This window comes from Treponema bryantii (assembly GCF_036492245.1).
In the GTDB taxonomy this organism is placed as follows: Bacteria; Spirochaetota; Spirochaetia; order Treponematales; family Treponemataceae; genus Treponema_D; species Treponema_D bryantii_C.
Map to the genome: position 1 here is coordinate 1,665,723 of NZ_AP025286.1, position 461,373 is coordinate 2,127,095.

Annotated in this window: 419 protein-coding genes, 7 tRNA genes, 2 other RNA genes and 2 pseudogenes (2 of these 430 running past the window's edge); 243 read left to right on the forward strand and 187 right to left on the reverse strand. The window is 37.0% G+C overall.

Annotated elements, in window-relative coordinates; all coding sequences use genetic code 11:
* Positions 1 to 669 carry the 5' portion of an L-lactate dehydrogenase gene (locus AABJ44_RS07330; RefSeq protein ID WP_074645108.1) on the reverse strand. The gene continues 273 nt to the left of window position 1, outside the view, so 669 of the gene's 942 nt are visible here — the first part of the coding sequence; it begins with the start codon at positions 667 to 669; its stop codon lies off the left edge, out of view.
* A 145-nt stretch (positions 670 to 814) separates the two neighbouring features.
* Positions 815 to 2,440 carry a methyl-accepting chemotaxis protein gene (locus tag AABJ44_RS07335; RefSeq protein WP_338371232.1) on the reverse strand — a complete coding sequence of 542 codons (1,626 nt, stop codon included), beginning with the start codon at positions 2,438 to 2,440 and terminating at the stop codon, positions 815 to 817.
* A 206-nt stretch (positions 2,441 to 2,646) separates the two neighbouring features.
* On the opposite strand from AABJ44_RS07335, the gene AABJ44_RS07340 reads away from it, so the two are divergent.
* From AABJ44_RS07340 to AABJ44_RS07525, 38 genes are all read left to right on the forward strand, one after another.
* On the forward strand, positions 2,647 to 4,098 hold the full coding sequence (locus AABJ44_RS07340) for a monomeric [FeFe] hydrogenase (protein WP_338371233.1): 1,452 nt from the start codon (positions 2,647 to 2,649) through the stop codon (positions 4,096 to 4,098).
* Entirely contained in the window at positions 4,099 to 5,760 is a 1,662-nt protein-coding gene (locus AABJ44_RS07345) for a B12-binding domain-containing radical SAM protein (protein ID WP_338371234.1), read from the forward strand.
* Between the two features lie 99 nt (positions 5,761 to 5,859).
* Positions 5,860 to 5,932: transfer RNA gene (locus AABJ44_RS07350), tRNA-Gly, on the forward strand.
* Between the two features lie 248 nt (positions 5,933 to 6,180).
* Positions 6,181 to 7,710, forward strand: a complete 1,530-nt coding sequence (locus AABJ44_RS07355; protein WP_338371235.1) for a tyrosine-type recombinase/integrase — start codon at positions 6,181 to 6,183, stop codon at positions 7,708 to 7,710.
* Between the two features lie 165 nt (positions 7,711 to 7,875).
* On the forward strand, positions 7,876 to 8,070 hold the full coding sequence (locus tag AABJ44_RS07360; RefSeq protein WP_074645098.1) for a helix-turn-helix domain-containing protein: 195 nt from the start codon (positions 7,876 to 7,878) through the stop codon (positions 8,068 to 8,070).
* Positions 8,071 to 8,259 (forward strand): hypothetical protein, encoded by a 189-nt coding sequence (locus AABJ44_RS07365; RefSeq protein WP_074645096.1) that lies wholly within the window; start codon positions 8,071 to 8,073, stop codon positions 8,257 to 8,259.
* A gap of 29 nt (positions 8,260 to 8,288) precedes the next feature.
* Entirely contained in the window at positions 8,289 to 8,831 is a 543-nt protein-coding gene (locus AABJ44_RS07370) for a hypothetical protein (protein ID WP_338371236.1), read from the forward strand.
* Positions 8,828 to 10,042, forward strand: coding sequence for a phage terminase large subunit (locus tag AABJ44_RS07375; protein WP_338371237.1), 1,215 nt, complete (start codon positions 8,828 to 8,830; stop codon positions 10,040 to 10,042). Before AABJ44_RS07370 ends, AABJ44_RS07375 begins: the two co-directional genes overlap by 4 nt.
* A gap of 19 nt (positions 10,043 to 10,061) precedes the next feature.
* Complete coding sequence (locus AABJ44_RS07380; protein ID WP_338371238.1) at positions 10,062 to 11,252, forward strand: phage portal protein; 1,191 nt, start codon at positions 10,062 to 10,064, stop codon at positions 11,250 to 11,252.
* 107 nt (positions 11,253 to 11,359) lie between these two features.
* Positions 11,360 to 11,941: a helix-turn-helix transcriptional regulator gene (locus AABJ44_RS07385; RefSeq protein WP_074645091.1), complete on the forward strand. Its 582-nt coding sequence runs from the start codon at positions 11,360 to 11,362 to the stop codon at positions 11,939 to 11,941.
* Positions 11,935 to 12,564 carry an HK97 family phage prohead protease gene (locus AABJ44_RS07390; RefSeq protein ID WP_074645089.1) on the forward strand — a complete coding sequence of 210 codons (630 nt, stop codon included), beginning with the start codon at positions 11,935 to 11,937 and terminating at the stop codon, positions 12,562 to 12,564. The genes AABJ44_RS07385 and AABJ44_RS07390 overlap by 7 nt, the downstream gene beginning before the upstream one ends.
* A 76-nt stretch (positions 12,565 to 12,640) precedes the next feature.
* Positions 12,641 to 13,948, forward strand: a complete 1,308-nt coding sequence (locus tag AABJ44_RS07395) for a phage major capsid protein (protein WP_338371239.1) — start codon at positions 12,641 to 12,643, stop codon at positions 13,946 to 13,948.
* Positions 13,949 to 14,120: 172 nt separating this feature from the next.
* Complete coding sequence (locus AABJ44_RS07400) at positions 14,121 to 14,615, forward strand: hypothetical protein (protein WP_338371240.1); 495 nt, start codon at positions 14,121 to 14,123, stop codon at positions 14,613 to 14,615.
* Entirely contained in the window at positions 14,615 to 15,022 is a 408-nt protein-coding gene (locus AABJ44_RS07405) for a hypothetical protein (protein WP_338371241.1), read from the forward strand. The genes AABJ44_RS07400 and AABJ44_RS07405 overlap by 1 nt, the downstream gene beginning before the upstream one ends.
* Positions 15,023 to 15,062: 40 nt before the next feature.
* Positions 15,063 to 15,293 carry a hypothetical protein gene (locus AABJ44_RS07410; RefSeq protein ID WP_338371242.1) on the forward strand — a complete coding sequence of 77 codons (231 nt, stop codon included), beginning with the start codon at positions 15,063 to 15,065 and terminating at the stop codon, positions 15,291 to 15,293.
* Positions 15,280 to 15,753 carry a hypothetical protein gene (locus AABJ44_RS07415; RefSeq protein WP_338371243.1) on the forward strand — a complete coding sequence of 158 codons (474 nt, stop codon included), beginning with the start codon at positions 15,280 to 15,282 and terminating at the stop codon, positions 15,751 to 15,753. The genes AABJ44_RS07410 and AABJ44_RS07415 overlap by 14 nt, the downstream gene beginning before the upstream one ends.
* A gap of 133 nt (positions 15,754 to 15,886) precedes the next feature.
* Positions 15,887 to 18,454: a type I restriction-modification system subunit M gene (locus AABJ44_RS07420; RefSeq protein WP_338371244.1), complete on the forward strand. Its 2,568-nt coding sequence runs from the start codon at positions 15,887 to 15,889 to the stop codon at positions 18,452 to 18,454.
* 2 nt (positions 18,455 to 18,456) lie between these two features.
* Positions 18,457 to 19,743, forward strand: a complete 1,287-nt coding sequence (locus tag AABJ44_RS07425) for a restriction endonuclease subunit S (protein ID WP_338371245.1) — start codon at positions 18,457 to 18,459, stop codon at positions 19,741 to 19,743.
* 14 nt (positions 19,744 to 19,757) lie between these two features.
* Complete coding sequence (locus tag AABJ44_RS07430; protein WP_338371246.1) at positions 19,758 to 20,399, forward strand: hypothetical protein; 642 nt, start codon at positions 19,758 to 19,760, stop codon at positions 20,397 to 20,399.
* On the forward strand, positions 20,396 to 23,614 hold the full coding sequence (locus tag AABJ44_RS07435) for an HsdR family type I site-specific deoxyribonuclease (RefSeq protein WP_338371247.1): 3,219 nt from the start codon (positions 20,396 to 20,398) through the stop codon (positions 23,612 to 23,614). Before AABJ44_RS07430 ends, AABJ44_RS07435 begins: the two co-directional genes overlap by 4 nt.
* Before the next feature lie 18 nt (positions 23,615 to 23,632).
* On the forward strand, positions 23,633 to 24,268 hold the full coding sequence (locus AABJ44_RS07440) for a GIY-YIG nuclease family protein (protein WP_338371248.1): 636 nt from the start codon (positions 23,633 to 23,635) through the stop codon (positions 24,266 to 24,268).
* 21 nt (positions 24,269 to 24,289) lie between these two features.
* On the forward strand, positions 24,290 to 24,946 hold the full coding sequence (locus AABJ44_RS07445) for a hypothetical protein (RefSeq protein WP_338371249.1): 657 nt from the start codon (positions 24,290 to 24,292) through the stop codon (positions 24,944 to 24,946).
* A 4-nt stretch (positions 24,947 to 24,950) separates the two neighbouring features.
* On the forward strand, positions 24,951 to 25,544 hold the full coding sequence (locus tag AABJ44_RS07450; protein WP_338371250.1) for a hypothetical protein: 594 nt from the start codon (positions 24,951 to 24,953) through the stop codon (positions 25,542 to 25,544).
* A gap of 204 nt (positions 25,545 to 25,748) precedes the next feature.
* Positions 25,749 to 26,651 (forward strand): hypothetical protein, encoded by a 903-nt coding sequence (locus AABJ44_RS07455; RefSeq protein ID WP_338371251.1) that lies wholly within the window; start codon positions 25,749 to 25,751, stop codon positions 26,649 to 26,651.
* Between the two features lie 92 nt (positions 26,652 to 26,743).
* Positions 26,744 to 27,523 (forward strand): hypothetical protein, encoded by a 780-nt coding sequence (locus AABJ44_RS07460; RefSeq protein ID WP_338371252.1) that lies wholly within the window; start codon positions 26,744 to 26,746, stop codon positions 27,521 to 27,523.
* 64 nt (positions 27,524 to 27,587) lie between these two features.
* Positions 27,588 to 29,090, forward strand: coding sequence for a hypothetical protein (locus tag AABJ44_RS07465; protein WP_338371254.1), 1,503 nt, complete (start codon positions 27,588 to 27,590; stop codon positions 29,088 to 29,090).
* Positions 29,091 to 29,098: 8 nt separating this feature from the next.
* Positions 29,099 to 29,416 carry a hypothetical protein gene (locus AABJ44_RS07470; RefSeq protein WP_338371255.1) on the forward strand — a complete coding sequence of 106 codons (318 nt, stop codon included), beginning with the start codon at positions 29,099 to 29,101 and terminating at the stop codon, positions 29,414 to 29,416.
* Between the two features lies 1 nt (position 29,417).
* Positions 29,418 to 29,993 (forward strand): peptidoglycan endopeptidase, encoded by a 576-nt coding sequence (locus AABJ44_RS07475; protein ID WP_338371256.1) that lies wholly within the window; start codon positions 29,418 to 29,420, stop codon positions 29,991 to 29,993.
* On the forward strand, positions 29,990 to 30,208 hold the full coding sequence (locus AABJ44_RS07480) for a hypothetical protein (RefSeq protein ID WP_338371257.1): 219 nt from the start codon (positions 29,990 to 29,992) through the stop codon (positions 30,206 to 30,208). Before AABJ44_RS07475 ends, AABJ44_RS07480 begins: the two co-directional genes overlap by 4 nt.
* Positions 30,183 to 30,479: a hypothetical protein gene (locus tag AABJ44_RS07485; RefSeq protein ID WP_338371258.1), complete on the forward strand. Its 297-nt coding sequence runs from the start codon at positions 30,183 to 30,185 to the stop codon at positions 30,477 to 30,479. The genes AABJ44_RS07480 and AABJ44_RS07485 overlap by 26 nt, the downstream gene beginning before the upstream one ends.
* A gap of 7 nt (positions 30,480 to 30,486) precedes the next feature.
* On the forward strand, positions 30,487 to 30,756 hold the full coding sequence (locus tag AABJ44_RS07490) for a hypothetical protein (RefSeq protein WP_338371259.1): 270 nt from the start codon (positions 30,487 to 30,489) through the stop codon (positions 30,754 to 30,756).
* Complete coding sequence (locus AABJ44_RS07495) at positions 30,753 to 31,307, forward strand: hypothetical protein (RefSeq protein WP_338371260.1); 555 nt, start codon at positions 30,753 to 30,755, stop codon at positions 31,305 to 31,307. The genes AABJ44_RS07490 and AABJ44_RS07495 overlap by 4 nt, the downstream gene beginning before the upstream one ends.
* A gap of 1 nt (position 31,308) precedes the next feature.
* Complete coding sequence (locus AABJ44_RS07500; RefSeq protein WP_338371261.1) at positions 31,309 to 32,427, forward strand: hypothetical protein; 1,119 nt, start codon at positions 31,309 to 31,311, stop codon at positions 32,425 to 32,427.
* The gene (locus tag AABJ44_RS07505) at positions 32,424 to 32,720 is read left to right on the forward strand and encodes a hypothetical protein (RefSeq protein WP_338371262.1); all 297 of its coding nucleotides are present in this window, start codon (positions 32,424 to 32,426) and stop codon (positions 32,718 to 32,720) included. The genes AABJ44_RS07500 and AABJ44_RS07505 overlap by 4 nt, the downstream gene beginning before the upstream one ends.
* Positions 32,717 to 33,052, forward strand: a complete 336-nt coding sequence (locus tag AABJ44_RS07510) for a hypothetical protein (RefSeq protein WP_338371263.1) — start codon at positions 32,717 to 32,719, stop codon at positions 33,050 to 33,052. Before AABJ44_RS07505 ends, AABJ44_RS07510 begins: the two co-directional genes overlap by 4 nt.
* On the forward strand, positions 33,045 to 34,484 hold the full coding sequence (locus tag AABJ44_RS07515; RefSeq protein WP_338371264.1) for a DNA primase family protein: 1,440 nt from the start codon (positions 33,045 to 33,047) through the stop codon (positions 34,482 to 34,484). The genes AABJ44_RS07510 and AABJ44_RS07515 overlap by 8 nt, the downstream gene beginning before the upstream one ends.
* Positions 34,481 to 34,858: a hypothetical protein gene (locus AABJ44_RS07520; protein WP_338371265.1), complete on the forward strand. Its 378-nt coding sequence runs from the start codon at positions 34,481 to 34,483 to the stop codon at positions 34,856 to 34,858. Before AABJ44_RS07515 ends, AABJ44_RS07520 begins: the two co-directional genes overlap by 4 nt.
* A gap of 321 nt (positions 34,859 to 35,179) precedes the next feature.
* Positions 35,180 to 35,974: a PfkB family carbohydrate kinase gene (locus tag AABJ44_RS07525; protein WP_338371266.1), complete on the forward strand. Its 795-nt coding sequence runs from the start codon at positions 35,180 to 35,182 to the stop codon at positions 35,972 to 35,974.
* A 128-nt stretch (positions 35,975 to 36,102) separates the two neighbouring features.
* Here the strand turns inward: AABJ44_RS07525 and AABJ44_RS07530 are convergent, their stop codons facing one another.
* The 5 genes from AABJ44_RS07530 to AABJ44_RS07550 form a co-directional block, all read right to left on the reverse strand.
* A complete protein-coding gene (locus AABJ44_RS07530) occupies positions 36,103 to 36,624 on the reverse strand; it encodes a transposase (protein ID WP_338371267.1) in 522 nt (173 codons plus the stop codon).
* 66 nt (positions 36,625 to 36,690) lie between these two features.
* Positions 36,691 to 37,368, reverse strand: coding sequence for a hypothetical protein (locus AABJ44_RS07535; RefSeq protein WP_338371268.1), 678 nt, complete (start codon positions 37,366 to 37,368; stop codon positions 36,691 to 36,693).
* A 52-nt stretch (positions 37,369 to 37,420) separates the two neighbouring features.
* Positions 37,421 to 38,467: a restriction endonuclease gene (locus tag AABJ44_RS07540; protein WP_338371269.1), complete on the reverse strand. Its 1,047-nt coding sequence runs from the start codon at positions 38,465 to 38,467 to the stop codon at positions 37,421 to 37,423.
* A gap of 36 nt (positions 38,468 to 38,503) precedes the next feature.
* Positions 38,504 to 39,181: an HNH endonuclease gene (locus AABJ44_RS07545; RefSeq protein WP_338371270.1), complete on the reverse strand. Its 678-nt coding sequence runs from the start codon at positions 39,179 to 39,181 to the stop codon at positions 38,504 to 38,506.
* A gap of 2 nt (positions 39,182 to 39,183) precedes the next feature.
* The gene (locus tag AABJ44_RS07550; RefSeq protein ID WP_338371271.1) at positions 39,184 to 39,549 is read right to left on the reverse strand and encodes a helix-turn-helix domain-containing protein; all 366 of its coding nucleotides are present in this window, start codon (positions 39,547 to 39,549) and stop codon (positions 39,184 to 39,186) included.
* Positions 39,550 to 39,662: 113 nt separating this feature from the next.
* Between AABJ44_RS07550 and AABJ44_RS07555 the strand changes: the two genes are divergently transcribed.
* Positions 39,663 to 40,001: a hypothetical protein gene (locus AABJ44_RS07555; protein WP_338371272.1), complete on the forward strand. Its 339-nt coding sequence runs from the start codon at positions 39,663 to 39,665 to the stop codon at positions 39,999 to 40,001.
* Here AABJ44_RS07555 and AABJ44_RS07560 read toward each other — a convergent pair.
* The gene (locus tag AABJ44_RS07560; RefSeq protein ID WP_338371273.1) at positions 39,998 to 41,254 is read right to left on the reverse strand and encodes a Y-family DNA polymerase; all 1,257 of its coding nucleotides are present in this window, start codon (positions 41,252 to 41,254) and stop codon (positions 39,998 to 40,000) included. The two genes, AABJ44_RS07555 and AABJ44_RS07560, sit on opposite strands and share 4 nt — an antisense overlap.
* Complete coding sequence (locus tag AABJ44_RS07565) at positions 41,251 to 41,565, reverse strand: S24 family peptidase (RefSeq protein ID WP_338371274.1); 315 nt, start codon at positions 41,563 to 41,565, stop codon at positions 41,251 to 41,253. Before AABJ44_RS07565 ends, AABJ44_RS07560 begins: the two co-directional genes overlap by 4 nt.
* A 93-nt stretch (positions 41,566 to 41,658) precedes the next feature.
* Here AABJ44_RS07565 and AABJ44_RS07570 point away from each other — a divergent pair, with 93 nt between their 5' ends.
* From AABJ44_RS07570 to AABJ44_RS07590, 5 genes are read left to right on the forward strand one after another with little or no spacing between them, the layout of a single operon-like run.
* Entirely contained in the window at positions 41,659 to 42,279 is a 621-nt protein-coding gene (locus AABJ44_RS07570; protein ID WP_338371275.1) for a LexA family transcriptional regulator, read from the forward strand.
* 34 nt (positions 42,280 to 42,313) lie between these two features.
* On the forward strand, positions 42,314 to 42,811 hold the full coding sequence (locus AABJ44_RS07575) for a hypothetical protein (RefSeq protein ID WP_338371276.1): 498 nt from the start codon (positions 42,314 to 42,316) through the stop codon (positions 42,809 to 42,811).
* Positions 42,812 to 42,821: 10 nt separating this feature from the next.
* Positions 42,822 to 43,340, forward strand: a complete 519-nt coding sequence (locus tag AABJ44_RS07580) for a YiiX/YebB-like N1pC/P60 family cysteine hydrolase (protein ID WP_338371277.1) — start codon at positions 42,822 to 42,824, stop codon at positions 43,338 to 43,340.
* A 1-nt stretch (position 43,341) separates the two neighbouring features.
* Complete coding sequence (locus tag AABJ44_RS07585) at positions 43,342 to 43,548, forward strand: hypothetical protein (RefSeq protein ID WP_338371278.1); 207 nt, start codon at positions 43,342 to 43,344, stop codon at positions 43,546 to 43,548.
* A 16-nt stretch (positions 43,549 to 43,564) separates the two neighbouring features.
* A complete protein-coding gene (locus tag AABJ44_RS07590) occupies positions 43,565 to 44,212 on the forward strand; it encodes a hypothetical protein (protein WP_338371279.1) in 648 nt (215 codons plus the stop codon).
* Positions 44,213 to 44,597: 385 nt separating this feature from the next.
* Here AABJ44_RS07590 and crcB read toward each other — a convergent pair whose 3' ends face one another.
* On the reverse strand, positions 44,598 to 44,966 hold the full coding sequence (gene crcB, locus AABJ44_RS07595; protein WP_338371280.1) for a fluoride efflux transporter CrcB: 369 nt from the start codon (positions 44,964 to 44,966) through the stop codon (positions 44,598 to 44,600).
* 1,068 nt (positions 44,967 to 46,034) lie between these two features.
* Between crcB and AABJ44_RS07600 the strand changes: the two genes are divergently transcribed.
* Together AABJ44_RS07600 and AABJ44_RS07605 are read left to right on the forward strand one after the other, a co-directional pair.
* Positions 46,035 to 46,418, forward strand: coding sequence for a VOC family protein (locus AABJ44_RS07600; RefSeq protein ID WP_338371281.1), 384 nt, complete (start codon positions 46,035 to 46,037; stop codon positions 46,416 to 46,418).
* Positions 46,419 to 46,840: 422 nt separating this feature from the next.
* Positions 46,841 to 47,341, forward strand: coding sequence for a hypothetical protein (locus tag AABJ44_RS07605; protein WP_338371282.1), 501 nt, complete (start codon positions 46,841 to 46,843; stop codon positions 47,339 to 47,341).
* 202 nt (positions 47,342 to 47,543) lie between these two features.
* Here the strand turns inward: AABJ44_RS07605 and AABJ44_RS15310 are convergent.
* From AABJ44_RS15310 to AABJ44_RS07625, 5 genes and pseudogenes are all read right to left on the reverse strand, one after another.
* A pseudogene (locus tag AABJ44_RS15310) lies at positions 47,544 to 47,693 on the reverse strand (DUF6994 family protein); the annotation flags it as partial.
* Between the two features lie 146 nt (positions 47,694 to 47,839).
* Positions 47,840 to 48,088, reverse strand: a complete 249-nt coding sequence (locus AABJ44_RS07610; protein ID WP_338371283.1) for a hypothetical protein — start codon at positions 48,086 to 48,088, stop codon at positions 47,840 to 47,842.
* Positions 48,070 to 48,237 (reverse strand): hypothetical protein, encoded by a 168-nt coding sequence (locus AABJ44_RS07615; RefSeq protein WP_338371284.1) that lies wholly within the window; start codon positions 48,235 to 48,237, stop codon positions 48,070 to 48,072. The genes AABJ44_RS07610 and AABJ44_RS07615 overlap by 19 nt, the downstream gene beginning before the upstream one ends.
* Positions 48,230 to 48,385, reverse strand: a complete 156-nt coding sequence (locus AABJ44_RS07620) for a hypothetical protein (RefSeq protein ID WP_338371285.1) — start codon at positions 48,383 to 48,385, stop codon at positions 48,230 to 48,232. Before AABJ44_RS07620 ends, AABJ44_RS07615 begins: the two co-directional genes overlap by 8 nt.
* 10 nt (positions 48,386 to 48,395) lie before the next feature.
* On the reverse strand, positions 48,396 to 49,325 hold the full coding sequence (locus AABJ44_RS07625; protein ID WP_338371286.1) for a hypothetical protein: 930 nt from the start codon (positions 49,323 to 49,325) through the stop codon (positions 48,396 to 48,398).
* Positions 49,326 to 49,431: 106 nt separating this feature from the next.
* Here AABJ44_RS07625 and AABJ44_RS07630 point away from each other — a divergent pair, with 106 nt between their 5' ends.
* The gene (locus AABJ44_RS07630) at positions 49,432 to 50,433 is read left to right on the forward strand and encodes a helix-turn-helix transcriptional regulator (protein WP_338371287.1); all 1,002 of its coding nucleotides are present in this window, start codon (positions 49,432 to 49,434) and stop codon (positions 50,431 to 50,433) included.
* A 16-nt stretch (positions 50,434 to 50,449) separates the two neighbouring features.
* Here the strand turns inward: AABJ44_RS07630 and AABJ44_RS07635 are convergent, their stop codons facing one another.
* Positions 50,450 to 50,617 carry a fluoride efflux transporter FluC gene (locus AABJ44_RS07635; RefSeq protein ID WP_338368330.1) on the reverse strand — a complete coding sequence of 56 codons (168 nt, stop codon included), beginning with the start codon at positions 50,615 to 50,617 and terminating at the stop codon, positions 50,450 to 50,452.
* A 73-nt stretch (positions 50,618 to 50,690) separates the two neighbouring features.
* Positions 50,691 to 51,281: a DUF4113 domain-containing protein gene (locus AABJ44_RS07640; protein ID WP_338368331.1), complete on the reverse strand. Its 591-nt coding sequence runs from the start codon at positions 51,279 to 51,281 to the stop codon at positions 50,691 to 50,693.
* A 120-nt stretch (positions 51,282 to 51,401) separates the two neighbouring features.
* On the opposite strand from AABJ44_RS07640, the gene AABJ44_RS07645 reads away from it, so the two are divergent.
* From AABJ44_RS07645 to AABJ44_RS07670, 6 genes are all read left to right on the forward strand, one after another.
* Positions 51,402 to 52,388, forward strand: coding sequence for a helix-turn-helix transcriptional regulator (locus tag AABJ44_RS07645; protein ID WP_338368332.1), 987 nt, complete (start codon positions 51,402 to 51,404; stop codon positions 52,386 to 52,388).
* 166 nt (positions 52,389 to 52,554) lie between these two features.
* Entirely contained in the window at positions 52,555 to 55,566 is a 3,012-nt protein-coding gene (locus AABJ44_RS07650) for a DUF3427 domain-containing protein (protein ID WP_338368333.1), read from the forward strand.
* Between the two features lie 2 nt (positions 55,567 to 55,568).
* Positions 55,569 to 55,973, forward strand: a complete 405-nt coding sequence (locus AABJ44_RS07655) for a (deoxy)nucleoside triphosphate pyrophosphohydrolase (RefSeq protein ID WP_338368334.1) — start codon at positions 55,569 to 55,571, stop codon at positions 55,971 to 55,973.
* Positions 55,974 to 56,011: 38 nt separating this feature from the next.
* Complete coding sequence (locus AABJ44_RS07660; RefSeq protein WP_338368335.1) at positions 56,012 to 56,632, forward strand: hypothetical protein; 621 nt, start codon at positions 56,012 to 56,014, stop codon at positions 56,630 to 56,632.
* A gap of 12 nt (positions 56,633 to 56,644) precedes the next feature.
* Positions 56,645 to 57,637 (forward strand): HNH endonuclease, encoded by a 993-nt coding sequence (locus AABJ44_RS07665; RefSeq protein WP_338368336.1) that lies wholly within the window; start codon positions 56,645 to 56,647, stop codon positions 57,635 to 57,637.
* Between the two features lie 130 nt (positions 57,638 to 57,767).
* Entirely contained in the window at positions 57,768 to 58,214 is a 447-nt protein-coding gene (locus tag AABJ44_RS07670; protein ID WP_338368337.1) for a MazG nucleotide pyrophosphohydrolase domain-containing protein, read from the forward strand.
* A 26-nt stretch (positions 58,215 to 58,240) separates the two neighbouring features.
* Here AABJ44_RS07670 and arfB read toward each other — a convergent pair whose 3' ends face one another.
* From arfB to AABJ44_RS07685, 3 genes are read right to left on the reverse strand one after another with little or no spacing between them, the layout of a single operon-like run.
* Positions 58,241 to 58,651: an alternative ribosome rescue aminoacyl-tRNA hydrolase ArfB gene (arfB, locus tag AABJ44_RS07675; RefSeq protein WP_338368338.1), complete on the reverse strand. Its 411-nt coding sequence runs from the start codon at positions 58,649 to 58,651 to the stop codon at positions 58,241 to 58,243.
* Between the two features lie 19 nt (positions 58,652 to 58,670).
* Positions 58,671 to 58,949 carry a DUF4160 domain-containing protein gene (locus AABJ44_RS07680; protein ID WP_074644986.1) on the reverse strand — a complete coding sequence of 93 codons (279 nt, stop codon included), beginning with the start codon at positions 58,947 to 58,949 and terminating at the stop codon, positions 58,671 to 58,673.
* Complete coding sequence (locus AABJ44_RS07685; protein ID WP_338368339.1) at positions 58,933 to 59,205, reverse strand: hypothetical protein; 273 nt, start codon at positions 59,203 to 59,205, stop codon at positions 58,933 to 58,935. Before AABJ44_RS07685 ends, AABJ44_RS07680 begins: the two co-directional genes overlap by 17 nt.
* Before the next feature lie 307 nt (positions 59,206 to 59,512).
* Between AABJ44_RS07685 and AABJ44_RS07690 the strand changes: the two genes are divergently transcribed.
* From AABJ44_RS07690 to AABJ44_RS07700, 3 genes are read left to right on the forward strand one after another with little or no spacing between them, the layout of a single operon-like run.
* Positions 59,513 to 60,442 carry a Fic family protein gene (locus AABJ44_RS07690; protein ID WP_338368340.1) on the forward strand — a complete coding sequence of 310 codons (930 nt, stop codon included), beginning with the start codon at positions 59,513 to 59,515 and terminating at the stop codon, positions 60,440 to 60,442.
* 54 nt (positions 60,443 to 60,496) lie between these two features.
* Entirely contained in the window at positions 60,497 to 61,009 is a 513-nt protein-coding gene (locus tag AABJ44_RS07695) for a cysteine hydrolase family protein (RefSeq protein WP_338368341.1), read from the forward strand.
* 54 nt (positions 61,010 to 61,063) lie between these two features.
* Positions 61,064 to 62,116, forward strand: coding sequence for a mannose-1-phosphate guanylyltransferase/mannose-6-phosphate isomerase (locus AABJ44_RS07700; RefSeq protein WP_338368342.1), 1,053 nt, complete (start codon positions 61,064 to 61,066; stop codon positions 62,114 to 62,116).
* Between the two features lie 13 nt (positions 62,117 to 62,129).
* Here the strand turns inward: AABJ44_RS07700 and AABJ44_RS07705 are convergent, their stop codons facing one another.
* The gene (locus AABJ44_RS07705; RefSeq protein ID WP_338368343.1) at positions 62,130 to 64,052 is read right to left on the reverse strand and encodes an EAL domain-containing protein; all 1,923 of its coding nucleotides are present in this window, start codon (positions 64,050 to 64,052) and stop codon (positions 62,130 to 62,132) included.
* A gap of 119 nt (positions 64,053 to 64,171) precedes the next feature.
* On the opposite strand from AABJ44_RS07705, the gene rsxC reads away from it, so the two are divergent.
* The 7 genes from rsxC to AABJ44_RS07740 are packed head-to-tail and all read left to right on the forward strand — an operon-like array spanning position 64,172 to position 70,652.
* Complete coding sequence (rsxC, locus tag AABJ44_RS07710; protein ID WP_338368344.1) at positions 64,172 to 65,581, forward strand: electron transport complex subunit RsxC; 1,410 nt, start codon at positions 64,172 to 64,174, stop codon at positions 65,579 to 65,581.
* On the forward strand, positions 65,581 to 66,555 hold the full coding sequence (locus AABJ44_RS07715; RefSeq protein ID WP_338368345.1) for an RnfABCDGE type electron transport complex subunit D: 975 nt from the start codon (positions 65,581 to 65,583) through the stop codon (positions 66,553 to 66,555). The genes rsxC and AABJ44_RS07715 overlap by 1 nt, the downstream gene beginning before the upstream one ends.
* A complete protein-coding gene (locus AABJ44_RS07720; protein WP_177177763.1) occupies positions 66,555 to 67,181 on the forward strand; it encodes an RnfABCDGE type electron transport complex subunit G in 627 nt (208 codons plus the stop codon). Before AABJ44_RS07715 ends, AABJ44_RS07720 begins: the two co-directional genes overlap by 1 nt.
* The gene (gene rsxE, locus AABJ44_RS07725; protein ID WP_083379877.1) at positions 67,181 to 67,897 is read left to right on the forward strand and encodes an electron transport complex subunit RsxE; all 717 of its coding nucleotides are present in this window, start codon (positions 67,181 to 67,183) and stop codon (positions 67,895 to 67,897) included. The genes AABJ44_RS07720 and rsxE overlap by 1 nt, the downstream gene beginning before the upstream one ends.
* Positions 67,897 to 68,472, forward strand: a complete 576-nt coding sequence (locus tag AABJ44_RS07730; RefSeq protein ID WP_074644973.1) for an electron transport complex protein RnfA — start codon at positions 67,897 to 67,899, stop codon at positions 68,470 to 68,472. The genes rsxE and AABJ44_RS07730 overlap by 1 nt, the downstream gene beginning before the upstream one ends.
* Before the next feature lie 11 nt (positions 68,473 to 68,483).
* The gene (locus tag AABJ44_RS07735) at positions 68,484 to 69,281 is read left to right on the forward strand and encodes an RnfABCDGE type electron transport complex subunit B (protein ID WP_074644972.1); all 798 of its coding nucleotides are present in this window, start codon (positions 68,484 to 68,486) and stop codon (positions 69,279 to 69,281) included.
* 33 nt (positions 69,282 to 69,314) lie between these two features.
* The gene (locus AABJ44_RS07740; RefSeq protein WP_338368346.1) at positions 69,315 to 70,652 is read left to right on the forward strand and encodes an NCS2 family permease; all 1,338 of its coding nucleotides are present in this window, start codon (positions 69,315 to 69,317) and stop codon (positions 70,650 to 70,652) included.
* 66 nt (positions 70,653 to 70,718) lie between these two features.
* Here the strand turns inward: AABJ44_RS07740 and AABJ44_RS07745 are convergent, their stop codons facing one another.
* On the reverse strand, positions 70,719 to 71,219 hold the full coding sequence (locus AABJ44_RS07745) for a 3-isopropylmalate dehydratase small subunit (RefSeq protein WP_074644968.1): 501 nt from the start codon (positions 71,217 to 71,219) through the stop codon (positions 70,719 to 70,721).
* A gap of 202 nt (positions 71,220 to 71,421) precedes the next feature.
* On the opposite strand from AABJ44_RS07745, the gene AABJ44_RS07750 reads away from it, so the two are divergent.
* The 7 genes from AABJ44_RS07750 to AABJ44_RS07780 all read left to right on the forward strand — a co-directional run bounded on the left by AABJ44_RS07750 (position 71,422) and on the right by AABJ44_RS07780 (position 79,621).
* Positions 71,422 to 72,594, forward strand: coding sequence for an ABC transporter substrate-binding protein (locus AABJ44_RS07750; RefSeq protein ID WP_074644966.1), 1,173 nt, complete (start codon positions 71,422 to 71,424; stop codon positions 72,592 to 72,594).
* Between the two features lie 53 nt (positions 72,595 to 72,647).
* Positions 72,648 to 73,532, forward strand: a complete 885-nt coding sequence (locus AABJ44_RS07755) for a branched-chain amino acid ABC transporter permease (protein ID WP_074644964.1) — start codon at positions 72,648 to 72,650, stop codon at positions 73,530 to 73,532.
* 21 nt (positions 73,533 to 73,553) lie between these two features.
* A complete protein-coding gene (locus AABJ44_RS07760; RefSeq protein ID WP_338368347.1) occupies positions 73,554 to 74,612 on the forward strand; it encodes a branched-chain amino acid ABC transporter permease in 1,059 nt (352 codons plus the stop codon).
* A gap of 2 nt (positions 74,613 to 74,614) precedes the next feature.
* Entirely contained in the window at positions 74,615 to 75,502 is an 888-nt protein-coding gene (locus AABJ44_RS07765; RefSeq protein ID WP_338368348.1) for an ABC transporter ATP-binding protein, read from the forward strand.
* Complete coding sequence (locus tag AABJ44_RS07770; protein WP_338368349.1) at positions 75,502 to 76,212, forward strand: ABC transporter ATP-binding protein; 711 nt, start codon at positions 75,502 to 75,504, stop codon at positions 76,210 to 76,212. The genes AABJ44_RS07765 and AABJ44_RS07770 overlap by 1 nt, the downstream gene beginning before the upstream one ends.
* A 167-nt stretch (positions 76,213 to 76,379) precedes the next feature.
* The gene (locus AABJ44_RS07775; RefSeq protein ID WP_338368350.1) at positions 76,380 to 78,368 is read left to right on the forward strand and encodes a glycoside hydrolase family 31 protein; all 1,989 of its coding nucleotides are present in this window, start codon (positions 76,380 to 76,382) and stop codon (positions 78,366 to 78,368) included.
* Positions 78,369 to 78,502: 134 nt separating this feature from the next.
* Positions 78,503 to 79,621 carry a cation diffusion facilitator family transporter gene (locus AABJ44_RS07780; protein WP_338368351.1) on the forward strand — a complete coding sequence of 373 codons (1,119 nt, stop codon included), beginning with the start codon at positions 78,503 to 78,505 and terminating at the stop codon, positions 79,619 to 79,621.
* Between the two features lie 94 nt (positions 79,622 to 79,715).
* Here AABJ44_RS07780 and AABJ44_RS07785 read toward each other — a convergent pair whose 3' ends face one another.
* The 12 genes from AABJ44_RS07785 to AABJ44_RS07840 form a co-directional block, all read right to left on the reverse strand.
* Entirely contained in the window at positions 79,716 to 80,666 is a 951-nt protein-coding gene (locus AABJ44_RS07785; protein WP_338368352.1) for a D-2-hydroxyacid dehydrogenase, read from the reverse strand.
* A gap of 3 nt (positions 80,667 to 80,669) precedes the next feature.
* Positions 80,670 to 80,873 (reverse strand): heavy-metal-associated domain-containing protein, encoded by a 204-nt coding sequence (locus AABJ44_RS07790; RefSeq protein ID WP_022931398.1) that lies wholly within the window; start codon positions 80,871 to 80,873, stop codon positions 80,670 to 80,672.
* A gap of 164 nt (positions 80,874 to 81,037) precedes the next feature.
* Positions 81,038 to 81,760: a DUF3298 and DUF4163 domain-containing protein gene (locus AABJ44_RS07795; RefSeq protein ID WP_338368353.1), complete on the reverse strand. Its 723-nt coding sequence runs from the start codon at positions 81,758 to 81,760 to the stop codon at positions 81,038 to 81,040.
* Positions 81,761 to 81,857: 97 nt separating this feature from the next.
* The gene (locus tag AABJ44_RS07800; RefSeq protein ID WP_338368354.1) at positions 81,858 to 83,285 is read right to left on the reverse strand and encodes an MFS transporter; all 1,428 of its coding nucleotides are present in this window, start codon (positions 83,283 to 83,285) and stop codon (positions 81,858 to 81,860) included.
* The gene (locus tag AABJ44_RS07805; RefSeq protein ID WP_338368355.1) at positions 83,282 to 83,944 is read right to left on the reverse strand and encodes a TetR/AcrR family transcriptional regulator; all 663 of its coding nucleotides are present in this window, start codon (positions 83,942 to 83,944) and stop codon (positions 83,282 to 83,284) included. Before AABJ44_RS07805 ends, AABJ44_RS07800 begins: the two co-directional genes overlap by 4 nt.
* Before the next feature lie 34 nt (positions 83,945 to 83,978).
* Positions 83,979 to 85,469 (reverse strand): DUF6937 domain-containing protein, encoded by a 1,491-nt coding sequence (locus AABJ44_RS07810; RefSeq protein WP_338368356.1) that lies wholly within the window; start codon positions 85,467 to 85,469, stop codon positions 83,979 to 83,981.
* Between the two features lie 10 nt (positions 85,470 to 85,479).
* Complete coding sequence (locus tag AABJ44_RS07815) at positions 85,480 to 87,126, reverse strand: glycoside hydrolase family 36 protein (protein WP_338368357.1); 1,647 nt, start codon at positions 87,124 to 87,126, stop codon at positions 85,480 to 85,482.
* Positions 87,127 to 87,246: 120 nt separating this feature from the next.
* On the reverse strand, positions 87,247 to 88,269 hold the full coding sequence (gene rlmN, locus AABJ44_RS07820; protein ID WP_338368358.1) for a dual-specificity RNA methyltransferase RlmN: 1,023 nt from the start codon (positions 88,267 to 88,269) through the stop codon (positions 87,247 to 87,249).
* A gap of 13 nt (positions 88,270 to 88,282) precedes the next feature.
* A complete protein-coding gene (locus tag AABJ44_RS07825; protein WP_338368359.1) occupies positions 88,283 to 89,446 on the reverse strand; it encodes a tetratricopeptide repeat protein in 1,164 nt (387 codons plus the stop codon).
* Between the two features lie 33 nt (positions 89,447 to 89,479).
* Complete coding sequence (locus tag AABJ44_RS07830; RefSeq protein ID WP_177177762.1) at positions 89,480 to 89,836, reverse strand: hypothetical protein; 357 nt, start codon at positions 89,834 to 89,836, stop codon at positions 89,480 to 89,482.
* Positions 89,837 to 89,980: 144 nt separating this feature from the next.
* Entirely contained in the window at positions 89,981 to 90,532 is a 552-nt protein-coding gene (gene rsmD, locus AABJ44_RS07835; protein ID WP_338368360.1) for a 16S rRNA (guanine(966)-N(2))-methyltransferase RsmD, read from the reverse strand.
* Between the two features lie 15 nt (positions 90,533 to 90,547).
* Positions 90,548 to 91,717, reverse strand: a complete 1,170-nt coding sequence (locus AABJ44_RS07840) for an ankyrin repeat domain-containing protein (RefSeq protein ID WP_338368361.1) — start codon at positions 91,715 to 91,717, stop codon at positions 90,548 to 90,550.
* Between the two features lie 413 nt (positions 91,718 to 92,130).
* On the opposite strand from AABJ44_RS07840, the gene rpsF reads away from it, so the two are divergent.
* From rpsF to AABJ44_RS07890, 10 genes are all read left to right on the forward strand, one after another.
* The gene (rpsF, locus tag AABJ44_RS07845; protein WP_074644940.1) at positions 92,131 to 92,424 is read left to right on the forward strand and encodes a 30S ribosomal protein S6; all 294 of its coding nucleotides are present in this window, start codon (positions 92,131 to 92,133) and stop codon (positions 92,422 to 92,424) included.
* A 32-nt stretch (positions 92,425 to 92,456) separates the two neighbouring features.
* Positions 92,457 to 92,951, forward strand: coding sequence for a single-stranded DNA-binding protein (locus AABJ44_RS07850; protein ID WP_074644938.1), 495 nt, complete (start codon positions 92,457 to 92,459; stop codon positions 92,949 to 92,951).
* 77 nt (positions 92,952 to 93,028) lie between these two features.
* Positions 93,029 to 93,301: a 30S ribosomal protein S18 gene (gene rpsR, locus AABJ44_RS07855; protein WP_422100126.1), complete on the forward strand. Its 273-nt coding sequence runs from the start codon at positions 93,029 to 93,031 to the stop codon at positions 93,299 to 93,301.
* A 92-nt stretch (positions 93,302 to 93,393) separates the two neighbouring features.
* Positions 93,394 to 93,927, forward strand: a complete 534-nt coding sequence (gene rplI / locus AABJ44_RS07860; protein ID WP_074644934.1) for a 50S ribosomal protein L9 — start codon at positions 93,394 to 93,396, stop codon at positions 93,925 to 93,927.
* A 108-nt stretch (positions 93,928 to 94,035) separates the two neighbouring features.
* Positions 94,036 to 95,361, forward strand: a complete 1,326-nt coding sequence (gene dnaB, locus AABJ44_RS07865) for a replicative DNA helicase (RefSeq protein WP_074644933.1) — start codon at positions 94,036 to 94,038, stop codon at positions 95,359 to 95,361.
* 139 nt (positions 95,362 to 95,500) lie between these two features.
* The gene (gene lnt / locus AABJ44_RS07870; protein ID WP_338368362.1) at positions 95,501 to 97,114 is read left to right on the forward strand and encodes an apolipoprotein N-acyltransferase; all 1,614 of its coding nucleotides are present in this window, start codon (positions 95,501 to 95,503) and stop codon (positions 97,112 to 97,114) included.
* Positions 97,111 to 98,427 (forward strand): hypothetical protein, encoded by a 1,317-nt coding sequence (locus AABJ44_RS07875; protein ID WP_338368363.1) that lies wholly within the window; start codon positions 97,111 to 97,113, stop codon positions 98,425 to 98,427. The genes lnt (AABJ44_RS07870) and AABJ44_RS07875 overlap by 4 nt, the downstream gene beginning before the upstream one ends.
* Position 98,428: 1 nt before the next feature.
* Complete coding sequence (locus AABJ44_RS07880; protein WP_338368364.1) at positions 98,429 to 113,416, forward strand: OmpL47-type beta-barrel domain-containing protein; 14,988 nt, start codon at positions 98,429 to 98,431, stop codon at positions 113,414 to 113,416.
* A 16-nt stretch (positions 113,417 to 113,432) separates the two neighbouring features.
* Positions 113,433 to 116,831, forward strand: coding sequence for a nucleotide exchange factor GrpE (locus AABJ44_RS07885; RefSeq protein WP_338368365.1), 3,399 nt, complete (start codon positions 113,433 to 113,435; stop codon positions 116,829 to 116,831).
* Between the two features lie 4 nt (positions 116,832 to 116,835).
* The gene (locus AABJ44_RS07890; RefSeq protein WP_338368366.1) at positions 116,836 to 117,990 is read left to right on the forward strand and encodes a YARHG domain-containing protein; all 1,155 of its coding nucleotides are present in this window, start codon (positions 116,836 to 116,838) and stop codon (positions 117,988 to 117,990) included.
* Between the two features lie 140 nt (positions 117,991 to 118,130).
* Here AABJ44_RS07890 and AABJ44_RS07895 read toward each other — a convergent pair whose 3' ends face one another.
* The 3 genes from AABJ44_RS07895 to AABJ44_RS07905 form a co-directional block, all read right to left on the reverse strand.
* Positions 118,131 to 119,744, reverse strand: a complete 1,614-nt coding sequence (locus AABJ44_RS07895; protein ID WP_338368367.1) for a P83/100 family protein — start codon at positions 119,742 to 119,744, stop codon at positions 118,131 to 118,133.
* Positions 119,745 to 119,847: 103 nt separating this feature from the next.
* Entirely contained in the window at positions 119,848 to 121,581 is a 1,734-nt protein-coding gene (locus AABJ44_RS07900) for a hypothetical protein (RefSeq protein WP_338368368.1), read from the reverse strand.
* Positions 121,578 to 122,795: a class I SAM-dependent RNA methyltransferase gene (locus AABJ44_RS07905; protein ID WP_338368369.1), complete on the reverse strand. Its 1,218-nt coding sequence runs from the start codon at positions 122,793 to 122,795 to the stop codon at positions 121,578 to 121,580. Before AABJ44_RS07905 ends, AABJ44_RS07900 begins: the two co-directional genes overlap by 4 nt.
* 77 nt (positions 122,796 to 122,872) lie before the next feature.
* Between AABJ44_RS07905 and AABJ44_RS07910 the strand changes: the two genes are divergently transcribed.
* Both AABJ44_RS07910 and pcnB read left to right on the forward strand, forming a co-directional pair.
* Positions 122,873 to 123,814 carry an alpha/beta fold hydrolase gene (locus AABJ44_RS07910; protein WP_338368370.1) on the forward strand — a complete coding sequence of 314 codons (942 nt, stop codon included), beginning with the start codon at positions 122,873 to 122,875 and terminating at the stop codon, positions 123,812 to 123,814.
* Between the two features lie 82 nt (positions 123,815 to 123,896).
* Positions 123,897 to 125,087, forward strand: a complete 1,191-nt coding sequence (gene pcnB, locus AABJ44_RS07915; protein WP_074640842.1) for a polynucleotide adenylyltransferase PcnB — start codon at positions 123,897 to 123,899, stop codon at positions 125,085 to 125,087.
* Here the strand turns inward: pcnB and AABJ44_RS07920 are convergent.
* Together AABJ44_RS07920 and AABJ44_RS07925 are read right to left on the reverse strand one after the other, a co-directional pair.
* Positions 125,074 to 125,967 (reverse strand): hypothetical protein, encoded by an 894-nt coding sequence (locus AABJ44_RS07920; RefSeq protein WP_338368371.1) that lies wholly within the window; start codon positions 125,965 to 125,967, stop codon positions 125,074 to 125,076. The genes pcnB and AABJ44_RS07920 overlap by 14 nt on opposite strands.
* Before the next feature lie 9 nt (positions 125,968 to 125,976).
* Complete coding sequence (locus AABJ44_RS07925; RefSeq protein ID WP_338368372.1) at positions 125,977 to 126,981, reverse strand: pseudouridine synthase; 1,005 nt, start codon at positions 126,979 to 126,981, stop codon at positions 125,977 to 125,979.
* 91 nt (positions 126,982 to 127,072) lie between these two features.
* Between AABJ44_RS07925 and AABJ44_RS07930 the strand changes: the two genes are divergently transcribed.
* From AABJ44_RS07930 to AABJ44_RS07970, 9 genes are all read left to right on the forward strand, one after another.
* On the forward strand, positions 127,073 to 127,564 hold the full coding sequence (locus AABJ44_RS07930) for a divergent PAP2 family protein (RefSeq protein WP_074640837.1): 492 nt from the start codon (positions 127,073 to 127,075) through the stop codon (positions 127,562 to 127,564).
* 6 nt (positions 127,565 to 127,570) lie between these two features.
* Entirely contained in the window at positions 127,571 to 128,959 is a 1,389-nt protein-coding gene (locus AABJ44_RS07935) for a hypothetical protein (RefSeq protein ID WP_338368373.1), read from the forward strand.
* Positions 128,956 to 130,260, forward strand: a complete 1,305-nt coding sequence (locus AABJ44_RS07940) for a 4Fe-4S dicluster domain-containing protein (RefSeq protein ID WP_338368374.1) — start codon at positions 128,956 to 128,958, stop codon at positions 130,258 to 130,260. Before AABJ44_RS07935 ends, AABJ44_RS07940 begins: the two co-directional genes overlap by 4 nt.
* An 11-nt stretch (positions 130,261 to 130,271) precedes the next feature.
* Positions 130,272 to 131,369, forward strand: a complete 1,098-nt coding sequence (locus AABJ44_RS07945) for an RnfABCDGE type electron transport complex subunit D (RefSeq protein ID WP_074640832.1) — start codon at positions 130,272 to 130,274, stop codon at positions 131,367 to 131,369.
* Entirely contained in the window at positions 131,366 to 131,824 is a 459-nt protein-coding gene (locus tag AABJ44_RS07950; protein WP_338368375.1) for a hypothetical protein, read from the forward strand. Before AABJ44_RS07945 ends, AABJ44_RS07950 begins: the two co-directional genes overlap by 4 nt.
* A gap of 19 nt (positions 131,825 to 131,843) precedes the next feature.
* The gene (locus tag AABJ44_RS07955) at positions 131,844 to 132,461 is read left to right on the forward strand and encodes a hypothetical protein (protein WP_338368376.1); all 618 of its coding nucleotides are present in this window, start codon (positions 131,844 to 131,846) and stop codon (positions 132,459 to 132,461) included.
* Entirely contained in the window at positions 132,458 to 133,021 is a 564-nt protein-coding gene (locus AABJ44_RS07960) for a hypothetical protein (protein WP_074640827.1), read from the forward strand. The genes AABJ44_RS07955 and AABJ44_RS07960 overlap by 4 nt, the downstream gene beginning before the upstream one ends.
* Positions 133,018 to 133,623: an RnfABCDGE type electron transport complex subunit B gene (locus AABJ44_RS07965; protein ID WP_338368377.1), complete on the forward strand. Its 606-nt coding sequence runs from the start codon at positions 133,018 to 133,020 to the stop codon at positions 133,621 to 133,623. Before AABJ44_RS07960 ends, AABJ44_RS07965 begins: the two co-directional genes overlap by 4 nt.
* 93 nt (positions 133,624 to 133,716) lie before the next feature.
* Complete coding sequence (locus AABJ44_RS07970; protein ID WP_338368378.1) at positions 133,717 to 135,717, forward strand: alpha-amylase/4-alpha-glucanotransferase domain-containing protein; 2,001 nt, start codon at positions 133,717 to 133,719, stop codon at positions 135,715 to 135,717.
* Here AABJ44_RS07970 and AABJ44_RS07975 read toward each other — a convergent pair.
* On the reverse strand, positions 135,707 to 137,167 hold the full coding sequence (locus AABJ44_RS07975) for a pyridoxal phosphate-dependent decarboxylase family protein (protein ID WP_338368379.1): 1,461 nt from the start codon (positions 137,165 to 137,167) through the stop codon (positions 135,707 to 135,709). The genes AABJ44_RS07970 and AABJ44_RS07975 overlap by 11 nt on opposite strands.
* A gap of 127 nt (positions 137,168 to 137,294) precedes the next feature.
* Entirely contained in the window at positions 137,295 to 138,644 is a 1,350-nt protein-coding gene (locus AABJ44_RS07980; protein WP_338368380.1) for a diaminobutyrate--2-oxoglutarate transaminase family protein, read from the reverse strand.
* 177 nt (positions 138,645 to 138,821) lie between these two features.
* On the opposite strand from AABJ44_RS07980, the gene AABJ44_RS07985 reads away from it, so the two are divergent.
* The 9 genes from AABJ44_RS07985 to AABJ44_RS08025 all read left to right on the forward strand — a co-directional run bounded on the left by AABJ44_RS07985 (position 138,822) and on the right by AABJ44_RS08025 (position 145,152).
* Positions 138,822 to 139,463 carry a lactate utilization protein gene (locus tag AABJ44_RS07985; RefSeq protein WP_074640818.1) on the forward strand — a complete coding sequence of 214 codons (642 nt, stop codon included), beginning with the start codon at positions 138,822 to 138,824 and terminating at the stop codon, positions 139,461 to 139,463.
* On the forward strand, positions 139,464 to 140,810 hold the full coding sequence (locus AABJ44_RS07990; protein WP_338368381.1) for an OmpA family protein: 1,347 nt from the start codon (positions 139,464 to 139,466) through the stop codon (positions 140,808 to 140,810).
* A gap of 15 nt (positions 140,811 to 140,825) precedes the next feature.
* The gene (locus tag AABJ44_RS07995; protein ID WP_074640814.1) at positions 140,826 to 141,533 is read left to right on the forward strand and encodes an HD domain-containing protein; all 708 of its coding nucleotides are present in this window, start codon (positions 140,826 to 140,828) and stop codon (positions 141,531 to 141,533) included.
* A 211-nt stretch (positions 141,534 to 141,744) separates the two neighbouring features.
* Positions 141,745 to 141,957, forward strand: a complete 213-nt coding sequence (locus AABJ44_RS08000) for a 4Fe-4S dicluster domain-containing protein (RefSeq protein WP_338368382.1) — start codon at positions 141,745 to 141,747, stop codon at positions 141,955 to 141,957.
* A complete protein-coding gene (locus tag AABJ44_RS08005; RefSeq protein WP_074640809.1) occupies positions 141,957 to 143,015 on the forward strand; it encodes a 3-methyl-2-oxobutanoate dehydrogenase subunit VorB in 1,059 nt (352 codons plus the stop codon). Before AABJ44_RS08000 ends, AABJ44_RS08005 begins: the two co-directional genes overlap by 1 nt.
* Positions 143,008 to 143,796, forward strand: coding sequence for a thiamine pyrophosphate-dependent enzyme (locus AABJ44_RS08010; RefSeq protein WP_338368383.1), 789 nt, complete (start codon positions 143,008 to 143,010; stop codon positions 143,794 to 143,796). The genes AABJ44_RS08005 and AABJ44_RS08010 overlap by 8 nt, the downstream gene beginning before the upstream one ends.
* 16 nt (positions 143,797 to 143,812) lie before the next feature.
* Positions 143,813 to 144,367, forward strand: a complete 555-nt coding sequence (locus AABJ44_RS08015) for a 2-oxoacid:ferredoxin oxidoreductase subunit gamma family protein (protein WP_338368384.1) — start codon at positions 143,813 to 143,815, stop codon at positions 144,365 to 144,367.
* Positions 144,368 to 144,370: 3 nt separating this feature from the next.
* On the forward strand, positions 144,371 to 144,946 hold the full coding sequence (locus AABJ44_RS08020) for a helix-turn-helix domain-containing protein (protein ID WP_338368385.1): 576 nt from the start codon (positions 144,371 to 144,373) through the stop codon (positions 144,944 to 144,946).
* Positions 144,946 to 145,152: a hypothetical protein gene (locus AABJ44_RS08025; protein ID WP_338368386.1), complete on the forward strand. Its 207-nt coding sequence runs from the start codon at positions 144,946 to 144,948 to the stop codon at positions 145,150 to 145,152. The genes AABJ44_RS08020 and AABJ44_RS08025 overlap by 1 nt, the downstream gene beginning before the upstream one ends.
* Here AABJ44_RS08025 and AABJ44_RS08030 read toward each other — a convergent pair.
* From AABJ44_RS08030 to AABJ44_RS08045, 4 genes are read right to left on the reverse strand one after another with little or no spacing between them, the layout of a single operon-like run.
* Positions 145,149 to 146,426, reverse strand: coding sequence for an ABC transporter substrate-binding protein (locus AABJ44_RS08030; protein WP_338368387.1), 1,278 nt, complete (start codon positions 146,424 to 146,426; stop codon positions 145,149 to 145,151). The two genes, AABJ44_RS08025 and AABJ44_RS08030, sit on opposite strands and share 4 nt — an antisense overlap.
* On the reverse strand, positions 146,416 to 149,037 hold the full coding sequence (locus AABJ44_RS08035; RefSeq protein ID WP_338368388.1) for a response regulator: 2,622 nt from the start codon (positions 149,035 to 149,037) through the stop codon (positions 146,416 to 146,418). Before AABJ44_RS08035 ends, AABJ44_RS08030 begins: the two co-directional genes overlap by 11 nt.
* Before the next feature lie 3 nt (positions 149,038 to 149,040).
* Complete coding sequence (locus AABJ44_RS08040) at positions 149,041 to 149,376, reverse strand: Hpt domain-containing protein (RefSeq protein WP_338368389.1); 336 nt, start codon at positions 149,374 to 149,376, stop codon at positions 149,041 to 149,043.
* Entirely contained in the window at positions 149,373 to 151,061 is a 1,689-nt protein-coding gene (locus tag AABJ44_RS08045) for a two-component system response regulator (protein ID WP_338368390.1), read from the reverse strand. Before AABJ44_RS08045 ends, AABJ44_RS08040 begins: the two co-directional genes overlap by 4 nt.
* Positions 151,062 to 151,209: 148 nt before the next feature.
* Between AABJ44_RS08045 and AABJ44_RS08050 the strand changes: the two genes are divergently transcribed.
* The 19 genes from AABJ44_RS08050 to AABJ44_RS08140 all read left to right on the forward strand — a co-directional run bounded on the left by AABJ44_RS08050 (position 151,210) and on the right by AABJ44_RS08140 (position 174,132).
* Complete coding sequence (locus tag AABJ44_RS08050; protein ID WP_338368391.1) at positions 151,210 to 152,856, forward strand: AMP-binding protein; 1,647 nt, start codon at positions 151,210 to 151,212, stop codon at positions 152,854 to 152,856.
* Positions 152,857 to 152,969: 113 nt separating this feature from the next.
* Positions 152,970 to 153,881 (forward strand): ABC transporter permease, encoded by a 912-nt coding sequence (locus AABJ44_RS08055; RefSeq protein WP_338368392.1) that lies wholly within the window; start codon positions 152,970 to 152,972, stop codon positions 153,879 to 153,881.
* Between the two features lie 14 nt (positions 153,882 to 153,895).
* On the forward strand, positions 153,896 to 154,972 hold the full coding sequence (locus tag AABJ44_RS08060) for an ABC transporter permease (protein ID WP_074640784.1): 1,077 nt from the start codon (positions 153,896 to 153,898) through the stop codon (positions 154,970 to 154,972).
* A 10-nt stretch (positions 154,973 to 154,982) separates the two neighbouring features.
* Entirely contained in the window at positions 154,983 to 155,987 is a 1,005-nt protein-coding gene (locus AABJ44_RS08065; RefSeq protein WP_338368393.1) for an ABC transporter ATP-binding protein, read from the forward strand.
* Positions 155,987 to 156,967, forward strand: coding sequence for an ABC transporter ATP-binding protein (locus AABJ44_RS08070; RefSeq protein WP_074640780.1), 981 nt, complete (start codon positions 155,987 to 155,989; stop codon positions 156,965 to 156,967). Before AABJ44_RS08065 ends, AABJ44_RS08070 begins: the two co-directional genes overlap by 1 nt.
* A gap of 71 nt (positions 156,968 to 157,038) precedes the next feature.
* Positions 157,039 to 158,793: a peptide ABC transporter substrate-binding protein gene (locus AABJ44_RS08075; RefSeq protein ID WP_338368394.1), complete on the forward strand. Its 1,755-nt coding sequence runs from the start codon at positions 157,039 to 157,041 to the stop codon at positions 158,791 to 158,793.
* A 207-nt stretch (positions 158,794 to 159,000) separates the two neighbouring features.
* Positions 159,001 to 159,552 (forward strand): helix-turn-helix domain-containing protein, encoded by a 552-nt coding sequence (locus tag AABJ44_RS08080; protein ID WP_074640905.1) that lies wholly within the window; start codon positions 159,001 to 159,003, stop codon positions 159,550 to 159,552.
* A 91-nt stretch (positions 159,553 to 159,643) separates the two neighbouring features.
* The gene (locus AABJ44_RS08085; RefSeq protein ID WP_338368395.1) at positions 159,644 to 161,338 is read left to right on the forward strand and encodes an AMP-binding protein; all 1,695 of its coding nucleotides are present in this window, start codon (positions 159,644 to 159,646) and stop codon (positions 161,336 to 161,338) included.
* Positions 161,339 to 161,438: 100 nt separating this feature from the next.
* The gene (locus AABJ44_RS08090) at positions 161,439 to 161,846 is read left to right on the forward strand and encodes a DUF3237 family protein (protein ID WP_338368396.1); all 408 of its coding nucleotides are present in this window, start codon (positions 161,439 to 161,441) and stop codon (positions 161,844 to 161,846) included.
* On the forward strand, positions 161,847 to 163,520 hold the full coding sequence (locus AABJ44_RS08095) for a sensor histidine kinase (protein ID WP_338368397.1): 1,674 nt from the start codon (positions 161,847 to 161,849) through the stop codon (positions 163,518 to 163,520).
* 9 nt (positions 163,521 to 163,529) lie between these two features.
* Positions 163,530 to 165,086: a response regulator transcription factor gene (locus tag AABJ44_RS08100; protein WP_338368398.1), complete on the forward strand. Its 1,557-nt coding sequence runs from the start codon at positions 163,530 to 163,532 to the stop codon at positions 165,084 to 165,086.
* A 76-nt stretch (positions 165,087 to 165,162) separates the two neighbouring features.
* Positions 165,163 to 166,674 (forward strand): ABC transporter substrate-binding protein, encoded by a 1,512-nt coding sequence (locus tag AABJ44_RS08105; RefSeq protein WP_338368399.1) that lies wholly within the window; start codon positions 165,163 to 165,165, stop codon positions 166,672 to 166,674.
* Between the two features lie 2 nt (positions 166,675 to 166,676).
* The gene (locus tag AABJ44_RS08110) at positions 166,677 to 167,609 is read left to right on the forward strand and encodes an ABC transporter permease (RefSeq protein ID WP_338368400.1); all 933 of its coding nucleotides are present in this window, start codon (positions 166,677 to 166,679) and stop codon (positions 167,607 to 167,609) included.
* Between the two features lie 13 nt (positions 167,610 to 167,622).
* Entirely contained in the window at positions 167,623 to 168,507 is an 885-nt protein-coding gene (locus AABJ44_RS08115) for a carbohydrate ABC transporter permease (RefSeq protein WP_338368401.1), read from the forward strand.
* Positions 168,508 to 168,510: 3 nt separating this feature from the next.
* A complete protein-coding gene (locus AABJ44_RS08120) occupies positions 168,511 to 169,314 on the forward strand; it encodes an alpha/beta hydrolase (protein WP_338368402.1) in 804 nt (267 codons plus the stop codon).
* Positions 169,304 to 170,164, forward strand: a complete 861-nt coding sequence (locus tag AABJ44_RS08125) for a Nif3-like dinuclear metal center hexameric protein (RefSeq protein ID WP_338368403.1) — start codon at positions 169,304 to 169,306, stop codon at positions 170,162 to 170,164. Before AABJ44_RS08120 ends, AABJ44_RS08125 begins: the two co-directional genes overlap by 11 nt.
* A 19-nt stretch (positions 170,165 to 170,183) precedes the next feature.
* Complete coding sequence (locus AABJ44_RS08130) at positions 170,184 to 171,032, forward strand: hypothetical protein (RefSeq protein ID WP_338368404.1); 849 nt, start codon at positions 170,184 to 170,186, stop codon at positions 171,030 to 171,032.
* 2 nt (positions 171,033 to 171,034) lie between these two features.
* On the forward strand, positions 171,035 to 172,516 hold the full coding sequence (locus tag AABJ44_RS08135) for an alpha-amylase family protein (RefSeq protein WP_338368405.1): 1,482 nt from the start codon (positions 171,035 to 171,037) through the stop codon (positions 172,514 to 172,516).
* Positions 172,513 to 174,132: a sialate O-acetylesterase gene (locus AABJ44_RS08140; protein WP_338368406.1), complete on the forward strand. Its 1,620-nt coding sequence runs from the start codon at positions 172,513 to 172,515 to the stop codon at positions 174,130 to 174,132. The genes AABJ44_RS08135 and AABJ44_RS08140 overlap by 4 nt, the downstream gene beginning before the upstream one ends.
* On the opposite strand, the gene AABJ44_RS08145 is transcribed toward AABJ44_RS08140, so the two are convergent.
* The gene (locus tag AABJ44_RS08145) at positions 174,129 to 175,739 is read right to left on the reverse strand and encodes a carboxylesterase/lipase family protein (RefSeq protein WP_338368407.1); all 1,611 of its coding nucleotides are present in this window, start codon (positions 175,737 to 175,739) and stop codon (positions 174,129 to 174,131) included. The two genes, AABJ44_RS08140 and AABJ44_RS08145, sit on opposite strands and share 4 nt — an antisense overlap.
* 170 nt (positions 175,740 to 175,909) lie before the next feature.
* Here AABJ44_RS08145 and AABJ44_RS08150 point away from each other — a divergent pair, with 170 nt between their 5' ends.
* The 8 genes from AABJ44_RS08150 (at position 175,910) to AABJ44_RS08185 (ending at position 185,981) form a co-directional block, all read left to right on the forward strand.
* Positions 175,910 to 177,181: an ABC transporter substrate-binding protein gene (locus tag AABJ44_RS08150; protein WP_338368408.1), complete on the forward strand. Its 1,272-nt coding sequence runs from the start codon at positions 175,910 to 175,912 to the stop codon at positions 177,179 to 177,181.
* Positions 177,182 to 177,184: 3 nt separating this feature from the next.
* Positions 177,185 to 178,156, forward strand: a complete 972-nt coding sequence (locus tag AABJ44_RS08155) for an ABC transporter ATP-binding protein (RefSeq protein ID WP_338368409.1) — start codon at positions 177,185 to 177,187, stop codon at positions 178,154 to 178,156.
* Positions 178,156 to 179,064 (forward strand): carbohydrate ABC transporter permease, encoded by a 909-nt coding sequence (locus AABJ44_RS08160; RefSeq protein ID WP_074640769.1) that lies wholly within the window; start codon positions 178,156 to 178,158, stop codon positions 179,062 to 179,064. Before AABJ44_RS08155 ends, AABJ44_RS08160 begins: the two co-directional genes overlap by 1 nt.
* A complete protein-coding gene (locus AABJ44_RS08165) occupies positions 179,061 to 179,912 on the forward strand; it encodes a carbohydrate ABC transporter permease (protein ID WP_338368410.1) in 852 nt (283 codons plus the stop codon). The genes AABJ44_RS08160 and AABJ44_RS08165 overlap by 4 nt, the downstream gene beginning before the upstream one ends.
* Before the next feature lie 80 nt (positions 179,913 to 179,992).
* Complete coding sequence (locus AABJ44_RS08170) at positions 179,993 to 181,819, forward strand: ABC transporter substrate-binding protein (protein ID WP_338368411.1); 1,827 nt, start codon at positions 179,993 to 179,995, stop codon at positions 181,817 to 181,819.
* A complete protein-coding gene (locus tag AABJ44_RS08175; protein WP_338368412.1) occupies positions 181,819 to 182,940 on the forward strand; it encodes an ABC transporter permease in 1,122 nt (373 codons plus the stop codon). Before AABJ44_RS08170 ends, AABJ44_RS08175 begins: the two co-directional genes overlap by 1 nt.
* Before the next feature lie 15 nt (positions 182,941 to 182,955).
* Positions 182,956 to 185,013, forward strand: a complete 2,058-nt coding sequence (locus AABJ44_RS08180) for a dipeptide/oligopeptide/nickel ABC transporter permease/ATP-binding protein (RefSeq protein ID WP_338368413.1) — start codon at positions 182,956 to 182,958, stop codon at positions 185,011 to 185,013.
* A complete protein-coding gene (locus AABJ44_RS08185) occupies positions 185,013 to 185,981 on the forward strand; it encodes an oligopeptide/dipeptide ABC transporter ATP-binding protein (RefSeq protein ID WP_338368414.1) in 969 nt (322 codons plus the stop codon). Before AABJ44_RS08180 ends, AABJ44_RS08185 begins: the two co-directional genes overlap by 1 nt.
* A gap of 9 nt (positions 185,982 to 185,990) precedes the next feature.
* Here the strand turns inward: AABJ44_RS08185 and AABJ44_RS08190 are convergent, their stop codons facing one another.
* Both AABJ44_RS08190 and AABJ44_RS08195 read right to left on the reverse strand, forming a co-directional pair.
* Positions 185,991 to 186,551: a DUF2812 domain-containing protein gene (locus tag AABJ44_RS08190; RefSeq protein ID WP_338368415.1), complete on the reverse strand. Its 561-nt coding sequence runs from the start codon at positions 186,549 to 186,551 to the stop codon at positions 185,991 to 185,993.
* Between the two features lies 1 nt (position 186,552).
* Entirely contained in the window at positions 186,553 to 186,864 is a 312-nt protein-coding gene (locus AABJ44_RS08195) for a PadR family transcriptional regulator (protein WP_338368416.1), read from the reverse strand.
* A gap of 453 nt (positions 186,865 to 187,317) precedes the next feature.
* Here AABJ44_RS08195 and AABJ44_RS08200 point away from each other — a divergent pair, with 453 nt between their 5' ends.
* The 3 genes from AABJ44_RS08200 to AABJ44_RS08210 all read left to right on the forward strand — a co-directional run bounded on the left by AABJ44_RS08200 (position 187,318) and on the right by AABJ44_RS08210 (position 189,421).
* Positions 187,318 to 187,533 (forward strand): helix-turn-helix domain-containing protein, encoded by a 216-nt coding sequence (locus tag AABJ44_RS08200; RefSeq protein WP_338368417.1) that lies wholly within the window; start codon positions 187,318 to 187,320, stop codon positions 187,531 to 187,533.
* 135 nt (positions 187,534 to 187,668) lie between these two features.
* On the forward strand, positions 187,669 to 187,974 hold the full coding sequence (locus AABJ44_RS08205; protein WP_338368418.1) for a hypothetical protein: 306 nt from the start codon (positions 187,669 to 187,671) through the stop codon (positions 187,972 to 187,974).
* A gap of 22 nt (positions 187,975 to 187,996) precedes the next feature.
* Positions 187,997 to 189,421 carry a KAP family P-loop NTPase fold protein gene (locus tag AABJ44_RS08210; RefSeq protein WP_338368419.1) on the forward strand — a complete coding sequence of 475 codons (1,425 nt, stop codon included), beginning with the start codon at positions 187,997 to 187,999 and terminating at the stop codon, positions 189,419 to 189,421.
* Positions 189,422 to 189,519: 98 nt separating this feature from the next.
* On the opposite strand, the gene AABJ44_RS08215 is transcribed toward AABJ44_RS08210, so the two are convergent.
* On the reverse strand, positions 189,520 to 191,613 hold the full coding sequence (locus AABJ44_RS08215) for a DUF262 domain-containing protein (RefSeq protein ID WP_338368420.1): 2,094 nt from the start codon (positions 191,611 to 191,613) through the stop codon (positions 189,520 to 189,522).
* Positions 191,614 to 191,800: 187 nt separating this feature from the next.
* Between AABJ44_RS08215 and AABJ44_RS08220 the strand changes: the two genes are divergently transcribed.
* The 7 genes from AABJ44_RS08220 (at position 191,801) to AABJ44_RS08250 (ending at position 199,251) form a co-directional block, all read left to right on the forward strand.
* Positions 191,801 to 192,031: a hypothetical protein gene (locus AABJ44_RS08220; protein WP_338368421.1), complete on the forward strand. Its 231-nt coding sequence runs from the start codon at positions 191,801 to 191,803 to the stop codon at positions 192,029 to 192,031.
* 18 nt (positions 192,032 to 192,049) lie between these two features.
* A complete protein-coding gene (locus AABJ44_RS08225) occupies positions 192,050 to 193,132 on the forward strand; it encodes a Fic family protein (protein WP_338368422.1) in 1,083 nt (360 codons plus the stop codon).
* Between the two features lie 212 nt (positions 193,133 to 193,344).
* Positions 193,345 to 193,770 carry a hypothetical protein gene (locus AABJ44_RS08230; protein WP_338368423.1) on the forward strand — a complete coding sequence of 142 codons (426 nt, stop codon included), beginning with the start codon at positions 193,345 to 193,347 and terminating at the stop codon, positions 193,768 to 193,770.
* A 177-nt stretch (positions 193,771 to 193,947) separates the two neighbouring features.
* Complete coding sequence (metG, locus tag AABJ44_RS08235) at positions 193,948 to 196,266, forward strand: methionine--tRNA ligase (protein WP_338368424.1); 2,319 nt, start codon at positions 193,948 to 193,950, stop codon at positions 196,264 to 196,266.
* Between the two features lie 88 nt (positions 196,267 to 196,354).
* Positions 196,355 to 197,104, forward strand: a complete 750-nt coding sequence (gene nadE, locus AABJ44_RS08240) for an NAD(+) synthase (protein ID WP_338368425.1) — start codon at positions 196,355 to 196,357, stop codon at positions 197,102 to 197,104.
* A gap of 1 nt (position 197,105) precedes the next feature.
* Positions 197,106 to 198,383: a lipid II:glycine glycyltransferase FemX gene (locus AABJ44_RS08245; RefSeq protein WP_338368426.1), complete on the forward strand. Its 1,278-nt coding sequence runs from the start codon at positions 197,106 to 197,108 to the stop codon at positions 198,381 to 198,383.
* A gap of 1 nt (position 198,384) precedes the next feature.
* On the forward strand, positions 198,385 to 199,251 hold the full coding sequence (locus AABJ44_RS08250) for a DUF5718 family protein (protein WP_338368427.1): 867 nt from the start codon (positions 198,385 to 198,387) through the stop codon (positions 199,249 to 199,251).
* On the opposite strand, the gene AABJ44_RS08255 is transcribed toward AABJ44_RS08250, so the two are convergent.
* Genes AABJ44_RS08255 through AABJ44_RS08270 form a run of 4 tightly spaced genes read right to left on the reverse strand, consistent with a single transcriptional unit; the run spans position 199,205 to position 204,013 of the window.
* Entirely contained in the window at positions 199,205 to 200,566 is a 1,362-nt protein-coding gene (locus AABJ44_RS08255; protein ID WP_338368428.1) for an ATP-grasp domain-containing protein, read from the reverse strand. The genes AABJ44_RS08250 and AABJ44_RS08255 overlap by 47 nt on opposite strands.
* Complete coding sequence (locus AABJ44_RS08260; RefSeq protein ID WP_338368429.1) at positions 200,557 to 201,984, reverse strand: hypothetical protein; 1,428 nt, start codon at positions 201,982 to 201,984, stop codon at positions 200,557 to 200,559. The genes AABJ44_RS08255 and AABJ44_RS08260 overlap by 10 nt, the downstream gene beginning before the upstream one ends.
* The gene (locus AABJ44_RS08265) at positions 201,968 to 203,056 is read right to left on the reverse strand and encodes a DUF58 domain-containing protein (protein WP_338368430.1); all 1,089 of its coding nucleotides are present in this window, start codon (positions 203,054 to 203,056) and stop codon (positions 201,968 to 201,970) included. Before AABJ44_RS08265 ends, AABJ44_RS08260 begins: the two co-directional genes overlap by 17 nt.
* A 3-nt stretch (positions 203,057 to 203,059) precedes the next feature.
* Positions 203,060 to 204,013, reverse strand: coding sequence for an AAA family ATPase (locus AABJ44_RS08270; protein WP_338368431.1), 954 nt, complete (start codon positions 204,011 to 204,013; stop codon positions 203,060 to 203,062).
* A 111-nt stretch (positions 204,014 to 204,124) separates the two neighbouring features.
* Here AABJ44_RS08270 and AABJ44_RS08275 point away from each other — a divergent pair, with 111 nt between their 5' ends.
* The 6 genes from AABJ44_RS08275 (at position 204,125) to AABJ44_RS08300 (ending at position 210,787) form a co-directional block, all read left to right on the forward strand.
* Positions 204,125 to 204,349, forward strand: a complete 225-nt coding sequence (locus AABJ44_RS08275; protein WP_074640715.1) for a hypothetical protein — start codon at positions 204,125 to 204,127, stop codon at positions 204,347 to 204,349.
* Positions 204,349 to 205,695, forward strand: a complete 1,347-nt coding sequence (locus AABJ44_RS08280; protein ID WP_338368432.1) for an MATE family efflux transporter — start codon at positions 204,349 to 204,351, stop codon at positions 205,693 to 205,695. The genes AABJ44_RS08275 and AABJ44_RS08280 overlap by 1 nt, the downstream gene beginning before the upstream one ends.
* A gap of 215 nt (positions 205,696 to 205,910) precedes the next feature.
* Positions 205,911 to 206,837 (forward strand): ribonuclease Z, encoded by a 927-nt coding sequence (locus AABJ44_RS08285; RefSeq protein ID WP_338368433.1) that lies wholly within the window; start codon positions 205,911 to 205,913, stop codon positions 206,835 to 206,837.
* A gap of 32 nt (positions 206,838 to 206,869) precedes the next feature.
* Positions 206,870 to 207,613, forward strand: coding sequence for an ABC transporter ATP-binding protein (locus AABJ44_RS08290; RefSeq protein ID WP_338368434.1), 744 nt, complete (start codon positions 206,870 to 206,872; stop codon positions 207,611 to 207,613).
* The gene (locus AABJ44_RS08295) at positions 207,613 to 209,871 is read left to right on the forward strand and encodes a Gldg family protein (RefSeq protein WP_338368435.1); all 2,259 of its coding nucleotides are present in this window, start codon (positions 207,613 to 207,615) and stop codon (positions 209,869 to 209,871) included. Before AABJ44_RS08290 ends, AABJ44_RS08295 begins: the two co-directional genes overlap by 1 nt.
* Entirely contained in the window at positions 209,852 to 210,787 is a 936-nt protein-coding gene (locus AABJ44_RS08300) for a DUF4340 domain-containing protein (protein ID WP_338368436.1), read from the forward strand. Before AABJ44_RS08295 ends, AABJ44_RS08300 begins: the two co-directional genes overlap by 20 nt.
* Here the strand turns inward: AABJ44_RS08300 and AABJ44_RS08305 are convergent.
* Positions 210,757 to 211,419: a CPBP family intramembrane glutamic endopeptidase gene (locus tag AABJ44_RS08305; RefSeq protein ID WP_338368437.1), complete on the reverse strand. Its 663-nt coding sequence runs from the start codon at positions 211,417 to 211,419 to the stop codon at positions 210,757 to 210,759. The two genes, AABJ44_RS08300 and AABJ44_RS08305, sit on opposite strands and share 31 nt — an antisense overlap.
* 91 nt (positions 211,420 to 211,510) lie before the next feature.
* Between AABJ44_RS08305 and AABJ44_RS08310 the strand changes: the two genes are divergently transcribed.
* The 8 genes and pseudogenes from AABJ44_RS08310 to AABJ44_RS15315 form a co-directional block, all read left to right on the forward strand.
* Positions 211,511 to 212,755 (forward strand): flagellar brake protein, encoded by a 1,245-nt coding sequence (locus AABJ44_RS08310; RefSeq protein WP_338368438.1) that lies wholly within the window; start codon positions 211,511 to 211,513, stop codon positions 212,753 to 212,755.
* Between the two features lie 28 nt (positions 212,756 to 212,783).
* Positions 212,784 to 213,956: a hypothetical protein gene (locus tag AABJ44_RS08315; protein ID WP_338368439.1), complete on the forward strand. Its 1,173-nt coding sequence runs from the start codon at positions 212,784 to 212,786 to the stop codon at positions 213,954 to 213,956.
* Positions 213,947 to 215,233 carry a ComEC/Rec2 family competence protein gene (locus tag AABJ44_RS08320; RefSeq protein ID WP_338368440.1) on the forward strand — a complete coding sequence of 429 codons (1,287 nt, stop codon included), beginning with the start codon at positions 213,947 to 213,949 and terminating at the stop codon, positions 215,231 to 215,233. Before AABJ44_RS08315 ends, AABJ44_RS08320 begins: the two co-directional genes overlap by 10 nt.
* 1 nt (position 215,234) lies before the next feature.
* Positions 215,235 to 216,095 (forward strand): 16S rRNA (adenine(1518)-N(6)/adenine(1519)-N(6))-dimethyltransferase RsmA, encoded by an 861-nt coding sequence (gene rsmA / locus AABJ44_RS08325; RefSeq protein WP_338368441.1) that lies wholly within the window; start codon positions 215,235 to 215,237, stop codon positions 216,093 to 216,095.
* On the forward strand, positions 216,092 to 216,814 hold the full coding sequence (locus tag AABJ44_RS08330; protein ID WP_338368442.1) for a YggS family pyridoxal phosphate-dependent enzyme: 723 nt from the start codon (positions 216,092 to 216,094) through the stop codon (positions 216,812 to 216,814). Before rsmA ends, AABJ44_RS08330 begins: the two co-directional genes overlap by 4 nt.
* Positions 216,811 to 217,317: a hypothetical protein gene (locus tag AABJ44_RS08335; protein WP_074640695.1), complete on the forward strand. Its 507-nt coding sequence runs from the start codon at positions 216,811 to 216,813 to the stop codon at positions 217,315 to 217,317. Before AABJ44_RS08330 ends, AABJ44_RS08335 begins: the two co-directional genes overlap by 4 nt.
* Positions 217,317 to 218,381 carry an RluA family pseudouridine synthase gene (locus tag AABJ44_RS08340; protein ID WP_338368443.1) on the forward strand — a complete coding sequence of 355 codons (1,065 nt, stop codon included), beginning with the start codon at positions 217,317 to 217,319 and terminating at the stop codon, positions 218,379 to 218,381. Before AABJ44_RS08335 ends, AABJ44_RS08340 begins: the two co-directional genes overlap by 1 nt.
* A pseudogene (locus tag AABJ44_RS15315) lies at positions 218,378 to 218,968 on the forward strand (pseudouridine synthase); the annotation flags it as partial. The gene AABJ44_RS08340 and the pseudogene AABJ44_RS15315, both read left to right, overlap by 4 nt.
* Positions 218,969 to 219,076: 108 nt before the next feature.
* Here AABJ44_RS15315 and AABJ44_RS08345 read toward each other — a convergent pair.
* The 4 genes from AABJ44_RS08345 to AABJ44_RS08360 form a co-directional block, all read right to left on the reverse strand.
* Positions 219,077 to 219,160 (reverse strand) — tRNA-Leu (locus AABJ44_RS08345).
* 46 nt (positions 219,161 to 219,206) lie between these two features.
* Positions 219,207 to 219,623, reverse strand: a complete 417-nt coding sequence (locus AABJ44_RS08350) for a zinc ribbon domain-containing protein (RefSeq protein ID WP_338368444.1) — start codon at positions 219,621 to 219,623, stop codon at positions 219,207 to 219,209.
* Complete coding sequence (locus AABJ44_RS08355; RefSeq protein ID WP_338368445.1) at positions 219,607 to 220,194, reverse strand: response regulator transcription factor; 588 nt, start codon at positions 220,192 to 220,194, stop codon at positions 219,607 to 219,609. The genes AABJ44_RS08350 and AABJ44_RS08355 overlap by 17 nt, the downstream gene beginning before the upstream one ends.
* Positions 220,194 to 221,177, reverse strand: a complete 984-nt coding sequence (locus tag AABJ44_RS08360; protein WP_074640454.1) for a hypothetical protein — start codon at positions 221,175 to 221,177, stop codon at positions 220,194 to 220,196. Before AABJ44_RS08360 ends, AABJ44_RS08355 begins: the two co-directional genes overlap by 1 nt.
* 208 nt (positions 221,178 to 221,385) lie before the next feature.
* On the opposite strand from AABJ44_RS08360, the gene mfd reads away from it, so the two are divergent.
* The 18 genes from mfd (at position 221,386) to AABJ44_RS08450 (ending at position 239,338) form a co-directional block, all read left to right on the forward strand.
* On the forward strand, positions 221,386 to 225,006 hold the full coding sequence (gene mfd / locus AABJ44_RS08365; protein ID WP_338368446.1) for a transcription-repair coupling factor: 3,621 nt from the start codon (positions 221,386 to 221,388) through the stop codon (positions 225,004 to 225,006).
* A gap of 81 nt (positions 225,007 to 225,087) precedes the next feature.
* Complete coding sequence (locus tag AABJ44_RS08370; protein ID WP_338368447.1) at positions 225,088 to 226,518, forward strand: DUF4932 domain-containing protein; 1,431 nt, start codon at positions 225,088 to 225,090, stop codon at positions 226,516 to 226,518.
* Between the two features lie 76 nt (positions 226,519 to 226,594).
* A complete protein-coding gene (gene ribD, locus AABJ44_RS08375) occupies positions 226,595 to 227,722 on the forward strand; it encodes a bifunctional diaminohydroxyphosphoribosylaminopyrimidine deaminase/5-amino-6-(5-phosphoribosylamino)uracil reductase RibD (RefSeq protein ID WP_338368448.1) in 1,128 nt (375 codons plus the stop codon).
* Positions 227,707 to 228,291: a riboflavin synthase gene (locus tag AABJ44_RS08380; protein WP_338368449.1), complete on the forward strand. Its 585-nt coding sequence runs from the start codon at positions 227,707 to 227,709 to the stop codon at positions 228,289 to 228,291. Before ribD ends, AABJ44_RS08380 begins: the two co-directional genes overlap by 16 nt.
* On the forward strand, positions 228,288 to 229,499 hold the full coding sequence (locus AABJ44_RS08385) for a bifunctional 3,4-dihydroxy-2-butanone-4-phosphate synthase/GTP cyclohydrolase II (protein ID WP_338368450.1): 1,212 nt from the start codon (positions 228,288 to 228,290) through the stop codon (positions 229,497 to 229,499). Before AABJ44_RS08380 ends, AABJ44_RS08385 begins: the two co-directional genes overlap by 4 nt.
* 20 nt (positions 229,500 to 229,519) lie before the next feature.
* Positions 229,520 to 229,987, forward strand: coding sequence for a 6,7-dimethyl-8-ribityllumazine synthase (gene ribH, locus AABJ44_RS08390; RefSeq protein WP_338368451.1), 468 nt, complete (start codon positions 229,520 to 229,522; stop codon positions 229,985 to 229,987).
* 107 nt (positions 229,988 to 230,094) lie between these two features.
* Positions 230,095 to 230,439: a metal-sensing transcriptional repressor gene (locus AABJ44_RS08395; RefSeq protein WP_338368452.1), complete on the forward strand. Its 345-nt coding sequence runs from the start codon at positions 230,095 to 230,097 to the stop codon at positions 230,437 to 230,439.
* 14 nt (positions 230,440 to 230,453) lie between these two features.
* Positions 230,454 to 232,988, forward strand: coding sequence for a heavy metal translocating P-type ATPase (locus AABJ44_RS08400; RefSeq protein WP_338368453.1), 2,535 nt, complete (start codon positions 230,454 to 230,456; stop codon positions 232,986 to 232,988).
* Between the two features lie 245 nt (positions 232,989 to 233,233).
* Positions 233,234 to 233,869: a DUF2589 domain-containing protein gene (locus AABJ44_RS08405; protein ID WP_338368454.1), complete on the forward strand. Its 636-nt coding sequence runs from the start codon at positions 233,234 to 233,236 to the stop codon at positions 233,867 to 233,869.
* Positions 233,870 to 233,916: 47 nt separating this feature from the next.
* Positions 233,917 to 234,480 (forward strand): DUF2589 domain-containing protein, encoded by a 564-nt coding sequence (locus AABJ44_RS08410; RefSeq protein WP_074640435.1) that lies wholly within the window; start codon positions 233,917 to 233,919, stop codon positions 234,478 to 234,480.
* 2 nt (positions 234,481 to 234,482) lie between these two features.
* A complete protein-coding gene (locus AABJ44_RS08415; RefSeq protein ID WP_074640434.1) occupies positions 234,483 to 234,677 on the forward strand; it encodes a hypothetical protein in 195 nt (64 codons plus the stop codon).
* A 3-nt stretch (positions 234,678 to 234,680) separates the two neighbouring features.
* Positions 234,681 to 235,124: a DUF2589 domain-containing protein gene (locus AABJ44_RS08420; RefSeq protein ID WP_074640432.1), complete on the forward strand. Its 444-nt coding sequence runs from the start codon at positions 234,681 to 234,683 to the stop codon at positions 235,122 to 235,124.
* Positions 235,125 to 235,277: 153 nt separating this feature from the next.
* Entirely contained in the window at positions 235,278 to 236,075 is a 798-nt protein-coding gene (locus AABJ44_RS08425; RefSeq protein WP_338368455.1) for a hypothetical protein, read from the forward strand.
* Positions 236,076 to 236,269: 194 nt separating this feature from the next.
* The gene (locus AABJ44_RS08430) at positions 236,270 to 236,581 is read left to right on the forward strand and encodes a hypothetical protein (protein ID WP_338368456.1); all 312 of its coding nucleotides are present in this window, start codon (positions 236,270 to 236,272) and stop codon (positions 236,579 to 236,581) included.
* Positions 236,582 to 236,692: 111 nt separating this feature from the next.
* Positions 236,693 to 237,304, forward strand: a complete 612-nt coding sequence (locus AABJ44_RS08435) for an HAD family hydrolase (RefSeq protein WP_338368457.1) — start codon at positions 236,693 to 236,695, stop codon at positions 237,302 to 237,304.
* A gap of 324 nt (positions 237,305 to 237,628) precedes the next feature.
* The gene (locus tag AABJ44_RS08440; protein ID WP_338368458.1) at positions 237,629 to 238,168 is read left to right on the forward strand and encodes an IS66 family transposase zinc-finger binding domain-containing protein; all 540 of its coding nucleotides are present in this window, start codon (positions 237,629 to 237,631) and stop codon (positions 238,166 to 238,168) included.
* The gene (locus tag AABJ44_RS08445; protein WP_338368459.1) at positions 238,165 to 238,458 is read left to right on the forward strand and encodes a hypothetical protein; all 294 of its coding nucleotides are present in this window, start codon (positions 238,165 to 238,167) and stop codon (positions 238,456 to 238,458) included. The genes AABJ44_RS08440 and AABJ44_RS08445 overlap by 4 nt, the downstream gene beginning before the upstream one ends.
* A gap of 544 nt (positions 238,459 to 239,002) precedes the next feature.
* The gene (locus AABJ44_RS08450; protein ID WP_338368460.1) at positions 239,003 to 239,338 is read left to right on the forward strand and encodes a hypothetical protein; all 336 of its coding nucleotides are present in this window, start codon (positions 239,003 to 239,005) and stop codon (positions 239,336 to 239,338) included.
* A 20-nt stretch (positions 239,339 to 239,358) separates the two neighbouring features.
* Here the strand turns inward: AABJ44_RS08450 and AABJ44_RS08455 are convergent, their stop codons facing one another.
* The 4 genes from AABJ44_RS08455 to AABJ44_RS08470 all read right to left on the reverse strand — a co-directional run bounded on the left by AABJ44_RS08455 (position 239,359) and on the right by AABJ44_RS08470 (position 245,475).
* Positions 239,359 to 239,571, reverse strand: a complete 213-nt coding sequence (locus AABJ44_RS08455) for a SlyX family protein (protein WP_338368461.1) — start codon at positions 239,569 to 239,571, stop codon at positions 239,359 to 239,361.
* Positions 239,572 to 239,582: 11 nt separating this feature from the next.
* Positions 239,583 to 240,455, reverse strand: coding sequence for a 2-oxo acid dehydrogenase subunit E2 (locus AABJ44_RS08460; protein WP_338368462.1), 873 nt, complete (start codon positions 240,453 to 240,455; stop codon positions 239,583 to 239,585).
* Positions 240,456 to 240,590: 135 nt separating this feature from the next.
* Complete coding sequence (locus AABJ44_RS08465) at positions 240,591 to 245,057, reverse strand: leucine-rich repeat domain-containing protein (protein ID WP_338368463.1); 4,467 nt, start codon at positions 245,055 to 245,057, stop codon at positions 240,591 to 240,593.
* A 16-nt stretch (positions 245,058 to 245,073) separates the two neighbouring features.
* A complete protein-coding gene (locus AABJ44_RS08470) occupies positions 245,074 to 245,475 on the reverse strand; it encodes a hypothetical protein (protein ID WP_143064143.1) in 402 nt (133 codons plus the stop codon).
* 161 nt (positions 245,476 to 245,636) lie between these two features.
* Here AABJ44_RS08470 and AABJ44_RS08475 point away from each other — a divergent pair, with 161 nt between their 5' ends.
* Positions 245,637 to 246,965: an endo-1,4-beta-xylanase gene (locus tag AABJ44_RS08475; protein WP_338368464.1), complete on the forward strand. Its 1,329-nt coding sequence runs from the start codon at positions 245,637 to 245,639 to the stop codon at positions 246,963 to 246,965.
* Positions 246,966 to 246,977: 12 nt separating this feature from the next.
* On the opposite strand, the gene rodA is transcribed toward AABJ44_RS08475, so the two are convergent.
* The 18 genes from rodA to AABJ44_RS08565 all read right to left on the reverse strand — a co-directional run bounded on the left by rodA (position 246,978) and on the right by AABJ44_RS08565 (position 264,147).
* The gene (gene rodA, locus AABJ44_RS08480) at positions 246,978 to 248,291 is read right to left on the reverse strand and encodes a rod shape-determining protein RodA (RefSeq protein ID WP_338368465.1); all 1,314 of its coding nucleotides are present in this window, start codon (positions 248,289 to 248,291) and stop codon (positions 246,978 to 246,980) included.
* Between the two features lie 11 nt (positions 248,292 to 248,302).
* Entirely contained in the window at positions 248,303 to 250,186 is a 1,884-nt protein-coding gene (gene mrdA, locus AABJ44_RS08485) for a penicillin-binding protein 2 (protein WP_338368466.1), read from the reverse strand.
* Positions 250,179 to 250,703, reverse strand: a complete 525-nt coding sequence (gene mreD / locus AABJ44_RS08490) for a rod shape-determining protein MreD (RefSeq protein WP_074640402.1) — start codon at positions 250,701 to 250,703, stop codon at positions 250,179 to 250,181. The genes mrdA and mreD overlap by 8 nt, the downstream gene beginning before the upstream one ends.
* 5 nt (positions 250,704 to 250,708) lie before the next feature.
* A complete protein-coding gene (gene mreC / locus AABJ44_RS08495) occupies positions 250,709 to 251,584 on the reverse strand; it encodes a rod shape-determining protein MreC (protein WP_074640401.1) in 876 nt (291 codons plus the stop codon).
* Between the two features lie 26 nt (positions 251,585 to 251,610).
* Positions 251,611 to 252,648 (reverse strand): rod shape-determining protein, encoded by a 1,038-nt coding sequence (locus tag AABJ44_RS08500; RefSeq protein WP_074640399.1) that lies wholly within the window; start codon positions 252,646 to 252,648, stop codon positions 251,611 to 251,613.
* A 30-nt stretch (positions 252,649 to 252,678) separates the two neighbouring features.
* Positions 252,679 to 253,635: a tetratricopeptide repeat protein gene (locus AABJ44_RS08505; RefSeq protein ID WP_074640397.1), complete on the reverse strand. Its 957-nt coding sequence runs from the start codon at positions 253,633 to 253,635 to the stop codon at positions 252,679 to 252,681.
* Between the two features lie 19 nt (positions 253,636 to 253,654).
* Positions 253,655 to 254,069: RNase P RNA component class A (gene rnpB / locus AABJ44_RS08510), an RNA gene on the reverse strand.
* 27 nt (positions 254,070 to 254,096) lie between these two features.
* The gene (locus AABJ44_RS08515) at positions 254,097 to 255,068 is read right to left on the reverse strand and encodes a zinc ribbon domain-containing protein (protein ID WP_338368467.1); all 972 of its coding nucleotides are present in this window, start codon (positions 255,066 to 255,068) and stop codon (positions 254,097 to 254,099) included.
* A gap of 130 nt (positions 255,069 to 255,198) precedes the next feature.
* On the reverse strand, positions 255,199 to 257,058 hold the full coding sequence (gene rpoD, locus AABJ44_RS08520; protein WP_074640898.1) for an RNA polymerase sigma factor RpoD: 1,860 nt from the start codon (positions 257,056 to 257,058) through the stop codon (positions 255,199 to 255,201).
* A gap of 11 nt (positions 257,059 to 257,069) precedes the next feature.
* Complete coding sequence (gene dnaG, locus AABJ44_RS08525) at positions 257,070 to 258,887, reverse strand: DNA primase (RefSeq protein WP_338368468.1); 1,818 nt, start codon at positions 258,885 to 258,887, stop codon at positions 257,070 to 257,072.
* 9 nt (positions 258,888 to 258,896) lie between these two features.
* A complete protein-coding gene (gene mltG / locus AABJ44_RS08530) occupies positions 258,897 to 259,961 on the reverse strand; it encodes an endolytic transglycosylase MltG (protein WP_074640394.1) in 1,065 nt (354 codons plus the stop codon).
* On the reverse strand, positions 259,958 to 260,149 hold the full coding sequence (locus tag AABJ44_RS08535) for a hypothetical protein (RefSeq protein WP_074640392.1): 192 nt from the start codon (positions 260,147 to 260,149) through the stop codon (positions 259,958 to 259,960). The genes mltG and AABJ44_RS08535 overlap by 4 nt, the downstream gene beginning before the upstream one ends.
* On the reverse strand, positions 260,146 to 261,078 hold the full coding sequence (locus AABJ44_RS08540) for an MBL fold metallo-hydrolase (protein ID WP_338368469.1): 933 nt from the start codon (positions 261,076 to 261,078) through the stop codon (positions 260,146 to 260,148). The genes AABJ44_RS08535 and AABJ44_RS08540 overlap by 4 nt, the downstream gene beginning before the upstream one ends.
* Positions 261,079 to 261,227: 149 nt before the next feature.
* Positions 261,228 to 261,309: transfer RNA gene (locus tag AABJ44_RS08545), tRNA-Tyr, on the reverse strand.
* A 6-nt stretch (positions 261,310 to 261,315) separates the two neighbouring features.
* Positions 261,316 to 261,388: transfer RNA gene (locus tag AABJ44_RS08550), tRNA-Thr, on the reverse strand.
* A gap of 76 nt (positions 261,389 to 261,464) precedes the next feature.
* On the reverse strand, positions 261,465 to 263,036 hold the full coding sequence (locus AABJ44_RS08555; protein ID WP_177177693.1) for a glycogen synthase: 1,572 nt from the start codon (positions 263,034 to 263,036) through the stop codon (positions 261,465 to 261,467).
* A gap of 25 nt (positions 263,037 to 263,061) precedes the next feature.
* Positions 263,062 to 263,442 (reverse strand): chorismate mutase, encoded by a 381-nt coding sequence (gene aroH, locus AABJ44_RS08560; protein WP_338368470.1) that lies wholly within the window; start codon positions 263,440 to 263,442, stop codon positions 263,062 to 263,064.
* Positions 263,443 to 264,147 (reverse strand): hypothetical protein, encoded by a 705-nt coding sequence (locus AABJ44_RS08565; protein ID WP_074640384.1) that lies wholly within the window; start codon positions 264,145 to 264,147, stop codon positions 263,443 to 263,445.
* 76 nt (positions 264,148 to 264,223) lie between these two features.
* Between AABJ44_RS08565 and AABJ44_RS08570 the strand changes: the two genes are divergently transcribed.
* Entirely contained in the window at positions 264,224 to 264,598 is a 375-nt protein-coding gene (locus AABJ44_RS08570; RefSeq protein ID WP_338368471.1) for a hypothetical protein, read from the forward strand.
* Positions 264,595 to 266,019, forward strand: coding sequence for a CCA tRNA nucleotidyltransferase (locus AABJ44_RS08575; protein WP_338368472.1), 1,425 nt, complete (start codon positions 264,595 to 264,597; stop codon positions 266,017 to 266,019). The genes AABJ44_RS08570 and AABJ44_RS08575 overlap by 4 nt, the downstream gene beginning before the upstream one ends.
* On the opposite strand, the gene AABJ44_RS08580 is transcribed toward AABJ44_RS08575, so the two are convergent.
* From AABJ44_RS08580 to AABJ44_RS08590, 3 genes are all read right to left on the reverse strand, one after another.
* Complete coding sequence (locus AABJ44_RS08580) at positions 266,016 to 266,633, reverse strand: response regulator (protein WP_338368473.1); 618 nt, start codon at positions 266,631 to 266,633, stop codon at positions 266,016 to 266,018. The two genes, AABJ44_RS08575 and AABJ44_RS08580, sit on opposite strands and share 4 nt — an antisense overlap.
* Before the next feature lie 66 nt (positions 266,634 to 266,699).
* Entirely contained in the window at positions 266,700 to 267,518 is an 819-nt protein-coding gene (locus tag AABJ44_RS08585) for a sensor histidine kinase (protein ID WP_338368474.1), read from the reverse strand.
* 1 nt (position 267,519) lies between these two features.
* On the reverse strand, positions 267,520 to 268,128 hold the full coding sequence (locus AABJ44_RS08590; RefSeq protein WP_074640375.1) for a hypothetical protein: 609 nt from the start codon (positions 268,126 to 268,128) through the stop codon (positions 267,520 to 267,522).
* Positions 268,129 to 268,191: 63 nt separating this feature from the next.
* On the opposite strand from AABJ44_RS08590, the gene AABJ44_RS08595 reads away from it, so the two are divergent.
* On the forward strand, positions 268,192 to 270,426 hold the full coding sequence (locus tag AABJ44_RS08595) for an ATP-dependent helicase (protein WP_338368475.1): 2,235 nt from the start codon (positions 268,192 to 268,194) through the stop codon (positions 270,424 to 270,426).
* 34 nt (positions 270,427 to 270,460) lie between these two features.
* Here AABJ44_RS08595 and AABJ44_RS08600 read toward each other — a convergent pair whose 3' ends face one another.
* From AABJ44_RS08600 to alr, 10 genes are all read right to left on the reverse strand, one after another.
* Entirely contained in the window at positions 270,461 to 272,323 is a 1,863-nt protein-coding gene (locus AABJ44_RS08600; protein ID WP_338368476.1) for an ABC transporter ATP-binding protein, read from the reverse strand.
* Positions 272,313 to 274,142, reverse strand: a complete 1,830-nt coding sequence (locus AABJ44_RS08605) for an ABC transporter ATP-binding protein (protein WP_338368477.1) — start codon at positions 274,140 to 274,142, stop codon at positions 272,313 to 272,315. The genes AABJ44_RS08600 and AABJ44_RS08605 overlap by 11 nt, the downstream gene beginning before the upstream one ends.
* Positions 274,143 to 274,189: 47 nt before the next feature.
* A complete protein-coding gene (locus tag AABJ44_RS08610) occupies positions 274,190 to 276,022 on the reverse strand; it encodes an ABC transporter ATP-binding protein (protein ID WP_338368478.1) in 1,833 nt (610 codons plus the stop codon).
* A 3-nt stretch (positions 276,023 to 276,025) separates the two neighbouring features.
* Positions 276,026 to 277,819, reverse strand: a complete 1,794-nt coding sequence (locus AABJ44_RS08615) for an ABC transporter ATP-binding protein (protein WP_338368479.1) — start codon at positions 277,817 to 277,819, stop codon at positions 276,026 to 276,028.
* Between the two features lie 98 nt (positions 277,820 to 277,917).
* The gene (locus tag AABJ44_RS08620) at positions 277,918 to 278,664 is read right to left on the reverse strand and encodes a sensor histidine kinase (protein WP_338368480.1); all 747 of its coding nucleotides are present in this window, start codon (positions 278,662 to 278,664) and stop codon (positions 277,918 to 277,920) included.
* A gap of 14 nt (positions 278,665 to 278,678) precedes the next feature.
* Entirely contained in the window at positions 278,679 to 279,185 is a 507-nt protein-coding gene (locus AABJ44_RS08625) for a hypothetical protein (protein WP_338368481.1), read from the reverse strand.
* Between the two features lie 61 nt (positions 279,186 to 279,246).
* Positions 279,247 to 279,957: a LytR/AlgR family response regulator transcription factor gene (locus tag AABJ44_RS08630; protein ID WP_338368482.1), complete on the reverse strand. Its 711-nt coding sequence runs from the start codon at positions 279,955 to 279,957 to the stop codon at positions 279,247 to 279,249.
* Complete coding sequence (gene trpS, locus AABJ44_RS08635; RefSeq protein WP_338368483.1) at positions 279,957 to 281,057, reverse strand: tryptophan--tRNA ligase; 1,101 nt, start codon at positions 281,055 to 281,057, stop codon at positions 279,957 to 279,959. The genes AABJ44_RS08630 and trpS overlap by 1 nt, the downstream gene beginning before the upstream one ends.
* Positions 281,058 to 281,143: 86 nt before the next feature.
* Positions 281,144 to 282,484, reverse strand: coding sequence for a bifunctional folylpolyglutamate synthase/dihydrofolate synthase (locus tag AABJ44_RS08640; RefSeq protein WP_338368484.1), 1,341 nt, complete (start codon positions 282,482 to 282,484; stop codon positions 281,144 to 281,146).
* A gap of 66 nt (positions 282,485 to 282,550) precedes the next feature.
* Positions 282,551 to 283,699 carry an alanine racemase gene (alr, locus tag AABJ44_RS08645; RefSeq protein ID WP_338368485.1) on the reverse strand — a complete coding sequence of 383 codons (1,149 nt, stop codon included), beginning with the start codon at positions 283,697 to 283,699 and terminating at the stop codon, positions 282,551 to 282,553.
* Positions 283,700 to 283,836: 137 nt separating this feature from the next.
* Here alr and AABJ44_RS08650 point away from each other — a divergent pair, with 137 nt between their 5' ends.
* Together AABJ44_RS08650 and thrC are read left to right on the forward strand one after the other, a co-directional pair.
* A complete protein-coding gene (locus AABJ44_RS08650) occupies positions 283,837 to 284,802 on the forward strand; it encodes a hypothetical protein (protein WP_338368486.1) in 966 nt (321 codons plus the stop codon).
* Between the two features lie 18 nt (positions 284,803 to 284,820).
* A complete protein-coding gene (gene thrC / locus AABJ44_RS08655; RefSeq protein WP_074640356.1) occupies positions 284,821 to 286,233 on the forward strand; it encodes a threonine synthase in 1,413 nt (470 codons plus the stop codon).
* Between the two features lie 32 nt (positions 286,234 to 286,265).
* On the opposite strand, the gene cmk is transcribed toward thrC, so the two are convergent.
* The 4 genes from cmk to AABJ44_RS08675 form a co-directional block, all read right to left on the reverse strand.
* Positions 286,266 to 286,811, reverse strand: coding sequence for a (d)CMP kinase (gene cmk, locus AABJ44_RS08660; protein WP_338368487.1), 546 nt, complete (start codon positions 286,809 to 286,811; stop codon positions 286,266 to 286,268).
* Positions 286,812 to 286,926: 115 nt separating this feature from the next.
* A complete protein-coding gene (locus AABJ44_RS08665) occupies positions 286,927 to 287,793 on the reverse strand; it encodes a YicC/YloC family endoribonuclease (protein ID WP_338368488.1) in 867 nt (288 codons plus the stop codon).
* A 59-nt stretch (positions 287,794 to 287,852) separates the two neighbouring features.
* Entirely contained in the window at positions 287,853 to 289,397 is a 1,545-nt protein-coding gene (gene murC, locus AABJ44_RS08670) for a UDP-N-acetylmuramate--L-alanine ligase (protein WP_338368489.1), read from the reverse strand.
* A 19-nt stretch (positions 289,398 to 289,416) separates the two neighbouring features.
* Complete coding sequence (locus AABJ44_RS08675) at positions 289,417 to 290,445, reverse strand: hypothetical protein (protein WP_338368490.1); 1,029 nt, start codon at positions 290,443 to 290,445, stop codon at positions 289,417 to 289,419.
* 121 nt (positions 290,446 to 290,566) lie between these two features.
* Here AABJ44_RS08675 and AABJ44_RS08680 point away from each other — a divergent pair, with 121 nt between their 5' ends.
* On the forward strand, positions 290,567 to 291,943 hold the full coding sequence (locus tag AABJ44_RS08680) for a GGDEF domain-containing protein (protein WP_338368491.1): 1,377 nt from the start codon (positions 290,567 to 290,569) through the stop codon (positions 291,941 to 291,943).
* Positions 291,944 to 292,052: 109 nt separating this feature from the next.
* Here the strand turns inward: AABJ44_RS08680 and AABJ44_RS08685 are convergent, their stop codons facing one another.
* The 4 genes from AABJ44_RS08685 to AABJ44_RS08700 all read right to left on the reverse strand — a co-directional run bounded on the left by AABJ44_RS08685 (position 292,053) and on the right by AABJ44_RS08700 (position 296,552).
* Positions 292,053 to 292,568, reverse strand: a complete 516-nt coding sequence (locus AABJ44_RS08685) for a rod-binding protein (protein WP_338368492.1) — start codon at positions 292,566 to 292,568, stop codon at positions 292,053 to 292,055.
* 132 nt (positions 292,569 to 292,700) lie between these two features.
* Positions 292,701 to 293,495 carry a flagellar basal-body rod protein FlgG gene (gene flgG / locus AABJ44_RS08690; RefSeq protein ID WP_338368493.1) on the reverse strand — a complete coding sequence of 265 codons (795 nt, stop codon included), beginning with the start codon at positions 293,493 to 293,495 and terminating at the stop codon, positions 292,701 to 292,703.
* 74 nt (positions 293,496 to 293,569) lie between these two features.
* The gene (flgF, locus tag AABJ44_RS08695) at positions 293,570 to 294,367 is read right to left on the reverse strand and encodes a flagellar basal-body rod protein FlgF (protein ID WP_074640341.1); all 798 of its coding nucleotides are present in this window, start codon (positions 294,365 to 294,367) and stop codon (positions 293,570 to 293,572) included.
* A 109-nt stretch (positions 294,368 to 294,476) separates the two neighbouring features.
* Complete coding sequence (locus AABJ44_RS08700) at positions 294,477 to 296,552, reverse strand: SpoIIE family protein phosphatase (protein WP_338368494.1); 2,076 nt, start codon at positions 296,550 to 296,552, stop codon at positions 294,477 to 294,479.
* Positions 296,553 to 296,756: 204 nt separating this feature from the next.
* Between AABJ44_RS08700 and AABJ44_RS08705 the strand changes: the two genes are divergently transcribed.
* A complete protein-coding gene (locus tag AABJ44_RS08705) occupies positions 296,757 to 298,049 on the forward strand; it encodes a glucose-1-phosphate adenylyltransferase (RefSeq protein ID WP_338368495.1) in 1,293 nt (430 codons plus the stop codon).
* 26 nt (positions 298,050 to 298,075) lie between these two features.
* Positions 298,076 to 298,558 carry a hypothetical protein gene (locus tag AABJ44_RS08710; RefSeq protein ID WP_338368496.1) on the forward strand — a complete coding sequence of 161 codons (483 nt, stop codon included), beginning with the start codon at positions 298,076 to 298,078 and terminating at the stop codon, positions 298,556 to 298,558.
* A 170-nt stretch (positions 298,559 to 298,728) separates the two neighbouring features.
* Here AABJ44_RS08710 and AABJ44_RS08715 read toward each other — a convergent pair whose 3' ends face one another.
* From AABJ44_RS08715 to AABJ44_RS08735, 5 genes are read right to left on the reverse strand one after another with little or no spacing between them, the layout of a single operon-like run.
* The gene (locus AABJ44_RS08715) at positions 298,729 to 300,075 is read right to left on the reverse strand and encodes a sigma-54-dependent transcriptional regulator (protein ID WP_338371293.1); all 1,347 of its coding nucleotides are present in this window, start codon (positions 300,073 to 300,075) and stop codon (positions 298,729 to 298,731) included.
* A 6-nt stretch (positions 300,076 to 300,081) separates the two neighbouring features.
* Positions 300,082 to 301,296: a two-component system sensor histidine kinase NtrB gene (locus AABJ44_RS08720; RefSeq protein WP_338368497.1), complete on the reverse strand. Its 1,215-nt coding sequence runs from the start codon at positions 301,294 to 301,296 to the stop codon at positions 300,082 to 300,084.
* Positions 301,281 to 302,507, reverse strand: coding sequence for a DNA polymerase III (locus tag AABJ44_RS08725; protein ID WP_338368498.1), 1,227 nt, complete (start codon positions 302,505 to 302,507; stop codon positions 301,281 to 301,283). Before AABJ44_RS08725 ends, AABJ44_RS08720 begins: the two co-directional genes overlap by 16 nt.
* Positions 302,500 to 302,979, reverse strand: a complete 480-nt coding sequence (locus AABJ44_RS08730) for a CvpA family protein (protein WP_338368499.1) — start codon at positions 302,977 to 302,979, stop codon at positions 302,500 to 302,502. Before AABJ44_RS08730 ends, AABJ44_RS08725 begins: the two co-directional genes overlap by 8 nt.
* Positions 302,976 to 304,142 (reverse strand): UDP-N-acetylglucosamine--N-acetylmuramyl-(pentapeptide) pyrophosphoryl-undecaprenol N-acetylglucosamine transferase, encoded by a 1,167-nt coding sequence (locus AABJ44_RS08735; RefSeq protein ID WP_338368500.1) that lies wholly within the window; start codon positions 304,140 to 304,142, stop codon positions 302,976 to 302,978. The genes AABJ44_RS08730 and AABJ44_RS08735 overlap by 4 nt, the downstream gene beginning before the upstream one ends.
* Before the next feature lie 139 nt (positions 304,143 to 304,281).
* Between AABJ44_RS08735 and AABJ44_RS08740 the strand changes: the two genes are divergently transcribed.
* The 15 genes from AABJ44_RS08740 to AABJ44_RS08810 all read left to right on the forward strand — a co-directional run bounded on the left by AABJ44_RS08740 (position 304,282) and on the right by AABJ44_RS08810 (position 317,588).
* Positions 304,282 to 304,354: transfer RNA gene (locus tag AABJ44_RS08740), tRNA-Phe, on the forward strand.
* A gap of 237 nt (positions 304,355 to 304,591) precedes the next feature.
* Positions 304,592 to 306,058, forward strand: coding sequence for a tyrosine-type recombinase/integrase (locus tag AABJ44_RS08745; protein ID WP_338368501.1), 1,467 nt, complete (start codon positions 304,592 to 304,594; stop codon positions 306,056 to 306,058).
* 100 nt (positions 306,059 to 306,158) lie between these two features.
* The gene (locus AABJ44_RS08750) at positions 306,159 to 306,425 is read left to right on the forward strand and encodes an excisionase family DNA-binding protein (RefSeq protein ID WP_338368502.1); all 267 of its coding nucleotides are present in this window, start codon (positions 306,159 to 306,161) and stop codon (positions 306,423 to 306,425) included.
* Positions 306,409 to 306,597, forward strand: a complete 189-nt coding sequence (locus AABJ44_RS08755) for a hypothetical protein (RefSeq protein ID WP_338368503.1) — start codon at positions 306,409 to 306,411, stop codon at positions 306,595 to 306,597. The genes AABJ44_RS08750 and AABJ44_RS08755 overlap by 17 nt, the downstream gene beginning before the upstream one ends.
* A gap of 24 nt (positions 306,598 to 306,621) precedes the next feature.
* Complete coding sequence (locus tag AABJ44_RS08760; protein ID WP_338368504.1) at positions 306,622 to 307,143, forward strand: hypothetical protein; 522 nt, start codon at positions 306,622 to 306,624, stop codon at positions 307,141 to 307,143.
* Positions 307,140 to 308,351 (forward strand): phage terminase large subunit, encoded by a 1,212-nt coding sequence (locus tag AABJ44_RS08765; protein WP_338368505.1) that lies wholly within the window; start codon positions 307,140 to 307,142, stop codon positions 308,349 to 308,351. The genes AABJ44_RS08760 and AABJ44_RS08765 overlap by 4 nt, the downstream gene beginning before the upstream one ends.
* Before the next feature lie 156 nt (positions 308,352 to 308,507).
* Positions 308,508 to 309,647 carry a phage portal protein gene (locus AABJ44_RS08770; protein ID WP_338368506.1) on the forward strand — a complete coding sequence of 380 codons (1,140 nt, stop codon included), beginning with the start codon at positions 308,508 to 308,510 and terminating at the stop codon, positions 309,645 to 309,647.
* Positions 309,647 to 310,297: a helix-turn-helix transcriptional regulator gene (locus AABJ44_RS08775; protein ID WP_338368507.1), complete on the forward strand. Its 651-nt coding sequence runs from the start codon at positions 309,647 to 309,649 to the stop codon at positions 310,295 to 310,297. Before AABJ44_RS08770 ends, AABJ44_RS08775 begins: the two co-directional genes overlap by 1 nt.
* Complete coding sequence (locus AABJ44_RS08780) at positions 310,294 to 310,920, forward strand: HK97 family phage prohead protease (protein WP_338368508.1); 627 nt, start codon at positions 310,294 to 310,296, stop codon at positions 310,918 to 310,920. The genes AABJ44_RS08775 and AABJ44_RS08780 overlap by 4 nt, the downstream gene beginning before the upstream one ends.
* 80 nt (positions 310,921 to 311,000) lie before the next feature.
* Positions 311,001 to 312,308, forward strand: coding sequence for a phage major capsid protein (locus AABJ44_RS08785; protein ID WP_338368509.1), 1,308 nt, complete (start codon positions 311,001 to 311,003; stop codon positions 312,306 to 312,308).
* 169 nt (positions 312,309 to 312,477) lie between these two features.
* The gene (locus AABJ44_RS08790; protein ID WP_338368510.1) at positions 312,478 to 312,972 is read left to right on the forward strand and encodes a hypothetical protein; all 495 of its coding nucleotides are present in this window, start codon (positions 312,478 to 312,480) and stop codon (positions 312,970 to 312,972) included.
* Positions 312,969 to 313,361 (forward strand): hypothetical protein, encoded by a 393-nt coding sequence (locus tag AABJ44_RS08795; RefSeq protein ID WP_338368511.1) that lies wholly within the window; start codon positions 312,969 to 312,971, stop codon positions 313,359 to 313,361. The genes AABJ44_RS08790 and AABJ44_RS08795 overlap by 4 nt, the downstream gene beginning before the upstream one ends.
* A 49-nt stretch (positions 313,362 to 313,410) precedes the next feature.
* Positions 313,411 to 314,850 carry a MutH/Sau3AI family endonuclease gene (locus AABJ44_RS08800; RefSeq protein WP_338368512.1) on the forward strand — a complete coding sequence of 480 codons (1,440 nt, stop codon included), beginning with the start codon at positions 313,411 to 313,413 and terminating at the stop codon, positions 314,848 to 314,850.
* Positions 314,851 to 314,907: 57 nt separating this feature from the next.
* Positions 314,908 to 316,236 carry a DNA (cytosine-5-)-methyltransferase gene (gene dcm / locus AABJ44_RS08805; protein ID WP_338368514.1) on the forward strand — a complete coding sequence of 443 codons (1,329 nt, stop codon included), beginning with the start codon at positions 314,908 to 314,910 and terminating at the stop codon, positions 316,234 to 316,236.
* 38 nt (positions 316,237 to 316,274) lie between these two features.
* A complete protein-coding gene (locus tag AABJ44_RS08810; protein WP_338368516.1) occupies positions 316,275 to 317,588 on the forward strand; it encodes a restriction endonuclease in 1,314 nt (437 codons plus the stop codon).
* A 71-nt stretch (positions 317,589 to 317,659) separates the two neighbouring features.
* Here the strand turns inward: AABJ44_RS08810 and AABJ44_RS08815 are convergent, their stop codons facing one another.
* Both AABJ44_RS08815 and AABJ44_RS08820 read right to left on the reverse strand, forming a co-directional pair.
* Positions 317,660 to 318,616 carry a hypothetical protein gene (locus tag AABJ44_RS08815; RefSeq protein ID WP_338368517.1) on the reverse strand — a complete coding sequence of 319 codons (957 nt, stop codon included), beginning with the start codon at positions 318,614 to 318,616 and terminating at the stop codon, positions 317,660 to 317,662.
* 35 nt (positions 318,617 to 318,651) lie between these two features.
* Entirely contained in the window at positions 318,652 to 319,545 is an 894-nt protein-coding gene (locus tag AABJ44_RS08820) for a hypothetical protein (RefSeq protein WP_338368519.1), read from the reverse strand.
* Between the two features lie 94 nt (positions 319,546 to 319,639).
* On the opposite strand from AABJ44_RS08820, the gene AABJ44_RS08825 reads away from it, so the two are divergent.
* Complete coding sequence (locus AABJ44_RS08825) at positions 319,640 to 320,797, forward strand: hypothetical protein (RefSeq protein ID WP_338368520.1); 1,158 nt, start codon at positions 319,640 to 319,642, stop codon at positions 320,795 to 320,797.
* 12 nt (positions 320,798 to 320,809) lie between these two features.
* Positions 320,810 to 321,502 carry a hypothetical protein gene (locus AABJ44_RS08830; protein ID WP_338368521.1) on the forward strand — a complete coding sequence of 231 codons (693 nt, stop codon included), beginning with the start codon at positions 320,810 to 320,812 and terminating at the stop codon, positions 321,500 to 321,502.
* Positions 321,503 to 321,525: 23 nt separating this feature from the next.
* On the opposite strand, the gene AABJ44_RS08835 is transcribed toward AABJ44_RS08830, so the two are convergent.
* Positions 321,526 to 322,623 (reverse strand): hypothetical protein, encoded by a 1,098-nt coding sequence (locus AABJ44_RS08835; protein ID WP_338368523.1) that lies wholly within the window; start codon positions 322,621 to 322,623, stop codon positions 321,526 to 321,528.
* 104 nt (positions 322,624 to 322,727) lie between these two features.
* Between AABJ44_RS08835 and AABJ44_RS08840 the strand changes: the two genes are divergently transcribed.
* The 14 genes from AABJ44_RS08840 to AABJ44_RS08905 all read left to right on the forward strand — a co-directional run bounded on the left by AABJ44_RS08840 (position 322,728) and on the right by AABJ44_RS08905 (position 332,121).
* Complete coding sequence (locus tag AABJ44_RS08840) at positions 322,728 to 323,507, forward strand: hypothetical protein (RefSeq protein ID WP_338368524.1); 780 nt, start codon at positions 322,728 to 322,730, stop codon at positions 323,505 to 323,507.
* A 62-nt stretch (positions 323,508 to 323,569) separates the two neighbouring features.
* Positions 323,570 to 325,072, forward strand: coding sequence for a hypothetical protein (locus AABJ44_RS08845; protein ID WP_338368525.1), 1,503 nt, complete (start codon positions 323,570 to 323,572; stop codon positions 325,070 to 325,072).
* 41 nt (positions 325,073 to 325,113) lie between these two features.
* On the forward strand, positions 325,114 to 325,380 hold the full coding sequence (locus tag AABJ44_RS08850) for a hypothetical protein (protein ID WP_338368528.1): 267 nt from the start codon (positions 325,114 to 325,116) through the stop codon (positions 325,378 to 325,380).
* A 1-nt stretch (position 325,381) separates the two neighbouring features.
* Positions 325,382 to 325,957, forward strand: a complete 576-nt coding sequence (locus AABJ44_RS08855; RefSeq protein ID WP_338368530.1) for a peptidoglycan endopeptidase — start codon at positions 325,382 to 325,384, stop codon at positions 325,955 to 325,957.
* On the forward strand, positions 325,954 to 326,172 hold the full coding sequence (locus AABJ44_RS08860; RefSeq protein WP_338368531.1) for a hypothetical protein: 219 nt from the start codon (positions 325,954 to 325,956) through the stop codon (positions 326,170 to 326,172). The genes AABJ44_RS08855 and AABJ44_RS08860 overlap by 4 nt, the downstream gene beginning before the upstream one ends.
* Positions 326,147 to 326,446 carry a hypothetical protein gene (locus AABJ44_RS08865; protein ID WP_338368533.1) on the forward strand — a complete coding sequence of 100 codons (300 nt, stop codon included), beginning with the start codon at positions 326,147 to 326,149 and terminating at the stop codon, positions 326,444 to 326,446. The genes AABJ44_RS08860 and AABJ44_RS08865 overlap by 26 nt, the downstream gene beginning before the upstream one ends.
* A gap of 7 nt (positions 326,447 to 326,453) precedes the next feature.
* The gene (locus tag AABJ44_RS08870; protein ID WP_338368535.1) at positions 326,454 to 326,723 is read left to right on the forward strand and encodes a hypothetical protein; all 270 of its coding nucleotides are present in this window, start codon (positions 326,454 to 326,456) and stop codon (positions 326,721 to 326,723) included.
* Complete coding sequence (locus tag AABJ44_RS08875; RefSeq protein ID WP_338368537.1) at positions 326,720 to 327,274, forward strand: hypothetical protein; 555 nt, start codon at positions 326,720 to 326,722, stop codon at positions 327,272 to 327,274. The genes AABJ44_RS08870 and AABJ44_RS08875 overlap by 4 nt, the downstream gene beginning before the upstream one ends.
* Position 327,275: 1 nt before the next feature.
* On the forward strand, positions 327,276 to 328,574 hold the full coding sequence (locus AABJ44_RS08880) for a hypothetical protein (protein ID WP_338368539.1): 1,299 nt from the start codon (positions 327,276 to 327,278) through the stop codon (positions 328,572 to 328,574).
* Complete coding sequence (locus AABJ44_RS08885) at positions 328,571 to 328,867, forward strand: hypothetical protein (RefSeq protein WP_338368541.1); 297 nt, start codon at positions 328,571 to 328,573, stop codon at positions 328,865 to 328,867. The genes AABJ44_RS08880 and AABJ44_RS08885 overlap by 4 nt, the downstream gene beginning before the upstream one ends.
* Complete coding sequence (locus AABJ44_RS08890) at positions 328,864 to 329,190, forward strand: hypothetical protein (RefSeq protein ID WP_338368543.1); 327 nt, start codon at positions 328,864 to 328,866, stop codon at positions 329,188 to 329,190. Before AABJ44_RS08885 ends, AABJ44_RS08890 begins: the two co-directional genes overlap by 4 nt.
* Positions 329,187 to 330,626: a DNA primase family protein gene (locus AABJ44_RS08895; protein ID WP_338368545.1), complete on the forward strand. Its 1,440-nt coding sequence runs from the start codon at positions 329,187 to 329,189 to the stop codon at positions 330,624 to 330,626. The genes AABJ44_RS08890 and AABJ44_RS08895 overlap by 4 nt, the downstream gene beginning before the upstream one ends.
* 18 nt (positions 330,627 to 330,644) lie before the next feature.
* Positions 330,645 to 330,866: a hypothetical protein gene (locus AABJ44_RS08900; RefSeq protein WP_338368547.1), complete on the forward strand. Its 222-nt coding sequence runs from the start codon at positions 330,645 to 330,647 to the stop codon at positions 330,864 to 330,866.
* Between the two features lie 106 nt (positions 330,867 to 330,972).
* The gene (locus AABJ44_RS08905) at positions 330,973 to 332,121 is read left to right on the forward strand and encodes an ankyrin repeat domain-containing protein (protein WP_338368548.1); all 1,149 of its coding nucleotides are present in this window, start codon (positions 330,973 to 330,975) and stop codon (positions 332,119 to 332,121) included.
* Here AABJ44_RS08905 and AABJ44_RS08910 read toward each other — a convergent pair whose 3' ends face one another.
* Positions 332,122 to 332,643, reverse strand: coding sequence for an ankyrin repeat domain-containing protein (locus tag AABJ44_RS08910; protein ID WP_338368550.1), 522 nt, complete (start codon positions 332,641 to 332,643; stop codon positions 332,122 to 332,124).
* A gap of 196 nt (positions 332,644 to 332,839) precedes the next feature.
* Between AABJ44_RS08910 and AABJ44_RS08915 the strand changes: the two genes are divergently transcribed.
* The 3 genes from AABJ44_RS08915 to AABJ44_RS08925 all read left to right on the forward strand — a co-directional run bounded on the left by AABJ44_RS08915 (position 332,840) and on the right by AABJ44_RS08925 (position 336,166).
* Positions 332,840 to 333,160: a hypothetical protein gene (locus tag AABJ44_RS08915; RefSeq protein ID WP_338368553.1), complete on the forward strand. Its 321-nt coding sequence runs from the start codon at positions 332,840 to 332,842 to the stop codon at positions 333,158 to 333,160.
* Between the two features lie 68 nt (positions 333,161 to 333,228).
* Positions 333,229 to 335,223, forward strand: a complete 1,995-nt coding sequence (locus AABJ44_RS08920; RefSeq protein ID WP_338368555.1) for an ankyrin repeat domain-containing protein — start codon at positions 333,229 to 333,231, stop codon at positions 335,221 to 335,223.
* Between the two features lie 79 nt (positions 335,224 to 335,302).
* Positions 335,303 to 336,166: a hypothetical protein gene (locus AABJ44_RS08925; RefSeq protein WP_338368556.1), complete on the forward strand. Its 864-nt coding sequence runs from the start codon at positions 335,303 to 335,305 to the stop codon at positions 336,164 to 336,166.
* A 99-nt stretch (positions 336,167 to 336,265) separates the two neighbouring features.
* Here AABJ44_RS08925 and AABJ44_RS08930 read toward each other — a convergent pair whose 3' ends face one another.
* Together AABJ44_RS08930 and AABJ44_RS08935 are read right to left on the reverse strand one after the other, a co-directional pair.
* Positions 336,266 to 336,748, reverse strand: a complete 483-nt coding sequence (locus AABJ44_RS08930; protein WP_338368557.1) for a hypothetical protein — start codon at positions 336,746 to 336,748, stop codon at positions 336,266 to 336,268.
* A 9-nt stretch (positions 336,749 to 336,757) separates the two neighbouring features.
* A complete protein-coding gene (locus AABJ44_RS08935) occupies positions 336,758 to 337,570 on the reverse strand; it encodes a flagellar basal body-associated FliL family protein (RefSeq protein ID WP_338368558.1) in 813 nt (270 codons plus the stop codon).
* Positions 337,571 to 337,747: 177 nt separating this feature from the next.
* Between AABJ44_RS08935 and AABJ44_RS08940 the strand changes: the two genes are divergently transcribed.
* Positions 337,748 to 338,407, forward strand: a complete 660-nt coding sequence (locus AABJ44_RS08940; RefSeq protein ID WP_338368559.1) for a hypothetical protein — start codon at positions 337,748 to 337,750, stop codon at positions 338,405 to 338,407.
* 379 nt (positions 338,408 to 338,786) lie between these two features.
* Here the strand turns inward: AABJ44_RS08940 and AABJ44_RS08945 are convergent, their stop codons facing one another.
* Positions 338,787 to 339,029: a DUF7675 family protein gene (locus AABJ44_RS08945; protein WP_338368560.1), complete on the reverse strand. Its 243-nt coding sequence runs from the start codon at positions 339,027 to 339,029 to the stop codon at positions 338,787 to 338,789.
* Between the two features lie 950 nt (positions 339,030 to 339,979).
* Here AABJ44_RS08945 and AABJ44_RS08950 point away from each other — a divergent pair.
* On the forward strand, positions 339,980 to 340,363 hold the full coding sequence (locus AABJ44_RS08950) for a VOC family protein (protein WP_338368561.1): 384 nt from the start codon (positions 339,980 to 339,982) through the stop codon (positions 340,361 to 340,363).
* Between the two features lie 344 nt (positions 340,364 to 340,707).
* Here the strand turns inward: AABJ44_RS08950 and AABJ44_RS08955 are convergent, their stop codons facing one another.
* From AABJ44_RS08955 to AABJ44_RS08975, 5 genes are all read right to left on the reverse strand, one after another.
* The gene (locus AABJ44_RS08955; RefSeq protein WP_338368562.1) at positions 340,708 to 341,400 is read right to left on the reverse strand and encodes an SDR family NAD(P)-dependent oxidoreductase; all 693 of its coding nucleotides are present in this window, start codon (positions 341,398 to 341,400) and stop codon (positions 340,708 to 340,710) included.
* Positions 341,401 to 341,411: 11 nt separating this feature from the next.
* Positions 341,412 to 342,161: a VUT family protein gene (locus AABJ44_RS08960; RefSeq protein WP_338368563.1), complete on the reverse strand. Its 750-nt coding sequence runs from the start codon at positions 342,159 to 342,161 to the stop codon at positions 341,412 to 341,414.
* A gap of 123 nt (positions 342,162 to 342,284) precedes the next feature.
* Entirely contained in the window at positions 342,285 to 344,144 is a 1,860-nt protein-coding gene (locus tag AABJ44_RS08965) for a bifunctional metallophosphatase/5'-nucleotidase (RefSeq protein ID WP_338368564.1), read from the reverse strand.
* A gap of 42 nt (positions 344,145 to 344,186) precedes the next feature.
* Positions 344,187 to 344,870, reverse strand: coding sequence for a hypothetical protein (locus AABJ44_RS08970; protein ID WP_338368565.1), 684 nt, complete (start codon positions 344,868 to 344,870; stop codon positions 344,187 to 344,189).
* Positions 344,871 to 344,897: 27 nt separating this feature from the next.
* Positions 344,898 to 345,557, reverse strand: coding sequence for a hypothetical protein (locus AABJ44_RS08975; protein WP_074640318.1), 660 nt, complete (start codon positions 345,555 to 345,557; stop codon positions 344,898 to 344,900).
* Between the two features lie 114 nt (positions 345,558 to 345,671).
* On the opposite strand from AABJ44_RS08975, the gene AABJ44_RS08980 reads away from it, so the two are divergent.
* Positions 345,672 to 346,580: an ankyrin repeat domain-containing protein gene (locus AABJ44_RS08980; RefSeq protein ID WP_338368566.1), complete on the forward strand. Its 909-nt coding sequence runs from the start codon at positions 345,672 to 345,674 to the stop codon at positions 346,578 to 346,580.
* A gap of 206 nt (positions 346,581 to 346,786) precedes the next feature.
* Here the strand turns inward: AABJ44_RS08980 and flgE are convergent, their stop codons facing one another.
* From flgE to AABJ44_RS09005, 5 genes are all read right to left on the reverse strand, one after another.
* Positions 346,787 to 348,178, reverse strand: a complete 1,392-nt coding sequence (gene flgE, locus AABJ44_RS08985) for a flagellar hook protein FlgE (RefSeq protein WP_074640315.1) — start codon at positions 348,176 to 348,178, stop codon at positions 346,787 to 346,789.
* A 26-nt stretch (positions 348,179 to 348,204) separates the two neighbouring features.
* Positions 348,205 to 348,669, reverse strand: coding sequence for a flagellar hook assembly protein FlgD (gene flgD / locus AABJ44_RS08990; protein ID WP_422100121.1), 465 nt, complete (start codon positions 348,667 to 348,669; stop codon positions 348,205 to 348,207).
* A 79-nt stretch (positions 348,670 to 348,748) separates the two neighbouring features.
* Positions 348,749 to 350,152 carry a flagellar hook-length control protein FliK gene (locus AABJ44_RS08995; RefSeq protein ID WP_338368567.1) on the reverse strand — a complete coding sequence of 468 codons (1,404 nt, stop codon included), beginning with the start codon at positions 350,150 to 350,152 and terminating at the stop codon, positions 348,749 to 348,751.
* A gap of 45 nt (positions 350,153 to 350,197) precedes the next feature.
* Complete coding sequence (locus AABJ44_RS09000) at positions 350,198 to 350,827, reverse strand: periplasmic-type flagellar collar protein FlbB (RefSeq protein ID WP_074640309.1); 630 nt, start codon at positions 350,825 to 350,827, stop codon at positions 350,198 to 350,200.
* A gap of 70 nt (positions 350,828 to 350,897) precedes the next feature.
* On the reverse strand, positions 350,898 to 352,187 hold the full coding sequence (locus AABJ44_RS09005) for a hexokinase family protein (RefSeq protein WP_338368569.1): 1,290 nt from the start codon (positions 352,185 to 352,187) through the stop codon (positions 350,898 to 350,900).
* A gap of 137 nt (positions 352,188 to 352,324) precedes the next feature.
* Between AABJ44_RS09005 and AABJ44_RS09010 the strand changes: the two genes are divergently transcribed.
* Positions 352,325 to 354,355, forward strand: a complete 2,031-nt coding sequence (locus AABJ44_RS09010) for an ATP-dependent helicase (protein WP_422100127.1) — start codon at positions 352,325 to 352,327, stop codon at positions 354,353 to 354,355.
* Between the two features lie 91 nt (positions 354,356 to 354,446).
* Here the strand turns inward: AABJ44_RS09010 and AABJ44_RS09015 are convergent, their stop codons facing one another.
* From AABJ44_RS09015 to AABJ44_RS09035, 5 genes are all read right to left on the reverse strand, one after another.
* On the reverse strand, positions 354,447 to 356,099 hold the full coding sequence (locus AABJ44_RS09015; protein WP_338368573.1) for an ABC-F family ATP-binding cassette domain-containing protein: 1,653 nt from the start codon (positions 356,097 to 356,099) through the stop codon (positions 354,447 to 354,449).
* A gap of 15 nt (positions 356,100 to 356,114) precedes the next feature.
* The gene (locus tag AABJ44_RS09020; RefSeq protein WP_338368575.1) at positions 356,115 to 357,791 is read right to left on the reverse strand and encodes a DEAD/DEAH box helicase; all 1,677 of its coding nucleotides are present in this window, start codon (positions 357,789 to 357,791) and stop codon (positions 356,115 to 356,117) included.
* Positions 357,792 to 357,945: 154 nt separating this feature from the next.
* Positions 357,946 to 358,113, reverse strand: a complete 168-nt coding sequence (locus tag AABJ44_RS09025) for a hypothetical protein (protein ID WP_177177692.1) — start codon at positions 358,111 to 358,113, stop codon at positions 357,946 to 357,948.
* A 102-nt stretch (positions 358,114 to 358,215) separates the two neighbouring features.
* Positions 358,216 to 359,217, reverse strand: coding sequence for a hypothetical protein (locus tag AABJ44_RS09030; RefSeq protein ID WP_338368577.1), 1,002 nt, complete (start codon positions 359,215 to 359,217; stop codon positions 358,216 to 358,218).
* A 29-nt stretch (positions 359,218 to 359,246) separates the two neighbouring features.
* Positions 359,247 to 359,450 carry a hypothetical protein gene (locus AABJ44_RS09035; protein WP_143064141.1) on the reverse strand — a complete coding sequence of 68 codons (204 nt, stop codon included), beginning with the start codon at positions 359,448 to 359,450 and terminating at the stop codon, positions 359,247 to 359,249.
* A 37-nt stretch (positions 359,451 to 359,487) separates the two neighbouring features.
* Between AABJ44_RS09035 and AABJ44_RS09040 the strand changes: the two genes are divergently transcribed.
* Positions 359,488 to 360,630, forward strand: coding sequence for a class I SAM-dependent methyltransferase (locus tag AABJ44_RS09040; protein ID WP_338368579.1), 1,143 nt, complete (start codon positions 359,488 to 359,490; stop codon positions 360,628 to 360,630).
* Between the two features lie 55 nt (positions 360,631 to 360,685).
* Here the strand turns inward: AABJ44_RS09040 and rpmE are convergent, their stop codons facing one another.
* From rpmE to rpsT, 7 genes are all read right to left on the reverse strand, one after another.
* Positions 360,686 to 360,895 (reverse strand): 50S ribosomal protein L31, encoded by a 210-nt coding sequence (gene rpmE, locus AABJ44_RS09045; RefSeq protein ID WP_074640295.1) that lies wholly within the window; start codon positions 360,893 to 360,895, stop codon positions 360,686 to 360,688.
* 309 nt (positions 360,896 to 361,204) lie between these two features.
* Complete coding sequence (locus AABJ44_RS09050) at positions 361,205 to 363,007, reverse strand: bifunctional metallophosphatase/5'-nucleotidase (RefSeq protein WP_338368581.1); 1,803 nt, start codon at positions 363,005 to 363,007, stop codon at positions 361,205 to 361,207.
* A gap of 60 nt (positions 363,008 to 363,067) precedes the next feature.
* Positions 363,068 to 364,837 carry a transcription termination factor Rho gene (gene rho, locus AABJ44_RS09055; protein WP_338368583.1) on the reverse strand — a complete coding sequence of 590 codons (1,770 nt, stop codon included), beginning with the start codon at positions 364,835 to 364,837 and terminating at the stop codon, positions 363,068 to 363,070.
* Positions 364,838 to 365,051: 214 nt separating this feature from the next.
* A complete protein-coding gene (locus tag AABJ44_RS09060) occupies positions 365,052 to 365,483 on the reverse strand; it encodes a bactofilin family protein (RefSeq protein ID WP_074640289.1) in 432 nt (143 codons plus the stop codon).
* A 17-nt stretch (positions 365,484 to 365,500) separates the two neighbouring features.
* On the reverse strand, positions 365,501 to 367,189 hold the full coding sequence (gene lnt, locus AABJ44_RS09065) for an apolipoprotein N-acyltransferase (RefSeq protein ID WP_338368585.1): 1,689 nt from the start codon (positions 367,187 to 367,189) through the stop codon (positions 365,501 to 365,503).
* Positions 367,179 to 367,490 carry an HU family DNA-binding protein gene (locus AABJ44_RS09070; protein ID WP_074640285.1) on the reverse strand — a complete coding sequence of 104 codons (312 nt, stop codon included), beginning with the start codon at positions 367,488 to 367,490 and terminating at the stop codon, positions 367,179 to 367,181. Before AABJ44_RS09070 ends, lnt (AABJ44_RS09065) begins: the two co-directional genes overlap by 11 nt.
* A 100-nt stretch (positions 367,491 to 367,590) precedes the next feature.
* Entirely contained in the window at positions 367,591 to 367,866 is a 276-nt protein-coding gene (rpsT, locus tag AABJ44_RS09075; RefSeq protein ID WP_074640283.1) for a 30S ribosomal protein S20, read from the reverse strand.
* Positions 367,867 to 368,022: 156 nt separating this feature from the next.
* Between rpsT and AABJ44_RS09080 the strand changes: the two genes are divergently transcribed.
* The gene (locus AABJ44_RS09080) at positions 368,023 to 368,196 is read left to right on the forward strand and encodes a hypothetical protein (protein WP_143064140.1); all 174 of its coding nucleotides are present in this window, start codon (positions 368,023 to 368,025) and stop codon (positions 368,194 to 368,196) included.
* A 177-nt stretch (positions 368,197 to 368,373) separates the two neighbouring features.
* Here the strand turns inward: AABJ44_RS09080 and AABJ44_RS09085 are convergent, their stop codons facing one another.
* The 11 genes from AABJ44_RS09085 to AABJ44_RS09135 all read right to left on the reverse strand — a co-directional run bounded on the left by AABJ44_RS09085 (position 368,374) and on the right by AABJ44_RS09135 (position 382,531).
* On the reverse strand, positions 368,374 to 369,135 hold the full coding sequence (locus AABJ44_RS09085; RefSeq protein WP_338368589.1) for a lysophospholipid acyltransferase family protein: 762 nt from the start codon (positions 369,133 to 369,135) through the stop codon (positions 368,374 to 368,376).
* A gap of 49 nt (positions 369,136 to 369,184) precedes the next feature.
* Positions 369,185 to 371,638 carry a helicase C-terminal domain-containing protein gene (locus AABJ44_RS09090; protein ID WP_338368591.1) on the reverse strand — a complete coding sequence of 818 codons (2,454 nt, stop codon included), beginning with the start codon at positions 371,636 to 371,638 and terminating at the stop codon, positions 369,185 to 369,187.
* A gap of 56 nt (positions 371,639 to 371,694) precedes the next feature.
* Positions 371,695 to 371,766, reverse strand: a tRNA-Glu gene (locus AABJ44_RS09095).
* Positions 371,767 to 371,858: 92 nt separating this feature from the next.
* The gene (locus AABJ44_RS09100) at positions 371,859 to 373,106 is read right to left on the reverse strand and encodes a tetratricopeptide repeat protein (RefSeq protein WP_338368592.1); all 1,248 of its coding nucleotides are present in this window, start codon (positions 373,104 to 373,106) and stop codon (positions 371,859 to 371,861) included.
* Positions 373,107 to 373,201: 95 nt separating this feature from the next.
* Positions 373,202 to 374,290: a flagellar filament outer layer protein FlaA gene (locus tag AABJ44_RS09105; RefSeq protein WP_338368594.1), complete on the reverse strand. Its 1,089-nt coding sequence runs from the start codon at positions 374,288 to 374,290 to the stop codon at positions 373,202 to 373,204.
* 84 nt (positions 374,291 to 374,374) lie between these two features.
* Positions 374,375 to 374,854 carry a GerMN domain-containing protein gene (locus AABJ44_RS09110; RefSeq protein WP_338368595.1) on the reverse strand — a complete coding sequence of 160 codons (480 nt, stop codon included), beginning with the start codon at positions 374,852 to 374,854 and terminating at the stop codon, positions 374,375 to 374,377.
* Positions 374,851 to 375,882, reverse strand: coding sequence for an N-acetylmuramoyl-L-alanine amidase (locus AABJ44_RS09115; RefSeq protein WP_074640271.1), 1,032 nt, complete (start codon positions 375,880 to 375,882; stop codon positions 374,851 to 374,853). The genes AABJ44_RS09110 and AABJ44_RS09115 overlap by 4 nt, the downstream gene beginning before the upstream one ends.
* 11 nt (positions 375,883 to 375,893) lie before the next feature.
* The gene (locus AABJ44_RS09120) at positions 375,894 to 377,552 is read right to left on the reverse strand and encodes an ATP-grasp domain-containing protein (RefSeq protein ID WP_338368596.1); all 1,659 of its coding nucleotides are present in this window, start codon (positions 377,550 to 377,552) and stop codon (positions 375,894 to 375,896) included.
* Between the two features lie 21 nt (positions 377,553 to 377,573).
* Positions 377,574 to 380,060: a cytidylyltransferase domain-containing protein gene (locus tag AABJ44_RS09125; RefSeq protein ID WP_338368597.1), complete on the reverse strand. Its 2,487-nt coding sequence runs from the start codon at positions 380,058 to 380,060 to the stop codon at positions 377,574 to 377,576.
* Entirely contained in the window at positions 380,038 to 381,009 is a 972-nt protein-coding gene (locus tag AABJ44_RS09130) for a hypothetical protein (protein ID WP_074640266.1), read from the reverse strand. Before AABJ44_RS09130 ends, AABJ44_RS09125 begins: the two co-directional genes overlap by 23 nt.
* Positions 380,984 to 382,531: a spiro-SPASM protein gene (locus tag AABJ44_RS09135; protein ID WP_338368598.1), complete on the reverse strand. Its 1,548-nt coding sequence runs from the start codon at positions 382,529 to 382,531 to the stop codon at positions 380,984 to 380,986. Before AABJ44_RS09135 ends, AABJ44_RS09130 begins: the two co-directional genes overlap by 26 nt.
* A gap of 77 nt (positions 382,532 to 382,608) precedes the next feature.
* On the opposite strand from AABJ44_RS09135, the gene xseA reads away from it, so the two are divergent.
* Genes xseA through mutL form a run of 3 tightly spaced genes read left to right on the forward strand, consistent with a single transcriptional unit; the run spans position 382,609 to position 385,982 of the window.
* Positions 382,609 to 383,814, forward strand: coding sequence for an exodeoxyribonuclease VII large subunit (gene xseA / locus AABJ44_RS09140; protein ID WP_338368599.1), 1,206 nt, complete (start codon positions 382,609 to 382,611; stop codon positions 383,812 to 383,814).
* Positions 383,815 to 383,850: 36 nt separating this feature from the next.
* Positions 383,851 to 384,108, forward strand: a complete 258-nt coding sequence (gene xseB / locus AABJ44_RS09145; protein WP_338368600.1) for an exodeoxyribonuclease VII small subunit — start codon at positions 383,851 to 383,853, stop codon at positions 384,106 to 384,108.
* Complete coding sequence (gene mutL / locus AABJ44_RS09150; RefSeq protein WP_338368602.1) at positions 384,105 to 385,982, forward strand: DNA mismatch repair endonuclease MutL; 1,878 nt, start codon at positions 384,105 to 384,107, stop codon at positions 385,980 to 385,982. Before xseB ends, mutL begins: the two co-directional genes overlap by 4 nt.
* A gap of 39 nt (positions 385,983 to 386,021) precedes the next feature.
* Here mutL and AABJ44_RS09155 read toward each other — a convergent pair whose 3' ends face one another.
* Positions 386,022 to 388,157 (reverse strand): tetratricopeptide repeat protein, encoded by a 2,136-nt coding sequence (locus tag AABJ44_RS09155; protein WP_338368604.1) that lies wholly within the window; start codon positions 388,155 to 388,157, stop codon positions 386,022 to 386,024.
* A gap of 1 nt (position 388,158) precedes the next feature.
* The gene (locus AABJ44_RS09160; protein WP_074640257.1) at positions 388,159 to 389,376 is read right to left on the reverse strand and encodes a tetratricopeptide repeat protein; all 1,218 of its coding nucleotides are present in this window, start codon (positions 389,374 to 389,376) and stop codon (positions 388,159 to 388,161) included.
* Between the two features lie 99 nt (positions 389,377 to 389,475).
* Between AABJ44_RS09160 and AABJ44_RS09165 the strand changes: the two genes are divergently transcribed.
* The 7 genes from AABJ44_RS09165 to AABJ44_RS09195 all read left to right on the forward strand — a co-directional run bounded on the left by AABJ44_RS09165 (position 389,476) and on the right by AABJ44_RS09195 (position 397,404).
* Positions 389,476 to 390,834 (forward strand): tetratricopeptide repeat protein, encoded by a 1,359-nt coding sequence (locus tag AABJ44_RS09165; protein ID WP_338368605.1) that lies wholly within the window; start codon positions 389,476 to 389,478, stop codon positions 390,832 to 390,834.
* Complete coding sequence (locus AABJ44_RS09170; RefSeq protein WP_338368607.1) at positions 390,834 to 391,565, forward strand: metallophosphoesterase; 732 nt, start codon at positions 390,834 to 390,836, stop codon at positions 391,563 to 391,565. The genes AABJ44_RS09165 and AABJ44_RS09170 overlap by 1 nt, the downstream gene beginning before the upstream one ends.
* A gap of 1 nt (position 391,566) precedes the next feature.
* The gene (locus AABJ44_RS09175; RefSeq protein ID WP_338368608.1) at positions 391,567 to 392,505 is read left to right on the forward strand and encodes a transcriptional regulator; all 939 of its coding nucleotides are present in this window, start codon (positions 391,567 to 391,569) and stop codon (positions 392,503 to 392,505) included.
* 130 nt (positions 392,506 to 392,635) lie between these two features.
* Positions 392,636 to 394,309 carry a GAF domain-containing SpoIIE family protein phosphatase gene (locus tag AABJ44_RS09180; protein ID WP_338368610.1) on the forward strand — a complete coding sequence of 558 codons (1,674 nt, stop codon included), beginning with the start codon at positions 392,636 to 392,638 and terminating at the stop codon, positions 394,307 to 394,309.
* A 30-nt stretch (positions 394,310 to 394,339) separates the two neighbouring features.
* Positions 394,340 to 394,678, forward strand: a complete 339-nt coding sequence (locus AABJ44_RS09185) for an anti-sigma factor antagonist (protein ID WP_022930791.1) — start codon at positions 394,340 to 394,342, stop codon at positions 394,676 to 394,678.
* Between the two features lie 64 nt (positions 394,679 to 394,742).
* Complete coding sequence (locus AABJ44_RS09190; RefSeq protein ID WP_074640249.1) at positions 394,743 to 395,297, forward strand: ATP-binding protein; 555 nt, start codon at positions 394,743 to 394,745, stop codon at positions 395,295 to 395,297.
* A gap of 118 nt (positions 395,298 to 395,415) precedes the next feature.
* Positions 395,416 to 397,404, forward strand: a complete 1,989-nt coding sequence (locus AABJ44_RS09195; protein WP_338368614.1) for a PP2C family protein-serine/threonine phosphatase — start codon at positions 395,416 to 395,418, stop codon at positions 397,402 to 397,404.
* 62 nt (positions 397,405 to 397,466) lie between these two features.
* Here AABJ44_RS09195 and ssrA read toward each other — a convergent pair.
* Positions 397,467 to 397,851, reverse strand: a transfer-messenger RNA (tmRNA) gene (gene ssrA / locus AABJ44_RS09200).
* A 260-nt stretch (positions 397,852 to 398,111) separates the two neighbouring features.
* Positions 398,112 to 399,080 (reverse strand): Hsp33 family molecular chaperone HslO, encoded by a 969-nt coding sequence (locus AABJ44_RS09205; protein WP_338368616.1) that lies wholly within the window; start codon positions 399,078 to 399,080, stop codon positions 398,112 to 398,114.
* An 83-nt stretch (positions 399,081 to 399,163) separates the two neighbouring features.
* Between AABJ44_RS09205 and thrS the strand changes: the two genes are divergently transcribed.
* Both thrS and AABJ44_RS09215 read left to right on the forward strand, forming a co-directional pair.
* Positions 399,164 to 400,918: a threonine--tRNA ligase gene (thrS, locus tag AABJ44_RS09210; RefSeq protein ID WP_338368618.1), complete on the forward strand. Its 1,755-nt coding sequence runs from the start codon at positions 399,164 to 399,166 to the stop codon at positions 400,916 to 400,918.
* 79 nt (positions 400,919 to 400,997) lie between these two features.
* Positions 400,998 to 402,815, forward strand: coding sequence for a methyl-accepting chemotaxis protein (locus tag AABJ44_RS09215; protein WP_338368619.1), 1,818 nt, complete (start codon positions 400,998 to 401,000; stop codon positions 402,813 to 402,815).
* A 112-nt stretch (positions 402,816 to 402,927) separates the two neighbouring features.
* Here AABJ44_RS09215 and AABJ44_RS09220 read toward each other — a convergent pair.
* The 5 genes from AABJ44_RS09220 to AABJ44_RS09240 all read right to left on the reverse strand — a co-directional run bounded on the left by AABJ44_RS09220 (position 402,928) and on the right by AABJ44_RS09240 (position 406,260).
* Positions 402,928 to 403,000: transfer RNA gene (locus tag AABJ44_RS09220), tRNA-Pro, on the reverse strand.
* Positions 403,001 to 403,069: 69 nt separating this feature from the next.
* Positions 403,070 to 404,503 carry a tRNA (N(6)-L-threonylcarbamoyladenosine(37)-C(2))-methylthiotransferase MtaB gene (mtaB, locus tag AABJ44_RS09225; RefSeq protein ID WP_338368620.1) on the reverse strand — a complete coding sequence of 478 codons (1,434 nt, stop codon included), beginning with the start codon at positions 404,501 to 404,503 and terminating at the stop codon, positions 403,070 to 403,072.
* 22 nt (positions 404,504 to 404,525) lie between these two features.
* Positions 404,526 to 405,158, reverse strand: coding sequence for a tetratricopeptide repeat protein (locus tag AABJ44_RS09230; protein ID WP_338368621.1), 633 nt, complete (start codon positions 405,156 to 405,158; stop codon positions 404,526 to 404,528).
* On the reverse strand, positions 405,148 to 405,522 hold the full coding sequence (locus tag AABJ44_RS09235) for a bactofilin family protein (protein ID WP_074640237.1): 375 nt from the start codon (positions 405,520 to 405,522) through the stop codon (positions 405,148 to 405,150). Before AABJ44_RS09235 ends, AABJ44_RS09230 begins: the two co-directional genes overlap by 11 nt.
* Before the next feature lie 84 nt (positions 405,523 to 405,606).
* Positions 405,607 to 406,260 carry an RluA family pseudouridine synthase gene (locus AABJ44_RS09240; protein WP_338368622.1) on the reverse strand — a complete coding sequence of 218 codons (654 nt, stop codon included), beginning with the start codon at positions 406,258 to 406,260 and terminating at the stop codon, positions 405,607 to 405,609.
* Between the two features lie 34 nt (positions 406,261 to 406,294).
* Between AABJ44_RS09240 and AABJ44_RS09245 the strand changes: the two genes are divergently transcribed.
* Entirely contained in the window at positions 406,295 to 407,494 is a 1,200-nt protein-coding gene (locus AABJ44_RS09245; protein ID WP_338368624.1) for a hypothetical protein, read from the forward strand.
* On the opposite strand, the gene AABJ44_RS09250 is transcribed toward AABJ44_RS09245, so the two are convergent.
* The gene (locus tag AABJ44_RS09250; RefSeq protein ID WP_074640232.1) at positions 407,495 to 408,142 is read right to left on the reverse strand and encodes a PTS sugar transporter subunit IIA; all 648 of its coding nucleotides are present in this window, start codon (positions 408,140 to 408,142) and stop codon (positions 407,495 to 407,497) included.
* Positions 408,143 to 408,281: 139 nt separating this feature from the next.
* On the opposite strand from AABJ44_RS09250, the gene AABJ44_RS09255 reads away from it, so the two are divergent.
* The 5 genes from AABJ44_RS09255 to AABJ44_RS09275 all read left to right on the forward strand — a co-directional run bounded on the left by AABJ44_RS09255 (position 408,282) and on the right by AABJ44_RS09275 (position 414,460).
* Positions 408,282 to 409,343: a WD40 repeat domain-containing protein gene (locus AABJ44_RS09255; RefSeq protein ID WP_338368625.1), complete on the forward strand. Its 1,062-nt coding sequence runs from the start codon at positions 408,282 to 408,284 to the stop codon at positions 409,341 to 409,343.
* Positions 409,344 to 409,356: 13 nt separating this feature from the next.
* Positions 409,357 to 410,220, forward strand: coding sequence for a peptidoglycan DD-metalloendopeptidase family protein (locus AABJ44_RS09260; protein ID WP_338368627.1), 864 nt, complete (start codon positions 409,357 to 409,359; stop codon positions 410,218 to 410,220).
* An 85-nt stretch (positions 410,221 to 410,305) separates the two neighbouring features.
* The gene (locus AABJ44_RS09265) at positions 410,306 to 412,069 is read left to right on the forward strand and encodes a phosphoglucomutase (protein ID WP_422100122.1); all 1,764 of its coding nucleotides are present in this window, start codon (positions 410,306 to 410,308) and stop codon (positions 412,067 to 412,069) included.
* Positions 412,070 to 412,143: 74 nt separating this feature from the next.
* Positions 412,144 to 413,889: a phospho-sugar mutase gene (locus AABJ44_RS09270; RefSeq protein ID WP_338368628.1), complete on the forward strand. Its 1,746-nt coding sequence runs from the start codon at positions 412,144 to 412,146 to the stop codon at positions 413,887 to 413,889.
* Positions 413,873 to 414,460 carry a 3'-5' exonuclease gene (locus AABJ44_RS09275; RefSeq protein ID WP_074640223.1) on the forward strand — a complete coding sequence of 196 codons (588 nt, stop codon included), beginning with the start codon at positions 413,873 to 413,875 and terminating at the stop codon, positions 414,458 to 414,460. The genes AABJ44_RS09270 and AABJ44_RS09275 overlap by 17 nt, the downstream gene beginning before the upstream one ends.
* 3 nt (positions 414,461 to 414,463) lie before the next feature.
* Here AABJ44_RS09275 and AABJ44_RS09280 read toward each other — a convergent pair whose 3' ends face one another.
* The 12 genes from AABJ44_RS09280 to AABJ44_RS09335 all read right to left on the reverse strand — a co-directional run bounded on the left by AABJ44_RS09280 (position 414,464) and on the right by AABJ44_RS09335 (position 432,495).
* Positions 414,464 to 415,378 (reverse strand): LysM peptidoglycan-binding domain-containing protein, encoded by a 915-nt coding sequence (locus tag AABJ44_RS09280; RefSeq protein WP_338368631.1) that lies wholly within the window; start codon positions 415,376 to 415,378, stop codon positions 414,464 to 414,466.
* 7 nt (positions 415,379 to 415,385) lie between these two features.
* A complete protein-coding gene (locus tag AABJ44_RS09285) occupies positions 415,386 to 416,606 on the reverse strand; it encodes an HD domain-containing protein (RefSeq protein ID WP_074640221.1) in 1,221 nt (406 codons plus the stop codon).
* 22 nt (positions 416,607 to 416,628) lie between these two features.
* Positions 416,629 to 417,432 carry a hypothetical protein gene (locus tag AABJ44_RS09290; RefSeq protein ID WP_338368633.1) on the reverse strand — a complete coding sequence of 268 codons (804 nt, stop codon included), beginning with the start codon at positions 417,430 to 417,432 and terminating at the stop codon, positions 416,629 to 416,631.
* On the reverse strand, positions 417,432 to 419,174 hold the full coding sequence (gene recN / locus AABJ44_RS09295; RefSeq protein ID WP_338368635.1) for a DNA repair protein RecN: 1,743 nt from the start codon (positions 419,172 to 419,174) through the stop codon (positions 417,432 to 417,434). The genes AABJ44_RS09290 and recN overlap by 1 nt, the downstream gene beginning before the upstream one ends.
* Positions 419,167 to 420,009, reverse strand: a complete 843-nt coding sequence (locus AABJ44_RS09300) for an NAD(+)/NADH kinase (RefSeq protein WP_338368636.1) — start codon at positions 420,007 to 420,009, stop codon at positions 419,167 to 419,169. Before AABJ44_RS09300 ends, recN begins: the two co-directional genes overlap by 8 nt.
* Positions 420,010 to 420,027: 18 nt before the next feature.
* Positions 420,028 to 421,083, reverse strand: coding sequence for a DegT/DnrJ/EryC1/StrS family aminotransferase (locus tag AABJ44_RS09305; RefSeq protein ID WP_338368637.1), 1,056 nt, complete (start codon positions 421,081 to 421,083; stop codon positions 420,028 to 420,030).
* Between the two features lie 5 nt (positions 421,084 to 421,088).
* Positions 421,089 to 421,562: a chemotaxis protein CheW gene (locus AABJ44_RS09310; protein WP_074640214.1), complete on the reverse strand. Its 474-nt coding sequence runs from the start codon at positions 421,560 to 421,562 to the stop codon at positions 421,089 to 421,091.
* 86 nt (positions 421,563 to 421,648) lie between these two features.
* Complete coding sequence (locus AABJ44_RS09315; protein WP_338368638.1) at positions 421,649 to 422,419, reverse strand: ComF family protein; 771 nt, start codon at positions 422,417 to 422,419, stop codon at positions 421,649 to 421,651.
* 75 nt (positions 422,420 to 422,494) lie between these two features.
* Entirely contained in the window at positions 422,495 to 425,116 is a 2,622-nt protein-coding gene (gene mutS, locus AABJ44_RS09320) for a DNA mismatch repair protein MutS (protein ID WP_338368639.1), read from the reverse strand.
* A gap of 24 nt (positions 425,117 to 425,140) precedes the next feature.
* Positions 425,141 to 425,665, reverse strand: coding sequence for an OmpH/Skp family outer membrane protein (locus AABJ44_RS09325; RefSeq protein ID WP_338368641.1), 525 nt, complete (start codon positions 425,663 to 425,665; stop codon positions 425,141 to 425,143).
* A gap of 65 nt (positions 425,666 to 425,730) precedes the next feature.
* Entirely contained in the window at positions 425,731 to 428,130 is a 2,400-nt protein-coding gene (bamA, locus tag AABJ44_RS09330) for an outer membrane protein assembly factor BamA (protein ID WP_338368642.1), read from the reverse strand.
* Between the two features lie 21 nt (positions 428,131 to 428,151).
* Positions 428,152 to 432,495 (reverse strand): translocation/assembly module TamB domain-containing protein, encoded by a 4,344-nt coding sequence (locus AABJ44_RS09335; protein ID WP_338368643.1) that lies wholly within the window; start codon positions 432,493 to 432,495, stop codon positions 428,152 to 428,154.
* A gap of 84 nt (positions 432,496 to 432,579) precedes the next feature.
* Here AABJ44_RS09335 and tmk point away from each other — a divergent pair, with 84 nt between their 5' ends.
* The 6 genes from tmk (at position 432,580) to AABJ44_RS09365 (ending at position 438,248) form a co-directional block, all read left to right on the forward strand.
* Entirely contained in the window at positions 432,580 to 433,200 is a 621-nt protein-coding gene (gene tmk / locus AABJ44_RS09340) for a dTMP kinase (protein WP_338368644.1), read from the forward strand.
* 242 nt (positions 433,201 to 433,442) lie between these two features.
* A complete protein-coding gene (locus AABJ44_RS09345; protein WP_422100123.1) occupies positions 433,443 to 434,057 on the forward strand; it encodes a hypothetical protein in 615 nt (204 codons plus the stop codon).
* A gap of 12 nt (positions 434,058 to 434,069) precedes the next feature.
* Complete coding sequence (locus AABJ44_RS09350) at positions 434,070 to 435,194, forward strand: 3-dehydroquinate synthase (protein WP_338368645.1); 1,125 nt, start codon at positions 434,070 to 434,072, stop codon at positions 435,192 to 435,194.
* On the forward strand, positions 435,195 to 436,340 hold the full coding sequence (locus AABJ44_RS09355) for a cysteine desulfurase family protein (RefSeq protein WP_338368646.1): 1,146 nt from the start codon (positions 435,195 to 435,197) through the stop codon (positions 436,338 to 436,340).
* A gap of 146 nt (positions 436,341 to 436,486) precedes the next feature.
* Positions 436,487 to 436,900: a PUR family DNA/RNA-binding protein gene (locus tag AABJ44_RS09360; RefSeq protein WP_338368647.1), complete on the forward strand. Its 414-nt coding sequence runs from the start codon at positions 436,487 to 436,489 to the stop codon at positions 436,898 to 436,900.
* Positions 436,893 to 438,248: an MATE family efflux transporter gene (locus tag AABJ44_RS09365; RefSeq protein ID WP_338368648.1), complete on the forward strand. Its 1,356-nt coding sequence runs from the start codon at positions 436,893 to 436,895 to the stop codon at positions 438,246 to 438,248. Before AABJ44_RS09360 ends, AABJ44_RS09365 begins: the two co-directional genes overlap by 8 nt.
* Here the strand turns inward: AABJ44_RS09365 and AABJ44_RS09370 are convergent.
* From AABJ44_RS09370 to prfB, 15 genes are all read right to left on the reverse strand, one after another.
* Entirely contained in the window at positions 438,238 to 438,798 is a 561-nt protein-coding gene (locus AABJ44_RS09370) for a ribonuclease HII (protein WP_338368649.1), read from the reverse strand. The two genes, AABJ44_RS09365 and AABJ44_RS09370, sit on opposite strands and share 11 nt — an antisense overlap.
* Before the next feature lie 3 nt (positions 438,799 to 438,801).
* The gene (locus AABJ44_RS09375) at positions 438,802 to 440,925 is read right to left on the reverse strand and encodes a hypothetical protein (protein ID WP_338368650.1); all 2,124 of its coding nucleotides are present in this window, start codon (positions 440,923 to 440,925) and stop codon (positions 438,802 to 438,804) included.
* Between the two features lie 15 nt (positions 440,926 to 440,940).
* A complete protein-coding gene (locus AABJ44_RS09380) occupies positions 440,941 to 441,558 on the reverse strand; it encodes a phosphoribosyltransferase (protein ID WP_074640187.1) in 618 nt (205 codons plus the stop codon).
* A gap of 38 nt (positions 441,559 to 441,596) precedes the next feature.
* Positions 441,597 to 442,271, reverse strand: coding sequence for an ABC transporter permease (locus tag AABJ44_RS09385; protein WP_338368651.1), 675 nt, complete (start codon positions 442,269 to 442,271; stop codon positions 441,597 to 441,599).
* 64 nt (positions 442,272 to 442,335) lie between these two features.
* Positions 442,336 to 443,328, reverse strand: a complete 993-nt coding sequence (locus tag AABJ44_RS09390) for an ABC transporter substrate-binding protein (protein ID WP_338368653.1) — start codon at positions 443,326 to 443,328, stop codon at positions 442,336 to 442,338.
* Positions 443,325 to 445,907 carry an ATP-dependent Clp protease ATP-binding subunit gene (locus AABJ44_RS09395; RefSeq protein ID WP_338368654.1) on the reverse strand — a complete coding sequence of 861 codons (2,583 nt, stop codon included), beginning with the start codon at positions 445,905 to 445,907 and terminating at the stop codon, positions 443,325 to 443,327. The genes AABJ44_RS09390 and AABJ44_RS09395 overlap by 4 nt, the downstream gene beginning before the upstream one ends.
* Positions 445,888 to 447,018, reverse strand: coding sequence for a hypothetical protein (locus AABJ44_RS09400; RefSeq protein ID WP_338368655.1), 1,131 nt, complete (start codon positions 447,016 to 447,018; stop codon positions 445,888 to 445,890). Before AABJ44_RS09400 ends, AABJ44_RS09395 begins: the two co-directional genes overlap by 20 nt.
* The gene (locus tag AABJ44_RS09405; protein ID WP_074640177.1) at positions 446,987 to 447,301 is read right to left on the reverse strand and encodes a UvrB/UvrC motif-containing protein; all 315 of its coding nucleotides are present in this window, start codon (positions 447,299 to 447,301) and stop codon (positions 446,987 to 446,989) included. Before AABJ44_RS09405 ends, AABJ44_RS09400 begins: the two co-directional genes overlap by 32 nt.
* Positions 447,302 to 447,322: 21 nt before the next feature.
* Positions 447,323 to 448,639, reverse strand: coding sequence for an ABC transporter permease (locus AABJ44_RS09410; protein ID WP_338368656.1), 1,317 nt, complete (start codon positions 448,637 to 448,639; stop codon positions 447,323 to 447,325).
* Entirely contained in the window at positions 448,636 to 449,310 is a 675-nt protein-coding gene (locus AABJ44_RS09415; RefSeq protein ID WP_338371296.1) for an ABC transporter ATP-binding protein, read from the reverse strand. Before AABJ44_RS09415 ends, AABJ44_RS09410 begins: the two co-directional genes overlap by 4 nt.
* Positions 449,300 to 450,601, reverse strand: a complete 1,302-nt coding sequence (locus tag AABJ44_RS09420) for an ABC transporter permease (protein ID WP_338368657.1) — start codon at positions 450,599 to 450,601, stop codon at positions 449,300 to 449,302. Before AABJ44_RS09420 ends, AABJ44_RS09415 begins: the two co-directional genes overlap by 11 nt.
* A complete protein-coding gene (locus AABJ44_RS09425; protein WP_338368659.1) occupies positions 450,598 to 451,713 on the reverse strand; it encodes a hypothetical protein in 1,116 nt (371 codons plus the stop codon). Before AABJ44_RS09425 ends, AABJ44_RS09420 begins: the two co-directional genes overlap by 4 nt.
* A 9-nt stretch (positions 451,714 to 451,722) precedes the next feature.
* On the reverse strand, positions 451,723 to 452,601 hold the full coding sequence (ftsY, locus tag AABJ44_RS09430) for a signal recognition particle-docking protein FtsY (protein WP_338368661.1): 879 nt from the start codon (positions 452,599 to 452,601) through the stop codon (positions 451,723 to 451,725).
* Complete coding sequence (locus tag AABJ44_RS09435; protein WP_338368663.1) at positions 452,598 to 454,304, reverse strand: hypothetical protein; 1,707 nt, start codon at positions 454,302 to 454,304, stop codon at positions 452,598 to 452,600. The genes ftsY and AABJ44_RS09435 overlap by 4 nt, the downstream gene beginning before the upstream one ends.
* Positions 454,288 to 455,425, reverse strand: a protein-coding gene (gene prfB, locus AABJ44_RS09440; RefSeq protein ID WP_143064136.1) for a peptide chain release factor 2 whose coding sequence is annotated in 2 segments (ribosomal slippage) — positions 454,288 to 455,355 and positions 455,357 to 455,425 — 1,137 coding nt in all. Because the reading frame shifts where the segments join, the coding sequence is not laid out codon by codon here. Before prfB ends, AABJ44_RS09435 begins: the two co-directional genes overlap by 17 nt.
* 57 nt (positions 455,426 to 455,482) lie before the next feature.
* Here prfB and AABJ44_RS09445 point away from each other — a divergent pair.
* A complete protein-coding gene (locus tag AABJ44_RS09445; RefSeq protein WP_338368665.1) occupies positions 455,483 to 456,358 on the forward strand; it encodes a tetratricopeptide repeat protein in 876 nt (291 codons plus the stop codon).
* On the opposite strand, the gene AABJ44_RS09450 is transcribed toward AABJ44_RS09445, so the two are convergent.
* The 4 genes in view from AABJ44_RS09450 to AABJ44_RS09465 are tightly spaced (each overlapping or abutting the next) and all read right to left on the reverse strand, a layout consistent with a single transcriptional unit that may run on beyond the window.
* Positions 456,355 to 458,439, reverse strand: a complete 2,085-nt coding sequence (locus tag AABJ44_RS09450; RefSeq protein ID WP_338368667.1) for a tetratricopeptide repeat protein — start codon at positions 458,437 to 458,439, stop codon at positions 456,355 to 456,357. The two genes, AABJ44_RS09445 and AABJ44_RS09450, sit on opposite strands and share 4 nt — an antisense overlap.
* A complete protein-coding gene (locus AABJ44_RS09455) occupies positions 458,432 to 459,220 on the reverse strand; it encodes a hemolysin family protein (protein WP_074640157.1) in 789 nt (262 codons plus the stop codon). The genes AABJ44_RS09450 and AABJ44_RS09455 overlap by 8 nt, the downstream gene beginning before the upstream one ends.
* Positions 459,217 to 459,693 carry an rRNA maturation RNase YbeY gene (gene ybeY, locus AABJ44_RS09460; RefSeq protein ID WP_074640155.1) on the reverse strand — a complete coding sequence of 159 codons (477 nt, stop codon included), beginning with the start codon at positions 459,691 to 459,693 and terminating at the stop codon, positions 459,217 to 459,219. The genes AABJ44_RS09455 and ybeY overlap by 4 nt, the downstream gene beginning before the upstream one ends.
* Positions 459,690 to 461,373 carry the 3' portion of an HD family phosphohydrolase gene (locus AABJ44_RS09465; RefSeq protein WP_338368669.1) on the reverse strand. The gene runs 107 nt beyond the window's last position, so 1,684 of the gene's 1,791 nt are visible here — the last part of the coding sequence; the start codon falls outside the window, past its right edge; its stop codon occupies positions 459,690 to 459,692. The genes ybeY and AABJ44_RS09465 overlap by 4 nt, the downstream gene beginning before the upstream one ends.

The following is a 461,373-nucleotide window of genomic DNA, read 5'->3' on the forward strand; positions in this document are numbered from 1 at the left end:
GATGATTCCACCTGACTTGCGGATATAGTCTTCTACGTCGTTCTTGTCGAAGTCTGGGAGTTTTGGTCCGTGGTATGATTTAGCAAATGAATCTACCGGGATAGAACCGATATTTGCAAGAGACCAAGGTACGAAAGAAGAATCTCCGTGCTCACCGAATACGTATCCGTGTACGTTTTCCTGAGCTACTTTGTATGTTTCTGCAATACGAGCGCGGAAACGAGCAGTATCAAGCATAGTACCTGTACCGAAAATGCGGTTAGCAGGAATACCGGCAGTTTTTACAAACTGATATGTAAGAATATCAACAGGGTTTGCAACAATAACATAAAGAGCGTTAGGAGCAGCCTTAGTAATCTGAGGAATTACAGACTTTGTGATATCAACGTTAGTCTGTGTAAGGTCAAGACGTGACTGTCCAGGTTTGCGGCCAACACCAGAAGTGAATACTACGATGTCGGAATCCTTTGCATCTTCATAATCACCATCGTGAACGTAAACTGGGCCAATGAAAGGAGTACCCTGGCGGATATCCATTGCTTCTCCCATAGCTTTTTCTTTAATAATGTCGATGATGACGATTTCTGAAGCAATCTGCTTCAAAGTAAGAGCATAGGCAACAGTTGATCCAACCTGTCCTGCACCGATGATTGTAATTTTTCTTGACATATTTCTGTCTCCTATCAAAATAAATATATCTATTTAAATACTATATTGAATATATTAAGCCTAATATATCTTTTTAATTATAATCTATTAAACGTTTTTTGTTAATAGAAAAACGAGAGGAAAAGAATCAAGTTATATCAATAAACTAACACAATGCACCGGAAATCTTTTCGGCAACTTCAGCATTAGCAGATGCATTTGCATCAATTTCATCAATAGCATTACGAATGTTGTTCAAAAGATTTTCAAGACTGCTTACCTTTTGCTGAAGCTGTTCTGTACCGCTGGAAATATTCTGAAGGGCAGTGTTCTGCTGAATGATTTCTGTGGCAACTCCTTCTGCAAGACGGGTATTTGTGTTCGCATCATCAACAATACGTGTAAGTGCATTCATTACATCGCGGGTTCCGGTATCGATTTCCGAAACTCCGGAAAGAATCTCTTCCATAACGAGGATTGTTTTGCGGAGTGTGTCTGTAGTTGTCTTTGTATATTCAGAGAATGAAATTACAGATTCTGATGTAGCATTTACGATTGTACCGTTTTCTTCGAGAGTATCTGTAATCTTCTGGGCATTCTTTGAAGTTTCTTCTGAAAGTTTACGGATTTCCTGGGCGATAACTGAGAAACCCTTTCCAAGAGTTCCGGCATGAGCTGCTTCGATTGAGGCGTTCATGGCAAGAAGACCTGTCTGGGAAGCAATCTTATTTACGGCTTCTACGAAGGTTGAAACTTTGTCTGAAGATTCCTTTACCTTCATCATATCGTTTACAAGGTCCTGAAGAAGCTTCATCTGAGAGTCGAGGTTCTGTACAAGGGAATTCATTCCGGCTCTCTGATCGTTTGCAATACTGCTGATATTTGTAAGACTGGCAGACATTTCTGTAAGAGCTGCAGAGGTTGTTGAAATAGCATCGCTCTGGCTCTGAACGCTCTTTTTCATCTGTTCTGCTTTGTCATTGATCTGATAGCTTGAGTCTTTAATTGTAATTGCTTCTGAACTTAAGGTTGTAGTTTCAGTATTGATGTAATTATACAATTCACGGATTTCTGAAACACTGGATGAAGCTTTATTTGTAGATTCTGAAAGCTGTTTACCGATATTAAGTCCTTCTGCAGTTTCAATAATTACATTTGAGATTTTTGAAAGGGCAAGAGAAGATTTATTTTCGTTCTCTTCTGCACGGGTAACTACGCGTCTTGTAAAACTGTCGAAAAGCAGAAGACAGATATTTGAAACTAAAATTGCAAGTGTACAGATAAGAATATTCATTACTGCTATATTCTTATTTGCAATATAAATTGGTCGGTATACAGTGGCATTAGTTACAAACCAGAGAATGAGTCCGAATGTGAAGAAACTATGCATCTGACGGCGTCTTAAAGAAATTACATAATTACAGACACCCATTACTGCAATGAAACAACTGTCCCGGTAAGGTAAGTAATTTGTGATTGAAAAAGGCGCTCCATAACATTCAATGGCGGCTATTACCATTATCGCGGAGGTGGTAATCCAGGATCCTAAATGAATATGGCCTTTCTTTATAAAGTATAGTGAAGTAATGAAGAATGCTAAAAGAAATAATCCACCTGTACCTACTATAAAGTATTTGAAGATGAAGAGTACAAGTCCAAAAAGCCCGAACATTATCATAAATACGATATTTGCACCGACCAGCATTGAAAGCTGTTCACGTTCGCGCATTGGACATTTATCGAGAATGTCCTTAGACGGGAAAAATTTCTGATTAAAAGAATTAAAACTCATACAGTTTTATTTTAGTTTATAAATGATGTTAGTGCAAATAAAAAATGATAATTATTTTGTATGGAGGGCTGGGGATAGGGACGGGGCGTTGCGGGGTGTCCCCGCTGGAAGGGGTAGCGGAAAACGCCGGAGGCGGTTGGAGCGAGGGGAAGACTTTCCCCTTCATATGGCTTTTCCCTCTTCAGATAAATCTATATAATAGAAGAATGAACATAAATAATAACGCGAATAATGTAAAAAAAGAACTTCTTGTTAGAATTGCAAAACTTCAACTTGATGGTGAACTTGATTCCCGAAAAATAAATAAAATCCCGACTGAAATGAGGCCTGCCGGTACGGCTCCTATTGGATGCTGTATTTATCATGACCGCGAGCTTTTAAGAATGCGTCTGCTTGCGAGAATGGGAATTTCGGTTGAGAACTATAATGATTTGAATGATCTTGATGATTATGCACGGGAAGCTTTGTCGCGTGAAAAACCAACCTGGCCGATGATTACTGTTTTGCACGAAGCATGTAACGGTTGTGTTAAGCAGAACTTTATGGTTACTAATGCGTGTCAGGGATGTTTTGCCCGTCCTTGTATGGTGAACTGTCCTAAAAAGGCGATTCATATTGTTCATCATGCTCATATTGATGCAGATAAATGTATTCACTGCGGACTTTGTGAACAGAACTGTCCTTATCATGCGATTATTAAAATTACTGTTCCGTGTGAGGCAGCGTGTCCTGTAGGGGCTATTTCTAAGGGCGAAGACGGTCATGAAGTTATTGATTTTCACAAGTGTATTTACTGCGGTAAATGTATGAGGGAATGTCCATTCGGCGCTATGATGGATAAGAGCCAGCTTGTGGATGTTATAAAGCACATTATGAATGGAAGCAGAGTGAGTGTGATGTATGCACCTTCGATTGCTTCTCAGTTTAAGTGCAGTGCGGGGCAGCTTGAGCGCGGTTTTGAACAGCTTGGTTTTACAACTGTGTATGAGGTTGCAGCTGGTGCTGATATTACTGCGGACCGGGAAGCGGCTGAATTTAGTGAGCGTATGAAGCGCGGCGATAAGCTGATGACTACTTCTTGCTGTTCGGCTTATGTGAGGGCGGTGCATATTCATGTTCCGGATCTTGACCCATGTGTAAGCGAGACAAGAAGTCCTATGCATTATGCGGCTGAAATTGCTAAAAAGGATGATCCTTCGTGTGTGACTGTTTTTGTTGGTCCTTGTCTTGCAAAACGTCGCGAGGGCTTTGATGATGACCTTGTTGATTATGTTATTACTGCCGAAGAGCTCGGAGCTTTCTTTGAAGCTAAAGGAATTGCTGTAAGTAAGCTTGAACCTGTTGTAAAGACTGAGGTTCCGAGTGCGAGCGGCCGTAATTTTGCAAGAACTGGTGGTGTTGCTGAGGCTGTAAAGTGTCGTCTTACTGATCCTTCTATTTTGAAGCTTGATGTTATTAACGGTCTTGATAAGGAAGGTATGAAAAAGCTTAAGTATTATGGTGAGATAAATGCCGGACGTGTTGAGGCTAAGGAAGAAGACGGTAACCTTGTTGAGGTTATGAGCTGCGAAGGCGGCTGTGTGGCCGGTCCTTGTGTTATTCAGAAAGTGAATCTTGCTAATGTGCAGCTTGATAAATATGTAAAGGAAGGAAAATAATTGGCGGTTCCAGTAATCTGCACAACTTTACTGATTGAAAAATCTCCGCAGGCTCTGCCGCTCGGGGCGGCTTGTATTGCGACGGCGATTAAGAACTGGCCGGGGCTTAAGGATAATGTAAAGGTGCAGCTTAAGGCATTCACTATTGAAGATGATGATTTTAAGATGCTGGATGATACTGATAAAAGGGCTGCATTTATAGCAGAGAAAATCTGGGAAATTGCTAAGGGCCGTGAAAGTTCAGAGGGCCTGATTGTCTGTTTTTCGTGTTTTGTATGGAATGTAGAAATTCTCAGATGGGCTGCGGCTCTTTTGAAGGCAAAAGGCGCTGTTACAATTGCCGGCGGACCTGAAATTACAGCTCATCCTTCTTTCTATAAAGATTTTGATTACACTGTAAGCGGTGAAGGTGAAATTACTGTTCCTTTACTGATTATGCAAATACTGAATAAGTCTAATAAATCAAACAAAGTAATAATTTCTCAATCTCCTGATCTGGCTCTTGTTCATTCGCCTTATCTTGACGGGATTATTGATCCTGCGGAATACGAAGGTGCTTTGTGGGAACTTGCAAGAGGCTGTCCTTATAAGTGTTCTTATTGTTATGAATCTAAGGGTGCAAAAACTGTAAGGCTTTTCCCGATGGAACGCATTAAGGCTGAGCTTGAACTGTTTTCGAAGAAAAAGGTTCCGCAGGTTTTTGTTCTGGATCCAACTTATAATATAAATAAAAAGAGAGCTCTGGAGCTGCTTCGTCTGATCAGGGAAAAAACTCCTGATACTTTTTACTATTTTGAAGCCAGAGCTGAATTGATTGACAGGGAACTTGCCCGGGAATTTACTAAGATTCCATGTGCATTACAGATTGGTTTGCAGAGTGCAAATGATGAAGTTTTGAAACTCGTAAACCGCCCCTGCGACAGAAAGAAGTTTTTAAAGGGTATTTCGATTCTGAATGAAGAAGGTGTTACTTTCGGTCTTGATCTGATTTTCGGATTGCCGGGTGAGACTTTCGGCTCTTTCCGGGACGGGCTTGATTTTGCACTTTCTTTGTATCCGAATAATCTTGAAGTATTCTGTCTTTCTGTTTTGCCTGGAACTGATTTATATGACAGGGCAGAGGGACTGGGGCTTATATGGGAAAAAGATCCGCCTTATCATGTAATTAAGAATGGTAAGTTCAGCGTTGAAGATATGAAGAAAGCTGAAAAACTGGCTAATGCCTGCAGTGTCTTTTACAATGATGGACGTGCTGTTCCATGGTTTAACTCTGTGTGCCGTGTTTTGAGAATTAAGGGTAGTAAACTTTTTGAAATCTTCTATGATAAAAAGCTGGCCGGTAATTCTGATTTAGAGAATTGTTGTGAACATTTTAAAATAGAGAAGGTTCAGCTGGATTTCTTAAAAGGGCTTTTTGCAGAGCGAAAACTCGACAGATATTACAGGGCTGCTGAAGATATTGTAAAATTTTACGGAGCAATTTCACGAACTACTGATACAGGAAAATCAGAAACTATTACATTAAATTACAATGCAGAATATGTTGCTTCAGATTATGCGAGTGATATCAAATGGTTTGCTGAGAATCTTAAACCTCAGCCATGCAGAATCCAGACTTTCAAGAACAGGGGTGAGGTAGATTTTAGATTTGTAAAAAAATAAAACTTTTTTTGAAAAAATCCCTTTTTTGATATTGACCAAAATCCATCAAAAGTATATATTACTAAACATCGAGCGACACCAAGTCACTTGAAACAATTTGCGGATGTCATATAACGGCTTATTATCTCAGCCTTCCAAGCTGATGACGAGGGTTCGACTCCCTTCATCCGCTCTAATTAAGCTCTCCTAATTGGAGAGCTTTTTTTATGCGTAAATACTTATGTCATAAGGATTTACGGGGATTTGTTTATGTATTTTTGCCTCCCTACCTGATGGAATGGGCGCAAAAAACTGCTGTTTTTATGCAGATGATACGAATTATGATACTAAAAATGATACTGTTTTTGGTACTATCGTTGATACAAAACTGCATAATTACGGGTCTTTTCAAAAACCATGAAGTTTCTGAAGGAGGTTTTTATGCGTCAGTTTTATCTGTCTAAAAACAATCACGGTTATTACAGAGTTGTATTTGTTGATCCGGAAACGGGCTGGCAAAGTGTTGGAAAAAGTACTCATACCAAAAACCAATTTGAGGCTTACGCTATTGCTACTACCTGGCTTAAAGAAGGGGTGCCGGAAGGTCGTAGTAATTCCAGAACCTTTAATAATTCCGTTAAAGGCTCGGCAAAGAAGAACTTAAAAAGCATTGTTGATACCCTTACATTTGAAGAAGCTTCAAAACTCCTTGAATTGATTTCTGCTAAGTTTGGCTCTGCCTCTCCTGTAATTTCAAAAGCGCCTGTTACAAAAACTGGGGCCTTTGTGAATCCTGAAAAAGCTTTTGTTTCTGAAATTGCTGAAAGTGCTCCTGTTATGAAAGAGCTTTCTGCAGCAACGCCTGTGCCTAGAGCCAAGAAAAGATGCGTTGTAAAAAAGACTCCTATGTCTGAACCGGTCCTTGTGAATGTTGATAAATTGCTTGTTAGAGCAGATGCAAGTACTGTGCCAAGTGTGGGTGTGACGGCAGAGGGGAAGCATTTACTTTGCGAGTCTATGGATCACTTCTGGGATTATGAAAACTCTGAGTTTATTAAGCGTAGTTTGGCGCATGGGCACTCAATTTCGAAAAAGCATGCCTTTTGTATGAGAGCCTATGTGCGCAATTACTGGGAGCCTTATTTTGGAAACGATGCTCTGATTGAAGACCTGGAACTTTCTGAACTGGATGATTTCTTTTTCTTTTTGCATGACGAAAAAGAGCTTGCGGGTGAGACTGTAAACAAAAATATAAACATGGCCAATAAGTGTTTTAAGACTCTTTTGGCACAAAAGAAAATTGCTTCAAACCCGCTTGAAGGAATTGAACGCTTTAAGGCTGACAACGAAGAGCGTGGAATTCCGACTGAAGAGGAAGTTCGCCAGCTTCTTGAACTTGACTGGGAAAACGAGGCTGCAAAGCTTGCCTTTAAGGTTGCGGCTTTTTACGGTTTGCGTGCTGGTGAAATAAGCGGTTTACGTGTCTGCGATATTGATGTGGTAAGTGACTTTATTCATGTGCGCCACAGTTATAGTGAGGTGGACAAATTAAAATCTACCAAGAACAAAGATACACGTGACTTACCGGTTAATCATGCCTTGGCCTTGCAGCTTATGAACCATGCAAGACAGAATCCGGCTTTTGGTGATTTGAGTTATGTATTCTGGTCTGTAAAAGATTTTTCGATTCCGATAACGCCTGGATATTATGCTGACTGTTTGTATAAGGCTTTGGAACAGATTGGAGTTTCAAAAGCAGAACGGGAAGAGCGAAATATTGTTTTCCACAGTCTGCGTCATTTCTGCTGTACTGTTTTGAAACAGCGTGCTGACACTGATACTGTAATGGCGATTATGGGGCACCGTAGTTATGTAATGACTGAGCATTACTCTGATCATGATACCCAGGAGAAGTTTAATAACATGCGAAATGTTATTTCTGGGGCTTGGGAGAAGTATCTTTCTGCTTAGTTTTCTTTTATTTTCAACAAGTCATTAAAACTATTTAATGACTTGTTTATACATTCAAACAAGTTCTTGAAATAATCAAACACACTGTTGATGTTTCTCGGGTTTAAGATTTAGCCATAACGGATTTGATACCGTTATGGCTTTTTATTTTAACGCGAGGTGCTTATGACTGAGGAAAAAAGTGAGAATCTGGATTTGCTTTCTGCAGAAGAAGCTGCGGTTTATCTTGGTTTTAGCGTGGACTATATTTACCGGCTTGCAAGGGCTAACAGGATTCCGCATGTGACTTTTGGCAGACGTTTTATTTTTAGAAAAACTGATTTGTACAACTGGGTCGGCACTATGGTTCAGGGGGCTTAAATGATTGTAACTCTGGATGAGGTTCTTGATGAATCTGAAAAGTATGTAAGAAAAATGGCAGAGGAAAAAAGATACGGCGATATTACCGTAACTGTAACGCTGCATGACGGGATGCCGGTAAAGCTTAGCACGGCTTTTTGTGAGCATCTGGCAAGAAGGACTTTGAAAAAGTTTACTGTGCAGAAATAAAAAATATCAGGCGAAGGAGGAAAAAAGCGGTGGGAGAAAAGGACACTGTTTCGACATCCGCAAACATGAACAGTGAACTTAATTCGAATGGCGGTGAAGCTTTGATGTCTTGGGAGAAAAAATTAGAGAGCGAACCTCCTAAGGCATTTAAGGCTTTCTGTCTTTTTCGTGCTATGGGCTACAAGCGAAGCATTAAGGCCTGTATGGAAATGCACGGAATTGAGCCTAAAAAATATGGCTCCTGGGCGCGTTATGCTCGTCTTTACCGTTGGAATGAGAGGGCAGCAGAATATGACGCGTATATTGCAAAAGAAACTGAAAGGGAGATTTTAGCTGAGAGAGTTGAACGCCGTAAGAGACAAATGGAAATGCTTAACGGCTTTGACGAACTTGTTCAAAAAAGAATTAAGACACTGAAGCCAGAAGACCTGAACGCAGATGGAGCAATGGATCTTCTTGAACGTTCAGCAAAGCTGGATTCGTTTATTACTGGAGCTGACAAAGAAGCTGCAAAACAGCCGGTGCAGGGAGAACTGGCCATAAGTTTTGTAGACAGCTTTAAGGACTTATGACGACAGAAGTTTTTAAGCCGACAAAGGTACAGAAAAAGGCACTAGAGCTTTTAAGCTCTGGAGCAAAACATATTCTGCTTTTTGGAGGCTCGCGTTCTGGAAAAACTACTGTTCTTGTAATGGCAATTATATTTCGGGCTTGCCGCTATCCTGGAAGCCGTCATTTGATTTGCCGTTTTAGAGCTAAGGACGCAAGAAGTTCTGTTTTGCATGAGACTTTAATTCCATGGCTGAATAAAACAATTGGTGCAAAGAATTATAAAGCCAATGTACACGACGGACTTATAACTCTTTGGAATGGGAGCGAAATCTGGATTGGAGGCCTTGGGGACAAGGAACAGGTAGACCGCATTCTTGGTCATGAATATGTGACTATCTATTTCAACGAAGTAAGCCAGATTTCTTATTCTGCGATTACTACAGCTTATTCGCGTTTGGCGATGAAAGTTGAAGGTTGCAAGAATAAGTTTTTTTATGACTGTAACCCGTGTTCTCCTATGCACTGGGCTTACAAGGTGTTCATTCGAAAGATTGAACCGCGTACGGATGAAAAATTACAGAAGCCAGATCTTTATGCTTCTGAAGTTTTGAATCCGATGGATAACGCTGAAAATCTTGATGAAGATTACATCAGCGACATCCTGGACAACATGCCGGAAAAGCAGCGGGCACGATTCCGTGACGGTCTTTGGGTAAAACCTGAGGGCTCTGTTTATGAGAAGTTTGAAGAGTCAATGATTCTTCCTCGTGAGAAATTGCCGGAAGAGTTTGACCGCTTTACTGGTGGTCAGGACTTTGGACTTCATATTGCGGCTGTAAAAGTTGGCTGGGTTGGAGAGACTGTTTATGTTGTCTCTGACTTTGGCGGTTTTAACATTACAACAAAGACAAGCGTAGAACAGCAGCAGGCAAAGAACTGGTATAACGACTGTTTTGTAACTTACTGCGACCCGGCCGGTGGAGAGAGAATTCAGGAAGTGCCAGGTGGCGTTAAGGCAAATAACAGTGTGGATGCCGGAATTGATTACATAATTGCAAAGATTGAACGCGGACAGTTTTTTGTATGCAAAGACTGTACCGGTGTTCTTGGTGAAATATGGGATTACTCTCGTGATGAGAATAATCAGATTGTAAAAGTAAACGACCATTACATGGACGCTATGCGTTACGCGATTTTTAGCGCGGCAACCAGCGGCGTGGTGATGGGATAACGGAGAGCCGATAATAAATATGGGGTTGTTTTCAAAGAAAAAAGTTAAACAGAAAAAGCTCAGAAGCTTTACAGAAATAAACAATGAGACTGTGGCTGATGATTTTTCTGTGCAGGAAAAGAAAACCTGTACTGACCCGTATTTACAGCATGCTTGGGTTAGCGTGTGCATTGATATCCTTACCAGAAACGTTGCCCGTGCTGAGTTTGAAATTAAAAAGAACGGTAAAACAGAAAGTGATTCAAAGCTGGCAAAACTCTTTATGTATCCTAACAAAAACATGTGCCGCTTTGATTTGTGGAAACAAACCTGTGCCTGGTGGAGCCTCGATGGTGAGGCATTTTGGTGGTTCGGCGATGACTACTGCTGCGGACTTCCGACTGAGATTTATATTTTAAATCCTCGGAATATGCAGCATGTGGTTGATGGCGGAAAGATTATCAAATGGGTTTATACAGAAGGAGGAACGGGAAAACCGTTTATCATTCTACCCGATGAGATAATTCATTTTAAGGATTGGAATCCCTGGAATGAATTTCGTGGCGTAAGCCCTTTGGTAAGCTTGGGCCTTGAGGTCGAACAGGATTTGCTTGCTGCAAAACAGAACTCTGGACTTTTAAAAGAGGGTGGCGTTCCTAAGGGACTTTTGAAAACTGACCAGATTCTGACAGAGACTGAAGCTGAAATCTTAGCAAGAACTTGGGACTCAAAATACGGTCACGGTATGAAAAACCGGGTGGCAGTATTGGGTAAAGGTACAGAGTACCAGCCGCTGACGTTCAGCCCCGATGTTCTGAAACTTTACGATATGAAAAAGTGGAACCTGTACACACTTTTAGCGAAGTATGGCATTCCGCCGAGAGTTGCAAACATACAGGATTCCAAAAGCTCTTTGAGTGGAACGGATACAGACAGCCAGCACCGGGCCTTCTGGAACTTTACATTAATTCCTTTACTTAAAAATTTTGAGCAGATATTAGAAGTGCAGTTTTTTCGCCGTTTCAACTTACCTGAAACCGGTGAATTTAACCTGAACAATATCCCTGAATTACAAGAATCTGAGGATGCCCAGAGTAACAGGGATATTGCAGAAATTAATGCCGGCCTTAAGACGATTAATGATGTTTTAAGAGAACGCGGAGAAAAGGAAAAACCTTGGGGCGACAGCTGGTGGAAGCCTAATTCCGTTTCGGAGTTTGATTCTGAATAAAAAAAAATTGAGGAAATAAAATTATGAATGGTAAGGTAAAGAAAGTGATCATCTGTATGACGGATGAGTGGACGAAAAAGTTAACGAAGGAACTTGTGGAGAGGTATATGAGAGGGGCACAGGTTATTGACGGCACAAATGATCAGGAGATTTTTTATTATCTTCAAAAACTTGGGGATGATATTCTTCTAATCTTTGACAGATTGTTTATGGGCTTTATTTTGAAATACAAAATTATGTACTTACGCTCAATCAATCAGAACATGAAAATAATTTACTGCGAATGCGGCAACTGCATTACGGAGTTTGGGTTACGCCTTTGGGAACTTGGAGTAGACGGGTTTATCTGTGGTATTGAAAAGGAAATCAGCTTTCCAAAAGCGATTGATAAAATCTGTAACGGAGACAGAACTTTCCCTGAAATAATCAGTGACATGGTAAAAAGTGGTGAAAAGGAAGACAGACGCAGAATCAGTCTTGAACTTACTGACAGTGAATATCTTGTTGGTATGTATATGGGCAAAGGTTATAACACAAAAGAAATAAGCGGAGTAACCGGCCTGACTATTGATTCTGTAAGAACACTTTCTTCAACTATGAAAAGAAAGATTGGCTATAAGGGACCAAATGATCTGATTGTTCTGAATCAGAGACTATCGGTTTTTGATGTAAGGAGCTGGGCTTGTTAGTAAAAATTGATGGTGTGGAAAACAAAGAGTTTTCCAAAAACAAAAATCTGTTTTTGTCTTTCTTGAAGGACAATACACATTCTGGAAAAGTTGCTGCACAGGTTGAAGTTTTTAAAGGTGTGGATGTTCAAAAAGATTCATTCCACTGGGTAATGTCTACCTTTGATACTGACCGCGACTTTGAAAAGGTAGACCCGTGCGGATGGGATTTGAAAAACTATCTTATAAATCCTGTCGTGCTCTGGAGCCATGACTATTCAATTCCTGCTATTGGAATTGCCCAGAATGTAAAAGCAGAAAAACAGCTTGAAGGAGACATTCTCTTTAATTCAAAAGAGATTGACGAGTTTGGCTGGAGCATTGGAGAGCGTGTAAAAGCCGGAGTTCTTCGCTGCGGCTCTGTGGGATTTCGTGTTGATGAACTGGAATTTTTGGATGCAAAAGACCGCGACTGCGATTGTATATTCCGTAAGCAGGAGCTTCTGGAATTTTCAATTTGCTGTGTACCGGCTAATCCTTTTGCGATACACGTACCGCAGAAGAGACTTGAGATTACGGAAGTAATTCAGGAAGAAGAGCTTTCGTATTGGGATAAGTTAGGTAAAGGCCTTGCACGGGCTTAGTAGTGCATAAACAAGAGGAAGTGCAGCGGCAACTGCACTTCCTCAATATCACCAAAAAGCTTAAGGGGGCTAATTGATGAATGAAGTAATTGTATCTTTGCAGCAGAAACTTAGCAATATGAAAAGCTTGGTTCCGACAGAAGCTGCAACACCGGAACAGATTTCAAAATACTTTAATGAGACAGAAGAACTCATTGACGGTATTTTGAAAATGGCAGACAGTCAGCAGACTGCATCTACATCAGAAATTGAGGGAGTTAAGGAAGCTGTAAAGGAACTTCGAAACCTCCTGAAAAAAACTGATGCTGAAATGAAACCTCTGTCTTACAGAGATGTTTGCTACAATCTTGGAAAAGCTTTGTGCGCAGCCTGGAACAAAGACCACGAAACTTTGGGTCAGTTGAAATTCTGTCCAAACATAAGGGCAGAGAAGTGGAACAATCCGAAAGACTTTACCTGGGAGACCGGAAAAGGTTTTGTTCCTTCAAAAGCAGTGCTGGGCGAGCCTATCGGAAACCTTGCCAACAATGACCAGTATCTTATCAATCCGATTTACGAAGAGACAATCATGCAGGAAGCTGCAAAGCAGTCTCAGATGATGAATCTTGTATCTCATCGACCTATGAATGGACCTTCAATCTTTATTCCAGAGCGCGACCGCGGCGGAATTGAATTGAAATGGCTCACAAGTTACGGACAGAAAATTGACGCTACAAAATCAAACATGCCTACACGCACAGAGCTCAAGGCTTACACACTTGCAGGCTATGTTCCATTCTTTGACGAGTTTGGCGAAGATGTTTTTGTGGACCTTGGAAAGATGTTCCTGGAAGACTTCACCGAAGCCTACGGCCAGGAGTTTGACCGCCAGTGCCTGATTGCAGACGATGACCCATTTACTGGTGCTATTAATATGGAACATGCAGAAGTGTGCCGCATCCAGAGCACAGACGAAAGCAAACTCACATATCTTGATTTCAGAAAAGCTGAATTGATGGTAGAGCCGGAAGAAAGAAAATATTGCAAATGGTTCTTACATGAAACTTTCCTCAATCACATTGCAAACATTCAGGACGACAACCATAACCCAATCTGGAGAAAGCCAGGTGATGGAATGCCAGGAAGAATTGATGGATATGACGTGGTAGAAAGCCGCCTGATGCCGCAGCTTGCAGACGTGGAAGCAGACAGCGTTGTTGCAATCTTTATGAATCCAAAACGCATAATCCACGGAAACCGTAAGGGAATAGAAATCAAGAGATTTGATGAAACAACAGAATCTCTCGAATACGGCGAGCTCTTTATGCGCTTCCGTAAACGTGACGGCTTCCTTGTTACCAGACCAAAGAAAAACATGGTACTGCTTAAAACAGCAGAAGCATAACACATAACCAAAAGCCAATATAAATATTGGCCTTTGGAAAGCGGGGGCGAAAATAACTAAAAACCGAAGTGAAGGGGAAAGCAAGGCTGCGAAGCACCCGAAGGGCTTGGCCTTGCTTTTCACTGAACGAAGGTTATACTTTCGTGAGCCTCGCTTTTCAAGAGAGGTAAGAATGCATCCATTCCCATTTGAAGAACTCCAAAAAATCCTTGAATTACATGATACTGAATTACAGATAGATGAATTAATCTTTCAGTCTACAATTTCATACATAGAAAAAATCATTGGCTATCCGCTTGAAGTTCATAATTACAATGAGATTCAGACAGTTAGAGACTGCAAGGTGTATACAAATCAAGACAACATAACAGAAATGGTGAACATCACAGATATGACGACAAAGGAAAAAGTTCCTAATTGTGTCATTGACGGAAGAAAAATAATGTTTATTGATCCAAAACTTGAAGGTCACGTAGTTTTCTTAAATTACAATGCAGGCTTTTTGCCTTTGACTTTACCAGCTGATTTGAAAGAAGCAATCATCAAACTTTTTCTTTTGAAGAAGAAAGAGTTTATTAAAACTCAAAATCATGAAGATGATTACGCTTTTGAAATACCTACCAACCTTCAGCAGACACTTGATATTTACAGGAGAAAGAATTACTGATGCAAGAATTTTTGAAAATGTATAACAGATTAAAATATCTGATGATAGAAAAGCTTCCTGAATATATTGATACCTGGAACAAAGAACACGAGCAGTATCAATTTGAACTAAAACAGTTTACAAACAGAACTTTATATAAAAACACTGAATTGCTGCCATGTTTTAATATGTTATTTGAAGAAGCCGAGCAGGGCAAAAAAGATCGTATTATTGGCACAATAAATTATAAGTTTTCTTTTGAGTTTTATTTTGAAAAGAGTAAAACTCCTGACTATGTAAAAATTATTCAGATGAAGCAGATTCTTAATGAAATGCTTAATGATGATGATTTTGAACTCTGGCGGAACTTTGAGATAGTAAAGACAACTTCTAAAAGGATTGATTTTATTGTACATGTAGAGTGGTGATTTTTTCCTTTAAATTTAAAAACCATAGTATAATGGTCATATGGGAAATAAACAAACTATTGTATTATTTACAAAAGAAGAAGTTGAGGAATTAAAATCAAAAGTTTTTGCTTACTGTCACTGGAATGATACTTTGATGAACAGATTTGAAGATTTGTTTACATTCCTTGATTTTCCAGATGACGGAGCCTTAGAGCTTAGAAGTACGATTCTGACACCTCCGAAGCTGGAATTGAAACAGGTTCAGAGGAGACCGCATGAATCTAGATAAGCAACTTTCCAAATATGCCAGACACATAGAAAACCCAAAATACTACAAAAAGATTTATAGCATATTAGAAAAAGGCAAGCGAACAAATTATAAGTTCAAAGATTTCAATGATTATGACATGGTTGAAATATATGCCAGAATCAATAGTTTTTTTGAAGTAAACGAAACACCTGAAAAACAGAGAAGGGTAATCGAATACTTCAATAAGATATGGATTATTGTCAGCGATAAGCATTACATAGTGGCTGAGACTCCTTATTTATGGATTGCACTTTCTGTCTATATTAGATGCTATATGTTTCTATTTATGTCTAAACTTACAAGGTTGATAAATCCTTCACATTTTTATGAATGTAATAATGTTGATAATGATTTGTTTCTTTTTAAGGGAGCACTTAAAGCGGCAAAATACCTTAAATGTGATGTATTTGATTTAGGGGAGTATAAATTAAATCATTAAATTATTCATCCTGTATCATTATTTGATACAGTTATGTAAGTATACTATGTATGAATAATGGAAATATTTATTCAAATTTCGCCAAAAATGGTATATAATAATTTATTAATAATAATGGTTGGGGATATAAAAAATGACTAAACAGGAACTTGCTGCACGTATTTGGGAAAGTGCCAATAAAATGAGAAACAAAATTGAAGCCAGCGAATATAAAGATTATATTCTTGGTCTTGTTTTTTATAGATTCCTTTCTGATGAAGAAATAAAATGGCTTAAAGATGAACTTGGATGTTCTGATAAAGATATTAAAGATGCTTTATCAGATGAGCAAACAATAAAACAGATAAAATCTTCACTTGGTTATTATATTGAATACAAGCATCTTTTTAGTACATGGATAAAAAAACAAGGTTTTTCTATTAAAGATGTAAGTAATGCACTTATTGAATTCACTCATAATATCGATCCAAAGCATAAAAAATTATTTGATAAAATCTTTGACTCGTTACAAGTTGGACTTGGAAAGCTTGGTGACAATGCAGGTTCACAAACAAAAGCTGTAAGCAAACTTATAAAACTTATTCGATGTATTCCAATGAATGATAAAAATGCAGATTACGATGTTCTTGGATTTATTTACGAATACTTAATTGGAATGTTTGCAGCAAATGCTGGTAAGAAAGCTGGTGAATTTTATACTCCTCATGAAGTAAGCCTTTTAATGAGTGAGATTATTGCCGAGCATCACAAAGATAAAAAGTCATTAAAGATTTATGACCCAACATGTGGTTCTGGTTCACTTCTTATTAATATTGGTAAGACTGCAAGCAAATATATGGATAAAGATTCTATTCAGTATTATGCACAGGAACTTATCGGCAATACATACAACCTTATGCGAATGAATCTTGTAATGCGTGGCATAAAGGTTGCAAATATTAATACACGACAGGCTGATACTCTTGAAGATGACTGGCCAATTTTTGATGAAAACGGAAACTATGAATTCCTACCTCTGGATGCTGTGGTTTCAAATCCACCTTACTCTCAAGAATGGGACCCAAAAGATAAAGATCAGGACCCTCGATATGACGGTTATGGAATTGCACCTAAAAGTAAAGCTGACTATGCATTCTTGCTTCATGATTTATACCATTTAAATAATGGTGGAATTATGACAATCGTTTTGCCTCATGGCGTACTTTTTCGCGGTAATGATGAAGATTCAGAAAATGGAAGTACTGTTACTGGTGAAGGTGCTATTAGAAAGAATCTTGTACTCAATAATAAAATTGATGCAATTATTGGACTTCCGTCTAATATTTTCTTTGGAACTGGTATACCTACAATTATTATGGTCCTTAAACAGCAGCGTAAAAATACAGATATTCTTTTCATTGATGCATCTAAAGGATTCGAAAAAGTTGGAAAGAATAATAAACTTCGTGACCGTGATATAAAAAAAATTATTGATACCTTTACAAGCCGGGCAACAATTGACGGATTTAGCCGAAAGGTAGAGCTTGATGAAATAAAATCCAATAATTTCAACTTAAACATCCCTCGTTATGTAGATTCAAGTGAAAAAGAAGAAGAATATGACCTTTATGCAAGTATGTTTGGAGGTATACCAAAAACTGAACTTGAAACTCTTAATCTTTATTGGGAAACACTACCTGAATTAAAAGCAGCACTTTTTGATGATAATGGTTCACCTTATTTACAGGTTAAAGAATGCGATTTTGCACAAACTATCAAAAATCATAAAGATGTAAAAAGATTCAAAGATACATATAAAAACGTATTTAATGATTTTGAGAGTTATCTCAAGAAAGAACTTATTGAAGGCTATAAAAATGTAAATATTACAAAGGAAGAATCTATTATTGCAGATAATATTTTCGAAAGATTAAATAAATTACCTCTTCTTGATAAATATACTTCTTACCAAAGCTTAGCAGATTCATGGACCAGAATTGCACTTGATTTGGAGTTTATGCAGTCTGAGGGGTTTGATTGTTGTAAATTAATAGATAATGTAATTGAAATTAATGAAGACGGTGAAGAAGAAAAAAAAGGCCGTGAAGGACACGTTCTTCCATTTGAATTAATTCAAGAACATATTCTTTCTGAAGACTGGAATAATCTCCAGCAGATGAAAAAACTTATAGAACAAACAGAAAATCAAATTAATTCAAAAACAGAAAATATAAATGAACTTCTAGGAGAAGAATCAGATTTCAGTTTTACGGCAAAAGAAATTAAAGCATTCAAAATAAAACTTGCAAATGATGCAATTGATGAAAATGTGGATGAAATTAAAGAGCTCCTTACAGAAGGAGAAAAACTTGTTTCAACTCTGAAAGTTACAAAGAAAAATTTCAAAGAATGTGAGACGGCTCTTTATGGAAAAACAGAAAAGGCATATCCAAAACTGACAGATGAACAGATTCTAAATCTGTTAGAAATAAAATGGATTAAAGGACTTTCTGAAAATCTCGAAAAGCAATGTGATGAAGTAATTGATTCTCTAATTGAAAAACTTGAAAGCTTAAAGAAAAAATACAGCATTACATATGAGAGTTTACAGAATGAAATTTCTCAAACTAAAATATCATTAAATGCTCTTATGAATGAACTTACTGCAAATGAGTATGATAAAAAAGGACTCGAAGAATTCCAAAAAATATTGAGAGGATAATTATGATGAATAATGAAGAATTAAAAAATAAAAATCCTCTCATAAGATTCACTGGGTTTTATAATGATTGGATAGAGAAAAATTATAAAGAGGTTTTTGATACTTCCGTATCAAATAATACTTTATCAAGAGCTGAACTTACTTCTGAAAAAACATTAACAAAAAATGTCCATTATGGAGATATTCTTATTAAGTATAATTCTATCCTAAATATTCAAAAGGATGATTTTCCATTTGTACCTGATTCTGTAAAAATTGATTCTAAGAACTTTTTACGAGATGGGGATATTATATTTGCTGACACAGCAGAAGATGAAACTTGTGGAAAAGCTGTTGAAATTACTGAGATTGAAAATGAAAAAGTTTTAGCTGGATTACATACTTTTGTGGCACGTCCAAAAATCCAATTTACATCAAAATATCTCGGTTATTTTATAAATAGTCCTGCTTTTCATAACCAACTTATACCTTATATGCAAGGAACAAAGGTTACTTCTATTTCTAAATCAAATGTTCAGAAGACTTATGTAAAATTTCCTGATAAAAAAGAACAATCTAAGATTGGAGAATTATTTTTTCAAATTGATTCTCTTATTTTTTCAACTTTGAAAGAACATGACAAACTTATTTCATTAAAAAAATGCATGTTGCAAAAAATGTTCCCAAAAAATGGCAAACTTATTCCTGAAATTAGATTTAAGGGTTTTATTGATGAATGGTCTGAAAAAAAATTGGGCAATTTAGGTGAAACTTTTACTGGATTATCAGGAAAAACGAAAGATGATTTTGGACATGGGCAGGCTAAATTTGTAACTTATATGAATGTATTTTTAAATCCTGTGGCAGACCCTGAATTAGTTGAAACTATTGAAATTGATTCTAAGCAGGCAGAAGTAAAATACGGAGATATATTTTTTACAACATCATCTGAGACACCAGAAGAAGTTGGCATGTCTTCTATTTGGTTGGATCAAGGAAAAAATGTTTATTTAAATAGTTTTTGTTTTGGATATAGAATTACCGAGAAAATAGATCCTTATTACATAGCATATATGTTACGTTCAAATGTAGTAAGAAGTAAAATAATTCTATTAGCACAAGGTATTTCTAGATATAACATTTCAAAAAAAGGAATGATGAAAATATCTGTACCATTTCCATCTTATATTGAGCAACAAAAAATTGGAGCTTTTTTTCAAAATTTGGATAATCTAATTAAAAAGCAGTCGGTAGAGTTAGAAAAACTTAATAATATAAAAAAGACATTATTAAATAAGATGTTTGTTTAACTTGGAGTAGCAACATGCAAATATATCAGCCACATCATTCGAAATTAATAATTAAGTTAGAAAATAAGAAATATCGTGAAGATTTTAATAAAAAGTTAAAAGACGAACAGGATGAAGAAATAGGAATTTTTCTAGGAAATAGATTTAATCATTTATTTGACAATAATTACTATTCTAATTTTTTAATGGAAAAAATAATAATTAAAGACAATAGATATATTTTATCTCTTAATAAAACCGATTGTCAAAATTTCATTTTTAAGGAATCTCCATTTGAACCAAATCCAACAGATATTGATTTAGAAACACCTGGAAATCTATGGAATTATATTGTTTCTGTATTTTCTAAAGGACAAAAGTATAATTCTAGTATAACTATAAATGCTTTTAAGGACACTGTTGCATATTATGGCATAAAAGTCGAAAACGTTACATTTTCTGAAGATGATAATAAAACTTTTAATTTATTCTTTACAAAATTAGATGAACTGCCAGTTCAATTTAAGGGGAAGGAATTACAAGAATCAGAATATGTATTTGAAGGGAATGATTTTTTTGAAGAACCTTCTGTAGAGGAAAATATTAGAAACTGTATAGAAGAAACTTTTTATAATTTTATTTATGAAACTTTAATTAATTGGAATTCAAAAAGATGAAAAAATATACTTTAGAATCAGATTTCGAAAAAGATGTTGTCTCAAAACTCCAAGCATGTGGTTGGAAAGGTGGTGCTAGTTACCCAGCAGTATTACATTATCCAACAGAAGCAGAACTTATCCAAAACTGGGCAAATATTATTTTTGAACATAACCGAAAAGAACTTAATAATGTACCACTTAATCAGGATGAAATAGATCAACTTCTTACAAAAATTAGAGGAAAAACACCTTGTGAAATTAACCGAATAATTAATTCAAAATTAATAGATTTAATTCGTTCTAATAAAGATGATTCTGAAAACTATAACAAAACTGTTTATCTTGAAATCTATGACAGAAGAAAGATTCAAGATGGTGAAACTGTTTTCCAGATTGCAGAACAACCTTATTTTGAAAGAAAAACTTCTATGGATCATGACCGAAGAGGTGATTTAGTTCTTTTAATTAATGGTATGCCTCTTTATCATCTGGAACTGAAGAAAAGTAATGTACCTTGGGAAGCTGCTTTTAATCAGCTGAGACTTTATCACAGTGAAGGTATTTATTCTGGATTCTTTAGTTTTGTACAAATCTTTGTTGCGATGACACCAGAAGAATCTCGATACTTTGCTAATCCTGGAGAATATACAAAGTTTAATCAGAAGTTTGCTTTTAAGTGGGCAAAAGAAAGAAATGTAGAAGTTTTGGAATGGGAAGAATTTATTCATAAGTTCCTTTACATTCCAATGGCTCATGAAATAATTGGATTTTATACTGTTCCAGATAAAACAGATGATACTCTTAAAGTTTTAAGAAGCTATCAGTTTAATGCAGTTCGTTGTATTCGTAATAAGGTAAGTAGTCATAAAGATAAATGGAATGACGGTATTCAGACTGGCGGTTATGTTTGGAATACAACCGGTTCTGGAAAAACTTTGACTTCTTTTAAAACTGCTCAAATTATAAGTGAAGAAGGACTTTGCGATAAGGTTATTTTCCTGTTAGACAGAATTGAACTTGGAACTCAGACTCTCACTGAATATAAAAACTTTAGTGATGACACAATGGATGTTCAGGACACTGCTAATACAGGAAAACTTTGGCAACGGCTTTTGTCTGATAATAACACTCCTGGTGTAAATACAAAGTTAATTGTTACTTCAATTCAGAAAATGAGTAATCTTGTTCCGAATGAAAAGAACAAAAAAGATTTTGAGAAACTGAACAAAAAGAAAATTGTAATAATTGTTGATGAAGCACACCGTGATACATTCGGTACAATGCTTTCTGTAATAAAATCATCATTCCCTAATGCATTATTCTTTGGATTCACTGGTACTCCAATTTTTGAAGAAAACAAAAAAATTATTTATTCAAAAGATGATACTGGTTCTGCAGAGTTTACAACAGCAGATGTATTCGGCGATGAATTTAAGGATGCAACATATACAATTGCAAATGGTATTCATGATGGGAATGTATTAGGTTTTGACCCATGTATGAAGCTTTTGAATGATGACTATGAAGTGAGAAAAGCTGCCGGATATAGAGCTTGCGGAACAAATGATGAAAACAAAATCTATGCAGATGAAGCTTTAACAAAATGCTTTCAATCATATCTTAATGATAAGACAATGATTGAAATAGAAAAAGAAATTCCATCATCTAATTTTACAGGCGATACAAAAGAAGCTGATGAATATAGAAGAGCTGTTGTAAATGATATTATGAAAAATTGGAACAACGTAACTGTTGGAGGAAAGTTTCATGGTATTTTTGCGACAAGTTCAATTGAACAGGCTTTTGCATATTATAAACTATTCAAAGAACTAACACAGAATTTCACATTTACGGTATTAGTAGATCCTTCTACAGATGGTGCATATGGTGCAGAAAAAGAAATAGCACTTAAAGAAATTATTATGGATTATAATAATAATTTCTTTAAAGGAACAACAAAATTTACTCTTGAAACTTATGACCAGATGAAAACAAATGTAAGCTGGAGACTTGCTCATAAGGAGACATTTAAGAATCTCAAGAAAGAACAGTATCTCAATCTTCTTATTGTTGTAAATCAGATGCTTACAGGTTTTGACTCAAAATATGTAAACGTTCTTTACCTTGATAAGATTTTGGATTATGAAAATCTTATTCAGGCAATGAGCCGTACTAATCGTATTTTTGGAAATGAAAAGAGACACGGAATTATTCATTTTTACAGAAAACCACATACTATGAAAAAAAATGTGGAAGATGCTGTACGGACATATTCCGGAGAAAATACACAGGGAGTATTTGTTAATAAGCTTCCTTCTAATCTAAAAAAGATGGAACAAACTTTTGATGATATCAAAGATTTGTTTAACAAGGCCGGTATACCAGATTTCTCTTCTTTGCCAGAAGATGAAGCTACTGTTGGAAAATTTGTTAAACTTTACAATAAGTTCAATGCATATCTTGATGCTGCCAAGGTACAAGGATTTACATGGGGAAGAGATACGTACTACATAGAGGAATCTGAAGTTGGACAACCTGAACCACAAGAAACAAGTCTTGGAAATGGAACTCCTGCAACCAAAAAAGAACAGGTAACTTTTAGTGTACCGCATGATGCATTTGTTGCTATTACTCAGCGTTATGTAAGTATTGTTCAGCCGACTCCAGGCCCTGGACTAGGACCCGGAACTTCAACAATTCCACCATTTGAAATTGATATTCACCTTGTTGAAAATCATATGGATAAAATTGATGAAGCTTATTTGCAGAAGTTCTTTAAGGCTTACATTGATAGTTTAAAAGCTACCGGGGAAGGAAGTGAAGAATCAAAGAAAGCTCTTGAAGCATTGTATTCTGAATTCGCGAAACTAAGTACAGATAATCAAAGAATTGCAAAGAATATTATTAGTGATATACAAACTGGAACATTGCAAGTTTCTGAAGAGTTTTCTTTGGTTGAAATGATTACAAAATATGCTAAAGATGAACAAGATAACAGAACTAGAGAATTCTGCGAGAATCTGGGAATTGATATTGATAAGTTTAATGACATTGCTGAGGGTATTAACAAGGATAATCCTGATGAAGGTGGAAAACTTTCGGATTTGATTAAACTTGCGAATTCAGATAAGGCAAAAGCTTATTTTGAAAAACGTGATAAAACTCAATATCAGGGTTGGAAAATTAATACTTTAATTCGTGAGAGTATTACTAAGTTTGTGACAGGGAAATAAATATTATATGAGGTTGTTATGAAAGAAGAAGGAATTGTATACGTTTTATCTAACGAAGCTATGCCAGGTTTAATAAAGATTGGACTAACAACAAGAAATGAATTACAGGCAAGAATTAATGAACTTTATACAACAAGTGTACCAGTTCCTTTTACTTGTGAATATGCGAGTCGTGTAGATGATTGTGCAAAAGTTGAACAAGCTTTACACCAAGCTTTTTCAACTGACAGGGTAAATCCAAATAGAGAATTTTTTAGGATGTCTGTTGAAAGAGTAATTCCAATTCTTAAACTTGTAGAAAAAGAGGAAATTACTGCTACAGTCCGTAAAGATATTGATAAAGATATTTCTGAAACTGATAGACAGGCTTCTAATAATTTAAAACGCAAAAAAAGACCACCATTAAATTTCGATGAAATGCATATTCCAATGGGAGCAGAATTAATTTGTCCTTATGAAGGAACTGATTATAAAGTATACGTATGTGCTCCTCGTAAAGTGAAGTTTAATGATGAAGAAAAATCACTAACAGCAACTTTACGCCAGATTATGAATATTACTTGGGATGTACAACCAACCCCTTATTTTTATTATAACGGCCGGTTACTTTCTGATATTTATAATGAAACTTATACTAGTGTTGATGATGAATAAAAAAATAAATAGGAGTAAATAATGTTAACTACATTTAAGGATTTAATTATTGAAGGCATAGATTTAAAAAAATTTGTCCAAAATTTTGAAAAATATGTAAAAGATGAATTTGTTGATGATATGTGGAAAATAGAAAACAAAGAAGATGTATTTTTTGTTGAAAATACAGAAAACGAAGCTAAAGTTTGTTTAGTTTATCATGATTATGAAGTTAAAAACAAAATTGAAGTTACAAATATTATACCAACTAATAGACATGCCTTATCAGTTGATAAATATAATTGTGTTCTTGATTTATTTAATGATGAAATTTTGGAAAAATATATTCATGATAAAAGTCTAAATGTAACAATTAATATTTCAGATGGTATACTTAATTTAGAAGATATTTTTGGAAAACAAGGCTCAATAAAATTAACTAATTTCTTAACAAGAATTAAAGCTTTTGATTTAGAAGAGCTAAAAGAAGATTTTAATAGTTCAAAAGAATGGTACGATTTCGTTTTATATAGTTACTATAGTGGAAATCTTTGTTTTAATACAAACGAAGTAAGAAATATTTTTGCAGATATTTTAGAAAATGGACAAATAGCAGACTTTCTTTCTACAGAATATGATCGAATGATAAATCTTCTTTCATATTATGACAATGAATTTAAATACGAGTATAGAGGATAAGAATATGAATAAAAAAGATTTTCCTTTTTATATATCCTTAATACTTGGTGTTGGATGTGGTGTATTAGCGATTTATATATTTGTAAAAATAAATGGAAAACATGCAAGCGAATGGTTTGGTTTTGTTGGTGTAATAATTTCATTAATAGGTCTTATATTAACTATAAAATCAGGCATTAATCTTCGAACTTATAATGCCAGTATGAAATATATAAAATTAGACAAAAAATTAAAAGAAATAAAAACTAAAGTGCCTTCTATAACTACATATGCATTACAACTAAGGACTAGGATTAAATCATCACGTGGTAAAGATGACAATGATTTGAATAAGATTAATCAAGATATAATAAATTACTGTATTATACTTACAAATCTATTTAATAATGTTCAAGATTACCAAAATGAATATGATGTTTTTCTTAAAAATGGAACAGAAAAGAAAATTACAACGATTTTAAATAATTGGGAATTAGAACGTGAAAATAGTATGAAATCTTTAATTTATATTCACGAAGAATTACTAAAAACTGTTAATAATATAATAATGAAAAATGAATCTCAAATTGATCCTTCATTAAAGGGAATACTGTATTAATTTTTTTATTGACATAATTAGTTGCTCTTATTATATTTTAAATAGTTCCGTGGTAGAACTTGCAGCCAGTGCGAAGATTTTTATCATACCATATCAAATATCTTATAACTTAATGATTACCTAAGAGCGTCAGGTTTATTGCTGCTTTAAGGTACTGGCATACAAAGCAAAAGCAATATAACAAGATGCTCAAGGAGTAACATTATGTCAAATCTTGAGTTCTTCAAGAATCAAGCCAAAAAATTCTTAAAAGATTGGCGAACACAAACCCAGACAGTAGAAAGTGATGATATTGTCCTAAATCAATATGATTCCAAGTTCTATGATATACAAGGTTTATTTTTGTATTATGAACTTGATGAAAAAGATGAACAGGATATTAAACTTTCACGTGCTCAACATTTTATTGCCCAAATGGTTGGCTTTAAGAAATGGGATGATTTAATTCATGCAACAGATATTGAACTTGAATTAGCTGAATTTCTTCTTCGGAGATTTAAGGATGCAGAACAAATCATGAGGTGGGAAGAGCTAACCGGGGCTCCAACAATTACACCTGATAATGCTGCAGAGTTATTTGAATATGCAAAATATATCTATGAAATGGATGAAAGAGTAAAAATACCATTTCTTCCTTCTGAACAAATTTCTGTTCTTTCTGGAAAACCTAGAACTGCACAATTAAATGAATTTGATGATGTCCACAGTCCTAATAGTCAACTGAGAAAAGATTCTTATGTTTTCTGCCCACATTGTCAAAAGGCATTTAATTTTAACCAATCAAAAGTTATTAAGGAGAATTCTACAAATCGTACAATGGTTGTATGTAAGAATTTTCCATCATGCAAAGGAATGTATATTGATTACAAAGTTCTTTCTCCAACCATTCTATATGGTCCAGCAAGACAATATGAATTGGAGAGAGGAATAAATGACTTTCCACATCTTTCAATGAATAAAAAAATTGAATGTCTACATTGTGGAGATAAATATCTTTACAGTGAAACAAAAGTTGTAATCGATCCTGATGATGGTGAAGCTTGGATTCATTGTAAGAATTATCCTAATTGTAGTGGTAATCCTTTAGATTTTATGGATGCTGAATAATCGGAAATTGCTGATTGTTAAAGATGTTTTATTAATCACATCTTCACACATTCAAACACACTGTTAATAGTGTTCAGTCTTACACTGTAAGCATGAGAATACAGGGTAAAGACTGCACACTGACTGTGGCAAGAGACGGTGAATTTATTCCAATACCATACAGCGAGGAAACTGTAAGACAAACGTCAAAAGGCTATTCTTTGCCTTCGTGTATCGGACAAAGGAACAGGGATAAAACAATTGTTACCGGAAAAAAGATTGAAGGCTGTTTTACAACACGCCTTGAACACAGTAACATTGTGAGCCTGTTCCTTTTGTTTTTTTATCTTAATCAAAGCTTTGATATTTATGCAGATCGGGGCTTTGAAAAAATCATTTACAAAAATATTAACACCTGCGGCTTTGAGTTTCGAGGTGATAACGGCGAGGCATTTAAGCTTCGTGTGGATGTAAAAGAAAATGAAGATTCTTTTACTGACAGCTGGCCTTTGACAATTCCTGATTTAAGTTGGATAAGACAGCGCACCTATTTTTATGACGGAAAGAGTGTGTGCTGCGACTTAAAAACTTTACCTCTTGTTTACCGCTTTGAACTTACAGCTTCTTTTAATGAGAAAATCAAATACCAGATAAAACTTTATTTTCCTTTAAGCTCTGAGCATCACCCGGTAAACGACCGGATTGAAAAACTAAGTATTGTAATAGACCAGAAAGACGGCATTACTTTAGAGTTATACGACCTTGTACCTTCTGGCGGGCTTTGTGATATTAACTGCTCAGATACAGTTTTATGTAATCAGCTTTTTGATGTGACCGGCATTATTGTTTTTACTGTTCGTAATGAAAAAGAGTTTACCCAAATAGTTTTATGAATGTTAATGAGTTATTTAAATAGTCAAACACACTGTTGATATGCAATGGGCTTAGACTGTAACCATGAAGTTTTATGAAGTTCCGCCTGAAGTTGAGAACGCAATTAAAAACACCAGCATCCGCCCATTTGTAAGAGTTGTTTTTGAACTTACTGATGGTGATGTTTATATTCGCGACTATGATGTTCTTGAATGTGTAATGACTTCATATAAAAGTGAAGACGGTGGAATTGTAAATCTTGGAGAACTTCTTTTAGATAACACTCATGGTTCTTATGATTTAGAGCAACACGCTGAACTTGTACCAGGGCTGGGAGTTCAGATCTGGTATTGCTTTGGTGAGAGAACAAATACCTTTTTCCGTTTCCATATGTTTGTGGATGCAGACGGATTTCAGATTCAGGAAACCGGATACTCTAACAAGACTTGTAAAGTAAAGCTGATAGACCTTTCTAAAAAGCTTGATGATCAAAAACTTCAGAGAAACTGGACTGATGCACAGACAGTTGTTCATAGCCTTGTTTGTGACAAACTGCATCCAGAGAATTCTTTAGTTCATATTATTGCATCACGTGGTGGAATTAATGCAAATGAAATAAACTGCGGAACACTTCCTTTTGATATTCCTTATGTAGTTGTAGCAGGTTCTGCCTGGAAAGAACTTTGTGCTTTGGCTAAAGCTTACAACGCTGTTGTTGAATGCGGTAAGGATATGACTATTTCTTTTATTGAAAGTCCTTATGATTCAGGAAACGAATATAACGATGACAGCTGTTTTAGCCTCAATGAATGTGAAATTACTCATTACAGATTTTTTAATAACAGAGATAAGTATGCAAACAATGTTCGTCTGAAATATACACGTTATGTACAGATGGAACGTCAGGAACTCTGGTCTTACTCGGATGCTCCTGTTTGGTATGACGAAGATATGAAACCATACTATCCGTTTACGGATGACAGCAGAAAGATAATTTCTGATAACGATTACCAGGCAATCTATACAGCGAAAAATGATGAAGGAAAAACTCGTAATGTTGTTTACGCTGATTCGATTGATACTGAAGCTGATTTCTTAGAATCGATTGAAGTGACCGGGGAAGATAAACCGGTTGTGATTCAATATGACACTACAACTTACCGCGACCGGGCTATTGTGCAACTTGGAAGAGATGGAGAACTTATTGGAGTTCGAAAGGCTGCAATTACTGGCCGTGCAATCATTAGTGAAACTAACTACAGCGTATTTGTAAAAGATGATGAAGAGATTGCAAGACATGGTCAGATTGTAAGAAACATTACTTCTAAGTTTTTGTCTGATGATTTATTTGACGGTGAACCATTTTGCCAAAGACGTGCGAAGGATTTCTTATCTGAATGTGTGAACTGTAAAGGCTCTTATTATCTTACAACTTTTATTCCTCTGATACATGCCCGTGTGGGTGCTTTTATGGATATCCGCATTAATACTAAAAATGGATTTAAGAAAGTGAGAATTGATGAACTCACATTCAGATATAAAAAAGAAGAAGCATTCAGCAGTGAATTGTGGGTGACTCGTATTTAGGAGGGGAAGTGGGAAAAGAAGAATTACATGAAAGTGAAACTAAGAACCTGATTGATTCTATTAATGGATTGAAAGTTGAGCTTAGCGGATTCAGATCTGAAATGAAAGAGTTTAAGAGAACTGTTGAAATCAAAATAGATTCTCTTGATTCAAGAAGTACTGCCTGCCAGTTTAATCCGAATGTTTGTGCAACGGCAAGACGGCTTGAAGAACATATTAAAAATGACAGCGGAAAAGCTGGAAGAACTACTGCGATTATTGCCTGTGTAATTTCGTGCTTTAACGTTGCTGTAACAATTATCACTTTGATTATAAAGGGGAGTTGATATGGAAAATGTAAATCTTAGAATGCGGCTGATGCTGGAATCTGAAAAAGAGATTGTAGCAAAACTTAGCGAAGCTGAACGTTACCGCTACTTTCTTGGACGTATGCAGTTTTTGAAATATGAAAGCGGTAAGGAAAATCTTTTGACTTCTGACTGTTCGGGCTCTGTATGCCTGGCTCTGTTGCTTGCGACCGGCTGTTCAATTCGTGTTACCGCGGATGCTTTGTTTAAGAAATATTTTACAAAGAAGAATCCTGATAAAGACGATATTCAGGCGGCTTTCTTTATGACTCTGTATGACAGAAAGCTTGGTCCAAGGTTGTACAAGGAAAATGAGATTTGCCATGTGGCTGGTCTTTGCGGTCGGGATGTTGTGCTTAACTGTGTGGAGCCTTATTCGGAACTTAGAAGCTTGAGCGATATGAAGCCCTGGTACAATGCTAACGATTACAGAATTATTGTGCGAGGTTTGGACCGCAATGCTTTGCAAAAAGCTAGTGATGATAACGTGGATTTGTTTGGAGCTGACTATCAGTTTGAACAGATTCGTAATGCAATTGATGGAGCTCGCGGATGATTGGATTTAGGTTTCAGAGACTTGTTGAAAAACTGCTCAGCGTGAAGTTTGTGATTTTTATTGTTGCAACTGTGCTTTTGTGTTGTGGTGTTCTTGGTGGTGCTGAGTGGTTGACTGTGGCTCTTACTGTAATTGCAGGAAGAGAGATTCAGAAGTTTAAGGACTTTAAGTTTACAAGGAAGGTGACAAGTGAAGAAAGCCTGGGAAGTGATTAAGAAGGTCTTGGTATGGCTTGGCACAATAATTGCGGCTGTGACGGCTATATGTTTTTGTAAAAAATTAGGTTCATCAGAACGTATAGATTCTGATGAAAAGGAGGATGCGGATGAGATTAACAGGAAGGCTGCTGCCAAACGTGAAGAAGCAGTTTCTCGTATTTCTAATACTGATGCCCGTACTTTGTGCGAATCTTACGGCTCAGTCTGCGATACAATCAGCGACGGAAAAGAAAGATTCAGAAGACGCTGCAAGCGAACTGACAATTGAGGAAGTTATGGAAATTGCAGAGGAAGAAATTGAACGTACTGCTCAAGAGGCAGTTAAGGCTGCTTTACTGGAAGTTGGTGGCGAGCTTGCTTTTGAAAAAGAGAGAGCTGACCAATTGGAAGCGGCGAAGCTGAATCTTGAAATGGAAAACAAAAAACTAAAGGCAGAAGTCCAGAAAAAGAATAATCAATTCTTTTATGGTGCTTTAATTGGTGGAACTGGTGGAGTAATTATTACTTCACTTGTATTTGGAATTATTTCTGGAGTGTGTAAATGATAACAAGTAAAGGAAAGTTTAAGGGATTAGTGACTGTTACTGTTCGTGATTGTAACGGTCATATTAAATATTACAAGAATGGATTTTGGAGAAGCCTTTTAAGACTTCCTCGTAAACCAATGATTACAAAACATCACAATACAATTACGACTATCGGCGATAACTTGATTGCTGATTTGATGATTAATAATTCGACTCAGAACAAGGTGGATGCCACAAACGGCTATATGCTTGTTGGTACCGGCTGGACCGGAAGCACACCAAAGAACAATACTAGCGTAAACACTGCGACAGGAACTTTCAAAAAGCTTGATTCTGGATTTCCAAAAATAAAAGGAAGCTTTGGAGCTGCAAACGGAAACGTAGTTCTTTACAGGGCTTCATTTGCAGCAGGCGATTTGAATGCAAACGGTATTAACGAAGTCGCTTTGATGAATGGAAACACGGCAGCTGCTAAGTGCCTGGCTTATGCTCAGATTACTCCGAGTGTAAATGTTACAAGTGCGGATTCATTACAGATTGACTGGCAGATTACTGTAAGCGGTTCTTAATATGAGTAACTCTATTGTTGGTAACAACGGAAGTCCGACCCAATGTCTTTCCTGGTATGAAACTGAAATTGATGAAGATGAATATGAGGACATGGAAGGTGAGCTTGTAGATGAAGAGAATGTTTTTGGACGAAGGGGTATTGTTCCAAAAAAATCTAATTCAAATACTGTAACTGTTTTCTTCTATTATTATGCTCCGACATCTGAATGGTATTGGAATTACAATTATGGGCTTAATTATAAGCCGGTTATTCCAGTTGTATTTGCAGCAGATGCTAACTGGAATCTGACACAATGCCTTAATTCATATTTTGCAGAAACGTCTTTTACCGGACAGGCAAATGGCTGGAAAGCTTTGAATGTAACTTTAACTCGTAAGCTCGTAGAAGGAGAGAGAATTGTCTTTGGCGTTTATTCGGATCTGCATGGTTATGCATCAACTGGAGAAATTGAAGACGCTGATACAACTATGTCTTACTTCTATTGGACCAAGGCAAAACGAAGAGACTATGCTTCACAGATTTCGTATATCAGTTCACCTGAGTTTATAAACCAGCAGAGAAACATTTTTAATGACTATGAAATATGTCTATATCTGCAGTATGAGAATGAGCCAGATGGATTTTTCTATACTCGTTCTGTTATTGGGAATGTTGGTGTTACAGGATCTTTTTCTGCTCGAAGCCTTGGAGTAAAAAGAGCTTTGACAAATAGCGCCTTTTTTTCTGATTCATCATTTAGAAGTCTCAGAAAAATCATTTTGAAATCTGAAAATGTAGGATTTTCAGATACTGTGCAGAAACTGGTTTTGATTTTGAGAAACTGTTTTAGTACAGGTGAAGTTAATGAGGAAATAAATAAGCAATCTATTTTCAAAAGACTTTTTGAAAGTTCTGTTGAAAATGAAGAGGCTGTATTACGGTATGGGGAGAGTTTCAGGAGTTTTGAAGATTCAGTAACTATTGATGAAGTTCCTCTGGCTTCAAGAATCTTTTACAGGGCTGTTGAAACTATGCTGAGTTTCTGGGATTGGCTTCGTGGAAAAATCCGTGAGGCTAATAATGTTGTGACTTTGTATTGTCCGATTGCGGATGAAATTACTTTGGACTGTAAAATATGAAATGGATTTTTAAGGCGAAATCAAAACTTAGGATTCTGATTGATACTCATTGTGATTTATCGGGCTATGCAGAAGTAACTATATGTGCAAAAAAGCCTGATGATTCTGTTGTGAATTTTCCGGCTGTTGTGAAGGATGAAGAAAAAGGAATTATCTTTTATGACGTTGTTGATGAAAATGATATTGATATAAGTGGCTGGTGGATATTCTGGCCAGTAATTCTTTTTGATGATGACAGGACTGCTGCAGGGCGGGCTGTAAAAGTTTTTGTTCATGAAGTTGGTGCAATATGAAAAAAACAGAACAGGATAATTATATTCCCATAGATATCTGGCGTGATGCAAAAGAATTTTATGTGAGTCTTAAAGACGATGTGGAGATTTATAAAAAGTTCAAATGCTTTCCGGATATGAAGCAGAGCGAAGAAGCTGACAAGTTTGTGGCCTGGTTTAGTATGGAAAGATTTGCAGATTATCCTGGTTCTTTGATTTTAATAAATGAACATATTGGAGAGATTATTAAAAATGTCAGTTCTTATAATTTGCTTGATGGATATGAGCAGCTGCAGTTTAAGCTGATTCAGTTATACAGGCTTTTGAAAGAAAACGGAATGATTAATGAGTGAGATGGATTTTTCAAAAAAAGAAAGGGCTGCTCTTGAAGAGATAGGTCTTGAAATGAAAGCGAATAAGTATGTGAAAGGTGAAATGCAGTTCACTGATCTAACGAATACGCTTTATTTTTTGAGGGCTTATCAGGATATTATCCGCTACTGTAAAACTCTGGATAAATTCCTTGTCTGGAATGGAACTAACTGGGAATTAGATGTTAGAGGATTTGTTGAGGAACGTATTCCGATTTTTATTCACCAGATGTACAGAATCCAGCGTTATATCCCGGACCAGCTTTTGAAACAGGACTTTGAAAAGCATCTGATTAAAAGTGAAAGCTTTAGACGTATTCAGGCGATTATAGGTCTTTTGAAAATGCAGCCTGCAATTAAGGTAATAGAAAAAGATCTTGATACTGACAACTACCTTTTTAATGTAGATAAACTTACGCTTAATCTTAAAACCGGAAAAGCTAAAGAACCAAATATCAAACATTTAATAACTAAGAAAAGTAACTTTATTTATGATAAGGATGCAGATTGTCCGACCTGGAATCTTTTCCTTATGCAGATTTTTGAAAAGGATGAGAGCCTTATCCGCTACATTCAAAAAGCCTGTGGTTATGCTTTGAGCGGAGACGTGAGCGAGCAGTGTCTTTTTATTTTGTGGGGAACTGGTGCGAATGGTAAATCAACTTTCTTGAATGTTCTTTTATATCTCTTTGGTGATTATGCCTGTACAACAATGATTGATACTTTTATGAAAAAAACAAATGACAAGAGTAATGATATTGCGCGTCTTAAAGGACTTCGTTTTGTTACTACGAGCGAAATTGAACAGGGCAAGCAGATTAATGAAAGTCTTATGAAAAGTGTAACAGGTGAAGATTCTTTGACGGCAAGATTTTTGTATGGCGAGTATTTTTCTTTTAAGCCTACATTCAAGATTTTTATGGCTACTAACCATAAGCCGAAAATTCGCGGAGCTGATAACGGAATCTGGCGACGAATCAAGATGATTCCTTTTACTGTCACAATTCCGCCGGAACAACGTGATAAAAAACTAACTGAAAAACTGATTGCAGAAAATTCTGGAATCTTAAACTGGCTTATTGCCGGATATGCTATGTGGAAAAAGGAGGGTCTTGGAGAAGAGCCTGAAGTTGTAAGGGCTGCGAATGAAGAATACCGAATGGATATGGATGCTGTTGGGACATTCATTAATGACTGCCTGGAACTTGATGCAAGTTTACAGTGGAGGCTTCATACTAAGATTCTGTATGAAACTTATATGAAGTGGTGCAATAAAAATAATGAACATATTATGTCACAGAAGTGGCTTAGTCTGAGAATGGGGGAGAAGGGCTTTAAGCGACTTGTAAGCAACAGCCAGCGATGGTGGCTTGGTCTTACTGTGAAGCCGGAATGGCGGGGATTTGTAAAATGAAAAAAGAAGAATTGGAAAAATTACAAAAGTTTTTGTGGGAAGAGATTTTCCATTATGAGGGAATTAAACCTTTGTCTAATGGATTTCAGGTTATTAAACCTTGCGAGTTTTATGACGGATTTATAAAGAAGTATAAGAAGCTTGCCAAGGATATCAGGATGAAGGATTGTACCGTTGAAAATTGGAAGGATGGAATTCTGATTAGCTATTGTGCGAATGGATTTCTTAACTGCGAGAATACTTCTATCTTGATTTTGATGATGGACCAGGCTTTGAATAAGTTTGATCCTGATAAGCAGCTGGGGAAAGCTTATCTGGAATATTCTTCTGTTGAACAGGACCGGAAGTGGGAGCCGATTTTAATGACGGATTAATGAAAAAGGCTCTCCCCGATAGCGAAGGGCGTGAGTGCCTGGACATCGGAGAGAGCTTTGGAAGCTGATTTTACAAGTTTAATCTATATATTTTGTTTCATCACTTATTTGAGAAGCGTGTGAAAGTTTTTTCTGTAAATGAGATATCCTAAGATAATTAACAAGCTGGATAATGGCAAAATCCATTGTTCAACTTGTTTTGACTATACGTAATCCCATTGCTTTTGTCAAGAATTATGTTAGAATACATATTATATTTCAGTTTTATAGACGATGACAAATCGTAATTTACTTTTTCCAAAACAGAAAGGTTGGATAATTATGAATATTATTGCTATGACTTGTATGTGCGTAGATGTTTTTGATGATACTGGAGAAATCCGTCCCGGTGGTGAAGCATTGAACTTTGCTGCAATTGCATCAAAATACAATCATATTTCTGTTGATCTTCTTGGTGCAATTGGTGACGATGATTATGGTAAGGCAATATTGAAATCTATTGAAAATAAACCTATCAACAAAGAGTTTATCCACATTATTTCAGGCTCTACTACTGCAAACCATCGGATTTATCTTACTGAGAAAGGTGATAGATATTTCAAGGATGATTCATGGAACGGTGGTATTCATGACACATATCTTCTTAGCGATTCTGACAAGAACAGAATTGCAAGTGCTGATATTATCTTTATAACCTTTGATTCTCCTAATTTTGATGATGTATTAGAACTTAGAAAGAGTTGTCGTTTTCAGCTTGCCGTTGACTTCAACGTGCTAAGAGATTTTAAGAAAATAGAAACTATTGTACCGTACATTAACTTCTTTTTTATCAGTGGTGAGAAGAGTATTCTTTTACAATTTCAAAAATGGTCTGAACGGTATGACAACATATTTAACATTACACTTGCAGAAAATGGCAGCGTTACTTATTATATGGGAAAAGAATATAGAGTGGATGCTGTGCCGGTCAATAATGTAATTGATACAACTGGGTGCGGTGACAGTTATCATGCTGGCTTTCTTTGTTCATATTTAAGAGATTCTGATATTATAAAAGCAATGAATGAAGGTTCAAGAGTCGCTTCTAAAACATTAAGTCATATTGGCGGCTTTTAACGGGTATATGTCAATCTTGCAACATCAACTTCGAGTTTGTCGGGCTGAAGTTGGCGTGTTATATCGGAAGATAATCGCACTAAGACTCTCTGGTACTGTTCAAATGAACAGCACCAGAGAGATTTTTATTACTCGGGTAGCCTATCTTCATACATGATCTGAAGATCACCGTAGATTCTTCCCCAGTTTCGTAATGGCATAGTCCATTTTTTCGTCGCCTCAAAACCATAGATATCTTCAAGGGTATCGGAAATCTGGCGGGTGGTCATTCCCTTGGCATACATGGAAATGATCTTCTGGTCAATGTTTGAAATATCCTTCTGTCTCTTTTTTACAACCTGAGGTTCAAAGGTTGATTTTCGATCCTGCGGCACCTGGATATCAAGACTGCCGAAACTGGAGTTGACACGCTTTGTCTTGTATCCATTACGGTAATCGTCGCTGTCATAGCGTTCAGACTTCTGATATCCAAGATGATCATCCATTTCAGCTTCCATAATTTCTTTGATGGTACCGCCTAAGAGATCCTTGAGAGCATCCTGTATGTCTTCTGCGGTTTCGATGTCATACTCCTGGAGGAGCTGTTGGATAATCCGACGCTTACCGTCTGTCATCTGAACTTTGTGTACGGGTTTCTTTTCTTTTGCCATAATAAAAGGCCTCCTTAAGATTTATTTTACCTTAGGAGACCTCGTTCGAATAATGTTATTCCGTTTTTACAGAGATTTTTTCACACACTCTATTTGAGTTATTGTAAAATCTAATTTACAAGCTTTAAGTTCAGAATCTGGTATAGAATCAATTGGATCATATAAATAACAACCACCAAAAAAAGCTGAATTAATATTAAAGTTTACACGCCAGTTTTTCTGTTTAATTCCATTATCTATTGATTGATTAAATAATGATATACAATCAATAAATTGATTCTCTATCATTTCTTCTTGCTTCTTTGTTATTACGAGTTTAAAGAAACTATTATTTTTAAATTTTTGATAAATTACTGAAAGCATAACAATATGGTCTCTAATAACTCTTGGATCACCACTTTCCCTGTGATTATTAAAATCATTAATTAATGCATAAAGACCTTGGCTAATATTCTCAATAACTTTTACAAAATTATTTGCTTCAACTGAATTTATTTTTTTAGTGAAATCATTTAAATTACAACCATTTAAATTGAACTGAATTTTATTAGTAATCATGGAATTAATTTTCCAATTTAGAGATGTTAATTCAGTTTTTAAATAAATCATATTTGCTTTTGTTTCAAATATGTCTTTCGCCATTTGATTAATATCTGTTAAAAAATTTTTACCAAGTTTTATTTGTTCCACAAACCGACCTTTTTCATTCCTATGCAGAACAATTGGTTCATATTCTTCAGTCATTTTGTCATATCCTATTATATTGTTTTTTTAGTAGCATGGAGTAAATCAAATATTATTCTTCAAAAGATTCTAATGAATCTAAACCAACATGAAGAAGCATTTTTACAAATTGTTTACCATCTATAAGTAATATATTGTTTTCTTTAGCAAGATTATAACTTTTTTCAGAAAAACTATCTGATGAAGAAATTACCCAATATTGACGATGATATCCATCTGATATTGTTTCTTTTGATTTTGCAAAATCATTAATTTGATTTATTGCCCAGTCAGATGTTTCTCCTTGATAGAATTTTACTTGAACATTTATAATTGTCCGCAAATTTTCAAAAGTTGCAATTACATCTACATCTCCGACTTTATCTATACTATTTTTAGGAGGTATATACGATTCTGATGCTCCGATTTTTTTGAAATACCAACGAACAAGTTTTTCATATTTATCAGGATTAAGTTCTGTAAGTATAGTGTTATTCCAAATATTAACAGAATTATCTAAAAGATCTGCTTTTAAATTTATAGGTTTTTTATTTTTAAATGAAATAATAGCTTTTGTAATACTGTCTTCTAAATCTGTAATATTCGCATTTGTACTTCTGATTTTCATTCGAGATGTAAGAGCAGCATCCGCATAATCTGAACGTGAAATATCTTTACATACTACCTTTACTTTCCATACAAAACCTAAATCTAAGTCTTCATTTTCAGATTCAAGTTTTAATAAACCTGTTGTTTCATTTTTTAAGATTTTTTTTCCATTCCAATCCTCATTTGGTAATTCTATATTTTTATCTGATATCATTAGAGGTTGGTTTTCACAAAGTTCAAAAACAGAAAATGTTCCCCAGCTTGGGACTATTACATAATCACCTTTAGACATTTCTGCTAAGAAACGCCATAGATTGTATCTTTGTCTTGGAATAAATCCCCAAACTTCATTGAAGTCATTTTCCATATAATCCCAATCTTGCTTTTCTGCAACATTCGTATAAAAATCTTCATAACAAAAATCTGAAAAACCAATTGAAAGATATCCTTTTTCTAATAAAGGATAAGAGACATTTTGCAAGTGTCCAATTCTGTGTAACCAATAATTCATTTTTTTACCTCAATTGTATATTTGTATTAAAACATATTAAATATAAGATTCATTTAATCCATACTTATAATATTCAAATGATTCGCCTTTTTCAAAACAAATAAGAATTCTACGTTCACAAAGGCTTTTTACATTATCCATCACAACTTTGCGGTAAACTGTATTAAATTCATATAATAATTCACTACCATTAAAAGAACGTTCAGAATTTAAATTAAAAAAGTTAATCAAGTCATTCAAATTTTTTTCATATATTTTATGACTTATTTTTAGCAATTTTTTATTAAACTCGAAATCAATTTTACGATGTTCTTCTTCTGTAACATAGATTAGATTTTCTGGGCGATTATCCAAAGCATTATTATTTATATGATGTATTTGAAAATTAGAACGATTTGGAATTGGGTCAAAAGCTTCTTTTACCAAGTTATAAACATAATGATCACCAAAATCAGGTGAATATACTTTTGTACAATGTAAGAATGTACCAACTATATAAGGTTCAACTATTAGATTATTATATTTTACACGGCCATAATTACTTACACTTAAAACTTTTATACCATCCAATCGATATATATTTACGTTTTTAAATATTTCTTTGGTTTTATCAATTTGAATTGGATTATAATGTGGATATGAATCTTTCGGTTCTTGAAGTTCCGCAGATAGTTGTTTAATTTCATTTTCTGTTAGTTTGTGATAACCTGCCATTTTTATTCTGTTTGAATTGTAATTTTCATATTACTGATTTTTTTGTTTATATCATCTATTTCTTTATAAATAAGATTTAATTTTGGCTGCAGATTCATCATTAACAAATCAACAACCTTATTGCTCATGTCATAAACGTTTATATCTGTACCACCAAATAAAGCTGATACTGGTTTTCCGAAAGCTTTTGATAAATCTTCAATTATGGGAGCTGATGGGAATTTAATGCCTGTTTCAATTTCTGATAAATGTTTTTGTGTAATGCCAATTATTTCAGCAAGTTCTACCTGAGTAAGATTTTTTTCTTTTCGAAAACGCTGTACATTTTCGCCTAATAGTTTCGGAACAACTGATTCTGTATTTCCCATATTTTCATTATTACATTTATTCATTTATTTTTCAAGTAAAAGTATAAATATACCTTTTTAAACTTGATTTAAAGTATTTTAAACGGTATAGATATACCTAAAAGGAGCTATATATGAAAAATATAATTTGTTATGTTGATGGTGAGAATAAAGCAAATCTCACACATTTTAAACCTTACAATAATGTTCGCTATTTAGTTTTTTTGGGTAAGAGTCAAAAAGATAAAATAAAATCTGAGCAAGGTGTAAAACTTAAAAAGATTAGATGTGAATCAGATGAAAAACAATTTCTTGATTGCAAACTAATCGAATATTTCCTAAATAGGAGAAATACAAAAAACACTATTCATTATATTGTGTCTGAAGATGGTGGATATGATAAATATATTTCTTACGTGAACGCATTAAATGGAGATATTTCTTGTCGGATAAAAAACTTTGAAAATTTTTAATTCACAATCGGTATCATTTCTATATCCGTTGTAACATTAGGGCTTAAGAATTCTCTTTTCATCTGCCAGCCGTCGTGAGTCCAGGATTTGGCGAGGGTGATGGAGCCTCGTCCGTAAGCGGTGGTAATCAGGTCTACGGCATCCATGAGCTTTCGTTTTTTGATATCTTCTTTAGGATCTATCCAGAGCCAGCCCTGGTATTGGGCGGGCATGATGTCTAAGAGAGTTACCATTATTACTTTGTAGCCGTAGCCTTTGCGGAAAATGTGGGGGAGTGCCATTCTTGCGGCATTTACTATGTCGGGCGTGTAAGAGGTGAGACGGAGAAGCTGGACTATTACACCGTTTGAATATTGACTGTTTATGTCATCACTATAATAGTTGCAGGTGGAAATTGTGACTTGTACGGCCTGACATTCGCAGTTCTGCGCTCTTAATCTTTCTACTGCAATTTCTGTGTACTGGACTAAGGCACATTCTAGTATTTCAATACTTTCGACTTTGACAGAAAACTGACGGCTTGAGGTGATTACTTCTTTCTTTTCTCTGGTGACTTTTTCTACTGAGCGGATGCCGTTTAATTCCTGGACTGTTGCAAAGCCTTGGATTGTGAGAAGTCTTTTTGCGTCGCATAATGGCATGTGCTTTAGCATAAGGGCGTTTTTGATTCCATGGAGTAAAAGCTTTTGAGCACGTGCTGGACCTATTCCCCAGATTGTGCTGCAGTCTACTGATTCGAGAAGGGAATCTACTTCGCGCGGATTATAGACAAAAACACCGCCGTGTTCCTTGGCTTTTTTGTTGTAGAGTTTTGCCAATGTTTTGGTAGGGGCTGCTCCTACGCAGATTGGAATACCGACTTCTTTTGCGATTCTTCTTTTAAGGTCATGGCCGATTTCTTCGTAGTCTTTTATAGACCAGTTGCATTTATCGAAAAAGAGAAAGCTTTCATCTATTGAGTATTCTTCTATATCTGGAGCGTATTCCATATATATAGAAGTAATTCGTCTTGAAATATCAGCGTAGAGTGTGTAGTTACTTGAAAAGATTGTTATACCTTTCCAGTCGCAGATATCACGGACTTTGAAGTATGGGTCGCCTCGTTTGATTCCGCAGGCTTTGGCTTCTTTATTTAAGGCAATGATGATTCCGTCATTGTTTGAAAGAACTGCTACCGGCTTGTTGCGTAAATCGGGCCGGTAGATTTGTTCACAGGATGCATAAAAGCTGTTTCCGTCCGCGTGTAAAATCATATTTCTTTTACTGTGTGAATTACATGAGTAACTGCACCAGTGATGATGGTTTCTTCTAAAGTTCTCTTTATTGAATAAACTCTGCCTAAGACAAAGCGGCCTTCAGATTCATAGACTACAAGACTGTTTGGATTCAGCTTTTTTGCACGGTCTATTACAAGAATGTCGCCATTATAAATTCCCATGCCGATATAGTTTGAGCTTTCAATTCTCATTACGACAGTTGCCGACGGATGCTTTATGAGTATGTTATTAAAGTCTATGCCTTTTTGTTCATAGCCCTGAGCGGGACTTGGAAAACCTGTAATCATGATAAAATCACTATAATGCGGGATTTTAGATTTGTCAATTAAAATACTCAATTAGGTATTTATTTATTTTAAAATCAGGTGTATTATTAAGCTATGGAAGCAGACATTTTCTGGAAGAAAGTAAAACAGATTCTCACTGAAAAAGATCATAATCAGGAATGGCTTTGTGAACAGGCAGGCATTCCGCTTTCGACTTTACGCAATAAGATTTGTATCAGCCGTATGCCGACTTTTGAAGAGGTTATGAAAATCTTAAAAGTTTTTAAGATGACTCTGGAAGAGTTTACGGCTTATCCTGAAAATCCACAAAAGGATGTTATAAATATTCCGGTTTATGAGCAGGCTTTTTCTGCAGGACGCGGCCAGGAGTTTGGGGATTCTTCTGAGATTATTGATTATGTTGCTTTACCAAATGAGCTTAAAAAGTACACTGACAATATGAGGGCTTCTTATGTACGAGGCGACTCTATGGAGCCGACTCTCTTTGATAATGATATAATTCTTTATGACAATTTTGGATATGACGGTACAGATGGAATCTATGCGATAAATTATCGCGGAGCTTCTTTTGTAAAAAGGCTTCAGCGAGCTAAAGATTTTGTACGAATCATTTCTGATAATAAGAAGTATGATGAAATGACTGAGAGCGGGGAAAGTGAGGACTTCCGAGTTATTGGAAAAGTAAGGTATGTGGTGCATAAGGTGCAGGGATAATAATAAATATAATAAATATAAAAAGGGGTAAAAAATGGACACATTTTCACAGGCATTACTTAGCGAAAAGACAGACAAGATTCCAGACGAATATGACTGGTTTGCACCTCTCATTGGAGACTGGGATTGCGATTATGATGATAACTATGGCGGACAGGAACGTCATGTAAAAGGAGAGTGGATTTTTAGAAGAGTTCTTGAAGGTGCAGGTATACAGGATGTTTTTATTTTTCCTTCAAGAGCAACTAAGGAACAGTTTCCTCAGCCAGATGGAGAATATGGTTCATCTCTTAGAATGTTTAATAAATTTGAAAACTGTTATGACGTATGTTACACCTGTGACCACTGTATGAAAAGATTACGTTTTACCAAAGAGGGTGACAAGCTTGTTGGTAAGGTACTTGATGAAGAGTACAGTTATTGGATTTTTTCTGAGATAACTGAAAACTCTTTCCATTGGGAAAATGTTATGATTAAACCTGATGGAACAAAAGTTTATGATTGCAAAATCACAGGAAAAAGAATTTCGTAATTAAATAGTTATGTATATAAATAATCTGCATAACGGCGATTTGCTTTTTATGCGTGACAACTCGGAATTCTCTAAAGCGATTATTGAAACGACAAAAGAATACAGCCATGTAGGAATATTATTTGATGATATGATTTATCATGCATCGAGAAAATATGGAGTTGTAAAACAGAAGCTTGAAGATTTTTTTAGTGAAGGAAACTGGGATGTTGATATTTTTCGATATCCGGAAATTGACTGCGAGATTGTTCAGGAACGTGCTGAAAAATATTTGGGCTTCGATTACAATCACAGCTTTTATCCAGATAACGGCAGCTTTTACTGTTCTCAATACATTGCAGAAATTCTTCCGATTTTTGATTCTGTTCCTATGAAGTTTAATGATGAAGAAAAAGATGTTTCTGATTACTGGAAAAAGTATTATGATGAGCTTGGTGTGGATGTTCCTGTGGGAGTACTTGGTACAAATCCGAGTCAACTTTCTAAGTGTGAAAAAATCAAATTGATTGGGAAATTGCGAAGGATATAAAATGACCATCAGAGAATTTGTAAAAAAGAGTTTTGAATACGACCACTACCGCAAACACGGGACCTGGGGAAAGTACACTGTGTATAATGTTTGGAATAAAGAATGGGAAGGGGCGAAAATCGGCTTTCCGCATTTTGCACTTGTAGATGGTGAGAATATCAGAATTGCTACATCTGATGAAACTATGAAGATTATGGGATTGAAATAAAAAGGAGTTGTAAAAAATGGAAAGAAAGTTTTTTGAAGATAATGAATTAATTCATGCGGTTATTAACAGTGATTATAAAAAAGTACGGGACCTTGTGGATTCAAAATGTCCGGAACCAGTTTATGATATCGGTGGGTTTGAAAAACAGTGTCCTATTTTTATTATTTCAAAATGCCTTGATATGTGTTTTGAAGCTTACCCAGACTATGACATTTTTAAGAAAAGAACTGAAGAAAATAAAAAAATAATCAATTTATTTAATGCACAATTTGGTCTTGGTAATACAGAGGACCTTATGATTGAAGATTATACTGGCCCATTTTTTAATGAGGAAGAAGAGAGAGTTGCAGAATGGAAAGAAGAATCTGAACATTTTGATTTTTCAAAAGAACTCGTAGAACTTTTGTATGATGAGATTACTGATAAAAGAAGATATCACGTTATAAAACAACTTTGTGAACTTGGAGCTGATCCTTATGATGAAAGCTTTGACGGCGAAGAGTTGATTTGTTATACCGGTGATGATATTCAGCTGGGAGCGACTTATATTGATGCAATTCTTAAAAGTAATAAAGACAAATATACAATTGAAGATGTCGCTGAAATAATTGCTTTTGGAAAAAACTACCAGAATTACGCCATAATGGAAAAATACTCAGGATAATTTTCCCCTTTTCCCCCGTGCCCCCAATGCGGCTTGCGCCTTTATCCGTACTGCAAGAGAAAAGGGCGGTATGCAGGATTTTTTCTCGACTTAAATTTATGCGTACTTTAGTACGTTTTATTAATATTTTTTATTCAATGTGAACTTGGTTTTTAGTGGGTTTGACTTTGTCTAAATAAAGATTGAAAAGATTTGAGTTTATATAGTTTTAATAAGTTCTCTTAGTGTGCATATTCTAAAGGAATTAAAATTATTTTTATATGAAGAATAAAGAATAATTAAAAATCGCATAAGAACTGCTTATGCGAACTTTGCATAAAACAAACACAGATTAAATTTTTTTGAAAAGATTTTAGACCGCTGCGCGCGCTCCCCCCGCGAGTTTTTATTTTTTTATTATAAGTTCTGCAAGCAGAACAAAACTGATTCCTACAGCAATGCTGAGGAACATATACAAAGCTGCAATTCCGGCGTGTCCGTTTTTCAAGAGGTTTGAACTTTCCAGGGCGAAGGTTGAAAAAGTTGTGAAGCCTCCGCAGATTCCGACTTTCAGGAAGGGGACGAGTTTTGGATTCAGGTTATTGGACTTCAATGCCAGAGCTGCTACAAGGCCGATTACAAAACATCCGATCACATTTATCGCAAATGTTTTTATCGGGAAGAGGAATTGTTCTTTAACTGGAATCAATCCGATGAGGTAACGCAGAACTGAGCCAATGGCTCCGCCGAGTGCAACAGCAAGACAATCTAGCATTTGTAAAACTCCATATTCATAATTGTTGTGTTATTATATATCAGATTTCAGAAAATCGGTAGACGCGGAGCGAAGACTGCTTTTCAAACTCAAGCGTCTGCGAAGCAGGCGCAAACTTTTGAAAGCTGTCTGAGCGACCTTTGGAAGGTGAATCTTTGTTGTGGAAGGAGCATTAAAAATCTGAGCGGCGGGAGCGCACGGACGCGCGACCAGAGCGACCTGTGTAAAAGGCATATTCATTTTTGAGAAAAAACATAAAGAGGTAAGGGGCGGCAACACGGACGTTGCCGCCTTGCCGATTGAGCGCAGGGGTGGCGTTTACGCCGGCCCTGTGCGATTGAGGCAATTCTCCCATACAAAGATAGTTCCCAAAAAAGCCGCCCTTGTAAGACCAACTGAGCATCTAAAACAAGCGGGACAACTGCAATGTTGAGCAAAAGGTTTGCCCCCTAATTCCCCCCGAGAGCGGTTCAATAGCATTCCTTTTTTTTTGGAAAGGGGGTGTAGGGGGGGTGCCCCGCGGCAGGGGGGAAGGGGGAAAACCTTTTGCGTGCCCGCTTGTTTTAGTTGCGATACTCGCGGACGATATTTATTTATTCACGTTGATTTTTTGCGCGAGGCTGACCTTTGGCGGCTTATGCAAAAAGATGGCTTATTGCAACCGCCACGATGATTTGTATTTTCAAAAAAAAGTTATGCGGATGAAGGTGTTCAAGCCCTTCACCCAGAATTTGCCCGCGTGCGGAAACAGGCAGGATACAAAGCGGAACGCTACTGCGAAACGAAGTGAAGCAGATGCGTGGAGCGACTGGCCTGCCTGTGCTTGGATAAAAGCGTGCGTCGCTTCTTTGCGCTGCTGCCTGCGAGCTTACTGGTAAATGCAAACAGTCTGCGAAGGAATGGAGCTGAACGAAGTGAAGCGGAATGAGGGAGCTGTCTGTTTGCTACCTTTCTGGAAAATGAAGCTTGTAGTGTAGGGGAAGTGTAGTGAGCGAAGGCGGTATGAAATACGGCCGAAGCGAACGGCCTTAGGAAGACCCTTTTTATTTTTTATGTTAGACTGATTTTATGAAGATTGAACATGTAGCACTTTATGTAACTGACTTGGAAAAAGCTAAAGACTTTTTCGTAACCTTCTTAAACGGTAAAGCCAATGACGGCTACCACAATACAAAAACAGATTTTAGTTCTTACTTCATTTCGTTTGATGACGGTGCACGCCTGGAACTTATGACAAGGCCGGAACTTGTGGAGCAGAATAAGAGCCCTTACAGAACCGGTTATGCTCATGTTGCATTTAGCGTTGGAAGCAAAGAATCTGTAGATGAATTAACTGCGAAGCTGGATGCAGCAGGTTACTCAGTTACCAGTGGACCGCGAACAACTGGAGACGGATATTACGAAAGCTGCATTATTGCTCTTGAAGATAACATGATTGAAATTACGGAATAACAGAATTGCATTTTTTGATGCCTTATGTATTTGGCTATATAAGTATCTCAGCCCTGAGAGCTGAGACGAAATACCCAAAAAGATACATAAATGATACGAATTATGATACTGTAACTTAAATCTTTTCAAGTAAACTCAAACCTTTTCAGGTTGCCTAAATCTTTATAATATAATATTATAGTAATATAACATTAGGAACTTCACCGGATTTGAACGGACTCGACAGTAAGTCATATGCTCTTCCAAGCTGATGACGTGGGTTCGACTCCCATCATCCGCTCTTCTAGAGCACTTCGATAAGAAGTGCTTTTTTTATGCCTAAATTTATATGTTATAAGACTTTAATCATATTAAAAGTTGGTAAAGTTTGTTATGTTGTGCATATGGACAGAGATAGATTAAAAAAAAATATGAGGTAAAAAATGGACACATTTTCAAAGGCATTACTAAGCGAAAAGACTGATAAGATTCCAGATGAATATGATTGGTTTGCACCACTTCTTGGAGACTGGAATTGTGATTACGATGACAACTATGATGGTCAAAAACGCCATGTAAAAGGTGAGTGGATTTTCAGAAGAGTGCTTGAGGGCGCTGGTATTCAAGACATCTTTATTTTTCCTTCGAGAGCGACTAAGGAAAAATCACCTCAGCCGGATGGAGAATATGGTTCATCTTTCAGAATGTTTAATAAGTTTGAAAAATGCTATGATGTTTGTTACACTTGTGATCACTGTATGAAAAGACTGCGTTTTACAAAAGAAGGGGATAGACTTATTGGCAAAGTACTGGATGAAGAAAACACTTACTGGATTTTCTCAGAAATTACAGAAAACTCTTTCCACTGGGAAAATGTTATGATAAAAGATGATGGTACAAAAATTTATGATTGTCAAATTGTTGGTAAAAGAATTAACCATTAAAAATCCTGTTGCACTATTTGCGACAGGGGGTATTGTATAATAGAATCTGCATTGTGATTAGTTTAAGGGGGAGAACACCATACACCAAGGGAGATTACGGTTCAACTCCGTAACGCATTGCACCAGTAAAGTACTACTTACATTACTTCACTCCTTGGCTTCCGTACAAGCGGAAGCCTTTTTAAATGGCAAAATTAAAACTTTATTTCCAAACAAAAAAGTCGAATGCGTTCATTACGTTTTTATAATCAGAAGTACATAAATCATCCAGAAAGAAAAATTTTACATATTCTTCAAAAGTCTGAAATAAATCAAAAAAATTACTATCTTTTTTAATTGTTTCATATAAAGGACTCTCTTCTTTATTTCTGGATTACAATCTGCAACACTGTATTATTTTATGTCATAAATTAATCAAAAATTAATAATCCCGAATCTACCAATACTGACTTACAGTCTGGACAAATCATTTTTTTAAACATTTTAGGATTATAGTTTTCATAATGAACCATATATATTACACCTTGGGCATTTCTTTGATGAATCTTCATTTTCATAAACATCTTCGTTTCTACGTAAAGCTAACTCATTAGATATATGAACTAATTTATTTTCCCAAATACCACATTCTGGACATAAATATAAAACTCCTTTTAAATTATTAGTTGCAGATAATTTACCACCCCCCAAAAAAAGATGATAATTTATATTACATTTTTTACAAATCATTACACAACCACAAGGCATAAGTCCTTCCTTTGTGATTTTTTTATTCTTCTCTGACTTTTGAGATCCTTTTTTATAGATTTGTTATTTTTTGATTTGTTTCCCTCTTCGAGGATTTTTCTCATGCTCTCAGTAAAATATTCACTTGGTTCTACATACATTTTACTCATGTTTTCCTCCTATAGGATTATGTTTTATCAATTCTTCCCAGTATTCATCCCATTTCTGGGGTAGATCTTCTCGCTGTTCAAGATGATACTCAGAACCTTTAATAAGTTTCTGAGTATCATCTGTTTTTTGATCCTTGTTGTTACACATAGGTAATCCATTAAAGTTTAACAGACACAACAATTTCCTCTCCACCTACATATGCAAGTTTACTTGGATAAGCCATCATCTTAGGTTTTGATTCACGGATAATTTTTGCAGCAAGAGCACGGATGTGTCCGGCTTTTTCAAGACCTGGATTACCAGAAATCTTTGCTTCCGGACTTTCGATACAAACAAGAATTGAGTTCTTGTCGTGGCTGTTATATGGCTCTGCCTGTACAACTGTTTCAAGAGATTCATAGAAATTATGTTTTGTATTGCGAATCTTTTCTGCCATACCAAGAAGGTCATCACAGCTGAGATTGTCGCAAAGTTTATCGAGAGCATAAGGCTCTGCATCCCAGTTATAAAAACATGTACCAACAAGAGGCAAAGTAAGAGTTACGTTGTTCTTCTTAAACCATCTCATATAAGCCTGGTCCAGAGTTTCACGTGATGAATCAAAATCGAGTTTTTCTTTTACACTGTCAAAGAGTAAAGGAATTTTATCTGGATCAATATTTGCCATACGTCCATAACAGAGTGAGAAAAGAATCTCTACGCAGTACGGTTCGAGGATGTACTGTGTAAGCTGTGCAAACTTCTCAAACACTGTACGACGGCGGAGATATAATTCTCCGGCAAGAAGGCTGTTCTTTGCTTCAACTGCAGAAAGCAATGCTCCAATATGAATGAGATAATCAAATACATCTTTGTCTGAAACATTTACATCTGGTGCTACATAAACTACTGGATTACAGTTCAAAGCTGAATCAATGAATGTGTAGAAACTTGGAGTGTAATAAGTGCTTGAAGCAAGTTTCTGTGCGCCGTCTACATCAGGCTTATTGTTTTTTCCCCACTTACCAACATAGTCAAGCTGTCCTGTTTTGCTCTTTGTGAATTCAAAACAGTCATTGGCTGTCTTAATTAAAATCTGTGCGTTCATAGGCACCTCCTTTCATCAGTTTACGTCTCTATTATAAAACAAGGGGTGTCGCAAATAATGATGCACCCTCAAAAAAAGTGTGATATAATTTTTAAGGAGTTTTTATATGGCACAGAAAAAAAAGACTATTCAGAGAAATCCGACTCATATTTTCAGCTACATATTTCAGATAGATAAAGACATTCGAAATGGAGATTATCCAAACGCTAACAAGCTTAATAAAGAACACGGATGGAATCTGAGCCGAAGTACATTCGGGCGTTATATAAATATTCTTCGTGATGATTATGGAGCTCCTGTTGAATTTGATTATCAGAAAAACGGTTACTATTACACGGACAATACATTCTTTATTCAGCAAGTGATGTTGAAGGAAGGAGAGCTTCTGACGCTTTCAACAATTCTGCCTCTTATGGAGCAGTATAAAAATACACCGCTTGAAAAGTCTTATCGTGATTTGATGGAAAAGCTTATTCAGATGCTGCCGGAAACAATTACTGTTGATTCAGCTTTGATAAACAATGAAGTTCATTTTATTTCTGACCCGATAACGACTTTAGAAAAAGGAGTTTTCGAAAATGTATTAAAAGCAACAAAGGCGCATTTTACACTGCAGATGGAATACAAGACTGCACAGAATACTGATTATGAGGAAAGACGATTTGATCCTTATCATATGATTTGCCAGAAAGGCAGCTGGTATGTTCTTGGATATTCGCATCATGCGCAGGCAATCAGACTTTATGCAATGCCACGAATTAAAAACAGTAAAATCACTAAAGACAAGTTTTCTATTCCGAAAGACTTTAAACTTGAACAGCATATTGATGTTCAAATGGGAGCCTGGGGAAACAGCGGCGAAAAGTTTAAGGTTGAAATTGAGTTTGTAAAAGGATTGAAAACTTACGTAATGGAAAGAACCTGGCACAAAGGTCAGACAATGAAAGAAAATCCTGATGGTTCTGTATATCTTTCATTTGAAACTAATCAGTTGAGTCAGGTTGTTGCATGGGTTATGTCTTTTGGAGGTAGTGCAAGAATTTTGGGGCCAAAAGAATTGAAGAATAGAGTTGGAGATGCAGCCAGAGAAATACTAAAGAATAACTAATTATATAATATCTAATTTATTTTTTTATGAAAAGTTCTGAAATTAGAACAAATGCGATTCCTATAGCAATGCTCAGGAACATATATAAAGCTGCAATTCCTGGATGTCCGTTTTTCAGAAGATTAGAGCTTTCAAGTGCAAACGTTGAAAATGTTGTAAAACCTCCGCAGATTCCAACTTTCAAGAATAACACCAGGCACCGCCAAGTGCAACTGCAAGACAATCAATCATTTATATTCTCCTTTCTCTGGAGATTATCAGAAATTGACATCGGACTCAAAAAATTCCCGCTTCATTTCCCAGCCAGTCTTAGTCCAGGACTTAGCGAGGGTGATGGAACGGCGGCCGTAGGTGTTTGTTATTGTATCAACGGCTTCCATCAGTTTTCGTTTTTTGATGTCTTCTTTCGGGTCTATCCAAAGCCAGCCCTGATACTGGGCAGGCATAATATCCAGGAGCGTTACCATAATTACTTTGTAGCCGTAGCCTTCATGATATATGTGAGGAAGAATAAGTCTTGCGGCATTTACTAAATCCGGAGTGTAGGAAGTAAGGCGGGGTAGCTCTGCAAAGGCCGATTCCCCAGATAGTTGCACAGTCAGTCTGCTCAAGCAGAGCATCAACCCTGTCAGGATTATATACAAAAACTCCACCGTGCTCTTTTGCCTTTTTGTTGTAGAGCTTTGCGAGAGTTTTCGTAGGGCCGGCACCAATGCAGATCGGAATCCCAACTTCTTTATAAATGCGTTCCTTACAACAGTTGCTGAAGGATGCTTGATAATGTAGGAATTAAAATCCATCTGGTTATGCTCGTACCCCTGAGCCGGACTTGGAAATCCTGTAATCATGTTTACCTCTATTTAATATTGCAGTTTGAATATTTATTCTGTATTATAGTATAGTAGTTACTAGTGCCAAAAATAGGCACTGAATTTTTTTTTTTTTAAATTTTGTGATATAATTAAACTATGAGCGCCAGAATAAAAGAAAATCATACAAAGTCATTAAGATTATTTAAGATAGAGCAGGCAATTCAGAATCTCGGATACCCGAGTGTTGAACGCCTTATGAAGGAACTGGAAGTTTCCCGCCGTACAATCCTTCGCGATATCGACGAGCTGAAAATCTATTACAACGCACCAATCGAATATGACAGGATGCGTAAAGGCTATTATTACAGCGATAACACATACTTTGTAAAAAACATGATGCTCACAGAAAGCGAAGTATTTGCAGTAACAGGAATCCTGCCACTCATGGAACGTTACAATAATACACCGCTTAAAAAGACAATCGAAAAAGTTTATGACACACTGTCTCAGATGCTGCCCAATCAGGTAGAAGTGCAGTCAAGTTTTGCAAACGACGTAGAGTTCATAGCAGATCCGATTCCGGTTATCCCCGAAGAAGTTTTTAATGATGTGTTTAAGGCAACAAAACTTCATAAAATCATGAAGTTTGATTACAGAAGAATCAGCGCCACAGAATATACTCCGCATGAACTTCATCCATATAAGATTTACAATCAGAAAGGCGACTGGTATATTCTGGGGTATTCACCAAAGCATGAAGATTTTGCAACATTCACCCTGGCCCGAATGAAGAACATTGAGCTTGGCGATGAATTTAAGTATGACAAAAATTATCAGCAGAAAGTCCATATAGATCCGAACTTTGGAATCTGGAATAACGAAACAAAACCGCAGAAAATAGAGCTTCTTTTTGATAAGTCAATAAACACCTACGTCCTGGAACGCACCTGGCATAAAAATCAGCAGTGCAGCCAGAATGAAGACGGCACAGTCTATTTGAGTTTTGAAACAAACCAGATTCAGGAAACTCTATACTGGCTCTTGAGATTTGGAGCTTCAGTTACTGTTGTGAATCCGCCGGAATTGAAGAAGATGTATGCAGACGAAGTGAAGAAGATGGCGGAGAGGGTGAAGAATAAATAGGGCGTTCCCGGCCGCCTTTCAGGCGTCCGGTCGGCTGTTCCGCACTTCGCTACCGCTCATCCTCCTCACTCGCCATTCGGCTCGCTGCGGTGGACGCCTTCGGCGGTGCTTCATAGCCTAACGCAAAGATCTGGTTCTTTTTTTAAATTCCTGGTAAGCTGCATATATGATTAGAAATTTTTCTATAGATAATTTAAATGAAACACTTAGATATAATTTAATAAATTCAAAACAGTATAATAATTTTGATTGTGGACCTGATTTTATAAAAAATAATTCAGAGGAAGGAGTAAAAGTTCTTTCCGCTCTTTTAGATGAATTGAAGTCTTGTAAATCATTTGACTTTTCTGTCGCCTTCATAACACAAGGTGGAATTGCTTGTTTACAAAATACATTAAGATTTTTAGATAAATCAGTTAAAGGAAGAATTCTTACTTCTGATTATTTACACTTTACAGATCCAGAAGCATTGAAAAAGATATTAAGTAATTTTCCAAATATTGAACTTAAAATATATACTAGAGATGCTTTTCATACAAAAGGATATATATTCAAGCATTCTAATTATTATTCAATGTTGATTGGAAGTTCAAATCTAACAGAAAGTGCACTTACAGAAAACCAAGAATGGAATCTTCGGGTTATTTCAGCCGAACATGGTTATTTATTGGATAAAGTTAGGAATGAGTTTGACAGGGTTTGGGAAGAAGCTATACCAGTAACACCAAAGTTTCTTAAAGAATATATTCCCAAACATAATCATGCATTGAAGAATAGTAAGAGAGTTCCTATCGAAATCGTTGATGATTCTTCAATAAATGAGAATATTGAAAATGGTGAAATAATAAAAGCTGCAAATCTAATGCAGGAAAAAACATTAATTAATCTACAGGCATTACGAAAGGCTGGTGAAAAAAAAGCTATATGTGTTGCTGCTACAGGAACAGGAAAAACATATCTTTCAGCTATGGATGTAAAACAAGTAAAGCCCAAAAAAGTTTTATATCTGGTAAATCGAGAAACTATTCTAAGAAAAAGTGCAGACAGTTTTAAGCAAATTCTTGGAAGTGATATTGATGTTGGATTTCTGACAGGTAATGAAAAGAGTTTTTCCCACAAATATTTATTTGCAAGTGTTTGGACTATTGTCAAAAAAAGAAACTTAAAGAAGTTTGATAAAAACGAATTTGATTACATTATTGTAGATGAGGTTCATCATGGAGGAGCAAAAACTTATAGAACTTTAATTAATCATTTTGAGCCTGATTTTATGCTTGGACTAACTGCAACTCCAGAACGCACAGATAAATTCAATATTTTTGAATTATTTGATTTTAATCAAGCTTGCAATATTCGTTTACATCAAGCATTAGAAGATAAATTATTATGTCCTTTTCATTATTATGGAATTGCAGATTTAACAATAAATGGTGTTGAAAACGATAAGCATTCATTAGTTGCAAAACTTACAACTGATGAACGCGTAAAACATATTATTGATAATATCAATTATTATAGAAATACTAGCGAAACTAATAGGGGATTGATTTTTTGTAGTAGATATGAGGAAGCTGATAAAATATCCGAAGCCCTAAACAAACATGGATTTCACACTATATCATTGCATTCAAAGAATGCAAAAAAGAATGAATTAAGAGAACAAAAAATTGCAGAACTCGAAGATCCAAATAATCCTCTTGAATATATAGTTACTGTAGATATTTTTAATGAAGGAATTGATATACCTTCATTAAATCAAATAATAATGTTACGTCCAACAAAGTCGTCAATTGTATATATTCAGCAATTAGGCCGTGGATTACGTAAAAATGAAAATAAAAGTTATTTAACGGTTTTAGACTTTATTGGAAATTATGAAAATAATTATATGATTCCAATTGCCTTGTATGGTGATAATTCAATGAATAAAGATGATTTGAGAAAAAAACTTTCAAGGCGCAGTGAATATATACCAGGAAGTTCTACTATTGATTTGGATCCAATATCGGAAAAACGAATTCTAAAAGCTATTACAGATACAAATTTTCAGCGTCATCAACTTCTAGTAGAAAAATATAGATATTTAAGGAATCAATTAAACCGAATTCCAACGTTAATGGAATTTGCAGAATCTGATTCGATAGATCCAATTAATTTCATGTTTCATGTAGTTTCAAAGAAAAATAAAGAAACAGGAGCATATGAAAAGTCTTTTACATTTAATAAAACATATATAGAATTTGCATACAAAATTGAAAAAAAGACTATTAATTTCACTAAAGATGAAATGACTATCCTAAAGTTTGTATCAAAAGAATTATCAAATGGTATAAGACTTCATGAGTCATTACTTCTTTCTGAATTAATAAAATCAAAAAAAATAACAAAAAAAAAATTTATAGAATTACTTCTTGAGAAAAATATTGAGGCTATCGAGAGTGATCTTTCAGGAATGCTTAATATAATAAATGGAGATTTCTATAAAAAGGCAGAAAAGAAAGGTGAAGATAAGAAACGTCAGTATACAAACTTTGATTTAATTGTTTATAGCGATGATCAATATTCTTTATCAAAAGAATTTAATGAATTATTAAATCATGATTCTATATTCAAGAAAGATTTATTAGATCTACTAGAATATTGTAATTATAGATGGAAAAATAATTATTCAAAAGACATTACAAATAATAATCTTGCTCTATATCAAAAGTATACACGTAAAGATATATGTCGACTGCTGAATTGGGAAGCAAACGAAGAATCTGTAATTTATGGATACAAAAGAGATACGAAAACAAATACATGTCCAATTTTCGTTACTTATCAAAAAGTTAAACTCGAAGGTTCGACAACAGATTATAAAGATAGATTTATTGATAATTATCAATTTAGATGGCAATCAAAGGATGGAAAAATTTTAAGTGAAGATAAGACTTTACAAGATATACAGAATTCAGATACAAATGGTTTATTGATTCCTCTTTTTATAATGAAAAGTGATAATGAAGGTGGAAACTTTTACTATGTAGGTAATTGCTCTGTTGCTGAGATTTCACAAAGCGAACACCAAACCAAAAAGGGAATCAGACCAATAGTTAATGTAGTGTTTAACATGGACATACCTATAAAAGATGAGATTTTAAATTATTTAGAACAAGATTTTTCTGAGGAGATATAACAATGAAGCAAATAACAGTTAGCGGAGCTATTATTCTTCGCACAAATCCAGACACAAATAAAAAAGAAATATTCGCAACTCAACGTGGTTATGGCGATTATAAAGACGGTTGGGAAATTCCAGGCGGTAAGCTTGAACCTGGCGAAACGCCGGAACAGTGTATTGAACGTGAAATTCGAGAGGAACTTGCAACTGAAGTAAGAGTCGAAAGAATTCTTGGAGTAGTAGATTACGACTATCCAAACTTTCATTTAACCATGCATTGTATTTTATGTACTATTGTTTCTGGAGAGCTTAAGCTTCTTGAACATGAAGCTGCTAAATGGGTGACAAAAGAAACGCTGCGTTCTGTTGATTGGTTACCTGCAGATCAGCTGATTTTGGATAAGATTGAAGAGATTTTATAATAAAATCTTATACTTTTTTGAATTAGGAGAGATATTGTATGGAATCTATAGACGTTTTATTAAAACATATCGAATTATTTCGGAAAGCTACAAAAGAAAAGAGCCGTTATTGGTCATGGATTGATTGCAATAAAGCTTTTATCGCAAATGCAAAGATAACAGAAGAAGATCAGGCAAAAATATTGTTTATGTATTTGGCTAGTTGGGGTATGCTTCGTAATTCTTTTCTTCTTGAATATAATTATAGGATTCTTATTCCTATTGTTAAACTTCTAAATACCCCAAAGTATTCAATTTTGAAAAATCCAGAAATTGATATCATTGAAAATAATATTGACTTATTATGGGAACTTACAATTGAAATACGAAAGGCATTTAAAGAATATCACCCAGATGGTCCTGTTTCTGATACCCTAACTACAAAGATTCTCATGGGAACAATAGGATGTACTGTTGCTTATGATAGATATGTGATTCAGACTCTAAGAGAATATAAGATAGCATCTGGAAATTATGGAAAACGTTCAATTTTAGAATTATGCAAATATTATAAAGCTCATCCAGAATTAGAGACTATTCGCCAAGTTATAAAGAAAGAAGATAAAATAGATTATCCCCCAATGAAAATCCTTGATATGGGGTGCTGGGAAGATAAATAGTATTGTAGATATATGGCAGCAGGTTGGAATCAAACTTCCGGTACTTTCCGAGAAGGCCCGATTGATGAGAATACTTTTTGGATGTTGTTCAATTATGTATTTTCAGACAGTTCGGCAAAAAGGACGACTTATAAGTTTGGCCTTATAAAATCGATTCTTGATAATCTCTTTAATAGTGAAGGGGAGGATTGTAGTTTATTTATAAGTTACGAAAATCTCTTTGGAAAGTTCTCAGAAAACTATTGGAACCTGGTCACAAAGTATCATCTAAAACAAATGCTGTCTGATGGAAAGAGTGAGTATTCAAAGATCGAGCAGCTGTTTATGACTTTAATTCATGAAGAACCTTCGTTTGCGGCTATTCCTTTTACATCAATTCCAGAGACTAAACGAAATTCAATCATTAAACAGATTAGTACTGAGTGCAGAAGAAATGTAATTGGTGCATTGCATAGAGATTTCCAAGATTGTCTTTATGCATTTGATTTGAAAGGTGATGGAATATTTCTTAATACATATGCTTTTAATTTTATGCTTAAATATAAAGTCGAAATTGAAAAGTTGAATTATTATGCATGGGCAAAGTTTCTTGAAAAAATAAATGATGAATCTGTTGTTGTTAAACTTCTGGAAAAGCTTGAATTAGCAACACCTCAAAGAGATAATTTATCTGTATTCCAACAAGTCCTTTATAAAGAATTTGAACAGTATAATTGTTTTTATTGTAGAAGAAAATTGCATGAGATTCATGTAGACCACTTTATTCCTTGGAGTTTCATAAAGGAAGATAAACTTTGGAATTTTGTTTTAGCATGTCCAGCTTGTAATATACGAAAGAGCAATAAGATTCCGAGAATGGAATATGTAAAACTTATTCAAAATCGTAATGATGATTTAAGGAAACTTAATTCTGCTTTTGTTCAACATCAATTTAAAACTTACAAACCAAATCTGATTAGTGATATGTGGAGATATGCACAAAGTGGTGGATTTGTGTTGATGTAAATGTACTGTTTATAAAAGCAGGAGTTGCGGGCGGCGCTTGAGCCCGCTGGAAGGGGTAGCAAAACCGCGGAGCGGGTTGGAGCGAGGGGAAGTCCTTCCCCTCCTGCATAATAATTTTTGAGGTTTGAAAATGTCTGATTCATTCAACCGATTATACGAAGTAATAAAAACTCTCATCTCTCCTAATGGATGTCCGTGGGATTCGGTGCAGACTCCGGAGAGTATGAAGAAGTATCTTGTGGAAGAAACTTTTGAGGCTCTGGAAGCGATTGTAGAGGGAGACGTGGAGCACACTAAGGAAGAGCTGGGCGATGTAATTATGAATGCGGTTGAGATTGCGGCTCTTTATGAAAAGCAGGGGAAGTTTTCTATTGATGAGGTTTTAGATGGAGCTGCTGAAAAAATTATCCGCCGGCATCCGCATGTTTTTGAAAAGAAGGAAATGACGCTGGAACAGCTTAATGTTCAGTGGGATAAAATCAAGAAATCTGAAGGTAAAAAAGAAAAGCTTTCACATGAAGAAAAATTTGCAAAGATGCAGAAGCTTCTGGAGTCAATTGCGCCGGAATATAAATAGTTTCTAAAACAGTATAATTTTAGGGACTACCAGATCTTCCCACGATTCTTTTTAATTTCGCTGCGAATCTTCTTCAGTTTTAGCTTGCGTTCTTTGCTGGCTCGCGTAGGTTTTGTTTTGATTCTCTTTTTGGGAATAACCAACGCCTGCACAATTTTATTTTCAAGACGTGAAATAGCAATTTCACGATTCCGTTCCTGATAGCGTTCATCATCTACATCAAGGAAAAGACAGTCTTCCTTATTGATCATAGCAGTAAGCTTTGAACGCAGGCGCACGAGTTCTGTGTCTGTAAGGCCGCCAAGTGAAGAAACAGGAATCACCAGATGAACTTTTGTGTTTACTTTATTTACGTTCTGACCACCATTACCGCCACTGCGAGCGAAAGTCATTTGAGAATTGTTGATTATTGATTCATGAAGTTTTTGGCGGTTCATTTTGGAGCTGATGGGACTGTTAGCAGTAATAAGAAATCTGGCCGAAAAATTTAATCCATTTTTCAATAATTTCAGAACTGCGGGCTTCAAGAATTTTCAGAATATTATTTAAAACATGATTTGGAATTTTTGAATTATTATTGCAGAGATAACATTTACCAGATTTGGTAATCCAGACTTTTGTGGCATTTTTTACAGGACTGCCTTCTGCGATATGTACATGTATTGGTTCAAGAGGTTCATTTTCATCGGCCCAGAAATAAACCCAATAGGAACCAATTTTAAAAACCTGCGGCATTCTCGAATCCACCTTTTTTAGAAAAATCAAGAATTAAATGTGCAGTTGATTCAATGATTTCCTGATAGCGTGCAATTTCTTCTTTTGTAAATCCGTTAATGTCTTTCCATTCGTATCCAGGAATATAACAAGAGGCGTTATGAAAACAATCTTTTTCATCAGGCTTTTCAATGTATACCTGAACTTTTCCATCTGGAAGCATTTCTGAGTGAACAATTTCTGTCTGATCGTCTAAAGTAAGAAATGGATATTTCATATTCAAAACCTCCTATTAGTATTATAACACGTTTAATTTATCTTTCAACTGGAAGTAGTACTATGCAATTTTGGAGCTGATCGGACTTGAACCCTATTACGAAAGTTTGGAAATATACCAATTGGTGGGGCGTTGCGGGGCAATGACGTCGGTGATGTGCCCCGCAGAAGGGGTAGCGAGCAACGAAGTGCGAGCGAGGGGAAGACTTTCCCCTCCTTAATCAATAAATCTATCGGCAATTTATAAAACGCTTTTTAGACTGAAATTACGCTTTATATTTTGCCGATAATCTGCTATAATTTTACCGATGAGTAAGATTAAATACATATCTGTTGAAGAAGCGGCTCAGAAGTGGCAGATCAGCGAACGTAGTGCCCGTAATTATTGTGCTCAGGGAAGGGTGGAAGGTGCTCTTCTGGAAGGGAAAACCTGGAAGATTCCTTCAACTGCAAAAAAGCCGGAGCGTAAACCTCGTCATTCTGCTGTAGAAGAAACATTATTAGATTGTCTCAGGCGTGAAAAAGAGGCCTCTCTTAAAGGTGGCATTTATCATAAAATTCAAATCGACCTGACTTATAATTCTAATCACATTGAAGGCTCAAAGCTTACTCATGACCAGACGCGCTTTATCTTTGAAACAAAAACGCTTGGTGTTACTGACAAAGCTGTAAAGGTTGATGATATTGTTGAGACTGTAAATCACTTCCGTTGTATTGATCTTATAATTGAAGGTGCTCAAACAAAGCTCACAGAAAGTTTTATTAAGCAGCTGCATTTTATTCTGAAGTCTGGAACAACTGACAGTCAGAAATCATGGTTCAGAGTAGGAGATTATAAAATGCTTGAAAACGAAGTCGGCGGTAGTGATACGACTAAGCCTGCTGAGGTGGCGGGTGCAATCAAAACGCTCCTTAAAGAATACAATTCAAAATCAAAAATCACGCTTGAGGATATTCTTGATTTTCATGTTCGGTTTGAAACTATTCATCCATTTCAGGATGGAAACGGTCGTGTTGGCCGTCTGATTATGTTTAAGGAATGTCTGAAGCATAATATTGTTCCTTTCATTATTACAGAAGAACTGAAGATGTATTATTATCGCGGCATCAAAAACTGGAAGAGTGAGCGTGGGTATCTGCGGGATACTTGTCTTACCGGACAGGACGAGATGAAGGCGACCTTGGATTATTTTGGGGTGAAATACATTGATGATAGATTCAAACGCTCTACCAGGTGAGCTACAGCCCTGAGTATATTTTTATTATATCAAAAAAATGATACAATAGGAATCATGAAACTTTTAATCGTAATAGACATGCAGAATGATTTTATAGACGGAGCACTTGGAACTAAAGAAGCTGTTGCTATTGTTCCTGAAGTTGCTAAGAAGATAGAGCAGGCTAGAGCTGCTGGCGAAATGGTTGTGTTCACACGCGATACCCATCAGCAGAACTATCTTGAAACTCAGGAGGGAAAGAATCTTCCTGTAGTTCACTGTGTTGAAGGTTCGGACGGCTGGCAGATTTCAAGCGCTCTTAATGTAGGTGATAGCCGTATTTTTGATAAGCCTTCTTTTGGCTCTATGGCGCTTGCTGATTATGTCGCAACTCTTGATGGGCTTGAAGAAATTGAACTTGTAGGTCTCTGCACAGGAATCTGCGTTATCAGCAATGCCTTTATTCTTAAAGCAAAACTTCCTGAAGTTAAGATTTCAGTTGATTCTTCATGCTGTGCCTGTGTAACTCCTCAGAGTCATGAGACTGCACTGTCTGCAATGAAGCTGTGTCAGATCAATGTGAAATAAAAAAGATCATTTCCTTGGTTTGCGCTTTGCATAATTATTTACTATAATAATAATATGATTATTCCAATTATTCTTTCAGGTGGAGCCGGAACACGTTTGTGGCCTTTAAGCTGGGGGGATCATCCTAAACAGTTTTTGCCACTTGTTACTAAAAATACAATGATTCAGGAGACTTTGCTCCGCCTTAAGGGGCTTGAACTTGGTGCTCCTATAATTTCCTGCGGGGAGGGCCATCGATTTATGGTTGCCCAGCAGATTGGTGAAGTTAGTGAAGTTAAGCCTACAATTCTTCTTGAGCCGATGGCTAAAAATACTGCACCTGCAATTGCTGCTGCATGTTGTGCTGCTATGAAACAGGATAAGGATGCAGTTGTTGTAGTTCTTCCAAGCGATCATGTTATTGCTGATAAAGAAGCTTTCCAGAAGGCAGTTCTTACAGCTGCCAATAATGCCGCACAGGGCTATCTTGTTACTTTCGGAATTGTTCCGACATTCCCTGCAACCGGTTATGGATATGTAAAAGCAGCCGGAGATGAAAGTGATGGTGCCTTTACGCTTGAAAAATTTGTAGAAAAACCTTGTCTTGAAAAAGCTCAGGAATATCTTGCAAGCGGTGAGTATGCATGGAACAGCGGAATGTTTGTTTTTAAGGCTGCAATTTTCCTTGAAGAATTAAAAACTTTTAATCCTGAAATGGCAGAGCTTTCTATTCAGGCTTTTGAAAAAGCTGTTGTTGATACAGATTTTATACGTCTGGATAAGGATTCATTTGGTCAGATTAAAGGCGATTCAATTGACTATGCGGTTATGGAAAAAACTTCTAAAGGCCGTGTAGTAAAGCTGAATGCAGGCTGGGATGATGTTGGATCCTGGAGTGCACTTTATGACATCAGCCAGAAAGATGAAAATCAGAATGTTATAAAGGGTGATGATGTAATTACTCTTGATACAACAAGCTCTTATATCCGTGGCGGAAAAAGAACAATTGCAACTATTGGTCTTGATGATGTTGTAATTGTGGACAGTGATGATTCTCTTCTTATTGCAGCGAAGGGAAAAATCCAGGACGTAAAGAAAATAGCAGAAATTATTAAGAGTCGCAGCTAAGCTTTTTAAACGGCTATTCAATTACAAAAGTGCCGGCATCAAGTTTTGCTTCGAGTTCTTCGCGGGAAATTGGTTTGCTGAAAAGATACCCCTGAAGCTTTTCACAGCCATTCTCGCGAAGGAAATCATAAGCTTCCTGAGTTTCAACACCTTCTGTAAGAGTCTGCATTCCAATGTCTTTAGCCAGATTTATTACATTCTTAAGAATTTGTCGGGCTCTTTCGTTTCCTTCGAAATTCGAAAGGAACTTCATATCAATTTTCAATAAATCAAAATCATATTCTTTTAGAACATTTAATCCTGAATAACCTGAGCCAAAGTCATCAAGCCAGAGAGCATAACCATGGGCACGGAAACTCTTTAGTTCTTCCTGAAGCTTTATATCATCTTCTGAAAGAGTACTTTCCGTAATTTCAATATGAATATCAGACTTATCAATGTTATACTTTTTCAGACAGTTTTCGACTTCTTCTGCAAGATTAAGTGAATCAAAATCCAGACGCGAAAAGTTCAGTGAGACAGGAATTATTTTTCTGCCTCTTGCTCTTGCAGATTCGATATGCTGGCAAACCTTTTCTACTATATACATATCCAGTCTGTGAATCTGATAGTATTCTTCTAGTGTTTCAATAAAATCAACAGGGGAGAGGAAACCAAATTGCGGATCATTCCAGCGGGCTAATGCTTCCATTCCACAAATCTTTCCTGTTTGAGAATTTACAAACGGCTGATAATAAACCTGAATATATTCATTCTTAATGGCACTATCAAAATTATTGATGATGTACTGCTTCTTCTGGAATCTTAAAGACATTGTCTCATCATAAAGACAATAGGTGATATTATAATGCTTTTTAATTGAATTACAGGCATAACGTGCATGGTCACAGGCAACCAGAGGAAGTACTTCCTTATTCTCAGGTTTATAAGCTCCAACTTTAATTCCAAGTTTTATATCATATTGATATTCAGAAAGCTTCTTGCAGATATCTAAAACCTTTTCTTTGATTCTTTCATCTTTTGTAAGTACAACAAAGTTATCGTTTGAAAAATGAGCTGTCAGGGATTTTTCAAAAGTCTGATTCAATAAATCTGCAAATTTCTTTAAAAACGAATTACCTTCCCAGAATCCATATTTTTGATTAAGCATCTTAAAATTCTCTATATCAAAATACAGATAGATATACTGGTGAATATCAATGCCATTTTTGTTAATCAATTCAAAGGACTGGCCTCTGAAATAATTCATATTTGCAATTCCGGTAACTTCATCGCTAATAGACAATTTCAAAAGGATATCATGAGCCTGTTCCAGCTGTTCATCTTTTTTTGCTTCACTTAATTTTTGTCTGTAAGAGTTGATTGCACTTAAAAGAATGATTATTAAAACAATGCTCAGATTCACTTTTGTTGCATAAGATGCTGGTATTGCTGAATTACAGAGATAGAAAAATACTCCATAAGAAGTTGTAAGAAATATAATCGAATAGACAGGGCGCCATACCGTAAAACAAAAAACGATTATGGTCATTGTCATAAGTGTGATGAACTGTTCACCCTTAAGATAATCAAGATAAGAAATGTAAATCCCAAATGCGATTGAAATTACAGCAAATACAAACCTGATTGTCCACCAGACATTATGATTTTTAACAATTTTCTTAAGATGTAAAATACTATAGATAAGAAGAACTAATGCTGATATCAATAAAACTGAATAACAGAGAAGATGGGTAAACAGCCATTTATCTGAACGATTCAGGTCACCTACAAATTGAAAAAAGAGTGTGCTGCAAATCATCCAGAGTTCTAGAACTACAACTACAGAAGCTACATATAAACTTGAACGTATATTTGAAGCATCAAAAAAATCATGTGTATATTTTGTTAATTTTTCTATTCCGAAAAAATGCTTAACCTTCTCCAATCTGCTCATATACTAATATTATAAAGCCGGAATCAAAAAAAGGGAAAGTTTTTTTTAAGATATTGTTATATTTCTCTAATCATTCAAATATTGCAAGATGAATAATCTCGGTTTATAATAGAAGAATTATGAGAGCAAAAACATTTAAGGGTGGAATTCACCCTAAAGAGTATAAGGAACTGAGTAACCAGTGTCCTATAACTCCAGCGTTTCCTGCATCAAAAACCGTGACTATTCCGGTTACGATGGGAGGCGCTCCTAATCAGCCGCTTGTAAAAGTTGGCGATGAAGTTGCAAAAGGACAGATTATTGCTTCTGGCGAAGGCTTTATGAACTGTCCGGTACATTCTTCTGTTTCTGGAAAAGTAAAAAAAATACAGAATTGTCTTATTACCGGTAATGGTATGGCTCCTTGTATTATCATTGAAGCTGATGATGCAGGTAGAGAAACTCTTCTTCCGGTATTAAATCCTTTTGAAACAACTAAAGAACAGGCCTTAGCCCGTATTAAAGAAGCGGGTATTGTTGGTATGGGAGGTGCATCTTTCCCAGCCCATGTAAAGCTTAATCCTCCTGCAGATAAAATCATTGACTATGTTTTGATAAACGCTGCTGAATGTGAACCATATCTTACCTGTGATGAGCGTACTATGCTTGAACAGCCGGCAAAAGTTATTGATGGTCTTGCAATTGTCATGCATATCATAAATGGTGGTAAGGATGGTCAGGGACACGCAAAAGGTATTATTGTTCTTGAAGATAATAAAGAATATATTCTTCCAGCTCTTGAAAACGAAATTGCTGCTGCCGGATATGCTGACAAGATGTCGGTTTGTCTTGTAAAGACTAAATATCCTCAGGGTGCTGAAAAGTTTATTGTTTCGGCTGCAACAGGTCGTGAGATTCCTAGCGCAAAACTTCCGGCTGATGCAGGTTGTGTTATCTGTAATGTCGGATCTATATGTTCTATCAGTGATGCTTTCCGTCTTGGAATGCCTTTGATTGAACGTTCACTGACTATCAGTGGTGGAGCAGTTGAAAAGCCTGTAAACCTTCGTGTTCCAGTAGGAACTATTGTAAGTGATCTTATGCCTTCATGCTTTACTTTGAAATCTGAAGGTGCAAGCGAACCCGTTAAAATTATTTCCGGTGGTCCTATGATGGGCTTTGCCATGGCCAGTGCAGATTTCCCTGTTGCTAAAGGAACAAGTGGTGTTACTTTCCTTACAGAAAAAGAAACCTTCCTTGAAGAAGAATCTCAGTGTATTTCGTGCGGTTCCTGTGTTGCAAAATGTGCAATGCGACTTTCTCCGGCTCTGATTGTTCGTGAACTCAAGGCTGGTAATATAGAAAAGGCTAAGAGTTTTGGTCTTATGGATTGTATTGAATGCGGCTGTTGTGCGTTTGTTTGTCCTGCCAAGGTTAATCTGATTCAGAGAATCCGTCTTGGAAAAGGAATTGTACGCCAGAAAATGGCAGAAGAAAAAACTAAGGCTGCCGCTAAAGCAGCTGCTGAAAAAGCTGAAGGAGGCAAGTGATGAGCAATAAAATTCATGTTTCTTCTAGCCCTCATTTTAATCTTAAATGTAATACAACAATGATTATGGGAACTGTGCTTTTTGCGCTTCTTCCTGAAATCATTATGGGTATTGTTTTATTCCGCTGGGCAGCTTTAATAAGAATTCTTATTTCAGTTGCTTCTTGTGTATGTTTTGAATATATCTTCCAGAAGGTAACTAAGCAGAAGGTTGTAATTGGAAATCTCTCTGCCTGTGTTACCGGTGTTATGATGGCACTTGTTAGCCCGCCGACAGCTCCTGTTTGGATTTTTGTTGTAGGTGCTGCAGTTGCCATGATTGTTGCAAAAGGATTATTTGGTGGAATCGGTTCTAACGTATTCAACCCGGCATTGACTGGACGTGCGTTTATGTTCCTCAGCTTCCCTGCAGCAATGGGTGCTTCCTGGCTTACACCAAAAACAATTTCTGCAGTAGATGCAATTTCTTCTGCGACAACTCTTTCTGCAATGAAGGCTGGAACTTTCGCTGTAGAGCAGGGTACTTACTGGCAGTACTTTATAGGTAACAGAGCAGGTTGTATTGGTGAAACTTCAACCTTGTTGATTTTGATTTCTTTTGCTTTCCTTGCACTGGCTCACATTATTGACTGGCGTGCACCTGTTGCAATGGTTGGAACTGTTGCAATCTGTTCCTGTATTACAGGTGAAAATGTTGCCATGGCTTTGATGACTGGCGGTCTTATGTTCGGTGCAACCTTTATGGTAACTGATTACGCTACAGCACCTCTTACTAAAAAAGGCCGTCTCATATTCGGCTTTGGCTGCGGTCTTATTACATTCCTGATCCGACGCTTAGGCGGATATCCGGAAGGTGTTATGTTCTCAATTCTTATTATGAACAGTGTAGCTCCATTCCTTAATAATCTTACAGCACGTAAGTACGGTTACGGTAAAAAGGCCGGCCGTCCTGCAGATGCAAAGGAGGTAAAGTAATGGCTGAAGCTTCCGTAAAAAATCAGAAAGAAAATGCATGGAGCATGATCCGTCTTGGACTCATTCTTGCAGCTTATGCTGTTGTTGCCTGTGCAATGCTTGCTGTAGTTAATAGTTTTACAGCTCCTAAAATTGCTCAGAATCAGGAAAGAAAGGTTAGTGCAGCAATGCAGGAATTCTTCCCTGACAATGGACTTACTTTTGAAACCATAAATGATTTTACACCTCCTGTAGTTGGTGCAATTACAGTTGATGAAATGTATGTTGCTAAACGCGGTAATGAAATTGTTGGCGGTGCCGCTCAGGTATCAGGTCCAACTTATGATCAGGGAACAATTCTCATCGGTATTAAAACTGATGGAACAGTTACCGGTTTGAAATTCCTTAAGCTTACAGATTCTCCTGGTTTTGGTCTTAAAGCAAATGATTCAACGTTTAAACTTCCAAACGGTAAAACCTTCTATGGACAGTTTGAAGGAAAGAATGCAAAATCAGGCTTTACTGCCGGAGAAAACTTTGATGCAATTTCCGGTGCAACAATTACAAGTGTTGCAGTTTCTTCTTTAATCAATGAAGGAACAAAAAATATTCTTGCATATTTTAATCAGAAGGGGGTAGCAAAATAATGGCAAACACAAAACTGAAAACCTTCGTTAATGGTTTCCTTCGTGAGAATCCTCTTCTTGTTTTGAACATCGGATTGTGTTCATCTCTTGGTGTTACAACAAGTATTTTCAACGGTCTTGGTATGGGAGTTGGCATGACTTTCGTACTTGTGATGAGTGAAATCGTAATCAGTATTTTCCGTAAGCTGATTCCTTCTGCAATCCGTCTTCCGGTCTTTATTACTGTAATAGCAGCCTTTACTACAATCGTTCAGCTTGTTCTGAATGCTTATGTTGAATCTCTTTACAATGCTCTTGGAGTTTTCATTCCGCTTATCGTTGTAAACTGTATCATCATGGGACGTGTAGAAGCTTTTGCATCTAAAAATAAAGTTGGAGATTCTATTCTCGATGGTCTTGGAATGGGTATCGGTTATACAATCGTTCTTGTTGCAATTTCTTTGATTCGTGAACTTCTTGGTGGAGGAACACTTTTTGCAGGAACTGCTCTTAAGATTGATGTTCTTCCAGAAGCTTACCGCATCGGAATCTTTAACAGTGCACCGGGTGGCTTCCTTGTATTCGGTATTCTTGCTGCATGTCTTCAGGCATGGAAACAATACAAGCAGAATAAAGCTGATGAAGCAGAAATCGCTGCATTGAAAGAAGCTGATAAACCAGCCGAAGTTGAAGCACCAGCCGCTGCTGCACAGCCAACTGAGGGAGGAGCACAATAATGGAAACAATCAAACTTTTTATAAAATCTGCTCTTATCGATAACGTAGTTTTCATCCAGTATCTGGCAATCTGTCCGTTCATTGGTATGACTAACGATACAGAAAAAGCAACTGGTATGGGACTTGCAACTACCTTCGTAATCATGCTTGCAACTGCCGTAACCTGGCCAATCTACAAGCTTGTTATGGTTCCGCTTGGGCTCGAGTTCCTTCAGACTCTTTTCTTTATTCTTGTAATTGCTTCTCTTGTACAGCTTGTTGAATTCTTCCTTAAGAAGATGTCACCTGGCTTGTATAATGCAATGGGTGTTTACCTTGCTTTGATTACAACTAACTGTGCAGTTCTTGGTATTACTATCAACTGTATTTCTAAGAACTACAATTATGTACAGAGTCTTGTTTATGCATTCGGTTCTGCAATGGGCTTCCTAATTTCTATGGTAATTATGAGTGGCGTTCGCAGCAGAGTTAAGACAGCAAATCTTCCAAAGGCTTTTGCAGGAACTCCAATATTGTATGTTTGTGCAAGTTTGTTGAGTCTTGCATTCCTTGGCTTTAAGGGCCTTATTAAATAAGTGAGGGCAGTATGAATACTATTTTATATACAATTATTGTTGCTGTAATTATTGCCTTCCTACTCGGTGTTCTGCTTGGTCTTTTCAAAAAGATTTTCCATGTAGATACTGATCCTAAAGTTCAGAAGGTTCGTGATGCACTTAGCGGTGCAAACTGTGGTGGCTGTGGTCTTGCCGGTTGTGATGCTTTTGCATCTGCTGTAGTTAAGGGAGACGCTCCAACTAACGGTTGTGTTGCCGGAGGTTCTGACTGTGCTAAAAAAGTTGCAGAGATTCTCGGTCAGGCTGGTGTAGAAGTAAAACCTAAGGTAGCTTTTCTTGCATGTGCAGGAACAAAAGACTGTGCTGCAGATAAGGCTGAATATATTGGAATTAAAACCTGTAAAGCTGCCCAGCTTACAATGAACGGTACAAAAAAATGTGCTTTTGGTTGTATAGGACTTGGTGACTGTGTGAAAGTATGTCCTTTCGGAGCCCTTTATATGGGAGACGATGGACTTCCAAAGGTGAACAAATCAAAATGTGTTGCCTGTGGAAAATGTGTTGCTGCCTGTCCAAAACATTTGTTCCGTCTTATTGATGCTGATTTGAAAGGTGCAATTGGTGTCTGCTCTAACAAGAGTGATAACAAAGTTCAGATTAAGAAAGACTGCTCAAAAGGATGTTTTAAGTGCGGCATGTGTGCTCGTAAATGTCCTGAACAGGCTATTGATGTCAGTTCTGGTTTACCAGTAATTGATTACACAAAGTGTACTTCATGCGGTACTTGTGTAACAGCCTGTGTAGATAAGGTTCTGGTATTGCTTTAATTTGTTAATCCATGATAGGAGGAAATATATATTATGGAAAAGTTTTTTAAATTACAGGAAAGAGGCACCACAGTTTCTAAAGAACTTGTTGGTGGTATAACAACTTTCCTTGCTATGGCTTACATTCTTGCTGTAAACCCAAGTATTCTTTCAGCTTCTGGAATGAGCTGGGGTGCAGTATTCACAGCCACAGCACTCTCTGCTGCTATTGCAACTCTTGTAATGGCATTCTGTGCTAACCTGCCTGTTGCTCTTGCACCTGGTCTTGGTCTTAACGCATTCTTCACATACACAGTTGTTCTGGGTATGGGATGCAGCTATCAGCTTGCACTTACTGCAGTTCTCCTGGAAGGTATTCTCTTCATAATCCTTTCTCTCTGCGGTGTTCGTGAAGCAATCATTAAGTCTATTCCTGAAGGACTTAAGAAAGCTGTTGCAGTTGGTATCGGTCTTTTCATTGCAATCATTGGTCTTGCAAATGCAGGTATCGTTTCTACAGAAACAGGAACTCTTATCGGATATGTAAACTTCGATATGGCTAATAAGGCTGCAATCGTAGCAATAATTGGTCTTATCCTTACAATCATTTTGTACACATTGAAGGTACCAGGAGCAATCCTCATTGGTATCATCATTACTACTATCATTGGTATTCCATTTGGTGTAACAACTATTCCTGAAAACTTTAAGCCATTCTCAGCTCCATCAGCTCCACATTTCTTTGCTTTTGATTTCAAGGGAATCGTTTGTACTCCTGCTGGAAAATTCTCATTTGCAGTTCTCGGACAGTTCTTTGTAATCTTCTTTACATTCCTGTTCACAGACCTCTTTGATACAATCGGAACTCTTCTTGGTGTAGCAGAGCAGGGTAACCTTAAAGATGAAAACGGTGAAGTTCAGAACGTTAAGGGTGCTCTTATGGCAGATGCTGTTGGTACTGCTGTTGGTGCTTGTCTCGGTACTTCAACTGTAACATCATTCGTTGAATCTTCTTCTGGTGTTGCTGCTGGTGCACGCACTGGTCTTGCTTCAGTTACAACTGGTGTTCTTTTCCTTCTTTCATTGTTCCTGAGCCCATTGTTCTTCCTCATTCCTTCTGCAGCTACAGCTCCAGCTTTGATTTTTGTAGGATATTTGATGATGAAGTCTGTTGTAGACATTAAGTTTGATGATCCAACAGAAGGTATCCCGGCATTCATCACAATCATGACAATGCCATTCTCTTATTCAATTGCTAAGGGTATTCAGTGGGGTATCATTTCTTACGTTATCGCTAAGTGTGCAGGAAAGAAAGTAAAAGACATCCCTGTTGTTACATGGATTCTCGCAGCTATCTTCCTGGCTGATATTATTTTCGAAGCTTGCAAGTAATTAAGCCGATAAAACGAAAAAGGCTGTCCTTTTGGGCAGCCTTTTGTATTTAGAACTCAATTACTGTTATTTATTGAACAACGCCTTCTCCGCATCATCCACATTAAACTGATAGCTCTTAGAAAGAGAACCTGCAATAAGTTTTACCTTTGCAGTTCCATCATCATTCAAAACTACCTTACATTCTGTATCTTTATCTGCAAATGTGCGGAACATATCTGCAAGAGATTTTCTGTCAATTTCAATTGCCATAAGATCATTAGCGAACATATCTTTACGGAATGCTTTTGCAAATGTTGGAGCTACAACTGTATTGATTCCGTTAGCTTCAAGAGCCCATGATGCATGTTCACGTTCTGAACCACAGCCGAAGTTTTCTTTTGTAATGATTACCTTTTTACCGGCAACATCACTTTTTGGATTAAAACCATCAACCTTAAGATTTTCAAAAAGGTGGGAAGTTAACTCCTGTTTAGGAAGTTCTGCAAGATACTCTGCAGCAATAATTTCGTCAGTATTGATATCTGAACGATCCAAAAACAGCACAGCGCCACCAAAAGTTTTCATTTTATTTAGTCTCCTAATATATGTCATACCACGTATATAGATACGCTATTTAAAATATAGCATTAAATAGATTTAAAAGATAGTGTTTTTTTCGTTAATAGTAATTTCTTAGAAATATTACAAATATATGGTAGATGTATATAATATGACATAAAAATGTGATATATTTTTAATTAGATTAAAAACATATGGGGGAAAATTTATGAAAAAAATGCTTTTTGTACTTGCTTCAGCAGTAATGGCTTTTGCTCTTATCAGCTGTGGCGGTGAAAAGAAAAATGTTGTAAAAATCGGTGTTTACGAACCAGCATCTGGTGATAACGGTGCCGGTGGTAAGCAGGAAACTCTTGGTATTCAGTATGCAAACTCTATCACTCCAACTGTAGAAATTGCAGGAAAAGAATACAAAGTTCAGCTTGAAATCGTAGATAACGAATCTTCAAATGATAAGGCTGTAACAGCAGCTTCTGAACTCGTAAGCAAGGGTGTTTCTGTAGTTCTCGGATCTTACGGTTCTGGTGTTTCAATTGCTGCTTCTGATACATTTGCTGCTGCAGATGTTCCAGCTATTGGCGTTACATGTACAAACCCACAGGTTACTCTTGGAAACAATCACTATTTCCGTATCTGCTTCCTTGATCCATTCCAGGGTTCAGTTCATGCAAATCTTGCTAAAGATAAGTTTGGTGCTAAAAAGGCTTATGCACTTGCAAAACTTGGTGATGACTATTCTGTAGGTCTTTGTAACTACTTTATTGAAGGCTGTAAAAAACTCGGAATCGAAGTAATCTTCGAAACATTCCCAGACGGAACTTCTGACTTTGCTGCTTATGTTGCAAATGCAAAGAACAATAAAGCAGATGTATTCTTCTCTCCAGTTTCAATTGAGGCAGCTGCTCTTATTATTGAACAGGCAAATACACAGGGACTTAAGATTCCTCTTCTTGCAGGTGATACATGGGATTCTAACGTTGTTCTTGCTGCAGCTAAGGGAACAAATATTGATGTATATGTAACAACCTTCTTCGTAGAGGGAAGTGCAGATGCTAATGTAGTTTCATTTGTAGACGGTTTCAGAAACTATCTTAATACAAATGCTACTGCTAAAACTAACAATGGTGGAGATGATGAAATCGCTGCTGTTTCTGCAATGGGATTCGATGCTTACTATACTGCACTCGAAGCTCTCAAAGCAGCAGGAAGCACAAAATCTGCTGACGTTATGAAAGCTCTTCCATCTGTAACATACAATGGTGTTTCAGGTTCTATCGCATTCGATAAGAATGGTGATGCTGAGCGTGATGTTGCTTACATCAAGAAAGTAAACAACTCAACTGGAAAGTGGGACTTCATTGCTATTCAGAAAGTAAACTAATTAAAAACAAGGGATTGCCGCTTGTCGGCAGTCCCGATATTCAGGAAACGTAGATGAACTTTTTTCAGGCTAATCTGCCTTATCTTCTTGCAGGTATTTCTACCGGTGGCCAGTATGCCCTCATTGCGATAGGCTACACAATGGTTTACGGTATCTTAAGACTTATCAATTTCGCACACGGCGATGTATTTATGGCGGCCGGACTTATCATGATTTATTCTTACACTGTAATGCCGCTTTGGGTTTCAATCCCATTAACTATCATACTTACAGTTCTGGTTGGCTTTGCAATTGAACGTACTGCCTATAAACCTTTAAGAACTGCACCTCGTATGTCAATTATGATTTCTGCAATCGGAATGTCATATCTGATTCAGAATCTTGCTTTATATATTACTGGTGGACTATTAAAAACTTATCCGAAGATTCCATGGATAAGCGATTCTATAACAATCTTTGGAGCAATTACAAAACGTGTAACTGTGATTACTCCTTTCCTTACAATTATTCTCGTAGTAGCACTTGTTCTTTTGATTAAGTATACAAAAATCGGAATGGCTATGCGTGCTGTTTCCCGTGATTTTGAAACTGCTCAGCTTATGGGAATCAAAATTGACTCAGTTATTTCGATGACTTTTATAATCGGTTCTTTCCTTGCTGCAGTAGGTTCAATTCTGTTCTTCTCGAACTATCCTGGAGTTACACCAACTGTTGGTGGTATGCCAGGACTTAAGGCTTTCGTAGCAGCAGTTTTCGGAGGAATCGGTTCTATTCCAGGTGCTGTAATCGGTGCCTTCTTAATTGGTATATGTGAGAACATTATTAAGGGACTTGGCTGGACAACCTTCAGCGATGCCTTTACTTTTGTTCTTTTGATTTGTGTATTGATGTTCATGCCGACTGGACTCTTCGGCGAGAAACAGACCGATAAGGTTTAATCTTTTATTGAGGTTTTTGCTATGGAAATTACTAACAAAAAAAGAGATTTATTTATCGGCTTTGGACTTCTTGCTCTGCTGTTCGTTGTTCTTATTATTCTTGAACACACAATTCGTCCTACATCAATTCTGTTTACAGTATTAAAGAAGGGTGCAATTTACGCACTTGTTGCTGTAAGTATGAACCTTTTGAATGGATTTACAGGTTTGTTCAGTTTAGGTCAGGCTGGCTTTATGCTGCTTGGTGCTTATACTTATGCAATCTTTACAATTCCGCTTGAAGCGCGTGCTCAGGTTTATCAATACTTTGATGGTGGTGCAATTCATTTTACACTGCCTGTAATTGTTGCAATGATTCTTGCCGGCCTTGTAGCAGCATTCTTTGCTTATCTGATTGGACTTCCTGTTCTGCATCTTAAATCAGATTACCTTGCAATTGCGACACTTGGATTTGCAGAGATTCTTCGTGCAATCTTCCAGTGGGATAAGCTTGGTGTTATCACAAACGGTTCAAACCTTTTGCGAAAGTATCCGGTATTTAAATCTACAACATTCTATTTTGCAGTAAGCGGAATCTGTATTGCAGTTATTGTACTTCTTATCAATTCTACTTATGGCCGTGCTTTCAAAGCTATCCGCGATGATGAAGTTGCTGCCGAAGCAATGGGTATCAATCTTGCTCATCATAAAAGAATGGCATTTACAATCAGTTCATTCTTTGCAGGTATTTCTGGTGCTCTTCTTGCAATGTTCCAGACAACAATTCAGGCAAGTCAGTTTAAGTCTGCAATGACTTATGAGATTCTTTTGATTGTTGTAATCGGAGGAATCGGTTCTGTAACAGGAAGCTGTATTTCTTCATTCCTTTTTATTGCATGTTCTGAGTGGTGGCTCCGCTTCCTTGATAACGCGAACCTGAACTTTACTTACGTTCAGATTTTACGTCCTGGATTCAGAAAGGTAGTATTCTCTATCGTAATTATGTGTATCGTACTTTTCTACCAGAAAGGAATTATGGGCGATAAAGAATTCTCAATTAAGGGAATATCGGGCTTTTTTAAGAAGTTTAAGAAAAAGTAGGAATGAATATGAACATTTTGAAAATGGAAAATATAACAATGCAGTTCGGCGGTGTAGTTGCCGTTGACAATCTTTCTCTTGAAGTAAACGAAGGAGAAATTGTATCTCTTATCGGACCAAACGGAGCAGGTAAGACAACTGCATTCAATGTTGTAACCGGAGTTTATGCACCAACAAACGGAGCAGTCTGGTTCAACGGAAATAAGATTGTAGAAAATCATCCCCGCAGAAAGATGAAAAAACTTTATGCAGGAAAAGATAAAACTGTATTCAATGGTCACCTGGAACCGACTCCAGACAAAATCACAAAGCTTGGAATTGCTCGAACCTTCCAGAACATCCGTTTGTGGAAGAGCCAGACTGTATTTGATAACGTTCTGATTGCAAAACACCTTCGCCGCACTTCAAATGTTTTCTCTGCAACTTTCCGCCTTAACTGGAAAGAAGAGAAAAAGCAGCGCGAAGAAACTGCCGAACTTTTGAAGATTCTCGGGCTTTACGATGTAAAGGATGAACTTTGTACTTCGCTTCCATACGGACTTCAGCGTCGTCTGGAAATTGCACGTGCTCTTGCTACAAATCCAACTTTGCTTTTGCTTGATGAACCTGCAGCCGGTATGAACCCACAGGAAACTGCAGAGCTTACAGACTTTATCCGTCACATCCGTACAGACTTCCATCTATCTGTATTTATGATTGAACACCACATGGATCTTGTTATGGATATTTCTGACAGAATCTACGTTTTGAACTTTGGTGCTCTTATTGCACAGGGAACTCCAGATGAGATTCAGAATAATCCTGATGTAATTGCAGCTTATCTTGGTGAATCAGAAGAAGACAGTGATTATTCAGACAAGCCATATGCTGTAGAAGAGGAGGCCGAATAATGCTTGAAATTAAAGACTTACATGTATCATACGGCGGAATCAAAGCTCTTCGCGGTATCAATATCGAAGTTCCAGATGGAAAAATCGTTACTCTTATTGGAGCAAATGGTGCCGGTAAATCTACTTTGTTACGTACAATCAGTGGACTCGTAAAAGCTGAAAGCGGCTCAATCAAACTTGATGGAAAGGAAATAACAGGACTTCCTATCAATAAAATCTGTGCAGAAGGAATTGCACTTAGCCCTGAAGGACGACATGTTTTCTCTGACCTGACAGTTATTGAAAATCTTAGAATTGGTGCTTATCTTCGTAATGATAAAAAGGCCATCGAAAAAGACCTTGAATGGGTATTTAATTTGTTCCCACGTCTTAAAGAACGTTCATGGCAGTTTGCAGGAACCCTTTCGGGTGGTGAACAGCAGATGCTTGCTGTTGGACGAGCTCTTATGAGTAAGCCAAAAATTCTTATGCTGGATGAACCTTCATTGGGACTTGCACCTCTTGTAGTACAGCAGATATTTGATATCATCCGTGAAATCAATAACAGCGGTGTTACAGTGCTTCTTATTGAACAGAACGCAAATATGGCATTAAAAACTGCCGACATCGCATACGTTATCGAAACAGGTGAAATAGTCCTCAGCGGCACAGGCAAACAGGTACTTGAGAACCCGACAGTTCGCGAAGCATACCTCGGAAAAAAGAAATAAAGACCTTCGGAGCAAGACCGAAGGTGACAGTCCTTCCTAAGTATAAAAATGCATGTCATTCCCGGGTTTGTCCCGGGAATCTATAATAGAATTATACAATAATCAAATAATTCTCTTACAGTAGAATTGTATTTTTCATGTTATACTAGAGAATAGGAGGCTTCAAAATGTTTTACGAAGCAAAAAATTCTTTAGTATTCAAAAAAGGTAACGAAACACTTCTTATCGAACCATGGGGAAAAAATTCTCTTAGAGTTCGTTGTACACTTGAAAGTGCATTTATTGATCATGATGTTGCACTTACAGAAAAAATCAATCACGGAACTGCAAAAATCAACGTAACAGAAAATGGAGCTTCAATCTCAAATGGAATTCTTGAAGCACGTTTGAATTTTAATGGCGTAATTTCATTCTATAAAAATGATAAACTTATTTTGCAGGAATACTACCGCCAGTATGATCCAACTGCAACAAAGGAAAGCTGCTGTACAAAAATCATCAGCCGTCAATATCAGGGAATCATAGGCGGAGATTATTCACTTACAGTACGCTTTAATCCAAATGATGAAGAAAAACTCTTTGGTATGGGTCAATATCCGGCACCATATCTTGATATGAAAGGCTGTACTCTAGAACTCGCTCAGCGTAACAGCCAGGTTTCTATTCCTTTTGCTTTATCAAATCTTGGATATGGTTTCCTCTGGAATAATCCAGCTGTTGGTAGAGTTACATTCGGAAAGAACATTACAGAATGGCATGCAGACAGCACAAAAGAAATGGACTACTGGATTACTGCTGCTGATACTCCTGCAGAAATCGTAGAAAACTATACTGCAGTTGTAGGACGTGCACCAGCACTCACAGAAGACTATCTTGGTTTCTGGCAGTGTAAACTCCGCTACCGTACACAGGAAGAAGTTCTCACAGTTGCCCGTAAATACAAAGAAATGGGCATTCATCTCGATGTTATCGTAATCGACTTCTTCCATTGGCCACGTCAGGGAGACTGGTTCTTTGATAAGGAATACTGGCCTGATCCAAAAGCAATGTGTGATGAGCTCCATGCAATGGGAACTAAAGTTATGGTTTCTGTATGGCCTAATGTTGATAAAAAATCTACTCACTTCTATGAAATGCAGGAAAAGGGTTATCTGATTCGTGCAGACCGTGGAAGTAACCAGAGCTTTGACTGGCAAGGCGACTGTCTTGCAATTGATGCAACAAATCCGGAAGCACGTGAATACCTCTGGGATATCTGTAAAAAGAATTATGCTGATTACGGAATTGATATGTTCTGGCTTGATAACTCTGAACCTGACCTTAACATTTATGATTTTGGTAACTACAGATACCAGATGGGAAACGGACTTCAGGTTGCAAATATTTATCCTCAGATGTACAGCCGCGCTTTCTACGAAGGTCAGAAGGCTATGGGACAGAAGAGCATTGTAAACCTTGAACGCTGTGCCTGGGTAGGAAGCCAGAAATACAATCAGGTAATCTGGAATGGTGATGTTCAGTCTACATGGGAATGTTTCAGAACTTCTGTATGTGAAGGCTTGAACATGGGTATTGCCGGTATTCCTTGGTGGACAACTGATATTGGCGGCTTTATGTACGGTGATGTTCGCACAGAAGAGTTTAAGGAACTTCTTGTTCGCTGGTTTGAATGGGCTGTATTTACTCCAATCTTAAGATTGCACGGTGACCGCGATCCGCACGATATTCCATTACTCGATAAAGATCCGCAGCGGGGTTACGGTGGAGGACACTTATTCACAGGCCGAGACAACGAAATCTGGTCATACGGTGAAGGCCCTCAGAAGATCATGGAAGCTCAGATTAAGCTCCGTGAAAAAATCAAACCTTATGTAACAAAAGTTATGAAAGAAGCAAGTGAAAACGGAAGCCCTGCAATGCGAACTATGTTCTACGAGTTCCCTGAAGACGAAAAATGCTGGAACCTCAAAGATCAGTATATGTTTGGTTCTGAATATCTTGTAGCGCCAGTTCTTGCACCACAGACTTTCATACGTGACGTATATCTTCCTGCAGGTAAATGGGAAAATATTCATGACGGAAAAGTTTACGATGGCGGGCAGACAATTACAGTAGAGGCTCCGCTTGAAAGTATTCCTGTTTTTAAACGTTCTTAATCAAAGTCATTGCGAGGCAGAGCCGAAGCAATCCATGGATTGCCACGTCGCCCTTCAAGGGCTCCTCGCAATGACAAAATACTTAAATATCTGTCGACTTGCCATTATTCGTTAAACGGAGTACATTATTTTTTATGGGAACTCCAAATCGCGAAAAAATAATCATCCGAACCAGTATAATCGGTATTCTGGCAAATATTTTCTTATCTGCTTTTAAAGCCTTTGTCGGAATAATCACCAATTCTATCGCTATCATTATGGACTCTGTAAACAACCTTAGTGATGCGCTTTCTTCAGTAATTACAATTGTAGGTACAAAACTGGCCGGAAAACCAGCAGACAAAAAGCATCCATTCGGTCACGGACGGGTAGAGTATCTTACAGCGCTCGTAATTGCCGTAATCATCCTTTACGCTGGTCTTACCGCTTGTATTGAATCAATAAAGAAAATCATAAATCCTGTTACCCCAGAATATAATACAGCCTCAATTGTAATCATCAGTGTGGCAGTTATAGTAAAGATTATTCTTGGACTTTATGTAAAAGGAAGCGGTAAAAAAGTAAACTCTGATTCCCTTATTGCAAGCGGTCAGGATGCCCTGATGGACTCAATTATTTCAGCATCTACTATCATTGCTGCGGCTGTTTTCCTTATCTGGAACGTTTCTCTCGAGGCATATCTTGGTGTTCTGATTTCTTTTGCTATCATAAAGGCCGGTATTGAAACTCTTCGCGAAACTATCAGTAAGATTCTTGGAGAACGTGTTGATTCGTATCTTTCTAAAGATATAAAAAGGACAATTATTTCCTGTGATAAAGAAATTCTTGGCGCATATGATTTAGTATTGAATAATTACGGTCCTGACATGCACGTTGGTTCAGCTCATATAGAAGTACCTGATACCTGGTCTGCAGATAAAATTGATGCTATGTCACGAAAAATTGCAAACGAAGTTTATTTAAAACACGGAGTTGCAATGAGTGCAATAGGTATCTATTCAGTAAATACTCATGAAAACTCTGCAGCTCAGATTCGTGAACGTGTCAGCAAAATTGTTATGGAACATAAAGAGATTCTTCAGATGCACGGCTTCTTTGTAGACGAGCAGGCTAAGAAGATGAGATTTGATATTATTGTTTCTTTTGATTCTCTGAGCATGAAGGAAATGTTTAATCACGTAGTCCAGGACGTACGCGATGCATTCCCAGACTACGATGTTCAGGTACAGTTTGACGTTGATATTAGTGATTAGCCTAAAATCGAAAATCCGTTAAAAACTGGGCTGCGACAGCGGGCCAGTTTAGGATTATCGAAAGAACGGCTCAGAGGCAAGCTGTGCTTGCCGACTATTTGCTGACAACATTTATCGGATTTCCGGCAATCCATGCCTTAAGATTTTCTTCCGCAATTCCCTGCAGGCGCTTACGGGTCTCTCGTGGCGCCCAGGCAATATGTGGAGTAATTACACAGTTTTTTGCTTTTAGGAGAGGACAGTCTGCTGCCATTGGTTCCTGAAACAGTACATCAGCTGCATAGCCAGCAATTCCATCATTATTCAAACAATCTGCTAAATCCTGTTCAACAACAAAGCCGCCACGGGCTGTATTTATAAGATAAGCAGACTTTTTCATAAGAGAAAGGCTGTCTTTATTTATAATATTCTTAGTCTGTTCTGTAAGAGGTGCGTGAAGTGTCAGAAAATCTGAACGCTTTAATAATTCTTCAAAGCTGACTTGTTCCGGCATGCCTTCTTTTGGAGTTCTTGTACAGCAAATAACATTCATTCCAAAAGCTTTTCCTAATTCACAAACCTTTTTTCCGATATTTCCATAACCGAAAATACCAAGAGTTTTTCCGTAAAGCTCTGAAAGACTTCCATTCCAGAAACAGAAATCACGGCATTTTACCCAGTCTCCTGCCATTACAGAAGCACTGTGCTGAGCTACCTGATTTGTAAAATAAAGGATAAACGAAAATACATGCTGAGCAACTGATTCAGTAGAATAGGCAGGAATATTTGTTACTGTTACTCCATGAGCACGAGCTGATTCCAAATCAATTACATTATAGCCTGTTGCAAGAACCCCGATGTATTTAAGATTAGGGCAGGCATCGAAAATTTCTTTTGTAATCTGAATTTTGTTAAGAAAAACGGCATCTGAATTACCGATATGATCGATTACTTCTTCTGGAGAAGTTCTTTCATATACATTGTAATCAACAATGCCGTCTAAAAAAGTCCAGGGTAGGTCACCCGGATTTACCGCATGACCATCTAGAATTGTAAGTTTAATCATAGATTAGCCGAGTACGTCTACACCGCAGCCAGAGATTGCAGCATTGATAGCAGCTTCTGCTCCTGCATCATCATAGTCTACGAGTACCTGAGATTTTTCACAGTTAGCAACACAGTTAGTAACTCCTGCTACTGCTGAAACTGCAGCCTGTACTTTTCCTGCTGTTCCATCATCAAACATACCAACTACATATATCTTTTTCTGCATAAGAAAACCTCATAAATTAAATAATCAACTCTCAAATGTAAGTTAATCAAATATAAAATAAATATATATTTTGTTCAATATAAATTCATCAGCTAATTCACTAAAATACTAGAAGTGTAGCGTTTTGTACAATTATAGGACAAACTAAAACGATGTAGTTAGCTCTACTTAACTTGTATTTTTTGAATTCCGTATGAATATGGCGCTACTGAATATGGTTCAAAGTATACATAAACCCTTGCACCATCTACAGTAAATATTTCATAATTTCCGGCCTGTGGGAATGCGCCCATATTTATCATTTCCCGCAAAGCATCTTTTTCAGCTGGATTTTTTGCTGCTTTATTATCATCAATCAGTTTTTTATATAAGTGATTCCTGCAAAGGGTAGAGATTTCGTTATAAGTCATATCAGTTGCATTCAGAATACTGATATATTTTTTAGTATTCATATTATAATTTAAACTTATCAGATTTGTTGTTCCGTGAGCACCACCACTGAATATATATGTATTTAAAAGTACACTGACAATTTCCTTTGTACCGGTAACTTCATATGTAACATTATATTCAAAAGGAGGCAATTTAGAGTTTCCTCGGGAATTAAGGGCAACAATATCATTATATTCTTTTCTTGAATAAGACTTAAAATTTTTCCAGTTATTTAGAACTGTATTTTCAATTCTTTTATTTAAATCAGGCAGCTTATCAAATTGAGGATATTTGATATTCGTTTCAACATAATTCAGATTTTCTTCAAATTCGACAGTCTGATATTTCTCTGTAAATCTTAAATTTCTGTTTGTACCTGGAAGAGAAGCACAGGAAACAAAAAGAAAGGCAATAGAAACAATAAAGAGGTAATGTAAAGTTTTAGTAGTAGTCATAAAAGTTTCCTTATTTTTTATATTATTATAATATGAATTTCAGGTGAAGTACAGAAATACTTATAAAAAAGCCGGGATTTTATACCCGGCTCATAATTTATTCAGCTGTATTCTCTACTTTAGCAATGGTAGACATAACCTTCTTCTCATTAAAGAAAGCCATAATAAGACCACCGATAATACAGCAGACAGAAGCAACAAGTGCTACAATTCTGTATCCTAGTGGAGAACCTGCAGCCTTTTCAGAAGTTTCTGCAGCAGCTTCAATGAAAGCAGATTCAGAAATACCGATTGTTGCAAGAGAAGTGAACATAAGCATTGCAAGAGACTGGCCGAACTTCATAGCAAAGGTTCTTGCAGCATAGAACATACCGCTTCTTGATTCACCAGTTTCAACTTCATCTTCGAGAGCGATATCTGCAACGATAGTCTGTGGGATAATTCCAAAGATAGCCTGTGGGAAAGAACCAAGTACTACAATAATTACAGCCTGAACGTAAACCGGAATAAATCCAAGTTTTTCGCCAGAAAGGGCAGTAAAGCCGAATGTCAAAACAAAGCCGATGAATGCAGCAATCAAAAGCTTTTTCTTTCCCCATTTTTTAGACATCTTAATTACAAACGGATAGAAGGCAAGAGAAAGAAGTGTAAGTCCACCGAACATAACTGTTGTCATGCTTTCCGGTAACTGAAGAAGACTAGTTACAAAGAATGGAAGACCAGTCTGGAACATTGCAAGTCCAAAGAAGTAGATGATATCCTGTCCTACAAAAATTCTGAAATCCTTATTCTTGAAAGTTTTTGTAAGGGAAGTCATCATATTTGAATTAGAAGGCACAACATCACAGTAATCTTTTTCTTTAATTCCAAAGGCTGGAACAAGCATAAAGATAGTTGCAAGTGCAGAAAGAATTGCAAAAGTAATTCTCATAGCAGGAACTCTTGCCATACCTCCGCCGATAAGTCCACCCCAGATCATTGGAGCTGTATAACCGATACAGGTACCTACAATGAAGGTAAGGGAAATACACATTGAAAGCTTAAGTTTTTCTTCCTGATTATTTGGAAGTTCTGCAAGAAGTGATGTATATGGAGTACAATAACATGTAATGAGGAAGTAGTAAGCAAGAACAGTAATAAAAAGCCATACGGTGTTTATTCCGCTTACAGCCTGAACTGGAGCACAGAAAACAAGAACAAAAACAATACCAAGAGGGAGTGCAGACCATCTCATAAATGGAATGCGACGGCCAAGCTTATGCTTACAGTTATCAGACCAGTTGCCGACAAGAGGATCTGTTACGGCATCGAATACACGGCCAATTGCTGTTACAAGACCGATTAAAGTCAGAACACCAAGCACAACGCGTCCTTGAGGAATCAGAGAAATCATACCATCATTGATTGCTTCCTGGTTAGGCTGATAAAAATATACAAGCCATGAACCGATAAGACCGCTGATGATAGACCAGCCAAGTTGACCAATGGCATAACACCACATTATTTTTTTTGTAAGTGCTTTCATTTTAAGCCTCCAATTAAAACTTTCCCCAGAAGCTTGAGCTGCTGGATATCATTATTTGTTTCGTCCATCTTTAACATTTTTCCGCTGAGACTCAATTTTTGTGTAGCAGAGAAATATGTATGCATAAGAGAGTAGTAAAGTTCACATTCACTATCTTTGTATTCAGATGAAATGGAACCATCAACAATACCTTTATGAATTGCTTCACAAATAATTTTCTGAACAGTCTGAATTACTTCCTGATATGGAATCAATCTTTCTGGTTCAATTTTCTGACATACTACATATGCATCAAAGAAATATATGTATCTGAAAAAATCAGGTTCAGACTGATACAACTTACAGAATAAATCAAATATTTCATCAAGCTGATCAATACCTTTTTTCTGGTAATAACCTGTATCATCAAGAATAGGAATAATCATATTTTTCTGATTTTCCCATGCCCAGATTGCAGTTCTTATTGCAATTTCGTCTTTTGTTTCGAAATAGCGGTAAAGCGATGCAACACCAATTTCGGCATTCTTTGCAATATCAGTCATTGCAATTGCATCAATTCCTGTATGCGAAAAAAGTGAAAAAGCTGATTGCAGGATTCTTTCGATTCTTGCATTTTTGAGTTCATCACGTTCTTCAGCGAGTTTTTCTACAGCAGTCATAATTTGACGCGTCCTCCTTTTTTATTTTTACTTTTTATAAATTCCGGCCATGAATTTCACCAGCAGCAATTTTTACTGCCTTATAGGCTCCATCATAGGTTCCGATTTTTTTCTGAGCAATAATATTATTACACATACCTTCAATAAGAGACGGCTGTTCCATAAGAAGCTTAACCATCTGACATGCATATTCAGGTGTTTCGCATTCAAGAGTTCCGTCTCCAAGTTCAGCTGAATGAATAGCTCCCCACATTTCGTGACCACCAATACGGCGGATAAATAGCTTTGGAACAGGATAGAAAGCAAGCTCACTTGGTTTTGTTATAAGAACATCACTTGCTCTCATAAGAAGGTTTGTAATATAAACAGCACCAAAAATATCTTTGTTACAGAACGCATGAATTCCACTTCCGGCATCTGTATCAAATCCATCAATTGCTTTATTAGCAAACTCAAGTTCTTCATTCCAGTCATTGAAATGTTTTGTAACAGGAACTGAACCATCAGCAAATTCCGGAATCATATTCTGAAGCATATTCCAGACATTTTCATAGTCACCGCAGTTCAGGTAAATGCAGGCTTTGTTTTGTTTAACATAAGGAAGAAGAGTCTTGATAATTGATGCAAAGAATTCTCCCTGAGCACCGGCACCACCGATTGTAAACAGGAAGCGGATAGGCTTTCCTTCATTTGCACGGGCGATTCTTGCTTCACAGTCTTTTTCAATATTGCTTACAAGTTCATGATCAATATAGTGACCAATCCAGATAAGGTCTCCGTCGCCCATAGGATTCATGATATTCTCACCATCAAATCCATGCAGAGTTCTATAACCCCAGTAAGAATTAAAAGTCTGTACAGTATGAATTGCACCTTCACTTAAATGAAGTGCCATTGGCCAGTTGTCTGGAATTGCATTTACAACATTCTTCATTCCAGCATGAATAGCAGCCTGGCTTGGCCATACGTGAGTTGCAATGAACGGAGTATCTTTTGGAATTTCACGGAAGAGAGGAGTCATAAGTTCTGCAGTTTTCTGGTCACCGGCATTGTATGAAAGTTTCTTAAAGCCTTCGTAGTTTAATGGCTCCCAAATCATTTTGTTGAAGAGTTTAAACTTTTGAGAAAGTCTGCTTCCCATAGAATAAAGATTATTCTGATATGAAATGATTTTTGTACAGGTTGTTTCAGGGAAAGAGTTGAGATCCATCCAGAGCGGTGTATAGCCGAGAGCCTTTGCTGCACTGGCCATTGCCATTGAGATTCTGTAATGACCAAAGCCCATTCTGATGTTTCCGATAATAAGCGGCTTTTCAGGAAGTTTTGATGCAAATGTATCTTCAGAAGAAGATGGATTTGTTACAATTGTCTGACAGCCGAAGGGTGGTGTAAGTACATCATTGTCTTTCAATTCAAGATGATATTCTGTATTGCGGTCATTTCCGAATTTTTTGATAAACTTCTTCTGTGTTTTTACAGCTTTTTTATAAACTGATCCGTTTATTTTATTTCCAAATATAGTCATTTTATTCTCCTTATTCTCTCTCAGACATTTTTAGGTGAGTTGTTTTAAGATTTACTTCACCTTTGTATTTTCCAGATTTGCTGAATATTTCATAAATATCTTCAGATGTCTGTTTAATTCCAAATTCTTCTTCATCATATTTTTTGATGAAATCAAAAATCTTCTGTGTAAGAAGCTTTTCAGGTTCACCGGCAAGTCCCGGATCATCTGAATACATGAACTGACTTCCAAACATGCTGTTTATACCTGCAATCAGAAGTTTCTGATTTTCTGTAAGAGTGCAGTTTTCTTCGCGAACAAATACAACATCAGGATCATTAATGAAAATTGTATTGTCCCATAGAGCATGTCCAAGAGTATCTACGACATTAAGATAGGCTTCATTGCGTCCATTCCAGCGGAGGAAACGCATCATAGGATTTTTCCATTTTTCATATGTATCACAGCCGATTCTTGAAAGCGGAAGGTATTTAAAACAAAGTTCAAATGGACAGCCGCAGCCAAGATAAGCAACAGGCTTACCGTCTTTATTTTCTGTTCTTGAGGTGATTGTTTTAAGTGCTCTTGTAAATAGTTTATACGAAGCTGTTTGCTGAGCATAATTTCCATAAAGCATTCCGGCATAAAGGAAATCAAGTTTAATATAGCGGAAGCCCCATTTGTTAATTACTGATTCCATTATTGAATCAAGATGAGCAATAACTTCGTCGCGGCTAAGATCGAGACAATAGAAAGTTCCGTCTTTTCCCCATAATGGATTGTATCCGGCTGGAACAAGTTTTCCGTTATGGTCTTTCAAAAGCCAGTCAGGATGTTCAGTTGCTGTTTTACTTCTGGAATCAATAATAAAAGGGGCGAGCCAGAGGCCTGGAATATATCCGTCTTTCTCGATTTCAGAGGTTATTTCACTGAAGTTTTCCGGAAAGCGTTCGAGATTTGTCTGCCAGTCACCAAGGGCCTTTTCCCATCCGTCATCAATCTGAAAGATTTTTGAAGAATAGTTTCCAAGACTGATAATATTTTCTGTTCCAGAGAGCTTTTTCAAATCTTCTTTAATAAGATTCTGGTTGATATTTGCATAATGATTGTACCAGCTTTCCCAGCCTGCAGGATTTTTTCCAAGCCAGTTTACCGAATTAAAATGCTCTTTTCCGAAAATTGCAGCAAGTTTATCTTTGCATTCAAAATAAGACTGAGCAATAAAGATTTCGATTCGTCCTGTTACATCACCCGTTTTCCAGTTATTTCCTTTATCACAGATTTCGAAGCTGACGGTATTTTGTGAACGGTTAAATACAAACTGAACGGGTGGGAGAGTTCCGTTTACATTTCCTACAGAAGCAAATACAAGATATAAATCGTTCCAGCGCAGATATGTTACAAACTGCCCGAGAACTATGTTTCTGGAAGGTTTGTGGCCAGACTGTGGAAATACGAGATAGGCGTTCCATTGTTTTATGAGACGGCAGTTAAGACGAGGCTGCTTTTTACCAGGAAAAACTTCTGTACAAGGATTCCAGCTCTGCCAGCCACCAATGTTGATACAGGCATTATCAACCCGATATTTTGCCGCATCTACAAAATCATCTAAATGTAAAACATCTATTACAGAGTTATTTTCAGCAAAATAATCCTGATGGACTGTATAAGTTTTCATTCTGGTATTCCTGCCAATTTATAATTTATCATAGTGATAGTAATACTATCACTATGATAATAATAGCACAGGAAATTAAAATGTCAAATAAATTCTTTAAGAATTATTACTGATTTCTGATTATTGATTTGTTTTTCCAAGCTGTCCGCAGGCTCCACCGATTTTTCGTCCGCGTCTTGTTCTAAGCGTAACATTGAGGCCAGCCTTTTCAAGCTTTTCAACAAATCGGCTTACTTCATTTTTTGAAGGCTCTTCAAACGGAAGTGTAGAAACTGGATTCCATGGAATCAGATTTATATTAACATCTATTCCACGTGCAAACTTAATCATATTCTGTGCACTTTCATCATCAGTATTTTTATCATGCATTAAAGCTGCTTCAAGAGTAACTCGTTTGCCGGATTTTTCTGCATAATATGCGATTGCTTTTCTAAGCTCAGCAAGTGAGTTTGCATCTGCTTTTGCAACAGGCATAAGTTCCTTTCTCAAATCTTCATTTGCTGTAGTAAGAGAAACGGCAAGTCTTATTGAAGGTCCGTTATCAGCTAAATCATAAATACCTTTTACTATACCGCAGGTAGAAAGGGTAATGCGCTTTGAAGAAAGAGCACGGCCGTCTTTATGACAGAGAATCTCTATAGCCTTTCTGATTGTTTCAAGATTCTGCATCGGCTCACCCATACCCATAAATACGATGTTGTCGAGTTTTCCGGCTATACTTTCCAGATATAAGAATTCTTCTACAATTTCACCAGCTTCAAGATTTCGGGAAAGTCCAAGAGTTCCTGTCTGACAGAAAGCACATTTCATTGCACAGCCGGCCTGGCAGGAAACACAGGCAGTTTTTCTTCCTTCACGGTCTGTAAGAAGAACTGTTTCTACGGCATTTCCGTCGTGTAAGGATATCTGCAGTTTAATTGTTCCATCAGGATCCTTTAATACATTGCTTACAGTTGAAGAGCGGAGAAGGGCTTTTTCTTTTAAAGAATTACGAAGGTCTGCACTAAGATTAGTCATTGCATCAAAATCTGTGATGCCGCTGCCAACCCATTTAAAAATTTGAGTTCCCCGGAATTTCTGAGACAGCTCAAGCTGCTCACAAATTTCAGCGGGGAGGAGTCCTGTTAAAACAATCTGATTCATAAGAGAGAATGTATTAGTTTCTCTGAAGTTTATCAAGAGTGTTGCGAACAGCAATATTGCGGCTGTCCATCTTCATGTAATCGCTGAGGACTTTAATCGCATCCTGTTTGCGGTTCATTGCAACATAACACTCTGCAAGGTCTACATAAAGACGGCCGTTGCGAGGGTCATTCTTGATAAGATTTTCGAAACGTTTTGCAGCTTCTTCGTTATTTCCTTCACCTTTACAGATGAGGGCAAGACCAATTGCTGCATAAATATCGAAATCAATTTCAAGAGCTTTGTTGTAGTAAGATTTAGCTTCCTGATAGTTTCCTGTTGTACGGTAAGCATCGCCTGCACGTGTAAGGATAACCTTGTTTTTAGGATCTATTTCAAGAATCTTATTCCAATAGAAAATTGATTTGAACTGCTGGTTCATACCACGATAACAGTCTGCAAGACCAAAGAGGGCATAGAAGTTAGCAGGCTCACGCTCAAGTGCCATTTCAAAATACTTTGTACCTTCTTCAAATGTCTTAAGCTTTCTGTGGCAGTTTCCGATTGCAGTAAGAACACGGATATCTACAGTATTCTTATCATTTAATTCGTAAATGCGGGTCCAGTAATAAAGAGCTTCTTTATATTCCTTAAAGTCGTAATTCAAATGGCCAAGACCGATGAGTGCATAAGCATTGTCCTTTTCCATTTCGAGAACTTTAAGATACAAATCCTTAGATTTTCTGAAATCATGAATTTTACGGTATGCATCAGCAACACGTGTAATTACAGTAATATTCTTATCATCATGAACAAGATACTGCTGCCAGATATCAATAGCTTTTGCATACTGGTTTAATGCCTTATAACAGTCTGCAAGACCGAAAAGTGCATAATTATTTGCAGGATAATACTCAAGACATTTTTTGTAGTAGGAGATAGCATCGTTAAAACGATTAAGTTTTCGTTCAGTATCCCCGAGTCCTACGAGTGCATAATTGTTGTTTTCTTCAATTTCGAGAATTTCATTGAAGGCTTTTTTTGCACCAGGAATGTCATTTTCCTTAATGAGCTGGTAACCCTTTTTTGAAAGATCAGATATTTTGTTTGTTATCTCATCCGGCTTGTTGTCTGTTTCAGAAGGTGATGAAAAAGAATCCGGTACAATAATATCTTCTGGCTGATTAAATCTATCCATTTTTAAACTCCATTTTTTAGGTCTTTTTTGGTTCTAATCATTTATAATTGTAGAGATTACTTTTGCCAGATTTTCATAAATCGGTTCAGCATCTCTTTTATTATGGGCTAGATAGTAAGCTTTTAAGGCTTTTAAGCTTTCATTTTTGTTCATATAATAATCACCCACACGAGTAAGACCATCAGAATAACCTGTAGTAATATAGATTCTTCTGGCATCCTCGATATTGCCATTATTGAACATGATATTCGCTTTTCTGTTTAGAATAACCTTCTGCTCGGAACTAAGGCCTTCAACCGGATTATCGGTTACTTTTATGAAACCGTCCGGAATCTTTTGCTCTTGAACTGCATCAGTAAATTTTTTTTCTAAACTTTTTCTATCGTTCATAATTTACAATAATATATTATAATTATAACATAAAATTCTTATATGTCAAAAAAAGAAATTTATTTTGGCTAAAAAAATACAGGCTATTTTAAGATTGTAAAATAGGAATTTTACCCTATATTTTTAATAAGTTGTTATATTTTTCTATTCAGATTTTGGATATGTATAAAAATCCACAATTGAACGGCCATAAGTTCTCTGGTCGGTTCTTACAAGTCTTCCAATTGTATCCGGCATAAAATGCTCTTCCGGTCTGTGAACCATAATTGTTCCAGTCTGATTCAGCATATTATTCTGATCGCACTGCTGCACTAACTGCTCATGAAATCTGTAAGGAAAGGGTGGATCAAAAAATATAAAATCAAAAGAACGTTTACAACGTTTGATAAAATATTCTACCGGCATAAAATGACATTTAATTTTTACGCCGCAATCCTTTTCTGTAATAGAAACATTTTCCAGAACAGTTCCAACTTTTATCTTATCTTTTTCACAAAGCTCAACATCTTTTGAACCTCGTGAAACTGCCTCAATGGCAATTGTACCCGAGCCGGAAAAAAGATCCAGCCAGGATTTATCAGACAAATCTCCAATAATTGAAAAAACTGATTCTCTCATTCTGTCCATTGCGGGTCTGATAACACCATCAGGACATTTAATAATTCTTCCTTTTAATTTTCCACCGGTAATTCTCATGTTGTACCTTTTATTTTATCGTTTGTTTAAAGCCCAGTAGTTCTCATCATGAACAAGATTGGTATTTTTCATTGCATAGTCAAATGCTGTTTTTCCTTCTGTAGAACGAAGTGTTACAGAAGACTGATTTTCCAGAAGGATTTTTATAACCTTTGTTGATGAACCATATTGAGCTGCATACATCAAAGGCGTTTTTCCTTCATAAAGAACATTTAACGGAACTGCCTTGTCCATAAAAAGCTGGAGCTTTGTTACCTGCTGTCTTTCAGAAATATTCTGTTCTGAAAGCAGGAATATAAGAGAACGTAAGACTTCTTTGTCTGAACTTTTATACTCTTTAAGAATCTTTGTAAGTATCTGAGGATTTCCATTATAGCAGGAAGCAAGAACAAGTGCTGATGAACCGTATTTATTTTTTACAGATACATCTGCACCTGCATCAAGCAGTGCATCAACACATTCCAGTGCTTCACTGTATCTTACAGCATACATAAGAGCAGTCCAGCCATCTTCATCTGTAAGATTTACATTTACACCTGATTCCAGTAAAAGCTTCAGTTCCCATTCATTTCCATTTTTTGCAGCACGCATAAGAAGTGTTCTTCCAGCGACATCTTTTTCATCAGGATTTGCAATACGGTTATAGGTTATATCATCTGAAATTGTATCATCAATTGTATCAAAATCATAAACGATATAATCACTAAGATATTCTTTTCTATTTTTATCAGGAGTCTGTTTTTGATTTTCCAGCTCTTTTTTCATCTGCTGCTGCAGTAATTCCTGCTTTTCTTTTGCTATTCTTTCTGCTTCCAGACGTTCTTCTTCAAGTCTGCGCTTTTCAGCTTCTTCAGCTTCCTTTGCAGCCTTTAGGGCAGCCTCTTCAGCTTCTTTTGCAGCTTTTTCTTCTGCCTCTTTTTTAGCTTTTTCAGCAGCTATTCTTTCTGCTTCAAGTCTTTCAGCTTCAAGACGTTCCTGTTCAATTCTTTCCAGTTCTGCAAGCTCAGCAGCTTTTTTTCTCGCTTCAATTTCTGCTTCTGCCTGAGCACGTTTTTCCATAAGCTCCTGCTGTCTTTGCAATGCAGCATCATCATCTTTTACCTTTTTTCTGGATGAATATGAAAATAGAGGAGAAATAAAAAATATAACTGTAAGAATAAAGATAATTCTCTTAAAGGAAATCATGTAATAAATTATAATTGAATCATATAAAATCAGCAATATATAAAAAGAAAGGACTTCTGCATTATTATAAAATTATCGAACACCTGGCTCCCGGTCTCATATTTGCAGGACAAAAACGCGCAATATTGCGCTAGACGTTGTTTGTGGTATAGAAACTATTATACTGCCGCTCCCGCGGCAGCCACAAACAAAGTCTTTTTGCCCTGCAAATCTGCTCCCTCGCGCCAAAAGTTCTTTAAGTCTTTTTAATGCAGCCCGCTTTATAAATTGACTGAATCATTTATTTTTGATATATTTACAAAACACCCCTTGGGAATCTGAAATATGATTCTCTTTATCCATAAGGAGGAACTAGATACTCTTTTATAAAGCCGTATCGCTACCTCCTAATAAATTTTTTATAGGAGATACTTATGAAAAAGTATGAACTTATGACTATTTATCCACTCGATGATGAAAAGTCAAAAAAAGGTGCTGACGACGTAAAAAGCACTCTCGCTAAATTCGGCGCTGAAATCGAAGAAGAAAAAGCATTCGGCGACCGCGACCTTACTTACCAGATCAACAAACAGAAGAAGGGACGTTTTGTTCTTTACACTATGAAGCTTAATCCTTCAAAAATCGTTGAAATTGGAAAAGATTTCAAAATCAATATGAATCTTTTGAAGTATCAGTTTGTAAAACTCGACGAAAGAGAATCTAAGTAGAATAAGCCGCTAAATGCGGAAAGGAGCTTTTAATGACAGACTTAAATCATGTTGTACTTATCGGCCGTCTCACACAGGATCTTGGTTCTGATGAAAGAAGTTTCGGTTATGTTGGAAACGGACAGGCTAGAGCCAATGTGAGTATTGCTGTCAATAGAAGCAAGAAAAACGGTGACCAGTGGGTTGAAGAAGTAAACTACTTCAACATTACTATCTGGGGTAAAACCGCAGAGAACTTAAAACCATATCTTACCAAGGGAAAACAGATTTGTGTTGAAGGACACTTAAAGCAGGACCGTTGGGAAAAAGATGGACAGAAGCAGAGCAGGGTAACAATTGTTGCTGACCAGGTACAGTTGCTCGGCGGACGTGGAGATAACAGCCAGGGCGGTTCAAGTCCAATGGCAGGGGGTGCTCCAAGATTCCAGCCGGCAAATAATGGTGGTAATGGTGGTTTCCAGGGCGGCTATCAGTCTGAACCATACGGTGATACTGGAAGTGATTTCCCGGAAGATATCCCATTCTAATTGACTAGTTAAGAGGTAAAATTATGTCTGAAGAGAATACACAGGAAATGGAAGAAAAACAGACACAGGAAGCAGCAATGGCTGATGCTACTGCTTCAGAAGGTCGCGAAGAAGATCGTGACGGACGCGCAAAGGGAAAGACATACTTCCGCAAGAAGGTATGCCGTTTCTGTGCTAACAAGGCAAAGATTGACTATAAGGATGCAGATGCACTCCGCCGCTATATGACAGAACGTGGTAAGATTCTTCCACGCCGCATCACAGGTACTTGTGCAAAGCACCAGCGTGAAGTTGCAAGAGCTATTAAGAGAGCTCGCTCAATCTGTCTTCTTCCTTATGTAGCTGACTAAAATATTTCCCGAATTAAGTTCGGGATACCAGCAGCCGGCTTATACTCCGAGCCATCTGCTTATAAAAAATACAGGAGCTTGAGGAAACTACAATGAAAGTAATTCTTAACGTAGACGTTAAAGCACTCGGTGAAGAGGGAGACGTAAAGAACGTTGCTAACGGATATGCACGCAACTTCCTTCTTCCACGTAATCTTGCTGTACCTTACAACGAGGCAACAGTAGCAATTTTCGAAGGCCGCAAAGCTGAAATCGAAGCTCGTAAAGAGCAGAAGAGAAAGGACTCTGCAAGCCTCAAAGAAAAGCTCGAAGCAGCTTCTATCGAACTTACAATGCCAGCAGCAGCTAACGGAAAACTTTATGCAGCTGTTACAGCTAACGTTGTTGCAGAAGCACTTGCTAAGCTCGGATTCGAAATTGAGCGCAAGAGAATTGAAATTCCTGGATCAACAATCAAATCTGTTGGAACTTTCAAGGCTACAATTAAACTTTATGAAGCACAGACTGCTGAAATCCATGTTGCTGTAAAAGCACAGACTGTAGAGGGCGCTGCTCCTGCAGAAAAGAAGGCAGAAAAGAAAGCTGAACCTGCAAAGGAAGAAGCTCCAGCTGCTGATGCTGAATAATTTGTAAGGCCTTAAACAGCCTCTACGAAAAAAAGTCGGTAATACATTGTATTTCCGACTTTTTTTTATCTGTAAATGCATATATACTAAGAACAGGGAGAATTAAAAATGGATGCTGAATTAAAAGATAAAGTTCCACCACACAATATTGAAGCAGAACAGGCAGTTTTAGGAGCTCTTCTCTTAAACTGGACTGCTATGGCAGAGGTTGTCTCTATTCTTAAAGCAGACCGCTTTTATTCTCTTCAGAATCAGATAATTTACGAAGCAATGCTTAAGCTTTTTGCTCAGAATGCAACTGGTGATACTATTTCCATTATTAACGAACTCACCGTTGAAGGAAAGCTCGAGCAGGCGGGTGGTGCAGCTTACATAGCATCACTTACAGATACCGTACCTTCCGCAGCAAATATTGATTATTATGCAAACATGGTTCTTGATCGTGCTGCACGACGAGACCTTATAAAAATTTCTTCAGAATTAAAGGCATCTTCTTTTGATTTACAAAAAGATGCTGATGCACTTCTGGACAGTGCAGAACAGAGAATCTTTGCACTTGCAGAAAAGAACGAAACAACCCAGGTTTATTCTGCAAAAGACATCATGTTCAAAGAAATCGAACTGATTGAAGCGCGTTATAAGAGTAAAAACCAGTTTACCGGTGTTCCTACCGGCTTTGCAAAGCTTGATACCTATACATCAGGTTTTCAGAATTCCGAACTTATTATTATTGGTGCCCGACCATCTATCGGTAAAACCGCGCTTGCTCTTTCAATGATTCAGAATATTGCCTGCGAAAAAAATATTCCATGTGGATTCTTCTCACTTGAAATGCCTTACGAATCAATCGGTATGCGTCTTCTTGCTCAGGAAGCAAGAGTACCAATGCAGAAAATCCGTTCAGGTATGCTTAAGGTTGATGATGTAAAGAGAATTCAGGATGCAGCAGGCCGCTGGTTCGAAGCACCTCTTTATACAGTTGATACTCCTAACATGAAGCTGCTTGATATCCGTGCTGTTGCACGACGTATGGTTAAAAATCAGCAGGTAAAAGTTATTTTCATAGACTATATTGGTTTGATTACCCTTGATGACAATAAAAAAGAGCAGTGGGAACAGATCAGCGAAATCTCAAAATCTCTTAAAGCACTTGCCCGTGAGCTCGAAATTCCGATTGTAGCACTCTGTCAGGTTGCGCGTTCAGCAGAAGGTGAAGAGCCGAACCTTGCACAGCTTCGCGGTTCAGGATCTATTGAACAGGATGCCGACGTTGTAATGTTCCTTCACCGTGATCGTATTAAAGATGGTGATTCAGTTGCAGCACAGGATGCCAAAATTATTCTTGCCAAGCAGCGAAACGGTGCAACTGGTGATATTCCAATTATCTTCCTTCCGTCATACAGTAAATTTGAAAATAAGGCTGATGAAGCGTAATAAAAAATTAGAAAAATAACCTTGGTTATTTTTCTAATTCTTATTTTTTTATGTAACTTTTTTCAATAAATATTTGTTATAAAGAAGAATCTTTCTTGACATATTATTATTCTCACCTTTATAATCCTTTTGTTTTTTTATGTTTAAAAATACTAGGTTTATAAACAATAATTTTATTTCAGAAGTATTTATTATTTCAATAAGTCTTCTTGTATCTGTATTTTTATTTATACTTTCTCAACCAAATCCATTTATATTAAATGGAATTAGTTTTTTTGCATGGCTAATGCTAATTCCAATATTATTTATATTATCCAGATGCTCAATAGCAAAGAGTTGTGTCTGTGGTTTTGTATATGGAATTTCAGTCTGTATATTATATGCATTATGGCTCCTAAATTATCATCCAATAGCATTAGTATTAGTAGCTTTATATGAAGGACTATTGTACGCAGTTGTATTTGTTTTATTAAAAATATCTTTTGATCTTTTTGAAGATTATAGTTTTATTATACAATGTTTAATATGGTGTAGTTTTGAATATTTGAGAACATTGGGCTTCCTTGGCGTAAATTATGGAGTTATTGGTTACAGTCAATGGAATAATCCTGTATTATTACAAAGTGCAGTATTGTTTGGTGTTCATGGATTAAATTTTGTAATAATATTTCCTTCATGTTTCTTTTTTTCTTTTATAAATTATAAAGATAAAAAGATTTCTTTTATTAAGAAACATAAATTAAGTTTAATTGGATACATTTCTGTTTTTATTGCTTTGATTGCTTATGGTTCAACTCAATTAAAAAGCAAATTAATAACAGATACAGAAAAAACAATTTGTCTTGTTCAAAACAATTTAGATACATCAATTTATTATAATGATAAAAATAATGGGATTTTAGATTTTTATAAACGATTGGTTTCTGATGCGATTCAAGAAAATGAAAACGTAGATTTAATTGTTTTTCCCGAAGGTGCTGTTCGACCAAGAATTTTATTGAATCCTGAAGATTCTATACCTTCAGATATGCATAAGGATGTTATTGATTATTTACAATTTTTCTATGATATAAATATACCAGTTGTTTTTGGTTCTACAAGTTTAGAATACGATACAACACGCAATGGTATTTTTACATATAAAGCATATAATATATCTTGTTATTTAGATAATAAAACAAAAACTATTCCCGCAAAAATAGATGTATATAAAAAAAGACATCTTGTTCCAATTATAGAAAAGATACCTTTTGTAAATTTTTGTAATAATAAATTTTTAAAGTTTTCAAGCGTTTTTTCCTCTGGAAAAGAGATAATCACATTTCCATTACAAGACATTTCGTTTTGTACTCCAATATGTTTTGAAGAATCATTTGGATATGATGTTCGACATTTTATGAATAAACATCCAAGTTTTATTCTTTCTATTTCAAGTGATTTATGGAGTAAAAGTATAGTATGTCAGAAACAGCATTTAGCTATGGAAGTATTCAGAGCTGTGGAAAATAGATTACCTTTCCTAAGATCTTCTGTAACAGGACAAACAGTTTATATTAATCAACAAGGAAAGATTGTTGAAATGTTAGATCCATTTACTAGTGGAGTAATAACTGTAAATGTTCCCATGCTTAAAAATCCCAAAAGGACAATTTATGGTGTAATTGGAGATCTTACCGGGATTGTTTCTGTATTAATTTGTACATTAAGTTTTATATATAAAATCATAAAGATAAAAAGAAGGAAAGCGAAATGAAAAAGAAGCTGTTTTTATTATTGCTTGGATTAATTTCTGTTGTTATGAACGTTTTTTCAACTGAGTATCAGGATGAGAGAAATATTTCAGACATAGTATTAATTCAAAATACCGATGGAAAGTGTTATGTTTTATACAAAACCGATGATTCTGAAGTAAGTATGTATGTTGAAAATCATTTTAACGAGGAAGATTGTGTGAAAACTAACTTCTTTGCAAATAATGAAACTATAAAAGCGACATCTCCTTTTTTAAAGAAAGAAAAATATGGACGCAAAGTAATTTGTTTTGCAGGCACAATTTCTCAAACAAACTTAGAAGAAGATAATATATTTATATTTATGTCAGGTGCTGATTATACAGGTTATTATTCAAAAATAATTCCATTTCCTAAACAGGATAATGTTGTGTTACAAGATTTCACAATTTCTGATTCAGATGAAATAACAGTTTATTTATCTCAAAATGATAATCTGTTATCTAAGACAATAAATCCTAAGTCTGATTTCATTAATGATAATTATCTTTTTTCAGGTTATAAAATTGAAAGTTTTACGATCTATAAAAATAATGAACTAAATGAATCATTTTATGGATTATTTATATCTAATAATAATCCATATGCATTTGTATTAAAGAATAACAACGAGACAATTACTAAAATAACAGATAGCGAAAATTACTATTATTTGTTTGATGACAAACCAGTTTGTTTCTTCTCAGACGGACAAGCATTTAAAAAGATTACTTATACAGATGAAATAATCCTTAAAGAATTATCTATTGAGTTAGATACAGATAATATTCGCGATGTGTTTGAGGTTGATAATATAATAAATATTATATCAAGAGATAATAAAAATATTTATTCAATTGTAGCTGATACAAATCTTCAAAGTTTTGAGAAAACTGTTTTGTGCAGTAATGAAACTACTCCATTTATTTATATTGAAAAGAATAAATTTTTTAATGATTCAATAGTGATAATTATAAAAGATATTGGAATATATATATTTTCAGAGAATAAATGGAATCTGTTAGAAGACTATAAAAATATTAAACCATATATAAATCCAAAATTATCTGAAATTTCAATAAATAATGAAAAAAACTTTGTGATTGAAATAGAAATAAATCATAAAGATGGTTTATTTCATTACGTAGCAAAATTAAATAATATAAAAACTATCCCACTCTATGAAGATTATAATGAAGAGTTTGAAGTAGTAAAAAATAGCAGTTCTATTAATGGATTGTTTTATACATTTATAAAAAAATCTGAGAATATCAATATTTTCTCAAGGATGAATTAATATGAAATTAAAAAAATTTATTCTATCTTTATTTTTATCTATTATATTTATATTAAATTCTTATGCTGGTGGAAGTAGTGGTGGCGGTGGTTCATCCGGACCTAAATTGGTAAGATATACAGATTCCTTAACATCCGTAAATAATTTGAGTGATACTGCATTTTCTTCTTATACAATTAATATTATAGGAGTTTATGACAATGACTCAGAATCCAATAAAGCCTCAGTAACTTTAACAGCAAACAATGGGTTATTGAAATTTAATGACTTAAGTTCAAAAAACAATTCTTATTATAGAAAAATCTATTTTAAGGGTACACTTACAGTATCTTCTGATTGTACTTCGACTGTTACTAAAGCGAATGGTGTCACACAGCAAATGACAACAGGTTATCAAGTACAAAACAATGATAAAGTTTTTGTAAGTTTTCCTACTGGAGAATCCACATTTACATATCAATTTATTCAAGACAATACACAGCCAAATATAGAAGAAGAAAACAAACCAAAACAGTATTATAATTTATCCAATAAAACATTTAGCTTTACAGCTGAAGATACTGGTTGTGGAATTAATACTGCTTCGTATAAAATTAAATGTAGCGCACTTGGTATTGATAACAATTCAAACTCTATAGAATTAGGCACAGATACAAAAGATGGTATATATGAATTTATATATTCTGTTTCTGATTATGTTGGTAACGAAAATAAACAGACAATAACAATTACTTTTGATAAAACAAATCCAGTTGTAACTTTTAGTCAGAAACCAAGTCTGGTTTGTAAAGAAGCAGTCATTCAAGCTTCCGTTACTGAAGCAAATCCAGATATACTCGAATATTACTACACATATAACAATAAAGAAGAACATGGTTCCTGCAATGGAGTAGTAACTTTAAAACAACCTGGTGAATATAGCAATTTTTATTTTAAAGCTATAGATAAGACTGGTAATGAAGGAAAAACAAAACAAACAATAGATTTTAAGATTGATACAGTTGCTCCTGTAATTACTGTGAAAGAAGACTATAAAAAAGAATGGACTAATTCTCCTGTTACAATAGTTGCAACCGCAACTGATAACTATGGATATGACTATTCATCATGGAAATACAGTATTGATAATGATACTAAAATTTCATTCTCAAAACAAGAAAAGTTTGAAAAACCTTTTGATTTAGATACAGGAATTCATGAAATTTATATTTATGTTTCGGATAATGTAAAAAATGAAGCAAAATCTAAAAAGATTACATTAAAAATTGATAAAGAAAAACCAAATAATCTGGTAATTACAAATAGTTGTAATAATTCTTGGACTAAAGCAAGTTCTGTCACAGTAAGTGTCAAAGCAAAAGACTCTCATTCTGGAATTTCACACTATTTATATAGTTTTGATAATAAAAAATGGGAAATGGGTAGTTCTGTTACTGTATCAGAAGAATGTAATAAGACTGTGTATTTTAAAGCTGTAGATAACGCTGGAAATATATCTGATGTTTCTTCATCAAAAATTATGATAGATACATCAAAACCTAATCCCCCAACATTAACAAATTCTGCTAATGAAGATTGGACTAAAGCTAACAGTGTAACCGTTTCAGCAAATTCAACTGATGGATCCTCTGGTATTTCACATTATTTATACAGTTTTGATAAAAGTACGTGGAAAAAAGGTTCTTCTGTTACGGTAACAGAAGAATGCAACAAAGATGTATATTTTAAATGTGTTGATAATGCTGGAAATGAGTCGAATGTAGCAAAATCAAGTATAAAAATTGATAGAACTAAACCTGAAATAACAATAGAAACTCCAATTCCTTCAAGATCACAGAGATATAAAATAGAGGCAAACTCAACAGATTCCGCTTCTGGAATTACATCAATTAAATATGAAATTTATAAAGATGGAAAATTAGTTAAACTCTCAGAAAAGAAACAACAAACTTCAATTACCTTAGAGTGGGAAAATAACGGTACATATACAATTAAATTTACTGCATTTGATAAAGCTGGAAATGAATTTAGTACTAAAGAATATACTATTGAAGTTGATAATATAGGACCTGTACTTACTTTTAAATCTGTTCCTAATCCTTTAGTCTGGGTAAAAAGCGCCAATATAGAAGCAACCACCAATTCACCTGATGTACTCCCTAATACAAATACATGGATATATTACTATCAATACGAAAATGGCACTGAGAATTCAGGAAAGGGAAGAAAATTTACACTTACAGATCACGGTAAAGTTAAAGTATGGTTTTCAGTAGAAGATGACTGCGGAAACACAGGTTTCTCAGAAAAGAAAGAAATCAAAATTGATACAAAGGCTCCTGTTTTCAATACAAGCTTTACACAGCAGGGAAATAAGATTACCGCTACAGCAACAGATGCAGACAGCGGCCTGAACAATAATTCTTATAAATGGTCTTTAGACGATAAGACATATTACACTGGAAATGAAGCAACTTTAAATGATGGAACAAACCAGATTGTCTATTTTACTGTAGAAGATAATTGTGGAAATAGAACATTACCAACAACTTATAAAATAGAACTTGTTGATACAACTCCACCAAAAATGAACTTTACTCCGGACTCATACAACTATAAAGATAAACTTACATTAAAGAATATAAGTATAACTGACAATATAACTGGAGTTAAAACAGTAGAATATTATGTAGATAATAATCTTCTTACAAGAAAAGAAAAGGTAGATTCTACAATCGAACTTGACGTATGGAATTTTGAACCTGGAATTCACAATGTATGGCTTAAAGCATATGATGTACAGGGAAACTCTGCTGAATCAGAAAAGCGTCCATTTACAATAGACAGAACGATTCCTTCAATTACAAATAACAAATTCATTTATGAATCAAATGAAATAACAGATGATGATTTTATCGGAAAGAATGAATTAACAGTTGAAATTGAAGCCAGCGATGACAGCGGAACAATAAAGAGTATTCATTACGGAGTATCTGCAACAGAAGGTGTTGAACCTGAAAACTGGAAGGTACAGGCAGAACATACAATCATTCTGAACAATGCACAGAATGCACTGCAGAACGGAATAAACTTCATTTATGTAAAAGCAGAAGACATTGCCGGAAACTGCAGTGTTCCATTAATCAAGGCAATCATTAAGGATACAGGAAAACCTGGAAAAGCCCTCATCTCAAGTACAACACATAAATTTGCAAATGATGTAAAAGATGTAGAACTTAATACTACAGCTTCCTTTGTCCTGAAACCGACAAGAACATCCGGAGCCGGAATTAAAGGTTACAGATATTCTCTTGAAGAAGGCGTTTCAGAAACAAATACACGCGTGATAACAAGCGGAACCATTGAGTCAAAGTCAATGGAAATCCTTGACTTTGAGGAACTTGCAGATAATAAGGAAAATGAGTTCTATTTCCTTAAGGTATGGTGTATCGGAGGAAATGACTTAGAAAGTGATGAAACAATTTATAGCTTCAGAGTCGATACAACACCACCAGCAGGTTTATATATTTCGTTAAATCCACAGGTAAATTATAGTAATTCATATTTCTATAATGATGATGTTACAAATGTTTCATGGAACATACCAAGAGATTTAACTGGTATTGAAAAATATGAACTTGAAATTACAGCAGACGGAGAAAAACTTTACAGCGCTGATACAAAGAACACATCTGCAGTAATCAATGTAAAGAATCTGTGCAAGGCAAAAAATCTAAAAGCCGGAAAACTTGATGTACAGGTAACAGCCTACGATTATGCAAAGAATAGTGTAGAAGCAGCCCGTTCATTCAATTTTGATTTTGAAGCTCCTGTTTTTGAGAATGAAATCAATATTGAAGAAGTTGAAGGTAATCCAGTTGCCAGAAATATTATCTGGGGAACTATAACAGATGCTCAGTCAGAATGTGACCAGATCGTTATCGAGTACAGAAGACTTGATGAAGATAATGCAAAGAGCAACAGAGTTGTTCTTAATGCAGAAGATAGTAAATTACCAGAATCTTATACCATTTCTACATTCAGAAATGATACAGCATACTTTTTGAGTGTAACAGGTTATGATAAAGCCGGAAACACAGCAAAACAGGAAAAGTGGTTTGCTGTAGGAGATGCAGTAATACCACCTGTTATTAAATCTGAATATAGAGAACTTTCAAACGGTATTATTATTACTGGTATAAAAGAAAAAAGATCAGATGGAACGTGGCTTACAGATGGTAAACTTATTTTACCAGATAATATCAGAGTCTATGCAATAAATACTGAAAATGGAAATGAGGAAAAGGAAAGAATAACTGAACTTATAATAAACGATGAAACGTTAATTGCGGATGATAATTCAATTCCATCTGCACTATTTAATTCTTCTTCTCAAAAATATGAAACACAGTGCGGACAATTCGTATTTGAAAACCAGAACTTTATTTATGAAGCAGAAAATGGAATTGCACTTACAGATGTAAATGTTGAAGTTCCTGTTGAAAATAAAGTAAAAGATACAGAAACAGTTCATTTTGAGAGAATTGAATTAGGATATCCAAATGCACTGTATATCAATGCCGTTTCAAATGAACTGGATACACCAGTTACAGTAAAGACAGGTGGTTTTGATATCCAGAATGTAAATAAGATAGAAATTGAAGGTGAGGCTTACAGGTTAAATAACAGCCGTAGCAGCATATTCTTTGAACCAAAGAATATCAATATTGTAACAGCCAGCCAGGATAAAGAGATTCCTCTTACAAATACATATACAGATTCTTCATTCAATTCGGTATATGGAGATATTGACGGAACAAATCTTGAGCTTGTATTGAATGATGTTACATATATTATAAAGAAAGCCGGAATAAGCGGAAACACAATTAATATTTATGAAGCAGAAGTAGAGCTTCCTGAAGGATATACACCATCAAAGTTAAACATCAAAAACTTCTCAATTGATGATGAGAGTCTTGAAGTAACACAGGGAAAATATTTCGAAGCAGAAAGCCTGACTGTTACAGAAAATGGAATTACAGTAATTGAGAATGGAATTGTTACAATAGGAAAAGACGGAAAGCTAGTAGTAAGCGGAATCTTAAATATTGGAACAGAATATGGTGCAGTTGAAGTTACAGATCTTGAAATAAAGAATGACGGACTTGATATTGAAAAAGGCTGTAATGTTTCCTCATACAGTTTCGTTCTTTACGGATATAATGTAAGCGTAACAAAAGCAATATATTCAAAAGACAAGCTTCTTATAAAAGAAGGTGAAATTGAAGTATACGGTTCAAAATTCAATATCGAAGATCTTGGAATCGATACATCAGTAAAAGACAGCGTATACAAGGCAGGAACTGCAAAAGGAAACAGTTCATTTAATTCAGGATACACAGCAGAGCAGAATATAAGTGATCTTGAAATTGATACAGACGGTGTATTTGCAAAAGAATTAAAAGTTCCTGTATTTGGAACTGGTGAAGCATGGAACTTAAAGCATGTACTGTTAAGAGCAGCAGGAACAGTAAGCGTTACTACAACAGATGAATATAATACTCAAATAAACGGATATGATATTCAGACAAAGAAAACAACATTCAATGGCAAAGAAATTGTTGTAGAAAACGGAATAATCACAAATGCAAACGGCTTTAAGGATAATAAGCTCAATATTGCAAATGTTACCTTAAACTCAAAAGCCCTTGTTTCAGGTGGTGAAACTGCTCAGAATGAGGTTTATACTCTCGACGGCTGGAATGTAGTATTTGATAAACTTTCCCTTGCCAACAGCGGACTTACAGGTAAGGCAACCGTACAGAATGAAGATGAAGATTATGAAATCGAAATCGCATTTGAATCATTTACAGTAAAAGCTGACGGAAGTTTTGCTACAGGAAAAGTAATTGAAGAAGATTCTTATATAATCAAAAATGAATATTATTTTGAGCTTTCCAATGCAGTCATAAATCAGAATGCACAGAATAATAAATATGAAGTAGTATCTTCAAAACCAAAACTTGTTACAGGTGAAAATGAATCAATTGAATTATCAAAGCTTTATATTGATTCAGAAGGAAATTTAAGAATTGATACATCAAAGAATAAATATACATTTACAACTTCAAACGGTTGTGAAATGGATATTGAAGAAACAAGTTTTGATGGAGAACAGTTCTATCTTAAGGGAAGCGGAAAACCTGGAGCATTTACAAACTACAGTACCAGTGATGTCACACTTACACTTTCACCTGCAATGAAGGTAAGCAGTGAGTATGCAGATATCGATTATAACTATACTTACAAGGGCTGGAACATTAAGGGCCATGGAGTACAGTACAAAAAGAACTATATAGAAATCGTTTCAAACGTAGTTACATTCAATGGAACAGAAATTGAAGTAGGTGATTTACTGTTCTCAATGGATGGAACACTCCTCGGCGAAAATATCGCTGCACAGGATAAATTCATTTCTATTATTTCAAATCAGTCTAAAATAACAGAAACAAGATTCTCAGAAGAAGGACTTTTTGCAACAGTAAATATTGCATTACCGGAAACTTTCAAGAACTCAATTCTGGCATATAATTCGGTATGTTTACATCCGGATGGAACTTATGAGTCTGAAACAGTAATCAGTCATGCAGAGATTCCGCTTGGAAAGGTAACATTCAATTTTGATTATGTTTCACTTTCTAAGAAAGGATTGAGCATCGGCTATGCAGCTATAAAAGTACCTGAACTTGATAATCTTTCAATTGAATTAAAGGGACTTTCAATCTCAAGTAAGGGAAAGGTTGAACTTAAAGGCTGTGTAACATCACCATTCCGATTGTGGAACATGACCTTTGCAATTTCAAAGCTTTCTATTGATGAAGATAAGATTGACTTTAAGGGAACAATCAGACTTCCTGAATCATTACCAGGAATCCTTTCCGGACGAACAGTGGGAATCAGAAACTTCTCAATCGGTCTTGATGGAAAGGTAAGGGAGTTTGATGCAAGACTTGAAGGAAAGTATACAATCCCATTCCTTGATTCATTTGCACTTGCAGTAACCTCTGTCGGTGTTGCATATAAGAATGAGTCTCCATGGATTATGATGGAAGAAGCATCCCTTATACTTCCATCAACATACTGCATAGATAATATTTCTATAACAGATGTAGCATTCAATCCTCTTAAGGGAGAATTTGATTTTGATACAATAAAAGCAAATACTGACTTAAGTACAACAATAAGTGGAATTAAATTTAATCTGACATCAGTTTCCATTACAAAAGCAATGACAATTGGTTTTTCTGGTAATGCCAAGTTTGTTGGAGATGACTTACCAGATTTCATAAAGGGTAAATCTGTAGAATTAAAGCAGTTCGAAATCAAGTCAGATGGAAATATTGGAAACATTGACATCCAGCTTAATGGACTTGACGGAAAGATTGCTCCAAGTATTGAAGTAGTAGAGTTGAGAGACGGATCTGTTGCAGTCAGAAAAGAAGACGGAAGCAACAGTCTGTATCTGAGTGTTTCAGGTGCGCTTGAGTTTACAAATAAAGCACCGGCATTCCTTCTTGACGCAAATGGAAAAGGCGGAGTAGCTCTCCGTATAGAAAACTTTACAATCGATGCAAGCCGTCCATGCATTACAGAACTTGATGCATATCTTTCAAGAAAAGTAAATGATAAATGGACACGCGACGTTAAGGAAATCAACTTTGATCCGAACTTAGGCGGAACACAGCTCAATGATGTTTACGTTGCATTCTACTATAACGGTGAAAAAGATGAAGGAAGCGTGACACTTTCCGGCGGACTTATTTTACCTGATTCACTTCCAGAAGGAATCGGTGGAACAGAAGTACGTCTCAATAAGTTTGAAATTGCACTTGACGGACAGATAAAGGCATTTGCTGCTGAATATAATCTTGAAAAGACAGCAATCGGAAGTATTGAATTAAGAGATGTACATCTTGGAGCAGAATACAAGGATGAAGAAATTGAGTATTCTGTAGCAACAACACTGCTGCTGCCAAAAGAAAAGTTTATCCAGGGTATCGGCGGAAGTACAACAAAGGCAAGTCTTGTATTCACAGCATCAGAATTAAAGAGTGTTGATGCTGAGTTCAGACTTGGAGATATTTCAATTGCAGACGGCCTTAAAGTAAACGGCGTATTTATCGGAGTACAGAAGCATGGTTCTGCAGCACTCCAGTTCTCTGTCGGTGGACGAGCAGTATTGCCTGAAACACTGCCGGAAGGACTTAAGGGTACTGAAATTGCAATCAGAAAATTTGTAATCAACCAGTATGGTGAAATTGAAGATCTTGATATTGGAGCAAGAAATATTAATGCACTTCTTTTTGATCAGTTACAGTTATCAGGAGGAAGTGTAGTATTCAGTAAGGGAACACAGAAAGATGAATTCCTTATTGATGTAGGCGGTATTCTCGAATTCTCACAGAACAGCAGTGTACCAGACGGATTAAAAGAGGCATGTTTTGCAATTAATAAATTACAGGTGTCGACAAAATCTGGATTAGTGGCTTTTGATGCCGGATTAAATGAAGGTATTCAGTTTGAAGTATTAGGTGGTGTAAAAGTATACGTAAATCAGCTCTTCTTTAGTAATGAAGGATTCCGTGTATCTGCCGGTGCAGGTCTTAATTTCCCTTCTGTTGATTTTGGTAATGTAAGATTTGATGCTTCTATTAGTATGTCGTGGGATGGAAAAATCACAGCATTTAATGGAGGCCTTGGAGAATTAAATGTTCAGATTGCAGGATTTAAGGGAAGCATTAAAGAACTTTATGTAGGAAAATTTGATAATGCAGACAGTGATTTCATGGTAAGCCTTAAAGAATGTAGACTTACCCTTCCTGGAAACTTTGGATCAATGGGAGGCTCTTCATTTGCCTTAAAGAATGCAACCTTTGATCCAAATACAGGTGACTTCAACGGAGAATTTGAAGTTCCTTCACTTAAGACAGAAATTGCAGGCTTCAAGTTAGTACTTGATGCTCCTACAATCAACTTTAAGGAATTCAAGATCGGATTCTCAAGAGCATATCTTGAATTACCTGAGTTCTTTAATGCTTCAGGAGCAAATGTATCTATATATGATATTGTAGTTACAGCACAGAGTGGTTTGAGTATCGGTGGTGCAGGCTTTACATTGCCAGACTTCAAGCTTGGAGAATTCGGCTTTAAGAATATCGGTGCAGAATTCCGAATGCAGGATGGAACATACTTTATTTCCGGCCACGGTGGAATCATCCTTCCTAATGTTGGAGAAATTGAAGCAGCCCTCTGCTTTACTGAGGTAAGTGAAATTTATCCAATCGGTCTTAAACATGCATACTTCAGCTTTGAAGCAGCTACAGGTATTCCTCTTGGAGCAACTGGATTATGTTTAAGTGGAATCCGAGGAGGTTTAGGTTACGGATATCCTGACGAGGTTCCTGAAAAATATCAGAAACTCTTTGGAGAAAAAGGCCCACGTGTTCAGTTAGGTCTTACAGTAAAAGATACTGAAGGTGGTCATCTTGCAAAAGTAACAGCTGATGCTTGGATAGATATTGAAAAGATTACCTGGATATTGGAAGGAAAAGCAACAATTCTTTCTGGTACTTTGAATATTACAGCAGAAGCAGCAGCTATTATTACAAATAACTGTTTTGCAACCGGAATGAAGGTAAACATCAAGTTTGTCCGCGGTTCTATTGAACTTTACATCTTTGACCAGAACGGAACTCTAAAATTCTCTGGAGCTGGTGAAGCTAAGTTTGGTATGCCTAAGGGGGAACTGTATGATGGCTGGTTAATCAGTATTCCACCATGTGATATCTGGCTCGGCGGCTTTGGTGTAATGTTCGGAGACTTTACAAACGGAAAACGAGGATTCTTAGGTTATATTGATATTGAGTTCTGCGGATTCAACTGGGGAAGAATCGGAGCCTTTGTAGGTACTGGCGGACTTGATCTAAGAGTTTCAAGTTATGATATCTGCCGTCCGGATGGAATCAGCTTCAAATCTATGAACAGGGCTGTACGGGGTCCTGTAGTAAATACACTTGATATTGCAAGTGCTAAGTATACTAACACAATGCTTGATGCAGGAGGCACTATCTATAAGGTTACTATTCCTGGTGGAAAGTCAACTCAGATAAAACCTTCATATGCTTCAAGAGCTGGCAGACAGAATCTTCTTAGGGGAGGAGAAACTACTCAGGAAGAGGCTCCTGTAAAGACATCATTTGTAATCGGATATCTTGAAGGAGATCCTGAGTTTACAGTTTACTCTCCAAGCGGAAAGAAATTTAAGGCTGGAGATGAAGGAATTGATACACAGTACATCGAAAGCGGATTACTTATTAATATTGATTATCCGGAAGGTGGAGAATGGACAATCAGTGTTGATAACATGGAAGAAGGAACTTATGAACTTGCAGTATTCGGCGTAGAAAAGATTCCTGCTGTTACTGTAGAAGAACCTTCAAGCGGTGTATTGAATGTTACAGATTCTATATATGTAAGCGGATACTCTTCAGAAAAGAATAAAGATGTTTATATCTTTGCAAGTACAGATGAATATGCTCCTGTAGTAGAACTTGGATGCCTGAAGACAGATTCTGAAGGTAAGTTTGCAGGTTATGTTTCAACAGATAATATTGCAGATGGCGAATATATTATCTCTGCAAGAGTTGTAACTAATGATGATATGTATTCACCTGCAGGAATTGCTTCTGGAAAATACAATGTAAACAGAAGCGGATTGAAATTAAAGGCTCCTGCAAATGTATATGTAACAGAAAGCGAAGAAAACAGAATGAAGCTTCTGTGGACAAATACAAACGGCAGCCGTACAGCAGGTTACAAACTCAAGACTATTACAGACGGAAAAGAATCTGAAGATAATCTTGGAAACATCTCAGAACTTTATATTTCAAATTATCAGCCTGGCAGCAATGTTTCATACAGCCTTTGTGCATATGATGAATATGGTAATGAAAGTGATTATACAGATTATGTAACTTATGTAGTCGGTGAAGATAATTCTGAAAACAATAAGGTTTATATCAGGAATAAGGTAATAGAACTTACTGCTAAGAAAGGTACAACTTCAGAATGTACAGTTGATGTTTCATACAAGAACTGGAAAGATGAAGTTTCATATGTAAGGGCTTCAAAAGTAGAGACATCAAGAGATTATAATGCGATGTCTACAGAAGAATACCTTGAACTTGTTCAGAGCGAAAATAAGCAGACTGCTGATGAAGAACTTCCTGTAGAAGTTTCATTCGAAAAGAATGTACAGATATCAAAGGATGGAAACAGCCTTAAGATATATGTAAATCCATCAGACACATGTGCAGAAGGAGAATATACAGTAGAGTGTGAAGTAGCAAACGATAACAGTCCGGACAATAAGGACAGCTTCACATTAAAGATTACTGTAGAAAACCCAAGTCCAGTTATTACAGCTGTATATCCAGTAACTGTAGACGGAACAAAAGAAAATGAAATCACAATTTATGGTGAAGGTTTTGTTCCAGGAGTAAAATACTATCTTGGAAATAAAGAAGTAATTACAGTAGAGAGTGAAGATGAAAATCTGTTCTGCAGAACATTAAAGCTTCCTGTTTTGACTGAACGGGGAATGTATAAGGTTCGTGTATTGAATGATAAAGGTGAAGAAGCAGAGTATGAGCTTGGAGTAATTATTCCTTCATACGACGTAAACCTTTATACAACAGAACTGTATCTGAATAAAGGACAGACAGGAATCTTCAACATTAGTGTAAGTCCATTTGACGGATATGAAGAAGATGCAGGTTTCTCAATCGAAGAATGCAGTGACCAGCTTAGTGTTGAATTACCTGTAATTCCGATGAATGAAAACGGCAGCATCAATGTTAATACACAGAATGCTGAAGAAGGTGACTATAAGATAGTTGTTAAGGCATCTTCAGGAAAGACATTTGAACTTACCGTACATGTAACAGCAGAAAAGATTCTGCCGGTAATTACATCATTCAATCCATATAAGCTGAACAAAGGCTGTGATGCTTCTGTTATGGGTTATGGATTTGGAGATAATGGTAAGCTTTACTTAAATGACAGTGAGCTTGAAGTACAGTCTTATAGTGATTCGAAGATTGATTTCGTAGTTCCTGCAGATATAGAAGGCGACAGTGTTACTATATATGTAGAAAATGAAAACGGAAAATCAGAAATTGTAACTAAGAATGTTTATGAGTACAGTTACACAGTTCGAATTCCAAAAGATAAATATACATTGTCTGGTGGAGAAAGCGAGACTGTAAATATTGCAGTAAACGGTTATGCAACAAATGTAAAACTTAAGGCTGAACCGGAAGCTGGTGCTCCATTGACAGTAAGTTTGTCTAAAGATGTTGTTTCAACAAATGCATATGTAGAAATGCAGGTTACATGTAACGAAGATGCTGAACCTGGAGAATACAGCATTGTAATTACTGCAGAAGGAAACAATATTAATATTACAAAAACTGTAAAGGTAACAGTTCTCAGTGATATGAAGATTGTTACAGAAAAACTTGCAGAAGCTGTACTTGGAGTTAAATATGAAAATAAACTTGAAGCAGAAACTGAAGGTGCTCAAGTAATTTGGAAAGTAAGCAGCGGAAGCCTGCCTCTTGGAATCAGACTGAACAGCACAACAGGTGTTCTCGAAGGAACTCCAAGTGTAAGCGGTGAATTCAGCTTTACTGTAAAGATTTCTAAAGTTGATGGAACATTCTGTGAAAAAGATTTGACCCTTATTGTTAAGGATGAAATCTGGGAAATGAATGGAAAGAATGGCGGAAATACAAACAGTGTTGTAAGTGACATTCCTTCTAACAGCCAGGAATACTGGAATGCAAAACTGAAGGAGTCTGTAGCAAATATTTACAGTAATGGAAGTAAAGTTGTTGTCCTTACAGAGTCTGGAAGAATGTATATCTTCAGCGAACATGGAAAGCAGCTTTATGATTCAACAAATATCTTCTACAAGAAGGGATTCATTACAAGCCGTTACTTCTATGGAATTACAAAGAATAACGTTCTTGAAGCACGTACTCTTGAAAAAGGATTCTTAATGTGGAATCGTGAAAATGTAAGTAACATGACATATAATTCATCTGTACTGATTGCACAGCTTGAAGAGAATGCTATGCGAATAGATCCTGTAAACGGAACTCTTGCAGAAGAACTTCCATTCAGTCTCACAGATACAAATTATGTATGGAATAATACCTGTCTGTATGCATACACTGGAAATAAGTTATATGGATTATATGGAACTGATAAGACACTTGAACTTGAAGAAGTAATTCTTAAAGTAAGTGCAGATAGTGACGGCTTTGTAATTCTTACAGAGAATAAATTGTACAGCTACACATCAGAACTTGAATTGAAGATTGAAGGTATGATCAGAAATGAGAAATCTTGCAGTCTGGCAATTTCAGCAGGTGAGATAGCAGTTTCTAATAACAAGGCAACAGTTCTTTATGATCGTGAAAACCTTAAGGTAAAGCATGTTTATGCCGGAAGTTCAATTGCAGCACTCGCAAATGAAAAACTTGTACTTGCTGATTCAACAAAACTTAGCGTAAACAATGTTTATAGTGGAAATGAGATCTGGAATGTAAAGGGTAATATTACAGCAGTTGCAATGTGTAACGGAAAACTGTTTGCTGCAGATAAGAACATCCTTCGTTCATACGAAGGCAGCAGCAATACAAGCGCTCCTTGTGTAACAGTTACTTATTCAACTCCTGCAGACGGAACTGATAACTGGTATAAGGGACTTCCAGTTGCCACAATCAAGGCTGATGATAAGGAAACTTATGTTGAAAGCATCTGGTACCGTCATAACGGAGGAGAATTCAAACCTTATACAGAATCATTTACTGTAGTTGAAGGTGACAATTTAATTGAAGCCTACGCATTTGATTCTAAGGGAATGAAGAGTGATATCGTAACAAGTTACATAAAGACAGATATCACAATTCCAGAAAGCAGCATCTATATAACACCTGTAAAGAATGAAAAGGGCTGGTATGAAAATGATGTAACGGTACGCTTTACAGCATATGACAGCGGTTCTGGAGTAAACAGAATTGTTGTAAACGGAAATGTTTACGATAAGCCACTCGAGTTTACAAAAGAAGGTACCTATGAGCTTACATGGTATGCTGTAGATAATGCCGGAAACAAGGAAGAAGAACGTACTGAAGTTATTCAGCTGGATAAGTATAATCCGACAACTGGAATTAATGTAAGAAGTGATAAGGGATTAAGTATCATCCGTCTTGAAGCACAGGATAGTTATTCAGGAATAGATTACATCAAGTATGTACTGGATAACGGAAATGAGAAGACTTATGAAAATGAGCTTTTGATTTACGAACCTGGACGTCATACAATCCGCTGGCAGGTATTTGATAAGAGCGGAAGAAAGTCTGGCCTTATGACTCAGACATTTGTAGTACAAAGAGAAGATGGAATTGGAAACTTCATGGCATTTGCTGAATTGAATGGCAAAAAACATGAGGTAAAGACTCCGTTCTCATATGACAGTCAGATTTATGCCAACGATGCTTCAGATTATACACAATGGCCTTACATGTACTGGGAACGTGCTTACCTTCATACACTTCCATGGTATGTAACAGGTGGTGACTACATTCAGTATCTTGGATCAGACATGAACATAAAGGGTAAAAGAACTGTAGAGTTCTATCTGAAAAAGAATATTACCCTTTACATGTTTGCTGGTCCTGAAATGGCTGTAGACAGCAGCTGGACATTAGTAGAAAAGAAGTTTGGTATGCAGGGCCACTGGTATAAAGATGGCTGGAACGTCTACAAACGAAAAGCTTCTAAGGGCGAAAAGATTGTTGTAGAAGTTGGAAGTAACGTACTGGCGTTGCCGGTAATCACAGCTAAACAGGAAAATAATTAAAAATAGGAGTGCAGAAATGAAAAACATGAAAATTAAATTATTATCAGTTATGATTTCTGCTCTCCTGTGCTCACACCTGTGGGCCCAGGGGAGTGAAAGTGTAAGCTCTGAAGTTGATAGACAATTTGAAACAACATATTCCATCAAAGTTGATTCAGGTGTTAATAGTAGTATGAATGTTTATACGTTGGGATTAACATCAGAGAACGGTTCAACCAGAATAACAAATGGTTTTCAGCCTTCGGAAGGTTATTCAGCTTTTTTTGTAAGTGATGACAAAACATATTATAAATATGATTATGAGAATGGAAGTAATATTTGGAATAATTGTTCAAATACTGAAAAAGGAAAATTAGAAAAACTTTATAATAAAGTATTGAATAGAAATGTAGTTTTTACTACCGAAGGAAATGAAAACTTCCTTTCAGATACAAGTTTTATTGAAATAGATGAAAACGAACTGGAAAATATTAGTACAGCAAAAAACAAAAAATTTTTAAGATCAGATGATAGAGGTTTTTCAGATTTATATGTTTATAATAAAAGAAAAGGTGTATTTGTTTATGCAGTAAAACTTCCTGAAACATCTAAGGTTCATGTATTATGTTTCAGAGATAAAAGATCAATTGCAGAAATAATACCTGATGGTATGAACGAGACAACTTTTTATGAAAATTATAAAAAATGGCTTAAAAAAAATAATGATGAAAAACAAAAAGATATAAATGTTTCTTCATATAAAATGTTGTCAGTTTTAATATATGATACGCTCCAAAAGGCAATGAACAAATCAAATGGACACTTTCATAATTTATATGATAATGACAGTGATATGGTTATTAGAAAATACCTTCAGCTTGCCATGGACAATAAACGAAATGTTTATTTTTCAACACTTGAAAATCATTTAGTTAATCCTATTAATCCAGAACAGTATGAAATAATTACAGAAAAAGAAGGTCAGCAAATTGCACAAGAAGCTCAGCTATATCTAAATCATAGTGTTGTAGTAAAAAAATCAGTATTCAAAACTGTAATTGAAGCTATTGATGATTTAATTGCCTGGCTAACTGCTAATCCAAAAAAACAATCTGATGAATATTTTGATCAGCCACAAATTACAGGTGCACCTTTGCCTTACTTAGATAAAGGATTTGATACTCCTGAGTCATATAATAATAAACTCATTAAAAATATTGCAGTTAAAGGTGGCTGTGATGATATTGGTTTTTTGAATGGTATTTTATATAATTCAAATATAAACACTTTTGTACCAAGAAAACCTTTGAGTGAAATATATGCTGAATATAAAACTTCAATTTCTAAAGGAACAAATTTTGATTCCAGTGATAAGTTTATCAGTTTTGCGGATTTAAATAAAATAAGTCTTGTAGTAAGTGATCTAACAGAAGCTAAAGTAGGTGATATAGTTTTATTTGAAGAAATAATAAATAAGAAGGATGGAACAATAGTTTCAAATAATTTAAAAAATAAAAAAATTGGAATTATTGTTGAGCCTGTACAGTGTAATCAATCTTATGGAAGTAATCAGAAAGAAACTTTAGGTGATTTGACTGTTATATGGATGAATAAAGAAAAAGGAGCTGAAAAAGCAAAGTTATCAGAAATCTGGAAAACAGAGGATGGTTTTGAGGTTCCTAAATATACTGAAATAAGAAGAATACTTAAGAACGGAAAAAGTACAAACATAAATACAAACTGGAATGTTTACGATAATAAAGTAACAGATTCTGGCGTTGAAATTAACTGGATGAGAGAAAGTACTCAAGTTAGTAGTGAAAAGTATAGATGGATTCCTAATACAGGTGAATATCTTAGCCTGGAGAAGATTAAATTCTATGCATATAATCAATTTGGTATTCCAGTAAAAGGTAATTCTTGGAGAGTCTATTTAACAGGAGCAATAGATCGAGGTTATATAGAGGGAAATACACAAGGTAATATTTACAATAATTCTAATTGTAAATTTGACATTAAAATTGGAGATACAACAGCTATCCTTAAGAAAACTAAAGGGCGATATGCTATCGAGTGGAATAATGAAAATGCAATAAAAGAATATGCATTTATAATAGGTTCTGATAATCTTTTATATTATTATGATTATAAGACAAAAAATCTTGAAAAGAAACCTGTAGAAATCCAAATAAGACCAGAAAGTGCTTCTGCAGCTCGACCAGGAGATGATTTACTTCTTGAGTTTAAATTACAAGAACTCAGTACAAATGAAAGTTTTACGGTAACTGTTCCTGCTAATAATTATATTGCAGTATATGATAAAAAAATGTTATGGCGAGCAAATTTATATTTAAATAAATCTGAAAATGCTCTTGGAGGAGAAGACTGGAATAATGCGCATCCTTGGGATGTTCCTTGCGACTCTGATACAGAAACAGAAAACCCGTGGTGGTGGAACGGTGACAGTACGCTGACAGCAGCCCAGAGATGGGGATACAACGAGTGGAACAAAAAAGAAGACGGCAGCAGGGGAGAGGGAAGGCAGTCTGAAATAGAAGGCTGGCACCGATTTACAGGCGGAACGGAAAAAGAATTCAAAAGTGTAACTTACAGTTACGGTTCAAAAGATTCTCTTTCAGAATTTAATGTAGAAGTAAGGGCGCAGGACAACAAGATTGAAGAATTACTTTCACTTTGGGAAGAACAGAATAATCAGCAGGAATCTCAGATGCCGCAAAATACATCTGAGATACAGGCTGATAATTTACCAGGTTCAAAATGGAAGTCATACGTATTCTATGAAAACGTCTCGGACTCAAGCTGGATACCTTCTGATTCACCGTATAAAACAAACGACAATGTTTCAGTTCCAGGCTGGTCATCATATTTATGTGATTATGTAGATGGTTCTAAAGGGGAACTGGACTATCAAACTTCAATGCCGGATCATTCAAGCGGAATTGACTGTTCAGGACTTGCATATATTTCGGCTGTTGGAAAATCTCAAGACGCAAACAGTATATATGAATGTGGTAGAAGTAAAGATTCAAAAAATTTTGGAACAAGTGCTTTTGCTTCTGATTCGCATACTCTTCAAATACATAGCGGTAATTGGAATATCAATCCAGATGTTACTAAGGAAACCCCAAATTCAGTTATAGTTGAAAGGGATAATCAGAGAAAAATATTAGCGCATGCTGTTCCTGGAGATATTTTAGTAAAACCAGGTGACCATGTAGTAATAATTCAGAATCTTAATTACCCAGATGATACTATGCTAATAACGGATTTTAATCAGATAGGTGTGATACATAGTTGTGTAGGTCTAAATGTAGCAAATCAAACTACATTATTTCAAGTGTCTCTCTCAACGGCAAAAGAAGTGAGTTCATCTATAAATCAATATCAACTAAGAAGATTGTCAATTAAGGAATAATGATATGAAAAAATATTTATTATGTATTTTTGCTTTATTGCAAATAATATCTTTTTCTTATACTCAGAATATAGAAAAACTAGGAGAAATTGAAACATTAACATCATATCAGCGAATGAACACAATAATACCTTCAGATACTTATGTTGATGAAATTAATAATTATCTTTATTGCAGGTCAGATAGAGGTGAAAGTCAATCTATCTACAATCTGAACAAAATATCTGAAGAACCAAAGAAAAAAAATTATTTTGCAAAAACAACAACGGAAACGTTTGTAATTCTTAATAATTCTGAAATCCATTTTAGTGAAATGGCATTTGAAATTAAAAGAGAAAATGAAGTTATAGTAAATGGACCGCTATCTTCCGGAATAAGCTTTATCTTGAAAAAAGGAAGCGGATTCATAGTCTATTACATAGACACAAATGGCTGTCCCGGAGCAGTAGATACAAGCGGCCGTATTTATTCAAGTGAAGAAGCAATGGCATATCTTAAAGAATATGACCCGGAAAAATACGAGCAGAGCAAGAAAACATCTAGTGAATTAGAACTGTACAATGATTTTATTCGCAATCGTGTTCTTATCTGGGGAAAAACACATTATATGAAACACAATGTAATGGTGCAATATGACCTTCAAGGAAATTATTATTTTATGCAAGACTTTGGAAGCCTTGGTTCTGACATTGGATGTTACTTTAATGATAAGTGTATTTTTTACAAATTTACTGAAGGATTAAATCCATACTCTGAAATAATCAAGAACTGTAAAGATGGTTATTATAGCTCCAGCTGGTACGTAGGCTTCGGCGGCAACATCTACTACTACATAGCCAGCAAAGAATACACCGAAGTCTTCCGTATCCGCCGCACATGGGGTGACCCGGACTTTTACGCCATGGCAATAAACGGCTATACCGAAGACGACTACGGAAAATATGTAGACGAAGTTCTTCCAAAACTGAGCAAAGCAGATTTACGACTTTTAAGAAATACAATTTTCGCCCTTTACGGTGTTCATTTTAAGAGCGCAGATTTATCAAAGTATTTTGACAAACAGGTCTGGTACACAGATGAAGGAAAAACTTCTGCAGATGTAACACTTCCGGAACACAGGCAGAAACTTGTTGAGATGATTCAGAAATTGGAAAAATAAACCTTTTATTAACTATAACAAGAAAGGTATGAAACCTAAAAAATCATTACCTTTGCTGTATAGGCAAAGGTAATGATTTTAAAAGCACTATATTTTTTTAGACGATTTAATACTACCGGCTCAAATCCGAGCCGGAGTTTTTATTTTGCATTCGATGGATCTGTATTGGAAATAACAGACAAATCCTTCTTATCGAGAAGGCGGAGTCTTCCGTTCAAATCTGTTACTACAATTCCGCCATCAGTTATGGTAACTGGGGTTCCGGCTTTTACCTGGATTGTTGATTTCAGCTTCATTGAAAGATCTGCGCCAAACTTTCCAAGGTAGTATTTTCCGTTGTCATCAATTACACAGTAGAATTCACTGCCGTCTTTTACGAGAACAGAATCTTCTGCAATTGTATTATCACTTTCACCTGAAATCTCAAGAGTGTCTGGAGAAATTGTTACAAGCTTTACAGCTGCATTCTTAGCGTTTTCTCCAGCAATAGCGATAAAACTTTCACCTTCTTTATAAACAGTTCTGTTACGAATCTGTGCAACAGGGGAGTTCTTAACAACTTCACCGTTTTCAATGTTGAACTTTACGAGACGAGAAAGCATATTTGCTTCATCAGAAAGAATTACACCAAACTCTGTTTTCATGAGAGCTTCTTCAGCTTCTTTTTTCTGAACTTCAGCCTGGTCTTTAGCTATTTCCTTGCGTTCATTCTGAGCTTCAGTTTCCTTTTTATCTGCTAAAGTCTGCTGTTCTTTTGCTTCCTGCTTTTTCTCTTCAGTTACAGCCTGCTGTTCTTCCTGTTTCTTTTCCTGTTCTTCAGCAGCCTGCTGTTTTTCTTCAGCTTCTTTCTGAGCTTCCTTAGCTTCTTCCTGAGCCTTCTTATCGTTTGGATTATCTTCAGCTACCTTTTTCTTTTCTTCAGCTGTTTTCTTTGCTTCTTCAGCTTCTTTTTTAGCTTCAGTAGTCTTCTGCTTTTCTTCTTCAAGCTTCTTCTGTTCTTTTACAGCTTCTTTCTGAGCTTCCTTAGCTTTTTCAGAAGCAGCATCAGCTTCTCGTTCCTTGATGTCTACCATGTCTTTACGGCTTTCAACATTCTTGTCATCATCTTCCTTCATGGAATCAACAACAGTAGAATCACTGATTACAGATGTATCAACAGTAGAAAGACCGCCATTTTTTACATCAAAGAGTGGAATTACAATTTCTGATTTTCCTGGCCAGTCTTTATAGTTTACAGAAAGACCACAGTTATCAGAACTTAGATTCTTGATTACAACGTTCTTGTACTTTGCCTTAAAAGTATCAAGCTTTCCGCGGTAAACTGCGTTATAAACTGTAATGAATACTGCAAGAGTTTCAGAATCCTTTTCACTGTAGCCATAAGCTGAACTCAAATATGCAGCAATAATACGACGCAGATTGTTTATATGATCAACAGTTGCATCAGCACCAATATAAAGAATATCAGCATCAAGTTTTCCAGTTTCAGATTCATCTACGGCATGTACAACATAATATTTTGAATTTTTAGCTGTAGAAGAAGCTTTTGAAGGATCTTTTGCAATCTGACTTCCAAGTCCGCTACCAATAGATTTAATTGCAGCAATTGAATCTATTACCTTATGTGGTCCTGTATAATTGATGAATTCAATTGTAGTATCACTAGTAGAATTAAGCTCGTTTTTATCAACCTCAAGTGCAGAAAGACTTGCAGTAAGGATGACTGATACGAGCAGCAACATTAACTTCTTCATAATTTGTAAACCTCTGTTAAATAGTTTACAAATATTTTAACACAGGATATTGAAATATTCCAATAAATTATTAAGATTCTGGTCATTCTGAACTTGTTAGTTTTTACAATTCCAATGCCATTATTTTTTTGAGGGTATCACGTGCATAACTTCGTGTTTTAAAACTATAACCGGCTCCCATAAAGGTTTTCAGAATGTCTTTTCCTTTTTTATTGTAGGCAGGACGTCCCATAAAAAGACAGATTGAATATACAGCATCGCAGACGGTATTCAGATAAACAGAATCTGAACTTCCGCTTCGGCTTACATTCCGTTCAATTGCATCAAGAAGTTTTCCATCCGGATCGTAACCGGTAATATTTGCAAGAAGGGTACGACAGTATAATTTACTGGTACTTTCAGAAATAATCGAAGCGGCAGCAGCCTGAGTCTGATCTGTACACAAAAGAGCTAACTGTATAAGAACAGTTTCAAAGCCTGCAGAATCAGTTTCAAAAACAGATTTTTCTGTGTGTGTTCCAAAATTAGACGTAGTTGCATCCATAAAATAAAGTCTGGCAAGTGAAAGAGTCTGGGTTAGCCACTGGCTTTCTTTTTTGCCGAAATTTCCTTCTTTTATTTTAGAAGTAATAGAAGGATCCTTAAGGGCATTAAAAAAGCCTGCCTGTGTATAATAATTTATCTCAACAAGATCTATTGGAGCAAAAGAAGAATAGTCAGAATGTATACTTTTTAATACAGATTTTGAGTCGTTTGTGTGATAAGCGTCCATTGTCCAGTTCTTGGAACAGAAAACAAGATAATCATTATGAAGATATGTAAACTGATTGATTGTATTATTCCGCAGATTTACCGGCATAACTGCATACCAGAGCTCTTTATATTCATAATCAATCAGTAAAGCTTTGTTTGAATCAGCAAGAAAAAGCCCTGAATCTGAAAGTTCTGCCTTTATAAGGGCTGTTCCATCTATTTCATTTACAGTTTTGCTTTCTTCAACAAAACCATCAGAAGAGCGCAATTTATATACTGTGATTCCGGCTTTTGAAAGGGCAAGAAGACGATATTCAGTTTTATCGCGGTTTACGGCAAAAATTGAATTACCGCTTTGTACATTTGCAACCCACTGGCTTTCTGCAAGTCCATCTTTGAGGCCAAATAGACCGGCACTTCCGTCTGTAAAGGTTAATAGAATTCCGTCCTTACAGGTGTAGGCTGTCTTAATAACTCCCGTAAAGGTAATATTTTCAAGTTCTTCACCAAACGGAGAAATTCTAAGTCCACGGGTTTTACCACCTTCATCATTCAAAAAAACAACTATTGAACCGTCTGGAAGTTCCTGCATTGGAAGTTCTTTCTGATATTCAGTTTCGAGTTTCCATCTTTGAATGCCGTTTATTCCAAAACAAACAACAGTTTTTTCGCCGTTGATAAAAAATCTTCCGTCACGACCTTCTAATGGCTTTGAGCTGACATTAAAATCAAGTGGTTTAGACCAGATTTCCGAACCGCTTGGATTAAAAAGACGGATTATATTTTTATCTTTATCATGCAATAAAATAAAATCACCTTTTAGTGCAGTAAGGCTTAAATTTCTGACACGACCGATATTTTTTTCCCATAAAAGAGTTCCTGTTGAACTATAGCCCATTATATTTCTTGCATCAGTTGCAAGACAAAAGCCATAGGAAGTGTTTTCCGGCTCACATAAAGCTGATCCGGGAAGTACTGATGTCCAGCTGGTATTAAACTTTGTAAGACTTTCCTGAGAAAAAAGTGTAGTAAACAACAATAAAACGAAGACTGACAGTAAACTTTTTTTATTTATTTTTTTCATTGTGGAAGCTCCAGAACAGCAAGACTTTCTATATGGCTTGTATTAGGATAAAAATCCAGAAGATACATCTGCTTTAGATTATAACCGGCTTTAATAAGATGAGCAGAATCACGGGCATGAGTTGCAGGGTCGCAGGAAAGAGAAAGTATAAGCGGGATTTTTGAAGCACAGAGCCACTGGCAGACTTCTTTTTCCATTCCGCTTCTCGGTGGATCAATTGTAACGGCATCGAAAGGCGGAAGGGTTGCGGCACAGGTCTTTACCCAGGCTGCTCCTGAGAGTCCGTAGCTTACATGTTTTGTTCCTGTAAGATTCTGCTCGGCAAATACTATGGCGTCGCGGTTATGTTCTACGAGCACGACATTTTCGTATTTTTCGGTGAGGAAAGCAGATATCGAGCCGCAGCCCGAATACATATCGAGAATATTTTTGCCGCCGGGCAGAAGACTGGTTATGAGACGGCAGACCTTTTCAAATACAAACAGATTAGACTGAAAGAACCCGCGTACATCAAAAGAAAGCTTATGACCGCCAAGTTCTACTGTCATAGTATTTTCAGGGGAGGCTACAGTACCGGAAAAATAATGATTTTCCTTTAATTTTATTTTTTTATTTTTCTGGCCGCCACCACTGAGTTTTATGCCTTTTTCATTTTTATCTTCGCAGGCAATTTTTAATTCTTCATCAGAAAAAGAACTTCCAAAAAGATGACTTCGTCCAGACGGACGGGTTAAAGGCTTTTCTGCAGTACTTTTAAGATAATCATTTACCTTATTCTCTGCACAAAGACATTCTTCAACAGGAATTACAACATTAGATTTTATCTGAGAAAGTCCGCCATCATTAAGCTGAAAGCGGCAGCGGTAATTAAAATCAGGTCCACTTATAATTTCAGTTTTTTCGGCAATATCAATTCCATTCTGACGGTAAATATCTATCAGGATTTCTTTGCGTAATTCTTTCTGATACTCAGAATCAATATGCATCATATTACAGCCGCCGCATTTTCCATAATAGCGGCATGGTGCTTCAACGCGGTGTGAAGATGGTTCAAGAATCTTTACGATTTCAGCATTATCATAATCTTTATTATTTTGTGTTATTTCAATTTCGAGTTTTTCACCGGGAATGGCATAGGGAATAAATACGTTTTTTCCTTCAATTTTTCCTAAAGATTTTCCCCCAAATGTCATTTTGTCTGTTATAATAGTCATAACAAGATATTAACATTTTATAACTGATAACTTCAAGTTAGGAAAAACCATGTTTTTCTCAGGGGGATTTACTCGCTATGCAGATGAAAAGTTTTACACTTAAAATGGATGATGGCTATGAACTCTGCCTTAACAGATGGCAGCCAGATACAGAAGAAGAAATAAAAGGAGTAGTGCAGCTTCACCATGGATTAGCTGAACACTCTTTACGATATGACCGTTTTGGTTCTGTTCTTGCAGAAAACGGCTATGTTCTCAATGCTTATGATATGAGAGGACATGGACGTACAGCAGAACTTGCAGACAAGAATGGTAATGGAATGTTCGGTAAGCTTGCTGATAAAAAAGGTTTCGACCGTGCAGTCTTAGACCTTAAAGCTGTAACAGATAATCTAAAAAGTGATTTCCCTGGAAAGAAAACAATTCTTATGGGACATTCTTTTGGTTCTTTTGTATCACAGGGCTTTATTGAAGAATATGGAAATATGATAGACGGCTGTATTCTCTGCGGAACAGCAGGTCCACGCCCAGCTCTGATTACCTTTGGTTCACTTGCAGCTCATCTGATTACTTTCTTTACAGGTAAGAATAAATGCCTTCCAATTATGGATAAACTTTCATTTGGAAGTTATAACGATAAAATCAATCCTATCCGTACACAGTATGACTGGCTTTCTAAAAATGAGCTTAATGTTGATATGTACATTATGGATAATTGGTGCGGATTCCCGCTTACAAACTCATTCTTCTGCAGCATGACAGAAGGTCTTATGAAAATTCATAAGAAATCAAATATGAAGAAAGTTCCGGCAAATCTTCCAGTATTCTTTATCTGGGGTAGTGATGACCCTGTTGGATCTTACGGAGCTACAATCAAAAAGCTTATTGATATCTACAAGGCAAACGGTATTGAAAAAATCGATCAGAAGGAATATCCGGGCGATCGTCATGAAATTCTCAATGAAGACAATAAAGAAGAAGTCGAAAGAGATATCATTGATTGGGTAAACAAGTTATAGGGATTTCGGAGAGAGTTATGTCTGAATCAAACAAATTCACCTATCTTGACTATTAACAAAATTTATCAATAATATCAGTATTGTGCTTATTAGATATGGTACCGATGGTCAAGGACGGCCAATAAAGAAAGCTGTTGTTTATACACAAACGGAACATCTGATATCAAACAAGAACATAGATCCTGATGCACTGCAAATTATTAACAGATTGAGAGATGCAGGTTTTACAGCATACATTGTAGGCGGTGCAGTAAGAGATTTAATAGTTGGAAATAAACCAAAAGATTTTGATATAGTAACCGATGCCACACCATCTAAGATAAAACGAATATTCAGAAATTCTCGCATAATCGGACGCCGCTTCCGTTTAGTTCATGTTGTTTTCGGAACAAAGATTTTTGAAGTAAGTACCTTCCGCTCAAATGCAGAAGGCTCTGTTGGAAATGACTTTGGAACTATTGAAGAAGATGTACAGCGCCGTGATTTTACAATGAATGCTCTTTATTATGATCCAATTCAGGAGCAGGTAATTGACTATGTCGGCGGAATGCGTGATATCAAAAAACACATTCTTCGTCCTGTAATTTCTTTAGACCGCATTTTTGTTGAAGACCCTGTACGCATGCTTCGTGCAATTAAGTATTCAGCTACAACTCATGCAAAAATGCCTCATTCGCTTCGTCATAAAATCAGAACTTCTGCAGGTCTTTTATCTCAGGTTTCTCCATCAAGACTTACAGAAGAGCTCTTGAAAATCATAAATAATGTTTATGCCTATGAGATTGTTCAGGAAGCTTTAGATACAGATCTGTATATTTATCTTCAGCCTTCTGCGACAGGTCTTATTTATGAAAGACGTAATTATGAAAATGATTATATGGAGAGTATAAAAAAGCTTGGTGAACTTAATCAGTCTGAACCTGATGCAAGACTTGGTAAAAAGCTTCTCTATCTAATCAAGGATTTTGTTGGAACTCTCACAGACTGGCAGAAAGAAACTGCGGATAAATATTCATATACAGAGCTTTATGGAAAGACCTGGGCTGAATGCCGCAATTTTGTTCTTCCTATGAATCCTGTTCGCAAAGAACTTGAGTTCGCCGTAAAAGCAGCTCTTTCAGAATATGGAGTAAAGGCTCATCAGTCGGCTCCAAAGCAGGCAAAACAGCCTAAACAGCAGACTCCATCACAGAGTAAAACAGCGAAATCTGGAAATAAAAAGAAGAAGTCTAAGAAAAAGGCGGCAGTTACTTCTGCAGCTATTTCTTCATAGAAGCAGGACGCGAAATCTTATCAATCACAATACTTACTTCCTCAATCAGAATGCCTGTAAATGATTCGATTTTATCGATAATATACTGCTGCAGTTTATGTACTTTGCCAGTCAGTTGTGTACCGAAAGGAACGTCAATTGTTACTATGAGACGGTATCCGCGGTTATCGGTTTTAATTGAAATCTTTTTGATTTTTATATCCGGATCACATTCACTTACGCAGTGCATAACCATCTGGGTGAGGGCAGCTTCGGAAATTTCTATACGGCCTTTTTTTGAGAACTCTGGCTGAACGATTGATTTTTCAATCATCTTACCAGTGAGATTTTTTCCAGCCTTAGCAAACAGTTTATTTTTGCTGAAAAAGTCATGCATAGAAGCAGAAAAAATCTGTGAATAGTTTTTCTTTACTTCAATCGAAGGAACCGGAATTACATGTTTACCTTCAACCTGTCGGGATTTAATTGCTTTTTCAATATCTTCCTTAGAGGCTATTTCTTCAATGTGAATTATTTTCTGAGGCTGTGGCAGCTGAAGTCTCATGGCAATTTTCATTACCATTTTTTCTGAAGTACCAAGAATCAGAATCTTTTTTATATGGGTTTTACGTAAGACGCGAGCAACTGAATCTCTGTGTTCTTTATCATCAAAAAGAGCAGCTCTAACAGCGCCCATATAGGTTTTCTCACGTTTTGCAGAATGTCCGGCAACTATTTTTTCATCCTGAATTAAAAGTCCATCATCAATAATTGCATGAATACCATACTGTTCTGCAAGCAGCTTTGAACGGAAAGATTTTCCAGTTCCGCTTTCTCCAACAAGTGCATAAACCTGAACGTGCTTGAATAAATCTAAAATGTCAGAAAGCTTTTTTCCCATACAATATTATTATAAACCAGGATTTCTAATTTCACAATATTCTAATAGCCTGACAAAGTCCAAAGAAAGCCCTGTTTTTATTTCTGAAGGTAAAGAAATCGGATTATCGTCTGGAATTGTTAGACTATAAGCCTGCAGGTAGTATTCATGATTCAATTCTTTATATTTTGTTTTGATTTGAGTTCCTCCATAGGCTTTGTCGCCTGCAAGAGGATGTCCGTGGATTTTACTCTGCGCACGAATCTGATGTTTCCGGCCGGTTTTAATAACATATTCAACTAAAGTTACCTGCTTATCATTGAGCATTCCATAGGCAAGGGGAGTTGCAGTTGTCTGTGCAGGCTGGCCATCAGCACTCTGCATTACTGTATAAAATCCGTTTTCAAGTTTATCTGCAGAAGCAAGTTTATCTTCCCAAATCTCTTTATTTTCAAGTTTTCCTTCTGCAAGTCCGTAATATTTTTTTTGAATTGTATGATTTTTAATGCCTTCAGAAAACCATTTTGCTCCTTCCAGGCTCAATGAAAAGGCCAGTAAGCCGATTGTATTTCTATCCAGTCTGTGAAGCGGTCCGGGTCGAAAGGAGAGTGATGTATTTTCTGCATCTTTGTTTTTATATTTTGATTGATAATAAGCCAGTACCGCTTTATCCAGTCCATTTTCATTATTATCACTTCCATGAACTGATATTCCATAAGGCTTATTGATTATTAAGATATGCTGATTTTCAAAGACTATATCGAGATTGCAGATAGTTTCTGTGGAATTTTCAAACTTTGGCTCGTAATTATTATTATCAGGATTGCTGTTTATAAGAAACGCAGCGATTGAAATAACATCACCTTCATTTATATGAGAATCTGGCTTGGCTTTCTGCTGATTTACCTTTATAAGACCTTTTCTGAGCAGTTTGTAGATTTCTCCAAGACTTTTATCTTTCAAAAAGATTCTCAGAACCCGGTCAAGTCGTCTGCCGTCGTCATTTTTACCGGTTGTAAAATCCTTAAATTCCATAATTTCTAATTATATGTATTTTAACAAAATCTACTAGTAAATTTACCTTTTCAATGGTAAAATATTATATATTTTTTTAATTTGGTTTATTATGACAGAAGATATTTCTTTTACTCAGCAATTCATACTTTTTTTTCATAATCCTATTTTTCTATCATGTATATTCAGCTGGCTTGGAGCACAATTTTTAAAAACAGCAATAAATCTTATTTATGGACGTATTCATTCATTTTCAGAATTACTTGAAGTTATGATCTGGCGTACTGGAAGTATGCCGTCCAGTCATTCAGCTCTTGTTACAGCACTCTGTGTAACAATAGGTTTCCGTCATGGATTTCATTCTGATTTGTTTGTTTTTTCTCTATGTTTTTTCCTTGTAGTAATTAGAGATGCATTTGGAGTACGCCGTTCCAGTGGTATTCAGGCTAAAAAACTCAATGAAATTGGAAATGAATTAAAAGATAAAGATATCTTAAACAACTATAAAACCTTAAAAGAGGTAGATGGACATACTCCAATGGAAGTTCTTTGCGGTTGTCTTGTAGGATTCTTTATTGCACTTTCATTTTCATTATTAAAGTAGTTTGCCATGAATAAATATATAAAGTTCAGCTCACCGTTAGTTTTTCTTATATCACTTATTCTTATACTTGCATTTAAAACAGTCCCATCTGGAAAACTCTGGAAAAATTATTCTGTAATCTGTGTTCCGGTTAATACTCCTGATTCTCTTGTAATTTCTGCAATCGAAAAGGCAGGAATCAAAAATCAGATTTCACTTTCCGGTCAGTATCTTCCAATTTTACTTTCTGAAAATTCAATTGAAGTTTCAATTCTCAGACTGAATTATATGAGTTCACAATATGCATATCTTAATAAAAGAAATGCAATGTTTTTTGATAAATCTCAGTCTTACAGATTGTATTATATTCCAGGCATTTATAATTCAGAAACTACAACTCTTATAAAACTTCTGGAAAATGAAGGAATCGAATGCATTAAAGACAGCTCGGCAGATTATCCGTGGCTTTTACCTTTTATTGGTTTACTGTTGGCTTTAATGCTATTTCTTTTTGTTAGAAATAAACTTCCTTTTTTGTGCAGTATCATTATTCCTTTGATTTTCCTTTACTGTAATCCATTTTATCCTGTAGCGACAGCAACCTGTCTTATGCTTCTTTGTCTGTTCTTTACAGCGAATGTGTGGAGAAGAAGAGGGGCAGTTTCTATTCTTTTAAGCAGACATTCAGCACCAGCTATGCTTGCAATAGCTTTTATCTGTGCTTTCTCAAGTTCAATAGCATCAGGATTTTTGTTTATACTTGCTGTTATCGGAACTATTTCATCGTTAATTCTTTGTCATTTAGTTGTGGATTTCTTCAGAAACAAAAAGCCATTTGTTCCAGTTTATATTCGTTCTGCAAAACGTGTATCTTTATTTGCAGGTAAGTCGTTTATATCTATGAGTATTGTAACTGGAGCAGTTGTGCTTTTTATTATCATGATATTTATTACCTCGTCAGGTTCAATTCATACAAGTTCCTCTAAGCTCTTATTTCCGGGAAAAGCTTATATTGCAGAAGATTCGCTTCCTCAGTTTGAAGATTATTATCAATGGAACTGGAATGTTATGACTGCACCTTATAAATCTTTAAACGGTGATATTTCTAAGGCTGAAGATACAGTTGCTTTTTCTTCTTTTGTAGAAAATGAACAGACTGGAATTATAAGTGAACAGACAAATATAATGAAATATGATAATGACTTCCGCCAGGATGTCTATGACAGCATTGATAAACTTCAGTTTGACTCAGTTGAAAAGCTGATGAAATCTGAAGGTGAAGATTTTTGCGGAGGATATACAGCAACATCTTCTTACCAGATAAATTTATTTGGTATAATTATGTGCTTTCTTTGTCTTTTTATATTACTTTTTATCTATTTTTCCATTATTATAAGAAAAGGTATAAATAAATGAAATCAAATAATCCTGTTGTTTCATCAATTATAAAAAACTATAACACTTCTCAAAAAGCATTTTTACCTAAAGTCGTAACAATTCCATTATCACAGGAAAGTGAATCCTGCTATACCTCTATTGTAAAGCCAGGCGATACTGTAAAAGAGGGTGATGTTATTGCACAGACAGAGATTTCCAAGGGCTGGACAAGTTCACTTCATTCATCAGTTCCAGGAAAAGTTTTATCTACACAGGCTTGTTTTTCTCCAAATGGCCGGCAGGAATTTGCAATCAACATTAAATTTGGAGGAGCGTTCTCTTATTTAGGAAAAACACATCAGGAAATGAAACCTGAAGATTATTCTCAATCTGATATTTCAAAAAAACTTATAAAGAACGGTGTAGTTAATACATTTAAAACAGAGGTTCCTGAGAATCTCGGTGTTCAGATAGAAAAAATCAATGAAAAAAAAGAACAGCATAATCTTGTTGTTCGTCTTTTTGATGAAGATCCTTACAGAATAACAGATTCTCTGATTTCTAAATTTTACTTTGATGAAATAGTAAAGGGTGCACGAATTGTTGCAAAGGCTATCAATGCTAAAGGAATTGTTTTTGCAATAGATCATAAATCAGATTCAAAGGATTGGGCAAAGAATCCTGATTATAAAGATATCTATCAGCTTGAAATGAAGATTCAGCGCTATCCATGTGGAACTCCACGCGAAATTGTTTCTGCTTTTGTTCGAGGTCCGTTAAACAGATTGTGTAATTTTACTCTTACTAAGGCTGATCTTTTTACAGATTCTTCTACAATGTATGAAGTTTATAAAGCAGCGGCCCTTTCTATTCCTTGTGTAGACCGTCTCGTCCATTTTTCCGGTAACTGTCTCAATGCATCATGTATGCTCGACGTAAAACTCGGTACAAAATTACGGGATCTTATTCCGCAGATTGGCGGTTTTATAAAAGAACCGGCTCACATAATAATCAACGGCATGTTATGCGGAACTTCAGTTAAGAGTCTTGATATTCCGATTACGAAATATGTTAAGTCCGTTGAATTCTTATCAAAAAAGAAAAACTCAGATGAGCAGATATATTCCTGCATCAATTGTGGAAACTGCCGTTTTGCATGTCCTGTAAAACTTTCACCGGATATCCTTTATAATCACACAATAAATTTCAAACTTCTTAAAGAGACCTATGCAGCATCCTCTTTAGCCTGTATAGAATGTGGACTTTGTAATACAGTTTGTCCGGCTCGTTTACCGCTTTGCCAGACAATAAAAGTTCTTAAGAATAAGATAAAAGAATAGATGAGGATTGTATGAAAAATAAACTAAATGAAAAAAAGCTTAAAAACACACGTATCTCAGTAAAGCCTTTTGTTTATACAATTCCATCAATTTCCTCAGTTTCTATAAAGTTTCTGATTCTTTTAGCTTTACAGGTAATCATGCTTCTTATAACAGGAAGCTTTAGGGCAGTATTTGTAGTAACAGTTTCTTTAACAGGTTCAATTGTTGCTGCAATTTTGAATTACTATATTAAGAAAGAAGCCCTGTACAATATTATGAATATTGCTATTCAGGGAATGCTTATTGGTCTGCTTTTACCTGAATCATATCCACTGCCAATGGTATTTGTAATTTCTTTTGTAACAATTATTATTTCACGCAGTGTTGTTTTCAAGGGAATCAATAACTGGATAAATGTTCCTGCCATTGCTGTAATTATTGCGTGGTATATCGGAAATGCATACTTCCCGCAGTTTGCAGTTTCATCAGAGCTTTTGCCATTAAAAAATTCTTCTGTTTATCTTATTCAGAACGGATATTTTCCGACATACAGCTTTGACAGTCCTGTAACAGCATTCCTGAACAAATACATTTTCAGTATTGCTAATGTAACAATTCCTGAAGGCTTTATCTCCGCAATGTGGGATACAAATTCTATTATCCCTGCATTCAGATTTAATCTTCTTACAATTGTTTCATCAATTATTGTTTTCTCTGATAATTCTTTCTCAGTTATTATTCCGGCAAGTTTCCTTGCAATTTATACACTTCTTGTAAGACTCTTTGCTTCATATTTCTTTGGAGGAACTATCAATCAGGGAGATATGATTCTTGCTCTTCTTACAAGCGGAATCCTTTTCAGTACTGTATTTTTAATTCAATGGTATGGAACTATACCGGTAACTGTAATTGGAAAACTAGTTCTCGGTATATTATCAGGTATTATTGCATTTGCAATTATCGGTTGTGGAACTTCTCCAGTTGGAATTGCTTATACAATTATCTGTTCAAATATCATCTGTATGTTTATCAGAATATTCGAAGAAAAGAAAAATGAACTTACAGCCGGAAAAGTTATTGCAAAATATTCAGCTAAAATCGCTGCAGAAACAGGAGCTCAACAATGAAACAGCAGATTTCATATAAAAACTTTTTCATTAACTATGCTATTGTTGTACTGATTGCTGCAACGGTTATTGGTATTCTTATTTATTTTATTAAGGTTTCAAAAAAATCCTGGGATAATAATCTGAAGGCTTCAATAGAATATAGTCTTGCAGAAAACGAACCAGACACCTGGGATATCGGAAAACCTTACAGATTAAATAATCCACTTAGTGCGAGTGCTGCTTGTTTTGAAGCACGCAATAAAAAAAGTGGTGAAAACTGTAAAGCTGTAATTATTCGAATTCAGACATTCTATGGACCACATTCCGGAATTTATATTGTTGAAAATAATGGAAATGTAATCTTTAAAGGCTATTCTTCACTCCATGGTAGATGTGCCACACAGCTTTCAAATTCATATACCGGAAGACGAGTAGAGTACTGGAATAAACGCATAGCTGAGCTTTTTAAATAGGGTAAGGGAGAAGAACATTATGAAGCAGAAAAAATCATTTATGTACATTGCATCTTTCCTCACACTTACAATTCCTACAACAGGACGTTTTGTTTACGGATTTACCTTAATTCTTGAATTATTGCTTCTTGAAGTATTAGGAATTTTATTAAACTCATTAGTTTCAAAACTTAAGTTAAATGAAATAAGAACATTTTTTGTTATGTTCTTTATGATTTCCATAACAATTTTATTCCGTCAGATTCTTGTTTTGACATATACAGAAGTAGCTCTAACTCTCGGATTCCTTTTGTATTTCCCAACGGTTTCTGTATTCCTTACTCATACAATTTTTACTGACTTTGAAGAGCCGCTTCCTGTCAGATTGAAAAAGAATCTTTTGAGTACTTTGTTTTTTTCTGTTTTGATTTTTGTATTCTTCCTTTTCAGAGATATTGCAGGCTATGGCACAATAACTTTCTTTGGTAAGAATCATCAGATTTATGAAAAGATTTTACTGAATCCAGATAAGGTTGGAATCTTTACATTCTTTGCTTCAATTCCGGGTGCACTTGTACTTACAGGAATTTTAATTTATTTCTTCCTTTTCATTCATAATAAAATGAGAATCATTTCAAGCAGAGGAGAAAAAAGATGATTTACTTTTATACTTTTCTTTACTATTCATTATTTTCTTCTGTAGTTTTGATTTATGGAATTGGACTTAATAAGATTGCAGAAATTGGAATTGTAAAATTCAAAGAACCTATATTCTATGTAAAATGTTCTGTTTCAATAATTTCCTCAAGTGTGATTTCCTGGCTTCTGACTTATTATCTGTTAGTGCCACTTCAGATTACAGAATTGTATCCGCTTATCTGCTTTATTGTATATGCAAGTATAAGTACTTTCCTTGGAGGAATTGTCAGACTTACAACAGGTAGACTAACCTCAGAATTTGCAGTTTCATATCTTGTAATTCTTCTTTCAATTACAGAAAGTTCATCATTGCTTTTTACACTTTTTATAAGTGTATGCTGTCTGTTATCTATGCTTATCATCATACCATTCAGCCTTACATTTAGAAGAAGGGTATGCAGTAACGGCCGTTTTCTGGATGAAAAATATTATAGTCTTTATTTCCTTTTCCTTGCAATTTTAATACTTCTGCTTTCTGTATGGGATATCGTATGGCTTAATCCGGAGGTTATAAAGTGATTTTAAGAATTATTCTGCTCATATTATTTCTGCTGCTGCTTATAATGCTTACTTTTTTTACATTATATATTCTCATTCCTTCGATCAATAAACAGGATAGAAAAAATGAAGATCCACTAGTACCGCTTCATTTATCTCCTGTAATTCTTCCGGAAGAGAAAAAATATAATCCTTCAGATAAAAAAGCATACGTTCTCTGTTCATGTCATAAAGAATGCAATCTTAATCGTTCTTTATTCAATGAAGAATATACCTGTATTATGGCAAAAACAGTTTTTGGTTCTTCACTTGACTGTAAATATGCATGTCTTGGTCTTGGAGACTGTGTAAAAATTTGTCCTCAGGAAGCAATTAAAATTGAGAATATGACTGCAATTATTACAAACAATTGTTGTGGTTGTGGAAAATGTGTTTCTATCTGTCCTCAGAAAATTATTGATTTAATTCCAACTGATACTAAAAAAGCAGTAGTCTGCGGTAATGAAACAGGAGAAATGACTTCCTGTACAAAACTAAAATCTGAAGAAAATATCAGCTGGGGTGATAAAAAAGACTTTAAAATCTGGGACTTTTGTTATAGAATAATAAAGCGTTTAAAATAACGCAGGTACCTTTGGGGAAGGGTTCTAAAAAAATCTTAATTTAAATATGGAGAGAAAATCGGCTGCTGGTGGTGGGGTGCCGTATAAAGGATAATGGGTTCAATATACGTCAGCTTCATTGTAAAATCAGTACCAGTATGCACAGATAATACTGAGCTATTAGAAAAAAGCTTCCAGTCTATTTATAAGCCGATTATTAAATATTTATATTCTCATCCTACATTCTCCCTGTCATTTACCTTTTCAGGCTGTCAGATTCAATACTTCAAAAAAAGAAAAAATGAACTCATAACAATTCTGCGTGAACTTGTTGACCGTAAACAGGTTGAAATACTTGGTGGTGGTTATAATGATCCGCTGTTACCATTATTAAACTCAGTTGACCGTAATGGACAGATAGACCTTCTGACTTCTGAAATCAGACAGACTTTTGGAAAACGTCCGCGTGGAATGACTCTTTTCCAGGACTGCTGGGATTCTTCTCTCGTAAATAATATTCATACCTGTGGACTTGAATATGTAATTTTGAGCAGTTCTCTTGTTCCAGAATCTAAACGTTCTTTCCTTCCTATTTTTATGAGCGATCTTGGAAAGAATGTTGATATTTTCCTTTATTATAATGATCTTGTTCCAGACGAAGAAATGCTCGCTGAAGAGTTTATATACAACGTTGAAAAATCTGTTTTAAAGATAGAAAAGAAGGATACTCATCTTCAGCTTGATGCAGACAGAATTGTTGCAATTACACTTACTCCAAAACAAGCCGCTAAATTGAATGAATCAAAATGGTTTGAGCGTTTGGGAAAATATATTGATGAAAATAAAGATGGTCGTGTAAAACTGACAACTTTAAATAATTATAGAACCAACGGAATGAAGATGAAAATTCCATCATATATTCCAGTGGGTATAAGTGATGAGGTTGCTCAGATTATTCAAAACGCTTCTAACGATTCAAAGAATAAATTCCCTTCTACGATTTATGATTTCATGTATTCATATTCTGCAAGCAGAAAACTTTATAACAGAATGATGTATACAAGTCTTCTCGTAAATCAATATAAAGCAGATAAGATGCGTAAAAAGACTGCCCGTGAAAAATTGTGGCAGGCACAGAACGGTATGTCTATTTTAAGTACATCTTCTGAACCAATTAAGAATTCTCTTTATAGACAGCAGGCTTATAAATATCTTACAGATGCCGAGAAAATGCTTCGTGGAGACGGAAACTTTAACGAATCTGTTACCTGTTTTGATTACGACAATGATGGTATTGAAGAATATGTCTGCCGTATGGAACAGTATTTTGCATATATTTCTCTTGCCGGTGGAAGCGTTCCGGAACTTGATGTTATAAAAGATTCCTGTAATTATGCAGATAATCTTCAGAGGACTTTTGAGTTTGATGGTTGTGATGACGAGTATGACAGAGGCTTCTTTATTGATCATCTGTTTACACCAGCTCAGCTTGATTTATATATTCGCGGCGAACCTGCAGGTGACGGGGTATTCTCACGTATTCAATATTCTCAATTGAAATATTCTGGACAGCACCATGAAGTTCAGCTTTGTGCAAGAGCTGTATGGAAACCAACAGGACAGACTGTTTATCTTAGAAAGAAATATGTGATTAACTCTACAGGAATGTATGTTCAGTACATTATAAAAAATGAAAGCGATAAACCTCTTGTTGCTAAATTTGCTGTAGAATCTAATCTCTGTGATATAGCATATCTTACTGAAAAGAAATGCGGTTTTAGTATTGAAACTGTTGATAATGGGGAAGTTGTTGTTCTTGATAGTGAAAAATCTTCACTGGAATTAAATAAAAAGGATAAGCTTAATAATGTTCAGTTAGTAAGACTTTCTGATAAACCAAACGGCATTTCCTTTGTATTTGAACCTAATGAAAAATGCCACTACTGTTTTACTCCAATAAAATACAACAGACCAGGCTTTGATCGTGAAAAGATTGAACCTGTAAATCTGACTTATGCTTCGTCTTTATACTGGGACATCAACATTGAACCAGGCCGGGAAACCGAAAAGAGCATTAACTTTACGATTATCCCGGTTAAGAAGATTAAGAAATAGCGAGCTTTTTAATCAATTCCTTCAATTCATCCAGTTTCTCGTGAGTCACGCGCGGATTCAAGAGTGTAAACTTAAGGCAAACACGGCCGTCGCTTACTGTCTGACCAATAATTGTTCCGTGCTCGTGAATTAAAGTACGGCGAACCTTTTTATTGATTTCGTCGAGATCTTCACCAGAAAGACTGTCATTTCCCTTATATCTGAATACAACTGAACTGATTTCCGGTTCTGTAATTACTGCAAAGTCTGAATCGTTACGGAGAATGCTGTAAAGGTATGCAGCATTCTCCATGCTTGTTGTGATGATTTTACTCCAGCCGTCACGGCCTCTTGTCTGAAAACTCATCCATACTTTGAGTGCATCAAAGCGGCGGGTTGTCTGCATAGATTTATCTACGAGGTTAGTGTAGCCGTCTTCTTCATCTTCCTCGCGGTTGAGGTAATCTGCGTGAATTGTGAGGGCATCGAATGAGCTTCCATCCTTAAGAAGAACTGCAGAGCAGGAAATTGGCATAAGGAACATTTTATGGAAATCGACCGTGATAGAATCACAGAGAGAAAGTCCTTTTACGCGGTCGCTGTATTTTTGACTCATAATCACACCTGAGCCGTAAGCAGCATCAGCATGAAGCCACATGTTGTGTTCACGGGCAAGCTGGCTGAGTTCCTCGAGTGGGTCAATACTTCCGAAATCTGTTGTTCCTACTGTTCCAACAATAAGGAAAGGAATATTTCCGGCTTTTATATCTGCTTCGATGAGGGAACGTAGGGCAGAAACGTCCATTTTTTTACGGCTGTCTACAGGAACTTTTACGACTGATTTATAACCAAGTCCCATAATATGGCATGACTTTTCCATAGAGAAGTGTGAAATCTCGCTTGTATACATGCGGAGTTTAGAACATTTCTCATCAAGTCCATATTTTTTGACATCATAATTCAGGTGTTTATTGCAGAACCAGTCGCGGGCAAGTAAAAGTGCTGTCTGATTAGACTGGCTGCCGCCGCTGGTAAATACGCCATCGGCTTTTGAAGTGTCATAGCCGTAAAGTTTGCACAGATGGCGGATTGTTTCAACTTCAATTTCTGTAGCAACAGGAGACTGATCCCAGCTGTCCATTGACTGATTAAAAGTAGAAATGATTGTTTCTGCGGCAATTGTTTCTAAAAGTGAAGGACCGTGAAGGTGAGGCATGTACTCAGTAGAAGGAGTACGCAGAAGGTTAGGAAGAACCTTTTCTTTTGTGAGTTCAAAAACCTTATCCCAGCCAAGTCCATGCTCAGGAAGAATAGAATCCTGACGGACAATTTCTTTAAGCTCATCTGGAGTAGGTCCAGAATAGGCAGATTCGTTTACAAAAGCATCTGATACAGCCTTTGCTGTCTGCTTGAGGAGTTTGTTGTATTCTTTCCTGGCTTTTTTATCTGAAGTAAGAAAAAGGTTTTGCATTTTTATATCGCTCCATAAAATAAATACGTCATTGCGAGGAACGAAGTGACGTGGCAATCTATATTAATGGATTGCCACGCTTCGCTCGCAATGACGTTATTTATATTGATAATTATGTTTCATTAAATTATTTATATTTCTTATCAATCTCAAGTACACACTTCTCGAAAATCTTCCAGGCTTTGCCGAGATCTTCGTCTGTGATGTTCAGTGCACACAGACAGCGCATAACTGCACCATTGCGGCCGCCTTTTTCTACGATAAGTCCGTTTTCAAAGCACATCTTCTGTACAGCAGCAGCAATTTCACCGCTTGCAGGAAGAGAACCGATGCAGTCTGGAGTTCCTTTTGGATCAACAAACTCAGTTCCAACCATAAGTCCTTTACCACGTACATCACCGATAATGCTTACATGCTTCTGAAGGTCGCGGAGATTAGAACGAATCAAATCACCTTTGCGAACAACATCAGCAAGGAAATCTGGCTGTGAAACACGGTTCAAAAGAACTGTTCCGGCCTTCATAGCAAGCTGGTTACCACGGAAGGTACCTGCATGTGCTCCGGCTGTCCACTTGTCGAGTTCTTTATTATAAACTACAACTGCCATTGGCTGTGAACCGCCGATTGCTTTAGAAAGTAAAAGTACATCAGGAACGATATCAGCATATTCAAAAGCAAAAAGCTTTCCGCTGCGTCCCATACCGCACTGAATTTCATCTACAATAAGAGGGATGTCGAGTTCTTTTGTTACGCGACGTACTGTCTGAAGGAACTCAACAGGAGCTGGAATTACACCGCCTTCACCCTGAATTGGTTCAAGGATTACGCAGGCTGGTTTTGTGATTCCGCTTTCAGGGTCTTTAAGAGTGCGCTCAAAGAAATTACATGCTGCCTTTACACCGGCATCTCCGCCAAGTCCAAATGGATCGCGGTAAGCATAAGGGTAAGGGAAGCTGTGTACATCAGGCATAAGACCAGTAACTGCAGTTTTTGCATGGAGATTTCCCATGCAGGCAAGTGGGCCTTGTCCCATTCCATGGTAACCGCCGGCAAAGGAGATTACAGATGAACGGCCTGTTGCAGTTTTACAGAGCTTAATTGCAGCGTCTGTTGCATCAGTTCCTGATGGTGAGCAGAATTGAATTTTCGCATTATTTCCTAATTCAGAAGGAAGATGGCGAAGTATCGTTTCCACGAATTCATCTTTTACAGGGGTGGTTAAATCAAGGGTATGAAGTGGTGCATCTGATTGAATCAGGTCTACCATCGCCTTGTTTACTTCGTCATCATTGTGGCCGAGTGCTAAAGTTCCCGCTCCACACAAAAAATCCAGATATTTGTTTCCTTCTACGTCCTCAACCCATGAGCCTTTGGCTTTAGCAATTGCGAATGGGAATTTTCGCGGGTAGCTACGGGCATTAGATTCTGTGGAATCCTGTCTGGTAATGTAATACTGATTTGTGCCTTTTTCCGACATAAACGTTCTCCACTACGACAGCGAATTCGCTGTAAATATTTTAATGTAAGTAAGTCACTGTACACTAAAAAAATATTTTATGCAATGTAAATTTTTACAATTTTTATAACTAATTATTAACTGACAATCATACTTACTTATGTTAAAATATTTACATCTTAAAAAAGGAAGGTGTGTATGTTAGAACCTTTGAAAAAACGAAATGATTTGGCTGGGCCTAAGGTTGTTGAGGCGCTTAAAAAACGACATTTTGAGGCTTATTATATTTCTGACAGTAAAGATGTTGCGGCTAAGGTGCTGGAGCTTATTCCTGCTGATCACTCGGTAAGCTGGGGTGGAACTATGACTGTTGATGCCCTTGGAATCAAAAAAATGCTGGCAGATAAAGGCTATAAAATTATTGACCGTGCAACTGCAAAAAGTCCTGAAGAAAGCGAAGAACTTATGCATCAGGCTTTGAATTGCGGTACCTTCCTTATGAGTTCTAATGCTATTACAGAAACTGGTGAACTCTTTAATATTGACGGAAAGGGAAATCGTGTTGCGGCTCTCTGTTATGGACCTAAAAATATTCTGATTATTGCCGGAATGAATAAAATCGTAAAGGATATGGATGCAGCTTATTCACGTGTAAGAAATTATGCCGCTCCTGTAAATAATCAGCGATTCCCAGACTCAAAAGCTCCTTGTTCACTTACTGGAGAATGTGCAAACTGTCTGAGCCCGGATTCTATCTGCTGTCAGTTTGTAGAAACCCGCATGTGTCGACCTGAAGGACGTATTAAGATTATTCTTGTTGGCGAGGATCTTGGTATCTAAATGAAACTTCCTGGATTGTCCCGAATTAAAAAGGTCGGGTTTGTTCTTATCATCATAAATCTTAGTCTTACATTTTTACTTACGGGGCAATCTGCAATCACTCATCCGCTGGGAGAGCTTTCACCAGATTCAGATGAAGTGATTTCTTATAAGGGAAGCCGAAATTATAAATTTACAGAACGCAGTGATTTACGTGTTTATCAGAATGGAAAATATGTGGGGCTGCAAAGTAAAATCGTTTCTGCGTTTATTATTCCAGGCTGGACAGATAAAGGTCTCGTCTATGAAGGAGACTTTTTTGTAGATCAGGATACAAACCGAAACAAAACACAGGTTGCGCTTGGTATTCATGAAGCAATTCCTTCTTCTTTTCTTATAAATGATGATGGCAATTTGACAATGCTTGTTGATAACGGATATCCAAGTTTCAGAAGTTTTCCGGCTTATTCTGCCCATAAACTCAAAAAGGGTGATGTTTGGGAAGCAAAAGCAATCAGAGCTGTTGATCCTCTTTCTAAAGGCATAATCACAAAAATGCCGATTTACGTTCAATATATTTATACCGGCGATGACGTTTATAATGGAGAACCGGTATATCTTATTTCCGCTCAGTGGGCGACCCGTTACAATATGGGTGGAACGACAATGTATGTTGACTGGGGAGGAGATAAAGAACTTTCCTATGCTCAGGGCAGTCATAAAGCAACAGTTATCGTAAGCAAACAGACAGGAGCTGCTTTTGTTATCCGTGATAACGTGGATGAAACTTTTGTTTATACTGATGGAAATAAATATCAGTTTAAAGGAACTATTTCTCTGTTCACTGAATATCCGCCGGCAATAGACAGAAGCAAGCTGATTGCGGCTCTTAAGCATATGGAACTTCTGGATGATGATGAGGCGGAAAATTTACTGCAACGACCGATTTATGAACAACTGAAAAAAAAGCTTGAAGAAAATCAAACAAATAAAACAGCTCCAATTACAGTAGACAACACTGAAGCTGGAATCCGCCTTACAATTCAAAATCTTCAGTTTAAAGCAGATAGTGCACAGCTTCTTCCCGGTGAAGAAAAACGACTTGATCAGATTGCTGAAATCCTGAAGCTCGCAGAAGGTGCTCAGTTTATGATTGAAGGACATACAGCTGATACTGGTTATGAAGCTGGTGAATTGATGCTCTCAAAGGAACGTGCTTATTCAATTGCTGATGCACTTTCTAAACGGGGAATCAGTAAAGAAAGATTTATCTGCAAGGGAAGTGGAAGTAAAAAACCGATTGCCTCAAACGATACTGCAGAGGGCAAAGCATTAAACAGACGCGTAGAAATTACTATATTAGATTGATATAATAAAAGTATTATGACAGATAACGAAAAACAAGAACTTTATACAGAAGTAAATGAACTCCTCGACATCTACAATGAATTTTCACCTTGCCAGCCTGATGGTAAAAGTGTGATTGAAGCAGTAAAACCATGTATCACAGAAATGATAGATTACATAATGAAAGATGCAACTGAAGCTGCAAGCATGAAAGACTGGCTTGACCGTACAGACTTCTGGACAGCACCTGCATCAACAAGATTCCACGGAAACTTTAAAGGCGGTCTTAGCCTTCATACTTTGATGGTAATCAAGCAGTCTCTTGAGTTTGCTCATACTGTGCTTGAAAACTTTTATACTTCTCCTGAAGCTACAAATTATACAGTTCGTGCTTATGATATTTTTATTGCAGCACTTTGTCATGATTTCTGTAAGACCGGTTTTTACGGGGTAGAGTACCGTAACACAAAAGACATCACCGGCAACTGGATAAAACAGCCTTTCTATAAAACACTGAACGATAACCGTAATCTTGGTCATGGAAACGAATCTGTTTTGATGATGATTGAGATTTTACCTTCTATCATAAATAACAGAATGGTAATTGAAGCTGTAAGCCGCCACATGGGCTTTTCTGATTTAACAGATACAGAAATGTTCAATTACTCAAACTTCCTGCAGAACCCGCTGGTTATTCTCTTGCAGCTGGCAGATCAGACTGCTGCGCAGTGGTTTGGAATGTAGCCTAAAATCGAAGAACCGTTAAAAAATGGGCTGCGGCAGCGGGCCATTTTAGGTTCATCGAAAGATCGGCTCAGAGGCAAGCTGTGCTTGCCGACTCATCTGTGACACAGCGATTATTATTTAATTATACTAAAGATATTTAATAATACTGTATTGCAATTAATCCTTAAATTATATATATTATAATCAAATATATTATGGAGCATTCTATATGGCAAAAGGTAGACCTTTAATCAACGTTGAGCGTTGTAAGGGCTGTGGACTATGTATCCGCGTCTGCCCAAAAAAGATTCTTGAAATGTCAAAAGAAACAAACGGACAGGGCGTTAATTACCCTGTATGTAACGACGAGGCAAGCTGTATTGCCTGCAGTATGTGTGCAACAATGTGCCCGGACTGCGTAATTGAAATCGAGGCAGAATAATGGCAGATAAAGTATTGATGAAAGGAAACGAGGCGATAGGTGAGGCTGCAGTTAGAGCCGGCTGCCGCTATTACTTTGCATATCCTATCACTCCTCAGAATGAAATTCCGGCTTACATGGCAAAGCGTCTTCCAGAAGTTGGAGGAACTTTCCTTCAGGCAGAATCAGAGCTTGCCGCTATCAACATGGTAATGGGTGCTTCTGCTGCAGGTGCACGATGTATGACATCATCTTCTTCTCCTGGAATCTCTTTGAAGCAGGAAGGAATCTCATATATTTCCGGAGCTCAACTTCCAGCAGTTGTTGTAAACATGATGCGCGGAGGACCTGGACTTGGAAATATTTCCGGTGCTCAGGGAGACTACTTCCAGGCAACACGCGGTGGTGGAAACGGTGACTATCATGTTGTAGTTATCGCTCCAGGTACTGTTCAGGAAATGGCAGACTGCACACTCAAGGCTTTTGAGATCGCAGACAAGTACCGCGTTATGTGTATGATTCTTGGAGACGGATACCTTGGACAGATGTCTGAACCTTGTGTACTTCCAGACTTTGTAGAAAAGTTCCCTCCAAAGCCTTGGGCTCTTACAGGTAAAACTCCAGACCGCAAACAGAACAAGATTATGTCTCTTAAGCTTTCTGGAATTGACGGTGAGCTCAACGCACACACAAAGGCACTCTTTGCTAACTATCAGAATATTCAGGACAACGAAACAATGTCAGAAACATTTATGTGTGATGACGCAGACGTTGTTCTTACAGGATACGGAACTTGTGCACGTGTTTGTAAGAAGGCCGTAAAGATGCTTCGCGAACAGGGTATCAAGGCTGGTCTTTTCCGTCCTATCACTTTGTGGCCATTCCCACAGAAGGAACTCGAAGCAGCATGTGCTAAAGCAAAGAAAATCCTTACTGTAGAAATGTCTATGGGACAGATGGTTCAGGATGTTAAGCTTTATTCAGGTCACAAAGTAAGTGACGTTGATTTCTACGGAGAGCCGGGTGGAATCATTCCTTCGGTTGATGCAATTATTGAGAAGGTAAAGAGCTATGACTAAGAAATATGAATTTCCAAAATCAATGAATGACGTACCAACACACTACTGTGGTGGTTGTGGTCATGGAATCGTACACAAACTGATTGCACAGGTAATCGATGAAATGGATATCCAGCAGGATGTACTTCTTGTTGCTCCAGTAGGCTGTGCAGTTTACGCTTACAATTATATTAACGTTGACTCTTGTGAAGCTGCTCACGGACGTGCTCCTGCAGTTGCAACAGGTATGAAGCGTGTTCATCCGGATAAGCTTGTTATCAGCTATCAGGGTGATGGTGACCTTCTTGCTATAGGTACTGGTGAAACAGTTCACGCTGCAAACCGCGGTGAGAACATCACAGTAATCTTTATCAACAATGCTATCTACGGTATGACTGGTGGTCAGATGGCTCCTACATCTCTTGTAGGTCAGGTTACAAAAACAACTCCATTCGGACGTAATGCTGATGAAGTTGGATATCCAATCCGTGCCTGCGAACTTTTGAACACTCTTGTTGAACCAAAGTATATTGAGCGCTGTGCTGTTTATGATGTTCCACACATCAACAAAACAAAGGCAGCAATTAAAAAGGCTCTTACATATCAGAAAGAAGGAAAGGGCTACAGCTTTGTAGAAGTTCTTTCTATGTGTCCTACAAACTGGGGCGTTGCACCAACTGTTGCCGCTGACTGGGTAAAGGATCAGATGGAGCCATATTATCCTCTTGGAGTATTCCGAGACATTCCTGCTGGTAATGCACCTGAAGCAGCAACTCCAGTTGCCGGCGTAGTAACAAAGTAGGTAAGGGAGGATAGAAATGACAACAGAAATTATTTTTGCAGGATTCGGTGGACAGGGTGTTATCCTCGCCGGAAAAATCCTTACACTTGCCGGAATGAGCGAAGACAAATACGTTTCACACATTCCTTCATACGGTGCAGAAATGCGCGGTGGTACTGCCAACTGTTCTGTAATCGTTAGTGATGAAGAAGTTGCTTCACCAGTTATCGAAAAGCCGGATGTAGTAGTTGCTTTGAACAAGCCTTCTATGACTAAGTTTGAAAAGTGGCTCAAGCCGGGCGGACTTTTGATTTACAATTCTTCTTTGATTGATGTTGAACCAAGTCGCAAGGATATCAGAACTCTCGCATTGCCAGCAAACGACATGGCTGCTGAAACAAACAATGCCCGCGGTGCAAACATGGTTGTACTCGGATGTCTCGCGAAGGTTTGTCCTGGTATGATCAGCGGAGTAAAGCCTTTCGAGTTCGCATTGGACGAAGCAATCTCTGCACGCAACAAGAAGTTCAATCCGATTAACATTGCTACAATTGAAGCAGCCTATAATAAAGACTACGACATTAAGGGTTAAAATATGAGTGAGAAAAATAAAATTGGTGCAAAGGTAAAACTTGTTCGCGAAAACCGCAAACTCTCAATCGAAGATGTTTCAGAGCGCACAAACCTGCCTGCTGAACAGATTAAGAGTATTGAAGATGGTTCTCTTGTTCCAAACCTTACACCGCTTATTAAGATTGCACGTGTACTTGGCGTACGTCTTGGTACTTTCATGGATGACGATGAAAACCTCGGACCTGTAGTTACTAAGGCTCAGGACAAGAAAGAAGTAACCCGCTTCTCTGACCGCGGAAACGCAGTTAGTTCTGACCTGGACTTCTATACTCTGGCTCAGAACAAGGCCGGCCGCCACATGGATCCGTTTATCATCGATATTTTCCCTTCATCAGAAGAAGAAATCAAACTTTCAACTCACGAAGGCGAAGAGTTCATCTACGTTCTCGAAGGCGAAGTAGAAATCATCTACGGCAAGGACAAGTACGAGCTCAAGCAGGGCGATTCAATTTATTATGAATCAATCGTTGCTCACCATGTTCACAGCCATGGAAACGAGAAGGCTAAGATCCTGGCCGTTGTATACACTCCTGCATAATGGACGACAAAGAATACTATAGCCTGATGAACCGCTCATCATCCTGGGCGCTTCAGCAGGCTCTAAAGAAAAAAACAAAAGACGCAAAAAAAACTCCGCCACAGCAGAACGCTGTAGACGGAGTTAATTCATATTCTACCCTTGAAGCCCGCCAGGGTCGTGCAGACGCAGAAATGCTTTTGGAAAAGCAGAACTCATCAGATTAAAATTTTCCGTAATTCTTAACAGCCTCATCAACTGACATTTTACCTGTAAATACCTTATAAGCAGCCACTCGTAACTGACTGTAAGTATTATCCATAATTCCAATTTCAAGCTGATATAAATGCTCTGCTTTTTCAAGCGGCGCATATACATCATCAAAAGAATATACGGTAGAGCAGGTGATTAAACGCTTAATCATAGCAAGATTGTTCAGTTCTGCTGTATGTAATAGAAAACGCATAAACTCATTTGTCATTTCAAGATTCTTACTGTTTTTGTTCACAGAGAATTCAACAGAAGGAACTTCTAGAACAGCACCACCTTTTTCCATAACAGGAACTGAATAAAAACTATATTTGAAAGGGCTGGCAGTAAATTGTTTTGAAAGTGATTCACGTTTTTTTGTTCCGGAAACAACATCAGCCGAAGCGAGCATCATTGGAACATCACCTTCAAAAAAACGCATGATTACAGCAGAATAATTATCTTTAATCTTGCTGCATTCTTCTAAATCTATAAAGCCATTTTCCTTAAAGCTTTCAACCCATTCCAAAGTTGATCTCATATATTCACCAGCTTCTGGTTCAAGCTTATTCAATTTTGCAATTGCTTCAGCATCATTCAAAACTTCTTTTGTGAAATATGGGAAAATCAAAGAAGAAATGATAGAACCTTCAGAATTATCTGAAAGAATCGGGCTCTTATAACCAGCCTCCATAAACTTTTGACACACATCAAGTAACTGACGATAGTTAGTTGGAATCTCAATTCCTTCTTTCTTGAATAAATCTTCATTTACAAGCATTCCATTTGCAGCACATAAAACCGGAACCATTGGAAGCGAACCGTCAGCCATATAAAATAAAAGTTTCTGATTTATTGCAGAAAGCTCAATTCCAGTCTTGTCCACATCAGCAAGATTTTCTGCATTATCCAGAAGCGGATTATAATTTGTTTTATCCAGCATCCATGGGAATGTCATAAAAATATCGGGGGCATCGGCTCCAGCAAGGGCAGTGGAAATTGTTACTTTATAATTATCAAGATAAGTATAAGATAGCTCTACATCAGGATAAAACTCATTAAAGCGATCGAATTCCGCTTCAAGAGCTTCAAAGTTCTGATAGCGTCCTGCAATTTGTATTTTGCATTTTGTAAGTGTATCCAGATAAGGGATAAAGGCATCATCATTAAGTTTCTTTTTACAACAGGATAAACTGCAAACAAAAAAAATCAGTAAAAATATCAGACTAATCTTCGTTAGTTTATTTTTCATAATCATCTCTCTTTGTAAAATCAGGTTTTGCCAGACGGATTTTTCTAAGTTCCTTAATCACATTATGAATATCAATTGGTTTTGCAATATGTCCATTCATTCCAGCTGCAAAACATTCTGCTACATTTTCAGAAAAGGCATCTGCAGTCATCGCAATAATCGGGATTCCCGCAGCATACGGATTATCAAGTTTTCTGATTTCACGGGTTGCTTCCAGACCATTCATTACCGGCATCTGAATATCCATAAAGACAACATCATAATCTGCAGGCTGAATAGACTTTAGCATATCCACAGCAACCTTTCCGTTTTCTGCTCTCTGGCTTTTAATTCCGTACATATCAAGAAGTGTAGAGATAACTTCCCAGTTTACATCCATATCTTCAACAACAAGAATATTCATATCTGCTATGTCAGAATTATTTTCTTCCTGAGCAGTGATGTTTTCTTCGAGTCCTAATACTTCGCTGATCTTCTTAAACAATGAAGAGCGGAAAAGAGGTTTTGAAATAAAGCCGTTTACTCCGGCCTGTTTTGCATCCTCTTCAATCTGTGTCCAGTCATAAGCGGATACCAGAAGAATTGAAATATCGTTTCCTGCAATTTCACGAATCTTTTTTGTCAGCTCAACTCCATTTATATCTGGCATCTTCCAGTCAAGAATAATTACATTGTAAGATTTTCCAGCCTGCTTTTTTGCAAGGAGTTTTGTAAGGGCTGTATCACCTGATTCTGCAATTTCAGGATTTGTTCCAAGAGCTGTAAGTGTTTCACAGGCAGTTTCAAGAAGTACTTCATCATCATCTATAACAAGAACTTCAATCGGTGGAAGCTTCTGTTCATTTTCGGCTTTTGAAGAAACTTCTATATCTAATGTGACAGTAAAGGTGGTTCCCTGACCTTCGATACTCTGGCAGTCAATCTGGCCGCCCATAATATCAACCATCTTTTTTGTGATTGCTAAACCAAGACCTGTTCCCTGAATTGAATTGATACGGCTGTCTGTCTGGCGAATAAAAGGTTCATACATTATCTCCATAAAACTTTCAGGCATACCAATTCCGGTATCAGAAACTTTATATTCAAGTTTTATGCAGCCATCCATTTCACTCGGATATTCAGTTAAATCAACATAAACATGTTTATTCTCCGGAGTATATTTCAATGCATTAGAAAGAATATTTATAAATATCTGATTGATACGAAGCTGATCTGCAAAAAGAAATTCGTGTTTAATATTTTTACTTCTGAATCTAAAATCAATATTTTTCTGACGAACCATTGGCTGAGAAATATTTACAAGATTTTCGGCAGAATCAACAATAGAGAAGGTGACAGGAGAAAGACTAATATTTCCACGTTCAACCTTTGAGATATCCAGAATATCGTTAATCAGTGTCAAAAGATGATTACTTGCAAGTTTAATTTTCCTGAGATTATCAGAAACATACTGAGAATCTTTTACGTTATTTTCTGCAATTGTTGTAAGGCCTATAATTGCATTCATCGGTGTTCTGATATCATGAGACATTGTAGAAAGAAATTCTGTTTTTGCTTTGTTTGCATAATCCGCTTCCTCTGCAGCAGAGGCAAGTTTTCTGTTGAATCTCATGATTATCAAAATATCAAAGAAAAGAAGAATTATAAGACAGATGGAAACGACAATAACAAGAGGCCAGTCGATATCATTTCTTGTAATATCCTTCATTGGAATATAAGTAATGAGTGTCCAGTCAAACGAAGTATTTACCGGAACATGAACAATAAGACAACTTTCTGCTTTTGAGTTTTGCATTGTAAGAATTCCGGTTTCGTGAATTTCGTTCTGGAGATTTTCTAAATCATCATTATTTATCTGATTATAAGATTTATAAAATTCAAAGAAGTTAGAATTTTTAAAAGACTTTCCTTTTATTATATAATTTCCCTGTTTATCGATAATTGAAATCTGAGCGTCACTATATTTTTCTGACGGGAATACCCATTTGCTCGAAAGAGTTTCAACTGGAATTACCCTCATTAAAACTGCTTTTTCAAATCTTGAAGATTTACTTTTACTTGTACTTATTTCACTTGCAGAAGTGTTTATATTGCTGACATTTTCTGAATCATCAACTCTAAGTTCCAGAAGATCACAGAATGCAATGGACTGAATACCGTTCATAGGATTTGTAAATGATCGGGTAACTCTAACCTGATCCTGCTGGCCAAGAAGCTCATTCAAAGAAGAAAAAATATCTATTTCTTTATAGGAAACATTATATTCATCAGGATTATCAATTTTTGGTTTATTTGAATATCCCTTAAATGTATTCAGATTTATGATATGAGCAGAAATATTTGGAATACGCTGAGCAACCTTGAGATAAGACATTGCTTCATTCATATTCATTTTACGACTGTTGATGCAGGCTGCCCAGGAATCACAAAGACGCTGTTCACCTTCAAGATAATTTGTGGTTACCTGCTCCATACCGATGGACATTGTCATAAAATTTTCGGTATTGTAAATTTCCATCGAAGAACTCTGCTTTCGGGCATAGAGTACAACAAAGAAAATTGTGAAAAGAACAATCAAAAAGTTAGCAAGTATAATAAGTGTTTTTTTCATGATTTAAGATTTCCAGAGTTTAGAACGAAGCTTTATTATTTCTGAATATAAAGACGAATAATCAGCAGATTCCTTATTTCGAAGTTTTTCAGTCATCTGAGAAAGAGCTTCATATAATGGCGTGATAGCAAGATTTCCGATTACACCTTTCAATGCGTGACAAAGTTCAAAGGACTTCTGTAAATCCTCAGCCTCCAGTGCAGTTCCGAGATCTTCAAACTTTGTGTCTCCCAGGCCCATATTCACAAGCTTCAGATATAAATCTTCTTTTCCAAGACAACGAGCAAGTCCGGTTTCTGTATCTGTACCATTGGCTTTTAAGTCTTCCAGTGTAATCATACGAACCTCGACATTTCCTCAGGTGGAATCGGCTTTGAAAAATAATATCCCTGGATAATATCACAACCAGCTTCTTTAAGAAGATTGAGTTCATCTTCAGTTTCAACACCTTCTGCGACAACAAGTACTCCGAGATTTTTTGCAATATCAAGAACAAGTTCAACAAGTTTCATCTCTTTATTGCCTGGCTGGATATTTCTGATAAATGCCTTATCCATTTTAAGAACATCAATTGGCATAGAGGTAAGCATATTCAGGGAAGAGTAGCCTGAACCAAAATCATCCATTTCAACTTTATGTCCAAGTGAACGAAGATTTTTTACAACTTCGATGATATGCTTTGAATCAGCGGTATAAGCAGACTCAGTAATTTCTAACATGTATTCAGAAGCAGACAGTCCGTTTTCTTTTACAATTTTAGTTATAAAATCTGTCATGTCAGGTGCTGCAATATCTACACGAGAAACATTTACTGAAACCGGAATTGTAACGCCAAGCTCTTTTTTCCATGCAGCTATCTGACGGGCAGCTTCTTCCCAGACATAACGATCAAGTTTTGTAACAAGTCCGTTCTCTTCAAAAAGAGGAATAAATAAGTCAGGACGAACAAAACCAAGTTCAGGATGCACCCATCTTACAAGAGCTTCTGCGCTGCATAAAACAGGCTTATCACCTTTAATATTAAACTTTGGCTGATAGTTTACCTTGAACTGTTTCTGCTCGATAGCAGCTTCAAAATCCTGCAAAAGGTGAGCATCAAAAACTTCTTTTTCGGACATCTTATCATCATAAATACAGATATCGCTGTTGCCGGAAGTTTTACTGCGCAGGGAATTACAGGCCTGTACCGCGTGATCAAAACGCTGAAGCATTGTAAAGCTGTGTTTTTCATCAGTATAAACACCAAGTCTTAAACGGGTTTCAGAAGGTTTTAGAAGAGATGATAGAGCTTCATTTATCTTATCAAGAAAAATACCATAATCATTCTGATGAGGAACATAAAGGTAAAAATAATCTGCTTCATTGCGGCCGGCAATACCACCAGTTTTCAGAAGAACTTTACGTATACCATCTGCCATTGCATTCAAAACTTCATCACCAAAATTGCGACCTTTCAACTGATTCAAGAGATGGAAGCGTGTAAAGTTTATAACAATTGCATCCATTACAGTATCAGGGAAACGCTGATCAAACTGTGAAGCATATTCAAAAAAAAATTCAGGACTGTAGAGAAGTGTAAGTTTATCAAATTCTGTAGCGTGAATTATTTTTGAATTTTCAAATAACTGAATTGAATGGCGGACTCGAGCGAGAATAACCTCAGGTAAATCATAAGGCTTTGTAAGAAAATCTGCTGCACCAAGTTTAAGACTTTCTATTTCACTGGATTTTTCAGAGGTTAGAACAATAACAGGAATATCTGTGATTGAACCTTCTTCCTTCATGGTTTTCAAAACTTCATAACCATCAAGAACAGGCATAAGAAGATCCAGCAGAACTAAAGAAAGATTATCACCATAGGTATGAATCTTTTCTAGAGCTTCTTTACCGTCTGAAGCAAAAATCACCTTATACTCTGTTTCGATTATATTGCCAAGAAGTTCGCGATTCAGAGCTTCATCATCAACGATAAGAACGGTTCTTTTAAAGTCCTGCATTTCGCATAATTTGTTATCATCTCTCATATCTATTTATTATATAACAGATTATTGGATAAAGCGATTTTTTTTAATTCTGGATTATTATTTTAGTAAACTTTAATAATACTAAATTATTTTATTATATTTTAATTTTTCTATTGAACAAAGAATTATTTTTATATAAACTCATGATATGATTGAATTAACTTTATCACAGTTATTAAGAGAAAAGACTAACAATAACCCGGTTCAGGAATTCATGGTATATGCAGACCGTGATCTTCGTTTTACTTATGCACAGTTTGATAAGCGTGTTGATGATCTGGCTTGTGGTCTATATGCAATAGGAGTTAGAAAGGGCGATAATGTAGGTATCTGGGCAACTAATGTTCCGGACTGGCTTACATATATGTTTGCCTGTGCACGTCTTGGAGCTGTTGCCGTTACAGTAAATACAAGCTACAAGCTTCATGAATTGGAATATCTTGTAAAGCAGGCTGACCTTACAACTCTTTGTCTTACAGACGGTGTAAAGGATTCAAACTATGTTCAGATGATTAAACAGCTTGTTCCTGAGCTCGACGAATATGAGCGCGGCTGTCTTAAGTCTGCACGTTTCCCATGCCTTAAAAATGTTGTTTTCATGGGACCAGAAAAGTACCGCGGACTTTATTCTACACCAGAATTGCTCTTGCTTGGTCAGCATGTTGATATTGAAATCATTCACAAAATTGAATCGGAAGTTACTCCAGATGATGTTGTAAACATGCAGTATACATCTGGTACAACAGGATTCCCTAAAGGAGTTATGCTTACTAGCCGCAACATTATCAATGATGGTTTCATTATTGGTGAAAGAATGCGCTATACAGAAAAAGATAAGCTTTGTCTTGTTGTTCCTCTTTTCCATTGTTTTGGAATTGTACTTGGTGTTATGGCAGTTTTAACTCACGGTGGTACACATGTACTGCTCGAAAGTTTTGATCCGCTTGTAGCTCTTGCTTCAATTCAGAAAGAGAAGTGTACTTCGCTTTATGGTGTTCCTACAATGTTTATTGCAGAGTTGAATCATCCGATGTTCAATATGTTTGATTTAACATCTCTCCGTACAGGAATTATGGCTGGTTCTGGTGTTCCAGTTGAACTGATGAAGCGTGTAAATGATGTTATGCACATGCCGGAAATTACTTCAGTTTACGGTCTTACAGAATCAAGTCCAGGAATGACTCAGAGTCACTGGGATGACAGCCTTGAAGTACGTGCTACAACAGTTGGTGATGCTTTTGATGGAATTGACGTAAAGGTTCTTGATCCTGAAACAGGTAAAGAATGTCCTGTTGGAGTACAGGGTGAAATGTGCTGTAAGGGCTGGAATGTAATGAAAGGTTATTACAAGATGCCTGAAGCTACAGCTGAGACAATTGATGCTAACGGTTACCTCCACAGTGGTGACCTTGGAATTAAAGACGAAAACGGAAATTATAAAATCACTGGTCGAATTAAGGATATGATTATCCGCGGTGGTGAAAATATTTATCCTCGCGAAATTGAAGAGTTCCTTATCCAGATACCTGAAATTAAAGATATTCAGGTAGCTGCAGTAAAGAGTGAACGCTATGGTGAAATCACAGGTGCCTTCATAATCCTCCATGAAGGAAAAACTCTTACAGAGCAGGATGTAATTGAGTTCTGCCGCGACAAGCTTTCTAAGTTCAAGTGGCCTCAGCTTGTTATGTTTATGGAGGAATTCCCTATGACAGGTTCTGGAAAAATCCAGAAGTTCAAGCTTACAGAAATCGGTACAAAGTATCGAAGGGAAGTATTAAAAGTAGAAGACTAGAGTAGTTTCCCTATCATCATTAAAAATATTATTTTTTTCTCACAAATACTTTTATTTTTTTCGTAATAGTAGTACTATCACAAGGATGCTCAAAATACGATAGGATAAAAGTTATGTGGAAATATATTCTTAAACGAATACTCCTCGCTTTATTTACCGTTCTCTTTATCTGTGTTATTACTTTTGCTTTGATGAATGCCATTCCTGGCGGACCTTTCAACAAAGAGAAGGCCTTAAGCGAGGCTACAATTGCATCTTTGAATGCACGCTACAATCTTGATAAACCACTTTATGTTCAGTTTATTTTGTACATGAAAAATCTTCTTCACGGAGATTTTGGTGTAAGTCTTAAAAATGGAAGGGAAATTAAAGAAATCATCAGTGAATCTTTCCCTGTATCATGCAGACTTGGTCTTTCTGCTGTAATAGTTGCCCTTATTCTTGGAACTATTTTTGGAAGTCTTGCTGCCCTTATGCGCAATAAGTGGCCTGACCGTTTAATCATCTTTTTTTCAACTCTGTTTACAGCCGTTCCAAGCTTCGTTCTTGCAACCTTACTTCTTTTAGTTTTCAGTATTAAACTCGGCTGGATTCCAGTATGGTCAGCAGAACATACAAACTATTTACTGCCTGTAATTGCTCTTGCAGCATATCCAATGGCCTATACAACGCGACTTGCTAAAACAAGTATGCTCGATGCACTCAGTCAGGATTATATCCGAACTGCAAAGGCAAAGGGCGTTTCTAAGTATAAGGTGATTTTTAAGCATGCCCTCAGAAACTCGCTACTTCCAATCATCACTTATGCAGGACCGGAAATTGCATACATCATTACCGGCTCTATGGTTGTTGAAACTGTATTTACAGTTGGTGGAATCGGTTCAAAGTTTGTTAGTGCAATCACTAACCGTGACTATACAATGATTATGGCTACAACTATCTTCCTTGCCACTCTCATGGTTGTCGCAAATGTTATTTGTGATCTGCTGTACAAGGTAGTAGATCCTAGAATTAAATACGAATAAGGCAGGAAGGTAATATGACTACTTTTGATGTAAATAAAACACCGGAAAAAATGGCTATGAGCCTTCAGCTTGATTTAAAGAAATTTGAGAAGGCTACTGATGAAGAAAAAAAGCAGCAGGATGTAATGAGCGAAAGTACAACCTTTTTTAAGGATGGTATGAGAAAGCTCTTTAAGAATCCGCTTGCTGTTGCAAGTATAATTATTCTTGCTTTTATTTTTGTAACAATTACAGTTGCACCACATATCGTACCTTACAGCTATGAAGAAATTCTTTCTGTTGAAGGAAAACGCGATAAGGGAGCAAAAAATCTAAGACCATTTGAATACAGTAAAGCTGAACAGGCTTATATTGAAAAGGGCAATTTCCGTTTTCCACATATTTTTGGAACAGACGAGCAGTGCCGCGACTATTTTATCCGTGTAATTTACGGAACAAGAGTTTCTCTTGTAGTAGGCTTTTTTGCCAGCATTATCGTTCTTTTAATTGGAATTATTTACGGAAGTATTTCAGGTTATGCAGGAGGAAAGGTCGATCTGATAATGATGCGAATAGTCGACATAATCTATTCGCTGCCGGATATGCTGGTAATCATTCTTCTTTCAGTTGTTCTTTCTAACGTTCTTCAGTTTAAGCCGGATTCATTCCTTGCAGGAATGGGTTCTAATATGGTTTCACTTTTCATTGTATTCGGACTTCTTTACTGGGTAGGTATGGCACGCCTTATCCGCGCTCAGATTCTTTCAATTAAAGAAAATGAATATATTCTGGCAGCACGCTCAATCGGAGCTAAGCCCGGACATATTATCAGAAAGCACATTATTCCTAACTGTCTTTCTGTAATCATTATTTCTACAGCACTTCAGATTCCTTCTGCAATCTTTACAGAAAGCTATCTGAGTTTTGTTGGTCTTGGTGTTCAGGCTCCAATGCCTTCTCTTGGTTCACTTGCTAACTCGGCACGTGGTGGTCTTCAGAGCTATCCGTATAAGCTTGTATTCCCTGCAATTATGATTTGTCTTATTGTTTTAAGTCTGAATCTTTTAGGTGATGGCCTGCGTGATGCCTTTGACCCTAAATTGAAAAAGTAGGCGGTATTGTATGAGCGATGTTTTATTAAGAGTAGATGATTTACACACAGCTTTTACAACCGACAATGGTGAAGTTCAGGCTGTAAACGGAATTTCTTTTGATTTGAATCCTGGTGAGATTCTGGGTATTGTAGGTGAGTCTGGATCTGGAAAAAGTGTTACTGCTTATTCTATTATGCAGATTCTTGCCGGTAACGGTTATGTAAAAAGCGGAAATGTTTTTTATAAAGGTAAGGATATTCTGAAATTTTCTTCTGATGAAATGAAGAGCTTCAGAGGTAAGTGCTGTTCTATTATTTTCCAGGATCCTATGACAAGCTTGAACCCGGTATTTACTATCGGTAATCAATTGAAAGAGGCTATTAAGCTTCATACAGACAAGCGCGGTGCGGAACTTAATAGCCGTGCCATTGAGATGCTGGAGCTTGTTGGAATTAACGAGCCTGAGCGCCGTCTCAAGCAGTATCCGTTTGAGCTTTCGGGCGGTATGAGACAGCGCGTAATGATTGCTATGGCCTTAGCTTGTGAGCCGGACATTCTTATTGCCGACGAACCGACTACCGCCCTCGACGTAACAATCCAGGCACAGATTCTTGAAGAGATTCAGAAACTTCAGAAGAAGATGGGAATGGCTGTAATTCTCGTAACTCACGACCTTGGTGTTATTGCAAATCTTTGTGATGATATTATCGTAATGTACGGCGGTAAGGTTTGTGAACGCGGAACTGCCGATGAAATCTTCTACAACTCTAAGCACGAATATACAAAAGGTCTTTTAAAATCAATTCCAAATACAACTAATATGAATCAAAAGCTGGAACCGATTTCCGGTACTCCAATCAATCTTTTGAATCTTCCAAAAGGCTGTTCATTCTGTACACGCTGTAAGAACGCAATGAAGATTTGTCTTGAAGAGCCTCCTGAGGAACTCTTTATCAATGATAATCATATTGCTTCATGCTGGATGAATGTAAAAGAAGCAGCAGAAAAATTAACAGCTAAGGAGGTTCAATAATGAGCGCTGATATTATTAAACCGAATAATACTCCAATTCTTGAAGTTCAGAACCTCAAAAAATATTTCCCTGTTCGTTCTGGTTTTAAGAAACTTACTCTTAAAGCTGTAGACGGAGTTTCATTCACAATCAACCGTGGAGAAACACTTGGTCTGGTAGGTGAGTCTGGATGTGGAAAAACTACTGTAGGACGCACACTTCTTCAGCTTTATAAACCAACTGATGGAAAAGTTATTTTTGATGGACAGGAAGTAACTGATAAAAACATTAATGATATCCGTAAGAAAATGCAGATGGTTTTCCAGGATCCTTATTCTTCTTTGAATCCACGCATGACTGTAGAAGATATCATTGGTGAGCCACTGGATGTTCATCATCTTTATTCAAGCAAGGCTGAACGCCGTGAAAAGATTCTTCATCTTATGGAACTTGTAGGCTTGAACTCTGAACACGCAACCCGTTATGCACACGAGTTCTCTGGTGGTCAGAGACAGCGTATCGGTATTGCCCGAGCTCTTTCTGTAAAGCCCGACTTTATTGTCTGCGACGAACCAGTATCAGCTCTCGACGTTTCTATTCAGGCCCAGATCATCAATATGTTTGAAGAGCTCCAGGAAAAGCTTGGACTTTCTTATCTTTTCATTGCTCATGACCTTCTTGTTGTTCAGCATATTTCTAAACGAATTGCCGTAATGTATCTTGGTAAGCTTGTAGAGATTGGTGATGCTGATGAGGTTTGTAACAGTCCGATTCATCCATATTCAATCAGTCTTCTTTCTGCTGTTCCTATTCCGGATCCTAAACTGGAACGCAGCAGACAGAGAATTGTTCTTGAAGGTGATGTACCAAGTCCTCTTGCTATGCCTGAAGGCTGTCCATTCAGAACAAGATGTAAATATGCAACAGAGAAGTGTAAGACAGAAATGCCTGCACTTACAGACAGAGGCAACGGACACTTTGCTGCCTGTCACAACAAATAGATAATAAGTTTGCGTTGCAGACTTTATATAAAAAATAATTCAAATGATTTTTTTACAGGAGGAAAACATTTATGAAAAAAACAGCGATAGTATTTGCTGCTGCACTTGTGAGCATTGTATTGCTCGGTTGTGCAAAAAAAGATGCTAAATCTTCTGGAAACAATGCTTCATCTTCAACTGTACCTACAACTGCCCCAGATGCATCTAAACTTGTAAACAAAAATTTTATTGATCCTCTTAAGGACTGGTCTAAGTACGACAACCTTATTAAAGAAATTAAGGCTGAAACAAATTACGAAATTCGTACAAAGAAAATGCACGAAGCAGAAGACATTCTTATGTCTAACTACTGTGTAATTCCTTTGTATTACTACAACGACATTTATCTTCAGAAATCTTATGTAAGCGGAATCTATGCAAACGCATTCGCTACAAAATTCTTTATGTATGCAAAAATGAACAATGGAGCAAAAACACTCCATATCAATCTTGCATCTGAACCAGATTATCTTGACCCTGCATTGAACTCTTCTGTAGACGGTGCTTGTCTTGCTGCAAACTCATTCTCTGGTCTTTATACATATAACGACAAGGGTGTAACAGTTCCAGCTTGTGCAGAAAGCTACAAAGTTTCAAAAGATGGTCTTACATATACTGTAACTCTTAAGAAAGGCCTTAAATGGTCTGATGGTTCTGACCTTACAGCTGCAGACTTTGAATACTCATGGAAACGCGCAGTTTCTCCAGATACAGCAGCTGACTATGAATATATGTTCTCTGGATTTGAAGGTTATGCAGAAGGCAATCTCAATGTAAAAGCTGTAAATGATACAACTCTTGAATTCAAGCTTATTGCACCTTGTGCATACATTGAAGATCTTATGGCATTCCCAACTTTCTATCCAGTTTGCAAGAAGTATGTTGAAGCACACTCAACTCCATCAACTCCTGGAGCATGGTGTACAGAAGCAGGCTTTGTAAGCAACGGTGCTTTCGTTTGTACAGAATGGAAACACGATGTTTCTATGACTTACACAAAGAACCCATACTGGTTTGATGCAGACAAAGTTTCTGTTGAAAAGCTTGAGTTCATGCTTTCTGCTGATGACACTGCAATCTTTGCAGCATACAACGCTGGAAATCTTGATTTTGCTGATGAAGTTGCAAACGACGAAATCGCAAAACTTCTTGAAACAAAGAACCCTGAATTCTATATCGTAGACGAGCTTGGTACTTACTATGTAGCTTTCAATGCTAAGAGTAAGCTTTTCGAAGGAAAAACTGCAGAGCAGGCTGCTTGTATGAGACAGGCATTCTCACTTCTTATCGACCGCGAATACATCTGTGAAAACATTGCACAGACAGGTCAGGTAGCTGCTAACGCATTTATTCCTCTTGGAATGGCAGATGGTAACGGCGGTATCTTTAAATCTGAAGTTTTGAAGCAGGGTTACTATGATCCAAGTGCAATCAATAATAATCAGGCTGAAACAGTAAATAAGGCTCGTCAGCTTCTTATTGCTGCAGGCTTTAAGTTTGATTCAGAAGGAAAACTTTCTTCAGAAACTCCAATTTCTATTGAATATCTCTTGAACCAGAACACAAATCACATTGCAATTGCTGAATCTATCCAGCAGGATCTTTCTGCTGTTGGTATCAAGATGACAATTCAGGTTCAGGACTGGAACGTATTCCTCGAAGAGCGTAAGAACGGAAACTTCGACATTGCTCGTGAAGGCTGGATTGCTGACTTCAACGACCCAATCAACATGCTTGAAATGTGGATTTCTACATCTGGTAACAACGACTGCCAGTTCGGTCGCTAATTCCTGATAGATTGCTTCGTCGCTGACGCTCCTCGCAATTACGAAATACGTCATTGCGAGCCGCAGTCGAAGCAATCTATTTTTATACAACAAACTTTAATTATACTAAATATTTTTATTATTTTTTAACTTTTCTATTGAATTTTTCAATCATATCCTGTAATATTCAAAATATAACGAGGCATATTTATGTCTCAAGGGGTAAATATGAATGAGGAGATAAAGGCTGTAGCAGACCGTTTAATCGGTCTGCGTGAAATTATGGATGTATCAGTTGAAGAAGCTGCAGGTGTTTGCGGTATTTCAATTGACCAGTACAAGAAGTACGAAACAGGCACTGTTGATATTCCAGTTGGTATTCTTCAGTCTATGTCTAAGAAGTACGGTATTGACCTTGGCACTCTTATCTCCGGTAAGGAACCTCATATGCATTCTTACTGCCTGACTAAGAAAGACAAGGGACTTTCTGTAGATCGCCGCAGTGACTATAAATATCAGGCACTTGCTGCTGGTTTCCAGAACAGAAAAGCTGATCCATTTATTGTAACAATTACACCTGAAGAAACCCGTGAGATTCATTTCAATTCTCATCCGGGACATGAGTTTGAATATATGATTGAAGGCTCAATGAAGCTCGTGATAGATGGTAAAGAAATGACTCTGGAAGAGGGAGACAGTGTGTACTTTGATGCAACTAAACAGCACGGTATGCAGGCTCTAAATGATAAAAAGGCTAAGTTTCTGGCTATCATAATTTAGAATATTTACGTCATTGCAAGCCGAAGGCGAAGCAATCCATTAAAAAGATTGCTTCGTCGCTTCACTTCTCGCAATGACGAAGGGATTATACATGTTAGAAGATTTTCTTGAGAAGACAGAGTTTAAAGATTACAACGACTTTTTTGCAAACTACAAAATAAAGGTACCTGAGAACTTCAACTTCGGTTATGACGTTGTTGATGTTCTTGCAAAGCGCACACCGGATGCAACAGCATTTATCTGGTGCAACGATAACGACGAAGAGCTCCGCATGACTTTCGGCGAGCTCAAGGAACGCACAGACAAAGCAGCTGCTTATTTCCGCAGTATTGGAATTAAACGCGGTGACTTTGTTATGCTGATCCTTCAGCGCCGCTACGAGTTCTGGATTTCTATTGTAGCACTTCACAAAATTGGTGCATCAGTAATTCCAGCAACTCACATGCTCACAAAAGAAGATATCGTTTTCCGCTGTAACGCAGCTTACATTAAAGCAGTTGTTGCTGTAGACCATCGTGAGCTTTTCACATACATCGAAGATGCTCAGAAGGAATGTCCATCTCTTAAGACTTTAGTTGCAGTTCCTCCTTTCGGACTTGATAAAGGCATGAGCGAAGAGTTCAAGGCAAAGCATCCAAGCTGGCTCGACTTTACAGAGGGCTATCTCAACGTAAGTGCATCAGCATTGGCAGACTTCCATGCGCTCAAACGAGAAGACATCAGCAAGAACGATGACATTCTTCTTGCATACTTTACATCTGGAACTACAAGCCATCCAAAACTGGTTTCTCATAACTTCCTTTATCCGCTCGGACACATTGTAACTGCAAGCTACTGGCAGCAGGTACAGAAGGGCGGTCTCCACCTTACAGTTGCAGATACTGGCTGGGGTAAGGCAGTATGGGGTAAACTCTATGGTCAGTGGATAGCAGAATGTTCTGTATTCATTTATGACTATCATGATAAGTTCAAGCCAATCGATCTTATCAAGCAGATTGAAAAGCATCACATTACTTCTTTCTGTGCGCCACCTACAATCTACCGCTTCCTTATCCAGGAAGATTTGAGTCAGTATGATTTCTCAAGCTGTCTGCACTGGTCAACAGCAGGTGAACCTCTTTCAGAAGAAGTATTCAACAAATGGAAGGAAATCACTGGAAAAGAGATCCGCGAAGGTTTTGGTCAGACTGAAACTACGTTGTCTCTCTTCAACTATGGCAACGAAAAGATAAAACCGGGCAGTCTTGGTAAGCCAGCTCCATATTACAACGTTACTTTGATTGATGAGGAAGGCAACGAAGTAGAAGACGGTGAAGTTGGTGAAATAGTAGTTGATATGAAAAACGGCAACTTCCCTGGCTTGTTCATGGAATACTTTGGAGATCCTGTAAAAACTAAGTCTGTTATGCACGACGGCTACTATCATACTTCTGATAACGCCTGGCGTGATGAAGACGGATATTTCTGGTTCACTGGACGTAATGATGACGTAATCAAATGTTCCGGTTACCGCATCGGTACTTTTGAAGTTGAATCTGTTCTTATGCAGCATCCGGCTGTTGTTGAATGTGCCGTAACAGCAGCTCCAGACCCGGTACGTGGTCAGGTTGTTAAAGCAACAATCGTTCTTGCAAAGGACTACACTCCAAGTGACGAGCTTGTAAAAGACATCCAGAACTTTGTAAAGAAAACTACAGCACCATATAAATACCCGAGAATTGTAGAGTTCAGAGACAGTCTGCCTAAGACAATTTCTGGAAAGATCATGCGAAAAGACATAAAATAGATGCTAAAACGAGTTCAGCATAACATTTTCACCCAACACTAAATATTAGATGTCATTCCCGCGCTTGACGCGGGAATCTTTTTTTAACATTATATGGATTATGGAAAAACTATTTGAAATAAACGTTCACATTACAGGCTTTAATCAAGTAAAAAGTCCAGAAATGACTGTAAACTTTATCAGCTTTGACGGTTATTGCGATACACCTTTTTTTAAGGGAACAATAATAGAAGGCGGTGTAGATACTCAGAAATTTGAAACAGGAAAAGACGGAACTTTAAGCGCCCGCTACATTCTCAAAGGAAAAGATAACAAAGACAAAGATACTTTTATCTTTATCGAAAATAATGGAATCTGCAAACCGGATGGTACAGTTACTACAGTTCCGTGCATAATTACTGATAACGAAAAGCTCCGGCCGATTTTTGCGGGTAAGCTTTCTGGGAAAGTTGTTGGTGTAGATACACCGGAACATGACAGAATCATCATTGAAATTTATAAGGACTAAATGAATTATCCTTCAATTTCTAAAAAGACATTTTTTCTTCTGATTTTTCAGGTAATTCTTCTGCTTTCTGTTTTAACGTCTTATATCGTTTATTCATATAATTCGTACATTCAGGGAATCAAACAAACGGCAGATAATTACCTTAAGCTTTATACAAAAGACCTTCAGTCAAAAATCAATAATGCAGATAAGGTTCTTGAACGTATTGCTTACGACAGCACAGACTATCTTATTCTTCAAAGTGAAAAACCGGAAGAACGGTATTATGCCTCAGCAAGAATCAAACAACTGCTAACAACATCTCTTGCCTTTGATGAAGCAATTGATTTTATAGTTGTAGGGGAATCAATTTATAAAACCTTTCTGATGGCAGAAACCTCAGGTACATCATACAGCACAAAAGAAGATATAAAAGAATTTATTCTTTCTGCAGCAGACCAGCAGCGCATCAAATCAGTATGGAATATCAAAAACTTTAACGGTACTGAATACGTTTATAAAATGTTTGTCTGGCAGGGGCGTGCAATAAGTATTTTTATTTCTGCTGAAAAGTTTATTGAAATTGATGAAAATCCATCAGACCAGGAAATCTCTTCAACTACAGTTTTAATTCAATCCTGCATAAGCGGAGAAACAATCATTAAGGGTAGCCCCGAAAACATCAACAATAAAAGCATAAAATACGAAACCTACATTGCTTCCGACAATATCCGGGTTACTGCCTACACAAGTCATAAAGCAATTTCACTGCAGATTATGTCATTCGGATATATTCTTCTGCTGATTATCATAATTGCTACATCTTATGCCTTTGTAATGATGCACAGCATCGATAAAAATGTTCTTAAGCCGCTGATTGTAATTAATGACCATATCATCAGCATTCAAAATGGAAATTATAATAAACCGCTTAAGGGTAATTTTAATACCCGTGAATTTGTAACGATTGAAACCAGTTTTAACTCAATGATTGAACAGATTTTAAATCTGAAAATTGAAGGCTATGAACGGCAGCTGGAATTAAATCAGTCTGAACTAAGGGCTATAAAACTCCAGATCCGTCCGCATTTTTTCTTAAACGCATTAACGACAATTTCAAGTTTAAGCAAACAGCATAATGACGCAGCCGTAGAAAAATATATTCAGACCCTTTCGGAAAACATCAGATACATGTTTAAGAGTGGTCTTCATACGGTTTCGCTGCAGGAAGAACTTAGCTTTGTAGAAAGTTATTTTGAAATGCAGGAATTAAAATATCCAGACTGCGTTTTCCATTTTGTGGAATGTAATGAAGCTTTGTATCAATATCAGATTCCACAGATGATAATTCATACAATTATCGAAAACGAATATAAATATGCTGTGAGCGTAGATTCAATGCTTACAATTATCATCAGATGCAGCCTTCAGAATTATAATGGCCGCAATTGTCTTTGCATTGAAATTGAAGATGACGGCAAGGGCTATCCTCAAAATGTAATAGACTCTTTTGAAAATTCAGACAATAATAGCCATACGGTTACTAATGACGGAAAACGCGTAGGTCTTTTAAGCATAAAAAAGATTATGAAGATTATGTATGAGGATGATGATTTATTTACAATCTCTAATATAAGTCCACACGGCTGTCATAATAAAATCATTATTCCGGAAAAGCCTGTTAATGTGATATAGGAAATGTACATGAAAGTTTTAATTGTAGATGATGATATTGCTACTGTTGATGTAATTAAATCTAACATCGAATGGAAAAAACTTGAAGTTGAACATGTTGTTTCTGCGTATAATATTAAGCAGGCAAAAGATTTATTAAATCAAAATGTTTTTGACATTATCATAAGCGATATTGAAATGCCGCAGGGCTCGGGACTTGATTTACTTAAATGGTTCCGTGAACAGAATATGCAGGGGGAATTCCTATTTCTTACCTGTCATGAAAATTTTAATTATGCAAGTGATGCCTTAAAGTTGCATGCTTTTGAATATCTCTTAAAACCATTTAACGTAAACACGATGGAAGAATCCATCAAAAGAATTATCCAGAACATAAAAGAACAGCAGCAGAAAAAGACTAAATATATTTCTGAACTTACAAAGGGCTTTTATCAGCAGCTTACAGCCGGTGCTTTAGATTCTAATCTTTCCGAAGAAGTAAAGAAACGCGGACTAGATATTGATACTGAAGCAGAATACATTGCAATTACCTCAAACATTACAAATACCATGCGCGATCAGCAGAAAATGACTCACAGCATGTTTATTTTTATGATTGAAAACCTGCACAATGAAAATCTGTTTGAAGGAAAATCTGCAGGAAACATTATATGCAGTCAGTATAACCGTGGATTTTTTGTAGAATCCATCTGTAAAAGAAGCGAATCCGGTAACCTTACAGATGCCGTAAAAAAACTGATTTCAGAAATCAAAAAGACTCTTTCTGTAAATATTACTGTTTGTATTGGTGAGCCCTGCAAACTTAGTGAAATCAGCAATATTTATAATCATCATATTGAATTACTAAAATCAAATGTCTCTTATACAGACAGCTTCTTTTATGAATATCAGATTGAAGATAATAAGGCCAATACTTCTAAAGTAATTGATATTGGTGAGTTCCAGGAATATTTTCTGGAAAAAGAAAAACTTAAAATCATGAGCAGCATCAAAAACATTCTCTATAAAAAGATGGAAGATAAAACTTTGAATGAAATGATGCTCTATACTTTGCGACAGGAATTGAACCAGTGTGTTTTTAAATGCTTTGCAACTTATGATATCAAGGCAGACGGTTTTATGACCCGGCCGGAAGATATTGATTTAAGCGTTCAGGCAATTGAATCTACATCAAATATGATTAAGTGGGTAAGCTATCTTGTAGACTGCTATATCGAAACTCTGGAAACAAATTTGAACCGCGATACTGATGTAGAAAAAATCAACAGATTTATAAAAGAGCATTACAGTGAAAATATCGGCCGCAACGAAATTGCTGATTTTATTCACCTTGCACCGGAATACGTTTCTAAGCTTTATAAGAAAAAAACAGGCATCACTATAAAAGATTATCTAAATGAATACAGAGTAGAACAGGCTAAACTTTTACTTCAAAATAATGCGCTTCGTGTCAGTGATATTTCAGATATGGTTGGCTTTGAAAACTTTACTTACTTTTCTACGATTTTCAAAAAATATACACAGATGTCGCCGAACGAATATCGAAAGTCTCAAAATTTAAAATAATTATCCTATTTTTTAAGGAATCAGGAAAAAAGCTCGTATATCATACATCATAGACATTCATATCAGGAGGTTTATTATGAAAAAGTCTATGAAGGCTGCAATCTGTACAGCCTGTATCACTCTTATGGCATCTGTATTTGCAGGATGTTCTAAAGGGGAAGGAAAACTATCTTCTTCAAAAAAATATGAACAGGTAACTTACGCATACTGTGTATTTACAAATGTTCCTGCAGAAAAGGATCTTGATGTAGTTGAAGAACAGATTAACAAAATTACACGAGAAAAGATTGGTGTAGAAGTAACTCTGCTTCCAATTTCAATTGCTGAATACAATAACAAGGTAAGCCTTGCTCTGCAGGGTGGAGAAAAAATTGATATCTTCCAGTCACTCGGAAATTTTGGAACCTGTGTTTCAAGTGAAATGACTTATGATATCACAGACCTTCTTGAAAAATATGGAAAAGAAACAAAAGAGCTCCAAGGTGAACAGTGGCTTAACAGCTGTTCTTCTAACGGCCGTATTTATGGTATTCCAACATATAAACCTGTAGCCCTTACTCCAATGCTCATTTACAGAAAAGACATTGCTCAGGAAATGGGCCTTGATATGACAAAGGTTAATTCTCTTGATGATGTAACTGAAGTTCTTGCAAAGGTTAAAAAGGCATATCCAACTATGATACCTTTGAGCCCAACACAGTCTGGAACAATCGGTACAGAACTTACAATGCAAAAAATCGATTATCTTAATGATGATTTCTATTCACCAGTTGGAGTTATCATTGGAGACAGCTTTAAGGTTCAGGATCTTTATTCAACAAAAGAATTCAAAAAAATCTGTGACTTTGCCTATAACCTTCAAAAAAACAATCTGATTATGAAGGACGCTGCAACAACAACAAGTATGGCAGCAGATACAATGAGTTCTGGAAACTACTTTGCTTATATCGCTTCTTACAGCTATCCGGAAGAAGATACAGCTGCAAGCCTTCAGTCACAGTTCAGCCAGTATCCAATCGGAGCTAAGATCATTGGTGATGCATATCTTTCTACAACAGACTTGAACGCCGTAAGCTGGATGATTGCTTCTACAACAAAAGTTCCAGAAGCAGCAATGAAGTTCCTTAATCTTACATTCACAGACAAAGATGTTATCAACTCTTTGATTTACGGTGTAGAAGGTCGTGACTATGTTCTTGAAAATGGTTTTGTAAGCTATCCAGAAGGACAGACTGCATTTACAGTTCCTTACTCAGCACAGTTGAGCTGCGGTACTCTCGGTAACTTCTTTATGATGTATACAACTGCAGGTACAGATCCAGCTTCTCTTGAATGGGAGCTTGAACAGAACAAGGTTGCACCAACATCTCCAGCAATGGGCTTTACATTCGATTCTTCAAAATTGAAAACACAGTACACTGCTGTAAAGAACGTAATCGCCCAGTACCTTCCAGGTCTTATCTGTGGTTCACTTAATCCAGATACAGAAATCACAAAATTCATCAACGCATTGAATGACGCAGGTTACAAAGAAATTCTTGCAGAAAAACAGAAGCAGCTTGATGCATGGGTAGTGGAGAATAAATAAACATGAAGACAATAAAGACAGTTAAAACAAGCAGCAGACTTTCGGATACACTCCCAATTCTGCTGATTGCATTGCCTGGTATAATCTATCTTATCATAAACAATTATATACCAATGGCAGGACTATTTTTGGCTTTCAAAAAATTCAGCTATTTGAAAGGTATATTTGGAAGTGACTGGTGTGGATTTGATAACTTCAGATTTCTTTTTCAGACCAAAGACGCATGGATTATGACCCGCAATACACTTTTGTATAATGCTGCCTTTATTGTCCTTGGTACTGTACTTTCAATTTTTATTGCAATTTTGATGTGCGAGCTTGGAGAAAGACTTAGAGTAAAGTTCTTTCAGTCTATACTCCTTTTGCCAAATCTTTTGTCTTGGGTTGTAATAAGCTTTATCGTATTTGCTTTTTTGAATGCAGATACCGGCTTTATAAATAATACAATTCTTCCAAAGCTCGGCATCCAACCGATTTCCTGGTACAGTACTCCGGGAGCCTGGCCGGTGGTTCTTACCTTTGTATATCTTTGGAAGAACCTTGGCTACCAGTCGGTAGTTTATATGGCAAGTATTGCTGGAATTGATAAGTCTATTTATGAAGCTGCAACTATTGATGGAGCAGGTAAGGTTAAACAGATTTTTACAATTACTTTGCCAATGCTTAAGCCTACAATCATTATGCTTGTGCTTATGTCTATCGGAAGAATCTTCTTCTCGGACTTTGGTTTGTTCTATCAGGTTCCACAGAACTCTGGAGCAATTTTCAGTACAACACAGACAATTGATACTTACGTTTACCGTGGTCTTATGGAACTCAACGATGTAGGTATGTCTGCCGCTGCAGGCTTCTATCAGTCGATTGTAGGTTTTGTTCTTGTACTGATTGCAAATCACATTGTCAGAAAAGTTGACAATGAAAATGCTTTGTTCTAAGTGAGGTTTGATTATGGTCGAAAGTAAAAGCTTTAATAATATAACCACAGCAATTTTAGGAATTATTGTTGCCATAACCTTATTACCTTTAATTCTTATTGTGATTGCTTCATTCAGTGCAGAAAGCGCATTGATCCAGAACGGATACAGTTATTTTCCAAAGGCGCTAAGCCTTGATGCCTATTACTACATGGTAAAGCAGGGAGTAACAATCCTGCGCTCTTATGGAGTAGCAATTTTTGTAACTGTAGCAGGTACAGTTACCGGTGTAATTCTTACAACAATGCTTGCATATGCAATTTCTAGAAAGTCGTTTAAGTACAGAAATGCGCTGGCATTCTTTGTATTTTTCACAATGCTTTTTAATGGCGGAATTGTTCCTTCATACATTATGTGGACACGCTTTTTCCACATCAAAAATACAATGTGGGCTCTTATAATTCCAAACTATCTGATTTCTGCCTTCAATGTAATTCTGGTTAAGAACTATTTTAATAACAGTATTCCGGAATCTTTGATTGAATCAGCAAAAATAGATGGAGCTGGAGAATTAAGAATCTTTGTTCAGATTATGTTCCCGCTAGCAACTCCTGCAATTGTAACAATCTCATTGTTCTCAGGACTCTGCTACTGGAATGACTGGACCAACGGTTTGTATTACATCAGCAACGAAAAGTTCTACACAATTCAAATGCTTCTTATGAAGATTATGAACAACATTCAGGCTCTTCGTGCAAATACAAATTCTTCTTTACTCGGTACAGGTACAGTTGAACTGCCGGGTACATCAATTCGAATGGCAATGGCAGTTGTTGGAATTCTTCCGATTCTGATTATTTATCCATTCGCTCAAAAACATATCATCAGAGGCATCGTAGTTGGTGCTGTTAAGGGGTAATTAATGTCTGTATATAAATGTGAATTCTATGCGATGAGTTTTAGTCGCAAAGTACCTTTTGTTGTTGTAAGCCCTAATGACTTACCACAAGTTATTATGCCGCAGAGCAAAAGATTCAACAGAAAGCCAAAAACTGTTCTTCTGTTAAATGGCTATAGTTCAAGCGAAGGCGACTGGGTATTCAATACTCCGTTACCGGCCCTTGCAGTTAAATACAATGTAAATTTTGTTGTACCTGCAGGAGAAAATTCTTTTTATCTGAATCAGAAAAGCAGCACAAGAAAATATGCTGATTACGTGGGCTTTGAATTGCTGCAGTTCTGTAATAAAGCATTTGGCTTTGATATCAGCCGCGAAAATACAATTGTAGCCGGCTTAAGCATGGGCGGCTTTGGAGCATTACATACCGGCCTTGCTTATACAGATAAGTTCAGTAAGATTATTGCGCTTTCTTCTGCACTTATAATTCATAACATCAAAAATATTAAACCTGGCTTTCAGGATATGATTTCTTCTTATGAATATTATGATGATGTTTTTGGACCACTTGATGAATTAGAAGCAAGCGAAAAAAATCCAGAAACACTTATCCGTAATTGTCTTGAAAAAAATATCCAGATGCCGGAAATCTATATGGCAATTGGAACTGAAGATTTCCTTTATAAAGAAAATCAGCTTTTCCGACAGTTTTTGACAGATAACAAAGTTCCTTTTACTTATAAAGAAGAACCTGGAATCCACGATTATTCTTTCTGGAATAAACATTTAGATTTAGGCTTGGAGTGGGCTTTAGGAAATGAAGAATAAAGAAGTAATTCAAAAAATTTTAGACTATCATCCTTATGTTGAAAATTATGAAGGATGTGACGGATATAAAAGTGGAAGCGGTGAAGACGAGTGCACAGGAGTTGCAGTTGCACTTGTTCCAACTTTAAATGTTTTGCAGAAGGCAGCAGAGGCTGGCTGTAATCTTGTTCTGGTTCATGAACCAACAAATTACGAAGGCCCTGATTATGCAGAATGGAAAGAAGATTATTCAAATCAGATTTATGATATGAAATATAAGATGATCAATGAAAATCATCTTACAATTTACCGCGATCACGACCATATGCATTTTCATAATCCAGACAGTATTTTTACCGGAGTAATGAAAGAGCTTGGCTGGTTAGACTACTATCAGAATCCTGATGGAAAGCAGTTGTTCTATTATCCGTTTAAACTACCTGAAACTACAGTTGGTAAGATTGCAGATCATCTTAAGGAAAAACTCAATCTTCATACAATCAGAACAATGGGAAATCCGGAAGATGTTGTAAGCAAGGTTGCAATTGTCGGCCACCTTTGTCCTAACTGTTTCAGTACAGAAGGTATAAAAGAAGACGGTTACTTCCATTCTTATTCATCTGATATTATTAAAGCTATGGATAAAGATGGAATTGAAGTTATTATCCCGGGCGAAATTGTAGAATGGACAACAATGGCTTATATTAGAGATGCACTTTATTTTGGCCGAAAAAAAGCCTGCCTGAATATCGGACATTTTAATATGGAAGAGCTTGGCATGAAGGATTTTGCAAAAGTTATTGATAAACTTTTAGATAGTAAAATCCAAGTGCAGTATATTCCAACTGAGGATAATTACAAATATATCTAAAAAAAGGAGCAAACAGAAAATGAATTTTCAGCTGCTTGAAAATATAAATCTTTCTCAAATTGATGAAGATGTTCCGCAGGAATGTATTAAACGTACTGAGCTTGCGATTAAAGAATTACAACTGTTTTTTGCAAACAACGAAAAGCTTCAAAAAAAGGAACGTATAATAATTGGTCTTTGCGGAGGCTCAGGCAGCGGAAAGTCTGTTATGGCAGAGTTGCTCTGTAAGCTTTTTAATGGAGCAGGGCTGAAAACCATTATCATGACCGGTGATAATGTTCCCCGCAGAATTCCAAGATTAAATGATTCTGAACGGCTGACACTTTTCAGAAGTGCAGGAACAAAGGCACTTGTTAGTCTAGGTTTATATACTGAAGAGGTTCGGGAAAAATTAGACCGCTGGATGAAAGATTTTACAGATGCTTCTTATGATTATGTCAAAGAAAATCCGTGGTTCGAACATTATTTAGCAGCCGGAAAAAATGCCTTGGAAAATTATCTTGGAAGTCCTCTTGAGCAGGATTTTGATTACTGCAATGAAATTCTTGAATCATTTAAGCAGGGGAAAAATCAGGTGTGGCTAAAAAACCTTGGCCGCGAAGAAGATTCACTTTGTTATGAAAAAGCTGATTTCAGCGACAAGGATATAATGATTCTTGAATGGACACATGCAAACAGTGATTTTGTAAAAGGTGTTGATATTCCGATTTTCCTTGAAAGCACAGTAGAAGAAACTCTGGAATACAGATTGCAGCGCAACCGCGATACTCATATAGCTTCACCATTTTTGATGATGGTTCTCGGAATCGAACAGAATCAGCTGATTGCACAAAAGCCAAAAGCCCTTATAAAAATCAGGAGATTTTAGTTATGGATATAAAACCAATGTTCAATGCTTATCCTGACAGTCTCGGTGGTAAGCTTAGTGATATAGTAAAACTTTTCAGTGATTATAATTTTTCAAAAGCATTTTCTTCTTTTTATATTCTGCCAAGCCTTTTTAAAAGTGATTTAGACAGAGGATTTTGTGTTGTAAGTTATGATTTGAATAAAGAACTTGCAGATGAAAAAGATCTTGAAAAACTCCGCTCACTTGGAATTAAACTCAAGCTTGATTTTGTTTTAAATCATCTTTCCGCAACTTCACCTCAGTTTTTAGATTTGCTCGAAAAAGGGCAGACTTCTGAATATTCTGATTTCTTTATCAACTGGAATGAGTTCTGGAAAGGCTGTGGACCACTTACAGAAGAAGGCTACATCTCTCCAGATCCAGAACTGATAAAAAATATGTTCTTCAGAAAACCAGGCCTTCCTATTATTATGGTAGAAGATTCTCAGGGAAATAAAACTCCATACTGGAATACTTTTTATCAGAAAGTAACAGAAGAAAATGGAAAGAAAAAATATCTTGGTCAGATTGATTTGAATGTAAACAGCGGTAGGGTCTGGAACTTTTACTGCGAAACCTTGAAAAAACTTTCAGAATATGGAGCAGATATAATCCGTCTTGATGCCTTTGCATACGCAAGTAAAGCAAAAGGAAAACGCAATTTCCTGAATCCTGAAACCTGGGATATTCTTAGCAGAATCAAGGATGAAACAAAGGATTATAATCTTTCGCTTTTACCGGAAATTCATGAAAGCTATGAAAAAGGAATCTACAAGCAGATTAATCAAAAAGGTTATCCGGGATATGATTTCTTTTTGCCAGGGCTTTTGCTTTACTGCATTGAAAAGAAAGATTCTACAGTTTTAGCAGACTGGGCAAATCAGATTCTCAATGAAAAACTGAATCTTGTAAATATGCTTGGCTGCCATGACGGAATCCCGCTTTTGGATTTAAAAGGCCTGATTAGTGATGATGAAATTGAAGAACTGATTGACCTTGTTGTAAACCGCGGTGGTTATGTAAAAAATCTGTATGGACAGAAAAACATTTATTACCAGGTAAATGCAACTTACTACAGCGCACTCGGTGAAGAGAATTCCAAGCTGCTGCTTGCCCGTGCAATTCAACTCTTTATGCCGGAAAAACCTCAAATCTGGTATCTGGATTTGTTTGCCGGTAAAAATGATATTGATGCTGTAAAGCGCGGCGGAGAAGGAGCTCACAAAGAAATCAACAGAACAAATCTTAACTGGACTCAGATTAAAGAAGGACTTAAAAAAACAGTTGTGCAGGAACAGCTCAAGCTTCTTGAACTTCGCAATACACATCCGGCTTTTAATAAAAATGCAGATATTAAAATTGGTTCTAATAAAAATAAATTTTTAATCTCATGGAAATATAACGATCACAAAATAACACTTATTGCAGATTTAGCAGATTACACATACAGGATAGAAAAATGAAAATAGCAGAAGTATTTCAGAACAATATGATTCTCCAGCGCAATAAAGAAGTACTCGTCTGGGGAACAGAAAATGAATATTCAAAAATTGAAGTTAAGCTTAACGGAAAGCTTATCTGTACTCCAGAACTAACGAAAGGTAGTTTTAGTTTTTATATTCCTCCACAGCCGGTAACAGAAAATGCAACCTTAACAATAGGCGATACAATTTTTTCTAATGTTGATTTTGGAGAAGTCTTTGTAGCTTCCGGTCAGAGTAATATGGAGTTTCTTCTTGAATACGAAGAACATTACAGTGAAGAAAAAAATGCTCCTGATGATGAACATCTTAGAATGTACACAGTTGGAAGATATTCATTTGAAGGTGAAAAAGAATTAGGTTATAAATCATGGAATCCGTGGGATAAATGGTATTCCTATACAAAAAAAGACAGAGGATATTTTAGTGCCCCTGCCGCATACTTTGCTAAAGAACTTAGAAAAGAAGGTGTTCCAGTTGGAATCTTAAACTGCAGTTGGGGTGGAACAATTGCCCTTGCATGGCTTAGTGAAAACTGGATAAAAAAAGAACCAGCCTTTGACAGTCAGGTTGAATATGCAAAAAAGCTTGATGCAATAATTGAAGAAAATAATTTGTGGCAGGCAAAGCAGTCCTTCAGACAAAATGCTGCTTCCCAGTCTTCAGAAGAAGGTAATCGCCAGATTATGACAGTTACAACCGAGCCTGTAGAAAACACTTTTGATGCTTTTGATATTCTTCCGTCTGAGTTTAAGGGACACGGAGTAGATCCAGCAGATTTACTTTACCGTGCAAAAGGGGATCCGAATTATCCTGGAGTTTTATTTGGATTGATGCTCAAAAAAATTCTCGGGTATACAGTGCAGGGTGTTCTCTGGTACCAGGGTGAAAGTGATCAGGACCATGCCGGAGATTATGGAAAAATCTTTACAGCGTTAATCAACTGCTGGAGAGAAGAATGGTTCAATGTAAATAAGTATCAGACAAAGCTTCCATTTATATTTGCACAGTTAGCACCGTTTGGTCAGTGGCTGTATAACAAAGGTCATAACTTCCCGGAATTGAGACAGCAGCAATTTGAAGTAAGCCATAATGTACCAGATGTTTATATAATTTCTCTTGGTGATATCGGAAACGTTTATGATATTCACCCGAAAAATAAACTTGATGTTGGACATCGTTTTGCATTAATTGCACAAAAATATATTTATAATAAATCAGTTGATGCAGAGAGCCCTTATATTGATTTTGTGACAAAAGAAAATGACGGCATAAAAATAACTCTCAAAAATGCAGAAGGGCTGTATATTAAGGAACAGGATAATTCCACCTACAACGGATTTTCAAACATTAAAGAAGAATTTGTACCGCCTGTAACTGATAAAATTAATGGCTTAAAAATTCTTTGTGATGGAACTGAACTTAAAGACTGTTCATGCACAATTGAAAATAACAGTCTAATTGTAAAATCAGAAAGTATTTTAAAAGCAAAAAAACTGTCTGTAGAAATAGGGCAGACAGCTTTTTATAAGATTAATCTGTTTAATAAAGCAGGACTCCCTGTATTATCGCAGAGAGTCACAGTTGAATTAAATTAATCTTCAAGATAGTTGTAAATATATCCGAACGGATCTTCTACCATAGTGCAGGTATCACCTAATTCCATCAGAAGACCATTGCTTTCTGCCTTTGTTTCCCATACAGGAAGTGGATTACCATTTGTATCAAGACCATTTGGATTTCCAGTTTTTACAAAGTTCAGCCAGTAGGAACTCATTATTTCTTCAAGCTCATAATCGTATGCTTCGTAATTTTTTGTGTGAGGAATATTTTTATAGGCATAAATTATTTCTCCAGAATGATAGGTTCCAAACTCTTTGTTTTCACGAGAGAAATAATATTCGTAAACAGGCTTTCCCTGTACTTTTACAGTATTAGACCAGCATTCATGAGGATAAGTAAAACAAACAGCAGAGAAAACTTCATTATATATTTCTCTTGCCTGCTTTTTAGTTTTAATTTCTCCATATTGAGAAAGGAAATCATCTGTATTGTCTTTTAAGCTTGGTTCAAGAAGCGAAGCAAGATTATCTTTATTAACTTTTGTAAAATAGGTAAAACCAAAGGCCTCCTGTTTATTAAATCCGTTCAAAAGAGCTTCTTCATGATTTTCACCTTTTTGATAGATTTCAAAAGGAGTCTGTGGAAGAGCATAGCCATCAACACACATTGAATTATTTGCATACTTAGTTTTAATCAATTTCTCAGCTGGAACAGCACGTAATTCTTCAATGTTTTTACAGTTGAATTCTGCTTTTATGTCGTCTCCCATTTTTAATGCTGCTTCCATTTTTCGGAAAGTGTGGGGTGGAGTCTTCTGAATTACAGAAGAGCTTTCTCCAATAGCACGACGGAAATAACCTTTTGTAAGAGGACTAGCACATAAAGCATTTACAGATGATGAACCAGCAGATTCTCCGGCAATTGTAACGTTATCTGCATTACCGCCAAAAGCTGCTATATTATTATGAACCCATTCCAATGCTTTTATCTGATCTAAAAGTCCATAGTTACCTGTTGTTCCGTGTTCAGATTCTGCTGCCAGTTCTTTATCAGCTAAGTATCCGAAAACACCAGTTCTATATGCTATGCTGACAAAAATAATTCCATTTCGTGCAAGATTCTCACCATCATATTTTTCATACCAGCTCTGACCGGACATTAAAGAACCGCCATGAATATAAACAAGAACAGGCCAGCCACCTTCAGGAGCTTTTTCAGAAGGCTTCCATACATTCAGATAAAGGCAATCCTCACTTTGCGGACCATTAAATGTTCTATCTTTTTGAGAATGAGTATAAAGCTGAAATAAAAAGTTATATAAAGCAGATTTCTTTTTCTGCATTGCCATAGGAGCAAAGTGATCTGCTTCTAAAATACCATCCCATGGAATAATATCCTGAGGTTCTTTCCAGCGTAGTTCTCCAACAGGAGGGGCTGCAAATGGAACACCAGCATAAATTTCTATATTTCCATCCTGAGTATAAATTCCTCTTAATTCTCCGCCAGTTACATTTACAACATCAGTTCTTAACTGAACTTTTTGTCCAGTCGGATTTGTCTGCTTGATTGTTGAAGCACATGAAAAGAGTAAAATTATAAGAAAAAATGATGATACAACAGATTTGATTAAACTTTTGCTCATATTTATAGTATATCATTTCTATTTAATTGAATAAAGCGTTGAATAATGCTATCATCAAAAAAAAATCCCGCAGTGATGAACTCCACATCACTTTCCTTGCCTCACGACGGCAACGCGACTTTAGATCCCCGGGTCAAGCCCGAGGATGACATCATTTTTAGGAGTATCTCATGAAAAAAATCATCACAATCTTAGTTTCAATGGTACTTGTTTCCAGCATGATTTTCGCTGCTGGTAAAAAGTCAAAAGACAAGAAAGTTACTGTTGAAATCTGGCACACTTACAATGGTAAGCAGGCTGCTGCCCTTATTGATGCAGCAGACAGATTCAATGCTACACAGTCAAAATATATAGTAGAAGTAAAGAATCAGGATTATGCAGGCTTTACAGACACTGTTTACAATGCTGTAGCAAACGGAATCGGACCTAGCATTATTTTCAACTATGGTACAACTGCTGTAGATTATGCTAACGAAGGTCTTGCTATTGATATCCGCAAATATATCAAGAAAGATAATAAGAAAGGCGACAAGACAATGCAGAACATCATTGATTCTCTTCCAGAAGCAATGAAAACTGATGTACTTGGTTTTGAAGACGGTGGAATCTATTATCTTCCTGGCTGTACAACAGGTCCAGTTTTTTTCTATAACAAAACAATTTTTGAAGAGCTTGGCTTGAATCCTCCAACAAACTGGGATGAACTTGTTGAAGTTTCTAAGACAATCAAAGAAAAGAAAGGTATTCCAGGTTTCCACTCAGATGGTCTTGTAGACAATATCCAGGAATTGATTATGCACAATGGTCTTGGCTATATTGACGTTGCTAACAAGCGCGTAACTTTCTGTGGTCCTAAACTTGAAGAAATCTATCAGTGGTATGCTGATAACTGTAAGAAGGGTTATTTCTCTTTCAACACAATCGGACGTTATTCTTCAGAAGACCTTGCTAACGGTGATATCGCTTCTTTCTCTGGTTCATGTGTAAACGATCAGTACATTCAGATGGTAGAAGGTAAGGGCGAACTTGGAATGGCTAAGTGGATTTCTGGTGATTTCTACACAGCTTGGAACCGTGGTCCTATCTTCCTTCACAGAAATGATGCAGTTGATGAAGGTGCTTACGAATTCGTTAAGTTCTTCCTTAACCGTGAAAACGCTGCTAAGTGGGCAATTGCAAACTCAGCACTTTGTCCTTATGGAACTTCAGCTGATGTTCCTGAATATGTTGCATATTTGAAAAATCTTCCTGCAACTTCAGCTCTTCCATACGTTCAGGCTAACATGGCAGTTTCCGGTTCATTCCCTAATGTAACAGGTTCTGCTGCAGTTCGTAAGATTCTTGAAGAGTACCTCAACTACGTTGTTGATGGAAAGATGACTGCAAAAGAAGCTGTAGCTGCAATCGAAAAGCAGTGTAACGACGCTTTGAACGGCCGATAAAAAATGAAAGTTCGAATAGATAACGTAACAAAGAAATTTGGTCACACAACTGCTGTAAGTAATTTTTCCGCAGAACTTGAGGACGGACATCTGATTTGTCTGCTCGGTCCTTCGGGCTGCGGAAAATCTACTTTGCTAAATATGCTCTGTGGAATTATTCCTGTAACAGAAGGTAAAATCTTTTTTGATGATAAAGATGTTACAGCGCTTCCTCCAGACCAGAGAAACATCGGCATGGTTTTCCAGAACTATGCGCTTTATCCTCATATGACTGTAAGCGAAAACATTTCGTTCCCGCTTGAAGTCCTTAAGGTAAATAAAGAAGAACGTAAGGCAAGGGTAGATGCAATTGCGAAACTTGTTCATGTTGATACTCTTTTGCGACGTTATCCTTCGGAACTCAGTGGTGGTCAGCAGCAGCGCGTTGCTATTGCACGTGCAATGGTAAAAAATCCGGCGCTGCTACTGATGGACGAACCGCTTTCAAATCTTGACGCAAGACTCCGCCTTGAAATGCGCGAAGAAATCCGCCACATTCAGAAGGAAACTGGAGTTACAACAGTTTTTGTAACTCACGATCAGGAAGAAGCCATGTCTATTTCAGACAGCATTCTTTTAATGAAAGACGGCCTTTTAATTCAAAGCGGACTGTGTCAGGAACTTTATAAAAATCCAAACTGTTTGTTTGTTGCAGAGTTCTTAGGAAATCCTCCGGCAAATAAACTTGTTGAAGATCAGAAAATTACAGCAATCCGTCCGGAAAGCTTCTACCTTGATGACAATGGTACAGAAGCTGAAATCCTTGCCATCAGTGAAATGGGAAAGGATCAGATTGTAACTCTTTCATACCGTGGCAATACAGTTCGTGCCATTTTGAATCTTGAAGATGAAAGCATTACAACAGGTTCAAAAATAAAAGTAAGCCTTAAAGAAAAAGGAGTCTTTTATTTTGATAATCAGGGAAGGAGACTGTAGTGAAGTATTCACCAGAACGCCATAAGCGTTTCAGTAAAATTGAGCCCTGGCTTTATCTTTCTCCGTTTCTGATTTTCATAATCATCTTTACTCTTTATCCGGTAATCAACGTTTTTACTATTTCCTTTAAAGAAAACTACAGCTATCTGAAAGGAACTTTTAAAGCCTTTAATTTTGAAAATTATAAATATGTTTTAACTGATGACAAATTTATTTCAGGCTTAAAGAATACAGCTCTTTATGTTTTATTTGTCGTTCCAATCAGTACTGCTATATCACTTTTTTTTGCAAATCTCTTAAATAAAAAAGTAAAGGGAAGTGCAGTTTTTCAAACAGCCTTCTTTCTGCCTATGGTAACTTCTGTAACTGCGGTCGGCCTTATCTGGCGACTGATGTATAACCAGCAGTACGGAATTATCAACTGGGTGCTTTCAAAATTCGGAATTGAAAAAATCGGGTGGGTAACTGAATCAAAGTGGTCGCTGCTTGCCCTTATCATATTTGGAGTCTGGAATATTCTCCCGTTCACAATTATCATTCTGCTTTCGGGAATGCAGAACATCAATGAAATGTATTATACAGTTGCGCGTGTAGACGGTGCAAAGCCTATGCGGATTTTCTTTAAAATTACAGTTCCACTTTTGTCTCCGACAATCTTCCTTGTGTGCATTGTTAATACAATCACCTGCTTTAAGGTTTTCAGTGAGCTGTATCCGCTGTTCTATGGAAAACCGGGACCTTATTACAATCTCTACACAGTTGTTTATTATATCAGATATGCAATGATGGAAAAGAGAAAGTATGGTTATGCCGCCGCTGCAGCCGTAATTCTTTTCCTCTGTATTTTCGTAGTAACAATGCTTGAGCTCCATCTCAAAAAACGAATGGGAAGGAAGGGACTGAAATGAAAAAAAAGCTGTCATTGTCGGGCTTGACCCGAAGATCTTTCGCAAAAATCCCTGTTTACTTCTTTTTAATCCTCGGCTCCATCATAATGGTGTTCCCGTTCATCTGGATGATACTCACATCGTTCAAAACACATGCAGAAGCAATCATGTTTCCGCCGAAATTCTTTCCGGCAAATTTTTCTTTTGTAAATTATCGCGAAGCCTTTTCAATGGCTCCGTTTGGAAAATATTTTATAAACTCAGTAATTGTAATGGTGCTTTCAGTTCTCACAACAACAACCACAACAATTCTCGCATCATTTGCTTTTTCAAAACTGAAATTCCCGGGCCGCAGCCTTATCTTTTCAATTCTGCTAAGCCTTATGATGATTCCTTTTGAAATGTTAATCATCACAAATTATACTACAATCGTAAAAATCAAATTGTACAATACAATACCTGCTCTGGTAATGCCTTTTATCGCAAGCATCTTTTATACATACATTCTCAAAAACTTTTTTGATACTATTTCAGACAATCTTTATTATTCTGCAAGAATAGACGGTGCTTCAAACTGGCTTTACCTATGGCGTATCATGGTTCCGATTGCAAAACCATCTCTTTTTACTATTATATTGCTTAACGCATTGTCTTCATGGAACAGCTTTATGTGGCCTCTTTATGTAACCTCGGATGCAAAGAGCCGAACATTGCCATATGGTCTTCAGGTTTTCACTACAGAAGCTGCCAGCTATTCTGAATATCTTATGGCTGCTTCAACTATCGTTGTTCTCCCAATGATTATACTTTTCATTCTTACAAGAAAGTATATTGTAAACGGCGTAAGCAGCGGTGGTCTTAAAGGTTAGGCTAATAAATTTTTCTTATATTTAAATTTCAACTTTAAAAATCTACCTGTGTATTGTAAACTATATATGGGTGGATTTTTATGAATAAAAAAACTATATGTACATCAATGGGCATATTATGCTTTTTGATGGCATCCTGCTCTAAAATTCCAGAAATGACACTGGAAGAAATAGAATTACATTCCCAGAATCTAAATGCTGAACTAATACAAAAAACACTTAGCAAACCCTGGACTGGACAGGAATTTAAAGCCGGAAATGTCGGTGGCATCTGGTATGACACAATCTTATCTGATCCAAAAACTTTTAATCAGGTAATTGCTGAACGCGACGGTACAAGTGCTTCTATTGTAAGTATGACACTGGAATATCTTAGCGATTACGACATGACAACCCGCGAATGGAAGCCTAGAGCTGCTTATTATCAAATAATAACCGACGAAGAAGCAAATACCCTTACAGTTCGTTTTACAATCCGAGACGATTTTTATTGGACCTGGTATGGCTCAGATAAAAAGATCCCTGTAACTTCAGATGATTTTGTTTTCTGGTATAACGAAATCGATGGAGATCCAGATATGGGGTCTAATGGCTACGGCTCACAATGGATTTTGATGGAAGATGGTACAGAAGCCCATATCGACTGTAAAAAAATCGATGACAAGACTTTTGAATTTATCTATCCTAGAATAGTTGCAGATCCTATGCTCTCAACTAATATGAAACTTTGTCCTTCATTTATATTTAAGCCTGCAAAAGAGAAAAATGGGGCTGAGGGAATAAAGGCTTTGTTCAGTATTGATAAGGATCCAAAAGAAATACCTTCCTGCGGAATGTGGTATATCACAGAATACATTCCAGCCCAGAGACTTGTATTTACCCGAAATCCAAATTACTGGGATAAAGATTCTAATGGGAATTCAATCCCATATCCTGAACAGAGAATTTATCAGATTGTAGGGGATACAAATACAGATTATCTTCTTTTCAAACAAGGACAAACAGAAGTTTACAGTCCGACACCAGAACAGGTAGAAGACCTTGTTGCAAATCAGAAAGAGGACTATACGGTTTTCAATGCAGATGGTTCTATGGGGTCTTCAATGTGGAGCTTTAATCAGAATCCTCAGAACAAAGACAAGCCATATTATAACTGGTTTACCAAAAAGGAATTCCGACAGGCAATGAGCTGTCTTTTCAATCGCGATAGGGTTGCCCTGCAGACTTACCGTGGTCTTGCAGAAGCTAAGTATGATTTTTTCCCGGAAGTAAATCCATACTTTAATCCTGATATCACATTAAAATATAAGTACAATCCAAAGCAGGCAGAAGAACTACTTCAATCAATCGGCTTTGTGAAAAAAGATGGCCACTATTATGACGACAAAGGAAATAAGATTGAGTTTGACCTTTTAATTTCAAGCGGTGGAACTACCGCAAATGATATGGCTCAGATTATTACAGATGAATGCAGTAAGGTTGGAATAACGATTAATGTCCGACAGGTAGATTTTCAGAAGCAGGTTGAAATGCTTACTTCAACTTATGACTGGCAGTCTATTTTTATCGGTCTTGGCAAAAATCTCTTTCCTTCACAGGGATCTAATGTATGGCCGAGTTATGGAAACTTACACTTATGGTATCCCCTGCAGGAAACACCGGCAACAGATTGGGAAGCCCGTGTTGATTACCTTTATAACGAAGGCAGTTTTACAATTGACCATGACAAGGCAAAAGCAATCTGGGATGAGTATCAGGAAATCCTTCTTGAACAATGTCCTGTAATCTATCTTATGCGTTCAAAATCTTTCTTTGCAATCCGTAATAAATGGGATCTGACAAATGTCTATTATGATAATAGAAACAGTGCTCTTATAGACAATGTTTATTTGAAGGAAGGAAGATAATGAATAAAATAAAACTCTTTTATTTAAAATTAAAAGCGACAGTTACTGCACCGCAAAAAGCTTTTAAGGCAAAAGCACCTCTTGCTTCCTTTATAACCGGAAGAATTATTACAATGATTTTTCTTCTTTTTCTATTAGGCTTTGCGCTCTTTGGTTTAATGGAACTTGCTCCTGGAGATATTGTTGACCAGATGATGACGCAGCAGCTTCTTACGAGCACAGAAAGTCAGGGTGGAAAAAATGCAGTGAACTCACTTGGTGGCTCACAAGATAAAAACTTTACCACCGAACAAATGGACGCTTTGCGTGCCGAGCTTGGACTCGATAAACCTTTTTACGTTCAGTACTTCAAGTGGCTTAAGCGCGTTATTGTAAACCACGACCTTGGAACCAGCCTCATATCTAAGGCTCCGGTCAGCTTTTTAATACGGAGCCGCTTGTGGAACTCGGTATTACTGAATCTTATTTCCCTTGTTTTTATAACCACGTTCTCTTTTTTACTCGGAGTCTTTTTCTCCAGCAAGGCCGGAACACGGCTGGATGTAGGCGCAACCTTCTTTGCGCTTTTCTTCCATGCCTTCCCGGGAATCCTTCTTTTGATTCTGTTGCAGCTTTTTGCTTCAATCACAAATCTTTTCCCGGTGACCGCATATCCTGATTTTCCTTTTAAAGATGCGCCAATGAAATTTACATTCAGTTACGCTCATCATGTTTTCCTACCTCTGCTTGCGTCTTTCCTCGGCGGACTTGGCGGCACAATGCGAATGATCCGCGCAACAATGCTGGACCAGATGGGAATGCCTTATATCTTTGCTCTGCGTTCCCGCGGCATCAGCGAAAAAAGAGTTTACCTTAATCACGCCTTCCGTAATACCCTGAATCCATACATCACAGGAAGTGCAAACCTTCTTGCAGGACTTTTCTCAGGCTCGCTCGTTCTTGAAATCATCTTTGCTTATCCTGGAATCGGCCGCCTTATGTACGACGCAGTTCTTCAGGAAGACATAAATCTTGTTCTTGCAAACAGCATGTTTATTTCGGCACTCGTGCTTGTCGGCATGGTAATCAGTGATATTCTGCTTGCCATTGTAGATCCTAGAATCAGATTCGGAAACGAGTAAAGGAGTAGGGAACAAATGAAAAAATTAGCACAGTACATTAAGACAAGACCTCTCGCATTGACCTCCCTGATTTTCCTCGCCCTCGTTTATCTTGTAATGATTTTTGCAGAGTTCTTTGCACCTTACCAGCCGACACAGACCTTTGAAAATAACACATACCATCCGGCAAATCTTCAGCTGACAAGTCACGGCATCAAAGTTCGCGAGTGCCGCACCATCAGTAAAATCAACTGGAAGTACGCCCGCGTAAAAGACGAAGGCTACACCCACGACTTCATACTTTTTGCTAAGGGCTACGAATATAAACTTCTCGGCTTTATCCCATGCGACCGCCATCTCTTTGGAACAAAGGACCAGGCTTACCCGGCATATCTTCTTGGCGCCGACCATCTTGGCCGCGACCTTTTCAGCCGCATCATTTACGGAAGCCGCATCTCCCTTACAATCGGTTTTGTCGCCACCGCAATCGCCATGGTGCTTGCAATAATCTTCGGCGGCATCTCCGGTTACTTCGGCGGAAAAACCGACTGGTTCATAATGCGCTTCGCCGAGTTCTTTATGCTCATCCCAAGCCTATACTTTATCCTTTTCCTGCGCTCGCTCTTAAACAGCCGCATGGATTCAGGAACCTCATACATGATAATCACGCTGATTCTTTCGCTGGTCGGCTGGCCGGGTAGTGCAAGAACCATACGCGGAATTGTACACTCCGTAAAACGCGAAGAGTTTATTCTCAACACCAAACTCGAAGGCGTTCCGTCCCTCGTCGTAATTTTCGGGCACATCATTCCGCAGATTACAAGTCTTTTGATTGTAAGCATAACGCTGAGTGTTCCGGGCTTTATCATGAGCGAAACAACACTTTCATATCTTGGCCTTGGTATCAGTGATCCTGCCGTGAGCTGGGGCTCACTTATCAACCGCGATATTTCAACTCTCTCAAATCTCAGAAACTTCCCGTGGCTTTTGTATCCGGTTCTCATGCTGCTGCTTGTGACTCTTGCCTTCAATTTTGTCGGTGATGCGCTCCGAGATTTCTATGACCCGTACAGCGCTGTTTTCAAAAGATTTAAAAAGGGGAAGGGGGAAGTCTCCCCCCGCTCTAATCGAGAATCCGTTAAAAACCGAGCTGCGGCAGCGGGTCGGTTTAGGATTTTCCACCAAATTGCGCACATCCGGGCTATGCCCGGATGTACCCCTTCTCCTAAGGGCTCCGCCCTTAAGAACCCGCCGTCACCGGAAGACAGTATCCTCTCTGTCCAGGACCTTCACGTTACCTTCCACGTACTCCGCGGAACAGAGTGGACACCATTCGAAGCTGCCCGCGGCGTTTCCTTTGATGTAAAAAAAGGCGAAATCCTCGGACTCGTCGGCGAATCAGGAAGCGGTAAGTCTGTTTCAACAACAGCCATACCGGGACTCCTTCCACAGAATGCAGAATGCACCGGCCACATTTATTACAATGGAGTTGACCTTCTTTCACTCTCACAAAAAGAACTCCGTGAATACCGCGGCAAAAAGATAGCCCTTATTTTCCAGGAGCCGGGCCGTTCTTATGATCCTCTTCAGAATGTAGGAAGCATCTTCTTTGAAACATTCAGAATCCTCGAACCAGAGATTACCCGCGAGGCTGCTGACAAAAAAACAATCGAACTTCTCACACAGGTTGGAATCCCTGAACCGGATAAGCGCCTCAAATCATATCCTCATCAGTTTTCTGGCGGCCAGCTTCAACGAATCGGAATTGCACTTGCACTTGCCCAGAATTGTGAACTCTTAATTGCCGACGAGCCTACAACCGCGCTCGACGTAACAATTCAGGCACAGATTATTTCACTCCTTTTGAAGCTGCAGAAAAAACGAAATCTTTCAATCATCTTCATCAGCCACAATATCAATCTTGTTGCCCAGATTTCAGACAGAATTGCCGTAATGTATCAGGGCCAGATTATTGAAACAGGAAGTCCGGACGAGGTTATCAAAAATCCTCAGCACGAATACACACAAAAGCTTGTTTCATCGCTCATTGAATTTGGAACTCATTACACAGACAAGAAAGGAGGGCAGAACTAATGGCAAACGAAAATATCATCGAAGTAAATAACCTTTCAAAAACCTTCAATCTGGAAGCAGGCTTTTTTGCAAAAAACAAGCAGAATGTTTATGCCGTAAATGACGTAAGCTTTGCAATTAAACGCGGAACAACTTACGGACTCGCCGGTGAGTCAGGCTGCGGAAAAACCACAACCGCAAGACTTTTAATCCAGCTTTATAAACAGACAAGCGGCTCAATAAAATATTTTGACGCCGAAGAAAAACTCCCACAGGAAGTTGAAGCCTACAAAAAAAATCAGCTCCGCCTTTACCGCGAAAAAGTAAAATACATTTTCCAGGACCCGGCCCGCTCGCTTAATCCAAGACTCAGTATTTACAACGTACTTACAACAGGTCTTAAATATTCTTCCTTGTGGCAGGGAAAGGTCGCCGCACGTGAGCTTGCAGAAAAAATAATCACAGAGGTAGGCCTTTCAGCAGAAGACCTCGAACGTCGTCCCGCAGAGTTCAGCGGTGGCCAGAGACAGCGCATTTCAATTGCCCGCGGTCTCATCATGAATCCATCACTTCTTGTATGCGACGAAGTAGTTTCTGCTCTGGACGTTTCAATTCAGGGACAGGTTTTAAACTTACTGCAGGATCTCCGCCAGACCAGAAATCTCAGCTATCTTTTTATCACCCATGATCTCAAGGTAGCCTGTTATTTCTGTGACACAATTGGAGTAATGTATCGGGGCTACATGGTAGAAGAAGCCCCGGCCGCTGATCTTTATAAAACTGCAATTCATCCTTACACAAAACTTCTTTTCGAAGGTGCACAGGGAGTTCTCAACAATTCAAATCAGGAAGTAAAGACAACATTGCAGCAGGAAAACTGCTGTCCGTTTGCATACCGCTGTCCAAAAGCAACTGAGCGCTGTAAAAAAGAACTTCCTGAGTTTACGAAGATTTCTAAGGGACACAGAGTAAGGTGCTTTGAAGCTTAATAAGTATGTTTATTCAAGTCTTTCCTTAAGTTTTCTGATTTTCACAAAGCTCTTTATAAAAACATAAGTGTAGAGAATAAACATCAAAGTAAAGAAAGCTGTAATCACATAATCCCCCCTAGCGTTTCCAAAGTCACCATGAATTCCTTTAATAAAGTTCGGAATTACCAAACAAAGGAAAATTGTAATGAAGGGCAGGAGTCTGCGCTGCTGGATCTTCTGAAGCATCTGTAACTTTGAAGAATTATCAGAAAAAATCTCGTTGCTATTATCAGTATTATTTGCAGCAAGTGGTTTTCTAAAAATTGAAAAGCCGTTTACCGACCACAGGAATTCCCAGCCGTTATCAGCAAACATCTGACGATACTCAGGATTCTTTGAGCCGTTCTCATTTGTAAAATCAATTCTGTATGTCATATCTTCCGGTTCACATTTTTCAAACTTGTATAAACCAGGAAGCTTAAAGCTTACAACCTTCCAGCCGTTCTTGTGCTGTTTTTCAAGAAAAGCCTGTTCTTCTTCATATTCAAAAAGTGTATAAAATCTAAAAAGTGTCTTTGTGTTTTTCATTTTATTTTCCTCCAATATTTCTATAAAGTCTTTTGATTCGTTCTATTTCCAGCTGAAGAACTTCCTGGCCAACTGAAGAGATTTTGTAAAGCTTTCGTTTTTCTTCTTCACGAACGAATTCAATCAATCCATCCTTTTCCATTTTCCCCAAAGTTCCGTACATCGTGCCCGGTCCAATGTCTACCTGGCCTTCTGTCATCTGTTTTACCTTTTGAGTTATATTGTATCCATGCATTTCTTCCTGAAGGCAAAACAAAATGTAAAACCCGGTTTCTGTCATCGGAACATAGACACGTTTAATTCTTGCATCCATGGCCACCTCTCCAAGTATTGTATTTCGATATATCGCACCTCGCTATAACGAAGTTAGATATAATATATCGCAGTGTGATATATGTGTCAAGATTTTTTTGAAATTTTGGAGAGAAGTTATTAATTCCACTTTCAAGGGTTAAAAAAGAATAGCGCGGGATCCCCACGCCATCTCGGTGGACCGAGATCTTTCGACCAGCCCAATAATTATTATAATTATATCATTGGAAATATCAAGGAATTTAATTAAAACTAATAACGCATAGTAACTACAAAAGAAGGTAAAAAACGAATGAGAAAAAGACTCTAATTCTTTGGCTGTGAGATTGAAGAAGTTGAAGAAAGATGAATAGATTATCATGATTTTGATTAAAGTTTTTATATATATTTTCTTTGATAAACTGTGATATTTTATGTCCCAAAAACCTAAAGTGTGCTATAATATTTTATTATTATGCAAGTAGATTACAGTAGGCTTTGGACACGTCTTAAAGACAAAGAAATTAAAAATAAAACTGACCTCATCCCGATGGCTGGGATTTCTACGAACATTTTAGCTAAACTCAATAAAGACGAATATATCTCTATGGATAATCTCCATAAAATATGTACTGTTATGGACTGTGATATTGGAGATATTGCGACTTTTAATGAAAAAATAATACAGTGACGTTTTTTGGCACTTATGATTGGTAACATGATTTGAGGAAAAAAAGAACTTTCTGAAGAAGAAAAGGAAATCAAATCAAAGCGTAAACTTATTCAAGAAAAACTTATTAAGTTTGCAACACGTATTCCTGTATTTATGTATTTGAGTGATTACCGTGAATACTCTTTGAAAGATGTTATTCAGCAGCTGCAACCAGCTTTGTTTAAGAAGGTAACGGGTTTAACTGTAAAAGATTTTAATCTTCTGGTTAGTTTGAATGTATTTAATGAAGCTTTGATGAATGATGCCGTTTATAAGTTCAAACGTTACGAGGATGGAAGCCTTGTTAATACTGGTATTAACAGACATGAAGGTGAAAAAGTTGGTTTGTATAATACTGTATTAACTGCTGAAGATTATGAACTTTTGGCTAAGCAGCAACAGGAAAGTATGAGAAATTAATTAAGAGGCAATAAGAAAAATAATGAAAAGTTATGATTTAAAACCAACAAATGAAAATATATTAGAAACATTAAAAAATGATCGTATTAGAAGACGTCTTTATTTAATTAATTTTTTGAAATTTCTTGATATTGTTAATACAAATGCAACAATTTCCTTAGATGGTGAATGGGGATCTGGAAAAACATTTTTTATTAAACAAATTATTTATGTATTATTAAATACAAATATATTTATAGAAAATGAAAATATGGAAGCAAATAGAGAAGAACTCGAAAAATATCTTGGTAAAGATATAATGTATGATAGAACATTTCTTCCAGTATATTACAATGCTTGGAAAAATGATAATTTGATGGATCCTTTATTATCTGTTATTAGAGAAATTATAAACTCATATTCATCAACAAAGAAATTTACCGGTAATACTGATGTAATATCAGGAATTAAAAGTATTGCAAAAGATATAATTAGTTCATTTGAATTACATATACCATTACCTAATAAAGAAAACCCTGCTAATCCTGGTTCTATTGATATTTCTGGCGAAAACTTATCAAATGTTATTGATTCTTTAGACCACCTTAAAAAGAAAAACTATTTAGAACAACTTGAAGAAGAAGATGTTTTACAAGAAAAAATTAATCAATTATTTAATCAAATATGTGAAGAGAAAGGTGATAGAATCATAGTCTTTATTGATGAATTAGATAGATGTAAACCAACGTTTGCAATCAATTTACTTGAAAGAATTAAGCATTATTTTGATAACGAAAAAATTACATTTGTATTTTCAACTAATATTATAGAATTGCAAAATACTATTAAGAATTATTATGGAAATAATTTTGATGCTGAAAACTATTTAGATAAATTTTTTAATTTTAGATTTCAGCTTCCTACAATAGATATAAATGAATATTTGCAATTTTTAGGAGAAACACTTAACACTTCATATGAATCTACCCAATTATTATTTATTATGGAACATTTTAAATTTTCAATGAGAAATATTAATCATTATCTACAGACCTATGATATTGTATCAAGATTATTTAAATCATATAACAATATTACTTCAGATTATGGATTACAATTTTGTTCTGATTGTATTATTCCAATTCTTGTTTATTTATATCTCTTTGATAAAAAACGTTATAAGAATTTTTTAATGGGTAACGAAGAAGAATTTTTCATAAGTCTTATGTTATGTAAAATAAATGATACATATATTAAAGATTTTGTTTTTCTTACTTCATCATTGTCCGGCTCAGAAACTAGAGAAAAAGGTAGCCTAAGGGCTATTTACAATCTAATTTTTTCACAAGAAAATTATGATACCTTTTTTGCAAAGGCAATATCTACAAAATACAAATTTGTACCAAAAATAAAAAATATATTGGAATCATGTATGTCTTGTTTATTTGATGTCTCTTTATTTAATTAAATATATATTGAAATATTTAATAATAGCAAAAGTAAATTGTGCAAGATATTGAAGAGAAATTAGAGATAAATGAACAAGCGAATAATATAAGAAATTAATTATTTTTTTATATCAGTACTGCAAGCACTATATACAAAATCACTTTGTTCGATTTCATAATAATCCAATAATTGAGAAATTATTTTTATCAATTTTGGAGAATTATAATTATGACTGATATATATTTCTGTACCTTCAATCTGCGTATCTTCGTTTACTTGATTTCTATCATATGAAAAGCTTGCATATTTACCTTCAACAAGATGTACATTTTCTTTTGCGAGTGTTTCTATAATTGTGCTGTCTAAATCATATAAACGTTTACTCAGCGAAATAAGCATTGAAGCGAAAGAATTACAATTAACTTTTTCACCTTGTAAAATATAATAATCAGGACGCTTATATTCAGCATTATCTGGATTATCACAACTATATTCTTTATAGCCAGGAGAATCAAAAGATATCTTGTTTTTTGGATTCTCAATTGGAAATAATTGTAAAATCATATCAGCAAGAATATTTGCTCTATTAAGAATAGTATTAATATTCCATTCTTTACAATCATTTACATCTTTATAAAGAACAACAACTTTAGTATTTTTACTATCCAATAATTCAAGCTTCTCTGTAAAAGGGCGATCTCCCAATTCACTGTTATAACCAGTTAATGTTAAATTGCCTAATGTGTGTTGATATTTTTCTTTATCGAACTCCCAGTTTGAACCAAGCATCTTTTGCCATTCTTCAGAAAGATTTTTGTTTTGTGGTAAAATGTGTTCGATAGTAAGATTACCAGTTTCGATTTCTAACGATTCTTTTCCTTGATTTTCAATACTAGAAAGTAAATATTTACATAATGCATTTTTACGATAAAGATTATTATCAATTAATGCCTGCTTAAATATTGTATCATTTCTAATCGCATCGTTTGTAGACAATTGCAACATAAATGAAACTATAGAATCATAGTAATTTTCTTTATTTGCAGCATTTGAAAAAATACGGGTATATAATGTTTTATATAAACCGCGTAAAGAATTAGAAGCTACATCACAAATTAAACGACGGATGCTATAACTTAATAAGAATGATAATACTTTATCCAGTTCTTCTTCTGTAATAACCTTATTTTCAAAATCATCAAAAACACTAAAGAGAAATAAATATACAGTTGTTTGTTTAAGATTTCTCAAACCATCTAAAGCTTTATTTGTATATTCATTATATTTATTTTTATCACCATAAAGGAATACATGATAAATTTTAGCATAATGAAATAATTCCTGAAGCATAGATTCATTTGTATAATTATTATCTCTAAATACTTTTTTAAAATATTCATATGCAGTTGATTCTTTAGCAAAACCATCAATTTTAAGATTCAAATAATCCTGAAAGAAATTTGGCATTTGTTTTTTATCAATTAAATTTTCAATTTCCAACCAATAATCTTTATATAATTTTTCTTGATTTACATCTGTCATTAAAACAAAATTTCGAATTTTATCAGAAAGATTTAACGGAACTCCGGTAGAATTAATTCTTTCAAAAATTTCTTGGGCATTATCATCTGCACCTAATTTAATCTTTGCACATAATAATTTTTCAAGACCTTTATAAATTTCTTTTACAGTAAGTCCTTTTGCTTGTTCTTCCTTTATAAGTTTTGTAAATAATTCGTAATTTATCCAAATACCTGTTGATTTATCAACTTTGTCATATTTTTCTTCCATAAGCAAATAAAGTTGATTGTTATCACTTTCAACAGGTTTCAATTTTAATTTACTTTGTTGGGTAACATCATAAGTATCAAATTTATCTACATTATAAAGAGCTTCATCTATTAATTCTTTTGTACCAGCTGTTTCAGCTAAATCTCTCATTGCCTTCAAAAGAAGATAGACAGTAGTAATTCTTTGCTGACCATCAATTAAAACATAATAAACAATATTATGTTCTTCTTTTAAATAAGCATAAACTACAGAGCCACAAAAATGTGTTTTATCTCTTTTATACGCTTGAACAATATCCTGAAAAAGTTTTATACATTGTTCTGAAGACCATTCATAATTTCTTTGATAAACAGGAATTGTATATTGTTTTTTATTTGGTTCTATAAAATCATTAATAATGCGGCCAGGTTCAATTTCCATTTTTTTTAACACCTTAAAATATTAAATTTTAATAATTAAATTATATCATAAATTTATAATTATTGGTGAAAAATCAGTTTTATCAAATATTATACTATGAAAATATTTCCCAATAGTTAAAAACTATTAACCAAGGGGTAAAACATATTAACCGTCAGGAAATACATTATGGGCTTACACTTAAGCCATGATGATTCAGGGAAAGAGCTGCACACTGACTGTGGCGAAAGACGGTGAATATTATCCATTACCATACAGCGAGGAAACTGTACGACAAGCGTCGAAAGGCTACGCTCTGCCTGGCGTAATTGGCATAAGGAACAGAGAGAAATTACCTGCATCTGATGAGAAAATCGGTAATTCCAATTTTTCTTCAAACGTTTCAAAGTCTATATCATTGATGATTTTTTATATTTAATACAGTATAATTACATAGATGGCTGAGAAGAATCCATATGAATTAGATTTTGAAAAATATATTCGCAATACAGAACCTGCTAAGAAAGATAAAACCTATGCATGGACAACGGCTATAGGTTTACAGCAGGTGGATGGGCTTACTCCATCAAAATATCTTTTTGATACTGCAAAACGAAATATTGAAGGTGAAATCACCTTTGATGAAGCAAAATCGCTTATAGATACTTATTATGAATCTAAAACAGAACGGCTCGATACTTCCGAAGAACGGACGGAAGAGGCTGATAAAGTTGCTTCCCGAATTGCACAAATAATAAGTGAAAACTCATTCAATTTTTCTCCTTCTCATTTAATTGCAATACATGGAAGATTGTTTGAAGGAATCTTTAAGTTTGCAGGAAAGCTCAGAGATTACGATATTTCAAAGCATGAATGGGTTTTAAATGGCGATACTGTTATGTATGGTGCAGCATTTGAATTAAAGATGGCACTGGATTATGACTTTGAGCAGGAAAGAAACTTTAATTACAAGAATTTGAGTATAGAAGAAATTGTAAAACATATTACCTTCTTTGTTTCTCGTCTCTGGCAGATTCACGCTTTTGGAGAAGGAAACACAAGAACAACGGCTGTATTTACAATCAAATATCTTCGCTCACTTGGATTTAATGTAAATAATGATATCTTTGCTGAAAATTCCTGGTATTTTAGAAATGCTTTGGTACGTGCAAATTACAACAATCTGCAGAAGGGAATACAGGAAAATCCAGAGTTTCTTGAACGATTCTTCCGAAATCTGTTGATGGGAGAGCATAATGAGCTTAAAAACAGATACTGTCATATAAAGTATTCTAAACAGGCTGAAAAGAAAGTTACTCAAAAGGTTACTGTAAACGTTACTGTAAAATTCACTGCAAATCAGAAAAAAATTCTTGAAGAAATAAAGAAGAATCAATTTGTAACGCAGGAGGAGCTTGCTGAGATTATTGGAATTACAAGAAAAAGTATAAATGAAAACATGAAGAAACTGCAAAGTATGAATATTATTGAAAGGATAGGTGCTGATAAAAACGGTTATTGGAAAATCAGTGAACTTTAGAGTCTTAATGTGAAAGACGGAATAAATAAATGTAGAAGTCATTTTTGAAGAATCAGAATTAGAAGAAAGTTCAGTGGTTCGGAATTTCCGAATTTACTTCAATCTTGAAACATCTATTAATGCATTTTAAGTAAAATTGCGTTATAGTTAATAATGACAGAACTTAAAAACGTCTTAAATGAATATCTTTTATCTTTCTCAAGGAGTTCAGTATGAATAAAAAATTGTGGAAATTACTTTGGTTTGGTGTGCCTCTTACAAAAGTGGTGTATGCATTTCTTGCGTATTCTAACCGTAAAGAAATTGATAATTCTTTTCAGATGGTCAGTCTCTTGATTTTAATTATTGGACTTATAACCTGTACTTTGAGTATTCTTTTATCCAGAAAAATCTATCAGAAAAGCTTTTATGAAAACAAACTTGTAAAAAGTTTCATTGGAAGCACAAAGAATGCGGATGATTCAGCTTCTGTTTTTGTCCTTTTTACTATGCTAATTGGTCTTGCAGAAACTGCAGCTTTATTTGCTTTTGTTCAATATATTCTTACTGGAAACTTAATTGTTGGCTGTATTTTATATGCTTTCAGCCTGACTGCCTGGGCTTTTAATTATCCTTCTGATATGAAAGAAGATGAATAGTGATACGCAGTGAGCAAACTGCCCGGGGGTTTTAGGGGGCAGAGCCCCCTAGGAGAAGGGGTAGCGGAAAACGCCGCAGGCGGTTGGAGCGAGGGGAAGGCTTTCCCCTTATAATTGAATTTTACTCATTTTTTCTATATAATGATTTAATTATTTTCGATTTATTCAGGGGAAAAAATGAACAGACGACTTATCACAGCAGCTTTACCATACGTAAATAATATTCCACATCTGGGAAATATCATTCAGTCTCTTTCGGGAGATGTTTTTGCACGATTCTGTCGTAACCGCGGGTATGATACTCTTTACATTTGCGGTGTTGATGAATACGGTACTGCAACTGAAACTAAGGCGCTTGAGGAGAAGACTGAGCCTCGCGCGCTGTGTGATCACTACTATGGCGAGCACACAAAAATCTATGAATGGTTCCACATCAATTTTGATAAATTCGGACGCACTTCGAACGAGCAGTGTACTGAAATTACACAGGCTCTTTTTAATGATCTGGACAAGGCCGGCCTGATTCACGAGCATGTAAACAAGCAGCTTTTCTGTCCTCACTGTAATATGTTCCTTGCTGACCGCTATGTTGACGGAACTTGTCCTAAGTGCGGTTATGAAAAGGCTCGCGGTGACCAGTGTGATAAATGTGGTTCGCTGCTTGATCCTATCGAACTTAAAGAGCCTCGCTGCCACACCTGTGGTTCAACTCCTGAGGTTCGTGAAACAAAGCATTTGTATATTGACCTTCCTGCTATGAGCGAAAAACTCAATGCATGGATGGATAAAGCTAGTGTTGAAGGACGCTGGTCTGATAATGCTATCAATATGACTAAGGCATGGATCCGCGACGGTCTTCAGGAACGTGCTATTACCCGTGACCTTAAGTGGGGTATTCCGGTTCCAAAGGCTGGTTATGAAAATAAGGTATTCTATGTCTGGTTCAATGCGCCAATCGGATATCTTTCCATAACAAAGCAGTTGGCTGATGAGCTTGTAAAGGCTGGTAAACAGAGTTTTGACTGGAAGAGCTGGTGGCTGCCTTCGGAGTCCGAAGAGGCTAAGGGTAAGGAAAAGGTTGATTTATTCCAGTTTATCGGCAAGGACAATATTCCGTTCCACACTGTTGTATTCCCTTGTACTATGCTCGGTTCTCCTCACGACTGGACTAAGCTTCACCACATGTCTTCTACTGAGTTCCTTAATTATGAGGATGGAAAGTTCTCTAAGAGTCTGGGAATTGGTGTATTTGGTTCTGATGCTATTGAGAGCGGAATTCCTGCTGATGCATGGCGTTTCTATATTTTCTATAACCGCCCTGAAAAGCAGGACTACCAGTTTACCTGGAAAGACTTTATGGAAAAACTCAACGGCGAGCTGATTGGTAACTTGGGTAACCTTGTAAACCGCACTCTGCTGTTTGTTACAAAATATTATGATGGAAAGATTCCTGACGCTCCTGTTGATGAAGAGCTCTGGAAGCAGGTTCGCGAGCTTGAGGCTAAGGCAACTGAAAGTCTCGAGTGGGCTGATCTGAAAGATGCATTCCACACTATGTTTGACATTGCTGATATCTGTAATAAGAAGTTCCAGGCAACTGAGCCTTGGAAGGCACGTACAGAAAACCCTAGCGTTGCTGAAAGCCTTATCCATAACCTCTGTTATGTTATTAAGGATTTGATGATTATGATGAATCCTTATATGCCTCAGTACACTCAGAAGATTATGAGTTACTTCGGCAAGTCTATTCAGGAAAGCAAGGTTGGAATGGAAACAAAGCCTGGTTATACATGGGCTGATTTAGGAGTGACTGAAGGTTTGAGCATCGTTGGTCCAACTGAAGTTTACTTTAAGCCAATGGATCAGAAGACTATGCTTGCATTCCGTGAGAAGTTTGGCGGTAAGCAGAATAAGGATGCCGCAAAGGGCGAGGGCAAAAAAGAAAAGAAAGCTGATAAGAAGAAGGCTGAGCCGGTTGTACTTCCTGTTGACCAGCAGGCTGATTTCTTCAACAAGAATATTGAATTGACTGTTGCAAAGATTGTTGATGTAAAGCCTAATCCGGAAGGAGAAAAGCTTTATATTGAAACTCTTGATGATGGAAGCGGAACTCCTAGAACTATTCAGTCGGGCCTCCGCATGTACCTCAAAGAGAGTGACCTTCTTGGTAAGCATGTAATTATTGCTGCTAACCTTGCACCTCGTACAATGCGTGGTGTTGAAAGCCGCGGTATGCTTCTGGCTGGTGACTATAAAGATGCTGATGGCAAGGACTGCGTAGAAGTTCTTGATGCCAGCTGGGCAGCTCCTGGAACTAAGGTTGTTCTTGAGGGCGCTGATGTAAATGCTACAAAGAAAGAGCAGATTACAGGCGATGAGTTCTTTGCAGTTCAGATTGCAGCTAAAGACGGCGTAGTTCAGATTGCCGGAAAGAAGCTGCTTGCTGATGGAAAAGAAATTAAGACTGAGAAAGCACTTAATAGTGAAATTGGGTAAAATCCGTCATCCCGACCCTGAACTTGTTTCAGGGTCGGGATCTATTAAATAGATGCTGAAACAAGTTCAGCTTGACAAGGAAAGTATAATGAGTATTAAAGATGAAGCAATAGAATGGATTCACAGCTATTTTGAAAAGAACGGCAATCCGCAGACTAAAGCAGTAATCGGTATTTCAGGCGGAAAGGATTCTTCTACCGTTGCAGCCCTTTGTTGTGCTGCTCTTGGTAAAGACCGTGTTATCGGTGTTATGATGCCGAACGGCGTTCAGTCTGATATTGAAGATTCTAAAAAACTCTGTGCTTTCCTTGGAATAAAAAACTACACTGTAAATATTGCTGATGCATACAACGGACTTACCCGCTCAATCAAGGATTCTCTTGGAGCAGATGAAGTACCGGCTCAGTATAGAACAAACACACCGGCACGCCTTCGCATGGCAACTCTTTACGGAATTGCCGCAATGGAAGGAAATGCCCGTGTTTCAAATAACGGTAACTTAAGCGAGCGCCTCGCAGGTTATTTTACTTTGTGGGGTGATGGGGCTGGAGACTTTGCGGCTCTTGCAAATCTTTATGTTGATGAAGTAGTGGAGCTCGGACTTTCTCTCGGGCTTCCTGAAGAACTCTGCCATAAAGCGCCTTCAGACGGAATGTCCGGAAAAACTGATGAAGATAACCTTGGCTTTACTTATGCTGATCTTCGTGCCGTTGCCGAAAGCAAAACTTCAGGCATGGATGAAGCAAAAGTTGCCGTAATCAAAAACAGAATTAACATGATGGATTTTAAGAAGAATCTTTTGAATCTTCCATGTTTTGTTCCATCGATTAGGAAATAGAATGTTCGACATTAAAATAAAACCAATCGAAAGTTCCGCCCACGAAAACGACGGAACTTTTTTACAAACTCCTTTCTGGTGCCAGTTCAAGACACGACACGGGTGGACTTACAGACGGTTTGAAGTTGAGTATACACTACCGCCGTTGAATGAAAAAAACGAAGACTGTGATAAACCGCAGCCGAGTTCTACGGTGTTTTCGACAGGCTCAACCACCGTACATTCAGAGCTCGCCGTCCTCAACCGCAGTTTCGCAAAGGGCGCATTCTCAATTGCATATATTCCTCTTTTTCCAAAACTGCCTTATGAGTGTACTTCAGAAGAATTACTCGATAAGGCTTTTGATGAGGAAGGTGATGCTTCTGTTCTTGCCGGTCAGGAAATCATAACTCCGGAAACTCAGACAATTGAGTTTGTACATTTACTCAGCGAACTTGCTGCAGCCCTTAAACCAGAGCTTCCTAAAAATACAATTGCAATCCGCTTTGATCCTGATGTTATTTTCAGCACACCTGAAGACCGAGATCTTTTCAATTACGGAATGAAAACAGTAGCTTATGCAGACCGCATCAAGCTTAAAAAGAACTCGGTAGATATCCAGCCGCCTGACAGCACACTTGTAGACCTCACTGGCACAGAAGAAGAAATCCTCGAAAAAATGCATTCTAAGTGGCGCTACAATATCCGCCTGAGCGAAAGAAAGGGCGTTACAGTAAAACGTTACTTAGGAAATGATATCAACTTGTCTGAAAAATTAGACAAGTTTTATGAACTGACAAAGATTACAAACGCCCGAGACGGCAATGCAAGCCACGCAAAGGCTTATTATTTTGATCTGATTAAATCTTCTGCAGACGAAATCAGCAAGGGCCGCGATGTACCTGTAATCAGCCTGTATATCGCAGAGCACGAAGGCGAGGAAATTGCTTCCATCATGACACTTTTCAGCCACGACGAAGCAATCTACCTTTACGGTGCAAGCAGCAACAATAAACGCAACCTCATGCCAAATCATCTTCTTCAGTGGACAGCAATGAAGGATGCAAAAGTATACGGCAGTAAATACTACGACATGTACGGAATGCCACCAGAGGGTAAGGATGAAAACCATCCTATGCACGGCCTTTACATGTTCAAAGCAAACTTCGGTGGTAAGAACATCCACCGCACCGGTAGCTGGGACGTCCCACTTAAACCTGTTTACCGCTGCTACAGCGCTGCAGAAAAACTCCGCGCCTTCTGGCATAAGAAAGTAATTAAGAAATTAAAGGGCCGCTAATATGAACTTTTACGATACAACTGATATCCCGTGCTTTGGTGTAGCCGGAAATTTCACAGGTCACCTCGAACAGGCCGGAGAAGCCTCAGACTTCAAAAACGTTAAGACGCTTGAGCAAAACGCTCCAAAGGCCATTTTTCCGACATTTTTACCGTTAAAACAGCCAAATTCGGGCTCTAACGCTTCAGTAATTCCCGATTTTCTCACAACCTTCCCATTTGACCCAAAACGCATTATTTTCCCAAAAGGCGAAGAAAGGCTTCAGATAGAACCGGAATGTGCTATCGTATTCAATGCAACATGGAACGACGATACACTCACAGAACTCAAGCCAGTAAGCTTTGGAGCTTCTAATGACTGCTCAATCCGTAAACAGGGTGCAAAGAAAATCAGCGAAAAGAAAAACTGGGGAGAGTGTACAAAAGGCTTTTCAGAAAATCAGATAGCAGCTGACGGCTTTGAAAAAGGCTGCCTTCTCGACGACTACAGAATCGCAAGTTTCCTCATCCGAAACGGCGAAGTATACGACTATGGTGAAAACTCCGCAGTCCGCGATTACAGTTACATCTACAAAAAACTCACAGACTGGATGCTCGACAAATTCAACAATCAGCAGAACGAAGGTCCTGCAGAAGATATTCACAGCTACCTTGTAGCAGCCGGCCGTCCACAGAAAATCATGGTTTCAATCGGTGCAACACGATATACCGCCTGGGGTGAATCAAACTTCCTGCAGAACGGAGACAAGGCTGTAGTTGTTGTTTATCCGGAATCAAAATACACACCGGAACAGATTCATAAAATGGCAGAGACAGGAGACTTTACAGATTCCACTGTTTCAGCATTAGTGCAGACTGTTGAACTATAGAATCTTCCGGGAAAAGCTCGCACAACCGCGCCACAGTCTTTTCCAGAACTGATTTTTGCTCATCGACAATAATACATTCACAGAAGCCTTTTTCACGCTCCTGTTTTGCAGCAAGATCATTGGTTTGATTGAGAAGACGAACTCCCGGCAGCTGAAGGATTTCTTTCATTTGGGATTCAGAAACCAACGGGAGTTTGAGGTTTAAAACATATTTATTTACATCTGCGGTGTTTTCACCCTTCGACAGACTCAGGGAACGGAAATTATGAGCCCCCTCATTCATCGTATTCACCGCAGCCATATACATAATCTCGAACAAACTCCTTTCAAGCCAGCTAGCATACGTATAACTCATACCGCTGAGTCTTGGGTTAATCTCAATGATATTCCAGTTGCCGTCATTATCTAAAATCAAATCCACCTGGGCACAGCCACGCAGTTCAAGTTTTTCAGCAAGAGAAAGCATCATCTCCCTAAGCGAATCAGGTAATTCGCACGGACCAATTTTGATGCTCTGTTTCGGGCTCGTAATTCCATACTGATTTACGCTGAAAGTGAAAGGAGGTAGCACAGTGTACTTTCCTGGCACTCCGTAAATCTCAAGTCCGTACTGACGTCCCTCAATAAACTCTTCAATCAGGCGGTTAGAATTATTTCGTTTTGAATTAAGATAACCAGCGGCTTCGCCGTAAGTATGAACAACCGTCATACCGTAAGAACTAAGCCCGGTAGTATCTTTTATAATCAGCGGAAGCTTGAGTTTTTTAATCTGCGCCATTACGCTTTCTTTATAAACATTTCTCAAAACTTCACGATTACTTCCCGCGCAGAAATACAAATCATGATCAACAAAAACAGCCTTAGGAACAGTAAAACCTAGCTGTGCCAGTAAATTATGAGTACGCCATTTATCAAAACAATTAAGCCCGCACTCAACAGAATGACACACAGTCTTCACTCCGGCAGCTTCAAGTTTTTCAGCGACAATTGCATCACTTACAGGAAGCCAGTCATAAGGAGAAATCCAGAAAGTCATTGCAATTGCCAGATCAGGTTTTAGTGATAAAACAAAATCAACAAATGAATCTGTATCAGTTTCCTGCGGCAGGTAATGGATTTGTGACTTCGTATCTCCCTCAGAACTATCAAACTCCGGCAAGAACATTCCAGGCTTCTGTGTGACACAGAAAAAATCATCATCAGAATGTACAGCACAAAAGTCCTTAAACGCCGATGTATTTGATGGCATTACGTTTATTTTAAAAGTGTCTTCATCAAATACATTTGAGTTTGTGCTGTAAAAAACTATTCGCATATTATTTCCTTAATTGATGCAATAAAAATTTTCTCTTCTTCTGCAGTAAGTACATTCTTATCGTAAAGTGCCTTTTCAAACAACTGCCCGACGAGATCTGCCGTTTTATTTTTAAACAATGCGGTATATTCAGCAGGGGCGAGAGTCTGAGTAAATTTAATGCCGTGCGACTGTCCCCAATCGATTAAACGCATGAAGTGTTTTGTGAGACGGTCAATCTCATCAATCTTTTCCTTACTGCGTTTTGATTTTTTCAGAAACTCCATCATTGATTCACGGAATTTCTTTCCTTGAACCGTGGAATATTGTTCATCTGAACCTGTACTTTTTGAAAATACATATCTGAAAAATTCCCTTATTTCCTGCCATAACTCACGAAGAAATTTTAACAGATGACCTTCTGTCCAGAATACACGGAAATGCTTAGTGAAAAATGGTTTTATGAAGAATATAAGCCCGAGAATTGAAAGCCCTGTAATTGCAAGCCATTTTATAAGCTCTGCAATAAACTCAAGAATCCAGCTTGGCCGCGAATTACGTTCCATTCTTTCCTCAGACTGAGGCTCAATTTGAAAATCAATGAAGTCAGGTAATTCAGGAATATAGCGTTCCTTTTCATGAGTTTCTTTATATTCCTGAACATAACCAATCTTTATAAGAGCATTATCAGAAGAAAGTACAGCACCTGCAGTACAGGAAATAGCAGCAATCAGTAAAACTGAACCAAAAAGTTTTCTTCCGTTTCTTACATAATCCTTAAATCCAAGAAAGGCATAAAAAATATCATTCTTAAACATGCCAAGCATAAAGCAGCACAGTAAAACATTAAGATAAAAGAATATTACAAGAAGGAGGGTAATAAATGAGAAATATCCTTCAGAAAGTTTTCCAAAAACAAGAACAACAAACATGGAAATTGAAATTGCAAACATCATAACCTGTTGTCCTTTTATTTTTTCAGTCAAGTCTATTGCAGAAAGATTGTTGTGGAATAAATACTGTTCAAGTTCTTTTCCAGCATAATCTTCACAATCATACATAAACGCATCATGAAAAATAAACAGTTCGTTAATGCCTACCTGCAGAAAATATTGAACAGTTAGAATTACAATAAGCACATATGGCGCATTTGTTTTCCCCGTTATATAACAAAGAAATAGAATTCCAAAAATATAAAATACAATAAATACAAGATGCATTGCCGACTTTATCTTTTCCAGCGCAAAAATCTGAAGTACCAGCGTAAATACAATTCCAGAACCAATAATCAAAATGTAAGTAAACCAGTCAATTAAAACCCGTTCAACTTCATAATTATTTAATACAGGAGAGAAAACACTGGTTGCCGTAAGCATCAGAGAGACTATGGTTGAGAAAACTAAAAATCTTTCAAAAATTCTGCTAAACCGACATTCCATATTTCCTCATAATACCAGTATTTACAGTATTTATATTTTCTTTATTTGCTTCAACTTTTAAGAAGTACGATTCAACTTCTCTTGGACCAATCACAAACACAAGAGTTCCAGCGGGTAACTGATGCGTAAATTTCTTTACAGGATCATATTCAACTTTACCAGGCTCCATTTTTATAACAGAAAGTAAATCCAGAATACAATCAGCCTGATTCTGACGTGGCGGTAAATACGGAAAACCAGTTCCATAAGCTGCAAAACCACAACGCTGTCTTAATACCCGGGACTTTTCAATAATGCAGGCAGCTATTTCAATTGCCTTTTCAGAATGATAGTGACGGTTATGCAAATCATAATCATCTTCTGCAAGATTCAAAAACACAAAGAACGGCGCATCAAAAGAATCTTCATATTGATTTGTATAAAGAGAATCAAACTTAGCGCTTGTACGCCAGTTAATACGCTTCTGTTCATCACCATTCTGATACTCACGGATTGAACGGCGCATAGTAATATCTTCATAGCAGGGATTATTTATTTTAAGATTTCCCTGAGGGAAGCCCGGAATTGTATTTGTAATCAGTTTAATTCTTGCAGGACGGACGGTAATTTCAATAGGAGCCGGAACTTCAACATTTATCAGAAAGAGACCAAGAGGATCACTTGTTCTGATTCTTACAGGCCCTCCATGAAAAAGACCTCTATCCTGAGAAGTAATTGTATAAACAATCTTTTTGAGTTCATGAGGACGTAAAGAAATTACGCCTTTATTGCCTTCATTAAAAATATAAAAGTAGGGTATCTCATCAAAAAAATACAGGACATGAGCTGTCAGCATTGAATAGTTTTTTATAGTTAATGATATTTCTGATTTTTCTTTACAAGCCAGTTTCAGCTCATTTGTATTTCTTTCGATTTTTATTGTACGGCTTAAAACAAGTGCATACATAAAAGAAATCAGAAATACAAACAGAACAGAAAGACATACAAACTGAAGCAGTCTGTATGGACTTACCAGGAAAAAGAGTAAACTGATAGCTGATGCAACATATATCAGAGGAGATACTTTGATCATATTTTAGACATGTGCTCTAAAGGCTGGAACAGGAACTGTTTCAATCAGTTCATTTATGATTTTATCAGCTGTATAACCTTTTAAAAGTGAATCACTGGTTAAAATAATTCGTTTTCTGAAAACAGGAAGTGCCAGAAGTTTTACGTCTTCTGGAGTTACAAAAGTACGTCCGTTAACAGCTGCATATGCCTGGCAAGCCTTATATAAAGCAATAGAACCGCGTGGAGAAACTCCGGCAGCAATTCTTAAATCATTTCTGGAAGCTTTTGTTAGAGAAATTAGATACGAAAGAACTGCATCATCAACATGAATTTCTACAGTTTCCTTCATTGCTTCAAGAATATCATTTTTAGCAACTACAGCCTTAACATTTTCTACAGGATGAATAAGACTTCTTTGAGCAGTAATAATCTCAGCTTCTTCAGCTTCGCTTGGATAGCCCATAGAAAGAGTCATCATAAAACGGTCTTTCTGAGCTTCAGGAAGCGGGAAAGTACCTTCTGATTCAACAGGATTTTCGGTAGCCAGAACAAAGAACGGCTTTTCAAGTTCATGGCGGATTCCATCAACACTTACCTGATTTTCAGCCATACATTCAAGAAGTGCAGACTGTGTACGTGGAGTTGCGCGGTTTAATTCATCAACAAGAACGATAGATGCCATTACAGGGCCGGCACGGAATTCAAAACTCTTTGAATCCGGAAGCCAGACAGAACTTCCTGTTACATCTGACGGCATAAGGTCTGGAGTACACTGAATACGCGAAAATTCAAGACCGGAAGCTTTTGCAACCGATTTGGCGAGAACAGTTTTTCCAGTACCCGGAACATCTTCAAGAAGTACATGACCACCTGCAAAAAGGCAGGCGAGTACCATATCTACAACATCAGTATTTCCTTTGAAAACCTGACATACTTCTTCTTTAATTTTATCTGAAACTTCTTTGATTTTTGACATATTTTTGATTATAACATATCGAAGAAGTCACTGCATTATAAAAAATTATTTATAAAATAAATTAAGGGATTTTCCTTGCGACAAGGGCTGCAATTCAATAGAATATCCGCAATGACAAAGGATGATTTTTTATTTCTTGTTGAAACCAAAACGCCTCATGAATTTATCTATAAAGGTAAGATTTACAACATGACATTCGATAAAGCGGCAGATGGAAGTACAATCATTGTTTTTGGACCGCTTTTTGAAGGCGAACGTTTTGATTCTGTAGGTGAGTTTCTCAACAGGGCAAAAATCGAAAATCATTTTTTTAAAGACATGCTGGATATATTCTAATGAGCCGTTCAAATCAGATAGATATGACAGAGGGCCCGATTTTCGGAAAGCTCCTCAAATTTTCAATACCACTTATTGCCTCAAGCGTCTTACAGCTGCTTTTTAACGCTGCTGATGTAGTTGTAGTAGGACGTTTTGCAGGGGATAATTCACTTGCTGCAGTAGGATCTACAGGTTCCCTCATAAATCTTCTCATAAATCTTTTTATGGGCCTTTCAGTTGGAACAAATGTTGTAGTAGCTCATTATTTTGGCGCAAAAAAACAGGATGAACTTCGTGATACAATCCACACAGCCGTTTTAGTTTCAATTTATAGTGGACTGATTCTCACCGTTGTCGGGGTACTTGGAGCAAAACCGATACTCACCTTTATGCAGGCTCCAGAAGAAGTTTTGAATCTTGCGGCGCTTTATCTGAGAATCTACTTTGGCGGAATTACAGCCACAATGGTTTATAACTTTGGAAGTGCAATTCTCCGCGCCAAAGGTGATACCCAGCGTCCACTTTATATTCTGCTTGGAGCAGGTATTCTGAACTTTGTCCTCAATCTGATTTTTGTAATTCCTCTTAAAATGGATGTCGCAGGCGTTGGACTTGCAACAGTTATATCACAGATAATTGCCGCAATTCTTGTAATTATTCTTTTGATAAAAGAACCAGATGATTTTCATTTGAATCTCAGAAAGCTCCGCATCAACCGGATGATATTTACACGCATCGTTAAAATTGGGTTGCCGGCCGGCTTTCAGGGAATCATGTTCTCTTTCTCAAATGTAATCATCCAGTCATCTGTAAATACCTTTGGTGCAACTATGATTGCAGGAAACTCAGCTGCTGTGAACCTGGAAAGTTTTATTTATACTTCAATGAATGGATTTTCTCAGGGAGCTTTAACTTTCTGTTCACAGAACATGGGAGCAGGAAAGACAGACAGAATCCGTAAAGTTGTCTGGATTTCCCAGGGCTCAATAATTGTGATTGGAGGAGTGCTTGGAGCATTATTCCTTGTGTTTGGAAAACAAATGCTTGGAATCTTCTCAAAAAGTCCCGATGTCATTTCAGCAGGAATGTCACGACTCTGGATTATCTTTACAACATATTTCCTCTGCGGAATGATGGATGGAATGGCAAACTCTATCCGCGGAATCGGCCACTCACTTATGCCGGTAATTTCCTCGCTCCTCGGGGCCTGCATCTTCCGAATCATCTGGTTATGCACCGTCTTCCTGATTCCACAGTTCCATACACCTCAGACAATCTTTATTTCATATCCAATAAGCTGGATTCTGACATTTATTGCAAATGTAATCTGGTATAACAAATATATGAAGAAACTTAAGATATAAGTTGCAGAAGTTAAGAACTCAATATAAAATTAAGATCACTCAACTGCAGGCAAACAGATTATAGCCCGTATCATGGCAGTTGCAGATGTTTTTGATGCACTGTCATCTCCACGTGTTTACAAACCCGCATTCTCCCTCGAAATATAATTCGGAAGTATAGGATAATTTTTCTAAACTGTTTTATTTTTCCTTAATTTCTGATATTATACCCAATTATGAACATGGAAGCTTTTATTCTGGGCTGCGGGGGAATGCAGCCTTTACCATATAGACATTTGACTTCGGTGCTGCTGCGCCGAGAGGGAAACCTTTTTCTTTTTGATGGTGGAGAGGGAACACAGGTAAGCCTTAAACGACTGAATCTCAAATGGAAAAAAATCGACGCCATCTTTGTTTCTCATACACATGCTGATCATGTAACAGGACTTCCTGGTATTCTTATGCTTTCTTCTCAGGTTGATAGAACTGAACCTCTTTACATTTACGGACCTCCAAAAATCAAGGAATACATTGAAACAAGCCGTAAGGTTCTGGATATGTATATCAACTATCCGATAGTTGTAAAGGAAATCACCGCGCCATGTATTGTTCACTCTGGTAAAGATTTTTATATCCGCGCCTTTCCTCTGGAACACACAAAAACCTGCGTAGGCTATACACTCGAAGAAGCAGATCGTCCTGGAGAGTTCTTCCCGGATAAGGCTCGCGAACTTGGAGTTCCTTGCGGACCTCTCTGGTCTGATTTACAGAAGGGCTTTGAAGTTACTACACCAGACGGAAAAACTGTCAAACCGGAAGAGGTTATGGGTAAAAAACGCAGTGGACGTAAGTTCTCTTTTGTAACTGATACACTTTTCAAGCCTTCTATTATTGATGAGGTTCGCGGTTCTGACCTTCTTATCTGCGAAGGAATGTTTGAAGCAGAACTTGAAGATCAGGCTAAAGAGAAAAAACATATGACCGCAGTTCAGGCTGCTACAATTGCTAAAGAAGCTGATGTCCGCCGCATGTGTATGATTCACTATAGTCCACGCTACACAGACAAGGAACTTCAGAAGCTGCTGGACGAAGCTCAGGCAGTATGGCCAAAAGCTGAACTCTCACGCGACCGAATGCATATAGCTATTCCATTTATTGACTAGATTCCGAATCAAGTCGGGATGACATTAGATTTATGATTGAACTGAACGGCTTTTCAAAAAGCTATAAAGTAAAAAACGGCTTCGCAGTTAAAGATGTTTCCCTTAAGATTAAAGACGGGGAAATTACAGGTCTCTTAGGCCCAAATGGTTCTGGAAAGACAACACTTATTAAGGCTGTATGCGGCTTTCATTTTCCTACAGAAGGAAATATTACAATTACAGCCCCAGACCAAACCCGTTTTACCACAGATGAAAATCCTGAATTATGCATGAAATACATCGGCTATGTGCCTGAGATTCCATTACTCCCTAAAGATATGCAGGTGAGTGAATTCCTCTGTTATGCAGCAGAAGCCCATGGTATTCCTGAAGAGAAAATTGAAGAAGCCTGTGCATTTGTAATCAAAGAATGCACTCTTGAAAAGTTTCTAAACAAAAAGATTAGAACACTTTCAAAAGGCCAGCAGCAGAGAGTAAGTTTTGCTCAGGCAATCATACACAACCCGCCGAACTTGATTCTCGATGAACCTGTAAACGGTCTTGATCCGGCACAGATAATTCAGATGCGCGAACTGATTCAACGACTTGCAAAGACTAAGGCAGTACTTATGTCTACACATATTCTGCAGGAAGTACGTTCTCTTTGTTCTGATATTTATATATTGAGCAGCGGCCATATAACAGCACAAGGAACAGAAGAAGAAATCTCTAAATCAGCCGGAACAAAAACTCTTGAAGAAGCGTTTATAAAACTGACACAAGGAGAAGCATTGTGATGAAGCAATCTACATTCAAAAGTTTTCTCCTTCATAATTTAATAAACAGCTTAAAGTCTCCGGCTTTTGTGATTATCTCAATTCTGTTTCCGGTAATTACAGCAATAAATTATTTTATCCGCGGACAGTTTTTTACAGGCAGCGGCACTACAGATTTAGTTCTTTTCTTTTCTGCCGTTCCATACCTTTGTATCATTGCCATTCCTGCGCTCTGCTATAAACTTAGTTTTTCAGTTTATGATGATTTTATTCCGCTCACAGAGCTTAGCAAACAGACAGCAGTTTTTCTGACTCGTCTTATTCTTTTTTGTATTCAGCTTCTGCTTCTGATTCCTGCAGTCCTTCTTGTAAATCTTTATGGAAAAACAGATGGCGGACAAGTTTTTACCAGTTTCATATGTCTGATATTTTATGGAGCCGCAGTAATTGCATTATGCAGTTTTATACAGACTACAGTTGCAAATAAAATCTCAAGCCTTATTATCAGTGCTTTAATTCTTGTGATTTTTAATACAGCACATCTTTTTGCACTGTATGTACAACTTCCTTCATTTCTCATTTCCTTTTTTAGACTGCTGAGTTTTGCCTGGCATTTTGATGCTGCCGGAAAAGGTATTTTTGATACCAGAGATATTCTGTGGCTTGCAGGCAGTGCAGCGCTTTTCATCTTTTTAAGTGATTCAGTTGTTCAGATTAAAAAGGGCAGACGATTCAATACATCTCTAAAAATCAAACATATACTGCTTCCAGTTATCTGTCTGCTTACAATGCTCAATGCAAACCGCTGGTATACAAGAATTGATTTTTCTCAGAACAGAACCTATTCAATTTTAAAATATTCAAAGACCCTTATAAGCCGCGTTGAAAGCCCGGTTAAGATAACTTACTACCGTTCGTCAGCTATCGCTAGACTTTATCCTCAGATTCGTGATGTGGCCGATTTCCTTACAGAATACGCAGCACAAAGTAATAAAATAAATCTGATTATCAAAGATCCAGATAAGGATGCGAACATACGTACAATGCTCGAAACTTACGGAATTGCAAGTCAGCAGCTTCGAACTGTAAGCGGAACTTCAACAGAGTATCTTACAGTTTATTCTGCAATCGTAATTGAATACGAGGGCAATGCAGAAACAATTCCTTTTACAATGGCTGCAAATACTCTTGAATATGATTTGGATGGACGCCTCCGTCATCTTATTTCAGGAACAGCCCGTACTGTAAATATTGTTGCAGGAAACGGACTGACACTTTCAGATGATTACTCTTATGTAATTCCATGGCTTTCTTCACAGGGATTTATTTGTAATCCACTGTATATTGAAGACCCGGCATTTGCTGAAAATCTTGCATCAGCTAATGGACCGCTTCTTGTATTCGGAGACAGTGAAATAAAAATTGAAGAAGCAATTGCAATTGAAGATTATATTTTAAGCGGTAAGGGCAGTGCACTTTTAGCAATTAGTCCTTATGTTGCAGATATTGAAAACAGCTGGTACATTACTGCAGCTCCACGGACAAATCTTATTGAAATGGTTGAAAACTGGGGTATCCGTTTTCCGGCACAAATAACATCAGATATTTCCTGTGCACGAATTACAATGTATGCAGACGACAATAATTCTACACAGCTTTTAAATTATCCGTTGTGGCCAGTCCTTATGCAGCAGAAAAATGCTCCACTTGGAATTACATTATTCTGGGTAACTCCACTTGAACTTGATTCTGAAAACAAGACTGTTTCTCCATATTTACTGAGTTCTTCGGCAGCCACTGGATATGACGAAGATAAAGCTAGTCCTGAAAAGCTGTTTGAAACAAATCCTTTCCTGCTTGCAGAAAACGGAGGCTCAGGCTTTTCAGGAGCTGGTACAGACCGTGGGACAATGATTCTGGGAGCAGAAATACAGGGTAATCTGGAAGGGCTTTTCAATGCAGAACATTCAGAAAACTCTCACATTATAGTTATTCCAGACCAGTACTTTGCAAGTACACTTATGAACGGCTATATCGGTGGTGATTCGGGCGATTACAGAAACTTTGAATTCCTTACAAACGTTCTATTAAAACTTAATGGGGAAGAAGAACTGGCAGCACTTCAAAGCCGTACTACAAGAGATACAAGCCTTTATAAGGTGACAGATGCAGTTCAATTTAACACATTGCGTCTGATTACCTACATAATTCTATTTGTAATAATTCCACTTTTACTCATCGCAGTTGGGGTATTTTTTAATGTTAAACGCCAGAAATAGCTCAAAAATCAATAAAAATTCAAAAATACTCATCGCTGTTACAGCATTTCTTGTAATTCTTTATTCTCTCTCTTTTGTAAAAAGCTGTTCATCTCAAGACAAAAGAGAGAAGGTAAAAACAGCCCTTGTAAATCAAAAATACAAAGACAGCATTAACTCAATTATCCTGCAGGATTCAACCGGCTCTATAGAATTTACTAAACAGGAAGATTTTTGGATCATTACAAGTTTTAACAATCAGATTTCAATTCCAGCTTCATCGGAGCGTATAAATAATCTTCTAAATGAACTTACAAAAGTTCGTAACTTGTATAAAATATCAGACAAAATCTCTAAAAACAGTTCTTTGGGACTCACAAACGGCACTGAATTTCATCTTCGTTACAGTTACAGTAATGAAGGCAGTTACCGGGAACTCCTATTCGGTAACCAGGATTTTTCTTTAAGTTCCCGCTATATGATGAGTGGAGAAAATACAAAAATCTATGAAATCGATTCATCGCTGGATGTTTATCTGACAACCTCAGTTCAAAGCTGGTCAGATCCAAATATTATTTCATCTGAAATTCTTCCAACAAATGACATTCAGAAGGCAATACTGTTTATTAATGATAATTCAGAAGGGCCAAAATCAAATAAAATCTCAAACCTAAACAAACTTCTTGAATTGCGTCATGGTGGACTTTTATCAGAATCAGAATATCAGAATCTAAATAATAAAGAGGCTTCTGCAAATATAGAAATTGAAATCGGCAACAAGAGCAGCATTTCGCTTGAAATATTCCCGTCAGAAAATGAAAGTGTCTATTTTGTAAAAACCAGATACTTCAAGCCTGACTCAAAATCAGCATTCTATAATTCGTATTCAAAAATCAGCAGCTGGACTTATAACAAAATCAAAGAAACCACATTATAAATAAAATGAGAAACTACACACGGCCAGAGTTTACCTGTATGTAAATAACATCTTCTTAAGAAGATGTGAGCGATGGCTGCATTTAAAACAGCAATCCAGCCCATATAGAAATGTGCACAAGCAAATATTACAAGACCTGCAATTTCACATAACAATCTGCTGAAACGGAAAACTTTCTTTCTGGTAATCAGAGAAAAAAGCATATCTATAAAATAAAAGCGATATAATACCTCTTCATAAAATGCTCCGGTTAAGAAAAGAATGAGACAATTCATCCACTTTATAAAACTGTCTGGTTTAAAAACTATTCCAGCTTCATACATGCCGGAATCAATTCCTTTTGATTTTAAAAATTCAGATAGAAATCTGCAGAAAAGTGAAACTGAAAAAAGCATTCCGTATGTAATAAGAACAGGAGCTATAATTAAAGTTTTTTTGTTCTGCTTTTCATAATAGAAAAAAAGAATTACGACACATAATACCGCCAGCAAAGTCTGATACCAGGGAAAACCCCAGCCATTAAAGAGCGGACTTGTATTTTTGTCCATTGAAACAAAGAAAGGAGGTACAATAAATAAGAAAAAAATAAGCAAAAAAACTGCTATATCCGATAATAAAGTATGCTTTTTCATATAATTTGTGTTATAATGATATTATAATAAAAAAGAGGGAATTTTGTACACAGTTACGTTTTTAATAATTTTAGTAATTATTCTGGCAATAATGGGTGCTGTTTATACAGCTTTCAAACCACGTATCAATTTCTTTATAACGGGGTTGGATTCCGGTTTTTCTTTTCCTGAAATTTCAATGCTCTGGAATGCTGCAGAATTATGTAATCTTGAACAACCAACTTCACTTTTTTATTCCCTTCCTTCACTTACAAAATGCATGACCCAGATTTCAAACATTACCAGTGCAGATAATAATCAGAAAAATCAGCTTTTAATGACAAAGCTTTTTAATTACCGTACTAAGATTCAGAATGAAGCTGATGAAAAAAAAGGAATGACAACAACTCATTCCCTTGATAAAGGACAGCCGCTCCGAATTATTCTTCCTGGTAAAGGTGTATTTGTTTCTGAGATTGTAGGAAACGGAAACTTTCTTGTAATCAATGTTCCACGTCAGAAAAACCTTATTCCATTTACCGGTGAAGACTGGGTAGGTAAGGTAATCAGTGTTTATTTATGGCGTAAGGGAGATGCCCGTTATGTTTTTGATACAACAGTAACACAGAGTGGACTCTTCCTTGGTAAATCTGCATTATTCCTTAAACATTCTTCAAATCTAGTTCGTACACAAAAGCGTAAGGCTGTCCGTGTAAAGTGTCAGATTTACGGAATGCTTTATATCATCAAAAAAGAAAAGATTGATATCAATGCAATTGAAACTCAGAACGGTTTCCGTTGTTTAATTGAGGATATATCTGAAGCTGGCGCTCTTATCAGAATTGGAGGTAAGGGTGTACAGAATGTAAAAATTAAGCTTCAGTTTAATATTCAGAACAAGCTGATTCTTATGGTTGGTATTGTAAGAACAGTTGAGTTTAATGAGGAACAGAATCAGTCGCTGCTGCATTTTGAGTGTACACATATTGAAACCTCAATGCGTAATGAAGTATTGAAGTTTGTTTACAATATGATGCCTGAAAATGAAAAGGAAGTTATGGAGGCTCTTGAGCAGACAGAAGATGATGAAAAAGAAGCTCTGGAACAGGCACAAGAAAATGCTGACAAACCTGAGAATGCAGAAAAAACAGAGAATCCAGAAGGCACAGTAGAGGAAAATAAACCTTCTGAAAATGAAACTGAAGCTGCAGTTGAGACTGAAACAAATGAAATTGCACAGGATCTTGCAGAAGCAACAGGCAGAAGTATTTCTACATCAGAAACACAGAATTCAAAACCAAAATCTGATTCTTCTGATGATATTCCAAATAAAGCAGACGAAATAAATGTCTTTTAATCAGGATTGAGGTATAAGAGGTGAGATTATGAAAAGAATTATAAGTCTAATTATTTTAGGAACCGTAACTTTTACACTCTTTGCACAGACAAGTAAAATTAAATTTATTAAGGGAAATTTAGCTGATAAGACAGCAGCAGTTCGTGAAGCAAAGGGAGCTGAATCAGAATGGATATCTGAAAAGGCAGTTGCGTTCTGTCTTGAAAATAAGGAAGCCCTTGGAAATGACAGAGATCTCGATGGACTTGCTGTAGCCGCAGTTTTATCTTATTCTCCAGAAACTGTAAAAAAACAGACAGATACTCAAAAGCAGATTCTTACTGATAATTTCATTTCTCTGTTTACAGAATTCAACAAAAGCAGCACAGTTCAGATTGCCGTAATTTCAAAGATAGTTGCTCTTAAAGACTGTGTTCCAACATTTTCTTTTACAGCACTTATTAACAGTTATCTGAAAACTACAGAAATAAAGAGTGCAGACAGCGGAGTTTTTAAAGCCTGTATTTCTGCACTTGAATCTATTGGAAATGAAGAATCCTTTAAAATTTTATACGCTTTCTTATATGATAATTCTTACAGTGCATATAAAAAGGAAATCGAAAAGACAACTATAGCACTTATTCCAAATGCAATGGAAGAAGTGTTAAAACTCATAAACAGCTCAGATATGAAAAAGGTTGTTGCTATATTTGAGCTTTCACAAAAAAATTCTCAAATTTCCAAAAAAAATCTCTGTGAAATTGCCGAAAATGTTCTAAGTGAGTCTATATTATTAGTAGAAAATTCTTCGGGAACTTCTTCAGAGAATATCAATGTTCAGCTTACTGCACTTAATATTTTAAGTGAGAATAACTGGACTCGCGCCTCGTCAACAGCGCTTTCTTACTTTGCACTTTCAAAAAAGCTGTATGAGAAAAAGAATATGAATGAGGAACAGTTTAAGACTGTAATTACCTCGCTCAGAAATATTTCTCCGCTTGATGCTGTTTCTTCGTTAATCAGTTACCTTGAAGAATTGAATGGCCGGACCGAAAATGGAAGCGCAGTTGCTTCTGAAATCGTACTGGCTGTAATCAATACTTTAGGTGCTATTGGCGACAAGGCTGCATTTGATTCACTGCTTGCTGTAACTTATCTTAATTATGAGGAATCGGTTCTGACTGCTGCCAGAGAAGCACTGTCAGGACTCAGATGGCAGTAAACAGTTCATTAAATTATTTTAAGAAACCTGTATTCCTTTCAGCACTTATTTGCGTTTTTATTTTCTATTCGGGATTATTTAATATCCCGGATAGAACAGCTTCACGCGCTCTGATTAAAACAGAACAAATCACAGAAATCACTGGGATAATTCTTTCATCTCCTTCAAGAACCGGAAACGGCTCATACTACAGTGCAACCTTCTCATTAGAAAAAGCCGCAGACGCCCGCAATTTCCAGTCCACAGCAAAGGGCCGAGTGAAGATAATGTTACCAGCTGAGTTCGCAGAAGCATATTCTCCAGGCAAATTATTTTCTGATTCACAGAAGAAACACAGTGGCCAGACATTCCTGTACGAGGCGGGCGGTCATTGTACCTTCCGTGGTCGTCTCACAAACAATGTATTCTACATCCGCGAATGCACCGCGTACGAGTGGCCTTCATCGTGGCGGGGCCGCCTCCAGCATCTCCGCGCCCTTTGCCGCCTTCACTTCAAACGCTTAATGTATGGCTGGGGCAGTGGAGGCGGCCTTCTCCTGGCGCTCCTCTGCGGGGCCCGCGAATATACTGAACCGTCGACACAGGAAGCATTCCGCCGCGCCGGCCTTTCCCATATACTGGCACTCTCCGGGATGCATCTTTCAATGTTTTCTGCAATTGCACTGTTTTTCGGTAATAAAGCCGGCATCAGAAAACTTACATTTATCCTGCGAATCTCAGCACTTTTTGGCTTCGTCTGGTTCGCAGGCTTTTCTCCATCTCTGTCGAGAGCCTTTATATGTTCACTATTGACAATTGCAGCAACAATAGCCGGTGCTAAAAAACCTGATTTACTTTCAATTTTATGCTTTTCATTTTTATTGCAAAGCGCATTATGTCCGCAGGATATTCACAGTTCAGCATTTATTTTATCGTACGGAGCATTAGCCGGAATCCTGTTAAGTGCAAATCTGTTCAAACGTTGTTATTCAAAGTTCTGTCCAAAGGCAATTGCATCTTCTTTATCTGCAGCCACAGGCGCACAAACCTTTACAGCCCCAATTTCACTCAAACTCTTTGGCGCGTTCAGTCCGATTGGAATTGTTTCTGCAACAGTAGTTTCACCATTTGTAACAGTTTTTATTTACAGCGGACTTCTTCTTATTCTACTGAGCCTTATATTTCCAATCCTTTCAAAACCTAGTGGAATTTTTATAAATTTACAGTATACTGTCATTACTTACATTGTGAATTTATTTTCCAATGTACCAAACTTTTGTCTTAAAAGCGGAGTCTAAATTGAAGCATCCTGACTACAATTCACCAGCTGAACTCAAACAAGTACTGGATATAAACGGCTTTTCCATGCAAAAAAAATTCGGACAGAATTTTTTGATAAATGAAGATGCCCGAAAACGACTTGTAGATGCTCTGGAAGTTGGAGAAGGAATCAAGGTTTGGGAAGTAGGTCCTGGCCTTGGTGCAATGACAAACACAATTCTTGAACGCGGATCTGACCTTACTGTATTTGAAATCGACCGCGGATTTGCTTCTCTTATCAGTCAGTTTTTTGAAGACTATTCAGCAAAGAATACATTTCGTATTGTAGAAGGTGATGTCCTTAAAACCTGGAAAGGACAGTTGGAAAAGGCAGGTCAGCCAGACCGCTTCTTTGGAAATCTCCCATACAATATTGCTGCAACAATTATCGCAGATACAATCGAAAATAACGTGCGTTTTGAACGCTGTGTATTTACAGTTCAAAAAGAAGTTGCACAGAGAATGTGCGCAAAACCGGGCAGTGCAGACTATTCATCTTTTTCAGCTTTGTGCCAGTGGGCTTATGATGTAAAACCTTTACTTGATCTTTCAGGCGGAAACTTCTGGCCAAAACCAAATGTAGATTCACGTGCAGTTGTATTTACTAAAAAGGCTGATTTCCCTTGCTGTAAAAATCCTGCGTTGTTTGTAAAAATGCAGAGAGCACTTTTCAGTTCACGCCGTAAGACAGTACGCAATAATCTTTCTCAGTTCTTAAAAAACAATGACCTTGCCGTAAGCTGTCTTGAAAAAGCTGGTATTGATATTATGAAACGAGCCGAGGTTCTTTCACTCGATGAGCTTCTTAGACTTTCAGATGTAATCGAAGGTGAAAAATGAGTGAACTAATTTGCATCAAAGATAATCTTGAAAAAATCAGAAACAGAATAGAACAGGCAGAAACAAAGGCCGGACGTCCACAGGGGTCTGTAAAACTGATGGCCGTCAGTAAGTTTCATCCTGCAGAAGCTGTAGTCGAAGCTTTTGAAGCCGGACAGTTACTTTTCGGCGAAAACCGTGTACAGGAAGCTTCAGAAAAATTTCCTCCGCTTATTGCACAACACCCGGAAATTAAAGTTCAGATGATTGGACAGCTTCAGTCTAACAAAGTAAAAAAAGCAGTTGATTTTGCTTCATGCATTCAGTCTGTAGACCGCATTGATCTGCTTAAAGAAATTGAAAAGCAGTGCGCAAAGCTTAACCGCAATATCGAAATTCTTTTTGAATATCATACTGGAGAAGAATCAAAATCCGGCTATACAACAGAAAAAGAACTTCGTGAATCAATAGAAGCAATCATCAATGGAGATTTCCCGCATGTAATTCCAAAGGGATTCATGACAATGGCTCCTTTTACAGAGGATGAAGCTTTAATCAGAAAATCTTTTATAACATTAAGAGAGCTTTCTGAACGTCTTCGTAAAGATTATCAAAGTCTTTCACTTACAGAACTTTCAATGGGAATGTCTGGCGATTTTGAAATTGCAATAGAAGAAGGATCAACACTTGTTAGAGTTGGTACTGCAATTTTTGGAGAAAGGGATTACAGTAAATCATGAAAAAAAAGCTTATAGCAAAAATTCTGATTTTCTCTTTACTTTTGAATACAGCTTTACCTGTATTTTCAGAAGATACTACTCCAAAACCATATGAAGATGATGAACTTCCTCAGACCTTAAAGGATATCCGCCGGTTTGAGATCATTACTATAGGTGCACTTCCTTTTGTAACTCTTGATGCGACCCTTGCTTATTCAACCTATCGATATGCTAAAAATGATTTTGCAGAAGAGTACAAACCAGATATTTTCTCAAGTTCTTCTTTTTCCAAAGATGAACAGAAAGGAATCATTCTTACTTCACTTGGAATCTGTGTCGGTATTGGCTTAACAGATTTAATTGTTCAGATTGTAAGAAGAAATTCAAAGAAGAAAAAGCAACAGGTAAATTATGATGATATAGCTGTTGTTCCAATTTCTGAAGATGAAGATGCACAGGTAATTCCTATGCCTTCTGATTTTAGAAATGATGATTCTGATGATGTTGTGGAGATTGAAGAATAATGCCTTTTTTCAGTGCAAAAGTTCCACAGGATTTTCCTGAACAGCAGCGTCTCGATAAATTTATAGCATCTCTCCCAAACGGTATGAACCGCTCAAAACTGAAAAGCGGTGTGACTGAAATTCTTGTAAACGGCAAAAAAGTTAAACTTTCACAAAAAGTAAAAGCCGGCGATCAGATAGACATACAATGGGAAGACAATATTCCTGACAATATTGATCCAGAAAATATTCCGCTTGAGATTCTTTATGAAGATGATAACGTTACGGTCGTTAATAAAGCACAGGGAATGGTAACTCATCCAGCCTGCGGAAACTGGACTGGAACTCTCGTAAACGCGCTTTTGTATCACTGGGGCCGCCAGTCTGTTGAACAGCTTAAGGAAGGAAGCGCTGCAGAGATTCTTGAGCGCCGCCGCCCTGGCATTGTTCACCGTCTCGATAAGGAAACCTCTGGAATTATTATCACCGCTAAAAACCGCGACAGTGAAGAGTTCTTACAAAAGCAGTTTAAAGACAAATCTCTTCAAAAAGAATATATCTGCATCTGCTGTGGAAGACCTCCTGCTCGTACCGGAGACATCCGTACACAGATTATCCGTGATCCTAAAAACCGCCACCGCTTTAAGGCTGTTACAGATACAGAAGATGGTAAGTTCGCACGAACCTTATACCACTGCATTGCCTGCTACGGTAATTATTCTCTTATGCGTATCCGCCTTAAGACTGGCCGTACTCATCAGATTCGTGTACATATGAAATATCTTGGCTGTCCGATTCTTGGAGACGGTGTTTACAACAAACCGGATTCGAAATTCCCGAATGCAACACTTATGCTGCATTCAGTTCAGTTGAAAATTAAACTGCCTGGTGCGGGTAAGGCCGGAGAGGCAGCAGCTCCCGGTGATTACCAGACATTCCGCACACCAACGCCATCGCGCTTTATCGAAATTGAAAAGAAGCTTCGGAAGATGTTTGATCGCACCGTCCTTGCCAGCAACCACACCGTCATTGCCAGCAACCGCACCGTCATTGCCAGCGAAGCGAAGCAATCTGTTAGAAAATGAACATAGAAATCATACACAAACCGACAGCCGACAAACCGTTTCTCGTAATTTACAAACCAAAAGGTTTGCCGTCAGCTCCGCTGAACTCTGAAGATACTCAGAACGCGCTGTCCCAGGCGGTTGCGATGTTTCCGGCGATTAAGACAGTTTGCGGTAAAAAGGCAATTGAGTACGGGCTTTTGCACCGCCTCGATACGGCTACAGACGGGCTGATGGTTATTGCGGCTTCTCAGGAATGTTATGATTTTCTGATTTCCGAACAGCAGGCAGGCCGCTTTATCAAAACCTATTCTGCTGAATGTGATATCTTAAAAGACAACGCAGAAAGGTTAGGGGGATTTCCACCAGATATCCCTTCAGAAAAAACTGATACATCTGAATCACTTATCACCGCAACTTCATATTTCCGTCCATACGGAGAAGGAAGAAAAGAAGTACGTCCTGTAACAGAAAAATCAGGAAAAGCAGCCCTATCAAAACTTGGAAAATCTAAACTCTATACAACAAAAATTGAAATCTCAAAACTTTCTGATACACGCGCCAGAGCCATCTGCGAAATCACCGAAGGCTATCGCCATCAGGTTCGCTGTCATTTAGCCTGGTCAGGCTATCCGGTTATCGGAGACCAGCTGTATAATTCAGACAAAAAAAAAGCAGAAAACCTTTTGTTTTCTGCAACTAAAATCTCTTTTGAGTACCCGAGAGGAGACTTGAACTCCTATGACCGTAAGGACACTTGGACCTGAACCAAGCGCGTCTACCAATTCCGCCACCCGGGCTAAAAATGTTATTAAATATTAACGAAATCGGGCTTTTTAGTCAAGATTACAAACAGCTGTATAAGCCAACACACAAAGCTGCAAGAATCAACAGACACACAATATAAACCCATACTGGCAATCCTGATTCAACATATCCGCCTCTTGAGGCATTATTTCTTCTGGAAAGACCTAAGAGACCGTTTACACCATATCTGTTTTTTCCTTTGTTTCTGCCATTTAAACCAGCACCAGAAAAATTATAATTTCCACGTGCCATATCAGAATCCGGATTTACAGCATATCCGCAGGTTGGACAACCGTTTTTGAAATCTTCATTACTGCCGATTCTTCCGCACTGAGGACATCTTACCGAGGCAAAAAACTTTCCACAGGTAGGGCAGGTTTTTGAGTTTCTTGGAACTTCTGAGCCGCAGCTTTCGCAGAAAAACTTGGCTTCTTTTGATTTAGATCTCTTTTTCATAATAGTCTTTTACATAAATACAGAAATTATCATCGTCATTCATTTTTAATTCACCACTAAACGATGAAACCTTATTTCCATCATACATGCTTATATATTTTATAAATTTATTTTCAACATTTTCCGGAGCAGTGTTGAACAAAATACAGTTTGTTTCCGGATAATATTTTGCATCATAAAATTTAAATCGACTGAGAGTTTCATTCAATGCAACTTCAACATTTACAAAAGCAGCAGGAGTCTTTTCATTCTGATTAAAGTTTTCTTCAAATGAAAGAATTCCCAAATCATATGCTTTTTTTGCATCTTCAGCAGAAAGTGGTTCTTTATCATAAAGATATAATTTTACATCATTTCCACCAATTCCACTCTGAACAAAACCGGCAAGAGTTTTCCAATGACGAGGATACTCCATTGCACTAAGTACAATTACATCCGGCTGAATCTCTTCAATATTATCAAGAGCTTTGATAATCCATCTGTAATGGATTAAATCAAAGCCTTTTTCCTTAAGGAGAGGTGTTACATGATTGATTATTTCTTCTCTGTCTGAAATAACAAGTGCTTTCATTATTCTGTACCAAGATTTACAACAGTATAATCATAAATCTTCCAGATTCCTTCATGCTGTTTTACTTTATATGTATAACGTTTCTTTTCGCTGAAATTAGGGTACTTAAACCATTCAATTACAGTTACGCTTCCTTCTGTTGGAGAATAAGTTGTTTTTTCAATCTGGAAACTTTCTGGAACTGCAACGATATCATTTTCAATACGAGCCTGCATCAAATCACCCTTAAATGCCTGAATCATTCTAGAGCGCTCTTCAGCAGAAACTGTAATATACTTTTTCTTGAGAGAAGGATTTCTCTGAATCAAAGATTCAACATCCATGTACAGGAAGTACTGATCCCAGAGTGATTTCTGACGTGCAATAATTGTCTGTTCAACAACCTTATCAGGAGAAATGTTTTCAGGCTTTAGAAGTTCAACTGATTCATTCTTTACTGCTACAAAGTTTGAAGAAGCAGCAGATGGAGAAGGGCGAACTTCAAGAGTAAGTCTGTTTGATTTCAAAGTAAGATATTTTGATTTATAAAGTTCCGGATAGAAGAAAAGCTCAAGATAATAAACAGAAGGTTCTTCAACCTTAATGAAGTTCTTAACATTTTCAACGAAAGAATATTCTTCTCCCTGTTCAAGGGCAAGTTCACGGAAGTAAACAGTCTGATTTGTTGTACGTTTTTCAATAATATTTTCAGTCTGCTCAAGGCGACTGTTCTTTACAGTATAAGCGTTGAAATCCATACTGAATGAACGGTCATCTGCCAGCTTAAAACGCAGAGTTTCAGAACCGTTATTTTTGATTGTGATATGCACAAATATTGGAGCTTCATCAGCATTTCCCGGGTAATAAACTGAGCGGTTATAATATTTGATTGAAACAGCAGCATTAGAATAATCTTGTACAGTACGCTCATCTTCGGCAAAAAGTGCTACTTGTCCAATAACAAAAAGAACTGATATAATAGAAAACAGTTTACGAATTTTCAACGTATTACTCCACTAAAAAGACAATGAGGAAATTTCAATTTCCGAATTGTCTTTTTAAGCACATTCGTAACAAAGTGAGAATGTGCAATATATATAAAGTTTGCAACGCAAACTTTGAAAGATAAAAACCGGCGACATTTCGACAGTTTTTATCTTACCCCTTAAAAGAAAGTTTTTTCTTTTACTATATAATCATCGGTAAATAAAAATGAAATCATTAACTTCTATAGACGAAATATTGCATAATCAGAGCGAAATACGCAACACAGCACAGGCTTTTTTTGATGAAAACACTTCTTTTCCACTCAATATTGAAGGTTTGCACGGAAGCCTTTTCAGTCTCTTTACAGCAGAAGTTTGCCGTTCAAATCATGTAAAAGCGCTACAGGCTGCTCAATATTCAGCCTCAAGCAAAAGCTCTCCTTCGTATAAAGTATTTTCATCTGATCTGATTATCGTCGTTCCTACAGAAGCCGATGCCCGCGATATAGCCGGTGACTTTGCTGCCATTTATGAAGAAGCTGAAGTTCATATTTTCCCTGACTGGGGAACAGTTCCATACCGTCCTGCAGCACGCGGTTCAGTTACTTTTGGAAAACGTGCCGGAGTTCTTTCAAAACTGCTTTCTAAAAAATCATCAATTCAGTTCCACGAAACTCCACGCATTTTCATTTTTACACAACGAGCTTTTATGTCGCCGCTGCCGTCTCCAGAATACCTGCAGAAGCTTTCTTTTAAGTTGAACAAGGGTGATAAACTTGATACTACAAATATTGCTCAGAAGCTTGCTGCAATGGGCTATACCCGTGTTCCAAAGGTAAATGTTCGCGGAGAGTTCAGTTTGCGCGGTGAAGTCCTTGACATCTTCCTTCCGTGTGATGAACATGCCAGCCGTGTTATTTTTGATTTTGATGAAATTGAATCATTCAAAGAGTTTGAAGCCGATACCCAGGCAACCGTTGGAACAAAAAAAGACCTTTTGATTTATCCGACAAAGGAAGTTCTCTGGACACCAGAACTTATTGAAAAAGCCCGTGTTCGCCTGGAAGAATACCAGGAAACTGCCATCAAAGAAGATGGGGCAGGAACCTCAGAAATTGCCGGTTCACAAGGCGACTTTTCCGTACACCTTCCGCTTACAGAAACAGCACAGGAATACCTTAAAAACCTTCTTACAGGCCTTAGCGTAAGCGGTGAAGCAGAAGGCGAAGAGTTCCTTTATCAGCTTTTGGGAGATAAACCGTACTCACTTTTAGATTATATTGATGAAAACACCTTTGTGCTTTTCTTTAATTATGATAAGCAGGAAAACGCACGCCTTACAATTAACCGCGAGTATAACAAGCTTTACCGCACTTCAAGAGAGGAATATCCGGTTTTACCGCCTGATATGGTGCTTTCTGATTACGGCAAACTCCTAGAAAACATCTCAAAGTGTATACTTTTTAGAACATTACAGAAGGCAGAGGAGACAGAATCTGCCGAAAAACACCAGATTTCTGCAGAGCCAGCCCGAAGTTTCTTTGGAAACATCAACTTTATGAAAGAAGAGCTCACAGAACTTCAGGATGCAGGCTGGAATATCTTCATTTTTACTGATAATGAGAACCAGCAGCTTCGAATTCACGAAATTTTCAAGGATTTTGTTGATATTCAGGATGATGGAGCGGTTCATCCTGTAGTTCTTATTCCAAAAGCAATATCTGCAGGTTTCCGTCTTCCGGAAGCAAAACTCCTCGTTATTCAGGAAAATGAGATTTTTGGACGCCGTCAGTACGTTCCAAAGTCTGTAAATAAGGCTAAATCAAAGGCAATTGATACCTTTGTTGAACTTAATCCGGGCGATTATATTGTTCATGTAAACTGGGGAATTGGTCTTTTCCATGGAATTGAACGCGTAAAGGCAATGGGGAACGAGCGCGATTACATCAAACTTGAATATGCCGACAACGAATTTGCCTTTGTTCCGATTGAGCAGGTAAACCTTGTTCAGCGCTATATTGGAAACGAAGGCGATAAACCGCGCCTTGACCGCATTGGAAGTAAATCGTGGGAAAGCCGAAAGAACAAGGTAAAGCAGGCCGTAGAAGACATTGCCCAGAAGCTCATTGATTTGTACTCACGCCGACAGGCTTCTGTTGGTTTTGCATTCCCTAAAGAAACTGAATGGCAGGCTGCCTTTGAAGCCGCATTCCCTTATGAAGATACACCGGATCAGATTACAGTTACTGAAGAAATCAAAGCTGATATGGAACGTCCTGTTCCTATGGACCGCCTTGTCTGCGGTGATGTTGGATACGGAAAAACTGAAATTGCCATGCGTGCAGCCTTTAAGGCAGTAATGGGTGGTAAACAGGTTGCATTCTTAGCTCCAACTACAATTCTTGCAGAACAGCATTACGAAAACTGTAAGAATCGTTTTAAAAACTTCCCGGTAAAGATTGAGCGCCTTTCACGCTTTGTTGCTACCGGCGAACAGAAAAAGATTCTGGCAAAGGTTGCAGCAGGTGAGGTTGATATTTTAGTTGGTACACACAGAATCATTCAGAAAGATGTTAATTTCAAAAAGCTTGGACTTATGATTATTGATGAAGAGCAGCGCTTTGGTGTAAAGGACAAGGAAAAGCTTAAGGTGATGAAGAACAACATTGACTGTCTCACAATGTCTGCAACGCCGATTCCGCGAACTCTTCATATGAGCCTTTTAAAGATTCGTGATATGAGTCTTTTGACAACACCGCCGCAAAACCGTCAGCCGATTGAAACTGTCGTAGATGAATTTACAGACGACCGCATTACTCAGGCGATCAGACGCGAAATTGAACGCGGCGGCCAGGTCTTCTATTTACACAACCGTGTTGAATCCCTTCAGGAAATCCGCCGTAAAGTTGAAACACTCGTACCTGAAGTTCTAGTAGATGTAGCTCACGGCCAGATGACAAGCACTCAGCTCGAAGAAATCTTCCATCGCTTTAAGATGGGTGGTTTCCACGTACTCATTGCAACTACAATCATTGAAAACGGAATTGATATTCCAAATGTAAATACAATCATTATCGACCGCGCCGACATGTACGGCGTCTCACAGCTGTATCAGCTCCGTGGCCGCGTTGGACGAAGCGACCGTCAGGCTTATGCATATCTTTTATACCCGGAAAATAAAGCACTTTCCGAAGTCGCAATGAAACGCCTTCAGGTAATCAGCGACTTTACCGAGCTTGGAAGCGGCTTTAAAATTGCGATGAAGGATATGGAAATCCGCGGGGCCGGAAACCTCTTAGGACGCGATCAGAGCGGTGACGTATACTCAGTCGGCTTTGATATGTACGTACGCCTTTTGAATGACGCTGTAAACCGCCTTGCGCTCCAGAAGGACTACAAGGAACAGACCGAAGTTCTTATGGAAATGGAGTATACCGGATTTATCCCGGACACATACATTATCAATCCGCAGATCAAAATGGAAATCTACAAGAAGATTGCAGCTGTTACCGACGATGCAGAATTCGACGCAGTACTTGCAGAGCTCGCAGACCGCTTTGGTCCGATACCGGAAGAAGTTTCAAGCTTACTCGCCCTTGCCGAAATCCGCATTATCTGCCGCAAACTCAGTATAAAATCAATCAAGGAACGCCAGGGAGAAGTTGCGGTTGAGTTCCAGCAGGTTTCAAATATCTCAATTGATAAAATCCTCAAACTCATTAAGGACAATCCGAACTCGGTTCGTCTCAATCAGAAACTACCGAACGTTCTTTTTATCAAGCTTGGAAAAATCGGCTTAAAGGAAAAGTCAGAGTTCATACGTGAGAAGCTCAGCCAGCTGGCATAATTTCATTTTGTATTGTAACTTTACAAATCTGAAATCATTTAAATTTAAAAATACAAATTAAAAAATTGGAGAAGCAAAAAAATGAAAAAAACTATCCTCTCGTTTTTACTGCTGAGCAGTTTAGCAGTATCGTCACTTGCCGCTAAAACTACAGATTCTGAATACAAAATCGAAATCAACGACAAGATTACAATTGGAACCAGCAGAGCTTATGAGTGTGTTGCCACAATTGCGCACCTTGCAGGCTTTCCTGAATTCAATGTCAAAGATTATTCAGATGATTTTGTTAATTATGATGAATATTTTAATAAGTATCTGAATAATCAGGATGTTGCAAAGGCTATCTTATATTTTCAAAAGTTGAAACAACAAAACGGCTTTGCCTATGATTCAGTCGCAAGTGTAGGAACATATCTTTCTGATGACTGTCACTCATTCAGAACTTCACTTAAAAATGTAAAAAAATATCTGGAACCAAGAGCAGGAGATCCTAAAAAAATAAAAGAAGTAGTTTCGGCTTTTTATGATGCAACAGATTTTGATACTTTTTATCAGTCTCAAATGCCTGCCTATGAAAAAGCATTACTGCCTCTATATTCCAAAAAGGATGAACTGATAAAAGGTGTTGAATGCTTTGAAAGTTATTATAAAACTAACGTCAGTAAAATAACTATTACAGTTAGTGTATTAAACGGAAATAATGGATATGGTACAAGTTTTAATGATGGTAAGAATCTTTATTTTGAACCAAAATTATGTCCTGGGTATACTGCGAATTTCATATTCCATGAATTATCACATCCGCTTTCAAATCCTTTAGTAGATAAAATTGTAAAAAACAAAGTTATTATGGACTATGTAGAAGCTGATTTCCAGGGTGCAAAAAAACATAAGATGGCAAGCATGGCATATCCAACTACTAAATTTTATCTTTATGAACTTTTCAACAGAGCAAATACAATGAATATTCTGAAAGGCTTTTGTGATACTTCTTATATTACAAAAGAGATGCTAAGAGATAAACAGGATCGGTTTGATGAAATTTTTGAAGTTGTAGAGTTATTAGATAAATATAGACTTGGGGATTATAAAAATATTGATGCCTTCCTGCCTGAACTTGAAAAAGGATTTATTGAAATTCTAAAAGCAAAACAAGCAAATCCTGTAGAGGATAATTTTTATAATGTATTATCTCCTGATGAAACTTCATCTTTTGAAGTCTTTGGAAAAACTTATAAAGCAGAATATTGTGGTAGTCAGGATCTCACCGGTTTTCAAGATTTTGTGCTCAGAAAATACTGGCGTCTGGAAGATGCATATAATGATGTAAAAGAAGTACAGACAATTGATATTCTGCCATACAATAACTATCCGTTCCCGGTAAAAGCTGGAGAAGTCTTTAGAATTGAATATTTGAGGGAAAATGGAAAAAGCTTTTTTGAATATGAGAGAGCTGATGAAAACGATTATATTGATGGCGAACCAGTCACAAGAGGTTTTTACTTAGAATAATTACTAAAAACACTTGAAATAATCTTTAGTTTGATATAAAACTAATATCATGTTAGATAGTTTTATATCAAACTATATGCAATCAGCAATTGAACTGGCTCTGAAAGGCAAGGGGTATGTAAATCCGAATCCTCTTGTGGGGGCTGTAATTGTCAAAGACTGTAAAATAATAGGCAAAGGATATCACGAACGTTTTGGAGAAGCCCACGCAGAACGTAATGCAATTTTAAATGCAATTGAGACTTCCGGAGATGAAAACGTTTGCAGGGGAGCTTCACTTTTTGTAACACTTGAGCCTTGCTGTCATCAGGGAAAACAGCCGCCATGTACACAAATCATAATTGAAAGAGGAATTGCAGAAGTATACATCGGTTCTGCAGACCCAAATCCTCTTGTAAACGGACAAGGGGTAAAACTTCTTCGTGAACATAATATAAAAGTTTTTGAAAATATACTTCGCGATGAATGTGATAAAATCAATCCTTATTTTTTTCATTTCATAAAAACTAAAAGACCTTTTGTTACACTCAAATACGCAATGAGCCTGAACGGAACTTCGATTATTAAACATGGGAATAAGCAGATTTCCGGCTCGGCATCTATGACAGAAGTTCATAAATCCCGCAGCGAAGTTATGGGCATTATGGTGAGCAGTAAAACTGTAAATACTGATGACTGCCTTTTAACAAACAGACTTGCTGAGAATGCACATCAGCCGATACGGATTATTCTTGATAAGAGACTTAAGATTAAGACGGGGGCGAGAGTTCTTAATACTGCAGCAGGGGAAGAGGAGTTTACAGAGTTCTCAAAAACATCCGCACGCCAGTCCGCGCCGGTAATCATCTTTTATCACAAAAGGAGGGCTTTTAAAGTCCGAAAACTCGCGGCGATGCATGGCGTTGAATTGATAAGAACTCCGCTTTCCCAGAGACATCTGGATCTGGACTTTGTTTTGGGAGAACTCGGGAAACGGGGATTTGACAGCATCCTTGTAGAAAGCTCAGGAAAACTTGCAGAGGCCCTAATATCAAAAAATCTTGTAAATATACTTCAGGTTTATGTCGGAGCAAATTTTATAAGTGAAAACTTCCGTGCAAAAATCACAAGCACGCCGCAGGTAAAACTTTTTAACAGCGACACCTTAATTGAGTTTTCAGAAAATCCCGCAGTGAACGGAGGTAAGTTATGTTCACGGGAATAGTTGAAGAAATCGGAACTGTCACTACAATCAGAAAAACAGGAAATGCAATCAGACTCGGAATAAGAACAGGAATTACCTTTGATGACTTAAAAACCGGAGACAGCCTTTGTGTAAACGGAGTCTGCCTCACAGTTACAAGCCTTCAGAACAATAAGGTTGTTTTTGCAGATGTAAGCCCTGAAACAATCAGAAAGACAGAATTTTCTCAGCTCAAAACCAATTCAAAAGTAAATCTTGAACGGGCAATGCTCAACAACGGAAGATTCGGAGGACATTTTGTTACTGGCCATATTGATGGAACTGCAACGCTTTTGAAAATCACCCGCGAAGACAATTCCTTTATTTACACTTTCAGTTGCTCAAAAGAAATTACGGATGGCATTGTAAAAAAAGGCTCAATTACGGTAAACGGCATTTCACTTACAATTGCAGATTTTACCGATACAAGTTTTTCTGTGGCAATAATTCCTCACACAATTCAAAACACAAACCTGCAGTTTTTGAAAAATGGAGACAGCGTAAATATTGAATGCGACATTCTTGGAAAATACATCAGGAGAAAAATATGAATTACAAATTAAATACTGTTGAAGAAGCTCTGGAAGATTTAAGAAAAGGAAAGCTGATCGTTGTAATTGATGACGAAAGCCGCGAAAACGAAGGCGACTTAATCTGTGCAGCAGAAACAGCAAGCCCTGAAAACCTGAACTTTATGGCTAAATATGGACGGGGCTTAATCTGCGTGCCAATGACAGAGGCCTTTGCCAAGAGATTCGACTTAAATCCTATGACAAGCCGTAACACAGATAATCACGAAACAGCCTTTACAGTGAGCATTGATCATAAAGATACAACAACTGGTATTTCTGCTTACGACAGAAGCCTTACTGCAAGAATGCTTGTAAATCCGGAATCTAAGCCGGAAGATTTCCGCCGTCCTGGCCACATGTTTCCGCTTGTTGCAAAAGAAGGCGGGGTACTTGTAAGAAACGGCCATACAGAAGCAACAACAGATTTATGTAAGATTGCAGGCTTTCAAAGCTGTGGGCTTTGCTGTGAAATTATGGAAGAAGACGGCCATATGATGCGGCTTAAACAGCTTATGGAACTTTCTCTAACCCATAACCTCAAAATCATTTCGATTGAAGATTTAATTTCTTACAGAAAGAAATCCGAACAGATTATCGAAAAGCAGGCCCAGGCAAAACTTCCCACAAAGTACGGCAACTTTAATATGGCCGGCTATAAAAATAAATACACCGGAGTTGAGCATGTTGCACTCTGGATGGGAGATCTTTCAACAGAAGAAAGTGTTCTGTGCCGCGTTCATTCTGAATGTATGACTGGAGATACTTTTGGATCCCTTAAGTGCGACTGCGGCCAGCAGCTCGAAGCAGCTTTAAGAAAAATCAGTCTAGAAAACAGGGGAGTGTTAGTTTATCTTCGGCAGGAAGGTCGTGGCATTGGTCTTATAAATAAGATTAAAGCTTATTCTTTGCAGGAACAGGGCTTAGACACAATTGAAGCAAATCTTAAACTTGGATTTGCGCCAGACCTCCGCGATTATACGGAAGGAGTTCAGATTTTAAGAGATCTCGGAGTTTCTAAAATCAGATTGATGACAAATAACCCGGATAAGGTAGATTCCTTCCAGGTAGAATCCAGCGGAATCACAATTACAGAAAGAGTTCCTCTGGAAATACCGTCAAATCCAATAAACAGAAATTATCTTATGACTAAAAAAATCAAAATGGGCCATAAGCTCACAAACCTATAAATATTACAGGAGTAATCAAAATGAAAATTATCGAAGGAAATGTAGTTGCAGAATCAGAAAAAATAAAAATCGGAATCATAGCTTCAAGATTCAACGATTTTGTTGTAGGCCGCCTTGTAGACGGAGCTCTTGACGGCTTAAAGCGCCACAACATCAAAGAAGAAAATATCACACTGGTAAAAGTTCCGGGAGCTTTTGAAATCCCGGTAATTGCAAAAAAAATGGCGGAACAAAAGCAGTATGACGCAATTATCTGCCTTGGAGCTGTAATCCGCGGTGCAACATCACATTATGATTATGTCTGCAATGAAGTATCAAAAGGAATTGCTCAGGTTTCATTGGAAGCCGGAATCCCGGTTTTATTCGGAGTTCTTACAACAGAAAACATTGAACAGGCTGTAGAACGTTCTGGATCAAAAGCAGGCAATAAGGGAACAGAATGTGCACTCGCTGCAATTGAAATGATTAATGTAATCAAAAAACTATAAATATATATTAAATTGTGTACAATACATATTGACACATACCCCCAGGAGGTATATACTCATACTAAAAGGTATACCCCTTGGGGGTATGTTATTTTATGAGGTGAAATATGTCAAAAGCTTGTTGTCATGAAGAAAATCACGAAGCAGAAACAGAAAGCTGTCCATACTGTTCTGGAAAACACAAGGAAAGAACTGATACGGAATATAAAGATTTAATGAACCGTCTGAAACGAATTGAAGGTCAGGTGCGTGGGGTAGAGGGAATGGTTGAAAACGGCGCCTATTGCACAGATATTCTTATGCAGGTTTCTGCAATCACTTCTGCACTCAACAGCTTTAATAAAGTTTTACTCGGTAATCACTTACGGACTTGTGTTGCCGAAAATATCCGTTCAGGAAATGATGAGATTATTGACGAGCTGGCAAGTACACTTCAGAAACTGATGAAATAAAAGGAGATCTTTGAATGGAACAATATAATGTAACAGGTATGAGTTGTGCTGCATGTCAGACACGAGTAGAAAAAGCTGTCAGTGCAGTTCCAGGTGTTAATAGTTGTGCTGTCAGTCTTCTTACAAACTCAATGGGGGTTGAAGGAACTGCTTCACCAGAATTAATAATCAAGGCTGTTGAAGAAGCTGGTTATGGAGCAAACCTAAAACAATCAGGATCAAAAACATCAAAACCAGATTACTCAGAAAGTCTAAAAGACACAGAGACTCCAAAAATGAAGAAGCGTCTTATTGCCTCTGTAATTCTTTTGATTCCACTGATGTATGTTTCAATGGGACATATGATGTGGAACTGGCCGCTTCCTTCTTTTCTTGACGGAAACCATGTTGCAATGGGCTTATATGAACTTTTGATTTCAACCCTTGTTATGATTATTAATCAGAAATTTTTTATAAGTGGTTTCAAAGGATTGGTACATAAATCTCCTAATATGGATACACTGATTGCCTTGGGAGCCACAGCATCTTTCGGTTATAGTGTTTTTGCACTTTTTGCAATGACTGATGCAGTTTTACATAATCAGTCAGATCAGATTATGTATTACATGAATCAGTTTTACTTTGAATCTGCAGCAATGATTCTTACTCTTATCACAGTAGGAAAAATGCTGGAAGCAAAATCAAAAGGAAAAACCACAAATGCACTCAAAGCTCTTATGAAGCTTGTTCCGGAAACTGCAGTTCTTCTGATTGATGGTAAAGAGCAGACAGTTTCAATTGATGAGGTAAAGGTTGGAGATCTTTTTGTTGTTCGCCCTGGAGATAAGATTCCTGTAGATGGAATAGTTACTGAAGGACAGAGTGCAGTAAATGAATCTGCAATAACTGGAGAAAGTGTCCCGGTTGAAAAACAAACTGGTGATAAAGTAACTTCTGCAACAATAAATACTTCAGGTTATATGGTATGTCGTGCAACACGAGTTGGAGAAGATACGACACTTTCTGAAATCATTAAAATGGTTAGTGACGCAGCAGCAACAAAAGCACCAATCGCAAAAATTGCAGATAAGGTTTCTGGTATTTTTGTACCGGCTGTAATCGGTATTGCAGTTGTCACACTTGCAGCATGGTTAATTGCAGGTCAGAGTTTCGGGTATGCAATTGCGCGTGCTGTTTCTGTACTTGTTATCAGTTGTCCTTGTGCACTTGGACTTGCAACTCCTGTAGCCATTATGGTAGGAAATGGAATTGGGGCTAAATCTGGTATTCTGTTTAAAACTTCTGCAGCACTTGAACAGGCCGGTCGTACACAAATTATTGCTCTGGATAAAACCGGAACCATCACAACTGGAATTATGAAAGTAACAGATGTAATTGCAGCAGATGGAATCTCCAATTCTGATTTACTCTCTGTTGCATATTCTCTCGAATCAAAGAGTGAACATCCTATTTCTAAGGCAATTGTAGAATACAGTAAAAATGCGGAAACAGTTTTTTCTGAAACAACAGATTTTAAGACTATTGCAGGAAACGGACTTAAAGCAATCGTAAATGGTAAAAACTGTTTTGGTGGAAATATAGATTTTATAGGAAAACAAACTACTGCAGATATCAGTTCTATCAAAACAAAACTTACAGAACTTTCTTCGCAGGGAAAAACACCAGTTTTATTTACAGAAGAGAATAAGCTTCTTGGTATTATTGCAGTTGCAGATACAATAAAAGAAGATTCCCCGGAAGCAATTCTGCAATTAAAGAAAATGGGAATTCATGTTGTTATGCTTACTGGTGATAATATAACAACAGCCAACGCAATTGGTAAGCAGGCTGGGGTAGATGAAGTTATTGCTTCTGTAAAACCCGAAGGTAAAGAAGCTGTAATTCGTGAACTAATGAAGCATGGTAAAGTGACTATGGTTGGAGACGGTATAAATGATGCTCCGGCACTTACAGCTGCAGATCTTGGAATTGCTATTGGCGCTGGAACAGATGTGGCTATTGATGCTGCTGATGTTGTACTCATGAAAAACTCATTAATGGATGTAGCTGCTGCAATCCGTATTTCCCGAGCATCCTTACGTAACATTCATGAAAATCTCTTCTGGGCATTCTTCTATAATGTTATCGGAATTCCACTGGCTGCCGGTTGTTATGTAGCAGCTTTCGGCTGGACACTAAATCCAATGTTCGGAGCTGCAGCAATGGGGCTTTCAAGTTTCTGTGTTGTTACAAATGCATTGCGTTTAAACTTCATAAAAGTTTATAACTCAATAAAAGATAAATCAGTAAAGAATCCCGTTCAGGGAAATCTTATAGAACAAACAAATCTTAACAAGGAGAACACTATGAAAATCAAAGTAAATGGAATGATGTGCGAACACTGCGAAGCCCATGTAAAAAAAGCCCTCGAAGCAATTGATGGAATCACAACAGCAACTGCTTCTCATAAAGAAAATCTCGTTTCTCTTGAGGTCACAAAAACTATAGACGAGGAAATTATCAAGGCCGCTGTTACTGAAGCTGGTTATGAATTCGCAGGAATTTACTAAAATATTAGACAAAATATGACAAATGTCACTTTTATAAGTGAAATTCTATAACATTTTAAGCAAAGGTCATAAAAAGTATAAAAAAAATGTGCGGTTTTGTTGCTTCTTTTTTAATTTTTATGTGCTGATTGTGTGCTTGGCATATTGTAAACTCCAATCATCATCAAAGCACTTTTAAGGGTTGTTAACCCTAAAAAATAATAAAAAATTAATTCTGAAACAGAATTAAAAAAAAAGGAGAGCATATGCCAAACAATGCTTTAGGAATTGCACAGCAATTTTCAGGTTTACCAATGGAGGATCTTATCGGAGGCCCGTTAAATGCTGTAACAAAAGCCAATGCCCAGATGGGAATTTCACAAACTCATTATTTACTTGATACTTGTTTCAATTATGATGAGCAAACGAAGAATTACACCCCTATAATGATTCAAATGTCGTTATCTAGGGGTGTTATAAGTTATGATGATGCTGGAGAAGCAAAGATTGAAAATCTTGAAACGAAATTCGATCTGCCTCTATTAACAATCATTCCTATAAACTCATTGGGAGTTGATTCAACATCAATTCACTTCGAGATGGAAGTAAAAACAAGTTCATCCGAAACAGAGAAAGAAGAATCAAAAAAGAGCACAAATGCAGAAGCCACTCTTGAAGGAAAGGCTGGCTGGGGCCCATTCAGTGTTTCAATTTCTGGTAAAGTAAGTTATTCATCAGAAGATTCCAGAACACATGATACACATTATGAGAATTCAAATTCAGCAAAGTATTCAGTAGATGTTCATGCTGGTCAATTACCTTTACCTAGAGGGGTTAATACAATCATTGATGCATTCTCACAGAATATTTCACCTATTGAAATTCCTAAACCGCAACAATAAAAAAATACTCCAAAAAAACTACTGAGGAGATTAATTTTTAAGAAAAGATGGAAAAAAATAAAATTTTATTGAAAGATAGATTTTATACTCCACCTGTAACCTCTGGGCAAAACATAGAGTCGATGATAAGTGCACCATTAAATGCAATTTCAAAGGCTAACTGTGTAATGCTCAGTGGTCAGGCACAATATATACTTGAATACTGTTTTAATGCAACAAGAATTGGTAACGACATTATATATAAGCCTGTATTAATTGATATGGAAATTAGTGACAGTGAAGGAAACAGCCTTGTTTTTCAAGTACCTTTGCTTAGTATTCTTCCAATGAATAATATTGCCATTGATAATGCTAAGATTGATTTCAATATGGAAATTACTACAGTTGTAAATCATAAGGGAGAAAAAAACAATAAGGCAGATCCTGATCTTATAAAAAATAAAGCTTACATTGGTGCAAAATATTCCAATCAAAATGATAAAACAGATACAAAAAGTAATATGGCGGTAAGTATAGAAGCTAAACAAATTCCTCTTTCAAGAGGAATAACAACAATTCTGGATATTTATACAAAAAATATAAATCCAAAACAGATTAAGGAGAAAGAATAAATATGGAAAATACACAGATTAACTGTCCTGTTTGTCAGACACCTATTAGAATTGAAGTATATTCACTTTTGAGCGGTGTAAAGTTTTCATGTCCTAATTGCAGTGCTACAGTTGGATTATGTCAAAGCAGTTATTCAAAAGTTGAAACTGCAATGACAAAATTTGAAGAATTAAAGGTTAAGGCGGGAAGGGCATAATAAATGAAATTAGAAGATTTCTTAAAAATTCTTCATACAGCAGTAAATTATGCATCAGACTCGCTTATGAAAAATAATCTGGAACTTTTTGAAACTTATTTCAATAAATCTAAATCCAGTCAAACAAATGAAGAATATTTTACTCCAAAAACTATAAAAATGGATTATCCCGTTGTAGGAGAAAATAATACGATTGAACAAAAACAACTGGAAGTTCCGCTTATAACACTTGTTCCTGTAAGATCTTCAAAAATTGAAAAAGCAACATTCAATTTTGAATTTCAAATTGATGAAAAGGATGATAACGTAAGTGTTTCTTTCAATAAGGGAGTGTTCGGCAACGGAGCCAACTGTAAGATGGAATTAACAATCGTACCTGATGAAAATCCAAATGGTATCGATTGCTTAATTGATAAATATAACAAGATTTTGGACAATCAGGGGTAATTAGCAATTCTGTTAGTTTAAAGATAGAGATATGAACAAAAATCGAGGTTTGTTTCCCAAAGGAAAAACACATTGGAAATATTCCTCATTTTTTGTTACTAATTACCATCTAGTCTAAAACGACTATATAGAAAAATAGAGAGGGATTTATAGATGGCACTAAAACAAATTGAAAATAAACAATATCAATATTTAATAGAACGGATAATCCTTGCACTTATCCACGACGTAAGAATTTTACAGGACGAAATAAAAATTACTCCTATAAAATACAATCAAAATATCCAGGAATTACTCGGACTTGATATAACTTCAAATAGTTTGATTTCAAATAAACTAAGTGAACTTACTAATTTACTTTCTACATTTGATCTTAATGTATCTTTTCCATTACCAGTTACTGCTGATGCCAATCCAAATAGAGTCAAATTTTTATATGATGATACCGATCATGGCAGAGAAGATGTTGGTGGTTCACCACCTTATAATGAAAGTTTGATAAATAAAAAAATTTTTTTATTTAATCCTTTTTTTGATTTCGCGAACAAATGTATATATCATAAATGTATTCAAACCATATTACATGAATGTTGTCATATTTCAATGCATTTATTTAATGATATGTGCAGAGTTCTTGATAGAGAAAACAAGCGATTTGCAGAAATATACCATTTGTCTGGATTTAGTGATAAACAGATTTTATTACAGCCATATAATTCATATCTAGATTCTGATTCTGATAGATTACGTCTTTATACACCTCAAGAAGGAGAAGGTGATTCTACTCGTAATGAAAGTTACTTAAATGATGATAAAGGGCATCCAAAAGTAAAAAAATCAGGAAATGCAGATAATTGGACTTATTTTATTCTTTGTAGCATACAGCTAATTAACCCTTCTGATTTATTTACTCAATTTTCTTCTCTTAAGTGGTTTTTAAATGGACAATGAAGCTTAGCCCCACATAATAGAAGAGGTTCATTCTAGTTCTAATAAAATCCCCTTTAAGAAACATGCGAAATTAATATAAAATCTCCTCCAACAGAGGAGATTTTTTTGTATTACTTATATGTAAGCGTCTAATTATCACCACCTAAAATTACTCAAATTTACATAATAGAATGGTCTCCAGAACGGAGGCCATTTTGAATTTAATCGAGACAAAAGCAAAAAGAGAAGTATGGTTAGACAGATTTGCAGCATCAAATCTGTCCATAGATAATTTTTGCGAACTAAATCACATCAAAAAAGAAACAATCACAAAAGCCATTGATGAGAAAATGTCATCATACAGGGATCAGAATCCACCTAAACAACCTGCAATAAAAATTTCAGATTTTGTTGAAGTAGAAGCTGCTACAGAACCAGTAATCGAGAAGTTTCAGATGGCAATGTTGTTAACTGGAATTGACTTTACAAAGATGCATGAAGAACTTCATTTCGAGAAATTTGCGTGATATAATGGAATAACCAAACAAACAGAAATTGTTATGTTTAAGACAGGTATGACGACCGGCAATTTTTGGAGGGTCGTCAACCGAAGATTATGCTATAATTTAAAAAAAAAAATGTGTATAGAATGGTTATTTTTTGATGTGGGAAACACACTGGTTGATGAAAGTAAGGCTTACGAAACCAGACTTCGGGAAGCGGCTGCTTTAATCGGTAAACCTTATGAACTGATTCAGGAAGAAGCTCTGGATTTTTACAGACAAAACGATAAGGGCGATCTGGCGGTAATGGACAAATATGGAATTCCAAAGCCAAAATGGCCTAAAGAAGACGAGCGTTTGTATCCAGAAACTGTTGAAGTTTTAAAAGCTTTAAAAGCAAAATATAAAATTGGAGTAATTGCAAATCAAAGTTTAGGAACTGCGGCTCGTCTGCAGGCATGGGGTATTCTGCAGTTTATTGATCTGGTGATTGCTTCTGCTGAAGAAGGGGTTTCAAAACCCGATCCACGGATTTTTGAAATTGCTCTTGGGCGGGCTGACTGCAAAGCTGAACATGCGGTTATGATTGGTGACAGAATCGATAATGATGTTGTTCCTGCTAAGAAAATGGGAATGAAAACTGTGTGGATTCGACAGGGGGGCGGTGGGTTATGGCAGTTACAGGGACCAGAGCAGCAGCCAGATTTCACTGTTGATAATCTTGGGGAACTGGTGAAGATTTTTTAGAAATTAGCGGGCGTTGCGGGTGCGATTGAGCCCGCTAGAAAGGGTGGCGGAAGACCGCTTGCGGGCTGCAGGCAGGGGAAGGCTTTCCCCTCCAAAAAGGAGAAATATGACAACTAATCCAGAAATGCTTTACACCGCAAAAATTGAACAGACCTGGGACTATCCTAAACGGATGAAATATATTGCGGAAATTGATTCTTTTATTGCAAAGGATTATGACGTATGACGACCGGCAATTTTTGGAGGGTCGTCAACCCTAATAGAGATTGATTTAAATATGGGATAAAAAAAATTGGTTGATGGAACAGGAAATCCATCTGCGATATGAACGTATCACGCATTTCAAAGTACCGACACGCGGTCAAGCCGCGTATTGAAATAGAAAAGAAAAATCTGGAAATCCTTCAGTTACAGGAAAAACTTGCTACACAATTAAGATACAGATTCTGTGCCCGTTCAGAAAAAGCTGATAAGCAGCCAAGTCTGTTTGATTTTGAGGATGAAGCTTATATTCCATCAGAAGAAGAAATTGAAGACACAGTTGCAAATGAAGGTCCGTTCAATAACCAGCTTGTAAAAGCATATAAACGCCGTGTATGTGGCCGAAAAAAACTTTCAGATAATCTTCCACGCCGTGAAGTTTATCTTGACATTCCGGAAGAAGAGAAACACTGTGCATGCGGAGCAGAACTCGTAAAAGTAGGGGAAGACCGTTCTGAACGACTCCAGGTTATTCCTGCTCAGATTTATGTAGAAGTTACTGTTCGCCCAAAATATGCCTGCAGAAACTGTGAAGGCAGTGCTGATGAAGATAAACCTGTTTTCAGACAGATGCCAGCTCCAACCAAAATCAATTTCAAATGAAGCAGCCCTTGAAGAACATGAAAAACTCTTTCCAGATGATCTCATTATTCATGTTGCATGCATGGCTCATGTCAGACGAAAGTTTTTTTAATGCAGTAAAATGCGGCCAAGGATATAAGCCAAAGATTCTGAAAAAGCTTTGGCTTTATATCCAGAAAATATATTTTCTTGAAAACAGATTAAGAGAGCAGAATCTGTCTGAGGACGAATTTGTTGCTCAAAGAAAACTTAAGATTCTTCCTGTCTTAAATGAGTTTCATGACTGGATGGTTCAATCCAACCCGAAGTAGTTCCGGAATTAAAATTAGGAAGAGCCATTAATTATGCATTAATTTGTACTTGGACGCAAGAACTGGCTGTTTGCCGGATCAGAAGATGGAGCCCGTTCAAGTTGTCTCTTGTTTACATTATTGAATGTGCTAAAATTCATAACGTATAAATCCAGAAGATTATCTTCGTTGTATTTTTGAACAAGCCGCTGATACTGATGGCTGGACTGAAGATGACTGGAAAAATTTGTTACCTTGGAACATAAAAATCACTACATTTGTTCCACAAGGTGTCTGGATAGCTCCCCAGGGGGCCCAAAATTGACGGTGACCTTATATTTTTGCCAACCTACACTTTCTATAATGTATATTCTGTCTACTTATAATATACTTTTAATATTGGGTAAGCGTCAATGTAAGCGTCAATTTTCCGCCCTATTAGGCCACTAAGACCTTCAAGTCATCATTGACAACTTTTGTTTTTTCAATGCCATTCCTTGGCACTCTTGTATTTTATAATAAAAGCCATAAAGTAAAAAAACTATCCAATCAGGAGGCTTCTATTATGGAAAGCGTAATCACTGTTTTAATCTTTTTGGCTGTTATCAGTTTATCAATCTATCTGACTCATTATTCTGCAGATACGTCTTCATCAAATATCTTTGACAAGATACTGACCTTCTGTCTGCCGTTTATTTCTACCCTAGTAATCGGCATTGCAGTAATAAATAAGTTCATTTATTTACCGATCGTTATTACAGCGGCACTCATCGCCGGTGTTGTAAGCCTCCTGGTCTGCTGGAGTGCTGAAAAGAAAGCAAAAGAAGCAAAACAGAAGAAAAACCGCCTGTTTATTTTTAATATTTATATGTTTCAAGACAACATGCGCAGCGCAGTATAGCTTTCGAAATAATGAAAACATTAATAATGCGACGGCTTTCGATTAGGAATATCTCCTTCCATGGAATTAGACATTTCACGGATTCTGTCCGCCATTAGTTTTGTTTCCTTCTGGAGTTTATCAATTGTTTTAGCCTGTTCAACAGCAACGTTCTGAATCTGATTTACAAAGTCTTCCATGTAGGCAAGTTTCATTTCGATTGCTGTTAAACGTTCATCAGTTTCTTTTTCCATAATCGTTATCCCTAAGCTATAAATCCTTCAATTATCTCTTTGGATGCAAAGAATTCATCAAGTTTCTTCATAAAAGGAACAATATCTCCAAAATCCAGAGCACGATGATCGAATGCAATTGTAAAGGTGATTATACTATTTGAGTCTGTTTTTTTAATTGAGCTTAAAGCAATAGCTACAACCTGAGGAGGAACAATCTCCAGTAATGTACATTCACCGTTCCATTCTTTATAAATCGAGCCGAGATTTGAAACTGTAATTGTCCCCTGCTCTAAATCATATGCTGTTAATTTTTGAGACTTATCTATCTTTTTATATGCAAGCCGCTGTTTTAAAGGTATTCGTTTTATTCTATATGGCCCGATTTTTGTGCCAATCAGTCTACGCAAAGCTGATAATATTTTTAATTTCCTAAGTCCCTTTAAGGTGTCTTTTACCGCTACAGACATTAACGCTTCATCTATGATTGTATTTTCTGACTTTCTTCGAATCTCATTTACATAATCTCTTATCTGTTCCATAGATTTAGATTCCAGATTATGAAGATTTACAGTAATCATTCTGTCATTAAGTACAAATGGCATGGAAATATCGATATTGTTTTTATTAACAGTTGATCCAGAAACCAAAAAAGAATTATAGTGCACATGAGAATTGAGTTTTGGACAGACTTTTAAGGCTTCTGAAATGATTTTTAATAAGGCTGTATTTAATGAAATCTTTTGTTCTTTTGATTTTTCAAGATTATATTCTTTTAAAATCTGTAAAAGATTCTCGACATCTGCATTATAAGTAACACCTGCATGTGGAATTGTTTTCCAGCTTTCAAGCGTAACATTTGAAATGACTATTCGCGACAAACTAAACTTTTCTGATTTTTCCATTTTTTTTAAATTTCTTTATGTTATATTTATTTTATAGCATTAAATTGTATTATGCAATTAACTTTTAAGAAGTTATATACAAAAAATCTCCTCGAATTGAGGAGATTTTTTTGTATTAATCTTAATGATTTTATATTATTTTTTAAATAGATAATAGTCATTCCATTCTTTTATTAGTTTTTGCGCCATTTCTTGTGAATCAGAAACATCAATTTTATCTTCAGAATTAAATTCTGAATAATAACTGTACTCGTTTTTATACCAATTTTCAGTATCCTTAAATGTTACTTGCTTTAAATTTTCACAATTACTAAATGAACGACTAGATATTTTTTTTACTCCAGAACCAATTGTAACAGATTCAAGACTATGAGAACCATAGAATGAATCACTTTCCAATTCTTTAACACTATCAGGAATAATTATAGATGTTAATCCAGAATATTCAAATGCACTTCTCTTTATTACTTCTAATTTAGAATTTTCCTGAAAGTTTATTGTATTAATATTTCTTGCTTCCCTGAACATACTTTCAGAAATTTCAACTACATTTGAACCTATTGTTAAAGTACAGCCTCCTGTTGAAGATGTTTTTCCTGCTTCCTTAAACATATCACCAGGATAACTTGTATTTTTACTAAGTTTTGATGGTAAATAAATAATTTCTGATAATCCAGTACATCCATAAAAAGGAGAATCCAATATTTCTTCTACACTTTCAGGAATTGTAATAGAAGTAAGTCCTGTACATTTATAAAAAATATAGTTATTGATTGTTTTCAGAGTAGATGGCAAAGAAACAGATGTTATATCTTTACAACCAGAATAAGCTCCAGCAGGAGTTGTAAGTGTACCTTCTGGGAACGCTACTGAAGTTACTTTATTTCCTTGAAAATATAAGGAAGCTCCATTACAACATGGTGAGGAATACTGATCTTTGAATGAAATTTCTTCCCACTCAGCTTTTGATCCAAGATAATATACATCTTTCAGTGCATTACATTCCTGGAAGGCGCTACTTCCAAATTTTATAATAGATTTAGGAATTGTTATTTCTCCAAGAGAAATAATCCCATAAAAGGCTCTTGCCCCTATCTCTTTACAAATACAATTGTCTGGGAAATTAACACACGTGATTTTTATAGAATAATTTTTTGAATATGATTCCTCGAAAATCCCATTAGGAATTTCTATAACTTTATCTCCTATATTTACAGTTACACCTTCAGTGTTGTGACCAACATTATAGAATAAACTAGAACTACCAAAAATTTTCGAGGAAATGGAATTATAATCCAGTTGTGTAACATTTGTACAATTCCAGAAAGTGTATTTACCAAGTTCTGTAATTTGTTCTGGAATTGTGATTTTCGTAATACTTTTTACACCTGAATATGTTGCATTTGGCATTTTTGTTATATCAGAATCAAATGTTACTTCAGTATAAAGTTCTCCATTTATATAAAGATTTGCACCAGCATAACAAGGATTTGAATTTTCCTTCTCAAAAGTTATTTCCTGCCATTGTCTTTGTGTACCAGGATATTTTACTTCGTTAATTGTATGTCCGTAAAAGGCATTTTCTCTAATTTCTGAAATACCAGTTCCTTCAAAAACTACAGTTTTTATGCAAGCGTTATAAAATAATCTTTCCGGAATAACTTTGACATTTGGTCCAATGTTTAGTACAAGTCCTTTTTCATAATATTGTCCGACATATGAGAAACCTTCATTTTTGTGATTACTGTCTGTTATGTTTGCATTGAAATTGATTTCTTCCAGATAAGATCCCCAAGATGATGAACGACTATCTCCACTAAAAGCAGCAGAGTTAATAATTTCTATACTTTCTGGAATTGTAATCTTCTTTAGTGAAGTTAAACAATAAAATGCCTGTTTTCCTATTTCTTTACATTTAGAATTTTCTTCAAATGTAAGTTCAGTAATATCAGCACTTGATAGATAAAAGAAATAATCTGGAACTTTAGTAACATTTTTTCCTATTACAAGTTTTACACCATTTGGAGATTTTGTTCCCATATCAAGAAAACATCTGGAATATTCAGTAGTGAAATTGATACTAGCACTAGGATTATAATCAAGCTCTTCAACATAATAAGCATAGTCTATAAAATATTTAGGTATTAAAGTTACATTTTCTGGTATAACAACTTTTTTCAAGCTCTTACAACCACTGAAGGCATGTTGTTGAATTGATAAATCTGTTATTTCATCAGAAAAATCAAGCGTTTCTACTAATTCATTTTTATTTACATATAAATTAGCTTCACCATAATACAAAGGATTTGAACTCTCTGTATAGAATTCTATTTTTGTATACCAGTCTTCAAGGCTTCCTTGATAGTATACGTTTTCCAAAGCAGTATCAGAAAATACATAAGCCTGTAATGTAGTTATACTTTTGGGAAGTGTAATAGATTTTAATTTAGAAAGCGAGGATAAAGCTGATCTACCAATTTCAGAACATACAGAATTATCCTTAAAAACTAGTTTGTTTAAGTTAAAATCGCTGTTACTATAGTAAGATTGAAATAGGTATGCTGGAATTCTTTTTACTTTATTTCCAATATTTACAGTTATACCTTCACTACTTCCAATAGTTCTACCAAAAATATATGAATAGGAAGAAATATCCTTACAGTTTATTGCATTAAAATTAATTGTTTTTAAATTAGGAATTTTATAAGTACTACTAATTGATTTTATATCTATTGATTCAACATCTTCACCTATAGTTATTGAAGTAATACTTTTAATATTCTGTATAGCATAAGGATTAATAATACAATCTTTATCATCTAAATATACATCGGTAAGAAGTTCATTATTCAGATATAAATTAGACCCATCCGTTGTATTGCAATTTATTTTACTGGAACCTGAATATCCGGAAGTATAATTTGTATTACAAAAATTAAGCCAGTCAGTAAGATTTCCAGAAAAATAAATATACTCGATATTTGTTTTATCAAAAGGAGAATAACCGAGTGAAATATCATTTTTTGTAATTCTTACAGTTTTGAGATTTTTACATCCATAAAAAGCACTACTTTCTACATTTTCAAGATTTTCGCCTAGAGTTATTTCTTCAATTGCAGCAACATTTTCAAACGCAGATTCTCCAATTTTTTTCAAGGCTGAGTTTTCTGGGAAATTAATCTTTTTTATACAGTCATTTCCTTCAAACTTCATGAAATTTTTTGGTATTTCTTCTACTCCAGCTCCAATATTTATTATTACACCACCAATATCAGACTCACAACCTGTTTTAGAATTAAGCCAGTGCGAATAACTATAACTATAATTATAATTTTTTACATTATAATAAATTTCTTTTAAGTATTTACAATCACCAAATGCATTACTATAAATATAGTTAATATTTTCCGGGATAGAAATTGAAATCAGATTATTTAAATTACTAAAACTGTCATCAATTCTTGTTAATTCTGTACAAGCATCTAAATCAAGACAAACATTTACTGTTGTATTCTTTTTAAGACACTTTCCTATTTTATCAATTTCTGGATTTAAATCGGTAATATGAACAATTATTTCAGTATTATAAAAATCAGTAATATATTCTTCCAATTCCGATACTGTACATGTAAGTTCATTACCCCACTTTGGATATAAGACATAATCTGTTTGCTCTGAAGGTAGAATTTCTGTTACAGGTTCACCTGTACAGTCTCTATTTAAATACCAGCCCAAAAATTGAAGAGCTGTATTCAGATTGTCTTTTGCAGGTAAAATAATTGGATCAGTATCAAATCTTGTATAAGATGCTTTGAATACATATCCTTCTTCGAATGAATAATGACCAGCAGCGAAAGTAATGTTATAAATTTGATTTACTGTAGTAATTGTAAATACACCTTTGCTGATTACACTATCACAAACAGTAGCTACTGTTCTATAATCGTTTAATTTATTTCCATCTTTATCATACAAATCAGCATCAATATAATAAGTTCCAGAAGGAACGTCCTGTGCATTAAAAACGGATACTCCATTATTTACAGTTGTTTCTATTTTTTCAAATCCAGAAAGTATTGAGCCTTTATAAAAATCTTTTAGTAAATATATTACTTTTTCAACTTCATTTGGAACATTTAAATTAAATTGAATACTTCCTTTACCTTCTTTTGTATCCAATTTTTCCATTTTTAATTCAAAAGAAACTGAATTTGCCCCACTTTTTATTGTAGTTGTAATAGAATCAGAATAAACAGTTTCATATCTTTGGGCGGTTAAACTTAAAGTCCATTCTCCTTCAGTTACCTCAAACTTGGTTTTGCATAAGTCATTATATGAATTGAAGGTTCCAAAATCTTTTTCTTCTCCATCATCAAGACTGCCTTTTAATACATATACATTAAAAGAATCATTTTTATATTCAGGTAGAACAGATCTACTAGAATTATTATTTACAACAAAGTAAGTTGAATTATCTGTTATTTCATTGTCTGAAATTTTATTATATTCATCATTATATGAATTTTGACAAGATGAAAAAAATAGTACTACAATCAAAAAGTAAATTACATTTTTATAAAATTTAATTGAAAAGTTTTTCATTTTTTACTCCGTTTTCTTAATTTATAGTTATAATCATTTCAGCAGAATATACTATACCGTTATAAATGCCTGTAACAATTAAATTATAGACACCTTTTTTTAAAGAATTAATATTAATTACAGTCTGACTTCCTGTTTCAGAAAGTTCCTTTCCGTCAAATGACCATGTTAGCTCATTAAATGGAATTGAACTTTCTACTGTTATTGTTAATTCTGTTTTTTCTGTATTTAATGAAGAATTAAGAGTAAAATCCTGTATATTACTTACTGATACTTCTATTTTGTTAGATTTATTTTCAGGTAATGGAATACTTGAGCTACACGCTGTAAAAAAAACGAATAATATAAATACACAATAATGAAATTTTTTCACGTTTTCTACCTCATATATTTTTTCAAACTTTATCAAATTATACATTTTTTACAATATAAATGTCAAAGAATCACAAATTATAATTTTGTTATATTTATTGATTTTGTTAATTAAATTTTTAGAAAAATTCCCCTATTTTATGAACATAAAAAAAGCCTTATGTTAAAATTGAAAAGGAAATTCAACAAATAATAAGGAGTAATATTATGAAAAAGAACAAAATAACTCTTTTATGTATGATTTTTGTTTTTGTTATGACTGTTAATTGTACATTCGCAGCATCTAATTCTACCGTAACTTCAAAAGACTGGCTTGATCCATCCGTTCCATCTTTCAGCAAAACTTATGAAAAGTATTTTGAACATGTTGGTTTTGCAGTTGAATACGGTAACTTTGGTAATGGCTGGGGAACAAAACAGGAACTTTATTATGATGAAGTTCAGAAAGGTCTTTCAAAGCATGCAAACCAGATTACTATGGGAAACGAGTTTAAGCCTCAGTTTGTAATGGCGTGGTGGGGAAATAAACCAACTGTTTCCGGCTCTTTTACAGCATCTAACGGTGTAACAATTAAAACTCCGGTTCTTAATGGACTTCAGCGTATTGATGATATTCTTGCAATCTGTAAGAAAAATAATCTTAAAATGAGAGGTCATACTCTTGGATGGCATTCTCAGACAGAAGATGGATTTTTCTGTAAAGATTATGATAAATCAAAAGCTTTAGTTAGCCGCGATGAAATGGAAGCACGCCTTGAATGGTATATCAAAACTGTTCTGGAACGTGTTGATAACTGGGAAAAGAAAAATAATAACGGACAGCATATTATCTGGGCATGGGATGTATTTAATGAAGCTACACCTGATGGAGGTTCAAGCTGGCTTAGAACTGATTCAAAATGGTATTCAGTTTATAAGAACGGAGACTTCCTTGTTGATGCTTTTAAGTATGCAAATAAATATGCTCCAAAAGATGTAAAGCTTGTTTATAACGATTACGGTGGAATCTACGGAACTTCTGTAAGCGATAAGCATGCTAAGCAGCTTCGTGTTGTTGATCTTATTCTTTCTCATAAAGATGATGCAACTCTCCCTACCAGACTTGATGCAATGGGACTGCAGTCTCATCATAGTGTTAAGAATTCTGCCGGTGCAGTAGAAAAAGAAATCACAGATTTCCTTGCAAAAGGTATTGATGTTCAGATTACAGAGCTTGATATTGGAACATGGAACAGCTATGACAAAGAAAAAGATATTGTTGGTGTCAGCGGAAAGCAGTTCAACAGTCTTTCTGATGCTTACAAGGCTTACTTCCAGGTTTATATCAAGAACCGTAAGACAGCTTCTAAACATGGTGTAGAAAGCATTACTGTATGGGGGCTTAATGATGAAAACACCTGGCTGAATATGGAATATCAGAAGAAATGGCTTGGTAACTGTAATCAGTTCCCGCTTCTGTTTACAAAGCCAAACAGCAACAAATGGGTTTATTATACTAAACCTGCATTCTATGCTGTTATTGAAGCTGCTAATTAATTCTGATTAAAACTACTTGAGTTCGGCCTTTCTGTAATTTACATTCATTACAAGGCCGATACAAGTCATTGCTGTAAGCAGTGATGAACCACCGTAAGAAAGGAACAGCAGAGGAATACCTGTAATCGGCATTATACCCATAACCATTCCTACGTTAATAAAGAAATGGAACGAGAACATTCCGAATATTCCGGCACATATGTACGAGCCGTAACGGTTTACGCATTTACGGATAATATAAAGAATCTTAAGAAGAATAACAAAGTATAATGAGAATACAAGCATTCCGCCAAGGAAGCCGAATTCCTCAGAAAGAATACTGAAAATAAAGTCTGTACTCTGCTGAGGAAGGAAGCGGTAATGGCTCTGAGTTCCCATCAAATATCCCTGACCAATTACACCACCCGCACCAATGGCAACCTTAGACTGAATGATGTTCCAGCCGGCGCCCAAAGGATCCTTATTAGGATTCATAAAGATGATTAAACGCTTAATCTGATAATCTTTTAACACCTTGCCAAAAATCATTGAGAAAATAAGTGCAAGTGCAATAATTGATGTAAAGTAGATAATCCAGTGAATATAACGAGGACCGTGAAGGTAACGGCGGATAACGTAACCCAAAAGTGTAATTACGACAAAGGCGAAAATCAAAATTGCTCTTAATCTAAAGTTTGTTAAAATCGTAATAACTGCTAGTGGATTTATTGCAATTTCTGCATTCCATACCGGAAGTATCGCAAAGAAAATCGTGAATACACCAAAGAGGAATATATAACCGATATATCTGATTGGAACACCGGCAATAAAGCACATGATAAAGTAAATAGGAAGATATACAGAAGAAGTTCCGAGGTCCGGCTGTAAAAGGATGAGTCCCATAGGAAGAAGCAGAACTCCAGTTGCAAGGAAGAAACGCTTCAACTGATCTCCATTAGCAGTATCATCGAGAACACGAGCTAAATAAAGAATATAGAAAACCTTTCCAAACTCAGAAGGCTGAATACCAAATTCACCGATACCAATCCAGCTTTTTGCACCATTTACATAACGACCGAAAATTCTTGTATAAACCAGAAGAATAAGAAGCCCGATAAAACCGTAAATAGAAAGAGATTCTGTTCTTCTGTAATCATAGATTGTAATTCCAATCATAATTACAAAACCAATTGCAGCCCAGATAATCTGCTTTATATATTCGTTTGTTACACGAACTCCTTCGGAGTTAATACTTGAAGAATAAATGAACATTACTCCAAGAGCTACAAGAGTTAATACAACAAGAATCAGAAGATAATCGAACATTGAAAAAAACTTATTCTTCATACTAACCTCTCCTATTCCTGTCTTCCGCGGTTATTTGTAAGATAAGAGAAGCCAAGAGCCTTTGTAGCTTCTTCACAATTCTGATGTGCAAAGATTCCCTGAATGATGATATTTGTACAGTATGGAGCCCACCATTCCCATTTGTTGCAGGCTTCTACGATTGTTGCAACACAAATACGATCCTCTGGAGGTGCATCATAAGGAGCATAAGCAACAAGCCAAGAGTGCCAGCTCTGTTCATCTTTTCTGTTTGGATTACTGTATGGTTCAACTTCGGCAGTACCTGTTTTACAGGCAATCTGAACAATCTTATTATGCATAGGATACTGAGGTGTACCGTCTGTAACAGTATAGCGCATTGCTTCCTGAATCTGTTTCCATACATCTTTATCGATTGTTGATTCAGTAAGAACCTGAGGTCTTACTGAATCAATAACTTCACCTGTTACTGGATCACGAACTTCCTTAAGGAGATGAGGCTTATAAATTACGCCTTCGTTAGAAACCATTGCAACCATATTAGCAAGCTGCAAAGGAGTAGCTTCCATATAGCCCTGTCCGATAGAACAAGACATTGTATCTCCACCAAGCCATTTTTCGTGATATTTCTTTTCCTTCCATTCAGCAGTTGGAACAAGACCAGAAACCTGACTAGGCAAATCTATCTGAGCACTCTTACCAAAACCAAACTCACGGGCATAAGAGGCAATCTTTTCAATACCAAGATAATCACGGCCAACAGTCCAGTAATAAACGTCACAAGACTGTGCCATAGCGTTTTTCATATCAAGCCAGCCGTGTCCAGGCTCTTTTACGTGACAGTGGAACTTACGGCCACCATAAACCATTACACCCTTACATTCGATTTTCTTGCTGGCAGGGAAAGCATTTTCCTGAAGCATTGCGGCAGACATGATGATTTTGAAGGTGGAAGCCGGAGGATAAGAAACCTGAACGGCACGGTTCAAGAGAGGCTTTGAAGTATCATTCAAAAGTTTTGCATATTCGATTCCCGCATCATCCGAACTGAAGATATTTGAGTCGTAATACGGATAAGAAACCATTGCAAGAACTTCACCGGTAGCAGGCTTAAGAACAACTGAAGCACCAACTCTGTTTCCAAGAGCTTCTTCTACAAGCTTTTGTGTATCACTGTCAATTGTGAGAACAAGGCTCTTACCCATTTCCGGCGGCTCAACAATTGGTGTATCAGAAATAATTCGGCCATGAACATCAACGGTAGACATTTCGCGGCCTTCCTTACCCTGAAGCAGTGAATCATACTGCTTTTCAATACCAGTCTTACCAACAATACTTGTTTTCTTGTAGCCCTGGTTATAAAGAACGGTCATTTCGTCCTGGTTGATATCACCAACATAACCTACAATATGAGAAAGAGATCCTGTATGCTGATAGTTTCTGATTGGTTTAGAAACCCAGGAAACACCAGGAAGATCAATTTTATTTTCTGCAATATTAGAAATAACTGTAAAAGGCACGTTTGATTTTACCTGTACGGTAGAATATGAACGGCGCATATTTTTTGGAATCTTTTTATCAATATCAGTTTTACTGATTCCTAAATACTGTGCAAGTTTTAGAATTACAGTATCGTAACGGTCCTTAGGAATTTCACCGGGAGTTACTTCAACAGCAAACGAATCTGTATTGATTACAATTGGAAGCAGCGCATTGCGGTCAAAGATTTCACCACGCTGTGCTGAAATAACTGTAATCTGACTTGAAATTCTCTGAGACTGCGAACGATAATGCTCACCCTGTACAATCTGCATTGAGAACAGTCTGTATGCATAGCAGATAAAAAAAATGACAAGAATAATGAGAAGAATGAAGATTTTAGAACCTTTTGTTAATCTGTCTTCAGAATTAATCATTGTCTATACTGTCCTTAACAGAGCGTACTGCAAGTGATTTTCGGAAAAAGCTTAAAAACTTAAATACAAACGGTGCCAGAAGAACATTTTCAATAAATTCAAAAAGGAAATCGTATGAAATGATTCCGGCAATGTAGATGTGCACATTTGGAAACAGAAGTCCCAGAAGATTTACCATAAGAGTTTTAGCAATTGTTCCGATTCCCACACAGAGCATTGGAAGAATAAAACCAGAAATAATTACATTCTTGGCAAAGATTCCGCCAACATATCCGATTATGGTTCTGAATATGCAGTTAAAGCCGAAAGGAATACCGGTAATAAAATCCAGTAAGATTCCGGAAATAAAGCCTGTTGTTTCACCTACTATCTTTCCATTCAAAAGTGAAAAATAAATTGAACAGATTAATACAAGATCTGGAACAATATATATGAATGTAATGTTTGACAGAATTGAAGATTCAAGAATAACGGCACATAAAAGTATGAATGTACTTACAAGAATTGATTTTGTCATACGCTCTACTCCTTATCTGCCTTTCGGTCGTTCAGTTCTTTCTGATTAACAACAACTACATTTTCGAGTCTTGCAAAATCAATAATCGGCACAAGCTCAATATTCAGCGATGAGTTATAATCAAGTGTAGTAATTTTTGTGATTGTACCAATTGCAATATCGCGCATGTAATTATCGTTTTCACCGGAAGTTACTACGATGTCTCCATAACTGAGTTCATCAACTACAGACTTTCGGATGTACTGCATAAGCAGCGGCTGATCCTGACTTCCCAGTCCATTTACAAGACCAAGGTCTCGTGTATTCTGAATACGTGCTGAAACGATATTGTTGATATTGTAAATCGGCATAATCTGACTTGTAAAAGTTCCAACCTGAACAACCTTTCCTACAAGTCCCTGGTTACCATTCTGAAATGCAATAACCGGCATGTTCTTACGGATTCCGTTTACACTTCCCTTATCGATTGTAAGATATGTAAATGCATTATCAAGATCTCGGGCAATAATCTGTGCCGGGATATTTTTTTCATCTAAAGAAACTGCAAAGTCCAGCTGTTCCTTAAGACGAGCATTCTCCTTACGGATATCTGCATTGGAACGCTGCATTTCTTCATAGTTCTCAAGCTTAATTACTAAATCATTATAATCTTTTTTTAATTTACGGAGTTCTCCTACTGCATTAAAGGTATTCTTAAATCCACCTGCAACAAAGTGAACTCCCTTATCAAGTGAAGAAAAAACAGAAAAACCAATCTGCTTAAAGTTTAAGATAAATCCACCGGTATGGAATGCCAGAGACAAACCTCCGGCAAGCAGATATAGAACGAGGAGAAATTCTGCAAATTTAATTTTGAAAGAAAAATTCGGCTTTCTTCGCATAACCACCCACCCGGAGAAAGCTTGAATTAGTCGTTAAGACTGTCGTAAATTGTTCTCTCAGAATACATATCCTTGAACAGGCCGAATGCTTTACCAGCACCAAGAGCAACACATTCAAGAGGCTTTTCTACGAGAATAACAGGTACACCAGTTTCCTTTGAAACGAGCTTTGGAAGCTCGCGGAGCATAGAACCACCACCAGTCATTACGATACCACGTTCAATGATATCTGAAGCAAGCTCTGGAGGAGTTTCTGAAAGTACAGACTTAATTTCTTCAACGATTTTTGTTACAGGCTCTTTGAGAGCTTCGCGTACTTCAACGCTGTCGATTTCGAGACGGCGTGGAAGACCAGTAATAGCGTCAGTTCCCTTAAGCTCCATCTTTTCGATAGTTTTTTCAGGAGCGGCATTACCAATCTGAATCTTAAGACGTTCAGCAGCTGGCTGACCAATAATAAGGTTATGAACACTCTTTACGTGCTTTACGATTGCTTCGTCGAACTTGTCTCCACCAACGCGGATTGAGTGAGTAACAACCATACCACCGAGGGAAATTACAGAGATTTCTGCAGTACCACCACCGATATCGCAGATCATATGTCCAGCTGGCTCAAAAATAGGAATATCTGCACCAATAGCAGCTGCACGGCTTTCTTCGATTACTTCAACTTCCTTAGCACCAGCCTTCATTGCAGCTTCAATAACTGCACGGCGTTCTACATCAGTTACGCAGGAAGGAATACCAATCTTCATTCTTACTGATTTGAAAAGCTGATGGCGTGGAATGATTTTTGAGATGAAGTATTTAATCATCTTTTCTGTACTATCTATATCGGCAATAACACCATCTGCAAGTGGACGGATAGCCATGATGTTTCCAGGAGTTTTATCAAGCATTCGCTTAGCTTCTGCACCAACGGCAACAATTCTTTTTGTTCCCTTCTCAACAGCGATTACTGAAGGTTCGTCAATAACAATTCCCTTGTCACGAACATAAATCAAGGTATTACAGGTTCCTAAATCAATACCAATATCTGTTGAAAAACTATCAAAAAAACCCATCTATTTCCTCCCGGTTCTCTTTTTTACAAATTAATTTTCTGACATTTTCTGCAGAGCTCCAGGGTGATTAACCTGAATCTTAAGAGCTTTACGCCACTCAGAACGGGCCTTCACAATATTACCCTGCTTCTCATATATTACACCAATTCCATAATGTGCGTCAGCAGAATTTTCGTTTTTTTTCAAAACATTCTCAAATTCTTCGAGCGCAGAATCATAATCTTCTTTATCTATATAAATAGAACCAAGAAGGTTCTGACTCTTTAGCACTATATCTTCATTATCGCTGTTTTTTATGATTCTGAATAGATATTGTTCAGAAGCATTTAATTGTTGTGCCTTATAATACTGTTCTGCAATTGCAAGAAGCAGTGAATCTGACTCACGCACAAGAAGAGCTTCAGTAAAGGCCGAAATACTTTCCATTGTCTGGCCAAGAGAAGCATAACTGAGTCCGAGATACTCTGCTATATCATCTGCTTCATATCCGTTTTCTTTTGCTAGAAGAAGATATTTTACAGCAAGATCGGCATAGTAATGTGTTGTAATTGTATTCTTAGAAAAATAAGCTCGTCCCAGCATATACTGAAGCTGAGGAATAAGATCTTTGTCTGCCTCATAAAGGGCAATTCGAATATTATTTATGCATTCATCAAGATAGCTTTGTGCAAGCTGTGTATCTGTTTGTGCCTGAGCAAGGAAAAAGCAGGCATAGCTATAATATGTTAATGCTGTATTATTGTAGGTGTTATCCTGAAGAAAAATCTTGCTGAGCTCATACACTTTCTGATAGTCATAAACGGCCCAGGCTTCTTTTATAGTTTTAATTGTGATTTTTCCAGACTGATATTTTTTGATTAAAAAAACGGCAGAAAAAGCGATTGCAGATACTACGATTATTACAACTGCAGTACGGATAATATTCCGCAGCAGGTGGCTTTTCTTTTTTGCGTAGCTGCTGTTTTCAATATTGTAATTCGCTTTCAATTCCCCACCACTTTATAAAAAAAACAGATGGAACGGTAAGCCGGGTTCTGTTCTCCACTTTCCTGTAAAAACAGAAAAGCAGGCATAACCATCTATCCGCACTGAATGTTACCATTCAGCTCCAGCGATTTACCCGCAGTATAGCTCGGAATAACTTAACTGCTGCTTAATCTTGCTCCGAATGAGGTTTACAAGCGTCAGCCGTTACCGACATGACCGGTAGTCTCTTACACTGCCTTTTCACCCTTACTCGCTTTGCAGCGGGCGGTACAATTTCTGTTGCACTATCTGTCACGCACTGGGCTATGCAGAAAATCTACAGCTGCCAGATTGTGCCCGGTTGTTACCCGGCATTCTTTCCGAAGGAGCCCGGACTTTCTCTCACCGCCTTCCGTTATCATCAACGAAAGGCAGCACGGTTATATTCCATCTGTATTAAAAACAAATTAAAGAATAAGAGGTTACTCTTCGTCCTCATCTTCATCTGAATCATCATCAGAATCGTCTTCATCATCTGAATCTTCAGCGTCTTCATCATCAACTTCGTCTTCGTCATCGAACTCTGATCTTGAATCTTCGTCCTCATCCTCTGCGAACTCAGAATCTTCATCATCAAATTCATCATCAAGACCTGCAAGACTTCCAGCAGCTCCGATATCGAAGTAATCTTCCTGCTGATCTTCTGCTACCTCTTCGTAATAAAGGATACGGCTGCAGTATGGACAGAAGTTAATATCTTCACCTTCGCGAACTTCGTTTGCAAAGTTTGCAGGAAGAATCATATGACAACCTGAACAAACACCATTTCTTACAGAAACGATACCTTCAGAATTGCGCTGAATGATTCTCTGGAACTTGAAAAGGATTTCCTGAGCCTTAAGCTCTGCATTCTCTTCTGAAGAATAGATGTCATTGATATTCTTTGTTACCTTATCTTCTTCAACCTTAAGTTTTTTGAGCTTATCATCATAAGAAGAAAGCTCTTTATTAAGAGAATCACGGCTTGAGTTAAGCTCGCTTTCATTGAATTTAATTGATTCTTCTGTGTTCTTAAGACGTTCGTTAAGCTCAGCAAGTTCTTTCTCTTCTTTCTGAAGATCCTTTCTTACCTGCTCTTCAAGAGCCTTAGCCTCGTTGATCTGCTTTTCGAGAGCTTCATACTCGCGGTGTGTAGTACTGTTTGCAACACCTTTTTCGCCTTCTTCGCGAGATTTTACTGCTTCATCAAGCTGAGTCTTAAGCTGAGTTACTTTTTCCTGAGTTTCATCATAGTTTGACTTCAACTCAATGAATTCTTTCTGTGTTTTTGCAAGCAGGTCTTCCTGATTGCTAAGCTGTTTAGGAGCGTCGTTCTTCTTTCCTTCAAGCTCGTATTTCTGTACGAGAATCTCCTGCAAAGATTTCAGATTCTCAAAAACTTCTGTTGTTACCATCTCAAGGTTCCTTATTTAAAATATCTAGTAATAATATAATTTTTTGACTTTTTAGTCTATATAAGGGATTGCTCCGTCGCAAGCTCCTCGCAATGACGTCATTGCAAACGAAGCGAAGCAATCCATTTCGTTAGGTCTCAATGTAATCACGCAGACCGTTTGCACGGCGTGGGTGACGAAGTCTTCTCAAAGCCTTAGCCTCAATCTGACGAATACGTTCACGAGTTACATCAAAGTAAAGACCAACTTCCTCTAGTGTAAGTGAATAACCGTCTTCCAGACCGAAACGCATCTTAAGAACTTCCTGCTCACGTGGTGGCAGTGTATTAAGAACAGTTCTGAGCTGTTCCTGAAGCAATGTAAATGCAGTCTGTGTTGCTGGATTTTCAACTTCCTTATCCTCGATGAAGTCTCCGAGAATTGAATCTTCTTCCTCACCGATTGGAGTTTCAAGAGATATTGGCTCGCGGGCAACGTTCTTAACCTGCTTTACACGTGCCAATGGCCAGCCAAGCTGCTGTGCAATCTCGTCATCAGTTGGTTCACGGCCAAGCTTCTGCATAAGCTGACGGCTTTCGCGAACAACCTTGTTAATCTGTTCAATCATATGAACAGGAACACGGATAGTACGTGCCTGGTCAGAGATAGAACGTGTAATTGCCTGACGGATCCACCATGTAGCATATGTAGAGAACTTGAATCCCTTGCGGTATTCAAATTTTTCTACAGCTTTAATAAGACCGATGTTTCCTTCCTGAACAAGGTCAAAGAAGTGAAGACCACGGTTTGTATATTTTTTAGCAATAGATACAACGAGACGGAGGTTTGCGTTGATAAGTCGGTTCTTAGCCTTCTCCATCATCAGGCGGCCGTACTCAATATCTTTAGCCATTTTCAAGATGATTTCAACGTCATTTTCGAATTCGTACTCGAGGCGATGAAGCTTACGTTCGATTTTCTGAATCTGAGTGTAAATCTCACGGATTTCATCAGCACTCATATTGAGTTCCTGCTCAAGCTTTGCAGCCTGTGAGCGGATAGAAATCTTACGTCCAAGACTTCGAAGTTCTGAAGGATTCGAAATGCGAAGTTCCTTCATCTTCTTTTCCTGCTTCTGATGATATTCTTCAATCTTGATTGTTGCTTCACGATATTTCTGAGTAAACTTCTCAAGTTCTTCAGTCTGAATATCTACCTTCTGAAGTTCAGGAATTATTTTTTTACGGAGTTCAACAAGCTGTTCGTTTTCAAAAATTGCACTAGACTGCTCTGCTTCAAAAAGCTGCTTTTTAAGAGCCATGTACTGCTTCATTTCTGGAAGAACAGGTTTAATGTGCTCTCCATAGAAGCTCTTAAGGCGGCGCTTGTCTGCCATTTCTTCATTGATTTCTTTACGGGTTTTTCCAGGCTCATGGATGTCGATTCTTGTAAAGGCTTTCTGTGCAATTGCAAAGAACTCTGGAATCATAATTCCTGAATTCTTAATTACATCTTTAATAATGTTATTTCCCTGCTCCATTGTCTTAGAAAGCTCAACTTCCTGCTCAGCAGTAAGAAGGTTTTCTTTACCAATTTCACGGAGGTAGAGTCGGATTGGATCATCTACACTGGAATCTTTATCGCTGTTTACAAGGCGATTTTTAGATGCAGCAAGCTTCTTTTCAGCCTGCTCAATTTCAGCAGTTTCATCATCTGTTGAAATATCATCATCATCGTCCTGAAGCATGATGCCATCATCATCTTCGTCGTCTACAAGTTCATCTTCAGGAACATCATCTGCACCGATAATGTCAGTTTCAACAGGCTCACGATTGATATCTTTAAGCTGTTTAAGAACAGGCTCCATCAATTCATCAGAATTAACAAATTCCTGTCCAAGATATTCAATTACATCGTCCCATGTAATGAACCGTTTTTGTTTTGCAAACTCAATAAGTTTTGCAATCGCAGGGTTGCCAACCAAGAGGGCTTCACTGCTTTTTTCGTCCATAGAAGTATTCACTACTTTTTCCCTAAGCTCTGTACTTGCTTATCTAGCTCAAATTTTTCAGCAAGAAGTGCATTCAGCTGATTCTGATCTTCTTGAGTTACTACGGTATATTCTTTTATTCTTTGCAATAATTTATTTCGTTGGGCATCAAGTTTATTTCTTTTTATATAATTTACCGTGTCAGCAACTATGACACTTACCTTTTCACTCTGATAAACCCCGGACGAAATTGATCCAGTTATAAACTGCACCAGATTTTCATCATCGCAACGGTTAAGGATATCCCTTATAGTAAAGACATTCTCAGCAAAGCATTCTTCCAATACCCTGTATAACCTTCTGGCAGCTGGATTCGTAAAATCTTGTTCAGTTAGCTTAGAGCGCAGAACCTCATATTGGTTCAGGTCGGCGGTAACAGCAATTAATCCTCTCAATTCTGCATCGAGCTTAATTTGTGTTCCTTGTTCTGTTTGATTATTATTTTGCCGGATGTATGCGCGTTCGCGGGCTTGACTTCGATTGTTAAAATCCCTTTTTACAGCCTCCGGTTTCAGATTGAATGCCTGGCACAACTGTTCCAGACATGATTCTTTTTGAATATCAGACTGAAGTGCATCCACATACTGGAAAAACTCAAGGGCAGCCTTAGCTTTTCCCTCAGGTGTGTCCATAGGGTATTTTTCACCTAGTCTAAATATCAAATAAACACTATCTAATATAGCATTTTTGACCTGCGCAGTCAAGTTCTCCGCTCCGAAATTCAACATAATCTCGGCAGGGTCTTTTCCACCCTTCAATCTGATGATTTTTACTGTAAGGTCGTGCTCGCGGCAAAGCTTTATCGCCTTCCACGTTGCCTCCTGGCCCGCGCCATCCGAATCAAACGAAAGATAAACCGTACCACCGGCAACAAAGCCCGAAATCATTTTTATATGATCTTCTGTAAGCGCCGTTCCAAGAGTTGCAACAGCGTAATCAAGCCCGCACTGGTGGTATGCAATAACGTCCATATTTCCTTCGCAGAAAATAATGGATTTTTTTTCACGGATAGCGTTTTTAGCAAAACTGAACCCGAACAGAGTTTCGCGTTTTTTGAATTGGGGAAGATCTCCGGAGTTCAGATACTTTCTCTGAGATTCATCTGCCGGCGGAATTACACGACCGCCAAAAGCAACAACCTGCCCTCGTCTGTTAAAAATCGGGAACATAAGACGGTCTGAGAAAAATGAATATTCAGGATATTTCTGGCTGAAAAGCCCGGATTTTCCAAGGAACTCCGCACTGAAATTCTTTCCACGCAAAAACTTAAAGAGCCACTTACGGTCCGCCGGCGCATACCCCAGCTTAAACTTTTCGATAGTTTCTTTTGTAAGTCCGCGTTTTGTTACATATTCCAGAGCCTTCTGCCCCTGAGGAGTTTCCATCAGAAAATAATGGAACATAGAAGCTGTTCTTTCATAAAGTTCTATGAACTTTTCAGTCTCATCTATTTTTGAACGGTTCTGTTCGGGATTATAACCGTTCTGATACTTAACAGGGATTCCACTCTTCTTTGCAAGGCTTTCAATTGCATCTGCATAAGAAAGTTTTTCCATTTCCATGATAAAGGAAATAACGTTACCACCCTTATGACAGCCAAAACAGTGATAAAATCTTTTATCACCATCAACATGGAAAGAAGCTGTTTTTTCACCATGAAACGGACAGCAGCCCCACCAGTCATTTCCTCCGCGGCGTTCAAGTTTAGTATATTCACCGACAGTAGTTATAATGTCTGTTGTATTGAGAACTGCATCTATTGTTTCGTTGGAAATATATCCGCCGGCCACAAACTACCTCTACTTACCAGACTTTTTTGTATAAAGGCTGTGGCTTTGAATATGTTCATCAAAATTGGTTGTAAACACATGACGACCTGCTGCAGGATCTACAACCTGAAAGAAATAATAATTTGTCTTAGGTGTATTTGCACTGGCACCGAGAGCTACAAGTCCCGGATTTGAAATAGGTCCAGGAGGAAGTCCTGCCCATTTGTAAGTGTTATAAGGATTATCTATTTTTGTATCTTCAATAAGGATACGATCCGGATGAGGACGGCCTTCAATTTCTGTAAGAATATATTCAACTGTAGCACACGAATAAAGTCCGATACTTCGGCGAAGTCGGTTTTTGAATACACTTGCAATTAAAGGAGCTTCATCTTCTACACGATATTCGCGCTCAACTATTGAAGCAAGAGTAACTGTTTCATATAAGTCAGCACTGTTCATCTGAGAAAGGCCTTCGATATCTCTTATTCTGCTGAAGAAATTATCAATCATAAGTTTTGCAACAGATTCTGCTGGCATACCGGCGGTTAGAAAATAAGTATCCGGGAACAAAAAACCCTCGCAGGTTTCTCCTGCAATTCCATTCTGTGCAGCAAAATCAGAATTCTTACAAACTGCAATAAAATCAGCTGCAGAACAAATACGGTTTTCTTCAAGTTCAGCAGCAATTTTAGAAATTGTAAGGCCTTCCGGAAGAGAAACTTTTATATACTCCTGCTGACCAGAAGAAAGTTCCTGCTGGATTTCTGCAATATTCATTGAAGGACTTATATAATAAATTCCGCTTCTGAGTACAAAAGGCTTATCAGCATCTTTACCATAAAGAAATACCTTTAATTTTGGATATCGTGCTGTGTAATAAAAGAGTTTTTTGTTACGGATAAGTCCGTTTGTCATTAAGTTTTCACCGGCTTCAGAAACAGACATACCGCTTGGAATCTCAATTCTGACCTTAGTACCATCATCAACAGATGCAACCGGTTTACTAAGATTTTTAACAAAACAAACAGAAACTCCGATACTTCCTGCCAGTACAATAAAAAGAATCAGAAGAATAGATAATATTTTTTTCATGAGTAGAATCTTTTAACCTCTTCAAGTGAAAGACAATTGTAAATGGAATCTTCCAGTGTTTTATAAAAAAGCTCAAGACCCTCTGGTAATTCTTCCTGCTTTGTCCTCAGATATTTTGCGAGAAGAAACAATTCCTTTTTCGAAAATGAATAATCTAGTATGGTTATATCTTCATTATCAACTATCATAAATCAATCTCTTGTGATTCCTTTGCTAAAAAAATCTCAATATCAGAATGATTTATATATTGAGCATACCATCTTGCAGCCTCAAGTATTGAATTGAGCTTTTTATCATCATAAACAGGCTCATGATGAAAGAGATACACTTTTTTAATATTCCAGTAAACGGCAAAATCAATTGCATAACAGAATGAAGAATGTCCCCAGTTTTCTTTCCTGTATACTTCTTCTACTGTATATTGCGAATCAATTATAATTACATCTGCATTTTTAAATACAGCCTCGCCTTCGTTCTTACCCTGGTAATCTGTAGATTTTAATTCTACGTCTGTTGCATAAACAAACTTCTTACCGTTATTTTCAAAAGAAAAGGCATAAGAATCACCAGGATGTCGCATTTTATGAGAGTTTATTTTGATTCCATCAATATTGAATTCTTCATCTTCATAAATACGGGTAAAATGAATATCTCTGGCAAGAGTTTTTCCTACAGTAGGAGGGCTATAAGGTTCTGCTACCTGATCCCAGAAATATTCATCTGCATCATCAAAATGTGAATAAACTTCAAAATGACACTTAGGATTATAAGCATGATCAAAAAATGGAAAGCCCTGAATATGATCCCAGTGAAAATGAGAAAAGAACAGATGATAATTTGAAGGACATGGTCTAGCCTTTCCCATTGCACGAAGACCTGTTCCGGCATCAAGAATTATATGTGTATCGTTATTTACAAGTTCTACACAGGCTGTATTTCCGCCTGCTGTTCCGAAAATCCATGAAGGAAGTGATGAAACAAATTTTGCTCTGGTTTCCGCATTTACAAGATCTTCTGGTTTTGCCCTTTGAATTGCGGCCATAATTTTTGACTGAACCTGTTGCGGAGACAACGGTGTTGGAACCGAACCTCGTACACCCCAGAAATAGATTTGCATTTTCCCCCCTAATTCACATTTATAAATTAGATTATTTAAATTTACCCTATACAAGAGTTTTTGTCAAAACATATAGCTGGATTTTTGATTTTTTATAGTTTAAAAAGGGCATAAAAAAAGAGTTAGAAAATATCTAACTCTTGAACTACTGGGGAGTAGAGGACTCGAACCTCTGGAGACGCGAGTCGAGGGATTTACAGTCCCTTGCAATTGCCGCTATGCGAACTCCCCATTTTAAGCTGCCTGTAGGATTTGGACCCACGACCCCGAGATTACAAATCACGTGCTCTACCAGCTGAGCTAAGGCAGCAGATTTATTTGTTACGTTCAACTCATTGCGTCGAACGTGAGTCTTATATTATAGATTTATGATAATTTAGTCAATATCATTCTTTACTATTTTTTAAAATTTCTTTAAAAAATGGCAAATATTTTTTCTGAATAACTGTTTTCCACAGGTATTCATGATGAACGCTGTATGCACCGCTCTTAACCATTCTTGAAATCTGACTTGGACGCAGCATTTTAAGCATGATTATTTCTGAAAGCTTTGCAATGAGAACGCCTGCTGTATTGCTGTCATAAAGGAAGCCTGTACGGCCATCAATGATTTTATTAAGTCCGCCGGTTTTATGTGCAATTGGCACAGTTCCATAAACCTGGCCAATAAAATCTTCAAGTCCACATGGTTCAAAATAACTTGGGAGAACAATAAAATCACTTACAGCTGTTGCAAGGCGCACAACTGTCTGATTATATCCGTTCATAAAGGTAACCTTTCCAGGATACTTTTCGCAGAGGCGTACGATATCTATTTCTAGACGAGGTTCGCCCTGCCCTGCAAAAATAAATCTTACATCAGGATAGTTTTCAAGAATTGCAGGAACAGCTGCTGTAAGTACGGCAATTCCTTTCTGGGTTGTAATGCGGCCATGGTAAGCAAAGAAAATCTCTTTTGTGTATTCTGTTGAACAGTCGAGTTTTCCGTACTTCTTAATTCCGGCTGCCTTGAAGTTATCAGTATTTACAATATTCTGAATAAAGAATTTACGGCACTTAAGTTTTCCTTCAAGATCATTCTTTTCCGGTTCAAACTCAAAAGGAAGTTTTGAAACCTCCTTTAATGCAGGATTGTAGCGGTCAAAATCAAAACCGTTTGTAATTCCTTTGATTTCAACATGATTTGAAGCAAAAATCGGAGCCAGCCCTTCTGTAGCTTCAGTGTTTGCTGGATCAATAAGTTCACGGGCATAATCTTCTGAAACTGTTGTAAGATATGCACCGGAAGCTGAAGCAATAAGGAATGGTTCAACTGCCCTTCCATTCATTGCTTTTTCAAGCAGTGGAGTTGAAAGTCCTGTATACCATGCAGCTTCACCAATACTAGTAAAACTGTGATGATAGAACGGACCTGCATTATGAATTGTAACTACAGAATTTGTTTTTTTAAATGCCTTTGAAGCTGCAATAAAGGCCGGAAGCATTGCAGTTGAAGCATCCTGACAATGAAGGATTTCAGGAATATCTGAACGGGAGATTATTGAGCCATAGGCACAGACTGCTTTCTGGAAAAGCACATCAAGATAAAGTCCATCTAAATGGCCGGAACCTTTTTTATGAGCCGGATTCTGCTTTTCTTCATTTTCTGTGTAGGTATAAACAGCTTCCTTATCTGCAAAAAGAGGATGATTGATAAGAACGACATCAAAGTTAGAAGTACTTCTTGCTGTTGTATACTGGATTTTTTCTTTTCTGCCGCAAAGTTCTACCTCTGCAACTGTTTCAAGCTTGTTGAATTCAAAAAGAGAATCCAGACAGGTACATTTATATACAGGTATAAAAAGTGTTACCTTGTGCTTTAAATCCGAGAATTCCTTACACAGTGAAAATGTTACGTTTTTTACACCGCCGGCTTCTGCGATTCCGGCGCATTCCATACTTACTACCCAAATCTTCATAATCATCTCCTCCTGTTACTTCCGGTTACCTGTTTGAAAAGTCTGGACGGAGTTTCTCAGCTCCATTCAGGTATACGTTATGACGCTCAGCCGAGCTTTCATCTACATAAGTTGTAAGCAATGCCCTTACTACCAGCGGCATACCGCCTTCTATAAAGGCTTCCTGACTGCAGAAAAGCGGTACTGCTGTTATATCAAGTCCACAGTCACCACGGCGTAATGCAGTTGCAGGATTCAGTTTTGTAATATCGTTTGTTATTGTAAACTGAAGTGAAACAATATCCTCTGCTTTTATTGAATTACGTGTAAATAATTCGCGGCACATAAGGCATACATTTTCAGTAATGCTCTCTGGTGTGTTTTCTACACAAACCGCTCCCCGGAATGCTGCTAATCGTTTTTCCATTTATAAAACCTCCGGCATTTCTGTCTGCTCTGTCAGCTGAGACTCAACTCCATACGACGGATTAAGCTGGTCTGGCTGCATATTTGAAATTCTTTTATACATATTATAATCAGGCAGCTTTGAGTTCTGAATTGAAAAAACAGATACATCAAGCTCTGGAAAATCCTTGTAAATCTGAATACCGCGTAAAATTTCTTCACGACGCAGGGATTCCGTTCTGAAAGCAGTATTTGTCTCGGCACGGTTGAGTATATAATTTGCAGCATGCTGAGCTAAAGTGCCTGCCGCCCCTTCAAGGTAAACTGCAAGATCTGCATCATCTGTTATTTTATTCAGTTCCATAAGCTCCACAACAGCTTCTGGAGAAACTGTAAGCTGAATATCAAAAGTAATGCTGTAATCAAAAAGCCCCTGTGCATTATAGATTGAAGCATAAGCTTCACCGGAAGGTAGCGTACCTGAAATTGTTTTTTGAGTGCTGTACGGCTTTATATGAAAGGTTTTAAGAGTTGCATTTGTTGGAAGGAGGAACTGCCAGTGCCAGGCAAATTCTCCGTTTAAGACAGGTTTTTCGTCTACTCCACTGGTTTTGGAAACAACAATTCCGATAGTATCTGGTTTTACACGGAATTGAGTCCATCCGACATAAAAAACGGCGCCTGTGAAAACCGCAAGAATAAAAACACATGCTAGAAATTTCTTCATAGACCTGTACCCGAACAATCAATATTATGTTATTATATCAGTAGATGGCGCCCGTCTTCAAGCAAAAACAGATTATATGGCTAATAAACTGAAATTCAAATACTCAAAAAAACTTCTCTCAAATACCCTTACCTACAAGTTTTCCATGACGTTGAATCTTGCAGTAACGGCCTTTTGTGTAATTCTCATAACTCTTTATATAATTGGTAATTATCAGAATTTTCAGGATGAAAATCAGCAGTGGATTCTTACAGTACTGTCTTATGTGGCTATATTTAACAGTCTCTTTTCGATTGTACTGCTGGTTGAAACGGCCATTAAACTTTTCACAGAAAAACATCAGATAAAAAATATTATAAATATGATTGCCTTATTTTGTTCTGCAATGTTCTGTATCTTCTGCACGGGAACCTCTAATATCATAGGCTATATTTCCGGAGGCATCAGATGAGTACAAAAAATATAAAACTTCCTCCACTGCTTATTGAGTTTGGAAAAATTTTTACGGCAGCCGGTTATAAAACATATCTTGTTGGCGGTGCAGTCAGAGACATGTTCATGAAAGTTCCTGCCCATGACTGGGATGTTGCTACAAACGCTACTCCTCAGGATGTAATCAAGCTTTTTAAGTTCGTTGTACCAACAGGAATAGAACACGGAACAGTAACCGTACATTTTAAGGGCACAGAAATTGAAGTAACAACCTTCAGAACAGAAGCAGGCTATTCAGACGGCAGACACCCTGACAGCATAAATTACGCTGCAACAATCGAAGAAGACCTTGCCCGCCGCGATTTTACCATGAATGCAATTGCAGCCTCTCTTGAAGACGGCGCGGTTGTAGACCCATACGGCGGTCAGGAAGATATTAAAAACCGTCTCATAAGAACAGTTGGTGTAGCACATGAGCGATTTATGGAAGACGGACTCCGCCCTGTACGAGCCCTCCGCTTTGCTTCAAAACTTAATTTTAGTATAGAAAATAATACATATTCAGAAATCTTCAAAAAAGAAATTCAGGAAAAGGCAGCATCAATTTCTATTGAACGCTTCCGCGATGAGTTTGAAAAAATAATGGCATCTCCAAAGCCGTCTGTAGGCCTTAAGCTTCTGGAAGAAACCGGCTTAATGTCTATTTTCCTTCCGGAGTTTATGGTATGCCGCGGCTGTGTTCAGTCTGACTACAGAGCCTTTCATAAGTTTGATGTAATGGATCATCTTTATTATGCCTGTGACGGAGCCCCTGCAGCCAAGCTGAATGTACGTCTTGCAGCCCTCTTCCATGACATCGGAAAACCGGCCGCTAAAAAACTTGTAAAAGAAACAGTTCTAGACGGCGATAAAAACGACGGAAGCACAAAAGAAATTGAAACAATTACCTTTTACAATCACGAATCCTATAGTGAAAAAATCACTAAGCAGGTAATGACACGACTGAAGTTTTCAAATGAAATGATAAATAATGTGTGTCACCTTGTAAAAGAGCATATGTTTCATTATGAAACCAACTGGTCTGAAGCAGCAGTAAGACGTTTTATAATCCGCGCAAAACCAGAATGTATGGAAGATCTTTATGACCTCCGCATGGCAGATATGTACGGCATGTATAATGAACCAGTGGATATCCGTTACAGTGCAAGTATTCAGCTTCTTTTAGAGCTTAAGGAACGTGTACACTCTGAGCTTGAGAAAAAGACAACACTTTCATTGAAATCTCTTGCAGTAAACGGACGAGACCTTATGGCAGCAGGCATTCCCGCAGGAAAAGAACTTGGACGGATTTTAAATGAACTTCTCGAATGCGTTATTGAGGATCCTGAAATGAATGATAAGGCTCGTCTTCTGGAAGTTGCAAAGAGACTGTCGAATTAACCGAATTTAGCAACAAGTTCTTCGTGTCCGCGGCAGCCGGTTTTACTGTAAATTCTTGAAAGATAATTCTCAACGCTTCGGATTGTAAGATTCAACTCAGAAGCAATCTGTTCATTTTCCTTACGCTCAATAATCTTTTTGAGAATATTCTGTTCCTGCTTTGTAAGACTATCAAGAAGACTTCTGTACGTAAAAAGTGAAGTAACAAGAGTCTGCTGTACATAGCTTCCGCCATGAACAACTTCGTAAACAGCCTTTAAAAGTTCGCTTTCCATACTATCCTTTGAAACAAAGCCAAGAGCACCATTATCAAGGGCAAGACTTAAAATTCCAGGGTTAGTATACATTGAATATACAACAACCTTTGTAGAGGTATATTTTTCTTTAACAACTTTTAAAATATCAAGACCACTGCATTCACCAAGATTCAAATCAAGAATCAAAATATCAGGAAGATTGTCTTTAACTGCAAGTTCTGCCAGTTTCTCAAGAGCTTCATCTCTGTCTGAAGCAAAGCCGCAGCATTTATATTCCGGCTTTCCAGCAAAAAACTGTCTTATACCAAGATTTGTAAGAGAATGATCTTCTACAACAAAGAAATTCACTTCTTTCATTTTATTACCTTTTCAATATCTTAATAATTCTTTACCCTTTTGTAATCAGTATATACGCATAAAATCCTATGAATTTTTCACAGTGCTGGCAGGGTCAACCGTGATTATAGTAATCTGAGTTCCCTCGCCTTCATGTGAATCAATCTCAAATTTAGCACCAATCAATTCAGCACGTTCAGCCATTCCAACAAGCCCGAAATGATTTCCATCAGTTCCGCGTGCCTTTATCTGCTGTGGATCAAAACCTTTTCCATCATCACAAATAAAAATGTAAATTCCTTTCTGTTCCTCTCCATTTTCGTTACGCAAAAGAAGAGTTACCTCAGAAGCCTCTGAATGCTTAATTACATTTGCAAGAGCTTCCTGAATTATTCGGTACAGATTAAGATTCTGTTCCTCACTTAAAAAATCTATATCAAGCTGATCCGGTATTGTAAGGCGGAATTCAACTTTTGAATGCTCACGGAAGTTCTGTGCAAGATTCAAAACATTTGCAGCAAGATCGTTTCTGATTACATCCGGAGGAGCAAGGTTATAGCTAATATTTCTTACATGCGAAAGAGACTTTTCGAGTAATTTTGAAATCTGAACTCCATTTTCCCCCTCAATTTTTTCTGAAAGATTTCTGCAGTAACGCAGGTCCTGTGCAATTGTATCATGTAATTCTCGTGCTATTCTTGCCCGTTCTTCTTCCTGACCTTTAATTGCATAACGCAGATAACGGCTGGAATTTTTAAGCCGTTTTCTAGACTTCATGTACTGAATGGCAAAAATAATTACCAGTATAATCGTGATGAAAAAAACGATATCAAAAATTACAAAGAAAGTTGTATATTGATGAATGACATTCTGTAAACGTTCAAATTCCTGCTCAGAGATTACCATATCACAACTCCTTTGAAGGTCCAAAATACTTTTCTGTTAATTTGAAAACTCCGTAGCCGGCGAATGTGGTTATGAGACGGTCCGTAAGTGAAATCGGAATCTGTGCGAGAATACAGGAAGCAAACAGACTGAATTTCTGAGAAACAAAACTGTCGGTAAACTGTTTAATAGGAGCCATAGCATCAGGAATATCCAGATAAGTAAAACGGAAATAATCAATAGTACCGCCAAGAAAAATAGTAACAAAAGAAGAAATCAGGGAAATCAGCAGAAGATAAAGAATAGTAACAGGCACGCTGATCTGAAATTCTTCCTTCTTTCTGGCAAAGGCCCAGGTTACAAGAACAATAGCAGCCCCGCAGACAGAAAAACACATATTGGTAGGAGAAATAATTCCCCTTACCAGATAATTAAAAATTGTATCAACAAAATTAAAAAGGATTCCTACAACGAGCCCTGGAACAAGCCCAAGATAAAATACAATTGCAACTGTAAAAATAGTATCGAAAAAAAGTGGAATATGCAGAACATCAAAAAACAAAAGCGTTGATAACATATTCAGAACAATTGCAGCTAAACAAAATAAAGCAATTTTCGATCTTCGTTTCATATTATCATTATAGTCTATTTTGCATAAATCTCCTATAATTATTTTTGGGTTTGGGACAATCTAATGAGTAACGAAGATTTTAATTTAGACAATTTGAATGAAGAACAGAGAGCCGCAGTTACCACAACAGAAGGCTACGTCCGCGTAATTGCCGGAGCCGGTTCCGGTAAAACCCGGGCTCTCACCTACCGTTTTGCATATCTTGTAAACGAAATCGGTATACTTCCTTCCCACATTCTCTGCGTTACTTTTACAAACAAAGCCGCCGCCGAGATGCGAAACCGAATCCGTAAACTCACAGGCGACAACGACACCGGCTATATTTCCACCTTCCACGGTTTTTGCGTAAGCGTACTTCAGGAAGATTCACACGCCGTCTCATATCCAAAAAGCTTTCTCGTCCTGGACAACTCCGACATAGACTCAATGCTCCAGATAATCTACGAGGAGCGCGGACTTACCCTTCGTCAGATGACATTCTCCAATGCCCGCGACATGATTGAAAACCGTAAACTTTTTAAAGAGCCGCATTACTACGAAGACCTTATCCGCATGAGCCTGGACGAGATACATCAGAAATATCTTGCCGCAACCCGTGCCGACGATATAATTTTTTACGGTTATCTCTATCAGGAAAAAAAGTGCTTCGGCCTCGACTATAACGACCTTTTGAAATTCGTACTTTACATCTTCCAGACAAACGATGAAATCCGTCAGAAATGGCAGGAGCGTATTGAATACATTATGATAGACGAATTCCAGGACATCGACTTTATTCAGTATGAGCTGATGAAAGCCCTCTGCCCGTATCATAATAACCTGTTTGTTGTGGGCGATCCCGACCAGACCATTTATACCTGGCGCGGCGCAGATATCCGTTACCTCCTCGAGTTCGACAAAAACTTCCCTGCCGTTCAGACCATCATGATGAACCGCAACTACCGAAGCACAAAGCCGATTCTCGATGTCGCAAACAGCCTGATTGATAAGAATAAAGGCAGAATTAAAAAGGATTTAATTTGTGGTAATGAAGGGGAAAGCCTTCCCCTCGCTCGCATTTCGTCGCTCGCTACCCCTTCTGCGGGGGACACCCCCGCAACACCCCCGCTACCGTTCTATTTCCATGCAAAGTCCGCAGAAGAAGAAGCCGAGAATCTCGTAAATAAAATCCGCGAGCTCACAGAAAACAATTTCGCCCCAAGCGACATCGCAATACTCTACCGCGCCCATTACATCAGCCGCACAATAGAAGAAGTGTTCCAGCGCGAAAAAATCGCTTACACCTTAAACTCTGGGGTTCCATTTTTCGACCGCATCGAAATTAAAGACTCACTCTCCTACCTCCGCATGATAGCTTACAAGGACGACCTTTCTTTCCTACGTGTAGTAAACTCACCTAAGCGTAACGTAGGAGAACGCCGAATAAAGTTCCTTAAGGAATACGTTGCAGAACACGGAGGTTCCCTTTACGAAGCCCTCAAACTTTCTGTAAGCGACGAGCTTTTTGCAAACACAAAGGCACAGTCCTTCATAGACCTCATAGAAAACTTTTCTGCCACTTACCACAATATGCAGATTTCAGAATTATTCAGCCATGTAATGAACCAGAGCGGATATGAACTCGCATTGAGAACAGAAGGAAGTCAGGAACGCCTCGACAATCTTGCAGAACTCAAGCAGTCAATTTACGAATACGAAACAAGCTGCGGCGAAGAATGTATACTCGAAAATTATCTTGCCCACGCTGCTCTTTATACAAATGCCGATATTACGGCGCACAAAAATGCAGTTCGCCTCATGACAATTCACACAGCAAAGGGACTTGAGTTCCCCGTAGTTTTTATTGTTGGAATGAACGAAAACATGTTCCCAAGCCAGAAAGTAGACAGCCTCAAAGCTATGGAAGAAGAACGCCGCCTCGCTTTTGTTGCAGTTACCCGCGCCCAGAAACGGCTTTACCTTTCAGAAGCAGAAGGCTTTACAAACAGAGCCGGCGGCCGTTATCCATCTCGTTTTATTTTTGATATTGATAAATCACTTTTAAATTACGAAGTAGAATTACCACCACAGCTGCTTACAAAAACCAGACTCTATATCCAGGAATCAGATTCCATCCTCGCAAAAAAATCCGAGCTTGCAGACCTCGCCGTGGGCGACACCGTAGAACACAAAATCCTCGGTCGCGGCACAATCCTGGCAATAGATCAAACCGCTGCCACTTACACTGTAAAGTTCGAAAAAACAGCAACGCCCCGAAAGATGAGTTTCAGGGCGCCGCTAACAAAAACATCAACATAACGCTGTGATTTCGACAAACTCAACCACCATAGTACTACGCATAATACTGCGCCTGTGCATTCCAGAGTTCGCTGTAAAGACCACCATTTGACATCAGCTTATCGTGGCTGCCCTGTTCTACAATCTGGCCTTCATCAAAAACTAAGATGTTGTCACAGAAACGGCAGCTCGACATACGATGTGAAATATAAATTGAAGTTTTTCCTTCCACCATTTTGTCAAAGCTCTGATAGATTTCATATTCAGCGACAGGGTCTAATGCACTTGTCGGTTCATCCATTATTACAAATGGAGCATCCTTATAGAGCGTACGGGCTATAGCAATTTTTTGAGCTTCACCACCTGAAATCTCAACCCCATTTTCATCTTCATATTGATACAATGGTGTATCAAGTCCTTTTTCAAGTTTTTCAAAACGTTCCTTAAAACCTGCCTGCTCAAGACATTTAATTGCCCGTTCCCGATTATACTCAATTCCCGAAGCAACATTTTCTCCAAGTGGAAAACTGAAAAGATTGAAATCCTGAAAAACAACAGCAAAAAGCTTTGCATATTCTTCATAATCATAATAGCGGATATCAACACCATTGAGTAAAATCTGTCCTTCAGTTGGTTCGTACAAACGGCACAGAAGTTTAATAAAAGTTGTTTTGCCAGCTCCATTCTTGCCCACTACTGCATTTTTTGAACCAAGCGTTATCTTTTGATTTACATGACGCAGTGCATATTTTTCTGTATTAGCATAACGGAAGGAAACATCTCGGAATTCAATTTCGAATTTATTATCATCTCTTTTTTCAGTAGGAATTGTTCCGTCATAACGTTTATTCTTTATTTCCATGTAATCATAAAAGAAGGCAAGATAACGGCTTTCCATTTTTATCTGAACAAAATTATTAGAAATACCGGTAATGCTTTCTACCAGCCTTGTATAACTTGAAACATACATTAAACATTTACCGGCACTTATCAATGAGAACACTGCCTTTAATCCCACGTATGAATAACTTACAAGCTGCATAAAAGCCTGGGAAAGAAACGGAATAAACGAAATCTTAATATCCTTGTTTATCCAGGCAACCCCTTCTTTTTCCAGATTATCATTTGTTTCCTGAACTTTTTTAATCATCAGCTTCTGCATCTTATAAAGACGGATATACTTTCCAATTGAATAATTAAAAATCAAATCAAACCAGTAACTGAAATATCTGTTATAAGAAACATTCTTTTCAAAAAACTGCATCTGAAGAAGAGAGGATTTCTTATTAGTCTCATAAGAAACAAATACATGAATAGCAAGTACAAGAATCATAATAAAAATGCTGTACCATTGATTCAGAAAAACACATAAGCTGCTTAAGCCTGCAGTTTCTTCAAGCACTTTTGGAATAAATAATGGAATCAGCAGAACTACGGAATAAACTATGGTAGTCAGTTTTTCAATAATTCCTGCAAGATTGTCACAGAATGATCTTATATCGCCTGTAGTTGTTATTCCATCTTTTGCTTTTTTGAGCGTATCAAGAGTTTCATGTTTCTCGAGAATATCAAAATCAATTTCCATTGTTTTGTCGGTAAGCATTTTATTGATTTTTTGAGTAAGCTCATGTTTTTTTACCCAGTTGATTCCTTCAAGTCTCCAGCGAATCAAAACTAAAAGGGAATCTAATCCTATCATAATCAGAACGTTTCTAAAAATTGAATCAAAAGAATCCAGGCGTAAAAGTCCATCCAGTATTAAACTTGAAAAATAAATCTGTATGAAAGGCTGTGCAGCTGCCATCATTTTTACTATGAGAAGAAAAGTTATATAACCGGGAATCAGTTTATGAGTGAGGCTTAAAACTTTTCTGACAGTTCCACGAGCTGATTCTTTATTTGACTGCTTATTGTTCATTTCTTTCCTCCACATCCTCAACGTAATAGTGACTCTGAATATCAAAAATCTCTTTATATTTTCCAGCTTTTTTCATAAGTTCTTCATGACTGCCTTCTTCGACAATCTGGCCGTCATCCAGAAACAGAATTCTGTCGCAGAACTTTGTACTAGCTAATCTGTGAGAAATAAATACGGCGGTCTTATTATCTGCCATCTGATTGTATTCCTCATAAATACGGCTTTCTGCAATCGGATCTAAAGCTGAGGTTGGTTCATCAAGAATAAGGACAGGTCCATTTTTATATATTGCCTTGGCAAGAAGAAGTTTCTGTGTTTCACCGCCGGAAAATAAAACTCCATCTTTATCAAGAGTTTGAGTAATGAAAGATTGTTCTTTTTGGGGAAGGCTTTGTACTTTTTCATACAATCCTGCTTCCTTAAGACATTTATTCATTCGCTCTCTGTCAACTTCTGCTAATTCACATCCGCCAATATTTTCTGCAACAGAAATTGCAATTGGAGTTGTATCCTGGAAAAGTACGCTTATCATTTCCTGATATTTCTCTATTCCAATTTCATTTATGTTTTTTCCATCAATCAAAATCTCACCGCTTGTAGGAAGATAAAGTGCGCACAAAAGTTTTACTATTGTTGTTTTTCCAGCGCCATTATTTCCAACCAGAGCTATTTTTTCATTTGCACGGATTTTGAAATTTACATTTTTCAAGACCGGCTTTTCACTGCCCTCATATGTAAAACTTACATTTCGGAATTCAATCTCCGGCGGAACCTTATCAGTAGATATTGTGCTTGTGGTTTCCGAATGCTCAAAAACATCCTTTTGTGCCATAAACTCGTGGTAATCATTAAATTGATGACTTGCATCACGAAGATTTGCAAAGTCCATAGAAACTTCATAAATCCATTGAGAAAAACTTGCTACAATTCCTATATAGATTGTAAACTGCGCTGCATCTATCTGGCCGCTCAAAACCTTATGAATCAAAAGTGTATAGGCAAGCCAGTCACGGGCAATATTAAAAGCTGTATCAGAAAGTGTCGGATAATACCATTTTAACTGATACTTGGAGCGGAAGTTTTTATAGGTTGTAATAAGCGAATCAAAATGAAAATCAAAAACCTTTTTTAGACTGAAGATTCGAATATCTTTTCCAGCGCTTACATTCATACTGTTAAGCTCCATATACCGCATCTTTCTCCAAGGTTCTGAAAACGATTCGCGGTTATCGTCGCCAAACTTTACTGCGTGATTACGAATCAGAATATCTGTAAAAAACATTCCGAACATTACAAGCAGTATTTTCCAGTCGAGCATAAAAATAACAGTACCATAACTGAAAATGCCTAGCACAACAACAAGAAGTTCAAGCGACAAGGTTGAAACAAGTTCTGCCCCCTGATAGTTTCCGTCTACTCCCTGAACGCCCTTACCCATAATCTTCTGTTTAGGCTGTGGTTCGATATTAAGATAATCAGTATTTATTGCTTTCTTTATAAAATTAAACATAAATACACTGATGCGGGTGTAAGTGTGTTTCATCTGCATTTTTTTCTCGCATAAAAGCTTAACTCCAGAAAAAACACACATAAACAAAACTGCAATTCCAATGTAAGCCATAAAGGTCTGAACCTTTCCACTTGTAATTCCTTTTATAGCCATTGCTGGAATAAGAGTATTTATAAACGGCAGAGAAACCGCCATAACCAGATATACAAGCACAAGAGGAATTGCTGCCGGGTATCTTTTAAACATTGCTTTATACACAATAAAGGCATTCTGAATAATATTATTTCGTTTAGTTTTTTGTTTTTCCATAAATAATCCCTAATTCTACATTTCTACAATCATCTGAAACTCATGCATTATGCATAATACTGAGCCTGTGCGTTCCAGAGTTCCTTATAAAGTCCTTCCTGCTTTACAAGCTCATCATGATTTCCGCTCTGAACAATCTGTCCTTCATCAAAAACAAGAATGTTATCGCAAAAACGGCAGCTCGACATGCGGTGGCTGATATAAATAGAAGTCTTGTTCTGAACCATTTCATCAAAGTGACGGTAGATTTCATACTCGCTGACAGGGTCTAACGCTGAGGTTGGTTCATCAAGAATTACAAGCGGAGAATCCTTATAAAGAGCACGCGCGATAGCAAGCTTCTGAGCTTCTCCACCAGAGATTTCCACACCTTCATCCTCCTGCTGGTAGATGTTTGTGTGAATACCCTTTTCCATTTTTGATAGTCGCTCCCCAAAACCAGCCCGTTCAATACAATCCAGAACTTTTACTTCATCATAACTTGTACCTGAAGCAACATTTTCTGCAATTGAAAATGAGAACAGATTAAAATCTTGAAATACCACACTGAACAGACTTGCATAATCCTTATAATCGTAATAACGGATATCAACACCATTCAATAAAATCTCACCTTCTGTCGGCTCGTACAGGCGGCACAGAAGTTTTATAAATGTGGTTTTTCCAGCTCCATTAGGACCAACAACTGCAGTCTTAGTTCCAATTCTGATTTTCTGATTCAAATGCTTAATTACATACTTATCAGTATTTGCATATCTAAAGGAAACATCACGGAATTCGATTTCAAATTCATTATCATCACGTTTCTCTGTAGGAATAGTTCCTTCATACTGCTTGTTTTTGATTTCCATAAAATCATAAAAGAATGATAGATATTCTGACCTTATGCTGATTTCAATGTACGCATAAAAAATGCTTGAGACACTGTCTACAAGATTGGAATATGCCTTAATATATTTAAGTGCACTACCAATAGAAATCAATCCAAAAATCGCTTTTAGACCAACATAAAGATAACTGGTCATCTGCATAATGCAGTTTATAATAAAAAACGGAATCTGCATTTTGTTTACTTTTTTTACAAGATTTGTAATGCCGCTTTCGAGAAAATCCAGAATCTTCTTCATCTTTGCTTCAACAAGCGACTGCATTTTATAAAGGCGAACATACTTTCCGGTAGCATAATCAAAAACCAGACTGTAAAAATATCCGTATTCACGGTTTACTCTTATATTCCTCTGAAATAAATCAGCCTGCATTTTACCTTCTTTTCTTTTTGTAAATGAAGAGACTGTTACAGATAAAATCAGCATAAAAGCCAGAATTATAAAGCTATACCATTTATTCAAGAATTCCGGCAAGAATCCTGCAGGAACAGATGCCCTTGAAATAAAAAGCGGAATCAACAAAGCGATACTGTAAATAATTGAAAGTGCGTGTTCAATAAAGCCTGAAAGCTGGCTGCAGAAACTTGAAAAATCTCCACGGGCATTCATTCCGTCTTCAGCTTTTTTTACAATATCCAGAGTTTCTCGTTTTTCCAGAATATCATAATCAATCATGAAAGACTTTTCACAAATCATCTGATCTATTTTTTCAGAAATTACAGCTCCATTTACTTTGATTATATGCTCAAGCCCCCAGTGACTTAAGGAACAGGCTGCCTGTAATGCAAGCATTCTGATCGCATTTATCAATATCGCTTCAAAAGGCTGATGCTGAACAAGCTGATCAAGAATAATACTTCCAAATACAATAGGTACAAATTTCCAGGTAGCACTTATGATTGTTGAAATCACGATAAGAGTTATATGACCAGGCTGTAAACGATGAGTCAGTTTTAAAACCTTACTGATTGTTGATTTCTTATTATTTTTCATAAACTATGCCTCCTCTTTGTAGTACTGGCTCTGAATGTCAAACATTTCTTTATACTTACCACCCTTCGCCATAAGTTCTTCATGAGTACCAAACTCAGCGATTTTTCCATTATCCAGAAACATTATGCGGTCGCAGAATTTTGTACTTGCCAGTCTGTGAGAAATGAAAATTGCAGTTTTTCCACCGGCAAAATTATTGTATTCTTCATAAATCTTACTTTCTGCAATCGGATCCAGAGCAGAAGTCGGTTCATCCAGAATTAAAAAACTTCCGTTTTTATAAATTGCTTTTGCAAGAAGCAGCTTTTGAGTTTCTCCTCCAGAAAGCAGAATTCCTTTTTCAGAAAAAGTCTGTGTTATATAAGTTTTTTCTTTATCTGGTAAGCTTTCAATTTTTTCTATCAGGCCAGATTTTTTCAAACTGTCCTGTAGTTTTTCTGGATCACCATGCCCAGATTCAAGCCCGGTAATGTTTTCTTCAATTGTGAAAGCTAATGGATTTGTATCCTGAAACAAAACACTGATTTTATCCTGATAAGCATCAAGTCCAATTTCATCAATTGATTTTCCATCAACAAGAATGATTCCAGAAGTCTGATTGTAAAGGCCACATAACAGTTTTACGATTGTGGTTTTTCCAGCACCGTTATTTCCCACAAGTGCAATTTTTTCACCAGCTTTTATTGAAAAACTTAAATCATTTATTGTTGATTTATCACAATCAGGATATGTAAAGCTGACATTACGAAACTCTATTTCTGGAGCTTTATTATCTGAAGTACATGCAGTAACCACTTTTCTTTCTCTATCAGGAAGATTCATAAAATCATGAAAATCATTAAATTCATGACTAGCTTTTCTAAGCGAATTAAAACGTTCTGAAAGTGAATAAATCCAGTTTGTAAAACCGTTTATAATTCCAAGATAAAGCGTAAAGGTAGCAATATCCATCTGACCAACAAGTACCTTTTTAATCAGAATTACATAGGCAAGAGCATCGCGGCAAAAGTTAAAGCCAGTAGCAGAAATAGTTGGAATGTACCATCGAAGCTGCAGTTTCTTTTCCAGTTTTTGACGGGCAACTACAACCTCGCATAAAAGCTCATGAAACCATTTTCCAAGCTGATAAATTCTTATATCTTTTCCTGCACTTACATTAAGACTCTTTGTTTTGATGTAGTTTTTCTTTCTCCAGATTTCACTGCTTTCTTCTCTTTTTGCATCACTGTATTTAATTGCATGAGTTCTTAAGGCAACATCACAAACAAACATTACAAGAGTTATGACAAGAATTTTCCAGTCCAGTAAAAGTACAGCACTTCCATAAGTCAGGATTCCGAAAAGAAGAATAGTAAGCTCTGTTGTCTGAATCATCAGATGTTCAACACCAATCCAGTTTGAACTTAACGATGTTGCTGCTTTTCCCATAATCTTCTGTTTTTTCTGAGGTTCAATATTTTCGTAATCAGTTGTCAGATTTTTATGGGAAAAATCAGCTGTATAACCTCCAAGTCTTGTATAAGTACGCTGAACCTGAACAAATGTTTCCATAAGACTTGAACTGGCATTAATGATACAATAAACAAATATTGTTACGACTATCATAATCACAAAGTTTTTTACATCACCTTGTGAAATTGCTTTTATTGCAAGAGACGGAATAAGGGTTGTAATAAAGGGACTTGCGATTCTGAAAATCAAAAAAGTCGGAACAAGTATCCATGCAGAAGGATATCTTTTGAACCATGACTTTAAGGCAATACTGATATTCTTTAACACGGAGTTTTTTTTGCTCATAGTTCACCTCGAAACTTAAGATGGGTACACGCTAACATATTTATATATAAAGTATTTAAAGTGTTCACGAAATGTAAAAAAAAGGACACGAAGTGTAATTAAAGAGGCAGCATGACTTCCGTTGCAAAAACGCCAGGTTCGTTCTTGCGGTTTACGTAACCGGCATACTTTTCGGCTATTTTATCAATGCGGCGAAGGCCAAAACCATGTTCGCCCAATTTACTGGTCACAAGTTCCGAAACGCGGCGGCGTTTACTCTCATTAGTAGAATTAGTCACAGAAATATAAAGCTGACTCTTAAACAGTCCAATGTATACACGGATAAATCGAGGAGCAACAGGTACGCCCCCTTCTAAAGGCCCTTTCATTTTCTCGCAGGCTTCAATAGCATTATCCATAAGGTTTCCAACAATTGCGCACAGATGTACGTCTGAAACCTTAAGCTCAGAAGGAACTTTGGCCGTACAGTTTACTTCGATATTGTTTTTGCGGGCAATCGAAACCTTACTGCTTAAAATAGCATCCAGGCCGACATTACCCGTTCGGATCGCAATATCAATAGTATCTAAGTCTTTTTCGAGATTGTCTAAATAATCAGACATTTCTTCAGTCTTACCCATAGCCATCATAGCTTTAATAGACTGAATATGATTATGATAGTCGTGGCGCCAGGCCCGCATAGTCTGGTAGATATTCTGCACCTCATCGCGCTGCTTTTTAAGCACCGAATCCTGAAACTTTTCCAGACGACGTTCAAAACACCGCCTGATAATCAGAACCGTGCAAACAACAGAGACGCAAATAGAGGCTCCACTAATCAACAGATACTTTATTAAATCATTCATAATTTCAGAATAAATTATTCCTGAGTTTTTTCGATTTCTTCAGGCTTTCCCAATTTCGAAGCCCCGGTGATTCTTATAAAAATCGGAATAAAAATTCCAATCAGTACATAACCTGCAACAAGGCTGACTAATAAAGAAGTTCCAAACATTGCTCCCAAAGAAATTGAGGCCCCCTGTGCAACTGCCTGTTTCCAGGCAATAAATACCATCACAAAAGTGATAATTGGTGTATAGGCGCAATCTGATAAAAAGGATTCTACAAGATGTGTACTGAGCTTACCATGTTTTAAGCCGAACTTTTTATCCAGAAAAACCGAAATCTTATGCATCGGATAAATTCTGCCAATTATGCAGCTGATTACAAAACTGATAAGCCAGTTAATAAGCAAGCCTTTCCATGTAAAATGTCCGGAAAGTAAAAGTCCTGTAAGGGAAAGAAAAAAGCTCAGGGTAATTCCCATTAAGAGCATCATTCGAATACCGATTTTTTTAATTTGTTTATTTAATTCCTGTTCTGTCATGAAAGCAATTATACAATATAATTAATAAAAATTGTAAAAAACTTTCATAAAATTGTAAAAATTAATTATTCTTAAAGAAACTGATAAATGCTTCGTTGAGTTCTTTATAAACACCACGGGCTACTGGAAGCACTTCTTCGTTATCCAGCACGCAATCAGTTCGGGTAATCCGCGCCACATGAGAAAGATTTACAAGAAGCCCGCGGCGCAAACAGAAAAAGCACCGTCCATCAAAAGCTGTAGAAGTTTCGCTAAAACTTGCCTTCCACTCACGTTCAAAACCTTTTCCTTTCAGATAGACATAGTGACCACGAGCTTCAATATAGATGATTTTATCAAAACTGATTCTCTCTACATCTGCACCCTGACCAAGCACAAAATAATCTTCAGCTTTTTTCTGACGTTCTGCACGAACTGTATCAAGCAGAGCGTTCAATACCTCAGCTTTGACAGGCTTTAAGATATATCTGACTGCCCCAACCTCATAACCTTCAATTGCATAGTCAGGAACACCGGTTATAAAAATGATTACAGCATCACAGCCACGGGCGCGGAGCTTTTTTGCAAGTTCCATACCGTTCATATTTTTCATCTGAATATCAAAAATCAGAACATCGTATGGGGCTTTATCTTCGCTTTCAAAAAGGAATTGTTCAGCAGAAATATAGGTATCAAGTTCAAGCGGGCAGCCCGCACCGGCCGCCCACTGAGTAACTAGAGAACTTTCGAAATCTAAAACAACTTTTTCGTCTTCGCAGATTGCAATTCGCATTATATTTTCATGTTCATTACGTTTCTAACTTCCTCGAGAGTCTTAATACCAATCTCGCGGGCTTTAGCTGCACCGTCGAGAAGTACTTTTCTGATGTACTCTGGATCTTTCTCGAGTCTTGCACGTTCCTGGCGTAATGGACGAAGCTTTTCGTTCAAAGCTTCTGTAAGTGTGTTCTTGAGCATTCCGCCGCCGCCGTCACCAATGCGGGCAGCAATAGCAGTTGGCTCTTCACCAGTACAAAGGCTGATAAGCATAAGAAGGTTTGCAACCTCAGGGCGGTTTACAGGATCATAAGTGATATTGCGGTCCTGGTCTGTCTTTGCCTTTTTGATGAGCTTTGCAGTTTCATCTTCTGTTGCAGAAAGCATAACGGCATTTCCACGGCTCTTAGACATCTTCTGGCTTCCGTCCAATCCAAGAATCATTGGAGTCTTAGAAAGCAAAGCCTGTGGCTCTGGGAATACAGGTTCTTTACCCATATCTGTACAGAACTTTTTGTTGAAACGGCTTGCAATTGTACGTGTCATTTCAAGGTGTGGAAGCTGGTCTTTTCCTACAGGAACTACATTTCCCTTGCAGAAAAGAATATCGCATGCCTGATGAACAGGATATGTATACATTCCGGCATTTACGTTTTTAAGGCCGGCAGATTCAATTTCTTCTTTTACAGTCGGGTTACGGCTGAGCTCGGCATTTGAAACCAATGTAAGGAACGGAATCATAAGCTGATTACACTCAGGTACATAGCTGTGAGGATAAATAATTACATCCTGCTTTTCAGGATTGATTCCGGCAGCAAGATAGTCAATTACAAGCTGCTTTGTATTCTGGCTGATTTTATCGAATGCATCATGATCAGTAAGAACCTGATAATCTGCAATAAGAATCATAGTTGGAACGCCCATATTTGCAAGGCGAACGCGGTTCTGAAGTGAACCAAAATAGTGACCAATATGTAAAAGTCCAGTAGGACGGTCACCTGTAAGTACGCGGTATTTTTTAGGATTTTTGATTAAGTCTTCTTCGATTTTGCGGCTGCGCTCCAAAGCGGCCTCAAAACTTTTGTTTATGTCTGTGTACTGAATTTCTTCACTCATTTTTAAACCTCATCATTATTATATATAGAAACAAGCCCTTTTTCAATAAAGACATTCTTTAATTGAGAACTTCACCCTAGCCATCACTAGCCGTGTAAAAACTCTTTAACTTCCGAAACAAGATAGAATGAGCCGGTAACCAGAAGAATATTTCCGTTAGCGGCTGATTCTTCAAAGGCCTTTTTAATCATCATCTTGTAATCTGCATCTGCGGTAAACTTGACATCAGCATTTGTAAAAGCTTCGATTTCACCTGCGAGGTTAGATTCCTTGCGTTCACCCGGTCTTGTAACATAAACATGTTCAAAACGATATCGGAACAGCATTGAAATGTCTTTTACATCTTTATCAGCAGCGCAGGCAAAAAGCAGAGACACCTTTTTTTCACCAAACAGTTTATTCAGAGTATCAATAGTAAGGCGGATACTGTTAAGAGTATGTGCACCGTCTAGAATTACGGCAGGAATCTCAGTATAGCCTTTTACATTTTCGAGAATTTCAAAACGGCCCGGAAGTTTGGCTTTTGCAATACCGCGCTCAATTATTCCTTCATCAAGATTTGGAAGAAGCTTTTTGATTGCAACTGCAGCCATTGCGGCATTCTGCGCCTGCATTTTACCAAGCAGCTGCATCTGAGTTTCGATAGGACGATTGAAAAGTTCACTTTCAAAATGAACAGTCATTCGTTTGTTATTTTCATTAAAATGATAGAAAGAGCCTGTTATAAAATCATCAACAAAATAGTATGGCGCATGTCGAGTAATTGCTTTTTCGCGAAGAACGATTTTTACAGATTCAGACTGCTGAGGAGAAATAATTACCGGCGTACAGTTTTTAATAATGCCAGCCTTTTCTGCGGCAATCTTTTCAAGAGTATCACCAAGGAACTCTGTGTGTTCAAGTTCAATCGGAGTAATACAGCAGAGCTTTGGACGAATGACATTAGTTGCATCAAGACGTCCGCCAAGTCCGACTTCAAAAACAGACCAGTCTACTTCTGCATTTCGGAAACAGAGGAATGCATAAAGTGTGACAAGTTCAAACCAGGTAAGAGGACGCTCTGCAGGAAGATTCTCCGGAATTATGGAATCGATATTCGGCATCAGTTCCTTTACAGTCTTTTCATAAATCTCTTCAGAGAAAAAGCCTGTTGGAGTACAGATACGCTCGCGGAAATCTGTTATGTGAGGTGAAGTATAAAGTCCAACCTTATAGCCGGCTTCATCAAGAATGCAGGAAATAAGGCGTGAAACAGAGCCTTTTCCTTTAGAGCCTGCTACATGAACACAAGGCGCATAATCCTGCGGGTTATCAAAGCGCTTACAGAGGTAATCGATGGTGTCGAGCCAGAAGATTTCTTTTTTTGGAGTATGTTCAAAATTCAGGTAGTCATTCAACCATTCCTGAAACACGTCTATTGCATTCACGTGGTGTATTATAATCTGTTTGATTAAGAATGTCATTAAGGGTTGATTTAAATTTTCATCTAACCCTTATTTTATTTCCCGTCTAACCCGCTTACTCAATGCAGTTAAAACTTCATACGAAATTGTATGTCCAAGTTTTGCAAGGTCTTCGGCGGTATTTAATGCTCCGCTTTCTGCAGGGCCAAAAATTACTGCAGTATCAAAAACCTTAACATCAGGATTATCTTTTCCAATTTCTACCATACACTGATCCATGCAGATTCGGCCGCGAACAGGATAGTTTTTACCATTGATTGTAACTTCCAGACCAGGAGAAAAACGGCGGAGTAAACCATCAGCATAACCAATCGGAAGTACTGCAATATCAGTTTCTTTGTCTGCAACCCAGGTTCTTCCATACGAAACTGACTTTCCGGCAGGGAATCTTCTGATTGCGACAACCTTAGTTTCAAGGGAAAGCACAGGCTTTATATCAAAATGGCGGCCTGTTTTCTCAAGATATTCCTTTGTGATTTCATCAGGATAGTAACCGTATGTAATAATTCCAGGACGAACCATATCAAACTGCATGTCTTCATCATTTAAAAGTGCTGCACTGGCTCCACAGGAACAGATTCCAGGTTCAATTCCCTTTTCTTTTACTCCGGCAACTGCAGCCTTAAAAGCTGCAAACTGTTCTTTTGTAAACTCAATGTTTTCCGGACTCAGACTGTCTGAAACAGCAAAATGAGTACACATTCCGCCAAGTTTTAGACCACAAGACTCTATCAGAACAGCCTGCTCGCCAGCTTCTTCGGGATAGCAGCCAATACGGCCCATTCCGGTATCAACAGCAAGATGAACCTTATAATCAGAATATCCTTCACGTTTTGCAGTATCACCTATCAGCTTAATATAGTCATCTCCAAAAACAAGAGGAGTAATTTTATATTCAAAAAGAGCCGGCATTTCAGATGGAGTACAAAGACTCAAAAGCAGAATACCGCATTTTATTCCGTTATCACGAAGTTCAATTCCTTCTTCAACTGTAGCAACCGCAACAAAGGCGGCTCCAACCTTTTCTGCAATTTGAGCTGTAAGAACGGCATTATGACCATAACCATCTGCCTTAACAGCAACACAAAGTTTTACATCTTTTTTTACATATTTTCTGATTTGATTAAGATTATATTCAAGATTATCTTTATAAATAGTAGCTTTAGTACAGCGTTCCATAGTAATTCCCACCATTATCTCTATAACGTATAATTATACAATTTATAGTAAATTTTCGGCAATATGTTATTGTAAAAAAAGGGTTTTAATAATACAATAAACTATTATTTTGAAATAAATGAGAGTGAATAAAATATATGAAAAAAACTAATTTAATTTTTACAAGCGCTTTAGTAACCTTACTTTTATCAGCGTGTGCTTCCACCCCAGAAACAACTGGCGGTGAAAAACACTCTAACCACGAAAAATCAGCTCCAAAAGCAATTATATCAGTTCAAAAATCACCAGAAGAATTATTTCTGGAATCAATCGAAGGAATAACTATTAAAAAGGTTTCTTCTCCAAAAGAAATCACTTTAGGAAGAGCTTTTGCAGCCCCATTTGTTTTCTCTGTAACTAATGCAGATGGAACTCCGGCAGAAAACTTTAAGCTTACAGTAGAACTTCCTTCAACAAAAACAGAAGGAACTATAGCTTTTGAAAAGTCAGAATATATTACAGATGCTGAAGGATTGGTTTCCATTTCAGTTGCAGAAAAAACTGCCTTCACAGCAAATGTAAAAGTAAAGGCTTATCCAACTCCAGTAAGTGAAGATGCAGAACTTGCAAAAAAGCTCGAAGCCTATACTGCAACAGCAGACTGGAAAGTTAAATCTGATATTGCATCTAAGGGAGCTGTTCTTTTTGTATGGGATTTCAATGAAAAAGATCGTCCTGTAAATAACTCATATAATATTCAGGCAGAATTCCGTGGTCGTGGCATCACAATGGTAGGAAATGGTCCTGTAAACGAAACTTCATACATCGGAAAGCCAAAAACTCTTTATAAAGATACTTATGATATTATCGGCGGTAACGCTTACGGCTATTTAATTTATGGAACAATCAAATTTGAACAGCCTGTTACAGCCCTTGAAGACGGCTCTGGATATTACTGCATTCTTAAGGCAGAAATCGAAGCTGTAAACATGAAAAACGGAACTAAGATTTATTGTTCTGTTATTTCATATGAATCAAAAGGTAAAAACTGGAACGAATGCGTTTCAAAAGGAAAAGATAAACTTTCACAGCTTGTTGTAGATGACATTATTTATGGTCTGTAACAGGTAAAGGATGGAAAAATGATTTATACAGATACAAGAGACAGCAGCGTTAAAGCTGATTTTAGAACTGCCGTTATGGGAGGAATGAATCAGGCAACAGGTGGACTTTACATTCCGGTAGAGTTTCCTAAGCTTGATAAGGCTCTTTTGAATAAAGATCCTGCCCCATCTTTCCGCGACGTTGCCTTTAATATGGCAAAGCCTTATGTTGAAGGCGAAATTCCGGATAACGACCTTGCAGCAATCATTGCTGATGCATATCCATTCCAGCCAAAGGTTGTTCCTGCTGATGCAATCTCTTATATCATGGAACTTTTCCACGGTCCAACCTGTGCTTTCAAAGATTTTGGTGCACGTTTTATGGCCCGCACAATGTCTTACTTCAACAGAAATGAAGACACTCCACTCCACATTTTAGTTGCAACTTCTGGTGATACAGGTTCTGCAGTTGGAAGCGCTTTCCACAATGTTCCTGGTCTTGATGTTACAATCCTTTATCCGGATGGAAAAATCTCTCCTCTTCAGGAAAAACAGCTTTCTACATTTACAGGAAACGTTCGTGCATTGAAAGTAAAAGGTACTTTTGATGACTGTCAGAAACTTGTAAAAACAGCCTTTACAGATAACGAACTTCGCGGAAAACTCCGCCTTTCTTCTGCAAACTCAATCAATATTGCACGTCTTTTGCCACAGAGCTTCTACTATATGTACTCTGCTCTTACAGTTCGCAATAGAAGCGCAATGGACAACAAGATTCAGGATCCAGCAATCATTATGGTTGTTCCAAGTGGAAACTTCGGTAACCTTACTTCAGGCCTTATTGCCCGCGAAATGGGTGCTCCAATTGCTGGTTTTGTTGCCGCAACTAATACAAATAAGACTATTCCAGACTGGATTGCTACAGGCGATTACAATGCCCGCCCTTCAGTTGAAACATATGCAAATGCTATGGACGTTGGTGCTCCAAGTAACTACGAACGCATTAAGGCTATGTATACTCTCGATCAGGTTCGTGAACTCTTTGCTTCTTACTGGCTTGATAATGACGGAATTAAAGACGCAATCAAGAGCTGTAATGACAAAACCGGCTACATTATTGATCCTCACGGAGCAATCGGCTGGCAGGCTTGGGATGATATCCGCAGCGGTGCTATGGAAAAACTCATTGCAGGTGAAAAGAACGACTGGAATAAACCAGGTCTTACACCAAATGTTCCTTCATGGGGCAACGAAGTTGTTAAAAAGAACGCTGTCGGCGTAATTCTTGAAACTGCAAGTCCTGCTAAGTTCGGTTCAATCGTAACTGATGCAATCGGAAAGGAACCTCCTATGCCGGACCGTCTCGAAGCTGTTATGAGACTTCCTGACAACGCTATTCCAATGGAAAATGATTATAATCAGTTCAAAGACTGGTTAATTGCAAACTTGTAATAAAAAAGCGGTGGTTGAAACCACCGCTTTTTTTATTTTTCAATAAGTCCTTTTTCTACAAGTTTATCCAGAATTACATTTACAATTTCTTCCGGAGTTTTTTCATTAACATCAATAATCAAATCGCAGAAAGCATAGTCATTATTGTCTATGCCGTAGAATTCTTTGTAACGGCGGGTATCTTCGCTGTCACGCATAGCTGTAAAGTCTTTTATCTGCTGGAGATCGCCGCCTTCACGGTTGAAAACACGGCGGGCGCGGGTTTCGTCACTTGCAAAAAGATAAACCTTAAGATCTGCTTCCTTGAGCATCCATACAGCAAGACGGCTTCCCAATACACAAGGCTCTGCAAGTGCGAGTTCTACCTGATGTTTATCTACGTATTTGTCGTAAGAGTCATCTGTTTTAGCAGCTTCAATAACTTCCGGTAAAGTCATACCTTTTTCTGCTGCCAGCTGACGGAAAGTATAGTTGATAAGTGTAACTCCAAGAGTTTTTGAGAGCAGACCGCTCACAGTAGTATTTCCGCAGCCAGATTTTCCGCTGATTGCGATACGGATTTCTTTGTTCAGTTTCAATTATAATCCTCCTTTCTGAGTCGGCAAGCACAGCTTGCCTCTGAGCCGTTCTTTCGATGAACCTAAAATGACCCGCTGTCGCAGCTCATTTTTTAACGGTTCTTCGGTTATAGGCTTATTCTACATTCTTTGACTGTTCTCTTATATTTTCCAAGCTGTCTTTAGCCGTAATAACCATTGCGCCAACTTCGGCAAACTGGTTCTTGCTTCCAATAGTATTGATTTCTCTGTTCATTTCCTGGCAGATAAAGTCCAGTCTCTTTCCAGGTGCCGGATTTTTTGCTAATTCATCGCGCATTGCAGCAATATGGCTGTTCAATCGAACGATTTCTTCATTGATTGTATATTTTACAAGCATTGCCGCAGTTTCTGTCATAATGCGGTTTTCATCAGCCTTGTCTTCGAGAAGCTCGCGGAACTTGGTTGTAATCTGTTCCTTGAAGTATTGCTCCATTTTAGGCTGCCATTCTGTAAAAATTTTTGCACACTCTGAGAGTTTTTCTAACTTTTTCTGCAGATCAGCCTTCATATTTTCGCCTTCACGCATACGATCATCCATAAAACGTGTAAGGGCTGCATCAAAAACAGGCTCAATCATTGCCTTATATTTTTCTACATCATATTTGCGGTTTACATTCAAAACGCCCGGCTGACTTATAATCAGTCCGAGAGAAACATCATCTGCAAAACCGGTAGCCTCAGCAATCTTTTTAATTGCGTTCATATATGCAACAGCAGCGTTTGTATCAGGTATTACTTCTGAATCGCTTTCGTTTTCACGAACTCTGATATAAACATCTACCTTTCCGCGAAGAACCTTTTCTGTAATCTTAGCTCTGAAATAGCTTTCCAGCGGATTCAGATATGGCGGAAGATTTATTGCAAGATCCAGAAAGCGTGAGTTTACAGATTTTATTTCAACAGAAACGGTTGCTTCTTCTGTTGATTTTTCCTCATAGGCATAGCCTGTCATTGATGTCATTTTTTTCTCCTAAGGTAAAGCTAAAAAATGCTTACGCATTTTTTTTAACGATTTGCTATTTAACACCGGCCGCCAGCGGCCTTACACATCTCCTTACCAAGTTTCCAGTTGTCGCCGGCACCCATTGTTACAAAGAGGTATCCGTCCGGATATTCAGTGCCTAGCGGCTTTTCAAGTTCAGCCTTTGCGAAATCTGCCGCATCCAGAATCTCTTCATAATAATGAACGTTCTTCTGTCCGGTTGCAAGCACAGCCTCATACAAGGTGTGTCCTGTAATATCAAAATCTGCAGGATTTTCACGTGCAGAACTGTAAATCTTATGTAAAATTACTTCATCAGCTGCTGTAAAACAACGTGCAAACTCATTCAGTAAAGCCTGAGTTCTCGAATAAGTGTGGCTCATAAAATCAATAATGATTTTGCGGCCCTTGTAGAATTCACGGTAACCTTCAAGAGTTGTCTTTACGGCAGTTGGATGGTGACCGTAATCATCAAGAACAATTACCTCGGCTCCGTTTTTATTTGTAAAGCGCCCTACTATTTCGCTGCGGCGTTTTCCACCGCTGAATTTCAACAGCCCGGCTTTTATATTTTCATAGTAATCAAGCGGATTCTTTCCGTAAGCAACAAGCAGGCGGCACACTAAAGCAACCGCCGCAGCCGCATCCAGCACCTCGTGGCGGCCCGGCATACTCAAAGCAAACTCGCCTTTTTCAGCAAATAAACCGAGAGTAAAACAATTACGTTCATTTTCAACCTTACCGAACTTTACGGTAAAATCACCGCCGCCCACAGCGACTGCCTTTTCCCCATATGGAATTGCCGCAATATCAGCTCTCTTTTCAAGTGCAAGCTTTACAGTCTCACACGCACCTTTATCATCGGCACAGTAAATTACCTCGCCGCCCTGTGGCAATTTGCACACAAAATCAACGAAGGCATTACGGATATCTTCGTAGGTCGGATAATAATCTTCGTGGTCACTTTCAACAGAAGTCAGAATTATCTTCTGAGGAAAGAAGCTCATAAAATGACGCTGATACTCACAGGTTTCAGCAACAAACACAGAACGTCCGGCATCTGCGGTGTTTTCAGAAGCTACAGAAGGCGCCGTATAAGTACAGGTTCCGCCAAACGAGTTAATTACACTGCCCGCAAGAACCTGACTCGGTAAATCAATCTCTTTAAGAATTGTACCAGCAAGACCAGTTGTAGAAGTTTTTCCATGAACACCGCTTACTCCGCATGAATAAGCACGGCTGCTGTAAGAACCAAGAGCCTGTGTATACAAAAGACAAGGTACACCACGGCGAACCGCTTCAATCAAATCTGGATTTTTATCAAGTTTATAAGCCGAAGAATAAATTACATACTGGACATCATCCGTAATATTTTCAGCACCAAACTCTACTGCATGTAAACCAAGTTTTTCCAGAACTTCATCAGTATAAAAACGTTCTGAAACATCAGAACCGGTAATAACAGCACCCTTGTGAAACAAAATTTCAACAAGAGCCGCCATTCCGGTTCCCTTAATACCAACAAAATGTATGTGAACGCCGTGAAAATCTTCCGGCAAAGAAACAGATTCATTATTTTGCATAAAATCTATTTTATCACATTTACTTTATAATGAACACCTTATCAGCATAATCAATTTGAATTACATGATCATAGAAGAAAACATTTCCCAAATTATTTAATTTCATCAAATGAAGTTGAGACCCTTTTACAAAACCTGAACCGCGGATTGTAGAATAAGCACCTTTCATATTGTTATATGTTACCTGGCCGATTTTTATATCATCATAAGTCTGCATTACACGTGGAGTTACAGGAACTTTTCCATTATAAGCAAGACCATAATTTGAATTATCATTGATATCATAATCCTGTTTACCATCTCCAAGATTATGTCTTGGAGTAAAACAGTAATTTCCAGTATCAATCATTGCAAGTTCCTGCTGTCCTTTATAAGTAAAATTGATCAAAACTTCCTTAGCTGAAGTCTGGACAAAAGGAATTTCAGTTCCATCAAGTTTTTCATCATCCAAAATCAAATAATTATTTACAAAGTCAAAGGTAACCCGTTTATATTGCATTAAAAAATCTTCACCAAGAACGCCATCAAATGAAGGATCACTTGCAGGATCATATCTTAAAACGGTGTCCCCAATCCAGGCTTCTGCAAGCCAGTTCTCATTATAATTTTTCCATTCTTTTTTTAGATAGTTACTGAGTTCCTCATCATCCGGATGCGCATTTGAAACATCTGAATGATTTTTTCTGATATTGGCAATTACTTCTTTCATAAAATCTTCATCTGAAAGATTCATTTTTCGCAATAAGGATGTGTGATACCAGTTTCTTGTAAAACCAGTATCTACCTGCATATAAATATGATGTTCTGGATCAAAATCAATTACAGGCTTTCCAAAACACCACTGGTAATTCATAGTAAAAGGAATGCGTTTTTCGGTTCTTTCACGAGACATTTCTTCAATAGCTTTTGATGAATCAAAACTTCGTTGAGTCAACTGCTTAGTCATTTTTACAGGATTGTAACTGAGTCTTTCTGTACGACCTGTAATACCTTTACAGGAACAAAGAATACAATCTAAGAACAAAATTATCAAACTTTTTCTTTTCATATAACCTTACCTTCTTTTAATTTTTCTTATGATATTATAATATAAGTATTTTTTTCTTGAGTAAATAATATTCATAAATTATTTGTTATTTCCTAACTTATCGATTAAAATATATATCCGTATGGATTTTCAGGAATTAGTTGATATTTATTCTATGGCGGCCGCAGTTCTTTCTGTTGAAAAAACAGCTGATGGACATTGGGGTGAAATCAGAATTGTCCGTGCAAATTCACAATACAAGCAGATTATGGGCCCTAACTATCACGATGATATGCTCTATTCAGAATTAATTCCAAAAGAACATAATTTTGAAGATTTCTGTTTCCGCTGTGCAGTAAATAAGCAGCATCTTCATTCCTATGTTGATACAAAATCCATGGGAATATGGACAGATGCAACCTATATCCCGCTTTCAAAAGAATACGATACCGAAAAATTAAGTTATTTCATGTTCTATTTTGAGTTTACTAAAACTCCTGATGCAGAAAAACTTTCAAATATTTCCCTGGAAACAGCTCCTTTTGTCATTCAAACCTGCCTTAAACTTCGTGGTGCAACAAACTTTTATGAAGCGATGAATACAGTAATAGCTGATATTCAAGAGAAGACTGAATCTTTCAGCAGCTGCATAATTATGATAGATAAAGAACGCCAAAAATATGCTACGCTTTGTTCTTCCTTCAGCGATCCGAATATTAAAATGTCAGATTTTGATCCTTATCTTACACCCGAAGTTGTATTCTCCTGGGAAAAAACTTTGCAATCTACAGATTGTGTCATTGTAAAAGATGATTTTGATATGAATAATCTTGCAAAATTAAATCCTGTCTGGGTTGAAAGTCTTCGTGCTGCTGGAGTACATTCCCTTATTCTAGCCCCTCTCATGCAGGGAAATAAAATGACGGGAGTTCTGTTCATCACTAACTTTAATGTAAAACAGATTGTCCAGCTTAAAGATTTTATAGAGCTCACAGCCTTTTTCCTTTCTTCTGAGATTAACAATAATAATCTTATGGAACGTCTTGAATACATGAGTAATATAGATACTCTTACGGGCGTTAAAAACCGTAACTCAATGAATGCCCGCGTAGACTGGCACGTAAATAACAGTTATTCAGTAAAAACTCCGTTTGGTATTATTTTTGCAGATTTAAATGGACTAAAGCAATGCAATGATACGGGCGGTCATGAAGCCGGAGACCAGCTCTTACGCAATGCAGCAAAACTTCTTACAAAGCATTTTGGTAATTATGAAATTTACCGTTCTGGTGGGGATGAATTTGTTGTAATTGTTCAGGAATGTCATAAAGAAGAATTCGAAAAGAAGATTGAAGCCTTACGTGCAGAAAGCGGTTATGGTTCAGAAGTCTGTCTTGCAATTGGCTACGACTGGACAACTGATGGCAAAAACCTCAGAAGCTGTATGCATATTGCAGACGAAGCAATGTATGAAGATAAAAGGAACTACTACAAACAGCATCCTGATTTAGCAAGATAAACTTACAATTCCATACAAATAAAAATCCCCTGAACGCCGACGACGTCAGGGGGTAGATGTAAACAAATAATCAGAGAGGGTCTCTGAAAGCTAAGCAATGTTTAGTAAATCAGCCGACCAGTGAAAGATAAATCTGATCAGCCAGACCAAAACCCGCATTTTTTGTCATAGAATCTGCATACTCATCATAGAGCATATCTTCGTAAGTCTGGCGGGCAAAGTCAGACTCACCGCTTTTATGTACTGTCTTTCTCATTTCAGAAAGCATCTGTTTTACAAAATAACTTTCCAGCTGCATTGATTTTTCATACAACTCAGAAGTTCTATCAATATTTTTCTGCTGAACGTGGATATTTGCCTGATTAGCAGCGGCACCAGTTGGACGAGAATTCTTGTCTGCTTCCGAAGTATAAGTACCTGCAAAACCTGTTGTATATTCACCGTTGAGACGGCCATTATCAGCAATCTGACTTGAAGAAACAGTTCCACGTCCTTCATTCTGATTTTTGAAGCGTTCTACGAGTTCTGCAAATTTAGAAGTTTCAGCAGAAGAGCGGGCACTCTGAAGTGCGCCCTGTCCACCTGTAATTCCGCTATATGTATTTGATATCAATCCAACGTTCATTTTATTTCTCCCACATTACCCGTCATTGCGAGCACATTACCCGTCATTGCGAGCACATTACCCGTCATTGCGAGCGCAGCGAAGCAATCCATTTATTCAGATTGCTTCGTCGCTACGCTCCTCGCAATGACGCTATCTCTTAAGATTTACCGCTGTACTCAGCATTGTATCCGAAGTCTGGATAGCCTTGCTGTTAAACTCATAAGCACGCTGTGCAACAATCATCTGAACCATTTCGTTTACGACAGAAACGTTCGACATTTCAAGGAATTTGTGGCGAACATCACCAAATCCATCGTAACCAGGGCGGCCGGCAATTGCCTCACCACTTGCTGCAGTTACTTTGAAAAGGTTGTCACCTTCTGCCTGAAGACCTACAGCGTTAGGGAATCTGTAAAGCTCAAGCTGTCCAACTTCAACAGGATCATTTTCTCCGTTGATTTTTACAGAAACAAGACCTGTCTGAGTTACGTTCAAAGTTGAAACGTCGTATCCTTCAGGAAGAATGATTTCCGGGATTACTCTAAGACCGTTGTTTGTTACAAGCTGACCAGCTGAATCTACCTTGAAAGAACCGTCGCGTGTATAAGCATAGCTTCCGTCATATTTCTGAACGCGGAAGAAACCTTCACCAACGATAGCAACATCAGTATCAACACCTGTATTCTGGAGAGAACCCTGATTCATAATTCTCTGAGTAGCTCCAACCTTAACACCAGTACCCTGCTGAATTCCAACCGGAGTAACAGTATCTTCAGTTGCAGGAGTTCCTGCGAGCTTAAGATTCTGATAAACCAGGTCTTCAAACTCAACGCGCTGCTGCTTGTAACCAGTAGTATTTACATTTGAAAGATTGTTCGAAATTGCATCAATATTTGCCTGCTGACCGTTCATTCCGGTAGCTGCTGTCCAAAGTGATCTAACCATATAACATCGTAGAAGCGTTAAGAAAGATTGCGAGCAGTGCGCAGCAATCTTTTAGCTTCTTCCTCCTTTATTGCTTATTGAAGCACAGCCACTTTCTGCCAGAGTGTGCTCATCATAGAATCTTCAGACTGAATTGTTTTCTGATTAGCTTCGTAAGCACGGTTTACTTCAATCATCTGAACCATTTCATTTACAACATTTACATTACTTGTTTCTGTATAGCCCTGAAGGAAGCGAGGACGCTCATTACCTTCTGCAATGTGTGCAGGGCCTGCAATGTCGTTTGTAGCATAAAAACTTTCGCCCATCTTTTTGAGGTAGCGCTCGTTATCAAAACGAACAACCTTAAAGCGGTCTATTTCTTCACCGTTTTCTTCGTGAGCGATAATTCCGTCTTCATTTACATTAAACTTGTCATCTTCAACGTAGATGTATCCTTTTTCACCAAGAACAGGATATCCGTCCTTAGTCTCAAGAATTCCTTCCTTACCGATGAAGAAGTTTCCGTTGCGTGTATAGCGCTCGCCAAGCGGAGTATCGATTACATAAAAACCTTCACCGCTGAGAGCTGTATCTGTCTTTGTATTTGTGATTTTGAAAGAGCCCTGTGCGAAATCAATGTAGTTCTCATTTGTTTCTACACCAAGACCAAGCTTACCGATTACAGGTGCTGCATCTGCAGAACCTTCGGTTGTGTGATAAACACCGTCAAGATTTGTACGGCGGATCAGCAGTTCAGGAAAACTCTTGCTTGCAACAACATCACGTTTGTAGCCTGTTGTATCTACATTCGCAAGATTGTTGGCAATTGCATCAAGCCTGTTCTGCTGTGCATTCATACCGGAAGCTCCGGTATACCAGCCTCGAATCATTATTTAATTCCCCCTTTTAGAATTTATTTACATCTACCTATAATTTCGGTATTTGAAAAAATTTGTTTAGGGGGAAATTTGATTTACATCAACTTTCTTCTTATATCAATTAAGGATTATACTGCAGAACAATCACAGTAAGGTCGTCCTTGACTATTGTGCCTTCAGTGAACTTGTAAAAGCGGTTAAGCACGTAATCAAGCTTACTCTTCGCACTTCCGATGCCAGCATCTTCAAAAGCTGCTGCAATACGTGCTTCTGTAAACTGTTCACCTTCCTTATTTTCAGATTCGTTGAGACAGTCTGTGTACAGGATAATACTGTCACCCTTCTGCATTTTGAATTTTAGAGCTTTGAATTCCTGTTTTAGACCGCCAAAACCTATAATTCCATTTTTTTCAACAGGTTCTTTTGGTTCAACCGGGTAACATCGTCCATTTTTTGCAGTGCGGATAAATACCTTTGGATGTCCGGCATTTATCAGTTCAACCTGATTTCCCTGAATGCGTAAAAGAACACCCGTAAGGTAATTTTCAATATCGCCCTTATCTTCTGTAATCTGTCTGTCTATTTCTGAAACAACTCTTGAGAACGGAAGATTTGCACATTCACGGAATTTTCTGTCGATAACGTTTTTGGCAAGCATTGTTACAAGACCCGAAGCAATACCATGGCCTGAAACATCAAAAAGGCCAACTCCCTGAAGTTCCTTTCCGTCATGGAAAAAATCATACAAATCACCAGAAACACCTGCTGCAGGCTTAAAATGATAGACTACATCCCAGTTTTTAAAATGCGGGAGTGACGGATTATAAAAGCTGTTCTGAACATTTGCCGCAAGCTTCAGATCGCGGTCTGCCTTTTTCTTTGCATCAATCAGCTGATTATTTGTAAGTTCCAGCTGGTTATTAGCTTCAGAAAGTTTTGAATTAGACTCCGAAAGCTCTTTTGTTCGTTCTTCAACCTTGTTTTCAAGAGTTCTATTTAATTCTTCTACCTGTCTTCTTGAATTTACAAATCTGTTTGCAAGAATAAAAAGCAGACTTACAATTACCAGCTGCCAGCCAATCGATGTAATATACGGAAAACTGTAAATCTTAAGAATATTATGAACTATGATATCAATGAGGAAGATTACTAGCAGCGGAGAAAAACCGAAAAGCAGAGTAACAGCATCCTTTTCTTTTTTTACCAGTGCTCTGATAATCACAAAGAACAGGTAAAGCATTGGAGGAATGAGCATCATAAAAGTCCAGCGCATAGAACGCAGGATTCTGTAATCAGGAGCAAAAAGAATGATTACTACAGGCAAAATCAGGAATGCCAGTCTTATATAAGTTACAGCCTTTTTTTCTGTAGAATGTACAAAGGTTATTATAAATGAAATAACCATATAGCAGATAAAGAAAGGCAGAGAATTAGAGAAAACCTTCTGGAAGAACAAAAATGAAACCTTTGAATCAAAGGCAAACGGAAGTTCTCCATAGAAAAATACAGAAAGATAAAGTGCTGACAGAATATTTATAAAGGCAAACATTCTGTTTTCCTTTTCATTCTTGTTTTTGAAGTACAGCATAAGGTGATAAGCGGCAATAACCAGCATCAGAAACGCAAAAATCAGGTTGATTTTGCTGTTCCAGAAAGCTTCGCGGGAAGCAGCTTTGCGTGCTGTATCAACTGTACTGATAAAAGGATTTGAAACCACGGAACCTTCCGCATCTACCCAGATTTTTATGAGGATTTCGTTTTCTCCACTGTTCAAAATAGCCTGGGAAATTGTATAAAAGCGGGCTGTATTCCAGGCACTGAATTCATCTGGAGGGCATTTTCCCTCACCGCCTATATAAGAGCCGTTTACAAAAGTTTCATCTGCAATTGAAATACGGCCAAGATAAACACCAAGATTCTGATTTTTAAGCTCTTCCGGCACTGTAAAAGTCTTTTTAAGCCAGATAAAACCATACTGTTTAGGGACAAGAGTTTCGAGATTACCGAGTTTTGCATTATCAAAAGCAGTAAAATCTTCTGAACCCGCATTTTCAACAAGAGAATAAGTCCATCCTTGTGTCAGGTCAATTTTTACATCTTCTTTTTTAGCTTTACAGGATGTTAAAAATACAGCTGAAATAAAAACGAAAGTAAAGGCAGCTGCAATACATCTGATTTTTGAGAATTTTGATTTCATAAAAACCTCTGAATTATGTTATTGATAGCAGTGCATTATAATTGATAGTATTACTATCACTAATATAGCATATAACTAAATCATAGGCAAATGCAAGCAGCCGGAATTTTAATAGAAATAATTTGCAAATACGTATTTTCAGTCTTATAATAATTTTCATAGCATAAATATTATTTGCAAAATGCATCATCAAAAGGAGTTTCTATGGCAAACACAGAACCACGCGTACTGTCCATCATTCTTGGTGGTGGAAAAGGAACACGTCTTTACCCGCTTACAAAAGAGCGTTCAAAACCAGCCGTTTCATTCGGCGGAAAATACAGAATTGTAGATATCCCTATTTCTAACTGTATTAACTCGGGATACAAGAAGATTTACCTTCTTACTCAGTTCAACTCGGCTTCACTTCATCTTCACATCTCAAATTCTTATAATTTTGACCGTTTCTCTGGCGGATTTGTTGAAATTCTTGCTGCAGAACAGACTCTTGAACATTCAGGCTGGTATGAAGGTACTGCCGATGCCGTTCGTAAGAACTTTATTCACTTTAAGACTCAGAAACCAACTCATTACATAATTCTTTCTGGTGACCAGCTTTATAAGATGGACCTCCGTGCATTTATGGATGCCCACATCAAATCTGGTGCTGAAATCACAATCGCTACAACTGCCGTAAACCGCCATGACGCTTCAGGTTTTGGTATCATGCAGATTGATGACCAGAATCATGTAAAAGCTTTTATGGAAAAGCCAAAGCCAGATCTGAACATTGACGACTGGAAGATTCCTGCAGAAGCACGCGGAAGCCTTCCACCAGAGAAGGAATACCTTGCATCAATGGGTATTTACATCTTCAATGCTGACACAATGGAAGAAATGCTTGGCGGCGAAAACGAAAAATACACAGACTTTGGTAAAGAAATCCTCCCTCTCGCCATCGGTAAGAAGAAAATCAGTTCTTATGTATTCGACGGCTACTGGGAAGACATCGGAACCATCCGCAGCTTCTATGATGCAAATATTGCTTTGTGCGAACCAAATCCAACATTCGACTTCTTTGGACAGACACAGCCAATTTATACACACATGCGCAACCTTCCACCTTCAAAAATCAACAAGGCAGACATCAATGCTTCCCTTATTTCTGAAGGATGTATCATTACAGATGCAAAATTCAATAAATCTGTTGTCGGTGTACGCTCAATCATCAATGAAGGAACTGAATTTAACGGCGTAATCATGATGGGTGCCGACTATTACGACACAGAAGAAGAAAAGGCTGAAAACGAAAAAGCCGGTAAACCAAGTACTGGAATCGGTAAAAACTGTAAAATTGCCAACGCAATCATCGATAAGAACGCAAGAATCGGTGATAACTGTAAAATCGGCGTAAGCGGAAAGAAGTACGAAGACGGCGATCACGGCAGCTTCTACAGTGCAGACGGCATTATTGTTATCCGTAAGGGTGCAGTTATTTCTTCTGGAACAGAAATCTAAAACAGCTGCAAGGCGCGCGAGGAATTATGCCTGATATGTACGACAAGCTGGGCGAAATGCTCAACGAAGCACTTGAATCAGGCGAAATTCCTCAAGAAACAATAAAAACAGCCCCTGAACCGGAGGTTAAGTGCTCGCAAAGAGAGCATACAGAAAACGCCTCAGATTCGGGGTCTGATTCTATTAAAAGCAGTTTTAACAAGCTCAATCACCGTATTTTTAAGAAAAAAAAGCAGATTCCTACCGGCGAAGTAATAAAATTGCATAAATATACATATAATATACATTTTTCACCACAAATTCAAAATGCACTAACCACACTAGATATAGTACACCCGTTTACACAAAAAGATATTACAACTGCATATCATAAAAAGCTTAAAGAAGTGCATCCTGATACACAAAACACTATACAATATTCTCATGATGTACAAAATATTAGACAGATAAGTGTTGATGATATAAGGAATTCATATAAAATTTTATGTGATTTCTTTGGTATAAAGTAGAATGTATAGTAAAATAATTTAGACATTACTTATTGTATAAAATATTATACATATAATTTCTCTATACATATTTATACAATCGGCAAGCACAGCTTGCCTCTGAGCCATTTTTTCGATGAACCTAAAGCAACCCTATCGGCTTGCTTTTTAACGGTTCTTCGATTATAGGCTTATTCAATATTTAACTCTTCCAATTTTCTATGTAAAGTCTTACGGCCAATTCCGAGAATGTCGGCTGTTTTTGATTTGTTCCCTTTGTTAGCTGCAAGGTTTTCCTGGATGATGATCTTCTCTGCTTCATCCATTGTTATGCCAATAGGAATTGAAATTACCTTTTCTTCGCCTTGAGCTCTGAGAGCTCTTGGTAAATCTTCCATTTTAATTTCATCACCTGTGCACATTACAACTGCACTCTCAACAGCATTCTTAAGTTCACGGATATTTCCAGGCCAGCTGTATTTTATCATTGCAGATTTTGAAGTCTTATCGAAGCCTTTTATATTTTTCTTATTTTCAATATTGAACTCGCGCAAGAAAGCATGCATTAAAAGAGGTATGTCATCCATGCGCTCACGCAGACTTGGCATCTCAATTCGAACTACATTCAAACGATAAAACAAATCCTCTCTGAAGCGGCCGGCCTTAACTTCATCTTCAAGATTTCTGTTTGTTGCTGCAACAACACGAACATCAACCTCAATAGATTTTTCACCGCCCACTCTTTCAAACTTATGTTCCTGAAGTACACGTAAAAGTTTAACCTGAGTTGCAAGATTGACTTCTCCAATTTCATCAAGAAAAAGAGTGCCTCCATCTGCAAGTTCAAAACGTCCTTTGTGAATTGACTCTGCTCCAGTAAAAGCGCCTTTCTCATATCCAAAAAGCTCACTCTCAATTAAGGTCTCAGAAAGGGCTGCACAATGAACAACAATAAAAGGCTTGTCTGCTCTGTCCGACTGTTCATGAACAGCTTTTGCAACGAGCTCTTTACCGACACCACTCTCTCCTGTAATCAGTACACTCGCTCTAGCCGGAGCTGCTTTTGAAATCATCTGGCGGACTCTGTTTAAAGAGTCGCTCTTTCCGATCATCTCATCTGGACTTTCAGATTTTAAAAGTTTTTCTTTAAGTTCACGATTCTGCTCTGCAAGAATTTTTCCCTGAAGTGCATTTTTTACAATTTTATTTAAGTGGTCCAGGTCAAGTGGCTTAGTCAAAAAATCAAATGCACCAGCCTTCAAAGCTGCGGTTGCATCATCAATACTACCATGACCGGTCAGAACAATAATCGGTATTCCCGGGTAGTCAGTAGTCACCTTCTGCACTACTTCACTGCCGCTGATTCCATCCATTCGAAGATCTGTAATCACAAGATCAATTCCGCCCTGTGCAATTAGCTCAAGACCTTCAGCACCATTGGCAGCCTGCTTTACCTCATAACCTTCCAGTTCAAAATTGTCAGCAAGTCCATTACGAATATTTTCTTCATCATCGATAGTTAAAATAGTCAAAGTGATTTCCTCCTAGCGGCTTTCAGAAGTTAATAGTTTTGTATCTTTCTGCGGAATTGGGAAGGTAATTGTAAAGGCAGTTCCCTCGCCTTCTTTTGAATCAACAATTATTTCACCAGAAAATTCTTTAATAATTTTATACACCATTGTCATTCCAAGACCCGTGCCGTTTGCCTTTGTTGTATAATAAGGCTCAAAGATTTTTGCAAGAGTTTCTTCAGACATTCCACAACCGTTATCAGCAATTGTTATGATGAATTTATTTTCCCGAACAGAATTGGAAATACAGAATTTTGCACCAATTCTGTCACCGATATATTTTGATTTTATTGCAGCCAGAGAATTCTGCGAAATGTTCATTATTACATCACGGAAAAGTTTTTCATCAAGGAGGATTCGTTTTCCGCTTTCAGATGATTTGAAAATTACTTCAATTCCTTCTCTGTTAAATTCCGGCTTAAAGAAAGAAACAAGATTTTCTACTAATTTATCAGGTTCCTTAAGCTGCAGCTGTGCCTTAACAGGACGTACAGCCAGAAGAAAATCCATAACCAGTTTGTTCAAATGATCGATTTCTTCATTTACTATATCAATATGATCTTCAACAAATTTTGGAGCCGGAAGTTTATCATCATTTTCACGGGCCTTAGCAAGAGCTTTTTGAATCAGCTGTATATGAATACTTATTGCACCAAGAGGATTTTTTATTTCATGGGCCATACCTGCTGCAAGATTTGTAAGGTTTGCAAGATTTTCCATTCGGTGAAGAAGAATATCCTGATTTTTCTTTTCAGTTATATCGCGGACAAGAATAACCTTTCCGTTTAATTCTCCTTCAGTTATAAGCGGTGAAATTGTAACTGTAAGAAATCGTACAGAACCTCCAGAAGTTACTGTTGAAAAATCTTCTGAACAGTTGGTAGTATTTTTTTCCATACAATTTCGTAGGAAATTTGAGACATCTTCATCTTCAACATATTCCCAGATTGCATTTTCCGTTCCAAGAATATCTTCAAGTCTTTCAGAAAAAGGAAGCCAGCTTTCTGCAATTGTGTTATATCGAAGAAGTCTGTAATCATCATCAATAATTAAAAGACCTGTTGATAGGGATTCCAGAACAGAGAAAAGGTTTTCATTCTCATCAACTACATCTTCAAGAAGAGAAAGCACTTGTTCTTTTGAAAGTTTTTCGGCTTTCTGCTTAACTCGTTTTACATAGCTGCGCAAAATATACCTCCAAACTGATTATTCAACGCAAACATATCTCTTAAAAGTATTTCCAATGCTGAGGCAGGTGACTGATTATACAAAGTAATATTATCGCTGCAGTTTCGCAGTAATTCCATTGCTTTTGCAGCAGCTTCACTGCCAGCCTGAGTTTTCAGCATAGGACGCATGAAATTTGAAATATTTAGAAGGAATAGTCTGAGTTCAATTCTTGGATAGAACTTTTCACACTTTTTTACAATTTCTTCTATGTTGCAGATCTGGCGACTTGAAACCGAATTATACAATATTCTTGCCTGTGCTTTTATTTCAGATGGAGTAACTGGAAGATAAGTAAGAAGATAATCATGAAGATTTCCCTTAAAATCATCATTATGGAAAACCCTCTCTATAACTTCCAGCTGCTGTTCTTCTGTTCGTTCCAGGAAATTATAGGTTCTTACACGCGAAAGAATTGTCTGCATAATAGCATTTCTTTTTGAAGTAAGAAGAATGAAAACAACATCCTCTGGTGGTTCTTCCAGGATTTTGAGCAGAGCATTTCGTACACTGGTCTGCATTCTGTCTGCATTTTCTATAATAACAGTTTTACGGCCTTCTTCAGATTTTATATGAGCCCAACCTTCCATATTTCGAACCTGATTTATTGGAATCGAATCATACAGATATTCATCTTCGAGCTTCATACACTGCTTTGTAATTTCTTCGCATAACTTTTTAACATTACTAACGTCCGGTAGTTCACGAGGAAAATCAAGCTGTTCAAGGCTTTCGTTAATTTCTTCTATAAGGCTTCCGATTTTATTAAGATTTGTATCCCCTTCCCAAAGAATACCATTAAAACGGAGCGTCAGTTTTCTTACACTTCTTAAAAACAGATATCTGGCAGCATCAATATATTTTGCATTTATAAAATGAGCTTCCGTAAAAGTTTTAGCAGCTGCTGAGATCTCCAGAGAACAGTCTCTAGGTCCCATAACCATAAGATTTGAGCATACAAGAGCCTTATGCTGCAAGCAGGATGGACAGGTACACATCCATTTTCCCTGAGGAGCCTCATGACAGGAAAGAATACGTGCTGTCTCAAGTGCAGCAGTGAGTTTTCCGCTGGCTTCCGGACCTGCAAATAAAATTGCACCAGGGAGTCTGTTATGTTTTATATCAGCTGCAAGAAGTTTTCCCGCTTCCTGATTAACTAGATTTTCAAACATGAGTTCCTATCTCCTCTTTAGAAGACATAAACAGGCTGGATACGATATTAAAGTAAAAGCTTCCATCAAAAATCTTATCTGCATCAAAGAAAGGCTGCGCATTAAACAAAAATATAATAAGTCCAACAACTGCAGCCCCTTCAACCATTCCAAAAATAAATCCTAGAGTACGATCGAGGCTTTTTAATATACTCCACTGAAATACCTTAGATATAATCATCTGTATAAGCTTAATTACTAAGAAAGTAACAACAAAAACTAAAAGGAATGCGATTATATTTGCTGCAAACTGAACTTTGATATCCTTAAGTAAACCTGTTGCTATATCTTTATAAAATATATAGCCTAATATGATTCCTGCTATAAAAGCAATTTTTCCAAAGACATTATCAATAAAACCTTTAATAACTCCAGAAATCGCAAATATAAGAATTATTATACTGAAAATCCAGTCAATAACAGTAAAGCTCATTTTTTCTCTCCTATTTTATCAAAAAGAATCTTTGCAATTTTATTTGCAGGGATTTCTCCTTCTGTCAGCTTTTTTAAGGCTTCTGAATATACAATTCTGTTTTCTTTTTCAATCATTTTTGAAAGAGATTCTTTTAGATGTTCAGAATCAGCCTGCTGCCCCAGAAGCACTTCTGCTGCTCCATGAGATTTAAAGAATTCTGCATTATCAACCTGGTCACCTCTTGTACCATTACCACAAAGAGGAACGAGAACCATCGGTCTATGTAATACAGCAGCTTCCCATATTGAGTTTGCCCCTGCCCTGCTTAAAATAACATCTGCACAGGAAACAACATCCGGCATTTCCTTATAAATAAAATTATATGGTTTATATGAATCGCCATATTTTTCAGAAAGAACTGCAGAACGATTGTCATCTGAATTTAATAATCCAGTCTGATGAACTACAACAAAGTTTTCAGTTAGAAAATCAATATTATCGTATACCAGTTCATTTATTTGACGTGCTCCTGAACTGCCTCCAAGCACAAGAAGAACAGGCTTTGATGTTTCTTTTATTCCCAGGAATTCGAGACCTTTTTGAGGATTGGTATTGTAAAAAACAGGACGAATTGGATTACCAGTAACAACAACTCTTTTCTGCTCAGCTACAGACAGTCTTGCTTTTGTTTCATCATAAGAAACGAACATACAGTCTGCAGACTTAAAATTGAGTCTGTTTGCAAGTCCTAAAGTAAAATCGCATTCATGAGTATAAACAGGAATATGAAGCAATCTTGCAGCAAGACATGGAGGAACACTTACAAAACCGCCCTTAGAAAAAAGCACAGCTGGTTTGTTTTTTCTAAGTATATGATAAGCTGCAAAAAATCCACCTGCAATTCTGAATAAATCAGAAAAGTTCTTTAAAGAAAAATATCTTCTGAGTTTTCCAGAAGGAATGCCATAAAACTTATCAACAGTTTTATTACCATCAGGACCAGTTGCTTTATCAACAATGTTTTTATCCATTCCTTTTGAACAGCCAATCCAGTTAATTGATATATTGTAATTATTTGATTTCGAAATAGCTTTTAATTCATCTGCAACAGCAAGTCCAGGATAAATATGACCTCCTGTACCACCGCCAGTAAAAAAAACAAGATTTTTATTTAATTTCATAGTGTGTCATTTTAACACAGTATTTGCATTTTTTAAAGTCTGTAATTTGAAATTCATTTAATAATTTTTTTTAAAATTTGCCTTATCTGCTATTGACACAAATGAGCATTTTCTATATATTAAGATACATCAACTGAACGCCGCAGTAGCTCAGTTGGTAGAGCGCCGGACTGAAAATCCGTATGTCGTTGGTTCGATTCCAACCTGTGGCACGAAAAGACTTCTGGGAAACCAGAAGTCTTTTTTTTTGCTAAATTACTATTCTATAAGGATTTAGCGGTGACATTTTACTTTTAATGCTGACTTTTTCTTGGCCTTATTTTTAGAAATCTGGATGGAAAAAACGGCGTTTTTGGTAAGCATATCTCGAAAGTTAGCAAAAATGTTAGCAAACTTGTTAGCATGTTCTGGCTTTTAGGTGTGTTTGCTTTGAAAACGAGGAGTTTTTTATGCGTCCATTTTACATTTCTAAAAACAGATATGGCTACTATTCTGTTCGGTTTGTAAATCCTGAAACTGGTCTTATGACCCCTTATAAGTCTACGCATACTGCTGACTATTCTGAGGCCCTTCTTATTGCGGCTCAATGGCACAAGGAAGGAACACCAGATAAACAGGCTCGGCAACTTAATTCGCGGTCTGCTCCGTCCGGATCTGGAATCGATATTAATAAACTCCTGACACGTCTTACTGATTCTGAAGCACTCACATTGTTCAATGCTCTTTCTGTTCGCTTTGGAAATCCCGCCCTTAATTCAACTCCTGTTACAACTCCAATTCCTGCTCCTACTCCGGTAGTAGAAGCTGCGCCTTCTGTTTCTGATCTTCCGAAAAAAGCGAAGGTCATTGTTCACAGAAAAAATGCCCTTGCAGATTCCGGCATGATTCCGCAAGAAATTGCGAACAAATGTTATGAAGCTCTGAACCCAGAATGTAATTTGAACTTGTGCGAGTTCCTTAAGAACTTCTGGGATCCGGAAAAATCTGAGTACATAAAAAATAAACGTGCACATAAAAAGCCTTGCGGAGATTACCACTGTAAAGAAATGCGCGGTATGGTGGACCGTTACTGGCTGCCGTTCTTTGGCGAAGATTTTACTGTTGGTGAATTGACTGAGCAGTACCTCGAAGACTTTCTGCAGGAGCTTGCGAACTTCCGCCATTTGAAAGGTGCGACTATTAACCATGCCCGCACTTGTGGAGCAACCGGATTGAAGTGGCTTAAGAATAAAGGAATTATACACAGTAACCCAATGGCGAATGTTGAGGCCTTTTCTAAGTCTGACGCTACGGCTCGCGGCATTCCTAGTGAGCGTGAAATTAAAGAGCTTTATGAATTGGAATGGGATAACGAAGTTATGTATCTTGCCTTTAATCTTTCTGCTTTCAGTGGTCTGCGCCCAGGAGAGATTTCTGGTTTACAGGTTCAAGATATAGATGCTGAAAAAGATATTCTTACTATCCGCCATAGCTGGCATCGTACCGGATATTTGAAAAGCACGAAAACAAACCTTGTGCGAAAAGTTCCGGTTGCTCATAACATTATCTTACGGCTTTTGGTCCAGGCTCAAAAGTGCCCTGGTGCTAATGCAGAATCTTTTGTTTTCTGGTCCAAGGCAAATGATTACAAACCGTTCCTTCCGCAGTATTATGATGACGGATTCTTTAATGCTCTTCACAGAATTGGAGTTTCGGAAGAAGAACGCAAAGAACGTAATATAGACTTTTACAGCCTGCGACATTTCTGTGCAACTTATCTTGCAAATATGACTGACATGAGAAACGTTCAGGCAGTTCTTGGACATACAACTCCTGCAATGACTAAGCATTATGCTGATCATATGACGGACGAGCACTTTAATTCTATTCGTGAAATCTTTGAACAGAGCCGTCTTTCTATCATAAATGCTGCATAAAAGCGGTTATATTTTCCCATTGGTTAAAAATAATTAACCTCCGCAATTTTTTTTCAGCTTTATACTAACCTCAGAAACTTAAGAAACGAGAGGTTTGTGTATGGCTGAAAATGAATTGCAGGATGAATCAGAAGCTTATACAGCTGATGGATTTCCTAACATATTAAGCATTGATATGGCGGCTAAATATCTGACCATAAGTAAATGCTATCTCTATGCTCTTGTAAAAGGCAGTTTTATTCCCTACACAAAAATTGGTAAACGCATTGTATTCCGCAAGTGTGATTTGTTTAACTGGCTTGGTATGAATGTCGTACAGCCTAAACATTTCTTTACTGAGGAGGAAGAGTTTGAATTTGAAGGATGAGGACGAACTGCTTGATAAAATTCGTGACATGTTCCGTAACGGAATAAAAATTGAACACGGGGATTACACGGTGACTGTAACTGTGAACCATGGCCACCCTGTAAGAATACAGGACTGCAACAGACGTGATGTTGCTTTTTATCATAACCAGAAAGTTGTGATTGAAAAATAGACCATAAGGCAAGGAGGATTTTTGGTGGGAGAACAAGTTGCTGAACTACCAACCGGCAAACTTGATAACACAGAAAACTTAAAGTCCTGGGAAGTACGTTTACCAGAAGAGTCTTCCAAGGCCTTTAAGGCTTTCTGTCTTTACCGTGCTATGGGCTACAAACGAAGCATTAAAGCTTGTATGGAAATGCACGGTATTGAGCCGAAGAAGTACGGCTCCTGGGCGCGTTATGCACGACTGTTCCGTTGGGATGAACGTGCTGCTGAATACGACGCATACATTGCAAAGGAGATTGAAAGAGAATTACTGGCTGAACGTGTTGAACGTAAGAAACGCCAGATGGAAATGCTGAACGGCTTTGATGAGCTTGTTGCTCAGAGAATTAAAACATTGAAGCCGGATGAATTAAATGCTGACGGCGCAATGGATTTGCTTGAGCGTTCTGCAAAGCTTGATTCATTTATTACAGGTGCTGATAAAGAAAATGCAAAGCCGGTCCAGGGAGAACTGGCAATTACTTTTGCAGATTCTTTTAAGGATTTATGAGAGAGCTTTTTAAGCCGACAGCTGTACAGAAGAAAGCCCTGGAACTGCTTAGTAGTTCTGCGAAACACATTCTGCTTTTTGGCGGTTCACGTTCGGGAAAGACTACGGTTCTTGTAATGGCTATTATCTTTCGTGCCTGCCGTTATCCAGGAAGCAGACATCTGATCTGCCGCTTTCGTGCAAAGGATGCTCGAAGTTCTGTACTGCATGAAACGCTGCTACCCTGGCTGAATAAAACTATCGGAGCTTCGAACTATAAAGCGAATGTTCACGATGGTCTTATTACTCTCTGGAATGGTTCTGAGATTTGGATTGGCGGTCTTGGAGATAAAGAACAGGTTGATAGGATTTTGGGCCACGAGTATGTGACGATTTACTTTAACGAAGTAAGTCAGATTTCTTACTCTGCGATTACTACAGCTTACAGCCGATTGGCTATGAAAGTTGAAGGCTGCAAGAACAAGTTCTTTTATGACTGTAACCCATGTAGCCCGATGCATTGGGCATACAAAGTTTTCATTCGAAAAATTGAACCTCGAACGGATGAAAAACTAAACAAGCCGGAGCTTTACGCTTCTGCAGTTTTGAACCCGATGGATAACGCTGAGAATCTTGATGAAGATTATATCAGCGACATCCTGGACAACATGCCGGAAAAGCAGCGTGCAAGATTCCGTGACGGTCTATGGGTAAAACCAGACGGCTCTGTTTATGAGAAGTTTGAAGAGTCTATGATTCTTCCACGCAACAAGCTTCCGAAGAAGTTTGATAAGTTTACCGGCGGACAGGATTTTGGCTTACATATTGCAGCCGTAAAAATTGGCTGGCTTGGAGAGAAAGTTTATGTTATCGCTGATTTTGGTGGCTTTAATATTACGACAAAAACCAGTGTTGAGCAGCAGACTGCGAAAGACTGGTACAAAGAAAGTTTCGTTACCTACTGTGACCCGGCAGGTGGCGAAAGAATACAAGAGATTCCAGGCGGCGTGAAAGCGAATAACTCTGTGGATGCAGGAATTGATTACATAATTGCAAAGATTGAACGTGGACAGTTTTTTGTTTGCAAAGACTGTACCGGAGTTCTTGGGGAGATTTGGGATTATTCCCGCGACGAGAATAATCAGATTATAAAAGTTAATGACCATTACATGGACGCTATGCGATACGCAATTTTTAGTGCCGTAACCAGTGGCGTTGTAATGGTCTAACAGAAAAGATGAGAGTCTTTTGAAATTATTACACCGATTTTTTGGTTAAAGGCTTTCAGATAATTACGGATAAATAAGGTATACAGAAAAGTGAGTTTATTCAGAAAGAAGCAGCAGAAGCAATTGCAGAGTTTCAATCAACTCAATAGCGAGGATGTGGCTGAAGATTTTAGTGTCAGGGAAAAGAAAACCTGCACGGATCCATATTTGCAGCATGCCTGGGTTTCTGTGTGCATCGATATTTTAACTCGTAATGTTGCGAGAGCTGAATTCGAAGTTCGTAAAAACGGAACGGTTGAACGTGAAACGTCCCTAGCAAATCTTTTTAGATATCCAAATAAAAATCTGAGCCGCTTTGATTTATGGAAACAGACTTGTGCCTGGTGGAGTCTGGACGGTGAAGCCTTCTGGTGGTTCGGGGAAAATTATGTCTGTGGAATTCCAACTGAAATATACATTCTTAATCCTCGTAATATGCAGCACGTTGTGAATGATGGAAAAATTACTAAGTGGGTCTATACAGAAGAAGTCAGTGGACGGCCACTGATGATTCTTCCAGATGAAATAATTCATTTTAAGGACTGGAACCCATGGAATGTTTACAGGGGCGTAAGTCCGCTGGTAAGTTTGGGGCTTGAGGTTGAACAGGATTTGCTTGCGGCAAAGCAGAACACAGGCTTGCTTAAAGAAGGAGGCGTACCGAAAGGATTACTGAAAACGGACCAGGTATTAACAGAAGCTGAAGCAGAACTTTTAGCTAGAACCTGGGACAGAAAGTATGGCCGCGGCATGAAGAATCGTGTTGCTGTGTTAGGTAAAGGCACAGAGTATCAGCCGCTTACTTTTAGCCCTGATGTTCTGAAACTTTATGATATGAAAAAATGGAATCTTTATACTCTTCTGGCAAAATACGGCATTCCGCCACGAGTGGCAAATATACAAGATTCCAAGAGCTCTTTAAGTGGCACGGATACAGAAAACCAGCACCGTGCATTCTGGAACTTTACGCTGATACCTCTTCTAAGAAACTTTGAACAGATTCTTGAAGTGCAGTTTTTCAGAAGATTTAATTTGTCGGAAACCGGCGAGTTCAATCTTAATTCCATTCCCGAGTTGCAGGAATCGGAGGACGCCCAGAGCAACCGGGATATCGCTGAGATTAATGCAGGTCTCAAGACGATAAATGATGTTTTGAGACAACGGGGAGAAAACGAAAAGCCGTGGGGCGACATCTGGTATAAGCCCTCTTCTCTGACTGCAGTTGATTCAGAAAGTACTAAGGAGTCAAAAAACTAATGAAAAATGTTTTTATTTCAACTACCGATGAATGCGCAAGAGAAATAATTAAATGTTCAGTTAAAAAAGTTTTTCCACAGGCACAGGTTATTTATGACATGAATGACACTGAGGCTTTGTATCATTTAAAGTATGACGCCGGCAATGCAATCTTTTTTGACAGATTGTATATGAGTTATGTATTGAAGTTCAATATTGCGGCTTTGAAAACTATGAATGAGAGCAACAAAATCTACTTCTGTGAATCTGGCGATTGTTCTCCATATTTTGGCATAAGGCTTTATGACCTGAAGGTTGACGGCTTTATGAGCAATATCGAAAGAGTTGATGACTTTGTAAAAAAACTCAAAGTTATCAGCACTGGAAGACCTTACTTCCAGCAGGAAGTTTTTGACTATCTTGAAAATCGACATGTACGCAAAAATGAACGAAAAGCAATTACTGAGGTAACTGATTTGGAATATCAGATTGGACTTTTACTTGGACAGGGATATCAATTAAAAGATATCAGTGACCGTCTGCACATTTCGTTGAGTGCTGTAGGAAATCATATTCACTGGCTTAAGAAGAAAATTGGCTATAAGTGTATGAATGACTTTGCAATTCTGAATAAGCAGATGGAAAAATTTAATTTAAGGAGCTGCATTTGATAGTCAAAGTTGATGGTATTGAAAACAAAGAACTTGGATGCCGTGAAAAGCTTTTGAGTTTCTTAAAAGAAAATACACACGGCGGAAAAGTTTCGCCGCAGGTCGAAGTTTTCAAAAGCATTGATGTACAGAAAGATTCATTTCATTGGGTAATGAGTACCTTTGATGTGGACCGTGATTTTGAAAAAGTAGATCCAACCGGATGGAACTTGAAGAACTATCTTGCGAATCCTGTAATCCTCTGGAGTCATGATTACACTATTCCGGCAATCGGCTATGCCGAAAACGTAAAAGCCGAAACAGTCCTGGAGGGAGATATTGTATTCAACTCAAAAGAGTTTGACGAGTTCGGATGGAGTATCGGCCAGAGAGTTAAGGCCGGAGCTTTACGCTGTGGCTCAGTTGGATTTATTGCGGAGGAAGTTGAATTCCTTGAAGCAAAAGACCGCGAATGCGATCTGATTTTCAGAAAGCAGGAGCTTCTGGAATTTTCTATTTGTTGTGTTCCAGCAAATCCTTTTGCCAGGAGCGGAGAGAAACGGCTTGAGATAACGGAAGTAATTCAGGAACCAGAAACACTTTCGTTTTATGACAGATTGAGTAAAGGCCTGGCACGGGCTTAGAAGTGCACAATAAAAAAAAGAGGAAGCGCAGCTGCAACTGCACTTCCTCAAATCACCAATAAGCTTAAGGGGGCCAATTGATGAATGAAGTAATTGTATCACTTCAGCAGAAATTAGAGAACATGAAAACTCTTGTTCCTACTGAAGCTGCAACACCTGAACAGATTTCAAAGTATTTCAACGAAAACGAAGAAATCATTGCAGGTATTTTGAAGGCTGCTGACAGTCAGACAACTGCCACAACATCAGAACTTGAAGGAATTAAAGAAGCTGTAAAAGAGCTTCGTAACCTTATGCGCAAAGCTGATGCCGAAATGAAACCACTCTCTTACAGAGACGTTTGTTACAACCTCGGTAAAGCTTTGTGTGCTGCCTGGAACAAGGATGCACAGACTCTTGGAGAACTCAAGTTCTGTCCTAACATCAGAGCTGAAAAATGGAACAATCCAAAAGACTTCAGCTGGGAAACCGGAAAAGGCTTTGTGCCATCTAAAGCTGTTCTTGGTGAGCCAATCGGAAACCTCGCCAACAATGACCAGTATCTTATCAATCCAATTTACGAAGAGACTATCATGCAGGAAGTTGCAAAACAGTCTCAGATGATGAACCTCGTAACTCATCGCCCGATGAGCGGTCCATCTATTTTCATTCCAGAACGTGACCGCGGCGGCATCGAGCTTAAATGGCTGACTTCTTACGGTCAGAAAATCGATGCTACAAAATCAAACATGCCAACAAGAACAGAACTCAAAGCTTACACACTTGCAGGCTATGTTCCATTCTTTGACGAGTTCGGAGAAGATGTTTTTGTGGACCTTGGAAAGATGTTCCTCGAAGATTTTACAGAGGCATACGGACAGGAGTTTGACCGCCAGTGCTTGATTGCGGATGCAGATCCATTTACAGGAGCCATCAACATGACTCATGCAGAAAAGCATGCAATCTCAGGTACAGATGTATCTTCTCTTACATATCTCGACTTCAGAGCTGCAGAACTCAAAGTTGAACCGGAAGAAAGAAAATACTGCAAGTGGATTTTGAACGAGACTGTTCTCAACCACATTGCAAACATTCAGGACGACAACCACAATCCAATCTGGAGAAAGCCAGGCGACGGAATGCCAGGCCGCATTGACGGATATGACGTTGTGGAATCAAGACTGATGCCACAGCTCGCAGACATCGAAGCTGACAACGTGATTGCCATCTTCATGAATCCAAAAAGAATCATTCACGGAAACCGCAAAGGAATCGAAATCAAGAGATTTGATGAAACAACAGAATCTCTTGAATACGGAGAGCTCTTTATGCGCTTCAGAAAGCGTGACGGCTTCCTTGTTACAAGACCTGCCAAAAACATGGTTCTTCTCAAAACTGCAGAAGAATAAGTTTAATACCAGAGAGCAATATATATTGCCCTTTGGAAAGCGGGGGCGAAAATTCCCAAACCGAAGTGAAGACAAATGCAAGGCTGCGTAGCACCCGAAGGGCTTGGCCTTGCATTTGACTGAACGAAGGTTATAATGGCCTTTGCCCCGCTTTTCCGAGGAAAGAGATTTGAAACCATTTACCTTTGAAGAGCTTCAGAAAATATTAGAGCTTAATGCAAACGAAATTGATACTGACATTCTTATCTTTAATGCTTCACTTTCTTACGTTGAAAATCTTTTAGGCTACCAGCTTGAAGACAAGAACTACAATGAATTACAAACTGTAAAAGACTGTCAGGTTTTCACAGACCATGAAAATATTTCTGAGATGATAAACATCATCGATATGAACACAAAGCTTCGTGTACCAAACTGTGTAATAGACGGACAGCGTATAATCCTTCTTGATCCTAAACTTGAAGGACATGTACTGTTCCTGAATTACAATGCAGGATTCCTTGAAGATACATTACCAGCAGATTTGAAGGAAGCAATCATTAAACTTTTCATCTTGAAAAAGAAAGAGTTTTTGAAACTGCAGAATGATCCGGAAACTACTGCCTTTGAAATACCTGCAGATATTCAATCTGTAATCAATATACATAGAAGAAAACGGTTATGAAAAGCTTTGAAAATGTTTATTACGAACTGGAAGAACTGTTTATACATCAGCTTCCTTTATATATAGACAAGATTAATAAGGAATACAATGATGGAATAATTTTAAAAAAATTTGAAAATCGTAAACTTGAAGAAGACTGTATAAAACTTCCGAGTTTTAAGTTTAACCTGAATGAATCTGAATACTCTGAGAAAGATAGAATTATTGAAAATACAATTTTTACTGTAAGTTTTGAAATTAAACTACAGGAAAATGAAAAACTCAAAATCATCACTCTTTACAGATATTTAGAAGCTATGCAGAAAATGATAGAAGAAACTGATTCATGTTTTATTTATCATTTTTTTGAATTAAAAGAAAACTTACTTAAAGTAAAAATAACCTTGTAAGAAGACTTAAATAATAGAACGATTTATACAAAGGTGGTATAATATATATATGGCACAGAACATTGAACACACATATACAAAAAAAGAAGTTGAAAATTTACTTGAAGCTTGTCTTAATAAAACCTTAGGTGAAATCGATAAAAATCATGTATTTGACAAGACAAAGACAAATCCTAAAATTACAGGAATTGCTGGTGATGTAATAGAACAGTCAGTATTCGGATATGAAGCAAACAGTGATTCTTCTCCAGATTTAAACATTGATGGAATATTAACTGAGTTAAAAACAACAGGTATACGTGTTTCAAAAAAGAATAAAAAACAATATCAAGCAAAAGAACCTATGTCTATTACTGGAGTTTCTCCGAATATAATTATTAATGAAGAGTTTGAAGATTCTCGATTCTGGCATAAGTTAGCACATCTTCTTCTTGTTTATTATTTGTACGCTTCAAATAAAACAGTTCTTGCTGCTGAATATGCTAACTTCTTTGTAAAAGGTTATCAATTTCTTGAGTTCTCTGAAGACGATAAAAAGATTTTGGAACAGGACTGGCTTATAGTACGCAATTTTATTCGTTCATTGAATAAGAATGAAGCGTTATACCCTGAGATATCACATCTTAGAGATAAACTTTTATTTATTGATACAGCTCCAAAATGGCCACATCCTCCAAGATTCAGATTAAAGAGAACTGTTGTTTCTAATATTGTTCAGAAACATTTTAATGGGTCTCTCGAACAGCTGCCAAAAACTTATGATACATATGCTGATATTGATAAAGCTTGCCATGAAATAACACAAAAATATAAGAATAAGACAGTAGCTGAATTAGCTGATGAGTTCGCAATTAAAGGAAAAATAACCAAAGCAATAGGCGAAAGGCTTACAGTAAATATGTTCGGTGGTAAAGCTAAGAAAATGCAGAAAATCGATCTTTTTAGTAAAATCGGCTTACTTGGAAAAACAATTGTACTTACGGAAAAAGGAAAACGAACAGAAGATATGAAACTTTTTCGCATAAATTTTGATGAAATTATAAATGAAAATGAAAAATTTACAGACTCGATGTTTTATGACTATTTTAATGAAAATCAACTTTTGTGTATAATATTTGAAGAACACGATTCTTCTGATTTTAGTAAAAATACTTTCCTTGGATTCAAGAGAATTTCTTTCTCAGATGATTTTATTAATTTATATGTACAATCTGTATGGCAGAGAATAAGAGAGCTTGTAATATATAAAGAATTAAAAAACGTTGTTTGTTTAGATAAAAATGGTAATCCAATTATAAATAAAACTGGAGTTGAAAAGTCGGCTCCTAATTTTCCGAAATCTTCAGAAAATGTAATATTTGTTCGAGGTGACAGTGGAAATTCAAAAATGAAAACTGAAACTGTAAATGGAATAGAAATGTATAATCAATATATTTGGATAAAAGGCAGTTATATGGCAAAAAAACTGGATGAAAAAGAATTTATCTAAAATGTCTAGCTAAATCTTGATCCTTTTTGGAAAATCGGATATATTTTAATTATGTGTATGCAAAAAACTGTCTGCGAATTATTCGCTGGGGTTGGCGGTTTTAGGTGCGGCCTCAATTCAATTAAAAATAAAGATTTTACTCCCTCTTCAGAAACTTGGAAAACTGTATGGTTTAATCAGTGGGAACCTGGTAAAAAGAATCAGTGGGCTCACGACTGTTATGTAAAACACTTCGGTACAAGCCTTGATTTGAATGGCGAAGATACAACTAATATAGATATTTCAGCAGTAGATAAAAAAGCAATTCCAGACCATAACCTTTTGGTAGGTGGATTTCCATGCCAGGATTATTCTGTCGCAAGAAGTCTTAACGGTGAAAAAGGAATTGAAGGTAAAAAAGGTGTTCTCTGGTGGTCTATTTGGGATATCCTTAAAACTAAGAAATCGCCTTTTGTACTTCTTGAAAATGTAGACAGACTTTTGCTTTCCCCTTCTAAACAGAGAGGCCGTGATTTTGGAATCATTCTTTCTTGTTTGAACAATGAAAATTATGTCGTTGAATGGCGTGTTGTAAATGCAGCTGAGTATGGAGAAGTCCAGAGACGTCGCCGTACTTTTATTTTTGCATATAAAGCAGACACCAATTTTGCAAAATCCTTGAATCTTTCAAAAGACACAAATCTTGTTTCTGAGATTCTGGAAACTAAAGGATTCTTCGCTAAGTCATTCCCCGTAAAAAAGATTGATATTGCAAAGATTAATACAACAGATATTTCCAATGATGTTGCAAACGTATCTGACACTTTTAGTTTTGACTTCTGTAATTCTGGTATCATGTTTAACGGAACAATCTATACGGTAAAATCAACTCCAGTTGCATTTAAGTCTGAAACAATTGGCGACATTATTGAAAAGGAAACTGTTGATCAGAAATATTTTATTCCGAATGAACGTCTTTATTTTACAGACCCAGCTAGCACTCATTCTGATGAAACAGAAACAGAACTTCCTGCAGAAAGCCGTCACACCTGGCAATATATTAAAGGTGCAAAAAGAAAATATCGTACTGCTGCAAATGGACATAAATATATTTATTCTGAAGGTGCTATTCCAATGATTGATGAATGGAATAAACCTGCAAGAACTATGCTTACAAGCGAAGGTAGTTTTAACCGCAGCACTCACATTGTAAGAGACTTCACAAATCAGCAGATTCGAATCCTTACGCCTAAAGAAACTGAAAGAATTCAGGGATTCCCTGATGATTGGACAAATACAGGTATGCCTGAAAAATTCAGATATTTCTGTATGGGAAATGCTTTAGTGGTTCCTCTTATTTCTAGGATGGAAAAAAACATTGAACAAATTTTTGTGGATGAACCGTAAATCCATCTTCATATATTAATGAGGCAAGTAATAAAAAGATGTCAACTGTACAGGTAGGTGATGAGTTTGAAGCTAAGGTTTTCCGTCTTTTTTCTATTCTTTTAAAAGAAGGAAGTCTATTTGTTCCTCCTAATTCAAATATATTTCAGAAAAAGAAATATTATTCAGATCAAAGAAAAGATGATATTGTTTTTGATATAGCTATAGAATCATATATACCTGGTAGTTTGGAACCCTCATTAATCATTTTTATAGAATGTAAGCACTATAAAGAAAAAGTACCTATTAGTGACATTGAAGAATTTCATTCTAAAGTTGAACAAATCGCACCCAACGCTAACAAAGCTATTTTAGTTACAAATAGTTCTTTTTCAGAACAGGGTATAAATTTTGCAAAAGCAAACCATATTGCTTTAGTTCGTATTTTTGATGATGATAATATTAATTGGCTTTTGCCAAGAGAAGTTACAGGTTCAATCACATATAAGGAAATTGAATCTGCAGAACAAGAAATCTTATATGCACTTTGTGAAGATGAATATAAAATAATAAATAATTCAATCTTATATTTTAATGGTTACCCAATGTATGATTCTATTGGTTTTATAGAATCTATCTATAACTACGGTGATTATCATAGTCATAACAAGAATAACATAATTCTTGAGAAATTATATCAGAATGACATTACCTTACCAGAAATTGATTTTTTAAACGATTCTACATTAATCTCTATCGCCAATAATTTTAGACAAACACTAATTGATAAATATCTGATTAATGAATCAAATATTGAAACAAAAGTATTTATTGAATATTTAAAAGATTATTATGATTTTTCAATTGATTTTGTTGATGAGCTAAATTTAACACAACCAATTCGTTATTTGGCATATGTGGATTATGAAAATAAAAAGATTTATATCTTAAATGAAATACTCAAATATGAAAATCGATTAAGGTTTACATTAATTCACGAAATAAGTCATTTACTTTTACATGAAAAATTGCAACAAATATTACTAAACAATAAAACCCTTATTTTACTCCCAGAATCAAAAAAAGCCCGGGTAGAAATACAAGCCAATAAATTGACATCTTTTATTCTTCTTCCTCCTAAAGAACTTATGACTGAATTGAATTATTTAATTCAGAAATATAAATTAAATAGCAACCGTGGTTATTTCATTTATCTCGATTCACAACCATGCAATATTTCTCAATGGAATTACATTTCTACTCACTTATCTAATAAATTTGGTGTATCAAAAGATGTAATTAAGAGAAGACTAAAAGAAATAGGTTTCCTAAAAATTGAGGAAGAACAAATAAAGTCTTTTGGTAACTTTTAATTATAATAATTTAACTCAAAAGAAACTTTTTAGTATCCGTATTGTTATACTAAAACTAAAAATCTTTTGTACTAGCCTATTGGTATTGAAAACATGTCTTTACGATTTTTATCTAATGGAAAACGCCCCATTATATAATTACTTGCAGGTTGTTTATCTGAATATAAAATAATATTCAAACGTGATAAATCAATTTCGAAACAAACATTGTTTAAATCTTGTGTGAATATTGAAGCGTATGAAGACTGGTTTCTTTTTGGAAAAGCTTTTTTATATTCTATATTATATTCAGGTTCAAACCATTTTATCATTGAGGCTTCTATGTATGTTATTTTTTCTTTATCAGGAATTGGAACAGCTCTTCTTTCAGAACATTTTTTTAAGGATTCATCCAATCCGATTGTTGCATCTTTTGTAGGTGCACCCATTGCAGAAATATAAAATAAATTTAAATCAAACTCCACAAATAATATAAAAATTTCTGAGTTATAATCTTTAGAAAGAACATCACTTAAAATTTGCTGAAGAGTACCATGTTGTATCAACCTATCATAGGCATCTCTTTTGAATTTATTTCCATATGATTGTCCTATATACATAACTTTATAATATGATTCAGGTATCTTTTCAGAAGAATAACTACAAAGTTCATTAAACAAAAAAGAGGATTTGTCATAATAATTCATTCGTTTACCATTATTAAAAAGATTAAAGTTCATTCCATTATTAATGATTTCCCATGATAGATTTTCTTTTACTTCTGAATTAACTGGTGTTTGGAAAGAAACTTTTTTGTCTGGGCAACCTTTAATACAAAAATCGTATTTTATATTGTTATCATTTTTTTCAATATTAGTTAAAAGAATTCTTGGACGTTTAAGAATTATGTAATGATGATAGTTATGCATTTTTATTTCTTTTTTAACTTCTTCATCTTTCAATGAATCAGGAGTCAGAATACAATTATATATAGAAACAGCACTAACAGTTTCTTCTATGGCATATTTCGCCTTAAGTTTTTTTGACATTTTTTACTCCATTTTTTTAATATTAATAAAAAGATTTATTCTCCAAACTCTTCTAGATTAGCAGCTGTATAAACTGTCTTAGCTTTGCCGTTTACATAAGTTTCGCTTACCAAGATTGTTTGGCCTCTTTTTTTTGTATAAAAGTCAGAAGTCAATTTTTTGAAATAAGCTCTACGGGAGTGAGACATAACAGTTCTTGTTGAAGAGGCTTTTATCATTTCATCGACTTTTTCTGCGATGATAATATTTCTTGCATTTACAGCTGTATATTCTTCTTTGAGATTTTTAGGTGGTCCATCTTCTATGCACTCGGGAAATGTGTTTAAATATATCAATGTATTTACAGCTAACTGAAAATATTCAACAACTTGCTGTGCAGATTCAGAATTATCTTTTACAAGAGTTTTATAATCTTCTACAGAAATATAACCAGGATTAGAACCAACAAGCCAGGTAAACACAAGCTTCTTAGTTTCCGGATTATATGTAAAACTGAATGCATATCCTTTTTCTTCAGATTCATATGGAATATGTAAACCGAAATCTAACATCTTTTCTTTTTCGCCGGTTTTAATGACATGTCCTAAAGTTGTTAATGCACCTCCATCTATTTCTAATCCCATTTCATAAATAGTTTGCATTAATCCATCAAAATCTTTTATTGGTAAACTTTGCAAAAAATCGCGTAATGATTTATCTACAAAAAAAAGATGCATAAAATCTTTTTGAGTATCAGCATAGAACATATCACTAATTAAGATATTTGCTTGTACAGGTCTACCATCGGGAATAAATGGATTTGTAATTTGAGGAGTCATCCAAGTCCAAATAAATTCTTTTACACTTAAATCTTTATTTCCTTTTCTTGCTTTTTTATAAGCTTCTCTGAGAACATAAAGAGGTTCGCTATACCAGATTTTTTTACCCATAATGTAACCCTTTTCAAAATCTAATTATACCATAACTCTTATTAGTCACAAAATAATAAAATAGTGGTATAATCATTTTTAGGAGTTTGTATTAATGAAAAGAATATTATTTTTTCTATCTATTCTTATACTAAGTGCATATACAATTTATGCCGAAACATGGACAACCTTAAAGGAAAGAACAATAAAACTGCAAACTATAAGCATAAGTCAGAGTGATACAGAACTCGTTACACTTGCTGCAGCAACTACATATCAAGATGGTGTAATAATTTTTTATTGCCATGCAGGACTTAGAGAAAAAGAAATATTAATGTCAGTTTATAATTTTGTTGAAGAAGAATTAATAAATCATTACATAGATGTATTTAAGACTACATCAAATATTATAAATGATTTCAAAAATGAAGAAATTGTATATCCTATTAATTTTGAAACTGATCCTTTAGATAAATCTGGGATCCTCCCTTGTTCTAGAGTACATTTATACCTTGGCTCATACGTTGATAAAGTTGCAGGTGATATATTAAAAAAGAAAGGAATAAAACCTACCGAAGTTCCAGAAAAACCAATACCATATAACCGAATGAATCAAATCATGAATAAATATAAAATTAAGGTTTATGAAGAACAACCAAAAACACAGCAACAGGAACCAACACTTACTATTGAAACAGAACCTGAAAATATATCACCAAATACAAAAATTGAAGCTGAAAACAAATCAACTAAAACAGAACCTGTAATAACACAAGAAAAAGAATCAGTAGCCACAACAGAAGAAAATAAACCTGAACATGATATTACAAGCTTATCACTTATGGGTGGAATTTCTTTACAATTAAAACCCATTATTGATTTAAAATTAAGGATATTTTTAAGCAAATATACATTTGTAGTTTTGCAAGTTGGTGGAACACCTGTTAATACAGAAGGAGAAAAGTTTATATCATTTCCTCTCATACCACAGGGGACAATTGGATTTGGTGGATGCTTTACACCAATAGAAGCATATAAAATGAACATTTTTGGATATGCATCTGCTGGTATTGCATATTCAAAACTTAAAGGCGGATATATCAAAGATGGAATATACACTGACTCCTCTTTGTATTTTATGCTTAGAGCATGTGCAGGTATTGATTTTCCTATTACTGAATATTTTTCAATAAGTATACAAGATTGTTTCGACTATTTAATAAATTTAGGATTTACAGATTCTATCAGTGCAGGAATTACGCTAAAATTTTAGGAGAGTATTATTATGAAACAAGTTATATTTTTTATTTCTATACTAATTTCAATTTTCTTCATTACAGCTTGTAGTAATGCTTACCCAGACATTACAAATGCACCTTCTATTTCAAATCTTAATTATCAATCAGGTGGATATTTAAGCTGGGAAGCAATAAACAATGCTTCTTCCTATAACATTTATATGATTGATAAAGATAATAAAGCAACATTAATACAGACTTCAAATAAGACAGAAGCATTTATTAAATATGCTTCTGTGGAAGTTGCAGTTTCTGGTATAATAAATGGAAAAGAAACTTATTTATCTGAGAAGTCAAAAGCGAACAATCTTTGGTGGACAAAGGTAACATGCAATAAAATTGACTCTGGATATTCATTAACTTGGAATGCAGTTCCTGGTGCTGAAGATTATGTATTAATTAGTAAATATAAATCAGAAAGCGGAATGAATTATTCAACTACAAATGATGCATGTGAATATAGTACAAAGGATTTAACTGAGTACCATAATCAACCAGCAGTACCAGGCTCATGGAGTAATACAACGTTAAGTAAAAAATGCAAATCATTAAATACTACGAATAACAACGCTATTTATGATGGAAATTATTTTACAAGTTCATATGCAAAATATATTCATTTGTATGCAAAGATTGGAGATACATATTATTGTATCTCCGATAAAATTAATTTAAAATAATTTATATATAAATATTAATTAAATTATTTAACTTTCTCTGTTTTAAACATCGTTTCAGACATATTACCATTCTCATCAACCCAATAAGACATAGTTTTAGGTATACATATTTTTTCTAACTGAATAAACGAGAATTTTTGAATATCATTTATAATTACATTCCAATTTTTATATAGTTTTTGTAAATGTAAACTACCATCCTTAGTTGAAGAGACAGCAATTAATGATTTCTTAAAATCTCCATTTGCAAAAAAGATACGATCTATACTAATACACTTTCCGATTGCATTATTATAAACAAATGCCAGTTCATCAGGGCTCAAAAAGTTTTCCATATATACTTCAATTTGAGATAAAATATTTAAAATTCTTAAACTTGGAAATGGATGCTTTTCTGAATAGAAATTTTCTAAATATGTTTTAAATTCAACTGAATTATTATCAAAATTAAATAAAATATTTAAAAGATACATAGAACAAATAATATCTTGTATTTCATTTAAGAAAGGAATACAATCATTTTTATCTAATTTGTTTTCTTTTATAAGATCAATTGTATGATTAATAAAATAATTTAACGTGAGGAATATTGCATTTGTATCAGCATCCAACTCTATAGTTTGTAAAAGAAAATTTTTCTCTTCATCATCTTCTTCAAAGTGCATTTCATTTTCACTACAATAAATACCAATTTTATTTAAATAACCACAATGTCCACGTTCTAAATGAGACAACTCATGAGTAATAACGAATATTATAATATACTCAAATAAAGAATTAACAAGATTATTTGCTTCAGCTTTTGTATATATATCAAATATTTTTATGGATGGTTCTGCATATATTAATTTTTCAATAATATCCCTCAGTAAAGTAAAAAACTCAGAAGGAAATGCTATAATACCATTACCTTTATTATCTAAAAATGTAACCGCATTTATTTCACGCCCTTCATAAAAATATAACTCATATTCTTTTTTCCCAAGAATGCCAGGAAAATTATTTTTGCAAAAGATGCGCAAATTATTTAATTGATGATTATTAAAATTAATAGTATCTAAATTTTGTGGATTGTCGATTGAATAAAAAAATTGAACATCTTTATAAATAAACTTTTTCATAATTTATTATATATTTAAATTCTAAAAAAATAAACATGCATATTTTCCCACTAGTTAAAAATAATTAACCTCTGCACTGTGCATTCTGGGCTTACACTGTTGCTATGAATGTACAAGGCAGAGATTGCACACTGACGGTTGCAAAAGACGGTGAATTAATTCCATTACCATACAGCGAGGAAACTGTAAGACAAACGTCGAAAGGCTACTCACTGCCTGGATGCATTGGCGAGAGAAACAGGGAATTAACTGTAGTTACTGAAAAGATTATTGAAGGCTGTTTTATTACACGCCTGGAATATCTTAATGTGCTGCCCCTGTTTCTTTTGTTTTTTAACTGTAATGAAAAGTTTGATCTTTATGCTGACCGTATATTTGAAAAAGTAATTTACAAAAATGTTTTACCAAAGAGCTTTGAACTCCGTGGTGAAAATCACGAAGCTTTCAAGTTGCGACTGGATGTAAAAAACTCTTCTTCATCTTTTGTAGATTCCTGGTCGGTGAACACACCCTCTTTAGAATGGGAACAGAGGCGGACATATTTTTTTGATGGCCACTGTGTTATAGCCGATTTGAAAACGCTGCCTTTAATATACCGTTTTGAACTGAACGGAAGTTTTACAGAAAAGACAAATTACAAAATCAAACTATACTTTCCTCTTAGTGAAGAACACTATCCTGTAAATGATAAAATTGAAAAGCTTAGTATTGTAATCGACCACAATGATGGCATATCTCTTGATTTATACGACTTGGAACCAGTAACAGATTTATGTGATATCAATTGCTCTGATACTGTTTTGTGTTTTCAGACTTTTAATATTACTGGAATTGTTGTTCTCAATATCAGGAACAGCAAAGAAAACATTCAAATTGTTCTATAAATTACCCAATGGTTAAAAATAATTAACCTCCGCACATATAACTTTGGGCTTACACTAGCACTATGAGATTTTACGAGCTTCCGCCTGAAGTTGATAACAAAATTAAAAATCCTCTGGTCCGTCCTTTTGTAAGAATCGTTTTTGAAAAACCTGCAGGTGATGTTTATGTTCCGGATTCTGATATTCTTGAATGTGTAATTACTTCATACAAATCAACTGAGGGTGGAATTGTAAACAGCGGCGAAATTGTATTTGATAATTCTACTGGAATCTTTGATATAGAAAATGATGAGAATCTTGTTCCTGGTCTTGGCATACAGATCTGGTATTGCTTTGGAGACAACACATCAACTTTTTTACGATTTCATCTTTTTGTCGATGATGATGGATTTCAGACTGAGGCCACAGGATATCTGAATCGTACTTGTAAAATCCGTTTGATTGATTTAAGCAGCAGACTCGATAACCAGAAACTGCAAAAGAATTGGACTGACAGTCAGACTGTTGTAGACAGTGTTGTTTGTGACAGAACTAATCCTGAAAAATCTCTTGTCCACATTATTGCAAAACGTGCGGGAATCGAAGCAAGTCAAATTAACTGCGGCCAGCTTCCTTTTACGATTGATTATGTTGAAGTTGTTAATTCCGTATGGAAAGAACTTTGTGCCTTGGGTCGAGCTTATAAAGCAATTGTTGAATGTGGCCGTGACCTTTCTTTAAGTTTTATTGAAAGCCCTTATGATACTCAGAATGAATATTCTGAAGAAAGCTGCATTAACCTCACAGAATTTGAAATTACTCATTACAGATTTTTCAATGAAAATGAAAACTACGCAAATAATGTACGACTTAAATATACACGTTATGTAAGAACTGAACGCCAGGAACTCTGGCACTATTCTGATGCCCCTGTCTGGTATGACGAAGATATGCAAGCTTACTATCCGTTTACTGATGATACACGTGCAATTATTCGTAACAACGATTATGAGGCAATTTACACTGCAAAAAATGAAGAAGGAAAAACACGTAATGTTGTCTGGGCTGATGACTTGACAACTGAAGAAGAATTTCTTGATGAAATGGTAACTGCAGATTCGAGCAGCAATTTTGAGATTGTGCAGTTTGACACAACAAGCCACCACGACAGAGCGATTATTCAACTTTCAAGAAATAGAAATCTGATTGGTCTTTATAAAGCTGCAATATATGGACGTGCAATTATCAGTGAAACAAACTTTTCTGTTTATGTAAAAGATGATGCAGAGATTGCACGTGTTGGACAGATTGCAAAAAACGTTACTTCTAAATATTTGAGTGATGATGAATTTGAAGGTCTTCCTTTTTATGAACGCAGAGCACGTGACTTACTTACTGAATGTACAAAGAAAAAATGCGGCTGGTATTTGACAACTTATCTTTGTCTTGTAGGAGCTCGTGTCGGTGCCTTTATGAATATACGTCTTGATTACAACAAAGGATTTAAGAAAGTTCAGATTGATGAACTGACTTTCAGATACAAAAAGGATTCTGCATTTTCAACTGAATTATGGGTGAAAAACTAAGGGGGTAAAAAATAGAAAAGATTGAATTACTGGTTGAGTCGATGAACGGCTTACAGGTTGAGCTTTCTGGATTCAGATCTGAAATGAAAGAGTTTAAGAAAGCTGTTGAAAAAAGGATGGACTGTCTGGATAACCGCAGTACGGCATGCCAGTTTAATCCAAATGTTTGTGCTACAGCTCGAAGATTGGAAGAACACATTAAGGCTGACAATGGGAAAGCTGGAAGAAATATGGCTGTGATTGCTTGTGTGATTTCTTGCTTCAATGTTGCAATTACAGTCATCACGTTAATTGTAAAAGGTATTTGATATGGAAAAAGGAAATCTAAAAATGAGACTCATGCTTGAAGCTGAAAAAGAAATTGTTGAAGGTCTTACTGAATCAGAACGCTACCGCTACTTTCTTGGACGAATGCAGTTTCTGAAATATGAAAGCGGAAAAGAAAACCTTATCAGTTCTGATTGTTCAGGCTCTGTTTGTCTTGCTCTTCTCCTTGCTACTGGCTGTGCAATTCGTGTTACTGCTGATTCTTTGTTCAGAAAATATTTTACAAAAAAGAATCCTGAGAAAGATGACATACAGGCTGCTTTCTTTGTGACTCTATATGACAGGAAACTTGGAAACAGATTGTACAAGGAAAATGAAGTATGCCATGTTGCAGGAGTTTGTGGCCGCGATGTTGTGCTTAACTGTGTTGAGCCTTATTCAGAGCTTCGCTCTCTTTCTGATATGAAACCTTATTACCAGGCAAATGATTACCGTGTAATTGTTCGCGGACTGGACCGTGAAGCATTACAGAAAGCAAGTGATGATAACGTGGATTTGTTTGGAGCTGACTATCAGTTTGAACAGATTCGAAACGCGATTGATGGAGTACGTGGATGATAAGTTTTCGTTTTCAGAGATTGATTGAAAAACTGCTTAGCGTGAAGTTTGTCATATTTGTAATTGCTACAGTGCTTAAATGCTTTGGAGTTATCGGCGGAGCTGAGTGGCTTACGGTAACTATGGCTGTAATTGCTGGACGTGAGGTTCAGAAGTTTAAGGACTTTAAGTTCACTAAGAAGGAGACGGATGAAGAAAGTTTGGGAAGTGATTAAGAAAATCGGGATTTGGATTGCGACTGTTCTTGTTGCAATTTTTACAGTGCTCTTTGTTAAGGAACAGAGAGACAAGGTGGTTCCGACAGGCTCTACCACCTCTGATAATAATGAGGAGATAAATGCAAAAGCTGAAGCAAAACGCAAAGAAGCGATTGAGCGTATTTCTAATGCTGATGCTCGTTCTATCTGTGAATCTTACGGCTCAGTCTGCGACACAATCGCTGAAGGAAAAGATAGATTCAGAAGACGATGCAAAGGAACTGACAATTGAGGAAGTTATGGAAATTGCAGAAGAAGAAATTGAACGTACTGCTCAAGAGGCAGTTAAGGCTGCTTTACTGGAAGTTGGTGGCGAGGTTGCTTTTGAAAAAGAGAGAGCTGACCAGCTGGAAAAAGCAAAGACAGCTTTAGAGATAGAAAACAAAAAGTTGAAGGAAGAAGCCCAGAAGAAACAGAATCAGTTTTTTTATGGAGCTTTAATCGGTGGAGCTGGCGGCGTTGTTGTTACCAGTTTAGTTTTCAGTTTAGTTATGGGGATTTGCAAATGATTTCAAGTAAAGGAAAAATGAAAGGTCTTGTTACTGTCACTGTTCGTGACTGTAACGGAAATGTAAAGTATTACAAAAATGGATTCTGGCGTCGTATGTTGAGGCTCCCTGCTAAGCCTATGATTTTCAAACATCACAACACAATTACAAATCAGGGAGACGGCTTGATCGCAGATCTTCTGATTTCGAATCCAACACAGAATAAGGTGGATGCAACTAACGGCTACATGAGAGTTGGTACAGGATGGACTGGCTCTACTCCAAAGAACAATACTGGTGTAAACACACCGACAGGTTCATTCAAAAAGCTTGACTCTACTTATCCAAAAACACAGGCTGCTTTTGGTTCATCCGGACAGAACGTTGTTCTTTATAGAACAAGCTTTGCTGCAGGTGACCTCAATGCAAACGGAATCAATGAAGTTGCTTTAATGAACGGAAATACATCTGCTGCTAAGTGCCTGGCTTATGCTCAGATTACTCCTGCAGTAAATGTGACTTCTGCAGATTCACTTCAGATTGACTGGCAGATTACTGTAAGCGGTTCTTGATATGGCAAAATCAACTCTTGGGAATAATGCACAGCCTGTATGTTTTCTTACTGAATACGAAGTTGAAGTTGATGATGATGAATATGAAAACATGGATGGAGAGCTTGTAGATGAACAAGATATTTTTGGATACAGAGCGACCTGTCCCAAAAATTCTGATTCTACAACCGTTACAATTTACTTTTATTACCATGCTCCAACTTCGTACTGGTATTGGGAACAAGCATATGGATTAGCTTATAAACCGATAATACCTGTTGTATTTGCATGTGATTCTAATTGGAAACTTACGCAATGTCTTAATCAAAATTTTTATGAAATTGATTTAACTAATCGAAGTGACGGTTGGATAAGTATGAATGTAACTCTAACACGAAAGCTTGTAAAAAATGAGAGGATTGTGTTTGGCGTATATTCAGATATTTTAGGTGTTTCTTCTTCAAGTCCAGAGTGGAATTTACAAGAGAATACACAATGCTATTATTATTATTCGTTAGCTCGCAGGCGTGATTACAATACTGCCATCGCATATATTTCCTCTAGTGCATTTATCCAAAAAGCAGATTGTGGATATAGTGATTGGGAAGTTTGTCTTTATCTTGAATATGAAAACGAAGTTGAATCTGTTGCATATACAAGAACTGTGCTTGGAAATGTACGAGCAGCTACTGGCAACAGCCGGAAGATGATTTGGAAACGAACTTTGAGACCTGGCGGAAATCTTACTTCAACTTTGAATCGTAGAACTGTTTGGCAGAGAAATGCTAATTCTTCAGGAACTTTAGCAAGTCAAAGCCAGAGACATAATCTTTTGAAGCGCAGAAATTCTTCCGGATTTTCTGCTACATCAGAAAACTCTAACAATGTTTTCTTTTTCAGATTTCTTGAAGGCTCAGGTGATTTGAGTACAAGAGTTTTACGAAGCAACAGAATGAAGATAGAAAACTCAGAAGACTTTTCTTTGTCTGACAGTTTGCAGCAACTCCTTTTGATTATTCGTTCATGCTTTTCATCAGCTGAATCAACTGAAAGTTTAAGACTTAAAGCAGACTACAAAAGAATACAAGACTCTATTGTTGATGATGAAGAATCAATAATTCGCTGGGGAGAAAGTTTCAGAAGCTTTACAGATGAAGTTGATTTTGAAGCACGTCCTTTTGCATCACGTCTTTTCTTCAGAACTGTTCAGACTGTAATGGTTTTGTGGGATTGGCTTCGCGGCAAAATCCGTGAAGCTAATAATGTTGTGACTTTTTACTGTCCTATTTGGACTGAGATAGAAATGGAATGTCGTATATGAAACATATATACAAAGGTAAGACAAAACTCAGAATTCAGATTGATACTAAATGCGACCTCTCTGGTTATGAGGAAATTAATGTCATTGCAAAAAAGCCTGATGATACAACCAAAACTTTTCCTGCTGTTGTAAAAGATATTGAGAATGGTCTGATCTTTTTTGATATCCAGGAAGAAACTGACTTTGATGTTTCTGGCTGGTGGACTCTCTGGCCGGAAGTTCGCTTTGATGATGACAGAACTGCTTGTGGACGTGCAACAAAATTTTTTGTTTATGAATCAGGCAGCGTATGAGAAAAGTAGATGATTATGTTCCAGTTGAACTTTGGCGTGAAGCAAAAGCTTTTGTCAAAGAAGTCAGCGAGGATGTTGAGATTTATAAAATCATTCAGAAAACTGACGGCGTAAAACCTTGCGAAGAAGCTGATAAGTTTTGTGCTTACTGGAACTTAGAAAGTTATGAGAAATATCCTCATGCACTCTTTACTCTTTATGAGGCTAAGCCTCTGATAGATAGACATTTTGAAACAAGCGATGTAATGAACGCTTTTGAAGTTTTGCAGTTGAGAATGAAAAACTATTATTTAGTGCTCAAAGAAAAAGGAATGATTGAATGAGTGAAAAGATAAACACCAAAGGATTAAACGAAAAAGAAAAACTCGCTATTGAAGAACTGAGCCGGGACCTTCGGGCTAATAAGTTTGTAAATGGTGACATGCAGTTTACAGATATTACTAACCGTGATTATTTTTTGAAAGCTTATGGAGACGTCATTCGCTACTGTATTACCTGGAATAAATTTCTTTACTGGAACAATACTAACTGGCAGGTTGATAACCGCGGCCGCGTTGAAGAAAAGGTTGTCGATTTTATTCATCAGATGTACAGAGGTCTGCGCGTTATTAACGACAGAACTCTTGAAGCTGCATTTGAAAAACATCTTATAAAGAGTGAAAGCTTTAGACGCCTTCAGGCAATCATTGGACTTTTGAAAATGTGTAAAGATATTAAAACTGAAGACTGGGAGCTGGATGCTGACATTTATCTTTTCAACATTGAAGGACTTACTCTAAATCTTAAAACCGGAAAAGCAAGAGAACCAAATATAAATGATCTTATCACAAAAAAGAGCCGTTTTATTTATGACAAGAATGCAGACTGTCCAACTTGGAAAATGTTCATCAATCAGATTTTTAATCAGGATAAAGATCTGATTCATTTTATACAGAAAGCAATGGGCTACTCTCTTAGCGGTGATGTTGGAGAACAGTGTCTCTTCATTCTCTGGGGAACTGGTGCCAATGGTAAATCAACATTCCTAAACGTGCTGCATTATCTTTTTGGAGATTATGCCTGCAGCACAATGATTGAAACTTTTATGAAAAAGAACTCTGAACAAAGTAACGACCTGGCACGATTGAAAGGAGCACGTCTTGTTACTACGAGTGAAATTGAACAGGGAAAACCATTGAGTGAAAGTCTGATTAAGCAGATTACAGGCGGTGATGAAATTACAGCTCGATTTCTTTATGGAGAATATTTTTCTTTTAAGCCGACATTCAAGATTTTTATGGCGACTAATCATAAGCCAAAAGTTCGTGGAGCTGATAACGGAATCTGGCGACGAATTAAAATGATTCCTTTTACAGTGACTATTCCACCAGAACAGAGAGATAAATCTTTGACAGAAAAACTGATTGCTGAAAACTCCGGAATCTTAAACTGGCTGATTCAGGGATATGCAATGTGGCGTAAAGAAGGACTGCAGGAGCCGGACGCAATTCGTGATGCGAATGAAGAATACAGAATGGATATGGATGTGGTAGGAACTTTCATAAATGACTGTTTTGATATTGATGTAACTCTGAAATGGCGGCTTCCTAATCAGATGCTCTACCAGACTTATATCAAATGGTGCAATGTGAACAACGAAAGAATTATGAGTCAGAAATGGCTCACAATGCGAATGAGTGAAAAAGGCTTTAAGCGAATGGTTAGTAATAATGGAAGGATTTGGCTGGGACTTGCCAGAAAACCTCAGTGGGAAAAATAATTTTAAGGAGATTAGAAAATGAGAAAAACTTTTACAAAACTTTTTGATGGGATTGGAAAATCTGAATTTAAGACAGATTATGACTTTTCAGGTGAAATGATTACAATTAGATTTCTTGGAGTTATTGATATATCTGATGGACTTCAATCATATCTTTTTGAAGAAGAACTCGCAGAGCTGATTAAGAAATATACAAAAGAAAGTTTAAGACTAAAATGTATTGATGACAAAAGAAAGTGACTTTACAAAAGGCTCTCCCCGATAGCAAAGAGAGTGAGTGCTGGACATCGGAGAGAGCTTTGGAAAGCTTTTTTACAAGTATTAAAACATATGATACAATAATCTAATGAGTGGATATAAATTACATAATACACCATCTTCACGTGATTATTATTACATGGACAGAAAAACTGGTTCTACAGCTTTAATGTATGCTTGTTGTACTGCAAGAGCTGAAGATGCATTAAAAATCATAGAGATATTTAAGAATGATTATAAATATATAAATGCACAAAATTTTTGGGGAATTAGTGCATTGATGTACACAGCAGGTTTTTGTAGTAACACAAAAATTATTGACGAACTTGTACAATGTGATGTTGATATTAATGCAGAAGATACAAGAGGATGTACAGCAATATTTTGGGCAATTGCAGCAAATAATATTGAGGTTCTTAAAAAATTATTATCATATAAAGCACAAGTAAATGTTTTATCAAAGAATGGTGTTTCTCCTATATCCTATACCTTAACTTTACAAAAACCATATGCAAAAGAAATTGTTCAATTATTAATTGACTATGGTGCAACCGTACAAAAAGATGATTTTAGATTTATTGCACAAAGAATTGAAAATGAATTAAAAAAGAATAGTCACTATTTAGGAAAAGAACTAGAAGAACAAATAAAATCTGTAATTTTATCATTAAACGAAGGAGATAAAAAAAATATAATCAAAACTGTCAATAATTCAGATTTATATCTTGATAGTTATGATATTTTATCATCATTAATCGATGTTGATACAAGAAAAAAAATAACAATATTAAATTTTAGCAAAGAACAACCAACGAGTTTAGAAACAGATTTAGAAACAAGTAAAAAATATTCTGAAATAATTAAAAAATTAAAAATTGAAATAGACGAATTTTATAATAATTTTTGCTTTGAAAACAATGAAATATTTATAAAGCTTGAAAAATTAATACAGACTCTTGAAGACGGTGATATAAACGAAATAATAAATGTTATTAACGATTCTGATATTTTTTTCGAAGAGTTATTACAAATTAGCGAGTTGTTTAATTTTAAGGATAAAATAAAAAAGTGTTTCACATATTCAACTTTATTAGATATACCTCATAAAAAGAGAAACACAGAAAACAACAGTGTGTTGGATTTAGATTTCATTAAACCAAAGAAATATTTTAAATATAAATCTATATATAATTTACTAAATGGAGAACAAATTAAAAGCAAAATGTTTGGATCTTGATTATAATCTAGCACCATAATCAATCAAAAGATTACTAATTGATTTGTCATCTTTATTTTTTTCTATGCTAAATTCTAAAGCTGATATGCCATCTTCTAAACATGTATTTGGATCGGCGTTAGAATCAAGTAACAACTTAATAATATTTTTCGTTTTAAAATAAATTGCAAGCATTAGTACATTCCATCCATAAACAGTTTTTGAATTTATATCAATTTTATTCTTAGAAATTAATAATTTAGCAATTCGTAATGAATTTCCAGGAATACAATACATTAAGACCGTCTGTTGTTTATCATCAGTTATATCAATTTTTGCACCTAATGAAATTAATTTTTTTGCAGATTTATAGCAGTTCAAACCTGCAGCAATCATTAGCGGAGTAATACCACTAACAATATTATTATTTACACTATAACCTGAAACAACTAATTTTTTAATTTTGTGTAAATCATTTTTTTTAATAGATCTTACCATTTCATCATTACGAAGAATATTAATTATATACTTTTGATCACTCATTAGAAAAACCTCCAATTATTATTTTATTGACTAATATACAAAAAACTCAAATTAAGAAGGTCAACTAATAAACGACTTTTATAAAAATAAAACAATTACAATTTTTTTTTACAATTCAAAAAGTCGTCTGTTGCTTGACCCTAGATAGTCAAAATTTATGTATTTTATAAATCAATAAAACTTTAGGAGGCAATATATGTCAAATGTTGCAGAAATATTAAGAAAAGTAGATTACTTAAACAGTGATACTATTCCTCAAAAAAATGAAGAATATGTAACATATTACAAATTAGGAAAGAAATGTTTTTTAAAAGGTGATTATCGCAATGCTGAATATTGGTGGGATAAAGGTGTACGAAAAGGATGTAAAAAATCTAAGGAAGCTTTACTTTCACTTCAATTACAGACTATGAATTTCAATTCGATTTATAATATTCCCGTTTCGGCCAGTAGAAGAACATGTGGCGGAAATGCACCACATTATAGATGGGATTATAGAATAACAACAGGAAGATAAAAGAAATATAGAAAACGTATTTTATATGTTATAATTATATAAGATGCGTTTCTTTTTAGGAGCTTCATATGGATTTAATTATTGATAAAACAAAGAAAAGTAATTCGGAATTATTAATTGAAAATAGAGTTCCTTTACGTTATCTGGACAGTACATTTATTTTCTTTATGACGAATGATTATACAATAATTAATGAAAAGCTTTATTCCATTGGATGCCGTGAACCAGAAATGAATGATTATATTGAAGAACCAAATATTCCTTATAACATCAAAAAGAAAATGAAAGAATTAAAAACTAATTGGTCTTTTGTTCTAGGTATGCAAGATATATTATATTATTATGATTTTGAAAAAGAAAAAACTTATAAAATAAATATACGTACACTGACACATGACGGAAAGACAACAGCAACATTTTATATGTTTGTTTCTATTTTGTATGAAAAAATTGATACTATTAAATATCTTATAGTAAACGGCTATGATTTAAGTCTATACCATGGATATGGATTTACTGATTTTATGATAGCCTGTTTATATGGAAAAACAAAAAGTGCTGAATTACTTTTAGAAAACGGTTCAGATGTAAATGCAAAAGATATAAATAATTGTACTCCATTAATGCACGCAGTACGAAGAAAAGTTGATATTAAAATAATTCAACTCATTCTATCAAAAAGTAATTTAAAAATTAATGATAAAAATATTTATGGCAGAACTGCTTTACATATTGCAGTCCAAAAATCAAATTATGAAGCATTTAAATTATTAATCGAAACAGGTGCAGATGTAAATGCAATTGATTTTTCAGGACAATCTGTTTTAGATTATGCAATCATCATGAAAAATTTTGAAATGGCAGTATATCTTATTAAACATAACGCAAATGTAAATTACCAAGATAAAATGGGGAGTACTCCTTTAATGGTTGCTGCATATTATGGTGATTTAACAATCGTTGAAAGACTCATTAAAGCAGGTGCAAATAATATATATAAAGATAATAATAATTTTACCGCATTTATTCTTGCTGCTATAGCAAATAAACCTAGAATATTAAAACTTTTATTAGATACATTTTCTATAGATGAACAAGAATACATTGAGGCACTGAGACAAAGTATCATATATGGTAATGAAAAAATAGTTTCAATACTTATTGATAAAAGCACAAATCCAACTGGAATGATGTATAGATCTCTTTTGCTTGCATGTAGGGCTGATAAAGAAAAAATTGTTCAGATGTGCGTAGAAGAAAAAAAATGTAATCCAAATATAAATTTAATTTGTGGAATGACTCCATTAATTATTGCAATTTGTGAAAATGCTATTAATGTAGTAAATAAATTAATTATTCTAAATGCAGATATAAACAAAGCTGATGAAGATGGTATAACACCTTTAATGTATTCAGCTAGTAAAAACAATCAAGACATCAGAAAAATATTATTACAAAATGATGCAGATATTAATGCTAGAGATAAAAATGGAAAAACATTTGAAGATTATGAACAATATTTTGATAGTAGATCTTTAGCTGAAATAATTGATAAAAGATTACAAGAAAACCATCCACAAGATTTTTTTGAATTACATGAAGATGATACAATTCCACAAGAACTTCATACATTTGGTGAATGTTTTTACTGGTTTAAACAAAAATATTTAAAGAATAATCCAAAGAAAAAAGATTCTGATATATATAAGGATGGAGGATTTAAGAAACAATACTACTCATTTGTACAAAAAAGTTTAATTAAAAATCCTTATTTTCGACCAGATGATAAATATTATGTAATAAGAATTGCAAAAGGATTAACGCTAACCTTGAAAGAAACAGAATTCTTTCTGCATTGTTCTGGATATACATTTTCTGAGAGAAATAAAAAAGACAAAATAATAATAGATTTATTAAAACAAGGTAATTATAACACACATATTTGGCATGATCGAATATATGAAAATACTGGCGAAAACTTTTTCCCTGCTGAATTTGAAAATGATGATGAATATTTAGATGACATGTTAATGATGAAAAAACTTAAAAAAGTCGTCTTATAGTTGACCATATTACCTTCAAGAAAAGTTATTGTGTATTCAATAACTTTTTTTGCTTATAAAGCAAATATTGGAGGTATATATGAGTAATTCAAAAGAAGCAGAGTTCGAAAAATCAATTGATGTGATGTCTACAACAATTGCTGAATGTACAGTTAAAGTTAAAGAAGGAGTCTGCAATAAAGACACCTGTAAAAATTGTGATTTACATCAATGGTTGAATAATTGTCTTTTACAATTGCCTGATATTTACAAGATACGTATTATGAATGATGTAAAAGAAAAAGTCGCATTATATGATGCTATTAAGGAAGAAGAAGAAAAAAAGAAAGCTCCAAAAAGAGAATTAACAACCAAAGAAAAGATAGGTATTTCTCTTTATAATTTTAAAGTAATGAATTTAGAACCTCTTGGTGAAGTTTTAAGTATTGTATTTTGGGAACTTTTAGGAATGATTGGTATACCTTTATTAGTACTTTTCCTTATTTACTCTTGTTCTTCTTGTTCCTTAAAAGCATATGGACAATCATTAAATGATTATGATTACACTCGTTATGCATTACCTGGTGAAGCTGGCTATGCAGGAAAATATCGTAAAAATATATTAGACACTCTTGATAAAACATATAAATATACGGTTGATATAAATCATGATGGTGAAATTAATTGTATCGATTATTCATGTACTTTCAAAATGCTATGGGATAAATCTTTTAATAGTAAGGATTGTGAAATAGTACGTAACAAAAGTGCAACTATGAATCATCTATTTATTCGAGTTAGACAATATGGCGGAACAAGTTGGGAATGTATTGAACCACAAGCTGCAAAGAAAGATATAACAAAATATTTTATGGAGGACTTTTGGTCCGCTAGAGAATACAATCCAATTTATAACATTTATGGGGAGACAGATAAATGGTTAGAAGAATTCAAAGCATATTAAAAATCTTCAAAAGATTTAATTGGAAAAAATACATTATAATTTGTATTTTTTTATTTTGTTGAATTTACTCTTTGGAAATAATTTTTCTAAATAGTAAAGTTATTTCCAAAGATATTGGTATTTTTGTAAAACTGAAGAGGCTCCTGGTACTAATTCTACATACCAATTGGTAAACATAAAATCATTTACGTCCACATAGTAATAAGACATATTATTTTTATTTACAACCTCTACAGAATCTAAAACTGCAATTTTTGTACAAAATTTATTCCATTCAATATTATCTACTTGTATTGTTTCATATGCAAGATTAGCCAAAACTTCTAACCAATCATAAGAATTATCAGAATCATTGGTATGATAAAAGAAGAATGCTCTTTCTCGCCTTGGAAATATTACCAACTGATAAATATTTTTATCATCTTTTATGATTTCTTTTGTTGCTTGTATATTACTATCTGGTATTGTATACTTTTCTGTATATAATACTATTGTTTTTTTTTCTGCTTTTGAATCAAGTGTTTGTGTAAACGCATGAAAACAGAGAAAAGCAGAAAAAATCAAAATGATAGTTCTTTTCATAATTAACTCCTAGTTTTGTTCTATAACATCTTTCTGCATAAATACAACATCTCGAACTCTGCTACTTGAAAGTATTTTATCATTTATTCCATTCTTAATTTCATTTTCAAGAGCATCTTCATTATTTGTATTTCTTAATTCAGCTGCAGTTTTACCACTAAAATATCTACGTAAGAAAGCTTTTAATTCTACTGTTCTGGTTGTTATTTCAGTTTTTGTAGCATCATCACCTTTTTTATATGCAAGACCAACTTCAACTCTAACAGTAGCTGGAGGATCATCACATGTTGTTGTTTGAATAATTCCTAGAGAAGTATACCAGTCTAAGATTTCTCTCTGTCCTGATATATATTCTTCACTTGAAGGAATCGGAGTTACCTCCGCCTTATTCTCAAATAAACTTTCCAATGTACTAATATCATCTTCTTTTAAATTATAAGCTCTCCAGGTAACATCATTCTTTCCTTTGACTAATACCAGAAAAATTAAAGCTTCTGATGAATATACAGATTCAGCACATGCAACTATATAAATTTCATCTTTTTCATAATCATATTCATTTAATGCCTGACGAAAAAGCCAGTTATTTTTCTTTGTAAGTTTTTGTACTGGCGGAATAGTATCATCAATAGTTTCAGAAATTCTATCAAAGAATTCTTTTTCAGTGATACCTAAATCTTTTAATGTTCCTTGATATACAGCTACTGCATAACCTGAAAAATCTTTTGTATAATCTGAATAATATTTTAAGTTTGTATTCTGGGCAAAAGTAGAAAATGAAAGAAATAGAATTAGACTTAGAATAGAAAGAATCTTCTTCATATAAAACTCCTGATTGAAACTCAAAACACGATTCTTAACTATATATATAAATATAATATCATAGTTTTTTAATATTTCAAGATTAGGTGATTAACCATTGATTTTTTGTTACAGGATTATTATTCTATAATGATTCGAGAAAATCGAATGGACGGTTTGGGGATATAAGGAGTTTTTATGTATAAATTAGTAGATCCCAAGATTGTAAAGCCGTACAAGATTTTCTGTTCTGACACTCTTAATCGATTAAAGAATGTATTGTACAATGATTATGACATTGAATGTAAATTCCGACTCATTGGAAGTGGTTCAAAAGATATTATAACACAAAATGCCAATGAACCATTTGATTTAGACTACAACCTCTACATTACACGTTTTCCACAAAATTTTGACCCAAATACAACTGAAAAAATGAAATGGTTGAAAGACACTATAAGGATAGAGCTAAATAATTTATTAGGTGATGAAGGATTCCGGGATGCACAAGATTCAACTTCAGTTCTCACTGCCAGAAGATTCTTAAATAAAGATCCGCATAAAAAAGTATTTAGTTTTGATGTTGCTATATTGGCAAAGAATACAACTGGTGAATACTGCAGATTAATTCATGAAAAAACATTCTTTGAAAGATTTTATTGGAATCAAATTCCATCTTCTCATAATGTATATGATAAAGCTGATGAATTAAAACAATATGGATGGTGGGAAGATGTACAAGATAAATATGTTGAATTGAAAAACCTATACTTGCAAAGAAGGGATTACAATCATCCATCTTTTATTGTTTTTGTTGAAGCTGTAAATCAAGTTTATCAGGAATTTGAAAACTACTGATATTTCCCCCGTGCCCCCAAGTGTTTCGCGCCGAGTATAAAGTGTAGTGTTCTTAGGCTTTCTTATTTTTGAAAGTCTTCTGATTTTTCAAGACTTTTAGAAAAAATATGTAGTTTACTACACTTTGAAAGGCTTCCTGCTGTAAAAGTGAAGTTCATATTATGTGTTATAGAAATGTATAGAGTTATATTAAATAGTACGGAATAAAGATATTTTTAATTCTTTTTATTCACTACACATTTTAAAAAGAATTAAAATAAATTTTATATGCTATATGAATTTTACTGAAAAATATTTGAAGTTATGACAAGTGTAGTTTTGATTTATGTGTTTCTGGATTAAACTTTTTAGACCGCTGCGCGCGCTCCCCCCGCGTTTTTTATTTTAGAGCGGCCATTGTTGGATTCCAATTTTTGAAAAGTTCTATTTGTTCAGCTGTAAGCTTTCCTGGATAATCAGTCCAGAAGTTGTAAACTGTCTCACAATCAAAGCTGAAAAGAAACGGTCCTGTTTCATCGACATCGATTCTGGTCGCAGACCAGATTGGATCTGATTCATGGTGTTTGCAGAAATCGTATCCGTTTTTCTCAAAGTGGATTTCATCAGATTCTTCAAAGTTCATACGTCAATTATAAATCAATGTCCGAGAACTCGGCAAGCGTCGGGAGCGCAAGGACGCGCGACCAGAGCGTTTGAAGTTTTCACGGTAGGTCGAAGCGTTAAGAAAAAATGGCAACAGCCATTTTTTTAGCGGAGACTTTCTGGAGAACTAAAGTGGCGCTAGTTCTGCTTCCTGCTTATCTTTCTGCGCCACAAGGAGAGAGCGCACCAGGCTTGTCCTGGTGTGCGAACGACTCAGGCGGCGTAACAACGCCGCCTTGCTGATGGAGCGCAGGCACTAGCGGTGCCTGTGCGACTGAAGCAACAATTTGTAACATACAAAGATATATCCTCACAGCCGCCACTTTTACGACCAAGTAAGCATCTAAAAAAGCGGGACAACTGTAATGTTGAGCAAAAGGTTTGCCCCCTATCCCCCCGAGAGCGGTTCAATTACATTCCTTTTTTTTTGGAAAGGGGGTTTAGGGGGGGTGCCCCGCGGCAGGGGGGAAAGGGGGAAAACCTTTTGCGTGCCCGCTTTTTTAGTTGCGACCTGAACTAGTTTCATTTTCATTTTAACGACCAACTGTTATGAACTCGAGAAACTTAGCGGCGTGCAAAGAGCGTGACTCTGCAACGATTTGCTCACCTGCGGAAACAGGCAGATGCACAAAGCGGAGGGGCCGCGAAGCGGTACCGTAGCGACTGCAGCTGACTGTGCTTTCATTGCTTGCCTGCGAGCTTGGATAAAGGCCACCGTGCGAGCCCGCTAGTAAATGCAAACAGTGTGGGAACGAATGAAGCGCAACGAAGTGAAGCTGAATGAGTGAGCACTCTGTTTGCTACCTTTCTGGAAGACGAAGCTTTAAGAACTCAGAGGACTGTAGAGAGCGGAAGCGGTACGGAGTACGGCTGGAGCGAACGGCAATAAACACACCCTTTTTCCTGGAACTATGGTATAATTAAATTATTATGAAAATTGAACACGTTGCTCTGTATGTACATGATTTAGAAAAGGCAAAAGATTTTTTTGTAACTTACCTTAACGGGAAAGCCAATGACGGCTACCACAACCCAAAGACAGATTTCAGATCTTACTTCATAACTTTTGAAGACGGAGCACGTCTTGAATTAATGACTCGACCAGAACTTGTTGAACAAGTAAAGAACCCCTATAGAACCGGTTACGCACATTTAGCTTTTAGTGTTGGCAGCAAAGAAGCTGTAGACGAATTGACCGCAAAGCTTGATGAAGCCGGTTATTCTGTTTCCAGCGGTCCACGTACAACTGGTGACGGATATTACGAAAGCTGCATTGTCGCTTTTGAAGAAAACCTTATTGAAATTACAGAATAAGCACCCTTATAGAAAACCGGATTTTTCACGTTCAAGTAGTCCGTATGTCTGAAAATTCCGGATTTTTTACTTGATTTGAATGTTAGCAAAGATGTTAGCAAAAAACTATATAAGACAGTAACACTGTATATTAAATAATTGACAATTTGAATTTGAAAATATAAAATAAATTAGTTTTCCGAAGATAAATACATTGAGATATGCAGGTGAATCGTTCTGAAAATCCGTATGTCGTTGGTTCGATTCCAACCTGTGGCAAAGGCTTCTAACTCTTGTTAGAAGCCTTTTTTTATGCTCAATTATTTAAAATAAAAAAATAAATAATTTAATTGATTTAAAATATTTTACCAGACAAATAAATCAGCACAGTTTCTTTCGCCACCAGAAATGTCGATAGTCTGGCCGGTACAGAAGGTATTTGTAACAGTCATAAAATACATCCACTGTGCTGCTTCTTCAACAGAAAGCCACTTTTTTAATGGAGTTACATCCATTATTTTCTGCCACAATTCCTGGTTATTCATTACAGGTTCATTTAACTCTGTTTTTACTCCACCAAAGCAAAGTGCATTACACGTAGCTTTATATTCATTTGCGAGACGAATTGCTGTATTTTTCATATACCCTAATACACCGGCTTTAGAAGCTGCATAAGCAGGGAATTCGTTTCCATGTAAGGCTGATACAGATGCATTAAAAAGAACGGATTTTATTTTAGATTGGAATGCATATTTTTCAGTTACATACATTGTTCCAATCAGATTTGTTGTAATATCGCAGGAAGCTTTTTCCACATCAATTACTGGAGTTTGGATTCCTGCGTTATTTATTAAGATTTCAACATCAGATATTTCGGGGAGAGATGCTTTGTTTGTAATATCGGCAACATAATGAGTGTATCGTTCAAAGCCACCATCAGTTTTTTGAATTGTAGATTCCCCAACATCAATTCCAAAAACTTCATGACCATTCTGTAAAAATAACAGAGCCGCTGCTTTTCCAATTCCTCTGCTTGTACCTGTAATTACAACTTTCATCTCTAACTCCGTTATGCAGTTTGTTTATTTAAATAATCAGAACCAACATTTTCACGTTCCCATTTACATACAACGCGATAGCCGATCCCTGAGAAGAAAATTTCACACAAAAGTTCACCGACTGCACCAATTATCGAACAGATAACTACCTGTATCCAGGTCCAGCCAAAGAAGAATTTAGAAACTACTGTTGCAAAAAGGAAATTATCAACAAACTGAGCAAGCATTGTAGAAATGTATGAACGCAATGCAAAAGCACCAAATCCTTTTTCTGATACATGTTTTCCTATCAAAGAATTCAATAATGCATTAACGATTGAAGAAACTGTAAATGCAAGTGCTGAACCAAGAACAACATACCAGGCACCGCCAAAAGTATTATTCAAAGCAGAGTTTACAGCTATACTTATTTCATTCACTTCTGAAGAATAGAACTCACCCCACTTTCCAGGAGCGAGTGCCAGCAATGCAAAAACTCCGCAGACAGCAAGGTTTATAAGTAATGCAATTAGTGATACCTTAATAGAAGCTTTTGCACCCCAGCGTTTGCAGATTACATCCATACAAAGAAACATAACCCAACTGAAAACAAATCCACAATCAAAAACAATAAACTTATAACTAATAAGCTCTTTATTTGCCATCAGATTTGCGCAAACAACAGAAAGTACGAAAAAACAAACTGTAAGGGAAGGAATACTTCTAAGAAGAAGTTTAGTGTCATCCAGTTCAGCTTTGAACCAGGAAGAGATTTTATTCATGTTAACCTCGATAAGAATTTTAATTTATATCGCGCAGGAGTGTTATGAGGAATCATAAACTGCACGGACTAACGTCGAGAGTAATATAGCAATTTTAAGTTTATTACGCAAGTATAAGAAAAATTAAGCCTTCTTATTCCTTTTCTTTCGCTTAATACAAAGTAATACAATTCCGGCAATAACTACTATAAGTCCAAAAATCAAACAGTAAACAATTTTTGCAAACTTACTTGGCTTTTTGAGAATCTTAAAGATGTTTCTGCTCGGAACTTCTTTATAAGCAGCTTCTAAAATTCCAGAATAATCGCCAATATCACCTGTCATCTTTACACCGGTAGCAATTGCTGCCCAGGCCTTAAATTCTGTTGTACCGGGAAAAATTGAAGTTCTTATGATATTATCTTCCAGATTTTCAACTATTGTACCATCAGCGTTTTTAGGAATTAAACTTAAAAGTCCATAACTTAAATCATTTACACTTCCAAGCATTCTTCCTGTGTAGATATCAGAAACTACTCTATATAATTTATCATCCTGAACTTCTTCTTTTGTTCCATCATCCTTAATAAGATATACTTTTGTTACCTTATCAAGAACAAGTCTATGAGGATTATATTCATAAGTGATTCCAGAAAAATAAAGATTTAATAGAGAGAAACCTAAAGTTGAGCCCATTGATAAATCTATTTCACAGGCATTCTTGAATTCACGGCCACTCAAATAAACACTTACAAGCGGATAACCAGCAATCTCATCAGGACCAATTCCAAGACTGAATGAATTAAACACATCTTTAGTAGTTACATTACCTTTTACAAGATCCTCTCGGGCAACACCAGTTGGGACAACGGCTAAATCTATATGTTTTCCAAAGCCAGTTTTTTCTGAATTTGGATTTGTGATTTCATATTCTGCAACTGCCTTTCTATACATATCCGAAATGATATGCCCCATTTCCGGATGAGAATAGTTAGTGTAAGCCTTTCCTAAAACTTCATTTGTTTCAAAACCAAACTTACTCAGATATTCTTCATCTATATCTTTTTTGAAGGACTCTAATTTAGCAGCTATAACTGAATCGGGTTCAACGCTTTCAGTTGGAATAATCTCATATCGTGCCATTTCCCATCGGCCGTTCTTATTTTGTTTCATTGAAAGAGAGCCGATGTTCTGTGCAAATTCACCGCAGCTTACAATGTAAGTATTTCCATGCTGTATTGGTTTCTCAAGAATAGTATGAGTGTGTCCGCTTATAATAAGATCGATATCTGGAACTTTTTTTGCCAGCTGTTCATCTTCACTTTTTTTGATTTTCTTATCTGTACCACTATGACTTATACAGACAATCATATCAGGCTTTTCTTTTTGTTTAATCTGAGCAACAACCTTTGCAGCCTGCTCATATTGATTAAAGAATGTAAGTTTACAAGTTGGCGCACAGAACAGAGAGTTTTCACCAAATAAACCAAACACTGCAATTCGAACTCCATTTTTTTCGAATACAGTATAATCCTTCGCTCCGTAAGCATCATAAGCACGCTTTACAGTTTTTGTATAATCATCATCTTTTGACCAGTCAACATTACAAAGCAAAAACTCTGGGAGTCTCTCGCCACTTAATCGTGCCGCATCAAGCATACCGGCAACGCCAGTGTCCATACAGTCAAATTCATGATTTCCCATTGTTGTAGCATCAAAGCCTGCAAGTCCTAATATTCTTAATTCAGCAGCTTTTGATGCATAAACAGTTTGATATAAAGTTCCCTGAGAAAAATCACCAGCATCCAGGAGAAGTGTTTCAGGATTTAAAGCCTTCTGTCTGTTTATTAAAGTTTTTGCCTGCGCAATTCTGTCCAGAAAGGAATGTACATCATGAGTAAACATTACATCTACAGTCTTTGATTCTTGAGCCATTAAAGGACAAAGGCTAAAACTCATCACAATAAAATAACTAATAATTCTTCTTATAAATAGATTTCTCATGTCTTCATTATAACCTTTTATTATTCAGAAGACTACATCTATTTATTTTTTTCCTGTCAACATTCTGTAAAACCAGTTTTGAATTTCAACTACCCTTAAGGTAACTGAGGTTTCAACAAGGTTCTTAATTATCTTATGTTCTAGCGGAGAATAGGAACATTGTACAAGAGCATAAACACTGACAGTCTCATCATTTTCCTGCATAAAAACAAATATTTCTGCTTCCCGTTTTTTTATTCCTCTCACAAAAATATTATCCGGCTTTTTTTTTATGATTGCATTTATTGCATAAATATTTCCGTTGTTTTTATAAGTATCAATTGCCACATCAAAATTAAGTCCACCTGCAGCCCTATCCTTCACATATAAAAGCCCTTCATTCTGATTAAAAACAGCCTGCTTAAATAATGCCTTTCGTTCCCGGCTTTTTTCATCTATAAAACTTACACCAAAGCATTCTTTATCAAGTCCACCCATCTGATCCAGTTTTTTAATAATCTGTTCACAGGTATATCCATTAGCTTCTTTTTTTGGAATAACTAAATTAGTCTGAACACAATATCTGATATCATATTTTCCGGTTAATTTATCAGTATATGTTTTCTTATATTTTGATTCTGGAAAAAGACTATAATCAGCCTTATACGAATGAGAAATTGTTCTATCAAAAGAAAATAAACCTGTAAAAAGATTTAGAGTAATAAATAATAAAATAAACTTTTTCATAATAATATTTTTAATTATATAATTTTTTTAAGGTAAAATCATTAACTCTGTAATTGTTTCTGTATCTGTAGCTCTTATCCTGAAACATTCGTCTATTGAACTTATCTGGCTAAGGATCTTCTTAATCATAATTATACCAAGTCCTGCCCCTTCAGTTTGATCAATAGAATTCATAAAAATATCTTCTGAAGATTTATTTTCAGACATTGAAAGTCGCTTATTTATTCTAGAAATTTCTTCTTTTGATATAACTGAATTGTTTCGCGCTGTTATATATAAACAATTATTTTCAACATTAAAAGAAAGCTTTACATATAAACCAAGTTTATTGATTTCTTCAACAAATTTAGCATCCCTAATATTACTTAATCCCTGTTCCTTAAAATGCTTCATTCCAGATTCATAATCATCATGATTATTTATATTCAGATTATGAGTAATAAAATAAGCTCTCTTAATATTTGCCTTTACTGAATTTGAAATAATCTCTTCCATACAAAGGCCTAATAAATTGTAATATTTTTCCAGATGAATCTGTTTTAAATATTCATTTGTAATCTTTTTAATAAACTCTCTGCTTTCAGCACCAGGGCTAGTCAGAGTATATTCAAATGGAACATGATTTGAAATACATGCTATAACAGATGAGAAATCTGGAACCGTTGTATTTGTAGATGAAACTCTCATGTATATAATATAATTATAAGTTATAAATTCCATATTGTAAAAGAAAAAAAAAGAATTATTCGATTTATCATTTTTCTTGTGTTATGAGTTTTTGTACCTTATAATTAAATAACTATGAAATGGCTGGTCATATCTGATGATGAAATTCTCTCTGATAAAATAAATACTTTTATTTCTGAGCAGAATAAGAAAAATAAAGTATTCTGTGCTCCAATTACAGATGAATCACTTAAGAAATATAAAAAAATATTCAGGGAACTTTCTGCATGTATTATTTTTACTAAAGATCCGAAATCTATATCTCCTTCGGTTGGTGCAGGACTGAGTGCAGTCTTTGGATTTTTTGCAGCTGAAAATATTCCGGTAATTACAAACAATAATTTTATTCTTGAAAATTATCTTTTTGGAAAAGAAATTGGAATTGGCGGAAAAGATGCAGATGATTTGTATAAAGTTCTAACTAAGAAATACAATAATCTTGCTGAAGAAGCTAACATGCGAATTGCAAAGAAAAAGCTGTTAAATAGAGGAATTCCATATACTTCTGATTGTTTTGGAACTTATATTGCAAAAAACAAGCCTGAAATTGTTCATGAATTTCTTGAAGCCGGCATGAGTATAAATTCCCGCGATGACCTTGGAACTCCAATGCTTAACATTGCATGCCGCAATGATAATTTCGAATTTGTACAGATGATTTATGATCTTGGTGCAGAACTGAATGCTGTTTCAGAAGACCGCGGTTATACCGCTGTAATGGATGCAGTATGGCGTGGAAACGAAAAGATTACAAAGTATCTGATTTCAAAAGGTGCCGATCTTAATACAATCAACAAGGAAGGCCAGAATAATCTTATTCTTGCAGTTGGAGCAAACAGAGAGTCCCTCGTAAAGCTTCTGGCAGAAAACGGCGCAGATCCAGATGTAAAAGATATGATGGGTATGAGTGCCTATAATTATGCGGTACTTTTCAAAAAAGAAAGACTTGTAGAAATCTTAAAGCCTTTCCATAAAGAGATATAGGTTATAGGTGTCAGGTTCCAGGTTATAGGAGGGGAAAGTCTTCCCCTACGCCCGCACTTTGTTGCGGGCTACCCTTTCTCCTAAGGGGCTAAGCCCCTTAAAATCCCCATGCTTTTCAGTAAAAAAAAATCCCGGCAGATTGATGGATTATCTACCGGGATTAATTATTTTATATTTAAATTCTAGAACCTAAAACCTAGAACCTATTACCTCTTAAGGCTCAATACTGTTTCAAGCAGTGTATCTGCTGTCTGAATTGTCTTAGCGTTAGACTGGAAACCACGCTGTGTTACGATCATGTCTGTCATCTGTTCTGAAAGGTCAACGTTTGACATTTCCAAAGCACCAGCCATCAAAGTACCCTTACCTGCAACTCCTGATTCGCCGATACGAGCCATACCAGAGTTGTTAGATTCTACATAAGTGTTGTCTCCGGCCTTTTCAAGACCGCGGTCGTTGGCAAAACTTGCAAGAGCAATCTGACCAATTGTACGGTTTGTACCGTTTGAGTATACACCAGTGATAATTCCGCTTGAGTCAATCTTGAAGTTATCAAGATAACCCATTGTGTATCCGTCCTGATAGAAAGCCTTTGTAGTAGACTTAGAAGCAGACTGTGTAATTGTATCCTTGAAAGAACCGATTGTTCCAAGATTGATGTTCATTGTCTGGCGGTAAGGATTTCCTTCTGCGTCAGGATTTGATTCAGCTACTGCAAAAGAAGTCTGAATTACAATCTGTCCTTCAAGATTTGATTCTCTTCCAGAAGAGTCTGTTACAGACTGAAGAGCACCGTAGTTATCAAAGTTTACAAGGAAAGTATTTCCGACACCGTCAGTTGTTCCAAGACCTACACGAGTCTGTGTATAATCTGCATTATCAGCATCTACAAGAACTGTAGCCTCCCACTGATTTGGATTACCAACTACACGGCGGAAAGAAACTGAAAGAAGGTGTTCGTTACCAAAGCTGTCGTAAATCTTCTGTTCAGTTCCCCATGTTCCTTTATAGATATCATCTGCACTTGCACCTTCAAGAATCTCTGGAGTATTCTTGTTAAGGTTACATGCGAAGTTTACATTTGTTGTTTCCTTAGCAGGATCCTTAGAACCTACAGGAATAATAAGGTCTTCTGGAGTTGCAGCTGTAGAAACAAGCATCTGGCCGTTTACTTCATCTGCCATCCATCCCTGAACACGCATACCGTTTGCAGGGTTTACAAGAGTACCATCACGGTCAAGACCGAATGCACCGTTTCTTGTATAGAATGATTCTTCACCACTTTTAAGAAGGAAGAATCCGTTACCCTGGATTGCGATATCAGTTGAAACTCCTGTTGACTGAAGGTTACCCTGTGTAAAGATATTATCAATTGAGGCAACAGTCATACCAAGTCCAACTTCCTTAGGGTTTACACCACCAAGTTCGTCAGTAGGTTTAGCTGCACCACTCATCTGCTGGCTGATCATATCCTGGAAGTTTACGCGGCCACGTTTAAAGCCGTTTGTATTAACGTTGGAAATGTTGTTACCAATTACGTCCATTCGTGTCTGGTGATTCTGAAGTCCTGAAACTCCAGAATAAAGTGATCTCATCATATGCTATTCCCTTCCTTCCTACCCGATTAGTCAGCGTAAATCGCCTTAATTTTATCCATGCTGTAATACATGCCTTTTACAAGAACCTGTGGATTTTCCCCGCGGGTTGCCCCTTCCACAACTCCCTGAACGGATGTATCACCTATATCCAATTCAACTGTCTTACCTAATGTGGCAGCAGCTTCTGAGCTGTTGATAAAGGCTGCCATTCTCGAAAAGGATGAACTCATGTTTGTCATCTGTTCCAGAGAACTGAACTGAGCCATCTGGGAAATAAACTCTGTATTTTCCATAGGGCTAGTCGGATCCTGGTTCTGTAGCTGGGTAATAAGCAGCTTCAGAAAATCATCCTTTCCTAATTCATTGGAAGTTTTTCTTCCTTCCACAACGAGCGTTTTGTTGTAGTTGTTTACTGCATTTTCAACTGCAAACTGTTCGCTCGCACTCATTTGAGTGTTAATGCTGTTTTGTGTGTTAAGTAGTTCCATCATTCTCCTCAATCACTTTTTATGTTATTTCAGAAATCAGCCACCACACTGATTTCTGAACCGCCTTTTTTATATCGTCAGCTTACGCTACGATGTTTACAGAATAATTCGAAATATCTACTGCATTTTCAAAGATGTCGTCCAATTCAGCGCTAAGCCCCTCTGCTGAATTTCCATACAATCTTTGTGCAAAAATATTTCTTCCATCATCCTGACCATTAAATCCCATATTCTGATTTGCCATAGAACCATTATTCATGGCAACATCAAAGCTGGCTGCATCAAAACCACTCTTAATGAAAGCTTCGCGCAGTGTCTCAGAATTATCCTTGAAAACCTGAAGAGCTTCTTTAGTAGCTACAGTAATATGACCGCTCAAAGTTTTTCCATCCAGAGAAAGATGAATCTTTACATTTCCAATATCATCCGGATGTAATACAAGATTGATTGTTCCCTGATTATTATCTTTAAGAACTAAGTTTCCAGCTTTTACAAATTCAGGAGCAACATTCTGAAGCTGATTTGAAAGCATTGCCTGGAAGTTTGAACCATTTGAAGCAGCTGTCTGAGTATTCAATGAAAGAACATCTGCTTCTGCATTTGGATTCAATTCAACAGACATTACTGCTGTGTTTTCATTTGCAAGTTTTATTTCAGAAGTTTTAAGAGCGGATTTTTTAGTATTATCAGTTTCTGCAACTTCTTTAGTACGCTGATCTTCAACTGTAATTTTTCCGTCTTTATCAAGAGTAAACTGATTTTTTGTCTTATCCTGATTACCTGAAAAATCAAATTCTGTATCTGAACTGCTTTCTTCTGTCTGAATATTATTCAATGCCAGCTGTGCAGAAGACTCTGTATTTATAGCGTTTTCAGAAACTTCAATTTCATTATCAGAAAGTTTTATTTCATTTTCTTCTGATTTAATTGTGTTCTGTACAGCCCCTGCGAGTTTTGCAGAATTATCTTCTGATTCAGCAGTTTTTGCTATTTCTTCAAAACGAGAAAAGTCCTTATCAGAAAGCTTTTTATTCTTAGAATCCTTAGTATCCTTTGAATCTGCTTTTCCAGTTTTCTTATCTTCTACAGATTTTTTTGTCTCTGTTTCAGAATCATTAACGGATTTTCCCTTAGAATCTGTTTTTTCAGATATTTTATTATCCTTATTTTCATCAGATTCAGTTTTTTCTACAGTCTTTTCCGATACTTTTTCAGATTCATTCTGATTTTTTACCTGATTTTCAGAAGTTTTCTCAGATTTTTCTGTTTTTTCAGCTTTGTCTGAATCAGAAATTTTTGAAGTCTGGTCTTCTGATTGAACAGTTTTTGTTTCTGTTTTAGATACATCTTCGCTGTTATAAGCTGCAAGATAATCTGCAAAAGATACAGAAGTCTGTTTCGGAGAATCTTTAACTGTATTAGATAACTGTAAGTCCTGAAGTTGAGAAGGATTTACGATGATATCTGTGATTGCCTGATATGACACTTGGCAAATCTCCTTAATGCGTTGAAGATTTGCCATTACTGAATGCTAGTCCAGGGACTCCGGCTTACTTATCATCTTCCGCTGTATTTCTGCAGCCCGGTCAGACGGCATTAAGGAAAGCCAGTACGAACCCATAGATGAAGAACCTTCAGCGGCTGCAATCTCCTCGACCTTGCGAAGGACGTCAATTACAGTCTGATCATCCATCGCAACAAGAATGTTAACCGCTGCTTCAGGTCTCATACCATTCAGATTTTTAGCAATCTGTTCAACGTTTATATTCTTATCATCGTATTTTTTTACTTTGAGGTTAAATGTTTTTTCTCTTTCTTCCTGATTTTTTTCACGCTCAGCAAGCTCTGCACTTACCTGTTCATTCTGTTTTTCAGCTGCTTCTACATCAGATTCGCGTTTATCAAGCTCTTCTTTAAAAATATCAAGAGCTTCGCGCTGTTTTCTGAGTCTGTCTTCATCAAGATTTGCAACGAGGGGACGTGATTGTGTTGTAGTTGTAGAGGTCTGTGGATTTTTCTTCAGAATCTTATATACAGGTGAAAAAACTGATTTTACATGAACGACACCAAGATAATCGAACCATAAAAGCCCACCAGCCAGAAGAATGAGAATGATAATTAAAAGTACAAAAGTTTTTCCTAAAGACTTTTTGAAAGACATAATTTCCCCTCAAATGACAGTCCGAAGACCGTCATTAAATTATATCACATAAAGTTTAATCAATCAAACTTTAATCTATAAGACCTGAAATAGCTGCACCTAAAGTAATATCGTTATCACAAGATACGATATTCCAGTAAATACCAAGCTGGCGAGTAAGAACTTCATCAAGATAGCCGTATACTCGTTCACGAACCTTATATGTCTTAAAGAATGTTGTTCCGTCACAAAGAATACAGATTGGCTTAGAAGAATTCTTACCTTCTCCAGTTTTTACAGCACATGCTGTAAGAATTGCAGCAGAATATCGGGCAGAACGCTCAGCAATTGCATCCAGAATCTGGAACATCTTATCTACATCTTCTTCAGTTGCAACTTCGGCAGCGATTTTTCCAAGTACACATGATTTATCATATGGATGATGAAGGAACTTATCCATTTCAATAAGAGTAAGAGTCTCAAGACCATTGATTGCTGCAGCAGTTTTTTCTGTAAAAAGACCATCTTTAGCAGCAGCCTTGAGTGCGAACCATGAAACTGGTCCAAGATAAGCACCAGAACAAAGCTTTTCAAGGTAGAATGTACCAGGTTTTACAGTAGTCTTATCAAACTCAACATCAAAATCAGAACGATTTACTTTAAGGAACTTACCGCTCTCACAAACTACAATCTGCTTTTTGATATTGCAGCAGTCACAGTCAGGCTGAATATAAGCAGCGTTCATACCAGTTCCAAGGATGAAACCGATGTTTGAAGAATATTTATCACCATCTTCTGCGCAGGCAGCACCAGCAAGCAATGCAGCAACAGTATCGTTACAGAGTGTAATGCGTTTAATTGAATTCCAGCCATGAACAGCAAGAGCTTCCTTAAGGCAGGCACCAACTTTTGAACCTACAACTTCCGGAGCTTTAACTTCCTTTGAGAAACCAAGAAGAATACCGTCGCCATCTTCCTGAATTTCCATTGGGTATGAGAAACAGAATCCGATTCTGTCTGATTTATTTTTCAAGTGTTCAAGATTATTTGCAATCTGTTCAAAGAAGTCTTTACGAGAAAGCTCTTTTTCTACACCTGGCATGCGGGTCTTTTCCATATCAGAAATAGATGGAACACCTGCATCATCAAAAGTAACAAGGCATGAACGGAAGTTTGTTCCGCCAGCATCAATAACGATTACAGACTTGCCTTTTGCAGAAGCTGCAGGAGGATTACAGAAAGTACGGATCATATCCTGATCTGCACCTTCCTTGCGCAAGCCCTTTTTCATATCGTCCAGAATTGCCTGAGCGACAGTTAATACATCAACATGATTTACAAAATTATGTGCAGAAAGAAATGCACTTACCTGATTATTCATAATAGTTTTTCCTGTATGTTGTTTTTTGTTGCATATATTATACAAGGAATTCCCTATAATAGCAAATATATCTGATGGTCGAATGCCGTACTTGACCCGACAATAGTATCTGCGTATTATAAAACCCTATGCTTGATCTGGAAGCCTTGAAAAATGAACTTAATCCTCAGCAGTACCGCGCTGTAACAACAACAGAAGGAGCAATCCTTATTATCGCAGGAGCCGGAAGCGGAAAAACCCGTGTAATCACATTCCGAATTGCTCACATGCTCGATAAAGGTATTCCACAAAGCTCAATACTTGCCCTCACCTTTACAAATAAAGCTGCAAAGGAAATGGCAGACCGAATCAAAACTCTTACAGAGAAAAAACTTCAGAATCTTACAGTTTCAACTTTCCATGCTTTTGGAGTAAAGATTCTTCGACAAGATATAGACAAACTTGGCTGGCGGGAAAACTTTTCAATTTATGATGAAACAGACCGTGTAGCTCTTATTAAGGAATGTGGCCGCGAGCTTAAATTTTCACCGGAAGCAATGGATATTTACACAATCGGAAACCTGATTTCAAATATCAAAACAGGACGCAAGAACTGGGAAACTGCAAACGATATGTACAAGCCTCTTTACGAGCTTTATCAGGAAGGCCTTAAGCTTTATAACGCAGTTGATTTTGATGACCTCATTGTTCTTCCGATTAAACTTTTTAAGGAATATCCGGAAGTTCTTGCCCGCTACCGTGAGCGCTATAAATACATTATGGTTGATGAGTTCCAGGACACAAGCCATCAGCAGTACGAAATGATGCATCTTCTTGCAGATAAAAACGTTGCTGTCGTTGGTGATGATGACCAGAGTATTTACAGCTGGCGTGGTGCCGACTATCAGAATATTGTTAATTTTGAAAAAGATTTTGATGTAACAGAAATCCGGCTAGAACAGAATTACCGTTCAACAGGAACAATTCTGGAAGCTGCAAACGGTGTAATTGCCCACAATACAAACCGTAAGGATAAAAAGTTGTGGAGCGGTAAAGGTGTTGGAAAGCCAATTGAACTTTTTATGCCACAGAATGAAACCGATGAAGCTGATTTTATTGCTGAATCTATTCTTGGAATCGCAGTTGAAGAAAAACGCAAGTATGATGATTTTGGTGTATTAATGCGTGCTAATACTCAAAGCCGCTATATTGAAGAAGCCTTCCTCCATAATAATATTCCATACACAATGAGCGGTGGAACATCATTCTTTGAACGTAAAGAAATTAAAGATGTAATAAGCTATCTTCGTGTTATTTCAAATCATGATGATGATATAAATCTACTGCGAATTATAAATACACCGCGACGTGGAATTGGACGTGCAGCAATTCAACTTATGAATGAAGCTGCGGAACTTAACGGTTGTACGCTTTGGAACGCGATTGATTATTTGATTCATGCAGAAGCATCAAAAGCAAGCGATACACTTAAAGAAGATCTTCAAAACTTTGTTGAAATTATTGAAGAAAACCGACAGAAACTTCTAAGTGGACGTGGACTTGCAAATAAAGTTCGACAGTTTGTAGATGATATTGATTACAAGAGTTACCTTATTTCTGAATATCCAAAAAGTGAAAAGGCTGTTTCTTATAAATTAAAAAATATCGAAGAGTTTACACAGTTTATTGATACCTGGGAAAATGATCCGGACAACAATAATCCTAATCTGTATAATTACTTAAATCGTATTACTCTTGCCAGTCATGATAATGGGGATGATGAAGCAAATAAAGGAAAAGTCAACTTGATGACCATTCATGCCTCAAAGGGTCTGGAATTCCCGGTTGTTTTCATAGCCGGCGTAGAAGAAGGTTTGATTCCTCATGCACGTTCTGTTGAAGAAAATAATGGTGATGTTGAAGAAGAACGAAGATTATTTTATGTTGCAATTACCAGAGCAAGAGAAAAACTGGTTATGACTTCCTGTCAGAAAAGGAAAAGACGCCAGTTCCGAACTGATGATACTGGCTCAGGAAGCCCCTTTGATTATACAGAAGTTACCCCAAGCCGCTTCCTCGACGAAATCCCTGCCAATCTCGTAGAATACCACGAACCAAAGCAGATTACCGAGGAAGAAACCGGTGCGATGTTCTCCGACTTCTTAGGACAATTAAAAGCCAAAATGTAGGCAACAATCGAAGAACCGTTAAAAAGCAAGCCGAAAGGATTGCTTTAGGTTCATCGAAAGAATGCCTCAGAGGCAAGCTATGCTTGCCGACTTACACTCTATATTTAATCTTCTTTCCAGTTCCTTCGTACAACTTAGCACGAAGTTCACTAACCTGTGGGTCTGTGATGTAATCATCAAAACTCATCATGCGGTCAATAATTCCGTTAGGAGTAATTTCTACGATGCGGTTAGCAACAGACTGAATGAACTCGTGGTCGTGTGAGCTGAAAAGCAGAACACCAGGGAATGCAATCAATCCTTCATTCAAAGACTGAATTGCTTCGAGGTCAAGATGGTTTGTAGGATCATCCATAGTGATACAGTTTGCACCGCTGAGCATCATCTTAGAAAGCATACAGCGAACCTTTTCACCTCCGGAAAGAACCTTTACCTTCTTCAAAGATTCATCACCACTAAACAGCATACGACCAAGGAAGCCGCGAACGTAAGCGTCGTCCTGTTCCTTAGAGTACTGCTTAAGCCATTCAGTAATATTCATATCATTATTGAAGTTTTCTGAGTTATCACGTGGCAAGTATGTCTGAGAAGTTGTCTGTCCCCAGAAGTATTCACCTGAATCAGGCTTTCTTACACCGTTTACAATATCAAAAAGTGCTGTTACTGAGTTATGCTCAATACCAACAAAAGCAATCTTGTCTGTGCGGTTTACTGTAAGGCTGAAGTTCTTCAAAAGCTCAGTTCCATCGGCATCCTTAAGACAAAGGTTCTTACACTCAAGAACGTTGTTACCGATTTCACGGTCTGCCTTAAAGTTTACATATGGGAACTTACGAGTTGAAATTGGGATTTCTTCGAGAGAATCTGCCAATTTATCGTAAATCTTTTTACGGCTTGTAGCCTGCTTAGCCTTAGAAGCGTTAGAACTGAAGCGAAGGATGAACTCACGCAAATCCTTCATCTTTTCTTCAGTCTTCTTCTGCTGGTCGTGAGCCTGGCGCTGCATAACCTGAGTCATCTGATACCAGAAGTCATAGTTACCGCTGAACTGAGTAATCTTACCGTAGTCGATATCGCAGATGAATGTACAAACTGTATTCAAGAAGTGACGGTCGTGCGATACAACAATTACTGTATTTTCAAAATCCAGGAGGAAGTTTTCAAGCCATGTGATTGATTCGATGTCCAAACCGTTTGTAGGCTCATCGAGAATCAAGGCATCAGGGTTACCGTAAATTGCCTGTGCAAGAAGTACTCGAACCTTCTGAGATTCGTCGAGTTCACTCATCATCTTGTCATGGTGCTCTTCTTCAAGACCAAGACCTGAGAGCATCTGCTCAATCTGATTTTCTGCTTCGTATCCACCGAGTTCTCCAAACTCAGCCTCAAGCTCTGCAGACTTAATTCCGTCTTCTTCAGTAAAATCTGCCTTTGCGTAAATCTCATCACGAGCCTTTGAAACCTCATACAAACGAGGAAAGCCCATCATAACAGTATCTTTTACTGAGTATTCATCAAAAGCAAAGTGGTCCTGCTTCAAAACAGCCATACGCTCGCCCGGAGTCATAAAGATTTCTCCGGAATCCTTTTCGAGCTCTCCACTAAGCAGCTTTAAGAAAGTAGATTTACCGGCACCATTTGCACCAGTAATTCCATAACAGTTTCCTTTATTAAACTTAAGGTTTACGTCCTTAAAAAGCGGTTTTTCACTGAACGAAACACTAACATCACTAACTGTAATCATTTATTATCCCCTCAATTATCTACCAAAGAAGCTCTTTACTTTCTGCCAGAAAGTCTTCTTCTCAGGAGCAGCTTTCTGCTGTGGACGGTTATTGTTATAAGATTTGTTGTATGGCTTTTTACCGTTCTTCTTGTAATCGCCTTTCTTATAATCACCCTTCTTATATCCGCCCTTCTTGTAGATGTCTTTTGCACCTTTTGAAACAGATCCAGAAGCATAAGCATCCTTATACATCTTCATGCGCTCTTCGTATGAAAGACCTGCGAGTTTAGCAGGATCGATGTAAGGCTTCTTTCCGTGCTTTTCGAAATCACGACCTTTTCCACCTTTCTTGTAGCCGTCTTTCTTATATCCGTCATGGCGGCGGTCATCACGCTTGTCATCGCGACCGTGTCCGTTACGTTTTCCGTGTCCACGTCCATCCCGGTCATCACGACGTCTGTTATGAATATCGCCGTCCTTACCCTTACGGTAACCACCGCGGTTATCATATTCATCGTCCCCACGCCAGTTTTCAGTCTTAATATACATACCGGCAGATTTATCTTCTTCCATCTGATCTGGATAAGCTACAGTTGCTGGAATAGACATTTCGATATAGCGCTCAATAGCTGGAAGGTTATAAACATCCTGTTCAGAACAGAAAGTATATGCTTTACCAGATTTACCGGCACGAGCTGTACGACCAATACGGTGTACATAGTTTTCAGCTTCAACAGGAAGGTCGTAGTTGATTACCATAGCAAGGTCATCTACGTCGATACCGCGGGCAGCAACATCAGTTGCTACGAGAATCTTAATTTCACCAGCCTTGAACTTTTTGAGGATTGCAAGACGCTTAGACTGAGGAAGATCTCCAATCATAAACTCAGCCTGAATCTCATTGATTACAAGACGCTTTGCAATTACTTCACAGCTGCGCTTTGTGTTACAGAAGATGATTGCTGATTCTGGATTTTCATGCTTAAGGATTCCAACAAGGAGCTTCATTTTTTCATCAGATGAAACATGAAGAAGTTCCTGCTGAATTTCGCTTACTGTAATGTTTTCAGCTTCAATTGTGATTTCCACAGGATCACGTGTATATTCCCATGCAAGATTCTTTACATATGTGTTAAGAGTTGCAGAGAAAAGCATAGTCTGACGAGTTTCTGCTTCTGGAAGCTTCTTCAAAATCTTACGAAGATCATCGTAAAATCCCATATCAAACATGCGGTCTGCTTCATCAATTACGCAGAAATGTGAATTGCTGAGGTCGAGATTTCCACCCTCATTCAAATCAATTACACGACCAGGAGTACCAATTACAATATCCACACCTTTTTTAAGAGTGGCAATCTGCTTTTCGTAACCAACACCACCGTAAACAGAGAAAGCCTTAAGTCCGCTTGTTCCAACAAGTACCTTTGCTTCCTCTTCAATCTGAACTGCAAGCTCACGTGTAGGAGCAAGAATCAAACATTTTTTTCCTGCATTTTCAGCCTTAACCATCTCTCCGATTACTGCTACGAGATATGCGCAGGTTTTTCCAGTTCCAGTCTGAGACTGAACGTACAAATCAGGGCCCTTTGTTCCCTCTGCTGCTTTAGAAGCCTTAATAACCTGTTCCTGAACCGGAGTACATGTAACATAACCGGCGGCTTCAATTCCCTTCAAAAGTCTTTCATCAAGACCAAACTCTGTAAAATCCATAAGATTCCTTTACTGACCACATAGGGTCACACAAATATATTTTTACCGCACGCACACACAGGCCGTGGGATAAATGCAAATTTTTGAGATTACTATTATAATGTTTTTTGGAGATTATGTATATATAAGTAGATAGTTACAATAAATCGCTGATTTAGTGAGCGCGGGGTGAAACTCTGCTTTTTACAGGTTCCTTTTGTTCTTTGTAATAGGAATCAATCAGCTTATCAAGTTTTTCCTGAGAAATAAGTTTAACAGGAGGACGAACTTTTCTTTCTGTTATGAGACTTTCCAAAATTTCCCTAATCTGCTGATTATCCATACTACTTTATATATATCGTCAATAAATTACGCATTCTTTACTATATGTAAAAGAAGTACTTGAACTAAGGGGGAAGACGAATCCCCCTTAAATCCGCTTTATTTACTCTTTAGCAGCTGCCACAGAAGTTTTTTTATCCAGAGATACTCCAAAAACAAATAACGCAATACCAAGAACAGCACTTATAATTCCATAAATCTTCATCTGAGAAAGAAGTTTAGCAACAATACTCCAGATTCCTTCGTACACTCCTCCTGGAAGTTGATTTTGAGAGATAACTGTCTTCAGAATTCCAGGAAGAATACTGCTGCCAGCAATAGCAATTATGAAAAGAATCAGACCATCAATAAAGCATGGTAAAAATACATATTTTAACCAGACGAAAATATTACGGTTAATCAAAAATAGTATTAAAGCTAAAACGACACAAACACAAATACAAAGAAGATAGAATTTCAACGAAAGCAGTAAATCGAGTTTTTTCAAATACGAAAGAGTTTCAGCATTTTCTGCTTTTACCTGATCAAGACTTTCTTCCAGCTGAACTTTTGCTTCTGCAACACTGTTTGTAACAGCTTCCTTCATTCCAGTTCTATCAACAACTTCTCCTGTATGCTCTTCATACATATCAATTGACTTGTTCAATACATTCAAAATATCATCAGGATTTATATTGAGTTCTTGTGTTGTACCTGTCATATAATCAACAACTTCACCAACATACTTGTCTACAAATTCTGATATATCAGGAGAAGCAAGAACCTCTGCTACAAACTCAGGCTCAACTTCAATGCCGGCAGCTTCCAGATATGTCTCAACAATTGCATTTACGTCCATATTGGTCATATCAATTGAACTTAAATCAACACTGCTGAAATCAAAATCCCCATAATCTTCATAACCTGCAAGCGTATAGTGAATATCTTCCGGATGAAAAAGTCCATCTTCTGCAACAGGAGCAGCAGCAACCGGCTTCATCATTTCGCTGAGCATTTTTGTAATTGAAGAATAACTGAAATTAAAACGTACTACAGAAAGCAGTAAAGTAAATAAAAGACACACAGCAAAAAGAATGCTGAGCAATACTGAAAAGAATTTCTTCATTAAACCTCTCTCCTTAAAACAATATCTGTTTATTGTTTTGTTTTTTCGCGGCTTTTAACCTTGTTTAATTCCTTGTAGTAATCCAGATACTGGCACAAAACTCCCAGAGCCATCTGTACACTCTGTTGAACATTTTCGTCTTCATCTGCTTCTACTACATTACTTTCGTAAATTGCATCACGAAGTTTACAGAATTCATTATTCATAGCAAGATATTTTTCAGTCGCAGTCATAGTTTTAATTATAACAGATATGTGGTAAACTTCAAGCATGAATAATTCCGATACACAGACTAAAACAAGCTATCAGGCGGAGCTTTTTTCTAACCGTTTGAAAAAAAAATATAAGGAACTCCGTAAGTGGGCACGCAAAAAGAGAATAAGCTGCTACAGACTTTATGACCGTGATATTCCGGAAGTTCCAGTAAGTCTTGATCTTTATGAATTTCTTCCGGATGGAGTTGATTCTGTAATTGAAACTGCCCGATTTATGAGTGACCAGAACGCCCGTCTTTCTGCAAATGATCCGACAGTTGAACAGGGAATTAAAGAAAGAACTTATGCAGTACTCTATCTTTATGAACGTCCTTATGAAAAATCAGATGAAGATGAAGCTGAATGGCTGAATGCAATGGCAGAAGCTGCCAGCGCTGTACTTGGAATTGAAGCTTCTCATATCGTAAAAAAATCCCGCGGACATAAGAGCCATAAGGATGATGAACAATATCAGAAAAATGACAATGCACAGGAAATCAGCGGATTCGTTCAGGAACAGGGACAGATTTTCCGCGTAGACCTTACAACATATCTTGATACAGGACTTTTCTTTGATCACCGTCCTCTCAGGACTGTTGTTCGCGACACTGCAAGCAAAAAGCGTGTACTTAATCTCTTCTGTTATACAGGAAGCTTTTCTGTTTATGCTGCCCAGGGAAATGCATCTTATGTAGAATCTGTGGATTTATCAAACACATATCTTACATGGGCAAAAGATAATATGAAGTTAAATGGCTTTACTGACAAAAAACGATATGTTTTTACCCGTGCAGACTGTATGAGATTCCTTCAGGAAAAGGCTGTTGCAGCAAAGAGCGGAAGCCTGGCAAAAGAAGAACTCTATGATTTAATTGTTCTTGATCCGCCGACATTCAGTAACAGCAAGGCAACTACAGATGTACTTGATATCAACCGCGACTGGCCGCAGCTAGTGAAAGACTGTCTTAATATCCTTGCACCGGGTGGAAGACTTTACTTCTCCACAAACTCAGAACGTATAAAATTCGACATCTCAAAAATCCCAGCGAAAACCGCAGCCGGCACCGACTTCATCTGGAAAGAAATAACAGAAGAAACAATTCCACAAGACTATGCAGGAAAGAAAGCTCATAAAGTTTGGGAATTTGTTTTGAAATAAAGATAAAAAAAAGACTTCCATACGGAAGTCTTTTTGATAAAGTATAATTATAAAATTACTTATTGTCTTTAATACCGTAACGCTTGTTGAAGCGATCGATACGACCTGCAGTATCAACGAGTTTCTGCTTACCAGTATAGAATGGGTGGCAAGCTGAACAAATTTCAACGTGGATGTTCTCTACAGTTGAACGTGTTTCGATTACGTTACCGCATACGCAAGTAATCTTTGTAAGTTTGTAGTCTGGGTGGATTCCCTTTTTCATATTATAACTCCTATACTCTTGCCCGATATTACGCCCGACTGCCCCTGGCTTGTTCTGTTCGAACTACCATCATTCCGCTATCGTCAACTAATTCCAAAAATAATATCACAAGATAAAAATGATTAAATTATTATATTAAAATCAAATTATCAGGTCAAGTGCGCAACTTGTAAATTTATTGCCGCCACATGGCTTTCACATTATTAATTAATTCAGTAATGTTGGCGCTGCGGAAGTCCTGCTAGACCCCATAAACACAAAAGGTTCTAAAACAAAATTACCGTTAAAACCTAAAAAATCCGTATACAATCATTTCGAAATATCTTCGTACAAAATAAAATGCGGACGAGTATCTATAGTAAGTACTCCTGCATTTTCAGCAGCTTCCTTTTTCAATACCTTTATCGCATTCTCATTATCTATAAGACTATCCTGAACAAGTTTTTCAGTTTCATTCCATGCAACAAATGGATTATGTGGATCTGAATAACTCTGCCGATCTGTTGTAGCAGGATATTCGCTCAAGGCAACACTAACCTTGCGGTCCTTCCAGGTGTCAGCCCATTTTCCATCCGCAAAAATCTGCACTCCGTCTTTTGAAAGCGACTTAACTGCATAAGCTGTGTACGTTTTACCCGAAACACTAAGCTTTTTCTCTTTGGTAAAATAACAGTCTATTCCAGTTACTCTGGAAATTAATCCTTTTCCACTGCTTGTCATTGCATATTCGAAAACCGAAAGCAATTCCTCATAAGTAATATCATAAACATAAATCCGGTTATCAAAAGGGAAAATTTCATATACATCTGAAACAGTTATATTTTTTTTAGCTGAACCATCCAGGGTAATAGAAGTACGAACCCCGCCACTGTTTACAAAGGCAATATCAGCATTACCAATTTCCCGGATGATGTCACACATCCAGTTAGCCATAACACTTGCCCTTCCATCACTTCCTTTAATTGAAAGACTTGTATCCGGATAATTATTGGTTGCATCAACAGTAATGTAACCAATAACATCCTCCAGAAGGGGCCTGACATTTTCAATTGCGACATCGGAGAGCTTAAGAATTTCTTCATCAAGATCTTCTGCATTTTCGCCGGCAAAAGTATATGTATCCTTTGTTTTATCAACAGGAATTGTTTCATTTTTGCTTATGTTTGCAAAAGACACATTTCCGTCATCATCAACATAAAAAGAAAGCTCTGCATAAGCATAAGCTTCCCCATAAGACTCACTTTGCAGATAAGAAGGCATAAGGCCATCTTCACTGGAAAGATTTACATGTGTGTGTCCGCCAAGTACAAGATCAATTACAGAATCATTACCAATCTTATTTACTGCAGTATCTGCAGCCCCATGCACCAGAAGAATTGTAGCATCACATTTTCCGCTTGCTTCAAGCTCAACTGCAATATTTTTTGCAATAGAATAATTCTCTTTAATCTCATAACCTTTTCCAGTAAACTGGGCAGTCATAACACTTGAAGCCCAATCTTCTGCAAATCCAATAATGCCGATTTTTACAGTAACACTGTGACCATTTTCATTTACAGCATTTTTTTCGACGATAACATAATCCTTTTTATTTGTAATACGACTTCCATTCTGAAAAAGATTTGCACAAATTACAGGCACAGGATTTGTATACAGCTGGCCGTCAAGTTCATAAGCTGGAAGGGTTCCATCTGCCTCAACCATATTTTCAAAGCCCCAGTCAAACTCATGATTTCCTACTGCGACTGCATCGTAATCCATTTTATCAAAGGCAATATAAAGAGGTTTTCCTCTCTGTAGATTTGATACTGTAGTCCCCTGATAAATATCGCCACCGTCAAGAAGAAGCATTTTTTCTTTACTATAGGCCTCTCCCCGTCCGCGGATATCCTTTACCTTATCTGCAATATAGGCAAGCTTGTAATGAACAGTTTCTTCCGATGTGTTTACAAGGTAGCCATGAATATCGGTGGTTTCAATAAGAGACAAAATGTATGTGCCTGCCGGGACTTTTTTACCAGACTCAGGCAAGGCATCTTCATTTTGTTCACAGGAAATAAAAGAAATTAAAAAGGTAAAAATAGTGAAAATAGTAATTAATTTTGTTCTCATTTTCTAAATTGATTATTAAATGAATAATTTCCCGGCATTTTTTGTGCCGGGAAATCTCTATTATTCAATGCCTGCAGTACCAGCATTCATACTGGCAAGGAAGGCTTCGTTAGTCTTGCTCTTCTTCATGCGGTCAAGAATAAGTTCGGTGATATCAACATCTTCCATTGGGTTGAGTACTTTGCGGAGAATCCAGATTTTCTGGAGTTCGTTTTCTGTAAGGAGAAGTTCCTCTTTACGTGTACCAGATTTCTTGATGTTGATTGCAGGGAAGAGACGGCGTTCTGCGAGCTTGCGGTCAAGGTCGATTTCTGAGTTACCTGTTCCCTTGAACTCTTCAAAGATAACTTCATCCATACGGCTTCCAGTTTCAATCAATGCTGTAGAAATGATTGTAAGAGAACCGCCCTCTTCTACATTACGTGCAGCACCAAAGAATCTCTTTGGCTTGAACAGTGCGTTAGAATCAACACCACCAGAAAGTACTTTACCAGAAGTCTGAACAGTCTGGTTATAAGCACGTGCAAGACGAGTAATTGAATCGAGCAAAATTACAACATCGCGTTTGTGCTCTACAAGGCGCTTAGCCTTCTCAAGTACCATTTCTGCAACCTGAACGTGGCGTGTAGCCTGCTCATCAAAAGTAGAAGAAATAACTTCACCCTTGATAGCGCGTTCCATTTCAGTAACTTCCTCAGGACGTTCATCAATCAAAAGAACGATAAGGAAAACTTCAGGATTGTTTGCTGTAATGGCATTAGCAATTTTCTGCATAAGGATTGTCTTACCGGCCTTTGGAGGCGCAACAATCAAAAGACGCTGACCTTTACCGATTGGAGCAAAGAGGTCTACGATACGTGTTGAAACTTCTGTACTTACAGTTTCAAGACGGAGTTTTTCATTTGGATAAAGCGGTGTAAGGTTTTCAAATGGAACACGAGTCTGAGCAATACGTGGCTCGTCAAAGTTTACAGTTTCAATACGGAGCAAAGCAAAGAAGCGTTCACCCTCTTTTGGAGAACGGGTCTGTCCGTAAACTGTATCACCGGTCTTAAGGTTGAAAAGTCTGATCTGACTTGGGCTGATGTAAATATCATCTGGACCAGGAAGATAAGAGTTCTGAGGGCTGCGGAGGAAGCCGTAACCATCAGGCAAAATCTCAAGAGAACCGGATGCAAAAATAATTCCACCGTGTTCTGTATGTGCTTTAAGGATAACAAAAATCAAATCCTGCTTTTTCATTGGAGCAAGGTCATCTGCAGTAAAGCCATAGTTCATTGCAAGTTCACGAAGCTCTGGCATAGATTTGATTGTAAGGTCATTGATTAAAAGACGTGGTTTGTTTGCATTTTCTTCTGCAGCGGCAGCAGCTTCTGCAGCCATCATTTCTGCAACTTCCGGACTAGGTGGTGTATAAGAGTTACGACCATAAGGTTTTCTCATTCCGCCCTGACCGCGTCTGTTATTGTTATATCTGTTCTGATTGTTCTGGTTATTCTGATATCGATAATTGTTTGTATTTGGACGTTCTTCTGAAGCAGGTGTAGCGCCTTCTGCCTTTTCTGTTTTTTCTGATTTTTCAGTTTCTTCTGTCTTTTTAACAACGCGGCGTTTTTTTACAACAACCTTGCCGGCATCTGCAGCTTCACCTTCTGCTGGTGGTGTTTCGGAAGAAGCTTCTTCGGTCTGTTCATTTTGTACAGGAGTTTCTACCTGAGTTTCTGTTGTGTTTTGTTCTTCTGGTGAACCAAAATCAAGAGTAGCCTGTGCTTCTTCTGCAGGCTCTGAAACATTTTCACCGTCTGCGCGACGTCTTCTTAATGCTGCCATTAAAAAATCCTCATAAAAAAATTAGAATTATATTTTGATTTTATATATTGATTAAAAAATAAACACCGATTTAAATGATTTTTTTGGAAAAAGAATTGATTAAATATTTCCTATATTTCTATTATTATCTTTTTTGACATTTCTGTCAATATTTTTAAAAACTGGCAAGTACAGCTTGCCACTGATGCATATAACGTTTCTTCGATTGTAGCCTTTATTTTATAACATCAGAATGAATAAGCATTGCCTGTTTGTATTCTGATGATGCAACCGAGAACAAATCAACTTCCGGTTCCTTATCAAGCATGTTTACATCACCACTAAACTCTACATTATTTGCAATTCTGATTCTTGCAGTTGTGATATTACCGATTACCTTACTTCCAGAACAGATTTCAACACGTTCTGCTGCATTCATATCACCGTTTACATCACCACCGGCTACAATAATTGAATTAGCATCAATTTTATCAACTTTGCAAACTGCATTTTTTGCAATTTCAAGGTCACCTGCAGGTGCATTTATTTTTCCGCTGAATTTTCCAGTAATAACAAGACGGTCGCTGAATTCAAGTACTCCATCGAATTCTGTTTCTTCACCAAAAACTGTTATATTCTTTTTTTCAATTTCGTTTTTATCAGCCATCAATTCACCTGCAAATATTATTTCTTATCTAATATCTTTTTAATTATAACAACAATTGTCTGTATTAGCAATATAAATGCTCCCAGCACAGCTTCTGCCATTCCTGCAATATCTCCAGTTTTGGTAAATACTGTCTGTGAGTTTTCATTCATCAGCGGAACCTTACCAATTACAAAAGCTTGACAGAATTCAGGAGCAATCTTTTCAATTTTTCCATTCGAACTGATTATACAGGTTACCCCGCTCGCAGTACTTCTAACTGTAGGTACACGATTTTCAACAGAACGGAAAACAGCCATTGCCAGATGCTGATGCTGACAGGCAGTACTTTTTGACCATGAGTCATTACTCAGATTTATAAAACAGCGGGAACCATTTAATACCATCTGACGGCAGATTGTACTGAAAGTATCTTCAAAGCAGATTGGCGTAGAAAACTTTAAGCCACGGTAATTAAACACAGTATACTCATCACCCTTCTGCCACATATGAGAGCCGCCATTCAAAAGTCTGACATATAATGAAGGAAAAGTATGCTTTAATGGGAAGCTTTCTGTAAAAGGCACCAGCTTCATTTTTGAATAAATCTGAGGCTCCGGCGGATGCACATTTTTACCTGATTCAAAAACTAATGCGCTGTTATAGTACTGCTTTTCTGCACCACGAAATTCAACCTCATGGGAATTTCCAATTACAAAAACTGCATTATTTTCATCCAGGAAATTCAGCAGCTGAGAAATCAGCATAAAACGTCTTACATCATTTCCATAATCATAGTTGTAAATGATTGATGGGGCTACAGCAGTTTCCGGCCATACAACAAAATCAATTTCAGAAGAAAGAGACTGTGCTTCCTCTGTCAATTGAATAAGATTCTTTACATTACGTGAATATTCTTCAATTCCATTTTTCCAAGGACTATCATTATTTTGAATTGCAGCTACAGTAACAGATTTTTTTGAAACAGGCTGTCTCACAACATAATTGCCGTAAATCAAAGTAGAAAAAAACAGAGCAGCCCAGGTAAGTCCACAAATATAAGTCAAACGCAGAGAATTAACGGCAAGCGCCTTCTCTTTTTTCACATAAGCCGAAATATGCGATTTTCTTTCAAAATCAACCTGATGAATCAATTTCTGCTTCGCCTGTTTTTTTGAAATCAAACTGAATAAAAATGCTGAAGGAAATATTACAAGCAGATTAAGACCAAACACACCTGTCACAGAACAGATCTGAATCAAAGTGGTAAACTTCCATTGAGTATAAGCTGTTACACCGTAACTCATTCCAAGAAAGCCGAGTGTTTTTAAATATTCATAAGCACAGACACAAACAAACTGAAGCAGCCAGCCGTTTTTGATACAAATTAAATCTGCCCATTTTAAGCCAACAAACAGCAGTGCGCAGATAATCATGTAAGCAATACAAACAATAATCAGGCCAAGCGGATGAAAGGTATTCAGCCAGTAACCATAAAGACCATATGAAATAATGCCGTAAAAAGCACCGTATAATATGGATTGACGTATATTACATTTTCTGATTAAGAAAAAAACTGGAAGATAATTAAACCAGGCAAGCCAGCCAAGACCATCTTCAAAAAAAATATTTGGATTTGAAAGCCAGAATAAAACTGAAGCTGTAATCAGGAGTAAAGTTTTTTGAAAAAAATCCAGAGTTTTTGAAGCAGCCTTTTTATTTTTCATCTTTTTTTAGATTCCAGAGCTTGTCCTTTAAGATTTGTCCAGCACGGAAAGCCGCAACATAATGAGGCGCTACACTGAGTTTTTCACCTGTTTTAGGATTTCGAGCAACTGCTCTACCTTTACGAAGTCTTGCCTCAAAGGTTCCAAAGCCCCGTAATTCAATTGTTGAGCCTTGTTCCAAAGCCTCTCTTGTCTGTAATAAAAAACTGTCTATTACATTCTGAATGATCTGCTTTTCGATATCAGTTGATTTATAAACTGCATCAACCAAATCACTTTTAGTTATTTTTGAATCTGACATTTTGTAATCTCCTGTTTAATTTATTATAACACAGAAAGTAAAAAAAAAACCAGTTGAAAATTATTTCAACTGGTTTTCCATAATGCATTAATCAAAAATGTTATTTTGCTGCAAATGTAGCATTATAAAGATTCATCATTCTTGACTTCTTGCGAGACACAGCATTTCTCTTCAAAACACCCTTGCTGCGAGCAGTATCAAGTTCCTTCTGGAGCTGCTTGTATTTTTCTTCAGCGAGTTTCTGGTCTTTAGCCTGAACTGCTTCTACAAACTGCTTTGCATAAGTTCTGCAAGTACTCTTGATTGCTTTATTATGAAGTCTGCGAACTTCGCTCTGTGCGTGTCTTTTTTCTGCAGATGATTTTTTGCCTGCCAATTGGAGACCCCCAAAAAATATAGTTAACTGTTGTTCATACTATCAAATTACATATTTTGTGTCAATGAAAGTTTCGATTTTTGTGATTTGAATTATTGACACTAGTGCCTTATCTCATTATTATATTTGTTACGAATATTCGATTGGAGGCACATAATGGCTGGAGCTAGTAAAAACTCTCGTACAACTGTTGCAACACAAAAATTCATTTGCCCTGACTGTGGTGGCGAAATCATAATGAAGACCATGATTGAAAATGGTAGACTTAAGAATCAGGCAGAATGCCAGAAATGCAAACGTGTTGAAAGAAGACCTAAAGATTTCAAATAATCTTTAGTTTTTACTTGCCTATAATCGAAAATCCGTTAAAAAACGAGCCGAAAGGGTCGTTTTAGGATTATCGACATAATGGCTCAGAGGTAAGCTATGCTTACCGACACAAAAAGACCGTACGTAATCATGAAGCGTACGGTCTTTTTTTTTGGTTTCAGTATTTTATTTCAGAATCTATTTCTTATCAGATGGCAGCTGTCGCCAGTATTCAAGCTGCTGCTGCATGAGCATTCTTGACTCTTCAAGAATCTGATTACATTCTTCCTTTGTTGTTGGAGAATCATATATTCTAAGAATCTTTACACGGTAACAGCCGTTTTTAAGGTTTGTAACAAGCTTTCTTAAATCACGAAGCTGCCAGCCTCCATCGAGTGCACATACAACAACAGGGAGTCCTGTTGATTCTGAAAGCTGACGGAAACCGGCAGAAAAGAACTTTCCTACATTGCCATCACGTGTACGAGATCCTTCCGGATACAGAATTGGAATCTGTTTTCGTGCTACAACACGTTTTCCAAAATCAGAAATATAACGCATTGCTTCCATCGGTTTTGCCTTACGAGGAATAAGACAATGCTCCTGAGCGCGAAGCATTTCTGAAACAAGCGGAATATGTCTTCCAAGAGTATCCTTTGCTATAAAACGAACTTCCTGTCCTTCAAAGAATTTCATAAAAACAGGAATATCAAGAAGGCTCTGGTGATTTGAAATCAGAATAAAGTTTTCAGGGAGAGAATCTTTTTTATCCTCGTAGCCCCAGAAATGGAAATGTCTATAAGTATAAAGAATTGCAAAAAGACGAGGAGCAAGAACCTTTACAATATAATCAGAGATTCTGACACTAAGTTTTTTGCTTACAGGATATGCAAATATATTCGCAATACTTGCAGGAATTACCATAGAAAATAAGCATAAAATAGTCAGAAAGTGAGACATATATCGGCTCCAGAAAATCAAAAAATCTGATATGTATTATACTTTATTTTCAGTTAAAAATAAAGGAATTTATTCTATCAGTTATATCAGATAAAGGCTCATAAACCTTTTTACATTCCGGCATACTGGCAATAAACCAGCTGCCATAACGTTTTTCATAAATACGGCGGTCAAGTACTACTACTACACCTTTATCATCAGAACGGCGTATAAGACGTCCTATTCCCTGTCTGAATTTTATTACGGCTTCTGGGACACTCAGTTCCATAAATGAGCTGCCACCTCTTTTTTCAATAGCTTCTGCACGGGCAACAAATACAGGATCATTAGGAACTGTAAAAGGAAGCTTTACTATAATAACCTGAGATAAGGATTCTCCAGGAATATCTACTCCCTGCCAGAAAGAATCGGTTGCAAAAAGAACGCTTTCATTTTCTTTTTTAAAAGCTTCAAGAAGTTTTGAATTATCGTCATCGCCCTGCTTCATGATTCTGCCAGGGAATCCACGCATACAGGCAACAACCGTACGATGAGCACTCTTAAGTGATTCATAAGAAGTAAAAAGCACCAGAGTACGACCAGCAGCAGCCTGAATCAATCGGGGAAGAGCCATTTCTATATACTGCTGATACTGAATGTTATCCGGTAACGGTGCGTCATTCGGAACAGCAAAAAGCATATTTTTATTGTATGGGAATGGTGAAGGAAACTCCCCTTTTATAATTCTATCTTCACCAGCGAGTGTTACACCTGTACGGCGCATCCAGTAAGAATAATCTCTGCCGGTTTTTAAGGTAGCAGAAGTACATACTACACTGGACATCTGTTCAAAAACACCATCATTCATCAGATGTGAAATATCAAGAGGTGTCTGTGTAAGAATTACATATTCAGGATCTCCGCCATCGCGAATCATATCCGGCGGAAGTCTTTTTTTCTGAATCCAGAATACATCATCCTTTTTCTCATCCCACATAGGAAAGTTTTTCAAAAGAATTACATAACTATCAAGATGGCGCAGAATTGTTTTTGATTCCCAATAGCATGGAGCATCCTTATCGTCATCGCTTACACCTTCCATAACTATTCTGATTAAATCTGCAAAAGCACCGAGTGCACGAGTAAGTTCACCAACGGCTACAAGGAAAGGTCCGAAATTTCTGGCCGTACCTTCATAAAGCCGCATTGTATAATCATTGGTCAGTAAATCCTTAGCTGTTATTTCAACATTAGTAAGGGCAAGTTTTATTTTATTTGTAAACTCAAAAGCATCTCCAGCTTTTTCTTCATTTGCAGAAAGGATAGCCAGACTACATAAATGTCCAGCCTCAGAATTCTTTCTATGGCGATACATCTGATTTACAAGTTTATTGATTTTAAATCTGTTTACACTTTCACTGAAAAAACTTGTTGCAGCATTTTCAATTCCATGAGCCTCATCAAAAATTATATGACGATATGGAGGAAGTACAGCTGCATCATCATAACCTGCACCACTTAACCTTGATTCAATATCAGCAAACAAAAGATGATGATTTACAATAATCAGATTTGCACCCGCAGCTTCTTTTCTTACCTTCATGACAAAACAGTCATTATGATAAGGACAGCGCATTCCCATGCAGGCATCACTTTCTGAATTTACTTTTGACCATATATTTTCAGTAGGCATAAAGGAAAGATCACTTCGGCTTCCTGTAGGTGAAGACTGAGCCCATTCAGCAATTTTTTTAAGTTCATCGCCCTCACCTTCAAATAAATCAAGAATTGAAGCCGCATCATTAAGGCGACGCAGGCAGACATAATTCTGACGGCCTTTCATCAGAACATATTTGATTTTCTTTCCAATAATTTTTTCTACAGCAGGAACATCTTTTTCACATAACTGCTGTTGAAGATTTATTGTTCCGGTAGAGATTATAACCTTTTCACGATTTGTAAGTGCCCACAAGGCAGAAGGAATCAGATAAGAATAAGATTTTCCAACTCCAGTCCCAGCTTCAAAAACTGCAATTTTATCATCATTAAAAGCATTTACAATCTGCTTAAGAAGTTCAACCTGGACAGGACGTTCTTCAAAAGAATCTGAGATTTTAGATAAAGGGCCGCCCTCAGAAATATATTCCCCGGCTTCGTCTTCATTTACTTTTTTTGCAACATGAGGAAGCACAGGTTCAACAACAACATAAATTTCTGTAGCCGAATTGTTGATGATATAAAAGCCGCAGCCGTTTTCAGAAGCACAGGCAGCAACATTTAGATCAGCTTCAGACGGAAGAAGATTTCCACTTGGATGATTATGAATTAAAACTGATGTATTTCGTGCGTCGTGGAAATTGACAGGAACTGTGTGGGAATTGCCTCGTGAGCCGATTTTAACAGACTCAACAAGACCGTTACTGGTAATATCACCTGTAAAGAAAACTTCATTTCCGCCTGCTTCCTTTACTGCAGCCTTTATCGTCTGTCTGGCAGAATCAGATAAGTATTTAGATATTTCCACGTTTTTTTCCCACCACCTAAAAAAAAAGCCTTGCAACTGACGTTACAAGGCTTGTACATCTCCTAGCAGAATTGAACTGCTGTTGTCGGGATGAAAACCCGATGTCCTAACCACTAGACGAAGGAGACATAAGTCATTTCTGACTTTTAAGAATATATCAGAGACGTAAAGTTTCGTCAATAGCTTAAGTCTCTTTTTTTTAATTTTTTTAATATTTTTTTTACATATTCATTCCGAACTTTTTAACAAGCTTTTTCTGTAAAGGCTTGCATTCATCCGGATTCATTCCAAGTTTAAGAGCAACGTCCAGGTCGTTCATAGACTGCTCGTATTCACCAAGTTCATAATATGCCATTGCACGGCGGAAATTAGTATGAGCCTGGAACTCGTTGATTTCAAGAGATTTAGTATAGCACTCTATAGCTTCCTTATATTTCTTAAGAATTGAATAAACAATACCCTTATAATAATAAGAACGGAAAGCCTTAGGATCTGCTTCAATACTCTTCTGGAAGTCTTCCAGAGCATCATCCAGTTTATTCATAGCAAAGAAAGCCATACCACGGTGCTTACGGATTACAGCCAGTACATTTTTATCTGTATCTGGAACAGCATCAATAATTCTTGTATAAATATCAACTGCTTCGGAAAGATGCCCGTCATTATGAGCTTCAATTGCCTTAAGCAGAAGATCATCTATTGTGCCCTGTACAAATGGACTTACACGATTAATATCTTCTTCTTTCTTTTCTGTTTTCTCGTTTAAGAAGCCATCAGCAAGGCTGTAGAAAGAACGGCGTCTTTCATCAAGTTCGCGCTGAAGTTTATTCTGATAATCACGGATTTCCTGGAATGTTATATCTGCAAGTGTAAGAGAAGCATTTATAGATGCAAGCTTACGGCGTAATGGAATATCAAAAGGATTAAACTCAATCTTATAAATGAGCTCATGTTCCACTTCTGCCCATGCATCCTGAAGAATTGTTCTAATCTGAATTTCACAAACAAGCTCATCAGAAATTGGAGCAAGACCTTCATACTTACCTTCAAGAGGAGGCAAAAACTCTGGAGGAATCTTTACCAGAACATGAATAGATTCATATCCGAATTCAGAGAACTTCTTCTCTGCACCTTTTACTTCTACTTCCTTAATTTCAAAAAGCTTTTTAATCTGTTCAAGACCTATATTGATATCTTCAAGAAAGGCACAAATCATTCTTATACCCATCATATCAGTAAGGTATATGAGAGATTTTGTTTCTTCCATCTGATCAGGCTTTAAGCGAAGCACCTTCTTAAAATAACTGTCAAAGCTTTTAACACGGCTTTTATAGGTTGGCTGTGCAGAAAGCTTTATATTCTGCTGAAGGCGTTCTATTACCTTTGACATTATTTCATTGAAATAATCTGTATAGGATTCATAAATTTCTCTGATTTGTTTTTTAGAAATTAAGTTTGCAGTTTCCATAAGTAAAATCCGTTAAAGGTTAAAAAAAAATACGCCCTGGAAAATTACCATTTACAAATAACTTTCCAAGGCGTGTAATCAAATCAACAGACTAATTATTTAGCGTCTGCTGCCTGTCCACCGTTGCTCTGAGCGTTAGATCCAGATCCATCGTTCAAGCTTGATGTGAATTCATCTTCAGTAGCGAGCTTAGCCTTCTCGAGGTAGCGGTTAACCTGTTTGTTACCGAATCTCTGCATTTCTGCATTCTGGCGAGCCTTTTCTTTCTTACCAATGATTCCCCAGAGGTCTTCATCAGCAATGTCGCGGTCGCTAGTAAGAAGAGCCTTGTCGTAAATAATCTTTACGTCCTTGAAGTAACCAATGAAGTCGCCACCGATGTGAGCAGCATCACGTGTTACCTGGAAGCCCTGGAACTTAACGAATGGAAGTCCACGTGGATAGATTGGATATACGCGGATTTCGCGGTTACGGATTTCAGAAATGTACTGTGGGTTGTTCCAGCGGAGTTCTTTCCAACCATCGAAACCAAGGTAACCCATGAAGTAACGTCTTTCAATACCGTCGTTATCTGACATAAGAACATAAAGTCCATGTGGGTAGTTCATACCCATTGTTGTAACAGAAATAGCTTTTACTGTTCCAACATTCTTTACAACACCGTATCCATCTTCAAAAAGAGTTTTTCCGCTTGCTTTTTCTTCATCAGTTGGTTCCTGGCGAGTACCATTTTCATCTGCCTGAGCAAGTGGCTCGTATGCAGGAATATCGAACGGAGGAACGATGCGAGCATTTGCATTTGAGTTCCATGTAGGGAATACGATGCGTACACCCATTACGTTCTTTCCAGCAAAAGGAACATCTGCTTCACCTTTTACAGGAGCGGCAACAACTGTTGAGTCAGCCAAGCTCTGAACTGTCTTTGCAGATGAGTTCAGCTTAACTTCCCATTCTGGCAGTGCCAATGAAGTTTTCATAAGATCCTTCTGATCTTCGGTGAAAGTTGCACCAGCGCTTACAGAGTAGTCCATTACTGTTCTGCCGTTCTGAGTTGCATTTCCATTGTCATCTGCACAGCAGTCAGCATCCAGCATAGTAAAATCGATGAGTGTAGCTTCATCAGCGAAAGCAACCCCACCAACAAGCAGCATAGCAGCTGCAATTAAACCAAAAGTCTTCTTCATTTGAAGCTCCTTTTTTATACTAATTCGATGTAGCCTTGTATTTAAATTTATTATCTATCAAGTACATCGTTTTGTCAATGTTTTTTATTTTTCAAAAGCAGATTTTCCGTCGATGAAGATTTCTACGGAATCTATTCTTGAAAAATTTTGCTGTATATTTTTTTTGAGGAGCTCTGTCCCCTCTCTGATTTCAATAACACCATCACCCATCTGTAATAAATCCTGAGAGAGATTTACATACAGAATGTGATTTCTTTCAAAGCAGGAAAGCAGTTTTGTTCCCGGCGTAAAAAGAAGTTTTGTTCGTTCTACAGTAGAACCAAGCAATATTTCTTCAATATAAAGATTTATATCACCCTGATGTGGCTTTTCTGTAAGATTACGATATTCAATTATATACTTTCCATTCTCTGCAGAAGGGAAAATAAAGGTTCTTCGGCATGTATCTTTAGTAACAACGTAGCAGAATAATGAAAATACAAATAAGCCTGCGATTACAAGAGAAGTTATAAATATTGCAAGATTCTTTTGTTTAAGCATATTAATTGTAGCTTTAGCTGTCATTTTATCGTAGTAAATCCTTGAGAACGTTCAAAGTGAGTAATAAACGCTGCAATTCCATTATATATTCCAAGGGTTGCTTTTTTCAAGTATCTTTCGTCATTTAATAACAAGGCTTCTTTTTCATTTGAAACAAAGCCTAATTCAATGAGAACACTCGGCATATTTGAATTACGGACTACAAACCATTCTTCGGCCTTTATTCCGCGGGCTGTAGATTCTTTTCCAATCTGTGCCTGAAGTCCGTCCATAATAAACTTGGCAATCATTATACTCTCGGTTGTATATTCTTCTTCGAGCATTGAGTTCAAAATCGGGAAGAGATTTTCGTCTCCATCCACTGCTGATTTATCAAGCACGTTTCTTCTGTAGCCTGGTGAAAGGTACCACACTTCATAACCAGATGAAGTTTTATTAAGGGATGAATTGACATGCACTGAGATGAAAAGCACGGCTTCATTCTCACCTACTTTTACGTTGTTTGCGATGTCAGTACGTTCTCCAAGTGTAAGGAATACATCTTTATTACGGGTAAGTATTATCTGTTTTCCAGGATAAGCTGCCTTAAGGCGCTCAGCCAGCATTTTTGAAACTTTGAGAGTAATATCTTTTTCCTGGATTGTTACATTCTTTCCGTTGATTTTATAAGTCTTAAGGGCACCTGGATCTTTTCCACCGTGACCTGCATCAATTAAAATTGCGCCGACCTTAAATGGAAGTTCTGATTTCTGATTGAAAAACTCTTCTGAATCATCAAGAAATTTTTTGGAAACATAAAGTTGATTTCCACGGAGTTCCGGAGCTTCTGTAATCATCATTTTCAGACTGTCTAAAAGCACAATACTTTCACCATTTCTGAATGAAAGCTGATGTCCGTTTTTTTCAATCATTCCGCTTTCTGAGAGTGAATCCCAGTAAATGGTCATACCTGATTTTTTTCCTTTTTCAAGGAGATCTATATCATTTACGGCAAATGCTGCAGCACAGAGAAAAATTGTACTGATTATAGCTGTAAGTTTTTTTAGTTTCATGTTATTTCCTGTTATTTTCCCAGTTTTTCAATTGTATCTGATACATAAACTGCAGCCTGAATTCCTCCGCGCATTACAGCTTTCCAGAATTTCTCCTGATTTAATGCCGGATGCTTTGTACGAAGAATATCAAACTTTTCTGCAGTCGACTGGATGGTATTATAATTCCAGTCCTTCTTATTTTTATATTCGGCAGATTTAAGTACATCTGGAATATAATTGATGATTTTTGCATTAGCAGGAATATCTTCCCTTCCGGCAAGCTCAGCAAGTTCCTTTTCATTCAGTTTTCCATAAGCATCTGGCGGGAAAGCATTTTCATCATCAAGTTCTTCACCCTTAAGATATTTATCAGTTTTTTGATTATCAGGTTCCAGAGTGATAAATACATCAGAAACCGCATCTTCTGCAACTGTAATGGCAGCTTCACGACTGTGACTTACAGCAATGATATTTCCACATTTTTCAACATTATTACGAGGGAAATCAACTTCGCCACCAATACTGACTGTTGCACGAGGAAGGACATCAAAGACCGCTCTGTCAGAATAATCTTTAATGTTTTCTATATATCTGACAGTTCCTGGAATACTCATCCAGGCTCTTTCTGCAGAAGTTCTAAGACACTCTACTTCATAAAGCTCATATGGCTTTTCTGCATTTTTAAAAAGTTCTGAAGGTGTGTAGTCTACAGGTTTACGTCTGTTTATGAGGTCAGTCGGTTCTCGTCCTGCAGCAATAAGGATTCCCTGCTTTGTGAGATTCAAATCTGAAGCATAAGGATAAGTCCAGCCAGACATATAACCACCCGAAAGGCGTCCTGCAATTTCTCCAATCATAGGACCTTTTTTTGTATATTTTATATCTGCCTTTGCAGCACCTGTTGTAAGTCCAAGGGCTTTTGCACCCAAAGCAAAAACTGAAATCAGTTCATCATGGATTTTTTTATCGAGAACAGCAGGCATTGTGTGACCAACTTCAATAAAATATGGTTCATACTTTATATGACGTACGGCAAAACCTGTAACTGTAAAAGTTCCGTTTTGCACAAGTGCATCAATTGAGTATTCGGGACCTTCCATATATTCTTCTACAATTGCAAAACCAGTTCGTGAGCATTCAACAGCAACTTTAAGTGCCGGCAAAAATTCAACATCATTACGAACCATACGGCAGCCACGGGCTCCCATATTATCAACTGGTTTTATAACAAGAGGAAAATCCATCTGTGTGCGGATTTTTGAAAGAAGGACTTCTCCGTTACTGCCAGCTTTTTCGAGGTCTTCACGCCCTACACGACAGAATGCCGGAGAAGGAACTTCTGCTTTCTTAAAGCACTCGCGCATAACTGTTTTTACGCTTGCATTAACTGCCGACTGATAGTTATGAGCAGGTAATCCCAAAGCCTCACAGACATAACTTACGCTTGCAGAAAAATCTGTTCCTGCTGTAAAAACTGCAGCAAGTCCGTCTTTTGAAGCCTTAAGTTCTTTTGCGTATTCAAGGATTCCTTCTTTATCTTTTAAGTCAATTTTACGGAATGTATCTGCATAAGGAATTGAAACAGCTTTATCATCTGCATCAATTACATTTACTGTAAAGCCAAGTTCCTTACTGCTCAGTATTGCAGGCTTCTGCATAAGACCTGCACCGAGAATTAAAATATTCATTTCCCACCTCGAAATTGTAATTTATATTTTTCTACAGTAAATTTCTACTGTATCACCAAGACCGCGGGCATGACTGATAGCATCCATAAGATTCCATTTTAAACTGCCTTTTTGAGCCCCACTTTTTTTTATTGAAGGAAAGCGTTCCGGATGATGACCAGTAGAAACAATACGTTCTACTCTGAAACCAAATATACGGAGAATTGAATCTGCACGGCTTGGTTCCCAGATTGTATAATGATCTGTAGGACTGATTTCATAAAAATGATCTTTATCGCTTACAGCAGAAATACCTTCTCCAGACGGTGTTGAAAAAGCAAAAATTCCACCTTTACGCACAAGTGTAGATACTTTTCTCAAAACCTTTCCCAAATCCTTAAAATGTTCAATTACATACCACATTGTAACCACATCAAACTGGGTAATTCCAAATTCTTCTGCAGTATCAATTTGAGGAAAAGCAGAACAAACTGCAGGATACTTTAATTTCTGCTGTACATAAGCAACAGCATCTTCTGCAATATCAGTTCCAAACGGATTAAAACTGCTTTCACTGGCAGCTGCAAGGAATGGTCCATAAGCACAACCTATATCCAGAAGATTCTTTTCTCCGCCATCGCCTCCAATTCCGCTCAACATTTTTATTATTGAAGCACGACGCATTCCCTGAGCTTTAATTGAATCAAAATCTTCTTCGTAGGTTTTACCATACTGTTTTTTATATTCTTCAAAAAAGTACTCTTTCTGATATTTTTTATCTTCAATTGTGGTAAAAGCCATATAAACCATTCCGCAGGTTGAACAGCGGCGATAAGTTCTGGTTTCATTTCTTGAAATAACAGTATCTGGCTGAGAAGGAATCTTACCGCATACAGGACAAGACATTCTTTTTCCTGCTGAAAGATGACGCAAAAAAGCTCCAAGAGATTTCTTTTCACCACTCAAAAAGGTTTTAGAATATAGATTTTCAGATTCAAGAGCTGACTGCAATGCAGAATCAGAAATATTCTTATCGCCTACATAAGCAAAGCTGTACTTTTCTGCAAGTTTTTTATGAAGTTTTGTCGTTGGCAGAAGAATTACACCACAACCGGCATACACTGCTTCAAAAGCTGTAAGTCCATAATGAGTTACTACAATATCATATTCAAATAGTCTTTCACGAAGACCAGCTACAGGCTTTATAAACTCAATATTCGGACCACCAGCATAATCTACATAAGGACTGGATTCATTAGAAATTATTGCCGTAATTTTTGCATCCGGGAACTTTTTTCGGAAAGCCTGGGCTGCAGGCATTGTAAGATTTGCAGGATCTTCACCGCCAAGGCAAATCAGAACCTTTTCAATCTTTTTATCTGAATCATCTTCTGAAAATTCACGGACATTTTCCGGCATTGTAATAAATCCGGAATCAGTTTTATTAGCAAGGCGGTCACATTTATATGATGGAATTATATCTAAAAGATAATCACAGTAATCTGTATATCTTGAACCTTCATCAATTGAAATGAGGCTTCTGTTCTTAGAAAGTTCTTTCAACTGATTTTCTGTAAGCTCAAAGGTATCTGTAATAATTGCAGGCAGATATGATTCGTCAGGTATGGAATTGATAATCTGATTTTTTGAAAGTCCTGCTGCAAAATATTCTTCTATAACAGAATCAGCTTCTTTGAGAGTTTTATCATCAGGAACATAAACAAAAAATCCACCCTGCAGGCTTGCTGAAAGACAGCGTCGTAAATGTCCAGTGCCATGACCTTTAACAACAGAAGGGACGAGTACAACAGGATATTTCACACTGTTTGCATTACAAGCTTCTATAATCTGTTCTGTAGTAAAAGACGCTTCATAATTATGAGCTTTAAAATAATTTAAAATTGAAACTGCGCGAAGATAATCTGAATAAGTATCTATTGTAGTACGAAGCTCAGGATAATTATAACGACGTGGAGCCGGAACAAATTCACAAGAGTAGCGGTCTTTATGATTATAAAAAGCAGGTCCTACATGTTCATGATCATATGGATCTGTTGTTTCAGAAGCAGCCTTCTTCAAAGAATCTGCAGAAAAAATTTCTACTCCGCTTCCATGAGGAAGTCCTGAATATGTGAGGTAATCACAATGCGACTTTCCATTATTCTTTTCTTCAAATAAAGCTGCCGATTCTTCTGCAGCTTCATAAAATAAGAACGGATTATCTGCAGTAGCACGAATAACAGTTTTTGTCTCTATTGTATCAAGAAGTGAAACAAATCGTTCAAGAACATCTTCCAGGCTTCCGGCATAGCATTCAAAACCATGTTCTTTACAAACAGGAAGAAGCTGACTATAAGAAGCCTCATCAGTAGCTACATAATAATAATCCGCATTTACCTTATGCATTGCTTCAAGCACATAAGCAAGCACAGGCTTTCCGCAAAGATCTTTTAAAGCCTTTCCGGGAAGTCTTGTTGAAGATAATCTGCATTGTACAATTACTGTCCTATTTGTCTTTGTTTTCATCATCTCTACTCCAGTTTTGAACCAGAGTCTGTAAATCCATTTTGTAACGGAATTTATTTTTTTCTACCCAGGTTCTTGCAGCATTAAACTGCCGTCTTGCTTCCATAATTCCACAGGAAGATCGTAATAAAAATACAGGGAATGAAGATTTTTTTAAGCATCCCTGCTCCATTCGAATTTTAGGCAGCTCATTTTTTAAATAATATCTAAGATAATCCAGATTATATGTGGTATCATTTACAGGATTTTCATCTATATAAGAGAACTGTAACAGAGAAGTAAGTACTGTCTGCTCACCCCAAAGCCATGAACGGACTGCTAAATCAAGATTCTGCCAGTATGGAGAGGCAATTGTCCAGTCAAATCCGCCAAGTTCAATAAACTTTTTTCTATTATACAATCCAATAAAATCAAAAGGAAAAAGTGTTTTTTTACCGTTTGCAATTTCTGAAGACGAATCAATTACAAAATGCGTACGTTCTGCACTTGGAGAAAAAGCACATGGAAGAGCGGCTCGGTTCTTATCGAGGAGTCTTGGAACTATACAATAAGGAGATTCTGCTGTAAGTCTTTCTGCAAGATGCGATGGCATGAAATTAGCCGGTATGTTCAGGCTGTCACGAAGTACGAGTACATAATCTGTCTGAACTTCGCTCATTGCAAGATTTATAAGGTCACCGTCATTTGTTTTTTCAAGTGGCACGAGAAATTTTATCATTGGAAAACGTTTTGAAACATCATCTGTAAAATTACTTGAATCATGTTCAACAGACACGATTGTATGAAAACCACACTGCAAAAGATTTTCGAAAACGTGGAGCTTGAAGTGGCTGCCGCTGCTGTTGAGTAAAATTACAGAAATATTGAGCGATGCCGGGTCTGTAACCTTTGGTCCGCCGAGGATTGTTCTGTTTATCTGATGTTCGCTAAAAGTTAAAGGTATACCATTCATCGCATTTCTCGCATTTATTGCAATATTTTTTATTTATATGATTTATTAAAAGCTCATCGTTTTTCTTCCAGATTTCTTCAAGAGAATCTGTAAATACATTACCAAGTGAGTTTCCATTTTTGCCGCAGAGTACGCAGGCGCGGCACTGTGGAACTTCTCCGTTTGACAGGATTGTAAGGTCGCGGCGGAGATGCCAGCAAGGATCGCGGTCTAAAGGAGAAAGGTCTGCAGGTTTGCAATCCGGCAGCAGGCCAGCAAAATCATCATATTTTTGAATAATAAGATTTCCACCAGAAGGATTTGTTTTTTCATTCCAGTAACGGAAAAAGGCTTCCAGTTCTGCTTCGTTTTCATTCATTCTTACAAACTGAGGGTAAACACAGCCAGGAATTGCATTTTGAAGAAGTGAAACAGCATTTACTGCTGCTGCAAAAGCCCCTTCCGAAGCATTTTTATGTATTCTCTGATAGGTTGCATCTGAAGCTGCATCTAGAGTTACTGCAAGCATAATTTTCTGCCATTGATGTGTACGAGGCGCTGCCTTATTTACAATTTCATAAAGCTTCTGACACAGCTCTGAAGTTATTGAAAGACCGTCTGTTTCCAGGAAAACTGAAAGTCCCTGATAAGAAAGAATCTTTTCGACAATTTTCAGGAAATCCGGATGATTGAGAGGCTCTCCCCAGGCAGAAAGACCGATAACTGCATTTTCACTAAAACCGGCAATTTTATCTATAAGGCTGGTGATTTTATCAAAAGCCATAAAAGTATCAGATGATAATGAAAGTGGTGAACTTCCAAACTTTTCTCCATAAGCTTTACAATATGGAGAATAAATTGAATCAAAAGCTACCTTATCTGCTATCTGAATATTATAAAAGCCAGGAACTGTTTTAAGACAGGCTGTATTTTTACTTGCAATAGCAGAAAGTTTTTCAACATCATCAAAATCTTCTTTTGAAGCTGCATCAAACAATGCTTTACACTGCATAAAGTTATCTTTTTTACCGCAATGAAAGGAAAGTCTTAAAAGTCTCCAGTCTGAGTCTGCAATTACTGTTTCAACATCAAAAGAATTGATATTAGTTTTTATAAGATTATATAATCCCTCTCTGCTTACCGGCTGTTCTCCAAGAGAGGCTTGGGTAGTTTTTGAAAGTTCTGCAAGAATACCGATTGTTCCGGCATTTAGTGCTTCTGGTGAAAAACCATAAGGATATCCATCTGCAAAAGTATATTCAGATTTATATGTTATATGTGAATCTATGATTTTCTGAGACAGTTTCTTATCAAGAAACGGAAGGTCTATAAAAGAAAAAACAGCCGTTTCAGCATTTTCTTTAGTGCAAAGCTCCTTCATTTCGCAAAGAAGCTGGGTTAGAGTTTCAGATTTTACTGTAAATGAAGGCAGACCAAGGCTTTCTGCCCAGTTTTTTGAAAGTTCTACTGCAGATTTACCATTGAAGGCTTTTTCTTTTGAATATGAAGAGTCGTTGTCATAAAAAATTACTATGGTTTTCATCAAATTCTTTATCGGCATTTCATTGAATAAGTTAATAAAATAAGGTAAGTTGAAATTGTACAAAATAGAGGGGAAAAATGAACGGACCGGGCTTACCCGAAAACATGGTTTTCAGCGTATCACAGATTACAGACCTCATAAAAGAGATTCTGGAAACTTCCTTTAGAAGCATAGTAATAGAAGGAGAAATCTCTAACTGGCGTCCGAGTGCTGCTGGTCACATATATTTCACATTAAAAGACAATAATGCTCAGATAAAAGCTGTTATTTTCCGTGGTGCAGCAATGAAATTGAATTTCCGCCCTAAAGACGGAGACAAAGTGCGCTGTACTGGAAATCTTTCTGTTTACGCGCCTCAGGGAAATTACCAGATAATAGTAAATACAATGGAAATTGCCGGCGCGGGAAACATTCTTCAGATGCTTGAAGAACGAAAACGCAAACTGGCGGCAGAAGGGCTTTTTGATGAAAGCAATAAAAAGATGCTTCCTAAATATCCTCGGACTATTGGTGTTGTAACCAGTCCAACGGGAGCAGCAATTCGGGATATTCTGAACGTTACTAAGCGACGAAATCCCGGAATGAATGTAATTGTTCTTCCTGCTATTGTTCAGGGAGACGGTGCTGCCCAGACTATCTGTAAAATGATAGAGATTGCAAATTTTTATGAGCTTTGTGATATTCTGATTGTAGGACGCGGTGGTGGTTCTCTGGAAGATCTTTTACCATTCAGCGAAGAAAGTGTTGTAAGAGCCGTTGCCGCTTCAAAAATCCCGACGATTAGTGCTGTAGGCCATGAAATTGACTGGGCTCTTTGTGATTATTCTGCAGACCGTAGAGCTCCTACTCCTTCTGCAGCTGCAGAAATGGCAGTACCACAGCAGGCTGACATCCGTACAAATCTGGAAACTTATAAAGAAACACTTTATACAGCAATTACTCAGAAAACAGGTGCAACCCGACTATTGATTAAATCTTTTAATCCGGAAAGCCTTGAAGTTCGTTTCAGAAACATCCAGCAGCCATTGCTGAACCGTTTTGCTACAGCCCGCGATAATCTTTTATTGAATATAAATGAAAAAATCCGGGACCTTCGCATAAGACTGGATACAAACAAAACAATACTTGAGAATGCTAGTCCACAAACCATTTTTGACCGTGGATACTCCATGGTTACAGATGAAAATGGAAAGATAATAAGAAGCTCTGAACAGGTTTCAGAAGGGGCAAAACTGACAATTACACCTGCGGAAGGAAAGATTCACGCAGTAGTAACAAAATAAAATTGAACCGTAATTTATCAGGAGGATAAAACCGTTATGAATACATTTGAAGAAAATTTAGCAAAACTTGAAAAACTCACATCAGATATAAAACGCAGCGATATTTCACTCGAAGATGCACTCAAGGATTTTGAAGAAGGAATTAAGCTTGCTTCCGGTATGGAAAAGCAGCTTGATGAAATTGAAGGCAAAATCCAGATTCTCATGAATGAACCACAGCCTGTATCTAAAGACAATCCTCCTCAGCTTGATCTTTTTTCTGATGACAGCGAAGTAAACGGAACCAGAAGATGAGCTTAGAACACCCTGTACGAACTCTGAATCCTGAAGTAGCACGCAAAATTGCTGCCGGAGAAGTAATTGACCGCCCTAACGCAATTATCCGCGAACTTATGGATAATTCCATTGATGCTGGAGCAACAAGCATAACTGTAGAAATTACCGGCGGCGGTATAGAAAAAATCAGAATAATTGATAACGGCGGCGGAATGACCCGTGAGGACCTTGAAAATTGTGCCCGTCCTCATGCTACAAGCAAAATTGAAAATGAAGTCGATTTAATGAATCTTTCAACACTTGGATTCCGCGGTGAAGCCCTTGCATCAATTGCTGCAGTAGCAAGACTTTCCATTCAAAGCGGCGGCTACAAAATGCGCGCAAGTATTACCGAAGACCACATTATTGAACCAGCTACAGAACTACAGGGAACAATCGTACAGTCAGAAGGACTTTTTGAGAATTTTCCAGCCCGCCGTCAATTCTTAAAAAGACCTGCAACAGAAGGCATAATGTGCCGTAACATATTTATAGAAAAAGCTCTTTCAAGACCTGATATTTCATTCAGATTTGTATCAGATGGTGAAACTAAAATAGACTTACCGGCAAATCAGTCTATAAAAGACCGTTTTGTAAGTGCAAACAGCTATTCAGAACCTGCAGAACTTTTTTATGAACTTTCTGGAAATGCCGGTGGAAGTTCTCCTGAATGGTCATTTACTGTAGTAATTGGAGAACCTGCTGTCAGCCGTTCAAATAAAAAAGAAATCTTTATCTATGCAAATGGAAGAAGAATTCAGGAATACGCTCTTGTACAGGCTGTTGAATATGGTGCACAGGGATATTTTCCAAACGGAACTTATCCGGTTGCTGCAGTTTTTGCACAAATCAGACCAGACCTTATAGATTTTAATATTCATCCTGCAAAACGTGAAGCACGCTTTTCTGACATTTCTGCCCTGCACCATGGTTTAAGCAGTACAATTAAAACCTTCTTCCATCAGTATACATATGCTAATTTCTCTGAAGATAAGCCTGCTGATGAAGCGAGAATCCAGGAATTCAGTTTTGAAGTTCCTGAAAAAACAACTTCATCTTTTCCTTCAGTTTCTTACAGTCGGCCAGCTTCTTCAGCAGTTTCTGCTCCATCTTCTTCAAAAGCTGCAGCAGACTACTCAATTCACGAAAAACATATTTCATACAAGCCTTCAGAGACAAAATCTGAAGCACTTTCTGATTTCCGCTCTAAATATCTTGGAATAAAATCAGATACAAGTTCTCTTGCAGAACAGGCTCTTTCTGCGGCTTCGGAAAATAATAAAAATTTCGATGCTCCAAAACATTCTCAGGTAAAATATATCGGACCATGTCTGGGTACATTCCTTCTCGCAGAAAAAAATAACTGCCTCTACATTATTGATCAGCACGCAGTTCATGAACGCATTCTTTTTGACAAACTTATGAATTCACAGGGAGAAGCCGGAAGACAGCCTCTTCTTATCCCATATAAAATCAAAACAGAATCAAAAACTCAGGATAATCAGCTTGAAAAACTGAAAACAGAGCTTACAAGAATCGGCTTTGAAACAGAACATGTATCTGACGGTTACTGGGAAATCAAAACAATTCCAGAACGATGGACAGGAACTGAATACGATCTAAGAACTCTTCTTTTTGTAAAACAGGTTGAGCCTAAAGAAATAATCCGCTCAATTGCAGCAATGACAGCCTGTAAAGCAGCCGTAAAAGATGGTTATGTTCTTGATGAAATTACAGCCGCCCGCCTTGTAGAGCAGGCCTTTACACTTGAAGATCCGCACTGCCCTCATGGCCGCCCGATTTACACTGTAATCAGCAGGGAAAAACTTTTTGAACTTGTAAAGCGCACTTAAAACAAAGGCTTTACACTCAATTTATAAGTTCTGGGCTGGTTATTCAAATACTGCAATCAGGCTCTGAACTTCGGCTTTTCTGAAAGATGGATTCTTGTTTCTTACATACAAAAGATTTTTGTATGCACTGCTTCCATCTCCAGCCTGAATCTGAGCTTTTGCAAGTCCTACATAAGCTTCAAGATTATCAGGATTTTTAGAAGTAATTTTTGTGAAGTTCGCAATTGCGTCAGTCAGTTTTCCGCCCTTTACCTGAGAATTTGCAAGATTCAATAAAGCGTCATCATCTTCAGGTATAATTTCCAGAGCTGCTTTATAGTATTTTTCAGCAGAAGCATAATCTTCTTTGAGCATATAAGCTGTTCCCAGATTATTGTTTACACTGAAATCTTTGCTGTCAGTTTTGTAGGCATCAAGAAGAAGGGACAAAGCTTTATCAGGTTCCTCATTGCCTTCTGCCATATAAAGCACACTGAGATTTATCTTTGATTTTATATGAGTTGGATTAAGCGCCAGTGCTTCTTTATACAATTTTTTTGCATCTTCTATTTTATTATTCTTTTCCTGAATTAAGGCATAATTGTAAGTTACATTTGCCTGCTGAACTTCATTTAATAAGAAATCCTTTTCATCATACGCAATCCAGCCATAACGTGATGCTTCTGCATATTTTTTATCATCATATAAAACTTTTGAAAGATTATAGGCTGTTAAAGTTTTAGTTTCACTCTTATTTAATTTATCAAGTGCTTTTTTATACTGTGCTTCTGATTCTGCATATTTTCCATATTGATAATAAACCGAGCCCAATTCCATAATTGCAGAAGTATTATCTGGGAATAATTTGATAAGATTATCATAAGCCTTTACGCATTCTGCAAGTTTTCCCTGGCGGTTATAAACTCTTGCCTGTTCAATATAACCTTTTTCATATTCAGGATTTATAGAAACTGATTTTTTAAACGAAGTGAGTGCACTGTTTTCATCATTTAGTTTTACATAAGTAAGACCAAGATTATAGACACTAGGTGAAAAATGATCGTTTAATTCTACGGACCTTATAAAGGAAACTTTAGCATCATTATATCTTCTCAAAAGATACTGAAGTTTACCCATATCATAATAATAAAGATAATTTGATTCATTTAGTGCGATTGCTTTTTCTAGTTCTGTTAAAGCACGGTTATAATCTTTTTTCTTCTGCGCATCCTGAGAAAGAATATAATGAGCAGAGTCATTTTCAACACCGTTTTCTATAAGTTTATTAGCAAGTGCGACACCTTCATCTAACAACTTCTGTTTTTCTGCCTCTGATGTTGCATTTTCAAGTTTTTTTGAGATGTCATCGAGTTTTGAGATATTTTTTTCGTTTTCGGCTTTTTCTGCATTAAGTCGGTTTCTTTCTGCCTCTTCTAAAGCTTTTTTAATACGCTGTTCTTCTTCGGCTTTCTGCTTAGCAGTTTGTTCTGCTTTCTTTCTATCTTCCTCTGCTTTTTTACGGGCAGCTTCTTCTGCTTTCTTTTTATCTTCTTCTGCCTTTCTGCGGGCATTTTCTTCTGCTTTTTTCTTGTCGTCTTCGGCTTTCTTACGAGCAGCTTCTTCTGCCTTTTTTCTGTAGTCTGCAGCTTTCTTACGAGCAGCTTCTTCCGCCTTTTTCTTGTCATCTGCGGCCTTTTTGCGGGCTGCTTCTTCTGCGGCCTTTATTTTCTTTTCTTCCGCGGCTTTCTTTGCTTCTGCTTTTTTAATCTTTTCTTCTTCGGCTTTCTGATTCTTTTTTTCTGCAGCCAGGCGTTCTGCTTCAGCCTTTTCAGACTCGGCTTTTTCTGCAGCTTTTTTTTCAGCTTTCAGACGTGCTTCTTCCTCTTCTGCTGCTTTTAGTCTGGCAGCTTCAAGTTCAGCAGCTTTCTCAGCATCATCCTTTTCAGAATCAGACTGGATTATTGTATCATAATCATCAGCAAACAAGTCATTTCCAGATAATCTTTCACCATAAGCATGACCGCGCCCATCAGAAAAGTCTCTATTATGACGATAAGTACTGCTGCAGGCCTCACATTTCATGAGAATGAGTAAAAAAATGATTATAAAAAGCGCAGAGGCAGCATAACTACAGATTTTTTTGAGACGTTTATCTTTTTCCTCATCTGATAAATCTTTCCAACGTTTGAATTCCATACTAATCCAGTTCCCCTTCCAGATCATATTCTATCAAATCTTCAGCTCCAGAAGTAAGATTTGTTGAATCACTTCCCTGCAATGAATTTGCAACATCTTCAAGAAGCTTTTTTCGTCTTTCTTCTTCTGATTTTCTCATATCTTCAAGCAGCTGTTCTCTGAGTCTGCGTTCATCCTCAAGGGCAGCTTCCTGCTCTTTCTGGCGGACTTTTGCTTCACGATTTGCAAGTTCCTGATTTCGTCTTCTTTCTTCCTCAAGCCATTTTTCATGTTCTTCACGAGACTGTTTTTCGAGCTCTTTCATTTCATCAAGCTCATCATCACTAAAGGTCATCCAGTCTTCAACATCATCTACTACTTCTTCTGAAACTGCAAGAGAAGAACTTCCATCATGTTCAAATTCTTCCCAATCAACTCTTGTACCTTCATTTTCTGTATCTGAAGCAGTAATTTTTTCCTGAGTTTTATTTTCTACAACAGCTTCCGGATTTTCTCCGTTTATTCTCTCCCACTCCGGATTTTCAGCTGCCTTTTTATTATTTTCAATTCCAGCTTCTACCTTCTCCCAGTCTGGAGAGAACGATTCTTTTCGTTTTTCATTCAGATTTCCATCGTATTCTTCCCACTGAGCTTTATTCTGTTCAGCAAGAAGTCTTGCTTCTTCTTCTCTGCGGGCAATTTCCTCTTCCAGAGCCTTTATCAAAAGTTCAATTCGTTCTCTCTGAGGATTATCCGGGCATTTATTTACAAAATCAATATAATCATCTTTTGCAGAAACAAGCTGTCCTGACATTAAAAGTGCATTTGCGCGGTTCAAAAGTGCATCATAAAAAAGAGGATCTGCATTGAGAGCTTCTGAATAGCTGCTTACAGCTGATGCATAATCCTTCATAGCGTAATAAGTATTTCCCATATTATAGGAAAGAAGTTTTTTATTATCCGGCTGTGCTTTCATTCCGCGTCTGAAGGCATCTATGGATTTATCATATTCACCAAGCTGATAGTATCCCAATCCCAGAAAATTATAGGAATTATCTGAAATCTGACCATTAAGGATTTCATACTCAAGTACCTGAACAGCATCCTTTGCATTGTTTTCCTTAAACAGGGATTCTCCACGTGACAATCCAGAATTACCTGCACCAGAGTTCTGAGCAGAAAGATATGCTGCGAAAAAAATAAATGCTGTAAAAAGTATAACCTTTACTTTAATTTTCATATATATAGTTCCTTCGTGTTTGACATATCGACATAAATTTAATACTCTTATTATCGAGAGATTCTGGAAAGACTTAATCTGCTTTGACGGGAGTATCACATGCTTATTATCATTATAGCTATTTTTGCCGTAGTAATCATATCACTTCTTATCATAATATTAAAAAATTTTGTATCCCCAAAAAGAATCGAAGCAGTTCCTCGTCTTATTAAACAGGGTAAAACTCAAAATGCCATTAAAATTGCAAAGCAGATTCTTGCTAAAGATCCAAAGAATTATCTTGCACACTATTATCTTGGTAAAGCCTATATAAAGGAAAACAGAACAGAACTTGCTGTAATTGAATATAAGAATGTAAACGACAATGCGCTTTTTGGTGAAGGAATCAATGAACTTTCCTTCCGTTCTGAATATTCACAGCTTCTTCTTAAGTACAACCAGCAGAATGAAGCACTTAAAAACTTCCTTCTTTTAACAAAGCTGGATCCTCAGAATGCAGAAAACTTTTATCAGGTTGGAAGAATCTACGAGGATCAGAACCGTTATGACTTAGCACTCGGCTTTATGCAGAAATGTGCAATGCTCGACAAAAAACATGCAAAAGCACATGCAGAAATAGGTCTTATGCTTTACCGTACTAAGCAGTTTAATGAAGCTAAAAAAGAAATCGATATGGCAATTAAGCTTAGTCCGGAAACTTATTCTTCCTACTATTATCTTGGAAAAATCTTAAAAGATGCAAAAGACCTTCAGGGAGCTATTAAAGCCTTTGAAAAAGCACAGCGCGACCCGGATGTAAAGCAGAAAGCCATTATAGAACACGGTTCCTGCTTTATGATTGCCGGAAGAATAGACAATGCGCTTGTAGATTTCCAGAGAGCTATTGAGCTCGATAAGGAAGGAACACAGTCCGAAACACTTTATGCACGTTATTTCCTTGCTGCCTGTTATGAAAAAAGCCGTAAAATTGACAAAGCTATTGAGCAGTGGGAAGTTATTTACAAAAAAAATAAAGGCTTTAGAGATGTATCTGCTAAGCTTTCAGAATACAAAGACCTTCAGGCAAACGACTATCTTAAAGATTATCTAACCTGTAGTAATGAAGAGTTCCCTATTATCTGCCGTAATGCAACAATCAAGGGTCTGAACCTTCAGGTTCTTTCCTGCGACCAGAAAAAATGGGGATGTCAGATTACAGGTGTAAACAAAAGTGATGAATCCTGGATGGCCGTACGTAAACAGGTCATTTTCATCAGATTTTACCGCGAACCAGAGCCTGTTGAAGAAGCTCAGATTCATGAATCTCTGGACACAATGAAATCTATGAACAGTGTAAAAGCCTTTCTTTTTTCAAGCTCGGGCTTTAATACCGCAGCAAAACGTTATGCAGAAAACAGACCTATTGAGCTTGTAGAAAAACAGAAGCTTGAAGCATTGCTTTCAAAAGCTGGTGAATAATGAAGATTTTATGTGTTTCCGATTATGTAGACCCGCTTATCTATAATCAGAATGTAAAGGAAGCCTTTGCCGACATAGATTTAATACTCTGTGCAGGCGACCTTCCAATGGATTATGTTGATTTTATTGTATCAGTATTTAATAAGCCTACATATTTTGTATTCGGAAACCATGATTTAAAGGAATATCACTTATATCATAGAGAAAGCCGACTTGACGGCTCTCGTTTTACCAAAAGTTATGACCAGTCAATTCATGGACATGGTGCAACCTATTTGGGTTTCAAATGTTTTATAAACGATAACTTAGTATTTGAAGACCCTCAAACTGGTAAAAAAACACCACTTTTAATTGCAGGAGCTTCAGGTACTGTTCGTTATAATAATGGACTCTGTCAGTTTACAGAAGCTCAGATGAAATTCAAGCTTTTAAAACTGGTACCAAAGTTGATTTATAACAAGTTAAAATATGGAAGATATCTTGATATTTTCATGACACATGCTTCTCCACGGCATATTCATGATCATGAAGATCCCTGCCATCTTGGTTTTGAATGCTATAACTGGTTTCTGGAACGTTTTAAGCCAACTTATATGGTTCACGGGCATATTCATCTTTATGATTTACGTGAAGAACGAATTGGAAAATATTATGATTCCACTGTGGTCAATGCATATGCGCATTATGTAATTGAACTGCCTATGAAAACAACAGAACAAAAGGACAACTAAGATGGATTTTTCAAAAGCAAAATCTGAAGAAGATTTTAACAAAGCACACGCAAAAGCATTTATTAACGAAATTCAGCATCTGCTTTCTCCTGAAGAAGCTAAACTTATCTCTTTAACCGACGTAAAGCAGATGATTAAGTCTAACTCAGAAACCTATATTGGAATGAAGGTTATTCCAATTGATAAAATTGTTGGAAGCGAAGGCCGATATAACGATTTTGATAACCGTTTCTTCCCAAAAAGCACACATCTCAAAAACCGCTGGCAGCATGTAGATGAAGCCGCATTAAAAGATATTACACTTCCACCAATTAAAGTTTACGAAATTGCCGGTGTTTATTTTGTACGCGATGGAAATCACCGTGTTTCAGTAGCAAAAATGCGTGGAACAGAGTTTATTGATGCAGAAGTAGTTTCCCTTCAAAGTGAAATCAAGCTCAAGAGAGCCGATTCCCTCAAGGAAATCAAAAAGCAGATAATAAATTACGAAAAACGTGTTTTCTACAGTGAAACAGGTTTTGGTGATATAACTGATTACTGGTGTCTCGATTTTACAAGTGCCGGCCGTTACGATGTAATTTATAATCACATTTTAACTCATAAATACTATATGAATCTGGATAAGACTACTGAAGTATCAATGGAAGAGGCAATTAAATCCTGGTTCTATAATGTTTACTTCCCTCTTGCATCAATTATCAGGGAAAAATACATTTTAAGAGACTTCCCGGGCCGAACTTTAGGCGATCTTTATGTCTGGACAGTTCGTTATTGGGATGATTTAAAGAAAAAATTCGGTGATGACATTCCAATGGACGCCGCTGTAATAGATTTTAAGAAGCATTACAAAATTCCTCTGGCAAAACGCTTCTTAAATCGTGTAAAATGCATCATTTTACGTCGTGCCATTACTGAAAACCCAAAACTTAATCTGGGATAAGGGAAGTTACTTAAAATGACCTGTCAAGACTGATAAGCTCAAACTTATTCCTTGACGGGTAAATATTTCAATGTTAAAATCTAAGATAATGCCGATAATATAGTAATACTATATTCGTTAGGAGAAAACTTTGTTTACCATTGATTCATTTATAAATGTTCCGCTCTATATTGCTGCCGGTATTTGTGCTCTGCTTATCCTTTTTCTTCTGATAATTAAACTCAGAAATAAGGCAAAAATCAGTTTAGTATTCTTAATTTCTGCAGGCATTATGTTCCTTGGTACAATTTACAGCACATTCAAGGGATATTATTCATATATTGTATTTACAATCATTCTTTCAGAAATAATTCTCTTACCATATCTGATTATTAAAGCATTCATCAATCCAGAAAAGATTGAAGAGAAAAAAGCTGCTAAAAAAGCTGCTGAAATCAATGCTTCACGCGATAATGACATGGTTAATAGAGCTGTCATTCAGCAGATTGAAGAGAAAAACCAGCGCTATATTGAAATTAACCGCAATCTTATTGCTAAACTTTCAACATTCTTTACAAATAACAACAGTATGGAAAACTTCCTCGAGTACTGTAATGACCTTATGACAGAAAAGGTTCGCGCAGACGGTTGTATTTTCCTTATTGCTGATGATTATGATAATACACTCGCTGTAAAATCTTTCAAAGGAGCCTTCCCGCCACCTTATAAACTGCCGGAAGACCTCCCTCATAAGCCAATCCGTGTAGAAACAAACCTTCGTTTTGCACAGTTCCCTCTTCAGGACAACATTTTTGGCCAGATTTTCACAGAAGGACAGCCAGTTCTTATTACAGACTCTGTAAAAGATCCTCGTGTATATCAGAACGGACCAGAAGAATTCCTCCGTTGTGGAAGTTATATATTCGCACCAATCAAACAGGTTGATTCTGTAGTAGGACTTGTTGGTCTTGCACGTAAACCAGAGAGCGAAAAGTTCACAAAAGATGAATTTGATACAGCTGTTATGCTTGCAGAAGCAGTTTCTACAGCAATTAAACCACTTTACAGCTTCCTTGATTATGCTGAACATACAGAATTGAATAAGGGTGGCTCTATTGCTTCTAAGTATCAGAAAGATATGCTTCCTGCAAAACTTCCTGTTATTCCAGGACTTTCAATCGGCTGTTACTCTAACCCTGCAGAAAATGTCTGCGGTGACTATTATGATATTCTTGTTTCAAGAAAAGACCGTATCTCATTCGTTATGGCAGATATCGCAGGAAAGGGCATGAACTCACTTATCGTTATGATTATGATTCGTGCTATTCTCCGTCTTGCAGTTCATACAGCACAGTCTGCTTCAACAATTATGTCATGGGCAAACAGAGGTATTTGTCTCGAAAGTTCTAAGATTGACCACTTTGCAAGTATTGCACTTATCAACTATGATGCAACAACTAAAGAAGCAGAAATCAGTACCTGTGGTAATAACCCTGTATTCCATTATTCTGCATCTGAAGGAACAATTAAACAGATATCTGTACCAACTGAGCCAATGGGGGTAACAAAAGATACAGTTTTCACTAACCTTCCAATCAAACTTAACTCAGGTGATATTATCGCTACATGTACCGACGGCTTACTTGAATCTCTCAATGAAAATGGTGTACAATATTCTATTGAGAATCTTAAGAAGGTAATTGTAAAAAATGCCGGTGCAGCGGCTAAGGATATTTCAAATCGTGTAAAAGATGATTTGAAGAAATATTGTGGAACTGCACAGCAGTATGATGATCAGAGCCTTTTGGTTATTAAAATACAATAATTTAATGGGGAATTAAAAAGGAGATTCGTTATGGAACTTAAAATACGTAAGAATGGTGATGTCTACATCATTGACGTAACCGGTGAGATGGATCTTTACAATTCATACAAGCTTAAAGAGCTGGTTATGAAGATGCTCGAAAAGAATGTAAAGAACTTTGTCATCAATCTTGAACAGGTAGACTACATTGACTCGTCTGGAATCGGTGCGCTTATTTACATCTGTTCTACAATCAAAAAGATGAACTTGAATCTTGCTATCGCAAATATTCACGGTTCTGTAAAGAAGGTAATTGAACTTACTAAGCTCATGGGTTACTTCCCTATTGCTAACAGTATTGAAGAAGCCCTTTTAATGGTAAAAGAATAATTCATTTTATTGTTAGAAACGTTTTTTTTATTTAATTAAGTGAATAACTGCAGGAGGAACTGAGATGGTTCAGGAATTAAAGGAACTCAGATCGGATGAGAATGACCCATTGTTTGATAAAACAAATATGCTGAAGAAGGAATTCCCTTCTGACTTCAGACAGATTCGTTACTTCACCTTGCTGATTGTTCAGTCAGCACCTACAGAAATTAAGGAATTAAATCTTCTTGAGCAGCAGATTAGTGAAGTTATTAAGAATGCTGTAAAACACGGTAATCACTGTGATATCAACAAGAAGGTAACTGTTTGGTATTCATTCAGCCCAACACATGCACATATTATTGTACAGGACGAAGGAGAAGGATTTCAGGATCTCGAAAAGTGGAATGACTTCAATAAAAAGCGTCTTGAATGTCTTCATAACAATGATTTTATGGAATTGTCAAACTACGTTTCTTTCAGAACTAAAGAATCTGATAGCCAGGATGGTGGAAACGCTTTGTTTGCTGCATTGGAATATTGGAACGGCGGTTTTGTTTATAACGGAAAAAGAAATGCCGTTGCCATGCTCAAAAAATATCAGCAGAAATTCCATAATGCAAATCATGATGGTGAATAATTAGTTTTACAATAATTTAATAATAAAAAAAGTGTCTGAGAAACTGAAACTAATTAATCTGAAATTCAGGTTATCGTATCCAGTTCACAGACACTTTTTTTTTATCCAAATTGAAAAAATGAAAAGCTTTTTATATAAAATATCATTACTGTTCTTCCTCCTTGTTCTTCTTTCCAGTTGCAAAGATACTTATTCTGAAAAAGAAAGATTCTATCTTTCTAACGGCTGGTCATATTCAGAATATGGAGAACCCCATGAATTTCATCCTTTAGCTGATAAAGATTTACCACAGCTTGTTAAATTATTACCAGATGCAAGCGGATATATTTTTATAAAAAAAAGCTTTAATATACCTCAGCACTTCAGACATAAAGAAATTTATTTATTTCTTGGCCGCGTAAAAATTGCTGCAAAAGTTTATCTTAACGGACATTTACTAGGACAGGCTGGATTCTTCCCTCCTCATGAATTTACTGAAGGTGAAAAATCAAGCTATTTTAAAATTCCAAAAGAATATATTAATTTTTCAGATAAGAATACAATTATGATTTGTGTATGGTGTAACGAATATGGAACCATACAGGACATGCCTTTTATTTCTGCTTCTGATGATGTTATTCATAAAGCTGAATTTGAAAATCTGGTTAACTCAAAAATCTACATGATTTTCTCTGTTGTACTTCTTATTGTTTTTCTCATTTATTTCTTTTTATTTTTACTTCGCAGATCAGAAATTCAAAACCTTTCGTTCTCACAAATGTGTTTTTCAACAGCTTTATATCTGGTCACATTTTATATTGGTGAATACTCTATAATCTATAAACATATTTATTCTTTCCTTCTTTTTGAACAGATATTTAATGGAACTGCTCCAATAATCACAAGTTATTTTGTAATTAATTTTACAAGAGACTTCTTAAAGCATCGTGAAAGAACTTTCAGCAGAATCGGACGATTTATTTTGACTCTTATTGCACTGGCATTACCATTCTGTACTTCAGATTTATCAACCTCACGACTTCTCCTGCGTTTCGGCTTTCTTATAATGGTTTTACAATTTATTTACCCTACTGTCATCTTAATTAAAGCATTACAGAAAAAAGAAAGTCAGGCTATAAAATTCATTTTATGTTTTGTACCGATTTATCTTGTTTTAATTTATGAAGCTTTTACACGTTTAGTTCTGAAACAACCAACAAATACTCTGATTCTTTCGATTTCATGGCTTTGTGTAATATTCCTTTTCCTTGGACTTCTGATTGTAAATTTTGTCCAGCTTGCAGGAAAAGTAGAATATATGAATAAACATCTTGAGAACTTAGTTGTAGAACGAACTCAGGCTCTTGAAAAAGAAAGAAACAGAGCTGTAAAAGAAATTGATCTTGCGGGTTTTGTGCAAAAGAACTTTTACAATGTTGATACATCTGAAATAAAAAACTGGGAAATCAAATTTGCATTTAAGGCAATGTCTGGAGTTTCCGGTGACTTATATATTCTCTTTATGTCAGAAAATCATCTTAACGGAGTTGGAATTTTTGATATATCCGGACACGGAATTGCTTCTGGTCTTGTTACAATGCTTGTGAAAAATATTATTGAGCAGGAATTTAAAAAAGGAATGAAACATCCTTTACATGAAGTAATGGCAAAAATCAATGAACGGATTATTTTAGAAAAAGGAAGCATTGAAAATTACCTTACTGGCCTTATAATCAGATTTTCAGAAAATTATTGTGAACTCGTTAATGCCGGACATCCTAAAGCTTTATTGTACAGTGCAAAAAATAAAATACTCGGACCTATTGAACAGGATGGTGTAAATCAGTTTGGTGCAATAGGAATTCCTGATTTCCCTATAAGCTTTGAATCTTTGAAATTTAAAATTCATAAGGGTGATGAAATTGTGCTTTATACGGATGGAATTACAGAATGCACTAATGCAAAGAAAGAATATTTTGGCTCAGAACGCATTATGTCTGTATTTAAGGAAAATGTAGATAAACCTCTCGAAAATCAGGTAAATGCAATGACAGACACTCTCTTTAAGTTTAGTGGCACTGAAAAACTAAATGATGATATAACCTATCTGATTCTTAAAAAACTCTAATCATTTTTGATTATGCAGGTTAAATTAAAAAAGCTTCGTTTTTACAACGAAGCTTTTTTCTTATCTGGAGGTGGGGAGAATTGAACTCCCGTCCGAAAAAGTAAACCAGGTACATCTACAAGTTTAGTTATGCGAGGTGGTTGTCGGGAGCCGGTAGCAGCATAACAAGCGTCGCCTCCGTATTCTGATTAAAAGTCCCACGCAAAGACCAGACACAATGCGCAGCAAGTTCCGATAAGGTAAAAGAACATCAGGCAACGCGGAACAGGGCCGCCTGGGTTCCTGCACGGCTACTTACGCAGCGAGTGCTTCTGCTTCGAAAGAAGCCTCATCAGCTTCTTCTTCTTTTCTTGCGAAAATTGCAGTTATTTTTTTGTCAGTTTAAGGGACCTTCAACCCTACCTGCAGTACAAGATTTCCCAATTCCGTCGAAACCGGGACACCCCCTTACGATATATGAATATAATCATAAAAAAGAATACCGTCAAGTAAATATTTGCTGTCTCATATAAAAAATAAATGCAGCTTCCGTTGCGATGAGACAAAACTGCGGTTGAGCGTAAGTGGTATCCGACTCGCTTCGCTCGCGAACGCTCAAATGCATTTTTGTCTCCTCTCCACTCGCGCTACATTTATTTTTTATAAAATCTGTGAATTACTTTTACAATCAGTTTTGTGATTATATTCTATATCTCTCGCGCGGGAGGTTAGATCTCATTAACTGGAATGTGGTATACACTGCCGCATTTTCGGCATACTACTTCTAGTGGCTCTGGGCCGTTTTTACGGATGTCTTCGAGGTCTTTTTGTGGGAGGCCGCGGATGTGATTTAAGAAATAGTCTTTGCTGCATGGGCAGTCGTAGATTATGTCGCGTTTCATGGTGATGGTTGGCTGGAACTCTCTAAAGAGACCAAGGATGATGTCTTCGGAATCTACTTCACCTTCGCTGTACAGGAGGCCGATGCTTGGGCAGGCTTTGAAGGCGTTTTCTACCTTACGGAGGAGTTCTTCTTCATCTGCATCTTCTTCGGCGTGGCTGTCTATCTGAGAACCTAATTCTGCGGTACCACCAGTTTTTGGCATTACCTGGATGTACATTGCGCCGGCTCCGACTACTCTTCCCTCTTTATCAAACTGAATGCTTGAATTAAAGGCGGTATTTATCTGTTCTGACTGAGCAAAATATGAGGCAAAATCAATTGCAATATTTTCGCCGTCTACATCTACAGTAGAACTCTGAAGATATTTATCATCTTTATGAATACGCGAAAAAGTCAGATTTCCAGCACCAAGGAATGGCTTAAGATTCCAGTTTTCAAGAGGCTTATCAAGAGGAATATGTTCTTTTTCAAGATAACTTCTTACACTACCGGTTGAATCAGCTTCTACTGTATAGCCGTCTGCTGAACCAGTTCCTTCAAAACGAATCAGGGTGTGTTCCATATCTTTCATCATAGGAATTGTAAGGGCACCACAAAGGCTTGCCTGACCAAGAATATATGTTTCGAGAATTCCAAGATTATGCTGGGCACGCATCTGATTTATAAAACGTGTGCCATGAAAAAGTGCACCGCGGATACGGCCATCTGCCATTGTAAAAATGCGTAATTTATCTTCTTCTATTTTTGAAAGGTGCTCTGAAAGAGTTTTATCTGTAATTTCTGCTTTAATCATACACATAATATAGTAGATTTATTGAATACTTACAATCAAAGCGATATAATAGATAAACATTTTTACATAAAAGAGGTACAAAAATGGCTATTGATGAAAACTTGCAGATTGTTAGACACAGCTGCGCACATGTGATGGCAGAAGCTATTTTGAAGCTTTACCCGGGCACAAAGATTGCTATTGGCCCTGCTATCGAAAACGGATTTTACTACGACTTTGAATTCCCAACCGACACCAAGTTCACCGAGACCGATTTTGCTACCGTTGAAAAAGAGATGAGAAAGATTCTTGCAGGAAATCATGAATTTGTTCGCAAGGAAATCTCTAAGGAAGAGGCTCTTAAGCTTTTTGCTGACCAGCCTTATAAGATTGAATTGATTAACGATTTGCCGGAAGGCGAAACTATCTCTACATATGAACAGGACGGCTATCTTGATCTTTGCCGTGGTCCACATGTTGCTTCAACTAAAGAAATCAACGGACAGGCATTTAAGCTCGACCGCGTTGCTGGTGCTTACTGGCGTGGTGATGCTAACCGCACTATGCTTACTCGTGTTTATGCACTCTGTTTTGCAAAGCCAAATGATCTTAAAGATTATCTTGCTATGCTCGCAGAAGCTGAAAAACGTGACCATCGTAAGCTTGGTCAGGAAATGGATTTGTTCCACCTCGATCCTGAAGATCCAGGTCAGATTTTCTGGCATCCAAACGGATGGTCAATTTATACTGTAATGCAGGATTATATGCGCAAGATGGTACGCCGTGACGGATATCAGGAAGTAAATACTCCAGCTATCATGCCACGCACTCTCTGGGAGCGTTCTGGTCACTGGAGACACTATCAGCAGAATATGTTTATCACTGAATCTGAAAAACGTATGTTTGCTATTAAACCTATGAACTGTCCTGGAGCCCTTGAGATTTTCAAGAGCCGTCAACGTTCTTATAAAGACCTTCCACTCCGCCTTGCAGAGTTTGGTCATGATGTTCGTAATGAAGCAAGTGGAACACTTCACGGTGTAATGCGTGTACGCGGCTTTGTTCAGGATGATGCTCATATTCTTTGTACAGAAGATCAGATTGGTCCAGAAGTTGCAAAGTTCTGTAAGCTTCTTAAGGCAGTTTACCATGACTTTGGCTTTGATGACCTTGTTGTTAAATTCTCTACAATGCCTGAAGATCACGTTGGTGACCTTGCTACATGGGAACGTGCTGAAAAAGCTCTTGCAGACGCTTGTACAGCAGCCGGCCTCACTTATGAAATTCAGCCTGGTGAAGGTGCTTTCTATGGTCCAAAGCTTGAGTTTAAGCTTTACGACTGCATTGGTCGTGAATGGCAGTGTGGTACAATTCAGGTAGACTATCAGCTTCCTTCTGCAGAACGCCTTGATGCTACATACATTGGAGCTGATAACCAGAAGCACCACCCTGTTATGCTTCACCGCGCTATCCTTGGTTCATTCGAACGCTTCCTTGGTATCCTCATTGAAAACTTCGCAGGTGCATTCCCAACCTGGCTTGCATTTGAGCAGGCTGCAATTGTTCCTGTTACAAATGATTTTGATGATTATGCTAAGAAGGTTTATGAGTCTCTTATTGGAGCTGATATCCGTGCTAATGCATATCTTTCATCAGAGAATATGAGAAACAAGATTAAGACAATCACAAAGGAACACAAAACTCCTTATATTCTGATTGTCGGCGAGAACGAAAAGAAGGATGGAACTGTAACCGTGCGTTTCCGCCAGTCAAGCGGTCTTGAGCAGAAGACAATGAAGATTGAAGAATTCATTGCTTATGTTCAGAAAAAGAACGAAGAAAAAGGAACTTCAATTTAATTTCAAATTAAATAAATTTATTTGAAAAAGCAGAAACCTCGTTGTAGAATATTTATATATATTACAACGAGGTTTTTTTATGCATTCATTAAGAACCAGATTTATTGTTGTTTTCGGACTATTTATACTTATTTCAAGCTCTGTAATGGGTGTTTTTTCTGCTTACAGCATTATTAATACCGGTGTTGCACTTTGTGCAGAACAGGGGTATCCAATTGCAGAAAAAGCAGGTGCTGTAATTGATGGAGATAAATTCGAAGCACTTGCAAAAAGCCCTTCTGTAAATGATCCATATTATGAAGAAGCCAGAATTGCGCTTCTTACTATAAAGAATACAATCAATTGTCAATATTTATATACGATGGCTCCTGTTGGAGGAAATGTCTACAGATATATCATAGATGGTTCATGCGATCCTAGTGATGAAGAAAACTTTTCTCCTTTAGGAACTCATGAAGATATCTCTGCTTATGGAGACGGTCCATTCCTTGCTATGCAGGATGGTGGAATTCATTCATCAGGTCTCGAAAAACAGGACCGCTGGGGCTACTCTATTTCAACCTATAAAGGAATCAAGAATTCTCAGGGAAAGGTTGTTGGTTTTATTGGTGTCGATTTTAATGTTGATGTAATTCTTCAGATGCTGAAACGGAGAATTATCAGTATTGGTATTGTAAGTATAATTGTTCTTGTTATAGGAATTCTTCTTCTTTCTTTATTTACTTCAAGAATCTTTGGTACAATGAAAACTATTTCCACTGCAATGGAGCAGATTGCATCTGGAAAGGCTGATCTTACATTTAAAATTCCAGAACAGGGAAATAACGAACTTTCACAGCTTGCATCACATTGTAATGGAGTTATTGAAAGTCTCAATAAACTTATTATGCAGTTGCAGGGAGAAACCGGTATTCTTGATGAAACTGGAAATGAACTTTCAAATAAAATGGGAGATCATATTAAAGTTCTGTCAGCTGCTACTAAAGATATACTTGATATTTCAAGCAGTATTACAGAACAATCTGATAAGGTTGAAGGTATTACAGACGGAATGCAATCTGTAGAATCTGAGATTAACAGTCTGGACTTAAAGCTTAAAGAACAGTCTGCTGCTATTCAGGAATCTTCTTCTGTAATCGAAGAAATTACAGCAAACATTAAATCTGTTGATAAGAACGTAAATGAGATTCTTGAAGAATATAAACTTCTTGTAAAGGAAGCAACTGAAGGACAGAATCAACAGGCTAGTGTTACAACTCAGATTGGAAATATTGCTCAGCAAAGTGAACACCTTCTTACTGCAAATGCTTCCATTGCTTCAATTGCAAGTAAAACAAATCTCCTTGCTATGAACGCTGCAATCGAAGCTTCACATGCCGGCGAAGCAGGAAAAGGATTTGCTGTCGTTGCAGGCGAAATCAGAACTCTTGCAGAAACCTCTGCAAAACAATCTGCTTCAATTTCACAGTTGCTCCAGGGTATTTCAGAAGCAATTACAGAGATTGTTTCTTCTTCAACAAAATCTGCAAATAATTTTGCAAGCGTAAGTGATAAGATTCAACATCTCCAGCAGTTAATTGATGAAGTTCAGTCAGGAATGAATGAAGAGCGTATTGGTGCAGAAAACATTCTGAATGCAATGCTTACTCTTGAAGGAACAACAAAAGACATTACATCAGCTTCATCACATATGAAAGGCGAAAGCGAACGTGTATTTGAAGGAATTCGAGCATTGAATACCCTTGCAGAAAGCACTATGAATAAATCAAACTATGTAACGATTCGTATGGATGAAATGAAAGCAACAGCAGAAGCAGCAGTAACAGCATCAGACCGAAACCTCTCCGCCACAAACAAAGTAGCAGACATGATAAACGGCTTCTCAACAAGTATATAACCACAAAAAAGCACCGAATGAGCGGGAGCGAATGAGGGCGACATCCGAAGGATGTCGGGGCAAGAACTCTGATGTTAAATAAAAAAGACTTCTCATTAAGAGAAGTCTTCTATCGGGCAAGAGGGATTTGAACCCCCGACATCCTGGTCCCAAACCAGACGCGCTACCAGCTGCGCTATTGCCCGTTGCATGTAAATTAATATATACGTTTTTCGTATTTTAATCAAGTGCTTAAACACGATTTTTTGAAAAATTTATAAAAATTCTGCAGAAGATTCTATATCTCCCCCCTTTTTTATTCTTTCTGAAAGAACCTTTGTAAGTCTGATTTTTAGCATTTGATTAGCAGCAATCTGTTTATCAGAAATAATTTCACAGTGAATAAAATTATCAGTTACTGCATGATAGATAAATCGACTCTGCTTTCCGCCTGCTGCTAAAGCCATTGGCCTTTTTACAGTTTCCAATACAGCTTTGTGTTCTGTATCAATAAACTGTTCAACATATTTTATTTTCTGAGCCACTGCCCAATCTGTGAGAGTTTTTGCACGTTCGCCTGATACAGACTGAGGAACTTTATTTTTCATTGTCACAGCTGCAGTACCGGGTCTTTCTGAATATGGAAAAGCATGCACCCAGGCAAAATCACATTCCTTGCATAACTGCATTGTCTGCTCAAAATCTTCATCTGTTTCGCCAGGAAAACCTGTAATAATATCACAGGCAAGAAAAGGTTTATTCTTAGCCATATTGAGTCTCTTACAGGCATCAATAACAGACTGAACACTATAAGGACGGTTCATGGCTGCCAGAATCTTTGAACTTCCACTCTGCACTGAAATATGAAAATGAGGCTGAACCCTATCATCTGAAATTACACGGCAGAACTTTTCATCTACAACATCTGGATACAGACTCGAAATTCTAAAATGTATTTTATTTGTTTTTGCTAAAAGCAAAGCAAGCAATTCTGTAAAATTATAATATTCACCATTATATTCACCTCTATACTGACCAATATTTACTGAGGTAAGAACAACTTCCTCATGTCCTTTTGCTTCAAGCTCCTGAACACGATCAATTGCAGTCTGAACATCTATCGAAACACTATGCCCTCTTGCAATATGAATTGCACAAAAAGCACAGTTATTATTACAGCCATCCTGGATTTTAAGACTTGCTCTGCTATGAGACAGGAATGAAGTTGCAGAAAGCTTAAAAGAATCTTCCGGGAAGCCGGGTTTTAGCTGAGGTGCAGAAAAAATATTCTTTTTAATGGATTTTGCAAAACTTAAAGGATTCCAGTCTCCAGTTTCCTTTGTTTCTTTAAGCAGAGCTGGAACTGTTGAAAGCCTGCTTTTCATCTGCCCGCCTATTACACAAATACGGGGATCAATTTCTGAGATCTGTTTTTCGGATAACTGTGCATAGCAACCGGTAACAATTATAACGGCAGATGGAAATTTTTTGAGCATAAGTCGAATCAATCGTCTTGCCTTTTGCTCCGCTTTTTGAGTTACCGTACATGTATTGATTATGCTAAGTAAGGTAGTTTCATCTGTATCTGAAGAAGAAGTCAGCCCTTCCATTGAAACAGAAAAACCTGCATCTGTAAAAAATTGGGCTGTGGCTTCACTTTCAATCTGATTAAGCCTGCAGCCCAGTGTTTCTATTCTAATTTCACTCACAATCTTATTATTTACTTCTAATTTACTGAAGCTTTGCGTTTACACGTTCTCTACCACGAGATGCATCTACAGAAGAAGAATTGAGTCTTAAAGCTTCATCATAAGCAGTTACTGCTTCGTAATAATTTCCAGCCATTTCACGGGCATAACCAAGTCTTACCCACCATGTATCAAGCAATGGTTCTTTTTTAACTGCAGAAGAAAGTGCTATATCTGCATGCTGATAGCGGGCCTGACGAATAAAAATTTCACCCATATAATAATAAGCAAGTCCTACACGAGAACCGCTTTCTGGTGCACTGGCAACGTATTTTCTAAACTGTTCCATTGCTCCAGTATTTTTTCCAAGATAATATTTTGCTTCACCGAGAACTTCAATAAGTCGTAAATCATAAGGACTGATTACAAGACCTTCTGTTGCACGCTCTTCTGCTTCAGCATACTGCTTATTCTTTACAAGCGCCCAGCACATTACAACATAAGATTCAACACGGTTTGGATTTGACTGAAGCTCTTCTTCACAAACCTGAACAGCTTCACGATATTTTCCATTATGGTACAAAACAAGTGCATCCTGTTTTGCTGTAGTAGTCTGAGCAAACAGAGATGTAAAAGTCATCAAAAAAACGATACAAATAATTAGCTTATTTTTCATTTTCACTTCTCACCATTGAACATTTTCCAGTAAATATACAGCCAGGTTCAAGCACAACCTTTGCAGTTGTAATGTCTCCATCAAGAGAACCAGAAGCAGTAATAAAAATCAATTTATTTCCTATTACATTACCCTTTACTTTTCCGCGAATTAGAACACGTTCAGCAGTAATATCAGCATTAACGACAGCATCAGAATCAATAACAAGATCACTTGTTGAATCAATAGTTCCATTAACCTTGCCGCGAATCATAAATGCTTTTTTCATTTTTATTTTGCCGGTAAAAGCAATATCATTTTCTACAATTGTATCAAAAGCTTCTTCTTCCATATCGAAGAAATCTGTATCTTTCACATCAAACATATTATTATTCTACCTTTTTATGAGGTTTTTATCTACTTATTTTCTATACTATTATAGCACGACTACGACAGATTTGGTAGTAGACTATTCTTCAAACTTAAAATCAAAAGGGACTGAAACTTCAAAAGTTTTGTCTTTTCCTTCCAGAGGTACTGTAAGCCGAACTGCAGAAAGCTGAAGTCGCTTAATTCCGGCAAGCTTTTTAAGCAGTTTATTCAATTTAAAGTTTCCATGCTGATCATCACCTGCAATAGGACATCCATTTTTGGAAAGATGAATGCGAATTTGATGCATACGACCGGTTTCAAGCATAAGACGGACAAGACTCAAATGAATTGAAACAGGCTGATTATCAGGTTCCGTCTGTACAATATCAGTTTCTTTTTCAACCTTATATTTTGTTACGGCAGTTTTTGAATCTCCATGCTGAACTATTTCTTCATTTATTACACCTGATTTAGAAGGCATTTTTCCAGCACATAAGGCAAGATATTCTTTTTTAACAATCTTAGAACCAATTAGCTTAGTCCATTTACCAGCTGCAACAGGATTTTTTGCAACAACCATAAGCCCGCTTGTATCTTTATCCAGACGATGAACCAGATAGATTTTATAACCAACCTGTTCTGCAAAATCGCGGTCTACAGAATGTACAACTCCCTGTCCCCCCTGTACGGCTAGTCCCGATGGTTTATTTATGATTATTATTTCATCATTCTCATATATAATAGGAATCATATTCATCCGATAATCATAACGGAGGCTTTATAAAATGACAAGATTTCAGTTATTCAAGCAATATTCAAAAGTAAGTTTTTTACGTACAGGATTATTATTTATCCTCTTCATTTTTTCTTTTTCTAACGTTTATGCAGAGAAAATAACAGATAGAGATTTTGGCTTTTCTTTAGATATTCCAGAAGGTTTTGAAATAGCAGATTATACAGAAGATGGCATGTCTTATTTTTTTTCACATCCAAATCTTCCGGTTACCCTTGTGATGAAAATAACAGAAGAAAAATCAAAAAACTCTGCAGAAGTTCTTAAAACTAATCTTACAAAACTTAATGCTAAAGGCGATACTGATTCTTTCAACTGGAATGATACACCTTGCGGAATCAGTACTTTTACAATGACTCTGGATGACAATTACTTTGGATGGGCAGTTACGGCACCTCTTAAAGTTCAGAATTATTATGTTCTTTTAATCTGTTATGCACCTGCAAATCAAAAAGCCTGTGAACAGTTTATTATTTCTACAATAAATTCACTTTGTATAGATTCAGAATTCTTAAATACATCAGGAATCATTACAAGTTATGCCTTTCCGCCGGAAGGAAGAAAAGCATTCTCTGTAAATATAGGCGGTCAGCAGATTAAAACCAGTCTGGATAAGAGCGACGAAGTAGCAGCAAAATTCGTAATTGACCTTGAATATGCAGTACTTACACTTTATGCAAATCATAAAATGTGGAAAGAAGCATGGCAGCGTTATTACAGAATGATTTACCGTGATAATGCCGGACGTCTTCAGCAGACTGCCGGTGATATTTATAATGCGCTCTATCCTGAATTAAAAAAATCTAAACCTCAGGATGCTGATATAAAATATGCACAGGCTCTTTTAAGCTGGGTACAGACTTTCAGCTATCAGAGAGCAGCCTCTAAAAATGAATCTGATTTTACAAGTTTACCTGCCAGTATTAGCGGAAAAGGCAGTGATTGTGACAGCAGAAGTATGCTGGTAAGTGTTTTGTTGAATTATACAGGAATTGATACAGCGATTGTGATTTCCAGAGAATATTCACATGCAATGGTTGTAACTGATATTCCAGCCCCAGGTCAAACATTCACTATGGAAGATGGAAGAGAATATCTTTTTGGTGAAACAACCGCTAAGATTACCTGGGGAATGATTGCGCAGAATCACGCTGACCGGACTAAGTGGATTCCGGTCAGCTTTAGAGAATAATTAAGCCTTCATAAGAAGGTCGTAAACTTCTTTTTCATTCAAAGCTGAAAGCATTGCATCACGCAAATCCTTGTCTTTGAACTTTGCACTGAAGTGAGAAATTGTCTTAAGATAATATGAATGCTGATTGTAAGCTGCAGCAATCATGAAAAGAAGATTTACAGGCTGATCATCAATTGTCTGGAAATCTGCAATTGGCTTACGGCAAACACCAACAGCCATAACAAGGTCAGTTACTGAAGAAAGACGAACATGAGGAATTGCAATTCCACGGCCAATAGCTGTAGACATAAGTTCTTCGCGCTTAAGGATTTCCTGAGTAAGTTCAGCGCCATCCTTTACCTGAGGTGCAGTAGCAAGAACATCTGCAAGCTCAACAAGAGCATCATGTTTTGAAGTCTGGCTGATAAATACAATTCTATCTGGCGAAAGTATATTTCTTACCTGAACAGTCTGTTCAGCCTGCTTTGTAGAATCTGAAGAAAGGCGGGCATTTACCCAGTTTTCTACTTCTGATTTCTTAAAACGCCATACAGTACCGATTTTTCCGGCAGGAATTTCGCCCTTCTGAGCCCAATCATAAACTGTTCTGTCTGATACACGAAGGTATTTTGCTACTTCTTCGATAGTCAGGATATCGTCTTCCATTTGTTTACCTCATTTTAAACATTTTTTAATGCTTTCGCTTGAAATCTTTAGAATATTTTGCATACTTTACGGTATTTTGTCAAGATTAACGGTCCGATTATTCATTGAAATTAAAACGTATATGCTATATCATACAATTATGAAAGCTAAAAAACATATTGGACTTGCACTTTTTCTAATTCTTTTCATTTCCATTATTTATATAATTCTTGCAGCAAAACCACTAAATAAAGAATATAGTTTTACACCGGTATGGAAAATCAGTACCGCGAATCCGGTTATTGTTGAATCAGACAATAAATCTCAGTCGTATTTTCATCTGGGACAGACCTTAGGTTATTTTGATGCAGATGGAAATATTTCTTTATATAAGACTTTTCCAGCTAAAGTTTCCATTTCAAATTCATACTATGCAACCTATAACTCAGAAGCAAAAAATACAGAATTCTTCAATTCTGACGGAACTAAGGCTGGTGTAATTGAAGCAAGCGGATTCCCATATTTTTCCAACGACCTTATTTATGTATTTTTACCAGGCGGCTGTTCATTCTCAAAATGTTCTGATACAGGAAAAGTTTTATGGACTTTTGAAGGAACCTTCCCTATTACAGCTTTTGTTGCAAAATCAAAATATACAGCAGTTGGCTTATCAAACGGCACAATTAAAGTTTTGAATAACGAAAACGGTGCAACAGAAATTGATTTTGCACCTGGTGGCAGTGATTATCCGGTAATTCTTGGAATTGATATTTCTGAAGATGGACAGTACATTGCTTCAATTTCGGGACATAATCAGCAGCGCTTTGTTCTTTCTCATCGTGAAGAAAATCAGCAGAAAATAATTTATCACAGATTCTTTGATCAGGATTCTCCATATCGTACAATCGTTCATTTCAGCAAAGATGGAAAACGTGTTTTCTTTAATTTTTATAAGGGACTTGGAATCTATAATCTTGAAACTAAAGATGAGAGAACTCTTGAACTGAAAGATAAACTTCTTTCAATTGAAGAAACCGATGATCTTTCAATCCTCCTGGGTAAAGAAAAGAATACTTACACTGTTTCAATAATTGATAACACAGATACTCTGGAAGGATCTTTTTCTTTTACAGCAGATTCTGCTTTTATCCATGCAGCTGATAACAGTATATATCTTGGAAAAGATAATTCTATTTCAAAGATTTCAATTTCCAGAGAATAGTCGGAGATTAAATATGAAAAAAACACTTTTGATTACAACCTGCTTTTTGATTTGTGCTTCTGCTTTCTGTTTTGACTGGCCTCAGTCAGAAGTAACAAATAACTCTTTTAATTCATATTTTGGTCAGAATCGAGGCGGTATTTTAAGTACATCAGTTGTTTTTTCAGAACCTGATGAAGTAAAGGCTGCAGAAGACGGCTATATTACAGCAATTATTACAGAGAATTCTGATGACTGTGATTTCTTTCCATCTACTTTGGGAACTGCAGTTATTCTTGCTCATAATGATGATTTAATTTCTGTATATGGAAATCTTGATGCAGAAACCCTTACATTAAACAATGAAAAAGAACATTCAATAGACGGTGGAGCGATTATTGCTTCAAGCGGAAATTCCGGTTATCAGGAAAACAACGGAAATCTTGAATTCAAAATTATTGATTCAAAAAACAAGGCTGCAATAAATCCTGTAGTTCTTATGCCTCGTGCAGAGGAAGAAATTCCACTTACACTTTCAGGAATTATAATCGTCAGCAAAAATAATGATTATTATGATATAAACACTTATAAAACCTACTATTCAGGACTTTATAAGGTTTACTTTAAGAGAAATCCTATTGCTACACCTTATAAAACTTCTGTTTCTATAAATGGAATTATTGTTGACCAGCTTTCATATGATATGATCACACAGGAAAATAACAAGCTTTGTATTATTGGTAAAAAGAAATATACAGCAGCTGATATTTTCCCAAATGATGACCTCCAGCTTTTAGGAGAAGCTATGTTTACACCTGGCCGTGCAACACTTGGTCTTACAATTTCAGATATGTTAGGAAATGTAAAACAGTTAAATTATAATATCCTTATTAAATAGCAGATTCAGCAGAAATATAAAAAAATTGTAAAATCAACAGTTCCGTGTTAAAATATTAAAATCAAAGTTTAATGGGAGAATAAACTTGGAACATAACATGATTTTGTCAGCATCCGGCTGGCGTAAGGTATTTGCAGCATCCGGAGACGAGCAGGACAAAAGTCCTGAAATTACAGAAACTGACAGAAGCATTGCCGTTATTGCGGCAGATGTTTTTTTTGATTATATCAGCAAATTGACAGGCCAGAGTTCACCTGTAATTGCTCTGGGAATTGATGCAAGACCTACAGGCCCGGCACTTGCAGATGCGATGATTCATGCTCTTATAAAAAAGGGCGCAATAATCCAGTATTCAGCAGTAACATCCGCACCAGAAATTATGGCTTATGCAAAAAAGCTTGATGGATTTATTTACATTTCTGCCAGTCATAATCCTGTGGGGCACAATGGAATTAAATTCGGTACTAACGATGGCGGAGTTCTTTGTGCTGCTAAAAATGCTAAGCTTGTTGAAGATTTTCTTAAACGCCTTAAAGATGACAAAGGTGTTGAAGAAGCTGTAAAGAAAGCTTATTCCTGCACAACTTCGGAACTTAAGTCCGTTTACGATGTAAAAGACAGTTCAAAGCATAATGCTCTTTCTGCATATAAAAACTTTATCAACGAAACAATTACCGGAACAGACGATAAAGAATATCAGACTGATTTCTTCAGCATGCTGGACGCATATATAACAAAGAATCCGATTGGTGTTGTCTGTGACTTTAATGGAAGTTCACGCTATCAGAGCATTGACCGCGATTATTTCAAAGAACGAAAAATCAATTTCTATTCAATCAATGATTTTGAAATTGCTCATGAAATAATTCCAGAAGCAGAAAATCTTGTTCATGTAGCAGCAGAAATGGAACGCCTTCATAAGGAAGGTTATAACGAAGTTGTTCTCGGCTATATGCCGGACTGCGATGGTGACCGCGGAAATATTGTTTACTGGGATGAAAAAGCCGGTAAAGCTGTTATTCTGAAAGCCCAGGAAGTTTTCAGTCTTTCGGTACTTGCTGAACTTACTTATTCAATCTGGCAGCACTCAGACGAAAAAGACTTTAAGCCAGCTGTTGCAGTAAACTGCCCTACTTCAATGCGTATTGAAGAAATTGCAAAAGCACTTGGAGCAGAAGTCTTCCGTGCAGAAGTTGGTGAAGCAAATGTTGTAAATCTTGCGCGTGAAAAACGTTCAGAAGGATATACAGTCCGAATTCTTGGTGAAGGCTCAAACGGTGGAACAATTACCTACCCTGCAGCTGTTCGAGATCCGCTTAATACTATTTTTGCCCTTCTCAAACTTCTTATGATGAGAGATGGCGGTATTTACCAGCTATGGTGCAACAAGTCAGGCTGGAAATATAAGGAAGATTTCACACTTACAGATATAATTGATTCTCTTCCAAAATATACAACAACCGGAGTTTCAGAACCAAGAGCTGTTCTCAAGGTAAAGACTACTGACCATTCAAAACTTAAGGCAGCATTCCAGAAAGCCTTTGAAGCAGACTGGAAGAAAAAATCTGCTGACCTTAAAAAGAAATATGGTATTGAATCTTGGGAAGCAGTAATCACCAACGGTACAAAAGAAACACGTGATGTAAAGGATTTTTCTAAATCTGGAAAAGGCGGGCTCAAAGTTCTCTTTAAGGATAAGGACAAAAAGCCTGTTGCTTTCATTTGGATGAGAGGCAGTGGTACAGAACCAGTTTTCCGCATTATGTGTGATGTTAAAGGCGATAATGCCGATATGGAAAAGGCACTGCTCGAGTGGGAAACAGATCTTATTAAGAAAGCAGACAAATAAGTTGCAAAAGCAATTTTTAGGTCTACCACTAATATTTATAAATCAGTATAATGTAGTTATACAGGAGTAACATAATGGAAAAAGAAGAAATCTTGAAGCGTGCAAAAGATTATATCGCCGCTGAAAAAGATGAAAGATTCCGCAAGGAAGTTGAAGAGCTTATCGCAAAAGAAGATTATAAGGAACTTGAAGACCGCTTCTATCAGACTCTTGAGTTTGGTACCGGTGGACTTAGAGGAATTATGGGTGGTGGTACAAACCGCATGAACACCCTCGAAATCAACATGGCTACCCAGGGTCTTGCTAACTATGTTCTTAAGGCATTCCCAGATAAGGCAAAAGACGGAACTTTGAGCGCAGTTGTTGCATATGACAGCCGCTTGAACTCAGACGTTTTTGCTGAAGCAACAGCACTTATTTTTGCTGCTAACGGAATTAAGGCATACCTCTTCTCAGGTCTCCGCCCAACTCCAGAATTGTCTTTTGCAATCCGCGAACTCAAGGCTCAGACAGGTGTTGTTGTTACTGCATCTCATAACCCTAGAATGTATAACGGCTATAAAGCATACTGGGATAATGGTGCTCAGGTAATTGAACCACATGATGTTGGTATTATTGAAGAAGTAAACAAGGTTACAGAAGTAAAGTCTATGTCTAAGGACGAGGCTCTTAAGTCTGGTAAGCTTGTAATGATAGACAAAGAAATTGATGAAAAATTCTGGGCAATGTGTAAGGCTCAGCTCTTCCGCCCTGACCTCATTAAGGAAAAGGCAAAGGATGTTCGCATTGTATACACACCACTCCACGGAACTGGTGCTATGCATGTGGAAAAAGTGCTTGGAGATCTCGGACTCAATATCATCACTGTTCCAGAACAGCGTGAGCCTGATGGAAACTTCCCAACTGTTGAAAAACCAAACCCAGAAGAAAAACCAGCTCTTACTCTTGCAGTTGAACTTGCAAAGAAAGAAAAGGCAGACGGTGTAATGGCAACTGACCCGGATTCAGACCGCTTTGGTACTGCATTCCCGGACAAGGACGGAAACTTCGTTCTTCTCAGTGGAAACCAGATGGGTGCCCTTCTTATGGACTATGTTCTCCGCTCACGCACAGAACTTGGTAAGATGCCAAAGAATCCTGGATGTGTACGCTCAATCGTAACATCTCCATTTGGTGACTACATCTGTAAGAAATATGGCGTAACAATGTTCGACTGTCTTACAGGCTTTAAGTGGATTGCTGCCAAGGAAGAAGAGTTCGAAAAGGCCGGAACACACGAATATGTATTCGGTCTTGAAGAGAGCTACGGTTACAAGATTGAACGCGAAGTAATGGATAAAGACGGTGTTTCTGCAGCTGCTATGTGTGCAGAAATGATTCTTTATTGGAGAAGCAAGGGCAAGAGCCTCCTCGAGCACCTCGATGATATGTACAAAGAGTACGGTTACTTCGAAGACCGTGCTATTTCACAGAACTTCCCAGGAGCACAGGGTGGTCAGACTATGAAGGCTATGATGGCTAACATGAGAAGCAATCCTCCTGCAACTCTCGGCGGACAGAAGGTAGTTAAGGTTCGTGACCTTATGTGCGATCCAGATCTTCCAAAGAGCAACGTTCTCCAGTTCTATCTTGAAAGCGGTACAATCGTAAGTGCACGTCCATCTGGAACAGAGCCTAAGATTAAGTTCTACATCAACTCTATGGTTCCAGCCGGAGACGGTTCAGACGCATGGTTCGCTGATGCAAAGAAGAACGCAGGAGCTCTCTGCGACGGAATTACTGCTGATATTCAGAAGATTATCGATGCAGCATCCAAATAAGAAAATTACTGATTTAAGAAGACTGCGCAAGCTCTATGAAGACGGCGCAGTCTTCACTGCTTTTGATACGGAGACCACTGGTATTACTCCTACCAACAGCAGGATAATCGAAATAGGTGCCGTCCGTTTTACAAAGGACGGCATTCTTTCTAAATGGTCACATTTATTTTTCCCAGATCAGATTCTCTCTCCTTTTATCATTTCTCTTACTCATATTACACAGGAAATGGTAGATGCAGCAGACCCTATCAATGAACACTTACCGGGCTTTTTAAATTTTATTAAAGACACTGTTTTAGTTGCTCATAATGCACAATTCGACCTTAATTTCTTAAACGCGGAATGTGAAAACTGCAGGCTTCCTGTTACAAAGAATTATGCAGTAGATACTCTTCAGCTTTCCCGCTGTATTTTTCCAGAGGCAGAACGTCATAAACTTGATTTTTTAGCTGATATGCTGGGAATAGATAAAGGCTCTTCTCACAGAGCCTTTGATGATGCGGTAACCTGCATGGAGCTTTTCAAAATCTGCATGCAGAGCGAACGTATTATGAATCTTAAAAGGATTTAGTTTCTAGTTTCTTGGAGCTTTTGCCGGGTCTACAGGCTGTCCGTTCTGGAAAACCATAAAGGTAATCTGATATTTCTGACTCAAAGAATCAAGACCAGCAGTTCCTAACTCTGCACCAGAAATTGCATATTCACCTTTGCGAACCTTTACAGAACCAAGACCTGTATAAGCATAAATCAAACCTGTTTTAGACTGTACGAATACAACCTGACCAAAGCCACGGTAAACACCGACATACATTACTGTACCTTCATGGATACAAACAACAGGCTCGTTAGTTTTTGCAGAAAGCTGTACACCAGAAATCTTGCCTTTAACCTGAGTAATCTTTGGAGAAGATACAGGCCATTTTGTATTTGAATCAGCATTTACAGTTGTACCATAAGTACGTGTATCTGGAGCAGGTTCGTTTACCTTGATTACCGTTTCCCCAGGTTTTGCAGGCTCAACAGGTTTATTAGTTGTTTTTGTAGTTGTATTTGAAGTACCTTGAGATACCTTAAGCTTTTGTCCAACTTTAATTACTGCAGAAGAATCCAGATTATTAAGTGCCATAAGATCAGCTACTGCCATACTGTTTTTGCGGGCAATGCCGTAAAGTGTATCACCTTTTTTTACAACATATTCTACAATTTTTCCCGATGGAGATGCATTTCCGGCAGCCTTTGTAGATGAAAGTGCTGCAGCAGTTCCAATATCAGCATCAGGAATAATAAGCTTTTGACCTGCTTTAATAACATCATTTTCTGAAAGATTATTGGCAGTACGAAGTTCTGCAACAGTAATCTGATATTTGCGGCTGATTGAATATAGAGTATCTCCCTTTTCAACCTTGTAGGTAATATCTGCATAGAGTGCAGACATCATAATTAAAAAGATTGAAATAAGGGCGAAGTGTTTACAAAATTGAGTTTTCATAACTATATTATCGGCAGATTTCGTGAAAAAGTTCATGCACTTTTATACCACTTATGATTTCATCCGGCTTATAATGAGAAAGAGTTCCGTCACGGCCCTTAATAAGATGATCTGAAGTTATACCATGCTTAATTGATATATCAGCTTCCATAAGTGCAGAAAAATGATCGCATATTCGAACCAGACGACCATCTATCGGCTGAAATTCTTCTGAATCATATTTTTTATTCAAATCTTCCCAGGAAACATGAACTATTTTACCTTTTTTATCGAGAATACGGTCTGTAAACTCATCACTGGTATAATAAATAAGTTCATTCTGGAAAAACGGTTCCATCAAAGGAACAAGTTCTTTACTTACAATCTCATCTTCGATTTTCTTTACAATATTCGGTAGATCATCTGTAGCAGTTTTTACAGGAGAAATGATATCTCGTGTTACAGATTCAGGAAGATCATGAAAAAGCGCACTGAAATAGTTATTTATAACGCGGCGGTCACACATATCAGGATTTGATTCCCGTCCAAGTAAAAGAGTCATAATTGCAACAAAGAAACAGTGTCCAAGAACCGATGTCGCCGGAATACGAGGAGTCTGATTCCATCTTGTCTGGAAACGCAGTTGTTCAATTTTCAAAAGGAAATCAAAAGCTTTCTGATGAGTAACAAGTTTCTGCAGTCCCTCAAGATGAAGATAAGGTTGAATTTCGGCTTCAAGTTCATTACGAATGTTTTTAAGTCGTTCCTTTTCATTTACAATGGCAAGCATTTCAAGCTCACGCATAGTTGAATACTTATGAGCTGCTCTATATACATCCATAGATGATTTCAATTCTTCAGGAATCTTAAAAGAACCAGCCTGGCGTCCAACATAAATAGTAAACTCAGAAAAAAGCTGCTCGTCAGGCATAATCTGTCTGTATTGATTAAGTACCCATTCATTCAGATGCATATACTCGTTTGGGAACTGACGGCGAAGCATCTGCTGTACAGGAGCTTTTATATCGCACAGTGAAATTTTACGAAGAAGGTCAAATAAAGATGCGTAAATCATCCATTTCCAGTCAATATATTTTCCGTTGTTCTCTTCGTATTTCCCAATTATATAGGCAAGAACCATTTTTTCTGCGGCCTTGTCCATTTCAACCAGGTCAAACGGGCGGATTAAATCATTCCATCTTTGAATTGAAAATCCTTCGAAGATTTTCAGTGCGAGTTTCTTATTCATGTTACAAGTAAATCCTTAAGTTCTAATTGCTGAGTCCGGCTTTATGGTCTGAATCCATCTTGTCTTTCCAGACTACAGCCTTTTTCTTAACTTCCTCTGCCTGAGTTGCATCACTAATAGCGATATAGAGTTTACGCAAAGCAAGAAGATATTTTATAGCATTACGCATATCATCAATACGTCGTGTTGAAAGTTCATATTTATCTCGATATGCAGTTGCAGAATCATTTAACTGCTTTTGAATCATTCTGATGTATAAAACAGTTGTCTCATAATTTGCACTACCTGGATCAAAATAATCTTTTACGCAGGCTTTCATATCTATGAGATTTTTGGAAACAGTAGCAAAACGTCCTTCGAGTTCTACAAAAGACCATTTCCATTTACTGTTATCACCAAATGCATCTTTCAGCATAGTGATAGCAAGTCCTAATTTACGGATAATTGTATAACGGCGGATAATTGGTACATTATGAATTGGCTCAAGGAGCGGAGTTAAATCTGCATATGGAGCATCGATTGTATCTGAAACTATTTCTTCAAGATAAATAATTGCTTTATAAAGAAGTTTTCTGGCATCATTAAGTGCATCATTATTTTTAACTTCCATAAGGCGAAGAGAAAGACTGTTCTGTGCCATGTAAAGTGAAGCAGCATAAATCATATCTTCACACAAAAGCAATTTTTTATTCTCGTAATCAATATCGCCTTTATGCATACCATTAAGCATGGTTTTCTCTTTTTCTAGAGTAGCTGTTATTTTTCCCTTATACGGCTGAATTGCTTCGCTAAAATGAAGCCTTGTTTCTTCTGAGATCTTTGACATCAGTCACCTCCGCTGAATTTAGCAAGAAGAGATCGTGCATGTTCCAGAGACTGCGATGTATCAGAATCGCCGGAAAGCATACGAGCAATTTCAGCCACACGAGCTTCGCCTTCCACAGGATAAACGTTTGAAGAGGTAATTTCTCCGGAGACACTCTTCTCTATCTTAATCTGATTATCGGCATAAACTGCGATACTCGCTAGATGTGTAATGCAGAAAATTTGTTTATTTTTTGCCAGGTTCTTTATATGGGCACCAACTGCTACAGCAACTTCACCACCAATACCTGTATCAATTTCATCAAATACAAGGGTTTCAACATTATCTGTTTGAGCGAAGATTGTTTTAAGGGCAAGCATAACACGGGAAAGTTCACCACCAGATGCAATTTTAGCAAGTGGAAGCGGAGGATTTCCAGGATTTGCTGAAATAAGAAATTCTATATCATCTTTTCCGTAAGGGCCGCAAAGCTGTTCAACATCAGATCCAGCTTTCTGATTGATCTGAACGGTAAAACTTGTTCCCTTCATTCCAAGCTTTGAAAGAATCTCATCTACTTCGGAATTTAAAACTGAAGCAGTTGATTTACGTGCATTTGAAAGTTTTTCTGCCTGGGTAAGAATTTCTTTTTCAAGAACCTTAATTTCAGCTGTGAGGGCATCTTTCTTGTTATTGCCATCACCATTTTCTTCAATATATTTCTGTGCTTCTTCAAAATAAGAGATTACTTCAGATAATGGAGCATTCACAGAAGAAGCATATTTTTTCTTAAGATTATAAATAAGAGAAAGTCGTTCTTCTACAGTCTGAAGACGAGAAGGATCATATACAAGTTTATTTTTATATGATGAAAATTCACCTGCGATATCTGATAACTCATAGAATGCCGCTTCTACGCGTTCGTCCAAAGAAGAAAGAGATTTATCGAGTTCTGTAATGTGCATTGAATCTCTACGGATTCGTTTAAGAAGTCCTAATACAGAGTTTTCATCACCATCTAAAAGCTGATTAATCGAATCTGCATCAGAATAGATTTTTTCATATGAAGAAAGACGAGCCTGCTCTTCTTCCAAAGCAGTATCTTCACCAGGTTTGAGTTTAGCTTCTGAAATCTCTTTTACGGCAAAACTCATCATATCAAGCTTACGGAGTCTCTCGCTGTCTGAAAGATTATACTGAGCAAGCTGCTTTCGTTTTGCAACTAGAACAGCATATTTTGCAGTAAAGGCTTCTACATCAGAAGTAATTCCGGCACGTGCATCAAGATATTTCCGATGCTCAGTTACCTTCATAAGAGACTGATGCTCATGCTGTCCATGGATATCTACGAGGAAAGATGAGAACTGCGTAAGGTCGCTGCGTGTTACTGGAGTATCGTTAATCCATGCACCGTTTTTTCCAGTGTCTCGGATAATACGGCGAAGAAGAACTCTGTCATTTTCTATTTCAATTCCATGAAAGGAAAGCCATTCCAGCGCATTACGAGGTTCATCTTCATCAGTATACTCTGTACGTACAGGAAGTCCTGTTGGCAATAGAAAAGTTCCGCTTACACTAGCCTCTTTTTTTCCAACCCTAATCTGCTGAACATCGGCCTTTCCTCCAAGGAGAAAAGAAAGAGCTCCAATCAAAATTGATTTACCCGCACCGGTTTCTCCAGATAATACTGTAAAACCTTTTGTAAACTCCAGGTAATCTGAATCTATAAGTGCAAAATCCTTAATGGTTAAATCTTCAAGCATGAGGTACCCCCGACCAGTTTAATTTTGATCTGAGCGCGTTATAGAATTTTTCTGTGGAGCATGCAACAAGTTTTGCTTTCTTTTTATTCAAAATAACAGTGATTATATCTCCAACTTTAATTTGAAAAGGCTCCTGTCCGTCTACTGTAAAATATAAATCCTTTGCACGGCTTTTTTCTACAGTAACTTCAAGTTTACTGTCCGGGCTTAAAACCACAGGACGGCTTGAAAGGGAAAAGGAATTTAATGGTGTTAATACAAAAGCTTCGAGATCTGGAGAAACAATCGGACCACCGGCAGCTGTTGAATATGCAGTAGAACCTGTTGGAGTAGCTATTATAAGTCCATCAGCTTTAAGATTGCATAAAGGAAGATTATTTCTTTTTACAGAGAGCATAACAGTAGAAACTCCTCTCTGTGTTGAGATTACAGCATCATTAAGGCTTAAAGAACTGTAAATCTTTTTTCCGTCACGGATTACATCTACCTTAAGCATTGTACGTTTTTCAAAAGATGATTTTCCGTCAAGGAAACTTTTTAGTTCCTTCTCCCATTCTTCAGGCTGTACGGAAGCAATAAACCCGAATTCACCAAGATTTACAGGAAAAACAGGAAGTCCATATTTAGAAGCATTTCTTGCTGCATAAAGTACAGTTCCATCTCCACCAAGAGAAACAACGAAATCATAGCCCTTAAAATCTGTATTATCAACAAATCCATCAAAACTCAGAAAATCATGCTGTATACCTTTTTTTTCCAGGTAGCGTGCAATTTCCTGTGCGAGAGTCATAGATTCTTCTTTGCTAACATTTATAATTATAAGTGCTTTTTTCATTATTTCCTTTATTACTTTTTATGGCAGAGAACTTAAAACTTTTACAATCTTTGCACTTTCAGCATGTGTCAAACGCGGATAAAGCGGAATATGTACACAGCGAAGATAAAGAGATTTAGCATGAATACAAGATTCAGATAATTCTTCTTTCAATGCAATTACAGAATTGTCATATGCAAGCTGTATTTCTATATCCTTTCGGGAAGCATATTGTTTTACATCCTTATAAGAACTTGCAAGAATCAGAGGGAAACAACTCATTGTAGAGCCCTGCTCCATTTCTCGTGCATACATCTTGTGTCGTCCAATAAGACAAGCCTGATGGAACATTGAAAAGATTTCTTTTCTGGTCTTTTCATTACGCGGATATTCCTTTACCTGAACCCATGCAAGAGCACAGTTAATATCTGGCAGGAGATCAGTAAGAGGAGCTGCATCTGAAAACTTCTTGAGAACTATCCATTCACGACGACCAGGCGCCATAAGAACAGCTCCACCACCTGCTGTAAGGACATCTCTTTCCTCAAGTCCCATAATTGTATAAATACCAAAGGAACCTGCAAGCTTACGTTCTTCAGTTGGAACACCTTCAGGAGATAATACAGGAACTGATGCACCAGCACTCTGTGAGATATCTTCTATAACTGGAATTCCAAGAGACATTATGCCTTCAAAATCAGGGAGAATACCTTCAGTTTCATGAAGCACAAGAAGACGTCCGCCTTCCTGCATTCCCTTTGAAACAATTTCTGCTGTTACAAGACCTGTAACCTCGTCTACATCGAGAACGAGAGGCACAAAGCCAAGGCTTTCAACAGTCTGATACTGCCATGCCGGAGCCAGAGCAGAAATCATAATCTTTCCGCCCTTTTCAAAATCTAATGCCTGAAGTGCATATTTTAAAGCTATTGCAGGGCTGCGAAGAGCCACTGCACCATCACATTTAGTAAATTCCTTTACCGTCTGGATCAATCTTGCGTTCAACTCGCCGGGACCAATTTTTTCGTCAACCATGCAGGTCAAAACCGCATCCATTTCTTTTCTACGAATAGTTGTACTGTAAGTCTGTATCATTTATTTTACTGAATATCGATGATTTTTTGTAATTCTTTAGCGTTGAAGAGCTTGCGGGTATTAAGCATAATAAGATAGCCTGTCTCCTCGCGTACAACGCCTTCGATATACTCTGTTCCGATTCCGCTAAGCATCTGTGGAGGGTCTTTTACATCCTCGCCTTTAACGGTAACAACGCGCTCAACTTTATCGATAATAATACCGATTTTGCTGCCGTCAATATTAAGGATAATAAATCCACCTTCCATTTCTATATCTTCAGATTTATTTGAAGCCTGAATCTTAAATCGCTTATGCAAGTCAATAATTGGAATAATTTCTCCACGCAGATTGATAATACCTTCTACATAATATGGAGCATTAGGAATAACACGTACATTTTGAAGTCTTACAATTTCCTTAACATCCATGATGTTAACACCATATAATTCTTCACCAAGATGAAATGTTACCATTTGATACTGTACATCATTAGCCATAGAGACCCTCCAAGATAATAAAACCTATCCTTATAATAATACTCCTAAATTTGAGGTTTTGCAATGCAATTTTTTCGGCACGGAGCTTAATCCACAGTAAAAAGAGTTACAGCGTTTACAGTTTTTATCCCCTCCTTTTTAAGAATTTCTGCACAACTTTCTAAGGTTGAGCCGGTAGTACAAACATCATCAACAAGACATACAGTCTCTGGAAAATGTCCTTCAAAAGGCTTAAGGGCGTTTTCAACTACCCGAGGTGCAGCCAATGAGTATGCAGATTTTATAGACTCAAGTCTTTGATTACGAGAGAGCTTTTTCTGCTGACCAGCTGTATTCCGCTCAACTATTCTTAACACCCTGAAGCCATAGCGTTTTTCAAGGAAACAACAAAGTTCTTCTATCTGATCCCAGCCATTTTTTCGGATTTTACCTTTTCGTGGTGGAACAGGTACAATAATTTTGTTCTCTGTTTTTCTAAGTACCTCACATAAAAGTTTTGCAAACAGCGGCGAAAAATTTCTTTCTTCCTGCATTTTCCATCTGAACATAAGCTCCCGATTCCAGAGTCTGTATGAAAACAAGGGAATAACACAGTCTGTACTTTTTATAACAGGATTTTCGCGGCATATCATGCATTTTCCTTTCATTGAAATCAATTCCCGCCCGCAGCATTCACACCGCTCTTTTTCCATAACTCTGTTGATTGAAAAATGCTTTTGCATACATGACCTGCATATTGGCTTTAGAAAAACCAGCGAGCCACAGACAGCACATTCTTCACCACCGCTTATGAAAACATAAAGCAATCTGAATAACGAGACAATGAACTGTTTTACTTCGAAAAACAATTTCCTCATATCTATATAATGGTGCAGATATGAAGAAAAAAGGAAATGATTTATAAAAAAAGATTAAAATCTTCTTAAAAAATCTTAGAGACCTGAAAGAGCTTTTTTCCAGCGTGCTATTGCCTGCAGGGCGTTCAGTGGAGTCAGATTATCAGTATCAGTAGAAAGAATCTCTGAAATAATAATTTCTTCATCACTAAAAAGACCTGGAGTTGAAGGCATCTGTGGAGCAGACTGAGATTCTTTTTTAGCCGGAATATCATCCAGAAGAATCGGATTATCAGAAGCAAGAGCCTGAATATGAGCCAGAATAGTATTAGCTCGTTCTATAACACTCTGAGGAATACCCGCAAGTTTTGCTACATGAATACCATATGAGTTTTCAGTAACACCTTCTTTTACCTTGCGAAGGAATACAACAGAACCATTCTGCTCAAGCACATCCATGCAAAGCATTTTAAGCCGAGGATGTTCCATTCGGGAAAGTTCATGATAGTGAGTTGCGAAGAAAGTTTTACAACCGATTGTATCAAGCAGATATTCGGAAACCGCTCTGGCGATTGCAAGTCCGTCTTCTGTAGAAGTACCACGCCCTACTTCATCCATAATAACAAGAGAACGTGAAGTAGCTGCATGAAGAATATTTGCAGTTTCAGTCATTTCAACAAGGAAGGTTGATTCTCCCTTTGCAAGATTATCTGAAGCACCTACACGACAGAAAATACGGTCTACAATTCCAAGCCTTGCAGACTTTGCAGGTACATAGGAACCAGTCTGTGCAAGCAGCGCAATCAAAGCATTTTGTCTAAGATAGGTACTCTTACCAGCCATGTTAGGACCAGTAATTAAAGCAAATGCCGGTACAACTGAAGATTCTTTTTCTTCTGCAGAAAGGAAAGCGTCATTAGGTACAAACTCACCTGTAGGAAGATGATTTTCAACAACAGGATGACGGCCATCTTTAATCTCAAAATGAGAAGAATCTTCCATTTCTGGTCTTACCCAGTTATGTTCAATTGCGGCCTGCGCAAAAGAACAGGCTGCATCAGTATTTGCAATTTCATCTGCAATCTGTAAAAGATATGGAATATATTTTGCAAGAGTTGTTCTGACTTCAACAAAAAGATCACGTTCAAGCTCAAGTATTTTTGTAGAAGATTCATTAAGCTCCTGTTCGAGCTGCTGCAGGCGTTCTGTAGTATAACGGTCTCCATTTACAAGAGCCCGTCTCATAATAAAATGCGCCGGAACACTGCCCAATTTTCCCTTGCTGACTTCTATAAAGTAACCTGCAGCATTAGTATATTTTACGCGTAAAGTTGGAATACCAGTTTTTTCTTTTTCTTCAGCCTCATATTCACTAAGAATCTGATTGAAATTATCGTGTACACTACGCCAATGATCCAGTTCTTCAGACCATCCCGCCTTAATGATTCCACCGTCTGTAAGAGAAGTAGACGGATCATCAAGAATAGCATTTTCTATAAGACCACAGATTTTTTTTGAATTATCATCATCTATAAAAGAAAAATCATATTCACCAAGATATTCTTTAGTACGACTCCATGCTTCAAGACTTGTCCTTAAAGCCTGCAAATCTTTAGCATGAGCACGTTCCATAGCAATACGGCCTGCAAGACGTTCTACATCCAGAATACCAGACAAATCATTTTTTACTTTATCCAGTAATGTTCTGTTATCAACAAAACTTGCAACCTTAGTCTGACGGTCTTCTATCTGACGAAGGTTTGTAAGCGGGAATAAAAGCCAGTTACGAAGCAGACGCCCACCCATTGCAGTTTTTGTAAAATCAACACATTCAATAAGAGTGTATTGAGAAGAACCGTCACGCATATTTGAAACGACCTCCAGATTTCGTCTGGAAGAATCGTCCATAATAAGAAATTCGCTGTCACTGTAAATGCGTATTGAACTTACATGAGGAAGCGTTGTATTAGTTGTTTTTTCAAGATAGTCTAAAAGGAAGCCTGCAGGTACAACCTCCGGGCTATCTGATTCAAGACCAAAAGCTTTAAGATTTGCAGTCTTAAATTGTGCAGTTAATTTTTTGAAAGAAAGTTCTGCAGAAAAATCCCAGTCAGGATAATAAGAAACAGAAATTGTTCCATAACCTTCAAGAATACTTTTTACAACTTCATTATTTTTTAGAGAGACAGGAAGCAAAAGTTCGCGTGGAGCAGCTCTATTCAGTTCCTTTCCAAAGAACTCAGCCATTTTTGAAGCTGGCCATGAAGTTGCCCGGAATGAAGAAGTAGTTACATCGATAAAGGCAAAACCTGCTTTTCCTTTTGTAATTGAAAGTGCTGCCAGATAGTTTGCACGACTTCCATCCAGATATTCTGCTTCAACAGCAGTACCAGGAGTGATTATTTCTACTACCTTACGTTCTGCAATTCCCTTTCCACCTTTTGGAATTTCACCGACCTGTTCACAAATTACAATTTTCTTTCCGAGCCGTAAGAGACGTGCAATATAGATTTTTGCTGCGTGATATGGAATTCCACACATCGGCTGATTAGCCCTGTGTGTAAGTGTTAAATTCAAAAGACGCGATACTTCTACCGCATCCTCATTAAACATTTCATAAAAATCACCGAGGCGGAAAAAAACTACCTCGGTTTTATACTTTTCTTTTATTCCCCGATACTGAATCATCATCGGGGTGAGATTCTCTTCGTCAGCCATTTCCCTTTAGCCCTGGCCCTTATCCTAAAGTCCCAGCTCTTGAATCACCTGATTAGTGATATCTACTGAAGAAGAATACCACAGAATCGCATTAGACTCCTGCAGACTCAAAATCATACTGTAGCTTCCACTCTCTGCTATTTTAGCGAGAGTGTTGTATAATTTTTTATAAAACTCATCAGAGTTCTGAAGAGTTTTCTGCATAGACTCAAGCTCAACGTTTTTAGCGTTGGTATATTCAGTGAGATAATCAGTTTTCTTAGTAATTTCAGCTTCTGTTTTTAAAGCCATTGAATCATTGCCGGCATTTTCATAATCAAGCTTTTTCTGCTGAAGCTTTTTAATCTGCTCAACCTGCTTGTTAATTTCTTCCTGAAATTCAGCCTTCTTTTTTTCATAGTTTCTGATTGGAGCAGAATTTCTGAAGTAAGCATTATAAACCTTTGCAGTATCTACAACCCCGAATTTTGTAATCTGCTGTGAAAAAGCAGGAAGACTGAATACTGAGAGAATACAAAATGTTATTAATATTTTCAGATGTTTTTTCATATTAGTGTTCCTTAATGATGGTGGCTTCAACAGGTTCAACCACCATATTTATTTTATAACAGATATTAATAGTTCACAATATTAAATGAGAGTACAAAATTGAATGGAGTATCAGCAAACTTTGGCTTACCATCTTCAATTCTATATCTCCATGCAAACATAAGATGCAATGGTAACTGTGGAATAAGTACACGAATTCCAGGACCATAACTGAAGTAGAAATCTTCTAATCCAAGGCTACCCATATCCTGAAGTTTAGGTTTTACAGCAGCTGCATCCCAGAAGCCATCAATACCAATAATTCCAGGAACTACAGGAACACGAAGTTCAACTCTATTTGAAAGCATTGCAAGACCACGAGCTTCTTTGTATATATCACTCCAGCCACGACCATTAAGAAGACCATCAACATAAATTGCATTCTTTGTATTAATACCATTTTCAACAGGAATAATTGCAGAGAATCCTGTATAAGCTGCAAATACCATCTTAAAGTTCCAGTTATCTGTAACAGGAATATCAAACAGCTTAAAGTAACCTTCGAGTTTTGTATCTGATCTTAAATAGAATTCCTTTTCAAGACCTGGAATAAGTCCGTGCCAGGTAAAACGCTGACTTCCAAACCATCCTTTTGAAGGGTCATAGTTTAAATCACGGTTATCAACTGAGAAGCTTCCATAAATCGAATTCGAAATTCCCCATCGGTTTGCATATGAAGAAATTGATGCCTCATAAGGCACATTTGTTGCTTCATCAAAAATATTCTTCTGCAATGAAGAGGCAATTCCCCCCGCAAGAGTCAAAATAGCGTAATCTGGAGTCCATCTTCTTGAAAGGCCAGAACTTAAAGTAACACTCCAATCATTATAATTCATAAAATATCTGTTCTGTATCAGTTCAAGATTTGGAGTCCATTGGTTTTTAAGACTTGATGTTTTTGCATGACTGAAAGAAAGCGCCGCATTAAATGCAATAGGATACTTTCCAATCCAGTTTTGTGAATAAGCAAGATTTATAGACTGTTCATTAGGAGCAAGTGTTGTACCTGCAGAAACTGTACGACCTTCTCCAAAAAGATTTGAATTTTCAACTTTTGCAAACAATGAAATAGGAAGGAAAGATTCTGAATCATCAGTTGCACCAGAGAAAGTAACACCAAAATTAACTGATGATGTTGACTGCTCTTCAACAGAGAAAATCAAGTCAACAAGATTTCCTTCTGTACCCTGCTGAACTTCTGGAACAACATTCGAAAAGTAACGGAGATTCATAAGGTTTCTTAAACCATTAATGATTTTATCGTTAGAGAATGTATCACCAGAAGTAATTGGAATTTCACGTTTGATTACATACTCTTTTGTTTTATTATTTCCTTTGATTATGATGTTTTCAATATGACTTCGAGAATGCTCTTTTATTGTAAGATCGTAAGAGATTTCATGTCTATCAGAATCCTTTACAGGAACCGGATAGAATTCATTCATCATATATCCGTTTTCGTGGTAAACATTTGCAATTGCAGAAACATCTTCCTGGAACTTTGTTGCATTGTAAATCTGGCCTTCTTTTAGCTTTTTCTGCTTAAGAAGTTCTTTTTCTGTAAATACTTCATTTCCAGAAATTCTAAGACCTGCATAAGTATACTGAGCACCTTCCTGAATCATAAACAGAATTGTAAGTTCATCTCTCTGTTTTTCTTCATTGAAGGCTGTATCAATTTTTACATCAAGAATGTTAGCATCAGCATAACCGCGTTCCTGATAATATTTAATGATTGTCTGTTTATCCTGCTCAAGTGTTGAAGACTGATATGCACCGTCCTTAAAAAGACCAACTTCCTTCAAAGCAAGTTTTCTCTTAAGAGCACGGCTTGAAGCAATTGAGTTACCAGTAAACTTAATTTCACGAATTACAGAACTGCTTCCTTCAGAAATCTCAAAACTAACTACAATTCCATCCTCAGTTGTTTCAGTTTTGTGAGAAACATAAGAAGCATTAAAACCCTTCTTAAGATAATAGTTACGGATAATTCTTTCATCTATAAGGACTTTTGATTCAATAAAAATATCGCTTGTTTTATTTTTAATCTGTTCGCGGAGTTCACCATTTCTGATTTTATGGTTACCAACAAAATTGATGGATTTAATAACAGGACGTTCTACAACTTCAAAAACAAGAAGAACATTTGAATTATCATTTGAAGCATGCTTAGCATAAGGAGTAATATCTTCAAAATATTCAAGGCTATATAAACGGTCCAGTAACTCATTATAAGTTTCATCTGTAAAAGGTGAATCAATGAACGAGCTTGTAATACCATTTAAGTCTGATTTTTTAACATTGTTCAAACCATTGAAATCAATTTTAGAAATTGGCTGATTCCAATACCATTCATCACTCTGTGCCGAAAGTGCAAATAAGCCAGCAAAAGATAAGAAAAGAACTGCTAAAACTTTTCGAAACATTAAAAACTCCTACTTCCCACATCAGTATGCAATTTTCCATGAAAGAGTTACAGACGCAGAAGGAACAAATTGATTTTTTAATAAAGCATTAATATCAGGAGCCATATTTACACGAATATTTGCAAATGGTGACTCCAGTTCCATACCAAACTCCGGCTGGAACAACATTTTACCAGCGGCATTAATATCATTTACATTGCTGTCTTCAAATGAAACATGAAGCATGGCATCAACATATAATGAACTGCCGAGGTATTTACCTATATAAACAGTCGTATTATCAAGAAAGTTACCAATAGAAATATTTTCTTTCGAAGAATTTCTTGCAACACTCAGGTTATAAGTATTCTGCAATACATTTGTTCGTAAAGAGAATATATCAAAATTTAGCAAATCCCGCAACTTGTTTTCTGCCTGACGTACCAGTGTTGTCTGCAATGCATAATCAGAAGCGGCAAACAGGAAGCCTCCTGCAGAATTTGAATCAGCAAGAGCAATCTGTCCAAGAAGAGCTCGGATTTCATTTTCAGATTTAGCAGGAATTGAAGTAAAACGCGGTTCCATATTCTGTATAGTCTGATTATCAACGTCCATTACAATTCTAACAGTCTGCCCCTTTTCATCCTTTTCACGGGTTTCTGCAGTAACTGTAAGTGTAGGATTTCCAATATCTTCATCTTCAAACCTGATAGAACCTGACTTTATATAGAAGCTTCTGTTCAGATAAGCAAGATCTCCTGATTTAAATTTAAGGTCACCTTCAATTCTATATACATCCTCAGGCTGATTTACAATTACCTTCATTGTTGTATTAGGTACAAACACACATCTGATAATTGGATCCAGACGAACAGAAGCATGAGTACCAAGTGTAATATCCAGGTTTGTAATTACCTGCATTTCTTCCGGTGATACTTCTCCACCAGAAAGATTGAATATTGGAAGAATAAGTTCTGCATTTTCTCCTGAAATACCACCATTAACTTCCATTACATTATTTTCTAAATACAAATCAAGGTCCAAAGTGACATTTCCAATCAGAGTAAATACATCAGTTTTCATATTTAAAGGAAGCAGATCATTCTTATAAGAATTAAGCTCTCCTTCCATATGGTCTAAGTCCCATTTATTCATGTATATAGTAAGACCTGCAAGTAATCTCTGGTTATTTTTTATTGTCAGAATTGTATCAGGAATCTGAATTTCATTACTTATGATATTGAATCTGATTTCCGGAGCATTCAACTTCTGTTTAAAGAACATCGGAAGTTTTGCAACAGGTTCCTGAATGTGTGCCCAGCCGTTTAATTCAGGATCATCAAGAGTGCCTGTTACAACAATATCTCCTGTAAGAATTCCATTATCTGCAATCAAAACATCTTCCATATTCAAATAAGAAAAGGCTTTTGGAAGATTTACATAAACATCATAGAGTTCAAGATTAGCGACCTTCATATCTACAATTCCATCCATTTTTGCAGACATAAAGTTTTTATTATCAAGATTCAGTTCGAGAAGTCCATCTTTTGTATAAGTACCATAAAGCCCACAATTATCAGAAGAAAAAATTGAAAAGATATCGTTGGCATAAAGAACTGAAAAAGAAAGCGGAAATGGCTTTTTAATAAACGTTCCACCGAAACTTGGAGTAGATAAAGTTACTGTTAGTGTATCCGGTAAGAAACTTCCTTCAGGGACAATTGCATTTCCTGCTGTTAAAACCAGAGGTGCATACATATTTCTGTCTACCATATCATAGAAGAACTCACCAGTTGCATCCAGAGTCATATCTGTAAGGGAAGCAGTAGCCTGAATATTTGAGAAGTCCATTCCATCATAATTAATATGCAAATCTGAAATTGTAAGGTCTCTGTCTTCCAGAACGATATTTCCACTTCCAGTAAGTAAATCTGCAGCAACAAGCACAGAAAGTGCATCAACATTTAATGAGATATAAGGATGTTCTATAGTTCCAGAAGTAAACAGCATTCCCGTCAATAAATTATTATCGTTTGTCTGCTGAATATAGCGACCAAGGCTTAGATTCTTAAGTTGAATCTGAAAATTCATATAAATTGATTTCAGCAGAGTGTCTTTTGACATTGGAAGATGTTCTGGATTAGAAAAACTTCCATCCATAATAATCATTTCATCCGTTACAGGATTATGAAGATTCATTCCAATTCCAACGGAATCAAAAATATTTTCATTAATATTCAATATTGCATCTGCAGTTCCTTCCAGAACTGAATAGAAATCAGAATAAGCGATTGTATCTATTCGTGCACCGTATTTTGTTACATTTCCTGAAAGAACGACTTTTGGATTAACACTTAAATTTCCGCTTGCAATTTCAAGTTCAAGCTGAGAAATCTGCACCGACGGTCCGTTTTCATTATCAAAAGAGAAACTTGAATCTGTTGAAAAAATAATTGATTTATCAAACAGTTTTACAGGAAGACTTGTTAAAGAAAAGATTCCGTCAAAAGCATTTTTTTCGCGGAAATTCATCTGAATTTCTGTTCCATAATCGCCGGTTATAGTTATAACTTCCGGCATGATTGATCCGGAAAAATGATATGGAATAGAATCTATATTAAAATCTGCCGTAAAGAACTTATCTGAAGAATCCGGAGCACTATCCAATGATGCAGAAGCTTCCATTACATATTTGCCCATGATGAGTGAAAGTTGATTTAACTGGATGCTGGAATCAGTTCCATTCATAGCAAACATAAGCGCCTGGTTGTCAGACTTTGCATTTGCAAGAAGTACATACGGAATATTATATGAGAAGGTTTTCAAATCTGTAGACGCATACATATCTCCAGACAAAAGATATGTTTCAAGGTTAGGCTGTATTGATTCAACAGTCTTTGCATTTTCCTCCGGCAGGAATTGAGCTGCAAGAGCGGCAATACTATCCAGATAAAGGCTGGATAATGTAATATTTGACTGGAAATAACTTGAAGCATTCAGATAACTTCCATCAACTCGAAGTTTTCCAGGTTCAATTTCTTCCAGATGCGAATAATCAGAAACCTCAAAGGTAAAATCATATGAATCTGATTGAGGAAGCACTGTAAACTGAAGTGCTGCTAATGAACGGCTTCCTATAAAAAGCTGTGGAGAAAAGGCCATAAAACCTTTTTTTAGCGGATCAAAATAAACTTCTGTTGATATAACGTTTCCGTTTGGCAGCTTATATTCCGGCAACTCAATAGAACCAGAAATCTGCTTTGTTTCATAGACCATTGAAAGTTTGGCCGAGGCAGTACAGTTCTCACCATTCATTGAAAACTTTGAAAGCTCTGCCTTCTTTTCATTGCCATAGAATGAAAAAGCAATATTTACCCCACCCGGAAAAACGGCTGGAGGCACAAAGGCTGAGGTATCCGTATTAAAATTTAAGGTATGGTCATTTATATTACATTTAACGATAGTATCAGTAGTCAGAGAAAAATCTCTGAATTTCTTTAATTCAACCTGTTTAGAACTGATAGTCAGCAGAGAAAGCGGTTTAAGTTTATCCAGACGAAGCTGTGCATTAACATCACCGGTGTTTGTATCATAAAATGCACCAAAAGAAATTGGATTAACTGCCTGAATTGTATGCATTTCCATTGTACCACCGGTATAGGAAGCATGAAAATTCAGTTTATTTAAGCGGAAATCCCCGTCTGTAAAATCCCGAAGTTTTAAATTTACCTGAGATCCATCAAAATTATCTGTAATTGAACCTGAAACTGAGACTTTTCCTGAAATATTTCTGTTTATTGCCGTTACAAAAGCATTCAAAACAGCCTCAGACTGAATTTCAATTGTATTTTTTCGCAAAGAATTATTTACAGCAAGATTTTTGAGATTTATAAGCGTGCTGACATTTTCATCATTATATTCCAGATTTATGTTTTTAAGTTTTATGTTTTCTGGAATTATTTTTTTGATTTCCGCAAGCCCCTGAGATGTGCCACCTTTTTTATTGAAGCGCTCAGTAAGTTTTATAAGTTCATCTACATCAAGATTTATTCCGTCAATTACTACACTGGAAATACCTTTCTGAAAATTCTTTTTGAAGATATTTAGAAGACTATAAGTGACTCTGGTTTTATTTACTGTAAGCAGTTGAGCTCCGTCATCATCAAATACGCGGATATTATGTATATAAAAATTTGAAAGAAGAGATGGAGAAAGCCTTTCATAAGAAATACTAAGTCCAGTCTGCTCGTGGAGCATTGTTGTAAAACTGTAAATTCTGTCATTAACGCCGTTAGTAATGAGCCTTTTGATTGGAGCAGAAATCAGCAGAGCTGTAAGAACGAGAAGAATCATAATGTAACTACGGACACGGCCGTTTTTATACAATGAGCCCATTTTAGCCTATCTATTATATCGGAATTTTTGATTATAATATAGTATAAAAACAAACAACCCTTTATAATGAAAGTTATGATATTAAAGAATTTTATTGTTTTTGAAGGAATTGACGGGGCTGGCACCTCGACTCAGATAAAAAAGCTTGTAGAACGCGGAAATAGTAGTTGTGAAGGTCGTTTTGTTGCCACAGCAGAACCAACTACAGGCGAAACCGGCCGTTTTTTACGCCGTATGCTTGGCGGTGAGTTCAGTGTTGATGAAAAAACAAACGCTTACCTGTTTGCCGCAGACCGCTGTGAACATATTTTCGGTAAAGACGGCGTAAAAGAACTCTGTGACAGCGGCAAAATTGTCGTAAGCGACAGATATTTTTTCTCAAGCATGGCATATCAGTCGGTTTCATGTGGGGATGAGTTACCAAAACTTTTGAATTCAACTTTTCCATTACCGGAAATCCTATTTTACTTTGAAATAAATCCTGAAATCTCGCTGGGACGTGTAAATGCACGTGGCGAAAGTAAAGAAATCTACGAAACTATAGAAAAACAGAAAGCTATTGCAGCACAGTATGAAAAAGTGATTTCTGAATATGAAAAAACTGCCGGCGAAACTGGAATGAAAATAATTCGTATAAACGCCGCAGATACAATTGAAAATATATCTGAAGAAATTTGGAAATATATAAATAAATAACAGATATTTCACCTGAAAAACGGCGGAGTGGGAAAACACCTCATGCTGCATCGAGGAGTTTTGGCGCTTAGCCATCGAAAACAATCCGAGGATTTTTCGAAGAAAAACCGCAGGATTGTTAACACAAAAAACTAGCTCGCCCGCAGCATGAGGGGTTTTACCACGGGAGCCGGTTTTCAGGTGAAGATTTCTGCAAATATTCGTTTACTAAACATTTTTCCAATACTTCCGATAATAAAAACGTGAAAAAGCGTTTATTTACAATACTTCTTACATCTATCATTATCTTCTTTCATACCTCTCCAACATTTGCCTACATGGTAAAATTCAAGGAAGACTGGTATAAGCTTTATCACGTTCATTATCAGCAGTATCCTGATGACTGCATTGAAAATATCTACTGGCTGGAAAAGGCTGCTCAGGCAGACTTCTGTAATCCTCAGTTTACCGACGCAAAAATCACAACTGAAAAAGAATGGGAAAAATACAGATATCTTTTCCAGATGCATATCAATCTGAAGCTCATAGAACAGCACCTCCGACTTGGACGCACTTACGACAAAAAGTGCATTTATTTCTACGATGCACCATGGCAAGACGAATATCTACGCAATATGGAAAAAGCGCTCAGCTGCTATAAGGCAGGACTATATTACTGGCAGGAAGCAAAGGTCTGGTGTGAAAAAGCTAATGCAGCCTCTTTCAATTTTATGTTCATCACAGCAAAACAGAACTGGGAAGATGAACGCGAACGTATTGCAGAAGGCAAGCTTGATTACGAAAAAATGCTCAATCGTGAAATAGATCGTCTGGAAAAAAACATAAAAGAACTTAACGAAATGGATAAAAAATACTAGAATAGGCTCATTATGAGTCAAAACAGTTTTAAAATTTCTTATCCAGCCCTTCATGCAGGCACAAACAAATCTCTTATCAAATTCATTTCTGGAACTCCAGATTTAGCAGCACTCTTTTTCGAAGGCGAAGAAGCACAGGAAACACGCCGCCGCTTTTTTGTAACTGATGCCACAGTTGCAAGTCTTGAGTGCATGCAGTCTTTTATTTCTAAATTTGATGATGGCGTTTGCGGCAAAGACTGTCTCTTAATTCTTGGCTCAGGTGAACCATATAAAACAATTGAAAGTGTATTGAATATTGTACGCGCAGCTTTTGATGCTAATTTTACACGAAAGGATATTTTCATCGGTATCGGTGGCGGTGTAATCTGTGATTTAACAGCTTTTGCTGCATCAATCTACAAACGCGGAACTTCCGTTCAGTTTGTTCCTACTACCCTTCTTGCTATGGTAGATGCATCAATCGGTGGTAAGACTGGCTGTGATTTTGAAAATTACAAAAACATAATCGGAACATTCTTCCCAGCGACAAAACTTTTCTACTTCCCGGAGTTTGTTCAGTATCTCCCAGAAAATCAGTATAACTCAGGTCTTGCAGAAGCATTTAAAACTGCTCTTCTTTTTGACAAAGAACTTTATGATATGTTTAAGAATGATGCTGATAAAATCAATTCACGAGACAGCAAAACACTTGAGAAAATCATTCATAAATGCGTAAAGGCAAAAGGAAGTATTGTTGAACAGGATTTTACAGAACAGGGAATCCGTGCATATCTCAATCTTGGACATACTTTTGGTCACGCTCTGGAAACTGTTGCCGGTCTTGGCTCAATTACTCATGGAGCGGCTGTTGCCTGGGGAATCGGCCGAGCTGTTGAACTTGCTTATAAAAAAGAATACTGCATGCAGGCATTCCGTGATGAAGTTTTTGGAATTCTCAAAGCGTATAAATGGTACACAGAGTCCGTACCATCATTTGTAAAAGGTGGTGGCTTTAGTGAACGTCTTATTACAATTATGCGCACAGACAAGAAAAACCTTTCAGAAAAAATCAGATTGATTATCTGCAAGGCAGTTACAGAAATTCAGATTGAAGAAGTTGATGAAAAACTTATAGCTTCTGTTTTGAAGGCTTAAATGGACAAAGAACATTATTTTGACTGGGCTGCAACAAGCCCTGCGGATGAAGATATTTTAAGAGAATCTCTTGAAGAAACTTTACAGTTCTGGGGAAACCCTTCCAGTACTCACGAGGTTGGAAAAAAAGCCCGTGAAGTTTTAGACGCTGCACGTAGCCGTGCCGCAAAAGCACTTGGAGTAAAACCAGAAACAGTTTATTTTACTTCAGGCGGAACAGAAAGCGATCAGATTCCCCTTCTTTCAGTTTTAACAAAACCAATGAAAGGAACTGTGCTTGTAAGTTCAATCGAGCATCCTGCAATCCGTGAACAATCAGAAGCTTTAAAAAACTGCGGCTGGAAAGTTGTTCAGATTCCAGCTGACTCTGATGGTATCATCCAGCCGGAAACCGTAGCAGGACTTATCACAAGCGATACAGTTCTTATCTGCATTATGGCAGTAAACAACGAAACTGGTGTTATCCAGCCGATTTACGAAATTGCAGATGCAATCACAAAAGCCTGCGAAGGAAAACGACGTCCAAAGTTCCATGTAGACTGCGTTCAGGCAGCAGGCAAAATCAACCTGAATCTTTCATACAAAGGAATAGACAGTGCAGCCCTGAGCTCACATAAAATCTGCGGCCCACGCGGTATCGGCATTCTTTATATGAAGGATGCCTGTGAACCGTTCTTACGTGGCGGCGGTCAGGAAAAAGGAATTCGAAGCGGAACAGAAAATGTTTTTGGTGCAGTAGCTTTTTCAAAATGTCTTGAGCGATATTACAACAAGGCAAAAGCATCTGATGCAGATCGCACAAACACCTTCATTGAAAAGCTTGCAGCTCTTCCCGGTTGTACCGTTGTTCCTCCAAGCCGCTTAGAAAAGAAGGAGTTGTTCTCTCCTTATGTTGTACAGGCAGCCTTCAAAAATATTCCAGGCAACGTAATGCTCCGTGCCCTCGACTCAAAAGGTTTTTCAATAAGCACCGGCAGCGCCTGCTCAGCAAAGAAAAACAAGCGTCCTGTCCTCGAAGCAATGCACGTAGATGCTAAGCTCCGTGAGAATGCAGTCCGTTTCAGTTTTGGTCCGCATACTACAGACAAGGCTGTGGAAGATTTATTGGCAGTTGTTGCAGAAATTAACGGTCAATTTAACCGCTAGAGCTATTTGCAATTTCTTTTACTTTGTGATAAATTACAAGAAATCGCACTAAATGCGACACAATTCATAAAATTACAAGGGAAGGTTCTTTACGTTTGTTTTTAAGGGCTCTCCCCTTTTAGATTTTTTTTATAAGGAGTTTTATTATGGGAGCACGTGGAGAACTTTTCACAACACAAATCTATCTTGAAAATCGTTCATATTTTTTCAATGTAAAAGAAAACCGTACAGGTGATGTATTTCTGCAGATTGTAGAAAGCAAGAACCGCGACGGAGTTGAAGCAGACCGTCATCAGATTGCAATTTTTGCAGAAGATATGCAGAAGTTCCTTCAGGGCCTCGAAAAATCTCTTGATTACGTTGAGAAAGACAGAAAACAGCGTCAGAAGGCAGCTAAAGAAAAGAGAGCTGAAAAAGATGCTAAATATGGTGCTGGTAAAAAAGTTTACCGCGTAAAATCAGAAAAAGGCGAAAAAACTGAAAAGCGTGCCGACGATGGAATTAAAAGAACAGGAAAAGTAATTCACATCGTAAGTAAAAAATCTACTGATAATGAATAACGAAGCAAAAGCATTTTATAAAGATTTACGAAACGTCGTCCAGCCGATGGCGATTCAGAATCTTATTTCCGCAGCCGTAAACTCTGCCGATGTAATCATGCTTGGTTACATTGGACAAACGGCTATCGCAGCGTCTTCCTTAGCCGGAAACGTTGCGTTTATTCTTTTTATGATTTCAACAGGACTTTCATCCGGGCTTGTTATGCTCGGAGCACAGTACTGGGGAAAGAAAGATACCGAATCAATCAAAACCCTTCTTGGAATTGGGCTTAGAATCTGCTGTACTGTAGAAATCATAATTGCCCTTATTGCAGCCTTTTATCCTCGTATCCTTATGCTGATATTTACACAGGATGAAACACTCATTACTGAAGGCTGTAAATATCTCAGGGCAGCAAGTTTTTCTTATGTCTGCCTTTCTTTTTCTCAGATGTTCCAGGCAGGCTTTAAGAGTATTGAACGTGTAAAAATCGTAACAATCACTTCAACAACAAGTCTCTTTTTGAACATCGGCTTAAATGCAGTTTTCATTTTTGGACTTTTCGGAGTTCCTAAAATGGGAATTACAGGAGTTGGTATTGCGACCTCTATTGCCCGCTTTATCGAAATGGTAATCTGCTTTATTTATGCAGGCCGCCAGAAAGATGTTCGTTTTTCTGTTACCTGTATGTTCCGAAGAAATGCATTTCTTACAAGAGACTTCTTCCGTTACTCATTGCCAGCTGTAGGAAACGAGCTTGTATGGGGTGCAGCATTTGCTATGTACTCTGTGATTATGGGACATCTTGGAGAAGATATTGTTGCAGCAAACTCCGTTGTAAACACTGTACGCCAGCTTGGTTCTGTCCTTTGTTTTGGTATGGCTTATGGTGGAGCAATCGTACTTGGAAAATATATGGGTGCCGGAGACATGGATGTAGCAGAACGCAATGCAAGTCGCCTTGCCAGAGTAACAATTCTTTCTGGTGTGCTTGGAGCTGTACTTCTGATTTGTCTCTACCCTGTTCTACCGTTTATTGCAGATCTTAACGAAACTGCCGCTCATTACAGAAACGTTCTTCTTTTCATCAATGCAGTTTCTCTGATTGGAGCTTCAATCAATACGGTTTTGATTTGTGGTATTTTCCGTGCCGGTGGTGATTCAAAGTTCGGCTTTGTTGCAGACAGTATAAACATGTGGGCAGTTTCGGTTCCACTTGGTTTGATTGCAGCCTTTGTTCTTAAACTTCCACCGCTCTGGGTATACTTTGTTTTGTATCTTGATGAGTTTGAAAAGATGCCTTTTGTAATCAGACATTACTTTAAGAAAGGCTGGTTACGTAATATTACCCGCGACCTTAATACTTAAATGTAAGTCTCTGGATCGGTGATGGTCCAATCTTATGACAGATTTCCCGATGCGCTTTTGTAGGATACCCTTTGTGTTTTGCATAACCGTACTCGGGATATTTTTTGTCCATTTCAAGCATTAAGCGGTCACGGCAGGTTTTAGCAAGAATACTTGCCGCCATTACGCAGGGATATTTTCCGTCAGCCTTAGGCTCACAGCGGCATTCAATCGGCACATCCGGGCAGCGGGTGCCGTCGGTGATTCCGGAAATTTCTTCCAGCTTCAACTCCGGCGATTTTTTCAGCATATCTTCAAACGCAAGTTTCATTGCGAGCATGCTTGCTTCAAGAATATTTATTTCGTCAATTTTTTTATGATCAACCATGGCAATTCCCCAGAAGGCTTTTTCTTTGATTACAGATTCAGCCGCCGCACGTTTTTTTTCAGAAAGTTTTTTAGAGTCGTTTAAGATTTCAACTGGAAAGTCATCCGGGAGAATCACAGCGGCGGCGCACACGGGTCCTGCTAAAGGACCTCTGCCCGCCTCATCAAAACCTGCGTATAACACAGACTAAAATCCCTGTACGGAATTCTTTTCTTCCGTAAGCTTAGTAGCTTTGTTTACATAAAGAGGAACAGTCTTGCTGGTAGTATTTACAAGATTTGCCTTGAACTTATTTTCCTTAAAACTTGCAGTAACTCCAAACAATTCTGCAATACGTCCATTACCACCAGTTACCATAAACTCATTATTCTGAGCAGCTATATTTCCACCATTAGCAGAAATTACAACACTGGTATCAGCATTAGTATTGATAGACGATTTCTTTATTGAAATACGTGATTTAACTGCAGAAATAAATGAAGCATAAGATACTGCATTTGCAGCAGCAATAGTATCAGAAATATTTATAATTGAATTGCTTGCATCAATTACAGTTCCGTTTCTTGCAAATTCAGTTCCTATGATGCAGTCCTTCATAGTAAGTACAGAATTTTCCAGTTTAATAAGTGGAACAATTGATTTCTTAGTGAGTTCAGCAACATTAGTAATTCTACAATCAGAAAGTTCTAAGGTAGATGCTTTTACAACAAGAGAACCATCAGGACCAAATTTAAGTCTTGCATCGCCGCCATTTATAATTTCAAAATTTGCAGATACATTGTATGCTTCGTTAATTCTCATTTCACCTTTTACATTAAGCTTAACAACGCGCTGCTTTAACAACGGTTCTGCTAACTGCTTAAAATCTGTAAAAGGATGCTTGTAGGTACCATCTGCACCTTCAGGGATTCCCGATGCATCAAAATAATAATTTGACTGATCAATAACAACAGCAAACTCAATCGGGCTGCTGGCATTATCATCAATTTTTGAATAAGCTGCAACTTTATAATAAACAGGATTCAATCCATTTTGTGTCCATCTTAAACTGAAACTATCACCCTTAACTTTTTTATAAGCGCCAAGTGTAACAGTCTTAAATATAGGATCATCTGCGGTATAGGAAATTTCAGTTTCCTCTAAGTTCAGAGGTTCGCTCAATGCAATATATAAATCAGAACCTTTAGCACCAGTAATTTTGATATCTACAACTCCGCGGGAAACAAAGCCCTCTGCATTAGTTTTAATAACTGGAATTTGCGGAGCTCTGCGGTTGATATTGTATGAAACAGAAAGTTTCCCCTGATAAACAGAATTTGCAAGAACTCCAAGAATCAGATTGCCAGAAACTGCATCACCGTAAAAAGCATCAATTCCAACATTCTGAAAAAGTTCAGAATAAGTTCCGTCCGCATTCATTATGCTTAATGCATAAGAATCATCTCCGCGCAATGAATATACAATCGTTCCATCATCAGCTTCGTTCCTTATAATTTCCGGCTTAGGAGGAAGTACAAAGAACTCAATAGGATTTCCGGCATCGTATTCAAGCGGCTGCCATGAAATCATATGACTGACAGAACGATCCAGTTTTACAGGTTCTGTTGGAAGTCCCCAGTATTCTGAATCAATTTTATAAATCTGATCAATATCTGTAAAAGTAATTGTATCCCAGTCAGAAATCTCAAAAGGCACATCACGGCGACTGTATACACCAGCAGATTGCGGAAAAGTTTTTATAATAAATCTGTATTTTACATCTCGTTCTTTATCCAGAATTGTACAAGGAATATAACGGGATAATACACAACTTGGAGAAAGACGCAGAGTGCGCGCAGCCATGAAATTTTCAGGAAGATTTGTATCTGAAGAAAGTCCCAGATAAAACATAAAATCAGAAGGAATTTCAAGTTCACTTCCAGAACTGTAATTTAAAATTCCTCCATCAAAGAAAGTCTGAACAAAATCTTTATAGGAAGTACCTGAACCATTGTCAGACTTTACTTTATAAGAAACAGAATATTTTTCTTTTTTACCTTCCGGTGTAATTCTTGTAACATTTACCTGAATATCACCGTCAACATCCAGAAGCACCGGTCCATCATAAGCAAAACCGAATGTTTCTGGATCTGCACCGTCTACTGAATAGAAAAAGTCTCCGCCATCTGAATTATCAATTACAAGCATCTGCCTGTTTGCCCATGCTCCTTCAACAGGAGACAAAAGTTTAATTTCAGCCCAAAGAGGCAAACCAAAAGAAGCAACAAAACTGATAAAGCAAAACTGCAAAAACTTTTTCATCTTATTCAAAGCTAACTCCAAAAGCTAAGATTCAAGGAAAGGTCCAAGAATATCACGAAGCTCAGGATCCTGAGAATAATAATTCTTCTCAAGTTCTTCTTTTGAAAGTCCTACAAGCTCGTGGCTCATATAATGAATCCAGCGGTTTTCATCTGGTGTATTGATTACAAACTTACGGCAGAAATAATCCGGCTGAATTGGAAGCTGTTCTTTCTGATAAGTAAAATACTTATAATCATGAACAACAACTTTGATATCTTCACGTGGCATACCGCGACTGTTGATAAGAGTCTCAACCAATGAATTGATTGTACGTCCAGAATCAAAAATATCATCAACTAAAAGAATCTTATCTCCCGGACGAAGATTCTCTGGAGGATAAGTCCAGCCATCAATAAAAACTTTTGTGTGCTGAGCAACATCTGAATATGAACGTGCTACTACTCCTGCGTACAAAACAGGATGAAATTTCTCTCTCTTACTGATAATTTTAAAATACTCACTGATAACGTTTGCCATGTAAGCGCCGCCACGAAGAGAACAGTAAATTACATCTGGAATAAAACCATCTTTATAGATTTTATGAGCCAGTTTAAGCGCATCGTTTCTGACAACGTCATACGGTAAAAATTCTTTAATCATTCTAAAACCTCAAAAATAACACCTTGTATATCATTAAATTATAATGCTTTTTGGAGTTTTTTACTACTGATTTTTTTAATGCCCCACTGGCATAAAGAACTGAAAATAATCAATGCACAGGTTATTGCAAGGACATCGGCTGTTTCCAGATGTACCTGAGCTTTTTGCATAAGAGTTCCTGTAGCATAGCGAGGTACACTTAAAACTTCACCGGCAGCAACGACCTTCCAGCATAAGCCGAATACAGATTCTGCTCCTGCAATAATTGAAGGACTTGCAGAAGGTAATCTGATATATCTGAATGCCTTAAAGCCGGTAAAACCATAACAACCGGCCTTAAAAAGTTTTTCCATATTTTCAGGATTTTTTTCAAAACCTTTTTCGCAGGCAGTTATCATTACAGGAAGTGACATTAAGACTCCAGCAACAACAGGAACCATTCCAGATTTAAACCAGAATAATGTGATTAAGATAAAGGCAACAACTGGAGTTATACGAATAACTGCAAGTGGAAATCTCAGAAAAGATTTAATGGCTGGAAAATCTGCTGCTAAAAGCCCGGCAAAAAATCCTATTACTAAAGAAATAATGAAAGCATATAAAACACGCAGAAAAGTAAATAAAAAACTTTTCCAGAAAACAACAGTTCCGGTAAGCTCAAAAAGTCTTAGCAGAACTGTATGCGGATATGGAAGAATAAGCGGAGCCTTCATAAAAAAGGCGACCGCATACCATAGAATTAGAAGTATAATTGGAGATAAGATTAGACTAAGGATTCTATTTTGTTTTTTGTCCATAGTAAAAGTTTTTATCCGGAAGCTTTCCACCAATAGATGTCTTATCACACTTCAGGAAAATTGAAAGCATTTCTTCAATCTGTTTCTTTGCTTTATCAGCAGGAATGTAAACATAATTTGAAACAGGAATTGCTTTTGTTACTATAACAGCAGCAAGTCCAAGTTCTGCTTTTTCAGTAAGTTTTCCAGCTTCAACAGGATTTGCAATTGTCCAGGAAACAGATTTTTCATATTCAGAAAGGAAGACTTCAAAAAGTTCTTTATTCTCTTTTGCAAAATCTGCACGAACTACCATTACAGAAAGCGGATAAATTTCTTTTGAACCGCTTAACTCAAGATATTCTTTTTGAAGATCTAAAGCTGCTTTTACACTGTCGGATTTTATCTGTGCGATTGTAGCAAATGGCTCTGGAACTACAGCATATTCAATTTTTCCAGAAATCATCTGAGCTGCAATCTGTGCTGTCGGAATAGAAAAATCCAGCTTTACGTCTGCAGTTTTTCCATCACTTGAATAAGAGAGTTTGTTTTCATCCAGAATGTAACGGAACATATATTCTGGAGTTGCTCCCTGTCCTGCTACATATACAGTTTTTTTCTTTAAATCTGTAAAACGCTTAATCTCTGTATTTGTAGTAATAAGGCTCAGATTTCCTTTACCTGTAACTGCACACAAAAACAAAGCTTTGTTTCCGGAATTGTAAACTTTAGCTGCAACATTCACAGGCATAAAACCGATATCTACTTCTTTTTTAATTAACTTTGGAAGTAAAGCCTGTGGGTCGGCAAACTTTTCAAAACTAAGGTCAGCTGATTTTTCGCCGGCAGTTACAGTCTTATTGTTTTCAATCATGTATGCAGCCGGTATACAGGTTGGTCCATTTAAGACGCCCACATGAATTACTGACTCATCTGCAAATAAGCTGATTGCACTGAAGATTACTGAGGTAATCAACAATCCGATTTTTTTCATATTCTCTCCTTCACTGCAACTACAGGAACTTTGTCTTCTGTTTTTTCCAGATGAACTTTGATTTTTCCTGAATTGCATTCTATTGTTACTGTATTATAATCTTTTCTGGTATTAGAGAGAAGTTCCATAGAAAGAGGATCTTCAATCTCCTTTCGGATGAGTCTCTTCATTGGACGAGCACCCATTGCAGGATTATAGCCGTTTTCAATAAGGTATTCCTTAGCTTTTGGCTTAAGGCTGATTGTAAGACCTTTTTCTGCAAGGCGTTCACCAAGTTCTGCAAGCTGTATATCGAGAATCTTAGAAACTTCTTTCTTTGAAAGTGCATCAAATACAATAACATCATCAATACGGTTTATGAGTTCAGGACTTAAAAGTTTTTTAAGCTCATTCATTGCACCCGCTTTGATTTCTTCGTACGGCATAACTCCGTCCAGAGTTCCAAAGCCAACACGACCTTCATTTGTAATCTGACGGGCACCAGCATTACTTGTCATAATGATTACAGTATTGCGGAAGTTTACAGTGTGGCCGAGATTATCCGAAAGCTCACCTTCTTCAAGAAGCTGTAAAAGCAGATTGAAAATATCTGGATGTGCTTTTTCAATTTCATCAAGTAATACAACTGAATATGGATGACGGCGAACTTTTTCTGTAAGCACACCACCCTCTTCGTAACCAACGTATCCTGGAGGTGCTCCAACAAGGCGGCTCGCAGTATGCTTTTCCATATAGTCAGACATATCAATTCTGATTAACGACTCTTCGCTTCCAAAAAGATATTTAGCAAGAGCCTTAGCAAGCTGAGTTTTACCGACACCTGTAGGTCCAAGGAAAATAAAACTACCGACTGGATGTTTAGGAGAAGATATACCGGCACGTGCACGGCGAATTGCACCGCTGATTACACTTACGGCACTGTTCTGTCCAATTACAGTATTGTGAAGTTCATCTTCCATGTGAACGATACGCTCAGCTTCTGATGAAGAAAGACGCTCGACAGGAACACCTGTCATCTCACTGATAATATGTTCTACATCAGAAACTGTAACACGCTTTGTACCAGTGCTTCCGTTTTTCTTCCAGAGATCTGTATATACATTCAGACGACGTTTGAGATCAATAACTTTATCTCGTACAAGAGCAGCACTTTCATAATCCTGATTTTTTACAAGTGCAGTCTTTTCTTCTATCAATTGACTGATATTCTGTTCAAGTTCAGCAAGTTCAGCTGGACGTGCTTCTTCCTGAATTTTTTTAGCAGCTCCAGCTTCATCAAGAATATCAATAGCCTTATCAGGAAGAACTTTCTCAGGAATATAGCGACGGCTAAGCTTTACGATTGCAGGAACAACAGCATCATCATAAACTACCCTATGGTAGTTTTCATATTTTGTTTTAATGCCATTAAGAATCTCTTCTGTTTCCTGATCTCCCGGTTCTTCAACCTTAACAACCTGGAAGCGTCGTTCAAGTGCAAGATCCTTTTCAATATGACGGGTATATTCCTTTGTTGTAGTTGCACCAATTATCTGAATCTCACCGCGTGAAAGAGCCGGTTTCATGATGTTTGAAGCATCCATAGTTCCTTCCGGACCACCTGCTCCAATGATTGTATGAAGTTCGTCGATAAAGAGGATGATGTCTTTATTATCCTGAAGCTCCTTCATCATCTTTTTCATGCGCTCTTCAAACTCACCGCGGTACTTAGTACCTGCAACAATTGCAGCAAGATCAAGCGATAAAATACGTTTATTCAAAAGGCCTTCCGGAACTTTTCCTGCGGCAATGTGCTGAGCGAGTCCTTCTACAATTGCAGTTTTTCCAACGCCTGGTTCTCCAGTAAGAACAGGATTATTTTTAGTTCGGCGAGAAAGAATCTGAATTACGCGATGGATTTCCTTATCGCGTCCAACAACAGGATCATCTTTATTTTCGCGCGCAAGTTTTGTAAGGTCGCGGCTGTATTCTGCAAGGAATGACTGCTTCTGTCCGGCATTAGATTTATCAATTGGCTGCTTTCTTTCTGATTTTTTTTCATCAAAAACACCAAAAAGCCCGCCACCGGCATCGTCATTTAAGAGACTTCTGAAAACAGAATCAACAAGACTCTCTGCATCCTTCTGTCGGATTGAAGAACCGACATCTGCCTGAAGTTCCATCATAGTAAATCGGGCATCCATAATTGTGTAGCCTTCATCTGCAAAGAACTTTGCAGTAACACTACCTTCATCACGAATAGCTGCAAGCAGAAGATGTTCAGTACCAATATAATTATTATGTAAAGCAGAAGATTCAATATCTGCTATATCAATCAAAAACTGATAACGTCGACTCTTTGGAATTGAGTCGAGAGTTGGATTCCGGATATCATCACGGAAAAAAGTTTCAATTGCTGTTTCGAGCTTAGATGAATCAAGTCCCAGCTCTGAAATTGCAGAATATCCAAGACCTTCCTTTGATTTCAAAATTGCGAGAACAACATGCTCTGGTAAAAGCTGTGTGCTTCCGATTTTTCTGGCTTCATCCTGTGCCAGTACCATCAAGATTTTTTTTGCTCTAGGAGACAGGTTTTTCATTAACGATTCCCTCAAAGGCCTGCTGAATTACAATTGTCCTGAGTCTTTTGATCTGCAAAGCACTGCTGGCCTTAATATCCTCTTCAAAGGTAAAGGCAAAATTGTCGCAAAGGTATTTGAGATGACCATCCTTAACACGGTAATAAAGTCCGTTCAGTTCGGTCTCCGTAATTCCCTTTACAAGCTTGAGCTGAAGTCCCCATTTAACGGCAGATATAATACTTACTGCTTCTTCATACGAAAGCAGCAGTGAATACATTGCACGGGCGTAGCTTTGCTTAAAAAAATTCAAGACTACTGTAGGATTATTATCGGCAAAATTTGACCGAATCTTGCGTTCCTTTTTTAAAATAACGCTTGCAATCGAGTGAATTCCGGCCATCTGATCAAGTTCAGTTCCTTCTGCGCAGCTGGTAGTTGTAATATCAAAAAGGCAGTTTGAAAAATCAGCCAGCTGTTCACTCTTAAAAACTGGCTTTATAGACATTTTTTTTGAATGTACAAGGCTCACAATAGATTCAAACTGACCGGAAAGCACTATAGACGGCAGAAAACCCCGTACACTGAACTTTAAGCCGGTTCCACAATCCTTAATCTGACTTGTAAGGTATCCAAAATCAATACTTGCTGCAAACTGGAGCTTTTCCTGAAGAAATTCGTCTGTTTTATAGACCTTTTCCATTGCTTTTTCACAGTCCAGGCCTGAAACAAACGATGAAACTTTTATATGATCTATACCATTTACAAGACAAATGGAACTTTCATCACCATAATTGATTACCGCAGCTCCACATTCTTCATCAAGAATATTTTTATCCTGTAAAATCTGTTTTCCGGGCTCCGAAATCTGAGACATATCAATAAAACGCCAGTTTTCAGCACCAGAAAAGGCATCATAAACTAAAGATTGAACACGCGCTTTATCATCTGCGCTCATTTTTGAAGGAAAAGGAAAATCTGCAAGATTTCTGGAAATTCGAGCCCTTGTAGAAATAACTACATCATCATATTTTCCAGGCATTGAAAACCAGACATTTTCACCGGCAGTACCAGCTGCACTGCCCGTTTTTTTTTCTGAATTACTGTTGTCCGTCTTTGATTTCCGTGCCATGATTCAAAACCTTTAGATAATCGCGATATAAAGCAGCCTTTTCGTAATCTTCTGCTGCTACAGCTTCTTCAAGCTTAATCTGCATTGTCATGCGGTCAACTAGTGTAGAACGGTAGCCCTTCAGGCGTTTTGGTAGAGAGCCCTTATACTCTCCTGAAATTCCGTAAGTTTCCAGAGTCGCACGGAATTCCTCTGCAAAGGTGTAATAACACTCTGCACAGCCAATTCTTTGAGACTTTACGATCTGATCAAAGGTGCATCCGCACACCGAACAACACTTCATAACGCCCACCCTCCCGTTCGATTAATTCTTTCTCAATATATCGAGCGGTTTTTCACGACCAGCTTTTCGTGCAGGAATATAAGAAACCAGCACTGAAAGAATCAAAACTGATACGGATATAAGGATAATCTGAATTCCAGGAATTTCAACTGGAATTTCAGATAAATAATAGGCAGGATCCATAAGATGGATTTCTCCGCCCCCACCCATAGCAGAAATCAAATTCACAAGACTTTCAAGCCCATGAACAATCTGATTTGAAAAAACTGTAAGAATTATACCGATTGGAAGCCCAATTACAAGCCCCCCGGCTCCACAGGCAAGAGCTGCAGTCAAGAATGCAAGAGTAATTCCCCGAGGCTTTGCTCCGATACTTTTCAATATTGCAATTTCTTTCTGGCGTTCCATAACAAGCATTACAATAGCTGAAGAAATATTTATAGTTGCCACAAGAACAATGAGCATCATAACAAATACAAGCATTACTTTTGTTGATGAAAAGTTTTCAAACTCTGCTGTATGAATCTGGTCCCAGCGGTAAACATTTGCATAACGCCCGAAGTTTCCGGCAAGTTTTTTTTGAATGGAAACAAGATTTGGAGAAAAAGCATCTTCTGTTTCGAACATTACATTATAAGAAGCACTTTCCATTGAAAGTGAGTTATAAGCAGCTTCAATTGGAATAAATACCCAGAACTGATCCAGTTCCTGATATCCTGAAGAAACTACTGCCGCAACAGTAAAGGACGTAAGCTTTGGAACAATTTTATCACCGGCAGTTCTTGTAGTTATAACACGGAAAGCATCACCTGCATGAAGTTCAAGTTCCTCGGCAAGTTTTTTTCCTATTACAGCAGGGGATCTTTTTGCACTTTCATCTGGAGATATAAAAGCATTAAGTTCACCTTCACAAACTTCAAACAATGAATTAAAAGATTTATTTCTCTTAAAGATGTCTTTCTCTATGGCACGGAGTTCTATACCACTTCGGCCATTTTTACCGGCTGCAATTGCAGAAATCTCTACTTCCGGATATACACCGGTTACTCCCCGTACTTCACCTGCCTCATCAGCATATTCTATAAAATCTTCTGCACTCTGAACCTTACTGATACCCGGTGCAACATAAGCCTGGATGTGAGATGAAGACAGTCCTATAATTCGCTGCGTCATTCCGTCTATCATGCCGTTAGTAATTGAAGTTACTACAACAAGAGGAACAATACTTAAACCAATACACAGCACTGCTCCAAAAAGACTTCTTCGTGCAACAGACTTCTTTTCAGATTTAGGGAAAATCAGGCTTTTTGCAAATTTCAAGGAATATGAAAAAATCATTTAAGTCTTCCCTCTACAATACTGAACTGATGGTCTGCATTTGCAGCAAGCTTCATATCATGAGTTACAAGGATTAAAGTCTTTTTATATTTATCTGCCATTGAGAAAAGAAGACTGCCGATTTTTTCTGCATTTGCAGGGTCCAGATTTCCTGTAGGTTCATCAGCAAGAATCAGGCTAGGATCATTTATAAGGGCACGTGCAACAGCAACTCTCTGACGTTCACCACCAGAAAGCTGAGATGGAAGGTGATCCTTTCTTTCTGCAACTCCAACATCATTCAAAAGCTGAGTTGCACGTTCAATTGCATCCTTTTTTGGTAAGCCTGCAATCAATGCCGGCATGTAAACATTTTCAAGTGCTGTAAAATCTTTGAGAAGGTAATGAAACTGAAAAATCAGACCAAGGAAATTAGAACGGTATTCAGACATTTTTGCTTCAGTCAGAGAAGTTACTTCCCATTCACCGGCTGTTACAGTTCCGCTTGTGGCATTATCAATTCCACCGATAATATTCAGCAGGGTACTTTTTCCACTACCGCTCTCACCTACTACAGCAATTTTAGAACCTTCCTCAACATTAAGATTCAGGCCCTTAAGAACTGTGAGACGTTCACTGTCTGTTACATAAACCTTTTCAAGATTTTTTATTGTAAGGATATTACTCATTATGAAGTACCTCCGAAACTGTCATTTTCAAAACATTTTTACTTGCAGCAAGTGAAGCAATAAGCGGTGAAAGAATTCCAAAAAGGGTTATTGCTGTAACTTCTCCTGGAAAAACACGTGCTGGTATTGTTGCATAAAGATTATAAGAAGAATTAACCTGTACATACTGAAGATTCTGTCTGTCTGTAATTGCAGTGACTAAATATTGAATTGCATACATCAATTTTGCAGCAGCAGTAAATACAACATCTGTATTCAAACTGATAATAAGACCTAGCAAAACTCCAACAAGAGCACCGAGAGTTCCCATAATAAATCCACGCATTATAAAGATTGCCTTTATTCCAGATTTACGTGCTCCCAGGGCAGACAATACTGCAATTTCTGTTCGGCGCTCAAAAACAAGACGGCGCATACCGTTATAAATATTTATTGCAACGACAACAAAAATAAGTGCTACTAAAAGCAGCAGCATATTCTTTTCAATTCGCAAAGCACCAAAGAAAGTCCGGTTAAAGTTTCTCCATGAAAGGAAATTGATTTGAGGAAGTTCTTTTTTAAGAGAAGAAATCGCACGTAAATCTCCATCATATTTATGAAGTTTAATTCCCCAGATTTTTTTAGCAGAACTTCCGAAATATTTCTTAGCAGCTTCTGTACCGACAAAAGCATATGAATTATTTATTTCTGCATAGCCGGTAGTAAAAATGCCGCGAACTGTAAAAATTCTATCGGAAGAAAAAAGTTCTACATCACTTCCACCACTCATTACGAGCAGGTTTACAGAACTTCCAACACGAACACCTAGATTCCGTGCCAGAGAACTTCCTAATATTATTGAATCAGAATCAGAAAAATCAAAAGCTCCGGAAAGCATTTTTAGCTGCTTTCTAAAGCCTTCATCTTCGTAGTAAATTGCTTCATCAGCAGCACGAACATTAACGGCAACTGCTCCACCTTTTTCGCCAGTCATTAAAACCTGAGACTCATAAAAAGGAACACAGGCTGCAACATGCTTATCTTCAGCACAAACAGAAATCAGATTCTTTTCTAAATGCTCTGGCACATCTACTGCACGTAGATGATATGACGAAACCTCCAGAATTGCATCTATAAAGCTCATCTGAAAACCATTCATAATGCTCATTACAACAGTAAGTGTCATAACACCAAAGCAGATACCAAGAGTCGCAAGTCTTGAAGTAACTGCAGAACGTCCCTTTCTGTCTACACGGGCAAAGCGTCTGGAAACTGCGGAAATCCATCTGATTTGTGTAATTAAGTTCTTTTTCAATTTCCTTCTCCAACTCTTTCGTAAACCTTTGTTCTGAATAAGCGACCGTTATTATAATATTCATCACGAAGGCGGAAGTCATCTTCATAATAAGTTATGACAGAAAAAACGGAATCAAAATATATTCTGGTTAAATAAGTTCCTTTTTTCTTTGTATATTGTTTCTGCATTTTTAATACATCATTCTCAAAATACTTTGAATCTGGTGGAATTGGAGCTGTATTATCTGTAGCGTTTTCAGTTGTATCTTCAGCATCCTTTTCGTTATTCAGTTCATCTGTATTTGTATAATTATATTCATATCTTTTTGAAAAAAGGACAGGCTTATTTTCGTAAACAGAATCCTTATAAGAGTATTCCTTCTGTTCGTCTTTTAGAATACGATTCTGTTCATCATAAAACCAGTTTCTTTCCATAACCAGATATCTTTTTTCATCCTTCAAAATATACTTCACAGAAGCAACAGGTGATGAATCTGAATTATAATTTACAGTTTCAACATCAGTATCTGTAAGAATATCCTTCTTAATAACTTTTCCTGTCTCTTCTGAATAAACAAATATCTCGCTACGAAGTTTCTTTGCATCTGACGCAGAAGCAATTTTCCACTCTTCTTCTTTTACAAGCTGATAATCATTATTGTAAAAATTTCTGACAACATTTCCGTCTGCAGAATGAATTATAATAAGCCCGTCCTCTGTATATTGCGGCATGAGAATTTCATTATTGTATTCAAAGAATCTCATTTCATTGTTTTTTCCAATGAAAACTTTTTCTTCAGTCTGAGTTTCTTCTGATTCAGCAGACTCTTCTGTCTCTGAAACTTCAGGCGGTATTTCGTCAATCTTATATTCTGTCAGAGAGTCTTCCATCTTAGAAAGTTCTTCTGCAATTCGCTCTTCTTCAATATGCATCAAAAGCTCTTCTACCCAGGAAGCGTCATCTTCTGCAGGACTGTAAAAAGAATACAATTCCTCATCTGATTTTTCTTTGGCAGAGTTTTCTACATCAGTCTGCTGTCCGCGTTTTTTACAGGAAACAAACAAAGTCGCCAGCAGCAGAAAAATCAGAGAAAATAAAAAACTTTGTCTCAGAATAAAACGTGCGTTCATTGACTGGTATTAGCCCTGCATAGAAAGAAATTCATTTATATAAGCTTCTGCATTAAATGGAGCAATATTATCATAACCTTCACCAGTACAGATATAAGCAACAGGAAGTCCAAGCTCGCGGCCAATAGAAACTGCCACTCCGCCTTTTGCTGTTGAATCATATTTTGTCATGATGATTGCATCGATTTTTACAGCCTCATTAAAAACTTCAGCCTGCCTCAAAGCATTCTGACCAGTAGTTGAATCAATTACGAGAATTTTTTTATAGCAGCCTTCGTCAGCTTTTAAACCGCAGGTACGATCTATTTTCTGAAGTTCTCGGACAAGATTTTCTTTATTATGAAGACGTCCTGCAGTATCTGCAATAACAAGACCAGGACCAGCTGCGCGAAGTGCATCTGCTGCATCATAAACAACTGCAGATGGATCAGAACCATGCTGATGACTTACGACACGAACTCCAAGCCGTTCTCCATGAAGAGCAAGCTGCTCAATAGCAGCAGCACGGAATGTATCTGCACTTGCCATTACAATATTTTCTACGCCGTTGTTTTTAAAATATTTTGCAAGCTTAGCTGCAGTTGTTGTTTTACCAACACCATTTACACCAAGCATCATCCATACATTCTGTTTGCCTGCTTCAGGTATAAGAGAAACTGAACGTACATCCTTAAGCAGAAGTTCTTTAAGTTTTGCAAGTATTGCATCCTGCTCACGGATTTTTTCTTTATCACAAATTGACTCAAGTTCATCAACTACTTCAAAAGCAGTTTTTGCACCGATATCACCTTCTACCAGCATATCAGTAAGTTCTTCAAAAAAATCTTCGTTTATTGTACTGCTCTTTGAAAAAAGCGATTTCAGTTTTTCGCCAAAGGATTGTTTCATTCTGTTTCTCCATCTTTTTGATTTGATATTTCTTCTGTTTCAACAGTATTATTTCGTTTTTTAATTTCTTCCAGTTCTTCAGGAGTATAATAAATAAACTCTGAATTCTTTGATGCTTTTGCTTTTTGAGGCAAAACAGAGTTTGCAGCCATCAGATATCTGACAAGTTCATAGCCCCAGAATAATCCACAGCCTAAGGAAATTGCTTTGGAGACATTAGATGCTGTCTGCCAGTTCTTTGCCGTTTCATATTCAATCTGATTATTTGCATACAGATTTGCATTATTCTTAAAATTCGCAAGTGTATAAAAAGTTGGAATCAGAGATATGATAAAAACACTGTACGAAGTGTACATAATTTTGCGGCGTTTATCTATATAAGCCATTCTGTCCATAGGCTTTGGATTGATTATGACATTACTGCTGTCAAAAGTAAGCTTATGCGGAATATAGAAAAAAGCCGTTTCTCCATTTTCTGCAACAAACTCACCTAAGATTTCTTTACCATTTATTGCGATTTGTGATTTTTGCGGTTCAACTTCAATAGCACGTTCGCCATTCATCAAAAGACTTCCGTTCAGAGGCTTTTTTAATTCAACCTGAATAAATCCCGATTTAGGCTTTTCAAAATTTATATCGATAAAGTATTTTTTATTTCCTTCAAATGCGTATGTTGTTCCGGCTGCTTTATATCCTTCAGAAATAAACTGAATTGTATGAATACCAGAATCCACAATTAGCTTTCCGCTTTCTATTTTCTGAAGCACATCATCAATATAAACAACTGTTTTTGGAGCAGCTTCCTGAGGGGAAACAGCAACAACAAGTTCAACAGGAAGAGAATTTGAAATTACCGGAACAAGCTGCATTGCAATACTTGTAGTTATAAGTTCCAGTTCTTTTACAGAACCTACTTCTGCTACCGAACCAATCTTTCTTACTCCAGGATATATATACATATCAACATATACAGAAATATAATCTCCGTACTTTGAATAATGCCCTGTAAGCAGAGTGTTGATTCCCGCATTTACTACAGCCTTTTCATAAAGAGAATCTGTTACAGCCAGCTCCTTTAACTCATTTGATGGTGTATACAGTTTTGAAACATCATTTCCATAAAAGCTGATCTGTTCCTGCTGAATCAGACTTTCATCCTTTTCAAAAATCTTCTTAAATAAGTTTTTGAATTTATTTAACTCAGATTCCTGAGTTTGAAGTTCAGCATCACCGTTTGCAACGGCAGCCATTTTTCTTTCATTTTCTTCGGTTGCTTTTTTTAATTCGTCCAGATTAGCAGTTATTTTTTCCTGTAAGCTTGTAATTTTTTTCTGTGACTCCTTAAGGGCCGTCTTCAATTTATAATCAGAATAATTTGCAAGAACAAGTGAATCTCTTTTTTTATATTCTGCAGAAAGCTGTAAAAATAGTGACTGGCGTTCAGTTCGAAGTTTGTATTTTGTTCTCTCAAACTGTTCTTCCGGCATTACATTTCTGGTAACAGCAGTTCCAATTTTTTCCAGAATATCTGAAGGTAGCATTTCTGCAGTTTTTGAATTTACATTATCTTCGTTAGATACATTATCAGCTGTAAATTTCTGAGCGGCAATAGTCCACTTACCGCTCTCACAGAAGAGCGGCAGGCAAAGGCTAACCCCGCTGAGAATAATTATCAGAAATAATGCACTAAACCTCTTCGTCATCATCCCCAGAGCCATCCATTGGAAGTCCCTTCCATTTTGCAACAAGGTATGCGTTCATAAAATCGTCGAGGTCACCGTCCATTACAGCCTGAATGTTTCCTACAGAGAAACGGGTACGATGATCTTTTACCATTGTATATGGACAGAATACATAAGAGCGGATCTGGCTTCCAAAAGAAATATCCTTTTTTTCTGCCATGAACTTTGAGTTCTCTTTTTCTTTCTGCTCGCGGTAGTATTCGTAAAGACGTGCCTTAAGCATGTTCATACAGGTCTGGCGGTTCATCAACTGGCTACGCTCTGTCTGGCAGGCAACAACAATTCCAGTCGGAATATGAGTAAAGCGAACGGCAGAGTCAGTTTTGTTTACGTGCTGTCCACCTTTACCACCAGCACGGTAAGTATCTACTCGGAGATCTTCAGGTTTGATGTCAACTTCAATTGTATCATCCAGAACAGGATAAACGTAAACAGAAGCAAAGCTGGTGTGGCGGCGTGCATTTGCATCAAACGGAGAAATACGTACCAGGCGGTGAATACCACCTTCGCCCTTCAGATAACCGTAAACAAAGTCTCCGGAAATCTGAATTGTAATAGATTTAATTCCGCCTTCTGCTTCAAGTTCATCTACAACTTCTGTTTTGTAACCGTGACGTTCTGCCCATCTTAAATACATACGGCTGAGCATAAAGGCCCAGTCACAGGCTTCAGTTCCACCGGCTCCTGCGTGTACTGTAAGGAAGGCATCGTTCTGGTCTACTTCTCCAGAAAGAAGGTTCAGAATATTTAATTTATCAAACTGTGCCTTTGCAGCCTCGTACATTGAGCGAACTTCATCTTCATCGCTCTGCTCGCCTGATTCTGCGGCAAGCTCGTACATGGCCTCAAGGTCATCCATATCTGCTATGATTTTTTTCCACGGTTCTATGCGGCTTTTGAGCTTTCGAATCTGGCTCATTACTTTTTCTGCCGCTTCATGATCATCCCAGAAACCGTCTGCTTCTGTAAGCTTTTCTTTATCTGCTATTGCTTTTTCAATTGCAGCAGAGTCAAAGACGCCCCCAGACGTTCATAATTTCTTCTCTCAACTGTTCAACAGGTAATTTTATTTCTTCTAACATACGCTTAGAATATCAGTAAACTTGATTTTCTGCAATTCTAACTATATTATAATATATATGAAGAAACTGATTTGCCCGTTAATTTTGATACTCTGTGCTGCTCATTTATTTGCTGACCGCCCCCTTGTCCGCGACATACAGGCCCGGGCTGGAAGTGGAAAGAAGGTTCGCATTACCTGGCAGCTTCCTGAGAATCCGGAACCGGCTTTATACAACCTTTTGTTATATAGAACTACGGAGCAGATTTCTTCTTACGGCCAGTTGAGAGGACTTGAACCGGTTGCTACTCTTACACCGGACCGGGCCGGATACACGGACCAATTGGAGGATTTAAGGGATTATTATTACACGGTGATTTCGGAGACTTCAGCAGGCCCATACGACCTCGTGCTTTTATCCTTTAACTCTACAATTACCAGTGTACATTTGATTACAAAAAAGGTTGTTGAACAGCCGGAAGAAAAAGCTGAATATGAGACGATGTATCCTGACGGAACTTTGAGAAAAACACCGCTTCCTTATCTGGATATCATTGAAGGAGTTGGTTCAGAACCTTTGATTTCTGACAAAACTGCCTCAAAGGTTACAAGTCTTACCGGTGGAAACTCAAAAGCTACCCCGGCAACAATTCTTACACCATATATTTTTGAAGAAGATCTTGTTTCTCCAGATGGCGGAGATGCTTATCTGCTTTTTGAAATCTTAAAGACTTCTTTTGTTACTAAGAAATATAAAGAAACAATTGATAAGTTGAATCACTTAATTGGAACAAATATAAGTATTGAGACAAGAAACCGAGCCTGCTTTTATCTTGGAGAGGCTCAGTATTTTAATCATAATTATGAAGATTCTGTAAAAAGTTTCGTAAAAGTTCAGTCTGCGTTCCCTAACCTTTCTCAGAAATGGCTTGAAGCAGCTTTAGACAGAATCTAGCGGATTTTTCTCAGTAAATCTATAATTGCAGGTCTTTCTACGGCCTTTTTAATTTCAGCAACAAGTTCGTCGCCCTTTACGCTGTTATTTACGACAGGCTTTCCTTCTTCATCTGCATTAGGAACTGTATCCATTCCGGCTTCAGAATTCTGGGCAGGCATACTTACAAGAACAAGTTCATCCCCTTCATTGATTCTGTCATAAAATCCGTGACTCGTAATTAAAGCTTCAGAGACTTCTTCTCCAGCTTCAGTAACTACGAGCATTCCAACTACATCTTCATCACGGAAGAAAAGTCCGCTTCCAGCATCTGCTGTTTTTACAGCTCCTTTACGAATAATCTTAAATTCAGCATCCTTCACAATGTTTTCTGAACGACCTAAATCTATCAGAACTGTCTTTCCATTTCTCTGAAGAATCTTTCCGCGAACTGTAAGTTTTTCCAGAACAGAATTTCTAAAGCGTCTTAAAACTGTAGAAAAACGATTGTTTCCTGTAGCGTAATATTTTTCATTAAAGGTTTCTGTTCCGGTTCTTCCCGAGTACATTGTAGCGCTAAGGCTTACATCATCCTCACCTTCACTCAAAGAAACCATTACAAAATAATCAAAATTATTCGCGCGGGCATTTTTAAATGCTTCACCATAACCAGAAACCGGTGTTACCTGAGTTTTTACAGAAGTTATTGCAACGCCACTGAATACATCTCCACAGGCAAGTGCTGTAAGTCTGTCTGAATCTGCATGATTAAAAGTAGATGTATTTTCTGTATAGAAAACTGCAATATTCCATCTGATTTTATCGAGATAGAAAGCATCGACCTTCCATCTTTTTGCGAGTGTATTATTTAACAGAGAATCATAGGCTTCAATTGTGTCATTAAGATTTCTGGAAAGTCCTGTATCTGAATTTTCTTTTACAAACTTCAACTGACTCAAATAAAGCTCGTGCAGTCCATTAAGTTCAAGAATATCAGCATAAGCAAGACGAGCCGCAGCATTTGAAGGATCAAGCATCAGTGCTCTTTGATATTCATAAGTACTTCCAGCCTTATCATAGCGGCTGTCATACTGTCTTGCATTATTCAGATGATAAGATGCCCACTGTTTTCTGCGTGCATCATCAAAATCAAGTTCATTTTTTGCAGTAAGCTCAAGCATCATACGCATAAGCTCATCCTGAGGACTTACAGAAAGACCTGTATCCCAGGTTGCAATTGCTTCTTCTGTATTTCCAAGTTTTGCCTGTGCAGTACCTTTTAAATACCAGGCAGAAGAAGCATTTCGGTTTCGACCTATAATAAAATCACAGAGATTTATTACTTCTGTATAACGATGCTGAAGGTAAACTATCTGTGCAAGAAGCTCGTAAGCCTGTTCATAACCACCGCGGATTTCAACTGCAATTCGGGCATGTTTTTCAGCAGACTTATAATCTCCCTTCATTGTATATATAATTGCGGCAAGATAATGAACTTCAGGTTCACCAGAATAATACTGCATTGCCTGCTTCAGATATTTTTCAGACTGTGAATAGCGTTTTGTTTCTGCGCAGACAAGTGCCAGAGAAAGCAGAGCCTTTCTGTTTGTATTCTGACGTTTAAGTGCTTCTGCATACTGATTTTCAGCGCCTGAAAATTTTCCGTCATAAAGCTCAATTTCAGCAAGACCAAAATGAGCATCTATGTCATTAGGATATTTTTTTAGAACCTCATTAAAAATCTGGCGTGCTTCATCTGTACGGCCAAGCGCCAGTAAAATCATTCCCTTAAGGTTCTTTATTTCACTTCTGTTTTTTTCGTATTTTTCTGCGCTCTCAAGATACTGGAACGCAAGGTCAAATTCACCCAGATGATAAGAACAGTCTGCAAGACGGAACCAGGCTTCACTAAAAGCAGGATTTGAATTAACTACCTCAATATAATACTGCGAAGCGGTATACCAGTTTTCTTCGTTCTGAAGTTCAACAGCTTCGTTATAAAGCTTGAGGATATTTTTTGATTCTGCAGCAAAAAGCGAAGCCGTTCCTGCAGCAGAAAACAAAATCAACGATAATACAACCCCTGCTAATTTTTTACTCATCATCCTTTCCGTCATCTATATTTTTAATAATTTTTACCATATTGATTCGGTGGCCTTCCATATCCTGAACGATAAAATCATACTCGTTCCAGCTCACCTTTTCATATTTTACAGGAACTTTACCGAATAAATCAAATACAAATCCACCAAGAGAATCAAAATCTTCATTAGGGAATTCTGATTCCAGAGTTTCATTCAAATCATCAAGATTAACACGGGCATCACAAAGCCATACATTATCGCTGACTTTTAAGATGTCTTCCTGTTCCTTATCAAATTCATCCTGAATATCGCCAACAATTTCCTCGATAATATCTTCCATTGTTACGATACCGGAAACTCCACCGTACTCATCAATAGCAATTGCAATATGAAGATGATGACGGCGGAACTCACGAAGAAGCGAGTCAATGCGTTTGCTTTCCGGCACAAAGTAAGCTTTACGTGCCATATTTGTAAGATTGATTTCTTTTTTCTCGGCAAGGCATTTAATGATGTCCTTTACATAAAGTACACCGATTACATTATCAATTGAATCTGTATAAAGAGGAAAGCGTGAATGTCCACTGGTAACTATCTTTGTAAAAAGTTCTTCCTGAGGTGTATCGCTGGAAATAAAATCAACATCGATTCGGGGAATCATAACTTCCTTTACAGAAGTCTTAGACAGATCTTCAACACCCTGAATCATGTCTTTTTTTTCTTCGTTTAAGATTTCCTGCTGTATCTGTTCCGCCTCTTCGGCAGCAGTATTCTTTTTCTTCTTCTTAAAAAAACTCATTTTATTATTTTTTCATCCTTTAATTGTTCTAAAACTTTTTCCTGAAGTACAAGCATTTCGCACTGTGGAGCAACGCCCTTTTCAATATGCTCCTCGCCATGGTCCATACCATTCAGATGCAAAAGTCCATGTACTATAAGACGTTTGAGCTCGTCATTTCTGCTCTCTTCAAAATAATCGGCATTTACAGGCAAAGTATCAAGGCTGATTACTATATCGCCAACGCATTTCCATTTGCCCTCTTCATCCTCGTATTCTTCATCGTTCTCAAAAGAAAGAACATCTGTAGTACTGTCAATGTTACGGTAGGTTTTATTTAGCTCCTGCATATAAGTGTCGTCGCACATAAGCATGGAGATTTCTTCACCATCAAACTTAAGCTCGCCCAGAACTTTCTGAACAAACGGCTCTACATTATTAAACCAGTCCGGCTCGTCTACACCGTCCTGCATAGCTACATATACGCGATTCATTTCTTTTCCTTAACAGTTTTTGCTGCTGTTCTTGAAGCAGTTTTTGCAGGTGCTTTTTCTGTTTTCTCTGGCTTTTCAGCTTCTTTTTGAGCTTCTGCTGCAATTTCTTCTTTTTTTGCAGGAGCTTCATCAGGATCCTGCTGATTCTGATATTTAATTCTGTTGTGGTAATATCCTGTAAGCAGATTTACAAAAGCAGCCTTAATTCTCGAAATATCGCGGAAAGTCAATTCACAATTATCCAGCTGTTTAGAATCTACCTTCTGATTGATAAGAATTGTAATGAACTTATCAAGACGAGGAGATGTTGGATTCTCAAGAGTATGGCAGGCAGCCTCGACTGTATCTGCAAGCATTACTACAGCAGATTCCTTTGTAAAAGGAGGATTGCCTGGGTAACGGAAATCATCTTCATCGAGTGAAGGATCTTTTTCCTTTGCCATATTATAGAAATATGTAATTATGCTGTTTCCATGATGTTCTGCAATAATATCAATTACTGCCTGAGGAAGATGAAGCTGGCGGGCTTTTTCAACCCCCTTACGAACATGGCTTTTTATAACAGAAGCAGAAAGATTTGGATTCAGGTCATTATGTTTATTTTCCATTCCGTTTACCTGATTTTCAACAAAATATTCACTCTGATCCATCTTTCCAATATCGTGATAGTAAGCACCAACTCTTGCAAGTAATGCATTTGCTCCGATTTCACGACAGCCAGCTTCAGCCAGTTGTGCAACCATCATTGAGTGATTGTAGGTACCGTTTGTCTGAATCTGCATCTGCTTAAAAATCGGAGTATTTGTATCACTCAAATCCATAAGACGGAAAACAGATGCTGTATTAAGCATGATTTCAAGCGGAGTAAGGAAACCTAATGTAAGAATACCGGAAAGGAAGCCATTTATAGCAAGTCCAATTATAAGCTTTGGTAATTCTTCAAAAGTTTCATTAAATACTACAGAGAATAAAACTACATACACAATATTAAAAGCCGCAATCATAAGACCTGCAAATACAAGGTCGAGACGGCGTTCAATTTTTCGTACGATTGCAGCTGCTGTAAGTGAAGATGCCAGTGTCATAAGGAAGGTTGGTACCTGCCAGTTAGTAGCACATAAAACACCCATAGACATTACAATTGAAAGCAGAAGAGCAGAAAGATTGCCGTAAAGAATTGTTACAATCATAATGAATAAAGCAGATGGAATTGCTATACAAATGCTATAGGGACTTGAGAAAATAGAAAGCTTTCCACAGAAGGCTGTAACCGCAAAAACAGCCAGGAAGAAAATTACCTGCAGAAGCGGTTCCTTAAATAAAAGCCTTCGGTTTACGGAAATAAATGTGAATAAAAGATACCACATTATAGACAACAGAAGCAGATAAAGCTCGCTGTTTGCAAAAGCCCTGTAATCTATATACAAAGGAGAAGCAGACATTTTTTTGAGTTTAGAAAAGCCTTCTTCTGTAATGGGGAAACCTTTCTTTATGATTTTTTCACCTTTTGTAACGGTAATCGGATCAATATTATCTGGTGGAAGACTTCGGTCTGCAATAATTGTGCGGTCTGCAATCTGACCTATTTCAAAATCTCCAATTGAAAAATTGGCAATTGTTTCTGCTGTACTGATTTTCAGGAAATTTAAAGCAGAAACAGCCAGAAGTCCCGCAAAAAAC

What these genes read in the sequence shown, in the direction of transcription:
- AABJ44_RS07335 (WP_338371232.1), bottom strand. Translation starts at nt 2,440, where the DNA reads ATGAGTTTTAATTCTTTTAATCAGAAATTTTTCCCGTCTAAGGACATT.
- AABJ44_RS07340 (WP_338371233.1), top strand. Translation starts at nt 2,647, where the DNA reads ATGAACATAAATAATAACGCGAATAATGTAAAAAAAGAACTTCTTGTT.
- AABJ44_RS07355 (WP_338371235.1), top strand. Translation starts at nt 6,181, where the DNA reads ATGCGTCAGTTTTATCTGTCTAAAAACAATCACGGTTATTACAGAGTT.
- AABJ44_RS07360 (WP_074645098.1), top strand. Translation starts at nt 7,876, where the DNA reads ATGACTGAGGAAAAAAGTGAGAATCTGGATTTGCTTTCTGCAGAAGAA.
- AABJ44_RS07365 (WP_074645096.1), top strand. Translation starts at nt 8,071, where the DNA reads ATGATTGTAACTCTGGATGAGGTTCTTGATGAATCTGAAAAGTATGTA.
- AABJ44_RS07375 (WP_338371237.1), top strand. Translation starts at nt 8,828, where the DNA reads ATGACGACAGAAGTTTTTAAGCCGACAAAGGTACAGAAAAAGGCACTA.
- AABJ44_RS07380 (WP_338371238.1), top strand. Translation starts at nt 10,062, where the DNA reads ATGGGGTTGTTTTCAAAGAAAAAAGTTAAACAGAAAAAGCTCAGAAGC.
- AABJ44_RS07385 (WP_074645091.1), top strand. Translation starts at nt 11,360, where the DNA reads ATGAGAGGGGCACAGGTTATTGACGGCACAAATGATCAGGAGATTTTT.
- AABJ44_RS07395 (WP_338371239.1), top strand. Translation starts at nt 12,641, where the DNA reads ATGAATGAAGTAATTGTATCTTTGCAGCAGAAACTTAGCAATATGAAA.
- AABJ44_RS07400 (WP_338371240.1), top strand. Translation starts at nt 14,121, where the DNA reads ATGCATCCATTCCCATTTGAAGAACTCCAAAAAATCCTTGAATTACAT.
- AABJ44_RS07405 (WP_338371241.1), top strand. Translation starts at nt 14,615, where the DNA reads ATGCAAGAATTTTTGAAAATGTATAACAGATTAAAATATCTGATGATA.
- AABJ44_RS07410 (WP_338371242.1), top strand. Translation starts at nt 15,063, where the DNA reads ATGGGAAATAAACAAACTATTGTATTATTTACAAAAGAAGAAGTTGAG.
- AABJ44_RS07415 (WP_338371243.1), top strand. Translation starts at nt 15,280, where the DNA reads ATGAATCTAGATAAGCAACTTTCCAAATATGCCAGACACATAGAAAAC.
- AABJ44_RS07420 (WP_338371244.1), top strand. Translation starts at nt 15,887, where the DNA reads ATGACTAAACAGGAACTTGCTGCACGTATTTGGGAAAGTGCCAATAAA.
- AABJ44_RS07425 (WP_338371245.1), top strand. Translation starts at nt 18,457, where the DNA reads ATGATGAATAATGAAGAATTAAAAAATAAAAATCCTCTCATAAGATTC.
- AABJ44_RS07430 (WP_338371246.1), top strand. Translation starts at nt 19,758, where the DNA reads ATGCAAATATATCAGCCACATCATTCGAAATTAATAATTAAGTTAGAA.
- AABJ44_RS07435 (WP_338371247.1), top strand. Translation starts at nt 20,396, where the DNA reads ATGAAAAAATATACTTTAGAATCAGATTTCGAAAAAGATGTTGTCTCA.
- AABJ44_RS07440 (WP_338371248.1), top strand. Translation starts at nt 23,633, where the DNA reads ATGAAAGAAGAAGGAATTGTATACGTTTTATCTAACGAAGCTATGCCA.
- AABJ44_RS07445 (WP_338371249.1), top strand. Translation starts at nt 24,290, where the DNA reads ATGTTAACTACATTTAAGGATTTAATTATTGAAGGCATAGATTTAAAA.
- AABJ44_RS07450 (WP_338371250.1), top strand. Translation starts at nt 24,951, where the DNA reads ATGAATAAAAAAGATTTTCCTTTTTATATATCCTTAATACTTGGTGTT.
- AABJ44_RS07455 (WP_338371251.1), top strand. Translation starts at nt 25,749, where the DNA reads ATGTCAAATCTTGAGTTCTTCAAGAATCAAGCCAAAAAATTCTTAAAA.
- AABJ44_RS07460 (WP_338371252.1), top strand. Translation starts at nt 26,744, where the DNA reads ATGAGAATACAGGGTAAAGACTGCACACTGACTGTGGCAAGAGACGGT.
- AABJ44_RS07465 (WP_338371254.1), top strand. Translation starts at nt 27,588, where the DNA reads ATGAAGTTTTATGAAGTTCCGCCTGAAGTTGAGAACGCAATTAAAAAC.
- AABJ44_RS07475 (WP_338371256.1), top strand. Translation starts at nt 29,418, where the DNA reads ATGGAAAATGTAAATCTTAGAATGCGGCTGATGCTGGAATCTGAAAAA.
- AABJ44_RS07480 (WP_338371257.1), top strand. Translation starts at nt 29,990, where the DNA reads ATGATTGGATTTAGGTTTCAGAGACTTGTTGAAAAACTGCTCAGCGTG.
- AABJ44_RS07490 (WP_338371259.1), top strand. Translation starts at nt 30,487, where the DNA reads ATGGAAATTGCAGAGGAAGAAATTGAACGTACTGCTCAAGAGGCAGTT.
- AABJ44_RS07495 (WP_338371260.1), top strand. Translation starts at nt 30,753, where the DNA reads ATGATAACAAGTAAAGGAAAGTTTAAGGGATTAGTGACTGTTACTGTT.
- AABJ44_RS07500 (WP_338371261.1), top strand. Translation starts at nt 31,309, where the DNA reads ATGAGTAACTCTATTGTTGGTAACAACGGAAGTCCGACCCAATGTCTT.
- AABJ44_RS07505 (WP_338371262.1), top strand. Translation starts at nt 32,424, where the DNA reads ATGAAATGGATTTTTAAGGCGAAATCAAAACTTAGGATTCTGATTGAT.
- AABJ44_RS07510 (WP_338371263.1), top strand. Translation starts at nt 32,717, where the DNA reads ATGAAAAAAACAGAACAGGATAATTATATTCCCATAGATATCTGGCGT.
- AABJ44_RS07515 (WP_338371264.1), top strand. Translation starts at nt 33,045, where the DNA reads ATGAGTGAGATGGATTTTTCAAAAAAAGAAAGGGCTGCTCTTGAAGAG.
- AABJ44_RS07520 (WP_338371265.1), top strand. Translation starts at nt 34,481, where the DNA reads ATGAAAAAAGAAGAATTGGAAAAATTACAAAAGTTTTTGTGGGAAGAG.
- AABJ44_RS07525 (WP_338371266.1), top strand. Translation starts at nt 35,180, where the DNA reads ATGAATATTATTGCTATGACTTGTATGTGCGTAGATGTTTTTGATGAT.
- AABJ44_RS07530 (WP_338371267.1), bottom strand. Translation starts at nt 36,624, where the DNA reads ATGGCAAAAGAAAAGAAACCCGTACACAAAGTTCAGATGACAGACGGT.
- AABJ44_RS07535 (WP_338371268.1), bottom strand. Translation starts at nt 37,368, where the DNA reads ATGACTGAAGAATATGAACCAATTGTTCTGCATAGGAATGAAAAAGGT.
- AABJ44_RS07540 (WP_338371269.1), bottom strand. Translation starts at nt 38,467, where the DNA reads ATGAATTATTGGTTACACAGAATTGGACACTTGCAAAATGTCTCTTAT.
- AABJ44_RS07545 (WP_338371270.1), bottom strand. Translation starts at nt 39,181, where the DNA reads ATGGCAGGTTATCACAAACTAACAGAAAATGAAATTAAACAACTATCT.
- AABJ44_RS07550 (WP_338371271.1), bottom strand. Translation starts at nt 39,549, where the DNA reads ATGGGAAATACAGAATCAGTTGTTCCGAAACTATTAGGCGAAAATGTA.
- AABJ44_RS07555 (WP_338371272.1), top strand. Translation starts at nt 39,663, where the DNA reads ATGAAAAATATAATTTGTTATGTTGATGGTGAGAATAAAGCAAATCTC.
- AABJ44_RS07560 (WP_338371273.1), bottom strand. Translation starts at nt 41,254, where the DNA reads ATGATTTTACACGCGGACGGAAACAGCTTTTATGCATCCTGTGAACAA.
- AABJ44_RS07565 (WP_338371274.1), bottom strand. Translation starts at nt 41,565, where the DNA reads ATGATTACAGGTTTTCCAAGTCCCGCTCAGGGCTATGAACAAAAAGGC.
- AABJ44_RS07570 (WP_338371275.1), top strand. Translation starts at nt 41,659, where the DNA reads ATGGAAGCAGACATTTTCTGGAAGAAAGTAAAACAGATTCTCACTGAA.
- AABJ44_RS07575 (WP_338371276.1), top strand. Translation starts at nt 42,314, where the DNA reads ATGGACACATTTTCACAGGCATTACTTAGCGAAAAGACAGACAAGATT.
- AABJ44_RS07580 (WP_338371277.1), top strand. Translation starts at nt 42,822, where the DNA reads ATGTATATAAATAATCTGCATAACGGCGATTTGCTTTTTATGCGTGAC.
- AABJ44_RS07585 (WP_338371278.1), top strand. Translation starts at nt 43,342, where the DNA reads ATGACCATCAGAGAATTTGTAAAAAAGAGTTTTGAATACGACCACTAC.
- AABJ44_RS07590 (WP_338371279.1), top strand. Translation starts at nt 43,565, where the DNA reads ATGGAAAGAAAGTTTTTTGAAGATAATGAATTAATTCATGCGGTTATT.
- crcB (WP_338371280.1), bottom strand. Translation starts at nt 44,966, where the DNA reads ATGCTAGATTGTCTTGCTGTTGCACTCGGCGGAGCCATTGGCTCAGTT.
- AABJ44_RS07600 (WP_338371281.1), top strand. Translation starts at nt 46,035, where the DNA reads ATGAAGATTGAACATGTAGCACTTTATGTAACTGACTTGGAAAAAGCT.
- AABJ44_RS07605 (WP_338371282.1), top strand. Translation starts at nt 46,841, where the DNA reads ATGGACACATTTTCAAAGGCATTACTAAGCGAAAAGACTGATAAGATT.
- AABJ44_RS07610 (WP_338371283.1), bottom strand. Translation starts at nt 48,088, where the DNA reads ATGCCTTGTGGTTGTGTAATGATTTGTAAAAAATGTAATATAAATTAT.
- AABJ44_RS07615 (WP_338371284.1), bottom strand. Translation starts at nt 48,237, where the DNA reads ATGAGTAAAATGTATGTAGAACCAAGTGAATATTTTACTGAGAGCATG.
- AABJ44_RS07620 (WP_338371285.1), bottom strand. Translation starts at nt 48,385, where the DNA reads ATGTGTAACAACAAGGATCAAAAAACAGATGATACTCAGAAACTTATT.
- AABJ44_RS07625 (WP_338371286.1), bottom strand. Translation starts at nt 49,325, where the DNA reads ATGAACGCACAGATTTTAATTAAGACAGCCAATGACTGTTTTGAATTC.
- AABJ44_RS07630 (WP_338371287.1), top strand. Translation starts at nt 49,432, where the DNA reads ATGGCACAGAAAAAAAAGACTATTCAGAGAAATCCGACTCATATTTTC.
- AABJ44_RS07640 (WP_338368331.1), bottom strand. Translation starts at nt 51,281, where the DNA reads ATGATTACAGGATTTCCAAGTCCGGCTCAGGGGTACGAGCATAACCAG.
- AABJ44_RS07645 (WP_338368332.1), top strand. Translation starts at nt 51,402, where the DNA reads ATGAGCGCCAGAATAAAAGAAAATCATACAAAGTCATTAAGATTATTT.
- AABJ44_RS07650 (WP_338368333.1), top strand. Translation starts at nt 52,555, where the DNA reads ATGATTAGAAATTTTTCTATAGATAATTTAAATGAAACACTTAGATAT.
- AABJ44_RS07655 (WP_338368334.1), top strand. Translation starts at nt 55,569, where the DNA reads ATGAAGCAAATAACAGTTAGCGGAGCTATTATTCTTCGCACAAATCCA.
- AABJ44_RS07660 (WP_338368335.1), top strand. Translation starts at nt 56,012, where the DNA reads ATGGAATCTATAGACGTTTTATTAAAACATATCGAATTATTTCGGAAA.
- AABJ44_RS07665 (WP_338368336.1), top strand. Translation starts at nt 56,645, where the DNA reads ATGGCAGCAGGTTGGAATCAAACTTCCGGTACTTTCCGAGAAGGCCCG.
- AABJ44_RS07670 (WP_338368337.1), top strand. Translation starts at nt 57,768, where the DNA reads ATGTCTGATTCATTCAACCGATTATACGAAGTAATAAAAACTCTCATC.
- arfB (WP_338368338.1), bottom strand. Translation starts at nt 58,651, where the DNA reads ATGAACCGCCAAAAACTTCATGAATCAATAATCAACAATTCTCAAATG.
- AABJ44_RS07680 (WP_074644986.1), bottom strand. Translation starts at nt 58,949, where the DNA reads ATGCCGCAGGTTTTTAAAATTGGTTCCTATTGGGTTTATTTCTGGGCC.
- AABJ44_RS07685 (WP_338368339.1), bottom strand. Translation starts at nt 59,205, where the DNA reads ATGAAATATCCATTTCTTACTTTAGACGATCAGACAGAAATTGTTCAC.
- AABJ44_RS07690 (WP_338368340.1), top strand. Translation starts at nt 59,513, where the DNA reads ATGAGTAAGATTAAATACATATCTGTTGAAGAAGCGGCTCAGAAGTGG.
- AABJ44_RS07695 (WP_338368341.1), top strand. Translation starts at nt 60,497, where the DNA reads ATGAAACTTTTAATCGTAATAGACATGCAGAATGATTTTATAGACGGA.
- AABJ44_RS07700 (WP_338368342.1), top strand. Translation starts at nt 61,064, where the DNA reads ATGATTATTCCAATTATTCTTTCAGGTGGAGCCGGAACACGTTTGTGG.
- AABJ44_RS07705 (WP_338368343.1), bottom strand. Translation starts at nt 64,052, where the DNA reads ATGAGCAGATTGGAGAAGGTTAAGCATTTTTTCGGAATAGAAAAATTA.
- rsxC (WP_338368344.1), top strand. Translation starts at nt 64,172, where the DNA reads ATGAGAGCAAAAACATTTAAGGGTGGAATTCACCCTAAAGAGTATAAG.
- AABJ44_RS07715 (WP_338368345.1), top strand. Translation starts at nt 65,581, where the DNA reads ATGAGCAATAAAATTCATGTTTCTTCTAGCCCTCATTTTAATCTTAAA.
- AABJ44_RS07720 (WP_177177763.1), top strand. Translation starts at nt 66,555, where the DNA reads ATGGCTGAAGCTTCCGTAAAAAATCAGAAAGAAAATGCATGGAGCATG.
- rsxE (WP_083379877.1), top strand. Translation starts at nt 67,181, where the DNA reads ATGGCAAACACAAAACTGAAAACCTTCGTTAATGGTTTCCTTCGTGAG.
- AABJ44_RS07730 (WP_074644973.1), top strand. Translation starts at nt 67,897, where the DNA reads ATGGAAACAATCAAACTTTTTATAAAATCTGCTCTTATCGATAACGTA.
- AABJ44_RS07735 (WP_074644972.1), top strand. Translation starts at nt 68,484, where the DNA reads ATGAATACTATTTTATATACAATTATTGTTGCTGTAATTATTGCCTTC.
- AABJ44_RS07740 (WP_338368346.1), top strand. Translation starts at nt 69,315, where the DNA reads ATGGAAAAGTTTTTTAAATTACAGGAAAGAGGCACCACAGTTTCTAAA.
- AABJ44_RS07745 (WP_074644968.1), bottom strand. Translation starts at nt 71,219, where the DNA reads ATGAAAACTTTTGGTGGCGCTGTGCTGTTTTTGGATCGTTCAGATATC.
- AABJ44_RS07750 (WP_074644966.1), top strand. Translation starts at nt 71,422, where the DNA reads ATGAAAAAAATGCTTTTTGTACTTGCTTCAGCAGTAATGGCTTTTGCT.
- AABJ44_RS07755 (WP_074644964.1), top strand. Translation starts at nt 72,648, where the DNA reads ATGAACTTTTTTCAGGCTAATCTGCCTTATCTTCTTGCAGGTATTTCT.
- AABJ44_RS07760 (WP_338368347.1), top strand. Translation starts at nt 73,554, where the DNA reads ATGGAAATTACTAACAAAAAAAGAGATTTATTTATCGGCTTTGGACTT.
- AABJ44_RS07765 (WP_338368348.1), top strand. Translation starts at nt 74,615, where the DNA reads ATGAATATGAACATTTTGAAAATGGAAAATATAACAATGCAGTTCGGC.
- AABJ44_RS07770 (WP_338368349.1), top strand. Translation starts at nt 75,502, where the DNA reads ATGCTTGAAATTAAAGACTTACATGTATCATACGGCGGAATCAAAGCT.
- AABJ44_RS07775 (WP_338368350.1), top strand. Translation starts at nt 76,380, where the DNA reads ATGTTTTACGAAGCAAAAAATTCTTTAGTATTCAAAAAAGGTAACGAA.
- AABJ44_RS07780 (WP_338368351.1), top strand. Translation starts at nt 78,503, where the DNA reads ATGGGAACTCCAAATCGCGAAAAAATAATCATCCGAACCAGTATAATC.
- AABJ44_RS07785 (WP_338368352.1), bottom strand. Translation starts at nt 80,666, where the DNA reads ATGATTAAACTTACAATTCTAGATGGTCATGCGGTAAATCCGGGTGAC.
- AABJ44_RS07790 (WP_022931398.1), bottom strand. Translation starts at nt 80,873, where the DNA reads ATGCAGAAAAAGATATATGTAGTTGGTATGTTTGATGATGGAACAGCA.
- AABJ44_RS07795 (WP_338368353.1), bottom strand. Translation starts at nt 81,760, where the DNA reads ATGACTACTACTAAAACTTTACATTACCTCTTTATTGTTTCTATTGCC.
- AABJ44_RS07800 (WP_338368354.1), bottom strand. Translation starts at nt 83,285, where the DNA reads ATGAAAGCACTTACAAAAAAAATAATGTGGTGTTATGCCATTGGTCAA.
- AABJ44_RS07805 (WP_338368355.1), bottom strand. Translation starts at nt 83,944, where the DNA reads ATGACTGCTGTAGAAAAACTCGCTGAAGAACGTGATGAACTCAAAAAT.
- AABJ44_RS07810 (WP_338368356.1), bottom strand. Translation starts at nt 85,469, where the DNA reads ATGACTATATTTGGAAATAAAATAAACGGATCAGTTTATAAAAAAGCT.
- AABJ44_RS07815 (WP_338368357.1), bottom strand. Translation starts at nt 87,126, where the DNA reads ATGAAAACTTATACAGTCCATCAGGATTATTTTGCTGAAAATAACTCT.
- rlmN (WP_338368358.1), bottom strand. Translation starts at nt 88,269, where the DNA reads ATGAATCAGATTGTTTTAACAGGACTCCTCCCCGCTGAAATTTGTGAG.
- AABJ44_RS07825 (WP_338368359.1), bottom strand. Translation starts at nt 89,446, where the DNA reads ATGGATAGATTTAATCAGCCAGAAGATATTATTGTACCGGATTCTTTT.
- AABJ44_RS07830 (WP_177177762.1), bottom strand. Translation starts at nt 89,836, where the DNA reads ATGAACGATAGAAAAAGTTTAGAAAAAAAATTTACTGATGCAGTTCAA.
- rsmD (WP_338368360.1), bottom strand. Translation starts at nt 90,532, where the DNA reads ATGAGAATTACCGGTGGAAAATTAAAAGGAAGAATTATTAAATGTCCT.
- AABJ44_RS07840 (WP_338368361.1), bottom strand. Translation starts at nt 91,717, where the DNA reads ATGATTTCCTTTAAGAGAATTATCTTTATTCTTACAGTTATATTTTTT.
- rpsF (WP_074644940.1), top strand. Translation starts at nt 92,131, where the DNA reads ATGAAAAAGTATGAACTTATGACTATTTATCCACTCGATGATGAAAAG.
- AABJ44_RS07850 (WP_074644938.1), top strand. Translation starts at nt 92,457, where the DNA reads ATGACAGACTTAAATCATGTTGTACTTATCGGCCGTCTCACACAGGAT.
- rpsR (WP_422100126.1), top strand. Translation starts at nt 93,029, where the DNA reads ATGGCTGATGCTACTGCTTCAGAAGGTCGCGAAGAAGATCGTGACGGA.
- rplI (WP_074644934.1), top strand. Translation starts at nt 93,394, where the DNA reads ATGAAAGTAATTCTTAACGTAGACGTTAAAGCACTCGGTGAAGAGGGA.
- dnaB (WP_074644933.1), top strand. Translation starts at nt 94,036, where the DNA reads ATGGATGCTGAATTAAAAGATAAAGTTCCACCACACAATATTGAAGCA.
- lnt (WP_338368362.1), top strand. Translation starts at nt 95,501, where the DNA reads ATGTTTAAAAATACTAGGTTTATAAACAATAATTTTATTTCAGAAGTA.
- AABJ44_RS07875 (WP_338368363.1), top strand. Translation starts at nt 97,111, where the DNA reads ATGAAAAAGAAGCTGTTTTTATTATTGCTTGGATTAATTTCTGTTGTT.
- AABJ44_RS07880 (WP_338368364.1), top strand. Translation starts at nt 98,429, where the DNA reads ATGAAATTAAAAAAATTTATTCTATCTTTATTTTTATCTATTATATTT.
- AABJ44_RS07885 (WP_338368365.1), top strand. Translation starts at nt 113,433, where the DNA reads ATGAAAAACATGAAAATTAAATTATTATCAGTTATGATTTCTGCTCTC.
- AABJ44_RS07890 (WP_338368366.1), top strand. Translation starts at nt 116,836, where the DNA reads ATGAAAAAATATTTATTATGTATTTTTGCTTTATTGCAAATAATATCT.
- AABJ44_RS07895 (WP_338368367.1), bottom strand. Translation starts at nt 119,744, where the DNA reads ATGAAGAAGTTAATGTTGCTGCTCGTATCAGTCATCCTTACTGCAAGT.
- AABJ44_RS07900 (WP_338368368.1), bottom strand. Translation starts at nt 121,581, where the DNA reads ATGAAAAAAATAAATAAAAAAAGTTTACTGTCAGTCTTCGTTTTATTG.
- AABJ44_RS07905 (WP_338368369.1), bottom strand. Translation starts at nt 122,795, where the DNA reads ATGACTATTATAACAGACAAAATGACATTTGGGGGAAAATCTTTAGGA.
- AABJ44_RS07910 (WP_338368370.1), top strand. Translation starts at nt 122,873, where the DNA reads ATGCAGATGAAAAGTTTTACACTTAAAATGGATGATGGCTATGAACTC.
- AABJ44_RS07920 (WP_338368371.1), bottom strand. Translation starts at nt 125,967, where the DNA reads ATGGGAAAAAAGCTTTCTGACATTTTAGATTTATTCAAGCACGTTCAG.
- AABJ44_RS07925 (WP_338368372.1), bottom strand. Translation starts at nt 126,981, where the DNA reads ATGGAATTTAAGGATTTTACAACCGGTAAAAATGACGACGGCAGACGA.
- AABJ44_RS07930 (WP_074640837.1), top strand. Translation starts at nt 127,073, where the DNA reads ATGACAGAAGATATTTCTTTTACTCAGCAATTCATACTTTTTTTTCAT.
- AABJ44_RS07935 (WP_338368373.1), top strand. Translation starts at nt 127,571, where the DNA reads ATGAATAAATATATAAAGTTCAGCTCACCGTTAGTTTTTCTTATATCA.
- AABJ44_RS07940 (WP_338368374.1), top strand. Translation starts at nt 128,956, where the DNA reads ATGAAATCAAATAATCCTGTTGTTTCATCAATTATAAAAAACTATAAC.
- AABJ44_RS07945 (WP_074640832.1), top strand. Translation starts at nt 130,272, where the DNA reads ATGAAAAATAAACTAAATGAAAAAAAGCTTAAAAACACACGTATCTCA.
- AABJ44_RS07950 (WP_338368375.1), top strand. Translation starts at nt 131,366, where the DNA reads ATGAAACAGCAGATTTCATATAAAAACTTTTTCATTAACTATGCTATT.
- AABJ44_RS07955 (WP_338368376.1), top strand. Translation starts at nt 131,844, where the DNA reads ATGAAGCAGAAAAAATCATTTATGTACATTGCATCTTTCCTCACACTT.
- AABJ44_RS07960 (WP_074640827.1), top strand. Translation starts at nt 132,458, where the DNA reads ATGATTTACTTTTATACTTTTCTTTACTATTCATTATTTTCTTCTGTA.
- AABJ44_RS07970 (WP_338368378.1), top strand. Translation starts at nt 133,717, where the DNA reads ATGGGTTCAATATACGTCAGCTTCATTGTAAAATCAGTACCAGTATGC.
- AABJ44_RS07975 (WP_338368379.1), bottom strand. Translation starts at nt 137,167, where the DNA reads ATGCAAAACCTTTTTCTTACTTCAGATAAAAAAGCCAGGAAAGAATAC.
- AABJ44_RS07980 (WP_338368380.1), bottom strand. Translation starts at nt 138,644, where the DNA reads ATGTCGGAAAAAGGCACAAATCAGTATTACATTACCAGACAGGATTCC.
- AABJ44_RS07985 (WP_074640818.1), top strand. Translation starts at nt 138,822, where the DNA reads ATGTTAGAACCTTTGAAAAAACGAAATGATTTGGCTGGGCCTAAGGTT.
- AABJ44_RS07990 (WP_338368381.1), top strand. Translation starts at nt 139,464, where the DNA reads ATGAAACTTCCTGGATTGTCCCGAATTAAAAAGGTCGGGTTTGTTCTT.
- AABJ44_RS07995 (WP_074640814.1), top strand. Translation starts at nt 140,826, where the DNA reads ATGACAGATAACGAAAAACAAGAACTTTATACAGAAGTAAATGAACTC.
- AABJ44_RS08000 (WP_338368382.1), top strand. Translation starts at nt 141,745, where the DNA reads ATGGCAAAAGGTAGACCTTTAATCAACGTTGAGCGTTGTAAGGGCTGT.
- AABJ44_RS08005 (WP_074640809.1), top strand. Translation starts at nt 141,957, where the DNA reads ATGGCAGATAAAGTATTGATGAAAGGAAACGAGGCGATAGGTGAGGCT.
- AABJ44_RS08010 (WP_338368383.1), top strand. Translation starts at nt 143,008, where the DNA reads ATGACTAAGAAATATGAATTTCCAAAATCAATGAATGACGTACCAACA.
- AABJ44_RS08015 (WP_338368384.1), top strand. Translation starts at nt 143,813, where the DNA reads ATGACAACAGAAATTATTTTTGCAGGATTCGGTGGACAGGGTGTTATC.
- AABJ44_RS08020 (WP_338368385.1), top strand. Translation starts at nt 144,371, where the DNA reads ATGAGTGAGAAAAATAAAATTGGTGCAAAGGTAAAACTTGTTCGCGAA.
- AABJ44_RS08025 (WP_338368386.1), top strand. Translation starts at nt 144,946, where the DNA reads ATGGACGACAAAGAATACTATAGCCTGATGAACCGCTCATCATCCTGG.
- AABJ44_RS08030 (WP_338368387.1), bottom strand. Translation starts at nt 146,426, where the DNA reads ATGAAAAATAAACTAACGAAGATTAGTCTGATATTTTTACTGATTTTT.
- AABJ44_RS08035 (WP_338368388.1), bottom strand. Translation starts at nt 149,037, where the DNA reads ATGAAAAAAACACTTATTATACTTGCTAACTTTTTGATTGTTCTTTTC.
- AABJ44_RS08040 (WP_338368389.1), bottom strand. Translation starts at nt 149,376, where the DNA reads ATGATTACACTGGAAGACTTAAAAGCCAATGGTACAGATACAGAAACC.
- AABJ44_RS08045 (WP_338368390.1), bottom strand. Translation starts at nt 151,061, where the DNA reads ATGAGAGATGATAACAAATTATGCGAAATGCAGGACTTTAAAAGAACC.
- AABJ44_RS08050 (WP_338368391.1), top strand. Translation starts at nt 151,210, where the DNA reads ATGATTGAATTAACTTTATCACAGTTATTAAGAGAAAAGACTAACAAT.
- AABJ44_RS08055 (WP_338368392.1), top strand. Translation starts at nt 152,970, where the DNA reads ATGTGGAAATATATTCTTAAACGAATACTCCTCGCTTTATTTACCGTT.
- AABJ44_RS08060 (WP_074640784.1), top strand. Translation starts at nt 153,896, where the DNA reads ATGACTACTTTTGATGTAAATAAAACACCGGAAAAAATGGCTATGAGC.
- AABJ44_RS08065 (WP_338368393.1), top strand. Translation starts at nt 154,983, where the DNA reads ATGAGCGATGTTTTATTAAGAGTAGATGATTTACACACAGCTTTTACA.
- AABJ44_RS08070 (WP_074640780.1), top strand. Translation starts at nt 155,987, where the DNA reads ATGAGCGCTGATATTATTAAACCGAATAATACTCCAATTCTTGAAGTT.
- AABJ44_RS08075 (WP_338368394.1), top strand. Translation starts at nt 157,039, where the DNA reads ATGAAAAAAACAGCGATAGTATTTGCTGCTGCACTTGTGAGCATTGTA.
- AABJ44_RS08080 (WP_074640905.1), top strand. Translation starts at nt 159,001, where the DNA reads ATGAATGAGGAGATAAAGGCTGTAGCAGACCGTTTAATCGGTCTGCGT.
- AABJ44_RS08085 (WP_338368395.1), top strand. Translation starts at nt 159,644, where the DNA reads ATGTTAGAAGATTTTCTTGAGAAGACAGAGTTTAAAGATTACAACGAC.
- AABJ44_RS08090 (WP_338368396.1), top strand. Translation starts at nt 161,439, where the DNA reads ATGGAAAAACTATTTGAAATAAACGTTCACATTACAGGCTTTAATCAA.
- AABJ44_RS08095 (WP_338368397.1), top strand. Translation starts at nt 161,847, where the DNA reads ATGAATTATCCTTCAATTTCTAAAAAGACATTTTTTCTTCTGATTTTT.
- AABJ44_RS08100 (WP_338368398.1), top strand. Translation starts at nt 163,530, where the DNA reads ATGAAAGTTTTAATTGTAGATGATGATATTGCTACTGTTGATGTAATT.
- AABJ44_RS08105 (WP_338368399.1), top strand. Translation starts at nt 165,163, where the DNA reads ATGAAAAAGTCTATGAAGGCTGCAATCTGTACAGCCTGTATCACTCTT.
- AABJ44_RS08110 (WP_338368400.1), top strand. Translation starts at nt 166,677, where the DNA reads ATGAAGACAATAAAGACAGTTAAAACAAGCAGCAGACTTTCGGATACA.
- AABJ44_RS08115 (WP_338368401.1), top strand. Translation starts at nt 167,623, where the DNA reads ATGGTCGAAAGTAAAAGCTTTAATAATATAACCACAGCAATTTTAGGA.
- AABJ44_RS08120 (WP_338368402.1), top strand. Translation starts at nt 168,511, where the DNA reads ATGTCTGTATATAAATGTGAATTCTATGCGATGAGTTTTAGTCGCAAA.
- AABJ44_RS08125 (WP_338368403.1), top strand. Translation starts at nt 169,304, where the DNA reads ATGAAGAATAAAGAAGTAATTCAAAAAATTTTAGACTATCATCCTTAT.
- AABJ44_RS08130 (WP_338368404.1), top strand. Translation starts at nt 170,184, where the DNA reads ATGAATTTTCAGCTGCTTGAAAATATAAATCTTTCTCAAATTGATGAA.
- AABJ44_RS08135 (WP_338368405.1), top strand. Translation starts at nt 171,035, where the DNA reads ATGGATATAAAACCAATGTTCAATGCTTATCCTGACAGTCTCGGTGGT.
- AABJ44_RS08140 (WP_338368406.1), top strand. Translation starts at nt 172,513, where the DNA reads ATGAAAATAGCAGAAGTATTTCAGAACAATATGATTCTCCAGCGCAAT.
- AABJ44_RS08145 (WP_338368407.1), bottom strand. Translation starts at nt 175,739, where the DNA reads ATGAGCAAAAGTTTAATCAAATCTGTTGTATCATCATTTTTTCTTATA.
- AABJ44_RS08150 (WP_338368408.1), top strand. Translation starts at nt 175,910, where the DNA reads ATGAAAAAAATCATCACAATCTTAGTTTCAATGGTACTTGTTTCCAGC.
- AABJ44_RS08155 (WP_338368409.1), top strand. Translation starts at nt 177,185, where the DNA reads ATGAAAGTTCGAATAGATAACGTAACAAAGAAATTTGGTCACACAACT.
- AABJ44_RS08165 (WP_338368410.1), top strand. Translation starts at nt 179,061, where the DNA reads ATGAAAAAAAAGCTGTCATTGTCGGGCTTGACCCGAAGATCTTTCGCA.
- AABJ44_RS08170 (WP_338368411.1), top strand. Translation starts at nt 179,993, where the DNA reads ATGAATAAAAAAACTATATGTACATCAATGGGCATATTATGCTTTTTG.
- AABJ44_RS08175 (WP_338368412.1), top strand. Translation starts at nt 181,819, where the DNA reads ATGAATAAAATAAAACTCTTTTATTTAAAATTAAAAGCGACAGTTACT.
- AABJ44_RS08180 (WP_338368413.1), top strand. Translation starts at nt 182,956, where the DNA reads ATGAAAAAATTAGCACAGTACATTAAGACAAGACCTCTCGCATTGACC.
- AABJ44_RS08185 (WP_338368414.1), top strand. Translation starts at nt 185,013, where the DNA reads ATGGCAAACGAAAATATCATCGAAGTAAATAACCTTTCAAAAACCTTC.
- AABJ44_RS08190 (WP_338368415.1), bottom strand. Translation starts at nt 186,551, where the DNA reads ATGAAAAACACAAAGACACTTTTTAGATTTTATACACTTTTTGAATAT.
- AABJ44_RS08195 (WP_338368416.1), bottom strand. Translation starts at nt 186,864, where the DNA reads ATGGATGCAAGAATTAAACGTGTCTATGTTCCGATGACAGAAACCGGG.
- AABJ44_RS08200 (WP_338368417.1), top strand. Translation starts at nt 187,318, where the DNA reads ATGCAAGTAGATTACAGTAGGCTTTGGACACGTCTTAAAGACAAAGAA.
- AABJ44_RS08205 (WP_338368418.1), top strand. Translation starts at nt 187,669, where the DNA reads ATGTATTTGAGTGATTACCGTGAATACTCTTTGAAAGATGTTATTCAG.
- AABJ44_RS08210 (WP_338368419.1), top strand. Translation starts at nt 187,997, where the DNA reads ATGAAAAGTTATGATTTAAAACCAACAAATGAAAATATATTAGAAACA.
- AABJ44_RS08215 (WP_338368420.1), bottom strand. Translation starts at nt 191,613, where the DNA reads ATGGAAATTGAACCTGGCCGCATTATTAATGATTTTATAGAACCAAAT.
- AABJ44_RS08220 (WP_338368421.1), top strand. Translation starts at nt 191,801, where the DNA reads ATGATGATTCAGGGAAAGAGCTGCACACTGACTGTGGCGAAAGACGGT.
- AABJ44_RS08225 (WP_338368422.1), top strand. Translation starts at nt 192,050, where the DNA reads ATGGCTGAGAAGAATCCATATGAATTAGATTTTGAAAAATATATTCGC.
- AABJ44_RS08230 (WP_338368423.1), top strand. Translation starts at nt 193,345, where the DNA reads ATGAATAAAAAATTGTGGAAATTACTTTGGTTTGGTGTGCCTCTTACA.
- metG (WP_338368424.1), top strand. Translation starts at nt 193,948, where the DNA reads ATGAACAGACGACTTATCACAGCAGCTTTACCATACGTAAATAATATT.
- nadE (WP_338368425.1), top strand. Translation starts at nt 196,355, where the DNA reads ATGAGTATTAAAGATGAAGCAATAGAATGGATTCACAGCTATTTTGAA.
- AABJ44_RS08245 (WP_338368426.1), top strand. Translation starts at nt 197,106, where the DNA reads ATGTTCGACATTAAAATAAAACCAATCGAAAGTTCCGCCCACGAAAAC.
- AABJ44_RS08250 (WP_338368427.1), top strand. Translation starts at nt 198,385, where the DNA reads ATGAACTTTTACGATACAACTGATATCCCGTGCTTTGGTGTAGCCGGA.
- AABJ44_RS08255 (WP_338368428.1), bottom strand. Translation starts at nt 200,566, where the DNA reads ATGCGAATAGTTTTTTACAGCACAAACTCAAATGTATTTGATGAAGAC.
- AABJ44_RS08260 (WP_338368429.1), bottom strand. Translation starts at nt 201,984, where the DNA reads ATGGAATGTCGGTTTAGCAGAATTTTTGAAAGATTTTTAGTTTTCTCA.
- AABJ44_RS08265 (WP_338368430.1), bottom strand. Translation starts at nt 203,056, where the DNA reads ATGATCAAAGTATCTCCTCTGATATATGTTGCATCAGCTATCAGTTTA.
- AABJ44_RS08270 (WP_338368431.1), bottom strand. Translation starts at nt 204,013, where the DNA reads ATGTCAAAAATCAAAGAAGTTTCAGATAAAATTAAAGAAGAAGTATGT.
- AABJ44_RS08275 (WP_074640715.1), top strand. Translation starts at nt 204,125, where the DNA reads ATGACAAAGGATGATTTTTTATTTCTTGTTGAAACCAAAACGCCTCAT.
- AABJ44_RS08280 (WP_338368432.1), top strand. Translation starts at nt 204,349, where the DNA reads ATGAGCCGTTCAAATCAGATAGATATGACAGAGGGCCCGATTTTCGGA.
- AABJ44_RS08285 (WP_338368433.1), top strand. Translation starts at nt 205,911, where the DNA reads ATGAACATGGAAGCTTTTATTCTGGGCTGCGGGGGAATGCAGCCTTTA.
- AABJ44_RS08290 (WP_338368434.1), top strand. Translation starts at nt 206,870, where the DNA reads ATGATTGAACTGAACGGCTTTTCAAAAAGCTATAAAGTAAAAAACGGC.
- AABJ44_RS08295 (WP_338368435.1), top strand. Translation starts at nt 207,613, where the DNA reads ATGAAGCAATCTACATTCAAAAGTTTTCTCCTTCATAATTTAATAAAC.
- AABJ44_RS08300 (WP_338368436.1), top strand. Translation starts at nt 209,852, where the DNA reads ATGTTAAACGCCAGAAATAGCTCAAAAATCAATAAAAATTCAAAAATA.
- AABJ44_RS08305 (WP_338368437.1), bottom strand. Translation starts at nt 211,419, where the DNA reads ATGAAAAAGCATACTTTATTATCGGATATAGCAGTTTTTTTGCTTATT.
- AABJ44_RS08310 (WP_338368438.1), top strand. Translation starts at nt 211,511, where the DNA reads ATGGGTGCTGTTTATACAGCTTTCAAACCACGTATCAATTTCTTTATA.
- AABJ44_RS08315 (WP_338368439.1), top strand. Translation starts at nt 212,784, where the DNA reads ATGAAAAGAATTATAAGTCTAATTATTTTAGGAACCGTAACTTTTACA.
- AABJ44_RS08320 (WP_338368440.1), top strand. Translation starts at nt 213,947, where the DNA reads ATGGCAGTAAACAGTTCATTAAATTATTTTAAGAAACCTGTATTCCTT.
- AABJ44_RS08330 (WP_338368442.1), top strand. Translation starts at nt 216,092, where the DNA reads ATGAGTGAACTAATTTGCATCAAAGATAATCTTGAAAAAATCAGAAAC.
- AABJ44_RS08335 (WP_074640695.1), top strand. Translation starts at nt 216,811, where the DNA reads ATGAAAAAAAAGCTTATAGCAAAAATTCTGATTTTCTCTTTACTTTTG.
- AABJ44_RS08340 (WP_338368443.1), top strand. Translation starts at nt 217,317, where the DNA reads ATGCCTTTTTTCAGTGCAAAAGTTCCACAGGATTTTCCTGAACAGCAG.
- AABJ44_RS08350 (WP_338368444.1), bottom strand. Translation starts at nt 219,623, where the DNA reads ATGAAAAAGAGATCTAAATCAAAAGAAGCCAAGTTTTTCTGCGAAAGC.
- AABJ44_RS08355 (WP_338368445.1), bottom strand. Translation starts at nt 220,194, where the DNA reads ATGAAAGCACTTGTTATTTCAGACAGAGAAGAAATAATCAATCATGTA.
- mfd (WP_338368446.1), top strand. Translation starts at nt 221,386, where the DNA reads ATGAAATCATTAACTTCTATAGACGAAATATTGCATAATCAGAGCGAA.
- AABJ44_RS08370 (WP_338368447.1), top strand. Translation starts at nt 225,088, where the DNA reads ATGAAAAAAACTATCCTCTCGTTTTTACTGCTGAGCAGTTTAGCAGTA.
- ribD (WP_338368448.1), top strand. Translation starts at nt 226,595, where the DNA reads ATGCAATCAGCAATTGAACTGGCTCTGAAAGGCAAGGGGTATGTAAAT.
- AABJ44_RS08380 (WP_338368449.1), top strand. Translation starts at nt 227,707, where the DNA reads ATGTTCACGGGAATAGTTGAAGAAATCGGAACTGTCACTACAATCAGA.
- AABJ44_RS08385 (WP_338368450.1), top strand. Translation starts at nt 228,288, where the DNA reads ATGAATTACAAATTAAATACTGTTGAAGAAGCTCTGGAAGATTTAAGA.
- ribH (WP_338368451.1), top strand. Translation starts at nt 229,520, where the DNA reads ATGAAAATTATCGAAGGAAATGTAGTTGCAGAATCAGAAAAAATAAAA.
- AABJ44_RS08395 (WP_338368452.1), top strand. Translation starts at nt 230,095, where the DNA reads ATGTCAAAAGCTTGTTGTCATGAAGAAAATCACGAAGCAGAAACAGAA.
- AABJ44_RS08400 (WP_338368453.1), top strand. Translation starts at nt 230,454, where the DNA reads ATGGAACAATATAATGTAACAGGTATGAGTTGTGCTGCATGTCAGACA.
- AABJ44_RS08405 (WP_338368454.1), top strand. Translation starts at nt 233,234, where the DNA reads ATGCCAAACAATGCTTTAGGAATTGCACAGCAATTTTCAGGTTTACCA.
- AABJ44_RS08410 (WP_074640435.1), top strand. Translation starts at nt 233,917, where the DNA reads ATGGAAAAAAATAAAATTTTATTGAAAGATAGATTTTATACTCCACCT.
- AABJ44_RS08415 (WP_074640434.1), top strand. Translation starts at nt 234,483, where the DNA reads ATGGAAAATACACAGATTAACTGTCCTGTTTGTCAGACACCTATTAGA.
- AABJ44_RS08420 (WP_074640432.1), top strand. Translation starts at nt 234,681, where the DNA reads ATGAAATTAGAAGATTTCTTAAAAATTCTTCATACAGCAGTAAATTAT.
- AABJ44_RS08425 (WP_338368455.1), top strand. Translation starts at nt 235,278, where the DNA reads ATGGCACTAAAACAAATTGAAAATAAACAATATCAATATTTAATAGAA.
- AABJ44_RS08435 (WP_338368457.1), top strand. Translation starts at nt 236,693, where the DNA reads ATGTGTATAGAATGGTTATTTTTTGATGTGGGAAACACACTGGTTGAT.
- AABJ44_RS08440 (WP_338368458.1), top strand. Translation starts at nt 237,629, where the DNA reads ATGAACGTATCACGCATTTCAAAGTACCGACACGCGGTCAAGCCGCGT.
- AABJ44_RS08445 (WP_338368459.1), top strand. Translation starts at nt 238,165, where the DNA reads ATGAAGCAGCCCTTGAAGAACATGAAAAACTCTTTCCAGATGATCTCA.
- AABJ44_RS08450 (WP_338368460.1), top strand. Translation starts at nt 239,003, where the DNA reads ATGGAAAGCGTAATCACTGTTTTAATCTTTTTGGCTGTTATCAGTTTA.
- AABJ44_RS08455 (WP_338368461.1), bottom strand. Translation starts at nt 239,571, where the DNA reads ATGGAAAAAGAAACTGATGAACGTTTAACAGCAATCGAAATGAAACTT.
- AABJ44_RS08460 (WP_338368462.1), bottom strand. Translation starts at nt 240,455, where the DNA reads ATGGAAAAATCAGAAAAGTTTAGTTTGTCGCGAATAGTCATTTCAAAT.
- AABJ44_RS08465 (WP_338368463.1), bottom strand. Translation starts at nt 245,057, where the DNA reads ATGAAAAACTTTTCAATTAAATTTTATAAAAATGTAATTTACTTTTTG.
- AABJ44_RS08470 (WP_143064143.1), bottom strand. Translation starts at nt 245,475, where the DNA reads ATGTATAATTTGATAAAGTTTGAAAAAATATATGAGGTAGAAAACGTG.
- AABJ44_RS08475 (WP_338368464.1), top strand. Translation starts at nt 245,637, where the DNA reads ATGAAAAAGAACAAAATAACTCTTTTATGTATGATTTTTGTTTTTGTT.
- rodA (WP_338368465.1), bottom strand. Translation starts at nt 248,291, where the DNA reads ATGAAGAATAAGTTTTTTTCAATGTTCGATTATCTTCTGATTCTTGTT.
- mrdA (WP_338368466.1), bottom strand. Translation starts at nt 250,186, where the DNA reads ATGATTAATTCTGAAGACAGATTAACAAAAGGTTCTAAAATCTTCATT.
- mreD (WP_074640402.1), bottom strand. Translation starts at nt 250,703, where the DNA reads ATGACAAAATCAATTCTTGTAAGTACATTCATACTTTTATGTGCCGTT.
- mreC (WP_074640401.1), bottom strand. Translation starts at nt 251,584, where the DNA reads ATGCGAAGAAAGCCGAATTTTTCTTTCAAAATTAAATTTGCAGAATTT.
- AABJ44_RS08500 (WP_074640399.1), bottom strand. Translation starts at nt 252,648, where the DNA reads ATGGGTTTTTTTGATAGTTTTTCAACAGATATTGGTATTGATTTAGGA.
- AABJ44_RS08515 (WP_338368467.1), bottom strand. Translation starts at nt 255,068, where the DNA reads ATGGTAACAACAGAAGTTTTTGAGAATCTGAAATCTTTGCAGGAGATT.
- rpoD (WP_074640898.1), bottom strand. Translation starts at nt 257,058, where the DNA reads ATGGACGAAAAAAGCAGTGAAGCCCTCTTGGTTGGCAACCCTGCGATT.
- mltG (WP_074640394.1), bottom strand. Translation starts at nt 259,961, where the DNA reads ATGAAAAAAATATTATCTATTCTTCTGATTCTTTTTATTGTACTGGCA.
- AABJ44_RS08535 (WP_074640392.1), bottom strand. Translation starts at nt 260,149, where the DNA reads ATGATAGTTGATAATGAAGATATAACCATACTAGATTATTCATTTTCG.
- AABJ44_RS08540 (WP_338368469.1), bottom strand. Translation starts at nt 261,078, where the DNA reads ATGCAAATCTATTTCTGGGGTGTACGAGGTTCGGTTCCAACACCGTTG.
- AABJ44_RS08555 (WP_177177693.1), bottom strand. Translation starts at nt 263,036, where the DNA reads ATGAAGATTTGGGTAGTAAGTATGGAATGCGCCGGAATCGCAGAAGCC.
- aroH (WP_338368470.1), bottom strand. Translation starts at nt 263,442, where the DNA reads ATGGAAAAACGATTAGCAGCATTCCGGGGAGCGGTTTGTGTAGAAAAC.
- AABJ44_RS08565 (WP_074640384.1), bottom strand. Translation starts at nt 264,147, where the DNA reads ATGAAGAAATTTCTAGCATGTGTTTTTATTCTTGCGGTTTTCACAGGC.
- AABJ44_RS08570 (WP_338368471.1), top strand. Translation starts at nt 264,224, where the DNA reads ATGGCTAATAAACTGAAATTCAAATACTCAAAAAAACTTCTCTCAAAT.
- AABJ44_RS08575 (WP_338368472.1), top strand. Translation starts at nt 264,595, where the DNA reads ATGAGTACAAAAAATATAAAACTTCCTCCACTGCTTATTGAGTTTGGA.
- AABJ44_RS08580 (WP_338368473.1), bottom strand. Translation starts at nt 266,633, where the DNA reads ATGAAAGAAGTGAATTTCTTTGTTGTAGAAGATCATTCTCTTACAAAT.
- AABJ44_RS08585 (WP_338368474.1), bottom strand. Translation starts at nt 267,518, where the DNA reads ATGGTAATCTCTGAGCAGGAATTTGAACGTTTACAGAATGTCATTCAT.
- AABJ44_RS08590 (WP_074640375.1), bottom strand. Translation starts at nt 268,128, where the DNA reads ATGAAACGAAGATCGAAAATTGCTTTATTTTGTTTAGCTGCAATTGTT.
- AABJ44_RS08595 (WP_338368475.1), top strand. Translation starts at nt 268,192, where the DNA reads ATGAGTAACGAAGATTTTAATTTAGACAATTTGAATGAAGAACAGAGA.
- AABJ44_RS08600 (WP_338368476.1), bottom strand. Translation starts at nt 272,323, where the DNA reads ATGAACAATAAGCAGTCAAATAAAGAATCAGCTCGTGGAACTGTCAGA.
- AABJ44_RS08605 (WP_338368477.1), bottom strand. Translation starts at nt 274,142, where the DNA reads ATGGAAAAACAAAAAACTAAACGAAATAATATTATTCAGAATGCCTTT.
- AABJ44_RS08610 (WP_338368478.1), bottom strand. Translation starts at nt 276,022, where the DNA reads ATGAAAAATAATAAGAAATCAACAATCAGTAAGGTTTTAAAACTGACT.
- AABJ44_RS08615 (WP_338368479.1), bottom strand. Translation starts at nt 277,819, where the DNA reads ATGAGCAAAAAAAACTCCGTGTTAAAGAATATCAGTATTGCCTTAAAG.
- AABJ44_RS08620 (WP_338368480.1), bottom strand. Translation starts at nt 278,664, where the DNA reads ATGAATGATTTAATAAAGTATCTGTTGATTAGTGGAGCCTCTATTTGC.
- AABJ44_RS08625 (WP_338368481.1), bottom strand. Translation starts at nt 279,185, where the DNA reads ATGACAGAACAGGAATTAAATAAACAAATTAAAAAAATCGGTATTCGA.
- AABJ44_RS08630 (WP_338368482.1), bottom strand. Translation starts at nt 279,957, where the DNA reads ATGCGAATTGCAATCTGCGAAGACGAAAAAGTTGTTTTAGATTTCGAA.
- trpS (WP_338368483.1), bottom strand. Translation starts at nt 281,057, where the DNA reads ATGAGTGAAGAAATTCAGTACACAGACATAAACAAAAGTTTTGAGGCC.
- alr (WP_338368485.1), bottom strand. Translation starts at nt 283,699, where the DNA reads ATGGAACGCTGTACTAAAGCTACTATTTATAAAGATAATCTTGAATAT.
- AABJ44_RS08650 (WP_338368486.1), top strand. Translation starts at nt 283,837, where the DNA reads ATGAAAAAAACTAATTTAATTTTTACAAGCGCTTTAGTAACCTTACTT.
- thrC (WP_074640356.1), top strand. Translation starts at nt 284,821, where the DNA reads ATGATTTATACAGATACAAGAGACAGCAGCGTTAAAGCTGATTTTAGA.
- AABJ44_RS08665 (WP_338368488.1), bottom strand. Translation starts at nt 287,793, where the DNA reads ATGACATCAATGACAGGCTATGCCTATGAGGAAAAATCAACAGAAGAA.
- murC (WP_338368489.1), bottom strand. Translation starts at nt 289,397, where the DNA reads ATGCAAAATAATGAATCTGTTTCTTTGCCGGAAGATTTTCACGGCGTT.
- AABJ44_RS08675 (WP_338368490.1), bottom strand. Translation starts at nt 290,445, where the DNA reads ATGAAAAGAAAAAGTTTGATAATTTTGTTCTTAGATTGTATTCTTTGT.
- AABJ44_RS08680 (WP_338368491.1), top strand. Translation starts at nt 290,567, where the DNA reads ATGGATTTTCAGGAATTAGTTGATATTTATTCTATGGCGGCCGCAGTT.
- AABJ44_RS08685 (WP_338368492.1), bottom strand. Translation starts at nt 292,568, where the DNA reads ATGAACGTTGGATTGATATCAAATACATATAGCGGAATTACAGGTGGA.
- flgG (WP_338368493.1), bottom strand. Translation starts at nt 293,495, where the DNA reads ATGGTTAGATCACTTTGGACAGCAGCTACCGGAATGAACGGTCAGCAG.
- flgF (WP_074640341.1), bottom strand. Translation starts at nt 294,367, where the DNA reads ATGATTCGAGGCTGGTATACCGGAGCTTCCGGTATGAATGCACAGCAG.
- AABJ44_RS08700 (WP_338368494.1), bottom strand. Translation starts at nt 296,552, where the DNA reads ATGAAATCAAAATTCTCAAAAATCAGATGTATTGCAGCTGCCTTTACT.
- AABJ44_RS08705 (WP_338368495.1), top strand. Translation starts at nt 296,757, where the DNA reads ATGGCAAACACAGAACCACGCGTACTGTCCATCATTCTTGGTGGTGGA.
- AABJ44_RS08710 (WP_338368496.1), top strand. Translation starts at nt 298,076, where the DNA reads ATGCCTGATATGTACGACAAGCTGGGCGAAATGCTCAACGAAGCACTT.
- AABJ44_RS08725 (WP_338368498.1), bottom strand. Translation starts at nt 302,507, where the DNA reads ATGTTTGAAAATCTAGTTAATCAGGAAGCGGGAAAACTTCTTGCAGCT.
- AABJ44_RS08730 (WP_338368499.1), bottom strand. Translation starts at nt 302,979, where the DNA reads ATGAGCTTTACTGTTATTGACTGGATTTTCAGTATAATAATTCTTATA.
- AABJ44_RS08735 (WP_338368500.1), bottom strand. Translation starts at nt 304,142, where the DNA reads ATGAAATTAAATAAAAATCTTGTTTTTTTTACTGGCGGTGGTACAGGA.
- AABJ44_RS08745 (WP_338368501.1), top strand. Translation starts at nt 304,592, where the DNA reads ATGCGTCCATTTTACATTTCTAAAAACAGATATGGCTACTATTCTGTT.
- AABJ44_RS08750 (WP_338368502.1), top strand. Translation starts at nt 306,159, where the DNA reads ATGGCTGAAAATGAATTGCAGGATGAATCAGAAGCTTATACAGCTGAT.
- AABJ44_RS08765 (WP_338368505.1), top strand. Translation starts at nt 307,140, where the DNA reads ATGAGAGAGCTTTTTAAGCCGACAGCTGTACAGAAGAAAGCCCTGGAA.
- AABJ44_RS08775 (WP_338368507.1), top strand. Translation starts at nt 309,647, where the DNA reads ATGAAAAATGTTTTTATTTCAACTACCGATGAATGCGCAAGAGAAATA.
- AABJ44_RS08785 (WP_338368509.1), top strand. Translation starts at nt 311,001, where the DNA reads ATGAATGAAGTAATTGTATCACTTCAGCAGAAATTAGAGAACATGAAA.
- AABJ44_RS08795 (WP_338368511.1), top strand. Translation starts at nt 312,969, where the DNA reads ATGAAAAGCTTTGAAAATGTTTATTACGAACTGGAAGAACTGTTTATA.
- AABJ44_RS08800 (WP_338368512.1), top strand. Translation starts at nt 313,411, where the DNA reads ATGGCACAGAACATTGAACACACATATACAAAAAAAGAAGTTGAAAAT.
- dcm (WP_338368514.1), top strand. Translation starts at nt 314,908, where the DNA reads ATGCAAAAAACTGTCTGCGAATTATTCGCTGGGGTTGGCGGTTTTAGG.
- AABJ44_RS08810 (WP_338368516.1), top strand. Translation starts at nt 316,275, where the DNA reads ATGTCAACTGTACAGGTAGGTGATGAGTTTGAAGCTAAGGTTTTCCGT.
- AABJ44_RS08815 (WP_338368517.1), bottom strand. Translation starts at nt 318,616, where the DNA reads ATGTCAAAAAAACTTAAGGCGAAATATGCCATAGAAGAAACTGTTAGT.
- AABJ44_RS08820 (WP_338368519.1), bottom strand. Translation starts at nt 319,545, where the DNA reads ATGGGTAAAAAAATCTGGTATAGCGAACCTCTTTATGTTCTCAGAGAA.
- AABJ44_RS08825 (WP_338368520.1), top strand. Translation starts at nt 319,640, where the DNA reads ATGAAAAGAATATTATTTTTTCTATCTATTCTTATACTAAGTGCATAT.
- AABJ44_RS08830 (WP_338368521.1), top strand. Translation starts at nt 320,810, where the DNA reads ATGAAACAAGTTATATTTTTTATTTCTATACTAATTTCAATTTTCTTC.
- AABJ44_RS08835 (WP_338368523.1), bottom strand. Translation starts at nt 322,623, where the DNA reads ATGAAAAAGTTTATTTATAAAGATGTTCAATTTTTTTATTCAATCGAC.
- AABJ44_RS08840 (WP_338368524.1), top strand. Translation starts at nt 322,728, where the DNA reads ATGAATGTACAAGGCAGAGATTGCACACTGACGGTTGCAAAAGACGGT.
- AABJ44_RS08845 (WP_338368525.1), top strand. Translation starts at nt 323,570, where the DNA reads ATGAGATTTTACGAGCTTCCGCCTGAAGTTGATAACAAAATTAAAAAT.
- AABJ44_RS08850 (WP_338368528.1), top strand. Translation starts at nt 325,114, where the DNA reads ATGAACGGCTTACAGGTTGAGCTTTCTGGATTCAGATCTGAAATGAAA.
- AABJ44_RS08855 (WP_338368530.1), top strand. Translation starts at nt 325,382, where the DNA reads ATGGAAAAAGGAAATCTAAAAATGAGACTCATGCTTGAAGCTGAAAAA.
- AABJ44_RS08860 (WP_338368531.1), top strand. Translation starts at nt 325,954, where the DNA reads ATGATAAGTTTTCGTTTTCAGAGATTGATTGAAAAACTGCTTAGCGTG.
- AABJ44_RS08865 (WP_338368533.1), top strand. Translation starts at nt 326,147, where the DNA reads ATGAAGAAAGTTTGGGAAGTGATTAAGAAAATCGGGATTTGGATTGCG.
- AABJ44_RS08870 (WP_338368535.1), top strand. Translation starts at nt 326,454, where the DNA reads ATGGAAATTGCAGAAGAAGAAATTGAACGTACTGCTCAAGAGGCAGTT.
- AABJ44_RS08875 (WP_338368537.1), top strand. Translation starts at nt 326,720, where the DNA reads ATGATTTCAAGTAAAGGAAAAATGAAAGGTCTTGTTACTGTCACTGTT.
- AABJ44_RS08880 (WP_338368539.1), top strand. Translation starts at nt 327,276, where the DNA reads ATGGCAAAATCAACTCTTGGGAATAATGCACAGCCTGTATGTTTTCTT.
- AABJ44_RS08885 (WP_338368541.1), top strand. Translation starts at nt 328,571, where the DNA reads ATGAAACATATATACAAAGGTAAGACAAAACTCAGAATTCAGATTGAT.
- AABJ44_RS08890 (WP_338368543.1), top strand. Translation starts at nt 328,864, where the DNA reads ATGAGAAAAGTAGATGATTATGTTCCAGTTGAACTTTGGCGTGAAGCA.
- AABJ44_RS08895 (WP_338368545.1), top strand. Translation starts at nt 329,187, where the DNA reads ATGAGTGAAAAGATAAACACCAAAGGATTAAACGAAAAAGAAAAACTC.
- AABJ44_RS08900 (WP_338368547.1), top strand. Translation starts at nt 330,645, where the DNA reads ATGAGAAAAACTTTTACAAAACTTTTTGATGGGATTGGAAAATCTGAA.
- AABJ44_RS08905 (WP_338368548.1), top strand. Translation starts at nt 330,973, where the DNA reads ATGAGTGGATATAAATTACATAATACACCATCTTCACGTGATTATTAT.
- AABJ44_RS08910 (WP_338368550.1), bottom strand. Translation starts at nt 332,643, where the DNA reads ATGAGTGATCAAAAGTATATAATTAATATTCTTCGTAATGATGAAATG.
- AABJ44_RS08915 (WP_338368553.1), top strand. Translation starts at nt 332,840, where the DNA reads ATGTCAAATGTTGCAGAAATATTAAGAAAAGTAGATTACTTAAACAGT.
- AABJ44_RS08920 (WP_338368555.1), top strand. Translation starts at nt 333,229, where the DNA reads ATGGATTTAATTATTGATAAAACAAAGAAAAGTAATTCGGAATTATTA.
- AABJ44_RS08925 (WP_338368556.1), top strand. Translation starts at nt 335,303, where the DNA reads ATGAGTAATTCAAAAGAAGCAGAGTTCGAAAAATCAATTGATGTGATG.
- AABJ44_RS08930 (WP_338368557.1), bottom strand. Translation starts at nt 336,748, where the DNA reads ATGAAAAGAACTATCATTTTGATTTTTTCTGCTTTTCTCTGTTTTCAT.
- AABJ44_RS08935 (WP_338368558.1), bottom strand. Translation starts at nt 337,570, where the DNA reads ATGAAGAAGATTCTTTCTATTCTAAGTCTAATTCTATTTCTTTCATTT.
- AABJ44_RS08940 (WP_338368559.1), top strand. Translation starts at nt 337,748, where the DNA reads ATGTATAAATTAGTAGATCCCAAGATTGTAAAGCCGTACAAGATTTTC.
- AABJ44_RS08945 (WP_338368560.1), bottom strand. Translation starts at nt 339,029, where the DNA reads ATGAACTTTGAAGAATCTGATGAAATCCACTTTGAGAAAAACGGATAC.
- AABJ44_RS08950 (WP_338368561.1), top strand. Translation starts at nt 339,980, where the DNA reads ATGAAAATTGAACACGTTGCTCTGTATGTACATGATTTAGAAAAGGCA.
- AABJ44_RS08955 (WP_338368562.1), bottom strand. Translation starts at nt 341,400, where the DNA reads ATGAAAGTTGTAATTACAGGTACAAGCAGAGGAATTGGAAAAGCAGCG.
- AABJ44_RS08960 (WP_338368563.1), bottom strand. Translation starts at nt 342,161, where the DNA reads ATGAATAAAATCTCTTCCTGGTTCAAAGCTGAACTGGATGACACTAAA.
- AABJ44_RS08965 (WP_338368564.1), bottom strand. Translation starts at nt 344,144, where the DNA reads ATGAGAAATCTATTTATAAGAAGAATTATTAGTTATTTTATTGTGATG.
- AABJ44_RS08970 (WP_338368565.1), bottom strand. Translation starts at nt 344,870, where the DNA reads ATGAAAAAGTTTATTTTATTATTTATTACTCTAAATCTTTTTACAGGT.
- AABJ44_RS08975 (WP_074640318.1), bottom strand. Translation starts at nt 345,557, where the DNA reads ATGAGAGTTTCATCTACAAATACAACGGTTCCAGATTTCTCATCTGTT.
- AABJ44_RS08980 (WP_338368566.1), top strand. Translation starts at nt 345,672, where the DNA reads ATGAAATGGCTGGTCATATCTGATGATGAAATTCTCTCTGATAAAATA.
- flgE (WP_074640315.1), bottom strand. Translation starts at nt 348,178, where the DNA reads ATGATGAGATCACTTTATTCTGGAGTTTCAGGACTTCAGAATCACCAG.
- flgD (WP_422100121.1), bottom strand. Translation starts at nt 348,669, where the DNA reads ATGATGGAACTACTTAACACACAAAACAGCATTAACACTCAAATGAGT.
- AABJ44_RS09000 (WP_074640309.1), bottom strand. Translation starts at nt 350,827, where the DNA reads ATGTCTTTCAAAAAGTCTTTAGGAAAAACTTTTGTACTTTTAATTATC.
- AABJ44_RS09005 (WP_338368569.1), bottom strand. Translation starts at nt 352,187, where the DNA reads ATGAATAATCAGGTAAGTGCATTTCTTTCTGCACATAATTTTGTAAAT.
- AABJ44_RS09015 (WP_338368573.1), bottom strand. Translation starts at nt 356,099, where the DNA reads ATGATTACAGTTAGTGATGTTAGTGTTTCGTTCAGTGAAAAACCGCTT.
- AABJ44_RS09020 (WP_338368575.1), bottom strand. Translation starts at nt 357,791, where the DNA reads ATGGATTTTACAGAGTTTGGTCTTGATGAAAGACTTTTGAAGGGAATT.
- AABJ44_RS09025 (WP_177177692.1), bottom strand. Translation starts at nt 358,113, where the DNA reads ATGGATAATCAGCAGATTAGGGAAATTTTGGAAAGTCTCATAACAGAA.
- AABJ44_RS09030 (WP_338368577.1), bottom strand. Translation starts at nt 359,217, where the DNA reads ATGAAGAAATTCTTTTCAGTATTGCTCAGCATTCTTTTTGCTGTGTGT.
- AABJ44_RS09035 (WP_143064141.1), bottom strand. Translation starts at nt 359,450, where the DNA reads ATGACTGCGACTGAAAAATATCTTGCTATGAATAATGAATTCTGTAAA.
- AABJ44_RS09040 (WP_338368579.1), top strand. Translation starts at nt 359,488, where the DNA reads ATGAATAATTCCGATACACAGACTAAAACAAGCTATCAGGCGGAGCTT.
- rpmE (WP_074640295.1), bottom strand. Translation starts at nt 360,895, where the DNA reads ATGAAAAAGGGAATCCACCCAGACTACAAACTTACAAAGATTACTTGC.
- AABJ44_RS09050 (WP_338368581.1), bottom strand. Translation starts at nt 363,007, where the DNA reads ATGAGAACAAAATTAATTACTATTTTCACTATTTTTACCTTTTTAATT.
- rho (WP_338368583.1), bottom strand. Translation starts at nt 364,837, where the DNA reads ATGGCAGCATTAAGAAGACGTCGCGCAGACGGTGAAAATGTTTCAGAG.
- AABJ44_RS09060 (WP_074640289.1), bottom strand. Translation starts at nt 365,483, where the DNA reads ATGGCTGATAAAAACGAAATTGAAAAAAAGAATATAACAGTTTTTGGT.
- lnt (WP_338368585.1), bottom strand. Translation starts at nt 367,189, where the DNA reads ATGAAAAATAAAAAGGCTGCTTCAAAAACTCTGGATTTTTTTCAAAAA.
- AABJ44_RS09070 (WP_074640285.1), bottom strand. Translation starts at nt 367,490, where the DNA reads ATGTCAGATTCAAAAATAACTAAAAGTGATTTGGTTGATGCAGTTTAT.
- AABJ44_RS09080 (WP_143064140.1), top strand. Translation starts at nt 368,023, where the DNA reads ATGGCTGGAGCTAGTAAAAACTCTCGTACAACTGTTGCAACACAAAAA.
- AABJ44_RS09085 (WP_338368589.1), bottom strand. Translation starts at nt 369,135, where the DNA reads ATGTCTCACTTTCTGACTATTTTATGCTTATTTTCTATGGTAATTCCT.
- AABJ44_RS09100 (WP_338368592.1), bottom strand. Translation starts at nt 373,106, where the DNA reads ATGGAAACTGCAAACTTAATTTCTAAAAAACAAATCAGAGAAATTTAT.
- AABJ44_RS09105 (WP_338368594.1), bottom strand. Translation starts at nt 374,290, where the DNA reads ATGAAGAAGACTTTTGGTTTAATTGCAGCTGCTATGCTGCTTGTTGGT.
- AABJ44_RS09110 (WP_338368595.1), bottom strand. Translation starts at nt 374,854, where the DNA reads ATGACAGCTAAAGCTACAATTAATATGCTTAAACAAAAGAATCTTGCA.
- AABJ44_RS09115 (WP_074640271.1), bottom strand. Translation starts at nt 375,882, where the DNA reads ATGAAACTAAAAAAACTTACAGCTATAATCAGTACAATTTTTCTCTGT.
- AABJ44_RS09120 (WP_338368596.1), bottom strand. Translation starts at nt 377,552, where the DNA reads ATGAATATTTTAATTCTCGGTGCAGGTCTTATGCAGAAGCCTGCAATA.
- AABJ44_RS09125 (WP_338368597.1), bottom strand. Translation starts at nt 380,060, where the DNA reads ATGATGAAAACAAAGACAAATAGGACAGTAATTGTACAATGCAGATTA.
- AABJ44_RS09130 (WP_074640266.1), bottom strand. Translation starts at nt 381,009, where the DNA reads ATGAATGGTATACCTTTAACTTTTAGCGAACATCAGATAAACAGAACA.
- AABJ44_RS09135 (WP_338368598.1), bottom strand. Translation starts at nt 382,531, where the DNA reads ATGAAAACCATAGTAATTTTTTATGACAACGACTCTTCATATTCAAAA.
- xseA (WP_338368599.1), top strand. Translation starts at nt 382,609, where the DNA reads ATGAACGGACCGGGCTTACCCGAAAACATGGTTTTCAGCGTATCACAG.
- xseB (WP_338368600.1), top strand. Translation starts at nt 383,851, where the DNA reads ATGAATACATTTGAAGAAAATTTAGCAAAACTTGAAAAACTCACATCA.
- mutL (WP_338368602.1), top strand. Translation starts at nt 384,105, where the DNA reads ATGAGCTTAGAACACCCTGTACGAACTCTGAATCCTGAAGTAGCACGC.
- AABJ44_RS09155 (WP_338368604.1), bottom strand. Translation starts at nt 388,157, where the DNA reads ATGGAATTCAAACGTTGGAAAGATTTATCAGATGAGGAAAAAGATAAA.
- AABJ44_RS09160 (WP_074640257.1), bottom strand. Translation starts at nt 389,376, where the DNA reads ATGAAAATTAAAGTAAAGGTTATACTTTTTACAGCATTTATTTTTTTC.
- AABJ44_RS09165 (WP_338368605.1), top strand. Translation starts at nt 389,476, where the DNA reads ATGCTTATTATCATTATAGCTATTTTTGCCGTAGTAATCATATCACTT.
- AABJ44_RS09170 (WP_338368607.1), top strand. Translation starts at nt 390,834, where the DNA reads ATGAAGATTTTATGTGTTTCCGATTATGTAGACCCGCTTATCTATAAT.
- AABJ44_RS09175 (WP_338368608.1), top strand. Translation starts at nt 391,567, where the DNA reads ATGGATTTTTCAAAAGCAAAATCTGAAGAAGATTTTAACAAAGCACAC.
- AABJ44_RS09185 (WP_022930791.1), top strand. Translation starts at nt 394,340, where the DNA reads ATGGAACTTAAAATACGTAAGAATGGTGATGTCTACATCATTGACGTA.
- AABJ44_RS09190 (WP_074640249.1), top strand. Translation starts at nt 394,743, where the DNA reads ATGGTTCAGGAATTAAAGGAACTCAGATCGGATGAGAATGACCCATTG.
- AABJ44_RS09195 (WP_338368614.1), top strand. Translation starts at nt 395,416, where the DNA reads ATGAAAAGCTTTTTATATAAAATATCATTACTGTTCTTCCTCCTTGTT.
- AABJ44_RS09205 (WP_338368616.1), bottom strand. Translation starts at nt 399,080, where the DNA reads ATGATTAAAGCAGAAATTACAGATAAAACTCTTTCAGAGCACCTTTCA.
- thrS (WP_338368618.1), top strand. Translation starts at nt 399,164, where the DNA reads ATGGCTATTGATGAAAACTTGCAGATTGTTAGACACAGCTGCGCACAT.
- AABJ44_RS09215 (WP_338368619.1), top strand. Translation starts at nt 400,998, where the DNA reads ATGCATTCATTAAGAACCAGATTTATTGTTGTTTTCGGACTATTTATA.
- AABJ44_RS09230 (WP_338368621.1), bottom strand. Translation starts at nt 405,158, where the DNA reads ATGAAAAATAAGCTAATTATTTGTATCGTTTTTTTGATGACTTTTACA.
- AABJ44_RS09235 (WP_074640237.1), bottom strand. Translation starts at nt 405,522, where the DNA reads ATGTTTGATGTGAAAGATACAGATTTCTTCGATATGGAAGAAGAAGCT.
- AABJ44_RS09240 (WP_338368622.1), bottom strand. Translation starts at nt 406,260, where the DNA reads ATGATTCCTATTATATATGAGAATGATGAAATAATAATCATAAATAAA.
- AABJ44_RS09245 (WP_338368624.1), top strand. Translation starts at nt 406,295, where the DNA reads ATGACAAGATTTCAGTTATTCAAGCAATATTCAAAAGTAAGTTTTTTA.
- AABJ44_RS09250 (WP_074640232.1), bottom strand. Translation starts at nt 408,142, where the DNA reads ATGGAAGACGATATCCTGACTATCGAAGAAGTAGCAAAATACCTTCGT.
- AABJ44_RS09255 (WP_338368625.1), top strand. Translation starts at nt 408,282, where the DNA reads ATGAAAGCTAAAAAACATATTGGACTTGCACTTTTTCTAATTCTTTTC.
- AABJ44_RS09260 (WP_338368627.1), top strand. Translation starts at nt 409,357, where the DNA reads ATGAAAAAAACACTTTTGATTACAACCTGCTTTTTGATTTGTGCTTCT.
- AABJ44_RS09270 (WP_338368628.1), top strand. Translation starts at nt 412,144, where the DNA reads ATGGAAAAAGAAGAAATCTTGAAGCGTGCAAAAGATTATATCGCCGCT.
- AABJ44_RS09275 (WP_074640223.1), top strand. Translation starts at nt 413,873, where the DNA reads ATGCAGCATCCAAATAAGAAAATTACTGATTTAAGAAGACTGCGCAAG.
- AABJ44_RS09280 (WP_338368631.1), bottom strand. Translation starts at nt 415,378, where the DNA reads ATGAAAACTCAATTTTGTAAACACTTCGCCCTTATTTCAATCTTTTTA.
- AABJ44_RS09285 (WP_074640221.1), bottom strand. Translation starts at nt 416,606, where the DNA reads ATGAATAAGAAACTCGCACTGAAAATCTTCGAAGGATTTTCAATTCAA.
- AABJ44_RS09290 (WP_338368633.1), bottom strand. Translation starts at nt 417,432, where the DNA reads ATGTCAAAGATCTCAGAAGAAACAAGGCTTCATTTTAGCGAAGCAATT.
- recN (WP_338368635.1), bottom strand. Translation starts at nt 419,174, where the DNA reads ATGCTTGAAGATTTAACCATTAAGGATTTTGCACTTATAGATTCAGAT.
- AABJ44_RS09300 (WP_338368636.1), bottom strand. Translation starts at nt 420,009, where the DNA reads ATGAAAAAAGCACTTATAATTATAAATGTTAGCAAAGAAGAATCTATG.
- AABJ44_RS09305 (WP_338368637.1), bottom strand. Translation starts at nt 421,083, where the DNA reads ATGATACAGACTTACAGTACAACTATTCGTAGAAAAGAAATGGATGCG.
- AABJ44_RS09310 (WP_074640214.1), bottom strand. Translation starts at nt 421,562, where the DNA reads ATGGCTAATGATGTACAGTATCAAATGGTAACATTTCATCTTGGTGAA.
- AABJ44_RS09315 (WP_338368638.1), bottom strand. Translation starts at nt 422,419, where the DNA reads ATGAGGAAATTGTTTTTCGAAGTAAAACAGTTCATTGTCTCGTTATTC.
- mutS (WP_338368639.1), bottom strand. Translation starts at nt 425,116, where the DNA reads ATGGCTGACGAAGAGAATCTCACCCCGATGATGATTCAGTATCGGGGA.
- AABJ44_RS09325 (WP_338368641.1), bottom strand. Translation starts at nt 425,665, where the DNA reads ATGAAAAAACATCTGAAAATATTAATAACATTTTGTATTCTCTCAGTA.
- bamA (WP_338368642.1), bottom strand. Translation starts at nt 428,130, where the DNA reads ATGTTTCGAAAAGTTTTAGCAGTTCTTTTCTTATCTTTTGCTGGCTTA.
- tmk (WP_338368644.1), top strand. Translation starts at nt 432,580, where the DNA reads ATGATATTAAAGAATTTTATTGTTTTTGAAGGAATTGACGGGGCTGGC.
- AABJ44_RS09350 (WP_338368645.1), top strand. Translation starts at nt 434,070, where the DNA reads ATGAGTCAAAACAGTTTTAAAATTTCTTATCCAGCCCTTCATGCAGGC.
- AABJ44_RS09355 (WP_338368646.1), top strand. Translation starts at nt 435,195, where the DNA reads ATGGACAAAGAACATTATTTTGACTGGGCTGCAACAAGCCCTGCGGAT.
- AABJ44_RS09360 (WP_338368647.1), top strand. Translation starts at nt 436,487, where the DNA reads ATGGGAGCACGTGGAGAACTTTTCACAACACAAATCTATCTTGAAAAT.
- AABJ44_RS09365 (WP_338368648.1), top strand. Translation starts at nt 436,893, where the DNA reads ATGAATAACGAAGCAAAAGCATTTTATAAAGATTTACGAAACGTCGTC.
- AABJ44_RS09380 (WP_074640187.1), bottom strand. Translation starts at nt 441,558, where the DNA reads ATGATTAAAGAATTTTTACCGTATGACGTTGTCAGAAACGATGCGCTT.
- AABJ44_RS09385 (WP_338368651.1), bottom strand. Translation starts at nt 442,271, where the DNA reads ATGAAGGCTCCGCTTATTCTTCCATATCCGCATACAGTTCTGCTAAGA.
- AABJ44_RS09390 (WP_338368653.1), bottom strand. Translation starts at nt 443,328, where the DNA reads ATGAAAAAAATCGGATTGTTGATTACCTCAGTAATCTTCAGTGCAATC.
- AABJ44_RS09395 (WP_338368654.1), bottom strand. Translation starts at nt 445,907, where the DNA reads ATGAAAAACCTGTCTCCTAGAGCAAAAAAAATCTTGATGGTACTGGCA.
- AABJ44_RS09400 (WP_338368655.1), bottom strand. Translation starts at nt 447,018, where the DNA reads ATGGCACGGAAATCAAAGACGGACAACAGTAATTCAGAAAAAAAAACG.
- AABJ44_RS09405 (WP_074640177.1), bottom strand. Translation starts at nt 447,301, where the DNA reads ATGAAGTGTTGTTCGGTGTGCGGATGCACCTTTGATCAGATCGTAAAG.
- AABJ44_RS09410 (WP_338368656.1), bottom strand. Translation starts at nt 448,639, where the DNA reads ATGATTTTTTCATATTCCTTGAAATTTGCAAAAAGCCTGATTTTCCCT.
- AABJ44_RS09425 (WP_338368659.1), bottom strand. Translation starts at nt 451,713, where the DNA reads ATGAACGCACGTTTTATTCTGAGACAAAGTTTTTTATTTTCTCTGATT.
- ftsY (WP_338368661.1), bottom strand. Translation starts at nt 452,601, where the DNA reads ATGAAACAATCCTTTGGCGAAAAACTGAAATCGCTTTTTTCAAAGAGC.
- AABJ44_RS09435 (WP_338368663.1), bottom strand. Translation starts at nt 454,304, where the DNA reads ATGACGAAGAGGTTTAGTGCATTATTTCTGATAATTATTCTCAGCGGG.
- AABJ44_RS09445 (WP_338368665.1), top strand. Translation starts at nt 455,483, where the DNA reads ATGAAGAAACTGATTTGCCCGTTAATTTTGATACTCTGTGCTGCTCAT.
- AABJ44_RS09450 (WP_338368667.1), bottom strand. Translation starts at nt 458,439, where the DNA reads ATGAGTAAAAAATTAGCAGGGGTTGTATTATCGTTGATTTTGTTTTCT.
- AABJ44_RS09455 (WP_074640157.1), bottom strand. Translation starts at nt 459,220, where the DNA reads ATGAGTTTTTTTAAGAAGAAGAAAAAGAATACTGCTGCCGAAGAGGCG.
- ybeY (WP_074640155.1), bottom strand. Translation starts at nt 459,693, where the DNA reads ATGAATCGCGTATATGTAGCTATGCAGGACGGTGTAGACGAGCCGGAC.